At 59.9% G+C, this 461,373-nt stretch carries 396 protein-coding genes, 4 tRNA genes, 4 pseudogenes and 1 riboswitch (2 of these 405 running past the window's edge); of the genes and pseudogenes, 200 read left to right on the top strand and 204 right to left on the bottom strand.

What is annotated here, in order from left to right:
- From KI231_RS03190 to ureC, 16 genes are all read left to right on the top strand, one after another.
- Positions 1 to 1,264, top strand: partial view of a PepSY-associated TM helix domain-containing protein gene (locus tag KI231_RS03190; RefSeq protein ID WP_213027415.1) — the 3' portion only. Its footprint begins 116 nt before the window's first position; the window shows 1,264 of its 1,380 coding nt (coding positions 117–1,380); the start codon falls outside the window, past its left edge; the stop codon is at positions 1,262 to 1,264.
- 150 nt (positions 1,265 to 1,414) lie between these two features.
- A complete protein-coding gene (locus KI231_RS03185; protein WP_213027414.1) occupies positions 1,415 to 3,538 on the top strand; it encodes a TonB-dependent receptor in 2,124 nt (707 codons plus the stop codon).
- 169 nt (positions 3,539 to 3,707) lie between these two features.
- A complete protein-coding gene (locus tag KI231_RS03180; protein WP_213027413.1) occupies positions 3,708 to 4,496 on the top strand; it encodes an ABC transporter ATP-binding protein in 789 nt (262 codons plus the stop codon).
- On the top strand, positions 4,493 to 5,440 hold the full coding sequence (locus KI231_RS03175; protein ID WP_213027412.1) for an ABC transporter substrate-binding protein: 948 nt from the start codon (positions 4,493 to 4,495) through the stop codon (positions 5,438 to 5,440). Before KI231_RS03180 ends, KI231_RS03175 begins: the two co-directional genes overlap by 4 nt.
- Complete coding sequence (locus KI231_RS03170) at positions 5,437 to 6,447, top strand: FecCD family ABC transporter permease (protein ID WP_103306106.1); 1,011 nt, start codon at positions 5,437 to 5,439, stop codon at positions 6,445 to 6,447. Before KI231_RS03175 ends, KI231_RS03170 begins: the two co-directional genes overlap by 4 nt.
- Positions 6,448 to 6,774: 327 nt before the next feature.
- Positions 6,775 to 8,040: an urea ABC transporter substrate-binding protein gene (gene urtA, locus KI231_RS03165; RefSeq protein ID WP_213027411.1), complete on the top strand. Its 1,266-nt coding sequence runs from the start codon at positions 6,775 to 6,777 to the stop codon at positions 8,038 to 8,040.
- A gap of 159 nt (positions 8,041 to 8,199) precedes the next feature.
- The gene (gene urtB, locus KI231_RS03160) at positions 8,200 to 9,702 is read left to right on the top strand and encodes an urea ABC transporter permease subunit UrtB (RefSeq protein WP_213027410.1); all 1,503 of its coding nucleotides are present in this window, start codon (positions 8,200 to 8,202) and stop codon (positions 9,700 to 9,702) included.
- Positions 9,702 to 10,781: an urea ABC transporter permease subunit UrtC gene (gene urtC, locus KI231_RS03155; RefSeq protein WP_213027409.1), complete on the top strand. Its 1,080-nt coding sequence runs from the start codon at positions 9,702 to 9,704 to the stop codon at positions 10,779 to 10,781. Before urtB ends, urtC begins: the two co-directional genes overlap by 1 nt.
- Positions 10,778 to 11,647, top strand: coding sequence for an urea ABC transporter ATP-binding protein UrtD (gene urtD, locus KI231_RS03150; protein WP_213027408.1), 870 nt, complete (start codon positions 10,778 to 10,780; stop codon positions 11,645 to 11,647). Before urtC ends, urtD begins: the two co-directional genes overlap by 4 nt.
- A 142-nt stretch (positions 11,648 to 11,789) precedes the next feature.
- A complete protein-coding gene (gene urtE, locus KI231_RS03145; protein WP_103306101.1) occupies positions 11,790 to 12,488 on the top strand; it encodes an urea ABC transporter ATP-binding subunit UrtE in 699 nt (232 codons plus the stop codon).
- A gap of 43 nt (positions 12,489 to 12,531) precedes the next feature.
- Positions 12,532 to 13,371: an urease accessory protein UreD gene (locus tag KI231_RS03140; protein ID WP_213027407.1), complete on the top strand. Its 840-nt coding sequence runs from the start codon at positions 12,532 to 12,534 to the stop codon at positions 13,369 to 13,371.
- A gap of 225 nt (positions 13,372 to 13,596) precedes the next feature.
- Positions 13,597 to 13,899, top strand: a complete 303-nt coding sequence (gene ureA / locus KI231_RS03135) for an urease subunit gamma (RefSeq protein WP_003221215.1) — start codon at positions 13,597 to 13,599, stop codon at positions 13,897 to 13,899.
- A 9-nt stretch (positions 13,900 to 13,908) separates the two neighbouring features.
- Entirely contained in the window at positions 13,909 to 14,442 is a 534-nt protein-coding gene (locus KI231_RS03130; protein ID WP_213027406.1) for a GNAT family N-acetyltransferase, read from the top strand.
- 5 nt (positions 14,443 to 14,447) lie between these two features.
- Entirely contained in the window at positions 14,448 to 14,981 is a 534-nt protein-coding gene (locus KI231_RS03125; protein WP_103304711.1) for a GNAT family N-acetyltransferase, read from the top strand.
- On the top strand, positions 14,981 to 15,289 hold the full coding sequence (locus tag KI231_RS03120; protein WP_213027405.1) for an urease subunit beta: 309 nt from the start codon (positions 14,981 to 14,983) through the stop codon (positions 15,287 to 15,289). Before KI231_RS03125 ends, KI231_RS03120 begins: the two co-directional genes overlap by 1 nt.
- Before the next feature lie 126 nt (positions 15,290 to 15,415).
- On the top strand, positions 15,416 to 17,116 hold the full coding sequence (gene ureC, locus KI231_RS03115; protein WP_213027404.1) for an urease subunit alpha: 1,701 nt from the start codon (positions 15,416 to 15,418) through the stop codon (positions 17,114 to 17,116).
- A 185-nt stretch (positions 17,117 to 17,301) separates the two neighbouring features.
- On the opposite strand, the gene KI231_RS03110 is transcribed toward ureC, so the two are convergent.
- Complete coding sequence (locus KI231_RS03110; RefSeq protein ID WP_213027403.1) at positions 17,302 to 17,607, bottom strand: chaperone modulator CbpM; 306 nt, start codon at positions 17,605 to 17,607, stop codon at positions 17,302 to 17,304.
- A 23-nt stretch (positions 17,608 to 17,630) separates the two neighbouring features.
- Complete coding sequence (locus KI231_RS03105) at positions 17,631 to 18,581, bottom strand: DnaJ C-terminal domain-containing protein (protein ID WP_038360467.1); 951 nt, start codon at positions 18,579 to 18,581, stop codon at positions 17,631 to 17,633.
- Between the two features lie 292 nt (positions 18,582 to 18,873).
- Here KI231_RS03105 and KI231_RS03100 point away from each other — a divergent pair, with 292 nt between their 5' ends.
- Positions 18,874 to 20,148: an Hsp70 family protein gene (locus KI231_RS03100; RefSeq protein ID WP_103304707.1), complete on the top strand. Its 1,275-nt coding sequence runs from the start codon at positions 18,874 to 18,876 to the stop codon at positions 20,146 to 20,148.
- A 134-nt stretch (positions 20,149 to 20,282) separates the two neighbouring features.
- Here the strand turns inward: KI231_RS03100 and KI231_RS03095 are convergent, their stop codons facing one another.
- The 3 genes from KI231_RS03095 to KI231_RS03085 form a co-directional block, all read right to left on the bottom strand.
- The gene (locus tag KI231_RS03095; protein WP_103304706.1) at positions 20,283 to 21,296 is read right to left on the bottom strand and encodes an AI-2E family transporter; all 1,014 of its coding nucleotides are present in this window, start codon (positions 21,294 to 21,296) and stop codon (positions 20,283 to 20,285) included.
- A 216-nt stretch (positions 21,297 to 21,512) separates the two neighbouring features.
- Entirely contained in the window at positions 21,513 to 21,818 is a 306-nt protein-coding gene (locus KI231_RS03090) for a PsiF family protein (protein ID WP_003221193.1), read from the bottom strand.
- Between the two features lie 63 nt (positions 21,819 to 21,881).
- Positions 21,882 to 22,676 (bottom strand): AraC family transcriptional regulator, encoded by a 795-nt coding sequence (locus tag KI231_RS03085; RefSeq protein ID WP_213027402.1) that lies wholly within the window; start codon positions 22,674 to 22,676, stop codon positions 21,882 to 21,884.
- 97 nt (positions 22,677 to 22,773) lie between these two features.
- On the opposite strand from KI231_RS03085, the gene KI231_RS03080 reads away from it, so the two are divergent.
- Positions 22,774 to 23,661: a DMT family transporter gene (locus KI231_RS03080; protein ID WP_103304705.1), complete on the top strand. Its 888-nt coding sequence runs from the start codon at positions 22,774 to 22,776 to the stop codon at positions 23,659 to 23,661.
- Positions 23,662 to 23,781: 120 nt separating this feature from the next.
- Here the strand turns inward: KI231_RS03080 and KI231_RS03075 are convergent, their stop codons facing one another.
- The 3 genes from KI231_RS03075 to KI231_RS03065 form a co-directional block, all read right to left on the bottom strand.
- On the bottom strand, positions 23,782 to 24,660 hold the full coding sequence (locus tag KI231_RS03075; RefSeq protein ID WP_213027401.1) for an esterase/lipase family protein: 879 nt from the start codon (positions 24,658 to 24,660) through the stop codon (positions 23,782 to 23,784).
- A gap of 91 nt (positions 24,661 to 24,751) precedes the next feature.
- Positions 24,752 to 25,057 carry a DMT family transporter gene (locus KI231_RS03070; protein WP_213027400.1) on the bottom strand — a complete coding sequence of 102 codons (306 nt, stop codon included), beginning with the start codon at positions 25,055 to 25,057 and terminating at the stop codon, positions 24,752 to 24,754.
- Positions 25,058 to 25,696 carry an FMN-dependent NADH-azoreductase gene (locus KI231_RS03065; RefSeq protein ID WP_213027399.1) on the bottom strand — a complete coding sequence of 213 codons (639 nt, stop codon included), beginning with the start codon at positions 25,694 to 25,696 and terminating at the stop codon, positions 25,058 to 25,060.
- Between the two features lie 108 nt (positions 25,697 to 25,804).
- Between KI231_RS03065 and KI231_RS03060 the strand changes: the two genes are divergently transcribed.
- Both KI231_RS03060 and KI231_RS03055 read left to right on the top strand, forming a co-directional pair.
- Entirely contained in the window at positions 25,805 to 26,734 is a 930-nt protein-coding gene (locus tag KI231_RS03060) for a LysR substrate-binding domain-containing protein (RefSeq protein ID WP_213027398.1), read from the top strand.
- 91 nt (positions 26,735 to 26,825) lie between these two features.
- Positions 26,826 to 27,356 (top strand): ferritin-like domain-containing protein, encoded by a 531-nt coding sequence (locus tag KI231_RS03055; protein WP_103304701.1) that lies wholly within the window; start codon positions 26,826 to 26,828, stop codon positions 27,354 to 27,356.
- A gap of 118 nt (positions 27,357 to 27,474) precedes the next feature.
- On the opposite strand, the gene KI231_RS03050 is transcribed toward KI231_RS03055, so the two are convergent.
- Positions 27,475 to 29,550, bottom strand: coding sequence for an AsmA family protein (locus KI231_RS03050; protein ID WP_213027397.1), 2,076 nt, complete (start codon positions 29,548 to 29,550; stop codon positions 27,475 to 27,477).
- Positions 29,551 to 29,935: 385 nt separating this feature from the next.
- Between KI231_RS03050 and KI231_RS03045 the strand changes: the two genes are divergently transcribed.
- From KI231_RS03045 to KI231_RS03015, 7 genes are all read left to right on the top strand, one after another.
- Positions 29,936 to 30,352 (top strand): hypothetical protein, encoded by a 417-nt coding sequence (locus KI231_RS03045; RefSeq protein WP_103304699.1) that lies wholly within the window; start codon positions 29,936 to 29,938, stop codon positions 30,350 to 30,352.
- Between the two features lie 171 nt (positions 30,353 to 30,523).
- On the top strand, positions 30,524 to 31,156 hold the full coding sequence (locus KI231_RS03040) for a TetR family transcriptional regulator (protein WP_103304698.1): 633 nt from the start codon (positions 30,524 to 30,526) through the stop codon (positions 31,154 to 31,156).
- Between the two features lie 300 nt (positions 31,157 to 31,456).
- Positions 31,457 to 31,957 carry an urease accessory protein UreE gene (gene ureE / locus KI231_RS03035; protein WP_213027396.1) on the top strand — a complete coding sequence of 167 codons (501 nt, stop codon included), beginning with the start codon at positions 31,457 to 31,459 and terminating at the stop codon, positions 31,955 to 31,957.
- Positions 31,954 to 32,628 carry an urease accessory protein UreF gene (locus KI231_RS03030; protein ID WP_213027395.1) on the top strand — a complete coding sequence of 225 codons (675 nt, stop codon included), beginning with the start codon at positions 31,954 to 31,956 and terminating at the stop codon, positions 32,626 to 32,628. The genes ureE and KI231_RS03030 overlap by 4 nt, the downstream gene beginning before the upstream one ends.
- Positions 32,629 to 32,639: 11 nt before the next feature.
- Positions 32,640 to 33,254: an urease accessory protein UreG gene (ureG, locus tag KI231_RS03025; RefSeq protein ID WP_053116815.1), complete on the top strand. Its 615-nt coding sequence runs from the start codon at positions 32,640 to 32,642 to the stop codon at positions 33,252 to 33,254.
- 27 nt (positions 33,255 to 33,281) lie between these two features.
- Complete coding sequence (locus tag KI231_RS03020; RefSeq protein ID WP_213027394.1) at positions 33,282 to 33,854, top strand: HupE/UreJ family protein; 573 nt, start codon at positions 33,282 to 33,284, stop codon at positions 33,852 to 33,854.
- Positions 33,855 to 34,164: 310 nt separating this feature from the next.
- Positions 34,165 to 35,298, top strand: coding sequence for an AGE family epimerase/isomerase (locus KI231_RS03015; protein WP_213027393.1), 1,134 nt, complete (start codon positions 34,165 to 34,167; stop codon positions 35,296 to 35,298).
- Between the two features lie 165 nt (positions 35,299 to 35,463).
- On the opposite strand, the gene KI231_RS03010 is transcribed toward KI231_RS03015, so the two are convergent.
- From KI231_RS03010 to amaB, 9 genes are all read right to left on the bottom strand, one after another.
- The gene (locus KI231_RS03010; protein WP_213027392.1) at positions 35,464 to 36,369 is read right to left on the bottom strand and encodes a cation diffusion facilitator family transporter; all 906 of its coding nucleotides are present in this window, start codon (positions 36,367 to 36,369) and stop codon (positions 35,464 to 35,466) included.
- A 214-nt stretch (positions 36,370 to 36,583) separates the two neighbouring features.
- Entirely contained in the window at positions 36,584 to 37,348 is a 765-nt protein-coding gene (locus KI231_RS03005) for an SDR family oxidoreductase (RefSeq protein WP_007915905.1), read from the bottom strand.
- A gap of 841 nt (positions 37,349 to 38,189) precedes the next feature.
- On the bottom strand, positions 38,190 to 38,906 hold the full coding sequence (locus KI231_RS03000; protein WP_213027391.1) for an ABC transporter ATP-binding protein: 717 nt from the start codon (positions 38,904 to 38,906) through the stop codon (positions 38,190 to 38,192).
- Positions 38,903 to 39,775: an ABC transporter ATP-binding protein gene (locus KI231_RS02995; RefSeq protein WP_213027390.1), complete on the bottom strand. Its 873-nt coding sequence runs from the start codon at positions 39,773 to 39,775 to the stop codon at positions 38,903 to 38,905. The genes KI231_RS03000 and KI231_RS02995 overlap by 4 nt, the downstream gene beginning before the upstream one ends.
- Positions 39,772 to 41,073, bottom strand: a complete 1,302-nt coding sequence (livM, locus tag KI231_RS02990; protein ID WP_103304689.1) for a high-affinity branched-chain amino acid ABC transporter permease LivM — start codon at positions 41,071 to 41,073, stop codon at positions 39,772 to 39,774. Before livM ends, KI231_RS02995 begins: the two co-directional genes overlap by 4 nt.
- Before the next feature lie 3 nt (positions 41,074 to 41,076).
- Positions 41,077 to 41,991, bottom strand: a complete 915-nt coding sequence (locus KI231_RS02985) for an ABC transporter permease subunit (RefSeq protein ID WP_103304688.1) — start codon at positions 41,989 to 41,991, stop codon at positions 41,077 to 41,079.
- 237 nt (positions 41,992 to 42,228) lie between these two features.
- Positions 42,229 to 43,362 (bottom strand): ABC transporter substrate-binding protein, encoded by a 1,134-nt coding sequence (locus KI231_RS02980; RefSeq protein WP_103304687.1) that lies wholly within the window; start codon positions 43,360 to 43,362, stop codon positions 42,229 to 42,231.
- A gap of 368 nt (positions 43,363 to 43,730) precedes the next feature.
- Positions 43,731 to 45,014, bottom strand: a complete 1,284-nt coding sequence (amaA, locus tag KI231_RS02975; protein WP_103304686.1) for an L-pipecolate oxidase — start codon at positions 45,012 to 45,014, stop codon at positions 43,731 to 43,733.
- A 163-nt stretch (positions 45,015 to 45,177) separates the two neighbouring features.
- Positions 45,178 to 46,668 carry an L-piperidine-6-carboxylate dehydrogenase gene (gene amaB, locus KI231_RS02970; protein ID WP_103304685.1) on the bottom strand — a complete coding sequence of 497 codons (1,491 nt, stop codon included), beginning with the start codon at positions 46,666 to 46,668 and terminating at the stop codon, positions 45,178 to 45,180.
- A 162-nt stretch (positions 46,669 to 46,830) separates the two neighbouring features.
- Here amaB and KI231_RS02965 point away from each other — a divergent pair, with 162 nt between their 5' ends.
- The 3 genes from KI231_RS02965 (at position 46,831) to nadE (ending at position 50,007) form a co-directional block, all read left to right on the top strand.
- The gene (locus KI231_RS02965; RefSeq protein ID WP_213027389.1) at positions 46,831 to 47,730 is read left to right on the top strand and encodes a LysR family transcriptional regulator; all 900 of its coding nucleotides are present in this window, start codon (positions 46,831 to 46,833) and stop codon (positions 47,728 to 47,730) included.
- Positions 47,731 to 47,951: 221 nt separating this feature from the next.
- Positions 47,952 to 49,175, top strand: a complete 1,224-nt coding sequence (pncB, locus tag KI231_RS02960; protein WP_103304683.1) for a nicotinate phosphoribosyltransferase — start codon at positions 47,952 to 47,954, stop codon at positions 49,173 to 49,175.
- A gap of 4 nt (positions 49,176 to 49,179) precedes the next feature.
- Positions 49,180 to 50,007: an NAD(+) synthase gene (gene nadE / locus KI231_RS02955; RefSeq protein ID WP_103304682.1), complete on the top strand. Its 828-nt coding sequence runs from the start codon at positions 49,180 to 49,182 to the stop codon at positions 50,005 to 50,007.
- A 57-nt stretch (positions 50,008 to 50,064) separates the two neighbouring features.
- Here the strand turns inward: nadE and KI231_RS02950 are convergent, their stop codons facing one another.
- The gene (locus KI231_RS02950; protein ID WP_213027388.1) at positions 50,065 to 51,498 is read right to left on the bottom strand and encodes a hypothetical protein; all 1,434 of its coding nucleotides are present in this window, start codon (positions 51,496 to 51,498) and stop codon (positions 50,065 to 50,067) included.
- Positions 51,499 to 51,702: 204 nt separating this feature from the next.
- Positions 51,703 to 52,149, bottom strand: coding sequence for an azurin (gene azu / locus KI231_RS02945; RefSeq protein ID WP_103304680.1), 447 nt, complete (start codon positions 52,147 to 52,149; stop codon positions 51,703 to 51,705).
- A gap of 340 nt (positions 52,150 to 52,489) precedes the next feature.
- Between azu and KI231_RS02940 the strand changes: the two genes are divergently transcribed.
- Complete coding sequence (locus KI231_RS02940) at positions 52,490 to 53,077, top strand: cytokinin riboside 5'-monophosphate phosphoribohydrolase (RefSeq protein ID WP_213027387.1); 588 nt, start codon at positions 52,490 to 52,492, stop codon at positions 53,075 to 53,077.
- 67 nt (positions 53,078 to 53,144) lie between these two features.
- A complete protein-coding gene (locus tag KI231_RS02935; RefSeq protein WP_095121840.1) occupies positions 53,145 to 53,333 on the top strand; it encodes a hypothetical protein in 189 nt (62 codons plus the stop codon).
- A gap of 208 nt (positions 53,334 to 53,541) precedes the next feature.
- Here KI231_RS02935 and KI231_RS02930 read toward each other — a convergent pair whose 3' ends face one another.
- The 4 genes from KI231_RS02930 to KI231_RS02915 form a co-directional block, all read right to left on the bottom strand.
- Positions 53,542 to 54,435, bottom strand: a complete 894-nt coding sequence (locus KI231_RS02930; RefSeq protein ID WP_213027386.1) for a transglutaminase family protein — start codon at positions 54,433 to 54,435, stop codon at positions 53,542 to 53,544.
- On the bottom strand, positions 54,435 to 56,921 hold the full coding sequence (locus tag KI231_RS02925; RefSeq protein ID WP_213027385.1) for a circularly permuted type 2 ATP-grasp protein: 2,487 nt from the start codon (positions 56,919 to 56,921) through the stop codon (positions 54,435 to 54,437). Before KI231_RS02925 ends, KI231_RS02930 begins: the two co-directional genes overlap by 1 nt.
- Before the next feature lie 88 nt (positions 56,922 to 57,009).
- Positions 57,010 to 60,285 (bottom strand): transglutaminase family protein, encoded by a 3,276-nt coding sequence (locus tag KI231_RS02920; RefSeq protein ID WP_213027384.1) that lies wholly within the window; start codon positions 60,283 to 60,285, stop codon positions 57,010 to 57,012.
- Positions 60,286 to 60,634: 349 nt separating this feature from the next.
- Positions 60,635 to 62,947: a YgiQ family radical SAM protein gene (locus KI231_RS02915; RefSeq protein WP_103304675.1), complete on the bottom strand. Its 2,313-nt coding sequence runs from the start codon at positions 62,945 to 62,947 to the stop codon at positions 60,635 to 60,637.
- 224 nt (positions 62,948 to 63,171) lie between these two features.
- Here KI231_RS02915 and KI231_RS02910 point away from each other — a divergent pair, with 224 nt between their 5' ends.
- From KI231_RS02910 to KI231_RS02900, 3 genes are all read left to right on the top strand, one after another.
- Positions 63,172 to 65,769, top strand: a complete 2,598-nt coding sequence (locus KI231_RS02910; protein WP_213027383.1) for a hypothetical protein — start codon at positions 63,172 to 63,174, stop codon at positions 65,767 to 65,769.
- 43 nt (positions 65,770 to 65,812) lie between these two features.
- Positions 65,813 to 68,389, top strand: coding sequence for a hypothetical protein (locus KI231_RS02905; RefSeq protein WP_213027382.1), 2,577 nt, complete (start codon positions 65,813 to 65,815; stop codon positions 68,387 to 68,389).
- 134 nt (positions 68,390 to 68,523) lie between these two features.
- Complete coding sequence (locus tag KI231_RS02900; protein WP_249412093.1) at positions 68,524 to 73,170, top strand: NEL-type E3 ubiquitin ligase domain-containing protein; 4,647 nt, start codon at positions 68,524 to 68,526, stop codon at positions 73,168 to 73,170.
- A 43-nt stretch (positions 73,171 to 73,213) separates the two neighbouring features.
- Here the strand turns inward: KI231_RS02900 and dnaB are convergent, their stop codons facing one another.
- From dnaB to rnr, 7 genes are all read right to left on the bottom strand, one after another.
- Entirely contained in the window at positions 73,214 to 74,611 is a 1,398-nt protein-coding gene (gene dnaB, locus KI231_RS02895) for a replicative DNA helicase (protein ID WP_007915846.1), read from the bottom strand.
- 121 nt (positions 74,612 to 74,732) lie between these two features.
- Positions 74,733 to 75,179 (bottom strand): 50S ribosomal protein L9, encoded by a 447-nt coding sequence (gene rplI / locus KI231_RS02890; protein ID WP_003186385.1) that lies wholly within the window; start codon positions 75,177 to 75,179, stop codon positions 74,733 to 74,735.
- Between the two features lie 19 nt (positions 75,180 to 75,198).
- Positions 75,199 to 76,092 (bottom strand): hypothetical protein, encoded by an 894-nt coding sequence (locus KI231_RS02885; RefSeq protein WP_213027381.1) that lies wholly within the window; start codon positions 76,090 to 76,092, stop codon positions 75,199 to 75,201.
- Positions 76,093 to 76,128: 36 nt separating this feature from the next.
- Entirely contained in the window at positions 76,129 to 76,359 is a 231-nt protein-coding gene (gene rpsR / locus KI231_RS02880; protein ID WP_002551829.1) for a 30S ribosomal protein S18, read from the bottom strand.
- Positions 76,360 to 76,388: 29 nt separating this feature from the next.
- The gene (rpsF, locus tag KI231_RS02875; RefSeq protein WP_103304671.1) at positions 76,389 to 76,811 is read right to left on the bottom strand and encodes a 30S ribosomal protein S6; all 423 of its coding nucleotides are present in this window, start codon (positions 76,809 to 76,811) and stop codon (positions 76,389 to 76,391) included.
- Between the two features lie 307 nt (positions 76,812 to 77,118).
- Entirely contained in the window at positions 77,119 to 77,883 is a 765-nt protein-coding gene (gene rlmB / locus KI231_RS02870) for a 23S rRNA (guanosine(2251)-2'-O)-methyltransferase RlmB (RefSeq protein WP_103304669.1), read from the bottom strand.
- A complete protein-coding gene (rnr, locus tag KI231_RS02865) occupies positions 77,880 to 80,510 on the bottom strand; it encodes a ribonuclease R (protein ID WP_213027380.1) in 2,631 nt (876 codons plus the stop codon). The genes rlmB and rnr overlap by 4 nt, the downstream gene beginning before the upstream one ends.
- A gap of 226 nt (positions 80,511 to 80,736) precedes the next feature.
- Here rnr and KI231_RS02860 point away from each other — a divergent pair.
- The 4 genes from KI231_RS02860 to KI231_RS02845 all read left to right on the top strand — a co-directional run bounded on the left by KI231_RS02860 (position 80,737) and on the right by KI231_RS02845 (position 83,978).
- Positions 80,737 to 80,823: transfer RNA gene (locus tag KI231_RS02860), tRNA-Leu, on the top strand.
- A gap of 181 nt (positions 80,824 to 81,004) precedes the next feature.
- Positions 81,005 to 81,091, top strand: a tRNA-Leu gene (locus KI231_RS02855).
- Positions 81,092 to 81,402: 311 nt separating this feature from the next.
- Positions 81,403 to 82,413 (top strand): extracellular solute-binding protein, encoded by a 1,011-nt coding sequence (locus tag KI231_RS02850; RefSeq protein WP_103304667.1) that lies wholly within the window; start codon positions 81,403 to 81,405, stop codon positions 82,411 to 82,413.
- Complete coding sequence (locus KI231_RS02845; protein WP_213027379.1) at positions 82,413 to 83,978, top strand: ABC transporter permease; 1,566 nt, start codon at positions 82,413 to 82,415, stop codon at positions 83,976 to 83,978. Before KI231_RS02850 ends, KI231_RS02845 begins: the two co-directional genes overlap by 1 nt.
- A gap of 90 nt (positions 83,979 to 84,068) precedes the next feature.
- Here KI231_RS02845 and KI231_RS02840 read toward each other — a convergent pair whose 3' ends face one another.
- From KI231_RS02840 to KI231_RS02785, 12 genes are all read right to left on the bottom strand, one after another.
- Positions 84,069 to 86,003: a methyl-accepting chemotaxis protein gene (locus tag KI231_RS02840; protein ID WP_213027378.1), complete on the bottom strand. Its 1,935-nt coding sequence runs from the start codon at positions 86,001 to 86,003 to the stop codon at positions 84,069 to 84,071.
- A gap of 140 nt (positions 86,004 to 86,143) precedes the next feature.
- The gene (locus tag KI231_RS02835; RefSeq protein ID WP_085711159.1) at positions 86,144 to 87,433 is read right to left on the bottom strand and encodes an adenylosuccinate synthase; all 1,290 of its coding nucleotides are present in this window, start codon (positions 87,431 to 87,433) and stop codon (positions 86,144 to 86,146) included.
- Between the two features lie 54 nt (positions 87,434 to 87,487).
- On the bottom strand, positions 87,488 to 88,675 hold the full coding sequence (locus tag KI231_RS02830) for an ATP phosphoribosyltransferase regulatory subunit (RefSeq protein ID WP_103304665.1): 1,188 nt from the start codon (positions 88,673 to 88,675) through the stop codon (positions 87,488 to 87,490).
- Between the two features lie 313 nt (positions 88,676 to 88,988).
- Positions 88,989 to 89,858 carry a protease modulator HflC gene (hflC, locus tag KI231_RS02825; RefSeq protein WP_007950723.1) on the bottom strand — a complete coding sequence of 290 codons (870 nt, stop codon included), beginning with the start codon at positions 89,856 to 89,858 and terminating at the stop codon, positions 88,989 to 88,991.
- Positions 89,858 to 91,033: an FtsH protease activity modulator HflK gene (gene hflK, locus KI231_RS02820; protein ID WP_103304664.1), complete on the bottom strand. Its 1,176-nt coding sequence runs from the start codon at positions 91,031 to 91,033 to the stop codon at positions 89,858 to 89,860. The genes hflC and hflK overlap by 1 nt, the downstream gene beginning before the upstream one ends.
- Positions 91,034 to 91,129: 96 nt before the next feature.
- Positions 91,130 to 92,431, bottom strand: coding sequence for a ribosome rescue GTPase HflX (gene hflX, locus KI231_RS02815; protein ID WP_103304663.1), 1,302 nt, complete (start codon positions 92,429 to 92,431; stop codon positions 91,130 to 91,132).
- A 12-nt stretch (positions 92,432 to 92,443) separates the two neighbouring features.
- Complete coding sequence (hfq, locus tag KI231_RS02810; protein ID WP_095109354.1) at positions 92,444 to 92,710, bottom strand: RNA chaperone Hfq; 267 nt, start codon at positions 92,708 to 92,710, stop codon at positions 92,444 to 92,446.
- Positions 92,711 to 92,805: 95 nt separating this feature from the next.
- Positions 92,806 to 93,777 (bottom strand): tRNA (adenosine(37)-N6)-dimethylallyltransferase MiaA, encoded by a 972-nt coding sequence (gene miaA / locus KI231_RS02805; protein WP_213027377.1) that lies wholly within the window; start codon positions 93,775 to 93,777, stop codon positions 92,806 to 92,808.
- Positions 93,777 to 95,678, bottom strand: coding sequence for a DNA mismatch repair endonuclease MutL (mutL, locus tag KI231_RS02800; protein WP_213027376.1), 1,902 nt, complete (start codon positions 95,676 to 95,678; stop codon positions 93,777 to 93,779). Before mutL ends, miaA begins: the two co-directional genes overlap by 1 nt.
- A 5-nt stretch (positions 95,679 to 95,683) precedes the next feature.
- Entirely contained in the window at positions 95,684 to 97,063 is a 1,380-nt protein-coding gene (locus tag KI231_RS02795; RefSeq protein ID WP_371919316.1) for an N-acetylmuramoyl-L-alanine amidase, read from the bottom strand.
- Positions 97,064 to 97,120: 57 nt separating this feature from the next.
- On the bottom strand, positions 97,121 to 97,591 hold the full coding sequence (tsaE, locus tag KI231_RS02790; protein ID WP_027611413.1) for a tRNA (adenosine(37)-N6)-threonylcarbamoyltransferase complex ATPase subunit type 1 TsaE: 471 nt from the start codon (positions 97,589 to 97,591) through the stop codon (positions 97,121 to 97,123).
- Positions 97,579 to 99,078 carry an NAD(P)H-hydrate dehydratase gene (locus KI231_RS02785; RefSeq protein WP_103304659.1) on the bottom strand — a complete coding sequence of 500 codons (1,500 nt, stop codon included), beginning with the start codon at positions 99,076 to 99,078 and terminating at the stop codon, positions 97,579 to 97,581. The genes tsaE and KI231_RS02785 overlap by 13 nt, the downstream gene beginning before the upstream one ends.
- Before the next feature lie 63 nt (positions 99,079 to 99,141).
- On the opposite strand from KI231_RS02785, the gene queG reads away from it, so the two are divergent.
- A complete protein-coding gene (gene queG, locus KI231_RS02780; RefSeq protein WP_213027375.1) occupies positions 99,142 to 100,221 on the top strand; it encodes a tRNA epoxyqueuosine(34) reductase QueG in 1,080 nt (359 codons plus the stop codon).
- Here the strand turns inward: queG and KI231_RS02775 are convergent.
- Positions 100,203 to 100,817: a trimeric intracellular cation channel family protein gene (locus KI231_RS02775; RefSeq protein WP_213028731.1), complete on the bottom strand. Its 615-nt coding sequence runs from the start codon at positions 100,815 to 100,817 to the stop codon at positions 100,203 to 100,205. The genes queG and KI231_RS02775 overlap by 19 nt on opposite strands.
- A 202-nt stretch (positions 100,818 to 101,019) precedes the next feature.
- The gene (gene orn, locus KI231_RS02770; protein WP_053116764.1) at positions 101,020 to 101,562 is read right to left on the bottom strand and encodes an oligoribonuclease; all 543 of its coding nucleotides are present in this window, start codon (positions 101,560 to 101,562) and stop codon (positions 101,020 to 101,022) included.
- A gap of 107 nt (positions 101,563 to 101,669) precedes the next feature.
- On the opposite strand from orn, the gene rsgA reads away from it, so the two are divergent.
- The 4 genes from rsgA (at position 101,670) to KI231_RS02750 (ending at position 104,767) form a co-directional block, all read left to right on the top strand.
- Positions 101,670 to 102,701, top strand: a complete 1,032-nt coding sequence (rsgA, locus tag KI231_RS02765; protein WP_213027374.1) for a small ribosomal subunit biogenesis GTPase RsgA — start codon at positions 101,670 to 101,672, stop codon at positions 102,699 to 102,701.
- A 211-nt stretch (positions 102,702 to 102,912) separates the two neighbouring features.
- Positions 102,913 to 103,320: a TIR domain-containing protein gene (locus KI231_RS02760; protein WP_213027373.1), complete on the top strand. Its 408-nt coding sequence runs from the start codon at positions 102,913 to 102,915 to the stop codon at positions 103,318 to 103,320.
- Between the two features lie 2 nt (positions 103,321 to 103,322).
- Positions 103,323 to 104,282 carry a caspase family protein gene (locus KI231_RS02755; RefSeq protein WP_213027372.1) on the top strand — a complete coding sequence of 320 codons (960 nt, stop codon included), beginning with the start codon at positions 103,323 to 103,325 and terminating at the stop codon, positions 104,280 to 104,282.
- Entirely contained in the window at positions 104,282 to 104,767 is a 486-nt protein-coding gene (locus KI231_RS02750; RefSeq protein ID WP_213027371.1) for a toll/interleukin-1 receptor domain-containing protein, read from the top strand. Before KI231_RS02755 ends, KI231_RS02750 begins: the two co-directional genes overlap by 1 nt.
- Positions 104,768 to 104,810: 43 nt before the next feature.
- On the opposite strand, the gene KI231_RS02745 is transcribed toward KI231_RS02750, so the two are convergent.
- The 11 genes from KI231_RS02745 to motA form a co-directional block, all read right to left on the bottom strand.
- Positions 104,811 to 105,086 carry a hypothetical protein gene (locus tag KI231_RS02745; RefSeq protein WP_213027370.1) on the bottom strand — a complete coding sequence of 92 codons (276 nt, stop codon included), beginning with the start codon at positions 105,084 to 105,086 and terminating at the stop codon, positions 104,811 to 104,813.
- Between the two features lie 128 nt (positions 105,087 to 105,214).
- Complete coding sequence (locus tag KI231_RS02740; protein WP_213027369.1) at positions 105,215 to 106,132, bottom strand: DUF6708 domain-containing protein; 918 nt, start codon at positions 106,130 to 106,132, stop codon at positions 105,215 to 105,217.
- A complete protein-coding gene (locus KI231_RS02735; RefSeq protein WP_213027368.1) occupies positions 106,129 to 106,554 on the bottom strand; it encodes a hypothetical protein in 426 nt (141 codons plus the stop codon). Before KI231_RS02735 ends, KI231_RS02740 begins: the two co-directional genes overlap by 4 nt.
- Positions 106,551 to 107,474: a DUF6708 domain-containing protein gene (locus KI231_RS02730; protein WP_213027367.1), complete on the bottom strand. Its 924-nt coding sequence runs from the start codon at positions 107,472 to 107,474 to the stop codon at positions 106,551 to 106,553. Before KI231_RS02730 ends, KI231_RS02735 begins: the two co-directional genes overlap by 4 nt.
- A gap of 418 nt (positions 107,475 to 107,892) precedes the next feature.
- Positions 107,893 to 108,825, bottom strand: a complete 933-nt coding sequence (locus KI231_RS02725; RefSeq protein ID WP_213027366.1) for a hypothetical protein — start codon at positions 108,823 to 108,825, stop codon at positions 107,893 to 107,895.
- Positions 108,822 to 112,094, bottom strand: coding sequence for a toxin VasX (locus KI231_RS02715; protein ID WP_249412092.1), 3,273 nt, complete (start codon positions 112,092 to 112,094; stop codon positions 108,822 to 108,824). Before KI231_RS02715 ends, KI231_RS02725 begins: the two co-directional genes overlap by 4 nt.
- Positions 112,094 to 112,924, bottom strand: coding sequence for a DUF4123 domain-containing protein (locus KI231_RS02710; RefSeq protein WP_213027365.1), 831 nt, complete (start codon positions 112,922 to 112,924; stop codon positions 112,094 to 112,096). Before KI231_RS02710 ends, KI231_RS02715 begins: the two co-directional genes overlap by 1 nt.
- Positions 112,921 to 114,942 carry a type VI secretion system tip protein TssI/VgrG gene (gene tssI, locus KI231_RS02705; protein WP_213027364.1) on the bottom strand — a complete coding sequence of 674 codons (2,022 nt, stop codon included), beginning with the start codon at positions 114,940 to 114,942 and terminating at the stop codon, positions 112,921 to 112,923. Before tssI ends, KI231_RS02710 begins: the two co-directional genes overlap by 4 nt.
- A 213-nt stretch (positions 114,943 to 115,155) precedes the next feature.
- Complete coding sequence (locus KI231_RS02700; RefSeq protein WP_213027363.1) at positions 115,156 to 116,289, bottom strand: sterol desaturase family protein; 1,134 nt, start codon at positions 116,287 to 116,289, stop codon at positions 115,156 to 115,158.
- Positions 116,290 to 116,379: 90 nt separating this feature from the next.
- The gene (gene motB, locus KI231_RS02695) at positions 116,380 to 117,420 is read right to left on the bottom strand and encodes a flagellar motor protein MotB (protein WP_103304652.1); all 1,041 of its coding nucleotides are present in this window, start codon (positions 117,418 to 117,420) and stop codon (positions 116,380 to 116,382) included.
- A 3-nt stretch (positions 117,421 to 117,423) separates the two neighbouring features.
- Positions 117,424 to 118,275: a flagellar motor stator protein MotA gene (gene motA, locus KI231_RS02690; RefSeq protein WP_007952169.1), complete on the bottom strand. Its 852-nt coding sequence runs from the start codon at positions 118,273 to 118,275 to the stop codon at positions 117,424 to 117,426.
- Between the two features lie 166 nt (positions 118,276 to 118,441).
- Here motA and KI231_RS02685 point away from each other — a divergent pair, with 166 nt between their 5' ends.
- From KI231_RS02685 to KI231_RS02670, 4 genes are all read left to right on the top strand, one after another.
- Positions 118,442 to 119,980, top strand: coding sequence for an HDOD domain-containing protein (locus tag KI231_RS02685; RefSeq protein ID WP_213027362.1), 1,539 nt, complete (start codon positions 118,442 to 118,444; stop codon positions 119,978 to 119,980).
- Between the two features lie 42 nt (positions 119,981 to 120,022).
- Positions 120,023 to 120,838, top strand: coding sequence for a thiosulfate sulfurtransferase (gene rhdA / locus KI231_RS02680; protein WP_213027361.1), 816 nt, complete (start codon positions 120,023 to 120,025; stop codon positions 120,836 to 120,838).
- A gap of 18 nt (positions 120,839 to 120,856) precedes the next feature.
- Positions 120,857 to 121,717, top strand: a complete 861-nt coding sequence (gene asd / locus KI231_RS02675; protein ID WP_105705899.1) for an archaetidylserine decarboxylase — start codon at positions 120,857 to 120,859, stop codon at positions 121,715 to 121,717.
- Positions 121,718 to 121,781: 64 nt separating this feature from the next.
- Positions 121,782 to 123,536, top strand: a complete 1,755-nt coding sequence (locus KI231_RS02670) for a cyclic-di-GMP receptor FimW-related protein (protein ID WP_213027360.1) — start codon at positions 121,782 to 121,784, stop codon at positions 123,534 to 123,536.
- Between the two features lie 139 nt (positions 123,537 to 123,675).
- Here KI231_RS02670 and serB read toward each other — a convergent pair whose 3' ends face one another.
- Positions 123,676 to 124,890: a phosphoserine phosphatase SerB gene (gene serB / locus KI231_RS02665; RefSeq protein WP_103304648.1), complete on the bottom strand. Its 1,215-nt coding sequence runs from the start codon at positions 124,888 to 124,890 to the stop codon at positions 123,676 to 123,678.
- Between the two features lie 134 nt (positions 124,891 to 125,024).
- On the opposite strand from serB, the gene KI231_RS02660 reads away from it, so the two are divergent.
- Positions 125,025 to 126,530: an AhpA/YtjB family protein gene (locus tag KI231_RS02660; protein ID WP_213027359.1), complete on the top strand. Its 1,506-nt coding sequence runs from the start codon at positions 125,025 to 125,027 to the stop codon at positions 126,528 to 126,530.
- Between the two features lie 250 nt (positions 126,531 to 126,780).
- Here the strand turns inward: KI231_RS02660 and KI231_RS02655 are convergent, their stop codons facing one another.
- From KI231_RS02655 to KI231_RS02615, 9 genes are all read right to left on the bottom strand, one after another.
- Positions 126,781 to 127,491, bottom strand: coding sequence for a PqiC family protein (locus tag KI231_RS02655; RefSeq protein WP_103304646.1), 711 nt, complete (start codon positions 127,489 to 127,491; stop codon positions 126,781 to 126,783).
- A gap of 177 nt (positions 127,492 to 127,668) precedes the next feature.
- The gene (parC, locus tag KI231_RS02650) at positions 127,669 to 129,933 is read right to left on the bottom strand and encodes a DNA topoisomerase IV subunit A (RefSeq protein WP_213027358.1); all 2,265 of its coding nucleotides are present in this window, start codon (positions 129,931 to 129,933) and stop codon (positions 127,669 to 127,671) included.
- Positions 129,934 to 129,940: 7 nt separating this feature from the next.
- Entirely contained in the window at positions 129,941 to 130,465 is a 525-nt protein-coding gene (locus tag KI231_RS02645) for a retropepsin-like aspartic protease family protein (protein ID WP_103304644.1), read from the bottom strand.
- Positions 130,462 to 131,451, bottom strand: coding sequence for an esterase-like activity of phytase family protein (locus tag KI231_RS02640; protein ID WP_103304643.1), 990 nt, complete (start codon positions 131,449 to 131,451; stop codon positions 130,462 to 130,464). The genes KI231_RS02645 and KI231_RS02640 overlap by 4 nt, the downstream gene beginning before the upstream one ends.
- Positions 131,451 to 133,358, bottom strand: coding sequence for a DNA topoisomerase IV subunit B (gene parE / locus KI231_RS02635; RefSeq protein WP_103304642.1), 1,908 nt, complete (start codon positions 133,356 to 133,358; stop codon positions 131,451 to 131,453). The genes KI231_RS02640 and parE overlap by 1 nt, the downstream gene beginning before the upstream one ends.
- Positions 133,359 to 133,399: 41 nt before the next feature.
- Positions 133,400 to 134,008 carry a YqiA/YcfP family alpha/beta fold hydrolase gene (locus tag KI231_RS02630; protein WP_213027357.1) on the bottom strand — a complete coding sequence of 203 codons (609 nt, stop codon included), beginning with the start codon at positions 134,006 to 134,008 and terminating at the stop codon, positions 133,400 to 133,402.
- 158 nt (positions 134,009 to 134,166) lie between these two features.
- Entirely contained in the window at positions 134,167 to 134,982 is an 816-nt protein-coding gene (gene cpdA, locus KI231_RS02625) for a 3',5'-cyclic-AMP phosphodiesterase (RefSeq protein WP_213027356.1), read from the bottom strand.
- A gap of 99 nt (positions 134,983 to 135,081) precedes the next feature.
- The gene (locus KI231_RS02620) at positions 135,082 to 135,534 is read right to left on the bottom strand and encodes a DUF1249 domain-containing protein (RefSeq protein WP_064117171.1); all 453 of its coding nucleotides are present in this window, start codon (positions 135,532 to 135,534) and stop codon (positions 135,082 to 135,084) included.
- A complete protein-coding gene (locus tag KI231_RS02615; protein WP_103304639.1) occupies positions 135,525 to 136,142 on the bottom strand; it encodes an NUDIX domain-containing protein in 618 nt (205 codons plus the stop codon). The genes KI231_RS02620 and KI231_RS02615 overlap by 10 nt, the downstream gene beginning before the upstream one ends.
- A gap of 243 nt (positions 136,143 to 136,385) precedes the next feature.
- On the opposite strand from KI231_RS02615, the gene KI231_RS02610 reads away from it, so the two are divergent.
- Positions 136,386 to 137,132 carry an RsiV family protein gene (locus KI231_RS02610; RefSeq protein ID WP_103304638.1) on the top strand — a complete coding sequence of 249 codons (747 nt, stop codon included), beginning with the start codon at positions 136,386 to 136,388 and terminating at the stop codon, positions 137,130 to 137,132.
- Here KI231_RS02610 and cytX read toward each other — a convergent pair.
- A complete protein-coding gene (gene cytX / locus KI231_RS02605; RefSeq protein WP_213027355.1) occupies positions 137,101 to 138,393 on the bottom strand; it encodes a putative hydroxymethylpyrimidine transporter CytX in 1,293 nt (430 codons plus the stop codon). The genes KI231_RS02610 and cytX overlap by 32 nt on opposite strands.
- 167 nt (positions 138,394 to 138,560) lie before the next feature.
- Entirely contained in the window at positions 138,561 to 140,450 is a 1,890-nt protein-coding gene (gene thiC, locus KI231_RS02600; RefSeq protein WP_103304636.1) for a phosphomethylpyrimidine synthase ThiC, read from the bottom strand.
- Positions 140,451 to 140,596: 146 nt separating this feature from the next.
- Positions 140,597 to 140,702, bottom strand: a riboswitch (TPP riboswitch).
- A gap of 206 nt (positions 140,703 to 140,908) precedes the next feature.
- Here thiC and KI231_RS02595 point away from each other — a divergent pair.
- Positions 140,909 to 142,342 carry a TolC family outer membrane protein gene (locus KI231_RS02595; protein ID WP_213027354.1) on the top strand — a complete coding sequence of 478 codons (1,434 nt, stop codon included), beginning with the start codon at positions 140,909 to 140,911 and terminating at the stop codon, positions 142,340 to 142,342.
- Positions 142,343 to 142,525: 183 nt separating this feature from the next.
- Here the strand turns inward: KI231_RS02595 and waaA are convergent, their stop codons facing one another.
- Complete coding sequence (waaA, locus tag KI231_RS02590; RefSeq protein ID WP_213027353.1) at positions 142,526 to 143,800, bottom strand: lipid IV(A) 3-deoxy-D-manno-octulosonic acid transferase; 1,275 nt, start codon at positions 143,798 to 143,800, stop codon at positions 142,526 to 142,528.
- An 11-nt stretch (positions 143,801 to 143,811) separates the two neighbouring features.
- A complete protein-coding gene (locus tag KI231_RS02585) occupies positions 143,812 to 144,708 on the bottom strand; it encodes a LysR family transcriptional regulator (RefSeq protein ID WP_213027352.1) in 897 nt (298 codons plus the stop codon).
- Positions 144,709 to 144,816: 108 nt separating this feature from the next.
- Here KI231_RS02585 and KI231_RS02580 point away from each other — a divergent pair, with 108 nt between their 5' ends.
- The 4 genes from KI231_RS02580 to KI231_RS02565 all read left to right on the top strand — a co-directional run bounded on the left by KI231_RS02580 (position 144,817) and on the right by KI231_RS02565 (position 148,399).
- Positions 144,817 to 145,149: a DMT family transporter gene (locus tag KI231_RS02580; protein WP_103304632.1), complete on the top strand. Its 333-nt coding sequence runs from the start codon at positions 144,817 to 144,819 to the stop codon at positions 145,147 to 145,149.
- Positions 145,150 to 145,417: 268 nt separating this feature from the next.
- Positions 145,418 to 146,593 (top strand): NAD(P)/FAD-dependent oxidoreductase, encoded by a 1,176-nt coding sequence (locus KI231_RS02575; protein WP_213027351.1) that lies wholly within the window; start codon positions 145,418 to 145,420, stop codon positions 146,591 to 146,593.
- Complete coding sequence (locus KI231_RS02570; protein WP_213027350.1) at positions 146,590 to 147,402, top strand: aldo/keto reductase; 813 nt, start codon at positions 146,590 to 146,592, stop codon at positions 147,400 to 147,402. The genes KI231_RS02575 and KI231_RS02570 overlap by 4 nt, the downstream gene beginning before the upstream one ends.
- A gap of 31 nt (positions 147,403 to 147,433) precedes the next feature.
- Positions 147,434 to 148,399 carry a metal ABC transporter ATPase gene (locus KI231_RS02565; protein WP_103304629.1) on the top strand — a complete coding sequence of 322 codons (966 nt, stop codon included), beginning with the start codon at positions 147,434 to 147,436 and terminating at the stop codon, positions 148,397 to 148,399.
- 4 nt (positions 148,400 to 148,403) lie between these two features.
- Here KI231_RS02565 and KI231_RS02560 read toward each other — a convergent pair whose 3' ends face one another.
- From KI231_RS02560 to msbA, 7 genes are all read right to left on the bottom strand, one after another.
- Entirely contained in the window at positions 148,404 to 149,204 is an 801-nt protein-coding gene (locus tag KI231_RS02560; protein WP_213027349.1) for a hypothetical protein, read from the bottom strand.
- A 51-nt stretch (positions 149,205 to 149,255) separates the two neighbouring features.
- Positions 149,256 to 149,942, bottom strand: a complete 687-nt coding sequence (locus KI231_RS02555) for a hypothetical protein (RefSeq protein ID WP_213027348.1) — start codon at positions 149,940 to 149,942, stop codon at positions 149,256 to 149,258.
- Positions 149,943 to 150,917, bottom strand: a complete 975-nt coding sequence (locus KI231_RS02550; RefSeq protein WP_213027347.1) for a glycosyltransferase family protein — start codon at positions 150,915 to 150,917, stop codon at positions 149,943 to 149,945.
- 130 nt (positions 150,918 to 151,047) lie between these two features.
- Positions 151,048 to 152,469, bottom strand: coding sequence for a bifunctional D-glycero-beta-D-manno-heptose-7-phosphate kinase/D-glycero-beta-D-manno-heptose 1-phosphate adenylyltransferase HldE (gene hldE, locus KI231_RS02545; protein ID WP_103304713.1), 1,422 nt, complete (start codon positions 152,467 to 152,469; stop codon positions 151,048 to 151,050).
- Between the two features lie 64 nt (positions 152,470 to 152,533).
- Positions 152,534 to 153,934 carry a PIG-L deacetylase family protein gene (locus tag KI231_RS02540; RefSeq protein ID WP_213027346.1) on the bottom strand — a complete coding sequence of 467 codons (1,401 nt, stop codon included), beginning with the start codon at positions 153,932 to 153,934 and terminating at the stop codon, positions 152,534 to 152,536.
- A gap of 4 nt (positions 153,935 to 153,938) precedes the next feature.
- Positions 153,939 to 154,835 (bottom strand): GNAT family N-acetyltransferase, encoded by an 897-nt coding sequence (locus KI231_RS02535; RefSeq protein WP_213027345.1) that lies wholly within the window; start codon positions 154,833 to 154,835, stop codon positions 153,939 to 153,941.
- A complete protein-coding gene (gene msbA / locus KI231_RS02530; protein WP_103304623.1) occupies positions 154,829 to 156,649 on the bottom strand; it encodes a lipid A export permease/ATP-binding protein MsbA in 1,821 nt (606 codons plus the stop codon). The genes KI231_RS02535 and msbA overlap by 7 nt, the downstream gene beginning before the upstream one ends.
- Positions 156,650 to 156,774: 125 nt before the next feature.
- On the opposite strand from msbA, the gene KI231_RS02525 reads away from it, so the two are divergent.
- Positions 156,775 to 157,428, top strand: a complete 654-nt coding sequence (locus tag KI231_RS02525; RefSeq protein WP_103304622.1) for a protein kinase family protein — start codon at positions 156,775 to 156,777, stop codon at positions 157,426 to 157,428.
- 3 nt (positions 157,429 to 157,431) lie between these two features.
- Here KI231_RS02525 and KI231_RS02520 read toward each other — a convergent pair whose 3' ends face one another.
- The 12 genes from KI231_RS02520 to glnE form a co-directional block, all read right to left on the bottom strand.
- Positions 157,432 to 158,892 carry a glycosyltransferase family protein gene (locus tag KI231_RS02520; protein ID WP_103304621.1) on the bottom strand — a complete coding sequence of 487 codons (1,461 nt, stop codon included), beginning with the start codon at positions 158,890 to 158,892 and terminating at the stop codon, positions 157,432 to 157,434.
- A 54-nt stretch (positions 158,893 to 158,946) separates the two neighbouring features.
- Complete coding sequence (locus KI231_RS02515) at positions 158,947 to 159,855, bottom strand: glycosyltransferase family 2 protein (protein WP_213027344.1); 909 nt, start codon at positions 159,853 to 159,855, stop codon at positions 158,947 to 158,949.
- A complete protein-coding gene (locus KI231_RS02510) occupies positions 159,848 to 161,602 on the bottom strand; it encodes a carbamoyltransferase family protein (RefSeq protein WP_103304619.1) in 1,755 nt (584 codons plus the stop codon). The genes KI231_RS02515 and KI231_RS02510 overlap by 8 nt, the downstream gene beginning before the upstream one ends.
- Positions 161,603 to 161,774: 172 nt before the next feature.
- On the bottom strand, positions 161,775 to 162,110 hold the full coding sequence (locus KI231_RS02505) for a YceK/YidQ family lipoprotein (RefSeq protein WP_103304618.1): 336 nt from the start codon (positions 162,108 to 162,110) through the stop codon (positions 161,775 to 161,777).
- Positions 162,111 to 162,336: 226 nt separating this feature from the next.
- A complete protein-coding gene (locus KI231_RS02500) occupies positions 162,337 to 163,788 on the bottom strand; it encodes a lipopolysaccharide kinase InaA family protein (RefSeq protein ID WP_213027343.1) in 1,452 nt (483 codons plus the stop codon).
- Positions 163,788 to 164,540, bottom strand: coding sequence for a lipopolysaccharide kinase InaA family protein (locus KI231_RS02495; RefSeq protein ID WP_213027342.1), 753 nt, complete (start codon positions 164,538 to 164,540; stop codon positions 163,788 to 163,790). Before KI231_RS02495 ends, KI231_RS02500 begins: the two co-directional genes overlap by 1 nt.
- Entirely contained in the window at positions 164,537 to 165,271 is a 735-nt protein-coding gene (locus KI231_RS02490; protein ID WP_103304615.1) for a lipopolysaccharide kinase InaA family protein, read from the bottom strand. Before KI231_RS02490 ends, KI231_RS02495 begins: the two co-directional genes overlap by 4 nt.
- Positions 165,271 to 166,077 carry a lipopolysaccharide core heptose(I) kinase RfaP gene (gene rfaP / locus KI231_RS02485; protein WP_213027341.1) on the bottom strand — a complete coding sequence of 269 codons (807 nt, stop codon included), beginning with the start codon at positions 166,075 to 166,077 and terminating at the stop codon, positions 165,271 to 165,273. Before rfaP ends, KI231_RS02490 begins: the two co-directional genes overlap by 1 nt.
- The gene (locus tag KI231_RS02480) at positions 166,077 to 167,198 is read right to left on the bottom strand and encodes a glycosyltransferase family 4 protein (RefSeq protein ID WP_103304613.1); all 1,122 of its coding nucleotides are present in this window, start codon (positions 167,196 to 167,198) and stop codon (positions 166,077 to 166,079) included. The genes rfaP and KI231_RS02480 overlap by 1 nt, the downstream gene beginning before the upstream one ends.
- Positions 167,198 to 168,259, bottom strand: coding sequence for a lipopolysaccharide heptosyltransferase I (gene waaC / locus KI231_RS02475; protein WP_103304612.1), 1,062 nt, complete (start codon positions 168,257 to 168,259; stop codon positions 167,198 to 167,200). The genes KI231_RS02480 and waaC overlap by 1 nt, the downstream gene beginning before the upstream one ends.
- A gap of 1 nt (position 168,260) precedes the next feature.
- Complete coding sequence (gene waaF / locus KI231_RS02470) at positions 168,261 to 169,295, bottom strand: lipopolysaccharide heptosyltransferase II (RefSeq protein WP_103304611.1); 1,035 nt, start codon at positions 169,293 to 169,295, stop codon at positions 168,261 to 168,263.
- 865 nt (positions 169,296 to 170,160) lie between these two features.
- Positions 170,161 to 173,100: a bifunctional [glutamate--ammonia ligase]-adenylyl-L-tyrosine phosphorylase/[glutamate--ammonia-ligase] adenylyltransferase gene (gene glnE / locus KI231_RS02465; RefSeq protein ID WP_213027340.1), complete on the bottom strand. Its 2,940-nt coding sequence runs from the start codon at positions 173,098 to 173,100 to the stop codon at positions 170,161 to 170,163.
- Between the two features lie 384 nt (positions 173,101 to 173,484).
- On the opposite strand from glnE, the gene aceE reads away from it, so the two are divergent.
- From aceE to msrA, 5 genes are all read left to right on the top strand, one after another.
- Entirely contained in the window at positions 173,485 to 176,130 is a 2,646-nt protein-coding gene (aceE, locus tag KI231_RS02460; protein ID WP_213027339.1) for a pyruvate dehydrogenase (acetyl-transferring), homodimeric type, read from the top strand.
- 11 nt (positions 176,131 to 176,141) lie between these two features.
- On the top strand, positions 176,142 to 178,109 hold the full coding sequence (aceF, locus tag KI231_RS02455) for a dihydrolipoyllysine-residue acetyltransferase (RefSeq protein ID WP_213027338.1): 1,968 nt from the start codon (positions 176,142 to 176,144) through the stop codon (positions 178,107 to 178,109).
- 281 nt (positions 178,110 to 178,390) lie between these two features.
- Positions 178,391 to 179,788, top strand: coding sequence for an alkaline phosphatase D family protein (locus KI231_RS02450; RefSeq protein ID WP_213027337.1), 1,398 nt, complete (start codon positions 178,391 to 178,393; stop codon positions 179,786 to 179,788).
- A 243-nt stretch (positions 179,789 to 180,031) separates the two neighbouring features.
- A complete protein-coding gene (locus KI231_RS02445) occupies positions 180,032 to 182,728 on the top strand; it encodes a putative bifunctional diguanylate cyclase/phosphodiesterase (RefSeq protein WP_213027336.1) in 2,697 nt (898 codons plus the stop codon).
- A gap of 148 nt (positions 182,729 to 182,876) precedes the next feature.
- Positions 182,877 to 183,542, top strand: a complete 666-nt coding sequence (gene msrA / locus KI231_RS02440; protein WP_093430120.1) for a peptide-methionine (S)-S-oxide reductase MsrA — start codon at positions 182,877 to 182,879, stop codon at positions 183,540 to 183,542.
- A gap of 126 nt (positions 183,543 to 183,668) precedes the next feature.
- Here msrA and KI231_RS02435 read toward each other — a convergent pair whose 3' ends face one another.
- The 5 genes from KI231_RS02435 to putP form a co-directional block, all read right to left on the bottom strand.
- Positions 183,669 to 184,508, bottom strand: coding sequence for a 23S rRNA (adenine(2030)-N(6))-methyltransferase RlmJ (locus KI231_RS02435; RefSeq protein ID WP_007915674.1), 840 nt, complete (start codon positions 184,506 to 184,508; stop codon positions 183,669 to 183,671).
- A 228-nt stretch (positions 184,509 to 184,736) separates the two neighbouring features.
- Positions 184,737 to 185,069 carry a hypothetical protein gene (locus KI231_RS02430; protein WP_213027335.1) on the bottom strand — a complete coding sequence of 111 codons (333 nt, stop codon included), beginning with the start codon at positions 185,067 to 185,069 and terminating at the stop codon, positions 184,737 to 184,739.
- 335 nt (positions 185,070 to 185,404) lie between these two features.
- Positions 185,405 to 186,109, bottom strand: coding sequence for a DUF4123 domain-containing protein (locus tag KI231_RS02425; RefSeq protein ID WP_213027334.1), 705 nt, complete (start codon positions 186,107 to 186,109; stop codon positions 185,405 to 185,407).
- Entirely contained in the window at positions 186,099 to 188,114 is a 2,016-nt protein-coding gene (locus KI231_RS02420; RefSeq protein ID WP_213027333.1) for a type VI secretion system Vgr family protein, read from the bottom strand. The genes KI231_RS02425 and KI231_RS02420 overlap by 11 nt, the downstream gene beginning before the upstream one ends.
- A 350-nt stretch (positions 188,115 to 188,464) precedes the next feature.
- Entirely contained in the window at positions 188,465 to 189,949 is a 1,485-nt protein-coding gene (putP, locus tag KI231_RS02415; RefSeq protein WP_103305393.1) for a sodium/proline symporter PutP, read from the bottom strand.
- Between the two features lie 457 nt (positions 189,950 to 190,406).
- Between putP and putA the strand changes: the two genes are divergently transcribed.
- Positions 190,407 to 194,360: a trifunctional transcriptional regulator/proline dehydrogenase/L-glutamate gamma-semialdehyde dehydrogenase gene (gene putA / locus KI231_RS02410; RefSeq protein ID WP_213027332.1), complete on the top strand. Its 3,954-nt coding sequence runs from the start codon at positions 190,407 to 190,409 to the stop codon at positions 194,358 to 194,360.
- A 229-nt stretch (positions 194,361 to 194,589) separates the two neighbouring features.
- Positions 194,590 to 196,392: an acyl-CoA dehydrogenase gene (locus KI231_RS02405; RefSeq protein WP_213027331.1), complete on the top strand. Its 1,803-nt coding sequence runs from the start codon at positions 194,590 to 194,592 to the stop codon at positions 196,390 to 196,392.
- Between the two features lie 143 nt (positions 196,393 to 196,535).
- Here KI231_RS02405 and KI231_RS30265 read toward each other — a convergent pair whose 3' ends face one another.
- From KI231_RS30265 to KI231_RS02390, 4 genes and pseudogenes are all read right to left on the bottom strand, one after another.
- Positions 196,536 to 197,267, bottom strand: a complete 732-nt coding sequence (locus KI231_RS30265; protein WP_371857970.1) for a methyl-accepting chemotaxis protein — start codon at positions 197,265 to 197,267, stop codon at positions 196,536 to 196,538.
- 135 nt (positions 197,268 to 197,402) lie between these two features.
- Positions 197,403 to 198,428, bottom strand: a pseudogene (locus tag KI231_RS30260) (cache domain-containing protein); the annotation flags it as partial.
- Between the two features lie 144 nt (positions 198,429 to 198,572).
- Positions 198,573 to 198,875: a cell division protein ZapA gene (locus tag KI231_RS02395; RefSeq protein ID WP_064117128.1), complete on the bottom strand. Its 303-nt coding sequence runs from the start codon at positions 198,873 to 198,875 to the stop codon at positions 198,573 to 198,575.
- Complete coding sequence (locus tag KI231_RS02390) at positions 198,872 to 199,102, bottom strand: hypothetical protein (RefSeq protein ID WP_103305398.1); 231 nt, start codon at positions 199,100 to 199,102, stop codon at positions 198,872 to 198,874. Before KI231_RS02390 ends, KI231_RS02395 begins: the two co-directional genes overlap by 4 nt.
- Positions 199,103 to 199,350: 248 nt before the next feature.
- Between KI231_RS02390 and KI231_RS30255 the strand changes: the two are divergent.
- The 7 genes and pseudogenes from KI231_RS30255 to KI231_RS02360 form a co-directional block, all read left to right on the top strand.
- Positions 199,351 to 200,103 (top strand): annotated as a pseudogene (locus tag KI231_RS30255) (MCP four helix bundle domain-containing protein); the annotation flags it as partial.
- A 30-nt stretch (positions 200,104 to 200,133) separates the two neighbouring features.
- Entirely contained in the window at positions 200,134 to 201,006 is an 873-nt protein-coding gene (locus KI231_RS30250; protein ID WP_371042268.1) for a methyl-accepting chemotaxis protein, read from the top strand.
- Between the two features lie 240 nt (positions 201,007 to 201,246).
- Positions 201,247 to 202,989 (top strand): potassium/proton antiporter, encoded by a 1,743-nt coding sequence (locus KI231_RS02380; RefSeq protein WP_103305400.1) that lies wholly within the window; start codon positions 201,247 to 201,249, stop codon positions 202,987 to 202,989.
- A 34-nt stretch (positions 202,990 to 203,023) separates the two neighbouring features.
- Positions 203,024 to 206,377: a mechanosensitive channel MscK gene (gene mscK / locus KI231_RS02375; protein ID WP_213027328.1), complete on the top strand. Its 3,354-nt coding sequence runs from the start codon at positions 203,024 to 203,026 to the stop codon at positions 206,375 to 206,377.
- Positions 206,378 to 206,425: 48 nt separating this feature from the next.
- A complete protein-coding gene (gene selO / locus KI231_RS02370) occupies positions 206,426 to 207,889 on the top strand; it encodes a protein adenylyltransferase SelO (protein WP_103305402.1) in 1,464 nt (487 codons plus the stop codon).
- A gap of 90 nt (positions 207,890 to 207,979) precedes the next feature.
- Positions 207,980 to 209,140, top strand: a complete 1,161-nt coding sequence (locus KI231_RS02365) for a hypothetical protein (RefSeq protein WP_213027327.1) — start codon at positions 207,980 to 207,982, stop codon at positions 209,138 to 209,140.
- Positions 209,140 to 209,664 carry a hypothetical protein gene (locus tag KI231_RS02360; protein WP_213027326.1) on the top strand — a complete coding sequence of 175 codons (525 nt, stop codon included), beginning with the start codon at positions 209,140 to 209,142 and terminating at the stop codon, positions 209,662 to 209,664. Before KI231_RS02365 ends, KI231_RS02360 begins: the two co-directional genes overlap by 1 nt.
- A 27-nt stretch (positions 209,665 to 209,691) precedes the next feature.
- Here the strand turns inward: KI231_RS02360 and KI231_RS02355 are convergent, their stop codons facing one another.
- Complete coding sequence (locus KI231_RS02355) at positions 209,692 to 210,147, bottom strand: hypothetical protein (RefSeq protein ID WP_103305405.1); 456 nt, start codon at positions 210,145 to 210,147, stop codon at positions 209,692 to 209,694.
- A 216-nt stretch (positions 210,148 to 210,363) separates the two neighbouring features.
- Here KI231_RS02355 and trxC point away from each other — a divergent pair, with 216 nt between their 5' ends.
- Positions 210,364 to 210,798 (top strand): thioredoxin TrxC, encoded by a 435-nt coding sequence (trxC, locus tag KI231_RS02350; protein ID WP_213027325.1) that lies wholly within the window; start codon positions 210,364 to 210,366, stop codon positions 210,796 to 210,798.
- Between the two features lie 129 nt (positions 210,799 to 210,927).
- Here the strand turns inward: trxC and KI231_RS02345 are convergent, their stop codons facing one another.
- Positions 210,928 to 211,698, bottom strand: coding sequence for a ParA family protein (locus tag KI231_RS02345; RefSeq protein WP_103305409.1), 771 nt, complete (start codon positions 211,696 to 211,698; stop codon positions 210,928 to 210,930).
- Between the two features lie 356 nt (positions 211,699 to 212,054).
- Between KI231_RS02345 and KI231_RS02340 the strand changes: the two genes are divergently transcribed.
- The 21 genes from KI231_RS02340 to KI231_RS02240 are packed head-to-tail and all read left to right on the top strand — an operon-like array spanning position 212,055 to position 230,976.
- Complete coding sequence (locus KI231_RS02340) at positions 212,055 to 212,780, top strand: beta-ketoacyl synthase chain length factor (RefSeq protein WP_213027324.1); 726 nt, start codon at positions 212,055 to 212,057, stop codon at positions 212,778 to 212,780.
- Positions 212,756 to 213,565, top strand: a complete 810-nt coding sequence (locus KI231_RS02335) for a lysophospholipid acyltransferase family protein (protein ID WP_103305411.1) — start codon at positions 212,756 to 212,758, stop codon at positions 213,563 to 213,565. Before KI231_RS02340 ends, KI231_RS02335 begins: the two co-directional genes overlap by 25 nt.
- A complete protein-coding gene (locus KI231_RS02330; protein ID WP_103305412.1) occupies positions 213,546 to 213,806 on the top strand; it encodes a phosphopantetheine-binding protein in 261 nt (86 codons plus the stop codon). The genes KI231_RS02335 and KI231_RS02330 overlap by 20 nt, the downstream gene beginning before the upstream one ends.
- A gap of 9 nt (positions 213,807 to 213,815) precedes the next feature.
- Entirely contained in the window at positions 213,816 to 214,070 is a 255-nt protein-coding gene (locus KI231_RS02325; protein WP_007909503.1) for an acyl carrier protein, read from the top strand.
- Entirely contained in the window at positions 214,067 to 214,612 is a 546-nt protein-coding gene (locus KI231_RS02320) for a COG4648 family protein (protein WP_103305413.1), read from the top strand. The genes KI231_RS02325 and KI231_RS02320 overlap by 4 nt, the downstream gene beginning before the upstream one ends.
- The gene (locus tag KI231_RS02315; protein WP_213027323.1) at positions 214,609 to 216,288 is read left to right on the top strand and encodes an acyl-CoA synthetase family protein; all 1,680 of its coding nucleotides are present in this window, start codon (positions 214,609 to 214,611) and stop codon (positions 216,286 to 216,288) included. The genes KI231_RS02320 and KI231_RS02315 overlap by 4 nt, the downstream gene beginning before the upstream one ends.
- Positions 216,281 to 217,015 carry a glycosyltransferase family 2 protein gene (locus KI231_RS02310; protein WP_213027322.1) on the top strand — a complete coding sequence of 245 codons (735 nt, stop codon included), beginning with the start codon at positions 216,281 to 216,283 and terminating at the stop codon, positions 217,013 to 217,015. The genes KI231_RS02315 and KI231_RS02310 overlap by 8 nt, the downstream gene beginning before the upstream one ends.
- Entirely contained in the window at positions 217,012 to 217,959 is a 948-nt protein-coding gene (locus KI231_RS02305; RefSeq protein ID WP_213027321.1) for a lysophospholipid acyltransferase family protein, read from the top strand. The genes KI231_RS02310 and KI231_RS02305 overlap by 4 nt, the downstream gene beginning before the upstream one ends.
- The gene (locus KI231_RS02300; RefSeq protein ID WP_103305417.1) at positions 217,940 to 219,484 is read left to right on the top strand and encodes an HAL/PAL/TAL family ammonia-lyase; all 1,545 of its coding nucleotides are present in this window, start codon (positions 217,940 to 217,942) and stop codon (positions 219,482 to 219,484) included. The genes KI231_RS02305 and KI231_RS02300 overlap by 20 nt, the downstream gene beginning before the upstream one ends.
- Positions 219,477 to 219,899 carry an acyl-CoA thioesterase gene (locus KI231_RS02295; protein WP_213027320.1) on the top strand — a complete coding sequence of 141 codons (423 nt, stop codon included), beginning with the start codon at positions 219,477 to 219,479 and terminating at the stop codon, positions 219,897 to 219,899. Before KI231_RS02300 ends, KI231_RS02295 begins: the two co-directional genes overlap by 8 nt.
- Positions 219,899 to 220,501 carry an outer membrane lipoprotein carrier protein LolA gene (locus KI231_RS02290; RefSeq protein ID WP_103305419.1) on the top strand — a complete coding sequence of 201 codons (603 nt, stop codon included), beginning with the start codon at positions 219,899 to 219,901 and terminating at the stop codon, positions 220,499 to 220,501. The genes KI231_RS02295 and KI231_RS02290 overlap by 1 nt, the downstream gene beginning before the upstream one ends.
- A complete protein-coding gene (locus KI231_RS02285) occupies positions 220,485 to 222,824 on the top strand; it encodes an MMPL family transporter (protein WP_213027319.1) in 2,340 nt (779 codons plus the stop codon). Before KI231_RS02290 ends, KI231_RS02285 begins: the two co-directional genes overlap by 17 nt.
- Positions 222,821 to 223,984 carry a cation:proton antiporter gene (locus KI231_RS02280; RefSeq protein ID WP_213027318.1) on the top strand — a complete coding sequence of 388 codons (1,164 nt, stop codon included), beginning with the start codon at positions 222,821 to 222,823 and terminating at the stop codon, positions 223,982 to 223,984. The genes KI231_RS02285 and KI231_RS02280 overlap by 4 nt, the downstream gene beginning before the upstream one ends.
- Complete coding sequence (locus KI231_RS02275) at positions 223,971 to 225,218, top strand: NAD(P)/FAD-dependent oxidoreductase (protein ID WP_213027317.1); 1,248 nt, start codon at positions 223,971 to 223,973, stop codon at positions 225,216 to 225,218. The genes KI231_RS02280 and KI231_RS02275 overlap by 14 nt, the downstream gene beginning before the upstream one ends.
- Positions 225,215 to 225,940: a class I SAM-dependent methyltransferase gene (locus KI231_RS02270; RefSeq protein WP_213027316.1), complete on the top strand. Its 726-nt coding sequence runs from the start codon at positions 225,215 to 225,217 to the stop codon at positions 225,938 to 225,940. The genes KI231_RS02275 and KI231_RS02270 overlap by 4 nt, the downstream gene beginning before the upstream one ends.
- Positions 225,940 to 226,545: a hypothetical protein gene (locus tag KI231_RS02265; protein ID WP_213027315.1), complete on the top strand. Its 606-nt coding sequence runs from the start codon at positions 225,940 to 225,942 to the stop codon at positions 226,543 to 226,545. The genes KI231_RS02270 and KI231_RS02265 overlap by 1 nt, the downstream gene beginning before the upstream one ends.
- The gene (locus KI231_RS02260) at positions 226,542 to 227,738 is read left to right on the top strand and encodes a beta-ketoacyl-[acyl-carrier-protein] synthase family protein (RefSeq protein WP_213027314.1); all 1,197 of its coding nucleotides are present in this window, start codon (positions 226,542 to 226,544) and stop codon (positions 227,736 to 227,738) included. Before KI231_RS02265 ends, KI231_RS02260 begins: the two co-directional genes overlap by 4 nt.
- The gene (locus KI231_RS02255; RefSeq protein ID WP_213027313.1) at positions 227,735 to 228,199 is read left to right on the top strand and encodes a hotdog family protein; all 465 of its coding nucleotides are present in this window, start codon (positions 227,735 to 227,737) and stop codon (positions 228,197 to 228,199) included. Before KI231_RS02260 ends, KI231_RS02255 begins: the two co-directional genes overlap by 4 nt.
- Positions 228,192 to 228,920, top strand: coding sequence for a 3-ketoacyl-ACP reductase FabG2 (locus KI231_RS02250; protein ID WP_213027312.1), 729 nt, complete (start codon positions 228,192 to 228,194; stop codon positions 228,918 to 228,920). The genes KI231_RS02255 and KI231_RS02250 overlap by 8 nt, the downstream gene beginning before the upstream one ends.
- Complete coding sequence (locus KI231_RS02245; RefSeq protein WP_103305427.1) at positions 228,920 to 230,146, top strand: beta-ketoacyl-ACP synthase; 1,227 nt, start codon at positions 228,920 to 228,922, stop codon at positions 230,144 to 230,146. The genes KI231_RS02250 and KI231_RS02245 overlap by 1 nt, the downstream gene beginning before the upstream one ends.
- 26 nt (positions 230,147 to 230,172) lie before the next feature.
- A complete protein-coding gene (locus KI231_RS02240; RefSeq protein ID WP_213027311.1) occupies positions 230,173 to 230,976 on the top strand; it encodes a hypothetical protein in 804 nt (267 codons plus the stop codon).
- Between the two features lie 213 nt (positions 230,977 to 231,189).
- On the opposite strand, the gene KI231_RS02235 is transcribed toward KI231_RS02240, so the two are convergent.
- Positions 231,190 to 231,573 (bottom strand): type II toxin-antitoxin system PemK/MazF family toxin, encoded by a 384-nt coding sequence (locus tag KI231_RS02235; RefSeq protein ID WP_213027310.1) that lies wholly within the window; start codon positions 231,571 to 231,573, stop codon positions 231,190 to 231,192.
- 224 nt (positions 231,574 to 231,797) lie between these two features.
- On the opposite strand from KI231_RS02235, the gene KI231_RS02230 reads away from it, so the two are divergent.
- Complete coding sequence (locus KI231_RS02230; protein WP_103305430.1) at positions 231,798 to 232,235, top strand: excinuclease; 438 nt, start codon at positions 231,798 to 231,800, stop codon at positions 232,233 to 232,235.
- 104 nt (positions 232,236 to 232,339) lie between these two features.
- Here KI231_RS02230 and KI231_RS02225 read toward each other — a convergent pair whose 3' ends face one another.
- Positions 232,340 to 233,242, bottom strand: a complete 903-nt coding sequence (locus tag KI231_RS02225) for a LysR family transcriptional regulator (RefSeq protein ID WP_213027309.1) — start codon at positions 233,240 to 233,242, stop codon at positions 232,340 to 232,342.
- Between the two features lie 118 nt (positions 233,243 to 233,360).
- On the opposite strand from KI231_RS02225, the gene KI231_RS02220 reads away from it, so the two are divergent.
- Positions 233,361 to 234,635, top strand: a complete 1,275-nt coding sequence (locus KI231_RS02220; RefSeq protein WP_213027308.1) for an MFS transporter — start codon at positions 233,361 to 233,363, stop codon at positions 234,633 to 234,635.
- Here the strand turns inward: KI231_RS02220 and KI231_RS02215 are convergent.
- The 14 genes from KI231_RS02215 to gbpA all read right to left on the bottom strand — a co-directional run bounded on the left by KI231_RS02215 (position 234,628) and on the right by gbpA (position 245,994).
- Positions 234,628 to 235,062: a type II secretion system protein M gene (locus KI231_RS02215; RefSeq protein ID WP_249412091.1), complete on the bottom strand. Its 435-nt coding sequence runs from the start codon at positions 235,060 to 235,062 to the stop codon at positions 234,628 to 234,630. The two genes, KI231_RS02220 and KI231_RS02215, sit on opposite strands and share 8 nt — an antisense overlap.
- Positions 235,063 to 235,070: 8 nt before the next feature.
- Entirely contained in the window at positions 235,071 to 235,259 is a 189-nt protein-coding gene (locus KI231_RS30245; RefSeq protein WP_502937257.1) for a GspL/Epsl periplasmic domain-containing protein, read from the bottom strand.
- Entirely contained in the window at positions 235,180 to 236,166 is a 987-nt protein-coding gene (gene gspL, locus KI231_RS02210; protein ID WP_349306217.1) for a type II secretion system protein GspL, read from the bottom strand. Before gspL ends, KI231_RS30245 begins: the two co-directional genes overlap by 80 nt.
- Positions 236,163 to 237,011: a type II secretion system minor pseudopilin gene (locus KI231_RS02205; protein ID WP_103305435.1), complete on the bottom strand. Its 849-nt coding sequence runs from the start codon at positions 237,009 to 237,011 to the stop codon at positions 236,163 to 236,165. The genes gspL and KI231_RS02205 overlap by 4 nt, the downstream gene beginning before the upstream one ends.
- The gene (locus tag KI231_RS02200; RefSeq protein ID WP_213027306.1) at positions 237,008 to 237,514 is read right to left on the bottom strand and encodes a type II secretion system protein GspJ; all 507 of its coding nucleotides are present in this window, start codon (positions 237,512 to 237,514) and stop codon (positions 237,008 to 237,010) included. Before KI231_RS02200 ends, KI231_RS02205 begins: the two co-directional genes overlap by 4 nt.
- The gene (gene gspI / locus KI231_RS02195) at positions 237,507 to 237,890 is read right to left on the bottom strand and encodes a type II secretion system minor pseudopilin GspI (protein ID WP_213027305.1); all 384 of its coding nucleotides are present in this window, start codon (positions 237,888 to 237,890) and stop codon (positions 237,507 to 237,509) included. Before gspI ends, KI231_RS02200 begins: the two co-directional genes overlap by 8 nt.
- Positions 237,883 to 238,350 (bottom strand): type II secretion system minor pseudopilin GspH, encoded by a 468-nt coding sequence (gene gspH / locus KI231_RS02190; protein WP_213027304.1) that lies wholly within the window; start codon positions 238,348 to 238,350, stop codon positions 237,883 to 237,885. The genes gspI and gspH overlap by 8 nt, the downstream gene beginning before the upstream one ends.
- A complete protein-coding gene (gspG, locus tag KI231_RS02185) occupies positions 238,350 to 238,808 on the bottom strand; it encodes a type II secretion system major pseudopilin GspG (RefSeq protein WP_213027303.1) in 459 nt (152 codons plus the stop codon). Before gspG ends, gspH begins: the two co-directional genes overlap by 1 nt.
- 3 nt (positions 238,809 to 238,811) lie before the next feature.
- The gene (gene gspF, locus KI231_RS02180; protein ID WP_213027302.1) at positions 238,812 to 240,020 is read right to left on the bottom strand and encodes a type II secretion system inner membrane protein GspF; all 1,209 of its coding nucleotides are present in this window, start codon (positions 240,018 to 240,020) and stop codon (positions 238,812 to 238,814) included.
- 3 nt (positions 240,021 to 240,023) lie between these two features.
- Positions 240,024 to 241,496 carry a type II secretion system ATPase GspE gene (gspE, locus tag KI231_RS02175; RefSeq protein WP_213027301.1) on the bottom strand — a complete coding sequence of 491 codons (1,473 nt, stop codon included), beginning with the start codon at positions 241,494 to 241,496 and terminating at the stop codon, positions 240,024 to 240,026.
- Positions 241,493 to 243,382, bottom strand: a complete 1,890-nt coding sequence (gene gspD / locus KI231_RS02170; protein ID WP_213027300.1) for a type II secretion system secretin GspD — start codon at positions 243,380 to 243,382, stop codon at positions 241,493 to 241,495. Before gspD ends, gspE begins: the two co-directional genes overlap by 4 nt.
- Before the next feature lie 8 nt (positions 243,383 to 243,390).
- On the bottom strand, positions 243,391 to 243,897 hold the full coding sequence (locus KI231_RS02165) for a type II secretion system protein N (protein ID WP_249412089.1): 507 nt from the start codon (positions 243,895 to 243,897) through the stop codon (positions 243,391 to 243,393).
- A gap of 7 nt (positions 243,898 to 243,904) precedes the next feature.
- The gene (locus tag KI231_RS02160; RefSeq protein WP_213027299.1) at positions 243,905 to 244,453 is read right to left on the bottom strand and encodes a cytochrome b; all 549 of its coding nucleotides are present in this window, start codon (positions 244,451 to 244,453) and stop codon (positions 243,905 to 243,907) included.
- Between the two features lie 74 nt (positions 244,454 to 244,527).
- Positions 244,528 to 245,994, bottom strand: coding sequence for an N-acetylglucosamine-binding protein GbpA (gene gbpA, locus KI231_RS02155; protein WP_213027298.1), 1,467 nt, complete (start codon positions 245,992 to 245,994; stop codon positions 244,528 to 244,530).
- On the opposite strand from gbpA, the gene KI231_RS02150 reads away from it, so the two are divergent.
- Entirely contained in the window at positions 245,924 to 246,103 is a 180-nt protein-coding gene (locus KI231_RS02150; protein ID WP_177431434.1) for a hypothetical protein, read from the top strand. The genes gbpA and KI231_RS02150 overlap by 71 nt on opposite strands.
- Positions 246,104 to 246,280: 177 nt before the next feature.
- Here the strand turns inward: KI231_RS02150 and hemE are convergent, their stop codons facing one another.
- From hemE to KI231_RS02095, 11 genes are all read right to left on the bottom strand, one after another.
- Complete coding sequence (gene hemE, locus KI231_RS02145) at positions 246,281 to 247,348, bottom strand: uroporphyrinogen decarboxylase (protein ID WP_016772044.1); 1,068 nt, start codon at positions 247,346 to 247,348, stop codon at positions 246,281 to 246,283.
- A 249-nt stretch (positions 247,349 to 247,597) separates the two neighbouring features.
- A complete protein-coding gene (locus tag KI231_RS02140; protein WP_007909438.1) occupies positions 247,598 to 249,016 on the bottom strand; it encodes a glutamate synthase small subunit GltD family protein in 1,419 nt (472 codons plus the stop codon).
- Between the two features lie 33 nt (positions 249,017 to 249,049).
- Positions 249,050 to 253,495, bottom strand: a complete 4,446-nt coding sequence (gene gltB / locus KI231_RS02135) for a glutamate synthase large subunit (protein ID WP_103305445.1) — start codon at positions 253,493 to 253,495, stop codon at positions 249,050 to 249,052.
- A 350-nt stretch (positions 253,496 to 253,845) separates the two neighbouring features.
- Positions 253,846 to 255,438 (bottom strand): AAA family ATPase, encoded by a 1,593-nt coding sequence (locus KI231_RS02130; RefSeq protein WP_103305446.1) that lies wholly within the window; start codon positions 255,436 to 255,438, stop codon positions 253,846 to 253,848.
- 10 nt (positions 255,439 to 255,448) lie between these two features.
- Positions 255,449 to 256,549, bottom strand: a complete 1,101-nt coding sequence (aroB, locus tag KI231_RS02125) for a 3-dehydroquinate synthase (protein ID WP_213027297.1) — start codon at positions 256,547 to 256,549, stop codon at positions 255,449 to 255,451.
- 153 nt (positions 256,550 to 256,702) lie between these two features.
- On the bottom strand, positions 256,703 to 257,221 hold the full coding sequence (gene aroK / locus KI231_RS02120; RefSeq protein WP_045122260.1) for a shikimate kinase AroK: 519 nt from the start codon (positions 257,219 to 257,221) through the stop codon (positions 256,703 to 256,705).
- Positions 257,222 to 257,225: 4 nt separating this feature from the next.
- A complete protein-coding gene (locus tag KI231_RS02115) occupies positions 257,226 to 259,307 on the bottom strand; it encodes a type IV pilus secretin PilQ (protein ID WP_213027296.1) in 2,082 nt (693 codons plus the stop codon).
- 13 nt (positions 259,308 to 259,320) lie between these two features.
- Positions 259,321 to 259,848 carry a pilus assembly protein PilP gene (locus KI231_RS02110; protein ID WP_213027295.1) on the bottom strand — a complete coding sequence of 176 codons (528 nt, stop codon included), beginning with the start codon at positions 259,846 to 259,848 and terminating at the stop codon, positions 259,321 to 259,323.
- Positions 259,845 to 260,468, bottom strand: coding sequence for a type 4a pilus biogenesis protein PilO (gene pilO, locus KI231_RS02105; RefSeq protein WP_103305450.1), 624 nt, complete (start codon positions 260,466 to 260,468; stop codon positions 259,845 to 259,847). The genes KI231_RS02110 and pilO overlap by 4 nt, the downstream gene beginning before the upstream one ends.
- Complete coding sequence (locus KI231_RS02100) at positions 260,465 to 261,031, bottom strand: PilN domain-containing protein (RefSeq protein WP_213027294.1); 567 nt, start codon at positions 261,029 to 261,031, stop codon at positions 260,465 to 260,467. The genes pilO and KI231_RS02100 overlap by 4 nt, the downstream gene beginning before the upstream one ends.
- Positions 261,031 to 262,095, bottom strand: a complete 1,065-nt coding sequence (locus KI231_RS02095; protein WP_213027293.1) for a pilus assembly protein PilM — start codon at positions 262,093 to 262,095, stop codon at positions 261,031 to 261,033. The genes KI231_RS02100 and KI231_RS02095 overlap by 1 nt, the downstream gene beginning before the upstream one ends.
- A gap of 218 nt (positions 262,096 to 262,313) precedes the next feature.
- On the opposite strand from KI231_RS02095, the gene KI231_RS02090 reads away from it, so the two are divergent.
- Positions 262,314 to 264,758 carry a penicillin-binding protein 1A gene (locus tag KI231_RS02090; RefSeq protein WP_371919322.1) on the top strand — a complete coding sequence of 815 codons (2,445 nt, stop codon included), beginning with the start codon at positions 262,314 to 262,316 and terminating at the stop codon, positions 264,756 to 264,758.
- 264 nt (positions 264,759 to 265,022) lie between these two features.
- On the opposite strand, the gene KI231_RS02085 is transcribed toward KI231_RS02090, so the two are convergent.
- The 3 genes from KI231_RS02085 to rpmE all read right to left on the bottom strand — a co-directional run bounded on the left by KI231_RS02085 (position 265,023) and on the right by rpmE (position 267,520).
- Positions 265,023 to 266,291, bottom strand: a complete 1,269-nt coding sequence (locus tag KI231_RS02085; protein WP_103305454.1) for a malic enzyme-like NAD(P)-binding protein — start codon at positions 266,289 to 266,291, stop codon at positions 265,023 to 265,025.
- 183 nt (positions 266,292 to 266,474) lie between these two features.
- Positions 266,475 to 267,224, bottom strand: coding sequence for a thermonuclease family protein (locus tag KI231_RS02080; RefSeq protein ID WP_502937255.1), 750 nt, complete (start codon positions 267,222 to 267,224; stop codon positions 266,475 to 266,477).
- Positions 267,225 to 267,289: 65 nt separating this feature from the next.
- Positions 267,290 to 267,520, bottom strand: coding sequence for a 50S ribosomal protein L31 (gene rpmE / locus KI231_RS02075; RefSeq protein WP_103305455.1), 231 nt, complete (start codon positions 267,518 to 267,520; stop codon positions 267,290 to 267,292).
- 290 nt (positions 267,521 to 267,810) lie between these two features.
- Here rpmE and KI231_RS02070 point away from each other — a divergent pair, with 290 nt between their 5' ends.
- The 10 genes from KI231_RS02070 to KI231_RS02025 all read left to right on the top strand — a co-directional run bounded on the left by KI231_RS02070 (position 267,811) and on the right by KI231_RS02025 (position 280,865).
- Positions 267,811 to 270,030 (top strand): primosomal protein N', encoded by a 2,220-nt coding sequence (locus KI231_RS02070; RefSeq protein WP_213027291.1) that lies wholly within the window; start codon positions 267,811 to 267,813, stop codon positions 270,028 to 270,030.
- 239 nt (positions 270,031 to 270,269) lie between these two features.
- The gene (gene argS, locus KI231_RS02065; RefSeq protein ID WP_103307341.1) at positions 270,270 to 272,006 is read left to right on the top strand and encodes an arginine--tRNA ligase; all 1,737 of its coding nucleotides are present in this window, start codon (positions 270,270 to 270,272) and stop codon (positions 272,004 to 272,006) included.
- Position 272,007: 1 nt separating this feature from the next.
- Positions 272,008 to 272,715, top strand: coding sequence for an SPOR domain-containing protein (locus KI231_RS02060; protein ID WP_103307342.1), 708 nt, complete (start codon positions 272,008 to 272,010; stop codon positions 272,713 to 272,715).
- Positions 272,716 to 273,002: 287 nt separating this feature from the next.
- Positions 273,003 to 273,539, top strand: a complete 537-nt coding sequence (gene hslV / locus KI231_RS02055) for an ATP-dependent protease subunit HslV (RefSeq protein WP_003220875.1) — start codon at positions 273,003 to 273,005, stop codon at positions 273,537 to 273,539.
- 49 nt (positions 273,540 to 273,588) lie between these two features.
- Positions 273,589 to 274,926, top strand: coding sequence for an ATP-dependent protease ATPase subunit HslU (hslU, locus tag KI231_RS02050; protein ID WP_103307343.1), 1,338 nt, complete (start codon positions 273,589 to 273,591; stop codon positions 274,924 to 274,926).
- A gap of 76 nt (positions 274,927 to 275,002) precedes the next feature.
- Positions 275,003 to 275,374 (top strand): gamma-butyrobetaine hydroxylase family protein, encoded by a 372-nt coding sequence (locus KI231_RS02045; RefSeq protein ID WP_103307344.1) that lies wholly within the window; start codon positions 275,003 to 275,005, stop codon positions 275,372 to 275,374.
- Between the two features lie 258 nt (positions 275,375 to 275,632).
- Positions 275,633 to 277,312 (top strand): class II poly(R)-hydroxyalkanoic acid synthase, encoded by a 1,680-nt coding sequence (gene phaC / locus KI231_RS02040; protein WP_103307345.1) that lies wholly within the window; start codon positions 275,633 to 275,635, stop codon positions 277,310 to 277,312.
- Between the two features lie 224 nt (positions 277,313 to 277,536).
- The gene (gene phaZ / locus KI231_RS02035; protein ID WP_007909378.1) at positions 277,537 to 278,391 is read left to right on the top strand and encodes a poly(3-hydroxyalkanoate) depolymerase; all 855 of its coding nucleotides are present in this window, start codon (positions 277,537 to 277,539) and stop codon (positions 278,389 to 278,391) included.
- A gap of 140 nt (positions 278,392 to 278,531) precedes the next feature.
- Complete coding sequence (gene phaC, locus KI231_RS02030; protein ID WP_103307346.1) at positions 278,532 to 280,214, top strand: class II poly(R)-hydroxyalkanoic acid synthase; 1,683 nt, start codon at positions 278,532 to 278,534, stop codon at positions 280,212 to 280,214.
- A gap of 30 nt (positions 280,215 to 280,244) precedes the next feature.
- Positions 280,245 to 280,865, top strand: a complete 621-nt coding sequence (locus KI231_RS02025) for a TetR/AcrR family transcriptional regulator (protein ID WP_103307347.1) — start codon at positions 280,245 to 280,247, stop codon at positions 280,863 to 280,865.
- An 83-nt stretch (positions 280,866 to 280,948) separates the two neighbouring features.
- On the opposite strand, the gene KI231_RS02020 is transcribed toward KI231_RS02025, so the two are convergent.
- The 5 genes from KI231_RS02020 to KI231_RS02000 form a co-directional block, all read right to left on the bottom strand.
- Positions 280,949 to 282,091, bottom strand: a complete 1,143-nt coding sequence (locus KI231_RS02020; protein ID WP_213026316.1) for an IS481 family transposase — start codon at positions 282,089 to 282,091, stop codon at positions 280,949 to 280,951.
- A 286-nt stretch (positions 282,092 to 282,377) separates the two neighbouring features.
- Positions 282,378 to 283,520 (bottom strand): IS481 family transposase, encoded by a 1,143-nt coding sequence (locus tag KI231_RS02015; protein WP_213026316.1) that lies wholly within the window; start codon positions 283,518 to 283,520, stop codon positions 282,378 to 282,380.
- Between the two features lie 180 nt (positions 283,521 to 283,700).
- A complete protein-coding gene (locus KI231_RS02010; protein ID WP_213027290.1) occupies positions 283,701 to 284,624 on the bottom strand; it encodes a phasin family protein in 924 nt (307 codons plus the stop codon).
- A 10-nt stretch (positions 284,625 to 284,634) separates the two neighbouring features.
- Positions 284,635 to 285,057, bottom strand: a complete 423-nt coding sequence (locus KI231_RS02005) for a phasin family protein (protein ID WP_103307350.1) — start codon at positions 285,055 to 285,057, stop codon at positions 284,635 to 284,637.
- Between the two features lie 249 nt (positions 285,058 to 285,306).
- Positions 285,307 to 285,582, bottom strand: a complete 276-nt coding sequence (locus KI231_RS02000) for a polyhydroxyalkanoic acid system family protein (RefSeq protein WP_103307351.1) — start codon at positions 285,580 to 285,582, stop codon at positions 285,307 to 285,309.
- A gap of 166 nt (positions 285,583 to 285,748) precedes the next feature.
- On the opposite strand from KI231_RS02000, the gene ubiE reads away from it, so the two are divergent.
- From ubiE to KI231_RS30235, 11 genes and pseudogenes are all read left to right on the top strand, one after another.
- Positions 285,749 to 286,519 (top strand): bifunctional demethylmenaquinone methyltransferase/2-methoxy-6-polyprenyl-1,4-benzoquinol methylase UbiE, encoded by a 771-nt coding sequence (gene ubiE / locus KI231_RS01995; RefSeq protein WP_003220857.1) that lies wholly within the window; start codon positions 285,749 to 285,751, stop codon positions 286,517 to 286,519.
- Complete coding sequence (locus KI231_RS01990) at positions 286,519 to 287,142, top strand: ubiquinone biosynthesis accessory factor UbiJ (protein WP_213027289.1); 624 nt, start codon at positions 286,519 to 286,521, stop codon at positions 287,140 to 287,142. Before ubiE ends, KI231_RS01990 begins: the two co-directional genes overlap by 1 nt.
- A complete protein-coding gene (gene ubiB / locus KI231_RS01985; protein ID WP_103307353.1) occupies positions 287,139 to 288,743 on the top strand; it encodes a ubiquinone biosynthesis regulatory protein kinase UbiB in 1,605 nt (534 codons plus the stop codon). The genes KI231_RS01990 and ubiB overlap by 4 nt, the downstream gene beginning before the upstream one ends.
- 80 nt (positions 288,744 to 288,823) lie before the next feature.
- The gene (hisI, locus tag KI231_RS01980; protein WP_064117075.1) at positions 288,824 to 289,225 is read left to right on the top strand and encodes a phosphoribosyl-AMP cyclohydrolase; all 402 of its coding nucleotides are present in this window, start codon (positions 288,824 to 288,826) and stop codon (positions 289,223 to 289,225) included.
- Positions 289,218 to 289,550, top strand: a complete 333-nt coding sequence (locus KI231_RS01975; RefSeq protein WP_007909355.1) for a phosphoribosyl-ATP diphosphatase — start codon at positions 289,218 to 289,220, stop codon at positions 289,548 to 289,550. Before hisI ends, KI231_RS01975 begins: the two co-directional genes overlap by 8 nt.
- A 25-nt stretch (positions 289,551 to 289,575) precedes the next feature.
- Positions 289,576 to 289,857 (top strand): twin-arginine translocase TatA/TatE family subunit, encoded by a 282-nt coding sequence (locus KI231_RS01970; RefSeq protein WP_003220847.1) that lies wholly within the window; start codon positions 289,576 to 289,578, stop codon positions 289,855 to 289,857.
- A 10-nt stretch (positions 289,858 to 289,867) separates the two neighbouring features.
- Positions 289,868 to 290,323, top strand: coding sequence for a Sec-independent protein translocase protein TatB (gene tatB / locus KI231_RS01965; protein ID WP_103307355.1), 456 nt, complete (start codon positions 289,868 to 289,870; stop codon positions 290,321 to 290,323).
- Positions 290,320 to 291,108 carry a twin-arginine translocase subunit TatC gene (gene tatC, locus KI231_RS01960; RefSeq protein WP_213027288.1) on the top strand — a complete coding sequence of 263 codons (789 nt, stop codon included), beginning with the start codon at positions 290,320 to 290,322 and terminating at the stop codon, positions 291,106 to 291,108. The genes tatB and tatC overlap by 4 nt, the downstream gene beginning before the upstream one ends.
- Complete coding sequence (locus KI231_RS01955; RefSeq protein WP_213027287.1) at positions 291,105 to 291,812, top strand: 16S rRNA (uracil(1498)-N(3))-methyltransferase; 708 nt, start codon at positions 291,105 to 291,107, stop codon at positions 291,810 to 291,812. The genes tatC and KI231_RS01955 overlap by 4 nt, the downstream gene beginning before the upstream one ends.
- A gap of 238 nt (positions 291,813 to 292,050) precedes the next feature.
- Positions 292,051 to 293,112 (top strand): annotated as a pseudogene (locus tag KI231_RS30240) (methyl-accepting chemotaxis protein); the annotation flags it as partial.
- Positions 293,095 to 293,967 carry a methyl-accepting chemotaxis protein gene (locus KI231_RS30235; RefSeq protein ID WP_371919313.1) on the top strand — a complete coding sequence of 291 codons (873 nt, stop codon included), beginning with the start codon at positions 293,095 to 293,097 and terminating at the stop codon, positions 293,965 to 293,967. The pseudogene KI231_RS30240 and the gene KI231_RS30235, both read left to right, overlap by 18 nt.
- Positions 293,968 to 294,121: 154 nt before the next feature.
- Here the strand turns inward: KI231_RS30235 and KI231_RS01945 are convergent, their stop codons facing one another.
- The 18 genes from KI231_RS01945 to hutC all read right to left on the bottom strand — a co-directional run bounded on the left by KI231_RS01945 (position 294,122) and on the right by hutC (position 316,636).
- Entirely contained in the window at positions 294,122 to 294,856 is a 735-nt protein-coding gene (locus tag KI231_RS01945; RefSeq protein ID WP_103304233.1) for an amino acid ABC transporter ATP-binding protein, read from the bottom strand.
- Positions 294,849 to 295,808 (bottom strand): amino acid ABC transporter permease, encoded by a 960-nt coding sequence (locus KI231_RS01940; RefSeq protein WP_213027286.1) that lies wholly within the window; start codon positions 295,806 to 295,808, stop codon positions 294,849 to 294,851. Before KI231_RS01940 ends, KI231_RS01945 begins: the two co-directional genes overlap by 8 nt.
- Positions 295,809 to 295,969: 161 nt before the next feature.
- Positions 295,970 to 296,767, bottom strand: a complete 798-nt coding sequence (locus KI231_RS01935; protein ID WP_213027285.1) for a transporter substrate-binding domain-containing protein — start codon at positions 296,765 to 296,767, stop codon at positions 295,970 to 295,972.
- Positions 296,768 to 296,969: 202 nt separating this feature from the next.
- Complete coding sequence (gene mdoH / locus KI231_RS01930; RefSeq protein ID WP_213027284.1) at positions 296,970 to 299,540, bottom strand: glucans biosynthesis glucosyltransferase MdoH; 2,571 nt, start codon at positions 299,538 to 299,540, stop codon at positions 296,970 to 296,972.
- Positions 299,533 to 301,314, bottom strand: a complete 1,782-nt coding sequence (locus tag KI231_RS01925) for a glucan biosynthesis protein G (RefSeq protein WP_249412088.1) — start codon at positions 301,312 to 301,314, stop codon at positions 299,533 to 299,535. The genes mdoH and KI231_RS01925 overlap by 8 nt, the downstream gene beginning before the upstream one ends.
- A gap of 305 nt (positions 301,315 to 301,619) precedes the next feature.
- Positions 301,620 to 302,057: a D-aminoacyl-tRNA deacylase gene (dtd, locus tag KI231_RS01920; protein WP_103304229.1), complete on the bottom strand. Its 438-nt coding sequence runs from the start codon at positions 302,055 to 302,057 to the stop codon at positions 301,620 to 301,622.
- Entirely contained in the window at positions 302,054 to 303,025 is a 972-nt protein-coding gene (pip, locus tag KI231_RS01915; RefSeq protein ID WP_103304228.1) for a prolyl aminopeptidase, read from the bottom strand. The genes dtd and pip overlap by 4 nt, the downstream gene beginning before the upstream one ends.
- Positions 303,026 to 303,253: 228 nt before the next feature.
- The gene (gene hutG, locus KI231_RS01910) at positions 303,254 to 304,057 is read right to left on the bottom strand and encodes an N-formylglutamate deformylase (protein ID WP_213027282.1); all 804 of its coding nucleotides are present in this window, start codon (positions 304,055 to 304,057) and stop codon (positions 303,254 to 303,256) included.
- A 10-nt stretch (positions 304,058 to 304,067) separates the two neighbouring features.
- Positions 304,068 to 305,273: an imidazolonepropionase gene (gene hutI / locus KI231_RS01905; RefSeq protein ID WP_213027281.1), complete on the bottom strand. Its 1,206-nt coding sequence runs from the start codon at positions 305,271 to 305,273 to the stop codon at positions 304,068 to 304,070.
- 136 nt (positions 305,274 to 305,409) lie between these two features.
- Positions 305,410 to 306,942: a histidine ammonia-lyase gene (gene hutH, locus KI231_RS01900; RefSeq protein WP_213027280.1), complete on the bottom strand. Its 1,533-nt coding sequence runs from the start codon at positions 306,940 to 306,942 to the stop codon at positions 305,410 to 305,412.
- A 116-nt stretch (positions 306,943 to 307,058) separates the two neighbouring features.
- Entirely contained in the window at positions 307,059 to 308,582 is a 1,524-nt protein-coding gene (gene hutH / locus KI231_RS01895) for a histidine ammonia-lyase (RefSeq protein WP_213027279.1), read from the bottom strand.
- A 188-nt stretch (positions 308,583 to 308,770) separates the two neighbouring features.
- Positions 308,771 to 309,601, bottom strand: coding sequence for a quaternary amine ABC transporter ATP-binding protein (locus KI231_RS01890; RefSeq protein ID WP_213027278.1), 831 nt, complete (start codon positions 309,599 to 309,601; stop codon positions 308,771 to 308,773).
- On the bottom strand, positions 309,598 to 310,449 hold the full coding sequence (locus KI231_RS01885; protein ID WP_007949591.1) for an ABC transporter permease: 852 nt from the start codon (positions 310,447 to 310,449) through the stop codon (positions 309,598 to 309,600). The genes KI231_RS01890 and KI231_RS01885 overlap by 4 nt, the downstream gene beginning before the upstream one ends.
- A 70-nt stretch (positions 310,450 to 310,519) precedes the next feature.
- Entirely contained in the window at positions 310,520 to 311,488 is a 969-nt protein-coding gene (locus tag KI231_RS01880; protein ID WP_213027277.1) for an ABC transporter substrate-binding protein, read from the bottom strand.
- Between the two features lie 70 nt (positions 311,489 to 311,558).
- Positions 311,559 to 313,031, bottom strand: a complete 1,473-nt coding sequence (locus KI231_RS01875; RefSeq protein WP_103304221.1) for a purine-cytosine permease family protein — start codon at positions 313,029 to 313,031, stop codon at positions 311,559 to 311,561.
- A 146-nt stretch (positions 313,032 to 313,177) separates the two neighbouring features.
- Positions 313,178 to 314,863, bottom strand: coding sequence for a urocanate hydratase (gene hutU, locus KI231_RS01870; protein WP_103304239.1), 1,686 nt, complete (start codon positions 314,861 to 314,863; stop codon positions 313,178 to 313,180).
- 493 nt (positions 314,864 to 315,356) lie between these two features.
- Positions 315,357 to 315,929, bottom strand: coding sequence for a HutD/Ves family protein (locus KI231_RS01865; protein WP_213027276.1), 573 nt, complete (start codon positions 315,927 to 315,929; stop codon positions 315,357 to 315,359).
- Entirely contained in the window at positions 315,926 to 316,636 is a 711-nt protein-coding gene (gene hutC / locus KI231_RS01860) for a histidine utilization transcriptional repressor HutC (RefSeq protein WP_163013658.1), read from the bottom strand. The genes KI231_RS01865 and hutC overlap by 4 nt, the downstream gene beginning before the upstream one ends.
- A 145-nt stretch (positions 316,637 to 316,781) precedes the next feature.
- Between hutC and KI231_RS01855 the strand changes: the two genes are divergently transcribed.
- A complete protein-coding gene (locus KI231_RS01855; RefSeq protein ID WP_213027275.1) occupies positions 316,782 to 318,146 on the top strand; it encodes a formimidoylglutamate deiminase in 1,365 nt (454 codons plus the stop codon).
- 145 nt (positions 318,147 to 318,291) lie between these two features.
- On the opposite strand, the gene KI231_RS01850 is transcribed toward KI231_RS01855, so the two are convergent.
- Together KI231_RS01850 and KI231_RS01845 are read right to left on the bottom strand one after the other, a co-directional pair.
- Positions 318,292 to 318,861 carry a lipocalin family protein gene (locus KI231_RS01850; protein WP_103304218.1) on the bottom strand — a complete coding sequence of 190 codons (570 nt, stop codon included), beginning with the start codon at positions 318,859 to 318,861 and terminating at the stop codon, positions 318,292 to 318,294.
- A 30-nt stretch (positions 318,862 to 318,891) separates the two neighbouring features.
- Positions 318,892 to 319,146 carry a lipoprotein gene (locus tag KI231_RS01845; RefSeq protein WP_034152995.1) on the bottom strand — a complete coding sequence of 85 codons (255 nt, stop codon included), beginning with the start codon at positions 319,144 to 319,146 and terminating at the stop codon, positions 318,892 to 318,894.
- Between the two features lie 281 nt (positions 319,147 to 319,427).
- Here KI231_RS01845 and KI231_RS30230 point away from each other — a divergent pair.
- From KI231_RS30230 to KI231_RS01830, 4 genes and pseudogenes are all read left to right on the top strand, one after another.
- A pseudogene (locus KI231_RS30230) lies at positions 319,428 to 320,462 on the top strand (HAMP domain-containing protein); the annotation flags it as partial.
- 93 nt (positions 320,463 to 320,555) lie between these two features.
- Positions 320,556 to 321,320, top strand: a complete 765-nt coding sequence (locus KI231_RS30225; RefSeq protein ID WP_371850962.1) for a methyl-accepting chemotaxis protein — start codon at positions 320,556 to 320,558, stop codon at positions 321,318 to 321,320.
- Between the two features lie 222 nt (positions 321,321 to 321,542).
- The gene (locus KI231_RS01835; RefSeq protein ID WP_095190102.1) at positions 321,543 to 321,815 is read left to right on the top strand and encodes a type II toxin-antitoxin system Phd/YefM family antitoxin; all 273 of its coding nucleotides are present in this window, start codon (positions 321,543 to 321,545) and stop codon (positions 321,813 to 321,815) included.
- Positions 321,812 to 322,144, top strand: a complete 333-nt coding sequence (locus KI231_RS01830; protein WP_213027273.1) for a type II toxin-antitoxin system RelE/ParE family toxin — start codon at positions 321,812 to 321,814, stop codon at positions 322,142 to 322,144. Before KI231_RS01835 ends, KI231_RS01830 begins: the two co-directional genes overlap by 4 nt.
- Position 322,145: 1 nt before the next feature.
- Here KI231_RS01830 and KI231_RS01825 read toward each other — a convergent pair whose 3' ends face one another.
- The 5 genes from KI231_RS01825 to KI231_RS01805 form a co-directional block, all read right to left on the bottom strand.
- Positions 322,146 to 322,748, bottom strand: coding sequence for a DUF924 family protein (locus tag KI231_RS01825; protein WP_213027272.1), 603 nt, complete (start codon positions 322,746 to 322,748; stop codon positions 322,146 to 322,148).
- Positions 322,749 to 322,751: 3 nt separating this feature from the next.
- Positions 322,752 to 323,762 carry a class 1 fructose-bisphosphatase gene (locus tag KI231_RS01820; RefSeq protein ID WP_007909265.1) on the bottom strand — a complete coding sequence of 337 codons (1,011 nt, stop codon included), beginning with the start codon at positions 323,760 to 323,762 and terminating at the stop codon, positions 322,752 to 322,754.
- 338 nt (positions 323,763 to 324,100) lie between these two features.
- Positions 324,101 to 325,465 (bottom strand): DUF3999 domain-containing protein, encoded by a 1,365-nt coding sequence (locus tag KI231_RS01815; protein WP_213027271.1) that lies wholly within the window; start codon positions 325,463 to 325,465, stop codon positions 324,101 to 324,103.
- A complete protein-coding gene (locus KI231_RS01810; RefSeq protein ID WP_213027270.1) occupies positions 325,462 to 329,058 on the bottom strand; it encodes a DUF2339 domain-containing protein in 3,597 nt (1,198 codons plus the stop codon). The genes KI231_RS01815 and KI231_RS01810 overlap by 4 nt, the downstream gene beginning before the upstream one ends.
- Before the next feature lie 291 nt (positions 329,059 to 329,349).
- On the bottom strand, positions 329,350 to 331,800 hold the full coding sequence (locus tag KI231_RS01805) for a glycogen/starch/alpha-glucan phosphorylase (RefSeq protein ID WP_103304212.1): 2,451 nt from the start codon (positions 331,798 to 331,800) through the stop codon (positions 329,350 to 329,352).
- A gap of 260 nt (positions 331,801 to 332,060) precedes the next feature.
- Between KI231_RS01805 and KI231_RS01800 the strand changes: the two genes are divergently transcribed.
- On the top strand, positions 332,061 to 332,498 hold the full coding sequence (locus KI231_RS01800) for a YkgJ family cysteine cluster protein (RefSeq protein WP_008080573.1): 438 nt from the start codon (positions 332,061 to 332,063) through the stop codon (positions 332,496 to 332,498).
- Between the two features lie 213 nt (positions 332,499 to 332,711).
- Here the strand turns inward: KI231_RS01800 and typA are convergent, their stop codons facing one another.
- Positions 332,712 to 334,532, bottom strand: coding sequence for a translational GTPase TypA (typA, locus tag KI231_RS01795; RefSeq protein ID WP_003220792.1), 1,821 nt, complete (start codon positions 334,530 to 334,532; stop codon positions 332,712 to 332,714).
- A gap of 139 nt (positions 334,533 to 334,671) precedes the next feature.
- Positions 334,672 to 336,126 carry a tRNA uracil 4-sulfurtransferase ThiI gene (gene thiI, locus KI231_RS01790; RefSeq protein ID WP_103304211.1) on the bottom strand — a complete coding sequence of 485 codons (1,455 nt, stop codon included), beginning with the start codon at positions 336,124 to 336,126 and terminating at the stop codon, positions 334,672 to 334,674.
- 328 nt (positions 336,127 to 336,454) lie between these two features.
- On the opposite strand from thiI, the gene glnA reads away from it, so the two are divergent.
- The 6 genes from glnA to ntrC all read left to right on the top strand — a co-directional run bounded on the left by glnA (position 336,455) and on the right by ntrC (position 344,043).
- Positions 336,455 to 337,861, top strand: coding sequence for a glutamate--ammonia ligase (glnA, locus tag KI231_RS01785; RefSeq protein WP_007961736.1), 1,407 nt, complete (start codon positions 336,455 to 336,457; stop codon positions 337,859 to 337,861).
- Between the two features lie 127 nt (positions 337,862 to 337,988).
- On the top strand, positions 337,989 to 340,052 hold the full coding sequence (locus KI231_RS01780) for a toxin-antitoxin system YwqK family antitoxin (RefSeq protein ID WP_213027269.1): 2,064 nt from the start codon (positions 337,989 to 337,991) through the stop codon (positions 340,050 to 340,052).
- A gap of 108 nt (positions 340,053 to 340,160) precedes the next feature.
- Entirely contained in the window at positions 340,161 to 340,673 is a 513-nt protein-coding gene (locus tag KI231_RS01775) for a DUF4124 domain-containing protein (protein ID WP_213027268.1), read from the top strand.
- Positions 340,670 to 341,293, top strand: a complete 624-nt coding sequence (locus KI231_RS01770; RefSeq protein WP_103304207.1) for a DUF4124 domain-containing protein — start codon at positions 340,670 to 340,672, stop codon at positions 341,291 to 341,293. Before KI231_RS01775 ends, KI231_RS01770 begins: the two co-directional genes overlap by 4 nt.
- Positions 341,294 to 341,524: 231 nt before the next feature.
- Positions 341,525 to 342,610, top strand: a complete 1,086-nt coding sequence (gene glnL / locus KI231_RS01765) for a nitrogen regulation protein NR(II) (RefSeq protein ID WP_103304206.1) — start codon at positions 341,525 to 341,527, stop codon at positions 342,608 to 342,610.
- On the top strand, positions 342,607 to 344,043 hold the full coding sequence (gene ntrC / locus KI231_RS01760) for a nitrogen regulation protein NR(I) (RefSeq protein WP_007909238.1): 1,437 nt from the start codon (positions 342,607 to 342,609) through the stop codon (positions 344,041 to 344,043). Before glnL ends, ntrC begins: the two co-directional genes overlap by 4 nt.
- A gap of 559 nt (positions 344,044 to 344,602) precedes the next feature.
- Here ntrC and KI231_RS01755 read toward each other — a convergent pair.
- The gene (locus tag KI231_RS01755; protein ID WP_103304205.1) at positions 344,603 to 345,043 is read right to left on the bottom strand and encodes a hypothetical protein; all 441 of its coding nucleotides are present in this window, start codon (positions 345,041 to 345,043) and stop codon (positions 344,603 to 344,605) included.
- Here KI231_RS01755 and KI231_RS01750 point away from each other — a divergent pair.
- Complete coding sequence (locus KI231_RS01750) at positions 345,042 to 345,497, top strand: tRNA (cytidine(34)-2'-O)-methyltransferase (RefSeq protein ID WP_003220777.1); 456 nt, start codon at positions 345,042 to 345,044, stop codon at positions 345,495 to 345,497. The genes KI231_RS01755 and KI231_RS01750 overlap by 2 nt on opposite strands.
- A 174-nt stretch (positions 345,498 to 345,671) precedes the next feature.
- On the opposite strand, the gene secB is transcribed toward KI231_RS01750, so the two are convergent.
- From secB to KI231_RS01735, 3 genes are read right to left on the bottom strand one after another with little or no spacing between them, the layout of a single operon-like run.
- Positions 345,672 to 346,157, bottom strand: coding sequence for a protein-export chaperone SecB (secB, locus tag KI231_RS01745; RefSeq protein WP_103304204.1), 486 nt, complete (start codon positions 346,155 to 346,157; stop codon positions 345,672 to 345,674).
- Positions 346,158 to 346,213: 56 nt separating this feature from the next.
- Positions 346,214 to 346,468: a glutaredoxin 3 gene (grxC, locus tag KI231_RS01740; protein ID WP_103304203.1), complete on the bottom strand. Its 255-nt coding sequence runs from the start codon at positions 346,466 to 346,468 to the stop codon at positions 346,214 to 346,216.
- A 1-nt stretch (position 346,469) separates the two neighbouring features.
- On the bottom strand, positions 346,470 to 346,883 hold the full coding sequence (locus tag KI231_RS01735; RefSeq protein ID WP_083367280.1) for a rhodanese-like domain-containing protein: 414 nt from the start codon (positions 346,881 to 346,883) through the stop codon (positions 346,470 to 346,472).
- Between the two features lie 153 nt (positions 346,884 to 347,036).
- Between KI231_RS01735 and gpmI the strand changes: the two genes are divergently transcribed.
- From gpmI to KI231_RS01710, 5 genes are all read left to right on the top strand, one after another.
- Positions 347,037 to 348,563, top strand: coding sequence for a 2,3-bisphosphoglycerate-independent phosphoglycerate mutase (gene gpmI, locus KI231_RS01730; protein ID WP_213027267.1), 1,527 nt, complete (start codon positions 347,037 to 347,039; stop codon positions 348,561 to 348,563).
- A 299-nt stretch (positions 348,564 to 348,862) separates the two neighbouring features.
- Positions 348,863 to 350,149, top strand: coding sequence for a murein hydrolase activator EnvC family protein (locus KI231_RS01725; RefSeq protein WP_103304201.1), 1,287 nt, complete (start codon positions 348,863 to 348,865; stop codon positions 350,147 to 350,149).
- A gap of 34 nt (positions 350,150 to 350,183) precedes the next feature.
- Complete coding sequence (locus KI231_RS01720; RefSeq protein ID WP_103304200.1) at positions 350,184 to 351,503, top strand: S41 family peptidase; 1,320 nt, start codon at positions 350,184 to 350,186, stop codon at positions 351,501 to 351,503.
- A gap of 2 nt (positions 351,504 to 351,505) precedes the next feature.
- Entirely contained in the window at positions 351,506 to 352,282 is a 777-nt protein-coding gene (locus KI231_RS01715) for a divergent polysaccharide deacetylase family protein (protein ID WP_213027266.1), read from the top strand.
- A 115-nt stretch (positions 352,283 to 352,397) separates the two neighbouring features.
- Positions 352,398 to 353,777: a Vps62-related protein gene (locus tag KI231_RS01710; protein WP_213027265.1), complete on the top strand. Its 1,380-nt coding sequence runs from the start codon at positions 352,398 to 352,400 to the stop codon at positions 353,775 to 353,777.
- Here KI231_RS01710 and KI231_RS01705 read toward each other — a convergent pair.
- From KI231_RS01705 to KI231_RS01675, 7 genes are all read right to left on the bottom strand, one after another.
- Positions 353,758 to 354,513: a substrate-binding periplasmic protein gene (locus tag KI231_RS01705; protein WP_213027264.1), complete on the bottom strand. Its 756-nt coding sequence runs from the start codon at positions 354,511 to 354,513 to the stop codon at positions 353,758 to 353,760. The genes KI231_RS01710 and KI231_RS01705 overlap by 20 nt on opposite strands.
- Before the next feature lie 73 nt (positions 354,514 to 354,586).
- Positions 354,587 to 355,357: an imidazole glycerol phosphate synthase subunit HisF gene (gene hisF / locus KI231_RS01700; protein ID WP_003220755.1), complete on the bottom strand. Its 771-nt coding sequence runs from the start codon at positions 355,355 to 355,357 to the stop codon at positions 354,587 to 354,589.
- A 9-nt stretch (positions 355,358 to 355,366) separates the two neighbouring features.
- Positions 355,367 to 356,104 (bottom strand): 1-(5-phosphoribosyl)-5-[(5-phosphoribosylamino)methylideneamino]imidazole-4-carboxamide isomerase, encoded by a 738-nt coding sequence (gene hisA, locus KI231_RS01695; RefSeq protein ID WP_003220753.1) that lies wholly within the window; start codon positions 356,102 to 356,104, stop codon positions 355,367 to 355,369.
- A gap of 103 nt (positions 356,105 to 356,207) precedes the next feature.
- Positions 356,208 to 356,465, bottom strand: a complete 258-nt coding sequence (locus tag KI231_RS01690; RefSeq protein ID WP_103304196.1) for a DUF2164 domain-containing protein — start codon at positions 356,463 to 356,465, stop codon at positions 356,208 to 356,210.
- Complete coding sequence (gene hisH, locus KI231_RS01685; RefSeq protein ID WP_213027263.1) at positions 356,465 to 357,103, bottom strand: imidazole glycerol phosphate synthase subunit HisH; 639 nt, start codon at positions 357,101 to 357,103, stop codon at positions 356,465 to 356,467. The genes KI231_RS01690 and hisH overlap by 1 nt, the downstream gene beginning before the upstream one ends.
- Complete coding sequence (gene hisB / locus KI231_RS01680; protein WP_007909204.1) at positions 357,103 to 357,696, bottom strand: imidazoleglycerol-phosphate dehydratase HisB; 594 nt, start codon at positions 357,694 to 357,696, stop codon at positions 357,103 to 357,105. Before hisB ends, hisH begins: the two co-directional genes overlap by 1 nt.
- Before the next feature lie 269 nt (positions 357,697 to 357,965).
- Complete coding sequence (locus KI231_RS01675) at positions 357,966 to 359,630, bottom strand: OFA family MFS transporter (RefSeq protein ID WP_213027262.1); 1,665 nt, start codon at positions 359,628 to 359,630, stop codon at positions 357,966 to 357,968.
- A 233-nt stretch (positions 359,631 to 359,863) separates the two neighbouring features.
- Here KI231_RS01675 and KI231_RS01670 point away from each other — a divergent pair, with 233 nt between their 5' ends.
- The 12 genes from KI231_RS01670 (at position 359,864) to KI231_RS01620 (ending at position 372,206) form a co-directional block, all read left to right on the top strand.
- Entirely contained in the window at positions 359,864 to 360,268 is a 405-nt protein-coding gene (locus KI231_RS01670) for an acetyl-CoA sensor PanZ family protein (RefSeq protein ID WP_213027261.1), read from the top strand.
- Positions 360,269 to 360,346: 78 nt separating this feature from the next.
- Entirely contained in the window at positions 360,347 to 362,569 is a 2,223-nt protein-coding gene (locus KI231_RS01665; RefSeq protein WP_213027260.1) for an AsmA family protein, read from the top strand.
- Complete coding sequence (gene mutY, locus KI231_RS01660) at positions 362,566 to 363,633, top strand: A/G-specific adenine glycosylase (RefSeq protein ID WP_213027259.1); 1,068 nt, start codon at positions 362,566 to 362,568, stop codon at positions 363,631 to 363,633. The genes KI231_RS01665 and mutY overlap by 4 nt, the downstream gene beginning before the upstream one ends.
- Complete coding sequence (locus KI231_RS01655; RefSeq protein WP_003220737.1) at positions 363,630 to 363,902, top strand: oxidative damage protection protein; 273 nt, start codon at positions 363,630 to 363,632, stop codon at positions 363,900 to 363,902. The genes mutY and KI231_RS01655 overlap by 4 nt, the downstream gene beginning before the upstream one ends.
- 103 nt (positions 363,903 to 364,005) lie before the next feature.
- A tRNA-Phe gene (locus tag KI231_RS01650) sits at positions 364,006 to 364,081 on the top strand.
- 408 nt (positions 364,082 to 364,489) lie between these two features.
- Entirely contained in the window at positions 364,490 to 365,464 is a 975-nt protein-coding gene (gene sbnA, locus KI231_RS30185) for a 2,3-diaminopropionate biosynthesis protein SbnA (RefSeq protein WP_349306216.1), read from the top strand.
- A 5-nt stretch (positions 365,465 to 365,469) separates the two neighbouring features.
- Positions 365,470 to 366,501, top strand: a complete 1,032-nt coding sequence (gene sbnB, locus KI231_RS30180) for a 2,3-diaminopropionate biosynthesis protein SbnB (protein ID WP_315445259.1) — start codon at positions 365,470 to 365,472, stop codon at positions 366,499 to 366,501.
- Positions 366,495 to 368,270 (top strand): FAD/NAD(P)-binding protein, encoded by a 1,776-nt coding sequence (locus tag KI231_RS01640; RefSeq protein WP_213027258.1) that lies wholly within the window; start codon positions 366,495 to 366,497, stop codon positions 368,268 to 368,270. The genes sbnB and KI231_RS01640 overlap by 7 nt, the downstream gene beginning before the upstream one ends.
- The gene (locus KI231_RS01635) at positions 368,267 to 368,881 is read left to right on the top strand and encodes a glutathione S-transferase family protein (protein WP_213027257.1); all 615 of its coding nucleotides are present in this window, start codon (positions 368,267 to 368,269) and stop codon (positions 368,879 to 368,881) included. Before KI231_RS01640 ends, KI231_RS01635 begins: the two co-directional genes overlap by 4 nt.
- Before the next feature lie 17 nt (positions 368,882 to 368,898).
- Positions 368,899 to 370,323, top strand: coding sequence for an L-lactate permease (locus KI231_RS01630; RefSeq protein WP_213027256.1), 1,425 nt, complete (start codon positions 368,899 to 368,901; stop codon positions 370,321 to 370,323).
- Positions 370,324 to 370,350: 27 nt separating this feature from the next.
- Positions 370,351 to 371,829, top strand: a complete 1,479-nt coding sequence (locus tag KI231_RS01625; RefSeq protein ID WP_103304187.1) for an aminotransferase-like domain-containing protein — start codon at positions 370,351 to 370,353, stop codon at positions 371,827 to 371,829.
- 29 nt (positions 371,830 to 371,858) lie between these two features.
- Positions 371,859 to 372,206, top strand: coding sequence for a hypothetical protein (locus tag KI231_RS01620; protein ID WP_103304186.1), 348 nt, complete (start codon positions 371,859 to 371,861; stop codon positions 372,204 to 372,206).
- Here KI231_RS01620 and KI231_RS01615 read toward each other — a convergent pair.
- Entirely contained in the window at positions 372,203 to 372,652 is a 450-nt protein-coding gene (locus KI231_RS01615; protein ID WP_103304185.1) for a hypothetical protein, read from the bottom strand. The genes KI231_RS01620 and KI231_RS01615 overlap by 4 nt on opposite strands.
- A 261-nt stretch (positions 372,653 to 372,913) precedes the next feature.
- On the opposite strand from KI231_RS01615, the gene KI231_RS01610 reads away from it, so the two are divergent.
- The 6 genes from KI231_RS01610 to vapC all read left to right on the top strand — a co-directional run bounded on the left by KI231_RS01610 (position 372,914) and on the right by vapC (position 376,718).
- Positions 372,914 to 373,972, top strand: coding sequence for a PDDEXK nuclease domain-containing protein (locus KI231_RS01610; RefSeq protein WP_213027255.1), 1,059 nt, complete (start codon positions 372,914 to 372,916; stop codon positions 373,970 to 373,972).
- Between the two features lie 130 nt (positions 373,973 to 374,102).
- Complete coding sequence (locus KI231_RS01605; RefSeq protein WP_249412148.1) at positions 374,103 to 375,014, top strand: alpha/beta hydrolase family protein; 912 nt, start codon at positions 374,103 to 374,105, stop codon at positions 375,012 to 375,014.
- A gap of 29 nt (positions 375,015 to 375,043) precedes the next feature.
- Positions 375,044 to 375,457, top strand: coding sequence for a hypothetical protein (locus KI231_RS01600; RefSeq protein ID WP_123449407.1), 414 nt, complete (start codon positions 375,044 to 375,046; stop codon positions 375,455 to 375,457).
- Positions 375,458 to 375,463: 6 nt separating this feature from the next.
- Positions 375,464 to 375,916, top strand: a complete 453-nt coding sequence (locus KI231_RS01595; RefSeq protein ID WP_213027254.1) for a hypothetical protein — start codon at positions 375,464 to 375,466, stop codon at positions 375,914 to 375,916.
- 164 nt (positions 375,917 to 376,080) lie between these two features.
- The gene (vapB, locus tag KI231_RS01590; RefSeq protein WP_103304180.1) at positions 376,081 to 376,311 is read left to right on the top strand and encodes a type II toxin-antitoxin system VapB family antitoxin; all 231 of its coding nucleotides are present in this window, start codon (positions 376,081 to 376,083) and stop codon (positions 376,309 to 376,311) included.
- The gene (gene vapC / locus KI231_RS01585; RefSeq protein WP_103304179.1) at positions 376,311 to 376,718 is read left to right on the top strand and encodes a type II toxin-antitoxin system tRNA(fMet)-specific endonuclease VapC; all 408 of its coding nucleotides are present in this window, start codon (positions 376,311 to 376,313) and stop codon (positions 376,716 to 376,718) included. Before vapB ends, vapC begins: the two co-directional genes overlap by 1 nt.
- Positions 376,719 to 376,788: 70 nt before the next feature.
- Here vapC and gabP read toward each other — a convergent pair whose 3' ends face one another.
- Positions 376,789 to 378,180 carry a GABA permease gene (gene gabP / locus KI231_RS01580; RefSeq protein ID WP_213027253.1) on the bottom strand — a complete coding sequence of 464 codons (1,392 nt, stop codon included), beginning with the start codon at positions 378,178 to 378,180 and terminating at the stop codon, positions 376,789 to 376,791.
- Positions 378,181 to 378,732: 552 nt separating this feature from the next.
- Here gabP and KI231_RS01575 point away from each other — a divergent pair.
- The 7 genes from KI231_RS01575 (at position 378,733) to KI231_RS01545 (ending at position 386,915) form a co-directional block, all read left to right on the top strand.
- Positions 378,733 to 379,506, top strand: a complete 774-nt coding sequence (locus KI231_RS01575) for an ABC transporter ATP-binding protein (protein ID WP_103304177.1) — start codon at positions 378,733 to 378,735, stop codon at positions 379,504 to 379,506.
- Positions 379,507 to 379,519: 13 nt separating this feature from the next.
- Complete coding sequence (locus KI231_RS01570; protein ID WP_103304176.1) at positions 379,520 to 380,269, top strand: ABC transporter substrate-binding protein; 750 nt, start codon at positions 379,520 to 379,522, stop codon at positions 380,267 to 380,269.
- Between the two features lie 75 nt (positions 380,270 to 380,344).
- Positions 380,345 to 381,037: an ABC transporter permease gene (locus KI231_RS01565; RefSeq protein ID WP_095047149.1), complete on the top strand. Its 693-nt coding sequence runs from the start codon at positions 380,345 to 380,347 to the stop codon at positions 381,035 to 381,037.
- A complete protein-coding gene (locus KI231_RS01560; protein WP_099757735.1) occupies positions 381,037 to 381,726 on the top strand; it encodes an ABC transporter permease in 690 nt (229 codons plus the stop codon). The genes KI231_RS01565 and KI231_RS01560 overlap by 1 nt, the downstream gene beginning before the upstream one ends.
- Positions 381,707 to 382,942 carry a methyltransferase gene (locus tag KI231_RS01555; RefSeq protein ID WP_213027252.1) on the top strand — a complete coding sequence of 412 codons (1,236 nt, stop codon included), beginning with the start codon at positions 381,707 to 381,709 and terminating at the stop codon, positions 382,940 to 382,942. Before KI231_RS01560 ends, KI231_RS01555 begins: the two co-directional genes overlap by 20 nt.
- A gap of 418 nt (positions 382,943 to 383,360) precedes the next feature.
- A tRNA-Thr gene (locus KI231_RS01550) sits at positions 383,361 to 383,436 on the top strand.
- A gap of 131 nt (positions 383,437 to 383,567) precedes the next feature.
- The gene (locus KI231_RS01545) at positions 383,568 to 386,915 is read left to right on the top strand and encodes a DEAD/DEAH box helicase (RefSeq protein WP_213027251.1); all 3,348 of its coding nucleotides are present in this window, start codon (positions 383,568 to 383,570) and stop codon (positions 386,913 to 386,915) included.
- A 149-nt stretch (positions 386,916 to 387,064) separates the two neighbouring features.
- Here KI231_RS01545 and KI231_RS01540 read toward each other — a convergent pair whose 3' ends face one another.
- Entirely contained in the window at positions 387,065 to 387,745 is a 681-nt protein-coding gene (locus KI231_RS01540) for an RES family NAD+ phosphorylase (protein WP_213027250.1), read from the bottom strand.
- Positions 387,742 to 388,152 carry an MbcA/ParS/Xre antitoxin family protein gene (locus KI231_RS01535; protein WP_213027249.1) on the bottom strand — a complete coding sequence of 137 codons (411 nt, stop codon included), beginning with the start codon at positions 388,150 to 388,152 and terminating at the stop codon, positions 387,742 to 387,744. Before KI231_RS01535 ends, KI231_RS01540 begins: the two co-directional genes overlap by 4 nt.
- A 333-nt stretch (positions 388,153 to 388,485) precedes the next feature.
- Between KI231_RS01535 and KI231_RS01530 the strand changes: the two genes are divergently transcribed.
- Positions 388,486 to 389,412 (top strand): LysR family transcriptional regulator, encoded by a 927-nt coding sequence (locus tag KI231_RS01530; protein WP_103304171.1) that lies wholly within the window; start codon positions 388,486 to 388,488, stop codon positions 389,410 to 389,412.
- Here KI231_RS01530 and KI231_RS01525 read toward each other — a convergent pair.
- The 6 genes from KI231_RS01525 to KI231_RS01500 form a co-directional block, all read right to left on the bottom strand.
- On the bottom strand, positions 389,329 to 389,646 hold the full coding sequence (locus tag KI231_RS01525) for an AzlD domain-containing protein (protein ID WP_007909127.1): 318 nt from the start codon (positions 389,644 to 389,646) through the stop codon (positions 389,329 to 389,331). The genes KI231_RS01530 and KI231_RS01525 overlap by 84 nt on opposite strands.
- Complete coding sequence (locus tag KI231_RS01520) at positions 389,625 to 390,341, bottom strand: AzlC family ABC transporter permease (RefSeq protein WP_103304170.1); 717 nt, start codon at positions 390,339 to 390,341, stop codon at positions 389,625 to 389,627. The genes KI231_RS01525 and KI231_RS01520 overlap by 22 nt, the downstream gene beginning before the upstream one ends.
- Positions 390,338 to 390,715 (bottom strand): GNAT family N-acetyltransferase, encoded by a 378-nt coding sequence (locus KI231_RS01515; protein ID WP_016986309.1) that lies wholly within the window; start codon positions 390,713 to 390,715, stop codon positions 390,338 to 390,340. The genes KI231_RS01520 and KI231_RS01515 overlap by 4 nt, the downstream gene beginning before the upstream one ends.
- Before the next feature lie 79 nt (positions 390,716 to 390,794).
- Positions 390,795 to 391,541, bottom strand: a complete 747-nt coding sequence (locus KI231_RS01510; protein ID WP_213027248.1) for a 2OG-Fe dioxygenase family protein — start codon at positions 391,539 to 391,541, stop codon at positions 390,795 to 390,797.
- 232 nt (positions 391,542 to 391,773) lie between these two features.
- Positions 391,774 to 393,096, bottom strand: coding sequence for an OprD family porin (locus tag KI231_RS01505; RefSeq protein WP_103304169.1), 1,323 nt, complete (start codon positions 393,094 to 393,096; stop codon positions 391,774 to 391,776).
- Between the two features lie 351 nt (positions 393,097 to 393,447).
- Positions 393,448 to 394,062, bottom strand: a complete 615-nt coding sequence (locus KI231_RS01500) for a DsbA family protein (protein ID WP_213027247.1) — start codon at positions 394,060 to 394,062, stop codon at positions 393,448 to 393,450.
- Positions 394,063 to 394,318: 256 nt separating this feature from the next.
- Here KI231_RS01500 and KI231_RS01495 point away from each other — a divergent pair, with 256 nt between their 5' ends.
- A complete protein-coding gene (locus KI231_RS01495; protein ID WP_213027246.1) occupies positions 394,319 to 396,418 on the top strand; it encodes a TonB-dependent receptor in 2,100 nt (699 codons plus the stop codon).
- A gap of 175 nt (positions 396,419 to 396,593) precedes the next feature.
- Here KI231_RS01495 and KI231_RS01490 read toward each other — a convergent pair whose 3' ends face one another.
- The 4 genes from KI231_RS01490 to KI231_RS01475 form a co-directional block, all read right to left on the bottom strand.
- On the bottom strand, positions 396,594 to 396,806 hold the full coding sequence (locus KI231_RS01490; protein WP_213027245.1) for a hypothetical protein: 213 nt from the start codon (positions 396,804 to 396,806) through the stop codon (positions 396,594 to 396,596).
- A 246-nt stretch (positions 396,807 to 397,052) separates the two neighbouring features.
- Positions 397,053 to 398,159 carry an agmatine deiminase gene (gene aguA, locus KI231_RS01485; RefSeq protein ID WP_103304165.1) on the bottom strand — a complete coding sequence of 369 codons (1,107 nt, stop codon included), beginning with the start codon at positions 398,157 to 398,159 and terminating at the stop codon, positions 397,053 to 397,055.
- Positions 398,160 to 398,164: 5 nt separating this feature from the next.
- A complete protein-coding gene (aguB, locus tag KI231_RS01480) occupies positions 398,165 to 399,043 on the bottom strand; it encodes an N-carbamoylputrescine amidase (protein WP_103304164.1) in 879 nt (292 codons plus the stop codon).
- Between the two features lie 304 nt (positions 399,044 to 399,347).
- The gene (locus KI231_RS01475; RefSeq protein ID WP_213027244.1) at positions 399,348 to 402,260 is read right to left on the bottom strand and encodes an aminotransferase; all 2,913 of its coding nucleotides are present in this window, start codon (positions 402,258 to 402,260) and stop codon (positions 399,348 to 399,350) included.
- Between the two features lie 565 nt (positions 402,261 to 402,825).
- On the opposite strand from KI231_RS01475, the gene rfbC reads away from it, so the two are divergent.
- From rfbC to KI231_RS01455, 4 genes are all read left to right on the top strand, one after another.
- Positions 402,826 to 403,371, top strand: a complete 546-nt coding sequence (gene rfbC, locus KI231_RS01470) for a dTDP-4-dehydrorhamnose 3,5-epimerase (protein ID WP_213027243.1) — start codon at positions 402,826 to 402,828, stop codon at positions 403,369 to 403,371.
- Between the two features lie 162 nt (positions 403,372 to 403,533).
- On the top strand, positions 403,534 to 405,342 hold the full coding sequence (locus KI231_RS01465) for a sensor histidine kinase (protein WP_103304161.1): 1,809 nt from the start codon (positions 403,534 to 403,536) through the stop codon (positions 405,340 to 405,342).
- Positions 405,339 to 406,718: a sigma-54-dependent transcriptional regulator gene (locus tag KI231_RS01460; RefSeq protein WP_103304160.1), complete on the top strand. Its 1,380-nt coding sequence runs from the start codon at positions 405,339 to 405,341 to the stop codon at positions 406,716 to 406,718. The genes KI231_RS01465 and KI231_RS01460 overlap by 4 nt, the downstream gene beginning before the upstream one ends.
- A complete protein-coding gene (locus KI231_RS01455; RefSeq protein ID WP_103304159.1) occupies positions 406,715 to 407,170 on the top strand; it encodes a thioesterase domain-containing protein in 456 nt (151 codons plus the stop codon). The genes KI231_RS01460 and KI231_RS01455 overlap by 4 nt, the downstream gene beginning before the upstream one ends.
- A 197-nt stretch (positions 407,171 to 407,367) precedes the next feature.
- On the opposite strand, the gene cysQ is transcribed toward KI231_RS01455, so the two are convergent.
- Both cysQ and nudE read right to left on the bottom strand, forming a co-directional pair.
- A complete protein-coding gene (gene cysQ / locus KI231_RS01450) occupies positions 407,368 to 408,195 on the bottom strand; it encodes a 3'(2'),5'-bisphosphate nucleotidase CysQ (protein ID WP_103304158.1) in 828 nt (275 codons plus the stop codon).
- A gap of 7 nt (positions 408,196 to 408,202) precedes the next feature.
- Positions 408,203 to 408,772, bottom strand: coding sequence for an ADP compounds hydrolase NudE (nudE, locus tag KI231_RS01445; RefSeq protein ID WP_213027242.1), 570 nt, complete (start codon positions 408,770 to 408,772; stop codon positions 408,203 to 408,205).
- Between the two features lie 88 nt (positions 408,773 to 408,860).
- Here nudE and yrfG point away from each other — a divergent pair, with 88 nt between their 5' ends.
- Complete coding sequence (gene yrfG, locus KI231_RS01440; RefSeq protein WP_213027241.1) at positions 408,861 to 409,523, top strand: GMP/IMP nucleotidase; 663 nt, start codon at positions 408,861 to 408,863, stop codon at positions 409,521 to 409,523.
- A 115-nt stretch (positions 409,524 to 409,638) separates the two neighbouring features.
- Here yrfG and lysM read toward each other — a convergent pair whose 3' ends face one another.
- Complete coding sequence (gene lysM / locus KI231_RS01435; protein ID WP_016986405.1) at positions 409,639 to 410,079, bottom strand: peptidoglycan-binding protein LysM; 441 nt, start codon at positions 410,077 to 410,079, stop codon at positions 409,639 to 409,641.
- Between the two features lie 137 nt (positions 410,080 to 410,216).
- On the opposite strand from lysM, the gene KI231_RS01430 reads away from it, so the two are divergent.
- The 4 genes from KI231_RS01430 to KI231_RS01415 all read left to right on the top strand — a co-directional run bounded on the left by KI231_RS01430 (position 410,217) and on the right by KI231_RS01415 (position 415,252).
- Complete coding sequence (locus tag KI231_RS01430; protein ID WP_213027240.1) at positions 410,217 to 411,104, top strand: LysR family transcriptional regulator; 888 nt, start codon at positions 410,217 to 410,219, stop codon at positions 411,102 to 411,104.
- Positions 411,105 to 411,196: 92 nt separating this feature from the next.
- A complete protein-coding gene (gene fdhD / locus KI231_RS01425) occupies positions 411,197 to 412,036 on the top strand; it encodes a formate dehydrogenase accessory sulfurtransferase FdhD (RefSeq protein ID WP_213027239.1) in 840 nt (279 codons plus the stop codon).
- Complete coding sequence (locus tag KI231_RS01420; protein ID WP_213027238.1) at positions 412,033 to 414,381, top strand: FdhF/YdeP family oxidoreductase; 2,349 nt, start codon at positions 412,033 to 412,035, stop codon at positions 414,379 to 414,381. The genes fdhD and KI231_RS01420 overlap by 4 nt, the downstream gene beginning before the upstream one ends.
- Before the next feature lie 388 nt (positions 414,382 to 414,769).
- Positions 414,770 to 415,252, top strand: a complete 483-nt coding sequence (locus KI231_RS01415) for a glycine zipper domain-containing protein (RefSeq protein WP_103304152.1) — start codon at positions 414,770 to 414,772, stop codon at positions 415,250 to 415,252.
- Positions 415,253 to 415,307: 55 nt separating this feature from the next.
- Here KI231_RS01415 and KI231_RS01410 read toward each other — a convergent pair whose 3' ends face one another.
- The 4 genes from KI231_RS01410 to KI231_RS01395 all read right to left on the bottom strand — a co-directional run bounded on the left by KI231_RS01410 (position 415,308) and on the right by KI231_RS01395 (position 419,988).
- Positions 415,308 to 415,727, bottom strand: coding sequence for an acyl-CoA thioesterase (locus KI231_RS01410; RefSeq protein ID WP_213027237.1), 420 nt, complete (start codon positions 415,725 to 415,727; stop codon positions 415,308 to 415,310).
- Between the two features lie 104 nt (positions 415,728 to 415,831).
- Positions 415,832 to 417,055: a 3-hydroxyacyl-CoA dehydrogenase gene (locus KI231_RS01405; protein ID WP_213027236.1), complete on the bottom strand. Its 1,224-nt coding sequence runs from the start codon at positions 417,053 to 417,055 to the stop codon at positions 415,832 to 415,834.
- 107 nt (positions 417,056 to 417,162) lie between these two features.
- Positions 417,163 to 419,091: a RecQ family ATP-dependent DNA helicase gene (locus KI231_RS01400; protein ID WP_213027235.1), complete on the bottom strand. Its 1,929-nt coding sequence runs from the start codon at positions 419,089 to 419,091 to the stop codon at positions 417,163 to 417,165.
- A 393-nt stretch (positions 419,092 to 419,484) separates the two neighbouring features.
- A complete protein-coding gene (locus tag KI231_RS01395) occupies positions 419,485 to 419,988 on the bottom strand; it encodes a polysaccharide deacetylase (protein ID WP_103304148.1) in 504 nt (167 codons plus the stop codon).
- 291 nt (positions 419,989 to 420,279) lie between these two features.
- Here KI231_RS01395 and KI231_RS01390 point away from each other — a divergent pair, with 291 nt between their 5' ends.
- The 6 genes from KI231_RS01390 (at position 420,280) to KI231_RS01365 (ending at position 423,531) form a co-directional block, all read left to right on the top strand.
- Positions 420,280 to 420,567 (top strand): hypothetical protein, encoded by a 288-nt coding sequence (locus tag KI231_RS01390; RefSeq protein ID WP_103304147.1) that lies wholly within the window; start codon positions 420,280 to 420,282, stop codon positions 420,565 to 420,567.
- A gap of 97 nt (positions 420,568 to 420,664) precedes the next feature.
- Positions 420,665 to 421,807: a hypothetical protein gene (locus KI231_RS01385; protein ID WP_213027234.1), complete on the top strand. Its 1,143-nt coding sequence runs from the start codon at positions 420,665 to 420,667 to the stop codon at positions 421,805 to 421,807.
- A 47-nt stretch (positions 421,808 to 421,854) separates the two neighbouring features.
- On the top strand, positions 421,855 to 422,037 hold the full coding sequence (locus KI231_RS01380; protein ID WP_103304145.1) for an antitoxin PaaA2 family protein: 183 nt from the start codon (positions 421,855 to 421,857) through the stop codon (positions 422,035 to 422,037).
- A 322-nt stretch (positions 422,038 to 422,359) separates the two neighbouring features.
- Complete coding sequence (locus tag KI231_RS01375) at positions 422,360 to 422,659, top strand: hypothetical protein (RefSeq protein ID WP_103304144.1); 300 nt, start codon at positions 422,360 to 422,362, stop codon at positions 422,657 to 422,659.
- 96 nt (positions 422,660 to 422,755) lie between these two features.
- Positions 422,756 to 423,259: a hypothetical protein gene (locus tag KI231_RS01370; RefSeq protein WP_349306215.1), complete on the top strand. Its 504-nt coding sequence runs from the start codon at positions 422,756 to 422,758 to the stop codon at positions 423,257 to 423,259.
- Positions 423,259 to 423,531, top strand: coding sequence for a type II toxin-antitoxin system RelE/ParE family toxin (locus KI231_RS01365; RefSeq protein ID WP_123449450.1), 273 nt, complete (start codon positions 423,259 to 423,261; stop codon positions 423,529 to 423,531). The genes KI231_RS01370 and KI231_RS01365 overlap by 1 nt, the downstream gene beginning before the upstream one ends.
- Before the next feature lie 178 nt (positions 423,532 to 423,709).
- On the opposite strand, the gene KI231_RS01360 is transcribed toward KI231_RS01365, so the two are convergent.
- Positions 423,710 to 425,251, bottom strand: a complete 1,542-nt coding sequence (locus KI231_RS01360) for a phosphoenolpyruvate carboxykinase (protein WP_007917942.1) — start codon at positions 425,249 to 425,251, stop codon at positions 423,710 to 423,712.
- A 181-nt stretch (positions 425,252 to 425,432) separates the two neighbouring features.
- Positions 425,433 to 426,335 carry an Hsp33 family molecular chaperone HslO gene (gene hslO / locus KI231_RS01355; protein ID WP_103304141.1) on the bottom strand — a complete coding sequence of 301 codons (903 nt, stop codon included), beginning with the start codon at positions 426,333 to 426,335 and terminating at the stop codon, positions 425,433 to 425,435.
- 105 nt (positions 426,336 to 426,440) lie between these two features.
- Here hslO and KI231_RS01350 point away from each other — a divergent pair, with 105 nt between their 5' ends.
- Complete coding sequence (locus KI231_RS01350; RefSeq protein WP_213027233.1) at positions 426,441 to 427,241, top strand: phosphatase PAP2 family protein; 801 nt, start codon at positions 426,441 to 426,443, stop codon at positions 427,239 to 427,241.
- A 159-nt stretch (positions 427,242 to 427,400) separates the two neighbouring features.
- Here KI231_RS01350 and KI231_RS01345 read toward each other — a convergent pair whose 3' ends face one another.
- Entirely contained in the window at positions 427,401 to 427,808 is a 408-nt protein-coding gene (locus tag KI231_RS01345) for an RNA-binding S4 domain-containing protein (protein WP_103304139.1), read from the bottom strand.
- A 116-nt stretch (positions 427,809 to 427,924) separates the two neighbouring features.
- On the opposite strand from KI231_RS01345, the gene rimA reads away from it, so the two are divergent.
- Genes rimA through rimK form a run of 3 tightly spaced genes read left to right on the top strand, consistent with a single transcriptional unit; the run spans position 427,925 to position 430,102 of the window.
- Positions 427,925 to 428,704: a S6 modification regulatory phosphodiesterase RimA gene (gene rimA, locus KI231_RS01340; RefSeq protein ID WP_103304138.1), complete on the top strand. Its 780-nt coding sequence runs from the start codon at positions 427,925 to 427,927 to the stop codon at positions 428,702 to 428,704.
- 16 nt (positions 428,705 to 428,720) lie between these two features.
- Entirely contained in the window at positions 428,721 to 429,200 is a 480-nt protein-coding gene (gene rimB, locus KI231_RS01335; protein WP_016986269.1) for a retropepsin-like aspartic endopeptidase RimB, read from the top strand.
- On the top strand, positions 429,197 to 430,102 hold the full coding sequence (gene rimK / locus KI231_RS01330) for a 30S ribosomal protein S6--L-glutamate ligase (protein WP_007949201.1): 906 nt from the start codon (positions 429,197 to 429,199) through the stop codon (positions 430,100 to 430,102). Before rimB ends, rimK begins: the two co-directional genes overlap by 4 nt.
- A 200-nt stretch (positions 430,103 to 430,302) precedes the next feature.
- On the opposite strand, the gene KI231_RS01325 is transcribed toward rimK, so the two are convergent.
- Both KI231_RS01325 and ompR read right to left on the bottom strand, forming a co-directional pair.
- Positions 430,303 to 431,616, bottom strand: coding sequence for an ATP-binding protein (locus KI231_RS01325; protein ID WP_103304137.1), 1,314 nt, complete (start codon positions 431,614 to 431,616; stop codon positions 430,303 to 430,305).
- A 113-nt stretch (positions 431,617 to 431,729) separates the two neighbouring features.
- Positions 431,730 to 432,470 carry an osmolarity response regulator transcription factor OmpR gene (gene ompR / locus KI231_RS01320; RefSeq protein WP_016986271.1) on the bottom strand — a complete coding sequence of 247 codons (741 nt, stop codon included), beginning with the start codon at positions 432,468 to 432,470 and terminating at the stop codon, positions 431,730 to 431,732.
- 359 nt (positions 432,471 to 432,829) lie between these two features.
- On the opposite strand from ompR, the gene KI231_RS01315 reads away from it, so the two are divergent.
- From KI231_RS01315 to tauD, 7 genes are all read left to right on the top strand, one after another.
- Complete coding sequence (locus KI231_RS01315; RefSeq protein ID WP_213027232.1) at positions 432,830 to 435,154, top strand: Tex family protein; 2,325 nt, start codon at positions 432,830 to 432,832, stop codon at positions 435,152 to 435,154.
- Positions 435,154 to 435,537: a PaaI family thioesterase gene (locus KI231_RS01310; protein ID WP_213027231.1), complete on the top strand. Its 384-nt coding sequence runs from the start codon at positions 435,154 to 435,156 to the stop codon at positions 435,535 to 435,537. Before KI231_RS01315 ends, KI231_RS01310 begins: the two co-directional genes overlap by 1 nt.
- Before the next feature lie 213 nt (positions 435,538 to 435,750).
- Positions 435,751 to 437,334, top strand: a complete 1,584-nt coding sequence (gene gshA, locus KI231_RS01305; RefSeq protein WP_103304133.1) for a glutamate--cysteine ligase — start codon at positions 435,751 to 435,753, stop codon at positions 437,332 to 437,334.
- Positions 437,335 to 437,661: 327 nt separating this feature from the next.
- Complete coding sequence (gene tauA / locus KI231_RS01300; protein ID WP_103304132.1) at positions 437,662 to 438,639, top strand: taurine ABC transporter substrate-binding protein; 978 nt, start codon at positions 437,662 to 437,664, stop codon at positions 438,637 to 438,639.
- A gap of 16 nt (positions 438,640 to 438,655) precedes the next feature.
- Positions 438,656 to 439,450: a taurine ABC transporter ATP-binding subunit gene (tauB, locus tag KI231_RS01295; protein WP_097086895.1), complete on the top strand. Its 795-nt coding sequence runs from the start codon at positions 438,656 to 438,658 to the stop codon at positions 439,448 to 439,450.
- Entirely contained in the window at positions 439,447 to 440,280 is an 834-nt protein-coding gene (gene tauC, locus KI231_RS01290) for a taurine ABC transporter permease TauC (protein ID WP_166221357.1), read from the top strand. The genes tauB and tauC overlap by 4 nt, the downstream gene beginning before the upstream one ends.
- Before the next feature lie 145 nt (positions 440,281 to 440,425).
- Complete coding sequence (tauD, locus tag KI231_RS01285) at positions 440,426 to 441,268, top strand: taurine dioxygenase (RefSeq protein WP_213027230.1); 843 nt, start codon at positions 440,426 to 440,428, stop codon at positions 441,266 to 441,268.
- Positions 441,269 to 441,428: 160 nt separating this feature from the next.
- On the opposite strand, the gene mgrA is transcribed toward tauD, so the two are convergent.
- From mgrA to KI231_RS01270, 3 genes are all read right to left on the bottom strand, one after another.
- Entirely contained in the window at positions 441,429 to 442,466 is a 1,038-nt protein-coding gene (gene mgrA / locus KI231_RS01280; protein WP_213027229.1) for an L-glyceraldehyde 3-phosphate reductase, read from the bottom strand.
- 174 nt (positions 442,467 to 442,640) lie between these two features.
- Complete coding sequence (locus tag KI231_RS01275; RefSeq protein WP_213027228.1) at positions 442,641 to 443,960, bottom strand: LLM class flavin-dependent oxidoreductase; 1,320 nt, start codon at positions 443,958 to 443,960, stop codon at positions 442,641 to 442,643.
- A gap of 1 nt (position 443,961) precedes the next feature.
- Positions 443,962 to 446,187, bottom strand: a complete 2,226-nt coding sequence (locus tag KI231_RS01270; protein WP_213027227.1) for a TonB-dependent receptor — start codon at positions 446,185 to 446,187, stop codon at positions 443,962 to 443,964.
- A 205-nt stretch (positions 446,188 to 446,392) separates the two neighbouring features.
- Here KI231_RS01270 and KI231_RS01265 point away from each other — a divergent pair, with 205 nt between their 5' ends.
- Together KI231_RS01265 and KI231_RS01260 are read left to right on the top strand one after the other, a co-directional pair.
- Positions 446,393 to 447,430: a LacI family DNA-binding transcriptional regulator gene (locus tag KI231_RS01265; RefSeq protein WP_213027226.1), complete on the top strand. Its 1,038-nt coding sequence runs from the start codon at positions 446,393 to 446,395 to the stop codon at positions 447,428 to 447,430.
- 183 nt (positions 447,431 to 447,613) lie between these two features.
- Positions 447,614 to 447,874 carry a hypothetical protein gene (locus KI231_RS01260; RefSeq protein ID WP_213027225.1) on the top strand — a complete coding sequence of 87 codons (261 nt, stop codon included), beginning with the start codon at positions 447,614 to 447,616 and terminating at the stop codon, positions 447,872 to 447,874.
- Positions 447,875 to 447,897: 23 nt separating this feature from the next.
- Here KI231_RS01260 and betT read toward each other — a convergent pair whose 3' ends face one another.
- Together betT and epsC are read right to left on the bottom strand one after the other, a co-directional pair.
- Positions 447,898 to 449,859 (bottom strand): choline transporter BetT, encoded by a 1,962-nt coding sequence (betT, locus tag KI231_RS01255; protein ID WP_213028727.1) that lies wholly within the window; start codon positions 449,857 to 449,859, stop codon positions 447,898 to 447,900.
- Between the two features lie 399 nt (positions 449,860 to 450,258).
- Positions 450,259 to 451,185, bottom strand: coding sequence for a serine O-acetyltransferase EpsC (gene epsC / locus KI231_RS01250; protein ID WP_103304122.1), 927 nt, complete (start codon positions 451,183 to 451,185; stop codon positions 450,259 to 450,261).
- A gap of 190 nt (positions 451,186 to 451,375) precedes the next feature.
- Between epsC and KI231_RS01245 the strand changes: the two genes are divergently transcribed.
- The 10 genes from KI231_RS01245 to KI231_RS01200 all read left to right on the top strand — a co-directional run.
- The gene (locus KI231_RS01245) at positions 451,376 to 452,386 is read left to right on the top strand and encodes a D-cysteine desulfhydrase (RefSeq protein ID WP_103304121.1); all 1,011 of its coding nucleotides are present in this window, start codon (positions 451,376 to 451,378) and stop codon (positions 452,384 to 452,386) included.
- A gap of 366 nt (positions 452,387 to 452,752) precedes the next feature.
- Positions 452,753 to 453,553, top strand: coding sequence for a cystine ABC transporter substrate-binding protein (tcyJ, locus tag KI231_RS01240; protein ID WP_103304120.1), 801 nt, complete (start codon positions 452,753 to 452,755; stop codon positions 453,551 to 453,553).
- A complete protein-coding gene (tcyL, locus tag KI231_RS01235) occupies positions 453,553 to 454,218 on the top strand; it encodes a cystine ABC transporter permease (protein ID WP_007918741.1) in 666 nt (221 codons plus the stop codon). The genes tcyJ and tcyL overlap by 1 nt, the downstream gene beginning before the upstream one ends.
- Before the next feature lie 4 nt (positions 454,219 to 454,222).
- On the top strand, positions 454,223 to 454,972 hold the full coding sequence (gene tcyN / locus KI231_RS01230) for an L-cystine ABC transporter ATP-binding protein TcyN (RefSeq protein WP_213027224.1): 750 nt from the start codon (positions 454,223 to 454,225) through the stop codon (positions 454,970 to 454,972).
- 473 nt (positions 454,973 to 455,445) lie between these two features.
- Positions 455,446 to 456,210: a hypothetical protein gene (locus KI231_RS01225; protein WP_213027223.1), complete on the top strand. Its 765-nt coding sequence runs from the start codon at positions 455,446 to 455,448 to the stop codon at positions 456,208 to 456,210.
- A 382-nt stretch (positions 456,211 to 456,592) separates the two neighbouring features.
- A complete protein-coding gene (locus KI231_RS01220) occupies positions 456,593 to 457,834 on the top strand; it encodes an SfnB family sulfur acquisition oxidoreductase (protein ID WP_213027222.1) in 1,242 nt (413 codons plus the stop codon).
- A 24-nt stretch (positions 457,835 to 457,858) separates the two neighbouring features.
- Positions 457,859 to 459,052 carry an SfnB family sulfur acquisition oxidoreductase gene (locus KI231_RS01215; protein WP_213027221.1) on the top strand — a complete coding sequence of 398 codons (1,194 nt, stop codon included), beginning with the start codon at positions 457,859 to 457,861 and terminating at the stop codon, positions 459,050 to 459,052.
- Positions 459,052 to 460,404, top strand: coding sequence for an LLM class flavin-dependent oxidoreductase (locus tag KI231_RS01210; protein WP_213027220.1), 1,353 nt, complete (start codon positions 459,052 to 459,054; stop codon positions 460,402 to 460,404). The genes KI231_RS01215 and KI231_RS01210 overlap by 1 nt, the downstream gene beginning before the upstream one ends.
- Positions 460,405 to 460,529: 125 nt before the next feature.
- Positions 460,530 to 461,339, top strand: a complete 810-nt coding sequence (locus KI231_RS01205; RefSeq protein WP_150775764.1) for a MetQ/NlpA family ABC transporter substrate-binding protein — start codon at positions 460,530 to 460,532, stop codon at positions 461,337 to 461,339.
- Between the two features lie 2 nt (positions 461,340 to 461,341).
- Positions 461,342 to 461,373, top strand: the 5' end (the start) of a protein-coding gene (locus tag KI231_RS01200; protein WP_213027219.1) for a methionine ABC transporter ATP-binding protein. The gene runs 1,090 nt beyond the window's last position; 32 of the gene's 1,122 nt are visible here — the first part of the coding sequence; its start codon is at positions 461,342 to 461,344; its stop codon lies off the right edge, out of view.

The raw sequence follows: 461,373 nt of genomic DNA, 5'->3' as shown, positions 1-461,373 counted from the left end.
CAAACCTCAACTCGACTCACTGATGTACAGCAGCCTGCTCAACGTCCCGGCCGGCCATCACACCGTCCCGGCCGATGACCTGTTGCAACGGGTGAAAAGCGCTCATCCACAGGGCCAGGTCACGCAATATCTGCCGCCAGTGAACGCCGAACGCAGTGCGCAGTTTGTCGTGACCAACGCCGGCCACGAACTGAATGTCTTCGTCGATCCGTACCACGGCGACATCCTCGGCGAGCAGGATGCCAAGCAGAATCTGCAAGCCGTCGCCCGCGCCATCCATGGCGAATTGATGATCGGCACCGTCGGTGACCGATTGATCGAAATGGCCGCCGGCTGGGGCGTGGTCCTGGTGGTGTCGGGACTGTTCCTCTGGTGGCCACGCGGTCAGGCAGCGGGGATTCTCTGGCCGCGCCTGAACAGTCGCGGTCGCGTGTTGTGGCGTGATCTGCACGCCGTCACCGGGTTCTGGGGCGCGACGTTGTTGCTGGTGATGCTACTCAGCGGCATGACCTGGACCGGCTTCTGGGGCAAGCAATACGCGCAGGTCTGGAACGTGTTCCCGGCAGCGATGTGGGACAACGTGCCGACCTCCGACGTTGAAGCCCGCAGCCTCAACAGCGCCACGCGCCAGACCGTGCCATGGGCGATGGAAAACACGCCGATGCCGATGTCCGGCGACCACGCCGAACACATGGCCCACAGCGGCATGCAACACGGCCCTGCCGCGCCAACCATAAGCCTGCAAGACGTGCAGAACATCGCCACGCAGCGCAAGGTCGAGCCGGGTTACAGCATCACCTTGCCGACCACCGCCACCGGTGTGTTCACCATCGCGGTGTTCGCCGATGACCCGCGCAACGACGCGACCCTCCACGTTGATCAATACACCGGCAACGTCCTCGCTGATGTGCGTTTCGAACAGTACGGCACGGTGGCCCGCGCCACAGAAATCGGCGTGATGCTGCATGAAGGCAAGATGTTCGGCACCTTCAACCAGATCGTCGTGCTGCTGATCTGCCTGATGATTCTGCTCAGCGCCGTCAGCGGCGTGGTGATCTGGTGGAAGCGCCGGCCACAGGGCAAGTTCGGCGTGCCGCCGCTGCGGCATGACTTGCCGAAGTGGAAAACCGGCGTGGTGATCATGCTGGCGCTGGCGGTGATTTTTCCGCTGGTGGGGGCTTCGCTGGTGGTGGTGTGGCTGCTGGATCGACTGTTGCTGTCGCGATTTGGCCGACAAGCTGAATCTGCCTCACCTTCATCATGAATCAGGCGAGATGCGCGTTTTAGACAGCTCTATAGAATGCCGAGGCTTATAATTCGGCAGCCCCTAGTGTTACTGTATAACTCTTGTTTGCCATTCTGCCCGCGGCCTAAAGCTGCGGGCTTTCTTTTGCAGAAGTGATTCACCGCCCCGATGAACAAGTACCTCTTGTCCAGCCTCTGCCTGTTCGTGATGAACAGCGCCCATGCCGATAGCCAACCACTGACCCTGCCCACCGGCAGCATCACTGCGCCGGCAGTTGACGAGGAAAACGTCAGTCTAACCACGCCGACCACCGCCGGTTCGCGCCTGAACCTGACGGCCATGGAAACCCCGGCCAGCGTCGAAAGCCTCAGCGGCGAGCAAGTCCGCGCCCGTGGCGATCAAAGCGTGCAGGACGCCGTATCGCGCAGCACCGGCATCAGTCGCACCGGGACGCCGGGCGATGGCGGCGCGTCGTTGCAGGCGCGCGGTTTTACCGGGCAGAGTTCGGTGATGCAGTTGTATGACGGCAACCGGATGTACACCGGTATGGGCACGGTCACCTTCCCGGTCGACACCTGGTCGGTGGAGCGCGTCGATGTGCTGCGCGGCCCGGCCTCGGTGCTGTACGGCGAAGGCGCGACCGGTGCGGTGGTCAACGTGATCCCGAAGAAGCCGTTCGAGGGCGAGCTCGAAAACCATGTGCGCGTCGGTTACGGCTCATACGACCGCCAGCAGCAAGCCTTCGACAGCGGCGGATCGCTGACCGACACCCTGAGCTACCGCCTCAACCTCAATCGTCTGCGCAGCAACGGCTGGATCGATCGCGGCGATTCCTCCAGCGACTTCATCAGTGCCGCGCTGCGCTGGCAGGCCACTGATGATCTGGCGTTCACCCTCGCCCATGACTATGGCGACCAGCGCCCGCAGAACTATTTCGGCACGCCACTGATCAACGGCCGGTTGCAGGACAGCCTGCGCGACAAGAACTACAACGTGCGCGACGACAAGCAGCACTACAACGATCAGTGGACGCGCCTGACCAGTGACTGGCAGATCAATGACTCGGTCAGCGCCAGCAACGAGCTGTACTACCTCAAGGCCCAGCGTCGCTGGCAGAACGCCGAGAACTACAACTTCAATACCGACACACAACATTTGAGCCGCAGCGGTTACTTCGGCATCGGCCACAAGCAGGAGCAGGTCGGTGATCGCCAGACCTTCACCTTCAAACACTCACTGTTCGGCCTCGACAGCCAGACCGTTACCGGTGTCGATTACAACCGCATCCGCTTCCAGCTCAACAGCAACTCGCCATTCAACGACGTGTTGCCGAATGGCCGGCCACTGGATCTGCATCACCCGCAATCGGGTTATTTCGAGAGCAGCAATCCGTACCGCGACCAGTTCGACAGCACCACCCGACAAATGTCGGTGTTCGCTGAAAACCGCACGCAGCTGAGTGAGCGCTGGTCGCTGGTAACCGGTATGCGCCGCGATTACGTGCATGTGGATCGCAACGGCCTGACCGATGGCAGCCAGAGCGACAGGACCCTGACCGGCAATAACTGGAAGGCCGGCCTGGTGTTTGCGTTGACGCCGCAGACTTCGTTCTACGGTCAGATGGCGACCAGCACCGATGGCATCGGTGGCTTGATTTCCCTCAGTCCGAATCAGCAGCAGTACGACTTGTCGACCGCCCGCCAGACCGAGATCGGCCTCAAGCAGTTGTTCTGGGATCAGCGCGGCGAGTTCACGCTGGCGGCCTATCGCATCGTCAAAAAGAAACTGCTGACGGACGACCCGGGCAACCCGACGCTCAAGCAACAGGTCGGCCAGCAGTCATCCAACGGCCTGGAAGCCAGCCTCGATCTGCAATTGCCCTACGCCTGGCAACTGCAAGCCAACGCGGCGATCGTGAAGGCCAGGTATGACGATTTTTCCGAGGTAGTTAATGGTCAGACCTTGTCGTACAACGGCAACCGCCCGGTGGATGTGCCACGTCGTACCGCGAATCTGTGGTTGAACAAAAACCTCAGCGATGACCTGAAAGCCGGTGCGGGTGTGCGTTATGTCGATGCGCGTTACGCCGACATGGCCAACCGCAATGAGCTGCCGAGTTACACCGTGGTGGATGCGACCCTGTCGTGGAAAGCCTTGCGCAACACCACGCTGGGCTTGCAGGTGAACAATCTGTTTGACCGCCAGTACGCACAAAGCCAATACAATGAGGGCCAGCAGTGGATACTCGGTGAGCCGAGATCGTTCTTTGTCACGGCTGATTACACCTTTTAAAAGCGGAAACACTCTTGTGGCGAGGGGATTTATCCCCGATGGACCGCGCAGCGGTCCCAAACCTGTAGTCACGGTTTATCAGAAGACCGTATTCATCGATTTACGACGGCTTCGACGCCGATCGGGGATAAATCCCCTCGCCACAAATGCTACTGAAATCAGGAAAGTAATGACCTCACTGACCCTCACCAACCTCGCCTGGACACCGCTGGGCCACGGCCACTGCCATCACCAGTTCCAACTGCGTGACGCCTCCTTGCAAGTGGCTGCCGGTGAGTTCGTCGGGCTGATCGGTCCCAATGGCAGCGGCAAGACCAGCCTGTTGCGCTGCGCCTACCGCTTCAGCCAACCGGAAAGCGGTGAGGTCAGTCTCGATCACTACAACGTCTGGAAGCAGTCCTCGCGCTGGTGCGCGCAACGCATCGCCGTGGTCCTGCAGGAGTTCCCCGACGCCTTCGGCCTGACCGTCGAAGAAGTCGTCGCCATGGGCCGCACGCCGCACAAGGGTCTGTTCGATGGCGAAACCCTCGAGGACCGCAACCTCGCCACCCAGGCGCTCAAATCGGTAGGCCTCGAAGGCTTCGAAGACCACGCCTTCGCCACCCTTTCCGGCGGTGAAAAACAGCGGGTGATTCTCGCCCGCGCCCTGACCCAGCAACCGCAACTGCTGATCCTCGACGAGCCGACCAACCACCTCGACCCGCGTTATCAGCTGGAACTGCTGCAACTGGTCAAACGTCTGCAAATCGGCACGCTGGCGAGCATTCACGACCTGAACCTCGCTGCTGCTTTCTGCGACCGACTCTATGTGATCAACCACGGACGCATCGTCGCCAGCGGCACGCCGCAAGAAGTGCTCACCACCGAACTGCTGCGCGAGGTGTTCGGCGTCGAGGCATTGATCGACTCCCACCCCCTTCACGGCTACCCGCGAATCACCTGGATAACCCGACCATGACTGTGCGTTCCCTGCTTTGCGTCGCTCTTCTGTTGTGCAGTGCCCAGGCGCTGGCCGAGGCCACGGAGTACCCGCTGACCATTCAGAGCTGCAACCGCGAAGTGACCTTCAAGCAAGCGCCGCAACACGCGGTCAGCCACGACATCAACATGACCCAGATGATGCTCGCCCTCGGCCTGAAGTCGCGCATGGCCGGTTACAGCGGCGTCAATGGCTGGAAGTCAGTGACGCCCGACATGCAGTCGTTGCTCGACGGTTTGCCAGAGCTGGCGGCGAAATATCCGTCGGTGGAAACCCTGCTCAATGCCAACGTCGATTTTTTCTTCGCCGGCTGGGATTACGGCATGCGCGTCGGCGGCGATCTCACCCCGCAAACCCTGCAACCGCTGGGCATCAATGTGTATGAGTTGACCGAGTCCTGCGCGTTCGTGATGAAGCGCCCGGCCGCATCGCTTGAAGACACTTACAACGATCTGCGCAACCTCGGCAAAATCTTCGACGTGCAGGATCGCGCCAATGCGCTGATCGCCCGGATGCAGGCGCAAGTCGCCGACGTGCGCAAAGACCTGCCCGCCGAAAAACCGCGGGTTTTCCTCTACGACAGCGGCGAAGACCGCGCCATGACTTCCGGCCGCCTCGGCATGCCGCAGGCGCTGATCGACGCGGCGGGCGGGCGTAATATTCTCGATGACGTCGAAGCGAGCTGGACGCGGGTCAATTGGGAGACCGTGGTCGAGCATAATCCGCAGGTCATCGTGATCGTCGACTACAGCGAAATCACTGCCGAGCAGAAGATTGAATTTCTGCTGAACAACAAAGCCCTGCAATCGGTGGACGCGATCAAGAACCAGCGCTTCATCGTCATTCCGTATGTGCAGGCCACGCCGGGGATCGACAACGTGCTGGCGGTGGAAACCCTGGCCAAAGGTTTCCACGGCGAATGATCAACCGTCGCTACGCCCTGCTGCTGATCGCCCTCGGCGCCGTGTTGCTGGTGTCGTGCGTGGTGTCGCTCGGCTTCGGCCCCGCGCGGGTGCCGGTGGACGTGGTGTGGCGTATTTTGCTGCACAAGACGCTAGGCATTGGCGAGGTGGACTGGAGCGCCGGGCAGGAACACATCGTCTGGCTGATCCGCGTGCCGCGCATGTTGCTCGGCGCGCTGGTGGGCGCCGGTCTGGCGCTGATCGGCGCGGTGTTGCAAGCGGTGACGCGCAATCCTCTGGCCGATCCTCATCTGCTTGGCGTGACATCAGGGGCGACATTGGGCGCGGTGATCGTGGTGCTGCATGTCGGTGAAATCATCGGCCTGCTGACCTTGCCGATTGCCGCATTCATCGGCGCCCTGCTGAGCATGCTGGTAGTGCTGGCGATTGCCAGTCGGCAGGGCCGGCTCGACAGTGACCGCCTGTTGTTGTGCGGCGTGGCGGTGTCGTTCGTGATGATGGCGATTGCCAATCTACTGCTGTTCATGGGCGACCATCGCGCCAGTTCAGCGGTGATGTTCTGGATGCTCGGCGGCCTCGGGCTGGCGCGTTGGGAGTTGCTGGCGGTGCCGGCAGCGAGCGTGCTGCTCGGGTTGATCTTGCTGCTGGGCATGGCCCGCCCATTGAACGCGCTGATGGCCGGCGAACAGACTGCCGTCACCCTCGGTTTGAATGCTCGCTCGGTGCGCTTGCGGGTCTTTGTCATCGCCTCGCTGATGACCGGTGTGCTGGTGTCGATCAGTGGCTCGATCGGTTTTGTCGGGCTGATGGTGCCGCACATTGCCCGACGTCTGGTGGGTGCCGAACACCGGCGATTGCTGCCGGCGTGCGTGTTGCTGGGGAGCGTGTTTCTGATCTGGGTCGACGTCGCCGCCCGCACAATGATCGCCCCCGAAGACCTGCCCATCGGCGTCGCCACTGCCGCAATCGGTGGGCTGTTCTTCATCGGTCTGATGCGCCGCCGCTGAACCAACACAGATCAAAAATGTGGGAGCGAGCCTGCTCGCGAATACGGTGTGTCATTCACCAGTGATGTTGACTGACACGATCTATTCGCGAGCAGGCTCGCTCCCACATTTGATTTGTAGTGAGCGTAAAATCGCGCCCCAATCTGGCGCGGCCGCCTGCACCAACGCTCCCTCCGCGTTCCTTCATGGTGCATCGCGACCGCGCACAACCGCTCTAAACCGACGTTTTCCTGCCCATCCCCGACCGGGCACAGCCCTTGCAAAACACCCTTCAGTCGTCCGCATCTGCCAACCATAAAAAACTTTAACGTTCATGGAGATCGCACAATGAAGCGTCGCAGTTTGATCAAGGCTTTCACACTCACGGCATCCATTGCCGCGATGAGCATGACCTGGACTGTCCAGGCCGCCGAGACCATCAAGGTCGGTATCCTGCATTCGTTGTCCGGCACCATGGCGATCTCTGAAACGTCGCTCAAAGACATGGCGCTGATGACCATCGACGAGATCAACGCCAAGGGCGGGGTGAACGGCAAGATGCTCGAACCGGTGGTGGTTGACCCTGCATCCAACTGGCCGCTGTTCGCCGAAAAGGGCCGGCAGTTGCTGACACAAGACAAGGTCGCGGTGGTGTTCGGCTGCTGGACCTCGGTGTCGCGCAAATCGGTGCTGCCGGTGTTCGAAGAGCTCAATGGTCTGCTGTTCTACCCGGTGCAGTACGAAGGCGAAGAGATGTCGCCGAACGTCTTCTACACCGGCGCCGCGCCGAACCAGCAAGCGATCCCGGCGGTTGAATACCTGATGAGCGAAGAAGGCGGCAGCGCCAAGCGCTACTTCCTGCTCGGCACCGACTACGTCTACCCGCGCACCACCAACAAGATTCTGCGTTCGTTCCTGCATTCCAAAGGCGTGGCCGACAAGGACATCGAAGAGGTCTACACCCCGTTCGGTCACAGCGACTATCAAACCATCGTCGCCAACATCAAGAAATTCTCGGCCGGCGGCAAGACGGCCGTTATCTCCACGGTCAACGGCGACTCCAACGTGCCGTTCTATAAAGAGCTGGCCAACCAGGGTCTGAAAGCTACCGACGTACCGGTCGTGGCGTTCTCGGTCGGCGAAGAAGAACTGCGCGGCATCGACACCAAACCGTTGGTGGGCAACCTCGCGGCGTGGAACTACTTCGAGTCGGTGGAGAACCCGCAGAACAAGAAATTCGTCGCTGACTGGAAAGCCTACGCGAAGAAACACAACCTGCCTGGCGCTGACAAAGCGGTGACCAACGATCCGATGGAGGCCACGTATGTCGGCATCCACATGTGGGCGCAAGCGGTAGAGAAAGCCAAATCCACTGACGTCGACAAGGTTCGCGAAGCACTCGCCGGCCAGACCTTTGCCGCGCCGTCCGGCTACACCCTGACCATGGACAAGACCAATCACCACCTGCACAAACCGGTGATGATCGGCGAGATTCAGAGCGACGGTCAGTTCAACGTGGTGTGGCAGACCGAGGGACCGATCCGTGCGCAGCCGTGGAGCCCGTTTATCGATGGCAATGACAAGAAGCCGGATTATGCGGTGAAGAGCAACTGAGCCATTGGCTGTCAGGCCTGAGCAAAGGGCTTGAGCCTGACACCAATCCTGTGGGAGCTGGCTTGCCAGCGATGGCCTCACCTCGGTCCAACATGTACACCGAGTCGCCTGCATCGCTGGCAAGCCAGCTCCCACAAAATCCAAGCAAGGCGACTCTTTATGCCCACTGCCATCTACCGCTTTTTTCTCGCCATCGCACTCTTGTTGCCGATGGCCGCCCACGCCGGCGATGCCGAAGACTTCGTCGCGGCCAATCCCGTGCAACAGGCGAAACTGCTCGAAGCCTGGGCCGCGCAGCCCGACCCGGCCCGTATCGAACTGATCAACGCCCTGCAACAAGGCGAACTGACCGTCGACGGCCAAGCGAAAACCCTGCGCCTGAACAATCGCCTGCGGGGTCTGATCGACACTGCCATGGCCAGCCACCAATTGCTCGCCGCCGACGCCAAAATCCGTCTGACTGCCGCGCAGCAATTGCAGAAAAGCGCGAAACCCGCGCAGCTGAAATTCCTCGACCAGCAACTGGCTGGCGAAAAAGACGAGAGTGTTCACGCCGCCCTGAGTTTGGCGCTGGCCAATCTGCAATTGGTCGACAGCGACCCGACCGTGCGCCTCGCCGCCGTGCGTCTGCTCGGCGAAACCGGCGATCCACTGGCCCGTACGCGCCTCGAAGGTTTGCTCGAACCCGGCGTCGAAACCGATGCCAATGTGCGTACCGCCGCCGAAACCAGCCTCGCCCAGGTCAAACGCAAACTGTTGATCGGCGAGATCCTCGGCCAAGCCTTCAGCGGCATGTCGCTCGGTTCGATTCTGCTGCTCGCGGCGCTCGGTCTGGCCATCACCTTTGGCCTGCTCGGGGTGATCAACATGGCCCACGGCGAGATGCTGATGCTCGGCGCCTACTCGACGTATGTGGTGCAGCTGATGTTCCAGCGTTATGCACCGCAGGCCATCGAGTTCTATCCGCTGATCGCCTTGCCGGTGGCATTTTTCGTCACCGCCGCCATTGGCATGGCGCTGGAGCGCACGGTGATTCGTCACCTCTACGGCCGACCACTGGAAACGCTGCTCGCGACGTGGGGCATCAGCCTGATGCTGATTCAATTGGTGCGCTTGTTGTTCGGCGCGCAGAACGTCGAAGTGGCGAACCCGGCGTGGCTGTCCGGCGGGATTCAGGTGTTGCCGAACCTGGTGCTGCCGTACAACCGCATCGTCATCATCGCCTTCGCCTTGTTTGTGGTGGTGCTGACCTGGCTGCTGCTGAACAAGACCCGCTTGGGCCTCAACGTTCGTGCCGTCACCCAGAACCGCAACATGGCCGCTTGCTGCGGCGTACCCACCGGGCGTGTCGACATGCTCGCTTTCGGTCTCGGTTCAGGCATCGCCGGCCTCGGCGGCGTGGCGCTGAGCCAGATCGGCAACGTCGGCCCGGATCTGGGCCAGAGCTACATCATCGACTCGTTTCTGGTGGTGGTACTGGGCGGGGTCGGTCAACTGGCCGGCAGCGTGCTCGCCGCGTTCGGCCTCGGTATCGCCAACAAGATTCTTGAACCGCAGATCGGTGCGGTGCTCGGCAAGATCCTGATCCTCGCGCTGATCATTCTGTTTATCCAGAAACGTCCGCAAGGTCTCTTCGCATTGAAAGGACGGGTGATCGACTGATGAACCAGCCTCTGTTAGTCACGGCCACACAAAAGGCCGGGCCAAAAGTCACGATCGCGGTCGGCGCGGTGATTCTTGCCCTGTTGATCGCCCTGCCGTTGTTGTCCTTGCTACCGGCAGAAAGTGCCCTGCATATTTCGGCCTACACCCTGACACTGGTCGGCAAGATTCTTTGCTACGCCATCGTCGCTCTGGCGCTGGATCTGGTCTGGGGTTACGCCGGTTTGCTGTCCCTGGGCCACGGGTTGTTCTTCGCGCTCGGCGGTTATGCGATGGGCATGTACCTGATGCGTCAGGCCGCCGGTGATGGTTTGCCGGCGTTCATGACCTTCCTGTCGTGGACTGAGCTGCCGTGGTACTGGACCGGCACCAGCAGCTTCGTCTGGGCCATGTGTCTGGTGGTGCTGGCGCCGGGATTGCTCGCGCTGGTGTTTGGCTTTTTCGCCTTCCGCTCGCGGATCAAGGGCGTGTATTTCTCGATCATGACCCAGGCCCTGACCTTCGCCGGCATGCTCCTGTTTTTCCGCAACGAAACCGGGTTCGGCGGCAACAACGGCTTCACCAATTTCCGCACGATTCTCGGTTTCGGCATCACCGAACCGGGGACCCGTGCGGTGCTGTTTCTCGCCACGGTGTTGTTGCTGGTGGCCAGTCTGTTCATCGGTTGGCGTCTGGCGCAGAGCAAGTTCGGGCGGGTGCTGACCGCGCTGCGCGATGCGGAAAACCGCTTGATGTTCTGCGGCTACGACCCGCGCGGTTTCAAATTGTTTGTCTGGGTGTTGAGCGCCGTCCTGTGCGGTCTGGCCGGGGCGTTGTACGTGCCGCAGGTCGGGATCATCAACCCGAGCGAAATGTCACCGACCAACTCCATCGAAGCGGCAGTCTGGGTCGCCCTCGGCGGTCGCGGCACCTTGATCGGTCCCCTGCTCGGGGCCGGCGTGGTCAACGGCATGAAGAGCTGGTTCACCGTGGCCTTCCCCGAATACTGGCTGTTCTTCCTCGGCGCGCTGTTCATCGTCGTGACGCTGTACCTGCCCAAAGGCGTGATTGGCCTGCTGAAGAAACGAGGTGAGCAATGAGAGTGACAGCGAGCGCCGAATTCATGCTGGAACCCGCCTTTTTCCCTGTCGAACCGAACAAGGATGCCGGCACCAGCCGTGACTCCATCGGCCTCGGCCAAAGCGCCGGCCCGGGGCTCGACACTCGCCACGGCACGATCCTGACCCTGGAAGACATCAGCGTCAGCTTCGACGGTTTCCGCGCGTTGAACAATCTCAACCTGTACATCGGCGTCGGCGAATTGCGCTGCATCATCGGCCCCAACGGCGCCGGTAAAACCACGTTGATGGACGTGATCACCGGTAAGACTCGCCCCAGCCACGGCAAGGCCTGGTTCGGCGAAACCCTCGACCTGACGCAGATGAGCGAAGTGCAGATCGCCCAGGCCGGGATCGGTCGCAAGTTCCAGAAACCCACCGTGTTCGAGGCCTTGAGCGTGTTTGAAAACCTCGAACTGGCGCAGAAGACTGACAAATCGGTGTGGGCCAGTTTGCGTGCGCGCCTGAGCAGCGAGCAGAAGGATCGCATCAGCGAAGTGCTGGAGACGATTCGCCTGACCACCTCGGTCAACCGCCCGGCGGGCCTGTTGTCCCACGGCCAGAAGCAGTTTCTGGAAATCGGCATGTTGCTCATGCAGGACCCACAACTGTTGCTGCTCGACGAACCGGTGGCGGGCATGACCGACGCCGAAACCGAATTCACCGCCGAGCTGTTCAAGTCGCTGGCCGGCAAACATTCGCTGATGGTGGTGGAACACGACATGGGCTTTGTCGGCTCGATTGCCGACCACGTCACCGTGCTGCACCAGGGCAGCGTACTGGCCGAAGGCTCGCTTGAGCAGGTGCAGGAAAACGAGCGGGTGATCGAGGTCTACCTCGGCCGCTGAACTGCAAAAACCTATCAAAACTGTGGGAGCTGGCTTGCCAGCGATGAGGTCGACACATCCAGCATTGATGCCGACTGATCCACCGCTATCGCTGGCAAGCCAGCTCCCACAGGGTTCTGTGTGCAACAGAAGGAATTTGAGAATGCTGCAAGTCGACAAGCTGCATCAGTACTACGGCGGTAGCCACATCCTCCGTGGCCTCAGTTTCGACGTGAAAGTCGGCGAAGTCACTTGCCTGCTCGGCCGTAACGGCGTCGGCAAGACCACCCTGCTCAAATGCCTGATGGGTTTGCTCCCGGCCAAGGAAGGCGCGGTGAATTGGGAGGGCAAACCGATCACCACGTTCAAGCCGCACCAGCGTGTGCACGCCGGGATCGCCTATGTGCCACAAGGCCGGGAAATCTTCGGTCGGCTGACCGTGGAAGAAAATCTGCTGATGGGTTTATCACGCTTTCCCGGCAGCGAAGCGAAAGAGGTGCCAGGTTTCATCTACGAATTGTTCCCGGTGCTGCTACAAATGAAGCAGCGTCGCGGCGGCGATCTGTCCGGTGGGCAACAACAGCAATTGGCGATTGGCCGCGCACTGGCCAGCCGTCCGCGTTTGCTGATCCTCGACGAACCCACCGAAGGCATTCAACCCTCGGTGATCAAAGAGATCGGCGCGGTGATCAAGAAGCTCGCGGCGCGCGGCGACATGGCGATTCTGCTGGTCGAGCAGTTCTACGATTTCGCCGCTGAGCTGGCCGATCAATACCTGGTGATGTCCCGGGGTGAGATCGTGCAGCAGGGTCGCGGTGAAAATATGGAAGCCGAAGGTGTGCGCGGGCTGGTAACGATCTAGTACAACGAACTAATCTGTAGCTTCCTAACGATAATTACAAATCATGAATTCGACTGTTTCACCTGCCCTGTTTACCCCGAGCTGGCACGCCGAGCTGGAACTGGCCTACGCCCGTTTCGACGACTGCACGCGCCCGGTCATGCGTCGGCACCTCGGCCCGCTGCGGGTGCAAAAGCATCTGTACGCCGAAGGCCCCGAAGTCTGCCAACACATCATCGTCCACCCACCGGGCGGGATTGCTGGCGGTGACCGACTGGATATCAGCGCCCGCGTAGAACACAACGCCTGGGCGCAGATCACCAGCCCCGGCGCAGCCAAGTGGTATCGCGCCGGGGGACCCGCTTATCAGAAGCTCGACTTGCGGGTAGCGGCCGGGGCGACACTGGAATGGTTGCCGCAAGAGACCATCGTCTACAGCGCCGCTCAGGCCGAACTGACCACCTCGATTGACCTGGAAGGTGACGCCCGGCTGTTCTACTGGGACGTGGTGGCGCTGGGTCGCCCGGCCAGTGGCGAGCGCTTCGACCTCGGGCATTTTCAAGCGCATCTGGATATTCGTCGCGACGGTCGATTGCTCTGGCATGAACGTCAGCGCATTGTCGGCGACGACGGTTTGCTTGATTCGCCGATTGGTCTGGATGGCAATCCGGTGTTTGCGACGCTGCTGGTAACGGGTGAAATCGATGCTGAACTGCTGGAGCGTTGCCGCTCGCTGAATCACCAGGTACGCGGGGATCTGACCCAGTTGCCGGGTTTGCTGGTCGCCCGATGCCTGGCCAGTGAAGCGCTGTTGGCTCGTGGCTGGCTCATCGATTTATGGCGATTGCTAAGACCCGCCCTGCTAGGACGAGAAGCCCGACCACCACGAATCTGGAGTACTTGAAGGCCCCCCTCACCCCCCGCCCTCTCCCGGGGTAGAGGGAGCCTGACCGAGTTGTCTGGAAAGAATTTTGCAGTCTCAAAAAACATGACTGACTGGCCCGGCCTCAACAATCAACCGCGATCAGTCCCCTCTCCCTCCGGGAGAGGGCTAGGGTGAGGGGTGGTTCCAACTGGCACCGCGCTCACCGCAACAACCACACAAATCTGCCCATATGGATTTCAAACGATGGACCTGACCCCACGCGAAAAAGACAAGCTGTTGATCTTCACCGCCGGCCTCGTCGCCGAGCGGCGTTTGGCCCGTGGTGTGAAGCTCAACTACCCGGAAGCCATGGCCTACATCTCCGCAGCCTTGCTCGAAGGTGCCCGTGATGGTCAGACCGTGGCCGAGCTGATGCACTACGGCACCACCCTGCTCAGCCGTGAGCAAGTGATGGAAGGCATCCCGGAAATGATCCCGGAGATCCAGGTCGAAGCGACGTTCCCCGACGGCACCAAACTGGTCACCGTCCACCAACCGATCGTCTGAGGCCGCGCCATGACTTACAGCATTCGCGATGCTTTACATGCCGACCTGCCGGCGATCCGCGACATCTATAACGACGCCGTGCTCAACACCACGGCGATCTGGAACGAGTCGGCCGTCGACCTCGGCAATCGTCAGGCGTGGTTCAGTGCCCGCCAAGCGCAGGCCTATCCGATCCTGGTGATCGTCGACAGCGACAACAGCGTGCTCGGCTACGCTTCCTACGGTGACTGGCGACCATTCGACGGTTTCCGCCACACCGTCGAACACTCGGTCTACGTACGCAGCGATCAGCGCAGCAATGGCCTGGGGCCCAAGCTGATGACGGCATTGATCGACCGCGCGAAACGCGGCGGCAAACACGTGATGGTCGCCGCCATCGAAAGCGGTAACGCCGCCTCGATTCGTCTGCATGAACGCGCCGGATTCGTCACCACCGGGCAGATGCCGCAAGTCGGCACCAAGTTCGGCCGCTGGCTCGACCTGACCTTCATGCAACTGATCCTCAACCCTGGCGCGGAGCCGCCCGATACCAACAAGGAGTGACACCGATGAACCCTGCCCAACTGCGACGCGTCAATGCGGAAAGTTTTGCGCACTATCGTCAGGGCCTGATTGACCTGCTGCTGGATGCCGTGGGTTATGGCGCCAGCGTCGGCTTCATGGCCGACCTCGATGCCGCTCAGGCCCGCGCCTATTTCGATGACGTTCAACAACAAGTGAACAAGGGCAGCGTGTTGCTGTGGGTGGTGGTCAAGGACGAGCAGGTGCTGGCCAGTGTGCAACTGGGCCTGTGCCAGAAGGCCAACGGCCTCAATCGCGCCGAGGTGCAAAAACTGCTGGTGCGTGAACACGCCCGCCGGCGCGGTCTCGGTCAGCAACTGATGCAGGCGCTGGAGCAGGAAGCCCCCAAGCACAAGCGCGGCATGCTCTACCTCGACACAGAAGCGGGTTCGCCGGCTGAAGATTTCTACAAGGCCCTGGGTTACACCCGCGCCGGGGAAATCCCCGATTACGCCTGCGACCCGAATGGCACGTATCGAGCGACCGCCCTCTATTACAAGATTCTGCAAGGAGCCCAGTGATGATTCCTGGCGAGTATCAGATCCAGCCCGGCGACATCGAGCTCAATGTCGGCCGCCGCACCGTCAGCCTGAAAGTCGCCAACAGCGGCGACCGGCCGATCCAGGTCGGCTCGCACTTTCACTTTTTCGAAACCAACGACGCTTTGACCTTTGATCGCGCCGCGAGTCGCGGCATGCGCCTGAACATTCCGGCGGGCACGGCGGTGCGCTTTGAACCGGGGCAGAGCCGCGAGGTTGAGTTGGTCGATTACGCCGGGCATCGGCGGGTGTTCGGCTTTGCCGGGCGGGTTATGGGTGAACTCGACTAACTGATCGTTCCCACGCTCCGCGTGGGAATGCATCCCGTGACGCTCCGCGTCACATAACGGCGGACGCAGAGCGTCCATGGCGGCATTCCCACGCAGAGCGTGGGAACGATCAACTAAGGCAGACACATGAAAATCTCCAGACAAGCCTACGCCGACATGTTCGGCCCCACCGTCGGCGACAAGGTGCGCCTGGCCGACACCGAACTGTGGATCGAAGTTGAAAAAGACTTCACCACCTACGGCGAAGAAGTGAAATTCGGCGGCGGCAAAGTGATCCGCGACGGTCAGGGCCAAAGCCAGTTGCTGGCCGCCGAAGTCGTCGACACGCTGATCACCAACGCTTTGATCATCGACCACTGGGGCATCGTCAAAGCCGACGTCGGTCTCAAGGACGGGCGCATCGCCGCCATCGGCAAGGCCGGTAATCCGGACGTGCAGCCCGGCGTGAGCATCGCCATCGGCGCCAGCACCGAAGTGATCGCCGGTGAAGGCATGATCCTCACCGCCGGCGGCATCGACACGCACATCCACTTCATTTGCCCGCAGCAGATCGAAGAAGCGCTGATGAGCGGCGTCACCACCATGATCGGCGGCGGCACCGGGCCTGCCACCGGCACCAACGCAACGACGTGCACTTCCGGGCCATGGCACCTGGCGCGCATGCTGCAGGCCGCCGATGCCTTCCCGATGAACATCGGCCTTACCGGCAAGGGCAACGCCAGTTTGCCGGAGCCGTTGATCGAGCAGGTCAAGGCCGGCGCCATCGGCCTCAAGCTGCACGAAGACTGGGGCACCACGCCGGCGAGCATCGACAACTGCCTGAGCGTCGCCGACCAGTACGACGTGCAGGTGGCGATCCACACCGACACCCTCAACGAATCCGGTTTTGTCGAGACCACCCTCGGCGCGTTCAAGGGCCGCACCATCCACACCTATCACACCGAAGGGGCCGGCGGCGGTCATGCGCCGGACATCATCAAGGCCTGCGGTTTCCCCAACGTATTGCCGAGTTCGACCAACCCGACCCGACCGTTCACTCGCAACACCATCGACGAACACCTCGACATGCTGATGGTCTGCCACCACCTCGACCCGAGCATTGCCGAAGACGTCGCGTTTGCCGAAAGCCGCATCCGCCGCGAAACGATTGCCGCCGAAGACATCCTCCACGATCTCGGCGCGTTCTCGATGATCAGCTCCGACAGCCAGGCCATGGGCCGCGTCGGCGAAGTCATCACGCGCACCTGGCAGACCGCCGACAAGATGAAAAAGCAGCGCGGCCCGCTGCCGCAGGACGGCGAAGGCAACGACAACTTCCGCGCCAAACGCTACATCGCCAAATACACGATCAACCCAGCCATCACCCACGGCATCAGCCATGAAGTCGGTTCGATCGAAGTGGGTAAGTGGGCGGATCTGGTGCTCTGGCGTCCAGCGTTCTTCGGCGTCAAACCGACGTTGATTCTCAAGGGTGGCGCCATTGCGGCGAGCTTGATGGGTGACGCCAATGCCTCGATTCCAACGCCGCAACCGGTGCATTACCGCCCGATGTTCGCCAGCTATGGTGGCTCGTTGCATGCGACCAGCCTGACCTTCATCAGCCAGGCGGCGCAGGAAGCCGGATTGCCGCAAGCTCTGGGGCTGAAGAAGAAAATCGCCGTGGTCAAAGGTTGCCGCGAGGTGCAGAAAACCGACCTGATCCACAACGACTACCTGCCGAACATTGATGTTGATCCGCAGACTTATCAGGTCAAGGCAGACGGCGTGTTGCTGTGGTGTGAGCCGGCTGAAACTTTGCCGATGGCGCAGCGGTACTTTTTGTTCTGACAACAAAAAAGGCCCTTCGGGGCCTTTTGCTTATCTGTCAGTTACACCGCGTTTTCGTTCATCGCTGGCATGCCAGCTCCCACAGGGTTCTGAGTTGAAACAGGGATTTAAACTCGACGCAGGACTTGTGGGAGCTGGCTTGCCAGCGATGAGGCCAGATCAGCCCCACAAAACCTTCAGACAACCTACTCGCCCACCAACCGCCCCAGACGCTGGCGCAACATGCGGTTCTCGGCACGCAGTTCGCGCAACTCTTCGAGCAGATCCAGCGCGAGAGCGACGCCCTCCCACTCCAGGTCCAGATCACGCCGCAGCTTGGCGGCGCGCTTGGCCAGGGCCAGTTCGTAATCGGTGAAACGCCATTCCCGGGGCTGCTTGCCCTGAGGTTCGAGGATGCCGTGTTCGACGATTTCGATCACGTAGACGTCCGACAAATCGGCCGCCTCACAGAATTCTGCCATGTCCAGTTGAACGATCAGGGGGCTGCTCATGATGGGCTACTCCGTCGTCGGATTCAGAAGTTCTCTCGCGGATTGAAGGCGGCTTTCTTCGCCAGTTCCTGCCACAGCGCCTTGACCTCATCGTCGGACGCTTTCGGCATCACGGCTTTGAGTTGCACAAACAGGTAACCGCGCTCGCCCGCCTTGTTTTTCAGACCATGACCCTTGGCGCGCATGCGCTGGCCATTCTGGCTGCCGGCCGGGACCTTGAGGTTGATCTTGCCGGTCAGGGTCGGTACGGCCACTTCAGCGCCCAGCGCCAGCTCCCACGGCGCCAGCGGCAGCGTGATGATCAGGTTTTCGCCTTCGACATCGAATTTCGGATGCGGCGCAAAACGAATCGTCAGGTACAGATCGCCATTCGCCCCGCCACCGACGCCCGGTGCGCCCTGGCCCTTGAGGCGAATGCGCTCGCCGTCGGTCACGCCGGCCGGGATCTTCACGTTCAGGCTCTTGCTGGTGTTGCTGACGTGCTGGCCGTTGGCGTTGTATTGCGGCACCTGGAAGGTGACCTTCTTCGACTCGTTCGACAGCGTCTCCTCGAGGAAGATTGGCAGTTCCATTTCCACGTCTTGCCCTCGGCGCCCTGCACTGCGTTGTTGCCGACCTTCACCGCCACCGAAACCGGGGCCGCGATTGCCGAAGATCGAACTGAAGAAGTCCGAGAAGTCACCGGTGTCGCCACCGCCGCCGCCAAAACCGCCACGGCTCTGCCAGCCCGGTGGGCCCTGAAACGGCTGACCGTGCTGGCCGTAGCGGCGCAGTTCGTCGTATTCGGCGCGTTTGTCGGCGCTTTTCAGCGCTTCATAGGCCTCCGAGGCGTCCTTGAACTTGGCCTCGGCGTCTTTTTCCTTGCTGACATCGGGGTGGTATTTGCGCGCCAGCTTGCGATAGGCCGCCTTGATCGCCTTATCGTCAGCCGTCGGCTCCACGCCGAGTATCTTGTAATAGTCTTTGAAGTCCATTGAAGGAATCACCATCCGTTATCGATTTCGCGCCGATGCCAGCATGCGCCGATTCGCGCGTGCCAGGTTGACCGATCTCAAGTTTGTGACCGGGTGGCGCAGCAGAAGTTTATCGGCAGTGGACGGCGGTTCTTGCGACCGCCGGTGGTTCTGCCGGCCCATGCCAGCAAGTTTGGGGCAAAGCCTGGACTTTCAACCCAGTCTAGTCGCGAAATAGCTGATGACCGGCCTTCGATTCTGCCGCGCACTGACATACACTGCGCGGCCGTTTTTTTGACCGGAACCGAAAGACATGAAAGACGCCTCTCCAGCCCGTGCCTGCGGCATCGACTTCGGCACGTCCAACTCCACCGTCGGCTGGCTGCGCCCCGGCATGGAAACGATGATCGCGCTGGAAGACGACAAGATCACTCTGCCGTCGGTGGTCTTCTTCAACATCGAGGAACGCCGCCCGGTGTACGGTCGTCTGGCGCTGCACGAGTACCTGGAAGGCTACGAAGGCCGCCTGATGCGCTCGTTGAAGAGCCTGCTCGGTTCCAAGCTGATCAAGCACGACACCAGCGTGCTCGGCACGGCGATGCCGTTCAAGGACTTGCTCGGCCTGTTTATCGGCCAGTTGAAGAGCCGCGCCGAAACGGCCGCCGGTCGGGAATTCGAACAAGTAGTGCTCGGCCGCCCGGTGTTCTTCGTCGATGACGATCCGCTGGCTGACCAGGAAGCCGAAGACACCTTGGTCGATGTGGCGAAGAAGATCGGTTTCAAAGAGGTGTCGTTCCAGTACGAACCGATTGCGGCAGCCTTCGACTACGAGTCGACCATCGAAAAGGAAGAGCTGGTACTGATCGTCGACATCGGCGGTGGTACGTCCGACTTCTCGCTGGTGCGCCTGTCGCCCGAGCGTCGTGGTCTCGATAACCGTCACGACGACATCCTCGCCACCGGCGGCGTGCACATCGGCGGGACCGACTTCGATAAACAATTGAGCCTGCAAGGCCTGATGCCACTGTTCGGCTACGGCAGCCGCATGAAGAGCGGCGCCTACATGCCGACCAGCCACCACATGAACCTGGCGACCTGGCACACCATTAACTCGGTGTACTCGCAGAAATCCAGCCTGGCGCTGGGCAGCATGCGCTACGACATCGAGGACACTGGCGGCATTGATCGCCTGTTCAAGTTGATCGAACAGCGCGCCGGGCACTGGCTGGCGATGGAAGTCGAAGAAACCAAGATCCAGCTGACCCACGCCGACAGCCGTCATGTGCCGCTGGACCGAATCGAGGCCGGGTTGAGCGTGGAACTGACTCGGGCGCTGTTTGAATCGGCCATCGATGCGCTGCTGGAGCGAGTGCGCGGCAGCGTCACGCAGTTGCTGAACGATGCCGGCGTGGCGGTGGAACAGGTCGATACGGTGTTCTTCACCGGCGGTTCGAGCGGGATTCCGGCGCTGCGCAACAGCGTTTCGGCGATGCTGCCGAATGCGCGGCATGTTGAAGGGAACATCTTTGGCAGCATCGGCAGCGGCTTGGCGATTGAAGCGATGAAACGCTACGGCTCCATGAACTGATCCGAGACCGCGTTGCGCCTATCGCTGGCAAGCCAGCTCCCACAGAATTGATACTGCACTCAAAAGCGGCGCATAACCTGTGGGAGCTGGCTTGCCAGCGATAGCATCAGTTCAGACAACACAGCTCTACCGGTTCAAACCATCCCGCCCAGCTTCAACTCACTCTTCAGATACGCGTAATAAATCGGTCCCGCCACCACCCCCGGCAGGCCGAACGCGGCCTCGAATACCAGCATCGCCAGCAGCAACTCCCACGACTTGGCACTGATCTGCCCGCCGACAATGCGGGCGTTGAGGAAGTATTCGAGCTTGTGGATAAAAATCAGATAGCCCAGTGCGGCAAGCGCCACCCAGATCGACAGCGACAGGCCGACGATGGTGATCAGCGTGTTCGACATCAGGTTGCCGATCACCGGCAACAGACCCAGCAGGAAGGTCAGCACGATCAGGGTCTTGGTCAGCGGCAGCTTGATGCCGAACATCGGCAGGATCACCGCGAGGAAGATCCCGGTGAAAACGGTATTGAGCAGGGAGATCTTGATTTGCGCGAAAACAATATTGCGAAATGCTTGCACCAGCAGGTGCAGACGGTCGAACAGCGCAGCGGCCAGCGGTTTACGCTTGGTGACGTCCGGCACCCGCTGCAACGCGATGATCGCGCCGAGCACCATACCGATCAGCAACGTCACGAACATGTGCGCCGCGTCCTTGCCCACCAGTTGCAGGTCGGCCAAGTGCTTGCTCGCCCATTCGCCAATCGCGACGCGAAATTCGGCGGCGCTGGCCGGCAGATAGGCGTCAATGAAGGGCGGCAACTGACCGCGTGCGCGATCGACCACGCCCATGAATTTGTCGAGCGAAGCCCCGGGATTTTCCGCCTCGTGCAGAAGGAAACTGATCGCCCCGGCAAAGATCAGCGCCAGCACGCTGACCACCAGCGTGCCCAGCAACGCTACCGCCAGCCAACGCGCGCGACGCCCTTCGATCAGGCGTTGCAGTTGTGGGGTGAGCATGTTGACCAGCTCGAACACCAGCAACCCGGCCAACAGACTGGGCAACAAGCGCAGCGGCAGCACCAGCAGCAAACCGCCGAAAATGATGATGCAACTGACCCAGAACACTACATGACGCTCAGAAAACGTTGGCATACAGCCTCAAAACGAACGGCGTAAAAGGATTGGCAGTCTGCCAGCGATCCGGGATGAGCACTAGAAATATGCGGGCCAACCCCACGGGCCCCATCGCTGGCAAGCCAGCTCCCACAGGTTAAGGGTCGTACACAAAATTTTGTGGCCCAACCGAAACCCTGTGGGAGCGGGCTTGCCCGCGATGGGGCCAGCCCAGACGCCACAGGACCAGAGTGATTATTTTTTCTTCAGGCAATCACTCATGAACGTCTTGCGCGCATCGCCGGTCAGGGCTTTGGTTTTCGCATCGGCGTTACAGGTTTTCATCTTTTCCTGCTGTGGGGTCAGGACCTTGGCGTCGTTGGCCGCTGGCGCCGCTTTCAGGCAGGTGCTCATGAAGGTTTTGCGCTCATCGCCCTTGAGGCTCTTGGCGGTCGCATCAGCATTGCAGGTGGTCATCTTGTTCTGTTGCGCCGTGGCGGCGAAACCCTGGGAACACAGGAGCAAACCAATCATCAACAAAGGGACACGCAACATCTTCATGGAGTTTTCTCCTTGTCGCCGCATCGATGGAGGCGGCCTCTGCAGGAGTGTAGCCAAATCCTGTTACATCTTCCTGCCTTCGAGGTGGCTGCGGCGGTACTGCTCCGGCGTGCATCCGGCCTGACGGGCAAACATGGCGATAAACGCCGAGCCACTGCTGTAGCCAAGGTCGAAAGCGATTTCCTGCACGCTGCGGGAAGTTTCCAGCGCTTCGATCGCGGCGAGATAACGCAGACGCTGGCGCCACTCGCCAAAACTCATCCCCAGTTCACGCACGAATTGCCGTGCCAGCGTGCGCTCGCTGACATGCACCTGCATCGCCCAGTGCGCCAGCGGCTGATTGTTGCCAGGCTCGGCCCGCAAGGTCTCGAGGATCGTCAGCAGACCGGGGCTGCTCGCATAGGGCAGATAGCACTCATGCACGGGGGCCTGTTGCAGTTGATCGACCAACACTTGAGCCAGACGCCGATCGGCGTCGAGTTCGGGAATCTTCACGTCACGGGCGGCGAAGTCCTTGAGAATCGCCTTGAGGATGTCGCTGATCGCCAGGGTGCAGGCACGTTGGGGCAATTCGGCACAGACCTTGGGATCAAGACACACCGCCCGATAGTTGACCGGTTGATGGCTATAGAAACTGTGCTCGACCTGGGGCGGCACCCACACCGCGTATTGCGGCGGCGACATGAAGCGGCTGCCGTCGACGTCCATGTGCAGCACGCCGTGAGCGGCGTATTCCAGCGTGCCCCACGGATGGCGATGCGGCGCGGCGAATTCGTGGGCGTTGAAATCGGCGTAACGGAAGTACACCGTCGACGGCAGTTCGCTGAAATCCAGCAGATCGATGTGTTTACTGTTCATGCTGTCCGGTTTCAGAGGCAGGTTGTCCGGTTCGAAGTATAGGCCTGCATCCAGACAAGGGATAATCACGCTTCATCAACGTACTGGTTTCAAACTCATGCAATACGCGTTTCCTCTGCTGGCGATCTTTATCTGGGCCGGCAATACCGTGATCAACAAACTCGCGGTCGGGGCGATTTTCCCGGCCGAGATCGGTTTCTACCGCTGGCTGCTCGCCGGCCTGCTATTCACGCCCTTCATGCTTAAAGCGGTTATCGCGCACTGGCCGCAGATTCGCCCGAACCTTGGCAAGATTTTCATCCTCGGCGTACTCGGCATGGCGGTGTATCAAAGCCTCGCCTACTTCGCTGCGACCCTGACCACTGCGACCAACATGGGCATCATCCTCTCGCTGATGCCGTTGATGTCGCTGGCCATGGCGATCATCAGCCTCGGTCAGCGCCTGACAGCGGGCGCGTTGTTTGGCGCGGTGCTGTCGTTTGCCGGCGTGCTGGTGGTGGTGTCGTCCGGCAGTCTCAGTGCGTTGTTGCAGCACGGGGTGAATATGGGTGACGCGATGATGCTGATCGCGACCCTGGCCTACGCGATCTACAGCACCTTGCTGAAAAAATGGCAGCTGCGTCTGCCACCGCTGGTGTTGCTGTATTTGCAGGTGCTGGTGGCGATTGTGGTGTTGTTTCCGCTGTACGCCACTTCACCGAAAACCGGACTGACGCTGCAGAACATTCCGCTGGTGCTGTACGCGTGCCTGTTGGCTTCGATGGTGGCACCGCTGGCGTGGATGCAGGCTGTGCAGCGTCTGGGGCCGAGCCGCACGACGCTGTTCTTTAACTTGCTGCCGTTGATCACGGCGCTGATTGCGGCGGTGGTGCTTAAAGAACAACTGGCGATGTATCACTTGGTCGGTGGCTTGCTGACCTTGGGCGGGGTGATTCTTTCCGAGCGCTGGACCACCGTGTTGGGACGAAAACTCAGCGTTGCCTGATCAGGCCTCATCGCTGGCAAGCCAGCTCCCACAGGGTTGGGGTCGAACACAAATTTTGTGAACGCCCAAATCAATGTGGGAGCTGGCTTGCCAGCGATGAACGATAACCCGGTGTGCCTGCTAAACCCCGGCAGCCTTGAGCCGCGCCGCATGCTCGACAAACAGCCGCACCGGATCGGCGCCCTTGCCGACCAATCCCAGCGACTGATTGATGATGTCGAAATGATCCAGCGGATAGTCATCGCCAATCACCGTCCCAAGATGCGAGCTGTAACGCCCGACCATCCCGTCACACTGCCCCGTTTCCCGCACAAAGGTTTTCGCGAACAAACGACAGCTGCGATTGGTCCCGTCAAACAAGTTGCCGCCGCGATCAGTCTTGCCCGGCTGCAACGTCCCCGACCATGAGTAATACCGCACGCCGTTGACCTCCTCCGGCCCGTGCCCGCCCCACGTTTGCGGCAAGCCCTGTGGATAACGCTGATTGAACAGCGCCACGCCCTCGGTGGTCAGCGACTGGTGCGAAGCGTGGATATCCACCGGCAGTTTCGGCCCGTGATATCCGGTTTCCAGTAAAGCCATCAGCCAGCCGACCAAGCGCAACAGTGCTTCAAGGATGCGCCCCTTGGCCGTGTCCGCCGGATAGTGTCTCTGCAGATAGTCGGCCAGTTCCGAACCATGGTTGGGCCCGGCCACCGAAGTCACCGAGGCCACTAGATCAGGGCGTTTCGCGGCGGCGTAACGGGCAGTGAGAGAACCCTGACTGTGACCAAACAGATTGACCTTCGCGGCGCCGGTTTCGCGCAGGATTTCATCGATCCGCGCCAGCAATTGCTCGCCGCGCACCTCGGTCGAATTCAGCGGCGAGACCTGCACGGCAATCACCGTCGCCCCACCCCGGCGCAACGCCTTGATGATCCCGTACCAGTACGGATAAATGATCAGCCGGATAAACCCGAGCATGCCCGGCACCAGCACCAGTGGATAACGCGTCGACATGGGCGGACATCCTTGTGATCAGTGAGTGGCTGCAAGGCGTGCAAAACGCCCGCCAAGCATCCTTGCTGATGATGACAACTCGATGAGCAGCCTACTTCAGCCCCACCACTCCCGCCACAATCAGGCCGACCGACAGCAGTTTGACCAGCGTCAGGCTCTCGCCGAGCAGGACAAAGCCGAGAAACACCGTGCCCAACGAACCGATGGCGGTCCAGATCGGATAGGCGATGCTCACTGGCAAATCACGCATGGCCAGGGTCAGGAACCCGATCCCGCCGACCGCCGCGATCACCGTGGTCAACGAAGGCCACAGCCGAGTGAAGCCTTCGGCGTACTTCATGCCCATCGCAAAAGTCACCTCAAACCCCGCCGCGATCAGCAGGAACAACCAGGCCACCTAGAACTCCCGGGCCAGGTCGAGCAAGCGCTGCTCGGCCTCGGCCACCGACACCGCGAAGGTGCGCTCGGCAGACTCTTCACCCTCGGCGGCGACTACGATGACGTCGTTGATGCCGACGAAACCCAGGGCGGTGCGCAACCATGGATCGGCATGGTTGAGCGCCTCCAGCTCGCCGCCCGGGCCGAAACCGAAACCGCCACGACTGGTGACGATCAAGGCTTTCTTGCCCTGCAACAGCGGCGTGTACTGAGCGACACCGTTGTCCAGCGTGTGATCGAAGGTCAGGCCCAGCCGCACGATCTGATCGACCCAGGCCTTGAGGCCACTGGGCACGCTGAAGTTGTACATCGGCGTGGAAATCAGCAGCAGGTCGTGATCGAGCAATTCGCCGACCAGTTGATCACTCAGCGCCAGATCGGCCTGCATCGACAGCGGCCGCGCCTCAGGCTGTGGATAAAACGCCGCCGCAACGAAGGCTTCGTTGACCGCTGGAATCAGTGCGCGGCCGACTTCGCGTCGGGTCACCTGCGACTGCGGATGACGCAATTGCCAGGCACCGAGAAAACCTTCCGCCAGACGTCGCGAGTGCGAACGTTCCCCGCGAGGACTGGCATGGATCACAAGAATCTTGCTCATCTGAAACTCCTTGGGACTAGACTTTGGTTGCTGTGTGGCTGCAGATTGCAGCGCACTTGCATACGTCTCAAATGAGCAAAAATCAGTCGGGATGAATCCATTTCATCCATGGAGTGTTCAATGTTCGCCTCGTTGCCGCTGACCGCCCTGCGCGCGTTCGAATCCGCCTCGCGTCTGCTGAGCTTCAAGGCTGCCGCCGAAGAACTGGCGGTGACGCCGACAGCGATTTCCCATCAGATCCGTGCGTTGGAGGACTGGCTCGGCGTCGCTCTGTTCGAACGTATGCCGCGCCAGGTGCGCCTGACCGAAGGTGGCGAACGCCTGTTCCGCAGCCTGCACGGCGCCTTTCTCGAAGTGGCGCAAAGCGTCGACACCCTGCGCCCGCAACGCAGCGCCAGCAGCCTGACGCTGTCGACCACCGCCGCGTTCGCCGCGCTGTGGCTGGTGCCGCGCCTCGGCCGCTTTTATGCGAAACACCCGGCCATCAATGTGCGTCTGGATACGCACTGCGAAGTCATCGATCTGCATCAGGACGCCAGCGTCGATCTGGTGCTGCGCTATAGCCTCGACGATTATCCGAACCTGTATGGCTTGTGCCTGTTCGACGAATCCTTCGGCGTCTACGGCTCGCCGGAGCAAGTGGCGCTGGCCGCTCGGCGCACGCCGACGCTGATCAGCGTGCGCTGGCACAACTCGAAGCTGTACGCCCATGGCTGGGAACCCTGGTGCGCGAAGTCCGGCGAGAACTGGCTGCACCAGCATCCGGCGGTTCGTGAATACGATGAGGAACACTACGCGCTGCAAGCGGCGATTGCCGGGCAGGGGCTGGTGTTGGCGAGCAATATTCTGCTGTCGGAGAGCGTCGCCAGTGGTTTGCTGGTGCCTTACAAAGGTGATGTTCAGGTCGATGGCGCGGGCTATAGCGCGTTGTGTGTGCCGGGGCGGGAGCGGCATCCGCCGGTACGCGCTTTTTTTGCGTGGTTGCAGGAGGAGGCGGTTTTGTCAGGGCTGACGCCGAGACCGCAACAAATTGCATAAAACTTTTTGCCGCGCGCATGACTCACAACCTGGGTAGGCGATTACGTCCGTAGAACGTGACGCCAATCGGATTAGCCTCCAGGAGACTGAAATGAGCGACCTGCATTTGTCTGATGTTCAAACCCTGCGCGAGCGCGCACGGCAACACGTGGAAAACGGCGCGGTGACCGAGAGCTACAGCGCCAACCGTGAAGAGGTGCTGCGTTTGCTCAATGAATCGCTGGCCACTGAACTGGTCTGCGTCTTGCGCTACAAACGTCACTACTTCATGGCCAGCGGTCTGAAAGCCAGCACGGCCGCCGACGAGTTTCTCGAACATGCTATCCAGGAATCACAACACGCCGACCGTCTGGCCGAACGCATCGTGCAATTGGGCGGCGAGCCGGAGTTCAACCCTGACCTGCTGTCGAAGCTGTCCCACGCGCAATATGTGGCCGGGAACAGCTTGAAGGAAATGGTCTACGAAGACCTGGTGGCCGAGCGGATCGCCATCGACAGCTACCGCGAGATCATTCAGTACATCGGCGAAAAGGACCCGACCACTCGGCGCATCTTCGAAGACATCCTCGCGCAGGAAGAAGAGCATGCCGATGACATGGCCGACATCCTGAAAGACCTGTAAACCTTCGACATTGCCATCGCGGGCAAGCCCGCTCCCACAGGATTGCGCTGTACCTGTGGGAGCGGGCTTGCCCGCGATGGCGTCCTGACAGGCGCTGAAGAGTTACCAGGCTGAAGCGTTACTTCGTTGGCTTGACGGTCACTGGTGCCTTGCCCGCCTTCATCTGTTCCAGCAACGGCGCACATTGATTCGGTTCGCCACCACTCGGTGCGACCAGCGCCAGCAATCCTGCCGCGGGTGCCGCAATCACCCCCAGCGCGACCATCCCGGCCCCACGCAGCAACAACGGCACAGCCTTGACCCCCGCATCCGGTTTGATGAACTTGCCACGCACGTACAACGGCGAACGCAAGGAGATCAAACGCCATCCCTTGGATTCCGGCGTCACCGTCAGATCGAGTTGCTCGGTGGCCATGTTCGCCGTGCCATCGATATAGATAATCGCGTTCTCGGTATCGAAGACGAACAGCCGCGTAGTCGCTAGCCCGGTCTTGATGTCGAAGTCAGCCGCCGCACAGTTGATCTTCACTTCCTTGTCGCCAAAGATCTTGCCGACCACATAGTTGCCGACGTTAAGTCCGGCCAGTTCCATCAGTTCACGGCTGATCGCGCCATCATTGATCAGCATCTTCAGATTGCCGTTGGCCCCGCCCAGCAGCTTCGCCACCGAATTACCGCGACCAGTAATATCGGCGTCGCCATTCAGCTCACCGAAACTGGTTTTCATCGGTTCGAAGGTCGGGAACAGCTGCTTGAGCTTGAACCCGCGCGCGGTCAGTTTGGCGCGGCCTTCCAGTGGCTCGGTACGACCGTTGAGGCGGATCTGCGCATCGAGATTGCCACCGGCCACGCCGAAGCGCAGCGGTTCGAGGCTGAGCTCGCCATCATTGAGTTTCAGGTGGGTATAGAGGTCAGTGAAGGGCAGCTTTTCACTGTGAACGATGCGCTTGCCGGTGAACTCGACGTCGGCGTCCATTGCGCGCCAGCGGTCAGTCTTGAACTCCTCCACTGGCAGCACTTTGTCCGTCGGTTGCTTGCTCTCGCCGCCGCGAGCCTTTTGCTTGTCGTTGGAGTCGGCGCCAATCAGCGGCGCGAGGTCGGCGAACAGCAGTTGATTGGACAGCAGCGCCCCGCTGAGTTTGGGCCGTGGCTGACTGGCGACATAGTTGAGGTCGCCATGGATGTCGCTGCCGCCGATCTTGCCGTTGAATTTTTCATAGGTGAAATTCGCACCGCCAGCGTCGTGCAGTTTGGCAATCAAGTGGCCGTCGGTGGCATACGGCGGCGTGTCCGGCAGGGTCACGCCGGTCAAAGGATAGAGATTGCCGAGGCTGGCGCCGGCCAGTTTCAGACGCAGGTCGAGAGCGCCGAGGTTGAGTGGATCAGTCAGGGTGCCGGCCAGTTCGATACTGGTGTCGCCAATCTTAGCCTGCGCCTGTAGCGGGAAAGGTTTGCTCGCGTCCTGCAAGGCGAGCAGCCCGCCGAGCTTGCCCTGGCCAGTGAGATTCTGACCGTGATACTGACCTTTTACTTTCACCGCGAAGGCATAGTCCTGCGGTGCAGCACCCTTTTCCTGCGCGGTTTTCGCTGCTTTGTCACCGACGATTTCGCTGAATGGAATCGGCTTGCCCAGCGGATCGATCAGCACATCCAGATTGGTCTTGAGGGTCTGGTCATCAAGCGTGACGTGGCCCTTGTCGAACTTGATCGCGCCGATATCGACGACCCAGTTTGACGGTTCGGCATTCGGATCCTTGGGGTCGAACTTGAACGTCCAGTTCGCGCGGCCATCGGCCAGACGCTGCAACTCGGCGTTGGGTTCGGTCAGATCGATCCGCGGAATCACTACCCGTTGCGCCAACAGCGCCAGCGGCGAAATGCGCAGTTCGACGCGCTTGAGCGTGACCATCTGCGGCTTTTTCGACCAGTCCGGATTGCCCAGGCTCAAATCCTCGGCGACCACATGCGGCCACGGCACCCAGGCACGCCAGCCGCCCTCATCCGGCTCGCGCTGCCAGATCACCGCGAGGTTGCCGTTGATGGCAAACGGTCGGTGCAGCTCTTCCGAGACTTTGGCGTTGAGCGGCGGTTTGATCCGGTTCCAGTCGAAGAACACGATGACCAACACCAGCACGGCCAAAAGCAATACAAGGGTGGCGAAGGTCCAGCTGAAGATTTTTCCAGTGCGCGTCATGCACAAAACTCCTGATCACGACCGCACGCCGAAAACCCGGCGCACAGCTGAAACGGCGGGCCAAAGCGGCCCCTATGGAACCTGTGACTGGCAAAAGGCCCGCAGGTTTAATCAAAAGACAGATTCGGGCGCAAAAAGCCGCGCGAAATCTGACCAATCGGTCGAACAGCGTTACCGCGTCCCGCACTTTTACGAGGCATAAGTGGGTCGAAAATACCCACAGCGGTGCAAAAGCCCTCCTCTGAAAGGCCCGAGCTAGAGCCTCCCCGCAGAACAATCAATTCTGTTGATTATTACCATTGCGTTTATGAACTTTTATATCGACTTATCGAGAGTAGCATTGCCCTCGTACCCACTTTATCGCCCTCCCAAGGAGCAACCCATCATGAAACGCCAATTACTGCTCAGCCTTACCCTGTCGATGCTAGCCAGCACTGCTTTTGCTCTTCCTGCTGCCGATCAAGCCACGCCGCAAGTCAAGGACAGCCACTCGGTGTTCAGCCAGACCCTCGCCGAAGACGGCTATGACCGCACCCCACAAGGTCAGACCTTGGCTGAAGATGGCTACGACAAGACCCCACAAGGTCAACTTGCCGAGAACGGTCGCAACCGCCTGGAAGAAAAAGGCCTGGTTGAAGACGGCTATGACAAGACTCCACAAGGTCAATCGGTTGCCGAAGGTGGTAACGATCGTTTGAAAGAGAAAGGCCTGGTCGAAGACGGTTACGACAAGACGCCTCAAGGTCAGCTCGCCGAAGGTGGTGGTGACCGTGTGATCGAACGCAACAGCGCTGTGAGCTAAGCCCATGGCGGCCCTGAAAAAAAGCCCAATCCCCGGATTGGGCTTTTGCCTTTTCAGCCGCAGCCAATAAGAAGTCGCCCTGTCCCCACTGCATCTCCCCGCTGCCGTTCGACGCCGATTAAGCCGATTTGCTAGAGTGCGGCGCTTGTCTTGCCGAAGAACACACCTGCGATGCTGCCCCGCGCCGAACAGAAACAACAGACCCGCAACGCCCTGATGGACGCTGCCCGCCATTTGATGGAAAGCGGCCGAGGTTTCGGCAGCCTGAGCCTGCGCGAAGTGACCAAGACCGCCGGCATCGTGCCCACCGGTTTCTACCGACATTTTGCCGATATGGATGAACTCGGTCTGGTGCTGGTCAGCGAAGTCGGTCAGACCTTCCGCGAAACCATTCGCCTGGTGCGCCATAACGAATTCGTCATGGGCGGCATTATCGATGCGTCGGTGCGGATTTTTCTTGATGTGGTCAACGCCAACCGTTCGCAGTTCCTGTTTCTCGCTCGCGAGCAATATGGCGGCTCGCTGCCGGTGCGTCAGGCCATTGGCCGTTTACGCGAGAACATCAGCGCCGACCTGGCGGCGGATCTGACGTTGATGCCCAAGCTGCAGCATCTGGATGCTGCCGGGCTGAGCGTGATGGCTGACCTGATCGTCAAATCGGTGTTTGCCACTTTGCCGGACATCATCGATCCGCCCGCCGAAGCGTTGCCTGAACATCTGACGCCGCAGGCGAAGATTACTCAGCAACTGCGCTTTATCTTTATCGGGCTCAAGCACTGGCAAGGGCTGGGCAGTACCGAGTAGCGCCCCTCTTCCCGCAACACCACAAATCCCCTGTAGGAGTGAGCCTGCTCGCGATAGCGCTCTCTCAGTCAAATATTTGCTGACTGATAGAGCGCTATCGCGAGCAGGCTCACTCCTACAAAGGCGCAGCGTCTCGGCCTCTATTTGGTGCATGTAAAAAACTTCATGCACCAAAACCTCTCAGAATCCCGCAACATCTTGAAACATCCACTACGCTCCGACAGGGATTTCCTACATCTCGTCCGATTGGCAAGCCCCTTGCTCTAGCCTGAGTATTGTCCACTGCTGGAAGCTTTCCCCATGCTGGTGATTCATCGCAGAATCGACCCTCAACCCGTCTGGGCCGCCGAGTTGCACCTGACCTTCGAAGCCCGGAGCAAAAGCCGTTTGCGCTGTTTCAGTGCCGAAAACGAAGACGTCGGGTTGTTTTTGGAGCGCGGTCAGCCACCGTTGTATGACGGCGAATGCCTACAGGCCGAAGACGGCCGTATCGTCCGCGTCAGCGCCCGGCCCGAACAATTGCTGCACGTCACCTGCGCCAACGCCTTCGAACTGACCCGCGCCGCCTATCACTTGGGCAACCGTCATGTCGCCCTGCAAGTCGGTGATGGCTGGCTGCGTTTGCTCGACGACTACGTGCTCAAGGCCATGCTTGAACAGCTTGGCGCGCAAGTAGAAGCGATTGAAGCGCCGTTCCAGCCGGAACACGGTGCCTACGGTGGCGGCCATCACCATTCGCGACACGGCGACGAGGACTTCAACTACGCGCCGAAACTGCACCAGTTCGGCGTTCGTTTATGAACCCAGCCTGGGCGCTGCTGCGCCTGGCCAGTCCGCAATTGCCGATTGGCGGCTACAGCTATTCGCAAGGCCTGGAAATGGCGGTGGATAACGGCCGGGTGAACAACCCGGACGGCGCCCGCCGCTGGATCAGCGATCAGTTGTTGCTGAATCTGTCGCGCTTTGAAGCGCCGCTGTTGCTCGCGCATTGCCAAGCAGCGGCGGACGAGCAATGGGCCGAGCTGCTGATCCTCTGCGAAAGTCACCGCGCCAGCCGCGAGACTCGCGAGTTGCACTTGGAGAGCCGGCAGATGGGTTATTCGTTGCAGCAGTTGCTCAACGGCTTGCCCGAACTCGACACGCCGGCCCGTGACTTTCTCGCGCAGTGCACCGAACCGCATCTGGCCCTGTGCTGGGCGCTGGCCGCGCGCGCCTGGGGCATCAGCCCGCAAGACGCGCTTGCTGCGTGGCTGTGGAGCTGGCTGGAAAACCAGCTCGCCGTGCTGATGAAAACCCTGCCGCTGGGCCAGCAAGCCGCCCAGCGCCTGACCAGCGAACTGCTGCCGCTGCTGCAACAGGCGCAGCAGGATGCCACCCGAATCAATCCCGAACACATCGGCAGTGCCGCGTTCGGTCTGTCATTGGCGTGCATGGCCCATGAGCGCCAGTACAGCCGCCTGTTCCGCTCTTAGGAGAAACAACCATGAATACACAACCTCTGCGCGTCGGCATCGGCGGCCCGGTCGGTTCCGGCAAAACCGCGTTGACCCTGGCCCTGTGCCTGGCGCTGCGCGAGCGCTACAACCTCGCCGTAGTCACCAACGATATCTACACCCGTGAAGATGCCGACTTTCTGGTGCGTAACGAAGCGCTGGCACCGGAGCGCATCATCGGTGTGGAAACCGGCGGTTGCCCGCACACGGCCATCCGTGAAGACGCCTCGATCAACCTGGAAGCGGTCGATCAACTGAACCGCCGCTTTCCCGGTCTGGACCTGATTCTGGTGGAGTCGGGCGGCGACAACCTCTCGGCGACCTTCAGCCCGGAACTGTCCGACCTGACCATCTACGTGATCGACGTTTCGGCCGGCGACAAGCTGCCACGCAAGGGTGGGCCCGGAATCTGCAAGTCGGACCTGCTGGTGATCAACAAGATCGACCTCGCGCCGCTGGTGGGTGCCTCGCTGGAAATGATGGACAGCGACACCAAGCGCATGCGCAACGGCAAGCCGTTCGTGTTCAGCAACCAGAAAACCGGCCAGGGCCTGGAAGCCATCATTGCCTTCATCGAACGCCAGGGTTTGCTGACCGCAGCCTGATTCATTTTTCAACAAGGAAGCTTATCCATGACACTCAATCGTATTCTCGGCGCCGTCGCGCTGCTGCTGACCCCGGCACTGGCCTTTGCTCACCCTGGGCATGGCGACAGCGGTTTGATCGCCGGCATCAGCCATCCGATCGGTGGCCTCGACCATTTGCTGGCGATGGTTGCTGTCGGTCTGTGGGCGGCGCAACAACAAGGCGCAGCACGCTGGGCGCTGCCGTGCACGTTTGTCGGCACCATGCTGATCGGCGGCATGCTCGGTTTTGAAGGGCTGGAATTGCCGGCACTGGAAAGCGGGATTGCCGCGTCGGTACTGGCGCTGGGCCTGGCCGTGGCGCTGGCGGTGCGTCCGCCGCTGGTGATGGCGGTGGCGGCGACGGCGGTGTTTGCGCTGTTCCATGGCGTGGCACATGGCCTGGAATTGCCGGAGATGACCAGCCCATGGGCGTATGCCGCTGGTTTTGTGGCAGCCACGGCTGTATTGCATGCCGCCGGTTATGGCGTGGTGCGTTTCCTGCCTCAGGCGGCTGCACCGTTGGTGCGCCTCGCAGGGGCTGCCTCGGCTGTGACCGGTGCCTGGTTGCTGGCCGGCTGATCGCTGTCGCCTGTACCGGCCTCATCGCTGGCAAGCCAGCTCCCACAGATTATTGGGTAAGCCCACAATTGTGTGAACACCAATGATCCCTGTGGGAGCTGGCCTTTGTGTGAACACCAAAGATCCCTGTGGGTGCTGGCTTTTGTGTGAACACCAAAGATCCCTGTGGGTGCTGGCTTTTGTGTGGACACCAATGATCCCTGTGGGAGCTGGCTTGCCAGCGATGACGGCCGATCAGACACCGGGCCTCTAATGTCGGTCTCTCTGCTACCATGTCGCGCAATCGCCCCAGCCGTGACGACGTCCGCCAATGCCCCATGCTTCCCGCTCCGCCTCCCTGCCTGAATTGACCGCCCTGTTCAGCGATGTGCAACAGCACTTTGTGAACGTGATCGTGCCGCTGTGGCAAGGCCCGGGCTGGAATGCCGACATGGCCCTGCCTTACGAAGCGCTGGACGCCGCCCACCAACCGCTGCCACCGCAACGCTATCGGGCGATGGCCTGCGCACGGCAGTTGTATCTGTTTTCCAGCCTGATCGGGGTTGTGGATAACGCCGAAGTACGTGCAGCGGCGCTGTTCCGTTCCTTGCAACGGCACTTTCATGACGCCGAGCACGGTGGCTGGTTCTACAGCATCGATGCACAGGGCAAACCGCTCGATCAGCGCAAGGATCTGTACACCCACGCCTTCATCCTGTTCGCCTGCGCGCATTATTGGGAAAAGTCCCGCGAGCCGCTGGTGGAATCGACGCTGAACGCTGCGCTGGAAGTCATCGGCCGACGTTTTGCCACGGGCGATGGCTTGTACGAAGCCTGCCTTGAGCGCGACTGGATCACCCTGCAAACCGGCCCTTTGCAAAACCCGCTGATGCACCTGGCCGAAGCGTTTCTTGCCACCCTTTCCGTGCGCGAAGATGCTCCCACGCAGCAGCTGCTGATCGAGTTATGCACAGCCATGCACAAGCACTTCGTTGACCCGCAACAGGGCGTGTTGATGGAGAAACCGCTGGGGGCTGTGGATAACTGGTACGAGCCGGGGCATCAGTTCGAATGGTATTTTCTGCTCGAATCGTCGCCATTGCTGCGCGGCTCGAAACTGCATGCAGCGCTGGACAAGGCGTTCGCGTTTACCGAGCAATTTGGCGTCGAACAACCGTCCGGCGCAGTGCGGGCGATGCTTGATCTGGAACTGGACGGCCGCCCGAAAGATTCGACCCAACGGATCTGGGCCCAGGCTGAATACCTGCGCGCACTGACCTTGCGACCGGACAGCGAAGCCGCGGTGTTGCGCCAATTGCAGGCGCTACAGCAACGCTTCCTGCATGCCGGGGGTTGGCATGAATGCCGCGATGAGCAGGGTGAAGTCAGCCGCAAGGACATGCCGTCGACGACGCCGTATCACCTTGCGACTTGCTACAGCGGCCTTACCGAATACCTACGCTGATCTCATGCAAATGAGATCTGCTGTGATGAAGGGATCTATTGTGGCGAGGGGATTTATCCCCGATGGGGCGCGAAGCGGCCCTGAAGAAAGCGGGGCCGCTGCGCGGCCCATCGGGAATAAATCCCCTCGCCACAAACTGTGTTCTCAGCAGAGAACCGGGTTACATCAAGCAACCCACTTCTTGTCGCCCGTGAAGCTGATGGTCAACCAGCGCGCCGCATCCGGTTTGCCAAGTTTCGCCGAAATATCCTCGCGCAACACATCCAGCTGGCCGACACTGCTCAGGGCATAGTCCGCCGGCAGCACCACATGAATCTCGATAAACCGCGCCCGCCCGTGCTTCTGCACGTAGGACACGTAATCATCGAAACCATGCTCGACTTTCGCCGCCTCCATCACCTGACGCACCTGGTCATCCAGCGTGTCCGGCGCGATACCCAACACGTCGCGCAACGCCGGGCCGAGAATCTTGAACGCCGGTGGCAGCATGGTCAGAGCAAGCACGATCAGGATCAGCGGGTCGACAAACCTTGCCCACTCGCCATAGCCCTGGGACTTGAGCAACAGCGCCGCGAGAAAACTGATCAACAGGCCGACCGACAGCATCGCGTCCACCAGCCAACTGATGTTGTCGAACTGAATCAGTGTGGATTTAAGCTTGCGATTGCGCCGGCGCACGTAGAAGAAGTAGGCAAACTCAACCACGGTAAACACTGCGGCATAGATGATCACCAGACCCAACTCGATCTCGCGCCCGCCATTGATGATGCCGAACACACCGTTGAGAAACGCATAAATGGCGATCAACAGCAGGAAACTGCCTTCGATCAGCAGCACCATCGGTTCCAGATGCCAGAAGCCGAACTGGAAGCGGTGATTGCTTTCCTTGGCGATCAACCTGGCGGTGATCAGCATCAGGACTTTGATGAACGTGGCGATCAGCGAAAAAAAGCCATCGAACAGGATGGATTGGGAACCCGATACAAAACCGGTGACGATCCCGGCGATCGACACCGCGAACATCAGGATGGTCGATTGTTTGAGCAGCGACTGCTCACCTCGGTTACTCACTTTGACTCCTCGAAAAACCTTGAAAACCGCAGGGTGCGGTTGGGTTGTTGCGAGGGGAGTTTACCTTATCGGGATTTATTGCCTGCTCTGGCCTCATCGCTGGCAAGTCGAATCGTCGCACCGCAGCTCCCACAGGTTTATCGGCGTCCACAAATCTTGTGAACGATTCGGTACTTGTGGGAGCTGGCTTGCCAGCGATGGCCATAACGCGGTGTTAAGCCTTGTTACGCTCGATCGCAAACCCAGCCCAGGTCTGGCTCACCGGCATCAACTCCAGACTGTTGATGTTGATGTGCGCAGGCGCATTCATCACCCAGAAAATCGTCTCGGCGATGTCCTGCGGCTGGATCGGCTCGGCGCCAGCGTAGGTGGCGTTATAGCGCTCCTGATCGCCGGCGAAGCGCACCAGAGAGAACTCGCTCTCGCACAGCCCCGGCTCGATGTTGCTGACCCGCACGCCCGTACCCTGCAAGTCGCAACGCAGGTTCAGCGAGAACTGTTTAACGAACGCCTTGGTCGCGCCATACACATGGCTGCCAGGATACGGATAGTTACCGGCGATGGAGCCAAGGTTGACAATGCCGGCGCCACGGCCATGGGCGATCAGGCGCGGCAGCAGCAGACGAGTGGCGTACATCAGGCCTTTGACGTTGGTGTCGACCATGGTGTCCCAATCATCCAGATCGCATTTCGGCGCAGGGTCCACACCCAGCGCCAGGCCGGCGTTGTTGATAAGTCCGCGCAGCTTGGCGAACGATGGCGGCAGGTTGGCAATTGCCTCCTCCATCGCCTTGCGATCCCGCACATCGAGTACCAGGCCATGCACCTCGGTTTGCTTCGACAACTCGGCACACAGCGCGTTGAGGCGTTCTTCACGACGACCGGTCAGCACCAGTTTCCAGCCAGCCTCGGCAAAACGACGGGCGCAGGCTTCACCAAAACCGGACGTTGCGCCGGTGATAAACAGGGTGTTGGACATCGTGTTCTCCTTGCTTTGGCCACCGGGGCAGCCCTTGGAATAGAAAATCAGCAGCCAGCATGCCCGGCCCCGCATTCACGGGCAACACCCACGCGCTGTACAAAAAACAACCAACCGTACCAACGGCACAGCCACCGTGGCCTGCAGCCATATGCGCGCACGTTATCCACAAGCCCTTCCACAGTTTCCGGGGGCAAGTGGAAACGCGCAAAGCCGCGCCACACAAGGCTTTGCGGCGTGAATAGAAAGTTTTTTGCTTGACCCTGAAGTAACAGATGTGCGGGACAGGGCATTTTGCACGACCAAACAGTCACAGCAGTGATTGCGCGAGGCCAGCAATTACGCTGCCTAGCGCAGTCTTTCCAGAGTTTAATCACAGACTTATCCACAGGTCAGCACACCGCGAATTGCCTGCTCTGTGCCCACCATAAAAAGGTTGACAACCACGCCTGACGCTCCTGCCAAATCACCTGATCAAAAAACAATCACAACGCTACAAGCCACGCCAGACAAGGCTTTCAGCCAGCTACTCCCACGTTATTCACAGCCAGCTCCACAGCAAACGGGGACAACTCAAAACTGTGGAAAAACAGCCATTTGCAGCGTCTATATGTCGCGCTTTGGCAGGTAGCAGAATTTGTTTTCCACAATTTTGGCGAAGGTCGCACTTTTAACTGTGGGAGCTGGCTTGCCAGCGATGAGGGAGTCACTGCCAACATCATTGTTTAGGGGTAAACCGCTATCGCTGGCAAGCCAGCTCCCACAGGAGTTATGGTGGGTTTCCGGGCATGAAAAAGCCCCGGGACTTGCGTCGCCGGGGCTGTGTGTAGCTGGGGATAACTCAGTGGCCGCCCAGATAGGCGTTACGCACCTCCTCGTTCACCAGCAATTCCTTGCCGGTACCGGTCAGGCGAATCTCGCCATTGACCATCACATACGCCCGGTCAGACAGCTTCAACGCATGGTTGGCGTTCTGCTCGACGAGGAAAATGGTCATGCCGGTTTTCGCCAGCTCCCGCAGGGTCGTGAAGATCTGTTTCACCACGATCGGCGCCAGGCCCAGGCTCGGTTCATCGAGCAGCAACAACTTCGGCCGGCTCATCAACGCACGGGCAATGGCGAGCATTTGCTGCTCACCACCGGACATGGTCATCGCCCGTTGCGTGCGGCGCTCTTCCAGCCGTGGAAACAGCTCGAACATGCGCTGCATGTCTTCCTTGGCGTACTTGTCGCCGATCGGAATGGTGCCCATCAGCAGGTTTTCCTCGACGGTCATGTCAGGGAACACCCGCCGCCCTTCCGGCGACTGCGCAATACCGTTGGAGGCGATGTAGTGCGATGACTTGTGGGTAATGTCGACGCCTTGATAAAGGATCTGCCCGCCCGCCGCCCGTGGCTGGCCGAAGATCGACATCAGCAACGTCGATTTACCCGCACCGTTGGAGCCGATCAGGCTGACGGTTTCCCCTTCGTTGATCTGCAGTGATACGCCTTTGAGCGCCTGGATCGGCCCGTAGAACACGTCCAGGTCTTTGAGTTCGAGGATCGGTTGGCTCATACCAGCTCCTCTTCGTCGGCGCCCAGGTAAGCGGCAATCACTTTCGGGTCGTTGCGAATGGCTTCAGGCCCGCCTTCGGCGATGACGATGCCGTGGTCCAGCACCACGATGTGGTCGGAAATGCTCATTACCATACCCATGTCGTGTTCGATCAGCACCACGGTCAGATCGTGCTCGTCGCGCAGCAGCCGGATCATCGCGCTCAGCGCTTCGGTTTCCTGAGGGTTGAGGCCGGCGGCCGGTTCGTCGAGGCAGATGATCTGCGGGCGCGTGCACATGGCGCGGGCGATCTCCAGACGGCGTTGCTGGCCGTAGGACAGTTCACCGGCGAGACGGTTGGCGCAGTCCACCAGATCGACCACTTCCAGCCAGTAGAACGCGCAATCCAGCGCGTCGCTCTCGGCCTTGCGGTAGCCCTTGGTGTTGAGGATGCCGGCGAGCATGTTGCGGTTGACCCACATGTGCTGGGCCACCAGCAGGTTTTCCAGCACCGACATTTCCTTGAACAGGCGAATGTTCTGGAAAGTCCGCGCCAGGCCTGCGCGGTTCACCAGATGGGTGCCACCGAACATCTTGTAATACAGACGGCTGAGGAAGGATTTCGGCGAGACGAAGTCGGTTGGTTTGAACGACTCGCCGAGCAACTTGATCACGTTGGTTTGCTGACCACGCACGTTGAGTTCGATCTTGCCGCCGGAGGCCTTGTAGAAACCGGTCAGGCAGTTGAACACCGTGGTCTTGCCGGCGCCGTTCGGGCCGATCAACGCGAAAATCGAGTTGCGTTTTACCTTCAGGCTGACGTCACTCAGGGCCTTGATGCCGCCGAAATGCATCATCAGTTTTTCAACAGAGAGTACGACTTCACTCATGGCGCAGTCCTCTCATAGTGAATGGCACCTTTGCGTGGAGTGACCCCGGTGCGGCTGATGCGGATCAGCCCACGTGGTCGCCAGATCATCATCAACACCATCAGGATGCCGAACAGCAGCACGCGGTATTCAGCGAAGCCGCGCAACAGTTCCGGCGCGACGGTCAGCACGAATGCGGCGATCACCACGCCGATGGTCGAGCCCATGCCGCCGAGCACGACGATGGCCAGAATCAGTGCCGATTCGAAGAAGGTGAACGAGGTCGGGTTGACGAAGCCCTGGTAGGTGGCGAAAAACACCCCGGCCAGACCTGCGGTCGACGCACCGATGGTGAACGCCGAGAGCTTGACCAGCACGTGGTTGAGGCCCATCGAGCGGCAGGCGATTTCATCTTCACGCAAGGCTTCCCAGGCGCGCCCGACCGGCATTTTCACCAGACGATGCTTGATGTACAGCACGGCCAATACCACCAGGAACAACACCGCGTAGATGAAGTAGTACTTCACGTCCGGGTTGTAGGCGATGCCGAAGAACTCGTGAAACGGCACCCCGCCATCCTTCGCCCGCTTGCCGAACTCCAGACCGAAAAATGTCGGCAGCGGCGCCGGCATGCCGTTCGGGCCGCCGGTCAGCGACAGCCAGTTGTTGAGTATCAGACGGATGATTTCACCGAAGCCAAGAGTCACGATCGCCAGATAGTCACCGTGCAGGCGCAGCACCGGGAAACCGAGGATGCAACCGGCCAGACCTGCGGTGATCGCCGCCAGTGGCAGCACCGTCCAGAACCCCAGACCGAGATACTGATAACCGAGCGCCAGACCGTAGGCGCCGATGGCATAGAACGCCACGTAACCGAGGTCGAGCAAACCGGCCAGGCCCACCACGATATTCAGCCCCAGCCCCAGCAACACGTAGATCAACCCGAGGATGACCACGCCCAGCAGATAGGAGTTGGAGACGAACGGCACGATGACCGCCAGCACAATCAGCAGCGGGATGATCCAGCGCAGCGAGGATTTGTGATCGGCAGGCAACACATGCACACCGGAACCGGTGCTTTCGAATCCGTCGAGAATCTTCAGGCCCTTGGGCGTCTGCAGAAACAGGCTGAGGGCAAACCGGCCAATCATGACAATGCCGATAATCCACGCGACGCGGGTCGGCTCAAGATTGAAGCTGTAGCCCTCGAGCACGACGCCGACAATCGGGCCGAACACGATCAGGGCAATGAGGCCGGCAAGAATCGCCTCAACCAGGCTTTTTTTGATATCGATGTTTTTTTGAGTGGTTGAAGACATCGCTTACACCTTCGACACAAGAGGACGGCCCAACAGGCCCTGCGGCCGGAAGACCAGAACAAGTACGAGCAGCGAGAAGCTGAACACGTCTTTGTAGTCGGAGTTGACCAGACCGGAGAACAGCGACTCGGAGATGCCGAGAATGATCCCGCCCAGCATCGCGCCCGGCAGCGAACCGATCCCGCCGAGTACCGCGGCAGTGAAGGCTTTGATGCCGATGACGAAACCGGCGTAGAAGTCGAACGTGCCGTAGTTCATGGTGATCAGTACGCCGGCCAGCGCCGCCATGGCTGCACCGATGATGAACACATAGGAAATCACCCGGTCGGTGTTGATCCCCAGAATCGAGGCCATCTTGCGGTCTTGCTGAGTGGCGCGGCACATGCGGCCGAGCTTGGTGTACTTGATGACATAGGTCAGCAGGCCCATGCCGACGAAGGCGGCCACCAGAATGAAAATCTTGGTGTAGGTGAGCTGCACGAAGCCGGTGCCGATATCGATGCGCCAGGCGCCAGTGAGCAGCGTCGGAACACCTTGTTGACGGGCGCCCTGGCTGATCTGGGCATAGTTTTGCAGGATCAGAGAGATACCGATGGCGCTGATCAGCGGTGCCAGTCGGGTGGAGTTGCGCAGCGGTTTGTAAGCGATGCGTTCGATGACCCAGCCATACACCCCGGTAACGACGATGGTGAAGACCAGTGTGCCGAGCATCAGGAGCGGGAAGGATTCAATACCGAAGTAAGCCAGCAGAGCCAGACTGATTGCCGCCAGGTAAGCAGAAATCATGTAAACCTCGCCGTGGGCGAAGTTGATCATGCCGATGATGCCGTAGACCATTGTGTAGCCGATGGCGATCAGGCCATAGACCGACCCGAGGGTCAGGCCGTTGACCAGTTGCTGCAGGAAAATACCATCCATAACGCAATCTCACGCAATGAGAACCTGCACACCTGTGGGTGTGCGGTTCTTCTAGGAAAAATACAGATGTACGTCGGAGCAATGTCAGAGCGCGAGTTCAGCCCCACTGAATTCCTGTGGGAGCTGGCTTGCCAGCGATAGCGGTAGAACATTCAACAAAGGTGTCGACTGTCAGGCCGTCATCGCGGGCAAGCCCGCTCCCACAGGGCTTGTGGGTCAAGCTGATCGCGTCAGCCCTTACTTCTGTTTTTCCAGCTGATGGTATTTGCCGTCCTTGTCCCACTGGTAAACCACGTAGTCGGAGACTTTCAGGTCGCCCTTCTTGTCCCAGGCCTTCTCGCCCATGACGGTTTTCACCGGGTTGGTTTTCAGCCACTCGGCGGCTTTCTCGCCACTGTTGGACTTGGCGCCGTTGAAGGCGGCAGCCAAGGTCTGTACCGAGGCGTAGGCGTACAGGGTGTAGCCTTCAGGTTCGGTGCCGGCCTTGCGGAATGCATCCACAACGGTCTTGCTGTCTGGCAGCAGGCGCGGGTCGGCGCCGAAGGTCATCAGCACGCCGTCGACGTATTGCGGGCCGCCAGCGGTGGTCACCAGTTCGTCGGTCACGATGCCGTCGTCAGACATGAATTTCACGTCTTTCAGGCCTTCGGTACGCAGCTGTTTAACCAGTGGACCGGCTTCCGGGTGCAGGCCGCCGAAGTAGACGACGTCGGCACCAGCCGCGCGGATTTTTGTGACTACGGCGCTGAAGTCTTTCTCGCCACGGGTGAGGCCTTCATACAGCACCGGCTTCACGCCGCGCTTTTCCAACTGAGCCTTGGTGGCGTCCGCCAAGCCTTGGCCGTAGGTGTCCTTGTCGTGCAGCACCGCGACTTTCTTGCCCTTGAGCACGTCGACGATGTAGTCGCCGGCAACGATGCCTTGCTGGTCATCACGCCCGCACATACGGAACATGGCGCTGAGGCCGCGCTCGGTCACTTGCGGGTTGGTGGAACCCGGGGTGATCGCGATGACACCGGCTTCGTCGTAGATTTCCGAGGCTGGAATGGTGGAGGAGGAGCAGAAGTGCCCGACCACGCCGGCAACCTTCTGGTTGACCAGGTCCTTGGCGACCGTCACCGCTTGTTTCGGCTCGCAGGCGTCATCGCCCTTGACCAGTACGATTTTCTCCCCGTTGACGCCGCCCGCCGCGTTCACCGCATCCGCCGCTGCCTGTGCACCCTTCATGTACTGCTCGCCAAATGCCGCGTTGGCGCCAGTCATTGGACCCGCTACACCGATTTTCACATCAGCTTGAGCAAACGCAGAAACACCCAACGCAGTAGCCACTGCGAGGGCCAGAAAGCCTTTCTTGTAAAACGTCTGGGACATGAGGTGGTGCTCCAAGGTTTTTTTTAGTTGGCACTGCGACTTCACTTCACTGAATGCTCTGAGCAAGCGCCGTGCCATCGGTTTTTTATTCTTCAAAAAGTCGCTGCTTTCTTGTTATTTCGACTGTTTCGTTCCCATTTTCATTGGGCGTGCAACCGTCTAAACCGCGGAAGGTGAAACCATTTATTTTTTCAGGCGCAACCCGCATGCGCCATCATTGCAACCGCGGCGCCAAACGACGTGCAACCAGCCTGTAACAGCCCGCGTCACCGAACTGCACACTGCTGGTGCGGGACTGCTACAACCCGCACCATTACAGGCTAGTCGCTACATCGAAAAGCGCCGCTTCCGGCAACATATTTCAACACTCAAATCACGATGCGCAGGCACTGGCCTGCGTGATACAGCGAGAACCCGGCCTCATACAGGCAACTGCGCAAGCCCACGCCCGCCAGAGGCTGCATTGGTGCAAAGGGAATCGGCAGGGCTTGCGGATTGCCGTGACACAGGTAATCAGCGAAAGCCTTGCCGACCACGGTGCCGGTGGTCACCCCGCGACCGTTGTAGCCGGTGACAGCCACCAGTCCCGGCGCCGGTTCGAACAAGCGCATGAGGTGATCAGGGGTAAAGGCAATGCGCCCGGTCCAGGTGCACTCCCACTCGACCGGTTTCAGATTGGGAAAATAATGCTGCTGAACGCGGTCGGCCCAGGCCTTGAGAAACCAGGTCGGCTTCTGGTTGCCGTTGCCGAGACTGCCGAGCAGCAGCCGCCCTTCCTTGTCGCGGCGAATGCTGCTCAAGACCTGGCGGGTGTCCCACGAGCCCTGCCCGCCCGGGAGAATCTCTTGCGCGGCGTCTTCACTCAGCGGCACCGAGGCGACCTGATAGTAATAACCGGGAAAGAAGTTGCGCTTGAGTTCGGTCCAGTCGCCTTCGGTGTAGGCGTTGGAGGCGATGACCACCTGCTCGGCCAGTACCGAACCGTGCTCGGTCTGCACGGACCATTGCGGGCCGATGCGCTCAAGACGAGTAACCGGCGAATGATCAAACATCTGCCCACCGAGCCCCTTCACGGCGTTGGCCAGCCCGGTGACATAGGCCATCGGATTGAGCGTGCCGGCGCGTCGGTCGAGCAACGCGGCGGCAATTTTTTGCGTGCCGGTCGCTTGCTCGCACGCCTTGCCGGTCAGCAGCTCAACCGGTGCGCCGCGACGTTTCCATTGCTGTTCGCGACTGCGCAAATCCGCCTCACCCTTGGCGTTGTGCGCCATGTGCAAGGTGCCTTCGCGGCGCAACTGGCAATCGATGTTGTACTTATCCACAAGACTGAACACCAGCGCCGGTGCCGCACCCAACATGCGGTTGAGCTGACTGCCGACCGCCTCGCCAAACCCGGCCTCGATCTCGTCCGGCGGGATCCACATGCCGGCGTTGACCAGCCCGACGTTGCGTCCGGAACCGCCGTGACCGGCCCGATGGGCTTCCAGCACGCAAACGGTCTTGCCTTGTTCCAACAGATGCAGCGCCGCCGACAACCCGGTGAACCCGGCGCCGATCACGCAGACATCGACTTTGACTTCGCCCCTGAGCGCGGTGTTATCCGGCCTTTGCGGCGTGAGTTTTTCCCACAGACATTCTTCGCGTAACGGCATTGCCAGACTCCAACAGAAACCTGCCAAACACAGCAAAATGATCGTTCCCACGCTCTGCGTGGGAATGCAGTCAGGGACGCTCTGCGTCCCAAAAGCGAACGCGGAGCGTCCGGTGAGGCATTCCCACGCAGAGCGTGGGAACGATCGACCTGACCGGAAAGACTCAGTCGAAGGTGATGCCCTGCGCCAGCGGCAACTCCAGCGAATAGTTCACGGTATTGGTCTGGCGACGCATATATGCGCGCCAGGCGTCGGAGCCCGACTCACGGCCACCACCGGTTTCTTTCTCGCCACCAAAGGCGCCGCCAATCTCGGCGCCGCTCGGGCCGATGTTGACGTTGGCGATGCCGCAATCGCTGCCGACCGCCGACATGAATTGCTCGGCCTCACGCACGTCAGTGGTGAAGATGCACGACGACAGGCCTTGCGGTACAGCGTTGTTCAGGCGCAACGCTTCCTGGAAGTCGCTGTAACCGACCACGTAGAGAATCGGCGCGAAGGTCTCGCTGCAGACCACATCGCTCTGTTCCGGCATTTCAACGATGGCTGGCGACACGTAATAGGCATTCGGGAACTGATCTTCCAGTTGGCGCTTGCCGCCGAACACCCGGCCGCCTTCGCTCAACGCTTGCTCCAGTGCGTCCTGCATGTTTTCGAAACTGTGTTTGTCGATCAGCGGACCGACCAGATTGCCTTCCAGCGGATGGCCGATGCGCACTTTCGCGTAGGCGGCTTTCAGACGGGTGACGATTTCTTCTTTCACCGACTCATGGGCGATCAGGCGGCGCAGCGTGGTGCAGCGCTGACCGGCGGTGCCGACTGCGCTGAACAGAATGGCGCGTACCGCCATGTCCAGATCAGCGCTTGGGCCGAGGATCATCGCGTTGTTGCCGCCCAGTTCGAGAATGCTGCGGGCGAAACGTGCGGCGACTTTCGGCGCCACTTCGCGGCCCATGCGGGTGCTGCCGGTGGCGCTGATCAGCGCCACACGCGGGTCATCAACCAGCGCTTCGCCGGCATCGCGACCACCAATGATCACCTGGCAGAGATTCGCCGGAGCATCGCTGAAATTCTTCACCACACGGTCAAACAGGGCCTGACAGGCCAATGCCGTCAGCGGGGTTTTCTCCGACGGTTTCCATACCACCGGGTTGCCGCAGACCAGCGCCAGGGTGGTGTTCCACGCCCACACCGCGACCGGGAAGTTGAACGCACTGATCACACCAACTACGCCCAGCGGATGCCAGGTTTCACGCATATGGTGGCCGGGGCGCTCGGACGCGATGGTCAAACCGTACAACTGGCGGGACAGGCCGACAGCGAAGTCGCAGATGTCGATCATCTCCTGAACTTCGCCCAGGCCTTCCTGGGTGATCTTGCCTGCTTCCCAGGAAACCAGCTCACCGAGATCGTTCTTGTATTCGCGCAACACCTCACCAAATTGGCGCACCAATTCACCGCGACGCGGGGCCGGGACTTTGCGCCAGGCTTCGAACGCATGATCTGCGCGACTGATGTGCTGCTCGACTTCCGCCGGGCCTTCCCAGTTCACGGCGGCGATGCGGCTGCCGTCGATGGGCGAATGCACCGGCACTTTGCCGTTCTGGTACAGGGCCGGGTTCACACCAAGACGATCAAGCAATGCGGCAACCATGGGTCACTCCTCAAGCAAAAAACTGAATGTGTGCGGCCGCTGTTGCACGACCGGGCAGGCCTTTAGTTGTAGCGTCAGTACGGCGAGTCAACAAACGACCTTTACGCGAGATATCATTCCGTTTATTCATGCAGGGCAGAAAGACAAGAAAAAGGATCCACCATGCTGAACAAACGCCACCTGCCGTCGATTACTGCGTTGCAGTGCTTTGAGGCCGTGACCCGGCACCTGAGCTTCACCCGGGCCGCCGAGGAACTGAACCTGACCCAGAGCGCCGTGAGCAAACAGGTCGCGCAGCTTGAGGAATTGTTGCAGCACTTGTTGTTCCGCCGCGTACGTCGGCGTTTGCAGATGACCCCGGCCGGGGATTTGTATCTGGTCGAAGTACGAAAAATCCTCACGCAAGTGGAAATGTCGACGCATTACCTGCGCTCCTACGGCGGCGAGACCGAAGTCCTGCGCGTCTCCACACCATCGACCTTCGGCGCCCGCTGGCTGGTGCCGCGTCTGAAGGGCTGGCGTCTGCGCCATCCCTCGATTCATCTGGACTTGTGCAACGAACAGGAAGCGGATGATCTGCTGCAAGGCCGCAGCGATCTGGCGTTCTATTTTGGTCAGGGCTCACGGCCCGGCACCGAATGCCTGAAGCTGTTCGGTGAAGAGCTGGTACCGGTCTGCGCCCCCGGCAGCCTGCCCGATCAACCGTTTACTGACCCGACGCAACTCACCGATCTGGTGTTACTGCAGAATGCCTCGCGGCCACAGGCCTGGCATGACTGGTTCGACAGTCAGGGTTATCAGACCGAACACAGCTACCACGGACCGCGCTTCGAAACCTTTTATATGTGCATCCGCGCCGCGCAGGTCGGCTGCGGCGTGGCGTTGTTGCCACGGTTTTTGGTGGAAGAAGAGTTGGCCGACGGCAAACTGGTCATTCCCTGGCAGCATGCAATGCCCAGCAGCGACGCCTACTACCTGGCGTACCCGGAACACTCGGCGGAAGTGCCGAAGGTGCGCGATTTTGTGAGGTGGATGCTCGAACAGATCGACGCTCCGGGCTGAAACCCGCCCCCTGTGGCGAGGGGATTTATCCCCGATGGGTCGCGCAGCGGCCCCAAAATCTCAAGAGCGACGACTGCTTTGCAGCCGGTCGGGGATAAATTCCCTCACCACAATTGACCTGACCCAGAACAGAAATCGCTGGCAATTCCCACCGCTGATATGCGCCACTAGCGCCATTGATTGATACCGCGCCAACGCGCGGCGCACCCGGAGACCCGTTTATGAGCGAGAGTGTGTTTGCCGATCGCATCGTGCAGAACCTGCTCGACACCGACTTCTACAAGCTGACGATGATGCAGGCGGTGCTGCACAACTACCCCAACGTCGAAGTCGAATGGGAGTTTCGTTGCCGTAACAGCGAGGATCTGCGCCCGTATCTGGCCGAGATCCGCTATCAGATCGAGCGTCTGGCCGAGCTGAGCCTGAGCGCCGATCAACTGAGTTTTCTGGAGCGCATCAGTTTCCTCAAACCGGATTTCCTGCGCTTTCTCGGACTGTTCCGCTTCAACCTGCGCTATCTGCACACCGGCATCGAGAACGGCGAGCTTTTCATCCGCCTGCGTGGGCCGTGGCTGCATGTGATCCTCTACGAAGTGCCGCTGCTGGCGATTGTCAGCGAAGTGCGCAACCGCTATCGCTACCGCGAAACGGTGCTGGAACAGGCCCGTGAACAGCTCTATCGCAAGTTCGACTGGCTGACCGCCAACGCCTCGGCCGACGAACTGGCGCAATTGCAGGTCGCCGATTTCGGTACCCGCCGCCGTTTTTCCTACCGTGTGCAGGAAGAAGTGGTGAACGTGCTCAAGCACGATTTCCCCGGGCGTTTCGTCGGCACCAGCAATGTGCACCTGTCCCGCGAACTGGACATGAAACCGCTAGGCACCATGGCCCATGAATGGATCATGGCCCACCAGCAACTCGGCCCGCGATTGATCGATAGCCAGATCGCCGCGCTCGATTGCTGGGTGCGTGAGTACCGGGGTCTGCTCGGGATCGCCCTCACCGACTGCATCACCACGGATGCTTTCCTCGGCGACTTCGACCTGTTTTTCGCCAAGCTTTTCGATGGCCTGCGCCACGACTCCGGGGACCCTGTGGCCTGGGGCGAAAAATGCATCGCCCACTACCACAAGCTCGGCATCGACCCGATGAGCAAGACCCTGGTGTTCTCCGACAGCCTGACGCTACCCAGGTCGCTGGAAATCTTCCGCGCGCTGCATGGTCGGATCAACGTGAGCTTCGGCATCGGCACCAACCTCACCTGCGACATTCCGGGTGTCGAACCGATGAGCATCGTGCTTAAAATGACCGCCTGCAACGGCCAACCGGTGGCGAAGATCTCCGACGAGCCAGGCAAGACCCACTGCAAAGACCCCAATTTCGTCGCCTATTTGCGACACGTTTTCCAGGTTCCTGCCGATTCCAGTCTATCTAGCAAGGAGTGAATTCATGCAAGCCGTACAGCGTGAGATTGCTGAACAGCTCAAGGTGCAACCGCCGTTCGCCGACTACAAGGCCCTGCAGGCCGAAGTCGCCCGGCGCATTACCTTTATTCAGGATTGCCTGGTCAATTCCGGGCTCAAGACGCTGGTGCTGGGCATCAGCGGCGGTGTCGACTCGCTGACCGCCGGCCTGCTGGCCCAGCGCGCAATGCGTGAATTGCGCGACCAGACCGGTGACAACAGCTACAAATTCATCGCCGTGCGTCTGCCGTATGAAACCCAGTTCGACGAACACGATGCCCAGGCCTCGGTGGATTTCATCGCCCCGGACGAACGCCACACCGTCAACATCGGCCCGGCGGTGAAATCGCTGGCCAGTGAAGTGGCAGCGTTTGAAGGCAAGCACGCGGTGTCGGTGGACTTCGTGCTCGGCAACACCAAAGCGCGCATGCGTATGGTCGCCCAATACACCATCGCCGGCGCGGCGAACGGATTGGTGATCGGCACCGATCATGCGGCGGAAGCGGTCATGGGGTTCTTCACCAAATTCGGTGATGGCGCTTGCGACCTGGCCCCGCTCAGCGGTCTGGTGAAAAACCAGGTGCGCGCGATTGCACGCAGCTTTGGTGCACCGGAATCGCTGGTGGAGAAAGTCCCGACGGCGGATCTGGAAGACCTGTCGCCGGGCAAACCGGACGAAGCGTCGCACGGCGTCACCTACGCCGAGATCGATGCGTTCCTGCATGGCGAGGCGGTGCGTGAAGAGGCGTTCAACATCATTGTCGCGACCTACAACAAGACCCATCACAAACGCGTGATGCCGTTCGCGCCTTGATTGGCAACGCGCATCGGGTTTCCCGGCCCGGTGCGCGTGACAAACAGGCTTATGCTATTACGGCAATATACTGACAACCCATGATTCGGACTCACGGTCCGCCGTGGACCTCGCAATGAAGCGATATTCTCGACGCTCCAGATGAGGAATATTGACCTCCCAGTCGTTGTTTTTGTCGGCCTGGAACGGAAATAGATCTTGTGGAGGGCTGACGGAACCATCAACGATGTAACCGTGCTCTCCCCGCTCTGCTCGACCTATCAGCTTCAAAGTAGTGAACCGAGTCTCACCCGGGTTTCCAATAGGAACCAGATCATCGCCCCTGACTGATTGTATAAAGAGCTTGGTCTTTTCTCGGACCTGGACTTTCCAAGCGTTGGAACGCTGCTCGGAATCTGACGCTTTTGCAAAGAACACATAATCCTTGATCTCTGACAGTGAAACGCTGGCAGTCCAGTTCCCGTTATCGAGAACCGTTGCATCAGTCAGATAATCATCACCGGCATAAATTTTCAGTCCCAACGTATTTTCGGGTGCTCTGCCACGAAGTTGCAGTTGCAACTCCCCCGTTTCACCGCCGTCAGCAATTTCACCCTGGCTGTCTCTTATGCTGTCGATAGTTAGCAGCAATGCCGGTTTCACGGTAATACGCCACGCAACCGACTGCTGCTCCCCGTCCGGCGTCTTTACAATGAAGTCATATTCCTTTTCTGCAAACGTGTGGGCAGGCGTCTGCCACCGCCCTTCACGAATGTCGAGGCCGCTGAAAACGAGCTGTTCACCATCATAAAGATCTAATTTGCCTGCCCCGCGGGAAAACCAGCCGAACAATTGCAGTTCGGGGTCATACGTACTACCACCATTTTCAATAGGTCGCAGAGAGTCCCTGATTTGATCTATCCCCAGATCCACTCTCGGATTGACCGTGAAAACCCGTTGTTCCGAAGGGAACGTCAAATCATCCGTCTTCGCTTGAATAGCATGCAAAGTGGGCTTGAGATTCACCAGTTCCGCGATCCAGGTACCCGATTGCGTTGCAATCACATGCACGCTGTAGACGCCTCCTACAGTCGATCCTACACGGACGGAAATAAAAGGAGACGCTCGCCCGGTCACGGTTACTTGAGTTTCGTAAGTAGTGCCATTTTGTAGAATTTCCCCTTTGGAATCTCTGACAACGTCAATGAAGACCGGACTGGGGGCCTTCATATTGATCCTCCAATCATCCGACGGTAGACCATCGCCACCTGTTGCAGTGAGAAAATACATCTTCACTTCGTTTGCAAAGGGTCTGGCTTTCCAGTTTCCCAAGTCGTCAGCTGAAACCGTATCAAGCAGGCGCCCTTCATCCTTGATATGGATCTGATCAAAAGGTTGCCCCCTGCCGAATATCGTCAATAATGCGTCGGTAGTGTCAGCGCCAGACTCCAGGAGTCGTTCGTTCGTATCCTCCACCCTATCGATCGTCGTCTGATTTTCTTGACTGCGCATCATGAAGTTCCTTTTCGCGAAAAATGAAACCTCATTCAGCTTCGTTTCGCGTAACTCGTCTACTGTCAGAAATTACAGGGTGGTACGTTTTTCCGACCAACGGTCTCCGAGAAACCAAGGCAAAAAAACACTCCAAATCAGATGCAAAAAAACGCCGCTGCGACCATGCCGCAACGGCGTTTCCAGTGAAAGCTGCCCCCTGAATTACTTCAGGGTCACAGTGCCTTTCATCATCGAAATGTGGCCAGGGAAGGAGCAGAAGAAACCATATTTTTCGTTGGCATCGAGCTTCGATACATCAAAGGTCAGCGAATCGGTTTCCTTCGCGCCGATGATCTTGGTATGCGCGATGACGCGAGCATCACCGTCCTTCAGGTAGTTCTTGTCGATCCCGGCAGCCAGGCCATCGGTAGCGATAGGCTGCATGTCAGCTTCTTTGCTGATCACCAGGTTATGCCCCATGACGTTCTTCGGCAGGCTGCCGGAGTGGGTCAGCTCGACGGTGAAAGTCTTGCAGCTCTTGTCGATCACGATTTCCTTGGTGTTGAAGGACATCTGATCGGTGGAGTCAACGGTGGTTTTGCACTCGGCAGCCATCAATTGGCTGCTGGCCAGCGCCAGCAGGGATACCGCAACAACTTTGGAAAACATGGTGAATCTCCAAGGCAGGGTTAACAAAATCACGAATGGTTGAAAGACTGCCTGAAATCTTCGCAAGTTCCTATGACTTGAGTCAAAAATTGTATACAACTTTCAGGCTATGACACTCATCGACACAATCTAACGGCCAGATTCTCCGGCCAGCACTATGATCGGCGCATCTACTGAGACGGAGTGCCTGTCATGTTCTTTAACGGTCTGTTGTGCAGTTTGCTTGCCGCCTACGCCTGTGGCGCCAGCGGTACCTTTGAATCGCCGGAACGCGAAGTCTAGACCTTGGATCAAGGCGTGCCAGCCAGTACCCTGTGACGGATTGACCCAGGAGAAAGGCATGTCTCTGAAATCCGTGTGTGTATTTTGTGGTGCCAACGCTGGCACTGTTCCGGCTTATACCGAAGCTGCTGTTGCCCTTGGCAAGGCCCTCGCCGAGCGCAAGCTGACGCTGGTTTACGGCGGTGGCGCTGTCGGCTTGATGGGGATTGTCGCCGACGCCGCGCTGGCCGCTGGCGGTGAAGTGATCGGCATCATTCCGCAGAGCCTGATGGACAAGGAAATCAGCCACAAAAGCCTGACGCGTCTGGAAGTCGTCGACGGCATGCACGCCCGCAAGGCACGCATGGCCGAACTCAGTGACGCCTTTATCGCTCTGCCAGGCGGCCTTGGCACGCTGGAAGAACTGTTCGAAGTCTGGACCTGGGGCCAACTCGGCTACCACGGCAAGCCGCTGGGCTTGCTGGAAGTGAACGGTTTCTACAGCAAACTCACTGCTTTTCTTGACCATATCGTCGGCGAAGGCTTCGTTCGCGCGCCACACCGTGACATGCTGCAAGTGAGCGAATCGCCGCAAACACTGCTCGAGTCTCTGGATAACTGGCAACCGACCGTCACACCCAAGTGGGTCGATCAGAAACCCGGCTAACCGTCGGGCACCGATACAGGGCAGAATACGCGCCGCTCAACCTCACCTTCGACCTAGAGGATCGCCCATGGCCAAACCCAATTATTCCTTCGCCAAACGTCAACGAGACCTGGCAAAGGAGCAGAAGAAAGAGGAAAAGCTTCAGCGCAAGAAACAAACCGCTGAAGAAGCAGCACTGAACCCTGAGGGTGAAGTGGCAACAGAAGATGATGTTGATGCAACCGAAACACCGAAAGATCAGGCGCCTGACGCCTGAGCCCCACCGGGTTTGATCATCGAATCAGACCCAGCGGATTTGTGACGGGGCTGGCGGCTCGACTGCCGGCCCTCACAGCCTTCACTCCTCAGAATTCGATACGAAACCCTGTGGGAGCGGGCTTGCCCGCGATGGCTGCGGCACATCCAACAAAGTCGTCACAGATACTCCATCATCGCGGGCAAGCCCGCTCCCACAGAATTCGTTATCACTCATTCAATGGCATTACCGTAACGCGGACCTCGGGATCGTGGCTGCCGCCACCGAGTATCACCCCACGCAACGGCGACACATCGGAAAAATCCCGCCCCCACGCCAATGTGATGTGCTCCAGCGCAGGCCGCACGTTATTGGTCGGATCAAAATCCACCCAGCCCAGTACCGGGCAAAACACCGAAACCCACGCATGCGACGCATCGGCACCAATCAGCCGTGGCTGCCCCGGTGGTGGCTGCGTGAGCAAATACCCGCTGATGTAACGCGCCGCCAACCCTCGCGAACGCACACAGGCCAGCATCAGGTGGGCGAAGTCCTGACAGACACCACGGCGCCGCTCCAGCACTTCCACAAGTGGCGTTGCCACCTGGGTCGCTTCGGCATCAAAAGTGAATTCGCTGAAGATCTTCTGCATCAACGCCTGCACGCCCAGCATCAAGGGCTGGCCCGGTGGAAAACAACTCTGCGAAAACTCGACGAAGCTGCGTTTCAAATGCACGTACGGTGACTGAAAACGGTAGCGGCACGCCTCAAGCAACTCGGCAGACAACGGCTGGCTGCTGTAGGTCAGCGCATTGCGCGTCAGCTCCCACGCTGGCGACTGAGTGAAATCCAGCGCCGGCCGCGCCAGCACTTCGACGGTAAGGCGAGCATTGACCTGCAACTCATCATGCGGTCGCTCGAACGCCAGCCGGGTCAGCGGATTGCCGAACACATCCAGCTCATCACGCCGAGCCGTCGGCTCCGGGCTGATCAGCAATTGCTGCTCGGTGCAGCGCTGCCAGCTGCACTCGCGCGGCCACAGGTGCGCCAATTGCTGCGCCAGGGAAACCGGGCTGTCGTAGTGATAACAGGTGTCGTGAAAGATCTGGTAATGCGCGTTCATCAGACGGACACCGTACGCTGACTGACATCATCGACGTGGGCGAAATGGCGCAGGGCCAGGCGATCCGACACCTGTCCGCTGGCATCGGCAATGTCTTGAAGCAGATCCGCCAGGCCATCAAGCGCCGCACGAACGCTGGACGCGCCGAACAACGGATTCTCCAGACAGGCCAGATCAAATCGCGCCAGACGCTCGACCAGTTGCGGCAATCCGGTTTCCCGTGGCACGCCGAAATCATCGTTCAAGCGCTTCAAGGTGCGGGTCACCAGTTTCAACTGGAACAGCACCGCATGCGGGTTCTGTTCATCGAGCAGCAACAGGTCGAGCACCGGAATTAATTGAGCCACAGCCAGATAACGGGAACGGTAGGTGATGCTGCTGTTGCCCAACTCCAGCAGCCATTCAAGACCTGCCTGATCAAACGCCCCGGCCCCGCGCAGGAACGCCGCCAGACTGCTGCTGAGAAACTGCAGGCGCTCGATGCGCCGACCGATCATCAGGAAGCGCCAGCCTTCGTCGCGGGTCATGTCGTCGAGCGCGAAACCCGATAGCGCCGCCAGCGACATCACCAGACGGTTGAGAAAATCCAGCAGTTCGCCGAAGTCCGGCTCGTCGGTGTCCAGCTCCATCGCTTCGCGCTGCAATTCGACCAACGCCTGCCAGTTCTCCCGCGAGAGCTTGCCGCGCACCTGCGAGGCCGCCCACTGCAAGCGTTGCAGGTTGGAGCGCAGGCTGAATGACCAGTCCTCGCCCAGCAACGCCGCCAGCAATCGCTCCGGCAACTCGCCCTCCTCCGGCAGCAGCATCAGGCGCTCGCCCAGTTCGACAGCCGCCTGCAAGGCTTGCGGATCGTCGCCATCGACATAGCGTGCGAGCATGATCCGCAGCAGTCGCGCACTGTCATCGCAACGCTCGCAATAACGCCCGAACCAGAACAGGTTTTCCACCACTCGCGATGGCAAATAGGGATCGCGGCGCACCAGATCGTGCACGCCGACATTGCGTTGGGTTTTCCATTGCTCGCCACTGGGCGGTCGATCACCCAGCACCCACGTGTCCTTGCTCGCGCCGCCGCGCTGCATCGACACCACTTCGGCATCCGCCTCGGCAGCCACGCGGGTCAAACCACCGGGCAGCACTCGATAACCTTCTTGACTGGCTGTCGCGTAAACACGCATGCCGATGGCTCGCGGTTGCAGCTGTCCGTCCTCGGCCTGCCAGATCGGCGCCTGCGACAGCTGGGCCAGTTCTTGCGCTACATATGCATAAGGTCGCGCCTGCATGCGCTCGGCGAGGGACTGGCGCTGTTTTTCACTCAGATCACGGCCAAATACCGGTGCGAAACTTTGTGAGGGAAACGCCGGTTTGATCAATAGCTCAGGCAGTTTTTCCAGCGCCTGGGCCAATACTGGCGCCTCGCCACACCACCAGGTCGCAATGGACGGCAGGATAAGTTCTTCGCCGAACAGGAATTGGTTGATCCTGGGCAGAAAGCCGAGCAAACCCGGCGACTCGAGCACACCGCTGCCGAGCGCGTTGGCGACCAGCACCCGTCCCTGGCGTACCGCCTCAAGCAAGCCGGGAACGCCCAGCGCAGAGTCCGTGCGCAACTCCAGCGGATCGCAGAAGTCGTCATCGAGCCGGCGCATGATTGCGTGTACCCGGCGCAGGCCGCTGAGGGTTTTCAGGTACACCGTGGCATCGCGCACCGTGAGGTCGCCGCCCTCTACCAGCGGATAGCCGAGCTGGCGCGCCAGATAAAGATGTTCGAAATAGCTTTCGTTGAATCGTCCCGGCGTGAGCAATACCACCAGCGGCGCGTCATCGTCGCAGGGCGCCTGCCGGACCAGGGTTTCCTGCAAGGTGCGAAAGAACCCCGCCAGATGCTGCACTTTCAGATCACGGTACAACTCGGGGAAGGCGCGGGAGACGATGGTGCGGTTTTCCAGCGCATAGCCCGCACCCGACGGCGCTTGCGTGCGATCTGCGGTGACCCACCAGCGCCCGTCCGGCGTGCGCGCCAAATCGACCGCGTATAGATGCAGAAACGCTCCTTCCGGCGGCGCGATGCCCTGACAGGGCCAGAGAAAATTGTTGTGCCCGAAGACCAGTTCCGCCGGCAGCAGGCCTTCGCTGATCAAGCGTTGCGGCCCGTACAGATCGGCCAGCACGGCATTGAGCAACCGCGCCCGCTGGGCAATCCCGGCCGACAGTTGCTGCCACTCATCCGCCGCAATCACATGGGGCAGCAGATCCAGCTCCCACGGGCGATCTGCACCTTTGGGGTCGGCATAGACGTTGTACGTGACGCCGTTTTCCTGAATCTGCCGCGCCAGCAACGCCTGACGCTGCACCAGTTGAGCGGGTGTGCTGCGCTGCAATTGATCGAACAGCCGTTGCCAATGCGGACGCACCGCACCACTGCTATCAAGCAGTTCGTGATAAGTGCCCGCCGTCAGCGGGTAGCGGTCTAGCAGGTCAGGCATGGAAAGCTCGGCAGACAGCAAGGAACGGTCAGACTAACGCAGGCACATGACGCGCGGATATACGAAAAATCCGCGTGTCGCGTGCGATTCAGAAACGTCGTAAATCGAGAGTCATGGGTAGCTCGTCGGAGATGGCCAGATCAGGTATAGGAAGTTTCCCAGGCGTGTGTCCGATCCGGAAAAACCGCGCCATGCGCCGGCTCTCCGCTTCGTTGGCGTTTACCGGCAGCGTCTCGTAATTGCGCCCGCCCGGATGGGCGACGTGGTATTGGCAACCACCCAGAGAACGGCCCATCCAGGTGTCGAGCAAGTCGAACACCAACGGTGCATGTACCGCAATCGTCGGTTGCAAGCAGTTGGCCGGTTGCCAGGCGCGATAACGCACGCCTGCCACGAACTCGCCAACACGCCCGGTCGGATGCAGCGGCACCGCAACGCCATTGCACGTCAGCAGATAGCGCTGCGGCGGCAAGCCCTTGAGCTTGACCTGCAAGCGCTCCAGCGATGAATCGACGTAACGCACCGTGCCGCCCGTCGCACCCTCCTCCCCCAGCACATGCCACGGCTCCAGCGCCTGACGCAGCTCCAGTTCGATGCCATTGACGGCGTAATCGCCGACCTTGGGAAAACGAAACTCCAGATGCGCCGCAAACCATTCCGCCCGCAGCGGATAGCCAGCGCTATTGAGCTCGGCGATCACGTCGGCGAAATCCTGCTCGATAAAGTGCGGAAGCATGAAGCGGTCGTGCAACTCAGTGCCCCACCGCGCCAGCTTCGGCGGCGCATAGGGTTCGCGCCAGAAGCGTGCGACCAGCGCCCGCAGCAACAATTGCTGAGCCAGGCTCATGCGCGCATGCGGTGGCATTTCAAAGGCGCGCAATTCCAGCAGGCCAAGCCGCCCGGTAGCGCCGTCCGGCGAATAGAGTTTGTCGATGCAAAACTCGGCTCGGTGCGTGTTGCCGGTAACGTCGATCAGCAAGTTGCGCAGCAGGCGATCCACCAGCCACGGTGCACATTCCTCACCTGGCTTGGGCATCTGCGCGAAAGCGATTTCCAGTTCGTACAGTGCGTCGTTACGCGCTTCGTCGACCCTCGGCGCCTGAGATGTCGGGCCGATGAACAACCCGGAAAACAGATACGACAACGACGGATGGTTGTGCCAATAGCTGATCAGGCTGCGCAGCAGATCGGGACGGCGCAAAAACGGCGAGTCCCCAGGCGTCGCGCCACCGAGGACGAAGTGGTTACCGCCGCCCGTACCGGTATGGCGACCGTCGATCATGAACTTTTCAGTGGTCAGGCGCGTCTGCCGCGCCTCTTCATAGAGAAACTCGGTGCGCTCGACCAACTCATCCCAGGTCGCCGACGGCTGCACGTTGACCTCGATCACGCCCGGATCCGGGGTGATGCGAAAATTACTCAGACGCCCATCACTCGGCGGCTCGTAGCCTTCCAGCAGCACCGGGCAATGCAATTCTTCGGCGGTGGCCTCGATGGCCGCGACCAACTCCAGATAATCCTCGACTCGCTCCAGCGGCGGCATGAACAGGTACAAGCGCCCTTCGCGGGCCTCGGCGCAGAACGCGGTGCGGGTCAGCCAATCGGCGGACTCGTCGATCTGCGGCGCACGCTCGTCCGCCGTTGCCGTTTCGCCATGACTGTTGAGCTGTGCGGTATCCGGCAGCGCCGGGAAGTCCTGATTCGGGTCCTGAGCATGAATAAACGGATACTCGGCCGCTTTTACCCAAGGCTGCGAGCCCAACGGCAAACGGTAGCCCAACGGTGAATCCCCAGGCACCAAGCGGCAATGCTCGTCGCGCAGATACCAGCGCCCGCTCTGCCATTGATCGCCCTTGGCGGTGCGTGCCAGCGGTAGCACTTGGCCGATCACCTTATCGAGGCCCTGACTGAAGACCTTGCGCAGCCGCGCACGCTCCAGCGGCTCTTCCAGACGCGAATCTTCGGCGCTGACGTTGCCGGGCAATGTGCCCTCGCGCCAGAGGTAATAGAAATTGTCCTCGTAGGCCGGGAATACAAACCGCGTGGGAATTTTCAGGCGTTCGGCGACGCTCCTCAGAAAGCGTCCGGCCAACTCACCATCAGCGCCGTAATCTTGCTGTTCGTCGGCAATCAACGCGGCGTTTTGCCAGATCGGCACGCCATCGCGGCGCCAATAGCAATTGAGCGACCAGCGCGGCAGTTGCTCGCCCGGATACCACTTGCCCTGGCCAAAATGCACCAGACCTTTGGGGGCGTAATGCTTGCGCATGCGCTGGAACAGTTCGGCGGAGAGGCGGCGCTTGTCCTCGCCCAAGGCTGCCGTGTTCCACTCGGCGCCATCCGGGTCATCGATTGACACAAAGGTCGGCTCGCCGCCCATGGTCAGGCGCACGTCGCCGTCCAGCAGGTCAGCGTCGATCTGCCGGCCCAGGGCTTGAATCGCCAGCCATTGCTCGTCGGTATAGGGCTTGGTGACACGCGGCGCTTCCCAGATCCGTTCAACCGACATTTCGTGGCTGAACTGTGTCTCGCAGGGTTCGACCATCCCGCTGATTGGCGCTGCCGAGGACGGATCGGGACTACAGGCCAGCGGAATATGTCCTTCACCGGCAAATAACCCGGAAGTGGCATCGAGGCCGATCCAGCCTGCGCCCGGCAGATACACCTCACACCAGGCGTGCAGGTCGGTGAAATCCACCTCGGTGCCGGACGGGCCGTCGAGGCTTTTCACGTCCGCCGTCAACTGGATCAGGTAACCGGAGACAAATCGCGCCGCCAGCCCGAGGTTGCGCAGCAGTTGCACCAGCAGCCATGCCGAATCGCGGCAGGAGCCGGAGGCGTGTTCGAGGGTGTGTTCCGGGGTTTGTACGCCCGGCTCCATGCGGATCAGATAATTGATGTCTTCGCTCAGACGCTGATTGAGCGCGACCAGAAAATCCACCGCAGGCAATGGCGTGCGGTCGATGCCGTCCAGATAGGCCTGGAACTTTGGCGTCAGCGGCAATGTTTCGAGGTATGGCGCCAGCTCTTTGCGTTCATCGGCAGCGTAGGTGAACGGGATTTTCTCGGCATAGGGTTCGAGGAAGAAGTCGAACGGGTTGAACACCGCCATCTCGGCCAGCAGATCGACTTCGATCCGTAGCTCATCGGTTTTCTCGGGGAATACCAGCCGCGCGAGGTAATTGCCCTGCGGGTCTTGTTGCCAGTTGATGAAATGCTGCTCGGGCGAGACTTTCAGCGCATACGAGAGAATCCGCGTGCGGCTGTGGGCGGCCGGGCGCAGGCGGACGATCTGCGGGCCGAGTTCGACAGCGCGGTCGTAGCGGTAATGCGTGACGTGATGCAATGCGACATGAATCGACACGGCGTGCCTCCTGCGAGCCTAAGCGTATTCGAAAGCGCGCAAGACTTATGCCATGCAGTGGCTTGGGCGCTTTCCTGGAATGCTTAGGGGAGTACAGCACCAAAATCGGGCGATGCGGGGAAATGGTTTGGCGAGTTTGCGCCTAAATGTGGCGAGCAGGTGTTTATGGGGTGTCTGACCTGACGCCATCGGTGGCAAGCCAGCTCCCACAGATTTCTCTGTCGCCCACAGAACCGTGGCCACTAAAGATCCCTGTGGGAGCTGGCTTGCCAGCGATGAGGCCAGTGGTAACAACACATTTCGGGAGACCTGAAATGCAAAACGCCAACCCGAAGGTTGGCGTTCTGTTTTAGCGCGGTACGACCGGCTTGCGAGCCGGCTTCGGCCCTTTGCCCTTGGCCGCGTCTTTACGCTCCTTGGCGGCCTGCTGGTTGCGGGCAAATGCCGCAGCCTTGGCCTGTTCACGCTTGTCCCAAGGATTACCGCCATCACTGGCACGCGGCGGCAGACCGGTGTGCTGAGTGAGGATCTTGGTGGTCTTCTCTTTGCCTTCCTTCGCGACTTTATGGCTGCCGGCCGGTGTCGAGTTCTTGCGACGGGCGCTCTGGTAGCTGTCGGTGGCCGGCTGATGCAGCGGAATCAGCTGATCCTTGCCTGGACCGATCAAGTCGCTACGGCCCATGCGTTGCAGCGCTTCACGCAGCATCGGCCAGCCTTTCGGGTCGTGATAACGCAGGAACGCTTTGTGCAGACGACGCTGCTCTTCGCTCTTGACGATGGTCACGCCGTCGCTCTTGTAGGTGACCTTGCGTAGCGGGTTCTTGCCCGAGTGGTACATCGCGGTGGCGGTGGCCATCGGCGACGGGTAGAACGCCTGCACCTGGTCGGCACGGAAACCGTTGCCCTTGAGCCACAGGGCCAGGTTCATCATGTCTTCGTCGGTGGTGCCCGGGTGGGCGGCGATGAAGTACGGAATCAGGTACTGCTCTTTGCCCGCTTCCTTGGTGTACTTCTCGAACATGCGCTTGAACTTGTCATAGCTGCCGATGCCCGGTTTCATCATCTGGTTGAGCGGACCTTCCTCGGTGTGTTCCGGGGCGATCTTCAGGTAACCGCCGACGTGGTGGGTCACCAGCTCCTTGACGTACTCCGGCGACTCGACCGCGAGGTCGTAGCGCAGGCCGGAAGCAATCAGAATCTTCTTCACACCCGGCAACGCACGGGCGCTGCGGTACAGCTGAATCAGCGACGAGTGGTCGGTGTTCAGGTTCGGGCAGATGCCCGGGAACACGCACGAAGGCTTGCGGCACGCGGATTCGATTTCCGGCGTCTTGCAGGCGATGCGGTACATGTTCGCGGTCGGGCCGCCGAGGTCGGAAATGACGCCGGTGAAGCCCGGCACCTTGTCACGGATCTCTTCGATTTCGCGAATGATCGACTCTTCGGAACGGTTCTGGATGATCCGGCCTTCGTGCTCGGTGATCGAGCAGAAAGTGCAGCCGCCGAAGCAGCCACGCATGATGTTCACCGAGAAACGGATCATGTCGTAGGCCGGGATCTTCTCCTTGCCGTACGCCGGGTGCGGAACACGCGCGTAAGGCATGCCGAACACGTAGTCCATTTCTTCAGTGGTCATCGGAATCGGCGGCGGGTTGAACCAGACGTCGACTTCGCCATGCTTCTGCACCAGCGCACGGGCGTTGCCCGGGTTGGTTTCCAGGTGCAGCACGCGGTTGGCGTGAGCATAAAGAACGGCATCGCCACGGACCTTTTCTACCGATGGCAGACGAATCACGGTCTTGTCGCGGGTCATGCGCGGGCTGGCCAGGATCTGCACGACCTTGGCTTCCTGCGGATCTTCGACCGGACCCTTTTCCTGCTCGATGGCGCAGGCCTGAGTGTCCTGGGTATTCACGTACGGGTTGATGATCTTGTCGACCTTGCCCGGACGGTCGATGCGCGTGGAATCGACTTCGTACCAGTCTTTCGGCGTATCGCGGCGAATGAACGCGGTGCCGCGCACATCGGTGATGTCTTCGATCTTGTGCCCGTAGGACAGACGCTGGGCGACTTCGACAATCGCGCGTTCGGCGTTGCCGTATAGCAGGATATCGGCGCTGGCATCGATCAGGATCGAGTTACGCACGCGATCCTGCCAGTAGTCGTAGTGGGCAATGCGGCGCAGAGAGGCTTCGATGCCACCGAGCACTATCGGCACGTGCTTGTAGGCTTCCTTGCAGCGCTGGCTGTAAACCAGGCTCGCGCGGTCCGGACGCTTGCCGGCCATGCCGCCCGGGGTGTAGGCGTCGTCGGAGCGGATTTTCTTGTCGGCGGTGTAGCGGTTGATCATCGAGTCCATGTTGCCGGCCGCGACGCCGAAAAACAGATTCGGCTCGCCGAGCTTCATGAAATCGTCTTTGGACTGCCAGTTCGGCTGCGCGATGATCCCGACGCGGAAGCCTTGCGACTCCAGCAGCCGGCCAATGATCGCCATGCCGAACGACGGGTGATCGACGTAGGCATCTCCCGTAACAATGATGATGTCGCAGGAATCCCAGCCAAGCTGATCCATCTCCTCCCTGCTCATCGGCAGGAACGGCGCTGGCCCGAAACATTCGGCCCAATATTTTGGATAGTCAAATAACGGCTTGGCTGCTTGCATGTCGGACGACCGGTGTTGAGATGAAAAATCGCGGGCGCGGAATATAGCACAAAATTTGACCAATTCCGACGGCAGTGGTCGGTTTCTCTCCGGGCTCGTGCCATTGGCCCAAAAACCGCCCGACCGCGCACATTTCTGCACCGCGACCCGCGCCAGTCGAACCCGATACACCGTTGCCCTCCGGGGCAACGCGCCCACTACGACAACCCTTCAAGGATGAAGAAATGTCACCCAAACCGCCCACTAGAGGCACTGTCACCGTAGAGATCCACGCTCGCCCCGGCGAACCGGCAGGCGGGTCTGCGCCAAGGCGCGATACAACAACGCCTGTCGATTCCAGCCCCGCGACGGCGATAGCGGCACCGCGTGTCGTGCGCCCGGGCAGAACACCGGCCGCCGTCGACCTTGATGCAATCCAGCCAGTGCCCGCCATCACCATCCAGCCAACACCCGCGCCGCTGCCCGCAGCCGTATCCGGGCCAATGCCGCTGACGCATTACCGGATCAGCACCGATGCGCATCTTCCGCCAGCCAATGAGCAGGGCTTGCGAACCTACAAAGGTCGCCAGTACGTCGATGTTCCCGGCGGCACCGTACAAGTCGCGGCAATTGCGGAAAACGGCCCGTATCGCGCCCGGCTGGCGAGCGAGCTGAGCCCTTCCGGGCCCGTGCTGGTGAGGGCCGCCGACGGCAAACTCTGGCACCCGTCAGTGGAGCCTGCCGCCGAGATGTTGTATTCGTTGACCGAAGCACGTCTGCAAGGCTTTCTCACGGATCTGGACTTCACAGATGTCGAGCCCGACAGCCATGGGTTGCACAGCTTCGACGGCAAACGCTACGCGGTGATTGAACGTCGCGCCTATCAGGTTCTGCATGATCCCGAGGCCTCCACCGCGCAGATTTCGGTGATGCGTATCGTGCGCCCCGACGATGCGGTCGCCGCAGACGGCGACAACCGCTTTATCGCCACACGCCCGGGAAGATCCGAGCCGATCGTGTTCGATGAACAACACGGCTGGCGGGGCATCGTCATTGCCGGTGCAGGCGGGATGCGCCGCTCGAAACCCGACAAGGTGCAACGTCTTACCGCAGCTGATCTGATACTCGAGTTGCAGACCCAGACCGAGTTGATCCATCAGGGCGCAACGCGTATTGACGATCTGGACGCTGCCTGGCGTGTGGTGAAAGGCACAGAACTCGAGAAAGGCGCACTCGTCCAGCTCGAAGTACAGCTTCATCGACAACTGGCAGCGTTGGAGAAGGCCGCCAACTTCTACATCAATGAACGGGATACCCTGCAACCCCTCAAAGGCAGCGCCCTCTACGCCAGCGACCTGCACAACATTCAGAAAAAACGCATTGAAGCCTATACACGGCTCATGAGTGCCGGTGATTCACGCAAGCGGCTGGACATCTCTTTCTACAATGATCCTTTCGAGGCCTATCGCTCGACGGTCAATTACCTGAAAAGCAAACTGGCCCTGCTGGAAAAGCGCCAGCAGATTGCCCTCGACATACTCAAGCGAACGCGTGCGTCGGAAAGCGAACTGATCGACCTCGGGTTCTACCCGACAGAAATCCATGAGACCAAGGCGTTCTGGGTCGATGCCAAAAGCCGCTTGCTCACCGATGTGCCGATTACCGACAACAACTTCAAACCGATCCACCTTGCTTACGCTTTTACCGAAACAACGTTTGCCTTTCGTGACATCGACAGTATCCCGGTGGCGGCACGCATCGCGGTGCTGAGCAACCTGGTCGACCAGTGCGCGGCGATCAGAGCCTCGTACGAAGACCTCGAACTGCCACCTGGGCCGGTGCATGCCAGCTCGCGGCAGGAAATCATCGACGCCATTCAGGCCTTTGAAAACACCCTCGAAAACCGCATCGCTGTCGATCACCGCGACCTTGAAAGAACCACGTCGCTGCCATCACAGGATCAGTCGATCGATTTCGACTTCATTCCTGCACAACGCAAAAACCAACCGGCACCGCAAGCGAAAAGAATGTTTCGCAGCAAACACCACGGTGTCTACAAGATCCGGGTCGGACAGACACGCCGCAACGCCTTGGGCGAAGAGTTGATCGATGTCATGGATCCGCACAACCCGGCAAAGGTCATGCAAACCTACGAGCGCCGCGAAGGGGAATGGCAGCGGTTGGTGGCCACGCAAGAAAGAAATCTGTCGACCCTGATCACCCAGGCCGGCGTGCATCTGGAACAGACCGAGACGCACCTCAATACCGCCCGCAAGGATGAGCGGGCAAAACGCAACGCCACCAACATCGTCGAGCAACTGGGTGATGCCGCCGAAGCGCTAGACGACCTCGGTCGACAGATCGAACGCGCGCCGAACCCGGCGAAAAACGACATCGCCGTGCTCGTTCAGCGCCTGCGGCAAGACAGTGAGCGCTTGCGCCGCGAGGGCGAAGACATCCGGATCCGCTTGTACAAGGACAAGTCCTTTCTGAGCGCCGACCGGGTGGCGTATCTGATCAGCCAGGATCACCTGAGCGTGAGCAAAATCCAGGTACGGCTCGAGCAAGGCAGGGGCAAGTACAAACACTTCATCGATATCTATTCGCTGAACGACAGGCATACGGGCGAGCCGTTGTGGCAGGCGCATTTCCATTACGAAAAACGCAACAGCGCCGCGCTGGATTTCATGGTCAAGGGCGGTCACCTCAAGACCCTTGCACAAAGCGCGACGGGCAGTAACTCGCAACGTCGGGATGAGCAGGCCGGGCGGCCGCATGTGGCGATCTGGCGGGAAACCCTCGATGGTCGAACGGCACAGAAAATCTTCGAACTGGCGCCCTGAGACCGTTACAAAAACCAGCCCCCCCCTCTTCAAGGATGAAGACATGTCACCGAAACCACCCGCAAAAGGCGTCACCCGCGTAGATGTCCATACGCGCCCTGGCGAACAGCCAACCGGCCCTGTACGGCGCCCGATTGACTCCCCCACCGCACGCGCTGTGCGTACCACTCAACGATCGGACAGCACGCTGGCCGACGCTGACCTGGAGGCAATCACTCCAGCGCCAACCGTAAGCATCAGTCAGCCTTTATCCACCCCTGAAGTGGTCAATCCGGCATCGCAACAACCGCTCAGGCGTTACTGGATCAGCGCCGAGGCCCAGCTTCCGCAAGCTGACGCCGAGGGATTCAGGACTTTCAGGGGACGGCGTTACGGCAATGTGCCGGAGGGCGGCGTCGTGCATATCGTGACCGAGCCGGAAACAGGCCAGTACCAGGCAAAACTGCCGAGCGAATTACAGCCTTCTGGTCCGATGCTGTCCTACGACCTCGGCAGTCAGCTGTGGCGCCCGCTGGCTGATTTTGCGCCCGTCACCTACCCGTTGCCGGTCGGTCGCCTGCTGGGTTTTCGCACTGACCTGGATTTCACCGGCGTCGAGCCCGGCCCTGACAAGCTGTATCGCCATCAGGGAAAACTGTACGTGGTGATCGACAAGCACGCGTATCAGATTCTCCATGATGAGGATTTTTCCTCGCCGCAGACACCGGTCAAGCGCATTGTCCGGGCAGAGGATGCTGTCGCCCGTGACGATCAGAACCTTTACGTCGCGACACGCCCGGGCCGCTCGGAGCCGATTGTCCACGACGCGGTGGAAGGCTGGGTGGGCATTCTGGTCGGTGGCATAAGCGGCATGCCGAGGGCCAGAAAAAGCAGCATCGCGGCAACGGCAGTGGCCAGTCTGGAGCTGCGCCTGAAAAACGACACGGAGGCGATCAATCAGGCGGTAGTGGATTCCAGGCAACTGGAAACCGAGTGGCGCGAGGCAAAAGGCAAAGAGGGCGAAAGAGGCGCAGCGATTGCGATGGAAGTACAGATTCGCCGATTGATGCTTCTACTGGATGACTCCGCCAGTTTTTACCTGAACCAGCGCGAGGCGTTGGCCATGGTCAAAACCAGCACCGTCTACAAAAAGGAGTTGATCGAAAGGCAGATAGCGCAAATCGCTGCCTACACCCGCCTGATGTTCGTCAGGGATGCGCGGCATATGCAGGAACTGCGCACGCCCGTGGATATTCTCGAGGCCTATCGCACGGCCGCGACCTATCTGGCGAACAAACTGACGCTGATGGAAAAACGCCAGCAAATCGCAAGTGACGTCCTCAAAAGCTCGCCCTCGTCACAGAGTGAATTGACCGAAGTGGGTTTCGACCCCACTGATATTCACGCCGTGACCGCACGCTGGGTTGATGCGCGCAGCCGTCTGCTGACGGAAGTGCCGATGGGTGCAGATTTTGTTCCGGCGCAACTGGCGATCGCGTTCTCGGAAGCGACCACCGCTTTTCAAGCCATCGAGCGCATGCCCGACGACGCCCGAATCGCCGTACTGAGCATGTTGCTGGACCAGTGCGCGGCCATCCGCGCTTCTTACGAACGTTTTTCCCTGCCGCCTGATCCAGCGCATGTGAACTCGAGAAACGAAATCACCCAGGCGATACGAGCCTTCGAAAATGCCCTGGAAGAACGCCTGGCGCGCTACCACCATGATCTGGAAAGAACCATGGCGCTACCGATCCACGACCAGCCCATCGACTTCGACTTCATCCCGGCCCAGGAGCGTACCGGGGTAACGCCACCGCCCAAGCGAGTATTCCGCGCCCGCCATCATGGCAACTTCAAGATCTGTATCGGCCAGCCTCGGCGAACCCCGGCGGGCGATGAAGTGATTGATGTGATGAGCAGCGACAACCCGACTCAAACGTTGCGAACCTATGAACGCAAGGAAGGCGAATGGCAAAGGATCGTCGCAACGCAAGACAAGACCCTGGGCGCCCTGATGGCAGAAGCCGACGACAGCCTTGCAGCCGTCGAGGCACACCTGGCCAGTGCCCGCCAGGACGAGAGAGCGAAGGAAAGCGCAGGCAACATACTCGATGCACTGGGTGCCAAGGCGGAAGAACTCGATGACTTGCGCGTGCAGATCGAACAGTCGCCCAACCCGCTCGCCACCGATTTAGAGCCGCTGATCCAGCGCCTGCGCCAAAGCAGTCAGCGCTTGCGCAGCGAGGGCGAAGACATTCGCGTACGCCTCTATAAGGACAAAACCGTTCTGAGTACCGACCGGGTGGCGTATCTGATCAGCCACGGTCACCTGAGCGTCAAGCAGACCCACGATCGGGTCGAGCGAGGCAAAGGCCAGCAAAAGGAATTTCTCAGCATCTACTCGGTGAATGACAGGCAAACCGGTGATCCCCTATGGCATGTCCACTTTCATTATGAAAAGCAGGACAGCCCGGCGCTGAACTTCAAGGTCAAGGGTGGCCATCTGAAAACCCTCGCGCAAAGCCGATCCGGCGTGACATCGCAGCGTCTGGATGAACAGGCCGGCAGACCTCACGTGCGCATTTGGCGCGAAACCATCGATGGCAGGACCGCGCAAAAAATCTTTGATCTCGCGAACTGAACAATTGCACCGACCGGCACAGCAGTGCCGGCCGGTAACCGGTCATATCCCGTTTTAACTCGGCAATGACGCCGAAAACTGCTCAGCAATTCCCTTACGGAAACTGACGCAACACTATTCAAGGACGAACTTTCATGCCTGTAAAACCACCCACTCGAAACACCGTCAGCGTTGAGGTGCACACACGTCCCGTGCAGACAGACAGTCCACGCCCGCCGCGACCGGACATCCTGCCGCACCTGGACTTCGATACTCCGACCGTGACAAGGCCGCGCCACCCGACACCTGCGGGCAGCACAGCCGCCCACGCCGATCTGGACATCATCACCCCGGCGCCGGTCACTATCAGCCAGACTCCCTCCCCCGTCATCGTCTCCGCACCTGCGCCGCGACCACTGGAACATTACCGGATCACGACAACTACGCCGCTTCCGCTGGCTGACGCCGATGGCTTCATTACGCTCAAGGGACGCCGCTATGTCGAGGTGACGGAGGTTGGCGTCGTCCCGGTCGGAGTGGATCCGCACACCGGCCAGCACCGCGCCAGACTGAGCAGCGAACTGCAACCTTCGGGGCCGGTGCTGGTTCGCGATCCGCAGAGCAAACTGTGGTATGAGCTGGACGACTCGCCCATCACTTTTGCGCTGAGCGACAGTCGCTTGCAGGCTTTTCGCACAGAACTGGACTTTACCGGCGTCGAGCCCGGCAACGATGGCCTGCACCGGTTTGACGGCAAGCTCTATGCGGTGATTGAAAAGGTCGCCTATCAAGCCTTGCACGATCCTGAAGCCACCACGGCCCTGACGCCGGTGATGCGCATTGTCCGGGCCGACGATGCCGTCGCCGCCAGCACCGACAACCAATATGTCGCGACACGCCCGGGCCGCTCGGAAGCCATTGTGTTCGATCCGCTGGACGGCTGGCTCGGGGTCAATCTCCCGGGTGCAGGCGGCATGCACCGCGCCGGGCAAACTCCGCACCGCCCACTGATGGAGCGTTTCACCAGCGCACTCAATCGCTTGAACAGCCCGGCGGCGCGCGCGCGCAAGCTGTACCCGTCGTTTAGCGAAGAGCAAGTCACGACCTTTATCCAATCGTTGGGGGACGATGTCCCGGGCGGTCTGGTACGTCGCGAAACCGATTACAAGACCCTCAAGAAAGAATTGACGGCCTGGTCTCGCACCCACACGCAATCGCCGGTGCCGGCCGCCAGCAAAGCCTGGATAGAGCTCGCCGTTGTGGAGACCAAACGCTGTTGGCGCCAGCAGACCGGGACAACGCTGAAACTGCTACCTGCCCCGGACGGAACCACGTTGCCGCCGCTCAAAGCGGACTTCGGCCATGTCCGGACGCTCGAGCTGGACAAGATTACCTGGTCAGACACCGCCGACACGTTTCTCAGCAGTTTTTCGGGGCTGGAGCACCTGACCGTCACCCGTACCACCCTGGAAAAGCTGCCCGACGCTGTCGCCACCTTGAAAACCCTGAAGGCGCTGGACCTGAGTTCCAACCGTATTCAGCTGGATGCCACCGCTGCCGCCGATTTGAGCACCCTCTCCCGGCTTGAGCGAATCGACCTGTCCGGCAATCCCCTTGGACAGACACCGGACTTCAGCGCCATGGCAGCGTTGAAGGTCGTCAATCTGAGCAATACCCGCATCGACCAGTGGCCGACGGGCCTGGAACAACAGACAGGGCTGGAACTCGTCGATCTGCGCCAGAATCGTCTGAGTGAAGTACCGGAAACGATCCTCAACCCACCGGCCGATCAGTTGCAGGCACGCGCACGGATCAACGGCGTCACGCTGCTTGAAGACAATGCGTTTGCGCAGGGTTACTGGAGAACGCTGGAAGGGTTTTGGCGACGCGTCGCCGCTGCACACCCGGAGCTCGCGCCCCACACTGGCAGCGGCGCGTTCAGACTGGACGGCGACACCGCCGACATCGTCATGGTGCAACGCCTGCATCCCGACAAGGATGCGCAAGCGGTCAAGGACTTCGTCCTGGAAATGGACGACGCCGCGCGAACCGGGCTGGCCGCACGCGTGCAGGAACTTGAGCGGCTGGAGACGCAACTGGAGGAATACGTTCGTAGTCACAACAGCAGCGCCACAGCTGATGACTCAACAAAAAAGTCGGTGCAACGAATCGCGAGGTCAATCAAGGCGTGCTGGCTACGCACTACCCGGCATTCACTGTTGTTTTTCCTGGAGGGCGGACCACTCCCGAATCTGAACGCGGATTTCAGCCACGTGAGTTCACTGACCCTGAAAAGCATTGTCTGGTCGGATGCGGCCGACGTGTTCCTGTCCAACTTCGCCCATCTGGAGCACTTGTCCATCACTCACTCCGGGATTGGAAAATTGCCCGGAAAAATTAACGAGATGAACAAACTCAAGCACCTCGACTTGAACACGAACCGTATTGAACTGGACGAGGAAAGTGCAGCAACACTCAGCGCGTTGAGTCAATTGGAAACGGTCAATCTTGCCGATAACCCGGCGCTCAAACTGACGCCTGACTTCAGCGCCATGTCTGGCCTGACCTCCCTGAGCCTGAGCCATACAGGAATCAGTCAGTGGCCTACCGGCTTGCAGGACAAGACCGCGCTGACCAACCTGGATCTACGCAACAACCGCCTGCGTGAGGTACCGCATGCACTCCTTGATCCGCCCGTTGAGCAATTGCCCTTGGTCGCTCGGATCAACGCCGGTACCTTGCTTGAAGGCAATGCCTTTCCCTCAGCGTACTGGAGAAAATTCGACGGTTTCTGGCGACGTCTGAACGCGGCTCATCCCGAGTTGTGGGATACCGCCCAGCCCTCGGCATTTGATAGCGAAAACTCAAGAGCACAGCGATACCGACGACTCTTTCCGAGCAAGAGCATCAAGGAATGCCGGGAGTTCATCTGGGGTCTTGAACGCGGGACCGTGGCGACGAAACTCAACAGCCTCGAACAGGAGTTTGGCGTGCTGAAAACCCAGCTCGACGCCTGGGTATTTTCTGGAGGAGGCAATCGCGGGGGTTACGTTCGGGCGTTCCAATTGGAGGCCAACGCACTGACCCGCTCGGACCGGGTCAAGGCCAGTGAGCGGATTATCAAGTGCTGGCGGCGGGAAACACCGCAGAGACTGGCCAATGACCGCACGCCCATCGGGCTGGAACTGGATCTCAGTGGCCTGATTCTGCCCACCTTGCCGGACATTGACGTCGATTTCAGTCATGTCGGTTCTCTGCGATTGAGCAATATGGCTCTGAGCACTTCGCCGGAAGGCTTTCTGACCCGATTCCGCCATGTGCGCTGGCTGGACCTGTCACAAAATGAGCTGCGCGAACTGCCGCCGGCCGTTGGCGAAATGAGCGGGATGACCCGACTTTTCCTGCAGAACAATCAGATTTCCCTGACCGCCGACACCGCCCGCGTGCTGTCCGAGCGCACAACACTGCGAGCCCTGTGGCTGCACGAAAATCCGCGACTGGGCATCCCGCCGGACTTCAGCCAGATGACCGACATTCGCTCGGTTAATCTGGCCAACACCGGGATCGACACTTTCCCGAGCGGAATAGCCGATCAGCCATTACTGGATACGTTCAATCTGAGCAACAACCGAATCACAGACATTCCGGATGCGGTCATCGCCCCGCCAGACGATCGACTGGCCCATACGGTGCGCATCAACAACGTGACTGACATCAGGAACAATCCGCTGTCCGCCGAAACCCAAACCCGGCTGTTCCAATACGACGAGCGCTTGTTAGCGGCCGAGATGCCGCTGAGAGGGCTGCGCAACCTGATCGACACGGCACGAGGCCATGCCCCCGTCGTACGCCCAGCGACAGATGATCCGATGTCACGCTGGACATCGGGCCTGACGACAGATGAGGTAACAGCCAGAAGAAGCCAGTGGCGAACACTGCATGAGCAGCCGCGCGCGGAGGGTCTGTTCGATACGCTTGAACGCTTGCTGGACATTCCGACCGGTCACCACGACCTTCAACGACGGGTCTGGAAGCTGATCGACAGCATCACCGAAAACAATGCGGATTCCGAACGCCTGCGCAAAGAGGTATTTGACCGGGCGGGCGACGCCGCCTGTTGTGATCGGGCGGCATTCACGTTTACCAATCTGGAAATCCTGACGATGGTGCACGATGCGCGCAGCCAAGCTCGAGATCATGCTCAAGGCCCGCAACTGTCTGCACTTTCCAAAGCGTTGTTCCATTTGCATGAGGTCGACAAAATCGCCTCGGCGGACATTGCCCAGCGTGAGGCCAGGATCCTCGAGTCGAGGCCCCAGGGAGCTGCAGTGCAGGCAGCGCCTCACGTCCGTGAGGAAGTCGAGATCCGGCTTTTCTATCGCCACCGTTTGAAAGACCGACTCCAACTGCCGGGACAGCCTGAGCGAATGGGTTTCGATAATTTAGTCGAGGTGTCCAAGGCGCAACTGGATGCGGCGTACGAAAAAGTCATCGCACTGGACAATTCACCTGAAGCATTCGACGCCCTGGTGTCGAGGCAGTTCTGGCAGGAATTTGTCACTCACAAGTACCGGGTGCAATTTGAAGTGCAGCAACAAACGTTTCAGGATCGCCAGGCGACCCTCGATGACGCGCACGCCGCCGGGACGCTGGCATTCGCCGATTACGACGCGCAATCGAAGGCGCTGCAAACATCGCTGGCGAAAGTGGAAGAGACGCTGATCGTCACGTTGTCCCGACAGGAACTGAACGAGCATTCCGCGCGCCACACCGGCGAGGAGGCAGCCGGCGGAACTGAATGACACGCGGGGTGAGGACGGCTGGCCGGTTGATACCGGCCAGCCATTATTCGTCGTCGTCGAAGTTGTAGCTGCCCGGCGCAAGGTTCTCGAAACGGGTGTACTTACCGATGAACGCCAGACGGATAAAACCGATCGGGCCGTTCCGCTGCTTGCCGATGATGATTTCGGCGATGCCTTTGTGCTCGGTCTCCGGGTGATACACCTCGTCCCGGTACACGAACATGATCACGTCGGCGTCCTGCTCGATCGCTCCGGATTCCCGGAGGTCGGAGTTCACCGGACGTTTGTTGGGACGTTGTTCCAGCGAGCGGTTGAGCTGCGACAACGCCACCACCGGGCAGTTGAATTCCTTGGCCAGCGCTTTCAGGGATCGCGAGATCTCGGAAATCTCGTTGGTCCGGTTGTCACCGCTGGAGCCCGGAATCTGCATCAGTTGCAGGTAGTCGATCATGATCAGGCCGACATCGCCGTGCTCACGCACCAGACGCCGGGTCCGTGCACGCATTTCCGACGGGCTGATACCGGCGGTGTCATCAATGAACAGCTTGCGGTCGTTGAGCAGGTTGACCGCCGAAGTCAGGCGCGGCCAATCATCGTCTTCTAGCTGTCCGGAACGCACCTTGGTCTGGTCGATGCGGCCGAGGGACGAAAGCATACGCATGATCAGCGATTCGCCTGGCATCTCGAGCGAGTACACCAGCACCGCTTTTTCGCTGCGCAACACGGCGTTTTCCACCAGGTTCATCGCGAAGGTGGTTTTACCCATCGATGGACGGCCGGCGACGATGATCAAGTCGGACGGTTGCAGGCCGCTGGTCTTCTCGTCGAGGTCGGTGTAACCGGTGGACAGGCCGGTGATGGCGTTGTCGGTGTTGAACAGGGTGTCGATGCGGTCGATGGCCTTGGTCAGCAAATCGTTCACACCGACCGGGCCACCGGTCTTCGGCCGCGCTTCGGCGATCTGGAAGATCTGCCGTTCGGCTTCGTCGAGAATCTCGGCGGCGGTGCGACCTTCAGGATTGAAGGCGCTGTCGGCGATTTCAGTGCTGATGCCGATCAGTTGGCGCAAGGTTGCCCGCTCGCGGACGATTTGCGCATAGGCCTTGATGTTGGCGACGGACGGCGTGTTTTTCGCCAGCTCGCCAAGATAACCGAGGCCGCCGACTTGCGAGGTCTGACCTTCCTTGTCCAGTTGCTCGGACAGGGTCACGACGTCGATCGGCATGTTCTGATCGGCCAGTTTGGCGATCGCACGGAAAATCAGCCGGTGGTCATGTCGATAGAAATCGCCGTCGGAGACTTGATCGAGCACGCGTTCCCAGGCGTTGTTGTCCAGCATCAGACCACCGAGAACAGCCTGTTCGGCCTCGATGGAATGCGGCGGCACCTTCAGGGCAGCGGTTTGCAGATCGTATTGCTCGGGAGCGGAGATATCGTTCATGGCCACTTGTGTTTGTTTGGAAAAACAGGGAATTCAGAAAGACAAAGGGCACGACCTGTAAACAGGATCGTGCCCGATGTTAACCGTCTGACGGACAAGCCGCCAGCCGATCAGGTGTTGCTTAAGCTGCTACCACGACAACGCGTACGGTGGCTTCAACTTCGGCGTGCAGGTGCACAGCCACGTCGAATTCACCCACGTTGCGGATGGTGCCGTTCGGCAGACGAACTTCGCTTTTCGCAACTTCAACGCCGGAGGCGGTCAGTGCGTCAGCGATGTCGTGAGTACCGATCGAACCGAACAGCTTGCCTTCGTCGCCAGCGGTGGCAGTGATGGTCACTTCCAGCTCGGCCAGTTGGGCAGCACGGCTTTCAGCCGATGCTTTACGGTCTGCGGCAGCTTTTTCCAGCTCGGCACGACGCTCTTCAAACGCAGCCAGGTTGGCAGCGGTCGCAGCGGTAGCTTTGCCGAAAGGCAGCAGGTAGTTACGGCCGTAACCGGCCTTAACGTTTACTTTGTCGCCCAGGTTGCCCAGGTTGGCGATTTTTTCCAGAAGGATCAGTTGCATGTGGAAATCCTCTTAACTTTTAACCTTCACCGTTCGCGCTGTCGGTGTCTTTCGACACGTGACGACCGCGAAAATCAATCAGGCTGTCGACAATGGCCAGAACCACGAGCAACGGATAGATCAGCTGCATGAACAACAGCAGCGTGACGTACAACCCCACCAGCCAGAAACCGGCCAGTCGCTTCTGCCCGACCAGCCCGTGAATCAGGGCCAGACCGGCGAACACCAGCGGTACACTGCACAACGGCGTCAACATGGCCATCTGTGCACCGAGATTCGGGCCCAGAAGCATCAACGCCAGCAGCAACATCGCCGGCCCCAGCGGGATCCGGATGGCGCGAAACTCGCGACCAAAACCACCCGGGTTGTACAACAACGCCTGCCAATGCCGCCCGACAATCAGGCTCAGCACGCTGACGATCTGCAACAACGCCGCAATCAGTCCGGTCAGGACTGGCGCAATCAGGGACGCGAAACGCGCTTGCTCATCGACCGACAATTGCTTGTAGGTTTCACCGAGAAGCGCTGGCATGACCTTTATCAAGGCCTGCGCGAGCATCTCGATCTGGGCCGCAAACGCTGCCCCGAGCACCACTGAAAACACCACTCCAATCACTACGCTGACCAGCAGCGTGCGGACCCAGGATTCACTTGCGCGCAAAACCAACGCAAGTCCCGAAGACCCCAGCAGCACCAGAAGTGCTCGTGGGTCATCGGCATACAGCCACCAGATCAATGCCGGCAGCAATCCCAGGGACAGAACGCCGATGGCGTCCGTCAATCCGCGCCGCAGCAGTACAAGACTCCCGGCGGCAGCGCCCAACCAATATAACAACGGCAATGTTGCACATCCGGCCACCACGAGAGTGGCCTGCATACGGCCTCGCATGATGAACTCAGCTAAGGCACGCATGCATTCAATCCTTTGCTACTTGTCGACTGCCCGGTCTCAGCGGCCGTGGCTGTCGGTGTAGGCCAGCAGGGCCAGGAAGCGGGCGCGCTTGATAGCGGTGGCCAGCTGACGCTGATAACGAGCTTTGGTACCGGTGATGCGGCTTGGAACGATTTTGCCGGTCTCGGATACGTAGGCTTTCAGAGTGTTGAGATCTTTGTAATCGATCTCTTTCACGTCTTCAGCGGTGAAGCGGCAGAATTTACGACGACGGAAGAAACGTGCCATTTGATAGGCTCCTTAATAAGGTCCGTGGATTACTCGTCAGCGTTATCGCTGTTGTCGCTGTCATCACTATCGGTGCCTTCGGCGCCTTCGTGCTCAGGACGGTCGCGACGCTCACGGCGCTCACTGCGGTTTTCTTCAGCCTTGAGCATCTCGGATTGGCCGGTAACGGCTTCTTCGCGACGGATGACCAGGTTACGGATCACTGCATCGTTGTAGCGGAAGTTGTCTTCCAGCTCGGCCAGGGCCTTGCCAGTGCACTCAACGTTCAGCATCACGTAGTGAGCCTTGTGAACATTGTTGATTGCGTAGGCCAGTTGACGACGGCCCCAATCTTCCAGACGGTGGATTTTGCCGCCGTCTTCTTCGATCAGCTTGGTGTAACGCTCAACCATGCCGCCGACTTGCTCGCTTTGATCCGGGTGGACCAAAAAGATGATTTCGTAATGACGCATGAATGCTCCTTACGGGTTGTAGCCTGCCGCTCAAAAACGGTCAGACAAGGAGTGAATGACACTTATGGACTTGCCGGCGCGGGGCACATGCGTGCCTGCCGTCACAGCAAGGGGCGCAATTGTAGAGAAGGGACAGGAGAGGTGCAAGGCAATTGGTGAATATTTGAACAATCACCAATCCTGCCTTCACCACAAACCAATGTGGGAGCGGGCTTGCTCGCGAATGCGATACATCAGGCAACATAATTGTCGACTGACACTACGCTTTCGCGGGCAAGCCCGCTCCCACAGTTGATTGCATGCAGCTTTATTTCTTGGCGGAGGCCTTGGCTTTGGCGCCACGCTGACGCTGGGCTTCAAACAGGCACACGCCGGTCGCCACGGAAACATTGAGACTGCTGACACTACCGGCCATCGGCAGATTCACCAGATAGTCGCAGTGCTCACGGGTCAGGCGACGCATGCCTTTGCCCTCGGCACCCATGATCAGAATGGTCGGGCCGGTCAGGTCCTGGTCATAAATGCTGACCTCGGCCTCACCCGCCGTGCCGACAATCCACAAACCGCGCTGCTGAAGCTTTTCCAGGGTGCGCGCCAGGTTGGTCACGGCAACCAGCGGAATCACTTCCGCCGCGCCGCAAGCCACTTTACGCACCACAGGTGTCAGCGTGGCCGACTTGTCTTTCGGCACGATCACTGCCAGCGCACCGGCAGCATCAGCCGAACGCAGGCAGGCACCGAGGTTGTGCGGATCGGTCACGCCGTCGAGCACCAGCAACAACGGTGCGCCTTCAGTGCGATCGAGCAGTTCGTCGAGCATTGCCTCACCCCAGACCTGGCTCGGACTGACGTCCGCAACCACGCCCTGGTGCACGCCTTCAACCCAGGCGTCCATTTCGCGGCGCTCGGCCTGACCGACCTGGACACGATTCTCGTTGGCCAGTTCGATCAGGGTCTGCACGCGCGGATCATTGCGGCTTTCGGCCAGCCAGATCTGCTTGACGCGCTTCGGATGGTGACGCAGCAACGCTTCTACCGCGTGAACGCCGTAGATTTTTTCCAACTGACTCATGACTTCGCCTTCGGTTTACGCGCCCCGCCACTTTTGGCTGGAGCAGAACCCGCTTTTGGCGGGCCTTTACGGTGTTTGCTCGGTTTGGCTGGCTTGCCGCCGGCGGCCTTTTCAGGCGCCGACCGTCCGGTCTTTCCCGCAGACGCCGCTTTACCACCGCTTTTGGCATCGGAAAGCAGTGCTTTCTTCATTTCACGGCTTTTACGCAGCTCGGCGTTTTTCGCCACGGCATCGCTTGGGCGATAGGCCTCGACGGCCTTCTCTTTGGCTGGACGACGACTGGAAGTTTTTGCCGGGGCCTTTTCTTCCACAGCCTTGGTCGCTGGAGCAGCAGTTTCAGCGCCACGCTTTTTACGGCCGATCGGCGCACTGATGGTTTTTTCCGCCATCTCGAAGTCGATCTTGCGCTCGTCAAGGTCAACGCGCATGACGCGAACTTCAACGGTATCGCCGAGACGGAAGCTGCGACCGGTGCGCTCGCCCGCCAGGCGGTGATGCACAGGATCGAAGTGGTAGTAGTCGCCCGGCAGCGCGGTGACATGCACCAGACCTTCGACGTAAATATCGGTCAGCTCGACGAACAGACCAAAACCGGTCACCGCAGTGATCACGCCCGGGAACGATTCGCCCACGCGATCTTTCATGAACTCGCACTTGAGCCAGTTCACCACGTCGCGGGTCGCTTCGTCGGCACGGCGCTCGCTCATCGAGCATTGCTCGCCGAGCTGCTCAAGGGCCGCTTCGTCGTACGGGTAGATACGCGCCTTCGGAATGGTCATCGCACCGGCACGGCGAACGTGCGGGGTGTCCTGTTTCGAATGGATCACGCTGCGGATCGCGCGGTGCGTGAGCAGGTCCGGGTAACGACGGATCGGCGAGGTGAAGTGAGTGTAGGCTTCATAATTCAGGCCGAAGTGGCCCTGATTGTCAGCGCTGTACACCGCTTGACTCAGCGAGCGCAGCATCACGGTCTGGATCAGATGGAAATCCAGACGATCCTTGATGCTTGCCAGCAGTGCCTGATAGTCCTTCGGCGACGGGCCGTCCTTGCCTTTGTGCAGGGACAGGCCGAGCTCGCCGAGGAAGGCGCGAAGTTTTTCCAGACGCTCCGGTGGCGGACCATCATGGACGCGGTACAACGCAGGAATTTCGTGCTTCTTGAGGAATTCGGCGGTGGCCACGTTGGCCGCCAGCATGCACTCCTCGATCAGCTTGTGTGCGTCATTACGGGTGGTCGGACGAATTTCGGCAATCTTGCGCTCGGTACCGAAGATGATTCGGGTTTCCTGCGTTTCGAAATCGATCGCGCCACGTACGTGACGAGCCGCCAGCAGAACCTTGTACAGCGCATAAAGCTGTTTGAGGTGCGGCAGAACGTCGTTGTACTCACCGCGAAGCTGACGCGCCTCGGTGATTTTCGGCGTTTCCAGCATCGCACTGACTTTGTTGTAGGTCAGACGAGCGTGGGAATGGATCACCGCTTCGTAGAAGCAGTAGTCAGTCATTTCGCCGGACTTGGAGATGGTCATCTCGCAAACCATGGCCAGACGATCAACGTGGGGATTCAGCGAGCACAGGCCGTTAGACAATTGCTCAGGCAGCATCGGCACCACGCGCTCGGGGAAATACACCGAGTTGCCGCGCACTTGCGCCTCGTTGTCCAGCGCCGAACCGATCTTGACGTAGCTGGAAACGTCGGCAATCGCCACGTACAACTTCCAGCCGCCGGAGAACAGGCGCAGCTTGCCCGGTTTGGCTTCGCAGTAAACCGCATCGTCGAAGTCGCGGGCATCTTCGCCGTCAATGGTGACGAACGGCAGATGACGCAGGTCGACGCGCTTCTCTTTGTCTTTTTCTTCGACTTCAGGCTTGAGCTTGGCCGCTTCTTTCAAAACGGCTTCAGGCCAGACGTGCGGAATATCATAGGTACGCAGCGCGACATCGATTTCCATGCCCGGCGCCATGTAGTTGCCGACCACTTCGACCACGTCGCCTTGCGGCTGGAAGCGCGGTGTCGGCCAGTGGGTGATCTTCACCTCGACGAACTGACCGATCTGGGCGTTGGCATTGCGGCCCGGAGTGACCAGCACTTCTTGCTGGATTTTCGGGTTGTCGGCGACGACGAAGCCGATGCCGCCCTCTTCAAAGTAGCGACCGACGATGGTTTCGTGAGCACGCGACACCACCTCTACGATCACGCCTTCGCGGCGACCGCGACGGTCAAGACCGGAAACACGCGCCAACGCACGGTCACCATCGAACACCAGACGCATTTGCGCCGGGCTCATGAACAGGTCATCGCTGCCGTCGTCCGGCACCAGGAAACCGAAACCGTCCCGGTGACCACTGATGCGGCCGAGGATCAGGTCGAGCTTGTCTACCGGCGCGTAAGTGCCACGGCGGGTGTAGATCAGTTGAGCGTCGCGCTCCATGGCGCGCAGGCGGCGGCGCAGGGCTTCGATCTGGTCTTCTGTGGTCAGACCAAACTCTTCGACCAGTTGCTCGCGGGCAGCAGGCGAACCCCGATCGGCGAGATGCGCCAGGATCAGTTCGCGGCTAGGAATAGGGTTTTCATATTTTTCCGCTTCACGAGCGGCCTCGGGATCGAGGGACTGCCAATCGGCCATTAGAGAGTTTTCACCTTGTCTATATGCGGGTTAGTTTGGCATAGGCGCCATCAAACGGGAAATTTCCGACTCTATAAGGCCCATCTAAAGGCCTGTATCGACGCTTTGCGGGCGTTTTGAACACCGCTGGTAAAAAAAATCAAAAAATATCACAGCAGGGGTTTACAGTTAAAAAGGCGCTCCGTATAGTGCGCGCCATCGACGACGCACAAGCGCTGCCGATACTGCCCAGATGGTGAAATTGGTAGACACGCCAGCTTCAGGTGCTGGTGACCTTACGGTCGTGGAAGTTCGAGTCTTCTTCTGGGCACCAATTTCGAGTTTGAGACTAGATCAGTTTCAAGACTCACACAAAAACCCGCGAAAGCGGGTTTTTTGCATTCTAAGGAACGCTTTTGTTAAAACTGATTTATTAAAATTAAATCAGGGGTTTACAGATCAAAAAGCGCTCCGTATAGTGCGCCACATCAACAGCGGCAACGCTAGCGATGATTGCCCAGATGGTGAAATTGGTAGACACGCCAGCTTCAGGTGCTGGTGACCTTACGGTCGTGGAAGTTCGAGTCTTCTTCTGGGCACCAATTCAAACTCAAGGTTACGACGTTGAGTTTCCCAAAAACCCGCGAAAGCGGGTTTTTGCGTTTCTGGCTCTCAGAAAAACCCACCACAATCCCCTGTGACGAGGGAGCCAGCGCCCCTCGCTTTCATTCAATTAATCCTCGCTCACAAATCTAACGACTGCTTCGCAGCCGAGCGGGAGCAAGCTCCCTCGCCACAATGGTTTTTCCAGTCATCTAGCAAACTCGCCTCTCCATCGCAAGGCGCACTTGAGAAACAATATCGTTTATCATTGTTGCAAGTTTTTGCAATGCGACAGTGAGGAACCCTGCGAATGACGTTTCGAAATACCCTGCGCCGAAGCCTGACCTTCACCCTCCTCGGCCTGGCGCTCGCCACTCCCCTCACCCAGGCTGCCGATGCGGTTTCCCTGACTCTCTACAACGGCCAGCACAAGGAAGTCGGCGACGCGATCGCCAAAGCCTTCGAAGCCAAGACCGGCATTCACGTCAATGTGCGCAAAGGCAGCAGCAATCAACTCGCCAGCCAGGTCATCGAAGAAGGCGACCGCTCTCCTGCCGACGTGATCTACACCGAAGAATCGCCACCACTGAACAATCTCGGCGAACTCGGCCTGCTGGCCAAGACCGATGATGCCACTCTGGCGGTTCTGCCAAAGACATACGTTGCCGGCAACGGCACCTGGATCGGCGTCACCGCGCGGGTTCGAGTGGTCGCTTACAACCCGAAACTGGTCGATGAAAAAGACCTGCCGAAATCGGTAATGGAATTCTCCGATCCGAAGTGGCAGGGCAAAGTCGGCTTCGTACCCACCAGCGGCGCGTTCCAGGAACAGGCCGTGGCGATCATCAAGCTGCACGGTCGTGACGCCGCCGAAGAATGGCTGACCGGCCTGCGCGCATTCGGCAAGACCTACAGCAACAACATGGTTGCGCTCAAAGCCGTGGAAAACGGCGAAGTCGCCACCGTTCTGGTGAACAACTACTACTGGTTCGCCCTGCAGCGTGAGAAAGGCAAACTTGATTCGAAGCTGCATTACTTCACCGGCGGTGACGTCGGCGGCCTGATCACCGTATCCAGCGCAGCCGTGCTGAAATCCAGCAAACATCCAAAAGAAGCCCAGCAATTTCTTGCCTACATGGCCAGCGAAGAAGGCCAGCGCGTGATCACCCAGACCACCGCCGAATATCCGCTGCACAAAGGTATGGAATCTGATCGCGGCCTCAAGCCGTTCAGCGAACTGGAAGCGCCGAACGTCACTCCTGCCGATCTGGGCAATGCTGAAGAAGCGCTGGATCTGGAACGTGAAGTTGGCTTGAACTGATGACCGCATCGTTATCCGCCCCCGCCGCGCGCGGGGGTTACGTGCCACGGCGCAAGCGCCCGTCGATCTGGCTGGTGCTGCCGGTACTGTTACTGGTGGTGCTGAGCCTGTTGCCGCTGGCCTACGTTGGCCTGAAAGCCTGGCAGGCGGGCTGGGCCGAGGCGCTGCACTTGCTGTGGCGCCCATATGTGTTCGGCCTGCTGCGCAACACCTTGGCACTGATGGTGGGCGTGACGCTGACCTGCGGTGTGATCGGCCTGTCGCTGGCGTGGTTGCTGGAGCGCAGTAATTTGCCCGGGCGACGCCTGTGGGGTGTGATCCTGTGTCTGCCGTTCGCGGTGCCGGCGTTCGTCAGCAGCTTCACCTGGGTCTCCTTGAGCGCGCAGTTCGAAGGACTCGGCGGAGCGATTCTGGTGATGAGCCTGTCGAAATATCCGCTGATCTTTTTGCCGGTTGCAGCGACCCTGCGCAATCTTGATCCCTCCCTTGAAGAATCCGCCCGCACGCTGGGCCAAAACCGCTGGGGCGTGTTTTTCCGCGTCACCCTGCCGCTGCTCTGGCCGTCTCTGCTGGCCGGCTCGCTGCTGATTGCCCTGCACATGCTGGTGGAGTTCGGCGCACTGTCGATCATCGGCCTGCAAACTTTCACTACCGCGATCTATCAGCAGTTCGAACTGGAATTCAGTAACGCCAACGCGGCGATGCTGTCTGCGGTGTTGCTGGCGCTATGTCTGGTGCTGCTATGGCTCGAATTGCGCGTACGCGGCAAGGGCCGGCATGTGCGCACCGGGCAAGGTGCGGCGCGCCAGGCCGAGCAGGTTCGACTGGGACGGTGGGCCGCTGTCGGTCAGTTGTATTGCCTGATGCTGGCGATTGTCGGCAGCGGGATTCCGCTGGGGATGCTGGTGTACTGGCTTGCGGTGGGGTCCTCGGCGGCCTTCCCGGTCGCGGCGATTACCGAAGCACTGCTGTCGTCGCTGGCACTCTCGCTGGGTGGCGCGGCGTTGTGCCTGGTACTGGCGGTGCCGGTCGGATTGCTGGTGGTGCGATACAAAGGCCAACTGGCGATCTGGGCCGAGCGCCTGCCGTACCTGCTGCACGCGCTGCCGGGGCTGGTGATTGCGCTGACGCTGGTGTATTTCGCCCTGCACTACGTGCCGGCGCTGTATCAGACATCCGGGCTGCTGCTGATCGCTTATGCGCTGCTGTTTCTGCCACTGGCTCAAGCGCCGATTCGTACCGCGCTGAACAAGGCTGCACCGCAGCTGGAAGAAGCGGCGCGTACGCTGGGCGCTTCATCATTCACGGCATTTTGCCGGGTGACGCTGCCGATCATCTTCCCGGCCTTGGGCGCGGCGTTTGCGCTGGTGTTTCTGGATGCGATGAAGGAACTGACCGCGACTTTGCTGCTGAGTCCGACCGGGCTCAACACCCTGGCGACCGAGGTCTGGGCGCATACCGCGAATGTCGAATTCGCAGCGGCGGCGCCTTATGCGGCGTTGTTGATTTTGGTATCCGGGCTACCGGTTTATTTACTGACGACCCGGATGTATCTGAGCCGCTGACAGCGCTTTCGCGAGCAGGCTCGCTCCCACAGGGAAATGCATTCCAATGTGGGAGAGAGCCTGCTCGCGAACGGACCAACTAATACAACCTCAAGCCCTGAACTGCCCCAGACTCGCCTTGAGCTGCGCCGCCAGACCATCCAGCACCTTGCCACTGGCCGTGGTTTCCACCACCGCCTGAGCCGCTTTCTCGGCCTGAGCATGGATCGTCTCGACCCGCCCACGCACTGCCTGCGCCCCCTGCGCCTGATGCGCAGCGGCCTGCGTCGCCAGACCAATCGCCGCATGCACCTGCTCGACCGAAGCCTGTACCGACTGCTGCAGCCGCGCACTGTCGCGCAGCACCAGCAAACCTTCGCTGGCCTGACGTCCAGCCTGACCGATCGCTTCCACTGCCTCACGCGCGCCCTGCTGCAACGCGACAATGTGCGCCTGAATATCGCCAGTCGAACTTTGCGTCTTGCTCGCCAACGCCCGAACCTCGTCCGCGACCACGGCGAAACCACGTCCGGTCTCGCCCGCCCGCGCCGCTTCAATGGCTGCGTTCAATGCCAACAAATTCGTTTGTTCGGCGATCCCGTGAATCACCGTCAACACCACTTCAATCTGCTCACTCTGCTGCGCCAGCCGCTCGATGACCTTAGCCCCGGTATCGACTTGCCCCGCCAACGCCTCGATCAAACTGCCAACCTTGGCCGACGTGCGCGTGTTTTCGTCAGTGGCCTGGCGAATATCCACAACCTGCCTCAACGCCGCCTGCATCGCGTGGCTTTCCGATTGCGCTTCGTCGGCCATTTGCGACAACGCACGCAAGCTTTCCGCCACTTCATCACGCTGCATCCCCGCCGCCGCATCGGCGCCGGCATTGCGCAGGGTCATCGCGCCGATTTCCACGCCGGTACGCTGGGCGACATCGCCCGCCTCGCGCACGATCGGTTGCAACTTATCCACAAAGCGATTGACCGCCGAGGCCATGTCACCGATCTCGTCCTTGCTGTTGATCTGCACACGCTTGGTCAGATCGCCCTCACCCGCCGCCAGATCGTCCATTGCCGCGTTGAGCATCTTCAGACGATTGACCACCCGATGCCCGAGTACCACCGCCAGCAGCAACAGCACGCCACAGCCGACCAGCGCCAGGCCCAAACCGATCCGCCAGCGCAGGGTTGCGGCAGCGTCCTGCACGGTACGCGCCGTGTTGGCTTTCATTTCGGCGGCAGTGGACTGCGCCGACTGCAGACGCGCCTGCATTGCTGCGGCACTGTCAGCGGCGGCGCCCTTGAGGCTGTCGCCGACCAACTGATCGCTGCTGGCAATCAGCGCCGAGAAGCGCTTGTCGAGCGCCGCCAGATCGGTCTCGACCGAAGCGGTGGAAACCCCCATCAGCACCTTGCCGATTTCCACGCCGTTCGGGTTGATCGACGCTTCGAGGTAGTAAACCGACGGATCGTTCTTCGCCGCGTCCAGCACTTTATCCAGCGCACGCTCGCCCTGGCCCTTTTCGAGCAAGGCCTTGTTGATCGGGTTTTCGCGATTGAGATAACGCGTCAGATGCTGCCCCGTGGCGTCGTCGTAGACCACGAACAGCACATTGGGATTGCGCTGGGCACGCCGGGCAAATTCGGACAAGGTCGGTACATCGCTGTCCCACATGGCGCGAGGTGCGACCGAGGCGAGTAATTGGGCCATGTCATTGGCCGAATCCTTCAGATCCTTTTCGAGTGTCGTACGCAGTTGCGCCTGTTCGTCCTTCAGACGCGAGGACAAACCAGCCGTCAGACGCTGACGGGTGCTGGTGGACAGGTTATCGAGGCTCGACGTGACTTCACGCCCGGCCTGCTCCAGTTCGCCGGAAAGCTTCTGGCTGTCAGCACCGAGGCGCACGGCCAGATCAGCTTCCAGCGCCGTGACGGTGCTCCGTGTCAGGGCGACTGCCACCAACACCTGCACCAAAAGGGCGATACCAAGGGTAACGAATACAGGGCGCAATAAACGGCTTTGTAACAGTGAGAGAACGGCCGACACTGTGAATACCTCTACTTCTGACGCCATTAATTTGATGGCACTCTTGTAGGGAGATTCACAGCAAAGGTCATGCCGTCCAACAGGCATAAACGACAAAGGCCCCGATCAAGGGGCCTTTGTGTTTTTACATCAACGACTTATCAAGCGAACGGATGACGCAGAACGATGGTTTCGTTGCGGTCCGGGCCCGTCGAAATAATGTCGATCGGCGCGCCGATCAACTCTTCAACGCGTTTGATGTAGGCACGGGCGTTGGCCGGCAGCTCTTCCAGGGTTTTGGCGCCCACGGTCGATTCGGTCCAGCCCGGTACTTCTTCGTACACAGGCTGCAGGCCTACGTAGCTGTCAGCGTCGGTCGGCGCAACGGCGTTGCCTTGTGCATCTTTGTAGCCGGTGCAGATGTTGATGGTTTCCAGGCCGTCGAGTACGTCCAGCTTGGTCAGGCAGATGCCCGAGATGCTGTTCACATCGATAGCGCGACGCAGGATAACGGCGTCAAACCAGCCGCAACGACGGGCACGGCCGGTGGTAGCGCCGAACTCGTGACCTTGTTTGGCCAGGTGCGCACCGACTTCGTCAAACAGCTCAGTCGGGAATGGACCCGAACCGACGCGAGTGGTGTAAGCCTTGGTGATGCCCAGGATGTAGTCGAGGAACATCGGGCCAACGCCCGAACCGGTCGCCACGCCACCAGCGGTGGTGTTGGAGCTGGTCACGTACGGGTAGGTACCGTGGTCGATGTCGAGCAACGAACCTTGGGCGCCTTCGAACATGATGTCTTTGCCGGCGCGACGCAGGTCGTGCAGCTCGGCCGTCACGTCCAGCATCAGCGGCTTGAGCAGCTCAGCGTATTCCTTGCACTCGGCCAGGGTTTTCTCGAACTCGATGGCCGGCTCTTTGTAGTAACCGACCAGCATGAAGTTGTGGTAATCCACCAGTTCACGCAGCTTGTCTTCGAAGCGCGGCATGTTCAGCAGATCGCCAACACGCAGGCCACGACGTGCAACCTTGTCTTCGTAAGCCGGGCCAATGCCGCGACCGGTGGTACCGATCTTCAGCTCGCCACGGGCCTTTTCACGGGCCTGGTCCAGCGCCACGTGGAAGGACAGGATCAGCGGGCAGGACGGGCTGATACGCAGACGCTCACGCACCGGTACGCCTTTCTCTTCCAGCTTGGTGATCTCGCGCAGCAGGGCGTCAGGTGCAACCACCACGCCGTTGCCGATCAGGCACTGCACGCCTTCGCGCAGCACGCCCGACGGGATCAGGTGCAGGACGGTTTTTTCGCCGTCGATCACCAGCGTGTGGCCAGCGTTGTGGCCACCTTGGTAGCGCACTACGGCGGCAGCATGTTCGGTCAGCAGATCAACGATCTTGCCTTTGCCCTCATCACCCCATTGGGTGCCCAGGACTACGACATTCTTACCCATAACACTTGTCCTCATTCGCGCAAACTTGGTGCCGGCGATGGCCGGCAGGAAAACTCAAGAAGCCAGTGGCGATACTTGCCAAAGCCCGTTCTGCTGAATCAATTGCCGGTCGCAGTCCGCATCACGGGCGGCGGCCAAAGGTTGTCCAGGCAAAGCCTGAACGACACGCTGACCCTCACTGCGCAACTGGCAAACCTGCTGCCAGAGTGCCGCATCCGTACTGTCAGGCATCCAGATACCGCCAGACGGTAACTCGATGTCAGCACGCCCCAGGGTCACCAGGGTTTTCAAATCGGTAGAAAAGCCAGTCGCCGGACGGGCGCGACCGAAATCGGCGCCGATGTCGTCGTAGCGACCGCCCTGAGCGATGGACTGGCCAACGCCCGGCACGAACACCGCGAACACCACACCGGTGTGGTAGTGGTAACCGCGCAGCTCGCCCAGATCAAAGTACAGCGGCAACTCCGGGAAGCGCGCCGACAGACGCTCGGCGATTGCCAGCAAATCTTCCAGTGCCGCCAGCACCGGCGCCGGTGCATTGGCCAGACGCTCGCGGGCTGCAGCCAGCACTTCACGACCGCCACACAGATCAACCAGCGCTCGCAGCATGCCGGACAGATCGGCCGGCAAGCCTTCGGTCAAGGTAATGACCTCGTCGATGGCCTTGCGTTGCAATGCATCGAACAACTGCTGCTCGACTTCACCGGACAGGCCGGCGGCGCGCGCCAGACCACGGTAAATGCCGACATGACCAAGGTCCATGTGCACATCCGGCACATCGGCCAGTTGCAGCATGGCCAACATCAGACTGATGACTTCAACGTCGCTGCTCGGGCTGGCATCGCCGTACAACTCGGCGCCCAACTGGATCGGGCTGCGCGAGGACGACAGTGCACGCGGTTGGGCATGCAGCACGCTGCCGGCGTAGCACAGACGGCTCGGGCCTTCACGACGCAGGGTGTGCGCATCGATGCGCGCCACTTGCGGCGTGATGTCAGCGCGGAAACCCATCTGCCGGCCCGACTGCGGGTCGATGACCTTGAAGGTACGCAGATCCAGGTCCTGGCCCGCGCCCGTCAGCAGGGATTCCAGGTACTCGATATGGGGAGTCACGACAAACTCGTAACCCCAGCTCTGGAACAGATCCAACACCTGACGACGCGCAACTTCAATGCGCGCCGCTTCTGGTGGCAGTACTTCTTCGATGCCATCTGGCAGCAGCCAGCGGTCTACCGTTGCCATTACGCCATTCCCCTTTGATCCGGGCGGCCAGCACGAGGGCGAGCCTTGAGTGAAGCAGAAAATGATCGGTCCGTTCAAAACGCACGCGCATGAACGACGCAGCGAAAGGCCTGATACCGGCTTCGCCCATCACTTTCCTCGAAAAACTGTCGAGTCATTCAACCCGATGTTCTGCAGCAAAAACAGCAATCAAACGTGCAGACGCAAAAAAGCCGGGAATTTCCCGGCTGCCGCATCATACACACGTTTTCCCAAAGGATCACCCCGCCCGAGGTTTTAGCCGCCGGGCGGAATGATTCAGGTCAACGGCGTGTCAAGGCTTGGACTTTTCCAGATAACGGAAGAAGTCGCTGCTTGGGTCGAGGACCAGGACGTCGGATTTGTTCGCGAAGCTTTCACGGTAGGCGCGCAGACTACGGTAGAAACCGTAGAACTCTTGATCCTGACCGTAGGCCTTGGAGTAGATCGCAGCGGCCTGGGCGTCACCGTCACCGCGAATCTCTTCGGACTCACGATAGGCTTCAGCCAGCAGTACGCGGCGTTGACGATCAGCGTCGGCACGGATGCCTTCAGCCAGCTCGTTACCCTTGGCGCGGTGCTCGCGAGCTTCACGCTCACGCTCGGTGCTCATACGTTCGAACACGCTGCGGTTTACTTCTTTCGGCAGATCGATGGCCTTGACCCGGACATCGACGACTTCGATACCCAGCTCTTTTTCCGCCATCTTGTTCAGCGAAGCGGTGATATCAGCCATCAGCGCATCACGCTCACCCGACACGACTTCGTGCAGGGTGCGCTTGCCGAACTGGTCACGCAGGCCGGATTCCAGACGACGGGACAGACGCTCGTCAGCAATTTGCTTGAGACCGGAAGTTGCGGTGTAGAAGCGCTCGGCATCTTTCACCCGCCACTTGGCGTAGGCATCAACCATGACGGCTTTCTTTTCCAGGGTCAGGAAGCGCTGTGTCGGTGCATCCAGCGTCATCAGACGTGCGTCGAATTTACGCACCTGGTTAACGTAAGGCACTTTCACATGCAGGCCCGGCTGAACATCCGCCTGCACCACACGACCGAATTGCAGCAGCACCGCACGCTCGGTCTGAGCGACGATGTAGAAGCAGTTCCAGCCCACCAGTACCACGACAACGCCAACGATCAGGGCGATCAGCGATTTATTGCTCATCAGCGGGTCTCCCTTGTACGCGACTGCGGCACGTCAGTGACATGCGGCGTGACGTCCGTGTTATTGCTGGCGGCGGCAGAACCAGTGACCGCTGCATTGCTGCCCGAACTGTTCTGGATCATTTTGTCCAACGGCAGGTAAAGCAGGTTGCTCTGGCCGTTCTTGTTGCCGGTCACGAGTACCTTGCTGGTGTTGCTGAAGACCTCCTGCATGGTGTCCAGGTACAGACGCTGGCGGGTGACTTCAGGCGCCTTGCGATACTCGGCGACCAGTTTGGTGAAGCGATCGGCCTCACCCTTGGCACGCGAGACCGTTTCGTCGCGGTAACCATTGGCATCCTCGAGGATACGCTGGGCCTGACCACGGGCTTCCGGCACAACGCCGTTGGCATAGGTTTCAGCCTGGTTGCGCGAACGCTGTTCGTCTTCACGGGCGCGGATCACGTCATCGAAGGCTTCCTGCACTTCACGCGGTGCTGCTGCGCTCTGTACGTTGACCTGGGTGACGGTGATACCGGTGCGATAGGTATCGAGGAAACGTTGCAGACGCTCCTTGATTTCGCTGGCCATCAACTCACGACCTTCGGTCAGCACCTGATCCATGGCGGTCGAACCCACCACGTGGCGCAGGGCGCTGTCGGTCGCATGCTGGAGGCTGATTTCCGGCTGATCGACGTTCAGCACGAAGTCCTGCAGGTTGCTGATCTTGTACTGCACGGTCAGCGGTACTTCGACGATGTTCTCGTCTTCGGTCAGCATCTGGCCCTGTTTGGTATAGGCACGCTCACGCGTGACGTTTTCCATGTACTTTTTATCGATCGGCGGGAAGTAGATGTTCAGGCCGGGGCCGACGGTTTCGTAGTACTTGCCGAAGCGCAGCACCACGGCTTGCTCCTGCTCGTCCACCACGTAGACCGCGCTGTACAGCCAGACAGCCGCCAGCACAACAAGGCCGATGCCGAGCAGACCGCCGAAGCCGCCACCACTCCTGCCCGAACCGCCGCCGTCATCACCACCGCGTTTCTTACCACCACCGAACAACCCGTTCAGGCTTTCCTGCAGCTTTCGGAAGGCCTCGTCGAGATCCGGTGGCCCCTTGCGGTCGCCGTTATTGCGGCGCTTGCCACCCCAAGGATCCTGATTGTTCGAGTTGCCACCCGGCTCATTCCAAGCCATAGCGCTCTCCATCTGATAAAGCAAAGACGCACCCACGGCGCGCCGACCAATGCTACAGAATGCCTGCCGTTGCGGCACAACCGCTTTTTCAGGCTTTTATTGCAAAGTGTGTTGCTCGATGAACTCCGTCGGCACAACGCCTTCACGACTGACCAGTCGATTGAGCTCCGAGCGCGGCAATCGAACGGCCAGCAAGCTGACACCTTCTTCGTCGTATTCTTCTTTCTGCACCGCGCCCAATTCGAAGAACTGTGCGCGCAGACGCGCAAAACGCTGAGGCAACCGTAAGGTACCGACAAACAGGTCACTGCCCAACAACTCGGCAATGGCTTGCTCAAGCAATTCCAGACCACTGCCATCACGCGCCGACAACCAGACCCGTTGCGGCCTGCCGTTTTCGTCGCGCTGGATTTGTGGCTCAACGCCTTCAAGCAAATCGAGTTTGTTGTATACCTCAAGTATCGGCAAGTCCTGGGCCCCAATCTCGCCCAGCACCACCATCACCTGCTCGATCTGCAACATCCGATCCGGTTCGGCCGCATCGATCACGTGCAACAAGAGGTCGGAGTTGCTCGACTCTTCGAGCGTAGACCGAAATGCCTCGACCAGCTTGTGCGGCAGGTGGCGAATGAACCCCACCGTGTCGGCCAGGACAATCGGCCCAAGGTCGTCCAGTTCCAGACGGCGCAGGGTCGGATCCAGCGTGGCGAACAATTGGTCGGCCGCGTACACGTCGGATTTCGTCACGTTATTGAAGAGTGTGGATTTGCCGGCGTTGGTATAGCCCACCAGGGAAACAGTAGGAATATCCGCACGGGAACGGCCGCGACGCGACTGTTCGCGCTGACTGCGCACTTTTTCCAGCCGCCCCTTGATCTGTCGCAGGCGAACCCGCAGCAGACGGCGGTCGGTTTCCAGCTGGGTTTCACCCGGACCACGCATGCCGATACCACCACCCTGACGCTCAAGGTGGGTCCAGCCACGAACCAGCCGGGTGCTCATGTGGTCAAGCTGGGCCAGTTCGACCTGGAGCTTGCCTTCATGGGTACGCGCGCGTTGGGCGAAAATATCGAGAATCAGACCGGTGCGGTCGATCACGCGACACTCGAATACACGTTCGAGGTTACGTTCCTGACTGGGCGTGAGGGTGTGATTGAAGATCACCAGATCGGCTTCTTCGGCATGTACCAGGTCGCGCAATTCCTCGACCTTGCCGCTACCAATCAGGAATTTGGCGGTTGGCCGATGACGCGGCACGTTAAAAAACGCAACGGTCTCGGCGCCCGCCGAATTAGCCAATTCCTGAAACTCCTGCGGATCTTCGCGCGCCTCAGGGTCCTGTCCATCCAAGTGAACGAGAATGACTCGCTCACCACCACCGTGGCGCTCAAAGAACAAAGGAGACTCCTATCAGGCGTTACCCGGAGCTGGATCAGCGTCGCCCTGTTCGTTTTCGGTTGCGCTAGGCAGACGAATTGGACGAACCGGCACTACTGTCGAGATAGCGTGTTTGTAAACCATTTGGCTGACGGTGTTTTTCAGCAGGATCACGAACTGGTCGAACGACTCGATCGTACCTTGCAGCTTGATACCGTTGACCAGGTAGATGGAAACCCCAACTTTCTCTTTACGTAAAGTATTCAAGTAAGGGTCTTGTAGCGAATGCCCTTTTGACATGTGCCGCACTCCTTTAAGGATTCAATAATAAAAAATAGGTAATTCAGATGGCTTTGGCCGTCACACCCCCAAGGATAGACGGCAATTGCAAGGACTCAGCTCAATATGGAGATGGTCCCAAGGTATTTCAAGGCGCGTGGCAGATTGTCGCAATCAAGACTGTCCAGCCAGTGTAAATCTTCCCAGCTGCGCAGCCAGGTGAACTGGCGTTTGGCCAATTGGCGCGTGGCAATGACTCCGCGCTCCTGCATTTCGGACAACGTCAGCTTGCCATCCAGGTAATCCCAGACTTGGCGGTACCCCACTGCACGTATAGACGGCAACCCCGAATGCAGGTCACTTCTTTTACGCAGGGCTACGACCTCGTCGATGAACCCCTGTTCCAACATATTTGTGAATCTTTGTTTAATGCGCTCGTGCAATACCTGGCGATTTGCCGGGGCAATGGCCAAGTTCGCGACAGTATAGGGCAATTGTTGCAGTCCCGAAGCGGCTGCTTCAGTACTTTGCGCAGATTGTTGCTGGCGCAGCGCGGTCATGCTCTGACCGCTGACCCGATAAACTTCCAGCGCACGACTCAAGCGCTGCGGATCGTTGGGGTGAATCCGCGCCGCCGACACTGGATCGATGATCGCCAATTGATCATGCAGAGCTTGCCAGCCAAGGCGTGCAGCATCTTCTTCGATCTGCGCACGGATGGCCGCATCGGCCGCTGGCATATCTGCCAAACCGTCAACCAGTGCCTTGTAATAGAGCATCGTGCCGCCCACCAGCAGCGGAATTTTTCCGCGTGCGGTGATTTCGGCCATCGCTTGCAGGGCATCGCGACGAAAATCCGCCGCCGAGTACGCCTCGGCCGGATCACGAATATCGATCAAACGGTGCGGATATTCGGCCAGCAGCTCTTTGGAAGGCTTGGCCGTGCCGATGTCCATGCCGCGATAGACCAGCGCCGAATCGACGCTGATCAGCTCGCACGGCAGTACCTTGGTCAGCTCGATGGCCAGATCGGTCTTGCCCGCAGCGGTCGGGCCCATCAGGAAAATCGCTGGAGGAAGCTGGCTCATCAACGACCGCGCAGGAACAGTTTGTCCAGATCGTCCAGGCCCAATTGGGTCCAGGTCGGTCGGCCATGGTTGCATTGACCGCTGCGCTCGGTGTTTTCCATGTCACGCAGCAGGCCGTTCATTTCCGGCAGGGCCAGGCGCCGGTTGGCGCGAATTGCGCCGTGGCAGGCCATGGTGCCGAGCAGTTCGTTCAGGTGCGCCTGAATCCGGTCGCTGGTGCCGTACTCCATCAAATCCGACAGCACGTCACCGACCAGGCGGTTGGCCTCGGCCTGCTTGAGCAGTGCGGGAATCTGGCGGATCGCCAGTGTTTCCGGGCCCAGACGCTGCAGTTCGAAGCCCAGACGCTGGAACCACGCCGCGTGTTCTTCGGCGCAATCAGCCTCGCGCTGACTGACCGCCAACGATTCCGGCACCAGCAACGGCTGGCCACTCAGGCCTTCGCTGGCCATGGCGATCTTCAGGCGTTCGTACATGATCCGCTCGTGAGCGGCGTGCATGTCCACCAGCACCAGACCCTGGGCGTTCTCCGACAGAATGTAGATGCCCTTGAGCTGCGCCAGTGCGTAACCAAGCGGCGGAATGTCTTCCTGACCGGCCGGCAATGCGTTGGCATTGGCCTCGGGCAGCGGTGCGAAAAACTCGCGATACGCCGCTTGGGCCTCGGCGACCGGTGGCACGGCGGATTGCGGACGCGGCGTGTATTGATACTGATAAGCGCCACCAGCGCTGCCACCTGACGAGGTGTTGAATGCCGGTTGCGCCTGCGGCTGCTCCAGCAACGCATTGGCCGCCAGACGCATTTCGCCTTGCGGTCCGAATTCGCCGGCATCAAGGCCGGTCGGACGGACGATGGCGGTGGTCACGGAACCGGCGAGCTGGTCTTCCGGACGCACATCGCCCAGCGCGCGGTGCAGCGTGCCGTAGAGGAAGTCGTGCACCATGCGCCCGTCACGAAAACGTACTTCGTGCTTGGTCGGGTGCACGTTGACGTCTACCGCCGCCGGATCGACCTCGAAAAACAACGCAAAAGTCGGATGCCGACCGTTGAACAGCACGTCGCGGTAAGCCTGACGCACCGCGTGGGCGACCAGTTTGTCGCGCACCGCACGGCCGTTGACAAAGAAATACTGCAAATCCGCCTGGCTACGGTTGAAGGTCGGCAAACCGACCCAGCCCCACAGGTGCAGACCGTTGCGTTCGATCTCGATCGGCAACGCCTGTTCAAGAAAACCCGAACCGCAGATCGCCGCCACTCGCCGCGCGCGGGCCGCATCATCATGAGCCTCGTGCAGGCTGAGGATAGTCTTGCCGTTATGACGCAGGTGAAACGCCACGTCGAAACGCGCCAGCGCCAGACGCTTGATCACTTCTTGCAGGTGATCGAATTCGGTTTTTTCAGTCTTGAGGAATTTACGCCGCGCCGGGGTGTTGAAGAACAGGTCGCGGACTTCCACCGAAGTGCCGACCGGATGCGCCGCCGGCTGAACACGGGGCGCCATGTCGCGACCTTCGGTTTCGACCTGCCAGGCCTGATCGGCGTCGCGAGTGCGCGAAGTCAGGGTCAGACGCGCCACGGAACTGATCGACGCCAATGCCTCACCACGAAAGCCCAGGCTCATCACCTGTTCCAGATCTTCCAGATTGCGGATCTTGCTGGTGGCGTGACGGGCCAGCGCCAGCGGCAGGTCATCAGCCGAAATGCCGCTGCCGTCATCGCGAACGCGCAGCAGCTTGACGCCGCCCTGCTCGACATCGACATCAATGCGCTTGGCACCGGAATCGAGGCTGTTTTCCAGCAGTTCCTTGATCACCGATGCCGGGCGCTCGACTACCTCACCGGCGGCGATCTGGTTCGCCAGCCGCGGGCTAAGCAATTCGATGCGGGCTGCGTTCGACACCTGATTCATTCTTTGGACGCCAGTTCGGTGCCAGGAATGGTCAGGTGCTGACCGACTTTCAGCTCATCGCTTTTCAGGTTATTCGCGCTGCGCAGCGTCGCCGGCGACACCTGATAGCGCACACCAATCATCGCCAGGGTCTCACCCGGGCCGACACGGTGATCACGCGGGCCTTGGGCGATCTTGCCGGAATCACGCAGCCAGGCAATGTAGGTGCCCGGTGGCGGGTTCTGCTGGAAGAACTGGCGCACGCCGCTGCTGATCGAACGCGCCAGCGCCTGCTGGTGGCTCGATGCCGAGAGCTTGTTGGCTTCGTTGGCGTTGGAGATAAACCCGGTTTCGACGAGGATCGACGGGATATCCGGCGATTTCAACACCATGAACCCGGCCTGTTCCACGCGCTGCTTGTGCAGCGGTGTCACACGACCGATGTTGGTCAGGACTTTCTGACCGACGTTGAGACTGGAGGTCAGCGAGGCGGTCATCGACAGGTCGAGCAACACGCCGGCGAGCATACGATCCTTGTCGTCGAGGCTGACGTTGCCGGCACCACCGATCAAGTCGGAACGGTTTTCGCTGTCGGCCAGCCATCGGGCGGTCTCCGACGTGGCGCCGCGATCAGACAGGGCAAATACCGAAGCACCGAAGGCTGCCGCAGACGGCGCGGCGTCGGCGTGAATCGAGACGAACAGGTCGGCGCCCTTCTTGCGGGCGATCTCGGTACGGCCGCGCAACGGGATGAAATAGTCGCCAGTACGCGTCAGTTCGGCGCGGAAACCTTTCATGCCGTTGACCTGACGCTGCAATTCGCGCGCGATCTGCAACACCACGTCTTTCTCACGCTGGCCGCGTGAGCCAGAGGCCCCCGGGTCTTCACCACCGTGCCCGGCGTCGATCACCACAATAATGTCGCGCTTGCCAGGCGGGGCCGGCGGCAACTTGATTGCCGGCTCGGAAGGCGTGACTGGCACCGCAGGCATGGTCGCCACTGACGGCGTTGGAGCAGGCACAGGCGCTGGTGCCGCATCGGCCGCGTTGTCGAACAGATCGACCACCAGACGGTTGCCGTACTGCGCGTTAGGCGCCAGCGAGAAGCTTTTCGGGGTGACGGCTTTCTTCAGGTCGATGACTACCCGCAAGTCAGTCGGCGTGCGCTGGGCAGAGCGCATCGCGGTAATCGGCGTGTTCGCGGTCTGCACATTCAACGGTGCGCCCAAGGTGGCGCCGTTGATGTCGATCACCAGCCGATCCGGTGCAGTCAGGGTGAAGACGCTGTGCTGCACTGGGCCGCTGAGGTCGAAGACCAGCCGCGTGTTGTCCGGTGCGCGCCACAGGCGCACGCTGTTGACCTTCGTATCGGCCACAGCGTTGACGGTTACTGCCATCAATATCAGTCCAGCGGCAGCCACCAACGCGCGAAAGCGCATACCTAACCCCATCATTTAATTGGATTCCAATGCCAAAGCGGCACACCAGGCCTCGCCGCGCGACCCCTGGGATAAAATTTTCAGCGAACGCCCGCTGTCTTGCGGGCTAATGGTAATGGTCAGGTCAGGCTTTGGCAAAAAGCCTGCACCTTTATCGGGCCACTCGATCAGGCACAGGGCGTCGTCTTCGAAATAGTCACGGATGCCGAGAAACTCCAGTTCCTCCGGATCGACCAGGCGATACAGGTCGAAGTGGAAGGCGCGCACGTCGCCGATCTCGTAGGGCTCGACCAACGTGAAGGTCGGACTTTTTACCGCACCGACATGCCCCAACCCACGGATGATGCCCCGGGACAGCGTGGTCTTGCCCATCCCCAGATTGCCTTCCAGAAAAATCAGGCCATGGCCCCGGGTCACGCGGGCGATCCGTGCGCCAAAGTCGCTCATGGCCTGTTCATCGGCCAGGTACAGGGTTACTTCAGACACGGTGCATGCTCCTCCAACAACTGACGAATGGCTGGAATCAGATCACTGGCCGCCAGCCCACGGCCGAATTTCCCTTGTTGCATACCGGCATTGGCGTGCAGCCAAACCGCCAGGCAGGCGGCATCGAAACCGTTCATGCCTTGCGCCAGCAGTGCGCCGACCAAACCCGCCAGCACATCGCCGAGACCGGCGGTGGCCATGGCCGGATGGCCCTGATGACACAGCGCCAGACGTCCATCGGGATGCGCAATCAGACTGCCGGCCCCCTTCAACACCACCACCGCTGTATATTTTTTGCTCAACGCCAACGCCGCAGCAGGACGATCGGCCTGCACTTGTGCAGTACTGATCCCCAGCAAACGTGCAGCCTCGCCCGGATGCGGAGTGATCACGCAGTCCTTGGGCAGGCTGACGAAGCCGGTCGCCAGCAAGTTCAACGCATCAGCGTCCCACACTTGCGGCAACGGCGCGTTGGCCGCAGCGGACAACAACGCCCGCCCCCAACTCGCTTGCCCCAGACCTGGCCCTATAACCAAGACTGAAACCTTGTCCAGCAAGCCCATTAACTGGTTGGCCGATGAAGCGCCAAGCGCCATGGCTTCCGGCACGCGGCTCAAGGCTGCCGGCACGTGTTCCGGGCGAGTGGCCAGCGAAACCATGCCGGCGCCGCTGCGCAGGGCGCTTTCGGTGCTGAGCAGAATCGCCCCGCCGAAACCGTGATCGCCGCCGATCAGCAGCACGTGGCCGAATCGGCCTTTGTGCGCTGCCGGTGCACGTGCAGCCAATCGCGGAAGATTAGCCGCGTTAAGGCGTACGGCGCTGACAGGAATGTCACGACAGGTTTCGGCCGAGGCCTGCAAATCGTTAAACACTAGCCCGCCGATGTGATCCGCTGCGTCACCGGTAAACAGGCCGATTTTCAAACCAATGAAGGTGACAGTGAGGTCGGCGCGGACTGCGTCACCGAGTACATGTCCGGTATCGGCGCAGAGCCCGGAAGGAATATCCACCGCGATCACCGGCAAGCCGCTGGCATTGATCGCTTTGATCGCACTGGCATAAGGCTCGCGCACGTCACCGCCAAGGCCGGTGCCGAGCAAGGCATCGACGATGACACCGCGCAACTCGCTTTGCGCAGTCCAGTCCTGCACGGTGACGCCTTCAGCCAACGCCTCGGCATGGGCCAATGCGGCATCACCCTGCAAGCGCTGCGGGTCACCGACCGCCAACACCCGAACCGTCCAGCCTGCGCGCCGCGCCAGCGCAGCGACCAGATAGCCGTCACCTGCGTTGTTGCCATGCCCGGCCAACACGCTCAGTTCGGTCGCAGAAGGCCATTGCCGAACCAGCGCTCGCCATGTCGCATGGGCGGCGCGCTGCATCAATTCGAAGCCCGGCGTACCGGCAGCGATCAGCCGCGCATCGAGTTCGCGCACCTGTGCGGCGCGGTACAGCGCGTCGGGTAATTCATCTTTCGTGTGCGGCATGCGTCTTCGGGCTCCGATGTCTGGCAGAATTATACGCACCTCAGCTCCGGTTTCTCTCGCCTCATGTCCGCCATCACCACAGACCTGCCCGCCCTCGCCCAATCGATCAAGGATTGGGGCCGCGAGCTGGGCTTTCAGCAAGTCGGCATCAGCGGCGTCGATCTGGCCGAACATGAGCAGCATCTGGAGCGCTGGCTCGCGGCCGGCTACCACGGCGAAATGGACTACATGGGCGCCCACGGCAGCAAACGCTCGCACCCGGAACAACTGGTGCCAGGCACTTTGCGCGTGGTTTCGCTGCGCATGGACTACCTGCCGGGCGACACCGAAATGGCCAAACGCCTGGCGCAACCGGAAAAAGCCTACGTGTCGCGTTATGCCTTGGGCCGCGATTACCACAAATTGATCCGTAAACGTGTTCAACAATTGGCCGACAAGATTCAATCCGAGATCGGACCGTTCGGTTTTCGCGCCTTTGTCGACAGCGCCCCGGTGCTGGAAAAAGCCATCGCCGAACAGGCCGGGCTGGGCTGGATCGGCAAGAACACCCTGGTGTTGAACCGCAAGGCCGGCAGTTATTTCTTTTTAAGCGAACTCTTCGTCGACCTGCCGCTGCCGGTGGATGAGCCGCACAGCAGCGAACATTGCGGCCGCTGCACCGCGTGCCTCGATATCTGCCCGACCAACGCCTTTGTCGGTCCGTACGTGCTGGACGCGCGGCGCTGCATTTCCTACCTGACCATCGAACTGAAAAACGCCATCCCCGAAGACCTTCGCCCGTTGATCGGCAACCGCGTATTCGGCTGCGATGACTGTCAGATCGTCTGCCCGTGGAACCGCTTTGCCAAGCCTTCCGGGGAAAGCGATTTCAAGCCACGGCACAATCTCGACAATGCCGAACTAGCCGAACTGTTCATGTGGGATGAAGACAAGTTTCTCAGCAGCACCGAAGGCTCGCCGCTGCGCCGCGCCGGTTACGAGCGCTGGCTGCGCAATCTGGCGGTGGGACTCGGTAATGCGCCGTCGAGCATTCCGGTGCTGGAAGCCTTGAAGGCACGCCGTGACTATCCGTCAGAGCTGGTGCGCGAGCACGTCGAGTGGGCGCTGAAACAACATGCCGAGCGTCAAGGCGCGTCGTTATAGACGAACTTGGGCATCTCCCAATGAAACCGGATCGCCAGCAGACGCAATAGAAAGCCGCCGAACAGTGTGATCAAAATCGCCTGCTCACTCGGCACATTGAGATACAGGCACAGCATGTAGCACCACGCCGCCGCGAACGACACGCTGGCGTAGAGCTCACGGCGGAAGATCAGCGGGATGTCGTTGCAGAATATATCGCGCAGAATGCCGCCGAACACGCCGGTAATCACACCGCTGACCGAAGCCACCAGCATGCCGTGGCCCATTTCCAGAGCAGTCATGCAGCCGATCAGGGTAAACGCCACCAGACCGACGGCATCCAGCACCAGAAACAGCGAACGCAAATGACGCATCCAGCGGGCGGTAAACACAGTAATCATCGCGGCGACGGTGGTCAGCACCAGGTACTCCGGATGCTTGACCCACGTCAGCGGGTAATGCCCGAGCAGCACATCGCGCACTGACCCGCCGCCCAACGCCGTGACACAGGCGATCAGCACCACGCCAAACCAGTCCATGCCGCGTCGGCCTGCGGACAGGGCACCGGTCATGGCTTCGGCGGTAATGGCAACGAGGTAGAGCATTAGCAGCATGATGGCGATCCAGGCAGGAAGGCGCGCAGTCTAGCCATTTCAGCGCCGCACCAGAAGGGGGCGCGCTCCGGGATGCATTTCTGACTTGAATCTTCCGAGGACTCTGTCGCCCTCTTCGCGAGCAAGCCCGCTCCCACAGGGGGAACGCATCCCAAATTGTGGGAGCGGGCTTGCTCGCGAAGACGTCAGTGCAGACACCGCTCAATCAGAACTTGATGAAGTGCTTGCGGTAGTGCTGCAACTCGGCGATGGATTCGCGGATGTCGTCCAGTGCCAGGTGCGTGCTGCCCTTCTTGAAGCTGTCGCGCACATCCGGTGCCCAGCGGGCGGCCAGTTCCTTGAGCGTGGAGACGTCGAGGTTGCGGTAGTGGAAGTAGCTTTCCAGCGCTTTCATGTGGGTATAAAGGAAGCGGCGATCCTGGCAGATGCTATTGCCGCAGATCGGCGACTTGCCCTTCGGCACCCACTTCTCCAGGAAGGCAATGGTTTCAGCTTCGGCTTCGGCCATGCTGATGCGGCTGTCGCGTACGCGCTGAGTGAGGCCAGAGTTGCCGTGGGTGCGGGTGTTCCACTCGTCCATGCGCGCGAGGACTTCATCGCTGTGGTGGATGGCGATCACCGGGCCTTCGGCCAAGGTATTGAGGTCACTGTCGGTGACGATAGTGGCCATTTCGATGATGACGTCGTTATCCGGATCCAGACCGGTCATTTCCAGGTCGATCCAGATCAGATTCTGCGGGTTTTGCATATTTCGGCTCCTAGGCAATGCTGCGCAGTTTAGCCTAGGCCGGTGCCCGGGCGTGCTAAACTCGCGGCCGTTTTACCTAATCGCTGCATTCTTCAGACGGAACACCCATGGCCAAACGCCAACTCAATCGTCGTCAAAACTGGCGCATCGAAAAGATTCAAGGCGAGCGCGCCGCACGCGCCGCCAAACGCGAGTCCTCGGCTGTCGAAGCCCTGGAGGGCGGCGACCTCGGCCCGGAACAGCACGGCCTGGTGATTGCCCACTTCGGTGTGCAGGTCGAAGTCGAGGCCAAGGACGGCGAACTCGCCGGCCAGGTGTTCCGTTGCCACTTGCGTGCCAACCTGCCCGCGCTGGTAACCGGCGACCAGGTGGTCTGGCGTGCCGGCAACCAGGGCATCGGCGTTATCGTCGCGCAACTGCCGCGCAGCACCGAGCTGTGCCGCCCGGACAGCCGAGGCCAGCTCAAGCCGGTCGCGGCCAACGTCGACATGATCGTCATCGTTTTCGCCCCACTGCCCGAGCCGCATGCCAACCTGATCGACCGCTACCTCGTAGCCGCCGAACACGCCGGCATCCGCCCGTTGCTGCTGCTGAACAAATTCGACCTGATCGACGAGCAGAACGCCCCGGCGCTCAACGCCCTGCTGGCCGTTTACCGCACGCTGGGTTATCCGGTGCTGGAAGTCTCGGCGCACCACGGCAACGGCATGGAACAATTGCAAAAGCAGCTCGACGGACGCATCAGCGTGTTCGTCGGCCAGTCCGGCGTCGGCAAGTCGTCGCTGGTCAACAGCTTGCTGCCTGAGGTTGAAACCCGCGTCGGGCCGTTGTCCGAGTTGTCGGGCCAAGGCACGCATACCACGACCACCGCACGGCTGTTCCACTTCCCCGGCGGCGGTGAGTTGATCGACTCCCCGGGTATTCGTGAATTCGGCCTCGGCCACGTCAGCCGCGCCGATGTCGAAGCCGGCTTCATCGAGTTCAACGACCTGCTCGGCACCTGCCGCTTCCGCGACTGCAAGCATGATCGTGAACCGGGTTGCGCACTGCTCAAGGCCCTGGAAGATGGCCGCGTGCAGCAGCAGCGAATGAACAGCTACCGCTCGATCATCGCCAGCCTGCCTGAAAACGGCTATTAAACAGACGCACCGGCAGCCCTGAGACCCAGGGCTGCCGGTTGTCGGATCACGCCTGACAAACCCGCAAAACGCTTAAACATCAGACTTTTCTGTAGGCGTTTGCACGCCTGTTTGCAGGACATTTCTCTTTTGCCGCCAGCACCTTGTAGGCATCACGCAGATGCCTACAGTCGGTTCCTCCTTCGCACTTTCGCGACCTCCGAGGAACCCCATGCAAACCTATCATTTGTTCATCAGCCACTCGTGGAACTACTCCCACGCCCACGACAATCTGGTGCGTCTGCTCGGCGCTCAACCGGATTTCACCTTCAAGAATTTTTCCGTGCCGCCGCACAACCCGATCATGGGCGCGCAAACCGATAAACAACTGGAAGAAGCCATCGAGAACAAGATCCGCCCTTGCTCGGCAGTGCTGATCATGGCCGGCATGTATTCGACCTACAGCAAGTGGATCAACAAGGAAATCGAGATTGCCAAGCGCATGGGCAAGGTGATCATCGCGATCAAACCGTTCGGCGCCGAGCGGATCTCCACCGTGGTGCGCAACGCGGCGCATGCCGAATGCGCCTGGAGCACCAAAAGCATCGTCGCCGCCATTCGCCAGCACACGGCGGTGTAACCATGCGCAAGGGACTGTTTATCGGCATCAACGACTACACCCATGTTTCGCGTCTGAGCGGTTGCAATAACGATGCGATGGCCATGGCTTCGGTTCTGGAACGCCACGCCAACGGGCGCCCGAACTTCAGCAGCAAAGTGCTGACATCGGCCGAGGAAAATCTGACCCTCACGGCCATGAAGCAGCATATTCAGAGCCTGTTTTCAGGCGATTGTGATGTGGCGTTGCTGTATTTCGCTGGCCACGGTCAGTTCGACACCAACATAGATGAAGGGCTGCTGATTCCGCAGGACTACCAACCGGGTGGGGAAGGCATTCGTATCAGCGACATTCTGGAATGGGCCGACAAGGCTCCGCATATCAAGAACAAAATCATCATTCTTGATTGCTGTCAGGCCGGCGCGGCCGGCGCCATGCGCGGCTTGCGCGGTGGCAGCAGCGTGATTGGCGAAGGCATGACCATTCTCACCGCCTGCAAAAAAGAACAGGCCGCCCTCGAGAGTCGCGGCCACGGTGTGTTCACCGACCTGCTGTTACAGGCCCTGCACGGTGGCGCCGCCAACGTGCTCGGCAAGGTCACACCGGGTAGCGTTTACTCGTTTGTCGACAATGCGCTGGGGGCGTGGGAGCAGCGTCCGGTGTTCAAGACCAATGTTTCGCAGTTTGTGCCGCTGCGCGAAGTGGCGCCGCTGATCGCCGAAGAAACCCTGCGCAAACTCAAGGATTGGTTCCCGGAGCCGAGTTTTGTTTTCAGGCTCGATCCGAGCTACGAGCCCACCGAGCCCTGCTTCGATGCGGATCACGGCGACATCTTCAAACAACTGCAAATGTGCAATCGCCACAGCCTGATCGAACCGGTGGACGCCGAACACATGTATTACGCGGCCATCAACTCCACCGGCTGCCGCCTCACCGCCCTCGGCGCCTACTACCGCGAACTCGCTCTCAAAGGACACTTCTGATGCCCGTCTTCATCAGCTACCGCCACATGGATCGCGCCCACGCCATGGCCATCAACAGCCGCCTGATCCAGGCCAACATCAAAACCTACCTCGACGTGCTCGACCCGGAATCCCAGACCACCGACGACATTACCGGCGTCATCACCCGCAACATCACTGAATGCACCCACTTGCTGGCAGTGGTTTCGGAAAAGACTGCGTTGTCGTGGTGGGTGCCGTTTGAAATCGGCGAGGCGACGATCAGCAACCGACGGATCTGTTCGTTCAAGACCGGGCCGACGGAATTACCGTTGTATCTGGATAAATGGCCGAAGCTGAGCACAGCCAGCGATCTGGATTTCTTTATCGACGCCTATCGTGAAGAAGTGTCGAGCAAGCGTTCAATGACGCTGGACTCGAGCAACGAATCGTTCAGCGGCACCTATAAACGCAACGCCGAGATTTTCCATGAACAACTGAAAAACCGGATTCGGCGGGGGTTCTGACCGACATAAAAAAAGCCGCGACACCGTCGCGGCTTTTTAACTTTCAAAGGCTGGGCGCGACTCGATCCAGCTTCCAGCCCAACGCATCCAGCGCGTCACAGCCGTCCTGAAGCAGGATATGCGCGGCGCTGGCGAAGTGTTCCAGATCATGACCTTCGGCATCATTGACGCACAGGCAACTGACGCTATTGAGCATATTGCGCAGGATGTTCAAGCGATGCTTTGCGGTTTCGAGAAGGGCCGAGGCCTTGGCTTCGGTGTCGATATAGAGCGTGGGGGTGGTGCTTATGTTGCCTTGCAGGGGGCGGAAATCAGCCATGGTCAAACTCCAATGGTTTACGGACATTCCATCTTGTTTCGACCGGCTAAGATCGGTCACTGGATTGAACAGTGACAGAAAGGACTATAGGCAGAGTCCATGGGATTTAGAACCATTGCCCAGGAGTTTCAGATCGATCCTACAGCCAGTTCAGCCTCGCGTTTGGCGATGGCTGCTTCCAGCTCTGGAGAGCGTTTGGCCCAATGTTCCGGCGGGAGTGGTTTTGACCATTCGATGATGTCGGGATAGGGCAAGTCGGGAGGCGGGTTCAACTTCCAACGCTCCAGCACATCGATCAGCAGCGTGTTGAATATGAATATTCCGCAGAACCCTTCCCAGAGAACGGTTACGAACCAGCCTCTCAACTTCGCGGCTTTGATCAGATCGTCCAAATAAGTCGCCCAAATTCCTTTTGACCTGTCGAAACGCGCGGTTTGATCCTCAACAGCCTCTGGCCCGATCTCCATGTAACTGCGCATGCATTCCCACAACGCCATCGCCGTGGTGCCGTCGCCACAGTTGAAGCCCAGCGAAAAATGCTTGTTGTCATCCGTGGCGTGCGGGTCGGGGGTTTCGAAACCGATGACCAGAAGGCCCATCGTGGCTTTGCCGGCCTGACTGACTGATGACTGCTGAGTGGCGGCGGCTGTCACGGTTTCCCAAGGGACGATCCAGTACTCGCCGTTGTCGCGAGGGACGCAGACTTCGCGGCGTTGGCGGTTGAAGCGTATGGGTAAGGGGACTTCTCGGAAGAGGCCTTGGATTAAGAAAAAAATCGGGATGACCATGATGCAGGCTCCCAAAATCAATGCATCAGGATCTTTGAAAAGATAGGCCAGCCCTAAGAACAGCATAACCATCGGCCACATCACCATCACCGCCGAACCGATGCTGTAGTTACCAATATCGAGAAACACCTCGTTCTTACGCCAGATGATGTTGAGCACATCAGAAGGTTTCCTACCGGTGGGAATAGGTAGTGGCGCGAGATAGTCATTTCGCGAAAACATTCTTTTTTCGGTTGCTCCTGCCGGTGGCGTACTCATCGTTTGTCCTTGGGTCGCAGGTAAATGGCGCCGGGGTGATCCTTGCCGAGCGGGTAATTCGGCACACGATCAAGTTCGGGAGTTGGGTCATTTCTCAGTGCTATGACGCCCGTGGAGTTGTTCAAGGTAAAAGCCAAACCACGCTCCCCGCCGATAAAACTTCGAGCGCCCAGAATCCCGGTCAATGGCGTGCGATAACGCAATCTTAGCGACAACGTGCCAGGTGGTGTGCGCAGTACGTCTTTCACCTCTTTGAAAGGGCCGCTTATACGCAGCCCCTGACCTTCGTCGATCGGTATCCACTGGCAACTACTGTCGGACAACCAGAAGGGCGTCATATCACGCCAAGGCCTCGGCGCCTTGTAGCTATTGGTCGGGCTGTTCTTAATCAGATGCCGATAGCCCTGAGTATCCGATCTCAAGCCAACTCTCTTTCAGCGTGCGCAGCCAGTTCAGCCTCGCGTTTGGCGATGGCTGCTTCCAGTTCTGGAGAGCGTTTGGTCCATTGTTCAGGTGGGATTGGTTTCGACCATTCGATGATGTCGGGGTAGAGCAGATCGGGTGGCGGGTAAAGCTTCTTCCTTTGCAGGTAGGTGGCGAGAGGAGCATTGAAGATGAATACGCCAAAGACACCTTCCCACAACAGGGTCAAAAACCAGCCACGTTCTTTGGCTTTATCCTTCATGTAATCGATGTAGTAACGCAGGTTGGCCCCTGAATTAAGCGCTGCGGCATCCGGTGCCGCCTCTGGCCCAACTTCCATGTAACTGCGCATGCATTCCCACAGAGCCATCCCCGTCGTGCCACCGCCACAGTTGAAGCCCAGCGAAAAATGCTTGTTGTCTTCCGTGGCGTGCGGGTCGGGGTTTTCGAAACCGATGACCAGTAAACCCATTGTGGCTTTGCCGGCTTGACTGACCGACGACTGCTGAGTGGCCGCCGCCGTCACGGTTTCCCAAGGGACAATCCAGTACTCTCCGTTGTCGCGGGGGACGCAGACTTCTCGGCGTTGGCGATTGAAGCGTATGGGTAAAGGGACTTCGCGGAAGAGGCCTTGGATCAACCAAAAGATAGGGAGAGCCATGATACAAGCTCCTAATATCAACGCGTCAGGGTCATCGAAAACGTATGCCAGCCCCAAAAACAACATCACTCCGGGCCACATCACCATCACCGCCGAACCGATGCTGTAGTTACCGATATCGAGAACCGCCTCATTCTTGCGCCAGATGGTGTTGAGCACATCGCAAGGCCTTTCACCCGTAGGAATTGGCAATGGCGCCAGATAGTCATTGCGCGAAAACATCCTTTTTTCCGTTGTGCCTGCCGGTGGCGTACTCATCGCTTGTCCTTTGGTTGCAGGTAAATGGCGCCGGGGTGATCCTCGCCGAGCGGGTAATTCGGTACACGATCAAGTTCGGGTGTTGGGTCGTTTCTAAGCGCTATGACGCCCGAGGTGTTGTTCAACGTAAAAGCCAAACCTCGCTCCCCGCCGATAAAACTTCTAGCGCCGAGTATCCCGGTCAATGGCGTGTGATAACGCAACCTTAGCGACAACGTGCTTGGTGGTGTGCGCAGTATGTCTTTCACCTCTTTGAAAGGACCGCTTATACGCAGACCCTGACCTTCCTCGATCGGTATCCACTGACAGAGGGCGCCCGACAACCAATAGGGCGTCATATCGCGCCGAGGCCTCGGCGCCTTGTAGCTATTGGTCGGACTGTTCTTGATCAGATGCCGATAGACCTGAGTATCCGACCTCAAGCCAACTCGCTTTGAGCCTGCTTGGCCAGTTCAGCCTCGCGTTTGGCGATGGCTGCTTCCAACTCTGGAGAGCGTTTGGCCCATTGTTCCGGCGGGAGTGGTTTTGACCATTCGATGATGTCGGGATAGGGCAAGTCGGGAGGCGGGTTCAACTTCCAACGCTCTAGCACATCGATCAGCAAAGTGTTGAATATGAATATTCCGCAGAATCCTTCCCAGAGAACGGTTACGAACCAGCCTCTCAACTTCGCGGCTTTGATCAGATCGTCCAGATAAGTCGCCCAGATTCCTTTTGACCTGTCGAAACGCGCGGTTTGATCCTCAACAGCCTCTGGCCCGATCTCCATATAACTGCGCATGCATTCCCACAACGCCATTGCCGTAGTGCCACCGCCACAGTTGAAGCCTAGTGAAAAGTGTTTGTTGTCTTCCTTGGCGTGCGGGTCGGGGTTTTCGAAACCGATGACCAGTAAACCCATTGTGGCTTTGCCGGCTTGACTGACTGATGACTGTTGAGTGCCGGCGGCTGTCACGGTTTCCCAAGGGACAATCCAGTACTCGCCGTTGTCACGAGGGACGCAGACCTCGCGGCGTTGGCGGTTGAAGCGAATGGGTAAGGGGACTTCGCGGAAGAGGCCCTGAATCACAAATATTGAAGGAATGCCTATGATCAATAACGCCGCAATCCAGATCAGCCCGGGGTCTGGAGTGATGAAGCCCATAAATACAAATACCATCAGCGACGGCCACATCACCATGACCGTCGAACCGATGCTGTAGTTACCAATATCAAGAAAAACCTCGTTCTTGCGCCAGATGATGTTGAGCACATCAGAAGGTTTTCTGCCGGTGGGGATAGGTAATGGCGCGAGATAGTCATTGCGCGAAAATATCCGTTTTTTCGTGGTGCCCGCCGATGGCGTACTCATCGCTTGTCCTTGGGTTGCAGGTAAATGGCGCCGGGATGATCTTCACCGAGCGGGTAACTCGGAACACGATCAAGTTCGGGAGTTGGATCATCTCTCAGCGCTATGACGCCCGAGTTGTTGTTCAAAGTAAAAGCTAGACCACGCTCTCCACCGATAAAGCTCCGAGCGCCGAGTATCCCGGTCAATGGCGTGCGATAACGCAACCTTAGCGACAACGTGCTTGGTGGTGTGCGCAGTATGTCTTTCACCTCTTTGAAAGGGCCGCTTATGCGCAGACCCTGCCCCTCCTCTATCGGTATCCACTGGCAACTGCTGTCGGACAACCAGAAAGGCGTCATATCTCGCCACGGACGGGGAGGCCTGAAGTAGTCGGTCGGACTGTTTTTGATCAGGTACCGGTTTTCGAGGGTATCCACCGGATCACCGACCATGCTCAGTTCCAGGTAAACACTGTCTGGCTCGGCGCCTGGCAAGTCGATGGTCAGATAATCAATCGCGCTGACGAACGCCAGACCGGAACGACCATTATCAGGCGCCTGACTAGAACTGCTTTGCATGGTGACCCGAGGCGTATAGAGGATGAGATACAAACGGTCGAGTTCGTCGTGTTGGGCTTTCGGCGCGATGGGGTCCAGATCGATAGCCCGCGTTTTAGACCAGCAGCAATTGTTCAGGAAATTTTGCAGCGGTGTTTTCTCGAAAATCCAGGCAGTCAAGTACAGCACGCCAAGGCCCAGAATGATCCAGTTCAACGGTCCCATGTAGAGCGTGTAGCGCAAGATGGCGACTTCCGCAGTTATTGAACCTGCCAAAGCGCGGGCGGTGTAGCCAAGCCCCAATATCGCTTGAGCACCGAAGGCTGCTACCTGCCCTCCGACCGCGATCTGACGCATCTCCAGCCATGGATCGACTTGGTTTTGGGCGCTTTCCAATCGTGATTGCAAGGATTGGAATTCGTTTATTGCAGCACCAGTAGAAAGCGCACCAATCACCCCACCAAACAACGTAAGCGCCGGTGCCGCAGATGAACGAATAAAAAACCGATCCTTCCCCAACCCCATCCGAACCTGACTATCCACCACCGCCACCAACGCCGCCGCCCCATACAAACTCGCCGACACCGTGTCATTCACCCGCCGGGCATCCATCCCCTCCAGCACCCCGGCCTCACTCAAATAGTTCTGCACATTCACCACGTTGACCAACAACGCCGCCAACGGCACCACTCCCCCGCTGTTGACCACCACCGGCGAATTGACAATCCGCTCCACCCGCCCAACACCAATGGCTTTCCCCGTCTTGTTCACCCATTCACTCAACGCCTCGGCCCGTTGCCCCAGCAATTTCCACACCGGCCGCCCGGCTTCGATCGCGAACTGCAAGCGGCTCTCCCCCCCCAACCTCGCGGCAAGAAAAATGCTCATCCACGACGCACTGAAACCCTTGTCCCCCTTGAGCAACAACAACGCTGCACCCAGCCGATTGACCAACACATTCCATTGGCTGTCGGCCTCGCGGGCCATGGTCGCGATGTCATCCAGCACCACCACGCTCAGCGGCGCCAAGGCCTGATGGGTGGCGCTGATGTTGTCGGCGGACAGGGCGGCCATCAACTCGCCAAGGCGCGAGGCGTTGTTGACTGCCGCCTCAATCGACGGCGTCCAGGCGCTGAACAGTTGTCGGAGTGCGCCACCGTCGGCGGCGCGCACGTAGTCGGCGTATTGCTCGGCGCCTTGGGCGCGGAGGCATTGCGCGGTCAGGCAACCGCTGGCGAGTTCGGTCAGCCATTGGCGAGTGTCGAGGTCGTCGTAATCGACAAACCAGGTGCCGCTGGCCGAGCGCTTCAGGTACACGCCACGATCAGCGAACAACGCAGTGTGGCGTTGTTCGAGTTGTTGGAAGTGGCCGGCGGCGGTGTCGGTGAACCATGTGTCCATGGCATCGAGGTCGATGTACTTGCCGACCTTGGCGCTGAATGCGTGATTGTTGAGGTTGGCGTGTTTTTCCGCGCGGTATTGCCGCACCACTTCCTCCGCTTCGTAGTACAGATCGGCCGGAATAAACGCCCGCACCGGACCGACAATGGCTGCGATACGTGCATCACGGACGGCAGCTTCGGCCTCGGTCGGCCGACCGCCGAATTGACGATCCCGGGTTTCAACCCTGAGTTCCTCGTTCAGCCGATCCTGGGTATCGAGCATGATCTGGCCCTGTTCGGGCGTAAGGCTGATGTCGCGATCCTTGTAGCGGTAGCTAAGACTGCCGGCCAGTTCGGCGCCATCCTCGGTGATCAAACTGCGCACAAAGCCGCCGATGCTCAGGCGCAGATTGTTTTCGCCCAACCATTTTTCGTGACCGGCTTCCAGCCATTCCTGTTCGTGGTTGATGTCGCGCAACACGCCCAGATCGTCATCAAGGCAGGCGAGGACGGCGAACATTCCCTTGCTTTGTGTCTTGGTATTGTCCAGCCAGTCCCGCGTGCCCTGCCCGTCCCACGGCTCGGCGCTCCACTCGCCCGGTGGCTCGTCACTGGCGTCGGGATGCTGAGCGAGGACCTTGTCGCGCTCACGGATGCGATGCCTGGCGTCTGTGTAGGCGTTGATGTTGGCAGGAGTCGGCTGCTCTAACAGCGTCGCACCGAGGGCTTCGGTGTCTTCGGCATTTTTTTGCTGGTCAACTTTCATCGACCGGGCATAGGTGTCCGGGAGAAGTTCGGCGATGACCTCGTCGGCCTTCTCCAGCGGTGGACAGTGCGGGGCCTGCAGTTCGTCGGCCACCGTGTGCAAGGCAATGTGGCGCATGTGCTGACTGCGCTTGGCGCCGCTCTCGCTGAGGATTCGGCAGTGCTCGGCGTTCAACGGGAATTCGCTGTAAAGCATCCAGGCGTCGTGGATTTTTTGCAGCGCCAGCCCTGTGAGGGTTGCGTCGGGCACCGGAGCGGCCGCCGCGTCCAGCGCCTGCTCTTGCAGCAGTCCCTGCGGCGAAACGGCAAACCGTTTCAGCGGCCCCTGATGCTGCCAGAGGTAAACAAACCCCGCCCGCAAACGCCGCGCCGCCATCGGGCGACTCTGGGGCGTAATACCGGGAACGCAACAAACGTGCTCAGCCTTTTCGTGCGCCAGCGCATAGCGCACCGGCACCACAAACAGTTCGGGCTGGCTGGCGGGGCACGGATGCACCGTGCTGTTGATGTCCACATGCGGCTGGGCTTTGGCCTCGCGTTCGGCCTGAGCGGCCTCGTCGACCATGGCCAGTTTTTCGGCGCTCATCAGGCGAAGTCCTTGTCGGTCAGCAATTGGTGCGTCAATGCGCTGTTGAGGTTGTCCAGACGCTGGTGCGGCAACACTCGGGGCTCGTCCAGCAAACGCCGGTAGGCGCCGTGCTCGGCACCATCGGGAAAGTCAGTGCCCAGCACTGTGAAGAAACGCGCCCAGCGCAGGACTTCATCGACGGCACTGAAGCCCCGCCGTGCAGCACTGGCCTGACACTCCATGGCCCATTGCTGCAAAGCAGTCGAATCCATTGTGTTGAGGTATTGGGGGAAATAGCGTTCACCGTGTTCGATCAACTGTCTGGCAAAAGACTGGCGCTTGGCCGCGTTCAGGTGATCGAGTTGTTCCGCCGTCAGCACCAGCCAGGGCTTGTGCGCATACGGGATCGCGGGGTACTCGGTTTGCTGATTGATCTGTGAATCCGGCAGACGAATCAGCCGTACTGGCCCCATCAGTCGATCAAGCTCAGGCGAGGGCAAATCCTTCAGCCACAACGCGGTAATACGCGGGTCGTAGAAACGAAAGAAAACCGTCGCAACCCCGTCAACCCGCGCGTGGATCAGGCCGCGCAAATGCGCCAGCACTTGATCTTCGTCGGCCTCAGACTCCAGCCAGATACCCGCCGTTGTGCTCCACTCCTGCCAAAAAACCGTTGCCAACGGGCTATCGGGGATCACACCGATCAGCACGGGGCCGGCCTTGTCCAAAGCGCTGTAGGCGGTACGTTGATAAAGCGAGTGAACAGGCCTGCCGCCCGTCAGCTCGAACAGGCGATCGGGAAGGTTTTCGATCTGGACTCGATCCAGCAACAGAAAAGCCCGGCTCATGCGCTCACCTGTGACAGTTTTTCGCACACGGCACAGACTGAGGAAGCTTGTTCTGCCGCCTGAGTCAGCGCAGCCACTTGCGCGGTGACCGCCAGCGCGATCAGTGCCTGCGGATCTTCGGGCATTGCCGCCAACGCCGTCTGCGCCGCGACACCTGCCACTGGCGCGCCACCCTCAACGATGGCGACACTGCTGAAGATCCCGCCGGAATTGATCACGATGTGATGGCCGCCCGCCGTCAGCGTCAGGCTCGTACCGGCATCGATCACCACTTGGCTGGCGGTAACGCGGGCATGCGGGCCGGCCTGGATTACCAGCGTGCCTTCAGCCGTGGTGCTGCTGTTGCCGCTGATGTTGAGCACGTCATCACTGCCGATGACAGTGTTGCGCGTCCCGTCGGTGGTGTGGCGTTCGTCAGCCTTGATCAGGCTGGTGCTGTGGTTGTCGACTTGCTCGAAACGGTCACGACAGATCTGGCTGCGGCTGTCGTTGAGGATCAGTTGTTCGACATCGCGTTCGGCGCGCAGGTAGATTTTTTCCTGACCGGCGCGGTCTTCGATCATCAGTTCGTTGTAGCCGCCGGTATGCGGTGAACTGTGGCTGCGCAGCACGGTTCGGGTCTTTTGCTCGGGCAAGGCGTAGGGTGGCGACGTAACCTTGTTGGGCACACAGCCGGTGATCAGCGGTTTGTCCGGGGCGCCTTCGAGATAGGTCACCACGACTTCCATACCGATGCGCGGAATGGTCACCGAACCAAAATTTTCCCCGGCCCAGCTCGATGAAACCCGGATCCAGCAACTGCTGCGCTCGCTGTTGAGTTCGGCGCGGTCCCAGAAAAACTGGCACTTCACGCGGCCATATTCGTCACAGTAGATCTCTTCGTTAGCGGGGCCGGTCACACGTGCAGTCTGGGAAACCAGAGGACGACGCGGTGCTGGCAACGGTGGTCGAAACACCACCTCGGCGGGGATCACACTGAAGGTATTGCGATAGCCCTGGGTGAAGCCGTCAGCGGCTTTGGTGTCGCTGTTGACTGACTCTTCGAGCACTTGTGGCTGTCGGCCGTCGTGCGACACGCTGAGCAACAACCACAGGTCATTGCAGCTGTTGCGCGGGTGTTCGGTCAGTTCGAATAAGTGGCCGCAGCGCAGGTTCGCCTGATCGCTTTGACCTTCACCCAACTCATAGTCGGCGCGATGCCGTTCGAGCGCCTGTCGGGCGAATTGCTTGCCGGACTTTTCGTTCTCGATCAACAGCGGATAACGGTAGTCCTCCAGCGCCGGGGTGAACTCGGCGGTGAAGTGGCTTTCGAGCAGCAGGCTCGGGCGTTTGTGGTCGTAGTCGCGGCGGGTAACGGTGCTGGTACGGGTGCTGGTTCGCACGCTGAAACGGTTGACCACCGCGTGCTCGGCGACCATGCCGGAATCTTGCTGATACGGTGTGGCGCCAAGTTTGGGCAGGAACACCTGATCATCGGTGAACACCAGCAGATGCCCATCCGCCGAGTGCTGGTGATGCCAGGCAATGCCGTCCTCGGCGCATAACCTCTGGATAAATTCCAGGTCAGATTCCGCGTACTGCGTGCAGTATTCGCGAGCGGCGCTGGTGCTGACGTGGAAGGTAAACGCATCGGCCTGAATGCCATGACCGTTGAGCACTTGGGCGATGATCTGCGGCACGGTCATGCGTTGAAAAATCCGCTGATCGTGGCTGAACTGCAAATAGTGCAGTGCCGGCACCAGCGTCAGGTGATAGCAGGTCAGGCGTTTGCCGGCCTCACCAATCAGCACGTCTTCAATGCGCCCGTGAATACCTTCGCCATTGAGACCAAATTGCAGAAACGCCGGTTGGCTGAGCAAGCTCTCCAGATCGAAATCCGGGTGCTCGCTGACCAGTTCAATGTGGATGCCGTAGAGGGTGCTGATCGCTTCGGTGCCACTGAAGGCCAGCACCTCGAATTCGTGACGGATCGCAGGAATTTGCAACGTGAAATGCGCCGCATTGGCCGGCCGGAACATACGCTTATCCTTAAGCAAAGAGGAAAAGAGCGCGATGTCGAAACCGTCCTTGGTCTGTGCTCGCGAAAACTGGCAAGCACGCTAACAAGGCGAAAAAAAGATAGCTGTAGGGGGATTCTTCAAAATCGGAAGGACATTTCCTTTACAACAACCTACCGTTCAACAGACGTAAAAAAGCCGCGATCAACGCGGCTCTTCCACATCCACCCCGCCCTACTTCGGCTCAGGCTTCTGAAACGCATACAAATGCTGACGCACAATCCCGCCCGGCAATTCCTTGCCAAACACGCCATAACGCACTGGCCATTCCTTCGGCGGCAGCTTGAAAGTGCCGAACAGCATGTCCACCAGCGGTGTATGGATCGCGTAGTTCTTGTAGATGTAGTCCTTGTGCCGGGCGTGGTGCCAATGGTGGTAACGCGGCAGGACGATCAGGTAATTCAGCCAGCCGCCGTTGATCCGCACGTTGGCGTGGGCCAGTACGGCTTGAACGCCAACCAGAATCACGTAGGCATTCAACGCCTGCGGCGCGAAGCCCAGCAGCATCAGCGGCACCAGCACGCCGGTGCGGGTCAGAAGGATTTCGATGAAGTGCACACGCGAGCCAGCAAGCCAGTCCATGTGCGTGCTGGAGTGATGCACGGCGTGGAGGCGCCACAGAAACGGCACCACATGGTAGAGCCGATGCAGCCAGTACTGGCCAAGATCCGCCACCAGTATCGCGAGCAGGAACTGCACCACCAGCGGCAGACTTTGCACGCTGGCCTGCAAGCCCGGCGACACCGCCCAACCGGCGATGTAGCTCGACGAGGCGGTGATGAAAATCAGGATGAACTGCACCAGCATGTGACTGACGAAAAAGTAGGTCAGGTCGGTACGCCAGTGCGGGCGCAGGATGTTCTGCTCGGGGTCTTTGGAGTAAAGCTTTTCCAGCGGAATAAACACGAGCGCCGAGATCAGCAGCGCCAGCACAAACCAGTCCAGACCGAGCGAGTAAGGGGTCTGCCCGATCTCGCTGACCTGCACATTGGTGCCGCCGAGAAACACCGCCAGGCCTGACGCGACCAGTCCGGTGATGCCCAGGCGTTTACGCTTGTTGAGCAGGATGTTCAGGGTGCCGAGGCTGAACGACAGCACCAGCCCGAGCAACAGCGTGGTACGGGCGAATTGCTCGTCGTAGACCTTGCGCAGTTCGGCCGTGGTCAGCCATTCGGGAAACAGGAAGCAGAATACCGCCAGCAGGCTCAGCAGCCCGAGCGTGGCCGAGATGTAGCCACTGACCCGACCCTCGCCGAATTTGAAGGGAGCGTTGCCGTGCCGCTGAAAATAGGCTTTGAGTCTTTCCATAACTGATCTTCCGTGATTGCGAAAACTGCGACTGGTCAATGCGACGCAGGCAGGCACAAAAAAGCCACGGTCACCGTGGCTTTTTATGGATTACTGCTTCGGCGCGGGGGCCGCACTGCCCGGTTCGGCCGGTTTCGGCGCGGCGTCGTCGAACAGGTTGAGCCGTTCGCGCAACTCGTGTGCCGGTACCGGCTGCTGATCCGCCGGTAGCGCGTTGGGGTCGACCGGCGTTGCCGGAGCGGCGCCGTTCTGACTCTCATCGGCCGGTTTCGCCGGATCGGCACCTTGCGAACCTTCGATCGCGGCTTGGGCCTTTTTGGTCAGCACCACGATGTCGATGCGTCGGTTGACCGGGTTGAACGGGTTTTCCTTGTCGAACAATGCCGACGAGGCGTAACCGACCACCCGCGCCACTTGCGCATCCGGATAGCTACCCGCAACCAGCGCACGGCGGGCGGCGTTGGCGCGGTTGGCCGACAGCTCCCAGTTACCGAAATCGCCAGTGCCGGTGTACGGCTTGGCGTCGGTGTGGCCGCTGATGCTGATCTTGTTCGGCACCGCTTTGATGGTGTCGGCCATGGCCAGCAGGATGTCTTCGAAGTACGGTTTCAGGCGTGCCGAACCCGAGTCGAACATCGGCCGGTTCTCGGCGTCCATGATCTGGATGCGCAAGCCGTTCGGCGTGATCTCGAAAAGGATCTGGTCCTTGAATTTCTGCAGCTGCGGATTCTCGTCGACCTTGTTCTGCAGTTCTTGCAGGAGCAGTTCCAGACGTTCTTTCTCAACCTGCTCGGCCATGCCTTCAACCTGTTCGGTGTCGACCGTGACCTTGTCCGGTTGCGGCTGGGATTTAACCTCGGGGTTGAGGGTGTTTTCCGGCGCCAGTGTCGGCGTTCCGCCCAAATCGATGATGTACGGCGTGCCGCTTTCGGAGAAGCCGACCGGGTCTTTGAAATAGCCGGCGATGGCGATCTTCTGCTCAGGCGTCGCGGTGGACAGCAGCCACAACACCAGGAAGAACGCCATCATCGCCGTGGCGAAGTCGGCGAAGGCGATTTTCCACGCCCCGCCGTGATGCCCGCCGGCTATGCGCTTGACGCGCTTGATGATAATCGGCTGATTATTTTCCATGACTTAGCGACCGCGAACCGCTTGTTCCAGCTCGGCGAAGCTTGGACGGTGCGCCGGGTACAGAACCTTGCGACCGAACTCGACCGCCAGCGACGGCGGCATGCCGGAAGCCGAAGCCACCAGCGAAGCCTTGATGGCCTCGTAGACGTTCAGTTCTTCCTTGGCATCGTGAGCCAACGAGTGCGCCAACGGACCGAAGAAACCGTAGGCCGCGAGAATACCGAAGAAGGTACCCACGAGTGCCGCACCCACGTGCAGACCAATGGACTTCTGATCGCCTTCACCCAGCGAGGCCATGGTCACCACGATACCCAGTACCGCCGCGACGATACCGAAACCCGGCATGGCGTCGGCAATGCCGTTCACCGCGTGGGATGGGTGCTCGAGGTCTTCCTTCAGGCTATACAGCTCCATGTCGAACAGGCCTTCCAGCTCGTGCGGAGCCATGTTGCCGGAGGACATGATGCGCAGGTAATCGCAGATGAACGCGGTCATGCGTTCGTCTTTCAGTACCGCCGGGTACTTGGCGAAGATCGGGCTCGCAGCGGCATCTTCGATGTCGCCTTCGATGGCCATCATGCCTTCGCGGCGGCTCTTGTTGAGGATCTCGTAGATCAGGCCGAGCACTTCCAGATAGAAAGTGTGGCTGAAGCGCGAACTGAACATGCTCAGGGATTTCTTGAGCACGTGCATCGTCATGTAACCGGGGTTGGCCTGGAGGAATGCACCCAGTGCCGCACCACCGATGATCATCACCTCGAAGGGCTGGATCAGGGCGGCAATCTTGCCGTGGGAGAGCACGTATCCGCCGAGCACGCTCGCGAATACGACGATGATGCCGATAATTTTAGCCATAGGTAGAAAGTACTTATTTAAGTCGGGTTCAAGGTCATATTCGGAAGTTAAAAAATCTCTTCTTCTACTTATCGGCAAAACTGCGCCAGACTATAGCCAGTTCAGGCGAAAAGCCAATTTAGCCCATGCCGGGCGCGTCTACAGTCAGTGAAGATCTCGTCCAGACATGGCTAATGAAACGAACGTCCCACACGCAAAACCGACCACCGTCGACGGCTGGGTCAAGCTGCTCGACAGCGTCCGCCTGCCCGTGCCGCAAGAGGCTCACGACAAAGTCTGCCGGGCGATCCGTGATAATCGCAGCTCGATACGCGACATCGCCGACCTGATGCAGGACAGCCCGGCGCTGGCCTTGAGCATCATCCGTGAGGCGAATCGTCACACCCACGGCAACATGGGCACGCCGGCGGAAAATCTTGAAGTCGCGATCAACCGTCTCGGCCTCGCCCGCACTGAGGAATTGCTCGCGCGCCTACCGGCCGAACCGCAGATGCAGATCCCCAAGGCCCTGCGCCAACTGCAAATGATCAGCCAGCACGCTTCGCAGCAAGCGAACGGTTTTTTCGCCAGTCGCCTCGCGCGGCTGTGGCAGGACATTCATTGGGGCAGTTTGCTGTTTCTCTCGCCGTTGTGGCCGCTGGCGCTGACTTACCCACAACTGCTTGAGGAGTGGGAGCTGCGGGTTATCCACAAGGGCGAATCGGCGCGGACTGTCGAGAAGCAATTGTTCGGTGTGCGTCTGCTGAAAATCGCTGAAGCGCTGGTGCAAGTCTGGCATTTGCCGATCTGGGTGCAGCAGGGCTACAAATTGCTGCTCAGCGAACAGCGCGAACTGGTCAAAGTGCTGCGCATCGCCCGCGACAGCGAACATCCGCTGCGCCAGCAAAACCGCCTCGACGATGACCCGACCTTGCGTCGCTGGCTCAATCAGCCGGCCAACACCGTGCTGCTGGCCAATGGTCTGGCGCTGTCGGCACAGCAGGCCTGGGACAGTCCGCACAGCGAGCGCTGGCAGTACCTGACCAGCCTTTATCTGCAGATTTCGATGGACGAGGTGCAGCAACAGCTGCACCAGCAAGCCGCCAACAGTGCGCGTCAGCATGCAATGCCCGATTTGTGGCACCCGGCGGTTTCGCTGTTGTGGCCGTGGGGCACTCATCGTTTGCCTGCCGGCATGTTGCCCGCGCCAGCGCCGAATGCCGAAGATCTGACCCAGTGGCGTAAACAGTGCGCCGAACTGCTCGCCGAGCCGAGCCGCTTTACCAATGCCATGAGCCTGACCGTCGCCGCCCGCGATGCCTTGGTTGCCAGCGGCATGCGCCGGGTGATGATTCTGATGGCCGATCGCACGCAATCGAATCTGCGCGTGCATCAGACGTTCGGTCTGCCGAAGGAAGCCGGGGCGCTGAATTTTGTCGTCAGCCAAAGCAAAGTCCTGCAACGACTGCTGACCCAACAGGCGCAGGTGCGGATCAATCCCGAGAACAACGCACAATTCTCCGCGTTATTGCCGGCAGGCCTGCGCACGCTGTTCCGTGGCGAGCACCTGTTCCTGCGCTCATTGCTCAATAATGGCCGGGTGATCATGATCGTCGTTGCCGATCAGGGCGGCGGGCCGTTCGCCGACATCAGCGTGCAAGCCTTCGGCAAAACCGCGCAGTGCATCGAAAAGGCCTTGCACAGCTTTAGCAGCCGTGGCCGATGAGGCTGCGCTACAATCCTCCCCTTTGTGCTCTGGAGACCTCACATGTCTGACTTCTCTGGCTTGCCGCTCGTTATCGAACCGAGCGACCTGCTCCCTCGGCTCGAGTCCAGCGAACTGATTCTGGTGGACCTGACCAGCCCCGCCCGCTATGCCGAAGGTCACCTGCCCGGTGCACGGTTTGTCGACCCGAAACGCACCCAGCTCGGCCAGCCGCCGGCGCCGGGGCTGCTGCCGGCGAAAGCCGATCTGGAAGCGTTGTTCGGTGAACTGGGCCATCGCAAAGACGCGGTCTACGTGGTCTATGACGACGAAGGCGGCGGCTGGGCCGGGCGCTTCATCTGGCTGCTCGACGTGATCGGTCACGACAAGTACCACTATGTCGATGGCGGTCTGCCGGCGTGGCTGGCGGAAGGTTCGCCGATGTCGATCCAGGTCCCGCCGGCTGTCGGCGGCCCGGTGCCGTTGACGCTGCACGAAGAGCCGACCGCCACCCGCGAATACCTGCAAAGCCGTCTCGGCGCCGCCGATCTGGCGATCTGGGATGCACGCGGGCCGCTGGAATACTCCGGTGAGAAAGTGCTCGCAGCCAAGGGCGGGCACATTCCCGGCGCGGTCAACTTCGAATGGACGGCGGGCATGGACAAGGCACGTCACCTGCGCATTCGCACGGACATGCCGCAGATCCTCGAAGACCTCGGGATCACCAAGGACAAAGAAATCATTACCCACTGCCAGACCCATCACCGGTCGGGCTTCACTTATCTGGTGGCCAAGTCCCTCGGTTATCCGCGGGTCAAGGGCTACGCCGGTTCCTGGGGCGAATGGGGCAACCACCCTGACACGCCTGTCGAGATTTAAGGTTTTTAAGGACAACTAATGAAAGAGCGTCTGTTTATCCTCAGTCAGTACCTGCTGCCTCATCACCTGCTGTCGCGCCTGGCCGGTTGCATCGCCGAGTGCCGCGTGCGCTGGTTCAAGAATGCCTTCACCCAATGGTTCGCCAAACGCTACCAAGTCGACATGTCGCAAGCGCTGGTTGAAGACCTGACCGCTTACGAGCACTTCAACGCCTTCTTCACCCGTGCCCTGAAAGACGGCGCGCGCCCACTGGACCAGACGCCGGGCGCGATTCTCAGCCCGGCCGACGGTGCGGTCAGCCAACTCGGCCCGATCGAACACGGTCGCGTGTTCCAGGCCAAGGGCCACAGCTTCAGCGTGCTGGAACTGCTCGGCGGTGACGCGGCCAATGCGGCGCCGTTCATGGGTGGCGACTTCGCGACTATTTACCTGTCGCCGAAGGACTACCACCGCGTGCACATGCCGCTGGCCGGCACCCTGCGCGAAATGGTCTACATCCCGGGCCGGATCTTCTCGGTCAACCAGACCACCGCCGAAAACGTGCCGGAACTGTTCGCCCGCAATGAGCGCGTAGCGTGCATCTTCGACACCGAGCGCGGGCCGATGGCTGTTGTGCTGGTGGGCGCGATGATCGTTGCTTCGATCGAAACCGTGTGGGCCGGTCTGGTCACGCCGCCCAAGCGTGAACTGAAAACCTTCCGCTACGACGAAGCCGCCCGTGCGCCGATCCATCTGGAAAAAGGTGCTGAACTGGGCCGCTTCAAGCTGGGCTCGACCGCGATCGTGCTGTTCGGCCCGGATCAAGTGAAGTGGGCCGAGGAGTTGGCTGCTGGTTCGCCAGTACAAATGGGCCAAGGCCTGGCACTGCCAAAAGCCTGATGCCTTGCTGTGGGAGCCGCTTCGGCTCCCACAGGTTGCAGCATTTGCTGCTATGGTTTTTGGCATGAGCCAGACCAATTCCCCACCGCTGCTAAGCGCACCCACTCCGACGCAATCGCGCCTGTCGTTTTGCGACGCCACACCGCGCGACCTCAAGCGCTGGATCGCCGGCCTGCCAAAAGCCAACATCGGCGAAACCGCCCGCCAGTTGTATCAAGGACTGGGCGAGCTCAATCAGTTGCTGACCCCCAGTGACAATCGCCTGCAACTGCTGGAGCTGCTGCGCCCCGAGGTGTATTTCGTCTGCCAGCACCTGGAGCGGCACTTCCTGCATCAGGCAATCATGCTTGATGAGCGCTCGCGCAAGATCAGCAACCTGTGTCAGACGCTGCAAAGTCAGCTGGCCATCGGCTACAAACAGATCCTTTTGCGCATCGCGCCCAAGTACAGCAAGGATCGCGCGGCGCTGATCAGCCTGGCCCTGCAACGGGCGGCGCATGCACTCAAGGGTCAACTGGTGCGCGCCACGCAGTTGTACAGTTCGCCGCCGGAACACCTGTGGTTCGAGCTGCATCAGCTGTATCGCCTCGCCTGTGAATTGCAGTTGCATCAGCGCCGCGTGCATGACGACCTCGCCAGCCTGACCACGGAGCTGAGCCTCGAACAGACTTACATCGCCACCCTGTTATTGGGCAGCGCCCGTTGCAACCAACTGCGCCAAAACCAGATCGCCCGGCTCGCGGAAGTGTTGGAGCCGTGGAGCGCCTTGCTCAAGCTGCGCCCCGGCAGTCCGGACGATGGCTTGTTTGCGATCAGCGCCGACATCGACGTCGGCCCGCGCTACCGCTCGATGTTTCGTAGTGAGCAAAAGCCCGGGCTGCTCGGTTTCGATCCGCAGCCGTTGGTGAATGCCATCGAAGCGCATCTGCTGCGTCAGGACACCTCGACGCCACTACCGATCCCGACAGGCCTCAGCTTCGATACCCTGCAACACTTGCACACAACCTGGGGCCAGACCGCCGAGCGCAGCTTTCAACGCACCATGGGTCAGGGCACTTTGACCGTGTGCGTGGGCATGAGCGCCCTGCACTTCTACCTCGGCGGCGAACGCACGTTCAGCGAATTGCTCAAGCATCCCGGGGCCCGTGCGGCGAACTTCAGCAGCGTGGTGGCCAAGGGAGAAAAAGACAGCTGGAGTCAGGCCTTCGATGCCGCTCCGCAAAGCCAGGCTGATGAGTTCCTGCCTTATGAGGAAATTCAGTACGACCATCTGGTCGAGGACGAAAACAGCACCGACAACACGCCGCACTATCCGACCTATGCGTTGCCAGTGATCAATCACAGCCCCGGAGGTTATTGCCTTGGCTGGCCGAAAGACGTGCCCGCCGAGTTGCAGGCCGGGGAAATGCTCGGGATTCAGGACAGTGCGAGTCTGGGCTGGAGCATCGCGGTGATTCGCTGGATCCGGCAAGTGCGCGGTGGCGGAACGCAGATGGGCATCGAACTGGTGGCGCCCCATGCACAGCCATGCGGCTTGCAACTGGTGCGTTCGCGAGACGACCACAGTCACTATTTACGCGGATTACTGCTGCCGGAAATCAGCGCAATCGATTTACCGGCAACCTTGCTGGCACCACGACTGCCGTTTCAGGAAGGCAATAAAGTGCTGATCAACACCCACGGCGAGGAGCACCGCGCCGGGCTGGATCGACGGGTGGCGAGTACGCACAGTTTCAATCAGTTTGCTTATCGCTCGCTGGAGGCCGCGCAGAATGGCGGGAGCGAGGAGGATTTTGATTCGTTGTGGAAGTCGCTTTAGGGGCAATCCAGAAACCTGTGGCGAGGGAGCTTGCTCCCGCTGAGTTGCGAAGCGACTCCCTCGGTATCCAGCAAAAGAAGGGGCCTGCTGCGCAGTCCTGCGGGAGCAAGCTCCCTCGCCACAGAGGCCCGCACCAGGCTTAGAGCTGCCCGTCGCGATCGCGGAAACCCAGCAGATACAACACGCCATCAAGACCCAACGTCGAGATCGCCTGCTTCGCCGACTGCTTGACCAGCGGCTTGGCACGGAACGCCACACCCAATCCGGCAATCGCCAGCATCGGCAGGTCATTCGCGCCGTCGCCGACCGCGATGGTCTGCTCCAGACGCAAACCTTCCTTGTGCGCCAGCTCCTTCAGCAGGTCAGCCTTGCGCTGCGCGTCGACAATCGGCTCGATCGCCACGCCGGTGCATTTGCCGTCGACCACTTCCAGTTCGTTGGCGAACACATAGTCGATGCCGAGTTTGGCTTGCAACTGTTTGGCGAAATAGGTGAAGCCACCGGACAGGATTGCAGTCTTGTAGCCTAGACGCTTGAGTTCGGCGAACAGGGTTTCTGCACCTTCGGTCAGCCGCAGCGAGGCGCCGATCGAGTCCAGCACGCTGACGTCCAGGCCCTTGAGCAGCGCCAGACGCTCCTTGAAACTGGCGCGGAAATCCAGTTCGCCAGCCATCGCCCGCTCAGTGATCGCCGAAACCTGCTCGCCGACGCCGGCAGCCTTGGCCAATTCATCGATGACTTCAGCTTCGATCAGCGTCGAGTCCATGTCGAACACCGCCAGACGACGATTGCGACGGAACAGCGAATCTTCCTGGAAGGCGATATCGACGTTCAGCTCTTGAGCGACGCTGAGGAATTCAGCGCGCAGCGCCTGCGGATCCGCCGCTTCACCACGCACGGAGAACTCGATGCAGCCCTTGCCCTTGTCGGCCGGGGTGTCCAATGGCATGCGACCCGACAGACGGTCGATGTGATCGATGTTCAAGCCATATTTGGCGGTGATCGAGCTGACAGCCTGCAGTTGGCCGGCGGTCACTTTGCGGGTCAGCAGGGTAACGATGTGGCGCTTTTTGCCCTGATTGCCCACCCATTGCTGGTAATCCTCTTCGGACACCGGGGTGAAACGCACCTGCTGATCGAGCTCGTAGCCCTTGAACAGGATGTCCTTGAGCACGGATTTACCCTGCTCGGAATCGGGAATTTCCACCAGGATGCCGAACGACAGCATGTCGTGGATCACCGCCTGACCGATGTCGAGAATGTTCACGCCACCCTGTGCCAGAACACCGGTAATGGCCGCCGTCAGACCCGGACGGTCGACTCCCGTGATGTTAATCAGGACGATTTCGCGCAACGCGCACCCCCGCAACTGGAAAAAAACCGCATTCTACCCACTTTCAGTGACCATCGGGCACCGCGAGCGCTTTGCCGGTCTAGGGCCTGTCGCTATACTGCGCGTCAACTTCACGGACAAAAGAGCCGAGCTCAGTGAACCGGCCCACGCCAGTTAAAACCGATAACTTCTTCCTGCTGATCTTCCGTGCACTGCGCCATCGCCGTGTACCGATTGCATTGCGCATTGCCAGCCATAACGTGATCCTGGTCGCTCTGGCCCTGGTGATCTATGCCGGCGTGATGGGTTTGCAATTCAAGCAGGCCATGCACGAGCAGGCCGATGCGCTGGGCGAAAGCCTGACCACGCAGACCGCCACTTCCGCCACGGAGCTGTTGGTGTCCAACGACATCCTCAGCCTCAACGTGCTGCTCAATAACCTGACCAAGAACAAACTGGTGGCCCACGCGGCGATCTATAGCGTGGACAACCGCATCCTCGCCGAATCCGGTCAGCGCCCCAAGCACAGCCTTTTGGGCGAAGCCGAAGGCATGTACGAGAGCAAGATCACTTTCCAGGACGTGACGGCCGGGCAACTGCGCATCAGCCTCGACATGGATCAGTTCCAGCAGCCGATGACCATCAGCCTGCAAAGCATGGGCATTTTGAGTGCGATTCTGTTGGCGCTGTCGCTAGCCTTGAGCCTGCGTATGGGCCGTTACCTGTCGACGCCGTTGCTGCAGTTGCGCGTCTGGCTGCGCCGAATCGACGAGCACACGCCGGGCATCGACCGTCAGGATGAAATCGGCGATCTGGCTCGTCAGTTGCACGCCAACTACGCGCCGGAACCTGCGCCTGAACCGGAACCCGAGTTCGTAGACGAGGACGACGAGCCTGAGTTCGAAGTGCGCAACCTGCGTGATCCGAGCTTCGACGAGACTCGCCCGCTGGCTGCGCAAAAACCCGCGCCTCGCCATGTAGTCAGCACCGTCGAAGACGATGAGGACGATGACGCGTTCGCCGATCTGCGTGACGAATCGCTTGCTCAAACCGCGCACCCGGTGATTCGCAAAGCGACGCCAAGCGTGCCGCAACACACGGCCGTGCTGGCGGTGCAACTGGGTTCGCAAGAGCAGCTGCGCCGTTTGCCTAAAGCGCGACTGGACGAATTGCAGGAACGCTATCGCGACTGCCTCGATCAAGCCGCTTCGCTGTATCAGGGTGAAATCGAAACCCTGAACGACGGCAGCACGCTGATGCTGTTCCACACCGAAGATTGCGGTGACGATTACCTGACCAACGCCATCTGCTGCGGCGAGTTGTTGCGGGCGCTGGGCCATCAGTTGCAGATTGAAGTGGCGGACAGCGGTATTACCCTGCAATTGCAGCTGGGCCTGACCCTGGGTGATGAGCTGTTCGGTCTTAGTCAGATTGATCTGCTGCTCACCGATTCGGCCCAGGATGCACTGGCCCTGTCGCAACACAGCCGCAATCTGCTGCTGGTCGAGCGCAAGATCAGTGATGACGCACTTATTCGCCAGCGTGCACGGATCCGCCCGATTGCCAGCCCTGAGGGCGCTTGCTGCGTGGAGCGGTTGATGGAGCCTTATCCGTCGATGCTTGAGCGGCAACTGGCGCGGATGCATGAGCGCCGGGCTTAAGCCTCAAGCCTGAAACATCGAAGCCCGCAGACGAGTGATTGTCTGCGGGCTTTTTTGTTGCCTTCACTGGCCCCTTCGCGGGCAAGCCCGCTCCCACAGGAGTAGCGGTGTTCACAAGACCCGTGCAACGCCGGATAACCCGTGGGAGCGGGCTTGCCCGCGATGAGGCCAGCACTGAACACAAAGATCTCCAGCCACCAGACACAACAAAGCCCGCACAAGGCGGGCTCTGTTCTGACTCGATCCAGCGTCAGAAGCGGAACACTTCCATATCCGTACGAATCGGTGATGCCATCGGAATCTTCGGCTGCTTCTCGGCTTCTGCCGCCGGCGCTGCCGGTTTCGGTGCCGCTTTACGCGGAGCCTCGGCCACAGGTGGCTGATTGGCCAGTGGCTTGAGCGCCACTGACAGTTGCTCAGCCAGACGCTGCAACAGGATCCCTTGCGCCTGAACCTGCGAAGCCGTGCTTCCGGCGTGCAGCTCCTGCAGATGGACGATGCGGTTATCGCGCACCTTGCCGCGACGGTCGATCAGGCGCCATTGCGCATCGAGAATCGCCGGTTGTTTCTGACCGGAGTCCAGACGTGTGATGGTCAGCAAGACCTGCACATCCGGAGTAAACCCGGTTGTGGCTGGCGCCAGTACCACACGCTGGCTATCCAGATGACCGGCCACCTGACGCATCAACAACTGATCGATATCCGACGAAAGGCTGCCCGCCCAACGACCATCGGTCGCCGCTTGCAGACTGCCGTCCGGCTGACGTTGCAGCAATGTCTCACGTTGCAGGTAATCGGCTACGACCACCGGGCCCAACAAAACAGCCATGCCTGCGCTTTGCGCAGGCTGAACCGGACTTCCGCTGTCCAGTTGATACAGCGACACCGGCTGGTGAACGCTGCAACCCGCCAGGCCCAAAACGCCGGCGAGCAGAAAAATAAGGGGGCGCAGAGCAGTCATCATCCCGTCCAGGTGGCCGCCACAAGGCTGACCACAGTGAAAATACTCAAAAAATATGAAGAACGCTCGGCCACGCCGGCGCTTGGAAAGGCCATATCATCCGTGAATATGCGTTCCGACTCCAGCGCCAAAGCGCCGATCTACGCGTTAAATCGTAGATACGGCGCTCTAGGACGCCTAATTGAGGTTTTCGACGAGCAGCGCATCGACCCGCTGGAAGCCACGAGGGAGTTTATTCCCGCGACGTCCACGCTCACCTTTATAGTGTTCGAGGTCGTCGGCCTTCAGCGACAGGGTCCGTTTTCCGGCCTGCAGCACCAGTGTTGCGCCTTCCGGAAGCACGGCGATGTCCGTGACATATTCTTCGCGACTGGCCACACGCTCACCGGAAATACCGATGATCTTGTTGCCCTTGCCCTTCCCTAATTGTGGCAGATCGCTGATTTTGAAGATCAGCAGGCGACCCTCGGTCGTGACCGAGGCCAGCCAGTTGTGCTCACGATCAGCCACCGGACGCGGTGCGATCACTTTGGCGTTGTTCGGCAGACTCAACAGGGCTTTACCGGCCTTGTTCTTGGCTTGCAGATCTTCGCCTTTGACCACGAAACCGTAACCGGCGTCGGAGGCGATCACGTACAGCGCATCGTCTTCCGGCATCAGCACGCATTCGAAGGTCGCTCCCGGTGGCGGCGTCAGACGGCCGGTCAGCGGCTCGCCCTGGCCCCGCGCCGACGGCAAGGTGTGCGCGGCGACCGAATAGCTGCGACCGGTGGAGTCGATGAACACCGCAAACTGGTTGGAGCGCCCCGCTGCCGAGGTCTTGAAGCCGTCGCCGGCCTTGTACGACAGGCCGGTGGCGTCGATATCGTGGCCCTTGGCTGAGCGAATCCAGCCTTTCTCGGACAATACGACGGTGACTTTTTCGTTCGGCAGCAGATCGTGTTCGGTCAGCGCCTTGGCTTCGGCGCGCTCGACGATTGGCGAGCGACGGTCGTCGCCATAGGTTTCGGCGTCTTTCAGCAGTTCGGTGCGCACCAGCTTCTTCAGCTTCGCTTCGCTTCCCAGCAGCGCTTGCAACTTGGCTTGTTCCTTGAGCAGTTCGTCTTGCTCGTCGCGCAGCTTCATCTCTTCCAGTCGCGCCAATTGACGCAGACGGGTGTCGAGAATGTAGTCGGCCTGAATCTCGCTGAGGGCGAAACGCTCGATCAGCTTGGCTTTCGGGTGCTCCTCGGTACGGATGATGTGAATCACTTCATCCAGGTTGAGGTAGGCGATCAACAAACCGTCCAACAGGTGCAGGCGACGCTCGACCTTGTCGAGGCGGAATTGCAGGCGGCGACGCACGGTCAGTACGCGGAATTCCAGCCATTCGACCAGCAACGCCCGCAGGTTTTTCAGCTGCGGCTTGCCGTCCAGACCGATGATGTTGACGTTGACCCGGTAGGTCGACTCCAGCTCGGTGCTGGCGAACAGGTGCTGCATCAGCGCTTCGTGGTCGACGCGGCTGTTGACCGGAATGATCACGATGCGGCACGGGTTTTCGTGGTCGGATTCGTCGCGCAGGTCGGCGATCTGCGGGGCTTTCGAAGGTTTGGCCTGCATCAGTGCGGCGATCTGCTCCAGCACCTTGGCACCGGAGACCTGATGCGGCAGCGCGGTGACGATGATGTCGCCGTCCTCGACGTGGTAAACGGCGCGCATACGCACCGAGCCCTTGCCGGTTTCGTACATTTTCAACAGGTCGGCGCGCGGGGTGATGATTTCCGCTTCGGTCGGATAGTCCGGGCCCTGAATGTGTTCGCAGAGCTGTTCGACCGTGGCTTTCGGCTCATCGAGCAAGCGCACGCAAGCGGTGGCGACTTCACGCAGGTTGTGCGGCGGCACGTCGGTGGCCATGCCCACGGCGATACCGGTGGTGCCGTTGAGCAGGATGTTCGGCAAACGTGCCGGCAACACCAGCGGCTCCTGCAGGGTGCCGTCGAAGTTCGGGCCCCAGTCGGCCGTGCCCTGGCCCAGTTCGCTGAGCAGCACTTCGGAATAACGCGACAGGCGCGCTTCGGTGTAACGCATGGCGGCGAAGGACTTGGGATCGTCCGGCGCACCCCAGTTACCCTGGCCATCGACCAGCGTGTAGCGATAGCTGAACGGCTGGGCCATCAGCACCATCGCTTCGTAGCACGCCGAATCGCCGTGAGGGTGGAACTTGCCGAGCACGTCACCGACGGTACGCGCCGATTTCTTGTGCTTGGAATCGGCGTCCAGCCCCAGTTCGCTCATGGCGTAGACGATACGCCGCTGTACCGGTTTCAGGCCGTCGCCGATATGCGGCAGAGCACGGTCCATGATCACGTACATGGAGTAGTTGAGGTAGGCACTTTCGGTGAAGTCGGCCAACGATCGGCGTTCTACACCGTCCAGGCTGAGATCAAGGGGGTTGCTCATGCAGGCCTCATCGGTTCGTTGTCTGGCGCAGCAGCATGGTGCCACCGCGCTGAGTAAATTCAAGTTTGTTCAGGGCGCTCATACCGAGCAGCACCTGATCGCCATGCAGCCCCGGCGCCACCAGTGCGCGAACATCCCGCAGCACGATGTCGCCCAGTTGCAGGCGGGCAATTTTTGTCCGATAGCCCTGGCTCAGGCCATTGGCCGTGCTCAGGGTCACACCGAAACCTTCTTCCAGCTTCAAACGCTTGGCCAGATCCGCCGGGATCGCCACATCGGTCGCGCCGGTGTCGAGCATGAACTCCACCGGCTCACCGTTGATCTGGCCGCTGGCGACAAAATGCCCTTGGGCATTGCTCGCCAGCTTCACTTCAATAAAGCCTTCGCCCTGCTCCGAACTCACGACGACGTTCGGATTCTGCTGGCGTTGTTCCCACTGGCCGAAAAACCGTGTGGCCAGAAAAAGTGCAGCACACCACGCCAGAATCATCAGCACCCGACCGGCGCGTTTGCCCGGCGGTTGCTGGCTCACGGCTTGGCGCTCCAACCGCCGTCAGGCGCGGCAAAGCGCCAGACGATCGGGCGTTTTTCGCCGTCGTTGCGGGCACCGTCGTTGTTGTCGATGCCGATCCACGCGCCCTGGGCATCCACCACCAGCGCTTCCGCCAGACCGTAGGCCTGTGAGTACTGGCGCTGTGGCTGCAAGGCATCTTCGGCATACGACCAGCACAGCTCGACCTTGGCGGTTACCGCATCGCGACGACAAATCTGGAACGCATTGCGCTCGAGGGTAAACAGCTTGCCGTTGAACAGCGACAGATCAGCGAAGTCGCGGGTGACGGCACGGGCCTTGGGAAACTGCGGCGGCTGCATCTCGACCCCGCCTTCGCTGAGCAGCACGCAGGCGCCCTCGCAATCCCAGACCGTTTGCTGCCGCTTGATCTTCAGCAGGCCACGGCGCTCACGCTCGGCGGCCAGCCACAACTGATCGCCCGCCGGGTTGATCGCCAGACCTTCGAATAGTGCGTTGAAGTGCAGCAACATGCCGCTGGCCCGAGCCTCTTTCACCAGCATCGGCGAAATCTTCAGCCACGACGCCGGGCCTTGTGGCGGTACTTGCAGTACCGCTGCGTGGGCCTCGCTGACAATGTAGCGATTGCCGGCGTTGTCGCAGGTGATGCCTTCGAAATCAAGATCGCCGCCACGAACGAACGAGGCCGCCCAGGTGCGCGAACTCAAACCCCAGGGCAAGCCGCTGTCAGGCACCTTTGGCACATCGATGTGCACGGTTTCCGCCAGCCAGACTTGATCTGCGGTTTTAAGCCGGTAGATCTGCTCATCATCGCGGTCGGACACCGTCCACAACTCATTGCCGCACAAGGCCAGCCCCGACAGGTTGCCACCGCGCATACCGTCGACGGGGTGCTCGGAGAGCAGGCGCAATTCCTGTAACGGCTCGGCCGAAACGGTCATCGCACTCAGCAGTAACGCACCTGCCAGGGCCCAGCCAAATCGCATCAGGCCAGCACCTCGGCGAGGTTGCCTTTGGATTCGAGCCAGGTCTTGCGGTCACCGGCGCGTTTCTTCGCCAGCAGCATGTCCATCATTTCCGAGGTTTCGGCAAAGTCTTCGCCCAGCGTCAATTGCACCAGACGCCGAGTGTTCGGGTCCATGGTGGTTTCGCGCAACTGCGGCGGGTTCATCTCACCCAGCCCCTTGAATCGGGTGACCTGCGGTTTGCCGCGCTTCTTCTCTGCTACCAGACGGTCAAGAATGCCGTCGCGCTCAGCTTCGTCGAGGGCGTAGTAAATTTCTTTGCCGAGGTCGATGCGGTACAGAGGCGGCATCGCGACGTAAACGTGACCGGCATCCACCAGCGGGCGGAAATGCTGGACGAACAACGCGCACAGCAAGGTTGCGATGTGCAAACCGTCGGAGTCGGCGTCGGCGAGGATGCAGATCTTGCCGTAGCGCAACTGGCTCATGTCTGCGGCGCCCGGATCGACACCGATGGCCACGGCGATGTTGTGCACTTCCTGACTGGCGAGCACTTCGCTGCCGTCGACTTCCCAGGTGTTGAGGATCTTGCCGCGCAACGGCAGGATCGCCTGGAATTCCTTGTCCCGCGCTTGTTTGGCGGAACCGCCGGCGGAATCACCTTCGACCAGGAACAGTTCGGAACGCATCGGGTCCTGCCCGGCGCAGTCAGCCAGCTTGCCCGGAAGTGCAGGGCCCTGAGTGACGCGTTTACGCTCGACTTTCTTGCTCGCCTTGAGGCGGCGACCGGCATTGTTGATCGCCAGTTCGGCCAGCGCCAGACCGGTTTCCGGGTTGGCGTTGAGCCACAGGCTGAACGCATCTTTCACGACACCGGAAACGAACGCCGCCGCTTCACGGGACGACAGACGCTCTTTGGTCTGGCCGGAGAATTGCGGCTCCTGCATTTTCATCGACAGGACGAAAGCGATGCGCTCCCAGACGTCTTCCGGCGCCAGCTTCACGCCGCGCGGCAGCAGGCTGCGGAATTCGCAGAATTCGCGCATCGCGTCGAGCAAGCCCTGACGCAAACCGTTGACGTGGGTACCGCCCTGCGCCGTCGGGATCAGGTTGACGTAGCTTTCCTGCACCGCGTCGCCACCTTCCGGCAGCCACAGCAGCGCCCAGTCGACCGCTTCCTTGTTACCGGCGAAGGCACCGCAGAACGGTTCGTTCGGCAGGCGCTCGAATTCGCTGACAGCGTCGACCAGATACGAGCGCAGGCCGTCTTCGTAATGCCATTCGACTTTCTCGCCGGTGCCTTTGTCTTCGAAGCTGACCAACAATCCCGGGCACAGAACGGCCTTGGCCTTGAGTACGTGCTTGAGGCGGCTGATGGAGAATTTTGGTGAATCGAAGTATTTCGGATCCGGCGCAAAGTACACGCTGGTGCCGGTGTTGCGCTTGCCGACCGTACCGACGATTTCCAGCTCGGAGGCTTTGAAACCGTCGTTGAAGGTCATCTGGTATTCGTTGCCGTCACGCTTGACGCGCACCCGGACTTCGGTCGACAAGGCGTTGACCACAGAAATACCCACGCCGTGCAGACCGCCGGAGAACTGGTAATTCTTGTTGGAGAACTTGCCGCCCGCATGCAGCTTGGTGAGGATCAGCTCGACGCCCGACACGCCCTCTTCCGGGTGGATGTCGACCGGCATGCCACGGCCGTCGTCGCTGACTTCCAGCGAGTGGTCGGCGTGCAGGATGACCTGTACCGATTTGGCGTGGCCGGCCAGGGCTTCGTCGACGCTGTTGTCGATGACTTCCTGGGCAAGGTGGTTGGGCCGACTGGTGTCGGTGTACATGCCGGGGCGTTTGCGCACCGGGTCGAGGCCCGAGAGGACTTCGATGGCGTCGGCGTTATAAGAGCTAGCGCTGGGAGTGGCCATAGGGTCTCGTCGTCAGTCATTCATGAAATAGGGGCAAGACTTCACAGTGCGGTGAAATCGATTGCCTGATACAAATCGGCGCCAATGCCGGCAAAACTCAACAACGCCGGCAACTGCCCGGTAAATCCCTGGTAACCATGGTCGCCGCCGGCCTGAATGCGCAAGGCACAGGCCCGGTAATACTGCTGGGCGAGGCGATAGTCCAGTGTTTCATCGCCGGTCTGCAACCAGACCTGATAACGCTGTGCATCCTGGGGTGCCGGCACTTCCAGTTCGGCCAGCGCCGTCACATGGTCATGGGTCAATTCCCAGGTTTCATCGGTATACAGGTTTTTCTGCGTGCCCAGATAGCCGTCGAACATCCGGTGCGGACTGACGGCCGGGTTGACCAACAAGGCTTTCAGGCCATGGCGCTCGGCCAGGTGAGTCGCATAGTAGCCGCCGAGTGAGCTTCCCACCAGCAACGGGCTGCCCAGTTCGGCAATCGCTTGCTCCAACTGACCGATGGCTTCACGCGGATGGTGATGCAGGGCCGGGACACGCAGTTGATCGCTCAAACCCAGCCGTTTCATCACCTCGACCAGTTGACAGGCCTTTTTCGAGGCCGGTGCGCTGTTGAAGCCGTGGATATAGAGAATCGAACCGGACATTTGAGCTCCCTGGGTGTCGGCGAAAGATAGCGGAGTTTACAGGGAGTCAGGTAATTCGTGGGTGTTTGTAAGGACGCCTTCGCGAGCAGGCTCGCTCCCACGGGTGTTCGCGTTCCAATGTGGGAGCGAGCCTGCCCGCGAAGGCCGCGACTCGGTATTCAGTAGCCGTTGGAGCCGTAATCGATGGTGAATTCGAAATCGGTGACGCGCTCAACTCCCGTTTCGAGGCGACCATCCGGCAGCAGCCGCAACCAGCGATAACCCGGCGCCTGCTCACCGACCTTGAAGTCTTCACTGCCCGGTTCGAACTGAATGCAGGTCGACGGCGAGGCCATCAGGCGCACGCCATTGCGCTCGCGATCAATTTCCTGATGCACATGCCCCCACAACACCGCCCTCGCCTGTGGAAAACGATCCAGCACCTCGAAAAACGCCTCAGGATTGCGCAAGCCGATCGGTTCCATCCACGCGCAATCGATCGACACCGGATGATGGTGGAAGCACACCAGATGATGACGCTCCGGCGCTTCGCTCAACGAGCGGGCCAGCAGTTGCAGTTGATCGTCCTGCAAATACCCTGGCACCGAGCCGGGGACAGCCGAATCCAGAAGAGTCACCCGCCAGTTGCCGATATCGACCACCGACTCCAGCAGCGCGCTCTGCACCGCCGCCACCGCCATGATTTGCGGTTCGTCGTGATTGCCGGGAATCCAGCGCGCCGGAGCATCGATCTGCGCGCTCATTTCACGAAACTGCTGATACGACTCCAGCGTGCCGTCCTGGGAAATATCGCCAGTAGCCAGAATCAAATCGATCTGGGGCTGCTGCCCCAGCACCAGCTCAATGACCTTTTGCAGGCTCTCGCGGGTGTTCATGCCCAGCAGCGTGCCGTCCGCTTCAGCGAACAGATGGCTGTCGGACAACTGCACCAGCAACGCCGGATCGGCGGTGGTCAACGTGGATACGCTCGGCAAGGCGTTCTCCCAGGGCAAAGGCACGGATTCGGTTGAATGGCGCAATTATGCTGGGGGACGAGTGAAAGGGGAAACCGCCGAACCGGACGCAGTTCACAACTAGCGTACGACTTCGTACTCGTGCCCCAACGCCAGGCAATGACTCAGCCATTCCCCCAGGAACAGATTGAGCTGCGCTTTTTCATCGGGCTGATGCATCGCGGCGTTCGGGTAAGGATAGATGCCGCGAAAGCGTCGTGCATGTTCGGCGCTGACCACTTCAGCCATGCGTGCGTCGTGATAGACCTGAACTTCCAGTTGCGGCACCGGCAGCCACGGCAGGCTGTGTTCCTGGCGCACTTGCAAGGTGGTGGTGTACGGACAGGTCTGCAGGACTTCGAGGGCCAGCACGCCGAGCATTTGCTCACCCTGAGTCACGGCGATGCGCCGCGCTTCGGGTTCGTTGCGCATGTCCGGCACCAGTCGCATCAGGCGCGCGTAGTTGGCCTCGCAGGCGGCTTGCAGGCCTGCGAGGTCAACCCGATAACGATCGCGCAGCTTGTTTACGACCATAACCCCCTCACTTCGGCGCGGTTCAGCGCCAGCCATTGCAAGGCGATGATGCTCGCCGCGTTGGCAATGCGTCCGTCGCGTACGGCCTGCAAGGCATCTTCGAAGGCCCAGACCGTGACGCGGATATCTTCTGCCTCTTCCTCCAGCCCATGCAGGCCGCCAACGCCGTCGGTGCTGCAACGCCCCAGATACAAATGCACGAACTCGTTGCTGCCGCCCGGCGACGGGAAATATTTGGTCATCGGCCACAGGGCCTTGATGTCCAGCCCAGCTTCCTCCTGCGCTTCGCGGTGAGCAACTTCTTCCGGCACTTCTTCCTTGTCGATCAGACCGGCGACCAGCTCGACCAGCCACGGGTTGTCAGTCTTGCCCATGGCACCCACACGAAACTGCTCGATCAGCACCACTTCGTCGCGTTGCGGATCGTAGGGCAGCATGCACACGGCATCATGACGCACGAACACTTCGCGATTGATCTCCCGACTCATGCCGCCGGCAAACAACTCATGGCGCAGGTGCAAACGGTCGAGCTTGTAGAAGCCCTCGTAGCAGCGCTCGCGCTTTACCACATCGACGGTGGTCGGAATGGCGTTGGCAAAATCAGTCATGAAGCATCCTCTTTACTGCGAATCCATTACGAGGTGCCTTTTTGTTACCTGCAACGTGTCACCGGCAACCTCGACTTCGCGCCATCCTAACGCGCCCGCACCGTTTGATGCAGCCCCTTTACCGTCAGCGGGATGGACGGTGGAGGCGAAACCCACTCTAATTAGCTTAGTGGCGAACTGACTGCTTCTGCGAGAGTCGAAGCGGATATCTTTTTGCCTTCCCCTGCTTTCGAAAGGACGCCCATGTCGCTTTTCAAAATTGCCTCCGTGGCCGCCATCGCCCTGACTCTGGGTGCCTGCGCCAGCCTGTTCCAGCCCAATTACCGCACACCGCTGGAGACCACCCGCGATGCGTCGGAACAGCTGAAACCCGGCTGCTCCAACCCTGACTGCCCACTGGTGAATATCGACACTCTGCGTTTCCCGGCAGAACCGGCACTCGACGGGATCATCGAAAAACGTCTGTTGCAAATGACCCGCACCGAGAAAAACGCGCCGGTGGCGCCGACCCTGGCAGCCTATCGCGAGCAGTTCCTGGCCAATGCCGGCCCGCGCAACAGCAGCTACCTGCAAGCGAAAGTACGTGAGCAGCATGACGGCTTGGTGATCATCGAGTTGTCGAGCTACCTCGACACCGGCGGCGCACATGGCACCCCGGGGCGCGGTTTCATCAACTATTCGCGCCAGCAGCACAAGGTGCTGAACCTGTCGGACATGCTGCTGCCGGGTCAGGAAGACGCGTTCTGGAAGGCTGCGCAAGTAGCGCACAACAGCTGGTTGATCAGCACCAAGCTCGATCAGGAAGCGGAGTTCGTCAAGAACTGGCCGTTCGTGAAAACCCAGAACGTGGCGCTGACCTATGGCGGCGTGATCCTCAAGTACGACGTGACCACCATCGCGCCTTACGCGCTGGGCCACGTCGAACTGAAGATTCCTTATCCGCGTCTGAACGGCATCCTCAAGCCCGAGCTGTTTCCCGGCCGTAACTGAAGGCCCGACCCAGCACGAACTGCAACAGCCCTGCCAGCACCAGCGCCGGCAGGGTTGCGCCGACATCCGGATACAGATTCGCCAGCAAGTGGTAGGTGCTCACGCCACCCAGCCACGCCAACAGCGCTGGCCAGCGCAATGCGGCTGACGCGACCTGAGCACTGCGCTTGCGCAGAATGAAGTGATCCACCAGCACCACGCCAAACAGCGGCGCAAACACCGAACCGATCAGCAGCAGAAAATTCTGGTACTGCGCCAATGGTGCCAGCAAGGCGATCAGCGTGCAGATCACGCCGATGGCCAAGGCCAGATGCTCGACTTTCAAGCGCAACAGAATCCCGCTGGACACCGCTGCCGAGTGAATGTCGGCGAAGGCGTTTTCCGACTCATCGAGCAGAATCAGCAGCAACGGAATGCCCAGCCCGGCGCCAGCCAAGGCCAGCAGCAATGCGTTGACTTCACCGCTCGGTGCGAACGCCAAGGTGTAGGCAACGCCGAGGCTCATCAGCCAGAAATTGCCGATAAAGAAGCCAATCGCGGTGCCACCGAAAACGTTTTTCGCGCGCTTGCCGAAACGCGAGTAGTCGGCGATCAGCGGCAGCCACGACAGCGGCATCGCGATAGCAATGTCGAAGCCCACGGCGAACGGCAGCGAACCGTCACCGGCCTGCGCCCATAGCGCCGCCAGATCAGCCTTGGCGAACAGGTTCCAGGTCAGCCAGATGCACGCGCCGAGCAGCAGCCAGATTCCCCACTTGCGCAGGATCTGCCGGACGAATGTCAGCGGCCCGCTGACTGCAAGCAAGGTCGCCAGCGTGCCGAAAAACAAGGTCCACAGCAGCGGGTAAGCCCACAGCGAGTGCTCGCCGAAAGCGCGGGTGCCCAGCAGGCTGGCGGCGTCGCGCATAACGATGATTTCAAAGGAGCCCCAACCGATCAGTTGCAGCAGATTGAGCAGCGCCGGCAGGCTCGCGCCTTTGCGGCCGAGGCTGAGTTTCAGTGCGGCCATCGACGACAGGCCGGTGTCGCTGCCGATCACGCCGACGGCGGCCAGCAGCAAAACGCCGACCAGCGTGCCGAGGAAAATCGCCAGTAACGAACCGGACAGGCCCAGACCTGGCGCCAGTAGCGCACCGGTCTGCAAGACCATCAAGCCGATGCCGAGGGAAAACCACAGGGAAAACAGATCGCGACCGCCGAATACACGCTTGTCGGCGGGCACGGCGAGCTCTGGGGAATAAGTGCTGGGTTGAATGCTCAAGGGTGTTATCTCAGAGGGACATTTGTTGTTTTTTTGATCGCCATCGCGGGCAAGCCCGCTCCCACAGAATCCTCGCTGAACACAAATCTTGTGGGCAACGCAAAACACTGTGGGAGCGGGCTTGCCCGCGATGACGGCGGCGCGAGCGCCGCCGGACTCAGGTCAGATCAAACCTTCTTGTACAGCTGACTGCCTTCCTTCTTGAACCGCTCGGCCTGTTCCGCCAGGCCCTGGGCGACGTCCACGTCGACCGCGTCGATCCGCTGGTTGGCCGCGTATTCGCGGACTTCCTGGGTGATCTTCATCGAGCAGAATTTCGGCCCGCACATCGAACAGAAGTGCGCGACCTTCGCCGAGTCCTTCGGCAGGGTTTCATCGTGATACGAACGGGCGGTGTCCGGGTCCAGACCGAGGTTGAACTGGTCTTCCCAACGGAACTCGAAACGCGCCTTGCTCAAGGCGTTGTCGCGAATCTGCGCGCCCGGGTGGCCCTTCGCAAGGTCGGCGGCGTGAGCGGCGATCTTGTAGGTGATGATCCCGGTCTTCACGTCATCCTTGTTCGGCAGGCCCAAGTGCTCTTTCGGCGTCACGTAGCAGAGCATCGCGCAACCGAACCAGCCGATCATCGCCGCACCGATACCCGAGGTGATGTGGTCGTAACCCGGCGCGATGTCGGTGGTCAGCGGGCCGAGGGTGTAGAACGGCGCCTCGTCGCAGCACTCGAGCTGCTTGTCCATGTTCTCTTTGATCAACTGCATCGGCACGTGGCCCGGGCCTTCGATCATGCACTGCACGTCGTGTTTCCAGGCGATCTTGGTCAGCTCGCCGAGGGTTTCCAGTTCGCCGAATTGCGCTTCATCGTTGGCGTCGGCAATCGAGCCCGGACGCAAGCCATCGCCCAGCGAGAAGCTGACGTCGTAGGCCTTCATGATTTCGCAGATTTCGTCGAAGTGGGTGTAGAGGAAGTTTTCTTTGTGATGCGCCAGGCACCACTTGGCCATGATCGAACCGCCACGGGACACGATGCCGGTCACGCGTTTGGCGGTCAGCGGCACGTAGCGCAGCAGTACGCCGGCGTGAATGGTGAAGTAGTCGACGCCCTGCTCCGCCTGTTCGATCAGCGTGTCGCGGAACAGCTCCCAGGTCAGGTCTTCAGCCACGCCGTTGACCTTTTCCAGCGCCTGATAGATCGGTACGGTGCCGATCGGCACTGGCGAGTTGCGGATGATCCATTCGCGGGTTTCGTGGATGTGTTTGCCGGTGGACAAGTCCATCACGGTATCCGAACCCCAGCGAATGCCCCAGGTCAGTTTCGCCACTTCTTCTTCGATGGACGAACCCAGGGCGCTGTTACCGATGTTGCCGTTGATCTTCACCAGGAAGTTACGGCCGATGATCATCGGTTCCAGTTCGACGTGGTTGATGTTGGCCGGAATGATTGCACGGCCACGGGCGATTTCTTCGCGGACGAATTCGGCGGTGATTTCTTTCGGGATGCTGGCGCCGAAGCTGTGGCCGGCGTGTTGCTGCTGCAACAGACCTGCGGCGCGGGCTTCTTGCAGCTTCATGTTTTCGCGGATGGCGACGTATTCCATCTCGGCGGTGATGATGCCTTTACGTGCGTAGTGCATCTGGCTGACGTTGGCCCCGGCCTTGGCGCGGCGCGGGTTGTTGACGTGAGCGAAGCGCAGTTTGGTCAGCTCTGGGTCGGCGAGGCGTTCCTGGCCGAAGTTCGAGCTCAGACCTGGCAGACGCTCGGTGTCGCCACGGTCGTCGATCCATGCCGAACGCACATCGCCGAGACCTTTACGCACATCGATCACCACGTTCGGATCGGTGTACGGGCCGGAGGTGTCGTAGACGGTGACTGGCGCGTTGATTTCGCCACCGAAGTCGGTCGGGGTCACATCGAGGGTGATTTCGCGCATTGGCACGCGGATGTCCGGACGGGAGCCCTGAACGTAGATTTTTTGCGAACGGGTGAACGGCTTGACCGATTGCTCGTCGACCTTGGCCGAGTCACTCAGGTTGATCGCGTTTTTAGATTTTGTAGTCATCACGGGCTCTCCAGACAGCATCCAGGCAGTGGATTGTCGGAGCAGAACCTGAAAGGCACGGACGCACCAGGACCGGTGCTGTGCATCGTCGTCGAGCGTTCGATTGTCGAACAATTTCCCGGACGAAGCACAAGAGGACTCGCCGGGTGACGAGAAATCTTGTTCCCTACGCAGGCGCTAACCTGATCAGGTTCAACGGGATCCGAAATTATTCGATCTCAGCCTCATAGCAAGGCACCCCGACAAGAACCCGGCCAGTCTAGACACAACCGGCAAAGAACGCCAACACCGCAGCAAACACCATGATGAATGGCGCAATTGGCGGGACTTGCAGGATTGTTGCCGCACGATTGCGCAACTACACTCGCTGTGCCCTGCGCGCCTTGACGCTACCGGGGCCGCGCCGTAGCCTTGGCGCTCACATTATTTTCGTAATATTTCTTGCTAGGGATCGCCTCATGCTGCGCAAACTTTCACTGGCTCTTGCCGTGTCTTGTGCGTCCAACGCAATGGCCTGGGCAGCAGAAGCGCCCTTGTCGAGCAAAACCGATCTGGTCAGCGTCTATCAGGAAGCGGTCGACAACAACGCCGATCTGGCCGCTGCCCGCGCCCAGTACGGCGCACAGAAGGAAGTGGTGCCGCAGGCCCGCGCCGGATTGCTGCCGAATCTGTCCGGCGGCGCTGAAGTCGCCGACGTACGCACCTCGATCGACCAGCCTTCGGCCATTGCCAACCGCAGCGCGCATTCCTATCAGGCGACGCTCGCCCAACCGCTGTTCCGCGCCGATCGCTGGTTCCAGTATCAGGCGGCCAAGGACGTCAACGAGCAGGCCGCGCTGCAACTGTCGGCCACCGAACAGAACCTGATCCTGCAATCGGCCGAAAGCTATTTCAACGTGCTGCGCAGTCAGGACAATCTGGCCTCGACCAAGGCCGAAGAAGCGGCGTTCAAGCGCCAGCTCGATCAGTCCAACGAGCGCTTCGATGTCGGCCTGTCGGACAAGACCGACGTGCTGCAATCGCAAGCCAGTTACGACACCGCGCGGGCCAACCGGATCGTCGCCCAGCGTCAGGTCGATGATGCGTTCGAAGCATTGATCACCCTGACCAACCGCCAGTACAACTCGATTCAGGGCATCGTCCACACGCTGCCGATCCTGCCGCCGGCGCCGAACGACGCCAAGGCGTGGGTCGATACGGCGGCGAAACAGAACCTCAATCTGCTCGCCAGCAACTTCGCCGTCAGCTCGGCCGAACAGACCCTGAAGCAGCGCAAGGCCGGCCACCTGCCGACCCTCGACGCCGTGGCCAAATACGAAAAAGGCGACAACGACGCCCTCGGTTTCGCCAACCCGAATGCTTTTGGCACGCCATACCGTGGCAACGTCGAACAGAGCACGCTGGGCCTGCAACTGAACATCCCGATCTACAGCGGCGGGTTGACCAGTTCGCAAGTGCGCCAGTCGTATGAACAACTGAATCAGAGCGAACAGCAGCGCGAATCCCTGCGTCGGCAGATCGTCGAAAACACCCGCAATCTGCATCGCGCGGTCAACACCGACGTTGAGCAGGTGCAGGCACGCCGTCAGTCGATCATCTCCAACCAGAGCGCAGTGGAAGCCACGGAAATCGGTTATCAGGTCGGTACGCGCAACATCGTCGACGTGCTCGATGCCCAGCGTCAGCTGTACACCTCGGTGCGCAACTACAACAACACCCGCTACGACTACATCCTCGACAACCTGCGCTTAAAGCAGGCGGCGGGGACGTTGAACCCGGGGGACTTGCAGGATCTGACGCGGTATCTGAAGGCCGACTACAACCCGGACAAGGACTTCCTGCCACCGGATCTGGCCAAGGCTGCCGAGGCGCAGCTCAAGGCACGGCCTTAAACAATCTGGATAAATCCCTTGTGGCGAGGGGATTTAGCGAAACGTCGCACCGCCCCGATGGGCTGCGAAGCAGCCCTAAAACATCCATCGCGGTCATTCAGTCATATCTAGGAAACAGGGTTTACGACTGCTGAGCAGCCGATCGGGGATAAATCCCCTCGCCACAATAAGTGTTCCACGCGACTATTTGATCAACCTGCCCAAGCCATCCAGCAAACGCTGCAACGCGCCCTGGTTGCGGCGCATCACCGCCAGCCCGGCTTCGGCCATGCGCTGCGCATCACGCGGCAGTTCGAACAGGCGCTGCACTTCCACCGCCAGCCCTTCGGCATCATCCACCTCGGCCAACGCGCCAGCCTCACGCAATTGCGCGGCGATATCGAGGAAGTTGAACAGGTGCGGGCCACTCAACACCGGTTTCGCCAGCGCGGCGGGCTCCAGCAGGTTGTGCCCACCATTCGCCACCAAGCTGCCGCCGACAAACGCGCTGTCCGCCAGTGCATAGAGAAACAGCAACTCGCCCATGGTGTCGCCGAGCAGTACCGACTTCTGCGCATTGACACTGACGCCGGTCGAGCGACGCACCGTGGCAAAGCCTTCGCGCTGGCACAGTTCGAACACCGAGTTGAAACGCTCCGGATGACGCGGCACCAGAATCAGCAGCGCATTCGGATAGTTGGCGAGCAAGCGACGATGGGCGTCCAGCACCACTTCATCCTCGCCCTCGTGAGTGCTCGCAGCGATCCACACCGGACGCTCCAGCGCCTGCCATTGGCCGCGCAACTCAGCGGCTCGTTGCAGCAGCTGCGGGTCGATGGTCAGGTCAAATTTGATCGAGCCGGTCACCTCGACCGTCTCCGGGCGCGCACCGAGATCACGGAAGCGTTGCGCCTCAGTGGCGGTCTGCACGGCGAAAAAGCTCATCTCGGCGAGCATCGGCGCGGTCAGTTTGCTGAAACGCGCGTAACCGCGAGCCGAGCGCTCGGACAATCGGCCGTTGGCCAGCGCCACGGGAATCCCGCGTTTGGCGCATTGGTGAATGTGGTTGGGCCACAATTCGGTTTCCATGATCACCGCGAGTTTCGGTTGGGCACGATCGAGAAACCGCGCCGCCGCACACGGCAAGTCATACGGCAGATAACAATGCTGGATGCGCGGCTCATCGGCGAACAGTGCATGAATGCGCTCCGAACCCGTCGGGGTCATGCAGGTCACGGTAATCGGAAGCGTTGGATAACGTTGCAACAACGCGCGGATCATCGGCGCCGCGGCGATGCTTTCGCCCACCGACACCGCGTGCACCCAGATGCCGCCGGGGCGCAACGTCGGCATGCCATAAGTGAAACGCTCGCCAATCCGCTTGGCATACGCCGGTGCCTTGCGCGAGCGCAGCCACAGCCGAATCGCCACCAATGGCAGCCCCAGGTAAAACAGCGCGGTGTAGAGAGTTCTATTCATGGCGGCGGAGTTTATCGACTTTTGCCGTCGATCGCCTGCAAGTGCACGGCAAAACGTTCAGCCAGCCAACGCGCCGCCGGCCCCAGCGGTTCGTCGCGGCGCCAGACCAGCTCCACCACCAGCGCCGGCGGCGTCCATTCGCTGTCCAACTCAACCATCAAGCCCTGATACGCCGAGTACTGCACCACATGGCGCGGCAACCAGGCCCAGCCAAGATCGCGCACCAGCCATTCGGCCATCACGTAAAAACTGTCGGCACGCCATACCTGCGGGCTGGCCGGTTCGTTGCCGGGATAGACACTGGTTTGCGTCGACATCAACAACTGCCGGTGTTGCGCCAGTTGCTGGCAAGTGACCCAGGATTGCGTCGCCAACGGATGATTGATGCCGCAGACCGTGACCATTTCCACACTGCCGAGTACCCGCCGCTCCAGCGCTTCGGGGATTTCGTCGTGATAGAACAACAGCCCGAGATCGGCGCGGCGCTCGACCAGTTTGCGGGCGACCTCGCCTTGGGCGGCGCTGGTCAGTTGCACTTCCAGGCTGGGAAATTGCTCGGCCAGCGCACCGAAACTTTCCACCAGCGCCTGATAGGGCATCGCCTCATCCTGTGCCACGCGCAACTGCGCTTCCTGCCCGCGCATCATCGCCATGGCACGGCCGTTGAGGCGTTCGCATTGACGCAAGACTTCGCGGGCCTCTTCCAGCAACGCTTCTCCCGCTTCGGTGAGGCACGGCTGGCGACCGCTGCTACGCTCGAAGAGACTGACGCCCAGATCATCTTCAAGCAGGGCGATGGCGCTGCTGATCGCCGACTGCGCCTTGCGCTGCTTGCGCGCCACGGCGGAGAACGAGCGCTGTTCGGCGACATCGATAAAAACGCGTAGCTGATCGAGATTCCACTGCATGTTGCGTCACCAACCCATCTTGTAAACAGATAGGTAATGACTTTACCGCATCTGGTGAATCTCTAGAATGCCGCCTCAGCAAGCAACGTTTCCTATGAGGGTTTACACATGAACGCCTACGTCTATCTGGCCATTGCCATCTGCGCCGAAGTGATAGCCACCGTTTCGATGAAAGCGGTCAAGGGCATCAGTACGCCGCTGCCGCTGATTCTGGTGATCGTCGGCTACGGCATCGCCTTCTGGATGCTGACGCTGGTGGTGCGTACCGTGCCGGTGGGCGTGGCCTACGCGGTATGGGCCGGCATGGGCATCGTCATGGTCAGCGTGGCGGCGCTGTTTATCTATGGGCAGAAACTGGATATCCCGGCGATGCTCGGGATGGCGCTGATCGTGCTCGGCGTGGTCGTCATCCAGCTGTTCTCGAAAACCGCCGGCCATTAATCCCTCTCAAGCACATTCCAAAACCTGTGGCGAGGGAGCTTGCTCCCGCTCGGCTGCGTAGCAGTCGTAAAATCGCACACCACCGAGTGTCAGCAATAACTCGGTCTCAGGTTTTGGGCTCGCTTCGCGACCCAGCGGGAGCAAGCTCCCTCGCCGCAGGGGATTTGTCAGGCCAGAGGTTTTGCATTCGGCCTGTTGATCATCGACAAATCCGCCTCTTTCCCGAGTCTGTATACTGCGCCCTCGTCTTGAACACTGAGGTCGTTGCATGCCATCCGTTATTTCCACTGACGTTCTGATTGTCGGCGCTGGTGTCGCCGGCCTCTGGCTGAACGCGCGCCTGCGCCGTCAGGGTTTTTCGACCGTGCTGGTGGAAAGCGCCAGCCTCGGCGGCGGGCAGAGTGTGAAATCCCAGGGCATCATCCACGGTGGCGCCAAATACGCGCTGCACGGTGCGCTGACCGGCGCCTCGGAAGCCATTGCCGACATGCCACGCCGCTGGCGTGAAGCGCTGGCCGGCGACGGTGAACTGGACCTGTCCGGCGTGCGCCTGCTCTCCGAAGCGCATTACCTGTGGTCGCCGGGCACTCTGGCCGGCAACCTCACCAGTTTCTTCGCCAGCAAAGCCGTGCGTGGCCGTGTCGATCAGGTCAAGGGCGATCAATTGCCGCCGGCACTGCAGGACAAACGTTTCAAGGGCAAGGTCTATCGCCTCGCCGAACTGGTGGTCGATGTGCCGAGCCTGATTCAACGCCTGGCCGATCTGGCCGGCGACGGCTTGCTGGCCGGGCAAACCATCGAGCCGTTGCTGGAAGCGGGTGTGCTGGTCGGCTTGAAAGTCGACGGTCGCGAGATCCGTGCGCAGCGCATCGTCCTCAGCGCCGGCGCCGGCACCGCTGATCTGCTCACCGCTCTGGGCCTGAGCCATCCGGCCATGCAACGCCGGCCACTGCACATGATCATCGCCAAAGGCCCGGGCCTGAAACCGCTGTACGCACACTGCCTGGGCGGCGGCACCAAGCCGCGTATCACCGTGACCACGCACCCGGCGGCGGATGGCCAATGGGTCTGGTACATGGGCGGCGACATCGCCGAGAGCGAAGGTGTAAACCGCGAGCCCGCCGAGCAGATCGCCACCGCGCAGAAAGAAATCGCGCAGTTGCTGCCGTGGATCGACCTCAGCACCACGCAATGGGCGACCTTGCGCGTCGACCGTGCCGAGCCGCTGCAAACCGGCCTGACGCGCCCGGACAATGCCTTCCTCGCTGAAGAGGGACGCTTGCTGGTCGGCTGGCCGACCAAACTGGCGCTGGCTCCGGATTTTGCTGATCGGGTGATCGCCTCTCTGCAGCGCGACGGCATCCAGCCGCAAGCCGCCGAACCTTTGCCGCCCCTGCCAAAACCACCGCTGGGCGTGCCAGCCTGGGAGCAACTGCTGCCATGAGTATCGCTACCCTGCATGACTTGCATCGCCCGCTGGGCAGCACCGGCCTGACGGTTTCGCCACTGGGCCTGGGCACGGTCAAACTCGGCCGTGATCAAGGGGTGAAATACCCCAACGGTTTTCAGATCCCCGACGATGAGGCGGCGCGCATGCTGCTGCGGCAAGCGCAGGGTCTGGGCATCAACCTGATCGACACCGCGCCGGCTTATGGCCGCAGCGAAGAACGCCTCGGCCCGCTACTGCGGGGCCAGCGACAGGACTGGGTGATTGTCAGCAAGGTCGGCGAAGAGTTTGCCAACGGTGAGTCACGTCACGACTTCAGCGCGGCCCACACGCGCCTGTCGGTGGAGCGCAGCCTGCAACGTCTTGAAACCGATTTTATCGATCTGGTGCTGGTGCACTCCGACGGCAATGACATGGCGATCCTTGAGCACGAAGAGGTGTACGCCACACTCGCGGCGCTCAAGGCCGAGGGCAAGATTCGCGGCTTCGGTTTCTCCGGCAAAACCGTCGAAGGTGGCCTGAAGGCACTGGAGCAGGGCGACTGCGCGATGGTCACCTACAATCTGAACGAACAGAGCGAGAAGGCAGTCATTGACTATGCTGCTGCCCATGGCAAAGCCATTCTGGTGAAAAAAGCCCTGGCCAGCGGTCACGTTTGCCTGAGCCCAGGTGTGGACCCGGTGCGTGCCAGCTTCGAATTGCTGTTTGCCCAGCCCGGCGTAGCCAGTGCTATTGTCGGGACGATCAATCCGCTGCACCTCGCCCATAACGTTGCGACCGTTGCCCAGGTCCTTCGTGGTCACTGACGCCGCCCCGCGGCCTTAAGCAGGAGCCGATATGCCGCGCACGCTCATCAGAAAGAACCCGAGCAACTTCAAGACCCTGCCGCTGTTCGTCGAAGCCACCCCCGAAGGCCTGACCTATCAGAGCGTCGGCATGCCGCTGAACTTCGCGCAGACCTTGCAGCGACGCAAACCGGTGAGCGTGGCGGATGCCGAGCGCTTTTCGCTGGAGCTGGCGAATCTCGGAGTCTCGGTGCGCCTGACCCTGCATTGGCAGAATCGCGATTATTGGGTGCTGGTACGCCAGCGCCGGCAGGATCGCGGCGACGTGGTGCTGAAACTGATTTCCGGTTACGTACCGGCCCACGAACTGAATATTCCGCTGCACACGGCCATCCAGGAAATTGCCGAAGAGTGTTTGCTGGAAACCCCGGAAGGCTGGCTCGGCGGACGTTTCAACGACACGTGGCTGCCGGCGCCCTACTCCTCCGCGCTGCATTACCGCGAGGCCTTGCCGTTTCGGCTGACGCCGTTGTCCGGCTCGGCGCGCCCGATTCGTTGCGCTAACCTGCAATTGCTGGAACGGCCGCGCGCCTATGTGCATTTGCCGACCGCGTCGCTGCAATTGATCTATGACTTGCGTCTGGACGTGCCCAAGGAAGCCAAATCCCTGAGCCTGTTCCATGTCGATGAGCGCCTGGAAGGTGATCAACTGGTGGCACGGCTCGACCGCAAGCGCCCCGACCTCTATCTGATGCCGCTCAAGGACGGTGCACCACTGGCCGAACTCTATACCCTCAAGCGCGACAAACTCCTGCCGGCCGGCACCCGCGGACTTTACCTCGCAGAGAGCTTCGCAACTCAAGAGGGCTGGGTCGTACGCGATGAACGAATTCGCTGGAAGGACTGGGTCGTGCAGCAAGGCCTGCAACCCGCAAAGCCCCCTCGCACAGGCCTCAAGCAACTGAGTCTGAAGGCGTTGCGTCTGGTTGGCATCGGCAAGAAACGCGCGAGCAAATAGCCGGTTAGCGCTTGCTATCGATCCATGTGCGCAAGGTCGCGAAGAAATGGAAGTAGCGGTTTTCGCGCTTGCCCATGCCACGCTTGGGCGAGAACGACTCTTCGGCAAATGCGCCGGTAATGCGTACCCGTGATGCTTGGGTTTTCAATGTGCAAACCTTGGCATCGACCCGCTGCAATGCGTACTTGAGCAAACGCTCGGAGTGCAGCTTTCGCCCCGTCGCCTTGCAGAATTCGAAGATGCGCTCGATCCGCTTGCCGTAGGCGACGTAAGTGTCGCGCCCACAAATGGCAAAGCGGTCATTCAACCCGCCCCACCACTGCCAATCAGGAATGTAGGCATTGTGCCGCCGGGCCTCTGGATGATTGAACACATAAGCAGGCAGCGGGTTGTGGAAGAAATTGTCCGGTCGCACGAACACCACGTAATCCGGATCGAAGGCCTCGATCATCGTGGTCACGGTGTGCAGCGAGTTGAGCTGATAGATCAGGTTGCGCAGCGACGCGAAGTCATCGGCCCACGTGTCGCCTTGTGCCTTGACCTGCTCGAAATCCCAGCGCTCCAGCACGCCTTCGGTTGAAGTCAGCGTCCCGGTCATTGATTCGAACGGCTGATAGTTGTCTGCCGCCAGCTCGCCTTTTTCGCCGGAGCGCGAGTTCTGCACTTCATCGATTTTGTACAGGTGATAAAAACACTTTACGTCGCTGCCCGCAGGCAACTGCGCCAGGACGTTCTGCTCGATGGAGGGGAAGCAAATCGGCGAGTTTCTCGGAATCCCGAAAAAGGCCACGGCAATTTTCAACACTCAACAGCACCTTTTGAAAGTAGTTCGGGCCGGCCGGCGACAGGCTATCGCTTATTTCTGGCGGAACAGCTTTTGCCACCAGCGACGGGGTTGCAGGGGCACTACGATGACGTCCGACTTCTGCAGCCAGTCGCGCTCGTAATCCCAGGCGTGACCACCCCACAGCTTGCCGGCTTCGTTGGAAAAACCCAGAGTCATCAGTTGATAGGTGTAACCGGGTTGACCGCGCAACCAGTCGAGCAACACCAGCGTGTTGAAACCGGTTGTGGGGCCGACGTAACGCTTGCCTCCCGGCCGGTCGACCGGATAGTTCCACAGCGGCGGCAACGGGATGCGATCCCAGTACATCGCCACCCGCGGTAACGGGCACATCGGTGCCGCGCAACCGACCAGCAGGGTGAAACACCGTTCACTCGCCTGATTGATCAGTCGTTGTACGTCCGGCCCGTAAGGCAGGCCGAAAAAGTAATGGTCCGGGGCGTTATAGCCGTGCACAAAGACATTGGCGCTTTGCGCGTTGAGCAGCGCTGCCTTGATGCAGGTATTGAAGCTGACGACGACGTCATCGACGCCAATGTTCAGCGCCTGAACGTCCGCTGCCGTGATGGCCGGGTTGTTGGCAATCAGGATGACCCGCGCTGCGCGACTCAGGCACTCGCGCAACGCCTCGGGCAAAGCGCCCAACACCGACTGGTCACCACCGGGCAGCGCATCCAGCGCCATGTGTTCGTCCATCATTCAGACCGGCACCTTCATCCCGTGACGCAGCTTCACCCAGAACCGCGTAAATGCCGACGGCGGCTGCCATGGGCGCATCTCGCGCTGGATTTCAGCCGCGAGGGACTGGCCAACCCGCGCGAAGGAATAACGGCTCTGTGCAAAGGCCTGACCATTGCTGGCGATGCGATCCGCCAGCTCAGGGTTGCCTTGCAACAGTTTGATCTTTTCCACCGCTTCGTCTTCGCTGCGGTAGAACACGGTGTTGTGCATGTCTTCGAAACCGAGCAACTGGTCTTCTTCGCCCTGACTCCAGGCCAGCAGCACACAACCGCAGGCCATGGCTTCGAAATTCTTGATCATGAACTCGTTCATGCCGATATCGGCGCTGACAAAGATCCTGATGCGATTGAGCGTTTCGAGATACTCCGAGCCCGACTTCGTGCGCGTCACCAGCATCCCGGTTCGCTTCGACAGCGATTCGAGCAGTGCTTTGCGTTCGGCATATTCGGTGCTTTTCAGGCTGCCGAGAAAACCGACGGGAATGTCCCGCTCAGTGCCGATGTTGCGCAGCATCTGCTCGTCGTAACCCTTGGAGACGAACACTGTATCAATGCCTTCAGCGAGCATTTTGCGCGCGACCACCGCGCCGGATACCAGTGCGCGGCAGCTCGGCAGACGGCTGTAGAGCCGCGAATACACGCCCCGATACTTACTGGCAGGCATGTAGTTCTGGTAGGCGTCGTGTTCGAGAAAGATCAGCCCGGGAATGCACTTGAGCACCCGCAGTTGCGGGGCCAGGCGCTTGACCCGGGAGAAGATCACCACGCGGTCGAACATCTGGTAATCGACCGAGGCCAGAAACGGCCCGAGGTTCATCTGTTGCTGTTTGCTCAGACGGTAGATGACACATTCATCACAGTTCTGCTGCACGATGTCGTAGAGCCGGTCAAGAATGACCCGCTGCTCGTCCATCACCAGGAGCATGACTTTCATAAGTTAATTGACCACGCGACATAGGCAGGCAAGCGCATCGGATTCAAACCTGCCAACATCAACGGAAACGGTTAGATCCCCAAGGCAAAATCCGTTCACACGCAGTACACAACGGTAAAGATTCATCTGCTCAACGACTGCGGATTTTTTCGACAATCGCTGTTGTCGAGCTGTTTTCCACCAGTCCCAGCACTTTCACGGTGCCGCCATAAGCCGACACGATATCGGCACCCACCACTTGGTCGATCCCGTAATCGCCGCCCTTGACCAACACGTCCGGCTTGACCTCACGCAGCAGGTTTTCCGGTGTGCCTTCAGGGAAGCTGATGACCCAGTCCACAGCCCCGAGCCCGGCCAGAACCGCCATACGCCGGTCAACACTGTTGATCGGGCGCCCCGGCCCTTTCAGTCGGCTGACGGACGCATCGTCGTTGACCGCGACGATCAGACGATCGCCCTGGGCTCGCGCCTGCTCCAGATAAGTCACGTGGCCGGCATGCAGGATGTCGAAACAGCCATTGGTGAAGACGATCTTCTCGTTGTGCGCGCGGGCATCGGCCACCGCCAGCAGCAACTGCTCGAGGCCCAGCACACCGCGCTCGGAGCCTTCTTCGCGCTGAATGGCGCGACGCAGTTCCGGGGCGCTGATGGCAGCGGTACCGAGCTTGCCGACGACGATGCCGGCGGCCAGATTGGCCAGTGCCACAGCGTGCGGAAGCTCTTCGCCGGCGGCAATGGCAGCGGCCAGGGTCGAAATCACCGTGTCACCGGCGCCGGTGACATCGAACACTTCACGGGCACGGGCCGGCAGGTGCAGTGCCGGATGATCCGGACGCAGCAGGGTCATACCGTGTTCGCCTCGAGTGACCAGCAGCGCACCGAGTTCGAGATCGTGCATCAGGGTTGCGCCCTTGCTCACCAGTTCGTGTTCATCGGCGCAACCGCCGACGATGGCTTCGAACTCACTGAGGTTCGGGGTGATCAGGCTGGCGCCACGGTAGATCGAGAAATCCTTGCCTTTCGGATCGGCCAGCACCGGAATGTTTTTTGCCCGGGCCGCCTGGATCAGCGCCTGATGGTTTTTCAGCGCGCCTTTGCCGTAGTCGGACAACACCAGGACCTTGATGCCTTCGAGCAGGTCGTCGACCTGCGAGCCAAGGGCCAGGGCGTCAGTGGCAAACGGTTCTTCAAAGTCGATACGCAGCAGTTGCTGGTGCCGGCTCATGACCCGCAGCTTGACGATGGTTGGCTGGTGCGCGATGCGCTGGAACAGGGCCCGAACGCCCGCGCCTTTGAGACTGTTGCTCAGGCTGTCGGCGGCTTCGTCATCACCGGTCACACCGACCAGAGACGCCGGCGCACCCAGCGCGGCAATGTTCAAGGCAACGTTCGCGGCGCCGCCCGGACGGTCTTCGATTTGCTCGACCTTAACGACCGGCACCGGTGCCTCAGGGGAAATCCGTGAGGTTCCGCCATGCCAGTAGCGGTCGAGCATGACATCGCCGACTACCAAGACCGGGGCTTGATCGAAACGCGGCATGGACAACTTCATGGAGCAACCCACATACAAAATGAACAGGGGCGCGATATTAACACAGGGTAAAGCGCCGTCCGCCTCAATCTGAAAGGTCGCGCACCCAGAACAATTCGTGGCGCCGGACCGCCTTGCGGAAAAATTCGTTACTGCCCGTGACAGGCCAGCGGCGCCCCGCCAGTCCGTGCTGGATCCAGCGACGCAATTGCCGCTTGAACACTTGCCCACCCTGCAAATCATGCTCCATGGCCAGTGCCATGGCCTTGTCCAGTTGCACGTCGGCTGACAGCAGCGGGCTCCACAAGCGATCGGCTGGCAATGCCTCGATGGCCGGCGGCAGCGCGATACCGGCACCTGCCGGCCCCATCGGCCAACGGTCGTTGTCATGCAGATGATTGGCGTACATCAGCAGGGTCGTCGGCTTCCAGTTGCTGCGGCCAACGGCCTCAAGCAGCGCCTGAGTGGCGGCGACGTGGTCACTGTGCGGGTCCAGTTCGGGATGCGGTGTCACCAGCACTTGCGGACGATAGTGCTCCAGCAGGGCCACCAGGTCGCCGACCAGATTCTTCCAGGTCGGTTGCCCGTCAAGATCACCAGGCAAGATCAGCGGGTTGTGTCGGCGCACGCTGCGCACATCGTTTTCCTGCGACTCGCGAGAGCCAAACGCCTTGCCTGGCTCGGCGGCCATTGCAGGCAATTGCAGACAGTAGTAACCCAGTTGCACGCAACGTTCTGCGGGCACCCCGCCCCACAGCGGAATCACCAGACTGTCCCAGCTGCGCAAGCGGCCTTTCAAGCGTGCGGCAGCGGCTTGATCAAGGCCCAGTCGCTGGAAGTCTTCAGCCTCGATCTCGCCTTGGGTAAGGGTGACGATGCTGACGTCTTCGCTGCGACTGTAAAGGCCGAATGCCGCAAGCTCGGCATCATCGGCATGCGGCGCGATGACCATGACGCGCTGGCGAGCGTAGTCAGGGTTGGCCATGACCCACAGCGTGCCCGTGGCACCCGGCGTGCAATGGTGCCCGCTCAGCGTCAGCGAACCCTGGCCCAGCGCCGTTGCTTGTCCGGAAAGGTTGAGAAAACGCCGCCCTTTGACCCCACGTTCAAAATCCTGGCGATCATTGCCGACCTGAACATACGGATCGAGCCAGCGCCCCAGCCAACCGGCCTTCACTTCAAGCTCGAGAATCAGCGTTTCACCCGGGGCCAATGGCTCGCTCAGGCGCACAACACCGCCATCCAGGCTAACGGCCTGACGCGCAGTATTCGCGGGAAACCGGTATTGATAATCGTCGCCGGGGCGGTAAAACAAATGATCGGCAAACCACGCTTCGTGGGCAACCCAGGCAAGCACCAGCAACAGCGGCACCAGCCACCAGGCGATCAACACACCGATCAGCAACAGCGACACCAGAAAGGCGACGAGGAACAGACGCTTGCTGCGCCGATGGGCCTTGAGAAGCTGTTGCTTGCGAGCACTCATGGGTTCAGACCTTGTAGACCGGCACCGTGTGGCACCAGCGATCCTTGTACTCACGGTCGGCACGACCGAATGAATAACGCAGCGGCTTGCCCAGTGCTTGCGCGTCAGCCCAGGCCTGCTGGGTGTTGACGAAGCTCAGTACGCTGCCGGGGCTGAATTCGCGACTCTGCGGGTCGACGCCACCGTTGATGTACTCCAGCGAAACCCATTGCGGTGCCTCGACACGGTACAGAACCTGAATCGCCACCGGCGCCGATTCAAGCATGGCCACCGAACCGGTCATGAATTCGCGCAACAAGGTGAAAACCTCGACGAGCCCGGCCTTGCCAGGCACTTCGAAGCCCCAGCGACGCTCGAACAGATCGCCATATGCCTGCGCTTGCTCTGCCGGAGAAAACTCCGACATCGGCACCAGCGAGCCACCCGCCTCTTCCAGCAGACGCTGTTCGCGACGCTGGTTGTAGCGAAATTTCTTCGAATACTCTTCCGGCAACCGGGCCAGGGCCAAGCCCTCCGGTTGGGTTTTCAGGGTGCTGATCTGCTCGGCATTGATCTGGGAGACATACGCCATGCGCTGGCGGACCGGCACGACGACATCCGGCGCGATCGGCAGGATAATTTCCGCATTGCCCATGTCGAGCAACCCACGCTTGCCTTCACGCTTGAGGACTTCCTTGGACAAGGCCACATGCCGCCCCCAGCTGGGAATGGCGGCAACCACCTCACCGCCAACGATCCAGCCCAGGTAGCGCAGTTCGATCCCGACGAATGTCGACAGTCGCTCGACCACCTCGGGATGCGTCGCAAAGCTGCCACCGAAACGCAGCCAGGCTTGAGCGTAGGCATCCCGGTCAATTTCGCTCCAGCCACGTTCACGAAAGCTGCGAAACACCCTCAGCATACGTTGGTCACGTGGGCCGGCTGCGGCTCGTCACCCTCTTCGAACTCTTTGGCATGCAGGCGCGAGTAATAGCCGTTCTGCTCCAGCAGTTGTGCGTGGGTGCCACGCTCGACAATCCGGCCTTCGTCCATGACCAGAATCAGATCGGCCTTCTCGATGGTGCTCAAGCGGTGCGCGATCACCAGAGTCGTGCGGTTCTGCACCACATGATCCAGCGCTGCCTGAATATGCCGCTCCGACTCGGTATCCAGTGCAGAAGTGGCCTCGTCGAGAATCAGCAGCGGTGCATCCTTGAGCAGGGCGCGGGCGATGGCAATGCGCTGACGCTGGCCACCGGACAGCAGCACTCCGTTCTCGCCGACCATGGTTTCATAGCCCTGCGGCATCTTGACGATGAACTCATCGGCATAGGCCTCGGAGGCCGCGCGTTTGACTTCCTCGAAAGGCGCGCCGGCCAGATCGCCGTAAGCGATGTTGTTGGTCACCGTATCGTTGAACAACGTCACCGCCTGGGTCACCAGCGCAATCTGGCGACGCAGGCTGCGCAGGGTGAAATCCTGCACTTCCACGCCATCGAGCAGAATCTGCCCGTGTTCATGCTGATAAAAGCGCGGAATCAACCCGGCCAGAGTGGACTTGCCGCTGCCGGAACGGCCGACCAGAGCGACCATTTGCCCAGGCTCCACGACGAAGCTGATGTCGTTGAGTACCTGTTTGTCGGTGTCCGGGTACTGGAAGCTGAGATTGCGCACTTCCAGTCGGCCTTCAAGGCGATCGCGCTCGACCGTACCCTGATCCACTTCGGCCGGCTCATCGAGCTGCTCGAAGATACTCTCGGCACCGGCCACACCTTTCTGAATGGTCGAGCTGACTTCGGAGAGTTGGCGAATAGGCTTCGGCAACAGACCGGCCATGGTGATGTAGGCCACCAGATCGCCCGGCGATGCATCACCGCGAAGGTACAGCACAAGGAACATGACCACGGCCATGGCGCTGTACGTCACCAGTTGCAGCATCGGCGTGTAGACCGCGCCGGTCTTGGTCATCGTCAGCTGCTTGTCGGTGTTGCTCTGGCTGGCATCGCGAAAGCGGTCCTTTTCATAGACTTCGCCGCCGAAACTGCGCACCACACGGTAACCATGGATCGTCTCGGAGGCGACGTGCGTGACGTTGCCCATCGACACCTGGATCTTTTTGCTTTGCTTGCGGAATTTCTTGCTGGTGCTGTTCACCATGATGCCGATGACCGGCAGGATGGCCACCATCACCAGCGTGAGTTTCCAGTTCATCCACAACAGGGTGCAGAACAGGAAAATCACGGTCATGCCTTCACGGATGACCACTTTGATCGCGTCCGTCGCAGCGCCGGTGACCATCGTCACGTTGAAGGTGATTCGGGAAATCAGATGCCCGGAGTTGTTCTTGTCAAAGAACCGGTTGGGCAGCTCCAGCAACTTGTTGAACAGCACCACCCGCAGGTCATGCACCAGGCCCAGGGAAACCCGAGCCAGGAAGAAGTTGCCTAGATACGAACCCACGCCCTGCAACAGCGCAATGAACACGATCATCAGCGGCACGGTTTCGAGCAATTGCAATTTGCCCAGGTACGGGTTGCCCGGAAACAGGCTGGCCTCAGGATTGGCCAGGCCATCGACAAAGTACTTTAGGATGTAAGCGAGCATCGGCTGAGTCGATGCGAAGATCAGAAACCCGACGATGCTGAGAAGGAAGAGACCGGCGTAAGGCCGCACGTAAGCCAAAAGGCGGAAGTAGATCGCCAGCGTTGACTGGGCTTTCGGTTCAGGACTGCTCATGGTGATCCGCACAATTCAGTGAGGCGGGGATGATATCACACGCGTTTTTCCCCCGATAAACATGACTGCAAGCCAGCCTTTGACCAAGTCGGTTAAGATACCCCGCTAATGATGGGGAGCCAGACATGCAATCGATTGACCACAGCACTTACGAGGCACTGCGCGAAGGTGCACACGTATTGGAAGCCGACGGTTCCGGCGACAAGGTGCTCAGATTGGCCGATGGACGCATGCTCAAGCTGTTCCGTCGCAAGCGGCTGCTCAGTTCGGCGCTGTTCTATCCCTATGCGCAGCGCTTTGCCGACAACACCCGGGCACTGGAGCAGCGCGGCATTCTCTGTCCGACCGTCATTGCGGTGTATCGCATTCCGAGTATCGAGCGCGATGGCGTTTATTACAGCCCGCTGGCGGGCGATACGGTGCGCCAGTTGCAAGGCAGCAGTGAAGGGAATGATGCGTTGAGGTTCCAATTGGGCGGATATTTCGCTCAATTGCATGAAAAAGGCGTGTATTTTCGCTCGCTGCACTTCGGCAATGTCGTACTCACACCCGATCACCAACTGGGCCTGATCGACATCGCCGACCTGCGCTGCCAGAGACGCGCACTCAGCGACAGCAAACGCCTGCGCAACTTCGCCCATTTGCTGCGCTATAAAGAAGACCGCCAATGGTTGCTGGGCGAAGACGCTGGCGACACCTTCATCGAAGGCTACCGCCAGGCCCTGCCAAGCAACCGGCAAGCGCCACTGATCTCGCGCCTGCGTCCGCTGCTGGGTTGAGCCTTAGCGGCCGATGACCAGCAGCGTTGCACCTTTGCGGTTGGCGAAATGCTCGAGGATGCGCAACTTGTGCGCCTCCAGCCATTCCTTCAGCCAGGGCTCGTCACCCTTCGCCTCAATCACAAAATAGCGATAGTCGCCGGCATGGGCGGTGGACATCGCCTCTTCCTGGGTCAGAACGGGCAACACGTAGCCGCGACCGGCGTAGTAGCTGATCCGCCCATCTGCGAAGTATGTCGACGCATCCGGCTCGACATGGGAGGACATCCAGCGCCCGGCCTCGACATAGTGGGTTTTGCCGGCCCCGGTGGAGATGACGTTCGACAGCATCACCAGCAACCCCACGATAACCAGCCACTTGCCCCAACGCGGGAACTCGCGAACAAAAGCGGCCAGTCCCAGTGCCAGCACCGGCACAAACAACAGATTGAGAAAGCTCAGGTAGCGAGTGTTCATGAACTGTTGCTTGATGAAAAACAGCACCAGCACCACCAGGTACAACAGCGCCGTCCAGGCGAAGGGGCGGTAGTCACGCCAGTAGGTGCCTAGCACTCCCCAGTTGCGGCGCAGGATGAACGGAACGGCGAAAGGTCCCATCAACTTGACGAAACTGATAGTCATGGTCGCCAGGATGCCAAAGAAAATGATTCGGCCGGCTTCGTCCTGGGAGTACTTGTTAATGAGCGAGTTGGCAAACTGATCACACAGCATCTGAAACGAAGACAAGACACTGTGCGGCGCAATCATGTCCAGATAAAGCATCAGGCGGGCCGACAGGAGCGCGCCCGACACACATATACCCAACAGGCCCAGAATCGGTAATAGCGAAAACTGAAAGAATTGCAGGCGTCGTGTGGACGACCAGAGGTTTGGCAACTGCCACAGCGCCAACGCCGGCAACAGCAGCAACGCCTCCAGGCGGAAAAAGGCTGCTCCGATAATCGCCAGATGAATGAACGCCGCGCGTAGCCAGCCGCCACGGGTTTGCCAGCGCAATGCAAACCACAGCGCCAGCGTGCAGAAAAACCAGAAACCGCATTCACGGATGATGTCATTTCGAAAGGCATTGACCGCTGGCATTGCCAGCACCACCAGACAAGCCCAGCGGGTGACGTGCGCAGAACGCTGACGTACGCAGTCCACCATCAATGCACTGGTGCCGGCGAAGAAGAGGCCACACCAGAGATAGGCGCTCAGTTCCAATGGTAAATGCAGGATCAGATGCGTGCCGGCGAGCAGAAAGGAAAACCACGGCCAGTCGAAAGTTGCCCAAGCCACATTGGGACCGTGCTCGGTAACTTGTTGCGCAATATCGATGTACAGCGCGGCATCTCGCCCGACTGTCGCGGTGCCCATGACCGCAATCAGCGACAGCAGCACACTGCCCAGAAACGCCAGCCATACCGGGTATTCATCGATGATTCTGGAGACCCGAGTTGCCACTTTAACGCCCGTACCTTTCACCCAGCCACCTCAATGACACTCGTTACGTGGTACGCACATGTGTTCGCGAACCGCTTACCGAAACAACAACCGCAAAGCCTTGCGAGTGTAGGACCAGCGCGAAACCGTGCGCCAGTCGGCACGCAACGCCTGAAAATAGAAGCCCTTGGCCAACGCGTATTCACCATGTGAATAGCAATCGCGAAACAGCGACAGGCAGCGCTGTGCCAGAAATGCCTGACGTAAATCCTGCATTTCTGCCGGCATGCGCCGACTTGAAAACACTTCGCTGACCACCTGCTCCGTGCCAGCAGCAAGACTTTGGCGCAGATCATGACGCATGCTGTCGGCATGCTTGTAGATCAATGCCATAGGCTGATCGAGAACGGTGCAAGGGAAACGCGCCAGCACCTGGGCAAACACTGGCAGGTCCTCGACGTTGCGCAGATGCTCCGGGTAATTACCCGGAGCGAATACAGCGCGATGCATCGCGCACGCACCATTGGAAATCGATACGGTCTTGTCCAGCAGGTAACCCTGCAAACGCTGACGGGGAGTCGAAGGCAACGGTTTGGCTGCCTGCAAGCTGCGCCTGCCGTCTGCGAACACTGACCAGTGGGCACCGATGACCATCAGGCTTTGAGGGTTGCAGGCAATGTGTTGCGACAGCGCAGCCAAAGCGCCGGGGGCCATTTCGTCATCGGAATCAAGGAAAACCAGGTATTGCCCGGTCGTCTCTTCAAGCCCCCGATTTCGCACTGAAGACAGCCCGCCATTGCTTTTGCGCAACGCACGAAAACGCCCGCCATGCTTGAGCAGAAGTTTCTCTACTACTTCAGGCGTTTCGTCCGTCGACCCATCGTCGATGACTAACAGATCCGTCGTCGCATCATCCAGCTGCGCCAATACCGACTCCACTGCACGAGGCAGGGTCCGCGCATAGTTGTAAGCGGGAATCACGACGCTGATCAGTGTTTCAGTCAAGTCCGTATCCTTTCACACCCTCTTTTACGACCAGAATATCTTCCATGATCAAGTATTCCAGATCGGAGCCGAAAAACATGTTCAGCGCGTCGGTCGGCGAGCAGATCATCGGTTCTCCACGACGGTTGAGCGAGGTGTTCAGCGACACGCCGTTGCCGGTCAGGTTTTCCAGCGCTTTCATCATGTCGTAGTAACGCGGATTGTATTCGCGCTTGAGCACCTGCGCCCGGGAAGTGCCATCTTCGTGGACGACTTCCGGCACACGGGTTTTCCACTCTTCCGCCACTTCGAACGTGAAGGTCATGAAAGGAGCCGGGTGATCGATCTTGATCATCTGTGGCGCGACGGTATCGAGCATCGACGGGCAGAAAGGCCTCCAGCGCTCGCGGAACTTGATCTGGTGGTTGATACGATCAGCCACGCCGGCCACGCTAGGGCAGCCAATGATCGAACGGCCGCCCAATGCGCGCGGACCGAATTCCATGCGACCCTGGAACCAGGCCACCGGATTGCCTTCAACCATGATTTTGGCGATCTGTTCCGGCATGTTGTCGAGCTTGCGCCACGCAGGCTTGTTCTCGTGACGAGCGCACGCGGCGATCACGTCTTCGTTGCTGTACGACGGGCCGAGGTAGACGTGTTCCATCTTTTCGACCGGCACGCCACGGGCATGAGACACATAGGCTGCCGCGCCAACCGCAGTACCGGCATCGCCGGACGCCGGCTGCACGAAAAGCTCCTTGATGTCGTCACGGGCGATGATTTTCTGGTTGAGCTTGACGTTCAACGCACAGCCACCGGCGAACGCCAGTTTGCCGGTTTCCTTGAGCACGTCGCCCAGGTAGTGATCGATCATCTGCAGCGCCAGTTTCTCGAACAGCGCTTGCATGCTGGCGGCATAGTGGATGTAAGGTTCGTCAGCAATATCGCCTTCACGCTTCGGACCAAGCCACTCGATCAGCTTCGGCGAGAAGTAGAAACCCTTGCCCTTCTCTTTATAGCGGCGCAGGCCGATCACGTTGGCGTAGTCGGTATTGATCACCAGCTCGCCGTTCTCGAACGAGGCCAGACGCGAGAAATCGTATTTGCTGGCATCGCCATACGGCGCCATGCCCATGACCTTGAACTCACCGTCGAGCATCTCGAAACCGAGGAACTCGGTGATCGCGCCATACAGGCCGCCGAGGGAGTCAGGATCGAAGAATTCCTTGATCTTGTGGATCTTGCCGTTCTCGCCATAACCGAAAAAGGTCGTGGCGTACTCGCCCTTGCCGTCGATACCGAGGATCGCGGTTTTCTCTTTGAAACCGGAGCAGTGGTAAGCGCTGGAAGCGTGGGCCAGATGGTGTTCGACCGGTTCGATCTTGATTTTTTTCGGATCGAAACCCAGTTGCTCCAGGCACCAGACGATCTTGTTGCGATAGCGTTTGTAGCGACGGTTGCCCATCAGGATCGCATCGAGCGCGCGATCCGGGGCATACCAGTAACGCTTGGCATAGTGCCAACGGGCCTTGCCGAACAGACTGATCGGAGCGAACGGGATCGCTACCACGTCAACGTCGGACGGTTTGATACCGGCCTGCTCAAGACAGAACTTCGCCGACTCGTAGGGCATGCGGTTTTTTGCATGCTTATCGCGTACGAAGCGCTCTTCTTCGGCCGCCGCCACCAGCTTGCCGTCGATGTACAAGGCAGCTGATGGATCATGGCTAAGGGCGCCGGACAGGCCAAGAATCGTCAATGCCACAGGGGTCTAGCCTCTTTAGTCTGCGTGCAGGCGCGATGCGCCTTGAAAATTGATGTGCCCTCGCAAAGGGCGAGGAACAGCTAAAGGGCGGGATTATAGCGTAAACATGCGGGGAATTACCCTGTGCGAATTGCCCCAGGTTGAATGGATCGGATAAACCCTGCCTGTGGGTTCAATAACCGCCCGTGCGCCAGTAGATACCGAGATTACCGTCAGTCGCCTGACGATAAATGGTGTAGGGCAGCACAACCGTATCGGCCACTCCGGACAATGGCAGATCCAGCAAGACGAATGGCGCGAGAAAGCCACTTGGATCGGGCGGTGCGTTCAACACGCAGAAATCGTAGGCCAGACCGCTGTAAACGCGCGGAATGGATTGGCAGTAGGTTTTTTGTTTGCGCATGTCCCGGGCGACATCGGCATCATCCTGCAATACAGTCAGGACACTGCCGCAGCCTGATAAACCCCATGAAAAAGCGCCCAGCATCACAGCCTTTTTGATCATCAAAATTTGCCCTCCATTGTCGTCAGGCAAACTAGCATCGGGGCTGAAGCGGGCACAGTTCATGGCTTCTGATGAAGCTGTAGGACCATTCAGAAAATATTGTCCCTCATTGAGCGAGGAACATTTTCGGTGTTTTTACAGACCTCTTCGCGAGCAAGCCCGCTCCCACAGGAGGAATGCATTCCAAGGGTGGGAGCGGGCTTGCTTGCGAAAGGGTCGAAGAGCCGATTCAGCCGGCGCTGGAGATATCTTTAGGCAAACGCTGATCGATGACCTGATACAACGCACTACTCGCCGGCCAGTTACGCATGAAACGCGCCCGATCCCGCGCATAGGCACCAGCAAAGGTGTTCACCGAGCCGTGCTGGCACATCGAATCGAGATCGATCAGCGCCCAGCGGTCGTTCTGCCAGAACAGGTTATGGCCCTTGAAGTCGCCATGACTGATGCGCTCGGCAATCAACCGGGCAAACAATTGATCCAGCGCCTGCAACTCCGCTTCCGGAGCATCACCACTTTCAACATACGGCGCAAATCGCTCGATGATGTCCGGCCCCGGCAGGAACTCGGTGACCAGATATGCACGGCTGCGCAGCCACAAAAAGCGCTTTTCCAGCACCGCCAGCGGCTTGGGCGTGGCGATGCCGAGAAACGCCAGGCGATTGCCCTCACGCCACGAATGCCAGGCACGACTCGGGCGCCAGAAACGCTTGAGCCAATGGGCGAAGCCCTTGATGTTATAGCGCTTGATCACCAGCGCGCGCGCCTCCACGTCGACCTTGCCGACGCTCGCGGCGCCGCCGGTCTTGTAGAGATGCCCCTTGTCCAGCAACTGATCGGCCTGTTCCAGCACCGGCAGCATTGCCGCCTCTTCCTCGCGACGGATCGCGCGCAAACCAAAGGCTCCCCGCCGAACGCTGAACAGCGTGCATTCGCGACCGACCTTGATCAGGTAATCCTTCAGACGCCAGCGGCGAACCTTGTCGATCTGTTTCTGCAAGGCTTCCAGTGGCAGCGCGTGCTCGCTGTTGCTCAGCAGGTAATACACCAGCAGTTCTTCGGTGAACGGTTCAAGCGCCTTGGGCAACTGGGCGAAAAACACACCGAGATTTTCCAGGACTTTCTGCCGCGACAACGGCTGTCCGGCGGTTTCCACGCAGATGCCCGCACCGTCGATCAAATACAACTGCCCGCCGTGACGCAGCAGATTGTCCAGGTGCAGGTCCTCCTGCCAAAGCCCTTTACCGTGCAACCGGCCAATCGCACCCAGCGCCTCGGCCAGCACCGCGGATTGCTCATCCGCCAACATCGGCAGCGCCTCGACTTTCGTCCAGGCGTCGCCGAGGCTTTCAGCACCCTCAAGAAAATCGAACAGCAGCCAGCCGCCCTCAGCGTTCTTCAGGCCATCAGCCAGCAGCAACGGTGTCGTCAGGCCTTGAGCAGCCAGCAAGCGCACGCCTTCCAGCTCTCGCTGAAAGTGCCGGGCCGCCTTGCTGCCGACCAGCAACTTGGCCAGCACCGGACGCCCACGCCAGACGCCAGCGCCGACGTAGCGTTGCCCCGGCAAAACACGCAACAGACTCAGCAACTGCAAGTCCGCGGTGCCGGCCGCATCGGCCAGCGTTATTGTCAGCGGCAGTTGCGGGGTGCGCCCGGCAGCGGCCAGCTCGGACAATTGCATCAGCGGGTCTCCTTGTGACTACGGCGCGCGGTCAGCCGGGCGAGCCAACTGTCGAGCAGCGAGCTGTCGGTCGGCTGGTCGAGATACGCCGCCAGCAATTCGCGCAACTGCGCCTCGCTCCACTCCGGGGCACGTCGTTGCAGCGGCTCCAGATCCTTGATCCGGTCACGCATGCCGAATAGCAGTGGCCGGGTTTTTTCCAGGTCGATCAATTGCGCCTGGTACCCGTTGCCACTGGCTTGCAGAAAAATGTGTTTTGGATAGAAACAACCGTGCACCTGACGCACGCCGTGCAGATGCCGCGCCAGCAGCCCGCAGGCCTTGAGAATCGCCGATTGCTGTGCAGTAGCGAGCTGAGTCCAGCGCGCCAACAGCGACTCCAGATCGCTCCAGCCGTCGAGGGCGCGCGTCAGCAGAATTGCCCGGACTTCGCCATCGACTTTGCGCTGACCAAAAAACGCCGCTTGCAGCGCGGGAATGCCGAGCTTGCGATAGCGGCTGATATTGCGAAATTCACGGGCAAAGCTTGGCTCGCCAAACGGCGCGTGCAAGGTGCGGGTCAGGTAATTGCTCTGGCGCTTGAGGTAGAAACCCTGGCCCTCCAGATCCAGACGAAAGACGCTGCTCCAGCCGCCACGGGCGGTATTGGGTTCGTCCACCGCCTCAAGCTGTTTGGCCCACAGCGCGTCAAAAGTGCCCAGACCGTGACGCTCAAGCAGTGCACGGTCCTCTTCGGCCAGAAAATCAGTCATTCACGTCCCTCGAAAAATCTCACCACGTGCCGAATCCGTTTCTTGTCGGCCGTATTCAGCCGATCGCACTGGCGGTATTGCTTATAGAAACGCAGGCGCTGGGTATTGGACAGGTGATATTTGGCGAGCTTGTCGAGACAGGCCAGATCCTTGGTGATCCGATACTTGAGCCAGAAGCCGCGCCAGAACTCGCCGTTGGGGCAATCGATGAGAAATACGCGCGCCTGATCGTCGATCAGCAGATTGCGCCATTTCAAATCGTTATGGGTAAAACGGTGATCATGCATCGTTCGGGTATAACCCGCCAACTGCCGGCTGATGCCATCGACCCAGGCGCGATCCTTGAGCCTCGGATCCTTGCGCTCGGCGAAGGCCGCAAGGTCTTCGGTATGCGGCAGTTCACGGGTAATCATCGCCCCACGGTCGTACGCCGCGCCGCGTCGCTCCAGGCCCCAGGCCACCACTTCAGCGGTGGGAATGCCCCATTTGGCGAAGCGTTTGAGGTTTTGCCATTCCATCTTCACTCGCGGCTTGCCGAGGTATCGGCGCAAGCCCTTGCCGGCACCGACGTAGCGCTTGACGTAATAGTTGACGCCGTTGCGTTGCACGCGAATGACTTCGGACAACGGATCGCGGGTCAGCCGCTCGCCTTGCAGGGCGAATACGGCCTGAAGGCTGCCGAAGTCTTCGGCAAGATCGCTGTACTGCGGCTCAAGAGTCCAACCCGCCATCAGAGCGCATCCCCGTAACGCTGCTTGCGCGCGTAGAGCTTGTTGGCCTTGCCTTCCAGCCAGTTCAGCAGCGGTGCTTCTTCCGCCAGAATCTGGCGCAGCGGTTGCTGGAAATAGCCTTTGAGGAAACGCAATTTGTCGCGGCGGGTCAGGCCGATGTCCAAAGCGGAAAAGTACAGGGCGGCCAGATCCTTGTTGCGCCAGCGCTGAGTGATCTTTGCGCGGGTCTGGGCACGGTGCAGGTCGATCACCGAGAGCTTGAAGTCTTGCGGGGTGATCGGCTTGTCGGTGTGCAGCAAAAAGTGGCAGATGTAGCAGTCGCGGTGGTTGACCCCGGCGCGGTGCATCATGCCGGTCATGCGCGCCACTTCGGCGATCAGCGCACGTTTGAGTCTTGGCTCTGGCGGCTGCTTGACCCAGTCGATGCTGAAGTCTTCGAGGCTGATGGTCGGCGCCAGCTCTTCGGTAACGATGAACGAATGCTGATCGGCCGGGTTGCTGCCCTTTTCGCCATACGCCACGGCGGTCATGGTCGGCACGCCGACTTCCTGCAACCGCTGGATCGCTTTCCATTCCTGACCCGCGCCCAGCACCGGCAGCTTGGCGGTCAGCAGGTTCTTGAAGATCTCGCCCCAGCCAATGCCACGGTGAATCTTCACGAAGAAACCGTTGCCATCGACTTCCGTGCGCAGCGTCCGGCGGGCTTCCAGCTCGCGGTAAACCTCGCCCTGCAAGCCTTCGACTTCGGCGAACGGGTCCCGTCCGGCCCAAAGGCTCTTGAACGGTTCAGCCAGCATCAACTTCATTAAGCGCGCTCCGCCAGAATCACATCGGCCGCGTGCTGCGGCATGCTGTAAAGGTCGGCCGTCTCGGCGAAGGCCAGACCGTTGCGGCTCCAGGCCGCGCGTGCAGCGTCGTCGTTCAACATATCGGTCAGGTATTGCGTCAGTTGCGCCTGGTCGAACGGCTCGTCCAGTACTCGCCCGGCATCCGCCTCGGCAATGTAATGGGCGTAGCCGCAGACGGCGCTGACCAGCACCGGAAGCCCGGCGACCAGCGCTTCGAGCAGCACTGTACCGGTATTTTCGTTGTAGGCCGGGTGGATCAACAGGTCGGCGCCGAGCAGGAACCGCGGAATATCACTGCGGCCCTTGAGGAACGTCACGTTGTCGCCCAACCCCAAAGTCGCGCTCTGCATCTGGAACAATTTGGGGTCATCCTGGCCGATTACAAACAGCCGGGTGCGTTTCTTCAGTTCCGCCGGCAATGCGGCCAGCGCTTTCAGGCTGCGATCGACGCCTTTGGTCTTGAACCCGGAGCCGATCTGTACCAGCAATAGGTCATCGTCCTTGAGGTTGAATTCGGCGCGAAATCCGGCGCGAATTTCATCGGCATCCGCTGGGCGGCGACGATCCTGGGCAATGCCCGGCGGCAGCAGGTGGAAGCGCTCCAGCGGCGTGTCGTAATGCTTGATGAACAGCGGCTGCTGCACTTCGGAAATCATCAGCACTTCGGTTTTCGCGTCTTTGGCGAACACCGCGCGTTCGTATTCGGCGAAGTGGCGATAGCGGCCCCAGCGACGGTACAGCGAATGGCGCAGGTTTTGCGCCTTGTCTTCGAAGCAGCCGTCGGCGGCGTAATAGACATCCAGCCCGGGCATCTTGTTGAAACCGATCAGCCGGTCCACCGGACGCTTGGCCAGGTCCGCTTCCATCCACGCAGTGAGTTTCTCGTTACGACGATGGTTGAAAAACGCCTTGACCGGCGCCACCAGCACTTCGAAACCGGGCGGCACGTCGCCTTCCCAGATCAGCGTGTAGACGCGGATCTGGTGGCCGCGCTTCTGGCATTCGAGGGCGATGCGCATGAAGTCGCGCTGCAAGCCACCGAACGGGAAATATTTGTACAGGACGAATGCCAATTGCATCAGCGCAGCTCCTCAGCCATTAACAACGTGCTCAGTCGGCTGGCGACACGCTCGGGATTCAGACGCGTGAAGCACAGAGGCTGCTCGCGTTTCAGGTCAAACTGACGGGCATCCTGCGCGGTCGGTTGATAGGTACATTTCTTTTGCAGGCACGGCGCGCACGGAAAATCGCTGGCCAGGTGAATCTGCAATTTGCCGTAGGCGCCGGTAAGGCCCGGGTTGGTCGGGCCGAACAGCGATATGGTCGGCACGTCCAGCGCCGCGGCCAAATGGCCAAGACCCGTGTCTACCGCCACACAGGCTTGCGCCCCTGCGAGCACTTTGCCGACACCGGCCAGATTCAGTTTCGGCAAGACTTCGGCGTGCTTGAAACCGGCGGCGATCCGCTCGGCACGGGCCTTTTCCAGTGGGTTGCCCCATGGCAGTTTCACGCCGACGCCGAGATAACCGACCCGCTCGGTCAGTTCGCGCCAGTAGCTTTCCGGCCAGTGCTTGGTGTCCCACGTCGTGCCATGCAGGAACACCACAAAGGCGTTCTTGCGCGGCAGTTCGACCAGACGCTCGACGTTAAGGCCGTAGTCGCCCAAGCCTTTGGGCAAGTCGTAACCCAGCGCAATGGCGAACAACTGCCGCACGCGCTCGACCGCGTGCTGACCACGGGCCACGGCCAGTTTGCGGTCGTAGAAACGCGCCGCCATCGGCTCGCGGGCCGAACCTTTGTCGAGGCCGGCTACCGGCGCTTTGACGTAACGGGTCAACCAGGCACTTTTGAGCAGGCCCTGGGCGTCGATCACCAAATCATATTTCTGCGCGCGAACCGATTGTTTGAAGCGTTTCCACTCGCCGCTCTTGATCGTCTGCCAGATATTTTTGCGCCAGCGACGGATCGCCACCGGAATCACTTTGCCAACGGCCGGGTGCCAGGTCGGAATCTCGGCAAAGCCTTCTTCCACCACCCAGTCGAACTTGATCCCGGGGATTGCCCGGGCCGCGTCGGTCAGCGCCGGCAACGCGTGAATCACGTCGCCCAGCGATGAAGTCTTGATCAGCAATACCCGCAACTTAATGAACCTCGACCACGGAGCCCTGCAATTTCTGCAAGGCATCGTTGACCGCGTCCGGCATCAGCTGGCGCAGGCAGTTGTAATGGCCGAAACGGCAGGTACGGTCGAAACACGGACTGCAATCGAGGCCCAGGCGCACGACTTCGACGTGTTCGGCCAACGGTGGCGTGAAGCCCGGTGAAGTCGAGCCGTAAACCGCCACCAGCGGGCGGTTCAGGGCAGCAGCGACGTGCATCAGGCCGGAGTCGTTGGAGACGACGGAGTCGGCGCAGGACATCAGGTCGATGGCTTCGGCCAACGAGGTGCCGCCGCTGAGGTTGACCGACTCTTCACGCAGGCCGGGAATCAGCCGCGCGCGGATGTCTTCGCCCACGGCGTGATCGTTCTTCGAACCGAACAGCCACACCTGCCAGCCTTCGCGGATCCGCGCTTCGGCGACTTTGGCGTAATGCTCGGACGGCCAGCGCTTGGACTCACCGAACTCGGCGCCGGGGCACAGGGCCAACACCGGGCGGTCGAGGGTCAGGCCGAACTTGGCCAGCGCCGCTTCGCGGGTGACCGGGTCGATTTGCAGGCTCGGGCGCGGATAGGGTTTCGGCAGCTCGGCGTTCGGCTCGTAAGCCAGGGCCATGAACCGCTCGATCATCAACGGATAGCGTTCTTTGTCGAGGGTGCGCACGTCATTGAGCAAGCCGTAGCGGAATTCGCCACGCCAGCCCGTGCGTTTCGGGATGCCGGCGAAGAACGGCACCAGCGCTGACTTCAGCGAATTCGGCAACAGGATCGCCTGGTCGTACTGGCCGCGCAGGGATTTGCCGATGCGTCGACGGGTCGCCAGCTCCAGCGCGCCGTGGCCGAGCGGAAAGCTCAAGGCCATGCGCACTTCAGGCATGCGCTCAAGGATCGGCCGGCTCCACTCGGGGGCCAGCACGTCGATTTCGCATTGCGGGTGGCGTTGCTTGAGACACTGAAACAGTGTCTGCGCCATCACCATGTCACCGACCCAACTGGGCCCAACGATCAGAATATTCATGTGGTTTCCAAAAACGAACCGGGGAGGCATTTACGCCTCCCCGCCTCGAGAATTCTACAAACACTGTAGATCTACTGTGGGAGCGAGACTGCTCGCGATGGGGTCTTCACATTCAACATTATTGTCGTCTGATACTCCGCTATCGCGGGCAAGCCCGCTCCCACAGGGTTTTGCATTCCTTCACACATCTGCATTTCACCGCAGATCACTGTGGGAGCGGGCTTGCCCGCGATGAGGCCAGCACATCCAACATCAATGTCGCCTGACACTCCGTTTTCGCGAGCAGGCTCACTCCCACAGGGTTTTGCATTCCTTCACACATCTGCATTTCAACGCAGATCACTGTGGGAGCGGGCTTGCCCGCGATGAGGCCAGCACATCCAACATCAATGTCGCCTGACACTCCGTTTTCGCGAGCAGGCTCGCTCCCACAGGGTTTTGCATTCCTTCACACATCTGCATTTCAACGCAGATCACTGTGGGAGCGGGCTTGCCCGCGATGAGGCCAGCACATCCAACATCAATGTCGCCTGACGCTCCGTTTTCGCGAGCAGGCTCGCTCCCACAGGGTTTTGCATTCCTTCACACATCTGCATTTCAACGCAGATCACTGTGGGAGCGGGCTTGCCCGCGATGAGGCCAGCACATCCAAAATCAATGTCGCCTGACACTCCGTTTTCGCGAGCAGGCTCGCTCCCACAGGGTTTTGCATTCCTTCACACCTCTGCATTTCAACGCAGATCACTGTGGGAGCGGGCTTGCCCGCGATGAGGCCATCACATTCGATAGTGATGGTGGCTGACACTCCGTCATCGCGGGCAAGCCCGCTCCCACATGGGCCATCAGGTGTTTCAAATATCCGGTTTCAGCTTAGCCCCAACTCTTTCCAGATCCGTAAAACCTGCCTGCGTTCGTCGGCAAACTGGTCGCCTGCAATCACCCCGGCATCCTTCTGCAAGGCCTGCCGGTGGGCGGCGGAGCGGTAGGCTTTATAGGCCTCACGCAACAGACTGGCATCTTCGGCAGGCATCAGCCCTTCGTGTTCCAGCTCTTCCAGAATGCGGATGTTATCGGTCCAGCGCAGCAATGGCGGGTGGCTTTGCGACCACGCCAGGGCCGCGTATTGCACCATAAATTCAATATCGACGATACCTCCGGCGTCCTGCTTGAGATCGAACGGCGCCGTGGCGTCGAAGGCATTTGCCGCCGTACCGGCCGCCGTGCTCTTACTGCCGAGGTTGTCGCGCATCTTCGCGCGCATCTCGCTGACTTCCTGTTGCAGCTTGGCCAGGTCCCGCGCCTTGCCCAATACCTGAGCACGGACTTTCTCGAAGGCCTGACCGACATCCTGACTACCGACCAGCACCCGCGCCCGCACCAGCGCCTGATGCTCCCACGTCCAGGCTTCATTTTCCTGATAGCGGGCAAACGCGCCGAGGGAACTGACCAGCAGCCCGGAGGCACCGGACGGCCGCAGGCGCATATCCACTTCATAGAGCTGGCCGGAGTTGGTCTGTGCAGTCAGCAAGTGAATGATCCGCTGGCCCAGCCGGGTGAAGAACTGCGCGCCATCAATCGGTTTCGGCCCGTCGGTTTCCGCCTGTGGATCACCGTCATGGATAAACACCAGATCCAGATCCGAACCATGCCCCAACTCGATCCCGCCGACTTTGCCGTAGCCGACAATGATGAAACCGGGATCGCACAGAGTGCCGTCGGTGCGCAGCGGCGTGCCGTACTTGGCCACGGTCTGGCGCCAGGCCAGGGCCAGCACCTGTTCGAGAATCGCCTCAGCCAGCCAGGTCAGGTAATCGCTGACTTTCATCAACGGCAGGCTGCCGGCGATTTCCGAGGCGGCGACGCGCAAGCGGTGCGCCAGTTTGAAATGGCGCAGGGCTTCCATCTGTTGTTCGAGGTCGTCCTCGGGAATCCGCGTCAGACGCTCGCGTAATTCGGCGGCGAGTTCCGGCGCCAGCGGCGGTTTGAACAGACGCCCCTCGTTGAGCAGTTCGTCAAGCAGCAGCGGGAAACGGGTGATCTGTTCAGCAATCCACGGGCTCGCTGCGCACAGTGTCAGCAAACGACGCAGCGCTCCGGGATTTTCCGTCAACAACACTAAATAAGCCGAACGGCGGGCGACCGCCTCAACCAACGGCAGCACTCGCTCAAGAACCAGATCGGGATTGTCATGCTCGACCGCTTGCGCCAGCAGGCGCGGGATAAATGCATCGAGACGTTCACGGCCCAAACGCTGCATCGCCCGCAACTGCGGACTGTTGCGCAAACCGGCCAGTGCTTTCAGCGCCTTGGGCGCATCGGTAAAACCGCCCTCCTCCAACTGCCGGCACGCGGCCTCTTCGTCCTGCGCGTCTTCCCACAGCGGCAGCCATTCACCGCCGACCACCACTTCGCTTTCAGTGCCTTCGTCCTCATCGGGATCGGCGATCACCTGTGCAAAGTGCCAGGCCACGCGGCCGCGCCAGAACATGAGTTTTTCGTGGAAAGCTTGCCAGTCAGCGAAACCGAGCATGAAGGCGATGCGCGCCTGATCCTGAGCGCCATCCGGGAGCATCTGGGTCTGGCGGTCGGCGATGGCCTGAATCGCGTGTTCGGTGTAACGCAGGAATTCGTAGCCTTCGCGTAACTCGCTGATCACTGCCGGCGGCAGATAACCCTGCCCTTCCAGCGTGCTCAATACCTTTAATAGAGGACGCTGCTGCAAGCTCAAGTCGCGCCCGCCGTGGATCAGCTGAAAAGCCTGGGCAATAAACTCGACTTCGCGGATACCGCCCGAGCCGAGTTTGATGTTGTCGGCCATGCCTTTACGGCGGACTTCCTGCTGGATCAGCTGCTTCATGGTGCGCAGCGCTTCGATGGCCGAGAAGTCCAGATAACGCCGATAAACAAACGGGCGCAGCATCTCCTGCAATTGCGCGCCAGCCTGCTGATCGCCGGCCACCACCCGCGACTTGATCATCGCGTAGCGCTCCCAGTCACGACCCTGATCCTGGTAATACTGCTCCAGCGCATTGAAGCTCAGCACCAGCGCGCCGGACGAACCGTACGGGCGCAGGCGCATGTCGACGCGAAACACAAAGCCGTCGACGGTTATCGGATCGAGGGCCTTGATCAGGCGTTGACCGAGCCGGATGAAGAATTCCTGGTTATCCAGCGCGCGTTTCACGCCGACGGTTTCGCCGCCCTCGGGGTAGGCGAAGATCAGGTCGATGTCGGAAGACAGGTTCAACTCGACCGCGCCAAGCTTGCCCATGCCGAGAACAACCATTTGCTGCGGCAGACCGCTGCGTCGGCCAGTCGGTGTGCCGAACTGCTGGCAATGGCGGCTGTACAGCCATTGATAGGCTTGATCGATGGTCGCGTCGGCCATGTCCGAGAGGTCGCGGCAGGTCTGCACCAGATCGGCCTGGCGGGTCAGGTCGCGCCAGATGATGCGCACTTGGTGCCGGGTGCGTTGACGGCGTAGCACGCGACCGAGTTCATCTTCGCTCTCGGCGGCGTTCACCACAGCGGCAATCTGCGCGCAGAGTTCACCCGGTGCAAACGGTCGGTCGAGCTCTCCGGACTGCACCAGCGACAGCAACATCAAAGGGTCACGAACGCTCTGTTCAATGACAAACTCGCTGGCCGCAGTAACGCGGGCGAATTGCGCCCAGCGCTCTGGCGTCCAGGTGGAGAAGCCGTGATCGCCCTCAAGCGAGGCGACGGCCGTACGGAACGACTGCTCGGATCGGCTGACCAACGGCAGGAGAATGGCGGGCAGTTCAGCAAGCACGGGCAGGGTCATGGTCTATCCTTGATCGGCGTGTAAAGGGCCGCTTGTAGTGAATGATGAAAACCCGCTACGTGAAGGACTGTCGAACAAAAGTTAGAAATAGCTGAAATTTCTTCTTCTTTGGCACCCAGCATCAAACTTTCACCTTTTTCGGATGGTAATCGACCAACCTTAACGATTATTCTCACAACGCAGTCAGAGGCCACAAGCCTTTCATCTGTAGTTTTACTACTCGTCTATACATTCGAAAGGCTGAAATGCCCGAAGATTTGTAGTAAAACTACACGCCGCCGGAACAACCTGTCGGCAATCCAAGAATTTTAAATCGTCTGCCCACAAGGCCAGTCGCAAACTCAGGCAACCGATTCTGGAAGCCTTTCCGCCCTGGAGCAAGCCATGCAAGACCTCGATCCCGTCGAAACCCAGGAATGGCTGGACGCCCTGGAATCGGTTCTCGACAAAGAAGGCGAAGACCGTGCTCACTATCTGATGACCCGTATGGGTGAACTGGCGACCCGCAGCGGCTCGCAACTCCCTTACGCCATCACCACGCCTTACCGCAACACCATCCCGGTAACCCACGAAGCACGCATGCCTGGCGACCTGTTCATGGAACGCCGCATTCGCTCGTTGGTACGCTGGAACGCGATGGCCATGGTAATGCGTACGAACCTGAAAGATTCTGACCTGGGTGGTCACATCTCCAGCTTCGCTTCCAGTGCGACCCTGTATGACATCGGCTTCAACTACTTCTTCCAGGCCCCGACCGACGAACACGGCGGCGACCTGATCTACTTCCAGGGCCACACCTCGCCAGGCGTTTACGCCCGTGCGTTCATGGAAGGCCGCATCACCGAAGACCAAATGAACAACTTCCGCCAGGAAGTCGACGGTCAGGGCCTGTCGTCCTACCCGCACCCTTGGCTGATGCCTGACTTCTGGCAATTCCCGACCGTATCGATGGGTCTGGGTCCGATCCAGGCGATCTACCAGGCGCGCTTCATGAAGTACCTGGAACACCGCGGTTTCATCCAGCCGGGCAAACAGAAAGTCTGGTGCTTCCTGGGCGACGGCGAGTGCGACGAGCCGGAATCCCTGGGCGCCATCTCCCTGGCCGGCCGCGAGAAGCTGGACAACCTGATCTTCGTCATCAACTGCAACCTGCAGCGCCTCGACGGCCCGGTTCGCGGTAACGGCAAGATCATCCAGGAACTCGAAGGCGTGTTCCGCGGTGCTCAGTGGAACGTGACCAAAGTCATCTGGGGCCGTTTCTGGGACCCACTGCTGGCCAAAGACGTCGACGGCATCCTGCAACGTCGCATGGACGAAGTCATCGACGGCGAGTATCAGAACTACAAAGCCAAAGACGGCGCGTTCGTGCGTGAACACTTCTTCAACACGCCTGAACTCAAGGCAATGGTTGCTGATCTGTCCGACGACGAGATCTGGAAACTCAACCGTGGCGGCCACGACCCGTACAAGGTCTACGCGGCGTACCACGAAGCGGTCAACCACAAAGAACAACCGACCGTCATCCTCGCCAAGACCATCAAAGGTTATGGCACCGGTGCCGGCGAAGCGAAAAACACCGCGCACAACACCAAGAAGGTTGATGTTGAAAGCCTGAAGCTGTTCCGCGATCGTTTCGACATTCCGGTCAAGGACGAAGAGCTGGAGAACCTGCCGTTCTTCAAGCCAGAGCCAAACAGCGCCGAAGCCCGCTACCTCAGCGAGCGCCGCACTGCACTGGGCGGTTTCGTACCTCAGCGCCGCGCGCAGAGCTTCAGCGTACCGACCCCGGATCTGGACACCCTCAAAGCCATCCTCGATGGCTCGGGCGACCGTGAAATTTCCACCACCATGGCGTTCGTGCGGATCCTCGCGCAACTGGTCAAGGACAAGGAAATCGGCCCGCGCATCGTTCCGATCATCCCGGACGAAGCCCGTACCTTCGGTATGGAAGGCATGTTCCGTCAGCTGGGCATCTACTCCTCCGTCGGCCAGCTCTACGAGCCAGTCGATAAAGACCAAGTGATGTTCTACAAGGAAGACCAGAAAGGTCAGATCCTTGAAGAAGGCATCAACGAAGCAGGCGCCATGAGCTCGTTCATCGCCGCCGGTACTTCGTACTCCAGCCACAACCAGCCGATGCTGCCGTTCTACATCTTTTACTCGATGTTCGGCTTCCAGCGTATCGGTGACCTGGCCTGGGCTGCCGGCGACAGCCGTACCCGTGGCTTCCTGATCGGTGGCACCGCCGGCCGCACCACCCTGAACGGTGAAGGTCTGCAACACGAAGACGGTCACAGCCACCTGCTGGCCGCGACCATCCCGAACTGCCGCACCTACGATCCAACCTACGGCTACGAGCTGGCGGTGATCATTCAGGACGGCATGAAGAAGATGACCGAAGAGCAACAGGACATCTTCTACTACATCACCGTGATGAACGAGTCGTACCAGCAGCCAGCCATGCCGGCCGGTGCCGAAGAAGGCATCAAGAAAGGCATGTACCTGCTCGAAGAAGACACCCGCGATGCGGCGCACCACGTACAGCTGATGGGCTCCGGCACCATCCTGCGTGAAGTCCGTGAAGCGGCGAAGATCCTGCGTGAAGAGTTCAACGTCGGCGCCGACGTGTGGAGCGTCACCAGCTTCAACGAACTGCGTCGCGACGGCCTGGCCGTAGAGCGTAGCAACCGTCTGAAGCCTGGCCAGAAGCCTAAGCTGAGCTACGTCGAAGAGTGCCTGAACGGCCGTAAAGGTCCGGTCATTGCCTCTACCGACTACATGAAGCTGTTCGCCGAGCAGATCCGTCAGTGGGTACCGTCCAAGGAATTCAAAGTCCTGGGCACCGACGGTTTCGGCCGCAGCGACAGCCGCAAGAAACTGCGTCATTTCTTCGAAGTCGACCGTCATTTCGTGGTGTTGGCAGCCCTGGAAGCACTGGCTGACCGTGGTGATATCGAACCTAAAGTCGTGGCCGAGGCCATCGTGAAGTTCGGTATCGACCCGGAAAAACGCAACCCACTGGACTGCTGAGGAGACATTTTGTGAGCGAACTCATTCGCGTACCTGACATCGGCAGCGGTGAAGGTGAAGTAATTGAACTGTTTGTGAAGGTCGGCGACCGTATCGAAGCCGACCAGAGCATCCTGACCCTGGAATCGGACAAGGCCAGCATGGAAGTGCCGGCCCCGAAAGCCGGCGTCATCAAAAGCCTGAAAGTGAAGCTGGGCGACCGTCTGAAAGAAGGCGACGAACTGCTCGAGCTGGAAGTCGAGGGCGCCGCTGAAGCGGCCCCTGCTCCGGCTGCTGCTCCTGCCGCCAAGGCTGAAGCTGCACCGGCTGCCGCTCCTGCACCGGCTGCGCCAGCCGCAGCTCCTGCCGCCGCTTCGGTTCAGCAAGTGCACGTGCCGGACATCGGTTCGTCGGGCAAGGCACAGATCATCGAGATCCAGGTCAAGGTCGGCGATAAAGTCGAGGCTGATCAATCATTGATCACCCTGGAATCCGACAAGGCCAGCATGGAAATCCCGTCGCCTGCCGCTGGCGTGGTCAAGGCCATCAGCGTCAAGCTCAACGACGAAGTCGGCACTGGCGACCTGATCCTGGACCTGGAAGTAGCGGGTGCTGCGGCCCCTGCTGCGGCCGCTCCGGCTCAGGCTGCTGCACCGGCTGCTGCCGCTGCGCCTGCTCCTGCAGCAGCCCCGGCTGCTCCAGTTGCCGACAGCGTCCAGGACATCCACGTCCCGGACATCGGTTCGGCCGGCAAGGCCAAGATCATCGAAGTGTTGGTCAAGGCTGGCGACACCGTCGAAGCCGACCAGTCGCTGATCACCCTGGAATCCGACAAGGCAAGCATGGAAATCCCATCGCCTGCCGCTGGCGTGGTGGAAAGCGTTTCCATCAAGCTGGATGACGAAGTCGGTACTGGCGACCTGATCCTCAAGCTGAAAGTCAAAGGCGCGGCCCCTGCTGCTGCCCCGGCTCCGGCTGCCGCTGCTGCTCCAAGCGCTCCGGCACCTGCCGCTGCTGCTCCGGCTGCCGCTGCACCTGCACCTGCTGCCGCTCCAGCCGCCGCACCGGCCAAGCCAGGCGCGAAAGTTCACGCCGGCCCGGCCGTGCGTCAACTGGCCCGTGAGTTCGGCGTCGAGCTGAACGCTGTCGGCGCCAGCGGCCCGCACGGTCGTATCTTGAAAGAAGACGTGCAGACTTACGTCAAAGCGATGATGCAGAAGGCCAAGGAAGCACCGGCCGCTGCTGCTGGCGCAACCGGTGGCGCGGGCATCCCGCCGATCCCGGTCGTCGATTTCAGCCGTTTCGGCGAAATCGAAGAAGTGCCGATGACTCGCCTGATGCAGATCGGCGCGTCGAGCCTGCACCGCAGCTGGCTGAACATCCCGCACGTGACTCAGTTCGATTCGGCTGATATCACCGAGCTGGAAGCGTTCCGCGTCGCGCAGAAAGCCGTTGCCGAGAAGGCTGGCGTCAAGCTGACCATCCTGCCGCTGCTGCTCAAGTCCTGCGCGCACATGCTCAAGGAACTGCCGGACTTCAACAGTTCGCTGGCGCCAAGCGGCAAGGCGATCATTCGCAAGAAGTACGTCAACATCGGCTTCGCCGTCGACACTCCGGATGGTCTGCTGGTACCGGTCATCAAGAACGTCGACCAGAAGAGTCTGTTGCAACTGGCAGCCGAAGCCGCTGCGCTGGCCGCCAAGGCCCGCGACAAGAAGCTTACTGCTGACGACATGCAAGGCGCGTGCTTCACCATTTCCAGCCTCGGCCACATTGGCGGCACCGGCTTCACGCCGATCGTCAACGCGCCGGAAGTGGCGATCCTCGGTGTTTCCAAGGCAACCATCCAGCCAGTCTGGGACGGCAAAGCCTTCCAGCCGAAACTGATGCTGCCGCTGTCGCTGTCCTACGATCACCGTGTGATCAACGGCGCCGCTGCCGCCCGCTTCACCCAGCGTCTGGGCAGCCTGCTGGCGGACATCCGTACCATCCTGCTGTAATCCCAAGTGGCCCTCCGGCAACGGAGGGCCGCTTGTGTTTCACGTTTTCGAGCGCCACACGCTCGTACCTCAACCCCGTCAATTGACGGGGCTTTTTTTTGTCCGAAATAAACCCGCCTTAGTATTTTTCCTACAAGTTGCGCTGACATCAGCCACGACCGAAGTCAACTTCGCGCCGACTTTTTTACTCGCCATGCAACTAACCTTGGTACAACAAAGTTAATCAATCGAACTTTGCATGAATGACTTACTTACGCAGCACCCACTCGAATGGATTCGACATGTTAAAACCGACTATCGGCCCGATCATTGGCCACGTTACAACTAATCACGCACGCATCTTTATTCGCGGCAACAGTCAAAACAACGCCCCGGTATTTGGCGGGATACGCTATCGCATTAGCGGAACACAACAATGGTCAAAAGCCATCTTCGCCAAACTGAGCGAGTTGCGCGACATGTCTGAAGTGCTTGTACTTAATAATTTGAGCACGGACACCGAGTATGAATATCAGGCCGGCTGGTTCAGCCCGATGAGCCCGGTACACACCACGGACTCTGTCGCCGAGTTGCCGCTGCAATGGCCACGGGAGATTTACCGCCTACGCACTCGTTCCAGCAAAGCCATGCAGCCCCGGGCCTACATTGTCGGGTCCTGCCGCTACTTGCGCATGACCGCCGGCGTTGCATCGTTGCCGCACTTGGGCGACCGGATCTTTGCTTCCATCAGTCAATTGATTGAAGGCGCACAACCAGCAATCAGCGCAACACTCATGACCGGCGATCAAATCTATGTCGACGATCTCAATCTGATTGCACCGGATCGCGAATACAAAGACATACTCAGTAAATACCGCGCGGCCTTTTCCCAACCGCACATTAAACATTTGATGTCCGGCACTTCGACTTACATGATTCTCGATGATCACGAAATAGAAGATAACTGGCCAGCCAATGCCGGAAAGTCCGATGGCGAGTTATACCGTAATGCCATGGCGGCCTATGAGTTGTATCAAGTCAGTCACAGTCCGGCACATGAACTGACAGATAACGGGCAAGTCAACCGTTCGAAACTTGAGCACTACTGGTATCAGTTCAGCGACGGTGATATCGAATGGTTTGTCACCGACAGCCGCACCCGACGCAACTTGTCGGCCGATGATCGACGCATCCTTGATGAGGCGCAGGAACAGGCGTTACTCAACTGGCTGATCAACAGTCCGGCACGGGTGAAGTTCGTTGTCACCAGCGTGATGTTCTACCCGGACCGCAAAGTGCTGGGCGACGATGCCTGGAAGGCCTTTCCGGAACAGCGTCTACGCCTTCTGGAAACAATCCGCACTCGAAGCATCAAGAACGTCGTGTTCATTTCGGGTGATGTGCATGGTTCGTTGACGTCGCGCCTGACCCACAGCGAAGCAGCGGACTTCGAAGTGCACACCATCGTCTCCTCGCCTCTGTGCAACAGCAAGTTGCTGCCATACGCCAAGGCGTCCACGTTCATTCTTGACCAGCCGCTGGTGACGACGGCGGCGGGCGATTATCGGCATGAGTTGACCAGCACCGTGATCAGTGAGGACAACTTTGCCCATGTGGTGGTTGAGGCTGATCAAATTCTGGTCAATTACCATGATCGGGATGGGAAAAAGTTGCAGTCGATCGCCATAAAACTGCGCTGAGCCTTTATGAATCGCAGCCTTCGGCAGCTACCGTAAGCCCCGTAGGAACTGCCGCAGACTGCGATCTTTTGCTCTTTTCTGAACGACGCTGGAGAAATGCCCAACGCAGCCGACACATTCTTATAGCACTTGGCCTTCATCACTCTTGTCAGTCGGTGCCGCAATGATGCAACCTTGCCGCAGGCAACAGTAAAGAGGGCGAGAGCCCGGCGCGTTCAGCATATTTCCAAGCGAGTTCCCTTCATGAAGAGCCAACCCGATGCCGCCAGCCGTATGGCGGCCGAGGTAGTGACGCAGTTGCCTGTGCCCTCGCGGCTCGGCATGCTGCGTTTCGAGCGCCTGAATGAAGCCAGTTGGGCGATGCTGTTTCTCGATCCAAACTGCGAACGCCAGTTCGGTCAGCCGGCCGTCGAACTCTGTGCACTGGTCGGCTCGCCCTACGCCAGCCTGATGGAACCGGAAGCGCGTTACCAACTGCACGACACGATCCAGCAACAACTGCGTGACAGCCCGCATTATCTGGTGCGCTATGCCCTGCACACCGCCGCAGGCAAGCTGAACATCCTCGAATTGGGCGAAGCCTACAAACAGCACAATCGTCATCTGCTGCGCGGCTATCTACTGGCGGTAGATGATGTGTTCGACGAAGTGCAGCAGGTGCCCTGCGTCGACCTCGAAACCCAGAACTCGCGCCTGCAAATCGCCCTCGAACTCAACCAGCGCGCCCAGCAGGAACAACTGCAACACCTCGAACGCGTGCGCGCCCAGCAGGATCTGATTCTGCTGCTCGCCCGCCAGCGCTACAGCTCGCACAACTCGCTGCAAGAAGCCGCCGAACTGATCACCCGCTGCGCCTGCGATATCTATGAAATCGACTGCGCCAGCCTGTGGAACCTCGAAGGCCAGCAACTGGTGCCGATCTCGGCCTACCATCGCGCGACGCAGGAATACATTCTGCCGGACGTGATCGACGTCAGCGGCTTCCCCGACTACATGGAAGCACTGCACAGCAGCCGCGCCATCGACGCGCATAACGCGATGCGCGACCCGCGCACCCGCGAGATGGCCGAAGCCTTGCGCCCGCGTGACGTCAACGCGATGCTCGACGCCAGTATTCGCGTCGACGGCCAGGTAGTCGGCGTACTGTGCCTGGAGCAGACCGGCGTGACCCGCGCTTGGCAATCCGACGAAATTGCCTTTGCCGGCGAACTGGCCGACCAGTTCGCGCAAGTCATCAACAACCACAACCGCCGCACAGCCACCAGCGCCCTGCACCTGTTCCAGCGTGCGGTCGAGCAAAGCGCCAACGCGTTTTTGCTGGTCAACTGCGACGGCGTGGTCGAGTACGTCAACCCGAGCTTCACGGCGATCACCCAGTACACCACCGAGGAAGTCCACGGCCAGCGTCTGTCCGAGCTGCCAGCGCTGGAAAACCTCAGCGAACTGCTGTTCGACGCCCCCTCGGCGCTGGCCAAAAGCAACAGTTGGCAGGGCGAATTCAAGAGCCGGCGCAAAAATCTCGAACCGTATTGGGGCCAGTTGTCGATCTCCAAGGTGTATGGCGACAACCGCGAGTTGACCCACTACATCGGCATCTACGAAGACATCACTCAGACCAAACTCGCGCAACAGCGCATCGAGCGTCTGGCGTACACCGACAACCTGACCAACCTCGGTAACCGGCCGGCGTTTATCCGCAATCTGGACGAACGCTTCGCCCGGGATAGCGATACCCCGATCAGCCTGCTGCTGGTGGACATCGACAACTTCAAGCGAATCAACGACAGCCTCGGCCACCAGACCGGCGACAAACTGCTGATCAGCCTCGCCCGGCGCCTGCGCAACAGCCTGAGCCCGAGCGGCAGCCTCGCGCGTTTCGCCAGTAACGAGTTCGCGGTGTTGCTCGACAACACCGACCTTGAGGCCGGCCAACAAATCGCCAGCCAGTTGCTGATGACCCTCGACAAGCCGATGTTTGTCGACAACCAGTTGATCAGCGTCACCGGTTCCGTGGGTTTGGCCTGCGCGCCGCTGCATGGCCGCGATCCGCAAACCCTGATGCGCAACGCCGGCCTCGCCTTGCACAAGGCCAAGGCCAACGGCAAACATCAGGTGCAGGTGTTCACCGAAGCGCTGAACGCCGAGGCCAGTTACAAACTGTTCGTCGAGAACAACCTGCGTCGCGCCCTGACCCAGAATGAATTGGACGTGTTCTACCAGCCCAAGCTGTGCCTGCGCAGCGGTCGCTTGCTGGGTATGGAAGCGCTGTTGCGCTGGAATCACCCGGAGCGCGGCATGATCCGCCCGGACCAGTTCATCAGCGTCGCCGAAGAAACCGGGCTGATCATTCCGATCGGCAAGTGGATCGCCCGCCAGGCCTGCCGCATGAGCAAGGCGCTGACCGCCGCCGGCATGGGCAATCTGCAAGTGGCGATCAATCTGTCGCCCAAGCAGTTCTCCGATCCGGACCTGGTCGCGTCCATCGCCAATATCCTCAAGGAAGAAGCGCTGCCGGCCAATCTGCTCGAACTGGAGCTGACTGAAGGCCTGCTGCTGGAAGCCACCGAAGACACGCACTTGCAGCTCGATCAGCTCAAGCGCCTGGGCCTGACCCTGGCGATGGACGACTTCGGTACCGGTTACTCATCGCTCAGCTATCTGAAGAAATTCCCGATCGACATCATCAAGATCGATCGCAGCTTCATCCACGAAATCCCGGACAACCAGGACGACATGGAAATCACCTCCGCCGTGATCGCCATGGCCCACAACCTCAAGCTCAAGGTCGTGGCCGAAGGCATCGAGACGGCTGAACAACTGGCCTTCCTGCGCCGCCACCGTTGCGACGTCGGCCAGGGTTACCTGTTTGACCGGCCGATTCCCGGCGCCGAGCTGATCCAGGCTCTGAAGCGCTACCCGCGCGGCCCGCTTTGCCTCTAAAACACCGCAGATTCCTTGTAGGAGTGAGCCTGCTCGCGATAGCGGTGTGTGCGAGTACCCGCACATTTTGACTAGTGATTAACTCGGCATCATTGGGCACACTGGCGGTCTGACTTTTTACATCCCATCCTGACTGAGAGGAACGATCATGGTTCTGCGCTCGGAAATACTGGTGAACAAAAACGTGCTCCCGACTAAAGAACAAGCTCTGCCCGGCCGCGAAACCGCGATGACACTGCCGGAAAAGCATTTCGTCTTCGAAGAAACCCCGCTGCTTGGCCCGTTTTTCCAGGACGTCGATTTTGCAATCTTCGGTCTGGGCTGTTTCTGGGGCGCCGAACGTCGCTTCTGGCAGCGTGAAGGCGTGGTCAGCACGGTCGTTGGTTATGCCGGCGGTTTCACACCGAACCCGACTTACGAAGAAGTCTGCTCGGGCCTGACCGGCCACGCTGAAGTGGTGCTGGTGGTGTATGACAAGGCCAAAGTCAGCTACGAAGAGCTGCTGGCGATGTTCTGGGAATTGCACAACCCGACACAGGGCATGCGTCAGGGCAACGACATCGGCACGCAGTACCGCTCGGTGATCTATGCAACTTCGCCCGAGCATCTGGATGCGGCGCTGAAGAGCAAGGCGACTTATCAGGCCGAGCTGTCGAAGGCTGGCCTGGGCGAGATCAGCACCGAGATCGAACAGGCACCGACCGTGTACTTCGCCGAGGCGTATCACCAACAGTATCTGGCGAAAAACCCGGAAGGTTATTGCGGGATCGGCGGCACCGGTGTGTGCATGCCGCCGAGTCTGGCGGGTAACTAAACCCCAAAAGCATCGCGGGCAAGCCCGCTCCCACAGGGTCATGCGCTATTTTTGAATTCGGCGCTAAACCTGTGGGAGCGGGCTTGCCCGCGAAGGCGTCCGTTCAGACACCATCAAAGCAATTGATTAACTCTCGGCAATCAACCAATCCATCTGCCACCCACCTTGGGTCTGGCCCAATTTCTTGGACAACCACGGCAGCAACTCACGCAATTCTTCCTCCAGCCCCCACGGCGGATTGGCAATTGCCATGCCCGAACCGTTCAGGCTGTTCGGCGTGTCCAGCGGATGCACCAGCAACTCCACGCGCAACAACTTCGGCGCACCGGTGCCGGCCAGGTCCTGATAGAACCGACGTAACGCGCGCTGATCCTTCACCGGATACCAGATCGCCGCCACGGTCTGGCGCATACGGCCAATCGCTTCTTTCAACGACGCCGCGCAACGCTGCATCTCGTCGAGCTGCTCGAACGGCGGATCTATCAACATCACCGCACGCTTCTCCTGCACCGGCAGCATTGCCCGCGCCACATGCCAACCCTCGCCCAGATGCACTTTCACCCGACGATCACCGGCCATGTTGTCCTTGAGCAGCACGCCGTCTTCCGGGTGCTTCTCGTTGAGCATCACCCGATCCTGTGGGCGAGTCAGGCGCCGCGCCAGTTCCGGCGAACCGGGGTAATAGCGCAACTGGCCATCCGGGTTCATCTCGTGCAACACCTTCATGTAGTCGGCGGTCAGCGCCGGCAGGTCAGGCTGATCCCACAAGCGCGCGATGCCTTCCAGGTACTCGCCGGTACGGTTGGCCTGATCGCCCTGCAAGTCATACAGACCGATGCCGGCGTGCGTGTCGAGATAGGCAAACGGCTGCTCCTTGCGCGACATCAGGGCGATGAGGCGGGTCAAGGTCAGGTGTTTGAACACATCGGCGTGATTGCCGGCATGGAAGGCGTGACGATAATTCATGGCTGCTCCTGCGAAGGGCGCAAAGTTTACCTTTTACCGGGCGGCAAGTCAGGGGTTCGCAGCCGAGCGGACAGACAACAAGCTCCCTGTGGCGAGGGGATTTATCCCCGATGGTCTGCGCAGCAGCCCCAAAACCACCCGACGCGGTACGCCTGAAACAGCGTGTTTGCGGATCCGGGGTCCGCTGCGCAGACCATCGGGGATAAATCCCCTCGCCACAATACTGAGTCATCGCGGAACTAAGGTTGGCATTGCGCCTAATCGCTTGCCGATGACATCGAGCAAATCACAGCCGTCGCGCAAGGGAATGGCGCAGAGTTTGGCGAAGTCGCTGAGGATGAGGGAATCGCATTCGATCGAGCCGCGCATGCACAGGTTTTCCAGTACCTGGACGACCGTGCGGATGCGGTAGTTGGCGGCGTCCATCAGGACATCAGAAGGGGCGTGGGTGTCGACGAACAGCGTGGGCATGTCGTTGCAGTTGCTGGTCAATGCCATGTAGCGGTTGTCGGGATGGGGGATGTGTTTTACGTAGGGTGGATCGGGTTTGAGCGTCGTCATTTCAGTTACACCTCAATAGGTTTAAGAGGGGCTGCCAATGACCTTCCTACAGGTTTGGGTGGCAGCCGTACGCGAGAGTAGGAAACTGAGAAACCCACCAAACTCAGCTACGCCGAAGCGTTCCCGCGCACAGCCGCCGCAAAGATATCAGGGGCACGAATTAAGTGCCGCAATCAAACGACAGCGCTGATGCGCGGTGAATTTCTCAGGGTTCCTACACCCTGTCACCACTCTCGCGGTGACAACGAAAAGACTATCCCTGCAACCCATCGCCCACCAGTTCATGAAAACCGCCGCGACTCGAAGGAAACGTCCGGGGCCTTCGCCCGGAAACCTCACTCCGACTCTGTCAGCAAATACTCCAACAACGCCGACTGCGACGATTCTTCCGACGTTGCGACCTGAAAAAACTGCCTGACCTTGCAGCGTAGAACCGGCTCGGGGAAGTCCTCGAAGAGCGTCGGATGGTCCTCGCTCAGCCACTGCACAGCGTTACTGACCTGAACATCAGCTCCGCCCGCCGCCAATGCCGATTCCGGCACTTTCCACCATGGAAACACCTGCCCGGAAACCTGCGCCTTCCCCCCGATATCAATGGCCTTACCATTGATCAGTCCACGCGAGATCACCGGCAACAGCTGCGCCGCGCTGACCGCCTCGGACTGCAAGATCGGCGACAAAAACCGTCCATCCCAAAAACGGAAAAACACCGCTTTGCCGTCCGGCATCAACACCTGAGTCAAACTGCGAAAATGCTCAACCACCACTTCAAGGCTCGCTGAAGACACCGCCAGCCAGCCCCAATCATGAGACTCAGTAGTCGCCGCCCAATCCAGAAACTCACTGTCTGCCGGGACAATTCCCACGAAAGGCATCACTGCATCCCACTCGGCATAAATCGTATCCGCCCAAATCGGGCTAGCCGCTACCTGCGGCGGCTTGGCGGCGCTGGCATGACTGAAGATCGCGAACAGCTGTTCCGAACATTTCAGCGGCTCACGCTCCAGCCACTCTGAAGGCTTTAGAAAATCAGGCTGCACAAACACCATCCTTGCAACGCTCACACTCTTCGCAGAATGGCGCATCGCCCTTGAAGCTCATGATCTGTGCTGCGGTAAGAATGGCCGCCGGCGCTGCCGTCAGTTTTTCCGGTAGTCCCGGCACAACCGGCGCGGCACTCATGGCCACCATTGGCGCACCACCGACCATGATCGGCACGCTGCTGAAAATCCCGCCGGGGCCGATGTTGATCCACTGCCCGCCGGCCTGAATGGTTGCGCTCGCACCGCCATCGATCACCACTTGCTGGCCGGCGCTGACGTGAATTTGCTGACTGGCGCTGGTCGCCTGATTACTCACGCGGATATGCCGGTCGCCGACCACCGTCAGGTGATCGTCCTGTTTCACTTCAGCCTGGCGCTGGCCGTGGGTGATGCGTTGCTCGTCAGCCTTCAACTCATGTTTGGCGATGCCGGTGACGACGATGCTGCGTGCGTTATCGACCTGCACCTGTTGGTCGTGCAAGACATGCTGGGTCCAGTTGCGCTGGGCGCGCAGGTAAATCTCCTCGGCGCCTTTTTTGTCCTCGATGCGCAACTCGTTGTAGCCACCGCCCCCCGGGCTGCTCTGGCTGCGGAAAATGCTGCGGGTCTTGTCCGCCGGCAGATCCAGTGGCACCGGGGTGGCGGCGTTGGGCAGGCAGCCCACCACCAGAGGTTTGTCGGCGTCGGCGTCGATGAAACCGACCAGCACCTCCATGCCGACCCGTGGAATCAGCACACTGCCGTAACGGTCGTGGGCCCAACCGGTGGCGACGCGCAGCCAGCAACTGGAGTGCTCGTTCAACTCGCCATCGCGATCCCAGGCCAGTTGCACCTTGACCCGGCCGAACTCGTCGCAGTGGATTTCCGTGTCTTTCGGCCCGGTAACGACGGCCGGCTGATAACCGAGCATCCGTGGTTTTTCCGGGCCCAGCGCCGGACGAAAGAACACGTCCCACGGCGTCGCAAGAAAAGTATTACGGTAGCCCTGGAATTCTCCTCCATCGCTGGTGACCGACTCCTCCAGCACTTGTGGTTGTCGGCCATGGTGTTCGATACCGGTGAGCAGCCACAGATCATTCCAGTCGTTACGCGGGTGGTCAGTCAGTTGCAGGAAATGTCCGCAAACCAATGCGGATTGATCGCTGATGCCCTCGGCCTGACGGAAATCGGCGACATGCCTTTCAAGTGCGCGTTGCGCCAGATGCTTGCCGGTTTCACGATCGTTGAATTGGCCAGGAAAGTGATAGTCCTCAAGCACCGGGCGCTGTTCGCTGTCGATGCGACTTTCCAGTTGCAACTGCGGCTTTACAAAGTTGTAGTCGCGTCGGGTGACGGCACTGGTGCGGGTTTCCACGCGGACATTGAAGCGTTTGATTGCCGGCGCCCCGCCAGCCATGCCGCTGCCGGGCAGGTAGAGGGTCGGTTCAGCGAGACGCGGAAACACCGTCTGATCATCGCCGAACACCAACAAGTGCCCCTCGAGGCTGTGCTGAAAATGGTAATGAATGCCGACCTCGGCACACAAACGCTGGATAAACGCCAGATCGCTCTCGGCGTATTGCACGCAATACTCTCGCACCGGGTAATCGCTGCCGAGGCGAAACTCGAAGGTATCGCGCAGGATCGCGTGATCCTTGAGAATCTGCGCAACGATCTGCGGCACGCTCTGATGCTGGAATATCCGCTGATTGGTCCGGTGCCCGAGGTATGTGAGACGCGGGACAAGGCTGATGTGATAGCGCGTAAGACGTTTGCCGGAATCGCCCTGTCCGACCTGATAAATCTGACCGTGCACACCGGAACCGTCCGCTTCAAAACTCAGAAATGCCTGACAGTGCAGCAGGCTTTCGAGGTCCAGATCCGGTCGCTCGCTGACCAGTTCCAGCTCAAAGCGAAAAGGTTGGCTGATGGCTTCCTTGCCCGTGAACTCAAGGACTTTGAGGTCGTGCTGGGCGCCCTCAAGGGTCAACGTGAAGCGCGGTTGATTGGCAGGCGCGAACATCCGATGTTTCTCTGCAGTGTGAGGGCGGCCGATTCTGCATGAGGGACAAGAGCGATTGAGCGGGCGACAGGAAAATCAGATTTGCCCTACATGGACTGCTGAATATCCCGTAAAAAGTCGGCGCATCCGACTACAGACATACGTCTCAAAACCAACACGAAACCTGTGGGAGCTGGCTTGCCAGCGATGAGGCCAGCACCTTCAGCACATGCATTGACTGACACACCGCTATCGCTGGCAAGCCAGCTCCCACAGGTTTCTCCAGTGCTCTTGAGAAATTCTGGGCAATAAAAAACGGCCCGTTCCTTGTAGGAATCGGGCCGTTTTCAGGTGAGCCGAAGCTCAGTGCATCACTTGTTCAGATGGAAATCTTTTTCTGCCGCTTCGAAGCGCATCACCATGCCTTTGCTTGGCGAACCAAGCTTGCTGACGATGTAGATTGCCAGGCTGGCGAAGATGAAGCCCGGGATGATTTCGTACAGACCCATCACCTCGAAATGCTTCCATACCACCACGGTGATCGCGCCGACCAGGATACCGGCCAGTGCGCCGTTGCGGGTCATACCTTTCCAGATCACCGAGATCAACACCACCGGACCGAACGCAGCACCGAAACCGGCCCAGGCGTAGGACACCAGACCCAGCACGCGGTTTTCCGGGTTCGCCGCCATCGCGATAGCGATCAGGGCAACCAGCAGCACCATGGCGCGGCCGACCCAGACCAGCTCGGTTTGCGAAGCGGATTTACGCAGGAAAGTCTTGTAGAAATCTTCGGTCAGGGCGCTGGAGCACACCAGCAGTTGGCAGCTCAGGGTGCTCATTACCGCTGCCAGAATGGCCGACAGCAACACACCGGCAACCCATGGGTTGAAGAGGATTTTTGCCAGCTCGATGAACACACGCTCGTGGTTTTCGGTCACGGGACCGGCAACTTCCGGGTGCGCCGAGAAGTAGGCGATACCGAAGAAGCCCACCGCCACGGTGCCGCCCAGGCACAGGATCATCCAGGTCATGGAGATGCGACGGGCGTTGGCGATCGATTTAACCGAGTCAGCGGCCATGAAGCGCGCAAGAATGTGCGGCTGACCGAAGTAGCCCAGACCCCAGCCCATCAGCGAAATGATGCCGATGAAAGTGGTGCCCTTGAGCATGTCGAAGTTGCTTGGATCCTGGGCTTCGATCGCCAGGAACGTGGTGTCGACACCGCCGGTGGCCAGCAGCACGATGATCGGCGTCAGCAGCAGGGCGAAGATCATCAGCGTGGCTTGTACGGTGTCAGTCCAGCTCACCGCCAGGAAACCACCCACGAAGGTGTAGGCAATCGTCGCTGCAGCACCGGCCCACAGCGCGGTCTCGTAGGACATGCCGAAGGTGCTTTCGAACAGACGGGCACCAGCCACGATGCCGGATGCGCAATAAATGGTGAAGAACACCAGAATCACGATGGCCGAGATGATCCGCAGCAGGCCGCTTTTGTCTTCGAAACGGCTGGAGAAGTAGTCCGGCAGAGTCAGGGCATCGCCGTTGTGCTCGGTCTGCACGCGCAGACGACCGGCAACGAACAGCCAGTTCAGGTAGGCGCCGACGATCAGGCCGATGGCGATCCAGCTTTCGGACAGACCGGACATGTAGATGGCGCCCGGCAGGCCCATCAGCAACCAGCCACTCATGTCGGAAGCACCGGCAGACAATGCCGTCACCACGCTGCCGAGGCTGCGGCCGCCAAGAATGTAGTCAGAAAGGTTATTGGTGGAGCGATAGGCCATGAAGCCGATCAGCACCATTGCTGCGATGTAGATCACGAACGTGATCAGTGTTGGATTGCTTACGCTCATTAAGTTACGCCCTGGCTTTGTTTTTATGTAGCAGCGGTGATGGATCGCACACAAACGACGACGTTTGGCAGACGAATCCGGATCCCGAGCATTTAGGACTGATGTTTCCCCAGGAAAGCCACCAGCCGATGCACCGGTTTACACCGGTTGCACCTTGGGCGCGAATGCTATGCAACAAACCAAAAAAGGTGCAACCAGTTTCGCGAGAATTAGTTGCACCTAGTCGGATATATCGACAAACAAGCGGTTTTTGCTCCCTTTTAGCGCAGTCAACGCGCTTTGCTAGAAGCAAAAGCACCAAGCAGGAGCGGCACTTTCGTACCAGAAAATATTTCCTGATGAGCTGCTTATTTTTCCGACAAAAAAAGGGTTGCACCCGGTTGCACCTCTTTCAGCGCACGGCTAATCTTGCCGCCAGCTGATGCCACGCAACTGTGGCAACCATGAGGATAAAAATATGGCTACCACCACCCTTGGGGTCAAACTCGATGACCCGACCCGCGAGCGCCTGAAGGCTGCCGCGACCTCGATTGATCGCACACCGCACTGGCTGATCAAGCAGGCAATTTTCAATTACCTGGAAAAACTCGAGGGTGGTGCAACCCTGACCGAGCTGAACGGTTTGACCGCCAAGGACGCCGACGACGCTGGCGAACTTCATACCGATCACGCCCACCAGTGCTTCCTCGAATTTGCTGAAAGCATCTTGCCGCAGTCGGTTCTGCGCGCTTCGATCACCGCCGCTTACCGCCGCCCTGAGCCGGAAGTGGTGCCAATGCTGATCGAGCAGGCGCGCCTGCCGGCGCCGATGGCTGAAGCGACCAACAAACTCGCCGCCTCCATCGCCGAAAAACTGCGTAACCAGAAAAGTGCCGGCGGTCGTGCAGGCATTGTTCAGGGTCTGCTGCAGGAATTTTCCTTGTCGTCCCAGGAAGGCGTGGCGCTGATGTGCCTGGCCGAAGCGCTGCTGCGTATTCCGGACAAAGGCACTCGCGACGCACTGATCCGCGACAAGATCAGCACCGGCAACTGGCACCCGCACCTGGGCAACAGCCCTTCGCTGTTCGTCAACGCCGCCACTTGGGGTCTGCTGCTGACCGGCAAACTGGTGTCGACCCACAACGAAGCCGGCCTGACTTCTTCGCTGAGCCGCATCATCGGCAAGAGCGGCGAACCGATGATCCGCAAGGGCGTCGACATGGCCATGCGCCTGATGGGCGAACAGTTCGTCACCGGCGAAACCATCGCCGAAGCGCTGGCCAACGCGAGCAAGTTCGAAGCCAAGGGCTTCCGCTATTCCTACGACATGCTCGGTGAAGCGGCCCTGACCGAACACGACGCGCAGAAGTACCTGGCGTCGTACGAACAAGCCATCCACTCGATCGGCAAAGCCTCCCACGGCCGTGGGATTTATGAAGGCCCGGGCATCTCCATCAAACTGTCGGCACTGCACCCGCGCTACAGCCGTGCGCAGTACGAGCGCGTGATGGACGAGCTGTACCCGCGCCTGCTGTCGCTGACCTTGCTGGCCAAGCAATACGACATCGGTCTGAACATCGATGCCGAAGAAGCCGACCGTCTTGAACTGTCGCTGGATCTGCTCGAGCGCCTGTGCTTCGAGCCGCAACTGACCGGCTGGAACGGCATCGGTTTCGTTATCCAGGCTTACCAGAAGCGTTGCCCGTACGTGATCGATTACGTGATCGATCTGGCCCGCCGCAGCCGTCATCGTCTGATGATCCGTCTGGTGAAAGGCGCGTACTGGGACAGCGAGATCAAGCGCGCCCAAGTCGAAGGTCTGGAAGGCTATCCGGTCTACACCCGCAAGGTGTACACCGACGTTTCCTACATTGCCTGCGCACGCAAACTGCTGTCGGTGCCGGAAGTCATCTACCCGCAGTTCGCCACGCACAACGCCCACACCCTGTCGGCCATTTACCACATTGCCGGTCAGAACTATTACCCGGGCCAGTACGAATTCCAGTGCCTGCACGGCATGGGCGAACCGCTTTACGAGCAAGTTGTAGGCAAAGTTTCCGAAGGCAAGCTGAACCGTCCGTGCCGCGTGTACGCACCGGTCGGTACCCACGAAACCCTGCTGGCGTACCTCGTACGTCGTTTGCTGGAAAACGGCGCGAACACTTCGTTCGTCAACCGCATCGCCGACCAGTCGATTTCGATTCAGGAACTGGTGGCCGATCCGGTGGCGCAGATCGAGCAGATGGCAACCGTGGAAGGTGGTTTCGGCCTGCCGCACCCGCGTATTCCGCTGCCGCGTGACTTGTACGGTTCCGAGCGCGCCAACTCCAGCGGCATCGACATGGCCAACGAACATCGTCTGGCCTCGCTGTCCTGCGCCCTGCTCGCCACCGCGCACAACAACTGGAAAGCCGCGCCGATGCTCGGTTGCACTTCGAGCAACGAAACGCCTGCGCCAGTGCTGAACCCGGCAGACCATCGTGATGTGGTCGGCCACGTTCAAGAAGCCACCGTCGAGGACGTCGACAACGCCATCCAGTGCGCCCTCAACGCTGCACCGATCTGGCAGGCCACCCCGCCGGCCGAGCGCGCGGCGATTCTGGAACGCGCTGCTGACTTGATGGAAGGCGAGATCCAGCCGCTGATGGGTCTGCTGGCTCGCGAAGCCGGCAAGACCTTCGCCAACGCCATCGCCGAAGTCCGCGAAGCCGTCGACTTCCTGCGTTATTACGCGGTGCAGGCACGCAACGATTTCAGCAACGACGCCCACCGCCCACTGGGCCCGGTGGTGTGCATCAGCCCGTGGAACTTCCCGCTGGCGATTTTCAGTGGTCAGGTCGCTGCCGCACTGGCCGCCGGTAACCCGGTACTGGCCAAACCGGCTGAGCAAACCCCGCTGGTCGCTGCGCAAGCCGTGCGCTTGCTGCTGGAAGCCGGGATTCCCGAAGGCGTGCTGCAACTGCTGCCGGGTCGCGGTGAAACCGTCGGGGCCGGTCTGGTCGGTGACGAGCGCGTCAAAGGCGTGATGTTCACCGGTTCCACTGAAGTTGCTCGTCTGCTGCAACGCAACATTGCCGGTCGCCTGGACAGCCAGGGCCGTCCGATTCCGCTGATCGCCGAAACCGGTGGCCAGAACGCAATGATCGTCGACTCCTCGGCACTGACCGAACAAGTGGTCATCGACGTGGTGTCCTCGGCGTTCGACAGCGCCGGTCAGCGTTGCTCGGCGCTGCGGGTCCTGTGCTTGCAGGAAGATTCCGCAGACCGTGTCATCGAAATGCTTAAAGGCGCGATGGCTGAAAGCCGTCTCGGCAATCCTGAACGCCTGTCCGTGGACATCGGCCCAGTCATCGACGCTGAAGCCAAGGCTGGCATCGACAAGCACATCCAGGGCATGCGCGACAAAGGTCGCAACGTGTACCAGGTGGCGATTGCCGACACTGAAGAAGTCAAACGCGGCACCTTCGTCATGCCGACCCTGATCGAACTGGAAAGCTTCGATGAGCTGCAACGCGAGATCTTCGGTCCGGTGCTGCACGTGGTGCGCTACAAGCGTAAAGAGATCGATCAACTGATCGGCCAGATCAACGCTTCCGGCTACGGCCTGACCCTCGGCGTACACACACGTATCGACGAGACCATCGCCAAGGTGATCGACAACGTCAACGCCGGTAACGTCTACGTCAACCGCAACATCGTTGGTGCCGTGGTCGGCGTGCAGCCGTTCGGCGGCGAAGGCCTGTCGGGCACTGGCCCGAAAGCCGGCGGCCCGCTGTACCTGTACCGCTTGCTGTCAACGCGTCCTACCGATGCCATCGAACAATCCTTCGCTCGCGGTGATGCTGCCGTGGCGCCGGACGTGCGTCTGCGTGATGCCATGAGCAAACCGCTGAATGCCCTGAAAGCCTGGGCCGAGAGCAATAAGTACGCCGACTTGAGCACTCTGTGCGTGCAGTACGCTGCGCAGTCGCAGAGCGGCATCACCCGCGTGCTGGCCGGCCCGACCGGTGAGAAAAACAGCTACGCCATCCTGCCGCGCGAGCACGTGCTGTGCCTGGCGGAGGTTGAAGGTGATCTGCTGACGCAACTGGCAGCAGTGCTGGCGGTTGGCGGTTCGGCGGTATGGCCGGAATCCGACATCAGCAAGGCCTTGTTCGCACGCTTGCCGAAGGACGTTCAGGCGCGGATCAAGCTGGTTTCCGACTGGACTAAAGACGAAGTGGTGTTTGATGCGGTTCTGCATCACGGCCATTCCGACCAGTTGCGTGGCGTTTGCCAGCAGATTGCCAAGCGTGCCGGTGCCATTGTTGGTGTTCAGGGCTTGTCCCAGGGCGAGACCAACATTGCGCTGGAGCGTCTGGTGATCGAGCGGGCGTTGAGTGTTAACACTGCGGCGGCGGGTGGTAATGCCAGCCTGATGACTATCGGCTAACGTCCCTGGTTGATTGATCGTTCCCACGCTCCGCGTGGGAATGCCTCCTGTGACGCTCTGCGTCACGCCGTTTAGGGACGCGGAGCGTCCCGGGCTGCATTCCCACGCAGAGCGTGGGAACGATCATGCCCTACCCTCGTTTTGCCCCTCCATCACGCTTATCAATCATCCTGTTCAGCTTTTATCAGCACGCCTAGACTCGGCCCAACCCAAAAAAAGGTAGGCCGCCATGTCCGAGACGCTGCTCAGTTCCCGCAATCTGGCTTTCGAGCTGTATGAAGTCCTTGATGCCGAGGGCCTGACCCGCCGTGAGCGTTTTGCCGAGCACAATCGCGAGACCTTCGACGCCGCCATCGGCACCGCACGCAACATCGCCGAAAAATACTTCGCGCCGCACAACCGCAAGGGCGACGAGAACGAGCCGCGCTACGAGGACGGTAAGGCGATTCTGATTCCCGAGGTGAAACCGGCGGTGGATGCCTTCCTTGAGGCCGGATTCCTCAACGCCGCGAGAAGTTTCGACGCCGGTGGCATGCAACTTCCTACGCTGCTGTCGCAGGCCTGCTTCGCGCACTTCCAGTCGGCCAACGCCGCATCGACGTCGTATCCGTTCCTGACCATGGGCGCGGCGAACCTGATCGAAAGCTTCGGCACCGACGAGCAGAAGCAGCGCTTTCTGCAACCGATGATCGACGGTCGTTTCTTCGGCACCATGGCCCTGACCGAGCCCCACGCTGGCTCATCGTTGTCGGATATTCGTACACGCGCCGAGCCTGCGTCCGACGGCACTTATCGCCTCAAGGGCAACAAGATCTTCATTTCCGGCGGTGATCACCCCCTCTCGGAAAATATCGTGCACATGGTGCTGGCCAAACTGCCGGACGCGCCGCCGGGGGTGAAGGGCATTTCTCTGTTCATCGTGCCGAAATTTCTGGTCAACGATGACGGCAGCCTCGGTCAGCGCAACGACGTGTTGCTCGCGGGGCTGTTCCACAAGATGGGCTGGCGTGGCACCACTTCCACCGCACTGAACTTCGGCGATAACGGTGAATGCGTCGGCTATCTGGTGGGCAAGCCGCATCACGGTTTGAGTTACATGTTCCAGATGATGAATGAAGCGCGGATCGGCGTCGGCATGGGTGCGGTGATGCTCGGTTATGCCGGTTATCTGTATTCGCTGGAATACGCCCGCGAGCGTCCGCAAGGTCGAGTGCCGGACAGCAAAGACCCAAGCACCGCGCCAGTGCCGATCATTCAACACGCGGACGTCAGACGCATGCTGCTGACGCAAAAGTCCTACGTCGAAGGGGCATTTGACCTCGGTTTGTATGCCGCGCGTTTATTTGACGACACCACCACGCTTGAGACCGAAAGCGAGCGTAAACAGGCCCATGAGTTGCTGGATTTGCTGACGCCGATCGTCAAATCCTGGCCGTCGGAATTTTGCTTGAAGGCCAACGAACTGGCGATCCAGATTCTCGGCGGCCACGGTTACACCCGTGAATACCCGGTGGAGCAGTATTACCGCGACAACCGGCTGAACCCGATCCACGAGGGCACTCATGGCATTCAGTCGCTGGACTTGCTCGGGCGTAAGCTGGCGCAGAACGGCGGCGCGGGACTGAAGCAATTGATTCGTCTGATTGCCAATACCGCTGAGCGCGCAACGGCGCACGAATCGCTGACCGCGCTGCGTGAGCCGCTGGAGAAACTGGTCGCGCGTTTGCAAGTCGTGACCATTGGTTTGTTGACCGATCTGGCGCAGGGCAAGGTCAACAGCAGCCTGGCGAACTCGGCGTTGTACTTGAAGGTGTTCGGGCACACGGTGATTGGCTGGCGTTGGCTGGAGCAGGCGATTCGTGCCGAAGAAGGCTTGCTGAAAGGCAATGCCGCGGATGTCGACTTCTATAAGGGCAAGTTGCAGGCGGCACGGTATTTCCTGACGTGGGAAGTGCCGGGTTGTCACCATGAGCTGGCGTTGCTGGAGGCGCGGGATGATACGTGTCTGACGATGCAGGATGCTTGGTTCTGATCGGGATTATGCGTTGCGGCTGATACCGTCTTCGCGGGCAAGCCCGCTCCCACAGGGTTCTTTGGTGGTCACACATTTCGTGAAACCGCCGCAGTACCTGTGGGAGCGGGCTTGCCCGCGAAGGGGCCGGGACGGGTGGCGCATCAACTCAACTTGAACCCACCCATCTGCCGCGCCAGATCATCCGCCAACCGCTGCAACATCTGACAATCCTCTCGACAAGCCCGAACCTCTCCCGCCGTCGCCCGCGCCAGATCGGAAATCCCCTGCACGTTACGGTTGATCTCCTCGGTCACCGCCGACTGCTCCTCGGTCGCTGTCGCCACCTGGTGGTTCATGTCACTGATGCGCTCGACCTGCCCGGTAATCGCAGTCAACGATGCGCCGGTACGCTGGCTCGACTCAACCCCGGTGCCCGTCGCAGCCTGGCCGGTGCGCATCGACGACACGGCGTTTTCCGCACCTTGCTTGAGGCTGCCGATCATTTGCTGAATCTCGTCTGTGGACGCCTGGGTTCTGCGCGCCAAGGTGCGAACCTCGTCTGCAACGACAGCGAACCCTCGGCCCATGTCCCCGGCGCGTGCGGCCTCGATGGCAGCGTTCAGCGCCAATAGATTGGTCTGCTCGGAAACCCCGCGAATCACCGCCAGCACCGAATCGATCGACGCCACCTGATGCGCCAACTCACCCACCGCGCCCGCCGCCACGCCGATCTCATCGGACATGCTCTCAATATGTCGAATCGAGCCACCGACCACCTCCCGCGCCTGCATCGCTTCATCCCGCGCGGTTTGCGAGGCAAGCGCGGCGTTGCCGGCGTTCTGGGCGATTTCCTGCACGGTCAGGCCCATTTCGTGAACGGCGGTGGCGACCATGTCGGTCATTTCCTGCTGCCGACCAGAACGCTCGGCAGTGTTCTCCACCACCTTTGCCACCTGCCCGACCGCCGTGCGCAAGCGCTCGCTGGTGGTCAGCACTTCGCCGATCATCCCCCGTTGGCTATCGAGGAAACGGTTGAAGCCGCGGGCGAGATCGCCTAGCTCATCGGCACGACTGGAATCTAACCGATGGGTCAAATCTCCCCCACCGCTACCGATTGCTACCAGCGCCGCTGTTACCTGACGAATCGGTCGCACCAACCCTTGGGCCAGCCATACCACCAACGCGAGGCACACCAAGGCCACCGCCAGACCGATGCCGCCGCTCATCCACATCGCTTTGCGGGCTTCGGCGTAGATCTGCGACTGCGGCACTTCGGCCACCAGGGTCCAGCCCAAATCACGCAAAGGCAGGCTGAAGGCAAGGAAGTCTTCGCCATCCCGCTGGAAGCTGCTGCTTATGGCAGTTTTTTGACCCATGACGGCCTGCGCCGCCGAAGCGCCAATCTGCTCGCTCAAGGTGCGCTTGCCACTGAACTGCGCCTCGGGGTGCACCTGGATCAAACCGTCGGAACGCACGAGGTAGACCTTGCCGCGCTCGCCGAAGCTGAAGTTGTGAATCAGCTCGGACAGCTCTTTCATGCTCAGCCCAAGCCCCGCTACGCCGACCACTTTGCCGGCCTGTTCAACCTTCAGATCGATGAACAGCGCCAATTCTCCGGTGGCCCCATCGTTGTCGATGTTCAGGGTGCGCGGCTGACTGCTGTCGAGGAAAGAATAGAACCAGGCGTCGGCCGGTTTGGCGCGACTGAGGGTGCGATCCAGGCCTTTTTCGGTGATGTAGTGATTCGATTCGGTGCCGATGATCAAAGCGGTAAAAGCCTTGTGTTCGGCGCGGATGCCTTCCAGATACTGTGCGAAGGCCGCCGTTTTGCCGCCGTCTTCACCCGCCGCCAACCAATCGCGCACCATGGAATTGCTGGCGATGTCTTTCGCGGCCGTCAACGGCTGGATAAGGATGCGTTCGATGTCGTTGCGCGTCGCCTCGATGCTCGACGGCAACGCTTGTTCGACCAGATAGCTCTGGGCGAGGCGGTTGACCACCAGGGTATAAATGCCAACCACGATCAGGATGCTGACCAGCAGGGCAGTGCCCATGCTGAGAATCAGCTGCCATTGAATACTGCGTCGCCACAACTGCATGGAGCACCCCCAAAGAATAAGTGGCCGAAACAATGCAACAGCCGTGCCGATTGTATACAACCCAATCGACAATCTATTCTTTGGTTGTGCGCAAACCCATCAGCCCTGATTGATGGTCTTGGCGATGGTGTCGACCGTGGCGCTGACTTGCTCTTGGTAACGGTCGAGTTCTTCTTTGTGCTGCTTCTTCATTTCGATCTGCTGCGAGCACAGATTCATTGCCGCCAGCACCAGCAGGCGGTCGCCGATCAGCGTCGGGTATTTCCTTTTGGTGTCGTCCAAAGCGGCCTTGAGCATCATTGCCGCGTCCAGCAGGGTCTGTTCTTCCCCGGCCGGTGCCTTGATCGAATAGTCCTCCCCGAGAATGGAGACGACTTTTACCCCTGCTGTGTGGTGGTTCATGCGCTGACAGGACCTGCGTTGACGCGATCAACCAAGGCTTGAATGCGTGCGGCGGTGGCGCCGTGCTTTTCTTCCTGTTCCATCAGGCTCAGTTGCAGGCTTTCGTTTTCATCCTTGGCCTGGGCCAGTTCCGTGGACAGGGTCTGGTTGGTTTGCGAGAGGGCCTGGTTCTGTTGCACCAGGTCGCTGACGAGCTGTTCCAATTGGCTGAGGGATGCTTCCAACATTTTGATCTTCCAAGCGTTTTTCAAAGGGCGCGTACGATAAAGAAAAGTCACCACGGATGCCAGGGTTTAACCGGCGCAAGGCCTTGATTTTCCTGGCGGGCGAGCGTTCCCGCGAGTTTAAAAGACTGTGATCTGCCGATCTGGTTCCTGCACTTCGTCGCCCAAGACCTTCTGCGACAAATACGCACACCGCCTCAAGACTTTAGTCGTATGACCGATAAGTCATCCATACAGCAGTCTCAGCCCGCATGGATGCGGCCCTCTCTTGGTATCCGCCCCATGTCCCTTCGCAATATGAACATCGCCCCCGGGCGTTTACCGGTTTCGCCCTGATCGGCGGCCTGATGCTGATTCTGGGCGTGTTCGCGCTGAATCAGATGAGCAAAATTCGCAGCGCCGCCGAGGACATCTCGTCGAGCAGCGTGCCGAGCATCAAGAACCTCGACGAGTTCACTCAATTGACTCTGCGTCTGCGCGTGCTGTCGTACCGCCTGCTGGTCAACCGTGAACCGGATGTGCAGCAAAAAACGATTGAGCTGCTGGACATGCGCAATCAGCAGATCCGCAAGGCCCAGACTGATTACGAGCCGCTGATCGGCAGCCCGGAAGAGCGTTCGGCCTACGATCAGTACGTGCAGTTGCTCGGTCAGTACCGCCAGATCGAAGACCGGATGAAAAGCCTGTCGCGCAACAATCAGGTGGATGAGCTGCGCAACCTGCTCAACACCGAGTTGCTGAACAACTCCGAAGCCATGAACACCGTGCTCAACCGCCTGATGCAGATCAACGGCGAGCAGATCAGCGAGACCAATCAGCAAGCGGCCGATCAGTATTCCTCGGCGTTCGATCTGGTGGTGACCCTGCTGGTGATCGCCACCGGCCTGACCTTCCTGTTCGCCTGGTTGCTGACCATCAGCATCACCCGGCCGATCTCCAAGGCACTCGACGCGGCGGAAACCATTGCCGAGGGCAACCTGACCCAGCCAATTCACGTCGACGGTTCCGATGAAGCCGGGCGCCTGCTGGCTGCCATGGCCAAGATGCAATCGAAACTGCGCGACACTTTGCAGCGAATTTCCGGTTCGGCCACTCAACTGGCTTCTGCCGCTGAAGAACTGAACAGTGTCACCGACGAAAGCGCGCGGGGCCTGACTCAGCAGAACAACGAAATTGAACAGGCGGCGACTGCGGTCAACGAGATGACCAGTGCTGTGGAAGAAGTCGCACGCAACGCAGTGAGCACTTCGGAAGCGTCGAAGAACGCCACCACCTCGGCCGGCGACGGTCGTGATCTGGTTCAGGAAACCGTCAGCGCCATCGAACGGATGAGCGCCGACGTGCAGAGCACTGCATCGTTGATCGGCGATCTGGCCAATGAATCTCGCGACATCGGCAAGGTGCTGGACGTGATCCGTGGTCTGGCTGACCAGACCAACCTGCTGGCGTTGAACGCAGCTATTGAAGCGGCCCGTGCCGGTGAGGCCGGCCGTGGTTTTGCGGTGGTGGCTGACGAGGTTCGTGCACTGGCGCACCGCACTCAGCAATCGACCAGCGAAATCGAGCGCATGATCGGCAGCATTCAGAGCGGCACCGAACACGCGGTGGATTCGATGCGTAACAGCACCGAGCGCGCCGAGTCGACGCTGAACATTGCCCGTGGTGCCGGGATGTCGCTGGACACCATCAACACTGCCATCGTCGAAATCAACGAGCGCAACCTGGTGATCGCCAGCGCCGCCGAAGAACAGGCACAAGTGGCGCGGGAAGTGGACCGTAACCTGGTGAACATCCGAGACCTGTCGGTGCAATCGGCGACCGGCGCGAATCAGACCAGTGCGGCGAGCAACGAGCTGTCGCGGTTGGCGCTGGACCTGAACAATATGGTTGGGCGGTTTAGCCTTTAAACCTGCCTCCTCTGCTGTCGATCGTTCCCATGCTCTGCGTGGGAATGCAGCCCGGGACGCTCCGCGTCCCAAGCGGACGCAGAGCGTCCATTGAGGCGTTCCCACGCAGAGCGTGGGAACGATCAACAGCCCCAGCGCAAAAACCTTTTTGACAGCATCACATTTCAACAGGTTAGAATCGCTGGCACGCAGACTGCATGGTCAGTTTGTGCCCGTCTTTACGCTTCTGGAGTACTGCCTTTGAATGCGACGACCATCAACAGCCTGTTCTTGATCGGCGCGTTGCTGGTAGGCGCAAGCATTCTTGTCAGCTCTCTGTCTTCCCGTCTCGGCATTCCGATTCTGGTCATCATTCTTGCGGTCGGCATGGCGGCCGGGGTTGATGGCGGCGGGATCATTTTCGATAACTACCCGACGGCCTATCTGGTCGGCAACCTCGCCCTGGCGGTGATCCTCCTCGACGGCGGTTTGCGCACGCGGGTGTCGAGTTTCCGCGTGGCGCTATGGCCGGCGTTGTCGCTGGCCACGGTCGGGGTGCTGATTACCACCGGGCTGACCGGCATGGCGGCGGCGTGGCTGTTCGACCTGAACCTGATTCAGGGCTTGTTGATCGGCGCCATCGTCGGCTCGACCGACGCCGCAGCGGTGTTCTCGCTGCTCGGTGGCAAAGGCCTGAACGAACGGGTGACCGCCAGCCTGGAAATCGAATCCGGCAGCAATGACCCGATGGCGGTGTTTCTCACCGTGACCCTGATCGACATGCTCGCCAGCGGCCAGACCGGCCTGCACTGGAGCCTGCTGACCCACCTGATCCGCGAGTTCGGCATCGGTGGCGTGATCGGTCTGGGCGGTGGCTGGCTGATGCTGCAACTGGTCAACCGGATCAACCTCGCCGCCGGCCTGTATCCGATCCTGGTGATCGCGGGTGGTCTGGTGGTGTTCGCCCTGACCAACGCCTTGCACGGCAGTGGCTTCCTTGCGGTTTATCTGTGTGGTCTGGTGATCGGCAACCGTCCGGTGCGCAGTCGCCACGGCATCCTGCACATGCTCGACGGCATGGCGTGGCTGGCGCAGATCGGCATGTTCCTGGTGTTGGGACTGTTGGTCACGCCGCATGATTTGCTGCCGATCGCCCTGCCTGCCCTGGGTCTGGCACTGTGGATGATTCTGTTCGCGCGACCACTGTCGGTAGTCGTCGGCCTACTGCCGTTCAAGGCCTTTCATGGCCGCGAGAAAGCCTTTATTTCCTGGGTCGGCCTGCGCGGCGCCGTACCGATCATTCTGGCGGTGTTCCCGCTGATGGCCGGTCTGCCGAACGCGCAACTGTACTTCAACCTCGCCTTCTTCATCGTGCTGGTGTCGCTGCTGGTACAGGGCACGAGCCTGCCGTGGGTGGCCAAACTGCTCAAGGTGACTGTACCGCCCGAGCCTGCGCCCATTTCCCGTTCAGCGCTGGAAGTTCACGTCACCAGCGAATGGGAGCTGTTCGTGTACAAGCTCGGAGCGGAGAAATGGTGCATCGGTTCGCCCCTGCGTGAGCTGAAAATGCCCGAAGGCACCCGTATCGCTGCCCTGTTTCGTGGCCAGCAATTGCTCCATCCGTCGGGTAGTACGGTGCTGGAAGTCGATGATTTGCTGTGTGTTATCGGCCATGAACACAACTTGCCGGCTCTCGGAAAACTGTTCAGCCAGGCGCCGCAACGTGGCCTCGATCTGCGTTTCTTCGGCGACTTTGTGCTCGAAGGAGACGCCCAGCTTAAAGCGGTTGCAGCGCTTTACGGATTGCCGGCCGACGGCATCGATCCGGACATGACCCTGGGCGCCTTCATCGCGCAGAAAGTCGGCGGTGCGCCAATCGTCGGTGACCAGGTGGAGTGGAACAACACTCACTGGACGGTTGCGGTCATGGACGGGAACAAGATCGGCAAAGTGGGCGTCAGATTCCCCGAAGGAAGTCGCCCGGGCCCCGGGCTCTTCCTCTAAACTGCGTCCACTCTCACTTGCTTGACCGGTCTCTATGCCTATCCTGCGTTCCTTTTTCGCCGCGGCCCTGCTGGGCCTGAGTCTTACTGTCGGCCCGCTGTACGCCGCCGAACCACCGTCCAGCGACGCCGTGCAGGCCAGTCTGGACAAGCTTGCCGACAGCAAACTGCCGGATGCTGATAAAAAGCCCCTGCAAGCCGTTTTGCAGAACACGCTCAATCAGCTCAACAACCGGCGTGATTACGAGCAGAAACTCAGCGATCTGAAGCAGCAATTGGCGACCGCGCCAAAGCAGACCATCGAGAACAATCGCGAACTGACGCGGCTCAAGGCGAACGCGGTAGTGCCTGTGGCCCAGCGCTTTCCCAAAGAGTCGATCACGCAGCTGGAGCAGATCCTTACCGATCGCTCGACCCAGCAAAGCGATCTGCAAAAAGCCCTGGCCGACGCCAACAGTCTGATCATTACCGCGCAGACCCGGCCCGAGCGCGCCCAGGCGGAAATTTCCGCCAGCCAGACGCGCATCCAGCAAATCAACAACATCCTCAAGTCCGGCAAGGACGCGGGCAAGACCGTCAGCGCCGAGCAGCGAGACCTGCTGAACGCCGAGCTGGCCGCGCTGAACGCACTGATTCCGCTGCGCCGCCAGGAACTGGCCGGCAACAACCAGTTGCAGGATCTGGGCAACAGCCTGCATGACTTGCTCTCGGAGAAGTCCGACCGCCTCGACCGCGAGATCCAGGAGCTGCAAACGCTGATCAACCAGAAGCGTCTGGCGCAGTCTCAGGAAACCGTCACCCAGCAATCGATCGAAGCGCAAAAGGCCGGCAGCAGCAGCCTGCTTGCCATCGAAAGTACGGCCAACCTCAAGTTGTCGGACTATCTGCTCAAAAGCACCGACCGCCTCAACGAAGTCACTCAGCAGAATCTGCAGACCAAGCAGCAGCTCGACAGCTTGACCCAAAGCGATTCGGCCCTCGACGAGCAGATCAACGTGCTCAAGGGCAGCCTGCTGCTGTCGAAGATTCTTTATAAGCAGAAACAGGCCCTGCCGCGCCTCAAGGTCGACCGCGATCTGGCGGATCAGATCGCCGACATTCGCCTGTGGCAATTCGACGTCAGCCAGCAACGTGAACAACTGAGCAATCCGGCGGCCTATGTCGACAACCTGCTGTCCACCCAGCCACCGGAACAAGTCACACCGCAACTGCGCAAGAGCCTGCTCGAGCTGGCCAGCACCCGTGCTGACTTGCTGGAGCGTCTGAATCGCGAACTGAGCGCGATGCTCAATGAATCGATCACCCTGCAACTGAATCAGAAGCAGCTGCTGAGCACTGCGCAGAGCCTGCGTGCGACCCTCGACGAACAGATGTTCTGGATCCCCAGCAACAAGCCGCTGGACATCGAGTGGATGCGTGGCGTGCCGGAACGCCTGAAACGTCAGGTCGACACCCTGCCGCTGGCCTCAAGCCTGAGCGAGCTGACTGACGGCCTGACTCAGCGCCCGTTGCTGTTCCTGCCGCTGGCTCTGCTGATCGGTGCGCTGTTGTGGCGCCGCAAGGCTCTATATGCGCGGTTGAACAAGGTTCACCAGGACATCGGCCACTTCAAGCGTGACAGCCAGTGGCACACGCCGCAGGCCATTCTGATCAATATTCTGCTGGCCATGCCGGTGGCGCTCGGTCTGGCCTTGTGCGGTCTGGCCTTGCAGATCGACGCCCGTGGGCAGAACGCCAACATGGGCGCGGCGCTGCTGCAAATGGGTCAGGCGTGGCTGGTGTTCTACACCGCCTACCGGATTCTTGCGCCGGGCGGCGTGGCCGAACTGCACTTCCGTTGGGAGAAGCCGCAAGTCGAATTCCTGCAAGGCTGGATCCGTCGACTCGGGCTGGTGGTCATGGCGCTGGTCACCGTGGTGGCGGTGGCCGAACTGCAACCGGCGGCGCTGGCAGACGACGTGCTCGGCATGCCGGTCGTGCTGACCTGCTACGCCTTGATGGCGTGGTTGCTCAGCCGCCTGCTGATCAGCAGCCCGGCCCACGAAAACGCTTCGCTGTTCCGTAAAGTGGTGGGCGTGATGTTCACCCTGCTGCCTATCGCCCTGTTCGTCGCGGTCTGCTTCGGTTACTACTACACCGCGCTGAAACTCAGCGACCGTCTGATCAATACCCTTTACCTGCTGATGTTCTGGCTGGTGATCGAAGCCACCTTCGTCCGTGGTCTGAGCGTCGCCGCACGACGCCTGGCCTACCAGCGAGCCCTGGCCAAACGCCAAGCGGCAAGAGAAGCAGGCGACGGCGAGGCGGTGATCGAAGAGCCGACGCTGGATATCGAAAAGGTCAACGAACAGTCCCTGCGCCTGATCCGTCTGGCCCTGCTCGGCGGCTTCATCGCGGCGCTGTACTGGGTATGGTCGGACCTGATCTCGGTGTTCTCGTACCTCGATAACATCACCCTCTACGAATACACCAGCGGCACCGGCGCCAACATGAGCATGGTGCCGATCAGCATCGGCGACATGCTCGGTGCATTGATCATCATCGGCATCACCTTCGCCCTGGCGCGCAACTTGCCGGGCCTGCTTGAAGTGTTTGTGCTGTCGAAGCTCAATCTGGCTCAGGGCAGCGCCTACGCGACCACGACGCTATTGTCGTACGTGATCGCCGGCGTCGGTTTCGTCTCGACCCTGTCGACCCTCGGCGTCAGCTGGGACAAGTTGCAATGGCTGGTGGCGGCGTTGTCGGTGGGTCTCGGCTTCGGTATGCAGGAGATCTTCGCCAACTTCATTTCCGGCATCATGATCCTCTTCGAACGTCCGGTGCGGATCGGCGACACCATCACCATCGGCAACCTGTCGGGTACGGTGAGCAAGATCCGCATCCGCGCCACGACCATCACCGACTTTGACCGCAAAGACATCATTGTCCCGAACAAGACGTTCATCACCGGACAACTGATCAACTGGTCGCTGACCGACACCATCACCCGTGTGACGCTGAAACTCGGTGTCGATTACGGCTCCGATCTGGATCTGGTCAAGGAACTGCTGCTCAAGGCTGCCCGGGAAAATCCGCGCGTGCTCAAGGAACCCGAGCCGCACGTGTACTTCCTCAACTTCGGCGAAAGCACCCTCGACCACGAACTGCGCATGCACGTGCGTGACCTCGGCGACCGTAACCCGGTGATCGATGAAGTGAACCGCTTCATCAACCGCGAGTTCAAGAAGCAGCACATCAACATCTCGTTCCGCCAGATGGAGGTTTACCTGAAGAACCTGCATGGCCAGGAATACAAGTTGGTGCCCATCGAGCCGGAAGCCAAAACCATCGTCGCAGTGCCCGACGAGCAGAAGCCGCTGCAAGAACCACCGCCGGCCAAACTCGACTAACCGGTCTATTCCCAGCAGAATGCTCGGACATTCTGCTGGAGCCGGCCCTTGAAAGCCCTCGACGAACTGACCTTCGACAATCGCTTCGCCCGCCTCGGTGATGCGTTCTCCGCCCACGTGCTGCCCGAGCCGATCGACAATCCGCGCCTGGTCGTCGCCAGCCCGGCGGCCCTGGCCTTGCTGGATCTCGATCCGGCGACCGCCGAAACCCAGGAGTTTGCCGAGCTGTTTGGCGGCCACAAACTGTGGGCCGATGCCGAGCCGCGGGCGATGGTCTATTCCGGACACCAGTTCGGCGGCTATACGCCGCAACTGGGCGACGGACGTGGTCTGTTGCTGGGCGAGGTCTACAACCAGGCCGGCGAGCACTGGGACTTGCACCTCAAGGGCGCCGGGCAAACGCCGTTTTCGCGCATGGGCGACGGCCGTGCGGTGCTGCGTTCGTCGATCCGCGAATTCCTTGCCTCTGAAGCGCTGCATGCGCTGAACATTCCTTCGTCGCGTGCGGCTTGTGTGATCGGCTCCGACACGCCGGTCTGGCGGGAAAAGCAGGAACGTGCGGCGATGGTGCTGCGTCTGGCGCCGAGCCATATCCGCTTCGGCCACTTCGAATACTTCTACTACACCAAGCGTCCCGAGCAGCAAAAGCAGCTCGGCGAACACGTATTGGCGATGCACTATCCGCAATGCCTGGAGCAGCCGGAACCGTATCTGGCGATGTTCCGCGAGATCGTCGAGCGCAACGCCGAACTGATCGCCAAATGGCAGGCTTATGGTTTCTGCCACGGCGTGATGAACACCGACAACATGTCGATCCTCGGCATCACTTTCGACTTCGGCCCGTTCGCCTTCCTTGATGACTTCGACGCCAACTTCATCTGCAACCATTCGGATGATCAGGGTCGCTACTCGTTCAGCAATCAGGTGCCGGTCGGCCAGTGGAACCTCAGCGCCCTCGCGCAGGCGCTGACGCCGTTCATCAGCGTCGAAGCATTGCGCGAAACCCTCGGCCTGTACTTGCCGCTGTTCCAGGCGCATTACCTCGACCTGATGCGTCGTCGCTTCGGTTTCACCAGCGCCGAAGAGGACGACCAGACACTGCTGGAAAACCTCCTGCAACTGATGCAGAACAGCGGCGTCGACTACACGCTGTTTTTCCGCCGCCTCGGAGAGGACTCAGCAGAACAAGCCGTCGCCCTTTTGCGTGACGACTTCGTCGACATCAAAGGTTTCGATGCCTGGGGCGAGCGCTACGTGGCGCGGGTTGCCCGTGATGGCGCGGCTGATCAAACGCAACGTCGCGCGCGGATGCATGCGGTCAATCCGCTGTACATCCTGCGCAATTATCTGGCGCAAAAAGCCATTGATGCGGCTGAACAGGGCGACTACTCGGAGGTTCGCCGCCTGCACGCGGTGCTGAGCAAACCTTTCGAGGAGCAGCCGGGGATGGAAAGCTACGCCGAGCGGCCGCCGGAATGGGGCAAGCATCTGGAGATCAGTTGTTCGTCGTGAGGCAAGCGATGTGACACTGCCGGGCATTCTGGCTTCATAGAACACCGCCGCGTACGGGACAACGCGGCACTACAGGACAAGGACGTTGCAGTGCTCGGCTATCTTTTCGTTGGCATCACGCTGTTTCAAACGCTTTCAATGCTTATGTATGTCGGCGGCATCTGGGCATGTCAGTTCAGACTCAACGCACTGCGCCGCGACGAACCTGCGCGGTGCGCGACGATCGAAGAGCACCGGCTGCTCGCCCTCTATTACCCCAAGGAAACATTCGAGCGCGATGTTCACCTGATCAGCGGCGCCTATCGAAAAACCGGCACCATGAAAGACTGGTCCGGCATGGACCGCATCGCTGAATTCCCGGTATTCCTGCCTGCACTGGCCCTGCCGTTTCTGAACAAGGAAGGCAACAACGAGGCCGAAATCATCTGCGGCAAAAAGCGCGCTTATGTGATCCGCCTGAATGATGGCTATCACATCGAGGCGTTCGCCCAGCGTGTCGAAACCGACGCGCGGGCTGACGTTCAATGGACGTTCGGCATCCCGGGCCCATGTATCGGCGACGAAGAGACACTGATCCTGGGACAGCGCCCTGCCCGCAAGAAAGAGCGTAGACGCCTCGCGTATGAAATGAACACGCACATGCCCTGTCTGCGGCGCTTTTGGGGGTCCTGTGCGGTCGTGGCAAGCGTGCTGCTGTTCTGGGCGATGGCATTTGAGTGGCTGACAGCCAAGGAATGGTTTGTCCCCTTCTTCTTCGTGACCCTTGCGGGCTTCCTGCCCATGACGCTGGAGAAGCATCAGCCACGCAGCGTGGTCAATCGGATTCAAGGCGTTTATCGCCGGGTTCCTGAGGAGGGAATGACCATCGGTAAAAAACGTGTGTCCGTCGAACCACCGGTCCGGCTGCAGATTGAAAATCACATCAAGGAAGGCCAGACCGTTATTGCTTATATCGAGGTCGATGCGCAGAGAGGCTGGTATGACTGGCTGCTCAAGATCGAAGGTCTGCCCGACGCCTATGCCGACTGGCGGTATCAAGAACATGAGGTCTGGCTCGGCAACGCGGTGATGATGGGGCTGTTCGCGACTTCCTGGCTGGTGGCGCACTTGTGCTACCCCGACGCGGATCGCAGCAACGCGCAGGCGTGGGTGGAATATGTCAGCGGTGGATTGTGCGTCGCCTACGGCGCCAATCTGGCCAGGCGTCTGTGGGAGCGCCGGCCTGTATCGAACGGCGTGGGCGCCTCCTGATGGGCCAGTCAGAGTTCGAAATGCTCGCGGTTTTCGTCATCGTGGCGCTGCTCACCGGGCCGGCGGTGGTGGTTCTCTGGAAACTCGTGGCCCTGTCCTGGTCGACTCGCCGGTTCATCGCCAAGGCGCAACCCCTTCGCCAATTGAACGACGCGGAACGAGCCGCGCTGGCGTTCATGGACAGTCGGGCGATCGGCTTCCTTCACCTGGTGGGGACGACCATTCTGCCCTTCCGTGAGCTGGAAACCGCGCAGGGCAAAGCCGCTGGGGTCTATCAGTTACGCGGGCCGTTGAAGATTTCCGGATATGGTTCGCAATGGGGCGGGGAAGTGCATTACGCGATTCAAAACGTCGAGGTGTTCATGGCAGTGGATCAACTGACGGATTTCACCCGCGAACAGAACATCGTCGAGGTGGTGTTCTGCAAGAACGTCGGCATCGTGCTGAGCTGCAACGATGGCTACTCGCTGGTCGATGCCAGCGCTGCGTGGAAGCAGCGCATCTTTGAGCCCGGAACACAATAGCGCTCGCGAGGCCGCACCATCAGTCAGCTACGCAGTTTGCGCCTCGGCAGCAGGTCGCTCGCCCTGTTTGAACAGGACGAAATCGCGCTCTTCGCTGTCCGTGGCGGCGCTCTTGAGGAGGAAGCCGATTACTAACCCACCGCCAAACAACACGCCCGTGAACCCGGAGAACGGCGGCTCGGCGAAGAACATGAAATAGAGTGTCGCAAGCATGCTGATCAGGAAGTACGGCCCCAGAATCAGCAACGCCAGCTTGCCAATGCGGGTGGCTGTCTGCAATTTTTTGTCCAGCACCTGACGGTCGGCCTCTTCGAGCAACAGATCCGAACTGCACTGATAACAGTTGATGGGCTGCAACCGAACCAGCTCGAAGGCCTGGTGATACGTCGGCTTGAGCGTGTAGCTGCAATGCCCGCAGCTCATGCTCGCGTCTTTGTAAGGCGTGGAATCGGTAGGCGCAGCGGCCTCTTGGGTGGTGCTCATGACAGTTAATTCCCTTTAGATGAAAGCGCGGCTGAACAAGCCGCGCGACATGCTAGCAGAGTGCAACTGCCCTGGCGTTGGATGGCTCTGCAACGCCCTTCAGATAAATACATCTACCGGTAGCTCAAAGAAGGTAATGCCCTAAAGATCAATTCCTTGATAATCACGACTTTGCCCTCAGAACAGTCTTACAGACTTCCTGTCCGAGAACCCATCATGACCGACCCACTGCTTATCCCCTGCCCCTCCTGCAACGGCCTCAATCGCATTCCCGCCGAGCGCCTTGCTGACCAACCAAAATGCGGCCGCTGCAAATCCGCAGTGCTGCTGAACAAGCCGTTCGAACTCAAGCAAGGCGATTACGCCAGCCAGATCAAGGGCGATCTGCCGCTATTGGTGGATGTGTGGGCGGACTGGTGCGGGCCGTGCAAGTCGTTTGCACCGGTGTTCGAGCAGGCGGCTGCGCAGTTGGCGGGCAAGTGCCGACTGGCCAAGCTCGATAGTGAGGCGAATCAGCAGTTGTCGGCGCAGTTGGGGATTCGCTCGATTCCGAGTTTGATTCTGTTCAAGAACGGCCGGGAAGTGGCGCGGCAGAGTGGCGCGTTTCCGCTGCCGCAACTGATGGCGTGGCTGCGCAGCCAGGGTATCTGATACACCATAAATCCAATTGTAGGAGTGAGCCTGCTCGCGATGGCGCCCGGCCAGTCAACTCAGGTGTTGACTGACAGTACGCCATCGCGAGCAGGCTCACTCCTACAGGGGATCTGTGTAACTCAGGGATCAGTGATCTTCGAGCAAATTGTGCAGCTCGACGAACTGCTGGGTCAGCTTGTGCCGTGGGTCAAGGTGGATCAGCGGAATGCTGGCCTGATGCGACTCACGCATGCGCACCGAGCTGGTCAGATACACCGGCAACACCGGTAAACCCTCGGCAATCAACTCATCCAGAATCTGCTGCGGCAGGCTGGCCCGTGCCTGGAACTGGTTGACCACAATGCCTTCAACTTCCAGACCTTCATTGTGGTCTTCCTTCAATTCTTCGATTTCGGCCATCAAGCCGTACAAGGCCTGACGGGAAAAGCTGTCGCAATCGAAGGGGATCAGCACACGATCGGCAGCAATCAGCGCCGATACCGCGTAAAAATTCAAGGCTGGCGGCGTATCGAGGTAAATACGGTCGTATTCGCCATCGAGCTCATCGAGCAACTTACGCAGTTTGTTGATCTTGTGCTTGGCCTCAAGCTTGGGCTGCAAGTCAGCGAGTTCGGCGGTGGCGGTGATGATGTGGAGGTTATCGAACGGAGTTTCGTAGATATCGGCCTGATTTTTCTTCGAGAACGGCCCGGAAGACAGGGTCTGCTTGAAAAAGTCGGCAATGCCCATCGGGATATCGTTGCCGGTGAGCCCGGTCAGATATTGAGTGGAGTTGGCCTGGGCATCGAGGTCCACCAACAGCGTGCGATAACCCTCGCTCGCGCTGACCGCCGCCAGATTGCAGGCAATGCTGGATTTGCCTACGCCACCTTTCTGATTGAACACCACGCGCCGCATGACCAAACCTCCGTGTATCAAAGAATGACCGAGTGTAGATGCGCGCGACCTCGCTTCGCTACCTTCACGGACACGGACTACAGGGTCAGGTGCAAATATCCCCGTGGAGACCAGTAAAAACCGTCATGAATCGCCGAGATTCCCGACAGACAAGCCGCTCGCAACCTGGATAATGGCCAAGTGACAGTTCTGCCGCGAACCAGTCGGTACATTTCGCTGCACAAAATGTAACCAGCATTTGCTACACACTCGTCGCACCGGGATAATGCGCGCCACCCGGCGCCAAGCGCTATGTCAGGCCCGCTGCGGCTTTGGCGACTCAATGCGTCAATACTAAGCCCGCAGGGGCGGGATAAATGTCCGTGATCAACTTCAACATCGCCCAATGGCGCGCGTGGGCCCCGGGGCTCGACAGCGTGGACGCCTGGCAGGCCTGGAGCCGACAGCCGGTCGTGCTCCAGAGCAGTGATGCCGCGCCCGATGTGTCGTTTTTGCCGGCCATGCAACGGCGTCGCCTCAGCCGACTGGCCCGGATGGCGTTCAGTGTGGGCTGGCCACTGGCAGACGGACGGGAAAACCTGCCGCTGGTGTTTGTCTCGCGGCACGGCGAAACCCCGCGCACCTACGACATTCTCAGTGATCTGGCCAGGGACGAACCGCTGTCGCCAACCCAGTTCAGCCTCTCGGTGCACAACGCAATCATTGGCCTGTGGTCGATCATGCGCGGCGAAACCGCCGAAATGACCGCCCTCGCCGCTGCGGGCGACGGCCTCGAACACGGCATGCTCGAAGCCGCCGCCCTGCTCAATGAGGGCGCTGCGGCGGTACTGCTGATCATCACCGAAGAACAACCGCCCGAAGCCTATTCGAAGTGGATCGACGACGTGCCGTTTCCTTATGCGCTGGGTCTGCTGCTGACCCCCGGTACCGACTGGCGGCTGACCTTGAACAGCACCACCGAAGCACTGTCCAAAGCGCACTGGCCCCACGCGCTCAATCTGCTGCGCACCCTGCTCGGCCAGCAAACCCTTTGCCAACATGCCTGGAAAAATCGTGTATGGACCTGGCAACGCAGCCCGTGATCGCGAAGCACCGCGACGCCTACTACTGGCGTCTGCTGGCCACCGCTGCAAGCTTCGCCCTGTTCGGGCTCGGCGGGCTGTGCCTGCGTTTAGTGGTTTTCCCGCTGCTCGGCTGTCTGCCGGGTGATGCCATCAAACACCGCCAGCGCGCCCGGCAAACGGTCAGTCGGCTGTTCTGGTTTTTCGTGCGTTTCATGGCCCGCACCGGCGTGCTCACCTACGACATTCAGGGCGCCGAGCGCCTCGGTCGTCCAGGGCAGATGATCATTGCCAACCACCCCTCGCTGATCGACGTGGTGTTTCTGATCGGACTGGTGCGCAACGCCAATTGCGTAGTGAAGAAAAGCCTGTGGGAAAACCCCTTCACCCGTGGCCCGCTGCGCAGCACCGAATACATCAGCAACGACGGCAGCATGGACATGCTCGATGCCGCCGCCGAGTCGCTGCAAAACGGCCAGACCCTGATCATTTTCCCCGAAGGCACGCGTACTCAGCCGGGGCAGGCACCGGCCTTTCATCGGGGGGCCGCAGCGATTGCCCTGCGAGGTGCGAAAATCCTCACGCCGGTGATCATCAAGGTCAGCCCGACCACGCTGACCAAAGCCGAGCCGTGGTATCGGATTCCCAATCGCCGCGTGCACTTCAGTTTTCGGGTCGGGGCCGATATAGACCCACAGACATTTGCCGCGCAAGGGCCAGCTCCGCAAGCCTCGCGCAAGCTCAACGATTATTTGCACTCTTACTTTATTAAGGAGCTCGCCGAAGATGAGCGATCTGCACCGTGAAATAAAAGGCCTGATCATCGACGCCCTCGGCCTCGAAGACATCAGCGTCGACGACATCGGCGACGACCAGACGCTGTTCGGTGAAGGCTTGGGCCTGGATTCCGTCGACGCGCTGGAACTGGGTCTGGCGATCCAGAAAAAATACGGCATCAAAATCGACGCCGATGCCAAAGACACCCGCAACCATTTCACCAACGTGGCCAGCCTTGCGGCGTTCGTCACGGCAAAACAGGCAGCTTGAGACCGGACCATGCAAACTCGTGACGACATTTTCAACACCCTGCGCGATGCCCTGGTCGAGCTGTTCGAACTGGATCCGGCCCGTGTGAGCCTGGAATCCAATCTGTATCAGGATCTGGAAATCGACAGCATCGACGCGGTCGATCTGATTGATCACATCAAGCGCCAGACCGGCAAGAAAATCGCCGCCGAAGAATTCAAATCGGTGCGCACCGTGGGTGACGTGGTCGAGGCGGTCTACCGTCTGGTTCAACCGGCCGCATGAGCCGTCTGATCGGCCTCGGCCTGCTGCTGGCCGGTCTGCTGTACCCCTTTGCGGTGTATTTCGGCATGGAGCATTTCGCCCCGTGGCAGTTCGGCCTGCTGCTGGGCAGCCTGTGGCTGGCGCGGGCCCTGACCGGTGAACGCAAACCCGGCAGCCTGTGGATGGCCTGCGTGGCCATCGGCTTCTGCCTGTTGTTGGCAGTGTTCGACAGCCCGCTGTTGCTGCGTTGGTATCCGGTATTGATCAGCGGCTTCATGCTCGTGCTGTTCAGCCTCAGCCTGAAATACGGCCCGCCGATGGTCGAACGTCTGGCCCGGCTGCGTGAACCGCAGTTGCCGGCCAACGCGATTGTCTACACCCGCAAGGTCACGGTGGCCTGGAGCGTGTTTTTCTTCTGCAACGGTTTGTGCGCCGCCCTGCTGACACTGTGGGCGCCGCTGAATTGGTGGATGTTGTACACCGGCCTGATCTCCTACGGATTGATCGGCCTGATGTTTGCCATTGAATGGCTGATACGACAACGGGTAAGAGGCCGTACATGAACTGGATAAAACTTGAGCAGTTGTTGCTCAAGGCCTTGCCGGCGCGGGCGATCAGCCACGCGCCGGCTCTCGATCACACGAATCTGTGCGAACAGGCGCTGTCTGTTGCCGCCGGCCTGCAAGCCCAGGGTGTGCGACGTCTGGCGTTGCATCTGGAAGATGCCGCCGAACTGGCCATCGCTCTACTCGGCGCGTGGCGCGCAGGCGTCAGCGTGTTGCTGCCTTCGGATCTGCAAGTACAAACCCGTCAGCGCTGGTCGGGCGAAGTCGATCTGTGGCTGACCGATCTACCGGGTGACAGCTGTTTAACTGACCTTCAGCAGGCGCCATTGCCCGGCGCCGAACTGGATCTCGACAAGTGCCGTTTGAGCCTGTGCACCTCCGGCTCCAGCGGTGAACCCAAACGTATCGACAAGACTCTGCGCCAACTGGCCAACGAGGTCGAAGCGCTGGAGCAGCTATGGGGCGCAGATCTCGGTGAGGCATGCATCATCGGCAGCGTCGCCACTCAACATATCTACGGTTTACTTTTTCGCGTGTTGTGGCCGCTGTGTGCCGGGCGAACATTCGTGCGCAAGCAACTGGCCTTCCCCGAGGATATGCAGCGCGCCAGCCGCGAGCATGCGGCCTTCGCCTGGGTCGCGAGCCCGGCGCTGCTCAAGCGCATGGGCGACAACCTCGACTGGCCGGCCCTCAGCGCCGTGCGGCGAGTGTTCTCCTCGGGCGGCGCACTGCCAGCCGACGCGGCGCAGAGCCTGCATCAACGCCTGCAACAGTGGCCGACGGAAATCCTCGGCAGCTCGGAAACCGGCGGCATTGCCTGGCGACAGGGTGAAGCCCTGTGGCAGCCATTCGCCGGTGTCGAACTGAGTCAGGACAACGACGGCGCGCTGCTGATCGCCTCACCGTATCTGCCGACGGGCCATGTCGAACACACCGCCGACGCTGCGCGCATCGCCGCCGATGGTCGTTTCGAACTGCTCGGACGGCTGGACCGGATCGTCAAACTCGAAGAAAAACGTATTTCCCTGCCGATGCTCGAGCAAGCGCTGGTCAGCCATGAATGGGTCGCCGAAGCACGACTGGGCGTGGTCCAGGAAAACCGTGCCTCCCTCGGCGCATTGCTGGTGCTCAGCGAAACGGGCCTGTTTGCCTTGCGCGAACACGGCCGCCGCAGCCTGACCGAAACGTTGCGTCAGCATCTGCGCGAGCATTGCGAAGCCCTCGCCCTGCCCCGTCGCTGGCGTCTGCTGCGACAAATGCCGTTGAACAGCCAGGGCAAACTGCCTCAGGCCGACATCGAAGCACTGCTTGTCGCACCACGGTCGAAAGCCCCCGAAGTGCTGGAGCAAATCGAAACCGAGGGCGAATGGAGCCTGCAACTGAGCGTGCCGCCGGACCTGGCCTACTTCAGCGGCCACTTCCCCAAGGCCCCGGTGTTGCCCGGCGTGGTCCAGGTCGAATGGGCAGTGGACCTCGGTCGGCAATTACTCAACTTGACCGGCCCGTTTGCCGGCATGGAAGTGCTGAAATTTCAGCAACTGGTGCGCCCCGGCGATGAAATCCAGTTGCACCTGCGCTTCGATCCCGAGCGCAGCAAGTTGTATTTCGCCTACCGCAACGACACCGCGACCTGCTCCAGCGGCCGAATCCTTCTGGGGACTGGCGATGCATAACGCTTGTGCTGTGATCCCGGTCTATAACCACGAAACCGCCATCGGCACGGTGGTCGATGCTCTGCTCGCGCAACATCTGCCGTGCATTCTGGTGGACGACGCCAGCACGCCATCCTGCGCGAAAGTGCTAGATGTTTTGGCCGAGCGCGACAACGTCTATCTGGTCCGCCTCACCGTCAATCAGGGCAAGGGCGGCGCGGTGATGACCGGTCTGCGCGAAGCTTCGCGACTGGGTTTCAGCCATGCCTTGCAGGTCGACGCCGACGGTCAGCACGACCTGCACGACGTCGCCCGTTTCGTCGAAGAATCGCAAGCACACCCTGAAGCGATGATCTGCGGTTATCCGCTGTTCGATGAAAGCGTGCCCAAGGGCCGTTTGTACGCGCGCTATCTGACCCACGTGATGGTCTGGATCAACACGCTGTCGTTGCAGATCCGCGATTCGATGTGCGGCTTTCGTGTCTATCCGCTGGCGCCGACGCTGGCCGTGATCGACTCGGCCAAGGTTGGCAAACGCATGGATTTCGACTCGGACATTCTTGTGCGTCTGGCCTGGCGCAATCAGCCGATGCGCTGGCTGCAAACCAGCGTGCATTACCCGCTCGATGGCGTCTCGCACTTCCGGTTGTTCCACGACAACGCACTGATTTCCAGCATGCACACGCGCCTGTTCTTCGGCATGTTGCTGCGTTTGCCGGTGATCCTCTGGCGGCGGTGGCGCCCATGACTGTCGAGGCCGACAAAAAGCATTGGGCCGACCGCGAGGAGCGCGGCAGTTTCCTGCTGATGAAATTCACCGCGTTCGCTGCCAAGGTTCTTGGCCGGCGGCTGCTGAGCCCGTTGCTGTACGGCATCGTCCTGTACTTTTTCCTGTTCGGCCGCACCGCGCGACGCAGTGCCTGGCAATACCAGCAACGGCTGGCCGAGTGGAGCAACCGTGCAGACTTGCGCCCGAGTCATTGGCGGGTATTCCGCCAGTTCATGGCGTTCGCCGATTCGATGCTCGACAAGCTCGACGTGTGGAACGGCAAGATCCGCATCGAACAGATTGAAATCATCGACCCGGCCCTGCTGCGCAATCAGTTGCGTGGCAGCCGTGGGCAACTGCTGGTTGGCGCACATCTGGGCAATCTCGAAGTGTGCCGGGCGCTGGCGGAGATCGGCGAAAAGGTCACCATGAATGTGCTGGTGCACACCAAGCACGCCGAGCAGTTCAACCGCTTGCTCGGCGAGGCAGGGGCGACCAATCTGCGTCTGATTCAGGTCAGCGAACTGGACCCGGTGATCATGCTGCAACTGCACGAACGCCTGGAGCGCGGCGAATGGCTGGCGATTGCCGGCGACCGCGTGCCGCTGCACGGCGGACGCAGTGTGACCGTCGACTTTCTCGGCCATCCGGCGCCGTTCCCGCAAGGGCCGTGGCTGCTGGCCGGCCTGCTGAAATGCCCGGTCAACCTGTTGATGTGCCTGAAACAACCCGACGGCCACTATCGCCTGACCCTCGAGCCCTTCGCCGATGCCGTGACGTGGACACGCCGCGAGCGCGAGCAGGTCATTCATCAGTGGGCCACCCGCTATGCGCAGCGCCTGAGTCACTATTGCCTCGAAGCCCCGCAGCAATGGTTCAACTTTTACCCTTTCTGGAAGACCGATGACGACGCCAACCCATGAGCCGGTAACCTTCGGCGAACGCCCTTTGCGCATCGAAGACGTGCTGGCCCTGGCCAACCGTCAGGCGCCCGTGCAGTTGCAGAGCGACGCCGACTATCGCGAGCGCATCGCCAAGGGTGCGCGGTTCCTCGATTCGCTGCTGGACAAGGAAGGCGTGATCTACGGCGTGACCACCGGTTACGGCGACTCCTGCGTGGTCGCGGTGCCGCTGCATCACGTCGAGGCGTTGCCGCGTCATCTCTACACCTTTCACGGTTGCGGACTGGGCAAACTGCTCGATGCGCAAGCCACCCGTGCGGTGCTGGCGGCGCGTTTGCAGTCGCTGTGCCACGGCGTGTCCGGGGTACGCATTGAACTGCTGGAGCGTCTGCACGCGTTCCTCGAATACGACATCCTGCCGCTGATTCCCGAAGAAGGTTCGGTGGGCGCCAGCGGTGATCTGACGCCACTGTCCTACGTCGCCGCGACCCTGTCCGGTGAGCGTGAAGTGATGTTCCGTGGCGAACGCCGTCAATCCTCGGATGTGCACCGCGAACTCGGCTGGACACCGTTGGTGCTGCGCCCGAAAGAAGCGCTGGCATTGATGAACGGCACCGCGGTGATGACCGGCCTCGCCTGCCTCGCCTACGCCCGCGCCGATTATCTGCTGCAACTGGCCACGCGCATCACCGCGCTCAACGTGGTGGCACTGCAAGGCAATCCGGAGCACTTTGACGAACGCCTGTTCGCCGCCAAGCCGCACCCGGGGCAGATGCAAGTCGCCGCATGGCTGCGCAAGGATCTGGCGATCGACGCACCGACCGCACCGCTGCATCGTTTACAGGATCGCTACTCGCTGCGGTGCGCACCGCATGTGCTCGGCGTGCTGGCTGACAGCCTGAACTGGCTGCGCTCGTTCATCGAAACCGAACTCAACAGCGCTAACGACAACCCGATCATCGACGCCGAAGCCGAACGCGTGCTGCACGGCGGCCACTTCTACGGCGGCCACATCGCGTTCGCCATGGACAGCCTGAAAAACCTGGTGGCCAACGTCGCCGACCTGCTCGATCGGCAGCTCGCGCTGCTGGTCGACGAGCGCTACAACCACGGCTTGCCGAGCAACCTGTCCGGCGCTCCGGCGGATCGCGCAATGCTCAACCACGGCTTCAAGGCTGTGCAGATCGGCACCAGCGCCTGGACCGCCGAAGCGCTGAAAAACACCATGCCGGCCAGCGTCTTCTCGCGCTCCACCGAGTGCCACAATCAGGACAAGGTGAGCATGGGCACCATCGCCGCCCGCGACGCAATCCGTGTGCTGGAACTGACCGAACAGGTCGCCGCCGCCACCCTGCTCGCCGCCAACCAAGGCGTCTGGCTGCGGGGCCAGGCCGAAGACGCCCGACCACTGCCACCCGCGCTGGCTGCCATGCACGAAGCACTTGCCCAAGACTTCCCGCCGGTCATCGAGGACCGCGCGCTGGAAGGCGAACTGCGCCTGTGCCTGCAACGCATCGCCGCGCAACACTGGAGGCTGCATGCGTAGCGCCGGAGTGATTCACGCCGACACGGAAATCCTCGTACCGTTTTTCGACGTCGACACCATGCATGTCGTCTGGCACGGCCATTACGTCAAATATCTCGAAGTGGCGCGCTGCGCGCTGCTCGACAAGATCGGCCACAACTACAACCAGATGGTCGACTCGGGTTACGCCTGGCCAGTGATCGATCTGCAACTGCGCTACGTGCGCGGTGCGGTGTTCGGCCAGCGTCTGAACGTGCGCGCCAGCCTGGTGGAATGGGAAAACCGCTTGAAGATCCATTACCTGATCACGGACGCGCAAACCGGCGAACGCCTGACCCGCGCCAGCTCGGTGCAAGTGGCGGTCGAAGTCAGCAGTCGCGAGATGCAACTGGCCTCGCCGAAAGTCTTCACCGATGCCGTGGAAAGGATGCTGTGATGAACCTGTTTTGCAAAAGTCTTGGCGCGCTGGCGCTGTTGGCCATATCGACACTGGCCAACGCCTTCGACCTGCAACAACTCAGCGAGCAACTGGCTAAACCGGACGTTATCCACGGCCAGTTCATTCAGGAAAAACACCTGCGCGCCCTGCCCCAGCCGCTGATCAGCAAGGGCAGCTTTGTCCTCGCGAAAAATCACGGTTTGCTCTGGCTGCTGAAAACTCCGCTGCAACAGGATTACCGCATCACTGCCAAAGGCATCGCCCGGCGTGACGGCGATGGCTGGCAACTGCTGCCGAACAAGAGCGCCGGGGCCGAGCAGAACCGTTTGTTCCTCGCCGTGCTGCAAGGTGACAGCAGCGGCCTGCAACGGGACTTCGAACTGGCCCTGAGCGGCGATGCGCAACAGTGGAAACTGACCCTGACGCCACGCTCATTGCTGCTCAAGCAAGTGTTCAATCAGATCAACATCGACGGCGGCGCTCTGGTGCAAACCATTGAACTGCTGGAAACCCAGGGCGACAGCACGGTGCTGCGCATGCAGAACAGTACCGCCGGCCAACCGCTGAGCGACACGGAGCAACATGACTTTGCCGAGTGAACGCAGGCTGCCCTGGCTGTTCCTGATCCTGCTACTGGCGGTTGTCGCGCTGGCCGGCTGGCAATGGCGCGACGGTGCGCCACTGTCGGCGAACCTGATGGAACTGGTGCCAGGCACCCATCCTGACGCCCTCGAACTGCGCGCCGAACAACGCATGCAGGAACCGCTCAACCGCGAAATGCTGGTGCTGGTCGGCCACGCCGATCGCCAGCAAGCGGTAGCCATGGCGCAGACGCTGGGCGAGCAATGGCAGGCCAGTGGACTGTTCGAAAAAGTCCAGTGGAACCTGCAAGCCGATCTGCCAGCCTTGCGCACGCAATTGTTGCAAGGGCGGCTGGCGATGCTTTCGGCGGATGATCGGCAACTGCTGATCGAGCATCCCGATGGGTTTATTCAACAACGGGTGCAGGCACTGTTCGATCCCTTTACCGGTTTCAGCCTGGTGCCGAGCCAGGATGACTGGCTGGGCCTGACCGGACGCATCCAGAACAGCCAGCCGAAACACGGCGCGGTGCAACTGGATATCGGCAGCGGCGCATTGGTCGCCGACGCTGACGGCAAGAGTTGGGTGCTGCTGCGTGCACGCACCACCGGCAATGCTTTCGACATGAACCTACCGTTGCAAGTCGCCGCCCTGCTGCAACACAGCCGTGAGCAAGCGGCGAAAGCAGACGTGCAGTTGCTGGCCGCCAGCGGTTTGCTCTACGCGGCCAATGGTCAGCAGCAAGCGACCCGTGAAATGACTTGGGTCGGGGGCGGCGCGACGATCGGTATTTTGTTGCTGTTGTTGCTCGCCTTCCGCCGCTGGCGCGTGTTGCTGGCGTTCGTGCCGGTGCTGGTGGGCATGTTGTTCGGCGCGGTTGCGTGCGTGGCGCTGTTCGGCCACATGCATGTGATGACGCTGGTGCTCGGCTCCAGCCTGATCGGCGTGGCGGTGGATTACCCGTTGCACTATCTGTCGAAGAGCTGGAGCCTCAAGCCGTGGCGCAGTTGGCCAGCCTTGCGCCTGACCCTGTCCGGGCTGACCCTGAGCCTGCTCACCAGCACCATCGGTTATCTGGCGCTGGCGTGGACGCCGTTCCCGGCGCTGACGCAAATCGCCGTGTTCTCCGCTGCCGGGTTGCTCGGTGCCTATCTGTCAGCCGTGTGCTTGCTGCCGGCGCTGCTGAAAAACGTCGAACTGCGCCCGGCGCAATGGCCGCTGCACCTGGCTGAGCGCATGGTCAATCTGCGCGAGAAACTGCTTGAACGCGTGCGTACCCCGGTGTTGCTGGCGTTGCTGATCGCCTTCTGCGCCGGCGGTCTGGTGCAACTGCAAAGCAAAAACGACATCCGCCAATGGGTCGGCGCACCGCAACGTCTGACCGATGAAGCGCAGACCATTGCGCGCATCACCGGCTATCAACCAACCAGCCAGTTCTTCCTCGTGCGTGCGGCCAATCAGCAAGAATTGCTGGAGCGGCAAGCAGCGCTGAGCGAGCGTCTGGAACAACTGGTCAATCTCGACAAGCTGCAAGGCTATCTCGCGCTGGATCAACTGGTCAGCCCGCCAGGCCAGCAACAGCAAGTGCGCGATGCGCTGAACAAACTGCCACAGTTCTGGCAGCCGCTGCTCGACCTCGGCGTTCCCCTCGCTGCGCTGCAAACCGAGCTGCAACAGTTGCAGGCACTGCCGACCGAGGACATCGACGCTGCGCTGGCCGGGCCGCTCGGCGAACCGTATCGCACGTTGTGGCTCGGTCCGACCGAGGACGGCGTCGCGGCGATGACCAGCCTGCAAGGCCTGAATAATCCGTCGTTGCTGCGGGTGCAGGCGCTGGATCTGCCGGGGGTGATGCTGGTGGATCGTCTCGGCGATCTGAACAATGTTTTCGCCGCGACGCAGATCAGCGCCGCCGAACTGAAACTCGCCTCCTGCGTGTTGATCGTGCTGGTGCTGATCCTGCCATTCGGTTTCGGCGGCGCGCTGCGCATCGTTGCCCTGCCGTTGCTGGCTGCACTGTGCAGTCTCGCCAGTCTCGGTTGGCTGGGGCAACCGCTGACCCTGTTCAGCCTGTTCGGCCTGCTGCTGGTGACGGCGATCAGCGTCGACTACGCGATTCTCATGCGCGAGCAGGTCGGCGGTGCAGCGGTAAGTCTGCTCGGCACCTTACTGGCGGCCGTGACGACTTGGCTGTCGTTTGGTTTGCTGGCGGTTTCCAGCACGCCGGCCGTGAGCAATTTCGGCTTGTCGGTGAGCCTCGGTCTGGCGTTCAGTTTCATGCTCGCGCCGTGGGCCGGCCGACATGAGCATGCGGCGCCTGTAGCGGAGCCGGCAGCATGATGGTCATCGGTTTCTGGTTGCTGGCGTTGGCGTTGTTCGCCGTCGCCACCCGTGTCGGTCGACATTTCGGCCTGATCCCGATCGTCAGCCAGTTGCTGTTGGCCAGCTTCGGTTTACCGCTGTTGATGTACTTCTGGATTGAGCCGGGCTGGCAGCTCAGAGGCGCTGAACTTATCGCGCCAGCGTGGCTGAAAAACCTCTACAGCCTGAGTTTTGCCTTGCTGCTCGGGCATATTCTCAGCGATGTGATCGACCTGCGACTGGATCGTCAGAGCGTGAAAATCGCCGTGCCGAGTTTCGCCGTACCGTTCGCCTGCGGTCTCGCGGTCGCGTATTGGCTGCTGCCGGCGCAACCGTGGCTCAACTCACTGGCCATCGGCCTGGTATTCGCGATTACCGCGATTCCGGTGCTGTACCTGTATCTGCGTCACATCGATTACCCGCCCGCCGCCACCCGACGTCTGGTACAGACCGCGATCCTGATCGACCTGACCTGCTGGACGTTGTTCGGCCTCGCCCAAGGCAGTCTGCACCTGAGCAGTCTTTTGCTGCCGCTGGGTCTCGCTTGCGTGCCCTTGCTGCTGTGCCTGTTCGGTGTGCGCCGCCCACTGACTTACAGCCTCGGCTTCTTTGCCCTGCTGGTGATGGCCGAGCATTACAAACTCAACGCGCTGATTTTCGGCATCGGTTATCTGCTGTGCATGGCTGCGTTGAAAGTGCCGCTGGTGCTGCCATTGCCAGCACGCTGGATGAGCCGCTTGCAGACGTGGTTGGCGATTCCGCTGATCCTCACCTTTGGCATTGTGCAGATTGACGTGCACAGCGCCCTCGCCAGCCTCGGCCCCGCTCAATGGGCCGCGCTGCTGATGTTACCGATTGCCAGTAAACTCCTCGGCAACTGGCTCGGCCTCGGTTGGGCCGGTGCCTCGTTCGAAGGTGCCAGCCGCTGGCGCGAAAGTGTGCTGTTGAACATTCGCGGCCTCAGCGAAATCGTCTTTCTCAACTTGCTGTTGCAACAACAGCTCATCACCCCGGCGCTGTACTTCGCGCTGATGCTGATGGGCCTGATCGCGACGCTGCTGCCGGCCCTGATCGGCCTGCATCGCGCGCCCCAGAAACACACCGCCATTGCGCCCGGGAGTTCACGTGCCAACCGTTGAAATGCAACGTCGTCAGGTAGTGATCATCGGTGCCGGTCCGTCCGGCGCCATTGCCGCTGCGCTGCTCAAGCGCAAGGGCCACGACGTGCTGGTGATCGAGCGCCAGCACTTCCCACGCTTTTCCATCGGCGAAAGCCTGCTGAGTCATTGCCTGGATTTCGTCGAAGAGGCCGGCATGCTTGAAGCGGTGAACGCCGCTGGGTTCCAGCGCAAGACCGGGGCCGCGTTTGCCTGGGGCGAGCGCTACAGTGCCTTTGATTTCGGCGATACCTTCACCGACGGCAAACCGACCACGTTCCAGGTGCAGCGCGCCGACTTCGACAAGTTGCTGGCTGATCAAGCAGCGCTGCAAGGCGCCGAGATCCGCTATGGCGATGCCATCGTCAGCGTCGATTTCGAGCGGGCAAAACCGCGACTCGATGTGCGCCGTGAAGACGGCAGCGAATATCGCATCGAGGCGGATTTCGTACTCGATGCCAGCGGCTACGGCCGCGTGTTGTCGCGCTTGCTCGACCTGGAAGCGCCGTCGAATTTCCCGGTGCGTCAGGCAGTTTTCACCCATGTCGAAGATCACATCGACAACCCGGCTTTCGATCGCGAAAAAATCCTCGTCACCACCCATCCACACCATCGCGATATCTGGTTCTGGACGATCCCGTTCAGCAACGGCCGCTGCTCGGTCGGCGTGGTCGCTGCGGCCGAGCACTTCAACGGTCGTGATGCCGACCTCGACGCTTGCCTGCGCGGTTTTATTGCCGAGACGCCAAGCCTCGCTGGCGTGTTGAACAAGGCCGTGTGGGATACCCCGGCACGCACCCTCGGCGGGTACGCGGCCAACGTCAAAACCCTGCACGGCCCGGGCTTCGCGCTACTGGGCAACGCGGCGGAGTTTCTCGACCCGGTGTTCTCTTCCGGCGTGACCATCGCCATGCGTTCGGCGAGCATGGCGGCGGCGGTGCTGCACCGTCAGTTGCAGGGTGAAACGGTCGATTGGCAAAGCGAATTCGCCGAGCCACTGAAGCGCGGCGTCGACACCTTCCGCTGCTACGTCGAAGGCTGGTACGCCGGGACCTTTCAGGACGTGATTTTCCATGAAAACAGCCAGCCGGAAATCCGCCGGATGATCTGCTCGATCCTCGCCGGCTACGCCTGGGACGAGCGCAATCCGTTCGTCAGCGAAGCGCGTCGCCGCTTGAAGATGATTTCCGAACTTTGTGCAAAGGACGCCCCATGAGTTACCTGAGCGACAGCTACGTCGAGGAAACCCGCTTCGGTTTCTGGTTCCTGCGCAGCCACACCTGGCAGCACCACGTGTTGCGCGTGGCGATCAACGATCTGCGCGGCTTGTTCAGCGAGTCGCTGCCGGCGAACCCGGTGTTGCTGGACGCCGGTTGTGGTCAGGGCAAGTCGTTCCGACATCTGCGCCAGACCTTCGCACCACAGCGTCTGATCGGCGTCGATGCCGACCCACACAGCCTGAAGTTGAGCGGCGAAGAGGCGGCGCGTCAGGGTCTGGACGTCGAGTTGATTGGCAGCGATTGCGCGACGCTGAAGGTGCCGGATGCGAGTGTCGATCTACTGTTCTGTCACCAGACCTTTCATCATCTGGTCGAGCAAGAGAAAGCCCTCGCCGAGTTTTATCGGGTGCTCAAACCGGGCGGCTATCTGCTGTTCGCCGAGTCCACCGAGGCATACATTGATACGTGGGTGATTCGCTGGTTGTTCCGCCATCCGATGCATGTACAGAAGAGCGCCGCGCAGTATTTGCAGATGATTCGCGAGCAGGGTTTCGAATTCGGCGAACGGAACGTTTCATACCCGTATTTGTGGTGGAGCCGGTCCAAGGACTTTGGCTTGTTGGAGCGGTTCGGGTTGCGCAAGCCGAAACCGTTTGGGCAGCGGGAAGAGACGTTGGTCAACGTCGTCGCGCGCAAGCCGCTTGAAGGTGCCGTCTGATGTACCGCATTCGACCTGTACAACCCAAAACCTGTGGGAGCTGGCTTGCCAGCGATAGCGGTGTGTCAGTCAGCGTGAATGCTGGATGTGCCGACGCCATCGCTGGCAAGCCAGCTCCCCCAGGATTTCTGGTGTGGCTGATGGTGTTATTTGCCTTGTTGGGTGGTTGCGCCAGCCAGGCGCCCCTGCCTGCGAGCAACCCGACCTTGCCATTGCCATTGCAACTGCACGTCGAACGCAACCTCGCCGATCAGCGCCAGGACTGGCTGCTGGTGATTCAGCGCGAAGGCCCCGGCATTCGCTGGTCGATGATGGACCCGCTGGGTATTCCTCAGGCCCGTCAGCAACTGATCGACGGACACTGGCAGGCCGACGGTCTGTTGCCGCCCAATCCTGAAGCCCGGGAGCTGTTCGCCGCATTGCTGTTCGCCCTGACTCCGTCCGGCGAGCTGTTGCGCAATTATCCCGCCGCGCAGCAACAGGCCGGGCAACGCTCGCTGCCGCCGCGCTGGGCGATCCGTTATACGCAACCGTTGAGCTTCGAATTGAACCTGCCCCAAGGCCCGCACTATCGGGTTTCCCCCCTCGGTGAACCGACGCCATGACTGCCTACCTCAATGCCCTCGGGGTGATCTGCGCCCTGGGCCGCGACAAGCATCAAGTCGCGCAGAACCTGTTTGCCGGCGACTGCTCGGGCATGCGCCGCGAATCCGGCTGGGTGGCCGGGCGCGAGTTGCCGGTGGCGGCGGTGCACGGTGAGTTGGCGGCGGTTCCGGCCGAACTGGCGGACCAGAGCAGCCGCAACAATCAACTGCTGCTGGAAGCCGCACTGCAGATTCGCGCTGACATCGATCGGGCGATCCAGACCTACGGCCGCGAGCGCATCGGCGTGGTCCTCGGCACCAGCACCTCGGGTATCGACGAGGCCAGCCGCGGTCTGGCGCACTATATTCGCGAGCATCAGTTCCCCACCGAGTATGACTATCGGCAACAGGAACTCGGCGCCCCGGCGAACTTTCTTGCCGACTGGCTGCAGCTCAGCGGCCCGGCCTACGTGATTTCAACGGCCTGCACTTCCAGTGCACGGGCCTTGATGAGCGCACAGCGTCTGCTCGACCTGGGTCTGTGCGACGCGGTCCTGTGCGGCGGGGTCGACAGCCTGTGCAAGCTGACGCTCAACGGTTTCAGCGCGCTGGAGGCGGTGTCCGACGAGCGCTGCAATCCGTTCTCGGCCAACCGCAACGGCATCAACATCGGCGAAGCGGCGGTGCTGTTCATGATGAGCAAGCAGCGTGGCGACGGCCCGGTCATTGCGCTGCTCGGCGCCGGTGCCAGTTCTGATGCTCACCACATCTCCGCCCCGGAACCGAGCGGTCGCGGCGCCCTGCAAGCGATGCAAAAGGCCTTGAGCCGCGCGCAACTGCAAGCCCCCCAGATCAACTATCTGAACCTGCACGGCACCGCGACCCAGCACAACGACGCCATGGAAAGCCTGGCGGTCGCCACACTGTTCCCGGGCGGCGTGGCCTGCTCGTCGACCAAACCCATGACTGGTCACACGCTCGGCGCGGCCGGGGCACTGGAAGCGGCGTTCTGCTGGTTGAGCCTGAGCGCTGACAACCCGGCACACGGCTTGCCGCCGCACGTCTGGGATGGCCAGGCCGATCCCGGCCTGCCGCCGCTGAAGTGGGTGACCGCGAACGAACGCCTGACGTCCATTGCACCCCGCTACCTGATGAGCAACTCGTTTGCCTTCGGCGGCAATAACGTCAGCCTGATTATCGGAGACGCCCCATGACCGACTGGCCGCTCGCCGACCTGCTGCCCCACGCCGGCGACATGATTCTGATCGACAAGATCGAAAGCTTCGACGATGAACAGATTTACACCCGCCTCACGGTCAAGCCTGACGGCCTGTTCAACCTGCCCGACGGCAGCCTGCCGGCGTGGGTCGGCATCGAGTTGATGGCGCAGAGTGTCGCCGCATTTGCCGGTTGCCACGCACGCCTGAAAGGCAATCCGGTGGAACTGGGTTTCCTGCTCGGCACACGCAAGTTCGAGTGCAACGTCGACGCATTTCCGGCCGGCAGCGAGTTGACTGTCCACGGTATCCGCTCGCTGGAAGACGACAACGGCATGGGCGTTTTCGAATGCCATATCAACGCGCCGGGCATTGAAGTCAGCGCCCGGCTGAACGTGTTTCGCCCGCCCCAACCGTCCCAATATCTGCAACAAACACAGGAGTCGAACGATGACTGAATCCGTACTGGTCACCGGCTCCAGCCGTGGCATCGGCCGCGCCATCGCCCTGCGTCTGGCGCAGGCCGGGCATGACATCGTCGTGCATTGCCGCAGCGGCATTGCCGACGCACAAGCGGTGCAGGCCGAAATCGAAGCACTGGGCCGCAACGCACGTGTCCTGCAATTCGATGTTGCCGACCGCGAAGCGTGCAAAAGCATTCTTGAGGCCGACGTCGAAACCCACGGCGCCTATTACGGCGTGGTGCTCAACGCCGGCCTGACCCGCGACGGAGCGTTTCCAGCGTTGAGCGACGACGATTGGGACGTGGTACTGCGCACCAACCTCGACGGTTTCTACAACGTTCTGCACCCGGTGATGATGCCGATGATCCGCCGCCGCGCCGCCGGTCGGATCGTCTGCATCACCTCGGTGTCGGGTTTGATCGGCAACCGTGGCCAGGTCAACTACAGCGCCTCGAAGGCTGGCGTGATCGGCGCGGCAAAGGCATTGGCGATCGAGTTGGGCAAGCGCAAAATCACGGTTAACTGCGTCGCGCCGGGCCTGATCGACACGGCGATGCTCGACGAAAACGTGCCGGTGGAAGAACTGATGAAAATGATCCCCGCGCAGCGCATGGGCACCCCTGAAGAAGTAGCCAGTGCGGTGAATTTCCTGATGTCGGCGGAAGCCTCGTACATCACCCGCCAGGTGCTGGCGGTCAACGGAGGCTTGTGCTGATGAAGCGCGTCGTCGTCACCGGCATGGCCGGCATCACCTCGCTGGGCAGCGATTGGCAGACCATCGCCGGCAACTTCGCGGCCAACCGCAGCGGCATCCGCCGGATGGACGAGTGGGACCGCTTCAGCGAACTCAACACTCGTCTGGCCGGGCCGATCGATGACTTTGTCGTCCCGGCGCACTGGACGCGCAAGCAACTGCGCAGCATGGGGCGGGTGTCGCGGCTGGCGGTCGGCGCGGCGGAACAGGCGCTGGCCGACGCCGGTTTGCTGGGTGATGAGTCGATCAAGGACGGGCGCATGGGCGTGGCTTGCGGCTCGTCCACCGGCAGCACCGACGAGATCAAGGCGTTCGGCAACATGCTGCTCAACTCGGTGGCCGAGGGCCTCAACGCCAACTCCTATGTGCGGATGATGCCGCACACCACGGCGGCCAATATCAGCATCTTCTTCGGCCTCACCGGGCGTCTGATCCCGACGTCCAGCGCCTGCACCAGTGGCAGTCAGGGCATCGGCTACGCCTACGAAGCAATCAAGTTCGGCCGCCTGCCCTTGATGCTCGCTGGCGGCGCCGAAGAGCTGTGCCCGACCGAAGCCATGGTCTTCGACGCGCTCTACGCCACCAGTCTGAAAAACGACGCACCGCAAACCAGCCCACGCCCCTACGACAAGGGCCGCGACGGCCTGGTGATCGGCGAAGGTGGCGGCATGCTGGTGCTCGAAGAGCTGGAACACGCCCTCGCTCGCGGCGCGCACATCCATGCCGAGATCGTTGGTTTCGGCAGCAACGCCGACGGCCAGCACACCACCCGTCCCGAGCAGATCACCATGCGCCGCGCCATGGAGCTGGCGCTGGAAGATGCCGGGCTGACACCGGATGCCATCGGTTATGTAAATGGTCACGGCACCGCTACAGAACAGGGCGACATTGCCGAAACGCTGGCGACCAGCAGTTTGTTCGGTGAGCGCATGCCGATCAGCTCGCAGAAGAGTTTTCTCGGCCACACGCTCGGGGCGTGCGGGGCGCTGGAGTCGTGGTTCAGCATCGAGATGATGAATCGCGACCTGTACGTGCACACGTTCAACCTCGACGAGGTCGATCCGCACTGCGGCAAGCTCGACTACCTGCGCGGCGAATTCCGCCAGATGCATCACGAATACGTGATGAACAACAATTTCGCTTTTGGTGGCGTCAACACCTCGTTGATTTTCCGCCGCTGGCACTGACCGCAATACGTTTTGGAGTGAAGGGAATGACTCAGTTTCACCGCATCGCCGCCCTGTTGGCCCTGGCCTTCGTCCTCGGCGGTTGCACCAGCAAACCGGTGTACAACGCCAAGGAAGAGTTTTCGCCAGACCTCGGCTTCACGGCCTCACAGATGAGCCGCGCCATCGTCACCGCGCTGAACGACCGCCAATGGGTCGTGCAGTCGGTACGCCCGGGCATGATCAAAGCCGCGATCACCGTACGTGGCCGCCACCACGCCGAAGTCGATATCCCGTTCACCCCGACCTCGTTCGAAATCGACTATCGCAGCAGCTACGGCCTCGACGCCAAGGACGGCAAGATCCACGGCAACTACAACCGCTGGGTCAACCGCCTGCGTGACAACGTGCTCAAAGAACTGTCGATCAACCCGGACATCGAAGCGGTGAACAACCTGGGCATCATCAAACAGGGTGCGGAAGAACCGACTTACCTGAGCTTTCGCGAAGGCGTCAAACGCGCCACCGACGCCGGCCTGCTCGACGGCAGCGTGAAGTTCTACCTGGCCGGCGAAACCCTGCCGAAACAAGTGCGCAAACTCGACACCGTCAGCAGCAGCCGCAAAACCAACGGTTCGAACAAATCCGACGAAGACGCCTGCTTCTGGGCCCTGCAATCGGCCCTCGCAACCCTGCAGAACGCCGCGAAAAAAGCCGACGCCAACGCCGTGATCAACATCGCCAGCGTCGACCAGCGCGACCTGTACAAAGACACCGAAAAATTCCAGTGCCGTGCGGGGCTGGTGGTGTCGAGCGTGGCGTTGCGTGGTGACCTCGCCCACGTTGATTGATTGAGCTGTAGAAACGACAAAGGGCGCCTTTCGGCGCCCTTTCACAAACAGGTTGGCTTGTCATCGCCAGTTACCTGTCTGGCTCTGCGATGGCTGGTTGCCCAGGATCCTCAGAGTCTCACAAGCCCCTTTCGGGAACGCTGGCAGTATTGCCCGAAAAACAGGCAGGGACAACGGCTGGCATTTGGCCTCAATGCGCCACTGCATCTGCCATTACAGTCCCAACGCCCGTCTGACTGCGGTTTTGATGGCGTAGAACTCGTCTGTTGCAAGATGTGAGATCAGGTAAACGCGCTTGCCTTGACGATCCCGACTTTTGATTCGATCAAGTCGCGAAAGGCTGACTGTCGCAACCATATCGCACTTTGCCCAACAGGTTGGACTGGCTCCGTGAAGGTGGCTTGCGAGTTCAAGATGATGGTCGAGCAAGCGCTCCGGAGCAGTGGTACTCAGCGGCACCACCGTCACCAGCAAGCTATTCGTTCGGTGCTTGCGTATCACAACGACAGGCCTGACTTTCACCATCTCAGGTACTTCATGACCCCTGAAATCGCAAATCAGAACGCTGCCCTCCCTAGGCTGGTATCGAAGTGGCATCCGTGACACTCATTCAAGAAAAAACTGATCCTGCCCGACAGCAGCAATTTCCCCAACGGCAGTTCCGTACTCGAAATGTATGGCTGCAAATCACTCACACCGAACACCTTCACCAGCAACATCTACACTCGCTCAAGCAGGCCACTCCCCTTAACGCCTGCCAGAACGGCGAGCCATCATCAGTCGAGCACTCGCTGCTCTCTTTCACCGTCAAGGAGATGACCATGCAAGTGAAAGCCCTGATCGCCGCCACGCTCTTCAGTCTGCTGCCCAGCGCCAGCCATGCCACCAATCTGATGTACATGCCCTTCGAAACCGTGCTGTCGGACGCCATTCGCGCCGGGCGGCTGGATGGCAGTGTGAAGTTTTATCTGGCCGGGAATGGGCCGCAGGGTACTCAGCGGTTGTTGCAGCGCGATGTGATCAGCGACCTGAAGACCAATGGTTTCAACAAGAGTGATCACGATTCCTGCGAGTGGGTGTTGCAATCGAACCTGATCAAGTTGCAAGCCGAGGCCAAGCGGGTCGGGGCGAATGCGGTGGTCAATATCGTCAGTTATTACGACCGGCATGTGCGCAAGGATTTGAATACTTACGAGTGTCGGGCGGGGATTTTTGTGACTCGGGTGGCGTTGAAGGGGGATCTGGTGCGGTTGCCCTGAGGGCGGTGGTGATTGAGCTGACGCCTTCGCGAGCATGCTCGCTCACACCTTGGAATGCGCTCCCCTGTGGGAGCGAGCCTGCTCGCGATTTGATTGCGCAGCAATCAAGCTTTTGAAGGCTCGACCTTGCGCGTGAGCAGTTCGACAAACGCCTTGGCCATCGGCGATTTCTGATCCTTGCGCTGCACCAGCCACACCGCTGAAATCGCCTCCGGATCGAGCAGCGGCCGATACACCACACCGTCGATGCGCATGCGTTGATAGGACGCCGGTAGCACCGAAACGCCCAGCCCCGCCGCCACCAAACCAATGATCGTCATCGCTTCCCCCGCTTCCTGGGCAAAGTGGGGGCTGAACCCGGCATCGCGGGCCAGGCTGAGCAGTTGCGCGTAGAGGCCGCTGCCGTAACTGCGCGGGAAGAACACAAACGGTTCCAGCGCCAGCGCCGAAAGAAACAGGCCATCCTCGCTGCCTTGAGCCAACGGATGCTTGGCGCTCAGTACCGCCACCAAAGGTTCGCGCATCAACTCGACCACACTCAAGGAATCCGGCAAACCCAGCGGACGCATGATGCCGACCTCGATTGATTCGTCCACCAGTGACTCGGCCACTTCGGTGCTGCTCATCTCACGCAAGTTCAGGTGCACCGCCGGAAAGCGCTGACGGAAAGAGAAAATCGCCTGCGGAATGGTCGAGTTGAACGGCGCCGATGAGGTGAAGCCAATCTTCAATTCCCCGAGCTCACCGAGTTGCGCACGCCGGGCGACGTCCGCCGCTTTGTCGACCTGTGCCAGCACCAGCCGCGCCTCTTCCAGAAACAACCGCCCGGCCTCACTCAACTCGACCCGACGATTGGTCCGTTCGAACAGCCGCGCGCCAACCTCTTGCTCCAGCGCCTGAATCTGCTGGCTCAGCGGCGGCTGAGAGATCCCCAGCACCTGGGCGGCGCGGCCAAAGTGCAATTCTTCGGCAACGGCGATGAAGTAGCGCAGATGACGCAATTCCATGGAAACCCCATTAGGTCGTTAAAGCTATCAAACAGGTCGAACAATATATTGGATAGAAACATTAGCCAGCTATATGATTTTTTCATTGCCTGCCCGGCCGTGCCCTCCGAGGTCTGAAGTGAAAACAGCTGTCGCGCCCCTTGCCCATGAAGTCCCGCCTGCAGCGGCCGACGATGTCGTCGCCGAACTGCAAGAGATCTACATCGAAAAAGGCACGCCGATGTTCATGCGCACGGTGCTGGCGCTGTTCAGTGGCGGATTTGCGACTTTTGCGCTGCTGTACTGCGTGCAGCCAATGATGCCGCTGCTGTCCCACGAGTACGGGATCAATGCGGCGCAGAGCAGCCTGATCCTCTCGGTGGCCACCGGCATGCTCGCCATCGGCCTGCTGATCACCGGGCCGATCTCCGATCGGGTCGGGCGCAAACCGGTGATGGTCACCGCGCTGTTCGCCGCAGCCCTGTGCACCATGGCCAGCGCAATGATGCCGAGTTGGGAAGGCGTGTTGATCATGCGCGCGCTGATCGGGCTGTCGTTGAGCGGTCTTGCGGCGGTAGCGATGACTTACCTGAGCGAAGAAATTCACCCGCAGCACATTGGCCTGGCGATGGGTTTGTACATTGGCGGCAACGCGATTGGCGGGATGAGCGGTCGTTTGATCACCGGGGTGCTGATCGATTTTGTCAGCTGGCATACGGCGATGCTGGTGATCGGCGGTCTGGCGTTGATTGCAGCGGCGGTGTTCTGGAAGATCCTGCCCGAGTCGCGCAACTTCCGCTCGCGCTCGCTGCACCCGCGCAGCCTGCTCGACGGCTTCACCATGCACTTTCGCGATGCCGGGTTGCCGCTGCTGTTTCTTGAAGCGTTCGTGTTGATGGGTGCGTTTGTCACGCTGTTCAACTACATCGGCTATCGTCTGTTGGCCGCGCCGTACAACCTCGATCAGGTGTTCGTCGGTTTGCTCTCGGTGGTGTACCTGTCGGGCATCTACAGCTCGGCGAAGATCGGCTCACTGGCGGACAAACTGGGGCGGCGCAAGGTGTTGTGGGCGACCATTGCGCTGATGTTCGTCGGTCTGGCACTGACGATGTTTACACCGCTGTTGCTGGTCATCGTCGGCATGCTGATTTTCACCTTCGGCTTCTTTGGTGCACATTCGGTGGCGAGCAGTTGGATCGGTCGGCGGGCGTTGAAGGCCAAGGGACAGGCGTCCTCGCTGTATCTGTTCAGCTATTACTCCGGTTCGAGCATCGCCGGGACGGCGGGTGGGGTCTTCTGGCACCTTGGCGGCTGGAACGGCATCGGTTTGTTCATCGGCGCGTTGTTGCTGATCGCGCTGCTGGTCGCACTGAAACTGGCGAAGCTGCCACCCCTGACCGGCACGACTATCTGAGTAGCAACCGCGCCTCCAGCAGATTGTCGCGCGGTTCAAGCGTCAGCGAGTGCAATACCACACCGCCACGCTCAAGCCTGTCCAGCCAGAGTAGCAAAGGCTCGGGCGGGCCAGTGAGGGTCAGGCGAATCTGCTCGTTGTCGCTATCCATTTGCTGAACGTCAAGCCCCGCCGTGGCGAGGCTATCGCTGATCCGTAATGACAATGGCTGACTCGCATCGAACACGGCACCGCTTGGTGGCTGAGCGCGATTCAGTTGAATCGCAAAAGTCTGTTGCTGACGATATAGGCGCTCGGCCGCTTCCAGCCGTTGCACGCTCGGTTGCCAGAGCCACAGTAACATTGCGCCGCCAAGGCAACCCGTCGCCAGAAAAAGTATCAGGTTGCGCTCACGACCTGACAGCCGTCGCCATCGTTCAAGGAACATCACAGACCTCATACGCCAGCCTCACACGTCAGTGTCGCCGTCACCCGATCGCCGATCTTGCTGGCGCCATCAATCTTGATCGCCAGACCTTGCTGACGCCCGCGCTCACGCAACTGCTCAAGCTCGGCGAAACCGTTGGCCGTCAGTTGGACTTTCCAACCATCGCCCTCGCCAAACTCGATGCGCCTGACCTCCACCTGACTGGCGCCAATCACCCTGTTCGATCAACCTGACCAGCGCCGCAACCCGGGTGTCACGGGACTGCGCTGGCACACTTTGAATCGCCTGCATCTGTGCGGTCAGATCGAGGGTTTGCGCGTGCTGGGGATACAGCGTTTGAAAGCGCAGCTCATTGTGCTCGGCGAGTCGCCGGGTTTCGTCGTCAAGGAAACGGAACCGCGTTTCGCTGGTGCCCACACCCAGCAACAACAGGATCAGCAATACTGCCGAGAACGCACGCCACGGCAGCGGCGAGTGCCGCAAGGCGAATTCGCCATGCCGCAGATTGATCGCTTGTCGAAAACCTTCCGCCAGCAATAACCGATCATCCGGCTCATCGACCCAAACCATGCTCTCGGGCAACACACCTTTCAACGCCAGCAATCCCTCCTCTGTCACTGCAAGTCGGGCCGGTAACGCCCCGCCCAGCAACCAGCGCCCGAACCAGCGGACACCAGCAGGCTGATTCATTGGCAACAAATCGGCATCGACGAACACCGAGCGCACTTGCAGACCACTTTCGGCGAGCAACGACAAAACGGCCGCCAAGCGCTCGCGAGCGATGACCATCAACGGATAACGTCGCTCGCCATCCGCTTGACCCATGCTCAAATGCACATTGTCGAGCACTTCGCCAAGCTGCTCTTCGACGGCAAACGCAAGCGCCTGCGCGGTCGGCGCACGTCGCCCGGGCCAGGGTTCGCTGCGCAGCCAGCTGCAAGATTCGATGGGCAGCAACAGGTCGATTTTTTTCCCGTGCAGCACTTGTACCGCTTGGTGCAGCGGCATCGTTTGTTGTTCGCCGGCGTGCGACCACAGGCAACAAGGCCAGTCGGACGACAGGTGCGCAAGCCCTTCGGCGGTCAGGTAAAGCCAGTTTTTCATTGCGTTATCTCGATGCCGCGGGAAGGAAGCAAACGGCGTTGCACGACTTTCAATCGGGCGGTTTTCGTGACGAATTCGACATCAGTGTTCAGCGTCAGCACCTGCTGTTCTTGCACCACGCGTACGGTGATGCGATGCCAGCGACTGTCGACGCCGAGCCCATGTGTATTGATTCCGGTATCGGCGATCAAAGGGTCGGCGCTAAACGCCTGAACGCTGTGCCAGGAGGTCGTCGAACGTTGGCGAACAAGAGCGTCAGCCACATCCGGTTCCAGCTCGAGCACACGCAGCAACAACGCCGGTGCCGTGTTGACATTCAGCGTCGCATCCGTGGGCAGCAGCGCCACCCACGGTTCCAGACGCCGCAGCATTGGTGCGTCGAAACCTGGCAGCAAACGTAATTGGCTCACCTCGGATAACTGGCCGACCTGGCTCGGCTGCAGCGCAGGCAGCTCCAGCAATTCGAGCAACCGCGCCCAGCGCTCCAGCGTCACCGCATCAATCTGCCCCTGATGCAGCAATGCGTTGAGATTGAAACGCGCCGACAGGTCTTCGATGTGCACCTCGACTTGCGTGTCTTCGCGGCCCAGTTCAGGAATGTCTTGGGGCCAGTCCAGGAGCATCTCGGCATGGTTTTGCTGATCCACAACAGCCTTGTGCAAACGCCGCAGCGCCCAGAGCTCTCCCTCCACCGCCCACTGACGCAAGTGCAGGGTTTGCAGCTGTTGCGCGCTGCTCTGCAACGACATTCGGTGGCTACGCAACATGCCACTGGTGATCAGCAAGGCGAGACTCAGCACCAGCATCACGCTGATCAACGCCAGCCCTTGTTGCCGGTGTTTCATGGCAATGCTCCCGGCAGCAAAAGGACCCGGCGAATACCGTCATAGCGTCGGGTCGAGACCAGAAACTCCAGCGTCAAAGGTGTGCCCGCAGAACCACCGAGCAACCGCCAGCGCAGATCGACAACCTCCTCCAGCAACTTCTGCCGCTGTACGGTCAGCGATCCTTCGGCGCGGCTCTCTCGCCACAGCACACTGTCGAGCAGGCGATATGTCAGCTCCTGGCGTTCGCTGCGTGGTTGATCCAGTGGATTGCGCCAGTTGCTGCGTTGCACACTCAGTTGCCCGGCACTCAAGACGATAGGCTGTTCGGTGACGTGCAGCAGATCGCGCTCGATCACCGCGACTGCCCGTTGCAAACTTCTGAAGCCGCGCTCATGGCTCGCCGTCGCGTGTTGCACGCGCACCACGCTGTCGAACAGGCGCCAACTGGCGAGACCGAGCAGAGCGAAAATCGCCATTGCGATCACCAGTTCCAACAAGGTGAATCCGCGCTGGTTATTCATGGCGGCCCTGCAACCGCGCAGACGTGCGATACAACAGTTGATCGCTGTCGCCGAGACTGACTTCCAGCTCCACCGTGAACAGCCCCGGAATTTCGCCCACGCGCAGATATGATCGAAGGCGCCAGTCGCGGCGATCCATGTGCACAATCTGCTGCTGTTGTCCGGCGACCCAGTCGTTTTTCAGGCGCAACTCATTTAGATGATTATCCGCAAGCCACGCGGCGAAAAGCCGTTGCTCAGCGGCGCCGCTCTGCTGCACCACGTAACGGCTCGCCGACAATATCGCCGCTGCGAGTACGGCGAAAATCGTGAGCGCGACCATGACTTCCAGCAGCGTGAAACCTCGCATGCGAGTGATCGTCGGTCGGTCACTCATCGAGTGAGACCTCACTCAAACCATCCGAAGACAAATTCGCCCAAACTCGCTCACGAGTTACTAGAAACATGGTAAATGCGCTGATTTCATCACTGCTGAGAATCAACAATTGCGGCAGCTGCGCACTGTTCGCCAAGCGCACCGGCAGGCCCTCCACGGTAAGTCGCGGCTGCAGTTCCGGCGGCCATGCTTGCAAGGGCAGCAACGGCTGCCAGCCTTTCTCGCCGAGCTGGAGAACGCGATAACCTTCCAGACTAAAACCCACACCAAACTCCCGCCCTTCCAGCACTGCCCGTTCGCGAAATTGCTCGATCAGCCGAGCCAGCCGGCTCGCCTCCTGCCGCGCCACTTGCGCCGGATTGGTCCCGCCCACCAGGCCGACCATACCCAGCAACACGCCGATCAGCACCATGACCACCATCAATTCCAGCAAGGTGAAACCCCGGCAGCGCTGGCGCATCAATCGATGGCCCAGTTGCCGATATCGGCGGCGTGGCCTTCACCGCCACTGACGCCATCGGAGCCCAGCGAATACAAGTCGTAACCGCCACCCGCCGCACGCGTACCGGGGTTGAGGTACTGGTACGGCGTACCCCAGGGATCGCGCGCCAGACTTTTCAGATAACCGGCAGGGTTCCAGTTACGTGCCGCCGGTGTCCCGGCGGGGCGTTTTACCAACGCTTCGAGGCCCTGCTGCGTAGTCGGATATCGCGCGTTGTCGAGGCGATACATCTCCAGCGCCGTGGCGATTGCTTGAATATCGATCTTCGCCGCCGTGGTTTTCGCCTGATCCGGCCGGCTCATGAATTGCGGCACGACAATTGCGCCAAGGATGCCGATGATCACCACCACGACCATGATTTCGATCAGGGTGAAACCGCGCTGCGCGGCCGCTGTTTTTCTGTGCAAAAGAGCCATGGATCAATTCACCAATTGGTTGAGACTGAGGATCGGAAGGAGGATGGCGAGGACGATCAGCAGCACCACCGCGCCCATCACCAGCAACATCGCCGGCTCGAACAGACTCACCATCAGCGCGATGCGCGCAGCGAGGCTCGCCTCCTGTTGTTCGGCGGCGCGGGCGAGCATGGCGTCGAGTTCGCCGGCGCGTTCACCGCTGGCAATCATGTGCAGCATCATCGGCGGGATATCGCCGCTGCGTTCCAGGCTGCGGGTCAGCGTCGAGCCTTCGCGCACCGAGCGGGCGACCTCGCTCATACGCCCGCGAATGGTCTGATTGCCGATCACGGCGGCGGCGATTTCCAGCGCATCGACCAAGGGCACGGCGCTCTTGCCGAGGATCGCCAACGTGCTGGCGAATCGCGCCGCTTCCATGGCGCGCAGCAACGTGCCGAGCAGCGGAATATTTAACGCCAGCGCATGCCAGCGCAGCCGCCAGAGCGGCTGACGCAAACTCCAGCGCCAGCCACTGAACAGCGCCAGGCTGGCGCCGAGAAATACCAGACCAAACTGGCGCACACCGTCGCTGAGGCTGATCAGTGCGCGGGTCAACCAGGGCAACGGCTGACCGCTGTCGACGAAAATTTTCACCACGTCCGGCACCACGTAGCCGAGCAGAAAACCGACGATGGCCACGCTGGCGAACATCAGAATCGAGGGATAGATCAGCGCCATCTGAATCTTTTGTCGCGATGCCTGGCGCGCCTGGGTGTAAACAGCCAGTTGCTCCAGCACATGACCGAGATGGCCAGAGCGCTCACCCGCCGCCACCGTGGCGCGGAACAACTCGGGAAACGCCGCAGGAAACCGGCTTAACGCGACGGCCAGCGCGTGCCCTTCCATGACCCGCCCGCGCACTGCCCACAGTAAACCGGCAACGCGCCGCTTGGCGGTCTGGCGGGCGACCACTTCCAGCGCTTCTTCCAGCGGCAAACCGGCCTGTACCAGCGTCGACAATTGCAGGGTCAGCAGCGCCAGATCGGCAACGCTCAAGCGACCGGCGCGCCACGCTCCATGGCCGCTGCCATTGCCTCGCAGTTCCTTGAGTTGCAACGGCCACAGTCCGCGCTCACGCAACAACTGTCGCGCGTGCCGGGCGTTTTCCGCTTCGAGTCTGCCACGGCAGCGGTGGCCCTGAGCATTGTCGGCGCGGTAATCGAAGGTCGGCATCGATTAATCCTCCTGCGTCACGCGCAACCACTCATCGACGCTGGTCTCGCCGTCGAGCACACGTTGCCGGCCGGCCTGAAACAGGCTGCGAGACTCCTTGCGCGTTGCGTCAATCAGCTCGCGCTCGCTGGCGCCCTGATGAATCAGCGCGGCAACCGCATCGGTGATGCTGATCAGTTCGTAGATGCCGATGCGCCCGCGATAACCGTGCTGGCAATGCTCACAGCCCTGCGCACGAAAAAGCGGCGCCGCCAATAAGGGATCCAGCCCCAGCCGATGACAGGTCGCAGCGTCGGCAAAGTACGGCGCCTTGCAATGCACGCACAACGTGCGCAACAAGCGTTGCGCAAGCACACCGACCAGCGACGAGGCCAACAAATACGCATCCACGCCCATGTCGCTCAGTCGCGTCACCGCGCCGACCGCACTGTTGGTGTGCAAGGTCGACAGCACCAGATGTCCGGTCAACGAGGCTTGCACGGCAATCTGCGCGGTCTCGCGATCACGGATTTCACCCACCATCACCACGTCCGGATCCTGACGAAGAATGGCGCGCAAGCCGCGCGCGAAGGTCATTTCCACCTTCGGATTGACCGGCATCTGGCCGATCCCCGGCAGGTGATATTCGATCGGATCCTCGACCGTGAGAATGTTGCGCGACGGATCATTGAGGCTGCTCAACGCCGCGTAGAGACTGGTGGTTTTGCCGGAACCGGTCGGCCCGGTCACCAGCAAAATCCCGTGCGGCCTGGCGAGCAGGCTTTGCAGGGTAGCGAGAGTGTCGTCCGGCATGCCCAGACGTTGCAGTTGTAGACGCCCGGCTTGCTTATCGAGCAAGCGCAGCACCACACGTTCGCCGTGCGCCGACGGCAATGTCGAGACGCGCACATCGACTTCGTGCCCGGCCAGACGCAAGGCAATCCGGCCGTCCTGCGGCACGCGTTTTTCGGCGATGTCGAGCCGCGCCATGACCTTGATCCGCGACACCAGCAACGTCGCCAGTTCACGTCTTGGCCTGAGCATTTCGCTCAACTGACCGTCGACGCGCATGCGTACCGAAAGGTACTGCTCGAAGGTTTCCAGATGGACGTCCGAGGCCTGTGCGCGCACGGCTTCGCTAAGCAACGCATTGATCAGGCGGATCACTGGCGCGTCGCCTTGTTGCTCCAGCAGGTCAGCGGTCTGCGGCACCTGTTCGGCGAGGCTGAGCAGATCGAGCTCATCGTCCAACCCTTGCGCGACCTGTTGCGCAGCGCTCTGTCCTTCGCGATAGGTCGCGGCCAGCCGCGCGGCGAACGACTCCTGCGCAAGTATCTCGATCGGCAGTTCGCGAGCGCACAAGCGGCGCACTTCGGCCAGCGCCGTCAGCGGCGTGTCGGCTCGCATGAGCACGCGGGCCTGCGTGCCCGTGCCTTCCAGCAGCACGCCAAATCGTCGGGCGAAACCGAATGGCAGGATTGCCAACGCGGCACTCATGGCGCCACCGTTGCCGGCTCAAACAACTGTCGCGCTTCGGCCGGCAGCAATAGCGAGTTGCTCTCCCCGGCCTTTGGCTGACTCAGGTCGCGCAAAGTGTTGTAGCGCTGCTGACTGATGCCCGAGAGACCCTCACGGCTGCGGACGATGGTCGGGCGCAGGAACACCATCAGATTGCTTTTGGTCTGGGTGTCGCGACTCCAGCGAAACAGCGCGCCGAGATACGGAATATCGCGCAGCAACGGCACACCGCTTTTCTGCGTGCGCACGCTGTCGCGGATCAGCCCGCCAATGACGATGATTTCGCCGTCGTCGACGAGAATCGTGCTTTTCAGGGCGCGCTTGTTAGTGATCAGATCCGAGGAGTCGATGCCTGTTACTGAAGGCGCGATGTCCGAGACTTCCTGCTCGACTTCCAGACGCAGGGTCGCACCCTCGTTGATATACGGTTTGATTTTCAGGCTGATGCCGACGTCTTTGCGTTCGACCGTGGTGAACGGGTTATCCGCCCCGCTGCTGTTGGTAGAGTAGGATCCGGTCTTGAACGGCACGTTCTGCCCGACAATGATTTCCGCTTGCTGATTATCCAGGGTCAGCAGGCTCGGCGTGGACAGCAGATTGCTCCGCGTGTTGCTCGCCAGTGCCGAAATCAACGCGCCGAAACGGTCGCCGCCCAATTGCAGAATCGCACCGTCGGGCGCCGATTTTTTCTCGTCGAACTTCAGTCCGCCGACAATGGGAATGTCGGTGCCGGGGAAGTTGATAAAGCCTTTCGCGTCGCCGGTGTTCAAACCCCACTGCACGCCCACGGCATCGGCGATATCGCCGGAGATTTCGACGATAGCGGCGTGGATCAGCACCTGCGCACGCGGCTGATCCAGCTCGCGGACGATGTTCTCGATGGTTCGGACCTGAGCCGGTTCGGCAATCAGCACCAGCGCATTCTGGCTTTCGTCGGCCTTGAGCATGAACGGCGTCGCAGCAGCTGCGTCCCTGCCGTTGAGGGCCGCCGGCGCCTTGCGATTCTGGCCCATGCTTTCCAGCACCTGCGCCAACTGCTTGGCGTCGCTATGGCGCAAACGAATCACCCGCGCGGTATCGAGGCTGGCGGTGGCGGGGACATCGAGTTGGCGAATCAGCTCGGTCAAGCGCTGGCGCACGGCGAGCGGGCCGATGACGATCAAGCGGTTGGTTCTGACATCGGCCAGCACCTGAATGAGCGAGTCAGCATTGCGCTTGCCCAATGAGGACTCGATCACCGTGGCGATATCACTGGCCTGAGCAAAGCGCAGCGACACCACTGTATGCTGATCCTGCTGCCCCGCGTCGAGTTGGCGCACCACCTGGCTAATGCGTTTGACGTTGGCGCTGGTGTCAGTGATTACCAAAGCGTTGGCCGAAACGGATGGGCCAAGGTAGCCATTGGCCGACACCAACGGGCGGATCAGCGCGGCGAGATCGGCAGCGCTGCTGGTATTGAGTTCGATAACCTGGGTAATGAATTGCGCGGGGGTGACGCGCTCACTGGCAGCCTGTCCAGCACGGGTTTTCACGTCTGCCACCGGGGTAATGAGGATGCGGTCGCCCTCATCGATCACCGTGAAGTTGTGCGCGTCCAGCACCGAGTAGAACAAGCGCCGTACGCCTTCGCGATCCAGCGCCTGACGGGACATGACGGTAATGCGTCCCGAGACGCGCGGGTCGAGCACCACGGTGGTGCCGAGAATCGCCGAGATCTCTTCGACGATGTCGCGCAGTTCGGCCTGATTCATCGCCAACTGCCAGCGCTGTTCCCCGGCGTGCACTGGGCGATTGAGGAGCGGTATCACCAACACGGCGCAAACCAACAGGGCGCGCAAGGCTTGCGCGCCAATCAAGCTGTTCATCAATGTGATCACTCTGACTGCCCGGCGAGCGGGCGTAGAAAACGGGCGGAAATGCCAGCGGGGTCTGCCTCGGTGGATGCGGGCAAACGCTTGAGAAACGCACTGGCAGAAGGTGCGAGAGGCAACGATTCCTCCCGGCCCTTGTTCCACAGCGCCACATGTTGCGCCTCGACCCGACGCAGCACGCTGCCGCCCGGCAAGTCATCGCCTACCCGATATAACCGCGCCCCTTGAGCAACGCTTATCAGGGCTTTCGACAAACCACTGTCGACGGCGAAAGTCGCTTGCAGAGTCAACGACTCGGCGCTTGGCCGAAGTGCGGTTGGCGCAGCGAGCCCGAACACCGTCGCCACTGCTGCGGTGTTCAACGGCGCCAGCGCGGGCGATGCCGGCAGCGGCACAGCGACCGGTGCCGGCAGACGTTGCGCACTGCGAAATGTCCATTCCTGCCAAGCGAGAAACGCGGCACACGCGAACGGCAGCGCCCACAGTCCCGACAGCGATAAAAGTCTCACTGACGGCTCATCCGATGCGCCCGCACGCCTGGCGAACGCGCGAGCGCCACGACATGCGCCGCAGTACGCGATAACCGCGCAGCTCGTGCAGAATCACCGCGCCAATGTGCATCGCCACCAGCACCGCCAGCGCCGTGCAGGCCCAGATGTGCAGCACGAAAAAGCCGTCAGTCAGCGCCACATCGTCCAGCGGCTGGGGGAATTCGAGCAGGCCAAATACAGGGATCGGCCGATCCATCATCAGCACCCCGCTCAACAGCACCACGGCCACCAACAGATAGATCAGCCGATGGACAAACATCGCAAGCATTTTTGCCGAAGAAAACTGCGACATGCGTTCATGTCGCAGATGGCTGATAAACACCACCAGCCGCCAGCAGAACACCGGAATGAACAGCGTGGTCAGCGACACATTGACCCCGGCCACCCATTGTTTGGTGTCGTTGGCCACGTTGACGTTAGCCACATAAAACCCGGTGACCAGCGTCCACAGGATTACAGCTGCCGACACCCAGTGCAGCAGTATTTGTTGCTTGGAATAAACCGAAAGCGCCATTTGAATCGCCCCTGAAAACCACCACCGATCAGACGACCTGGACGGTCGTCTGACGTAATTACACGGGAGGAGCCTTAGAGCTTGTTCCACGCCGCATGCGAGTGTTCGCCCACGCCCGGTTCAAAACCGTTCGCCTCAGGTTTGTACTGCTTGCAATAGCCAGAAGCCGGGAATGGCTTGCACTCGAAGACCTCGTTGGTTTTCGGCTGCAGTACCTTGGTGCCGGCGGTGTAGTCGCTAAGGCCTTCAGGGAACAGGAAGTCGTAATCGGCGCCAGCGCCTTCACCGGTGACGTTGACAGGCTGGGTGTCCTGACGGGTGGTGCGACCATCCAGCGTGGTGCCGACCAGGGTCAGAGTGTGCGGGCCGGGATTGCTGCGGATGTCCATGGTCAGCCAGGTTGCGCCGCTGTCCGCTTGTGCGGTGGTGGTGCCGACCAGTTTGTTCTGCTCGTTGAACAGGTTGGCTTCGACGTTCATTTTGCGGTTGGACATCAGGCTGAAGTCGACTTTGGTTTTGCCTTTGTCGAGTACATATTCCGCTTGTTGCGAGGCCACCGACAGGCGGGCGTCGGCGTCCTCTTTCATCAGTAACTGCACTTCGTAGCGGACGACGCCGCTTTCTTTTTGCGCGTACAACGTGTTGCTGCCGCGGATCGCTTCGATGTTGCCGTTTTCATCACGCACGCCAGCGCGGATCAGGGTGTGTGTCTTGTTGATCTGCTCGGCGAGTTTGAACGACCAGTTGTGCGCCTCGGCGTCTTGCGCAGTGTCGATCGAAATTTCAACGCTGTAGGACGGATTTTCACCGGAAGCGGTAAAGGCACGGGCCTTGACCTTGTCGCCAGCCAGCAGTGGCGTCGATGCAGCGATGGCGCCGACAGCAGACCAGCCACCCGGCAGAACGGCTTCGGCAAGGATGTTGACGTCAGCGACGCTGTGGAACGCCATCTTGGTATCGCCCACGCTCCAAATGGCGAGGATGACGTGGTGGCCGTTTTTGTCTTCGGGAATGCTGCAACGGTGCTTGGTGCCGGGAACCGGCATCTGGAAGTCACCCGCGACCTGACAAAAAGGCGTGCTCTCAAAAGAACTGCGTTTCAGCGATTCATTCGGGTTCCAGCCATTACGGGTAATGAAATACTCGTGCTTGGCCACCGGATGTGGAGCTTCGTAATGCCACTGGAAATCCTGAGTGCGCTCTTTGATGTCGGTGAGCTGCCAGCGTGTGGCGGACTGCACGTCCACGGCAGAAAACAACTCGTGTCCGCCACTGGCGATTTTGCCATCGATCGGTCCTTGGCCCTCCGCGCCGCCGACGCCGGCCGGAAAGCCCTGAAAGGTTTCGCCAACACTTTGCGGTTCATATTGAGCACCACCACAACCGGTGTTCATTCCCTTCTGACAGAGAAAAGCGCGCGATGGAGGGAACTCCACATAACCGTGGGCCGCAGCGCCGGAAGAACCCAGCATGCCCGACAGCAAGAGTAGCGAAGAAGTGCACGTTGCCAATGCACTCCTCCGGAAAATTGATTTTTTCATTGTTATTCCAGGCTCATATCAAATAAGCGAGCCTGGCGCGACGCCAGGCTCTAATACGGTGCTCGACGCCATGCCGGACACACGCCTGAAACCTTACGTGGATAGTTAAAAGTTCTATGTAGGAGTAATCACCGGGTTCGGCAGGAATAGTCGCCACGGGAACTAATCCGACAACTAAATAAAAAATTCTTACAATAAGAAACTATTAACCTAAAGCTTTCTAAACGGCAAAAAAAACCTGCCCCGCATGACACGGGACAGGTTTTTTTGTACTGCCGTCGCTGAGTTATTCGTGATACTGCGCCGACAGCTCATGCACCGCGCGCAGGAACGCACCGGCGTGTTCCGGATCAACCTCAGGCGTGATGCCGTGGCCGAGGTTGAATACGTGGCCGCTGCCCTTGCCGTAGCTGGCCAGGATGCGCCCGACTTCGGTGCGGATCGCTTCCGGTTTGGCGTAGAGCACGGTCGGGTCCATGTTACCTTGCAGCGCGACCTTGTCGCCGACGCGGGCGCGGGCGTTGCCGATATCGCAGGTCCAGTCCAGGCCCAGTGCATCGGCACCAGCCTCGGCGATGCTTTCCAGCCACAGGCCGCCGTTCTTGGTGAACAGGATCACCGGCACCTTGCGACCGTCGTTTTCGCGGATCAAACCGCTGACGATTTTCTTCATGTAGGCCAGGGAGAATTCCTGATACGCCGCCGCCGACAGATTGCCGCCCCACGTGTCGAAGATCTGCACCGCTTGCGCGCCGGCCATGATCTGGCCGTTGAGGTACGAAGTCACCGACTGCGCCAGCTTGTCCAAAAGCAGGTGCATGGCTTGCGGGTTGTCGTAGAGCATCGCCTTGGTCTTGCGGAAGTCTTTCGACGAGCCGCCTTCGACCATGTAGGTCGCCAGGGTCCACGGGCTGCCGGAGAAACCGATCAGCGGCACACGGCCGTTCAGTTCGCGACGGATGGTGCTGACCGCATCCATCACGTAGCCGAGGTCTTTGTGCGGGTCAGGAATCGGTAAGGCTTCGATATCAGCCAGGGTGCTGACGACTTTCTTGAAACGCGGGCCTTCACCGGTCTCGAAGTACAGGCCTTGGCCCATCGCGTCGGGGATGGTGAGGATGTCGGAAAACAGGATCGCCGCGTCCAGTTGCGGATAGCGGTCGAGCGGTTGCAGGGTGACTTCGCAAGCGAACTCCGGATTCATGCACAGGCTCATGAAATCACCGGCGTGGGCACGGCTGGCGCGGTATTCCGGCAAGTAGCGGCCGGCCTGGCGCATCATCCACACGGGGGTGACGTCAACGGGTTGCTTGAGCAGGGCGCGGAGGAAACGGTCGTTCTTCAGGGCAGTCATGTCGGCATCCGGAAAAAAAGTGCGGGCATTTTCTCAGAGCGCGACGCAAAAGGCACGGATACAGGTCAGCCTTTTGTCTATCGGGTCAATTTATTGCGCTGGAATGCAGAATTTGCAGCCCCCAAAAACACCTGTGGGAGCTGGCTTGCCAGCGATAGCATCACCTCGGTCTGACTGAGAAACCGAGGTGTCTGCATCGCTGGCAAGCCAGCTCCCACAGGTATTGCATTGCAGTCAGTCAGGCGCGGTTTAGACGCCCAGGTAATCGAGGATCCCTTCGGCAGCATTACGGCCCTCGAAGATCGCCGTCACCACCAGGTCGGAGCCGCGCACCATGTCGCCACCGGCAAAGATTTTCGGGTTGCTGGTCTGGTGCTTGTACTGACCTTGCTCAGGCGCAACGACGCGGCCCTGGCTGTCGGTCTGGATCTCGAACTGCTCGAACCACGGCGCCGGGCTTGGGCGGAAACCGAAAGCGATGACCACGGCGTCGGCCGGGATGATCTCTTCGGAACCGGGGATCGGCTCGGGGCTGCGACGGCCACGGGCGTCCGGTTCGCCGAGACGGGTCTCGACCACCTTCACACCTTCAACCTTGTCTTCGCCAACGATGGCGATTGGCTGGCGGTTGTAGAGGAATTTCACGCCTTCTTCCTTGGCGTTCTTCACCTCTTTGCGCGAGCCGGGCATGTTCGCTTCGTCACGACGATAGGCACAGGTCACCGACTTGGCGCCCTGACGGATCGACGTACGGTTGCAGTCCATCGCCGTGTCGCCGCCGCCGAGCACCACAACCTTCTTGCCTTTCATGTCGACGAAGTCTTCCGGCGACTTTTCAAAGCCCAGGTTGCGGTTGACGTTGGCGATCAGGAAGTCCAGTGCGTCATAAACGCCCGGCAGATCCTCACCGGCAAAACCGCCCTTCATATAGGTGTAGGTGCCCATGCCCATGAACACGGCATCGTATTCGGCGAGCAGTTGTTCCATGGTTACGTCTTTGCCGACTTCGGTATTCAGACGGAACTCGATGCCCATGCCGGTGAAGACTTCGCGACGATTGCTCAGCACGGTCTTTTCCAGTTTGAACTCGGGGATACCGAAGGTCAGCAGACCACCGATTTCCGGGTTTTTGTCGAACACCACCGGGGTCACGCCGCCGCGCACCAGCACGTCGGCACAACCGAGGCCCGCCGGGCCTGCACCGATGATCGCGACACGTTTGCCGGTCGGTTTGACCTTGGACATGTCCGGGCGCCAGCCCATGGCGAACGCGGTGTCGGTGATGTATTTCTCGACCGAACCGATGGTCACCGCGCCGAAGCCGTCGTTGAGGGTGCAGGCACCCTCGCACAGACGATCCTGTGGGCACACCCGGCCGCAGACTTCCGGCAGGGTGTTGGTCTGGTGCGACAGTTCGGCGGCCTGGAGTATGTTGCCCTCAGCCACCAATTTGAGCCAGTTGGGAATGAAGTTGTGCACCGGGCACTTCCATTCGCAATACGGGTTGCCGCAACCCAGGCAGCGGTGGGCCTGGTCGGCCGACTGCTGGGGTTTGAACGGTTCGTAGATCTCGACGAACTCTTTCTTGCGTTGACGCAACAGTTTCTTCTTCGGATCTTTGCGCCCGACATCGATGAACTGGAAGTCGTTATTCAGACGTTCAGCCATTGTTAAAACCTCATCAAACTCTTCAGGCGCATATCACTGCGGGTTGGCACGAGTGCTGGAAAGCAACGATTTCAGGTTGGCAGCCTTAGGCTTGACCAGCCAGAAACGGCGCAGGTAGTCATCGAGGTTTTCGGCGAGCTCACGACCCCACTCGCTGTCGGTTTCCGCGACGTACTCGTTCAGCACGTTTTGCAGGTGGCTGCGGTAGGCTTCCATCGCCTCGCCGCTGATCCGCTGGATTTCCACCAGTTCGTGGTTGACCCGGTCAACGAAGGTGTTGTCCTGATCGAGCACGTAGGCGAAACCACCGGTCATGCCAGAGCCGAAGTTGTAACCGGTCTTGCCCAGAACGCAGACGAAACCACCGGTCATGTACTCGCAGCAGTGATCGCCAGTGCCTTCCACAACCGTGTGGGCACCGGAGTTACGCACGGCGAAACGCTCGCCTGCGGTGCCGGCGGCGAACAGCTTGCCGCCGGTGGCGCCGTACAGGCAGGTGTTGCCGATGATGGCGCTGTTTTGAGTCTGATAGACGCTGCCCTTCGGCGGCACGATGACCAGCTTGCCGCCGGTCATGCCTTTGCCGACGTAGTCGTTGGCGTCACCTTCCAGATACATGTTCAGGCCGCCGGCGTTCCACACGCCGAAGCTCTGCCCGGCCGTGCCTTTGAAACGGAAGGTGATCGGCGCTTTCGCCATGCCTTGGTTGCCATGCTTGCGTGCGATTTCGCCGGAGATCCGTGCGCCGATCGAACGGTCGCAGTTACAGATGTCCAGATCGAACTCGGCGCCGCTCATGTCGTTGATTGCCGACGTCGCCATCTCGACCATTTTCTCGGCCAGCAGGCCTTGGTCGAACGGCGGGTTGCGCTCAACGCCGCAGAATTGCGGTTTGTCCGCCGGGATGTGATCGCTGCCCAGCAGCGGGGTCAGATCCAGGTGATGTTGCTTGGCGGTCTGACCTTCGAGGATTTCCAGCAGATCGGTACGACCGATCAGCTCTTCGAGGGAGCGCACGCCGAGCTTGGCCAGCCACTCACGGGTTTCTTCGGCGACGTAGGTGAAGAAATTCACCACCATGTCGACGGTGCCGATGTAGTGATCCTTGCGCAGCTTCTCATTCTGAGTCGCGACGCCGGTGGCGCAGTTGTTCAGGTGGCAGATGCGCAGGTATTTGCAGCCCAGGGCGATCATTGGCGCGGTACCGAAGCCGAAGCTTTCGGCGCCGAGAATCGCAGCCTTGATCACGTCGAGGCCGGTTTTCAGGCCACCGTCGGTCTGCACCCGGACTTTGCCGCGCAGGTCATTGCCGCGCAGGGTCTGGTGGGTTTCAGCCAAGCCCAGTTCCCACGGTGCGCCCGCGTATTTGATCGAGGTCAGCGGCGAAGCACCGGTGCCACCGTCGTAGCCGGAGATGGTGATCAAGTCCGCGTAGGCCTTGGCCACACCGGCGGCGATGGTGCCGACGCCCGCTTCAGCAACGAGTTTCACCGAGACCAGCGCCTTCGGGTTGACCTGTTTCAGGTCGAAAATCAGCTGCGACAAGTCTTCGATCGAATAGATGTCGTGGTGCGGCGGTGGCGAAATCAGCGTCACGCCCGGCACTGCGTAACGCAGCTTGGCGATCAGCCCGTTGACTTTACCGCCCGGCAGTTGCCCGCCCTCGCCCGGCTTGGCGCCTTGAGCGACCTTGATCTGCAGCACTTCGGCGTTGACCAGGTATTCCGGGGTGACCCCGAAACGGCCCGTCGCGACCTGCTTGATTTTCGAGCTCTTGATGGTGCCGTAGCGCGCCGGGTCTTCGCCGCCTTCGCCGGAGTTAGAACGCGCACCGAGGCGGTTCATGGCTTCGGCCAGGGCTTCGTGAGCTTCCGGCGACAGTGCGCCCAGCGAGATACCGGCGGAGTCGAAGCGCTTGAGCACCGATTCCAGCGGTTCGATTTCACTGATGTCCAGCGGCGTGTCGAGGGTCTTGACCTTGAGCAGGTCACGGATCATCGACACCGGGCGGTTATCCACCAGTGAGGTGTATTCCTTGAACTTGGCGTAGTCGCCCTGCTGCACAGCGGCTTGCAGGGTGTTGACCACGTCCGGGTTGTAGGCGTGATATTCGCCACCGTGGACGAACTTCAGCAGACCGCCCTGCTGGATCGGCTTGCGCGGGCTCCAGGCTTCGGTGGCGAGTGCTTTCTGCTCGGCTTCGATGTCGACGAAACGCGCGCCCTTGATGCGGCTCGGCACGCCACGGAAGCTCAGGTCGCAAACCTCTTCGGACAAACCGATGGCTTCGAACAGCTGCGCACCACGGTACGAAGCGATGGTCGAGATACCCATCTTCGACAGAATCTTCAGCAGACCTTTGGTGATGCCTTTGCGGTAGTTCTTGAACACCTCGTAGAGGTCGCCCAGCACTTCACCGGTACGGATCAGGTCACCCAGCACTTCATAAGCCAGGAACGGATACACCGCCGAGGCGCCGAAACCGATCAGCACCGCAAAGTGGTGCGGGTCACGGGCGGTGGCGGTTTCAACGAGGATGTTGGAATCGCAGCGCAGGCCTTTTTCGGTCAGGCGGTGGTGGACCGCACCGGTGGCCAGCGAGGCGTGGATCGGCAGCTTGCCCGGGGCGATATGGCGGTCGCTCAGAACGATCTGGGTACGCCCGGCTCGCACGGCTTCTTCAGCCTGATCGGCAACGTTGCGGATCGCCGCTTCGAGGCCGACGCTTTCGTCGTAGTTGAGGTCGATGATCTGCCGCTCGAAACCCGGGCGGTCGAGGTTCATCAGCGAGCGCCACTTGGCCGGGGAAATAACCGGCGAGCTGAGGATCACGCGCGAGGCGTGTTCCGGCGACTCCTGGAAAATGTTGCGCTCGGCACCGAGGCAGATTTCCAGCGACATCACGATGGCTTCACGCAGCGGGTCGATCGGCGGGTTGGTGACCTGCGCGAACTGCTGACGGAAATAGTCGTACGGCGTGCGCACACGCTGGGACAGCACGGCCATCGGCGTGTCATCGCCCATCGAACCCACGGCTTCGTAGCCTTGTTCGCCGAGCGGGCGCAGTACCTGATCACGCTCTTCGAACGTGACCTGATACATCTTCATGTACTGCTTGAGCTGATCGACGTCGTAGAACGCCGAACCGTGGTCGTTGTCTTCCATGGTCGCCTGGATGCGCAGGGCATTCTTGCGCAGCCATTGCTTGTACGGATGACGGGATTTCAGACGGTTGTCGATCGCGTCAGTGTCGAGGATCTGCCCGGTTTCGGTGTCCACGGCGAGGATCTGCCCCGGACCGACACGGCCCTTGGCGATCACGTCTTCGGGCTGGTAGTTCCACACGCCGATTTCCGAAGCAACAGTGATGAAACCGTTGGTGGTGGTGACCCAGCGCGCCGGACGCAGACCGTTACGGTCGAGCAGGCACACCGCGTAGCGACCGTCGGTCATGACCACGCCGGCCGGGCCGTCCCACGGTTCCATGTGCATCGAGTTGTACTCGTAGAACGCACGCAGATCCGGGTCCATGGTTTCGACGTTCTGCCATGCAGGCGGAATGATCATCCGCACGCCACGGAACAGGTCGATGCCGCCGGTGACCATCAGCTCCAGCATGTTGTCCATGCTCGAGGAGTCGGAACCGACACGGTTGACCAGCGGGCCGAGCTCTTCCAGATCCATCAGATCATTGGTGAACTTGGTCCGTCGGGCCTGTGCCCAGTTGCGGTTACCGGTGATGGTGTTGATCTCGCCGTTGTGGGCGAGAAAGCGGAATGGCTGCGCCAGCGGCCATTTCGGCAAGGTGTTGGTGGAGAAGCGCTGGTGGAACACGCAGATCGCGGTTTGCAGGCGCTCGTCACTCAGGTCTGGATAGAACGCGGCCAGATCGGCCGGCATCATCAGCCCTTTATAAATGATGGTCTTGTGCGAAAAGCTGCAGATGTAGTGGTCGGAATCGACGGCATTGGAGACCGACGAGCGACGACGGGCGCTGAACAGCTTGACCGCCATGTCCTGATCGCTCAGGCCTTCACCGCCGATGTACACCTGCTCGATCTGCGGCAGGCGCTCAAGGGCCAGGCGGCCGAGGACGCTGGTGTCGATCGGCACTTTGCGCCAGCCGATCAGTTGCAGGCCTTCGGCAAGGATCTCGCGGTTCATGTTTTCGCGAGCGGCTTCGGCCTTGGCCGGATCCTGGTTGAAGAAGACCATGCCCACAGCGTATTGCTTGGGCAACTCGACACTGAAGGTTTCCTGAGCAATGGCGCGCAGGAACGCATCAGGCTTTTGAATCAGCAGACCGCAACCGTCACCGGTCTTGCCGTCGGCATTAATCCCACCGCGGTGGGTCATGCAGGTCAGGGCCTCAATGGCCGTTTGCAAAAGGGTATGACTGGGTTCGCCCTGCATATGGGCTATCAGGCCGAAACCGCAGTTATCCTTGAATTCATCTGGTTGGTACAGACCTGCTTTCATAGACACTTTCTCACCAGGCTGCCTCTTTTCGAGGCAAATTTCTTTTCAATTCAACCACTTGCAATCCGCGCCGAACGTACGCCAGCTTAGCGGGGGCAAAAGGGTGGTCATTGTACACAGCGACACAGACGCTCACAAATTTGACGACGAAATGTCGCAAATCTATGTCGCATTTGTGAAAGGTTTAAAGCGATCTGCTGTGCTAGTCAAAACTTTTTTAATTTTGACCGCAACGACTCAAAGACTACTGTGACGCAGACACCACAAGGCACGCGGTCTGTAGAGACGGCGCGCACTCGTAGAAATTTTGAGGTGCTTGGAGAGGCGGCCTGGGTAAGGCCGCCGAATCTTCAGCGAGTTGTTGCCAGTTCCTGTTGGACGCTGGCGACAGTGCGAGGCCAAGGTTTACCAGCCTGAACCTTCGCTGGCAAGGCCTTGATGGCAGAAACGGCTGCATCACGATTGGCGAAGTTGCCGTAGGTGATCACGTAGAGAGGCTTGCCGTTGAGGACTTTCTTGAAATAACGGTACTCGCCGCCCTGCTCCTTGACGAAGTTTTGCGCGGTCGCTTCCGAACTGGTGCCGAGGATCTGCACCACGTAGTTGCTGGTCGGCTGCCCGGCGTACCAGCTGCTACCGGCGGCTTTGGCGACGGTAACCGGCTTCTCGGCCGGTTTGGCAGCGACAACTGGCTTGGCTGGCGCTGGAGCCGGTTTCGCCGCTGGCGCTGCCGGAGCAGGCTTGGCGGTGGCGATTTGCGTCGGTGCCGGGGTTGGTTTGGCTGCTGGCACTGGAACCGGGGTCGGTGCAGGACCGGCCGGAACGCCGGCAGGCGGTGCCGAAGTGGTCACGGTTGGCGGTGTATCGCTGGAACCTTCCAAAGGCACGCCGTCGTCACCCTCGGTGATCCCGCCAGCCGCTTCGGCCAACGGACCGCGCATCACCGGCTGCGAGTTGCCGACCAGCGGCAACGGCATCGGCTGCGTATTACCGGCGAACTCAACGTTCGGTGCGCCGCCATTCGCTGCGCCCTGACCCAATGGCAGTTGCGCCTGCTCGTTGGCTGGCGCGCCGGTGGTTGGCGCCTTGTTGCGACCCGGCATCAGCCAGGCGGCGGCGACCGCGACCACAACGACGGCGGAAATCGCCAATACGTGTTTCTTCGGCATGTTGAACCCCATACTTGGACGCTTGACCGCAGAGCGGCTGGCAATCATGACTTCGATCAGAGCATCGCGAGCGACCTGGTTGATGTTGCCCGGCCAACCCTCGGAGCTTTCGTGAATATCAGAGATCTGATCCGCGGTGAAAAGTTCGACACCCCGGCCTGCACCTTCCAGCCGTTGGTCGAGATACTCGCGGGTCTCTTCTTCGGTGTACGGCTGCAATTCGATGACGTGGAAACGCTCTTCCTCAAGGTGCAAAGCCTCAAGCTGAGCGATCAGCGACGACTCACCGAACAGGAACACATGCGGGCGACCTTCCGGCGCGCCAGCACCCAGCGCCATCAGCGCTTCGAGAGCGGATTCGTCGAGCTGCTCGGCGTCGTCCACCAGCAGATAGACTTCCTGGCCGGTCAGCGCGAGTTGCACCACCTGATCCAGAATCGCGCCGACTTCAGCCTGGGCCACGTTCAGCGCCTGAGCGACCTGACGCAGCACGCCCGCGGCATCGCCGGCACCGCGCGCGGAAACCACCACGCTCTGCACCGATTGCTTGTTGGTGCTGGCCACCAGCGCCTGACGCAGCAGAGTCTTGCCGCTGCCCTGCGGGCCGGTGACCACCAGCAGCAACTGGCTGTATCGCGCCAGGTGATGCAGTTGACCCAGCACCGGTTTGCGCTGGGCCGGGAAGAATTTAAAGCCCGGCACCCGCGGCGCGAAGGGGTCGTGACTTAACTGGAAATGGCCGAGAAACGCCTCGTCGGCATGCAAACTAGTCATCGGAATCTTATTAACCTTTAAGCTGAGCCAGGGCGCGGTAATCCGCTCCCAGCGTGGCCTGTAGAACCTCTTTCGGATAATCGGCGGTCACTACCGCTTCGCCCATCCGGCGCAGCAGCACCAGGCGCAGACGACCGTCGATCACTTTTTTGTCGATTGCCATGTGTTCGAGAAAATCGGCCTCGCTCATCTCTTCAGGCGGGATCACCGGCAGACCGGCGCGCTGGAACAGACGAATGCCGCGATCACGCTCCTGCTCGCTGATCCAGCCGAGACGCGCGGACATCTCCAGCGCCATCACGGTGCCAGCCGCCACCGCCTCACCATGCAACCAGACACCATAGCCCATGTGGGTCTCGATGGCGTGGCCGAAGGTGTGGCCGAGATTGAGCGTGGCGCGTACGCCGGTTTCTTTTTCATCGGCACCAACCACAGCAGCCTTGGCCGCGCAGGAGCGCTCGATGGCATACGTCAGAGCCTTTTGATCCAGTGCACGCAGGGCGTCGACATTGTCTTCGAGCCAGGTCAGGAACGGCTCGTCGCAGATCAGACCGTACTTGATGACTTCCGCCAGACCCGCCGACAGCTCGCGCTCTGGAAGGGTTTTCAGGGACGCGGTATCGATCAGCACGACGTTCGGCTGATAGAACGCACCGACCATATTCTTGCCCAGCGGATGGTTGATCCCGGTCTTGCCACCCACCGACGAATCGACCTGGGACAACAAGGTGGTAGGAATCTGGATGAAATCGACGCCGCGCTGGTAGCAAGCCGCAGCAAAACCGGCCATGTCGCCGATCACACCGCCGCCGAGGGCGATTACGGTGGTGCGGCGGTCATGACGAGCGGTCAGCAAGCCGTCAAAGATCAGTTGCAGGGTTTCCCAGTTCTTGAAGGCTTCGCCGTCAGGCAAAACCACGGAAATCACCGAAAACTGCGAAAGGCTGCGAGTCAGACGTTCGAGATAGAGCGGCGCAACGGTCTCGTTGGAGATGATTGCCACCTGCCGCCCATGAATATGCGGCGCCAGCAGCTCGGGCTGATCCAACAAACCTTCGCCAATATGAATCGGGTAGCTGCGCTCGCCTAAATCGACCTTGAGTGTCTGCATGTGTCCCCACAGTGAAGATGGAAAGCAGGCGTCCTGCCCTGAATTATTGGTTGTCTGCGGCCTATAGCGGGTATGACGCCGCTCGCACGCCATCCGCCACAACCTCGGCGGGCGGTGACAGGACGCCGAGGATAGCGCATTTCAGGCGATGCTTTAACGGGGAGGAAGCTGCGCCAGGCGGTCGAGAATGTCGAGCACGACCATGCGCGGCGGCCGTTCGTCGGTTTCCACCACCAGATCGGCGATTTCCCGATAAAGCGGATCACGGATCGCGAGCAGATCACGCAGGGTTTTCGCCGGATCGGCAGTGCGCAGCAACGGCCGGTTGCGATCGCGGGAGGTGCGGCCAACCTGCTGTTCGACGGAGGCGTGCAGATACACCACGCGACCGCCCTCATGCAGAGCCTTGCGATTGGCGTCACGCATCACCGCACCGCCGCCGGTCGCCAGTACCACGCCGTCGAACGCGCACAGCTCGGCGATCATCGCCTGCTCACGATCGCGAAAGCCGGGCTCGCCTTCCTTGTCGAAGATCCACGGGATATTGGCGCCCGTACGCAGTTCAATTTCCTTGTCGGAATCTTTGAACGGCAGGCGCAGCTCTTTGGCCAGTAATCGGCCGATGGTGCTTTTTCCAGCCCCCATCGGTCCTACAAGAATCAAATTTCGCACAGAATCAACGACTCACAGCAATCGCCTGGTTATTCATGATACGCGGAGTGAGAAATACCAGCAGCTCGGATTTTTTCTCCGAAACCACATCACGCCGGAAAAGGCGGCCAAGATACGGCACATCGCCAAGAAATGGCACCTTATCTACGACCTTGCTTTGAGTATTTGAGAAAACGCCCCCAATCACGATGGTCTCGCCGTCGTTTACCAGCACTTTGGCGTTGACCTCGTTCTTTTTGATCGGCGGTACATCCTGCACTTTGTTCAGATAATCAGGCTCGTCCTTGGTGACCTTGACCTCCATGATGATGCGGTTGTCCGGGGTGATCTGCGGCGTCACCTCCAGCGACAGCGAAGCTTCCTTGAACGACACCGAAGTGGCGCCACTTGAGCTGGCCTCCTGATAAGGAATTTCGGTGCCCTTGAGGATCTTCGCGGTCTCCTTGTCGGAAGTCACCACCTTGGGCTGCGAGACGATTTCGCCATTGCCGGTTTTCTCCATGGCAGTCAGCTCAAGATCGAGCAAAACGTTGTCGGTGATGAAGGCAATGCCAATCCCCGAAGTATTGTTGACGGTGCCCATGTCGACGAACGGCGAATTGGTGCTGGTGCTGCCCGGGGTGCCGATGGTGGTCGACGAGCCGTTACTGACGCCGGAAGTGTTCCAGTTGCCCTTGTTCTGGATCGACCCACCCCAGCGCACACCCAGGCTCTTGTCGTAATCGACGTTGGCTTCGACGATTCGCGCCTCGATCATCACCTGACGCACGGGAATATCCAGTTGCGCCACGATTCGCCGTAGTTCGTCGAGCCGGTCCTGAGTCTGGTAGGCAATGATGTTGTTGGTTCGCTCGTCGACGGTGATCGAGCCGCGCTCGTCGATTTTCGCTTCGGCGCTGGTCACCGACTGGAACAGCTTGGCGATGTCGGCAGCCTTGGCGTAGTTCACCTGCAGCAGTTCACGGCGCAGCGGCGCCAGTTCGGCGATCTGTTTTTGCGACTCCAGTTCCTGGCGCTCGCGGGCGGCGATTTCGTCTGCCGGGGCGACCAGCAGCACATTGCCGATCTTGCGCTTGTCCAGCCCCTTGGTTTTCAGCACCAGATCCAGCGCCTGATCCCATGGCACATTTTGCAGACGCAGAGTGATGCCGCCCTGCACCGTATCGCTGGCCACCAGATTGAGGTTGGTGAAGTCGGCGATCAGTTGCAGCACCGAGCGCACGTCGATGTCCTGAAAATTCAGCGACAGCTTGTCGCCGACGTAGGCCTGACGATCGGCGTTGCGCTTTTGCAGATCGTCGACGGTCATCGGACGGATGCTGACGGTCAACTTGTTGTCGGTCTGGTAGGTGGAATAGTCGAAGGTACCGCTGGGCTCAACGGTAATGATCGCGCGATCGCCTGTTGCAGCAGCGTTGACGAACTGCACGGGCGTGGCGAAATCCTTGACGTCGAGGCGTACCCGCAGCTTGTCGGGCAATTGCGTGCGGGCGAAGCTGAGGATGATCTTGCCGTCATGCTCCTGAATATCCGGAGCGATGGTCGGGTCGGACAGGTCGATGACCACATTGCCTTCGCCTGCGGTGCCGCGCTGAAAGTCCACGCCGCGAATGGCTTTGGTTTTCGGCACGAACGCTTTGGCGGGAGCCCCTGCCGCAGTCGCGCGCACTGGAGCAACAGCGGCGGGACGGGGAGCGCTTGCCGGCGCCCCCTGACCGACCACCACGAACAGATTGTTGCCTTCGACTCGCGTGTTGTAAGGCGCTGGCTGGGTAAGATTGACGATCAGCCGCGTGCGATCCTTGGCCTCAACCACCGTGGCCGTGCGTGCGTTGCCACTGCCCAGATCGAGGTTCTTGCTGGCCAACTGACTGGCGACCCCGAGCAGATCCAGCGCGATTCGCGCCGGTGAATCGGTGGTGTAGCCCTTGGGCTGCGGCGGCGGGCCATCGAACGACAGCTTCAGTTCGACGCGGTCACCCGGCAACGCCGCCACGTCCAGCGTCTTCAGATTGGCCGCGAGTACCATCGGCGACATCAGCGCTATCCATAGCGAAAAACCGAGGGTGGAGAAAATCCTGTTCATTGTTCGACTTCCACTATGAGTGCTCTTTCAAAGGAATGGTGCGCGGACGTTCCAGCCAGGCGCCTTCGCCGTCGGGGACGATTTCGACCACATCGACCTGAGTGGCGCTGATGGCCACGATGCGACCGTCGTTGCGCCCCAGGTAATCGCCGACTTTCAGCCGATGCACACCGCCAGCTCCACGCAACAGCGCAAAAGAGCCAGTGGCGTTGGCAATCGTGCCGACCATCTCGAACTGCTCGATGTTGAAACCTTCGAGGTATTGCTTGACCCGATTGGGGTCCGGTTTGACGTTGCGCGAGCCGTGCCTTTGCCCGGCCAGATCGACGCGCACCTGGCGCGAAAAGGGACTGCGCAGGTTGGCGGCGCTGTAAGTAAAGGTCGGGTAAGAGCGGAATGTCGGCGTGGGCTCGATCTTGCCCGCCGAGCGCAACCGCACTTCATTCATGTAGGCATCGAGATCGCTGAAATCATCGCCACCACCACAACCGCTCAATGCCAGCAACACCACTGCCAGTGCGAAATAACGAGTCGGGCTCATTTCTGCAGCCCCTTGTCGTTATAGCGGTACGTCTTGGCGAGGATGCTCATGCGCAGTTTCGGCCCGCCTTCTTTATTGGCCGGCGCCAGTTCGAAGTCGTGCAGGGTAACGATGCGCGGTAAACCGGCCACACCACTGACGAAAGTGGCGAGGTCGTGATAGGCGCCGGTGACGGTGATCTGGATCGGCAGCTCGATGTAGAACGGCTGGGTGACCTCCGGAAGCAGTTTGATTTCTTCGAACTCAAGGCCGCTGCCCAGCCCGGTACGCGTGATGTCTTCCAGCAGGCCCGGTACCTCGGTGTCGCTAGGCAACTGTCGCAGCAACACGCCGAAGGAGTTTTCCATCTCCTTCATCTGTTGGGTGTACAGCTCCAGATTGGCGGAAATATGCGCCTTGCTGGCGAACTGCTCCTTGAGCGTGGTTTCCTCCTCGCGCTTGAGCTCAAGCTGGTTTTCCATGTCACTGATGAAAAAGTTATAGCCAAGCGCCAACACCAGCACCATCAACAACGCCCCGGCGATGGCTTTGACCGCGCCTGGCCAAGAGCCGATGTTGCTGGTGTCGAGGTCGTTGAAGTCGATGTTGCGCAAGCTTTCCAGCCAGTCGGACGGTTTCATTGCTCGCCCTCCAGCGTCTTCGGCTGAGTCTGACGAACGGTCAACTGAAAGACATTGGCTTGCTCAAGCTGATCGGCAGAAGTCGCTTTGACTTCGTTCAGGCTCGGCGCATCGAACCAGTCAGAGGCGTCCAGATTGCGCATCAACTCGGAGACACGATTGTTCGACTCGGCGGCGCCACTGATCGAAAGGATTTTTCCGGCCATTTTCACGTCAGTGAAATAAACGCCGTCCGGCAGCGTTCGCGCCAATTGATCGAAGATACGCCCGCTGACCTGCCGGTTGCCCTGCAGATCCTGGATGATGCGCATGCGCTCGACCAGTTGCTGGCGGTGCGCCTTGAGGTCACTGATCTGTTTGATCCGCTCGTCGACTACGGCAATCTGCTTGCCTATGTAATCGTTGCGTGCGACTTGCCGATCGATGGCGGCGCTGACGATCTGGTCGGCGATAAACACCGCCCCCACCGAACCGGCCACTACGCCGATCAACGCCAGCAGGAAGCGTTTGCGCCGCTCTTCGCGGCGCTCCTCGCGCCAGGGTAAAAGGTTGATCCGCGCCATCAGTCGAAACTCCTGAGCGCGAGCCCGCAGGCAATCATCAGGGCCGGCGCGTCACTGGCCAGGGCTCCGGCGTTGACCTTGCTGCTCAAGGCCATGGCGGAAAATGGATTGGCCACTTGCGTCGGCGTGTCCAGGCGCTGCTCGATCAAGCGATCCAGCCCCGGCACCGACGCCGTGCCACCGGCGAGCAGAATGTGATCGACCGCGTTGTACTGCCCGGAAGCGAAGAAGAATTGCAATGAACGCGACACCTGTTGCACCAGTGCTTCGCGAAACGGCTGCAGCACATCGCTGACGTAGTCGTCAGGCAGGCCGCCCTGCTTTTTCGCCAGCCCCGCCTGCTCGATTGTCAGGCCATAACGACGCTGGATTTCCTCGGTCAGTTGCCGGCCGCCGAACAACTGCTCGCGGGTGTAGATGATCTTGCCGTTGTGCAGGACGCTGAGGGTGGTCATGGTCGCGCCTATGTCGACCACCGCCACCGTCAGGCGCTGTTGCGACGCGGCCAGTTGCGTTGCGAGCAAGCCGAACGAGCGCTCCAGCGCATAAGCCTCGACATCGACCACGCGCGCGGTCAGCCCGGCGAGTGCCAGCGCCGCTTCACGGACTTCGACGTTTTCCTTGCGGCAGGCGGCGAGCAGTACGTTGACTCGCTCGGGGTTGCGCGCAGAAACGCCCTGGACTTCAAAGTCGATGGCGACCTCGTCCAGCGGATAGGGAATGTATTGGTCGGCTTCGATCTTGAGCTGATTTTCCAGCTCGTCGTCGGACAGCCCGGCGTCCATTTCGATGATCTTGGTGATCACGGCAGAACCGGCCACCGCCACCGCGACGCTCTTGACCCCGGTGCGTGCCTTGACCAGCACCCGGGTCAGAGCCTGGCCAACGCCTTCGAGTTCGGCGATGTTCTTTTCGACCACGGCGTTCGCTGGCAATGGCTCCACCGCATACGCCTCGACCCGGTAGCGATCACCCTGACGGCTCAGTTCCAGCAGCTTCACTGACGTGGAGCTGATGTCGATCCCCAGTAACGTATTGGTCTTTTTATTGAAGAGTCCCAGCACTACCAATTCCCTATGACTTTCCGTGAGTTACGGACTCTGTAATACGCATTGCGTTCCTTCACCCCGTCTTGACAGAAGCGCAAATGACGCCCCCAGCAGAAAAGTGCTTATAATGCCCAGCGATTTTTTCCGCTTTTTACTGCCTGCGCGGATGGCTCTGTGTGTTGCCGGAGCCCCGTCGCCAAATTCATTCTTGCCCTGGATGTCCAAACGCCTTGATTCGTCTGCTGAAATTTTTCGGTTGGTCCATCGTCGCCGTTTTCTGCGGACTGCTTTTAGGTCTCAGCGGCGCGTATCTTTACCTTAGTCCGGGTTTGCCATCCGTGGAGGCTCTGAGAAGCATTCAGTTGCAGATTCCTCTGAGGGTCTACAGCAGCGATAACAAGTTGATCGCAGAATTTGGCGAAATGCGCCGTACACCGATCCGTTTCGCCGACATTCCACCCAATTTCATCAATGCGTTACTAAGTGCTGAAGACGACAATTTCGCCAACCATTACGGCGTCGATCCAAGCAGCCTGATGCGTGCCGCGACCCAACTGGTCAAGAGCGGGCACATTCAGTCCGGCGGCAGCACCATCACCATGCAGGTGGCGAAGAACTTCTTCCTGACCAGCGAACGCAGCTTCTCGCGCAAAACCACCGAAATTCTTCTGGCCCTGCAGATCGAACGACAGTTGACCAAGGACGAGATCCTTGAGCTGTACGTCAACAAGATCTATCTGGGCAACCGCGCCTATGGCATCGAGGCGGCGGCGCAGGTGTATTACGGCAAGTCGATCCGCGACGTCAGCCTGGCGCAGATGGCGATGATCGCCGGCCTGCCGAAAGCCCCTTCGCGCTTCAACCCGTTGGCCAACCCGGCGCGCAGTAAAGAACGTCGCGACTGGATCCTCGGCCGCATGTACAAGCTCGGCAAGATCAGCGAGGCGGACTACACCGCCGCGATCAACGAACCGCTGAACGCCAGCTATCACGTGCCGACCCCGGAAGTGAACGCCCCGTACATCGCCGAAATGGCCCGTGCCGAAATGGTCGGCCGTTATGGCAGCGACGCTTACACCGAAGGTTTCCGCGTCACCACCACGGTGCCGAGCAATCTGCAGGAAATGGCCAACACCGCCCTGCACGAAGGTTTGATGACCTACGATCAGCGCCATGGCTACCGTGGCCCCGAGTCGCGCCTGCCGGGCAAGACCCGTGAGGCCTGGGCCAACGAACTGACCAAGCAACGCACCATAAGCAGTCTGGAACCGGCAATCGTCACGCAGGTCGAGAAGAACGGCCTGCAAGTGCTGACCCGCACCGGCGAGGAGCATGTGGCCTGGGACACGATGAAATGGGCCCGTCCATTCCTCAATACCAACAGCATGGGCGCCAACCCGCGTCAGCCGTCGGATGTGGCTCAGGTCGGTGATCTGGTTCGCGTGCAGCGCCAGAAGGACAACTCGCTGAAGTTCAGCCAGATTCCTCAGGCGCAAGGCGCGCTGGTGTCGCTGGATCCGCAGAACGGCGCGATCCGCTCGCTGGTCGGTGGTTTCGCTTTCGAGCAGAGCAACTACAACCGCGCCATGCAGGCCAAGCGTCAGCCGGGTTCGAGCTTCAAGCCGTTCGTCTACAGCGCCGCGCTGGATAGCGGCTACACCGCTGCGACGCTGGTTAACGACGCGCCGATCGTGTTTGTCGACGAGTATCTGGACAAGGTCTGGCGTCCGAAGAACGACACCAACACCTTCCTTGGTCCGATCCGTCTGCGTGAAGCGCTGTACAAGTCGCGCAACCTGGTGTCGATCCGCCTGTTGCAAGCCATGGGCGTGGGCAAGACCATCGACTACATCACCCGCTTCGGCTTCAACAAGCAGGACCTGCCGCCAAACCTGTCGCTGGCGCTGGGCACCGCGACCCTGACGCCGATGGAGATCGCTACTGGTTGGAGCACGTTTGCCAACGGCGGCTACAAGATCACCCCGTACATCATCGACAAGATCGAAAGCCGCAATGGCGACACGCTGTTCGTCGCCAACCCGCCAACCGTGCCGCAGGGTGGCTCGGCCACTGATGGCATTGCGGCGCCAGCCAATCAGTCGTTTACCGTCAACGCCGCACCGGTTCCGGGTGAAGCCCCGGGTGCTGCAGCAGCGCCACAAGCGCCGGCAGTGGCCGAGCGGATTGTCGACGGTCGCACCACGTACATCCTCAACAGCATGTTGCAGGACGTGATCAAGCTCGGCACCGGCCGTCGCGCACTGGCTCTAGGCCGTAGCGACATCGCCGGTAAAACCGGTACCACCAACGAATCGAAAGATGCCTGGTTCTCCGGTTACAACGCCGATTACGTGACCACGGTGTGGACGGGCTTCGACCAGCCGGAAAGTCTCGGTCGTCGCGAGTTCGGCGGCACCGTGGCACTGCCGATCTGGATGAATTACATGGGCGCTGCACTGAAGGACAAGCCGCCTCACGTCCAGCCTGAGCCGGAAGGTTTGCTGAGCCTGCGAGTGGATCCGGTCAGCGGCCGTGCGGCGACGCCGAGCACGCCAGGGGCGTACTTCGAGCTGTTCAAGTCTGAAGACACGCCACCCTCGGTGAATGAGCTGGGTAATGGCACCGCGCCGGGCAGTCCGTTGCCGGCGGATGAACAGGCGCCGATCGATTTGTTCTGATCCCGAACCGACAAAAAGCCCCGCCTTCGTGAGAAGTGCGGGGCTTTTTTATACCTACCGGATTTGCAGCGGATGTACTGACCCCATCGCTGGCAAGCCAGCTCCCACAGTGTTTGTGAAGCCTGCGCGATATCCCCCTCACTTCACCTTTTGTGGGAGCTGGCTTGCCAGCGATAGGGCCGGCAGACCCGACACAAATTCTTCAGATAAACAAAAGCCCCGACTCTCACGAGCCGGGGCTTTTGTTTGAAGCGCTACAACAGCTTAGCCGTTGAACACGTCATCCACGCTTTTCAGCGGGTAGTTCTTCGGATACGGCAGGGTGGCCACACCGGTCTCGATTGCAGCCTTGGCCACAGCGTCGGAGATCAGGGTGATCAGGCGCTTGTCCATTGGCTTCGGAATGATGTACTCACGGCCGAATTCCAGCGGAGCACCACCGTAGGCATCGCATACGTCCTGTGGAACAGGCAGCTTGGCCAGTTCACGCAGGGCGTTGGCGGCAGCCACTTTCATTTCTTCGTTGATGCGCTTGGCGCGAACGTCCAGTGCACCACGGAAGATGAACGGGAAGCCCAGTACGTTGTTGACCTGGTTCGGGTAGTCCGAACGGCCGGTGGCCATGATCACGTCGCTGCGGGTGGCGTGCGCCAGTTCCGGGGAGATTTCCGGATCCGGGTTCGAGCAGGCGAACACGATCGGGTTGGCCGCCATCGACAGCAGGCCTTCAGCGCTCAGCAGGTTCGGGCCGGACAGGCCGACGAATACGTCAGCGCCTTGCAGAGCATCAGCCAGGCTGCGCTTCTCGGTGGCGTGGGCGAATACGGCTTTGTACTGGTTCAGGTCGTCACGGCCGGAGTGGATCACGCCGGTACGGTCGACCATGAAGATGTTTTCGATGCGTGCGCCCATGCTCACCAGCAGCTTCATGCAGGAGATGGCAGCAGCGCCGGCGCCCAGGCAGACGATTTTCGCTTCCGGCAGGGTTTTGCCGGCGATTTCCAGGGCGTTGATCATGCCCGCAGCGGTCACGATCGCGGTGCCGTGCTGGTCATCGTGGAATACCGGAATGTCGCACTGCTCGATCAGAGCACGTTCGATCTCAAAGCACTCAGGGGCTTTGATGTCTTCCAGGTTGATACCACCGAAAGTGATGGAGATGCGTTTTACGGTGTCGATGAAGGCCTGCGGGCTTTCGGAATCCACTTCGATGTCGAAAACGTCGATGCCGGCGAAGCGCTTGAACAGCACGCCTTTACCTTCCATCACTGGCTTGGAGGCCAGTGGGCCGAGGTTACCCAGACCCAGAATCGCGGTGCCATCGGAAATGACTGCAACCAGGTTGCCCTTGCCGGTGTATTTGTAGGCCAGTTCAGGATCGCGAGCGATCTCACGCACTGGTTCAGCTACGCCGGGGCTGTAGGCCAGCGACAGGTCGCGGGCGGTAGCAGTGGCCTTGGTGAGCTCGACACTCAGCTTCCCTGGACGAGGATTGGCATGATATTCGAGAGCGGCAGTTTTCAGATCAGACATTTTGGCATTCCGCTTTTTACTGTTGGACAGACTGGTCAGCGAGGATACGCGCCTCGCAAAGTCCCCACAAGACTGAGCAGTCACCCCTGTCAAGCGCCCTGTCCTACGACTTTGGGCCAAGAGCCACGGCGCACAAGGGCTTGACTGTTCACAATCGAAAGAAAAAATGTCTACAATTTTTCTTCAGCGGGTACTTTGAAACATCGAAGGATCAGTCAGTGGCAGCAACCAACGCGGTTGACCCGCCTGTAATCCTCCGCGCCGCGAACGATCCACCACCCAGCCACGAGCCTCGATCTGCTTGCCCTTCAGAGATTGCAGGCGAGCATTGTCAAATTGTCCGACCAGATTGGGTGCAACGCGCAATACAAGTGAGTCCTGCAACTCGATCCAGATTCCACCGCGATTGCGCTGCACCTTGCTCACACGACCGCTGACCACAGCAAAACCCGAGCGCTGGATCTGCTCTGCTTTCAGTACAGGAGACTGCCGCCAGATGCCCCGCCCCGCCTGACGCGCGCTGCGCTCGGCGGCTTGCTGACAGGCAACCAGATCGACATTCGGCGCCACAGCGACCTGAAAGCCCAGGCCATCGGCGAGCATTTGCGCTTCGAGACTGGCGCCGCTGACGTTATAGAGGTGAGCGAGCGTACGCCCGTAATGGTCTTTGACTTGCTTGCCGAGGCGCAAACCGACTCGTCCGCCGCTATCGGCCACCAGCGCCTCAAGGCGTTTGCGCGCCGCCACGGCAAACGGTTCATCGCTGCGACCCTGCTTGCCCAGTTCAGGCGTGTTGAGGCCGATCATGCGCACACTGCGACCGTCGGTCAGGCGCACGGTATCGCCATCGATCACGCGCTGCACCGTCACCGTGGTCAGTTCCGAAGGCGTCGGGCAGAAGGCCTGCGCGCCGGACAGCCAAATCGCGGACATAAAAAAGGCGCCCGCGAGGGACGCCTTTTTCAGCAGTGAGGAAAAGCCCACCGGGCTCTTCAACCTTACTCTGCTGCTGGAGCAGGTTTCTTGCCGAAAGCACCGAAACGGTCGGCGAAGCGCTGAACGCGGCCGCCAGTGTCCAGAGTCTTTTGCTTACCGGTGTAGAACGGGTGGCATTCGTTGCAAACGTCGATCGCCAGAGGCTTGGCCAGGTTCGAACGAGTTTCGAACTTGTTGCCACAGCTGCAGGTAACTGCGGTGACTTCGTATGTTGGATGAATATCAGCTTTCATGATGTCTTCCTCAGGCTAGCGTGCCGCCACTCAACACTATTGTTGAATACCGCACGTAATTAGGCCGCGGATTCTACCAGACAATGTCAATCGCGCAAGCTGTCCCTTAGACCGACCGTCTGCTAGGCTCCCGACCCAATACGCGATCCTCTGTAGGAGCGAGCCTGCTCGCGAAAACGATCTATCAGCCAGCATTTTCTTCGCCTGACACACCGCTTTCGCGAGCCGGCTCGCTCCCACAGGCTATTTACACAGTCCTTTTAATCGTCCGTTGATAGAGATCCCCCCGCGTGCCCGACGCCATTCTGCGCCTTGCCTTGCCATCGCCCTTGCGCCGCCTGTTCGACTATCGAGCGCCGGTGGGCGTGCTGCGCGAGCAATTACAACCGGGCATGCGTCTGCGCGTCCCGTTCGGCCGGCGCGAGATGATCGGGATTCTGGTCGAGGTCACCGACACCAGCGAAGTGCCGGTGGAAAAACTCAAACCGGCGCTGGCCCTGCTTGATGCCACGCCGCCGCTGCCGCCAGCGCTGTTCAAACTGTGTCTGTGGACTTCCCAGTATTACCAGCACAGCCTCGGCGACACCTTGAGTTGGGCACTGCCGGTATTGTTGCGTCAGGGCGAACCGGCCGAGGCCCGGCAGGAACGTTTCTGGTCAGTGGTGTCGGGCGCCAGCGTTGATGACCCGCGTATCGCCCGCGCACCGCGCCAGCGTGAGGCGCTAACCACATTGGCTCAACACCCGCACGGTGTCGCCCATCAGTTGCTGAGCAAACTGATGTTGAGCAAGGACAGCCTCGATCTGCTGCTGGCGAAAAATCTGGTGCAAGTGGAAATCCGCCGTCATGCACCGGGCGCACGCCATGAACATTGGCTCGCGCAACCGGAGTTGCCACTCAATGCCGAACAACGCGCCGCCTATGAAGCGATTCGCGCCGGCTTCGACAGTTATCACGCCTTCCTGCTGGCCGGCGTCACCGGCAGCGGCAAGACCGAAGTCTATTTGCAGTTGATCCGCGAAACCCTTGAGGCCGGCAAACAGGCGCTGGTGCTGATCCCGGAGATCAACCTCGGCCCGCAGACCCTCGCCCGCTTCGAACAGCGTTTCAATGCGCGCATCGCCCTGCTGCACTCGGCGGTCAATGATCGCGAACGCCTCGACGCCTGGCTCGCCGCACGCGATGGCGAGGCCGACATTATTATCGGCACCCGTTCGGCGCTGTTCACGCCGATGAAGAATCCGGGCCTGATCATCATCGACGAAGAACACGATGGCTCTTATAAACAGCAGGAAGGTCTGCGCTACCACGCCCGCGATCTGGCACTGGTAAGGGCGCGGCAGGAAAACATCCCGATCGTCCTTGGCTCCGCGACGCCATCGCTGGAAAGCCTGCATAACGCCTACACCGGCCGTTATGGCCTGTTGCGCCTGAACGAGCGCGCCGGCGGTGCCAAGCAGCCGCGCTTCCTGCGCCTGGACGTGAAAAGCCGTCCGCTGGACAGCGGCATTTCCGGGCCGATGCAGCAAGCCATCGGCCAGACATTGGCGAATGGGCAACAGGTGCTGGTGTTCCTCAACCGTCGCGGCTTTGCGCCAACGCTGCTGTGCCACGATTGCGGCTGGATGTCCGAGTGCTCGCGTTGTGATGCGCGAATGACCGTGCACCAGCGCTACGGCGAACTGCGCTGCCACCACTGCGGCAACGTCGAACGCACGCCGCGCCAGTGCCCGAAGTGCAACAAGGTCGATTTGCGCCCGGTGGGTGCTGGCACCGAGCGCGCCGAAGAGCGCCTGGCGATCCTCTTCCCCGATTACCCGGTGCTGCGGGTCGATCGCGACAGCACTTCGCGCAAGGACGCGATGAATCAGTTGTTCGCAACGATTCAGAAAGGCCAGCCGTGCATCCTGGTCGGCACGCAGATGTTGGCCAAGGGGCACCACTTTCCACGGGTGACGCTGGTGTCGATTCTGGATGCCGACGGCGGATTGTTTTCCGGTGACTTCCGCGCCAGCGAACGCATGGCGCAGTTGATCGTGCAGGTCGCCGGGCGTGCCGGGCGGGCAGAAGAGCCGGGCAAGGTGATCATCCAGACCCACCTCGCCGACCATCCTTTATTGGTGCAACTGACCGAACAGGGTTATTTCGCCTTTGCCGAGCAGGCCCTGAGCGAGCGTCGCGCCGCCGGGCTGCCGCCGTTCGCGCATCTGGCGTTGTTGCGTGCCGAAGCGCACAAGCCGGGGCAGGCTGAAGGTTTTCTTGACGAGGCGTGCAGCGAGGCCGAGCGTTTGCTGGTCGAGCAGGGGCTGAGCGGGATTGAATTGCTCGGGCCGGTGCCGGCGCCAATGGAACGACGCGCCGGGCGTTATCGCGCGCAGCTTTTGTTGCAGGCGACTGCACGGGCACCGCTGCATCGATTGCTCGCCAGTTGGCTGCTGGTACTGGAGCAGATGCCGAGTGGGCGGGCGGTGCGTTGGTCTTTAGATGTCGATCCGGTCGATTTGTATTGACCTGAAGATCGCCTTCGCGAGCAGGCTCGCTCCTACAAGGGATTGATGCCAGACACATAATGTTTAAACGCCGCAGATCCAATGTGGGAGCGAGTCTGCTCGCGAAAGCGGTCTATTTGTCACCACACATCCACATCCTGCCTGCTAAGGTTGGCAAGCCCGTCTTCGCAACGGATAATGCCCAGTTTTTCCACCCGCGCATCGATGCGCCGCCGCGCTTGCGGTCGAAAGAGAAGACCATGAAAGACACCATTCGCCAGCTGATCCAACAAGCCCTCACCCAACTCGTCAACGAAGGTGTGTTGCCTGAAGGCCTGACGCCGGCGATCCAGGTGGAGAACGCCCGCGACAAGACCCACGGCGACTTCGCCAGCAACATCGCGATGATGCTGGCCAAGCCTGCTGGCATGAAACCGCGCGACCTGGCGGAAAAAATCATCGCCGCACTGCCGGCTGACGAAAACGTCACCAAGGCTGAAATCGCCGGCCCGGGCTTCATCAACTTCTTCCAGAACACTCAGGCTCTGGCTTCGCGCCTCGACGCCGCGCTGGCCGACGCCCATGTTGGCGTACGCAAGGCTGGTCCTGCGCAGCGCACCGTGGTCGACCTGTCGGCGCCGAACCTGGCCAAGGAAATGCACGTTGGCCACCTGCGCTCGACCATCATTGGTGACGGCGTGGCCCGCGTTCTCGAATTCCTCGGCGACGAAGTGATCCGTCAGAACCACGTCGGCGACTGGGGCACCCAGTTCGGCATGCTGATGGCCTATCTGCAGGAAAACCCGATCACCAGCGACGAGCTGTCCGATCTGGAAAACTTCTACCGCGCCGCCAAGCAGCGTTTCGACGAGTCCGAAGAATTCGCCGACCGCGCCCGTGGCCTGGTGGTCAAGTTGCAGGCCGGCGATGCCGAGTGCCTGGCGCTGTGGACCAAGTTCAAGGACATCTCGCTGTCGCACTGCCAGAAAATCTACGAACTGCTCAACGTCAAACTGACCATGGCCGACGTGATGGGCGAAAGCGCCTACAACGACGACCTGATCAACGTGGTCAACGATCTGAAAGCCGCCGGCATGCTGGTCGAGAGCAACGGCGCCCAGTGCGTGTTCCTCGACGAATTCAAGAACGCCGACGGCGACCCGCTGCCGGTGATCATCGTCAAGGCTGACGGCGGCTACCTGTACGCCACAACCGACCTGGCGGCCGTGCGCTACCGCAGCGGCAAGCTGAAAGCCGATCGCGCGCTGTACTTCGTCGACCAGCGTCAGGCCCTGCACTTCCAGCAAGTGTTCGCCGTGGCGCGCAAGGCCGGTTTCGTGACCCATCCGATGGAAATGGAACACATGGGCTTCGGCACCATGAACGGCGCCGACGGCCGTCCGTTCAAGACCCGTGATGGCGGCACCGTGAAGCTGATCGACCTGCTGACCGAAGCGCAGGAACGTGCCTACAACCTGGTGAAAGAGAAGAATCCGGAGCTTGCCGAAGACGAACTGCGCAACATCGCCAAAGTCGTCGGCATCGGCGCGGTGAAATACGCCGACCTGTCCAAGCACCGCACCAGCGACTACAGCTTCAACTTCGACCTGATGCTGAACTTCGAAGGCAACACCGCGCCGTACCTGCTGTACGCCTACACCCGCGTCGCCGGTGTGTTCCGCAAACTGGGCAAGGACTTCAGCGAAGTCGACGGCCAGATCGTTCTCGACGCGGCACACGAGCAAGAGCTGGCAGCGAAACTGGCGCAGTTCGGCGAAGTGCTGAACAACGTGTCCGACAAAGGCACGCCGCACATTCTCTGCACCTACCTGTATGACGTCGCCGGTCTGTTCTCCAGCTTCTACGAGAACTGCCCGATCCTCGCCGCCGAAACGCCGGCCCAGATGCAGAGCCGTCTGCGCCTGGCCGCGCTGACCGGCCGCACCCTCAAGCAAGGCCTGGAGCTGTTGGGTCTGGAAACTCTGGAGCGTATGTAAGTTGGCTGCCAAGAAAAAACCTGCACCCAAGCGTGGCGCCAGCCGTTACCAAGCTCCTGCGAAGCAACCGATTCCGGGTTGGCTGTGGATGGCCATCGGCCTGACGGTCGGTGCGTTCATCGTGTTCCTGATGAAGCTGGAGCCGGGCAAGGGCAGCGACACGGTCAAGCGTGAGAAGGTCGAGCAGGCGCAACAGCAGAAAGCGTCGAAGATCGCCGAGGCCAACAAGACCCCGCCGAGCCCGACGCAACCGGTGAAGCCGAAGTACGACTTCTACACGCTGCTGCCGGAATCGGAAGTGATCGTGCCGCCGGACGCCGTGCCGGAGAAAACCCTGCCGACACCGCAAGTGCCGACGACTCCCGTCACTCCGGCGGAAGCGGCAAAAATCGACACCGCACGCGCTCAAGCGGCACTGGCCGGGATTACCCCGCCGCCAGCGCCACCGGTGGCCAAAGCGGCGCCGGTGACGAAGTTCTTCCTCCAGGCCGGCTCGTTCCGCAAAGAGACGGATGCCGACAAGGTCCGTGCGCAGATCATTCTGCTCGGTCAGGCAGTGGCGGTTGAGTCCGGCACGGTCAAGGATGAAACCTGGTATCGCGTTTTGGTCGGCCCGTTCAGCAACCGCGAACAGCTGACCACGGCGCAGAAACAACTGGCTGGCGCCGGTTTCAGCAACCTGTTGTTACAACAACGCCAGAGCCGCTGACAGTTCCCCGTGGGCACCTCACTCCGAGGCTGCCCACAATCACTGTGGTGAGGGGATTCATCCCCGACCGGCTGCGCAGCAGTCGTAAATCCAGCGTTCGCGGTGTGTCAGTCTTACCGCCATTGCAGGATTCAGGGGCGCTTCGCGCCCCATCGGGGATAAATCCCCTCGCCACAGTCATCACACACCATTCGTCTCCCATTGACCCTCCCGGTTGAAATCCTCTCCACCACCCCCATATGAATGGGCATAAGGCATTTTCGCCCTGCAGTGTGGAGACTCTTCCCTTGACCACCATCGTTTCAGTCCGCCGCCACGGCAAAGTCGTCATGGGCGGCGACGGCCAGGTTTCTCTCGGCAATACCGTGATGAAAGGCAACGCGAAAAAAGTGCGTCGCCTGTACCACGGCCAGGTCATCGCCGGTTTCGCCGGTGCCACCGCCGACGCCTTCACCCTGTTCGAACGTTTCGAAGGCCAGCTTGAGAAACATCAGGGCCACCTGATCCGCGCCGCCGTCGAACTCGCCAAAGAATGGCGCACCGACCGTTCCCTGAGCCGCCTCGAAGCCATGCTCGCGGTCGCCAACAAGGACGCCTCCCTGATCATTACCGGCAACGGTGACGTGGTCGAACCGGAGAATGGCCTGATCGCCATGGGCTCCGGCGGCGGCTACGCACAGGCAGCAGCCAGCGCCCTGCTGAAAAAGACCGATCTGTCGGCCCGGGAAATCGTCGAAACCGCCCTCGGTATCGCCGCCGACATCTGTGTATTCACCAACCACACTCAGACCATTGAGGAGCAGGATCTCGCTGAAGAAGCCTGATACGGCCCCTGCGCCACGGCTTTTTTCTGCTTGAGGACCGCCAATTATTATGTCCATGACTCCCCGCGAAATCGTCCACGAACTCAACCGCCACATCATCGGCCAGGACGATGCCAAGCGCGCCGTCGCGATTGCCCTGCGCAACCGCTGGCGCCGCATGCAGCTGCCTGAAGAGCTGCGCGTTGAAGTGACCCCGAAGAACATCCTGATGATCGGCCCGACCGGTGTCGGTAAAACCGAGATCGCCCGTCGTCTGGCGAAACTGGCCAACGCGCCGTTCATCAAGGTCGAAGCGACCAAGTTCACCGAAGTCGGCTATGTCGGCCGTGACGTCGAATCGATCATCCGTGATCTCGCCGATGCTGCGATCAAGATGCTGCGCGAGCAGGAAATGACCCGCGTTCGTCACCGCGCCGAAGACGCCGCCGAGGACCGTATCCTCGACGCCCTGCTGCCGCCGGCTCGCATGGGCTTCAGCAATGAAGAAGCGCCAAGCTCGGATTCCAACACCCGTCAGCTGTTCCGCAAGCGCCTGCGCGAAGGTCAGCTGGATGACAAGGAAATCGAGATCGAAGTCGCCGAAGTGGCCGGCATCGAAATCGCCACGCCGCCCGGCATGGAAGAGATGACCAACCAGTTGCAGTCGCTGTTTGCCAACATGGGCAAGGGCAAGAAGAAGTCTCGCAAGCTCAAGGTCAAAGAAGCACTGAAACTGGTGCGCGACGAAGAAGCCGGGCGTCTGGTCAATGAGGAAGAGCTGAAAGCCAAGGCGCTGGAAGCCGTCGAGCAGCACGGTATCGTGTTCATCGACGAGATCGACAAAGTCGCCAAGCGCGGTAACGTCGGCGGCGCTGACGTGTCCCGTGAAGGCGTGCAGCGCGACCTGCTGCCGCTGATCGAAGGCTGCACCGTCAACACCAAACTGGGCATGGTCAAGACTGATCACATTCTGTTCATTGCTTCCGGTGCGTTCCACCTGAGCAAACCGAGCGATCTGGTGCCGGAGCTGCAAGGCCGTCTGCCGATCCGCGTCGAACTCAAGGCCCTGACCCCGGAAGACTTCGAGCGCATTCTCAGCGAACCGCACGCCTCGCTCACCGAACAATACTGCGCACTGCTGAAAACCGAAGGCCTGAACATCCAGTTCCAGCCTGAAGGTATCCAGCGCATTGCCGAGATCGCCTGGCAGGTCAACGAGAAAACCGAGAACATTGGTGCCCGTCGTCTGCACACCTTGCTTGAGCGTCTGCTCGAAGAGGTGTCGTTCAGCGCCGGTGATATGGCCAGCACGCACGATGAGAAGCCGATTCTGATCGACGCGGCGTACGTCAACAGCCACCTCGGCGAATTGGCGCAGAACGAAGACCTGTCCCGCTACATTCTGTAGAGCGGCAAGCGGCAAGCGGCAAGCTACGGGCTGAGTTAAGCTTGCAGCTTGTTGCTTGCAGCTAAAGGCTGTTTCTATGATTCCTACCGACATCAAACTGCACAAAGCCTCGAAAACCCTGACGCTCACCTACGCGTCCGGCGAGGAGTACACCTTGCCCGCCGAATTCCTGCGCGTGCATTCCCCCTCCGCCGAGGTCCAGGGCCACGGCAAACCGATCCTGCAATTCGGCAAGCTCAACGTCGGTCTGAGCAAGCTGGAACCGGCCGGTCACTACGCACTGAAACTGACCTTCGACGACGGTCACGACAGCGGCTTGTTCACCTGGGAATATCTCTACGAGCTGGGGCGACGTCATGACGCACTCTGGGCCGATTATCTGGCCGAGCTCAAAGCCGCCGGAAAAACCCGCGATCCGGATGAGTCGATCGTCAAGCTGATGCTCTAGTCCGAGACTCTTGCTCTTTAGAGGGCATTTTCTAAATTCATCTGTTTGAATGCTCCGCTGCGTCGTCGAGGATCGGCCCGCTTGCGAAAAAAATTAAACTCGGGTAACCAATGGAGCTGGCAAGTTCCCTGCAGTGCTCTACGACTGTAAAGCAGCTATGCAGAATTAACGGTCACCCGAGCAGTAGTACCTGGCATTGGCTGTGGAACTGCACAGCAGAAAACCGGGTACTCGTCTCAGGACAATGGAGCGTCGTAGATGAGTAACAAGAATAACGATGACCTGAAGTACCAAGCCTCGGAAAACACCCTGGGGCTTAATCCCGTCGTTGGGCTACGCGGAAAGGATCTGCTGGCCTCTGCTCGTATGGTGCTGAAACAGGCCATCAAACAACCGATCCATAGCGTCAAGCACGTCACCCATTTCGGCCTCGAACTGAAGAACGTGTTGTTCGGCAAATCCGAACTGCAACCGGCCGGCGATGACCGTCGCTTCGCCGATCCTGCGTGGAGCCAGAACCCGCTCTACAAACGTTATCTGCAAACTTATCTGGCGTGGCGCAAGGAACTCCACGCCTGGATCGATGACAGCAGCCTGTCACCCAAAGACATCGCCCGTGGGCATTTCGTCATTAACCTGATGACCGAAGCCATGGCCCCGACCAACACGGCGGCCAACCCGGCAGCGGTCAAACGCTTCTTCGAAACGGGCGGCAAAAGCCTGCTCGACGGCCTCTCGCATCTGGCCAAGGATCTGGTCCACAACGGCGGCATGCCGAGCCAGGTCAACATGGGCGCATTCGAGGTCGGCAAGAGCCTTGGTGTCACCGAAGGCGCCGTGGTGTTTCGCAACGACGTGCTGGAGCTGATCCAGTACAAGCCGATCACCGAACAGGTTCACGAGCGTCCATTGCTGGTGGTGCCACCACAGATCAACAAGTTCTACGTTTTCGACCTCAGCCCGGACAAGAGCCTGGCGCGCTTCTGCCTGCGCAACAACGTGCAGACGTTCATCGTCAGCTGGCGCAACCCGACCAAGGCGCAGCGCGAGTGGGGCCTGTCGACGTACATCGATGCGCTGAAAGAAGCGGTCGATGTGGTCACCGCCATCACCGGCAGCAAAGACGTGAACATGCTCGGCGCCTGCTCGGGCGGCATCACCTGCACCGCCCTGCTCGGCCACTACGCGGCGATCGGCGAGAAGAAGGTCAATGCCCTCACGCTGCTGGTCAGCGTGCTCGACACCACCCTGGACAGCGACGTCGCGCTATTTGTCGACGAGCAGACTCTGGAGACCGCCAAGCGCCACTCGTATCAGGCCGGCGTGCTCGAAGGCAAAGACATGGCCAAGGTCTTCGCGTGGATGCGGCCGAACGATCTGATCTGGAACTACTGGGTCAACAACTACCTGCTCGGCAACGAGCCGCCGGTGTTCGACATCCTGTTCTGGAACAACGACACCACACGGTTGCCGGCCGCGTTCCACGGCGACCTGATCGAAATGTTCAAAAACAACCCACTGATTCGCCCCAACGCACTGGAAGTGTGCGGCACGCCCATCGACCTCAAGCAGGTCACCGCCGACATCTTCTCGCTGGCCGGCACCAACGACCACATCACGCCGTGGAAGTCCTGCTACAAGTCGGCGCAGCTGTTTGGTGGCAAGGTCGAGTTCGTGCTGTCGAGCAGCGGCCACATCCAGAGCATTCTGAATCCGCCGGGCAATCCGAAATCGCGCTACATGACCGGCGAAGAGATGGCGGCGAATGCCGATGACTGGCAAGAGAACTCGACCAAGCACACCGATTCCTGGTGGCTGTACTGGCAGACGTGGCAAGCCGAGCGCTCGGGCAACCTGAAAAAAGCGCCAACCAAACTCGGCAACAAGGCATATGCGCCAGGTGAAGCCTCGCCGGGCACTTATGTTCACGAGCGGTAACTGACACACCTCATTCCCCCGTGGGAGCGGGCTTGTGGTGAGGGGATTCATCCCCGATGGGTCGCGCAGCGGCCCCAAAACCTGCAATCGCGGCAACTATGATTCTCCGCGTTCGAGGGTGTGCGACTGCTTCGCAGTCGATCGGGGATAAATCCCCTCGCCACAGTGCCCGCTCCCACAAGGGATTCGAGGTGATATTGAGATTGACCCACAGGGCCTGAAGCATGCCGCAACCGTTCATTTTTCGTACCGTCGACCTGGATGGCCAGACCCTCCGCACGGCAGTACGCCCCGGCAAGCCTCACTTGACGCCCTTGCTGATTTTCAACGGCATCGGCGCCAACCTGGAGCTGGTGTTTCCGTTCGTCGCGGCGCTGGATCCGGACCTGGAAGTGATCGCTTTCGACGTGCCCGGGGTCGGCGGTTCTTCGACGCCGAACCGGCCGTATCGCTTTCCTGGCCTGGCCAAGCTGACTGCGCGGATGCTCGATTACCTCGACTACGGTCAGGTCAATGTGATCGGCGTGTCGTGGGGGGGCGCACTGGCGCAGCAATTCGCCTACGACTACCCCGAGCGCTGCAAGAAACTGGTGCTGGCGGCGACCGCTGCCGGTGCAGTGATGGTGCCGGGCAAACCGAAAGTGCTGTGGATGATGGCCAGCCCCCGGCGCTACATCCAGCCATCCCATGTCATCCGCATCGCGCCTTTGATCTACGGCGGCTCGTTCCGCCGTGACCCGACGCTGGCCGCCAGCCATGCGGCGAAAGTGCGTTCGGCAGGCAAGCTCGGTTACTACTGGCAACTGTTCGCCGGCCTTGGCTGGACCAGCATTCACTGGCTGCACAAGATCCATCAACCGACGCTGGTACTGGCCGGCGATGACGATCCGCTGATTCCGCTGATCAACATGCGCATGCTCGCTTGGCGCATTCCCAATGCGCAGTTGCACATCATCGACGACGGTCATCTGTTCCTGATCACCCGCGCCGAAGCGGTGGCGCCGATCATCATGAAATTCCTCCAGGAGGAGCGTCAACGCGCCGTGATGCACCCGCATCCAACTCCGCTCGGCGGTTAAGCCCTGCGGCAGGCTTTATGCAGGGCTTTTGTAGAAAGTGCGCGGCAGGACGCCGCGCAGGCAGCAACCCGCAACAGCGTCTATGGTGTTCTGGTTCGGTGAGTTTGTTTTTTGACCTGAAGACGAAGGAGTGTTGAGTCATGCGCGACAAACCAGCGACGGGCGTAGTGCCCAGCCCCGCCGTGTTCATCAACGCACAAAGTGCGATCACCGGTCTGCGTGGCCGGGATCTGCTCTCGACCTTGCGCAGTGTCGCCGCCCATGGTCTGCGTAATCCGATTCACAGCGCGAAACACGCCTTGAAACTCGGCGGCCAGCTCGGCCGTGTGCTGCTCGGCGAAACCTTACACCCGACCAACCCGCAGGACACTCGCTTCGCCGATCCGGCGTGGAGCCTCAACCCGTTTTACCGGCGCAGCCTGCAGGCCTATCTGGCTTGGCAGAAGCAGGTCAAAAGCTGGATCGATGAAAGCAACATGAGCGATGACGACCGCGCCCGTGCACACTTTGCCTTCACCCTGCTCAACGACGCCGTGGCCCCGTCCAACACCCTGCTCAACCCGCTGGCGATCAAGGAGCTGTTCAACTCCGGCGGTAACAGTCTGGTGCGCGGCCTCAGTCATCTGTTCGATGACCTGCTGCACAACGACGGCTTGCCACGGCAGGTCACTCGTCAGGCTTTCGAGGTCGGCAAGACCGTCGCCACCACCACCGGCTCGGTGGTGTTTCGCAATGAGATGCTGGAGCTGATCCAGTACAAGCCGATGAGCGAAAAGCAGTACGCCAAGCCGCTGCTGGTGGTGCCGCCGCAAATCAACAAGTACTACATCTTCGACCTGAGCCCACACAACAGCTTCGTCCAGTACGCGCTGAAGAACGGCTTGCAGACCTTCATGATCAGCTGGCGCAACCCCGATGTGCGCCATCGCGAGTGGGGCCTGTCGACCTACGTTGAAGCGGTGGAAGAAGCGATGAACGTGTGCCGGGCAATCACCGGCGCCCGCGAAGTGAACCTGATGGGTGCCTGCGCCGGCGGACTGACCATCGCAGCCTTGCAAGGTCATTTGCAGGCCAAGCGGCAGTTGCGCCGCATCTCCAGCGCGACCTATCTGGTCAGCCTGCTCGACAGCCAGATCGAAACCCCGGCCACGCTGTTTGCCGATGAGCAGACGCTGGAAGCGGCCAAGCGCCGCTCCTATCAGAAAGGCGTGCTGGACGGCCGCGACATGGCGAAGATCTTTGCCTGGATGCGCCCGAACGATTTGATCTGGAGCTACTTCGTCAACAACTACCTGCTGGGCAAAGAACCGCCCGCCTTCGACATCCTTTACTGGAACAACGACAACACCCGCCTGCCCGCCGCGTTTCACGGCGATCTGCTGGACTTCTTCAAACACAACCCGTTGACCCATCCCGGCGGCCTGGAAGTGTGCGGCACGCCGATCGATCTGCAAAAAGTCACCGTCGACAGCTTCAGCGTCGCCGGCATGAACGATCACATCACGCCGTGGGACGCGGTGTATCGCTCGACCCTGCTGCTGGGTGGCGAGCGCCGCTTCGTGCTGTCCAACAGCGGCCACGTGCAAAGCATCCTCAACCCGCCAAGCAACCCGAAAGCCGCGTACGTCGAGAACGGGAAGATGAGCAGCGACCCACGCGCCTGGTACTACGACGCCAAACACGTTGATGGCAGCTGGTGGCCGCAGTGGCTGGAATGGATTCAACAGCGCTCCGGTGCCCAGCACGAAACCACGTTTACCCTCGGCAACCCGAACTATCCACCGATGGAGGCCGCGCCCGGTACTTACGTGCGTGTGCGCTGACGCTTAACCGAACTTTTCTAAGAAGACTGGATGAAAACCCGCGACCGGATTCTCGAATGTGCTCTGCAACTGTTCAACGAAAAGGGCGAGCCAAACGTCTCCACCATGGAGGTTGCCAACGAAATGGGGATCAGCCCCGGCAACCTCTACTACCACTTCCACGGCAAGGAACCGCTGATACTCGGGTTGTTCGAACGTTTCCAGAATGAACTGGCGCCGCTGCTCGATCCGCCCTCGGATGTGGAGCTGGCGCCGGAGGATTACTGGCTGTTCCTGCATTTGATCGTCGAGCGACTGGCGCAGTATCGGTTTCTGTTTCAGGACCTGTCGAACCTGGCCGGACGGTTGCCGAAACTGGCGAAGGGGATTCGTCATTTGCTCAATGCTCTGAAGCGCACGCTGGCGTCATTGCTGGCACGGTTGAAAGCGGGCGGGCAGTTGGTCAGTGATACCCAGGCGTTGGGGCAACTGGTGGAGCAGATCACCATGACCCTGCTGTTCTCGCTGGACTATCAGCGGATTCTTGATCGTGAGGGTGAGGTCAGACTCGTCGTGTACCAGATCATGATGCTGGTGGCGCCGCACTTGCTGCCGCCGGTGAAAGTGGCGACCGAACGGATGGCCCTGCAATACCTTGAAGATCACGACTGAAATCAAGAGCCCCTCACCCTAGCCCTCTCCCTGTATGTACCGGAGACATGGTGGACACATGTTCGGAGACATGGTGGACGGTTTTAGATCTTCTTACCTGCCGTAACGATCTGCAAGTTCAAGTCGATTCGGGCAATACGATGTCTACTCCAGTAGACATCGTGGATGCCATCTTCCGTCGTTTCCCGGATAGCTACTGACCTCCCATAAAAAGCTTTTCCGACTGTGTATTCACGGTTCCGCCAGTAGATCTCGCCCTTCACCTGAACCTTCCTGACCACATCCCCATCGTCGTACTCCGGCGCCGCGGGCTGCTCCTGATATTCCCGTGGGCTGCTGCTGTAGCGAGTAGCAGGCACCTGCATGTCCAACGCTTGATGTGGACGCTTCTGGTTGTAGATATCACGCCAGATATCAAACGCGCGTTGTGCACCGTTGAGATCAATAAAATGTCGGTCTCGCAGGACTTCATTTTTCAGGCTGCGGTGGAAGCGTTCCAGCTTTCCTTGGGTTTGCGGATGATAAGGTCGAGAGTGCCCGACCTTGATGCCCTGACTCATCAGCCAGACCTCCAGCGCGGTATAAACGCCAGTCTGGTCACCCCAGGGTGAACCGTTGTCCATCGTCATGCGCAAAGGCAGACCATGACGCCGAAAGACCCGGATTAGATGCTCCTGAACGGTTTCACGTCGCTCATCGAGGCAGGCCGCGATACACAGCGAAAACCGCGAATGATCGTCCAGTATCGTCAACGGATGGCAACGTCCCTGAGCCAGGCTGATATGGCCCTTGAAGTCCATCTGCCAAAGATCGTTGGGCGCTTCATGCTCGAAGCGGATAAACGGTTTAATCTCAGCGGCCTTTGAATCAACGCGTGAATGACGCTGTAAAACCGCATGCACGGTACTGACCGAAGGCATTACTACGCCGCTGTCTTCCAGCACACGTTTGAGCTTGCGAGCGCCCCAAGCCGCGTATTCCTCACTCACGGTCAGAATCTGCTGCTCAACCTCTTCAGCGCAGCGTTTGGGTGACGTCTTCGGTCGTCGAGACTGATCGATCAAGCCCTCTGCACCTGAAGTTTCAAACCTGTTGAGCCATTTGTAGGCAGTGCTTGGGCTGATATTGAATCGGCGGCAAAGCTGCCGGACATTGGCTCCTTCTTGCCGAGCCAAATGCACAAACTCTGAACGAAGCTGCACGGTGGACACCTCTTCCCAGGACACAGGTCATCTCCTTGGTGATGAGCAATGTGTCTATTAAAAAGTGTCCACCATGTCTCCGAACACCTGTCCACCATGTCTCCGGTACATACACTCCCAGAGGGAGAGGGGACTTATCCGGGGATGCTGATGAGTTACGCCGACCTGAAATCTCTCTATTGAATCCATAATCGACTCGGTTTTTCCGGTCGATGCATGACGTAAGACATTGCGGTCGGCCCCCTCTCCCTCTGGGAGTGTATGTACCGGAGACATGGTGGACACATGTTCGGAGACATGGTGGACGGTTTTAGATCTTCTTACCTGCCGTAACGATCTGCAAGTTCAAGTCGATTCGGGCAATACGATGTCTACTCCAGTAGACATCGTGGATGCCATCTTCCGTCGTTTCCCGGATAGCTACTGACCTCCCATAAAAAGCTTTTCCGACTGTGTATTCACGGTTCCGCCAGTAGATCTCGCCCTTCACCTGAACCTTCCTGACCACATCCCCATCGTCGTACTCCGGCGCCGCGGGCTGCTCCTGATATTCCCGTGGGCTGCTGCTGTAGCGAGTAGCAGGCACCTGCATGTCCAACGCTTGATGTGGACGCTTCTGGTTGTAGATATCACGCCAGATATCAAACGCGCGTTGTGCACCGTTGAGATCAATAAAATGTCGGTCTCGCAGGACTTCATTTTTCAGGCTGCGGTGGAAGCGTTCCAGCTTTCCTTGGGTTTGCGGATGATAAGGTCGAGAGTGCCCGACCTTGATGCCCTGACTCATCAGCCAGACCTCCAGCGCGGTATAAACGCCAGTCTGGTCACCCCAGGGTGAACCGTTGTCCATCGTCATGCGCAAAGGCAGACCATGACGCCGAAAGACCCGGATTAGATGCTCCTGAACGGTTTCACGTCGCTCATCGAGGCAGGCCGCGATACACAGCGAAAACCGCGAATGATCGTCCAGTATCGTCAACGGATGGCAACGTCCCTGAGCCAGGCTGATATGGCCCTTGAAGTCCATCTGCCAAAGATCGTTGGGCGCTTCATGCTCGAAGCGGATAAACGGTTTAATCTCAGCGGCCTTTGAATCAACGCGTGAATGACGCTGTAAAACCGCATGCACGGTACTGACCGAAGGCATTACTACGCCGCTGTCTTCCAGCACACGTTTGAGCTTGCGAGCGCCCCAAGCCGCGTATTCCTCACTCACGGTCAGAATCTGCTGCTCAACCTCTTCAGCGCAGCGTTTGGGTGACGTCTTCGGTCGTCGAGACTGATCGATCAAGCCCTCTGCACCTGAAGTTTCAAACCTGTTGAGCCATTTGTAGGCAGTGCTTGGGCTGATATTGAATCGGCGGCAAAGCTGCCGGACATTGGCTCCTTCTTGCCGAGCCAAATGCACAAACTCTGAACGAAGCTGCACGGTGGACACCTCTTCCCAGGACACAGGTCATCTCCTTGGTGATGAGCAATGTGTCTATTAAAAAGTGTCCACCATGTCTCCGAACACCTGTCCACCATGTCTCCGGTACATACAGAGAGAGGGCTGGGGTGAGGGTTTGCTTTTAAAATACACAAAAAAACGCCCGGCGTTCACAGGCCGGGCGTTTTGTTTTGCCCTGAAGAATCAGGACTGACTGGTTGGTGTCGACGGGGTCGATGCAGCAGTCGGGGTGGCTACCGGAGTCGGTGCAGCGGCGGAGTTCGACGCGCTGGCCGGGGTTGCCGGGGTGGCAGGCTTGGCTGCAGCGGCAGGCGCTGCCGGTTTCGGCGCAGCGGCTTTCGGTGCGGCCGGCTTTTTCACAGCCGGTTTCTTCGCCGCAGCGGGTTTGGCCGCTGGTTTGGCCGCTGGCTTGGCGGCAGCGGTTTTCGCTGCTGGCTTGGCGGCTGGCTTCGCTGCGGTTTTAGCGGCAGGTTTCGCGGCAGCCTTGGCAGCTGCAACCGGCTTGGCCGCTGCTTTCGCAGCAGGTTTGGCGGCAGCCGTTTTCGCTACGGATTTAACTGCTGCTTTAGCCTTCGCCACCGGTTTGGCAGCCGCTTTGGCCAAAGGCTTGGCCGCGGTTTTTGCCGCTGGTTTAGCTGCGGCGGTTTTGGCTGCCGGTTTGGCTGCTGCGGTTTTCGCCGCCACAGGCTGAGCTTTCAGACCGGTGAGTTTTTCGATCTGCTTGGTCAGGGTTTCAACCTTGCTGTGCAGCGCTTTGACTTCATTGCGGCTTGGCACACCCAGGCGCGAAATTGCACTGTTCAGGCGCTTGTCGAAAGCCCCTTCCAGCTCATCCCACTTGCCCAGTGCGCGATCTTTCACGCCACTGATGCGCGATTTGGCCGAAGAAGCGGAGTCCTTGGCGGCATCGACTTTTTTGCCGACTGCAGACTTGGTGAGCTTCTCGGCTTTCTCGCCGTCTTTGACCAATGTATCGAAGAGCTTGCTGCCGTCAGTGTCGATCTTCGAGTACACGCCTAAACCAGCCAGCCAGATTTTACGGGAGTAGTCTTCGACCTTCCCAATCCACGAGCTGCCTTCTTTATCGGTGTTCTTTTTACCAGCCATCCCGTTCTCCTTAAGATTTACGCGCGACGCGTTCGAGCAATGCCGTCAGCTCATCGAGCTTAGCAGAGAGTGTCTCAACGTCATGTTTAGACGGAATGCCGATACGATTCAAGGCGCTTGCTACACGGGAGTCGAACGCCTTCTCGACCTTGTCGAGCTGAACTTCGACACGACCTTTGAAAGAACTGACTTCACTCTTGGCATCGTCGATCTCGGCATTGGCCGCTTCAAGTTTTTCGGTGACGACTTTTTTGCCTTTCTTTTCAACAGTTTGACCAGCCTTGATCAACTCTTGAAAGTACTCGCTGCCCTCTTGACCGACCTTGGCGTAAGCACCCAGGCCTGCCAGCCAGATCTTGCGGGCATAGGATTTCACGTCGCTCAGAGTAGAAGTCGAAGCGTCGATTTTTTTCTTCAAAATAACTTTGGCCATGGTGCACCTCACGCGCAGAAGGTTTGAGGAACTGCCCGCAGGTTTGTCGGGCTCAGGCACAAAGTAGGCAGAAAAATTAGAAACGGCACCCTAACAACTGACATAAAAGCTTGGTCAGGCAAACACGAAACCTGTGGGAGCGGGCTTGCCCGCGATGAGGGCGGCACATCCAGAGTTTGAGTTATCTGACCCACCGCCATCGCGGGCAAGCCCGCTCTCACAGGGATTCGGGACTCTGCAAAAAATGCGTCAGACCAGCGCTTTATCCAGGGCCTTCTCGATCTCGGCTTTGATCATGCCGCTCATGGCCGACATCATCAGGCCCAGTTCCACGTCGACGCGGATCGAATCGTCGGCCACATGCACCGCACCTTTCACGCCCGAGCGCTTGAGGTTCAGGGTGTCGCCCGACCATTGCGGCTCCAGGCCATATTGATCGGAGAGTTTCTGCGCCAGTTTGTCGGCCTTCTCGCGGGCGGCTTCCTTGCCCAGGCTGTGCGCACGCTCAACACTGATTTTGGCCATTGAATGACTCCTGATTTTTGAAGATGACGATGAATGCTTGTCGGTAAATCTTGACCGCGTCTGCGGCAAATCGTCCCGAAGGTTGCCCATCTTACCTTTAGCCATTCCAAGACAAAGCATGGCTTGGGGATTAGAATGTCGCGCATTCTCTTTTGGTGACAGCGATATGACTGATCAGCGCAAAGGCAGCGATGCCGAACCCACCACTCACTTCGGCTTCAAAAACGTTCCGGAAAGCCAGAAAGCGGAAAAAGTCGCTGAGGTATTCCACTCGGTAGCCGCCAAGTACGACCTGATGAACGACCTTCTGTCGGGCGGCATGCACCGTTTGTGGAAGCGTTTTGCGATCGAACTGTCGGGCGTGCGCAGCGGCAACCGCGTGCTGGACATTGCTGGCGGTACCGGCGACCTGACCAAAAAGTTCTCGCACCTCGTTGGCCCGACCGGTCAAGTAGTGTTGGCCGACATCAACGAATCGATGCTCAAGGTCGGTCGTGACCGCCTGCTCGATCTGGGTGTGTCGGGCAACGTCGAATTTGTTCAGGCGGACGCGGAAAAACTGCCGTTCCCGGACAATCACTTCGACTGCGTGACCATCGCCTTCGGCCTGCGCAACGTGACGCACAAGGAAGACGCCCTGCGTTCGATGCTGCGCGTGCTCAAGCCCGGCGGTCGCCTGCTGGTGCTGGAATTCTCCAAGCCGACCAACGCGCTGATGTCGAAAGCCTACGACGCTTACTCGTTCGCCTTCATGCCACTGATGGGCAAGTTGATCACCAACGACTCGGAAAGCTATCGCTACCTGGCCGAATCGATCCGCATGCACCCGAATCAGGAAACCCTGAAGTCGATGATGGTCGACGCCGGTTTCGACCGCGTGACCTATCACAACATGACCGCAGGCATCGTTGCCCTGCACCGCGGCATCAAGCCCTGATGTTGCTCACCGGGCTGCTCGCCAGCGTCGAACTCGGCCTGAACCGGGTGCTGCGTCTCGACAGCACGGCGCTGCCGCGGCTGGCGCATCTGACCGGCAAGGTGATTGCCGTCGATTGCCGCAGCCCGGCGCTGCAACTGTTCATCCTGCCGAGCGATGAAGGCCTGATGCTCGCTTCGCACTGGGAAACCGGCGTCGACTGCACCTTGCGCGCTCCGGCTTCCAGCCTGATAAAACTGGCCGTGAGCAAAGACAAGACCGCGGTGTTGCACGCCCCGGAAGTCGAGCTGGATGGCGACAGCGGCGTGCTGCTGGAGCTGGCCGGTATCCTTCAGGATCTTGAGCTGGACTGGGAGTACGAACTCTCGCGCTGGCTCGGCCCGGTCGCCACGCAACTGGTCGGCGGTCACCTGCGCAGCCGCGCACGCTGGTATCAACAAGGATTTGCCAGCCTCAACCAGAATCTCGCCGAATACCTCGCCGAAGAATCGCGCACCCTCGTCGGGCAGCGTGAAGCCGAAGCGCGGTTCAGCGAACTGGACCGGATCAAACTTGATCTGGAACGTCTCGAGGCGCGTTTCGAGCGCCTTTCCCGATCCCTCGACCCAAGCGATAACGCATGAAGCTGCTTGCCGTCCGCCGTCTGTTGCGCATCCAGCGCGTCGTGATCCGCTACCGCCTCGATGACCTGCTGTTCGATCTGCCGCTGCCCTGGTTTCTCCTGGCGCTGCGCTATGTGCTGCCGTGGCGCTGGTTCCCGCGCAAGCCGCTGGAGCTGAACCGTGGCGCGCGTTTGCGCCTGGCGTTGCAGGATCTCGGGCCGATTTTCATCAAATTCGGGCAGATTCTCTCGACCCGCCGCGACCTGTTGCCGGAAGACATCGCCGATGAGCTGATGCTGTTGCAGGACCGCGTGCCGCCGTTCGATTCGCAGCTGTCGATCAAGCTGATCGAAGAGCAGCTGGGCAAGAAGATCAGCGAAGTGTTCAGCCGTTTCGACGTTGAACCGCTGGCCTCGGCTTCGGTGGCACAAGTGCACGCCGCGCAGCTGAAAAGCGGTGAAGAAGTCGTAGTAAAAGTAATCCGCCCGGGCCTGAAACCGATCATCGCCCAGGATCTGGCGTGGCTGTTCATCCTCGCCCGCGCCGCCGAAAAACTCTCCGCCGACGCGCGTCTGCTGCACCCGGTCGACGTGGTGCAGGACTACGAAAAAACCATCTACGACGAACTCGACCTGCTGCGCGAGGCGGCCAACGCCAGCCAGTTGAAGCGCAACTTCGAAGGCTCGCCGCTGCTCTACGTGCCACAAGTCTATTGGGACTGGTGCCGGCCGAAAGTGCTGGTGATGGAGCGCATCTACGGCATTCAGGTGACGGATCTGGCGACCCTTGCCGACCAGCGCACCGACATGAAGATGCTCGCCGAGCGCGGCGTGGAGATCTTCTTCACCCAGGTGTTCCGCGACAGTTTCTTCCACGCCGACATGCACCCGGGCAACATCTTCGTCAGCACCGTCAACCCGTGGAGCCCGCAGTACATTGCGATCGACTGCGGCATCGTCGGCAGCCTGACCCCGGAAGACCAGGATTATTTGGCGCGCAACCTGTTCGCTTTCTTCAAGCGTGACTACCGTCGTGTGGCGCAATTGCACATCGATTCGGGCTGGGTGCCGGCGGAAACCAAGCTCAACGAATTCGAAGCGGCGATCCGCACCGTCTGCGAGCCGATCTTCGAAAAACCGTTAAAAGATATTTCATTTGGCCAGGTGCTGATGCGCCTGTTCCAGACCGCACGACGCTTCAATATGGAAGTCCAGCCGCAACTCGTACTGCTGCAAAAGACCCTGTTGAACATCGAAGGCCTCGGGCGTCAGCTCTATCCGGACCTGGATCTTTGGAACACTGCGCAGCCGTTCCTCGAACGCTGGATGCGTGAGCGCGTCAGCCCGAAAGCCTTGCTCGGCAACGTGCAAAGCCAGTTCGAACAAATTCCGCACTTGGCGAATATGGCCCGCGATCTGCTCGAACGCATGTCCCAGCCACACGCTTACGACCCGCCGCCACCGTGGCACAAACGCAAGGACGACTGGTTCCTGCGCCTGCTCGGTTGCGCCCATCTGGCGGGCGGGGTGATCCTTGCCATCGGCGGCCCGCTGCACGAATTGGGGCATTGGCCCGCAGGGATCATGGTGGCCGTGGGCTTGTATCTGGTCGTTCGCCGATAGCCAGTTTCGTGATCGGCTGGCACACTGTTTCAACGCCTAAACCCGACTATTGAAGTGTGGGTTCGCTGTCGGAGTCGAAAATGAACAACTGGCTGGACGAGATCAAGTGGGACGCTGATGGCCTGGTGCCGGCGATTGCCCAGGATCACAAGACCGGACGCGTACTGATGATGGCTTGGATGAACCGCGAAGCGCTCGAGCTGACCGCTGCGGAAAACCGTGCAATCTACTGGTCACGTTCCCGTGGCAAGCTGTGGCGCAAGGGCGAAGAGTCCGGCCATGTGCAGACCTTGCATGAAATGCGTCTGGACTGTGACGCCGACGTGATCATCCTGATGGTTGAACAGATCGGCGACATCGCTTGCCATACCGGCCGTCAAAGCTGCTTTTACCGTGTCTTCGAAAACGGCGACTGGAAAACCGTCGATCCGGTGCTGAAAGACCCGCACGCAATCTACTCCGCAGGACACAAACATGAGTGACACCCTGACTCGTCTGGCCGAAGTGCTCGAAGAGCGCAAAGGCGCAGCGGCCGACAGCTCGTATGTAGCTAGTCTGTATCACAAGGGCCTGAACAAGATTCTGGAGAAAGTCGGCGAAGAGTCGGTCGAAACCATTATTGCCGCCAAGGACGCCGCCATCAGCGGTGACTGCAGCGACGTGATCTACGAGACCGCCGACCTGTGGTTCCACAGCATGGTCATGCTCGCCCAACTGGGGCAGCATCCGCAGGCCGTGCTGGATGAACTGGATCGCCGCTTCGGCCTGTCCGGACACGTCGAGAAAGCCTCGCGTCCGTCCGCCTGAACAATTTTTAGAGAGGAACAGCAACATGGGCATTTTTGACTGGAAACACTGGATCGTCATTCTGGTTGTCGTGGTGCTGGTGTTCGGCACCAAGAAACTGAAAAACCTCGGTACCGACGTTGGCGAGTCGATCAAGGGCTTCCGTAAAGCCATGAACGACGATGAAAAACCGGCTGCTGATCCAACCGTGACGCCTGCGCAGCCGGTGCCACCGGTCCAACCGCAAGCCACCGCTCAGGCCAACCCGCCGCACACCATCGACGTGCAGGCGCAAAAAGTCGAAGAGCCGATTCGCAAAGACGTGTGAGCACTGACTAATGTTTGGTATCAGCTTCTCTGAACTGCTGCTCGTCGGCCTCGTTGCCCTGCTGGTGCTGGGCCCCGAGCGTCTGCCGGGCGCTGCACGCACCGCCGGACTGTGGGTCGGCCGGCTGAAGCGCAGCTTCAACGCGATCAAACAGGAAGTTGAACGTGAAATCGGTGCCGACGAGATTCGTCGGCAACTGCACAACGAGCACATTCTGTCGCTGGAGCAAGAGGCGCGGAAGATTTTCCAGCCGGTTCAGCAGGAGCCGACGCCGGTTGAGCATGTGGGGCAGCAGACGATTCACAGCCCTGCTGCCGCGACGACGCCACCAGCACCTGCTGCCGTTGTAGCTCCGACAGAAACGGCGCCAGCCGCCGTAGAACATTCTGTTGAACACGTTGCGCCAAACGCCGCGCCGATCACAACAGCGCCTCACGACACTACTCTGCCGCCGCGAGCCCCATGAGCGATCTCCCCGAAAACGACCAGCACATGCCGCTGGTTTCGCACCTCACCGAGTTGCGCACCCGCCTGCTGCGTTGCGTAGCGGCGATCTTCATCATCTTCGCCGGGCTGTTTGCGTTCACCCAGCAGATCTACACCTTCGTCTCGACGCCGCTGCGCCAGTACCTGCCGGTCGGCGCGACGATGATCGCCACCGACGTGTCATCGCCGTTCCTGACGCCGCTGAAGCTGACGATGATGGTTTCGCTGTTCCTCGCGATTCCGGTGATCCTGCATCAGATCTGGGGGTTCATCGCGCCGGGCCTGTACAAGCATGAAAAGCGCATTGCGGTGCCGTTGCTGGTGTCCAGCATCCTGCTGTTCTACACCGGCATGGCGTTCGCCTATTACTTCGTATTCCCGCTGATCTTCAAATTCTTCGCTGCCGCCACCCCGGCCGGCGTGGAAATGATGACTGACATCGCCAGCTACCTCGACTTCGTCATGACGCTGTTCTTCGCCTTCGGCGTGGCGTTTGAAATCCCGGTGGCCGTGGTGCTGCTGGTGTGGATCGGCGTGGTCGACGTCAAATACCTGAAGAAGATCCGCCCGTACGTGATCATCGGCTGCTTCGTGGTCGGCATGATCCTCACCCCGCCGGACATCTTCTCGCAGACCCTGCTGGCGGTGCCGATGTGGATGCTGTTTGAAATCGGCATTCTGTTTGGTGGCCTGATCAGCAAGCGCGAACGTCCGGACGAAACCGCCGACGATCACAACGACCAGCCGCCAGCGACCCAGGCATGAATCTGCTGTTGCTCGAAGAGGCCGATTTCATCGCGGCCGACCGCGTCGTGCTGCGTGATCGACGCCTGACCCACATGCAGGAAGTTCACCGCTCGGAAGTCGGCGACAGCCTGCGCGTCGGGCGGATCAATGGGCTGATGGGTTCGGCCGAACTGCTTCGCCTCGAAGCGGGTGAAGCCGAGTTGCGCGTCAGTCTCGTTCAGCCGCCACCGGCCAAGCTGCCGCTGACCCTGGTACTCGCTCTGCCACGTCCGAAGATGCTCCGTCGGGTGTTTCAGACCGTGGCGACCATGGGCGTGTCGAAGGTCATTCTGGTCAACAGCTACCGGGTCGAGAAGAGTTTCTGGCAGACGCCGTTTCTTGAGCCTGACGCGATTCGCGAAAATTTGATCCTCGGTCTGGAACAGGCACGCGACACCGTGCTCCCGGAGATCATCATCGAAAAGCGCTTCAAGCCTTTCGTTGAAGACCGGCTGCCGGCGATTACCGACGGCACCCTCGGCCTGGTCGGCCACCCCGGCAACTACCCACCCTGCCCGCGCGCGCTGAACGAACCGGTGACCCTGGCCATCGGCCCCGAGGGTGGCTGGATTCCCTACGAAATCGATCTGCTGGCCAAATCCGGCCTGCAACCGGTGCAACTGGGCGAACGCATTCTGCGCGTCGAAACCGCCGTCACCGCCCTGCTCGCGCGCCTGTTCTAAATTCCACACCGATCCCTGTGGCGAGGGGGCTTGCCCCCGTTTGGGCGCGCAGCGGCCAGCGCTTTTCATTCTGCAGGCACACCGCATTCAGGCGTTTACGACGGCTGCGCCGCCGAGCGGGAGCAAGCTCCCTCGCCACAGGATCACGTCCCCCCCGGATAAATGGTGTTACAGATTGCCATCACGCGGCCGATACAGTCCCCATAAGTCCAATTAGTGGTCCGAGGGGAGTCGTCGCATGTACCGTTGGTTAGCCGAGAATCTTGGGAACGTCAGCGTCAAACGCAAGCTGGGAATCGGTTTCGGCCTGGTGCTGTTGCTGACGCTGTTGATCACCTTTACCGGCTGGACCGGCATGAGCGGCATCATCAGCCGTGGCGACAAGCTCGGTTTCATCTCCAGCCTCAACGAGCTGACCAAGGACTTGCGCCTGGCACGCCTGGACTATGAAGCACGCCGTGGCGAACAAGGCCCGGGCGCGGTTACCGAGCTGCTGAACAAACTCGATAGCGGCCTGCAAACCGCTCGCAGCCTGATCGAACAACCGTCCGATGCGGCGATGGTCGATCAACAACTGGCCGCCGTCGCCGAGTACAAACGCGCTTTCGCCGACATGACCCAAGCCACCGTGCAACGCGAAGACGCCCGCAGCAAACTCGGCGCCAGCGCCGACAACGCCGTGGCCAAGGTTTCCGAAGTCGAAAAATCCGTGCTGCAGGGCGACAGCGTCGCGCAATTCAACAGCGTGATCGAGCTGAGCAAACTGCTGCAACAGGCCCGCTATCAGGTGCGCGGCTACACCTACAGCGGCAAGGCCGAGGCCGAACAACCGGCGCTGGACGCCATCGACAATGCCCTGAAAAACCTCGAAAGCCTGCCAGCGAAACTGCCGGAACAGCACATCGCCAACCTGCAACAGGCCACCGACTCGATCAAGGCCTACCGTGCGGCAGTCGCCCAGTTCCGCGACTCCCAGGTCAATAGCGCCAAGGCCCAGGCGCGCATGTCGACTCAGGGCGACATCCTGCTCGACGTCAGCAAAAAGCTCACCGAATCCCAAACCGTGGTGCGCGACACCGACGCCGCCCACGCCAAGAACATGCTGATCATCGCGACCCTGCTGGCCGTGGCCTTCGGCCTGCTGGCCGCGTGGGCAATCACCCGGCAGATCATCATTCCGCTGAACCAGACCCTGAAAGTCGCCGAGCGTGTTGCCGCCGGCGATCTCACGCACAACCTGGTCTCGCAGCGCCGCGATGAACTCGGTCAGTTGCAACGTTCGATGCAGAGCATGACCCAAGGCCTGCGCGAGTTGATCGGCGGGATCAGCGACGGCGTCACCCAAATCGCCAGCGCTGCCGAAGAGCTGTCGGCGGTCACCGAGCAGACCAGCGCCGGGGTCAACAATCAAAAGATCGAGACCGATCAGGTCGCCACCGCAATGAACGAAATGGCCGCCACCGTACAGGAAGTTGCGCGCAACGCCGAAGAAGCCTCCGAAGCCGCCGTCGCCGCCGACCAACAGGCCCGCGAAGGCGACAAAGTCGTCGGCGAAGCCATCGCCCAGATCGAGCGCCTGGCCGCTGAAGTGGGTCACTCCACCGAAGCCATGGGCGAACTGAAACGCGAAAGTGACAAGATCGGCAGCGTGCTCGACGTGATCAAATCCGTGGCCCAGCAAACCAACCTGCTGGCGCTCAACGCGGCCATCGAAGCGGCGCGTGCCGGTGAGGCCGGACGGGGTTTCGCCGTGGTTGCCGACGAGGTGCGTAGCCTCGCCCAGCGCACGCAGAAGTCCACCGAAGAGATCGAAGAGCTGATCGTCGGCCTGCAAAACGGTACCCAGCAGGTGGCGACGATCATGGACAACAGCCGCACCCTGACCGACAGCAGCGTAGAGCTGACCCGTCGCGCCGGTGGCTCGCTGGAAAGCATCACCCGCACGGTGTCGGCGATTCAGGCGATGAACCAGCAGATTGCCGCAGCAGCCGAACAGCAGAGCGCAGTGGCGGAAGAGATCAACCGTAGCGTGCTGAACGTGCGGGATGTGTCGGATCAGACCTCGGCAGCGAGTGAGGAGACCGCGGCGTCCAGCGTTGAGCTGGCGCGACTGGGGACGCATCTGCAGATGCTGGTCGGCCGGTTCAAGGTTTGAGGTAACTCATCTTCCTCGGTTCTCTTGGGACCGAGGTGATGCTATCGCTGGCAAGCCAGCTCCCACAGGATTTGTGTCGAACACATAGGTTGTGTTCAACCCACTCACTGTGGGAGCTGGCTTGCCAGCGATGGCGTCCGAGAGTACGCCGCAGTTACAGAACCTGACGCAAAAAGGCCTGAGCGCGCGGATCCTTCGGCGCATCAAAGAACTCAGCGGGCGAGGCATCTTCGAGCAGTTTGCCGTGATCGAAGAACAACACCCGATCCGCCACTTCCCGGGCGAAGCCCATCTCGTGGGTGACGCAGACCATAGTCATGCCTTCCACGGCCAGGTTTTTCATCACATCCAGCACCTCGCCGACCATTTCCGGGTCGAGCGCCGAAGTCGGCTCATCGAACAGCATGACCTTCGGCTCCATCGCCAGCGCCCGGGCAATGGCCACGCGCTGCTGCTGACCGCCGGACAGGCGTGACGGAAACTCGTTGGCCTTCTGCGCAATACCGACCTTTTTCAGCAACTCCATGGCCTTGGCTTCACGCTCTTTCTTGCCGCGCTTGCGCACGACTTTCTGCGCCAGACAGAGGTTTTCCAGCACGGTCATGTGCGGGAACAGGTTGAAGTGCTGGAACACCATGCCGACTTCGCGGCGGTAGGCGTTGACGTCGGTTTTCGGGTCGGCCAGTTGCAGGCCGTCGATGCTCACCGAGCCGGAGTCAAACTCTTCCAGGCCATTGAGGCAGCGCAGGAAGGTCGATTTGCCGGAACCGGACGGGCCGATCACCACCAGCACTTCGCCCTTGGCGACTGAGGTGGTGACGTTATCCACAGCCCGGACCACTTGGCCACGGGTGTCGAAGACTTTTACCAGATCGCGGACTTCAATCACTTTGCGCGAGCCTCCGCTCAAGCCGGCTGGCGATTTTCGACAGCGGCAGGTTGATCAACAGGTACAGACCGGCGACGCAGAACAGAATCTCGAACGGTGAGAACGAAGTGGTGATGACTTCACGACCACTTTTCAGCAGCTCGGTAATCGCGATCACCGACACCAGCGAGGTGTCCTTGACCAGACTGATGAACTGCCCGGCCAGCGGCGGCAGCACGCGTTTGAATGCTTGCGGCAGCACCACGTGGCGCATCGATTGACCGGCACTCAGACCGAGCGAACGCGCGGCTTCGTTCTGGCCACGGGCAATCGATTGCACGCCGGAACGGATGATCTCCGCCACATAAGCACCGGTGAACAGCGACAGCGCGGCGATCCCGGCGAACTCGCGGGACAGGTTCATCACCGTGCCGATGAAGAAGTAGAAAATGAAAATCTGCACCAGCAGCGGCGTGCCGCGTACCAGTTCGACGTAGATCGTCGAGAGATCACGCAGCGTCGGGTTGTTGGAAAGACGACACAGACCGGTGACCAGACCGATCAACAGACCGAGCACACCAGAGACCACTGACAGCCAAAGCGTCGTCCACAGCCCCCACAACAGCGGCCCTGCCGCCCAATGCCGAGTGACGCCCACGACGTCGCCTTCGGCCACATCGTCGCCCTGAGCGAATTGCAGGCTGTTTTCGTCGACCGTCAGCTGCTGCTCGTCACCGGCGTCATTGCGCAGGGTGACTTGCGCGCTGCCGCCCTTGCGAACCAGTTCGCTGACAGTGGAGATATCGGCGGCGCGCTGGGTTTCCTCGGCCTGATAGGCGAAGTACTGCGGCACACGGTTCCAGCGCCATTCGTAGGACATCAGCGACGTCGCGTAGTACAACGCGCCAGCCAGGCCGATCAGCACCAGCACGGTGAGGACGTGCCAAGGCCATTGGGCTTTTTTATGTTTCATCTGTTTTACAGTTTCCGAATTCTGTGTCGCCTGGAAGGGCCTCATCGCGGGCAAGCCCGCTCCCACAGGTTTAGCGGTGAACATAAATTTTGTGTTCGCCGCTAAACCTGTGGGAGCGGGCTTGCCCGCGATTGAGGCGACTCGGTCTAACTGACCGAGTGTTATTCCATGTCCTTGAGCCACTCGGTGCTCTTGAACCACTTGTCATGGATGCGATCGTAGGTGCCGTCTTCGTGAATCTGGTGCAGGAAGTTGTTGATGAAGTTGATGCTGTCGTAGTCACCCTTCTTCAAGCCGAAGGCCAAAGGTTCGTAGGTGAACGGTTTGTCGAGGAACACCAGCTTGCCGGCACCGACCTTGTTCACCGCCACAACGTTGTACGGCGCGTCGTAGATGAAGGCATCAGCCTTGCCGTTGACCACGTCGAGCACGGCTTCCTGCTCGTTGTCGTAGCCGTGGTACTTGGCTTTGGCGATCAGCTTCTTGGCGACCATCTCACCGGTGGTGCCGAGTTTGGAGGTGATGCGGTAGTCGGCGGTGTTCAGGTCTTTATAGGACTTGATGGTGCCTTCCAGCTCCTTGCGGATCAGCAGGGTCTGGCCGACAACGATGAACGGTTCGCTGAAGTTCAGGCGCAGGTTGCGTTCCTGGGTCAGGGTCATGCCGCTGCCGATCATGTCGAACTTGTCGGTCATCAGCGCCGGGATGATCCCGTCGTAACCGGTGGAGACCAGCTCCAGCTTGACGCCCATGGCCTTGGTCATGGCTTTGAGGATGTCGACTTCGAAACCGATGATTTCGCCGCGCTTGTTGGTCATCTCGAACGGCATGTAGGTCGGATCCATGCCGACTTTCAAGGTGCCGCGCTTGACCGCGTCATCGATTGCGCCAGCGTGCGCCGCATTGACTGCAACCAGTGCCGTGACGCCGACCAGCAGCATCGCTAGATACTTCTTCATCTTCAAGTCCCCAAAACCATTGCGTTTGCGGCGCGAAAACCAACAGAGGCAGGCCAAAAAGCCCGGGTGCGCCAATTCGGGGACGGATGCTAACGCACTCGATTTTTTGCACAAGGTTTAATGGACGATTTGTTTAACAATCAAGGGTGAAGGGGCTTTTCAGCAGGCAAAAAAAACCCCGCAACATCGCGGGGTTTCTTCATCAGGCCGGTTGAGCCTGCAGGCTCACCGGTCGCAACGGCAACAGCGGCGCATGCGGATCGGCCTTCACCGAAGCCCGCCAGGCATCCAGCCACTCGGCGTGACCCTCGGCCCAGACCTGCTCGTGCAAGCGCGCCAGAGCAACCGGGTCGCTCAGCAGTTGCAGACGATCATGGTTGTTCAGCCCCGCAGGGCCAACCTTGATCGCGTGGCGAACACGTTCCTGACGCAGCCACTCGATCGGCTCGGCCTGACCGTGACGGGAAGTCGCCAGCGAGCACGCCAAGGCGTTCTGCTGCGGATCGACCACCGCGCGGACAAAACCGTCGTTCAGCGCGTGGTAACGATTTTCATGGGTGTACTGATCGGTCGCCAGCAGCGCCTGTGGCGGATTGTATTCCTCGGGGATGAGAAACAGGCTCTCGTCACGGGATTTGAGGCCCAGACCGACACGGCTGGAAATCACCGACACCGGAATCGACAGCATCAGCGAACCGACGATCGGCACCAGCCACCACAGGAAGCTCGGGTTCAGCCAGATCACCAGCAGCGCCCAGCAGAAACCCAGCAAGGTTTGCGGGCCGTGGCGCTTGACCGCTTCGCTCCATGGCGTCGAGTCGTCGTCACGTTGCGGCGAATTCCAGGTTGCGGCCCAGCCGAGGAACGCGGCGAGGACGAAACGGGTGTGGAAAATCATCCGCACCGGCGCCAGCAGCATGGAGAACAGCATCTCCAGCAGCATCGACAGAGTCACCTTGAACTTGCCGCCGAACTCTTTCGCGCCCTTGGCCCAGATCAAGATGATGCTCAACAGTTTCGGCAAGAACAGCAGCACGATGGTCGTCGAGAACAGCGCGATCGCCTTGTCCGGGTGCCATTGTGGCCACAACGGATAGAGCTGACGCGGCTCAAGGAAGTACTGCGGCTCCATCAGCGTGTTCACCGCCAACAGCGCGGTCGACAGCACCAGGAAGAAGAACCACAACGGCGCCGACAGGTAAGACATCACACCGGTGAGGAATACCGCACGGTGCACCGGGTGCATGCCTTTGACCAGGAACAGACGGAAGTTCATCAGGTTGCCGTGGCACCAGCGACGGTCACGCTTGAGTTCGTCGAGCAGGTTCGGCGGCAGTTCTTCGTAGCTGCCCGGCAGGTCGTAGGCAATCCACACGCCCCAACCGGCACGACGCATCAGCGCGGCTTCAACGAAGTCGTGAGACAGGATCGCACCGGAGAACGCACCTTTACCCGGCAACGGCGCCAAGGCGCAGTGGTCGATGAACGGCTTCATGCGGATGATCGCGTTGTGACCCCAGTAGTGGGATTCACCCAACTGCCAGAAGTGCAGACCGGCGGTAAACAGCGGGCCGTATACGCGGGTGGCGAACTGCTGCATGCGTGCATACAGGGTGTCCATGCCCGACGCACGCGGCGCGGTCTGGATGATCCCGGCGTCCGGCGTGGCTTCCATCAGGCGCACCAGACTGGTCAGGCACTCGCCGCTCATCACCGAGTCGGCGTCGAGCACGACCATGTACTTGTAGTCACCGCCCCAGCGACGGCAGAAGTCGTCGAGGTTGCCGCTTTTGCGTTTCACACGACGGCGACGGCGGCGATAGAAGATCTTGCCGAAGCCCTTGGCTTCGCGGCAGACGTCCAGCCAGGCCTGTTGCTCGGCCACGCAGATGTCAGTGTCGTTACTGTCACTCAACACGAAGAAGTCGAAGCGATCCAGATCACCGGTGGCGGCAACCGATTCGAACGTTGCCCGCAGACCGGCGAACACACGCGGCACGTCTTCGTTGCAGATCGGCATCACCAGCGCGGTGCGCGCGTCTTTGGCAATCGGCTCGTTGCCGGCGCTTTTGCCGGAGATGCGGTATTTATCGTGACCGGTGAGCAACTCGAGGAAGCCCATCAGCGCGGTCCAGAAACCGGCCGAGACCCAGCAGAACAGAATCCCGAACAGAATCAGGATGCTGGTTTGCAGCGCATACGGCAGCACTTGCGTGGCAGTTTGCAGCAGCGGTTGATGCAAGACTTCGTCGAGATCGACGAACGACCAGCCCTGGTACGGCATGATGCCTTTCATGTACCAACCGGCGACGATGGTCTGGCCGAGCATCAGCAGCAACAGAATGTAGCGGCGGATCGAACCGACGGTGCGCCAGCGCGCGGCCGGCAGGACGTTCTCGTCCTTCGGCGGCTGCGGCGGGTTGGTGCGACCGGTCAGTCGGCGCCAGCCACGCACCAGAATATTGGTGCGCCATGGCTCCGGCACGACTTTGGTCCGACGGATCGGCGGCGTCGCCTTCATGCTGACGCGACCGCTGGCGTCGAGCACCAGCATCTCCGCATCTTCAAGATCTTCGGCGGTGCTCAGGGTCAGGCGCTTGCCCACCGAAGCCTGGGCGGCTTCGGCAGGGGCGTCGAACGTCGAGGACGACAAGCGTTGGTGCAGCTCGCTGAACGACTGGCAGCCCGCGAGTTCCGCGCGCTGCTCGTCGGTCATCGGCAGATGCGCCAGGTACTCGGACAGAGTCTCTGGCTGTACTTGAGAGTTACTCATCGGCAGGCAACTGATAGCTCCAGGTCTCGGTCAGGACTTCTTCAGTCGGTGCCGATTCCGGTGTGGCTGGGGCCGCGTCCGCAGCCGCTGGCTGCTTGGCGTCTTTGTTGGCCTTGTCCTTGGCATCTGCTACTGGCTTGGCGTCAGCCTGTTTGGCCTCGGCGGCCTTGGCTTCCTTGTCGAGTTTCTCTTGTTGCTTGGCGGCAACCTTGTCGGCCTTGGCGACGGACGAATTGGACGCCGGCACCGATTTCGCCAGATCGGCGGTCACGACAGGCTGAACCAGTGCGGCACGCATCTCGGTCGACTTGCTCGCGTCCTTGATTTTCATCCGCAGGGTCAAACGCCAGCCCTTGGTTTCCGGGTTGTAGCGCACGCTGTTTTCAACCAGTTCGGCGTTGTCGCCAACACTGACCTGGCTGCGAACGTCGGCGTCCGGGGTCAGCGCCGCCAGCGATGGACCTTCGAAGTCGACCAGGTAGGCAACGCTGCCATCCGGCTGACGGATCAGGTTCGACTGCTTGACGTCACCGGTCGAACGCAGGGTCTGCGAAACCCAGGCGCTGTCCGGCGCGTGAATCGCCGCTTCGTCCATGGTCCAGTGCAGGCGGTAGGCGAAATCCAGCGGCTTGCCTGGCTCCGGCATGGTTTCCGGGCTCCAGAACGCGACGATGTTGTCGTTGGTTTCGTCGGCGGTCGGGATTTCTACCAGATCAACAGTGCCCTTGCCCCACTCGCCCTTCGGCTCGATCCAGGCGCTTGGGCGCTTGTCGTAGCGGTCGTCGAGGTCTTCGTAGTGGCTGAAATCGCGGCCACGTTGCAGCAGACCGAAACCACGCGGGTTCTCGACGCTGAAGTTGCTCACGGCCAAGTGTTTCGGATTGTTCAGCGGACGCCAGATCCACTCGCCGTTGCCGGCATGGATCGACAGACCACTGGAGTCGTGCAGTTCACGACGATAGTTGAGGACTTTCGACGGCTGGTTGGCGCCGAACAAGAACATGCTGGTCAGCGGCGCGATGCCCAGTTTGCCGACCTTGTCACGCAGGAACACCTGCGCCTTGACGTCAACAATGGTGTCGCTGCCCGGACGCAGGATAAGACGATAGGCACCGGTAGCGCGCGGCGAGTCGAGCAGCGCGAAAATTACCAGATGCTTGTCGCCCGGCTTCGGCTGTTGAATCCAGAACTCGCGGAAACGCGGGAATTCTTCGCCCGATGGCAGCGCGGTATCAATCGCCAGACCACGCGCCGAGAGGCCGTAGGTATGGCCCTTGCCGACAACGCGGAAGTAACTCGCGCCGAGCATGGTCATGATTTCGTCTTGCTTGTCGGCCTTGTTGATCGGATACAGCACACGGAAACCGGCATAACCCAGTTGTTCGGTAGCTTTCGGATCGAATTTCAGGTCGCCGAAATCGAAGCGTGTCGGATCATATTTGATCTCTTCGACGGTGTTCGCCGTGATTTCGTTGATTTTCACCGGTGTATCGAAGTGCATACCCTGGTGATAGAAGGACAGTTTGAACGGGGTCTTCTGATCAGCCCACTCAGCCTTTTCGGTGAGGAAGCGGATTTTCTGATAGTCCGCGAACTTCATGTCGCGGAATTCGTTCGGCAGGTTGCTGCGCGGGGCTTCGAATTTCTGCCCGGCCAGCTCTTTGGCCTTGGTCGATACATCGTCAAGATTGAACGCCCAAAGCTGACCGGCGCTGAGCAGGCACAGGAGCGCCGAACCCGCTACCAGGGCACTTCGCATGCGTTTGGCAGACATTTTTGCTGCATTACAGGGACTAACAATCACGAGCAACCCTCGCCGAAAACAGATCAATAAACCAACGGCCAGCTATCTATATGCCAGGTTGGCGAGCATTGTTCCGACTCCGCTGGGGCAAAATGATTCCCCAAGCGGATCCGGACAAGTCTCTACCTAAGTCAAAATGGACCAACGAACGCTGATCCCCGTAGCGCGCGATTATCTAGTAGCCCGCATGACAACGCATCAGGGGTAACAAAGTATTTATCGCGAAAACACCCTAAAAACAGTCGAAATTTCCTAAAAAGGTGTTTCAGGCGCTTTCAGGTCTGTAACAAAAAGGTAACCGGGCCATCGTTGACCAAATGCACCTGCATATCGGCGCCGAATCTACCTGATGCCACAGTGCCATGCACCTGTTTCGCTTTGCCTAATAGATAGTCGAACAATTCCTCGCCAAGGGCCGGTGGCGCCGCGGTGGAAAAGCTTGGGCGTAACCCGCTTTTGGTGTCGGCAGCCAGGGTGAACTGAGAGACCAGCAGCAACCCGCCACCGACATCCGCCAGGGACAAATTCATTTTGCCCTCGGCGTCGCTGAATACACGATAGTTAAGCAGCTTATGCAGAAGTTTGTCGGCGCTGGCACGCGTGTCGTCGGGTTCGACCGCCACCAGCACCAGCAAACCCTGGTCTACCGCGCCAACCACCTCTCCCGCCACTTCAACCCGCGCACCGCGTACGCGCTGTAAAAGCCCCTTCATGCTTCTTCGGGCGGCAAGTCGAGCAGGCGCCGGGCCATTTGGCCGGCCGCACGCACCAACGCATCGGTGATACCCGGTTCGGACGCGGCATGGCCGGCATCGCGAATGACCTGCAGCTCACTGTTCGGCCAGGCCTGGTGCAATTCCCAGGCATTGTCGAGCGGGCAGATCACATCGTAACGGCCGTGAATGATCACGCCCGGCAGATGGGCGATCTTGCCCATGTCGCGAATCAGTTGATTCGGCTCAAGGAACGCATTGTTGGTGAAGTAGTGGCATTCGATCCGCGCAATCGACAATGCGCGTTGCGGTTCGGAGAAACGATCGACCACCAGCGGGTTCGGCCGCAGGGTCGCAGTGCGCCCTTCCCAGGTCGACCAGGCCTTGGCGGCGTGCATTTGGGCGATCTGGTCGTTGCCGGTCAGGCGTTTGTGGAACGCGCTGAGCAGATCATCGCGCTCGTCCAACGGAATCGGCGCAATGTAGTCCTGCCAGTAATCGGGGAACAGACGGCTGGCACCGGCCTGGTAGAACCATTCGATTTCCTGCGGACGGCAGAGAAAGATCCCACGCAGGATCAGGCCATGCACACGCTCCGGGTGAGTTTGCGCATAGGCCAGCGCCAGGGTCGAACCCCACGAGCCGCCAAACAGCACCCATTTATCGATGCCCAGATGTTTGCGGATGCGCTCAAGGTCGGCGACCAGATCCCAGGTGGTGTTGTTTTCCAGGCTGGCGTGCGGGGTGGAACGGCCGCAACCGCGCTGGTCGAAGGTGACAATGCGATACAGGTTCGGATCGAAATAGCGACGGCTTTGCGCGTCGCAACCGGCGCCGGGACCGCCGTGGATGAACACCACCGGCAAACCCTCCGGCGAACCGCTTTCGTCGACGTACAGCGTATGGGTGTCGTCGACAGCCAGATCGTGCCGGGCGTGAGGTTTGATCTGCGGAAACAAAGTCTGCATTGCGCGCTCCGTAAGGGGTCGAGGTCATCCCTGGGGGGACTTCTATTATTCTGCCGATGGGCATCATAAACCCGATTTACGTCAATGAGCATGCCTGTGCACTACCGCAAATTTTTCTGCTGCATACAAAACCTGTGGGAGCGAGCCTGCTCGCGAATGCGGTGTGTCAGTCAACGCAAATATTGGCTGACCGGACGCCTTCGCGAGCAGGCTCGCTCCCACAGGGGGTTATGCGGTGTAGTGAGACTTTGCCCAGGCCAGATAGTGCTGCAGCAGCTCCTTGAGCACCACCCGCGTCGGCTCGGCCAGGTCAGGGCGATAGCGGAACGGTTCGAACTCTTCCATATACGTGCACTGGCCCAGTTCCAGTTGCACAGCGTGAATGTTCTCGGCCGGGTTGCCGTAATGACGGGTGATGTGGCCGCCCTTGAAGCGCCCGTTGAGCACATGGCTGTAATCGTCGTGACGGGCGCAGATCGCTTCCAGTTGCGTGGCCAACTGTGGATCGCAACTGGCACCGTTGAAGGTGCCGAGGTTGAGGTCCGGCAGCTTGCCTTCGAACAGGTGCGGGATGATCGAGCGGATCGAATGCGCATCGAACAGCAGCGCGTAGCCAAACTCAGCCTTCAGCCGCGCCAACTCTTCCTGCAAGGTGCGGTGATACGGCGTCCAGATCTGTTCCAGATACGTCGCGCGCTCTTCTTTCGAAGGCTCCAGCCCTTCTTTGAACAGCGGGATGCCATCGAACAAGGTCGCCGGGTACAACCCGGTGGTGGCGCCGACGTACAGCGGCTTGTCGTCGGACGGACGATTCAGGTCGATGACGAAACGCGAATATTCGGCAGCCAGGGTGCTGGCGCCCAGCTCTTGGGCGAAATCGTAGAGCTGCGGGATGTGCCAGTCGGTGTCCGGCAGGCTTTTCGCGTCCGCGATCAACCCGGCCTCGACCGCAGGCGTCAGGCGCAGACCCGCGTGAGGCATGCTGATCAGCAGCGGCACGCGTCCTTGTTTGAAACTCAGAACCTTATCCACAACCGCTCTCCTACAGACTTGATTCAACGCCGTGACGCACGACGCGTTTGTCCAGATCACCACCGAGCCAATAAGCCAGATCCGCCGGACGATCGATGTGCCAGGCAACAAAATCCGCGACCTTGCCGACTTCCAGCGAACCGTGGGTATCAGCCATGCCCAGCGCTTGCGCGGCGTGAATCGTCGCACCGGCCAAGGCTTCTTCCGGGGTCATGCGGAAACAGGTGCAGGCCATGTTCAACATCAGCCGTAACGACAGCGCCGGCGAGGTGCCGGGGTTGAGGTCGCTGGCGATGGCGATCTTCACTTTGTGTTTGCGCAGGGCGTCCATCGGCGGGAGTTGGGTTTCACGCAGAAAGTAGAACGCCCCCGGCAGCAACACCGCGACGGTGTCGGATTCGGCCATGGCGATGGCGTCGGCCTCATCCATGAACTCCAGGTGATCGGCGGACAGCGCCTTGTAGCGTGCGGCGAGGCTGGAGCCATGCAGCGATGACAGTTGTTCGGCGTGCAGCTTCACCGGCAGACCGAGTTTCTGTGCAGCGATAAACACACGTTCGACCTGATCCGGCGAGAACGCCAGATATTCGCAGAACGCATCCACCGCATCGACCAGCCCTTCGGCGGCCAATGCCGGCAGCATCTCGGTGCAGATCAGATCGATGTAATCGTCAGCGCGATCCTTGTATTCCGGTGGCAACGCGTGAGCGGCCAGACAGGTGCTGCGCACGCTGATCGGCAGCTCTTTTTCCAAGCGACGAATCACTCGGAGGATCTTGCGTTCGTTGGCCAGATCGAGGCCGTAGCCGGACTTCATTTCGACTGTGGTCACGCCGTCGCGCATCAGGCTTTTCAGACGCTTGGCGGCGCTGGCGAACAGCTCGTCTTCAGTCGCTTCGCGAGTCGCGCGCACGGTGCTGGCGATGCCGCCACCCTGCGCGGCGATCTCGGCATAGCTGACGCCTTGCAGGCGCTTTTCGAATTCGCCGCTGCGGTTGCCGCCGAACACCGTATGGGTGTGGCAGTCGATCAGACCGGGGGTGACCCACGCACCTTGCAGGTCATTGACCGCCGGGTATTCGCCGGAGGGCAATTGATCGCGCGGGCCGATCCACTCGATGAGCGCACCGGACGTCACGATGGCCGCATCCTCGATGATCGAATAGACGCCTTGCGCCATGGTTGCGACGTGGCAGTGTTGCCAGAGGGTTTTCACTGTTGGCCTCCGTTTGGATTGATGATCGTTCCCACGCTCTGCGTGGGAATGCAGCCCGTGACGCTCCGCGTCACTGGACGCGGAGCGTCCCTTGAGGCATGCCCACGCAGAGCGTGGGAACGATCAGTGGGTAGGGTTAAAGGCTAGGCAGCAATTTCGCCGGAACCAGCTCGGTCAGGCACCGCGAAGCCAACAACTCAGTCGCCGCATTGATGTCCGGCGCAAAGAAGCGGTCCTTCTCGTAGAACGGCACTTCCTTACGCAGAATCGCCCGGGCTTTCTCCAGCTTGGCCGAGGTTTTCAGACCATTACGCAGATCCAGCCCCTGCACCGCCGCCAACCATTCCACCGCGAGAATCCCGCGGGTGTTCTCTGCCATTTCCCACAGACGCTTGCCTGCCGCCGGGGCCATCGACACGTGGTCTTCCTGGTTGGCCGAAGTCGGCAAACTGTCCACCGAATGTGGATGGGACAGCGCCTTGTTCTCGCTGGCCAGTGCTGCCGCAGTCACCTGGGCAATCATGAAGCCAGAATTCACGCCGCCATTGGCCACCAGGAACGGCGGCAGTTGCGACATGTGTTTGTCCATCATCAGCGAGATACGACGCTCACTCAGCGAGCCGATTTCGGCGATGGCCAAGGCCATGTTGTCAGCCGCCATGGCCACCGGTTCGGCGTGGAAGTTACCGCCGGAAATCACATCGCCTTCGGCGGCAAACACCAACGGGTTATCCGATACGGCGTTGGCTTCAACGGCCAGCACTTCGGCAGCCTGGCGGAACTGGGTCAGGCACGCGCCCATGACTTGTGGCTGACAGCGCAGCGAGTACGGATCCTGAACCTTTTCGCAGTTCTGGTGCGAGTCGGAGACTTCGCTGCGCTCGCCGAGCAGATCGCGGTAGGCAGCGGCAGCATCGATCTGGCCTTTCTGGCCGCGAGCCGCGTGGATCCGCGCATCGAACGGCGAACGCGAACCCAGCACCGCTTCGACCGTCAGACCGCCCAGCGCAATCGCGCCGGCAAACAGATCTTCGCCCTCAAACAAACCACGCAGCGCAAATGCCGTGGAAACCTGCGTGCCGTTGAGCAGCGCCAGGCCTTCTTTCGCGGCCAGTGTCAGCGGAGTCAGGCCAGCCACTTTCAGCGCTTCAGTGGCTTCCATCCACTCGCCCTTGTAACGCGCCTTGCCCTCGCCCAGCAGTACCAGCGACATGTGCGCCAGCGGCGCGAGGTCGCCCGACGCACCCACCGAACCTTTCAGTGGAATGTGCGGATAAACCTCGGCATTGATCAGCGCGATCAGCGCGTCGATCACCACGCGACGGATGCCGGAGAAACCACGGCTGAGGCTGATGACCTTGAGCACCATGATCAGCCGCACCAGGTCATCACTGATCGGTTGGCCAACGCCGGCGGCGTGGGACAACACCAGCGAGCGCTGGAGGTTTTCCAGGTCTTCACTGGCGATGCGGGTCGAGGCCAGCAGACCGAAACCGGTGTTGATGCCGTAGGCGGTGCGGTTCTCGGCGAGGATCTGTTCAACGCAAGCGACGCTGGCCTCGATCTGCGCGGAGGCGCTGTTGTCGAGGCTCAGCTTGACCGGGTTCTGATAAACGTCACGCAGTTGGGCCAGGCTCAGTTGGCCGGGGATCAGGTTCAGCGCAGTCATTTAAATGCTCCTTTTGAGAGTTTGTTATTAACTACCAGTCGCTCCGGAGCATTCCGTTATCCGTCGCCTCTCGCCTTCTGAGCGATCCGCGCCTTGGCACGCTGGTATGGGTATTGTCAGTGCAGATTCGGTAATACGTTGTGCAGCGAATTCGGGTTTTTCAGAACGCTTGCGGCGGCGGCGATATCCGGCGCCAGCCAGCGATCCTGATCGTAGGCCGGGACCGTTTCGCGCAGCAGTCGCCACGCCCGGTCAGTGCCCGCGCCGAAGCGTTGCTCCTTGAGGAATTCAAACGCCTGTGCCGCCAGCAGATATTCGATGGCGAGGATCTGCGTGCAGTTTTCCAATGCGCGATGCAGCTTCAGCGCGGCGTTGGTGCCCATGCTCAGATGGTCTTCCTGAAGGCCTGAGGTGATGTAGTTGTCGAGCACCGCCGGTTGCGCCAATTGGCGGTTTTCCGCACACAGCGACGCGGCGACGTATTGCACGATCATCATCCCCGAGTTAACCCCCGGATTGGCCACCAGAAACGCCGGCAGACCGCTGACGTGCGGGTTCACCAAGCGATCGAGACGACGCTCGGCAATCGAGCCGATTTCGGCCATGGCAATCGCCAGCAAGTCCGCCGCCATCGCCACCGATTGCCCGTGCGGATTGGCTTGGGACATGACGCGGAAATTGTCCGGCGAGCCCAGCAACAGCGGGTTGTCGGTGCAGCCGTTGAGTTCGGCTTCGACTTGTTTGATCGCATGTTCCAGTTGATCGCGTGCAGCGCCGTGCACCTGCGGGATCGAGCGAATGCTCAGCGCATCCTGAGTGCGAATGCCTTTGCTCGAAGCAATCACTTCACTGCCATCGAGCAGCGCACGCAGGTTGACGCCGACGTGCTGCATGCCCGGGTGTGGTTTCAGGGCGATGATCTCGGCATCGAACGCGTCGATCTGACCGCGCTGGGCCTCAAAGCTCATGGCACCAATCACGTCGGCCCATTGCACCAGTCGCGTGGCGTCGGCAATTGCCAGACAACTGAGGCCGGTCATGCATGGTGTACCGTTGACCAGGCACAAACCGTCCTTCGCACCGAGTTGCACCGGTTGCAGACCTTCTTCGGCCAACGCCTGTTGCGCGGAGGTGATCTGCCCGCGATAGCTGACATTGCCGACACCGAGCAGCGTAATGCCGATGTGCGCCATGTGGGTCAGGTAACCCACCGAACCTTGCGACGGCACTTGCGGGGTGATGCCGCGATTGAGCAGCGCCAGCAACGCTTCGACGACACGCCGATGAATACCGGACTTGCCATGGCTGTAGTTGTGGATCGCCGCGCAGATGATGGCCCGGGTCTGCTCGTCGGGCAGTACCGGGCCAACGCCGCAGGCGTGGCTGAGCAGTGTGTTGCGCGAGAGCTGGCTGAGTTGTTCGTCTTGCAGCGAGACGTTGGACAAGCCGCCAAGACCGGTGTTGACGCCATAGGCGCGCTCGCCGCTTTCGACGATGCGCTGAACGATGCCTTGGGCGTTTTCGATGCGCGCCCAGGTTTCGCTCGACAGCTCAAGTTGTGCACCGTGACGGGCGACGGCGACCACGTCCTGCCAACGCAGGTGGCCGCCGGTGATGATGATTTTTTCAGCCTGGGACATCTAAAACCTCAACCGTAATATTGATGCAGCTTCACTGGCCCCATCGCTGGCAAGCCAGCTCCCACAGGATCTCCAGTGTTCACACAATCTCTGTAGGAATCGGGCCTGCCAGCCCTCAGGGTTCACACAATCCCTGTGGGAGCTGGCTTGCCAGCGATGGGGCCAGTCAGTGCAATGCATTATTCAGATCAAACCACCGCAGCACGCCGCTGCACGAACCGGTCGACATACTCATCCGCCGGCGAATGCAGGATCTCTCGCGGCGTCCCCACCTGAATCAGCCGCCCATCCTTGAGAATCGCAATGCGATTGCCGATACGCACCGCCTCATCAAGGTCGTGGGTGATGAAGACGATGGTCTTGTGCAGAGTCTTTTGCAGCTCCAGCAACTGATCCTGCATCTCGGCGCGGATCAGCGGATCCAGCGCACTGAACGCTTCGTCCATCAGGATGATGTCGGTGTCCGCCGCCAAGGCGCGGGCCAGGCCGACACGCTGACGCATGCCGCCGGAGAGCTGGTGCGGGTATTTGTTTTCGTAGCCTTTAAGGCCCACGGTGTTGATCCAGTGCAGCGCACGCTCCGAGCACATTTGCTTGCTCTCGCCGCGCACCTTCAGGCCGTAGGCAACGTTGTCGAGTACGGTCTTGTGCGGCAGCAGGCCGAAGCTCTGGAACACCATGCTGATCTTGTGCCGGCGAAATTCGCGCAGGGCTTCCATGTCGTATTGCAGGATGTCCACACCGTCGACCAGAATCGCGCCGCTGGTCGGGTCGATCAGACGATTGAAGTGGCGCACCAGCGTCGATTTGCCGGAGCCGGACAAGCCCATGATCACGAAGATTTCACCGGTGCCGATGCTCAGTGACAGGTCGTTGACGCCGACCACACAACCGGTTTCGCTCAGCACCTGATCCTTGGTCTTGCCTTGGCCAACCATGGCCAGAGCGTCCTTGGCGCGGTTGCCGAAAATCTTGAAGACGTTTTTGACTTCGATCTTGCTCACGGTTGTGTTGCTCATTTGCTCACCTCATGCCGTGGCCGACCGTACGCCTGAGTAATGCGGTCGATGACCACTGCGAGAATCACGATCGCCAGACCGGCCTCAAGACCGCGTCCGACGTTGAGGGTCTGAATGCCCACCAACACATCTTCACCCAGGCCACGGGCACCGATCATCGAGGCAATCACCACCATCGACAGGGCCATCATGGTGGTCTGGTTGATCCCGGCCATGATGCTCGGCAGGGCCAGCGGCAGTTGCACGCCAAACAGTTGCTGCCAGCGATTGGCGCCGAACGCATTGATCGCTTCCATGACTTCGCCGTCGACCTGGCGAATGCCCAGATCGGTCAGGCGGATCAGCGGCGGTGCGGCGTAGATCACCGTGGCGAAAATCGCCGGCACCTTGCCCAGGCCGAACAGCATCAGCACCGGAATCAGGTACACGAAACTTGGCATGGTCTGCATGATGTCGAGCAGCGGCATCAGCACCGAACGCAGGCGATTGCTGCGCGCCGAGAGAATCCCCAGCGGGATGCCGATCAGCACCGAAATGATCGTCGCGACCATCATCAGCGCCAGGGTCTGCATGAGTTTGTCCCACAGGCCGACAGCGCCAACGAGGAACAGCAGACCGACGATGACAGCGGTGGTCACCACTTTGCGCGTGGCATGCCAGGCGACGACACCGACAATCGCCAGCATCAGCCACCACGGCGCGGCGCGCAGCAGGCCCTCGAGATTGACGATGGCCCAGAGCAGGGTGTCGGAGATGTGGCGGAACACATCACCGTAGTTGGTCACCAGCGAATCGACCCAACCGTTGACCCAGTCGGCGATGGAAAAGGTAAAGCTTTCGGGAAACATAAGAGACTCTCAATCAAGGGGTTGCGATCAAGCGTCCGACTGCTGTTGCCAGCAGTCGGCAAAACTCAACCTACAAGGCCGCGTCGATTTTCCTGGCTGCGTCGTCGCTCACCCATGCGTGCCAGACCTCAGGATGTTCCTTGAGGAAGATTTTCGCCAGTTTTGGCGACTCGATACGTTCCTTCGCCATGCGTCCCAGGTTCTGGTTCAACAGGTCGATCGGCAGGTTGACCTTTTCCAGCACGGCCACCAGTTCCGGGGCTTCGTCGTGGAAGGTCTTGGACAGGCCGACCTTGATGCTCACGGTCTTGTCGACGCCGGGTTTCTCTTCGAGTTTGACCAGATCAACCTGGCCCATCAGCGGGGTTGGCGACCAGTAGTAGAACAGGATCGGCTCGCCACGCTTGTAGCTCGACAGCACCGCCGCATCGAGTGCCGGGCCGGTGCCCGGACGGAAGTTGGTGTAGCTGTTTTCGAGGCCGTAGCTCTTGAGCATTTCGCTGTTGTCCAGCTCACAGGTCCAGCCGGCCGGGCAGTTGTAGAAACGGCCTTTCGATGGCTCTTCGGCGTCCTTGAACACGGCGGCGTATTTGCCCAGATCAGCGATGTTTTTCAGGTCTGGCGCTTTCGGCTCAAGCTTGCGCTTGGCGTCGCCCTCGATCACGTAGCGCGGCACGTACCAGCCTTCCACCGCGCCCACCACTGGCGCGCCGACACCGACGACTTTGCCGGCCTTCTCGGCCTTGTTCCAGACCTCGCTGCGGCCGACCCACTCTTCGGCGAACACTTGAATATCGTTGCTGCTCAGGGCGTTCTCCATGGTGATGGAGTTGCCCGGCAGGCTGTCGGTCTTGCAGTCGTAACCTTTCTCCAGCACCACTTGCAGGACGTCGGTCAGCAGCATGCCGCTTTCCCAGTTCAGACCGGCGAATTTCACCGGTTTGCCGGACTCGCACCAACCGGCGGCCTGAGTGGCACCGGCACTGGCGAGCAGGCCCATGGAAAGCAAAGTGGTCAGCAGGGTCTTGTTCGATTTCATTGTCGTGACGCTCCTAATCATGAATTGGGCTTACGGCAGTCAAGAGGCATCCAGCCCTGTCCACGTCCAATCAGGCCTGCGCCGCTACGCGACTGGCCCCGCTTTTTTCAGGTTGTGCATGGCTGCTCTGCTCGACCGGCAGAATCAGCTGATCAGGTACAGCGCTGTGCCATTTTTTGGCGCACACGTAATACACGGCGGCAGGCAACACCAGACCGATGATCCAGGAGATATCCACATCACCCAGCGCCGCCACCAGCGGACCGGTGTAGAACTTGGTGGAGATGAACGGCAGCTGCACCAGAACGCCGAACACATAGACGCTGATCCCGAGCATGTTCCAGCGTCCGTAGCGACCGTCAGGATTGGCCAGCGCCGGTACGTCATAGCGCTCACGGGTGATGCAGTAGTAGTCGACCAGGTTGATCGCGCTCCAAGGCGTGAAGAAGGCGAGCAGGAACAGGATGAAAGACTTGAACGCACCGAGGAACGAGTGCTGGCCGAGCAAGGCGATCAGGGTTGCAGCGCCGACGATGAACAGCACGAACACCAGACGCTGCAAACGCGAGACCTGCAGGTGGCCACGGAAGCCGCTGATGATGGTCGCGATGCACATGAAACTGCCGTAGGAGTTCAGCGTCGAGATGGTCACTTTGCCGAACGCGATGCTGAAGTACAGCAACGCAGCGGTGGCACCGGTGCCGCCCAGACCGACGATGTAGGCCACTTCGTGACCGGCGAATTGACCGTTGGCGGAAGCTGCGGCGAACACACCGAGGATCATCGCCACTTGCGCACCGACCACAGAACCGGCACCGGCGGCGAAGAAGGTTTTTACCGCCGAGGTATTACTCGGCAGGTATCGCGAGTAGTCAGCCACGTAAGGGCCGAACGCGATCTGCCAGGAAGCGGCGAGCGACACCGCCAGCAGGAAGCTGCTCCAGCTGAAGTGACGGATTTGCAGGAGTGCGCCCACGTCAACCTGACTGATCAGCCGGCTGAACAGATAAACGAAGGCGATCACGCCAATGACACTGGCGACACGGCCGATCCAGTGGATCACCCGATAACCGAGCACCGTGACCACCACAATGACACTGGCGAAAAGCAGGATGCCGACGGTATCGCTGACGCCAAACAACTGGCCCAGCGCCTGACCGGACAATACCGTGCCGGTGGCAGTGAAACCGAGGTACATCAGGCACACCAACACAATCGGGATGGCGGCGCCATACACGCCGAACTGTACGCGGCTGGAAATCATCTGCGGCAGACCGAGCTTCGGCCCTTGCGCCGCATGCAGCGCCATCACCCCGCCGCCGAGCAGTTGACCGATCAACAGACCGATCAACGACCAGAACACATCACCGCCCAGCACCACGGCCAGGGCCCCGGTGACAATCGCGGTGATTTGCAGGTTGGCACCCATCCACAGGGTGAACTGGCTAAACAGACGACCGTGTCTTTCCGCTTCCGGGATGTAGTCGATCGAACGCCTTTCGATCAACGGTTTGTTGCCTGCACGATCGGTGTTAACAGCCATGATTCAACCTCTGTGGATTGTTTAATTGTTCTCTCGGGCTACTGAAACCTTGTGGGAGCTGGCTTGCCAGCGATGACGTCGGCACTTTCAACATCAATGCCAGTAGTGCCACCGCTTTCGCTGGCAAGCCAGCTCCCACAGGATCTTTATTTACCGGTAATCATCGGCAGGTTCAGACCCTGCTCCTTGGCGCAGTCGATGGCGATCTGGTAACCGGCATCGGCGTGACGCATGACACCGGTGGCCGGGTCGTTGTGCAGTACGCGGGCGATTCGCTCGGCCGCTTCGTCGGTACCGTCGCAGACAATCACCATGCCCGAGTGCTGCGAGAAGCCCATGCCGACGCCGCCGCCGTGGTGCAGGGAAACCCAGGTCGCGCCGCTCGCGGTGTTGAGCAGAGCATTGAGCAATGGCCAGTCGGACACGGCGTCGGAACCGTCCTGCATCGATTCGGTTTCGCGGTTCGGGCTGGATACCGAACCGGAGTCGAGGTGGTCGCGACCGATCACGATCGGTGCCGACAGCTCGCCGCTGCGGACCATCTCGTTGAAGGCCAGACCGAGCTTGGCGCGCAGACCCAGACCCACCCAGCAGATACGTGCCGGCAGACCCTGGAAGCTGATGCGCTCGCGGGCCATGTCCAGCCAGTTGTGCAGGTGCGCGTCGTCCGGGATCAGTTCTTTGACCTTGGCGTCGGTTTTGTAGATGTCTTGCGGATCGCCCGACAGCGCCGCCCAGCGGAACGGGCCGATGCCACGGCAGAACAGCGGACGGATATAGGCCGGTACGAAGCCCGGGAAGTCGAACGCGTTTTCGACGCCCTCTTCCTGCGCCATCTGACGGATGTTGTTGCCGTAGTCGAAGGTCGGAATGCCTTGCTTCTGGAATTCCAGCATGGCTTTGACGTGCACCGCCATCGACTGCTTGGCGGCTTTGATCACAGCGGCCGGCTCGGTCTTGGCGCGAGCGCGGTACTCGTCCCAGGTCCAGCCGGCCGGCAGGTAGCCGTTGAGTGGATCGTGGGCGCTGGTCTGGTCGGTGACCATGTCCGGGCGTACGCCGCGCTTGACCAGTTCCGGGAGAATTTCAGCGGCGTTACCCAGCAGCGCGATGGAGATGGCTTTGCCTTCTTTGGTGTACTTGTCGATGCGCGCCAGGGCGTCGTCGAGGTCTTTGGCTTGCTCGTCGACATAACGGCTTTTCAGGCGGAAATCGATGCTCACTTGCTGGCATTCGATGTTCAGCGAGCAAGCGCCGGCCAGGGTGGCGGCCAGTGGTTGAGCGCCGCCCATGCCACCGAGACCTGCGGTCAGGACCCACTTGCCGGTGAGGTTGTCGTTGTAGTGCTGGCGCCCGGCTTCAACGAAGGTTTCGTAGGTGCCTTGAACGATGCCCTGGCTGCCGATATAGATCCAGCTGCCGGCGGTCATCTGGCCGTACATGGCCAAGCCTTTGGCGTCGAGTTCGTTGAAATGCTCCCAGCTCGCCCAGTGCGGTACGAGGTTGGAGTTGGCGATCAGTACGCGCGGGGCGTTGCTGTGGGTCTTGAACACGCCGACCGGTTTGCCGGATTGCACCAGCAGGGTCTCGTCGTCGTTCAGGTTGGTCAGGCTCTCGACGATCTTGTCGTAGCACTCCCAGTTACGCGCAGCGCGACCGATACCACCGTAGACCACCAATTCTTTCGGGTTCTCGGCGACTTCCGGATCGAGGTTGTTCATCAGCATGCGCAGCGGCGCTTCGGTCAGCCAGCTCTTGGCGGTCAGCTTGTTGCCGCGTGCGGCGCGGATTTCTACGTCACGATGCTTTGTAAATGTAGTAGCAGTGGTCATCTTGTTGTCAGTCACGAAAAAGACTCCTCAGCGATCAATTCAAACCAACCCTGGCAGTGGGCAAGCAGCCTGTGCGCTTCAATGCGCGACAAGCGAATCAGTGGACGCTGCGGACTTATACGCATACGTCTTTACTTGTACATACAAGCATATGCAATCAAGCGGCCAACTTGCTGGAGGAGTGTTCAAGAAAAATCGTGGATGAGGCTGAAGAGCGCCTGAAACAAGGGTTCGGGCGTGGATGAAATTTTTCGCGAGGGGATTTTGTGGAAGGCTGATGGTTGTTACGTGGGCGCGGTTTTGCTCCACGCTGGGGCGTTCGGTAACAAGTTGGTGCACCGAAGAAACAAGAAGTGTGAATGCACTTGTGGCGAGGGGATTTATCCCCGATGGGCTGCGCAGCAGCCCCTGCTTTCTAAACAAAAACAGGGCCGCTTCGCGCCCCATCGGGGATAAATCCCCTCACCACAAGTGTTTTATATGAGCAGGGAGATCAGCGCGTAGTCAGTTCGATCACGCAGCAACCGCCATTGACCGCAACCTCAACCAGCCCGGTGTTACCGTCCAGTTGCAGGCAATCATGCCGTCCAAGCTGTGCGGTCTTTTCACCGACCGCCACTTCCAGCAACTCACTGACACTGAACACCAGCACCGTCCCCGCCGAACTGAAAAACCGCTGCTCGCCATCCAGCCACTGCAACCGCGCGCGGTAACGCTGCGGCGCGTAGATCAGGTTGAAGTCGCGGATCGCGCCACCGAGCAGTGTGCAGGACACCTGACTTTCGCCGCTGAAAGCAAACGGGTCGAGCGGTAACAATGGCCGAGTATCGTCACCGTCCACACACAGGGTCATGCCGTCGCCCTGCAACACGGTGATCACCCGCTGGTATCCGGCGAAGGTTGAAAAACCGCCCGACTCGGCGATGTCGGCAATCGACAGCCGCCAGCCAAAACCATCCAGACCGGCACCCGCGTCACGGGTGATTTCCTCGGTGCTGCCGCCGCCGTTTTTCCACGGCATGCGCGGATAACCTTCAGCGCGTAAAACCTTCACTTCACTGCTCATTTATGAAAGCGTCCTTCCAGACGATGACGAGAACCCGGGTGAATCAATCGTGCGGCGGTAACCGGCTGACGCCCCGACCACGTGCGACGACGGATCAGCAGGCACGGCTCGCCCTTCTCGATCTGCAGCAACTTGCACTCGGACGGTTCGGCAAGAATCGCCTCGACCACGTGCTCGCCTTCGGTCAGTGGCGCGACCTGATTCAAGTAGGCATAAGGGGTTTGCAGGGTGAAGTCCTGCTTGAGGTATTCCGGGGCGACCAGCGCGTTGACGAAGCGGTCTTCGATTTGCACCGGAATGTCGTTTTCGTAATGCACGATCAGCGAATGGAAGACCTTCTGTCCTTCGCGCATGTCCAGCGCCAGCGCACGTTCGGAACCGGCGGCCTCTTCTTCGAGGGTGATCACCTGGCAGGTGTGGCGATGGCCACGGGAGGCGATTTCGTCGGCTATGTTGTGCACTTCGAACAGCGCGGACTGGCTCTTCGGCTCGGCAACGAAAGTGCCGACGCCCTGCATGCGCACCAGCAGTCCGTCGGCGGTCATTTCGCGCAACGCGCGGTTGATGGTCATGCGGCTGAAGCCGAGCTGATTGACCAGCTCGCTTTCCGACGGCACGCGGTAGTGCGGCGGCCAGTTACCGCTGTCGATCTGCTGGGTGATCATCTGTTTGACGCGCGCGTACAAGGGCGCCGGACTGTCGCCCATGTTCGCGGCCAACGGGGAAACTGGAGGCGGAGTCGGCACGGTTGATCCTTGTTCGTCGGTAGAGGTTGCTAGCTTGCCGGAGTTTACCGGGCAGGCAAACGTCTGTATATGTATATACAAATAACACACGATGGGGTGCTGAACCATGTCCGCCTTCTTTGCCGAACGCGCGCTGCTGCCTAACGGATGGGCCAACAATGTACGTCTTGAGGTCAGCGCCGATGGCCTGCTGACCCGAATCCAGGCCGATTCCACCGCAGATGGCGCCGAACGGCTGAGCGGTCCGTTGCTGCCGGGGATGCCCAATCTGCACTCCCATGCCTTCCAGCGCGCAATGGCCGGGTTGGCCGAAGTGGCCGGCAACCCCAACGACAGTTTCTGGACGTGGCGCGATCTGATGTATCGGCTCGTCGGAAAAATCAGTCCGGATCAACTCGGCGTCATTGCCCGTCAGCTGTACATCGAAATGCTCAAGGCCGGTTACACCTCGGTCGCCGAATTCCATTACGTGCACCACGACAGCAACGGTCAGCCGTATGCGGACCCGGCTGAACTGGCGTTGCGCATCAGTCAGGCGGCCAGTGAAAGCGGCATCGGTCTGACCCTGCTGCCGGTGCTCTACAGCCACGCAGGCTTCGGCGGTCAGACACCCAACGATGGCCAGCGCCGCTTTATCAACAGCAGCGAAAACTACTTGAATCTGCAATCACGCTTGCAGCCGCTGCTGGCTCAGCAAAAGGCGCAATCATTGGGTCTGTGCTTCCACTCGCTGCGCGCGGTCACACCTCAGCAGATCAGCGAAGTATTGGCCGCCAGCGACAAGCAATGCCCGGTGCACATCCACATCGCCGAACAGCAAAAGGAAGTCGACGACTGCCTGAGCTGGAGTGGCCGGCGCCCGCTGCAATGGCTCTATGAAAACGCCGAAGTCGATCAGCGCTGGTGCCTGGTCCACGCCACTCATGCCAACCCGGAAGAAGTCACGCTGATGGCCAAGAGTCGCGCCATCGCCGGTCTGTGCCTGACTACCGAAGCGAACCTGGGCGACGGGATTTTCCCGGCGGTGGATTTCCTCGCTCAAGGCGGACGCATGGGTATCGGTTCCGACAGCCATGTGTCGCTCAGTGTCGTCGAGGAGTTGCGCTGGTTGGAATACGGTCAGCGTCTGCGCGATCAGCGGCGTAACCGTTTGTATGGCGCGGATCAACCGATGGTTGGCCGTACGCTGTATGACGCAGCGCTGGACGGTGGCGCTCAGGCATTGGGGCAGCCAATTGGTGCGCTGGAAGTCGGCAAGCGTGCGGACTGGATTGTGCTCGATGGCAACGATCCATATCTGGCGACCGCCAGTGGTGACGGGATTTTGAATCGCTGGTTGTTTGCTGGCGGGGACCGTCAGGTGCGCGATGTGCTGGTCAACGGCCAGTGGGTGGTGCGTGACGGGCGGCATGCTGGCGAAGAGGAAAGTGCACGCGCGTTCACCCAGGTTCTGCGCGACCTTTTAGGCTGACACAAGAACCTGGCTGATCGTTCCCATGCTCTGCGTGGGAATGCAGCCCGGGACGCTCTGCGTCTCAAAAGCGGACGCAGAGCGTCCATTGAGACACTCCCACGCGGAGCGTGGGAGCGATCAAGCATTGGTTTTGCAGTGTTCTTTAATTCGAGGTCTTGGCCATCTGCCGATCCGACGCTCGCCAGATCAGTCGCGTGGTGTCGTAACCCTGTTGCCGCGCCTTGCTCAGCAGCTCTTCACGCACCACACCGTTGACGGTCGGCGTACGTGACAGCAACCACAAGTACTTGCGACTCGGATCGCCGACGATGGCGGTCTTGTAGTCGTCGCTGACGTACAACACCCAGTATTCGCCCTTCGCCACACCCGGAATCAACCGCGAGAACCAGGTATCGAACTCGACCCACAACTTGTCGGTCTTGCCCGGCACCTGTGGATAAGCCGTGCCCTTGACCTCTTCCCACTGCCAGTCCGCGGTCATGCAGCGGTTGAACACCGCGACGTTGCCATCGGGCTTGAGGGTGTAACGGGCTTCGGATTGCGCGCAATTGCGCTGGAAATACATCGGCAGACGCGCCAGCTCATACCAGGTGCCCTGATAACGCTTGAGATTGACGCTGTTGACGGTCTTCGGCGCCAACGGATCCACGCCGGAAGTGGCGCAGCCGGCCAGTACCAGGCCAGCAAAAAGGATAAGCAATAACCGCTTCATTTTTCTTCTCCGTGGGCGCGAAGCCCCGGTTTACTTCAGGCCTTGGCCGGAAAACATCAGCACTTTGTCACCGGCGTACTGCACGCTGATAAAGCTGTTCTTGTCGCCCCAGGTGCAACTGGACATGCCGAGCGCGCCCGAACAATCGGTTGGTTTACCGAGCAACGTTTCCACTTCGGCCTTGGCCATGCCGGCAGACAGTTTCGAGTAGTTTTCCTGGTTGACCTTGCTGCATGCGGCCAACAGCACGCAAAACGACAGCAGGGCGAGGGATCGCAGCGACATGGTGTAACTCCTGGAACGAGGGGGGATGGCATGGTGCCAACCAGAAGCTTAGAAGAGAAAACCCTCTTCTGGTTCCCTCGACCGAGGGCTATTTATCTCGCCACTCGTCCGGCATTTGTCGCTAAATCAGACACTTTGTAGGGCTATTGAGCATTTCGTCGCATTTCGCAAAAGACGCCTAATCTTTGGCGCGCCGCAGTCGAAATAAGAGCAGCGCAAAGCCCCCGAGTGTGGCAAATTGCCGCCCTTTCTTGACCAGCCCCTTCGCGGTAGTTCATTCGATGACCAGAAACATGAAATTCAGCCACAAGATCTTGTTGGCTGCCGCCCTCGTGGTGGCCGTTGCGTTCGCCTGTTTCATTTTCTTCAACGACTATCGACAGCGCGAAGCTTTGGGCAGCAGCACCGAAGCGTCGATGCAGGAACTGGGCAGCCTGACCACCAGCAACATCCAGACCTGGCTGGAAAGCCGCATTCAGTTGCTGCAGTCGCTGTCGCAACAAGTGGCCGTCGACGGCAACGCTCCCGCCAGCCTGAAACGCATCATCGACCTGCCCGCCTACACCGGCAATTTCCAGCTGAGCTACTTCGGCGGTGCTGACGGCGTAATGTTCTCGGTCCCTGCCGGCAACCGCGCACCTGACTATGACCCCCGCGCCCGTGGCTGGTACAAAGCGGCCAACAGCGCGCAACAGACCATCGTCACCGAACCGTACATTGCCGCCTCGTCGGGCAAACTGGTGATCACCGTCGCCACCCCGGTACAACGCCTGGGTCAGATGATTGGTGTCGCCGGTGCCGACATCGACCTGACCAGTGTCAGCGCGATCATCAACTCGCTGAACTTCGGCGGCCATGGCCACGCGTTCATCGTCAGTGCCGACGGCAAAATCCTGATTCACCCGGACAGCAAACTGGTGCTCAAGACCCTCGCCGAGGCCTACCCCAACGGCGCGCCGAAAGTCAGCCCGGGCCTGAAAGAAGTCGAGTTCGACGGCAAGACCCAACTGATCTCGTTCACCCGCGTCAACGGCGTACCGTCGGCCGACTGGTACGTGGCGCTGGTGCTGGACAAGGACACCGCGTTCTCGATGCTCAGCGAATTCCGTACCTCGGCGCTGATCGCCATGGTCATTGCCGTGGTGATCATCATCGCCCTGCTCGGCATGCTGATCCGCGTGCTGATGCAGCCGCTGCTGACCATGGGCCGTGCGATGCACGACATCGCCGAAGGTGAAGGCGACCTGACCAAGCGTCTGGTGATCCATGGCAACGATGAGTTCGGCGCGCTGGGCACGTCCTTCAACCGTTTCGTCGAGCGTATCCACACCTCGATCCGCGAAGTGGCCTCGGCCACCGGCCAAGTCAACGAAGTCGCCCTGCGCGTGGTCGCCGCCTCGAACTCGTCGATGTACAACTCCGACCAGCAAGCGACACGCACCAACAGCGTCGCGGCGGCGATCAACCAGCTCGGCGCCGCCGCCCAGGAAATCGCCCAGAACGCCGCGCTCGCCTCGCAACACTCCAGCGATGCGCGCAGCCTCGCGGTCGACGGCCAGCAGGTTGTGGATAAAACCATCCAGGCCATGCAGCAGCTGTCGGCGAAGATCAGCGATTCGTGCGGCAACATCGAAACCTTGAACAGCAACACGGTGAACATCGGTCAGATTCTGGAAGTGATCACCAGCATCTCGCAGCAGACCAACCTGTTGGCACTGAACGCCGCCATCGAAGCCGCCCGTGCCGGTGAGGCTGGCCGTGGTTTTGCGGTGGTTGCCGACGAAGTCCGCAACCTCGCGCACCGCACTCAGGATTCGGCGCAGCAAGTGCAGAAGATGATCGAAGAGCTGCAAGTCGGCGCCCGTCAGGCCGTGAGCATAATGACCGAGAGCCAGCGCGAGAGCGAAAGCAGCGTCGGCATCGCCAATCAGGCCGGCGAACGTCTGGGCAGCGTGACCCAGCGCATCGGCGAAATCGACGGGATGAACCAGTCGGTGGCCACCGCGACTGAAGAGCAGACGGCGGTGGTCGAGTCGATTAACGTGGACATCAACGAGATCAACACGCTGAATCAGGAAGGTGTGGAGAACTTGCAGGCGACGTTGCGGGCTTGTTCGGATCTTGAGCAGCAGGCGGCGCGGCTGAAGCAGTTGGTGGGTAGCTTCCGCATTTAAGGCGCGGCCACTGGCCCTATCGCTGGCAAGCCAGCTCCCACATTGTTTTTTGGGGAAACACAAATTGTGTAAACACCGAAGATCCCTGTGGGAGCGGGCTTGCCCGCGAAAGCGGCATTAGTGACGAAAGAGTTTTGAATTGAAACACGCTGGTCAGCTCACACTGACGGTGGACTGAATTAAGACTAAACTCAGTCCTGTTCAATTTGGCGGGATTCAATCATGAAGCTTTCATCGCAAATCAAACCGATCAGTTACCTGAAAAGCCACACGGCCGAAATAGTCAAATCAATCACAGAAAGCCGCGAGCCGCTGGTAATCACCCAAAATGGTGAAGCCAAGCTAGTGGTCATGGATGTGAAAAGCTTTGAAGAGCAAGAAGGCACAATGGCCCTGCTTAAACTTTTAGCGATGGGTAATCGGGAGATCGAAGAAGGCAAGTTCAGTGATGCTGAAGATGTCTTTACCGAACTGGATAAGGCCGATCATCAATGAGTTTAAAGGTCGTTATTCTTCAGTCCGCACAAACAGATCTCAAAGAACTTCGCAGCTACCTCGTCAGACAGTTCTCAAGCCAAATTTGGCAAAGCACTTATGCCGATCTCAGGGCTGCGATTCTTGGCCTCGCAGATCTGCCTTATTCAGGCTCAATCCCCGAAGAAATCGAGAAGCTCAATCTCGGCCAATACCGCCAGATTGTGTTGGGGATGAACCGGGTTATTTATGAGGTGCGAGAAAAAACGGTTTTCATCCATATCATTGTCGACACACGAAAAAGCCTGCCGGCGCTGTTGATGAAACGGCTTCTACGAGGCAATCCTTGATTTAGAACCTTGACCCAGGCTCAGAAAGAAACACCAACTCCTCAGCCGTAGACTCCCTTCCCAACACCGCATTGCGATGCGGAAACCTGCCAAAACTGGCGATCACTTTCTGATGCCGCTCGGCATAATCCAGGTTATCGGCAAACACCGCCCGCTCCCCTTCCGGCTGTTCAGCCACCAGATCGATAAACCGCGAAACCGCTTCGTTCTGCACCGCGAGGTTCTCGCAGTGCTCAAACACCAGATAAATGAATACGCGTTGTATCGGCTTCAACTGCCGATCAAAGTCCGCCGCAATGCCTTGCGCGACAAGCTTCTGCGCGCGCAGATCGCCGGAGAAGGCTTTGGGGGTGTCGCGAAAGATCATTCGCGGCAGTTGATCGAGCAGCAGCACCAGCGCCAGCCAACCTTCGGGACGTTGCGTCCACTCGGTCAATCCGCCGGCCAGGGCCTGATCGACAAAGACCCCGAAACGCTCACGCGCTTCGAGGTCTTGACTGTCTTTCTTGCCAAACCACAACCCGCCCTTGTCAGCCGAAATGTCGTCCGGTGATTCGGCGTGTCCGAACCACCAATCGAGCAACGGCTGCCAGGGCGCGGTCATGGTTTATTCCTTGTGGTAGGCCGTAGCGCGGGCCACTTCTTCTTTCGAGCCGAGGAACACCGCTACGCGCTGGTGCAGGCCTTCAGGCTGAATGTCGAGAATACGCTGGTGACCGTCGGTGGACGCGCCGCCCGCTTGTTCCACCAGGAACGACATCGGGTTGGCTTCGTACATCAGACGCAGTTTGCCGGGCTTGGATGGCTCGCGGCTGTCGCGCGGGTACATGAACAGACCGCCACGGGTCAGGATGCGGTGAACGTCGGCAACCATCGCCGCGACCCAACGCATGTTGTAGTTCTTCTTCAGCGGGCCTTCTTCACCGGCCAGCAGCTCGCCTACGTAGCGTTGTACCGGGGCTTCCCAGTGACGCTGGTTGGACATGTTGATGGCGAATTCCTGGGTGGACTCAGGAATGGTGATGTCTTCGTGGGTCAGCACGAAGCTGCCCATTTCGCGGTCCAGAGTGAAGCCTTTGACGCCGTCGCCCAGGGTCAGCACCAGCATGGTCTGTGGGCCATAGATCGCGTAACCGGCAGCAACTTGCTGAGTGCCTGGTTGCAGGAAGGCTTTTTCGTTCAGCGGCTCGTTCTGGCTGAGGTATTCGTTCGGGCAACGCAGTACCGAGAAGATGGTGCCGACCGGAGCGTTGATGTCGATGTTCGACGAACCGTCCAGTGGGTCGAATACCAGCAAGTAGGCGCCTTTCGGGTATTTGCCCGGGATCTGGTAGGCATTGTCCATTTCTTCGGACGCCATGCCGGCCAGGTGACCGCCCCATTCGTTGGCTTCGAGCAGAATCTCGTTGGAGATCACGTCGAGCTTCTTCTGCACTTCGCCTTGCACGTTTTCAGTGCCCATGCTGCCCAGAACACCACCCAGGGCGCCTTTGGACACGGCGTGGCTGATTTCCTTACAGGCACGCGCCACCACTTCGATCAGGAAGCGCAGATCGGCAGGAGTGTTGTTGCTGCGGGTCTGCTCAATCAAATAGCGACTCAAGGTAACGCGGGACATGGACGGCTCCGGTGGAATGGGGGACTAAAAACCCGCGCAGTTTACAGGGAGTCTGAAAACGTAGCGAGCGAAGACGCCCGGTAACGTGCGTTGGGGTGTATTTGCCTGCATGAGACGTGATTGTCGATGGAGAGTTCAGGTAGCGGATTTAGCGTAGTCCGGTTCGGGACGGGTGGTGGTTGAGTGAAGCAACAGTTTGAGGATTTTTGTTGGCTGATCGGCCCTCATCGCTGGCAAGCCAGCTCCCACAGGTTCTTGGGAGTACACAAAACAGGTGAACGACCGAGATCACTGTGGGAGCTGGCTTGCCAGCGATTGGCGCGCAGCGCCATTCATGCTCAGGAATTGGTCGGTGGCTTGCGCAGCAGACTCGCCGCCATCGCCCCGAGGAACACCACGCTCACCAGCAATACCGCCCACAAACCGATCTTCTTCCAATTGGTCTCAGCCACCGCTGCAGTGGTCGCCGTCGAAGTCTGCGTCGCAACCACTTCACCCTGCACCTTAGCCTGGCCCAGCGTCGCGAGTTTCTCCGGTTTGAAATCCGGAATCAGCGTGCTCAGTGGCAGGTTCGCGGTTTTCACCGTCGAATTGCCCAACGCCAGGCTGTACGGCCCGTCCCCACGCGCCAGGAAGATCACCTGAGTCGCCCGCACCGCGTATTTCATACTCGGCGCCTGCTCACCCAAACCGCCGCCACGTTCATCCACCGTCAGCTTCAACTGCTGAACAGTCTGCCCGTACAGCTGCAATTCGTTCTGCACCACGTCCTGGCCATTCTGCGCCAGGCGATACAACAAACCACTGCTCAGCGTCTGCCACGGCAGGCTGCTCTCGCGCCGACCCGCCAACGTCACTGGCGCCAAGCTGTTTGGTTGCTTCAGTTCAACCTGCACCCGCTCAACGTTGAGCCCCATCGGCAATTGCCAGGTGTATTCGCCCGCCTTGGTGCTGCTGCCGGCCAGCTCTGGCGACCAGACCAACGGCAGCGGCACGTTGCGCGGGTCGCTGCTTTTCAGTTGCGCCGAGGTCAGGGTCGGTGCCGAATTCGGCGATTCCCACAGCAGGCGCACATAGCGGGCGGATTGCCCCGGTAACGTCACTTCATGCTGTTCGATGCGCTCATCGGAAAAGGTCAGCCGCGCCACCTGGCCTTCGCCCCACGGTTGCCAGTGCTGCAAGTCGTCACTGGCCTCGATGCTGAAACGCTGGAAGCCATCGCGCTCGCTGGTCCAGTCGAGGATCAGCTGTTGCAACGGCGCCTTGATCGCGCTGGCATCGAGCAGCCAGCCACGCAGCACTTCTTCACCGGCCTCCAACTGGCTGGACGGTTGCACTTCAACCAGCGTGCCCGTGGTGGTGGATTGCACGCGCACGTTCGGCGCGCGCTCCGTGGCGTCGGCGGCGGTGTACAGCGGGAACCACTTGACCTCATGCAACTGGCCGTCGTCGCGGGTCTGCGCCGATTCGCGGGCCAAGGCATAGGCTTGCACTTCGCCAGCGGCGTTAAACACCCGCAAGTCACTCAGATCAGTCTGACGCGCCTGCAATTGCACGCTCAGCGGCAGTTCGAGGCGATACCACGGGCCATTGCCGCTGACCGTCAGCGGCACCTGCGTGGCGAAGTCCGCCGGTTTTTCCTGGGCGCCGGCCGCCATCACCACGCCCAACGCCAACCACCCCAGATTTCGCATGCGACTCAAGATGAAACTCCTTCGGTTTCCGGGACAGGCTTGCCCGCCGCCGGCTCGGCTTCGACGCGTTTGGGTGGTAGCGGCGCGAAATAGCCCACCACCAGCAACAACACGCCGACGCCGATAAACGAAACGATCCGGGCGAGACCGCCACGGTTGCTCAGTTCGACAAAAATCAGTTTGGCCACTACCAGCGCAATCAGCGCCGCGCCGATCAGCCACACCTCACGACGATGACGCAAATGCCCGCCGATCATCAGCCCCAGCGCCATCAGCGTCCAGACGATGGACAACCCGGCCTGCACCAGCATCGATTCCAGCAGTTGATCCAGCTCGAACGGAACGCCCGCCCAATGATGCGCGGCACGGGTCACCAATGCCGTGCAGAAGGCGAACAGCGAAACCCCGGCGATCAGTTGCGTAGCGTTATCAGCGTAGTCCTGGCGGATCGACAACTGCGACACCGCACTGCGCGACCAGACGTAAACGCCGAACAAGGCGAACAGCAGACCCAGTTCCAGCGGATTGAGCAGTGGCACGTACGGCAGCGGTTCGGCATTGCCATCGCTGACGCCGTTGGCCAGCCAGAACCAGCCCAGCATCAACACCGCCAGCGGTGCAGCGGCGTACAAACGGTATTCGCGGGCAAACGTCGCCACCGGCCATGGCCAGTTACGCGGTGCAGCCGCCATAAGCAGATACAGGCTCGGCAGAATCGCCCAACCCAGCCAGCGCCAGGCGTTGTATTGCTCGGACAACAGCAGCAAGCCGTAGCGCAATTCCAGCGCCAGCACGCCGATCAGCAGCCAGCAACCGAGCACATGCGCAGTGCTCAAAGCGCGGGCCGGCAGCATCGGTTGCAACCGCCGCAGACTGAAGAAGTGCACGGTGAACACCAATGCCCACGCCAGCCAGCCGAAGTCTGCCGCCGGGTGATAACGCGAATGCCACGCCGCCAATAACACCAGTCCCGCCGCCGGAATCAGCAACGTGCAGAGCAGGCCCAACGCCGGCCATTTCAGACGCAGAGACAACAACGTCCAGAGTGCGACACTCAGTGCCGCGACCAACAACAAAAGTGTGCCCTGTAGATTCAACGGCGCAAATCGCAGCACCTCGCTGACCCACGCCAGCGCCCACCAACCGGCGCCCCACACCAGCAAGACCTCGGACAAGCGTTGCAAACTCAGCGCATCAAATGCCGAGGCGTGATTACCCAATTGCAGACGCCACGCGCCGATCATCGCCGCCAGCCCCAGCACCAGCGGCGTCCAGAAACCGCCGTGGGCCAACGGCTTCAGCCCTTCGCTGGACAGCGGCCCGAGCAACTCGGGGCCGGCCAGCAAAAACGCCGCGCCACCGATCAACTGCAACAGCAGACCGAAGACAAAACTAACGCGCTGCTTGAGGTACAGGCTCAGCCAGATGATCAACAGACCACTGGCCGCCCACACCGCACTCGCGGTCTGCCACGGCAGCACGAACAGCACCGCCAGATTGATCAGCACCAGACCGGCCAACAGCACCACCGACAAGCCGCGCAGCAGACGCACGTCACCGCGCACCATCTCATCGCGCGCCGCCAGCAACATGCCGGCGATCAGCGCCAGACCGATCAGCGACGCACTGAGCAAGCCGCTCCAACCGGCACTGAACACCGCCGCAGAGTCCTCGCCCGCGCCTTGCAGACGCAACAGGAACAACGCGCCGCCGAGCAGTTGCACGGCAAATGCGGTGAACAGGAACGTGCGCGATTGCAGGCGCAGACCAACGAATAACGTCGCCAGCCCGGCCAGCGCCCAACTGATCGCCGTGCCTTGAACGAAGAAGAACAATGGCGCCAGCAGATAGAGGAAGGTCAGCCCCACACACGCCAGCACCGGCAAGCCTTGGCGCTCCCACGGCGACGTCTGCTCCAACGCGGCTTGGCGCAGTTGATAGAAGCTGAACAGCAGCGCCGCGCCGAGCATCAACGCACCTAGCGGCGCACCGTCGAGCAAACTGCTTTCGCCGACGCGCAACTGACTGAGGAACGCCAACGCCGAACCGAGTTGCAGCAGCAAGGCAAAGGCCCGGGCGAACGGTCGATGCTGTCGCAAACCGAGCCAGAAAATCCCCGCGCCTTCCACCGCCCACGCCGCCGACGTCCAGCGCGCATCGAGCCCCAGCGGGATCGCCAGACTGGCAAAAATCACCCCGAGCGCCAGACAGGTCTCACCCAGCAAAATCGCGCGTCCGCTCATCAATACCTTGGCCAGCGCCATGTAGATCATGCCCAGCGCGAGGGCGCTGAACGCGGCGGCGAACTCTAGATGCTGCACTAACGCAAACTGCAAACCGAAACCAATGATCGGCGGGCCAAACAGCATCGTCCCATCAACGTAATCGCCCTTGCGCGCCGACCATTGCAGGAGCGCGCCACGGTCGCCGTCCGCCGGCGCGTCGGGCATGTCGAGCAACTTGCGCCGAGCGAACAGCAGGCCGATGGCGAGGTACATCAGGAAGAACAGAATCAGGAACGGCTCGGTGCTCCACAAAAGCTCCGGCGCGTACGAACGCAGGCCCCAGGCGAAACCGATGCCGAAGGTGCCGACGAAGCCGATCAGGTTGAGCAGCCGCCAGGCCTTGAACCAGGCGATGGTGAGAATGCCGGCGTTGAGCAAGGCGAAATAACTGAACAACGCGACATGGTTGCCAGCGCCGGTCGAGGTCAGGATCGGCGCGGCGAAACCGCCCAGCGCGGCCACCGCTGCCAGCGCCAGCGAGTCTTGGGTGATCGCCAGAATCGCCGAGAACACCGTCACCGCCACCAGCAAGCCAAGTGCCGCCGAAGGATCAAGCAACGGATGCAAACGCATCGCCGCAAACACCGTCAGGTACAGCACCGCGATCCCGGTACCTTGCAGCATCAACGCGTAATGGCTGTTGCGATGGCGTAGCCACCAGCCCAGCGCCAGCAGGCCCAGCGCCGCCGCCGCGACCCCGGCGTAACGCAATTCGATCGGCACGACCATGCCTTCGGTGGCGTAGCGCAGCAGGAATGCCAGACCGAAGAACAACAGCACCACACCGACTCGCAGCACGGTGTTGCCGCCGAACAGCCAGTTACGCGCCGCGTCGAGGCCGCGCTGGATGAGATTCGGGCCACGGGGCTCGGCAGGTTGTCGGGGTTCAGGTTCAGGCGTAACGGCGTCCAGACGCCAGACATCGTCCGGCAGCGGTTGGCTGGTTTCGCGAGTGACGGCGGATAGCGGTTCCAGATCGGCCGGCAGTTCCCAGACCAGTTCAGGGGCTGGAATCGGCGCCTCTTCGACAACTTTGGCGGGTTCGGCGACTGGCTCGGCGGCAGGTGCCGCACTCGGAGGTGGCGCTGCACGGAGCGGCGCGCCTTCCAGCAAAAACAGACGCTGTTCGACGGCCTGCAAGGCGACTTTCGCCTGTTCAAATTGACGCTGCTGTTCCGCCGCCTGCGAGCCAAGCCGCGCGATGCGGAACGTCTGCCCGATCGCCAAACCCAGCAACGCGCCCAACAACGCCGAGCTGAACGACTCATCGAGCAGCCAGCCAAGCACCAGCCCGATCAACATGAACATCCATTGCATGGTCGATATCCCTAAGCGGCCCCAAGGCGGGGCGAGTCCGGCGATTGCCTCAGTCTAGGCACAAACCCTGTAGGAGTGAGCCTTTGTGGCGAGGGGATTCATCCCCGATGGGGTGCGAAGCGGCCCCAAGAATCTTGGGACAGCTGCGCTGTCCATCGGGGATAAATCCCCTCGCCACAGGGTTCAATCCTTTCAGTGATATGCGGCGCCTGATGCGGCCCGGTAACCGGCGCTCAGTATATCGATCCGGCCCAACAAACGTTGGGCCTTGCGCACAATTGTTGCGGAAAGTTACTCCAGCGCTTTCCAGATATCCGTGGCGTACTCGCGAATCGTCCGGTCGGACGAGAACCAGCCCATTCGCGCGGTGTTGAGCACCGCCGAACGCCACCAGTTGTTGCTGTCGTGCCAGTGCTCTTCGACGCGTTTCTGCGCTTCCCAGTAGGAATCGAAGTCGGCGCAGACGAGGAAGCGGTCGTAGTCCACCAGCGAATCGATCAGCCCGGTATAACGCGACGTGTCATCCGGCGAGAACACCCCGCTGCGGATCGCTTGCAGCACATCGTTCAATCGATGGGAGGCGGCAATGTCCGGTGCGGCGCTGAACTCGTGGTTCTGTTTGCGCGCTTCAACCTGCTGGGCGCTGAGACCGAAGATGAACATGTGCTCGGCACCAATGCGCTCGCACATTTCCACGTTGGCACCGTCCAGCGTGCCGATGGTCAGTGCGCCGTTGAGGCCGAACTTCATGTTGCTGGTGCCCGACGCTTCGAAACCGGCAGTTGAGATCTGCTCGGACAAATCCGCCGCCGGAATAATGCTCTCCGCCAGGCTGACGTTGTAGTTGGGCAGGAACACCACTTTCAGCAAACCACGTACGGTCGGGTCGTTGTTCACCACCCGCGCGATGTCGTTGGTCAGTTTGATGATCAGCTTGGCCTGGTGATAACTCGCGGCCGCTTTACCGGCGAAGATTTTCACTCGCGGCACCCAGTCGACTTCAGGCTCGGCACGAATGGCCTGATACAGCGCCACGGTGTGCAGCAGGTTGAGCAACTGGCGTTTGTATTCGTGGATCCGTTTGACCTGGACGTCGAACATCGCCGCCGGATTGACCGCGATGCCCAGACGTTCGTGGATCAGATAGGCCAGGGCTTTTTTGCTGTGCAGGCGCTGCTCGGCGAAGGCTTTGCGGAACGCGGTTTTCTCGGCGAACGGTTCCAGATCAAGCAAGCGCTCTTCGGGGTTATCCAGCACATCCGGGCCGAGAGAATCGACCAGCATCGAGGTCAGTTCAGAGTTGGCCTGGAACAACCAACGGCGGAAGGTGATGCCGTTGGTTTTGTTGTTGATCCGCTCCGGGTAGAGCTTGTGCAGTTCGGCAAACACGGTTTTGCGCATCAGTTGCGTGTGCAGCCCGGACACGCCATTGACGCTGTGCGAACCAAGAAACGCGAGGTTGCCCATACGCACCCGGCGACCGTTGTCTTCTTCGATCAGCGACACCGCGCGCAGCACGTCGAAATCGTGAATGCCTTTGGCACGCAGCGAGTCGATGTGCTGGGCATTGATCAGATAGATGATCTGCATGTGTCGCGGCAGCATGCGTTCCATCAAACCGACTGGCCAGGTTTCCAGCGCTTCCGGCAGCAACGTGTGGTTGGTGTAAGACAGCGTGTCGACGGTGACTTGCCACGCCGCATCCCAGGCCACGTCGTAGACGTCGACCAGTTGGCGCATCAGTTCGGCGACGGCAATCGAAGGGTGCGTGTCGTTGAGCTGGATCGCCGCGTGATCGCCCAAGGTCAGCACCGAGGTGTGCATGTTGCGGTGACGACGCAGCAAATCCTGCAAGGAGGCGGCGACGAAGAAGTATTCCTGGCGCAGACGCAGTTCCTGCCCCGCTTCAGTGCTGTCCGCCGGGTAGAGCACGCGGGAGATGCTTTCAGCACGGGCCACTTCGGCGACAGCACCGAGGTGGTCACCGGCGTTGAAACGCTCCAGGTGCAAATCTTCCATGGCCCGGGCACGCCACAGGCGCAAGGTGTTGACGCTCGCTCCGCGCCAGCCGACTACGGGTGTGTCATAGGCAATCGCACGGACGGTCTCCGCTGGCGACCAGACTTGCTTGGTTTTGCCGCTGGCATCAGTGACGGTTTCGACGCTGCCACCAAAGCCGATGCTGTAAACGACTTCTGGCCGTTCGAACTCCCACGGGTTGCCGAAATCCAGCCAATGCTCCGTCTGTTCTTGCTGCCAGCCATCGACGATCGCTTGGCGGAACAAGCCATGTTCATAACGAATGCCGTAGCCGTGTCCGGCGATGCCGAGGGTCGACATGCTTTCCATGAAGCACGCCGCCAGGCGGCCGAGACCACCGTTGCCGAGCGCCGCATCCGGCTCCAGCAGCCGGATGCGTTCCAGATCGACACCGAGTTCGGTCAACGCTTCGCGGGCGACGTCGAGCAGGCCGAGGTTGCTCAGGCTGTCATAGAGCAAACGGCCGATGAGAAATTCCAGCGAGAGGTAGTACACCCGCTTCTGACCTTTGCGGTAGATCTGGCGCGTGTGGTCCATCCAGTGCTCGACCATGTGGTCGCGCGCGGCCAAAGCAATCGCTTCAAACCAGTCATGGTCGAAGGCGTGATCGGGGTCTTTACCCACCGCATAGGTGAGTTTGGTCAGGACGGCGTCGCGGAATGCGGCCACCTCTGCTTCGCGAACTAGTGGTTCTTGAGTCATCGATAGGACCTCGAGCGAGCGGGGAATTGTCTGAGCCTAGACGGTCTGACCGACGGTAGCGGCGCAGGTTCGGCAGTTTTTCCTGAGACGGTGAGATGGCCCGGCATTACCCTGGCGGATGAGCTAATGAATGCAGGGGCCGTGCCGAACTGTTCGGCAAAAAGCCTGCATGCAGAAAAAATCTGGCGAAAGGTTGTTCAAAAATCCACCAGTCCCGGTATGATCGCGCGCCCTGATGCACACACGCCTGGTAACTCCCGATGATGAAGCCCAACCTGATTGCTGCCGCCGAGATCGATCGTCTCGATACGTGGGCCAAATATTCGGCCCCGATGTGCGGTTCCTGCATCTCCAGCTGCTGCACGCTGCCAGTCGAGGTGAAGATCAAGGATCTGGTGCGCATCGGTGTGGTCGACGAGTTCGAACTGGGCGATCCGCCGAAGAACATCGCCAAGCGCCTGCAAAAGGAAGGGCTGGTCGAGCGCTTCAATCAGAAGTCGGGGATCTTTACCCTTCAGCGCATGAGCAACAACGATTGCTACTACCTGGATCGTAAGAGCCGCCTGTGCACCATTTATGACAAGCGCCCTGATACCTGCCGCAATCACCCGAAGATCGGCCCGCGTCCGGGGTATTGTGCGTACAAGCCGAAGGAAGTGGTGCGCGAACAGAATTTCCGGGCGATCGAGAAATTTTGATCTGCCCTGAAACGTTCAGCGGCTGATCGGCCGCCATCGCTGGCAAGCCAGCTCCCACAATGATGTGGTCGTACACATATTTTATATACGACCCATAACCCTGTGGGAGCTGGCTTGCCAGCGATGGGCCAGTGCACACACCACACAAATCCCAGACAAACAAAAACGCCCCCGGTCTCGCGACCGGGGGCGTTTTTTCAAGCTCGGGCTAAATTACGCCTTGGCTTTCTTGGCAGCGCGGGTACGCTCGCTTTCGTCCAGGATCTTCTTGCGAAGACGGATGGACTTAGGAGTAACTTCGCACAGCTCGTCTTCCTGGATGTATTCCAGAGCCTGTTCCAGAGTGAAGCGAACAGGTGGTACCAGAGCGATGGTTTCGTCTTTACCCGAAGCACGCATGTTGTCGAGCTTCTTGCCTTTGGTTGGGTTCACACCCAGGTCGTTGTCGCGGCTGTTCTGACCAACGATTTGACCGTTGTAGATCTCCTGGCCGTGTTCTACGAACAGCTTGCCACGAGCCTGCAGGGTTTCCAGCGAGTAGGTCAGTGCCTTGCCGGTTTCAACCGAAACCAGAACGCCGTTCTGACGGCCGGACATGTGGCCCGACTTCACTGGAGCGTAACGGTCGAAGATCGAGGTCAGGATGCCAGCACCGTTGGTCAGGGTCAGGAACTGGTTACGGAAACCGATCAGACCGCGAGCAGGGATGTTGTATTCCAGACGAACACGGCCCTTGCCATCCGGCACCATGTTGCTCAGGTCGCCCTTACGCAGACCCATCTCTTCCATGACCTTGCCCTGCGATTCTTCAGGGATGTCGATGGTCACGTTTTCGAACGGTTCCTGCTTCACGCCGTCAACTTCACGGATGATCACTTCAGGACGGCCCAGAGCCAGCTCGAAGCCTTCGCGACGCATGGTTTCGATCAGTACCGAGAGGTGCAGCTCACCACGGCCGGAAACCTTGAACTTGTCAGCCGAGTCGCCTTCTTCAACGCGCAGTGCAACGTTGTACAGCAGCTCTTTGTCCAGACGATCCTTGATGTTACGGGAGGTCACGAACTTGCCTTCTTTACCGCAGAATGGCGAGTCGTTTACCTGGAAGGTCATGGAAACGGTTGGCTCGTCAACGGTCAGCGGCTTCATCGCCTCAACGGTGTTGATGTCGCACAGGGTGTCGGAGATGAACAGCTCGTCGAAGCCGCTGATGCAGACGATGTCGCCGGCCGCTGCTTCTTCAACGTCAATGCGGTGCAGACCGTGGTGACCCATCAGCTTCAGGATACGACCGTTGCGGCGCTTGCCGTCGGCGCTGATAGCGACAACCGGGGTGTTCGGCTTGACGCGACCACGAGCGATACGGCCAACACCGATAACACCCAGGAAGCTGTTGTAGTCCAGAGCGGAGATCTGCATCTGGAACGGACCATCACGGTCAACAGCCGGAGGCGGAACGTGGTCGACAACCGCTTGGTACAGCGGGGTCATGTCTTCAGCCATGGCGGTGTGATCCAGACCGGCAATGCCGTTCAGGGCCGAGGCGTAAACAACCTGGAAGTCCAGTTGTTCTTCGGTCGCACCGAGGTTGTCGAACAGGTCGAAGATCTGGTCCAGAACCCAGTCCGGACGCGCGCCTGGACGGTCAACCTTGTTGATGACCACGATTGGACGCAGGCCGGCTTCGAAAGCCTTCTTGGTCACGAAACGGGTTTGCGGCATAGGGCCGTCTTGAGCGTCAACCAGCAGCAGAACGGAGTCAACCATCGACATTACGCGTTCAACTTCGCCGCCGAAGTCGGCGTGGCCCGGGGTGTCCACGATGTTGATGTGGTAGCCGTTCCAGTTGATGGCGGTGTTTTTCGCCAGAATGGTAATACCGCGCTCTTTTTCCTGGTCGTTGGAGTCCATCACGCGCTCGTCGTTGAGCTCGTTGCGCTCCAGTGTGCCGGATTGACGCAGGAGTTTGTCTACCAGGGTGGTTTTACCATGGTCAACGTGGGCAATGATGGCGATGTTGCGTAGATTTTCGATCACTTGTGTATCTCGATCAGAGGATTCGGTTTGCTGACAAGTCTTGGCAGCGATTAGCAGTAGTGTCCGGCATGGCCGTTACAGCTTGACGGCGGTGTCGGGGGGCCGGTGACGCAGGCCACAGGCAAACAGCCCCGGGCACTTAGCTCGGTCGATAAACGCGCACATTGGCATGCCCCTCACTGAGCAAATGGTGGGCATGCAGGCGACTCATCACGCCTTTGTCGCAATACAGCAGGTACTGGCGAGTAGGGTCCAGTTCCTTGAAACGTGCGTTCACTGCATAGAACGGCATCGTCTGTACCTCTATGCCGGCAAGCTCCAGCGGTTCGTCTTCAGCGGCGTCCGGGTGACGGATGTCGATGACGATCTGACCGGCCAGCGCTTCGCCGACTTCTTCAATTTGCAAATCCTGGCCCAATTCGTCGATGACTCGATCGATGGCGACCAGTTTGGCGTTGGCGAGCGCACGCTCGAGCACCGCCATGTCGAATTCTTTCTCTTCGTGTTCGACGCGGCCACGCTTGGCAGCGGTCTTCGGGTTAACCGAGATCACCCCGCAGTATTCCGGCATGTGCCGGGCGAAATCGGCGGTGCCGATCTCGTTGGCCGTGTCGATGATGTCCTGCTTGTGGGCGACGATCAGTGGGCGCAGGACCAGTTTGTCAGTTACACAATCGATCACCGACAGGTTCGGCAAGGTCTGGCTCGATACCTGGGAGATCGCCTCACCCGTGACCAGCGCATCGATGTGCAATCGGTCGGCAATGGCCGAGGACGCGCGCAACATCATACGCTTCAATACGACGCCCATATGACTGTTATCGACTTTGCCGAGAATTTCGCCCAACACTTCTTCGAACGGAACACTGACAAATAGCACGCGTTGCGAACTGCCGTACTTCTTCCAGATGAAATGCGCGACTTCCATCACGCCCAATTCGTGGGCACGCCCGCCCAGATTGAAGAAGCAGAAGTGCGCCATCAGGCCGCGACGCATGATCTGGTAGGCCGCAACAGTCGAATCAAAGCCGCCGGACATCAATACCAGCGTCTGCTCCAACGCACCCAGCGGGTAACCGCCGATGCCGTTGTGCTGGCTGTGGATCACAAACAACCGTTTGTCGCGAACTTCGATGCGGACTTCGATTTCCGGCGCTTTCAGGTCGATTCCGGCAGCACCGCATTCACGACGCAGCTTGCTGCCGACGTATTTTTCGACGTCCATCGAGCTGAACGCATGCTTGCCTGCACGCTTGCAGCGCACCGAGAAAATCTTTCCGGCCAGCGCATCACCGTAGTGCTGTTTGCACTTTTCGGTGATGTCGTCGAAGTCCCCCAGCGGGTACTCGTCGATCTGCAGAAAGTGCGCGATGCCCGGCATGCAGGTCAGGCGCTCGCCCATCTCTTTCAAGGCTTTGGCGTCGGTGACACGGGTTTCCAGCTCGAGGTTGTCCCACACACCGTTCACCACCACAGCCGGGTCCAGATCGCGGAGCACGGCGCGGATGTTTTTGGCCAACTGGCGGATAAATTTCGTCCGGACAGGTCGACTCTTGATGGTGATCTCGGGGAAGACTTTTACGATTAGTTTCATGAAAACAGCGCGCGCAGGGCCAGCCGAAAAAGGGGGGCGCGGATTATAGCGGAAATTGCTCAAGGTTTAACCAGTTAATGTGCAGAAGGTTTTGCACGCACCAAAACAGGTCATTTTTCGATTGTGACGCCACATTAGAGGGCGAGAATTTACGCTTTAAGACGGTTTGCACCTTAATAAGCGTGAATTTGGGGCAAAAAACCCATGCTGGGGCACTGGCATGCAATTTGCTCCCTTGTGAGGCAGGTTGCCTTGGCAGACTATCTGCGCCGGCATCACCCATATTAAGGGCATCCACTACCAAGCCCTAAGCCACCCGGAGGACACTATGTCGAAGTCGGTTCAACTCATCAAAGATCATGACGTCAAGTGGATTGATCTGCGCTTCACGGACACCAAAGGCACTCAGCACCACGTGACCATGCCGGCTCGCGATGCGCTGGAAGACGACTTCTTCGAAGTCGGCAAGATGTTCGACGGTTCCTCCATCGCTGGCTGGAAAGGCATCGAAGCCTCCGACATGATCCTGCTGCCGGACGACGACACTGCCGTGCTCGACCCGTTCACCGAAGACGCGACCCTGATCCTGGTCTGCGACATCATCGAACCGTCGACCATGCAAGGTTACGATCGTGACCCACGCGCCATCGCTCACCGCGCCGAGGAATACCTGAAGACCACCGGTATCGGTGACACCGTCTTCGCTGGCCCAGAGCCAGAATTCTTCATCTTCGACGAAGTGAAGTTCAAGTCGGACATCTCCGGCTCGATGTTCAAGATCTACTCCGAACAAGGTTCGTGGATGTCCGACCAGGACATCGAAGGCGGCAACAAAGGCCACCGTCCAGGCGTCAAAGGTGGCTACTTCCCGGTTCCGCCGTTCGACCACGACCACGAAATCCGTACTGCCATGTGCAACGCACTGGAAGAAATGGGCCAGACCGTTGAAGTTCACCACCACGAAGTGGCGACTGCCGGTCAGAACGAAATCGGTGTCAAGTTCAACACCCTGGTGAAGAAAGCTGACGAAGTTCAGACTCTGAAATACGTTGTACACAACGTCGCTGACGCTTACGGCCGCACCGCGACCTTCATGCCGAAGCCACTGTACGGCGACAACGGTTCGGGCATGCACGTACACATGTCCATCGCCAAAGATGGCAAGAACACCTTCGCTGGCGAAGGCTATGCCGGCCTGTCCGAAACCGCCCTGTACTTCATCGGCGGCATCATCAAGCACGGTAAGGCACTGAACGGCTTCACCAACCCGGCCACCAACTCCTACAAGCGTCTGGTGCCAGGCTTCGAAGCTCCGGTAATGCTGGCCTACTCGGCTCGCAACCGTTCCGCCTCGATCCGCATTCCTTACGTCAACAGCCCACGTGGCCGTCGTATCGAAGCGCGTTTCCCGGATCCGGCTGCCAACCCGTACCTGGCATTCGCAGCACTGCTGATGGCCGGTCTGGACGGTATCCAGAACAAGATCCACCCAGGCGATGCCGCTGACAAAAACCTGTATGACCTGCCGCCTGAAGAGGCGAAAGAGATCCCACAAGTTTGCGGCAGCCTGAAAGAAGCCCTGGAAGAGCTGGACAAGGGCCGTGCGTTCCTGACCAAGGGCGGCGTGTTCTCCGACGACTTCATCGACGCTTACATCGCGCTGAAATCCGAAGAAGAAATCAAGGTCCGCACCTTCGTGCACCCACTGGAATATGAGCTGTACTACAGCTGCTGATCCGGTAGCGCTGCAGCACGCGGCGTGACAAAAAGAGGCCTCCTTCGGGAGGCCTTTTTTGTGCCCGCGCTTCCATGGATAATCCGCCGCCTCAGCGCCCGTCCGGCGCCTTGACGAAGGGATTCGCATGAAGTGGTTATGGGCCATCGCCCTGACGGCCGGCCTCGCCTGCCAAATGGCCGGCGCAGCAGCGTTCTATGAAGACAAACCGTTGGCCCACCCGCTGATCGAGGGCTTGCAGGAAAGCTCGGCGACGCTGGCGTTCATCAAGGAAGCCAAGGGCGTCAAAGGTTACTACTGCGTTTGCGACACGCCCGAGGCGAGCCCGCAGTTACTGGATGACTTCGGCCAGGCAACCATCGAATCGGTATTTTTGACGCCAATCGACAGCGAAGACCCCATCCGCCTGGTGCTCTTCAAGCAGCAAACGAAGTACCGGATTTACGCCTACAAATACGACGCCAGCAGTCAGCTCTACACTCGCGTCACAGGACTGCAAAAAGCCCTCGACCGAATTGCCGCAGGCCAGAAGCGGCTGGACGCCCTCACCATCAAGAAAGCACTGGCGCAGCTCACGCCGATCAACTATCGATTGCGCTACACGCAATCGGGCATTCCCGAATTCGACCAACTCGACCTCACCGCAGGAACGCTGGTCGGTTATTTCGATGAACAGACCAAGCCACTGGACATCAACACGCCCGGTACGGATCAGCACTACTTCAAAAAAACCTATCAGGAAAAAAACGGGCGTTTTCTGACTGTCACATTCTGGCGCGACATCGATACGTCCGTGAGAGACGGCGATCGCACGCTCTATAACTATCAAGTGGGCCGCATGGCCTGGGAAACCACTCCCGCCACGTTCAGTGGCAGCGAGGATGGCGCTTCGGTTTCATTCAATTTCGGCGACATCAGTGCCCAGGGCGCTTACGAAAAAGGTCTGCGTACTGGCACCTGGTCTTTCGCCAAGGAATACAAATATTCGGCCAGCGGCAACTATGTGGCAGGCAAACGACAGGGCGAATGGACCGAGACCGACTACTCGAAAAGCTACACCGGTCAGTACGTCGATGACGCACGCGAGGGACGATGGACAATTCTCGACGATGGCGATCCCGATAACACCACGACCGGATTCCAGACGTACCTGCACGGCGTACTCGACGGCCCGAGCGAAGAAATCACCGGCACCGTGATCGAACGCGGCAACTACCGCAACGACCAGCGCGAAGGCCCATGGGTGACCGCGATCGGCAGCGGCGCCTTCGAAAACGGCCTGAAAAGCGGTCCATGGACCCTCAAGACCGACAAGGGCCACAGCCAGAGCGTTAACTTCGTGGCTGGGAAAAAAGAAGGTGAACTGCGGGAAACCGATGCCAATGGCGTCGTGATTCTGATCGAGCATTACAAGGCCGATGTATTGTCCGGCACCCAGGAGTTCTACAACGCCGACGGCAAACTGCTGAACTTGCGTCATTACGAAAACGGCAAGAAAGAAGGCCGCGCACTGGATTACAGCAGCGACGGCAGCGCATTGATCAATGACATCTCCTGGCACAACGATGAGCGCGAAGGCCCCTATCTGACCTTCTTGCGTGACGGCACTCCCGCCACCGTCGGACGTTTCGAGCTGCGCCGCTTTGTCGGCTCGATGAAACAATACGATGACCAGGAAGTGCTTTATGAAGAGTCCAACTGGTGCCGTTTTGACAAGGATGGTCACCCGACCGTCGACCGCTGCGGGATAACCCGACACTTCACCCATGGCAAATTGTCGTCGGAGACCGACTTCCTCTACGGTGATCGCCAAGCATCCACTGATTACAACTATGAAACCGGTCGCAAGACCAGTGAGACGATCATTGGCGATAACGACCATATCACCGACATCAGTTATTACGACAATGGGCAGATCGAATGCCAAAAGAATCGTGTGGGTTTCAGTCTGCTGAACATCAATCAGCGACAAGTCAAAACCTATGAACACGCGGGCGACCTGACCGGCGAGCAATTGTGCTATCACCGTAACGGCGTGGTTAAAAGCCGGGCGTTTTACGACAAAGGGCCTGTCGGTTGCACCACGCAGTACGACGAGACCGGACAGCAAACCTATCCCGGCCCCGAGGGGTGTCCAAAACCCGTCGTGCCCGTTGGCAGGCAAAAACGCATGCTCAACTTCAGCAGTTGAAAGCCGTTCAGAATCGGCCGGTTTGTGTGAGCGGATGTTGTCCCGGTTGGGCTTACCGCCGCCCCTGGCCTATGCTGCATCCACTCTCATCGTTGATCGGTCGAATCCATGGGTCGTGGTTTTCTCTTCCTGCTGCTGGTGATCGCCCTGCCCGCCGCCGCGCAGATCTACAAGTACACCGACGCCAACGGCAATACGGTGTACAGCGATCACTCGCCGGACGGGGTCAAGGCGCAGACGGTTGAGTTACCGCCACTCAACAGCGTTGAGCCTCAGGGGCCGAGCGCACCCGCCGCGCCCATCTCCGATAGCCGTGAGCCCGTGCGCAGCGCCTACGAAATTCTCGAACTGGGTGGCCTGCCCACCGAAGAAGCCCTGCGCGCCAACAACGGCACCTTCACGGTCAATGTGCTGATCAAGCCGCGCCTGCAACCGCCGCATCAATTGAGACTGGTGCTGGACGACGCACCCTACGGGCAGCCAAGCAACGTGCCGATCCTGCAATTGGTGAATGTCGACCGTGGCGAACATCGACTTGCCGTTCAGGTCATCGATGGCGAGGCAATCATCCAGCAGAGCCCGGTGGTGGTCTTTACCGTACAGCGGGTACACAAGCCATGATTCGTCCATGGCTGATCGCCTTGTTGGCGATGATCACGCTGCAAGCCTCGGCCGAGGTGTTCACCTACATCGATGCGCAAGGCAACCGCGTCTACACCGACCAACCACGCGGCAACGCCAAACGGGTGCCGCTGGCGACCAGCAATCGCATGCCGGCCAATCCGAGCGCTGCACGGCCGATTACCACCGCAAAGAAATCCCCGGAGCAACCGCTGCTCCATTACGACATGCTGCGCGTTCTGGTGCCCGAGCCGGACGCGACCATTCGCAGCAGCGCCGGCGAGTTGATTGTCAGCGTTACCAGCGAGCCCGGCTTGCAAGCGGGCCATCGCTATCGCTTGTTGCTCGACGGCCAGGTCACTGGCGAGCCCGGTCTTAGTCCGGTATTCCCGCTGAGCAATATCGACCGTGGCAGCCACAACCTTTCGATCGAGATTCTTGATGCGCAGGGCCGAACCGTCGAACGCACCGCCAACCAGCCGTTCCACATGCTGCGCATCTCACTGGCGCAGAAACGCCAGGTCAAACCCTGCGTTAACGAGGATTACGGCGTGCGCCCGGAATGTCCGTTGAAGGACAAACCACCAGAACCGAAAAATCCCTTCCTGCGTTTCTTTTAACGCCATTCAGCTTTGCGCACTATATTGGTGCAACAGGCTGCACCGTACCCACATTGCAACCCATTTTGGTTCGAAAGTACCCGCGAGAGCTGGCCGACTGCCACGCAAACGAGCGTCAAACGCCCGTTTCAGGGGTTGAACGCTTCTTTTCGGAGCCTTGGTTTGGTTTTTGCATTTTCCCGATAACGACGCTTGCTTGTTGCGCACGCTCCGCCCCCAAAAGAGGCCCTGATGACTATAAGTGACGCAATCCCCCGTTTGCTGCTCGACAACCTGACCACCGCTACCATCTTGCTTGATGCCGAATTGCGCCTTGAGTACATGAATCCGGCGGCGGAGATGCTGCTCGCCATCAGCGGGCAGCGTAGCCATGGGCAGTTCATCAGCGAGCTGTTCACCGAATCCACCGAAGCGCTCAATTCCCTGCGCCAGGCGGTGGAACAGGCACACCCGTTCACCAAGCGCGAAGCGATGCTCACGGCCCTCACCGGTCAGAACTTGACCGTGGATTACGCGGTGACGCCGATCCTCAGCAACGGCGCGACCCTGCTTTTGCTGGAAGTCCACCCGCGTGATCGCTTGCTGCGGATCACCAAGGAAGAGGCCCAGCTGTCGAAGCAGGAAACCAGCAAGATGCTGGTGCGCGGTCTTGCCCACGAGATCAAAAACCCGCTCGGCGGCATTCGTGGCGCCGCGCAACTGCTGGCCCGAGAGCTGCCGGAAGACAGCCTGCGCGACTACACCAACGTGATCATTGAAGAGGCCGACCGCCTGCGCAATCTGGTCGACCGCATGCTTGGCTCGAACAAGTTGCCGTCGCTGGCCATGTGCAACGTTCACGAAGTGCTCGAGCGCGTTTGCCAACTGGTCGAAGCGGAAAGTCAGGGCTGCATCACCTTGGTGCGTGATTACGACCCAAGCATTCCCGACGTATTGATCGACCGCGAGCAAATGATTCAGGCGGTGTTGAACATCGTGCGCAACGCGATGCAGGCGATCAGCAGCCAGAACGAGCTGCGCCTGGGCCGCATCAGCCTGCGTAGCCGGACCATGCGCCAGTTCACCATCGGCCACGTCCGCCATCGTCTGGTGACCAAGATCGAGATCATCGACAACGGCCCGGGCATCCCGGCGGAACTCCAGGAAACCATTTTCTTTCCCATGGTCAGCGGCCGCCCGGACGGTACCGGGCTGGGCCTGGCCATTACCCAGAACATCATCAGCCAGCACCAGGGCCTGATCGAGTGTGACAGCCACCCCGGCCACACCACGTTCTCGATCTTTCTGCCACTGGAACAAGGAGCCACATCGACATGAGCCGTAGTGAAACCGTGTGGATCGTCGATGACGACCGTTCTATCCGTTGGGTTCTGGAAAAGGCCTTGCAGCAGGAAGGCATGACCACGCAGAGCTTCGACAGCGCCGATGGCGTGATGAGTCGTCTGGCCCGTCAGCAGCCTGATGTGATCATTTCCGATATCCGCATGCCGGGTGCCAGCGGGCTGGATCTGCTGGCGCGGATCCGCGAGCAGCACCCACGGTTGCCGGTCATCATCATGACTGCCCACTCCGATCTGGACAGCGCTGTCGCCTCCTATCAGGGCGGCGCTTTCGAATACCTGCCCAAGCCGTTCGACGTGGATGAGGCGGTGTCGCTGGTCAAACGCGCCAACCAGCACGCGCAAGAACAGCAAGGCCTGGAAGTGGTGCCCGCGCTGACCCGCACCCCGGAAATCATCGGCGAAGCGCCGGCGATGCAGGAAGTTTTTCGCGCCATCGGCCGCTTGAGCCACTCCAACATCACCGTGCTGATCAACGGCGAATCCGGCACCGGTAAAGAACTGGTCGCCCACGCCCTGCACCGCCACAGCCCGCGTGCGGCCTCGCCGTTCATTGCGCTGAACATGGCGGCGATCCCCAAGGACCTGATGGAATCCGAGCTGTTCGGCCACGAGAAAGGCGCGTTCACCGGCGCGGCCAACTTGCGTCGCGGACGCTTTGAACAGGCCGATGGCGGCACGCTGTTCCTCGATGAAATCGGCGACATGCCGGCAGATACACAAACCCGTCTGCTGCGGGTGCTGGCCGACGGCGAGTTCTACCGCGTCGGTGGTCATGTACCGGTCAAGGTCGATGTGCGGATCATCGCCGCGACACACCAGAATCTGGAAACCCTGGTCCACGCCGGAAAATTCCGTGAGGACTTGTTCCACCGCCTTAATGTGATCCGCATCCACATCCCGCGCCTGTCGGACCGTCGCGAAGACATCCCGACCCTGGCCAAGCACTTCCTCAGCCGCGCCGCGCAAGAGCTGGCGGTCGAGCCGAAGCTGCTGAAAAGCGAGACCGAGGAATACCTGAAAAACCTGCCGTGGGGCGGCAACGTGCGCCAGCTGGAGAACACCTGCCGCTGGATCACGGTCATGGCCTCCGGCCGTGAAGTGCATATCAGCGATTTGCCACCGGAACTGTTGAACCTGCCGCAGGATTCGGCGCCAGTGACCAACTGGGAGCAGGCGTTGCGCCAGTGGGCCGATCAGGCGTTGGCACGTGGCCAGTCGAGCCTGCTCGACAGCGCGGTACCGGCGTTCGAGCGGATCATGATCGAAACGGCTTTGAAGCACACCGCCGGGCGTCGCCGTGATGCCGCCGTTTTGCTGGGTTGGGGGCGTAACACCCTGACGCGCAAGATCAAGGAACTGGGGATGAAGGTTGATGGTGGGGATGATGATGAGGGGGATGAGGGTTAAACAGCCTATAGGTCTGCGGTGAACACACATTACGTGAACATCAAAGATCCAATGTGGGAGCGGGCTTGCTCGCGAAAGCGGTGTGTCATTGAAAAGGATCGTGACTGACACGACGCCTTCGCGATCAAGCCCGCTCCCACAACTAGTCCTCTGTGCACCAGAGTAATGCACCTTGAACCGCAATCGAGCATAACTTTCAGTTCAGATCGTTAGTGAAAATCACCGAAAAACAACAACGCCAAAAACACGAAAGCCCCGAATTCCGGGGCTTTCGCGTTTCTCATCAGCTTTTTTGTTTCAGCAGATTAAAAACTGGCACGCCCCCTGCAATACCTCTTACAGGTGATTCGATTCACCACCCGTTTCGGGGACCTTGGTACAGGCAGGCCGGGGATTCCCCTCTTTACACCGGGCGCACATCGCAATGCGATGCGCCCACCCTTTTGGGATCCTTGGTACAGGCAGGCCGGGGGTTCCCTCTTTACAACGGACCGACGCTACGAGCGAAGTCCACCCCGTTTTGGGAACCCTGATACAGGCAGGTCAGGGATTCCCGCTTTTATTGCTCCCGGAGATGGATCTCCAGCCGCCAGCGGTCATCGACCTCGCTGCCGGTCCAGTCACCTTGCAGCGGCCGCGCCGCCAGCACCGTCAGCAACAACCCGCCATCACTCGCTCGCGTACGCCAGTTGACGTCTTTGCCGTTGAGCTTGAGCTGGCCTTTCTGCGCCTTGCCTTCAGCCTGGAACAGAAGCGCCACGGCACCGTCGACCACCTCGCCGTGCAGCTTCGGCTCGTTGTTGAACCAGACCACCAGACCGCCGTCGATCACCTCGACCTGTTGCAGCACGCTCGGATCCGGTGTGGTCAGGCGGCCGATCATCAGGCCGATCATCACGCCGACGATCGCCAGCGAACCGATCACCCGCGGGAATAGTTTCGAACGGTTGTCCACAGGCGGCGTAGAATGCCGCTCATCTTTACCTTCGGAGCCGTGCATGTTTCACGTCATCCTTTTTCAACCAGAAATTCCGCCGAATACCGGCAACGTTATCAGGCTGTGCGCCAACAGTGGCTGCCACCTGCATTTGATCGAACCGCTGGGTTTCGAGATGGACGACAAGCGCCTGCGCCGCGCCGGTCTCGACTACCACGAATATGCCACGCTGCAACGCCACGCCGACCTCGCCAGTTGCCTGGAAAGCCTGGGCAACCCACGGCTGTTCGCGTTCACCACCAAGGGTTCGCGGCCGTTTCACGATGCCGCGTTTGTGCCGGGTGATGCGTTCATCTTCGGCCCGGAAAGCCGTGGCCTGCCGCCAGAAGTGCTGGACGCCCTGCCCGCCGAACAGCGCCTGCGCCTGCCGATGCGCGAAGGCTGCCGCAGCCTGAACCTGTCCAACACCGTGGCCGTGGCTGTGTACGAAGCGTGGCGCCAGAACGACTTCAAATAACACCGCAAAATAAATGCCTGATCGTTCCCACGCTCTGCGTGGGAATACAGCCCGTGACGCTCCGCGTCACTGGACGCGGAGCGTCCTCAGAGGTATTCCGACGCAGAGCGTAGGAACGATCAGCCAAGAAAAAAGCGCCTGTAACGGCGCTTTTTTCGTTGTCGCTCAGACCGTTTACTGAACGGTCGGGGTCTCGCCGCTTTCCTGCATGCGCTGCAGCTCTTGCGCGTACAGGGCGTCGAAGTTCACCGGAGCCAGCATCAGTGCCGGGAACGAACCGCGAGTTACCAGGCTGTCCAGAGTCTCACGAGCGTAAGGGAACAGGATGTTCGGGCAGAACGCACCCAGGGTGTGGCTCATCGACGCCGGGTCGAGGTTCTTGATCAGGAAGATACCGGCCTGTTGCACTTCAGCGATGAAGGCCACTTCGTCACCGTTTTTCACGGTCACGGACAGGGTCAGCACGACTTCGTAGAAATCGCCTTCAAGTTCTTTCTGGCGAGTGTTCAGATCCAGACCAACGGTCGGATCCCACTGCTGACGGAAGATCGCCGGGCTTTTCGGGGCTTCAAAAGACAGGTCGCGAACGTAGATGCGCTGCAAGGAGAATTGCGGTGCGGTTTCTTCTTCGCTGGCTGCAGTGTTCTGTTGGTCAGTCATCTCAGATCCTTTCTGATCTTGGGTCTTTAGGGATTGCTGTACGTGGGTGCAGCCGTTCAGGCCTTGAGCAGCGCGTCGAGCTTGCCGGCGCGCTCCAGGGCATACAAATCGTCACAACCGCCGATGTGCTTTTCGCCGATCCAGATCTGCGGCACGGACGTGCGCCCGGCCTTCTGGGTCATTTCGGCGCGCACCTGCGGCTTGCCATCGACCTTGATCTCTTTGAAGGCCACGCCTTTGTTCTCGAGCAGGTATTTGGCTCGCGAACAGTAAGGGCAGTAATCGCTGGAGTAGACGATGACTTCACTCATATCACTTCACCAACGGCAGGTTGTCGCCTTTCCAGCTGGAAATCCCGCCGGACAGCTTGGCGGCGGTGAAGCCGGATTTCATCAGCTCGCGGGCGTGGGTGCCGGCGGTCTGGCCCAGAGCGTCGACCAGAATGATGGTCTTGGCCTTGTGTTTTTCCAGCTCGCCGATACGCGCTGCCAGTTTGTCCTGTGGAATGTTCACGGCGCCAACGATGTGGCCGGCAGCGAAATCCTTGGCCGGACGGATGTCCACCACCACGCCCGCATCTTTGTTGACCAGTGCGGTCAGCTCACCGGTGCTCAGGCTTTTACCGCCGCCCTGCATCGTGTGCGCCAGCAGCAGAGCCAGCAGTACGACGAAGATACCGACAAGAATGTAGTGGTTAGTGGCAAATTCAATCAGGTGAGCAACCATCGAAGGAGGTTCCAGGGCGTTAAAATGTCGGCCAGTATACACAGCCACTATGGTCGGCCAAACCCCGTCCGGCGGTGACGCCGTCGGAACTTCGCTTTAAACTCCAACTCCCTTTTCCATCGCCCTCTTCTTTATTAGCCACGAGTGGATTCCATGACTACCACGCCTAAACCTTTGGTCCTGATCATTCTCGACGGCTTCGGTCACAGCGACAGCCCCGAATCCAACGCCGTTTTTGCGGCGAAGAAGCCTGTACTTGATCGCCTCTGGGCCACCGTGCCAAATGGCTTGATCTCGGGCAGCGGCATGGACGTCGGTCTGCCGGACGGCCAGATGGGCAACTCCGAAGTCGGCCACATGAACCTCGGCGCCGGCCGGGTGGTGTATCAGGACTTCACTCGTGTGACCAAAGCGATCCGCGACGGCGAGTTCTTCGAGAACCCGACCATCTGCGCCGCTGTGGATAAAGCCGTGGCCGCCGGCAAAGCCGTGCACTTCATGGGCCTGCTGTCGGATGGCGGCGTGCACAGCCACCAGGATCACCTGATCGCCATGGCCGAACTGGCCTTCAAGCGCGGCGCCGAAAAAATCTACCTGCACGCCTTCCTCGACGGCCGCGACACGCCGCCGAAAAGCGCCGCATCGTCGATCGAACTGCTTGACGCGACGTTCCAGGCCCTCGGCAAGGGCCGCATCGCCAGCATCATCGGCCGCTACTTCGCGATGGACCGTGACAACCGTTGGGATCGCGTGACCCAAGCCTACAACCTGATCGTTGACGGCAACGGCGAGTTCAACGCAGCCACCGCCCAGGAAGGTCTGGAAGCGGCTTACGCCCGTGGCGAGAGTGACGAATTTGTCAAAGCCACTTCGATTGGTGAGCCAGTCAAGGTCGAAGACGGCGACGCCGTGGTGTTCATGAACTTCCGCGCCGACCGTGCCCGCGAGTTGAGCCGTGTCTTTGTCGAAGACGGTTTCAAGGAATTCGAGCGCGGCCGCCAGCCGAAAGTGCAATACGTGGGCCTGACCCAATACGCCGCGAGCATCCCGGCTCCCGCAGCCTTTGCGCCGGGCAGCCTGGAAAATGTGCTCGGCGACTATCTGGCGAAGAACGGCAAGACTCAGCTGCGCATCGCTGAAACCGAAAAATACGCTCACGTGACCTTCTTCTTCTCCGGCGGCCGTGAAGAACCGTTCCCGGGCGAGGAGCGCATCCTGATCCCGTCGCCGAAAGTCGCCACCTACGACTTGCAGCCGGAAATGAGCGCGCCGGAAGTCACCGACCGTATCGTCGACGCCATCGAAAACCAGCGCTACGACGTCATCGTGGTCAACTACGCCAACGGCGACATGGTCGGCCACAGCGGCGTGTTCGACGCGGCAGTTAAAGCGGTTGAATGCCTGGACACCTGCGTCGGCCGCATCGTCGAGGCTCTGGAAAAGGTTGGCGGCGAAGCGCTGATCACCGCCGACCACGGCAACGTCGAGCAAATGGCTGACGAGTCCACCGGGCAAGCGCACACCGCGCACACCACCGAGCCGGTGCCGTTCATTTATGTCGGCAAGCGCGACCTCAAGGTCCGTGAAGGCGGCGTACTGGCGGACGTGGCGCCAACCATGCTCAAGTTGCTGGGACTGGAAAAACCGGCGGAAATGACCGGCACCTCGATTCTGGTCTGACCCGAATCCAGAAAACCCTGCAAAACCTTGTGGGAGTGGCTATGTGGTGAGGGGATTTATCCCCGATGGGCGGCGAAGCCGCCCTGAAACCGAACACCACGGCGTGTCTGACGCGCCGTGCAAGCTGATTTCGCGACTGCTGCGCAGCCGATCGGAGATAAATCCCCTCGCCACAGGTCGCTCTACACTGGTTTGCAGAGTTTTTAAGGCCAGTTATCACACAAGCCCAATTGGGCGTTTTTTTTGCAGCCTCGGGCGGGCATACTAGGCCGTCCCTTACCCTGGTGCCGCCCGCCCCTATGCTTCGCGTCCTGATTGCCCTCGCTCTGACCTGCCTGCTCCAACCGGCCTTCGCTGACGAGCGCGCGCAAACCCAGCAGCAGCTGGATGCCACGCGTCAGGACATTGCCGAGCTGAAAAAGCTGCTGGGCAAACTCCAGGAAGAAAAGTCCGGCGTGCAGAAAGAGCTCAAGGGCACTGAAACCGAGATGGGCAAGCTGCAGAAGCAGGTCGACGCCCTGCAGAAAGAACTGCAGAAAAGCGAATCCGAGTTGCAGCGGCTCGATGCGGAGAAAAAAAAACTCCAGAGCGCGCGCACTGAACAGCAGCGACTGATCGCCATCCAGGCCCGCGCGGCCTACCAGAACGGCCGCCAGGAATACCTCAAACTGCTGCTCAACCAGCAGAATCCCGAGAAATTCGCCCGTACCCTCACCTATTACGATTACCTGAGCCAGGCCCGCCTGGAGCAGCTGAAGAATTTCAACGAAACCCTGCGCCAACTGGCCAATGTCGAAAAAGACATCGGCTTGCAGCAGGCACAATTGCTCGTACAGAAAAGCAGCCTCGACACTCAGCGCGAAGAGCTCGACAAGGTCCGCAAGGAACGCCAGCAAGTCCTCGCCAAACTCAACGACGACGTAAAGGCCCGCGACCAGAAACTTGCCTCTCGCGAGCAGGATCAGGCAGACCTGTCTAAAGTCCTTAAAACCATTGAAGAAACCTTGGCCCGCCAGGCTCGTGAGGCAGAAGAAGCGCGGCAGAAAGCGCTGATCGCCCAGCAGGAAGCGGAAAAAAAGCGTTTACGTGAGGCCGAAGCTGAAAACAGCGACGCCCCACGAAAACCTGCCAGATCAACACCCGGCGCCTTGGTTTCCAGCAGCGGCGAGACCTTCGGCGGCCCTTTTGCCGCAACCCGGGGAAAACTTCCGTGGCCGGTTGATGGTCGACTGTTGGCACGTTTCGGTGAAACCCGTGGCGACGACGCCAGGACCAAGTGGGACGGCGTGATGATCAGCGCCTCCGCCGGCAGTCAGGTGCATGCTGTACACGGCGGCCGTGTGGTGTTCGCCGACTGGTTGCGCGGTGCCGGGCTACTGGTGATCCTCGATCACGGCAACGGTTTTCTGAGTCTTTACGGTCACAACCAGACGCTGCTCAAATCAGCCGGTGACGTGGTAAAAGCCGGTGAGTCCATCTCCACTGTCGGAAACAGTGGCGGTCAGGACACACCTGCACTGTATTTCGCAATTCGTCAGCAGGGTCACCCGAGTGATCCGGCGCAATGGTGCCGCGCGCAAGGATAGGCGTTGAGTCACCAACATTAGGAGTTCGTTCGACATGCTGCATTTGTCCCGCCTTACCTCGCTGGCCCTGACGATCGCCCTGGTGATCGGCGCGCCTCTGGCGTTCGCCGCACAACCGGCTCCGGCTGTCGCTCCAGCAGGCACTGCTGCAACCTCCAAGGCCCCGTTGCCGCTGGAAGAGTTGCGCACCTTTGCCGAGGTCATGGACCGGATCAAAGCCGCGTATGTCGAGCCAGTGGACGACAAGACCCTGCTGGAAAACGCGATCAAGGGCATGCTCAGCAACCTCGATCCGCACTCCGCTTACCTGGGCCCGGAAGATTTCACCGAGTTGCAGGAAAGCACCAGCGGTGAATTCGGCGGCCTGGGCATCGAAGTCGGTTCCGAGGACGGCTTCATCAAGGTCGTCTCGCCAATCGACGACACCCCCGCGTCGAAGGCCGGCATTCAGGCCGGTGACTTCATCGTCAAGATCAACGGCGCACCGACGCGCGGCCAGACCATGACCGAAGCCGTGGACAAGATGCGCGGCAAGATCGGCCAGAAAATCACCCTGACCCTGGTGCGCGACGGCGGCACGCCATTCGACGTGACCCTGGCCCGCGCTGTAATTCAGGTGAAGAGCGTCAAGGCGCAATTGCTCGAATCGGGCTACGGCTATATCCGCATCACCCAGTTCCAGGTCAAGACCGGCGAAGAAGTTTCCAAAGCCCTGGCCAAGCTGCGCAAGGACAACGGCAAGAAGCTCAACGGCGTCATCCTCGACCTGCGCAACAACCCGGGCGGCGTGTTGCAGGCAGCGGTGGAAGTGGTTGATCACTTCATCACCAAAGGCCTGATCGTCTACACCAAGGGGCGGATCGCCAACTCGGAACTGCGCTTCTCCGCCACCGGCAAGGACGAAAGCGAAGCGGTACCGATGGTCGTGCTGATCAACGGTGGCAGCGCCTCGGCATCGGAAATCGTCGCCGGCGCCTTGCAGGATCAGAAACGCGCCGTGGTCATGGGCACCACCAGTTTCGGCAAGGGCTCGGTACAAACCGTGCTGCCGCTGAACAACGACCGCGCACTGAAGATCACCACGGCGTTGTACTTCACGCCAAATGGCCGTTCGATCCAGGCCCAGGGCATCGTTCCGGACATCGAAGTGCGCAAGGCGAAGATCACCAACGAAGCGGACGGCGACTACTTCAAGGAAGCCGACCTGCAGGGTCACCTGGGCAATGGCAACGGCGGCGCCGACAAACCGACCGGTTCCGGCGCCAAGGCCAAGGCCATGCCGCAGGATGACGATTACCAACTGGCCCAGGCCCTGAGCCTGCTCAAAGGGCTGAGCATTACGTCCGGCCGCTGAGGATGTCTCTGCGTTTCGTCTTCGTTCTGTTGTGCTGTCTGGCGGGTGCTGCTCATGCAGAGCCCGCTGGTTCGACACCTCACAAAGCCTACCTGACACTGATCATCGATGACCTGGGGCAAAACCTGCCCCGGGATCGCCGCGTGCTGGCCTTGCCCGGCCCGGTGACCACGGCGATCATGCCCGACACCCCGCACGCCACCGAATTTGCCCGGGAAGCCCATCGCGCCGGCAAAATCGTGATCCTGCACATGCCCATGGACCCGGCCACCGGGCCGTATGCCTGGCACCCCGAACTGCCCATCGAAGAACTTGAAAAACGCCTCAAAGCCGCTTTCAAAATGGTCCCCTACACCGCCGGCATCAATAACCACATGGGCAGCCGCATGACCGCGCAACCAGTGGCGATGGCGTGGTTGATGGCTGAATTGCAGCGCCGCCACAAGTTCTTCGTCGACAGCCGCACCAGTGCGCAAACCGTGGCGGCGCAACAGGCGCAGAAGATCGATCTGGCGAGCGTGTCGCGGGATGTGTTTCTCGATGACGAGCGCACCGAAGCGGCAATTTTCACCCAATTGCAGACGGCGATCAGCCTGGCGCACAAACAAGGATCGGCGGTGATGATCGGCCATCCGTACCCGCAGACCCTCGCTGTGCTGGAGCGCGAGCTGCCCAAGCTCAAGGCTCAGGGCATCGAATGGATCGACATCAAGCAAATGATCAGCGTGCGCAGCAATCGCGCTATGGCCGGTCATGGCAAAGACGGCGTGTATCGGTAACACGCGGTCACCACGCAATACATAGTTACCGCCAGAGGTTGGGCCTACATCCGGATAGTTAGACCTGCAACAGGTTGCGACTCCCTGAGTCGCCTTTCAACTATCAGGAGTGACTATGACGACGCATGACGATACCGCTGTGCCAGCCGGGCAAATGGAGCCCATCCGCCACGACAACCTGCTGATCAACTTCACGACGGAGTTTCTCCGCATCTGGGACACCCACGGTTCACGGGCAAAAAAGGCCGCGATTTGGCGTCCGACCCCGGCCGCCGATGTGCTTCCCGGCTATTTCCCATTGGGCGACGTGCTCATTGATAACCACGACAACATCACTGGCAGGCATATCGTGGCCGTGGTTTGCGAGGCTGATACACCCAGCGCAGATCCTGCCAAAGGCAAAGCACTATGCCGGCCTGTCGACTACGAACTGATCTGGGAAGACACCGGATCGGGATCGAAAAAGGACGGAGCGATCTGGCGCCCCGTTCCTCCCGAAGGTTACGTGGCGCTGGGATCGGTATGTTCCGACGGCCATCAAAAACCTTCTTTCAACGCCGTCCGCTGTGTCCGTGCCGACCTTGTGATCGCTTCTGGTCTCAGTGAACAGACATGGAATGACAGGAGCAGCGGCGCTCGAAAAAGCATCAGCACCTGGAGCGCCATTCCGCCATCGGCACCAGCGGATGAAATTTACTTGGTGCCCGGCACCTTTGTCGGCTGTAGCGGTTATTCCAGACCCGACAACTTGTTCGTCTATTCGCTGCGCATTCGGATTTCGCTCGAGGTCAATCCTGCCCCCACCTTGCCCGTGCTCGACAGTGAAATACCTCCCTGTGCGCAGGTACCTGAACACCCCACACAGACCGCTAGGCTTCCATGGTTCGCGGTGAAGGACCCACAACTTTCCAGACGCGAGCAACTGCGAGAGTCACCTTTCTATCTTCTGCAACGCACGGATTACTATCAGCTCGTCGGCCATTGCAAGAACGGCCAAGATGACGCCAGACCGATTCGCTGGACGGCACCCCGCGCCCAGAGATCGGAAAACCTGCGCACCTTCACCCAGCTCACCTCGATCGAGTTCGGCGCTCAATGGCAAAGCAACGCTCGCCAGCCGTTCCTGTTTTCGGCGCGGTTGAACAATGCTTTTACCCAGTGCGAAATTCAGTCGAATGAATGGCTCAACCCCGCGCCAATCGAGGTCGCTGCCGTTATGGCAAAAAACAGCTCGATAGGGGTCTATCTGATGCAAAGTGATTATGTGCTGCTACGCGCGGACGGTACGCACGTTACCGACGACGTCAGTTACACCGATGGCAACAGCTTGCACATCAGCCAATACACGCCGACGGAGCCTGAAGTAATGGTTGTGCCTTTGGTTGAACCGGCAGTACAGGCGATCATCGATACGCCATCGGCAGACAACGAGGTCACCGCGCCATTACCAGAGCCGGAGCCAGACTTGCCGAACGCTACAGATACCTTGCCATGATGTCGTCAACCACGCCTTCTTTGCGCAGCTGATCGAGCGCAGCCTGCAGCTTGGCCACAACTTCGTCGGAGACGTCCTTGTTCAGCGCCAGATACAGTTCGGCGCTGTTGAAACGCAGCACGGTCTTGAGTCCGGTCACGCCATCCTGCCGCGCCAGATAACGGCCGGCAGGATCGCCGGTTGCCCACAGATCGATCTGACCGTTGACCAGTTTCTTCGCATTGTCCTGATCACGCAGCACGACCACTGGCTTCAAGCCCTGCTTGGTCAGCGTCTCGGCAATCGCATCGCCCTTGTAGGCACCGATCCGGTACTTGCGCGCGTCATTGAGGGTTTCGAGGGTGATCTTGCTGTCAGCCTTGGCCAACAGGATCCAGTCGTCGGGGCCGATCGGGCCGACCCACTTGAAGAGTTTTTCGCGATCCGGCAGCCGCGCCATCACGAACGCACCGTAACCGGGGTTTTCCAGGGCCAGTTTGTAGACGCGCTCCCAAGGGAAACGCAGGGTCAGGCTGTAGGTGATGCCGGCGCGCTGGAACATCTCGCGCACGATGTCGGTGGCAATGCCGTTGATGTTCTCGCCCTGAGCGAAATTCTTGCCGTTCTTCGCCATGTTGTACGGCGGGAAGTTTTCGGTGAGGAGCACCAGATCGGTGTCAGGACTGTTTTCGGCCCGGGCAGTATCGAGCAGCAACACACAGGCACTGGCGAGAACAAGAAGCAGGCGTTTGATCATGTCGGGCTACCGAAATCCATGGCGTGCCCAAGAGTGCCTTGGGTACGCCATGCTGTCCACTGGCCTGTACGGTTTAGCGCATCACAATCCCGCGTTGCGCCATATACGCCTTGGCTTCCTGCACGGTGTATTCGCCGAAGTGGAAAATACTCGCCGCCAACACGGCGCTGGCATGGCCTTCGAGGATGCCGTCAGCCAGATGCTGCAGATTGCCCACACCGCCGGAAGCGATCACCGGAATGCCCAGTGCATCGCTGATGGCGCGGGTCACGCCGAGGTCGAAGCCGTTTTTCATGCCGTCCTGATCCATGCTGGTCAGCAGGATCTCACCGGCGCCGAGGCCTTCCATTTTCTTCGCCCACTCGACCGCGTCGAGGCCGGTCGGCTTGCGGCCGCCGTGGGTGAAGATTTCCCAGCGCGGGGTTTCGCCGGGGCCGGAGACTTTCTTGGCGTCGATGGCGACGACGATGCATTGCGAGCCGAAATGCTGCGCTGCTTCACCAACGAATTCCGGATTGAACACAGCTGCGGTGTTGATCGAGACCTTGTCGGCACCGGCATTGAGCAGGTTGCGGATGTCCTGCACGGTACGCACACCGCCACCGACGGTCAGCGGGATGAACACCTGGCTGGCCATGCGCTCAACGGTATGCAGCGTAGTGTCGCGGCCATCGACGCTGGCGGTGATGTCGAGAAAGGTAATCTCGTCGGCACCCTGCTCGTCATAGCGACGGGCGATTTCCACCGGGTCACCGGCGTCGCGGATGTTTTCGAACTTCACACCTTTGACGACCCGGCCGTTGTCCACGTCCAGGCAAGGGATGATGCGTTTGGCCAGCGCCATGGTCAGTCCTCAGCCTTGGTACGAATCGCAGAAAGCTTGCGCTTCGGCGACGTCGAGGGTGCCTTCGTAGATCGCCCGGCCAGTGATGGCGCCGATGATGCCTGGCGCCTTGGCGTCGAGCAGCGACTTGATGTCACCGAGATTGTGGATGCCGCCGGACGCGATCACCGGGATCTTGGTGGCCGCAGCCAGCGCAGCGGTAAACGGCACGTTGCAGCCCTGCATCATGCCGTCTTTGGCGATGTCGGTATAAACGATCGAAGACACGCCGTCGGCTTCAAACTGCTTGGCCAGATCGATGACTTGCACGGTGCTGATTTCAGCCCAGCCATCAGTGGCGACAAAACCGTCCTTGGCATCCAGACCCACAATGATCTTGCCCGGGAATGCACGGCAGGCTTCAGCGACGAACGCCGGATCTTTCACGGCTTTGGTGCCGATGATCACGTAGCTCACGCCCGCCTTGACGTAGTGCTCGATGGTTTCCAGCGAACGGATGCCACCGCCGATCTGGATCGGCAGGGTCGGGTAGCGCTTGGCGATCGCGGTGACCACTTCGCCGTTGACCGGCTGACCTTCGAACGCGCCATTCAGATCGACCAGATGCAGACGACGGCAACCGCCCTCCACCCACTTGGCAGCCATGCTCACCGGGTCATCGGAGAACACTGTGGAATCTTCCATGCGGCCCTGGCGCAGACGTACGCAGGCACCGTCTTTAAGATCGATAGCGGGAATAATCAGCATGCTTTTTCCTTCGTCAAAAGAGCGGCAAGCTGCAAGCCATAAGCTGCAAGCGCGCACGCGCGTCTATCTCTTGCAGCTTGCAGCTTGACGCTTGCCGCTGCTCTTAATTTTTTTCGAGCGCCCACAGGTCGCTTTCGATGCTTTCAAACCGCTCCTTAAGGTGGGTCTGCACATCGAAAATCGCCCTGTTGTAATAGTGCGGAGCAATTTCGCGGGTAAACAGCTCAAGAATTTCCGCCGCTTCAAACGAGCCGAGGTCGAGTTCGAATCGATCCTCCATGAAGCGTTTGATCTTGTGATTGGCCTCGCTCTCCTGCTCGGGAGTGAGGGTCAGGATCGGCGGTTTCTTCTTGATAGCCATTACCAGCGACCGTCCCACGCCGCGAAGTTCTGCAGCAATTGCAGGCCATGTGTATGGCTCTTCTCCGGATGGAACTGCACGGCAAAGCGCGAGCCTTCGGCCAGCGCTGCGGCGAAATCGACACCGTAATGACCGCCGCCCACCACCTGACGCGCGTTGGCGGCGGCGATGTAGTAGCTGTGCACGAAGTAGAAACGCGCCATGTCCGGAATGTCATGCCACAACGGGTGGCTGACCTTCTGTTTCAATTCGTTCCAGCCCATGTGCGGGACTTTCAGGTGTTCGCCGTCCTCATGCAGGTCTTTGCCGAAGAACTTCACCGCGCCCGGGAACAGGCCGATGCAGTCGACGCCGTCGTTCTCTTCGCTGCTGTCGAGCAAGGCTTGCATGCCGACACAGATGCCGAGGAAAGGACGATCCTGGCTGACTTCACGCACCAGCGAGTCGAAACCGAGACGACGGATTTCCGCCATGCAATCGCGAATTGCACCGACGCCGGGGAATACCACGCGGTCGGCTTCGCGGATCACGTCCGCATCGCTGGTGATCAACACCTTGCCGGCACCGACGTGCTCGAGGGCCTTGGCCACCGAGTGCAGGTTGCCCATGCCGTAATCGATAACTGCAACCGTCTGCATTACAGAACGCCTTTGGTCGATGGCATTTGCCCGGCCATGCGCTCATCCAGCTCCACGGCCATGCGCAGGGCGCGGCCGAAAGCCTTGAACACGGTTTCGATCTGGTGGTGGGTATTGGTGCCGCGCAGGTTGTCGATGTGCAGGCTGACGAGTGCGTGGTTGACGAAGCCCTGGAAGAATTCCTGGAACAAGTCGACGTCGAAGCCGCCTACGGTGGCGCGGGTGTACGGCACGTGCATCTGCAGGCCTGGGCGGCCGGAGAAGTCGATCACCACGCGCGACAGCGCTTCATCGAGCGGCACGTAGGCGTGGCCGTAGCGACGGATGCCTTTTTTGTCGCCGATGGCTTTGGCGAAGGCCTGGCCGAGAGTGATACCGACGTCTTCCACCGTATGGTGGTCGTCGATATGCAGATCGCCCTTGCATTCAATATCCAGGTCGATCAACCCGTGACGGGCGATCTGATCCAGCATGTGCTCAAGAAAAGGAACACCGATATCAAATCGGGCCTTTCCGGTGCCATCAAGGTTGATCGAGGCTTTGATCTGGGTTTCCAGAGTGTCGCGCTCGACAGACGCCTTACGTTCGGCCATCACCAGCTCCGCAAAATCATTGGGCGAAAAAGGCAGCCATTATAGGCACGCGGGGCCGAAACAGAAACACGAGACGTGACATGGCAGACGGATAGAACCCCCGGCTGTCGCGGGTAGACATGTCCATACAAGCCATTACAGGCACCCCAAACCGACTGTAGGAGTGAGCCTGCTCGCGATGAGGGCCTCACAGTCACCATTTCTGTGACTGTCAGACCGCTATCGCGAGCAGGCTCACTCCTACAGGGGTACTGCGTTTTACCAATTACTTAGTGAAACAATACTGCCGTTTTCTGCAGGGTCACCCACACACCCCACGCCAACGGAATACCCACCACCAGCCACGCAGCCACCGCCAACGGCTTGCTGCCCGGCGCGGCTTTCCATTCCAGCACGGTGGTCGCGTCAGCACCTTTGTCATGACCCAGTGCCTGTTCGGCCGCCAGCTCAGCGTCGGTCATGAAGTACTTGTCAGCCACCGGGCGTACCAGCATGTTGCAGAGGAAACCCAGCACCAGCAGGCCGGCGAGGATGTACAGGGTGATGTCGTAAGCCGCCGCGCGTTCCACGCCGATGCTCAGCTGATACTCACGCAGGTAGTTCACCAACACCGGACCGAGCACACCAGCTGCCGCCCACGCCGTCAGCAGACGACCGTGGATCGCGCCGACCATTTGCGTACCGAACAGGTCGGCCAGATACGCAGGAACGGTCGCGAAACCACCGCCGTACATCGACAGGATGATGCAGAACGCCGCCACGAACAGCGCAACGTTGCCCAGATGACCGAGGTTCGGGATCAACGCATACAGGGCAAAACCGAGGGCGAAGAACACGAAATAGGTGTTTTTGCGGCCCAAGTAATCCGAGAACGATGCCCAGAAGAACCGGCCACCAATGTTGAACAGGCTCAACAGACCAGTGAAACCGGCCGCAATCGCGGCGATCGAGGCCAGTTGCCCGGCATCCAGCTGACCGAACGGCACGTCAACACCCAGCAGTTTGCCGCCGAACACTTCCTGCAGCAGTGGCGAAGCCATGCCGAGGATGCCGATACCCGCCGATACGTTCAGGCACAGCACCAGCCAGACCAGACGGAATTGCGGGGTTTTCCACGCGACATTCACGTGCACGTGACGGTGAGTGATCATCGAGTTCGAAGCTTTTTTCGCCGGAGCGGTCCAGCCTTCAGGCTTCCAGCCAGTTGGCGGTACGCGGTAAGACAGTGCGCCGCCGATCATGAACACGAAATAGATCGCGGCCATCACCAGGAAGCTCTGCCACACGCCGACGCTGGTTGGCGAGGCGAAGTGGCCCATCAGCGCTGCGGCCAATGGGGCACCAACCATCGCGCCGCCACCAAAGCCCATGATCGCCATGCCGGTAGCCATGCCGCGCTTGTCCGGGAACCACTTGATCAGGGTCGACACCGGCGAGATGTAGCCCAGGCCCAGACCGATACCGCCGATCACACCGGAACCGATCCACATCAGCCAGATCTGGTGGGTATAAATACCCAGCGCCGAGATCAGCAGACCGCCGCACCAGCACAGCGCCGATACGACACCGGCCTTGCGTGGCCCGGCGTGTTCGAGCCAGCCGCCCCAGATCGCTGCCGAGCAGCCGAGAAAGATGAAGAACAGGGTGTAGATCCAGCCGAGCATCGAGATCGGCCAGTCGCATTGCGAAGAAAACACCTGAGCGATGAAGCTCATGTCCGGCGCGCAAGCCACTGGCGCAGTGATGCCCAACGCCTTGGACAGCGGTAGCCAGAACACCGAGAAACCGTAGGCCATGCCGATGCACAGGTGAATGGCCAGAGCGGCCGGTGGTACCAGCCAGCGGTTGAAACCGGGCTTGGCGATGATGCGTTCCTTGGACAGGAACGCAGGCTGGTCGGCGTTGACGCCGTCCGCCGTGATGCTCGTGCTCATTGTGTATCCCCCAATTATTAGTATGGTTCGCCAGCCACTGTTCACCCTCGGCCTTAATGCACGCAGGCATGACCGTTTTTTCAGGTGAAGCTCCTTGAAGGCGCGACGTTAAGTCGCAGAAGGACGGACGAACCGGCGAAGGTTACCATTTGCACGTGACAGAAAAACCAAACTGATATCACCTTTTTCATGTCACCTGATCTCCTGCACAGGACATTTCCTACGGAGCCACCATGCCAGTCATCGTTCAGACGCTTGAAGACGCCAGTTATCAGGACCAGCAGGATTTGCAGAAGATTTACCGCGATGCGCCCGATTGGCTGTTTGCGCCGTTCTCCGGCGAGGCCGAGCTGATCGAAAGCGCCTTGGCTGACGGCTGTTTTATTGCCGGACGTTTCAATGACCGCTTGCTCGGCGCCGCACGTCTGACAAGGCACCCCGAGGTTTGGTACTTGTCGCATTTATGCGTACGAAAAGTTACCCGACGCCGTGGGGTTGCCGAGCGGCTGGTGAACCAAGCGCAGAAAATGGCGTCGCAAGCGGGGGCAGAACTGCGTCTGCTGGCGCCTGTCGGGCATCTTGAAGCCGAGGCCATCGCCGCCAGGTTGCACCTGCCACTGATGGTGCTGACAACATGACTTCACCCCGAAACGGGCCGTTGCAGCGCTATACTCCCCGGCTAAATTACGAATTCGACTAACTACAAGGACTCGCCCATGAAAGCGTTCGGCAAAATCCTGGGTCTGGTACTTCTCGGGCTGTTGCTGATCATCGTGGCGGCAGGCTTTGCCCTGACCCACCTCTTCGATCCCAACGATTACAAAGACGAGATCCGCCAGATAGCCCGCGACAAGGCCCACATCGAGCTGACGCTCAATGGCGATATCGGCTGGAGCCTGTTCCCGTGGCTCGGCCTGGAATTGCACGAAGCCAGCGTCGCCACCCTGGCCAAGCCCACCGAACCTTTTGCCGACTTGCAGATGCTCGGCCTGTCCGTGCGCGTGCTGCCGCTGTTGCGCCGCGAAGTGCAGATGAGCGATGTGCGCGTCGAAGGCCTCAACCTCCGTCTGAACCGCGACAAGAACGGTCACGGCAACTGGGAAGACATCGGCAAGGTGCCTGTCGCGGCCGGCACAACGCCGCCAGCCACCCCCGGCGAACCCGCCAGCGACACCCCGGTCGCGGTGGAAAAACCCGCGCAGCCGATCCGCCTCGACATCGACAGCCTGACCGTCAACAACGCCCGTGTTGAGTACAACGACGAACTGACCGGCAAGCAGTTCAGCGCCGAAAGCATCCAGTTGAGCACCGGCCCGGTGCACGATTCGACCAACATTCCGGTGAAAGCCACTGCCTTCCTCGGCACTAATCAGCCCGTGCTGCGGGTGCGTACCGAACTCACGGGTGAACTGCGCTTCGAGCGCGCTCTGCAACGCTACAAGTTTGAAGACCTGAAGCTTTCCGGCGAACTGGCCGGTGACCCGCTTCAAGGCAAGACCATGACCTTCGCCGCCCAAGGCCAGCTTTTGCTGGATAAAGCCGCGAACGTCGCCGAATGGACCGGCATCAAGATCTCCGCCAACCAGTTGCGCGCCTTGGGTGAACTGAAAGCCAACGACCTCGACAAGACCCCGCAGATCACTGGCGGCATCTCGATCGCGCAGTTCGATCTGGCGAAATTCGTCGACAGCATCGGCCAGAAACTGCCGGCCATGGCCGAGGGTAGCCTGAGCAAGGTCGAACTGGTCAGCCGTGTTTCGGCCACGCCAACCAGCGCCGCGTTCGACAACATCAACCTGAAGATCGACGACAGCAGCTTCAGCGGCCGCATCGCCGTCGAGGATTTCGCCAAACAATCGCTGCGGGCGATCCTCAAGGCAGACACCTTCAACGTCGACCGCTACTTGCCGCCGAAATCGGAAAAGGCCACCAGCGCCACGCAAGTGCGTCAGGCCGAAGTCGCCAGCACCGAAGCCGATGCCATGGCCGGCGCAGGCTCCACGCCGCTGCCGGACAAACCGAGCAAAAGCGCCTGGAGCACTGATCGTCTCCTGCCGGTTGAACGCCTGGCCAAGCTCGATGTGGATGCCGACCTGACTTTCGGCCAGTTGACCCTCGACAAATTGCCGATCCAGAACGCCGCACTCAAAGCCACCGGCCAAGGCGGCTTGCTGACCCTCAATAATCTGAGCGGCGAGCTGTACAACGGCGGCTTCGAAGCCAAAGGCACCCTCGACGTACGCCCGAGCGCGCCAGTGCTGAACCTGCAGACGAAGATCAACCGCGTACCGGCGGAAAAAATCCTCGAAAGCCAGGGCAAGAATCCGCCGGTCAAAGGCCTGGTAACCCTCAACAGTAATGTCACCGGCAGCGGCAACAGCCAACAGGCACTGATCGAAACCCTCAACGGCAACGCCAGTTTCGTGATCAACAACGGCGTGCTGCTCAACGCCAACCTTGAGCAGCAACTGTGCAAAGGCATCGCCACGCTCAACCGCAAAACCCTTAGCGGCGAGCCACGGGGCAAAGACACGCCATTCCAGGAACTCAAGGGCAACCTGACCTTCCGCAACGGTATCGCCAGCAACCCGGACCTGAAAGTGCGCATCCCGGGCATGACCGTCAACGGTGACGGCGATATCGACCTGCGTGTGCTCGGCATGGACTACCGCGTCGGCATCATCGTTGAGGGTGACACCAGCGCCATGCCGGATCCGGCCTGTCAGGTCGGCGAAAAATTCGTCGGCATCGAGTGGCCGCTGCGCTGCCGTGGCCCGCTGGAACTGGGCGCCAAGGCCTGCCGTGTGGACAACGACCGTCTCGGTCAGGTCGCGACCAAACTGGCTGGTGACAAACTCAGCGAAAAAATTAACGAGAAACTCGGCGACAAGGTCAGCCCGGAATTGAAAAACGCATTGAAGGGGCTGTTCAAGCGATGAGAGCGGAGCAGTTTTCACAGGCGGTGCTGGAGTGGTTCGACCGCCACGGCCGCCACGATCTGCCTTGGCAGCAAGACATCAATCCGTATCGGGTGTGGGTGTCGGAGATCATGTTGCAACAGACGCAAGTCAGCACCGTGCTCAACTATTTCGACCGTTTCATGGCCGCGCTACCGACGGTTCAAGCGCTGGCCGAGGCGCCGGAAGACGAAGTACTGCACCTGTGGACGGGCCTGGGTTATTACACCCGCGCGCGCAATTTGCAGAAGACCGCGAAGATCGTCGTCAGCCAGTACGGCGGCGAGTTTCCGCGTGACGTCGAAAAGCTTACGGATCTGCCAGGCATTGGCCTGTCCACTGCTGGCGCCATCGCGAGCATCAGCATGGGCTTGCGCGCGCCGATTCTCGACGGCAACGTCAAACGCGTTCTGGCGCGCTTTACCGCGCAAGAGGGCTACCCCGGCGAGCCGAAGGTCGCCAAACAACTCTGGGCCAACGCTGAGCGTTTTACGCCGTACGATCGGGTCAACGCCTACACCCAGGCGATGATGGATCTGGGCGCCACACTCTGCACGCGGAGCAAACCGAGTTGCCTGTTGTGCCCGCTGGAACGTGGCTGCGAAGCGCACATGCTTGGCCTGGAGACGCGCTACCCGATTCCCAAGCCGCGCAAAGTCATTCCGCAGAAACGCACGCTGATGCCGATGCTCGCCAATGGCGACGGCGCGATTCTGCTTTATCGCCGTCCGTCGACAGGCCTGTGGGGCGGTTTGTGGAGCTTGCCGGAACTCGACGACCTCGACGACCTGCAACATCTCGCCGATCAGCACTCGCTGACCATGGGCGAGCAGCAGGCGCTGCCAAACCTTGTCCACACCTTCAGCCATTTCCAGCTGTCCATCGAACCCTGGCTGGTTCAGGTGCAGGAGGCCAGCCATCACGTGGCCGAGGCCGACTGGCTCTGGTATAACCTCGCCACCCCGCCGCGCCTGGGCCTCGCCGCCCCGGTCAAAACCTTGCTCGAACGCGCGGCTGCCGTATTGAATGCAGGAGAGTCACCATGACCCGCACCATCATGTGCCGTAAGTACAAAGAAGAATTGCCCGCTCTGGAACGCGCTCCTTTCCCGGGCGCCAAAGGTCAGGATATTTTTGATCACGTCTCCGCCAAGGCCTGGGCCGACTGGCAGAAACACCAGACCCTGCTGATTAACGAAAAACGCCTGAACATGATGAACGCCGAGGATCGCAAATATCTTCAGGGCGAGATGGACAAGTACTTCTCCGGCGAGGATTACGCCAAGGCCGAAGGCTACGTTCCGCCTGCCGAGTAAACCCGCAAAATCGGGGGTGGGATCGTAAGCGACGGAATTAATTTAAGAAATTTTAAAAAAGTCGTTGACGTAAATCCGAAAAACCCTTTTAATGCGCCCCGTTGCCCAGATAGCTCAGTCGGTAGAGCAGGGGATTGAAAATCCCCGTGTCGGCGGTTCGATTCCGTCTCTGGGCACCAAATACCGAAAACCCTGAATCGCAAGATTCAGGGTTTTTTTATGCCTGCGATTTGATCATGCCTCCCTACTCGCCCTCTCCCTCTCGATACACCCATCCCCACCTGTACTGAAAAATACCCGAAATCTGTATCTCTCCCCTTGTAGGAAATTTCGCCAGTATTTCTCCAAGCCTTGGCGAGCCAATGACTGGCTCTACTTTGCGCCCCGCAACACTCTCGACCCTTGAGGTCGTCAGAGCGCAAAACCTGATTTTTTGAATAGATCGGCGTTCACCGCAAGGTCACTTCCTGTCCAGCTAAAAAATCTAAAAAAAACCAACAGGCGAACTGCATTTACTGCTTTTCAAACATTCCAGGATGAATGCTGGCGCCCCCGTGCGCCCGGCAAAAGAGCGAAACGGACGACGTATGATCAAGCAACTTATCAATGAAGATAGTTATGTGCAGATTGGAGAACTTTGCAGCGCAAGGATCCAACTGAAAATCGAAGGACTGAATCCTGCCGGATCGATAAAACTCAAAACCGCACACGCACTGATTACCGATCTGGAAAATCAGGGGCGGATTTCCCATAAGACGCGTCTGGTCGAGTCTTCATCGGGGAATCTGGGGGTTGCGCTGGCCATGGTCTGCGCCGCCAAGGGTTACAAGTTTGTCTGTGTGATTGACCCGAACATTTCTGCGCCAAACAGGAAGCTCATGCAGGCACTTGGCGCCGAGATGATCATGGTTGATCAGCGTGACGAAAACGGCGGTTACCTTAATTCGCGCATTCGTTTGATCGAGCAACTGGTCGCGGAGAACCCGGATTACATCTGGCTCAACCAGTACAAGAATCCGACCAATCCCCTCGCCCACTATCAAGCGACTGCCAAGTCCATTGCCCATAAGTTTCCCCATGTGGATTACCTGTTTGTCGGCGCCGGCACTACCGGCACGCTGATGGGCTGCAAGAACTACTTCGCCGAACATCATCCACAGACCAAAGTCATCGCTGTCGATACTGTCGGCTCGGTCACGTTCGGCCTGCCGGGGGGCACGCGGCATATCCCGGGTCTGGGCACCAGTCGCCTGCCGGAGATATTCGAGGCGTCCGGGATTCACGACTTCCTGTCGATTCCCGAGGAACAGACCATCAAGGTCTGCCGCTGGCTGGCGCAACGCTACGGCCTGCTCTTCGGCGGCTCCACCGGCACCGTCCTCGCGGGCATCCAGCAATGGGCGCCGCACATCCGTCCCGACGACGTTGTCGTGGCGATCTCACCCGACATGGGTGAGCGCTACCTCGAAACCATCTATTCCGACGACTGGGTCACCCAGCGTATCGGCGCAGCGGCGTTGCAACCCCTTTTCCCAGAAATCGCTCTGGCACTTTCGGCGTAATTCCCATGACCACACAGAACCCGATCCAACCGTTCCACGTTATCCCCGGCGCAGTCGTCAAGGACATCCTCAACGGCCTGCGGCAGGAAGCCATCGAGATCGTCGCGCAGACCTACTTGACCCACGAACGTGGCGAAACCGTTAACCCTGACAGTTACTTCCTGCGCTTTCCGGCGGAACCGGCGAACCGGATCATTGCGCTGCCGGCGGCCATCGTCGACAGCGAGGGCGATCAGTCAGTTTCCGGGATCAAGTGGATTGCCAGCTATCCCGACAACATCAAGTCGGGCATCCCGCGCGCTTCGGCGGTATTGATCCTCAACGATCCGGACACCGGTTATCCCTATTCGCTGCTCGAGGGTGCGTTGATCAGTGCTGTGCGCACTGCTGCGTCGGCGGTGCTCGGCGCGTGGTGGCTGAATGGCCAAAGGAAAAGCGCGCCAAGACTTTCGATCATTGGTGGCGGGGTGATTTCGCGAAACATCCTTGAGACGTTCATCGCCGACGACTGGTCGTTCGACAGCGTGGGGATCCACGATCTCAACGCCGAATCTGCTCAAGCGCTGTCGGCGTTCGGCAAACAGCTCGGGGTTCCGGATGTACAGCTGCTGTCGCTGCAAGACGCACTCACCGCCGACATCGTGGTGTTCGCCACCAGCGCCGGCGAGCCTTATGTGAAAGGCAGCGGCACTTTCCGTCCGGGGCAGATCGTCCTGAACATTTCGCTGCGGGATATCGGCGCAGAAATCATCGAAGAAAGTTACAACTACTTCGACGATGTGACCCATTGCCTGAAGGCCAATACCTCGCCGCACTTGGCCGAGCAGCAGTACGGTCATCGCGACTTCGTTACCGGCACCGTGGCGCAATTGATTCGCGGCGATCTGCAAGTCGCCACAGACAAACCGCTGATCTACTCGCCATTCGGCATGGGCATCCTCGATCTGGCGATTGGCCGGATGATTCACGACATCGCCGTCAAGGATGGCTCGGCGGTCGCCATCCCGTCCTTCTTCGGGGAGGAGCGCAGATGGTGAAGGCGCCTCTACTTATCGGCTTGGTGGGCTGCGGATCGCGCGGGCTGTCGATTTTCGAACGCCTGCTGAGCGTCGCCGAGGAGCGCCCGGAGCAACCGATCGTCATCGATATTTTCGAACCCAATGTGCTCGGTAGCGGCGCGCACTGGCCGGATCAGCCGGATTATCTTTTGCTCAATACCGTCGCCGGTCAGCTCGGGGTATTCCCCGACGCAGCGGCATTCGGAAATCTGGCGGATGCACGCGAAAGGCCGGGCGCGGATTTCCTGACGTGGTGCCGTGAGCAGCGCATCAAGGTCGATCCCGACAGCGGCTTGCTCGCCGCCGATGGACGCGATGTCGAGGCGCAGGACTTTTTGCCGCGTCATCTGCTCGGCGCTTACCTGGCGGATGCCTTTGCACAAATCCTCGCCACCGCGCCCAGCTGGGTCAGCGTGAACCTGCATCAACAGGCCGTGACGGCGGTCGAACGCAATGCGGCTCAGCAGTACGTTCTGCAAACCGCATCAGGCGAGGCGGTGGCGGTGGATCGGCTGATTCTGACGGTCGGCCATACCGGTCGCCTGCGCCTGGCTGATCGCAACCGCATCGAGGACGTCTACCCGCTGCCTGGCAGCCTCGACACCATCGAACCCGGCGAAACCGTGCTGATTGAAGGGCTGGGCCTCGGCGCGATGGACACCCTCGCGGCGCTCACCTCGGGCCGCGGCGGTCACTACAAGCGCATGGCCGACGCCAGTCACGCGTATCAACCGTCAGGTCGCGAGCCGGTGATCTTTATCCAGTCGCGGGACGGCCTGCCTTTCCGCACTCGCCCCAACGGCCTGATCGAGTTCCCCCGCCATCAAGCCGTGCTGCTCACCAGCGCGCGCATCGAAGCCTTGCGGGCCAATGCACCGAACCGGCAGCTGGATTTCGAGCAAGACATCCTGCCGCTGATGCTGCTGGAGATGCGTGCGGCGGCCGTCGCTGTCCTGCATGAAAACCCGACGCAGGTACTTGAGCAACTCAGGAGCGTCAGCGTTGCCGGGCCTGCTGGCGTTGTCGCCTGCGAAGCGTTGCTGCGCGATTACGAAGCAAGCGGCGGCGCGATCAATCCGCAGGCGTTGATCTGGCATGCACTGCCGGACAATGTCACGCCGCACAACTATCACGCCTGGATCTACGACACGCTCGAAGCCGACTTGCAGGAGTCGCGGCTGGGCCGTGGGGCGTCGGCGATCAAAGCGGCCATCGAAGTCTGGCGTGATCTGCGTGACCGACTGCGTGAAGCGGTCGACTTCGACGGGCTGACCGACGCCTCCCACCGGCAGTTCTATGGTCGTTGGCACAAGGCGATCAACCGCCTCGTCGCCGGCCCGCAGAAAGAGCGCCACGCCGACCTGCTCGCCCTGTGTGACGCCGGTCTGCTGACGTTCCTCAAGCCTGGCTCTCGACCTGCTATAGACCATTTCAAGCGTGTCGCCGGCTATGTCCAGAGCAGCGGCGTGACCAACAGCGACTGCGCGCCGGTACGCGACCTGGCGCGCCTTGGACTGATCCGCCCGCGTACCGACGTGCCGGGCATCGACGGCATTGATGTCGACGCGGCGTGTCATCCCAAGTCGAGCGCGGGCGAACCCGTGCGCAACCTCTGGGTGCTTGGCCCGCTCGCCGAAGGCTCTTGCTACTACAACCACTACGTCACATCGGCGGGTGCGCCCTCGCGCCTGTTCATGGACGCTCATCGCGCCGCCACTGCAATTCTTGAGGCAGGTACTCCCGCATGAAACTCTACTACCAGACGCATTCGCCCTACGCCCGCAAAGTGCTGGTGCTTGCCCACGAACTCGGCATCGCTTCGAGCCTGGAAGTGATCCATCACGAGACCAGCCCGACGTCGCCGAACGAGGTTATCTACAAGGCCAATCCGTTGGGCAAGGTGCCGGTGCTGATCCTCCCTGACGATAGCGCGCTGTTCGATTCCATCGTGATTTGCGAGTACCTCGACGACCTGAGCAACGGCTCGAAACTCATCCCGGCCAACGGCCCCGAACGCTACAAGGCCCTGCGCCTGCAGGCGTTGGCGCAGGGCATGTGCGATGTCGGCATCAAGCTGCGCTGGGAAGTCGAGCGTCGCCCGGAAGCCTTGCGCTACCCGGCCTACGCCGAGGGTCAGGCGTTCAAACTCAAAGAGGCTTATCGCTTCATCGAAGAGCACGTCGATCTCAATGGTCCGATCACCATTGGCCACATCGCCCTGGCGACCGCACTCGACTGGATCGCCTTTCGCCAGCTATCGGACTTTTCCGCTCAGACACGCCTGACCGAGTGGTATCAGACTTTTTGTGAGCGCCCGTCCATGCGGGCGACCGAGTACAGCGGGCAGACTCACGATTAAGTTAAGGAAAACTGTGTATGAGCTCTCTCTTGTTGCAAATGTCACCGATCGCGCTGGTGATCGCGCTGATCCTGATCGTCCGCCGACCGCCGGTTCAAGCCGCGCTGGCAGGCGTGGTACTGGTGCTCGTGCTATGGGCATTGGGCGCTGCCGGACCGGTGTCGGCGGCCATCAGCTCAGCGATTTTTCAGGACACCACGATCCTGTTTCTCAGCACCGCGTGCGTGATCGTGCCGGGGCTGGCGTTCGTCATCCTGGTCGAGCGCGGTGGTGCGCCGCAGGCCATCGGCGCCTGGGTCAAGGAGCTGGGCTGGACCCCGCCGGCGCAAGTCATCTTCATCGTGCTGGGCCTGGCGCCGCTGCTTGAAGCGATGACCGGTTTCGGTGTCTCACTGATCGCCACGGTGCCGTTGTTGATGGGCCTGTTCACCCGTCAGTCGGGGATGAAAATCGCCCTGGCGGGCATGGTCATCATGCCGTGGGGCACCTTGGGCCTGGCCACGGTGATTGGTGCGCTGCTAGCGCACCTGCCTGCAGAAACCCTTGGCAGCCATTCGGCGCTGATCAGCGCCCCAGTGTTCCTCTGCCTCGCCGCGATCGCCCTGTGGCAGGGCGGCATCCGCACGGTTTCACCGTGGCTCGGGCTGATCGTGGTAACGGCGCTGTTCGTGGCGGTGCTGTTCTCCATCAACCTGTGGATCGGCCCGGAAGTGTCCGGGGTGCTGGCGGGTCTTGCCGTGGCCTGCGTGGGTCTTGGCATCTCCTACGCACAACGGAAAAAACTGGTGCGCTGGCCGAACGCGGCGTGGCCATACCTGGCTTTGCTTGGGGTAATCGTTGTCTCGCGCGGCGTGTTTGTTCTGTCGGGCTGGGATGCGCTGTGGATCGTCAAAGGCGAGCACGTTTCCTGGAAGCCATTGGCATCCCCGGGGCTGGCGCTGCTGATCGTCACCCTGCTGATGGCAATCAAACAAAGCGCGGCGACGGGTTTCCCGTGGCGCGCACTGTTCAACCGGGCGAAGTTTCCGGTTACGACGATTTTCCTGTTCCTGCTGCTGTCCCAGGTCATGGTCAACGCCGGATTTCTGGTCGAGGCACAGCGCACGCTGCAATCGTTGTCGGGGATTTCCCTGGCGCCGACCATCGCGTTGCTGGCGGGGATCGCCGGTTATGTCACCGGTTCCAACGTCGGCGGCAACACCCTGGTCATGCCGTCCATCGCCGCACTGAGCAGCGAACACGGAGCGTGGCTGGCGGCGATGGTCAACAGTGCCGCCGGGCATGGTGCGCTGGGATCGCTATCGATTCTGTCGCTGATCATCGGGCTGGCGGGTGCAAACCGGCAGGAGGAGCACAACCTGATCCGGTTCGCCTTCGGACTGGTGGCCCTCAACATCGTCATAGTTGCTGCAACGGGAATCGTTTTGCTCTACTTTCTCTGAATTGTTTCGAGACATAACAGAGAACTTATGGACAGGTTTGATTTACCGGACAAGCGCTGGCGGATAGTCAAGGACTGGATTATTCGTCAGATCGACAGTGGTGAGTGGGCAGCCGATGCAAAACTGCCCTCGATCCGCACCCTGGCGAGAATGTTTGAAACCAGCATCACCACCGTGCAACGCGCGTTGGCGGATCTGGAAGCCGATGCTTATGTGTCGACCAAACCCCGCATCGGCTATTTCGTTTCAGCGTCCGGACAGGCAAAACCCGCCAGCGGTTTCGATTTTTCCAGTGTCACCGTCAACGTCAATCATGCGGTGGTGGCGATGCTCTCCGAAGCGGCTTCACGCACCACCGCCTCGTTGAACTCAGCCGTTTTGCACAGCGATCTCACGCCCAATGTGCTGCTCAACAAATGCCTTTCAGTACTGGCCGGCAAGGCTGACAACTCGCTGACTGGCCTGGTCGCGCCACCCGGCCTGCCGGCACTGCGACGGCGTATTGCCGGGCTGATGCTGACGCGCGGCGTGGTCTGCGGGCCGGACGATATTCTGGTGACCTCGGGCGACACGATTGCCCTGGAACTGGCCCTCGAAGCCGTCGCACCGCGAGGCGCTACGGTCGCCATCGAAACCCCGACCTATTACGGCATCCTGCAGACCATCGAACGTCTGGGCATGCGCGCCCTGCCGATCCGCACCCACGGCAAACTGGGCCTCGACGTCGATCACCTCGAAGAAGCGCTGAAACTGAAAAAGGTCTCGGTGATCTTTCTCAACCCGACCCTGCAGAATCCCCGTGGTTTCATCATGCCCGATGAAACCCGCGCCCGACTTTCACACATGGCCCGCGAAGCGGACGTGCCGATTATCGAGGACGACATCTTCTTCGATCTGGTGCCGGAAACAGAGCGCCCGCGCGCCATCAAAAGCTACGACACCAGCGGGCAGACGATTTACTGCTCGTCGTTCTCCAAGACCATCGCCCCCGGTTATCGCGTCGGCTGGTGTCTGGCCGGCAAGTACCGCAACGCGATTCTGGCGCAAATGTTTTCGCGCAATCTGGCGGTGTCCAGCCTTGCGCAAAATGTCCTCAACGAATTTATCGGGCGCGGTTACATGGACGAGCACTGCGCCAGGCTCAGGTCGCAACTGTCATCGCTGGCAAGTTTTGTCGAGGGGCTGGTGCGCACGGACTTCCCTGCGGGAACCGTGTACGTGCCACCGCGTGGAGGTTTTATTCACTGGATCGAAATGCCCGCACACACCGACATGCCGGCTCTGCAAGCGTTCGCCACCGAACGCGGTTGCCATGTCGCCGGCAGCGGAATTTTCTTCGCCGACGGACATGCAACTACGGGCGTGCGCATCTGCCTGGGTACAGCACTGACCCCAGGCGTGATCGAGATTCTGAAGGTGATTGCCGAGTGCGCGCACCTCGCCGGGCGACCGTCGCCTGTGCGGCAGCCACTGATTGAGCAACAGGAAGAACCGGCGGTTTCCTGACCGCGAAAGGACGTTCGCAGAGCTAACTCATGAATCAGAAAAGAACCCGCATCCCCCTGCCCCATCCGCCGCCGTATCGCCAAAGCCGCCTGTCGATATGCCTGACGATCCTGTTCAGCGTGTTTCTGGTATGTCTGGGTGGGATGCTCTGTTACCTGGTCATCGATGGGTTAGAACAGGGCTCCATCACCATGATCACCCGTGGCGGCCCGGCCAGGACTTATACCCTCGCGGCCCAACCGCGCCTGTATTGGTTCGAGATCGTCTGGCAGGGATTGTTCGCTCTGCTGTTACTGGCCGCAGGACCGGGATGGTACTGGGTCAATCGTATATCCCGGCCTGCTGCCCAGCCAAAGCGCAAAGCCAAAACCCGCTAGCTGTTGTCGTTCCAGTGGAACACCAGATTGCGCGCAGCACCGCCGCCAACATCCGTGACATCCTGCCGTGTCTCGCCCTTACGCGTGGCCACAACGGTGTATTTGCCGGGTGGCAATTGCACGTACACCAGTGGTCCCGTCTGACTCAGCGTCAGCACGATTTGCCCCGGGGCCTGTTGAATCGTCACATCGACGTCGGCGGTGTACTCGTCTTGCGCGCCGACCGCAAACGTCATGTGCAGGTTGTAACCGCTGGATTGCTGAATGGCTTTCGCCTCATCCTCACCGATCCCGCCGGCCAGATATCGGGTGCCATTTTGCTGTTGTTGCTGCACTTGCACACCCGTGCTGTCGACGGGCTCAAGACTGCCGGCCTGCAGCATCACCGGAAACAACAATGCGGCAACCGTAGCGACGGACAGCACGAATGAAAGAACGCGTTTCATGAGAGTGACTCCCGGGCTCTCGTAGAGCCCAACCGTTACCCTGCATTGGATCGGCGGCAGGCAGATCGCGTTTTAGAATGATTCGAACTTGGGCCGTGTACGAAACGGACTACAGACCAAAGTCACCGAAAGCCCCCTTCGCCAGCAACGTCCTGCAACACCCATCCCGTCTTCCTGCTGACTTCACAGGTGCGCCCGACATCCTTGGGCAACGACTGTCGGCATGCTTGTGTTCCTGTTTCCAATGACGTGGAAGACCTGATGAGCAAGCTTGAACCTGCTGACACGCAAGATCCGAAAATCGATTCACTGTTGGGTGAACTGGGCGAGCTGATTCGCCAGTCACGGCAAAAAGTGCTGCGTGTGGTCGATACGATTCAGGTTCAGACCTGTTGGCAGATTGGCCGGCATATCGTGGAGTTTGAACAGGAAGGCGCCCGGCGGGCGGGGTATGGCAAGCAGTTGCTGCCGACACTGGCAAAAGAACTGACGTCCCAATTCGGAAAAGGTTTTGATGCCTCGAACCTCCGGTACATGCGGCTGTTTTATCAAGCATTTCCAATTCGTGACGCACTGCGTCACGAATTGAGCTGGACCCACTATCGCCGGCTCCTGCGGGTCGAAAGTGCCAAGGCCCGCCAGTGGTATATGGACGAATGCGCCACCCTCAACTGGTCGAGCCGCGTCCTCGACCGCCAGATCAATACGATGTACTACGAGCGCCTGCTGATGAGTCGGGACAAGGCGGGCGTGGTCGAGGAAGCCACAACCAACATTGCAGCGATGCACTGCAATCCGCGAGAGTTCATCCGCGACCCGGTGATCCTCGAGTTTCTCGGCTTGCCCTCCCCGGGCAAGGTCAATGAATCAGGGCTTGAACAAGCGCTCATCGATCACCTGCAAAGTTTTCTGCTTGAACTGGGCAAAGGCTTTTCCTTTGTGGCCCGACAACAACGCATCAGCGCAGGCGGTTGGGATCTGTACATCGATCTGGTGTTTTACAACTACCTGCTCAAATGCTTCGTGATCATTGATCTCAAACGCGGCCAGCTCAGTGCCGGTGATGTCGGGCAGATGGACATGTACGTGCGCATGTACGACGAACTCAAGCGCAGTGAAGGCGACCGTCCCACCGTCGGGATCATTTTATGTGCGCAGGACAACGAGGCGGTCGCACGCTACTCAATACTCAAAGGCAATGAACAACTGTTCGCCAGCAGCTACAAAACGGTGCTGCCAAGTGTCGAAGAACTACGAGCGGAGCTGCAAAAAGAACAGGCGTTGATCGAGGAACGCTTACTCAGCGAATCCACTGAGTAAGCGCTGCGGATTGTCCCCTGGATGCGCCGAGACTATTGTTGGCAGCTACCCGCGAAGATCGAGTGCCATGAGTTCTCACGACACGCCCGAATTGGAAAGTGTGCAGCGCAGGGCATCAGCAGCCGCTGAGATGCAGGGTGAAGCCTTCAAGGAAACGGCTGCCGACGGTTTTGTCCTTGGCGGTTTCACTTGGCGACATGCCCTGCCCGACATCCAGCACCCGGTGGTGATCATCAACGCCGCCACTTCCGTGCGCTGCCGTCATTACTCGCGTTTCGCCGCTCATCTGTTCGCCAATGGTTTCGACGTTATCACCTACGACTACCGTGGCATCGGCGAATCGCGCCCCGACTCGATGAAAGGATTGCACGCCTCATGGACCGATTGGGGAGCGCTGGATTTCGAGGCGATGCTCAAACGTGTGCAGCGAGAGTTTCCCGGTCAACCCATCGACGTGGTCGGGCATAGTTTTGGTGGCTGTGCGGCGGGCCTCGGTGAATCCGGGCAGGTCATCCGACGGCTGGTCACCGTTGGCGCTCAGTTCGCCTATTGGCGCGATTACGCCCCTGAGCAGCGCTGGCGCATGTTCGGCAAATGGCATCTGCTGATGCCGCTGCTGACGCTGTTCTGCGGCTACTTCCCCGGCAAACGCCTTGGCTGGCTGGAGGATACGCCAACCGGCGTTGTGCGCGACTGGAGCACGCCTGCCCCGCGTTTCGAACGGCGCCCAAGCGGTCGCGCCCTCATGGAAAAACGCGGCGCTCTGCCCTTCGACAATGTCCGTGCTCAAACCCTGGCGATCAGCATCAGCGACGATCCCTACGGCACTGTTTCGGCCATCGAACGCCTGCTCGCCTACTTCACTAACGCCTCGAAAACCCACCTGCGCATCGAACCGCAGGACATCGGCGAGCAACAAGTCGGACATTTCGCCTTTTTTCGCAGCGCATACCAAGCCACACTATGGCCCATCGCTCTGACCTGGCTGCAAACCGGTGAATTGGCCCCCGACACACCCGGGCGGCAAATTCCGCGCAGCTGAGCCCAACCAACGCACCACGGAACAACACCATGGCCTCCGCCAACAAGCAGCAAAAACGCGCCGCACGGGCCAAGACCAAGGCCAAACAGAACCGCAGCAAACGCGCCGAAGCGCCGGTCGAGCTGGACCCGAACGACGACCGCATCGACTTCGAGTCGGTGGATCTGACCGAGCTGTTCAAGAAAATGATCGACGCCGAGAAGATCAGCCAGCAAGCCCTGTGCACCGCGTTCCTCGAAGACCCGTTGCTGGAACTGGTCTATGAGCAGGAAGGCGAAGAAGGCGCGATGGACTTCATCCTCGCGGCGCTGATCGAGTATCGCCAGTGGTCCCAGGAAACCGACGAAGCCGGCGCATTGGCGTGGATCGAATCCCCGGCCTTCCAGGCCGACTATGTGGCAGCGTCCGACGCGATCGCCGCACAAACCCAACAGAAGAACTGAGTTCCCATGGCATCCCTGAACAAGCAACAGAAACGCGCCAAACGCGCCAAGGCCAAAGCCAAGCAAATCCGTATGGTCGGGCGTAAGCCGCTGGATCAGGACGAAGACCTCGGTCACCTCGCCGAGCCGATCCCGGATTACACCCTGGCGATGTTCAGCAAAATGCGCGACGCCGAAGCCATCAGCCGCAACGAGATGCTGTTGACGCTGCTGCGCGAACTGGCGTTCATCATCGTTGATCATCCAGAGCTGCTGGACATGGAAAACGCCGACAACGAAGGCATGGCCGCCACCCACTTGGCCGCCGACATGCTGATCGACTACCGCATGTGGGCCGACGGCATGGACATCGAAACCGCCCAGGCCTGGCTGAGCGAGCCACAGTTCATCACCGATTTCGGGGTTGCGCTGGATACTTACGGCAAGTCGCAGGAAGCATCGGAAGAAAAGAGCGAATAAACCACGCTCACAAACAAAAACGGCCGCTAGTCATCACTGACAGCGGCCGTTTTAGTTTGGATGGCTTGGTTACCCTTTGTCCGATGACAATGTATATCCCATTGACATATCCCAAGCTCAACCTATCCTGAGCTCATCGCAGGAGCAGACCTTGGAGGTCAAATATGGAACAGACCACAATTTTCATGAGCAATAGAAGTCAGGCAGTTCGACTGCCAAAGGCAGTTGCGATGCCCGGCGACGTTAAACGAGTGGAAATCATCGCGATTGGCAGAACACGCGTCATTACGCCTGCTGGAGAAAGCTGGGATAGCTGGTTTGATGGCGACAGCGTCACCCCTGATTTCATGGCTGACCGTGAGCAACCCGCTGATCAGGAGCGCGAGTCGTTCTGATGATCAAATACATGCTGGATACCAACATCTGCATCTTCACCATCAAGAACAAACCACAAATTGTCCGGGAAGCTTTCAATCGACATTCCGGGCAGTTGTGCATCAGCGCTATCACGCTCATGGAGCTTATTTACGGTGCTGAAAAGTCCGCGGCCCCAGAAAAGAATCTAGCGGTTGTCGAAGGATTCGTTGCGCGATTGGAAATCTTGCCTTTCGATAATGACGCAGCAGCACAGACCGGGATGATTCGATCTGAACTTGCGAAAGCGGGAACACCCATTGGACCGTACGACCAAATGATCGCAGGCCACGCACGGTCGCTTGGACTTATCGTAGTCACGAACAATGTGCGGGAATTTGAACGTGTTTCCGGATTGCGTATTGAGGATTGGGTTCATCCCGTCTGAGCAAAGCTCTCAAACAAAAACGGCCGCTCGTCATCACTGACAGCGGCCGTTTTGCATTACGTGTTACGGATCAGTTCAGCACCACCGCACCACTTTTTTCCAGCTTGCGGCGGCGCGCCACCAGCAGACCGGCTGCGACGACCAGCAGACTCAGCATGCCGGTCGCGAGGATTTCCACGCGGTGGGCTTCCTGGAACAGCATGATGGTCAGGGCCGCGATGATGAAGATGATCACCGCGTAGGTCAGGCCCGGAAAGAGCCACATGCTGAAGACGATTTTCTCGCCGCGAGCCACGCGCTGTTTGCGCATACGCAGTTGCGAGAAGGCGATCACCAGGTACACCAGCAGCGCGATGGCGCCGGAGCTGGCCAGCAGGAATTCGAACACGGCGGCCGGAGCCACGTAGTTGGCGAATGTGCACAGGAACGCTGCACCAGTAGACAGCATCACCGCCCAGTAAGGCGTACCGCTTTTGTTCACGCGAGTCGCCATGCCCGGTGCATCACCGCGTTTGCCCAGGGAGAACAGCATGCGCGACGAGGTGTAGAGCGCCGAGTTCAGGCAGCTGGTTACAGCGACCAGCACCACGATATCAACGATCATCTTGGCGTTAGGGATGCCCATGCGCTCAAGCACGGTCTGGTAGGAACCAAGGTTGGCCAGCGTAGGATCGTTCCACGGCACCAGCGCCACAACGATGAAGATCGATACAAGGTAGAACAAGCCGATCCGCCAGATCACCGAGTTGGTGGCCTTGGAGATTTGCTTGCCCGGGTTTTTCGATTCCGCGGCCGCGATGGTCACGATTTCGGTACCCATGAACGAGAACATGGTGGTCAGGATCGCGCCCAACACCGCGCCCATGCCGTTTGGCAGGAAGCCTTGCGTGTCGAACAGGTGCGAAACACCGCTGACCTGGCTGTTCGGCAGGAAGCCGAAGATCGCTGCCAGACCGAGGATGATGAAGCCAATGATCGCCAACACTTTGATCAGGGCAAACCAGAATTCGAACTCGCCGTAATTCTTCACGCTGAACAGGTTGGTCACAGTCAGCAACATGGTGATGATCAGAGCGAAAGCCCAGATACCCACATCGGGGAACCACGCGTGCAGGATGGTCGCGGCGGCGTTGGCTTCCAATGGAATCACCAATACCCAGAACCACCAATACAACCAGCCGATGGTGAAACCGGCCCAGTGCCCGATGGCACGGTCGGCATAAGTCGAGAACGAACCGGTGTCCGGCGAAGCAACCGCCATTTCGCCGAGCATGCGCATCACCAGCACCACCAGGGTACCGGCAGCGGCGTAGGCCAGCAGCACGGCAGGGCCGGCGGCAGCGATGGCGTGGCCGGAGCCAACGAACAGACCTGCGCCGATAACACCGGCGATCGACAGCATGGTCACATGACGCGGTTTGAGCCCTTGTTCAAGGCCATTGGAGCTTGGGGTACTGCTCATCGGAACTACCTTTGCGAGGAAAGCGATTGCGTCCGTCCTGTCTGGTTTTCCTTCTCGTAAAAAGAAACCAACGGGGCGTTCCAGATTCTGCACGCAATAATTGCGCCAAAATGTTTCAAACTCTTCTGGCCTGCGGTTTCCGGCGCGACCGGACAGTCATCGCAAGTCCTTGGATTTAATGGCATTACGCCAGAGCGTTACCCTGCGACTCACTTTTCAAACGATCGGGCGCACCAGAAACACACTGAAAAAGTGTGGGATGCACAATAAAAGGGCGATTCAGGAACGTTCGGCCGGATAGCGCTTCCAACACCCCGCCAAAGCTGGCAACATCGCGCCTTTTTTTACGCGACACCCACGGGATTGCACGATCAAACACCCGTTCGGTTGTTGATGGGGCGACAGTCAGCTGTGCTGATGCGACAACCTGCCACATGCCATCCGTTTACCGCTCGTAGCGCTGTTGGCTGCCATTGAAACGCTATGCTAGCGTGGCCGCCTCGCCAGGAAGGCCACCCAACAGCTGGAGCGCAACATATATGAGGAACGCACATGGCTGAGGCCACGCCCGCGCTTGAAATCCGCAACTTGCACAAACGCTACGGAAAGCTTGAGGTGCTCAAAGGCATTTCGCTGACCGCCCGTGACGGCGATGTGATCTCGATCCTGGGTTCCTCCGGTTCCGGCAAGTCCACGTTCCTGCGTTGCATCAACCTGCTGGAAAACCCGCATCAGGGCCAGATTCTGGTGGCCGGTGAAGAACTCAAGCTCAAGGCCGCCAAAAATGGCGAACTGGTTGCCGCCGACGGCAAACAGATCAACCGCCTGCGTTCCGAAATTGGTTTTGTGTTTCAAAACTTTAATCTGTGGCCGCACATGAGCATCCTCGACAACATCATCGAGGCACCGCGCCGTGTGCTCGGCCAGAGCAAGGCTGAGGCCATCGAAGTCGCCGAAGCGCTGCTGGCCAAGGTCGGTATCGCCGACAAGCGCCACGCCTACCCGGCGCAATTGTCCGGTGGCCAGCAACAACGCGCAGCGATTGCCCGCACGCTGGCCATGCAACCGAAGGTGATCCTGTTCGACGAACCCACCTCCGCGCTTGACCCGGAAATGGTTCAGGAAGTACTTAGTGTCATCCGCGCATTGGCCGAAGAAGGCCGCACCATGCTGCTTGTGACCCACGAAATGGGTTTCGCCCGTCAGGTCTCCAGCGAAGTGGTGTTCCTTCATCAGGGCCTTATAGAAGAGCAAGGATCGCCACAGCAGGTGTTCGAAAACCCGCTTTCGGCGCGCTGCAAACAATTCATGTCCAGCAACCGCTAACGGAGCAACATGCATGCAGAACTATAAAAAGGTCTTCCTGGCTGCGGCCGTCACCCTGGCGTTCAGCGCCGGTGCCATGGCCGAAACCCTGAAGATGGGCATCGAAGCGGCTTACCCGCCGTTCAACAACAAAGATGCCAGCGGCCAGGTTGTCGGCTTTGACAAAGACATCGGCGACGCCCTGTGCGCCAAGATGAAAGTCGAGTGCACCGTGGTCACCTCCGACTGGGACGGCATCATCCCGGCCCTGAACGCGAAGAAATTCGACTTCCTGATCTCCTCGCTGTCGATCACCGACGAGCGCAAAGGCGCGGTGGACTTCACCGACCCGTACTACTCGAACAAGCTGCAATTCATCGCCCCGAAAAACGTCGACTTCAAAACCGACAAGGACTCGCTCAAAGGCAAGGCCATCGGTACGCAGCGCGCCACGCTGGCGGGCACCTGGCTTGATGACACCTACGGTAGCGATGTCAACGTCAAACTCTACGACACTCAGGAAAACGCCTACCTCGACCTGACTTCCGGTCGTGTCGACGCGATCCTCGCCGACAAGTACGCCAACTACGACTGGCTGAAAAGCGACGCTGGCAAGAACTACGAGTTCAAAGGCGACCCGGTCGTGGAAAGCGACAAGATCGGCATCGCTGTGCGCAAGGGTGACCCTCTGCGTGAGAAGCTGAACGCCGCCCTGAAGGAAATCGTCGCCGACGGTACCTACAAGAAGATCAACGACAAGTACTTCCCGTTCAGCATCTACTGATCCTGACCTGTGGGACTGGCGCCATGCGATGGCGCCGGCTCCCGACTTTGCCTGCCGCAATTTGAACAGAAATCCATGATTATCGACCTCTACGGATTCGGCCCGGCCCTCGCTGCCGGCGCGCTGATGACCGTGCAACTGGCTCTCACGGCCCTGTGCCTGGGACTGGTGCTCGGCCTGCTCGGCGCCTTGGCCAAGACTTCCCCGTACAAGCCGCTGCAATGGCTTGGCGAAACCTACTCGACCATCGTACGTGGTGTGCCGGAACTGCTTTGGGTTCTGCTGATCTACCTCGGCACCGTCAAGACGATGAATGCCATTGGCGAATACTTTGGCAATCCAGACCTGGCGCTAAGCCCCTTTGTGGCGGGCGTAACCGCACTCGGGCTGTGCTTCGGCGCCTATGCCACGGAGGTATTTCGTGGCGCCATCCTGGCCATTCCGAAAGGACACCGTGAGGCCGGTCAGGCCCTGGGCCTGTCGAAATGGCGGATCTTCACCCGGTTGATCATGCCGCAGATGTGGCGGATCGCCCTGCCAGGCCTTGGCAACCTGTTCATGATCCTGATGAAAGACACCGCTCTGGTGTCGGTCATCGGCCTGGAAGAAATCATGCGCAATGCGCAGAACGCCGTGACCTTCGCCAAGCATCCATTCACCTTCTATCTGGTCGCAGCCGTCATGTATCTGGGCCTGACCATACTGGCGATGGCCACCATGCACTTCATGGAAAAACGCGCCGCCCGTGGCTTCGTGAGGACGACGTAATGGAATGGGAAGTCATCTATAAGTGGCTGCCGAAGTTCTTTCAGGGCGCCGTCCTGACACTCGAACTGGTGGGCATCGCCGTTATTCTCGGGTTGTTGCTGGCGATCCCTCTGGGCATCGCGCGCTCCTCCAAACTCTGGTTTGTTCGCGCATTTCCTTACGCTTACATCTTTTTCTTTCGTGGCACTCCGTTGCTCGTGCAACTGTTTCTGGTCTACTACGGCCTGGCTCAGTTCGACGCCGTACGCGACAGTTTCATGTGGCCGTATTTGCGAGAACCGTTCTGGTGCGCCGTCGCCACGATGACCCTGCATACTGCTGCCTATATCGCCGAAATCCTGCGTGGCGCCATTCAAGCGATCCCGCCGGGCGAGATCGAAGCTGCACGTGCACTGGGCATGTCCAAGGCCAAGGCATTGTTCTATATCGTCCTGCCGCGCGCCGCGCGCATCGGCCTGCCGGCCTACAGCAACGAAGTCATCCTGATGCTGAAGGCCAGTTCTCTGGCGAGCACGGTGACCTTGCTCGAACTCACCGGCATTACCCGCACGATCATTGCCCGCAACTACCTCACCGTGGATATGTTCTTCACCGCAGGCGTCATTTACCTGCTGATGTCGTTTGTTCTCGTTCAGGCATTCAAACAGCTGGAGCGATGGTTGCGCGTCGATGCCTGCCAAGGGCGTTGACTCCTCCTGCGTGCTGACGGGCGAGGACTTACTCGCCCGCTTCACCGCGCTGGACACTTTTTTGATTGAGCATCAGGCGCTGTGGAAACCTCGTCCGTTCACTCATCGTTCTCTTGCCTGGGAAGCGTCCTACCCGGAGTTGGCCTTGTGGCTACGCGGGCGCACTCTGGAAGACGCAGAAAACGCTCACAACCAACCTGCTGATCTTGTGGATGTGCCGGAGCCGTTTGCTTCGTTGGCGGCGTTGTCGGCTGAGCTGAGTGCTGTTGGTGAGTTGCCGGGGCATGCACTGGAAGCTGCGGGACATCGCTTGAATGTCGATGTGCCGGGACGCAAGTGGCAGCAGATCGAGGCATTTGCCAGCCGTTTGGCTTTTGCCTCACAACCGACGCACTGGCTGGACTGGTGTTCAGGCAAGGGCCACCTGGGCCGGCGGTTGTTGAGTGATGGCCAACAGCTGACCTGCGTTGAATACGATCCGGCATTGGTCGCCAGCGGTCAGGCGTTGAGTCAGCGCCATCATTTACATGCGCTGCATGCCGAGCAGGATGTGTTGGCAGCGAATGCTTCAGGTGTATTGAACGCAGCCCACACGCCCGTCGCCCTCCACGCCTGCGGCGATCTGCATGTGCGCCTGATGCAACTGGCCAGCGCGGCCGGTTGCCAACAAATGGCAATCGCGCCTTGCTGCTACAACCGCATCAGCCGCAGCGAATATCAGCCAGTGTCCTCGGTCGGATCGAGATCGTTCCTACACCTCTCGGTGGAAGATCTGGCCCTGCCAATGAGCGAAACCGTCACCGCCGGTGCACGGGTCCGTCGGCAGCGCGATACCTCGATGGCCCGTCGTTTGGCTTTCGATCTGCTGCAACGACAGCTGCGCGGTGTCGACGAATACTTGCCGACGCCATCGCTACCCAGCGCCTGGCTGGACAAACCATTCGCTGATTACTGTCGCGATCTGGCAGCGCTCAAAGAGTTATCCACAGTTGGCTCGCAAGATTGGCCAGCGCTGGAAGCAGCCGGATGGCTGCGGTTGGCCGAAGTTCGCAACCTGGAGTTATTGCGAGGATTATTCCGACGACCGCTGGAGCTTTGGCTGAATCTGGACCGCGCACTTTTCCTCGTCGAGCTGGGATACGTCGTACGCCTTGGCACCTTCTGCGATACGCCGCTGACTCCGCGTAATTTCATGTTGTTGGCCGAGCGCGTTTAAATTCGCACAGCCTGTGGATAACTCTGTTGATGGAATTTCAGTGGATCCAATATCCGCGCCTGTTTCGAGGCTTTAGCACAGCTGGTCATTTTTTGTTCATATAGATAAAAAACCTGAAAAACAGGGATTTGCGAACAAAATGAGAACCGCTCCGCAAATTCATGCCAACGCTAGCAATCCAGTCGATCCGTTGTGCATAAGCTCCCAATCAAAAGGACATAAACCGCTTATGCACGACAGATTTGCTCAAGAAAAACGCACCCTCTTCCCTTAGGCGCCAGACCGTTGAAGCTCCTGTTTTCAAGGGCCAAAACGCAGAGACAGCCTCTTCACCGAACCTGATCCAGCACCTGCATAAAAATAGTCTGAATTCAGGGGTTTACAGAACCAACCCAATCGCTATAATCGTCGCCCACACGCCGGTATAGCTCAGTTGGTAGAGCAACTGACTTGTAATCAGTAGGTCCCGGGTTCGACTCCTGGTGCCGGCACCATACAAAACGAAGCCCCTGCAGAAATGCAGGGGCTTTGTTGTTTCTGGAACGTCCACATTAAGCGTGCTGACTGCGGTCAAAGCATCCGTTGTAAACTGCGCGCTCGAACAAGGACTTTCGGGAATAAGTACGTGACCCCCCTCGCTCAAGCAACAACCCTCGCAATTCTGGATTACTGGCATAAGGTCGAATTCTTCATCCCCTACGGATTGGAGCAATATCTTGATGATCTTGAAGAATGGCAATCCACGACCCTTCGGCGTAACAACCTTGAACAAACTGATGCTGACTGGCTCAGCATCGACGTAGCCGAAGAAAAAACTGTTACCGGCTATAACCTTTTTCTTGGCATCTTCGACAAATCGCAAATCAGTCGTATCTGTGAAAGCGTATTGCCTCCTCCACAAACGGCTTCGACCGATGAAGGCGGCTTTGAAAATGAAGAGCGGACAGAGCTTGAGGGCATGACCTGCTTCGCCAAGTTGCCTCTGGATAGAGCAGGCAACCCGGTCATCGACGCAATTTCCATTTCCACAACGCCCTGGGCGCTTGGTCAAACGCTGTCCAGCGGACTCCAGTCCCTGAGCCATGACGCGTTCAATTCGGCACGAGAGGACCTCATACAAAGACTGCGTAACTTCATGAGCAGTCGTGGCACTTTCGCGGGCCAAAGCATGCAAGCCCACGAGGTGGTGAAGCTTCAGACTCTGCTCTGCGATTGGGCCGGCTTCACCCCTGACGACGCGCAACCCATTGCAGTGCTAACCGCGAAAGTAAAACCCCTCAACGGCTCATCTTCTGAAAAGATCGTCCCGGACGAGTCAGAAAAGGATGACGAAGAAGATGTGCTTGAGGAACTGGATATCCTCAACAGCTTTTATATCCGCGATATCGAACGCGCCATTGAAGGCGTCAGCAGCGGCACCATTCCACCAACGCTGGCGCAGTTCCTGAGTGCACTGCCCGCGATCAATCGAATAGACCTGTACAGCGAAGGCGGCTGCACGGCGATCCTGAATGCACTGCGTCCACGTTTTCTCAACCGTGGACACTGGTTGGCGGAAGCTGATCAATCGATGAGCCTGATGCAACAGTTTGCGCTCAACCAGATTCGCCAAGAAACCCAAAACGACGGCCTCTTTGCCGTCAACGGCCCGCCAGGCACAGGCAAGACGACACTGTTGCGCGATCTGTTTGCCGACAACATCGTCCAGCGCGCTCGGATACTGGCGGGGCTGGCGAAAGCGGATGATGCGTTTGTCAAAAACTCCAGCCGGGTTCGGTTCAAAGGAAACTCGAACACGGTCACATTGCGTCCACTGATTGACGCACTGACCGGGTTCGAAATGGTGGTAGCGTCGACAAACAATGCTGCGGTCGAAAATATCTCCGTCGACTTGGTCAAGCGCAAAGCATTGGGTGAACACTGGCGTCACTGCGGTTATCTGCAACCCGTGGCACACAATATTGCGGCGAAAGAAGGCAAGGGCGGCGCAACTTCTCCTCAGGGAGATCAGATGCCCTGGGGGTTGATCAGTTGTGCACTGGGCAACTCCCGTAATCGACGTCTCTTTAATGAGCGCTTCAGCATGTTCTCGCTTAAGACCAAGAGCAGTGAGCAACCAAAACGGTTCTGGGATTGGCTCAAAGAACCTAACCCGGTGAGCTTCAGCGACGCTCGCGAGCTCTTTCACCAGGCCGATAAAGCCGTCGAGGCCGCCTTGACCGAACGTGAGCGACTGGCCGAATTGCTCGACATCGTTGGCCAAGGCACTGAAGCCGATTATCTCGCTTCATCGGTCGCCCTTATTCAAGAGGCGAAAGCACACGTCGATGTCATCTCTGCTGCGCTGACCATTAAACAGCACGAAGTGCGTACCCTGCAGCAGACACTACAACAGCTGATTCTGGAGCAGCAGTTGATTGATCGCTCATCTCCCGGTTTCTGGGCGCGCCTGCTCCGCACTCAGGAAGCGAAGGCGTACGTTCAACAACGCAAATCCAACGCTCTGAATCAGCTCAGCACTCATCAAGGGATCACGGCGCTACAGGGCAAGGTGACGAAACATACCGACGAATTAAACGAAGCAACCCGTGATCTAGAGAACGAGAAACAGAAACTGAGCTTGTTGACGCAGCAATGGCGCAATTGGTGCTCGGAACATGACCAACTCCGTACTCGGTTACGTGTACCTCGCTTGCCCACTCGAGCGCTGGACCTGGTCAGTGATGAGCAATTGCAGATCGAAGGGCTATGGCACGACGAAGAGCTGGCGCAGCTGCGCTCAGCACTGTTCGCCGCTGCGTTGCAGCTTCAGCAAGCGTGGGTACATGAGACCGCACAAAAGGGTGGTGCGCTGGGAGCCAACCTGGTTGCTGTAAACAAAGTGCTTTCCAATCAAGTGCCGGAAGATCCGAAGCATACGCTGCAAATCTGGCAAAACCTGTTCATGGTCGTGCCCGTCGTTTCCAGTACGTTCGCGTCTTTCGCCAATCAGTTTCGCGGCTTAGGCCCAGGCTCGCTGGGCTGGGTATTTATCGATGAGGCCGGACAGGCTGTCCCACAAGCAGCGGTCGGCGCACTTTGGCGCGCCAAGCGGTGCGTCGTGGTGGGGGATCCGTTGCAAATTGAACCGGTATTTACCCTGCCAACCCCCCTTATTGATGCGCTGGGAAAGCTCCATCCAGTAACAGCCGACAATGCTTACGCCCCCCATTGTGTTTCCGTGCAGCGCCTGGCCGACCAGGCTAATCGGTTCGGCGCCTATGCCTCTTTCATGGACGAGAACATCTGGATCGGAAGCCCCCTGCGCGTACACCGTCGTTGTCATGAACCGATGTTCTCGCTCGCCAATCGCATCGCCTACGACAACAAAATGGTCTACGGCCTGCGAACCCGCGTGCCCATGGCTGCACCTTTGATTGATCTTGCAAGTGGATGGGTCGACATTCGGGGCGCCGTTGAACGCAAGCAATCGGTGCCAGAACAGATCGAGTTCATGATCAAGGTCATTGTGTCGCTCTTCCAACGTGACCGCGTACTGCCCGAGCTTTATGTGATCTCGCCGTTCAAGGCTATTCGTCAGGCCCTGCGTGAACAGATCATGCAAGTCGAGTGGCAACCTTCAGTGCCAAAGCGAGATGAGTTGAAACACTGGATCAAGCGCAGCATCGGCACCGTCCATACGTTTCAAGGCAAGGAAGAAAAAACTGTGTTTATGGTGTTGGGGACCGACTCCGAAAACGCCGGAGGAGCCCAGTGGGCTTCGTCAAAACCAAACCTGATCAATGTGGCGCTGACGCGTGCCCAGCATCGCGTGTACCTGGTAGGCGATGTGGATCTCTGGGGAACTTTGCCCTACTTCAAGGAGGCATCCCGGGGTGACACTACCCTGCCGCGTTGGAAGCGCGCAGACTTTGCCGTTATTGCACAAAAGATGAAACCCGACAAAACAGGCAGAAAAACGCCCTCGCTGTAATGCGAGAAGCTTCAGGTATGTGGACTCCACGGACCGGCCCTCTGCACACCGACAACGTGCAGGGTTTGCCGGTCACAACCAGCATTATCCGGCGGCGCGAAAGACCCGGATGCAGCGCAATGTACCTTCCTGCGCAAAAACTCTGCGTTTCAGACCTGACTGATCTCGAACACAAAGGAAATCCTGCGCTGGCTCGCACTCCACACATAACGCAGATGCTTGCCCTGCTTCGGAATCGAGACTGCAGGCGGACGGAACGCGGCGACACATTCGTGGCCCGGCAGGCGGACGCTGTTGTAGAGCAGTCCCCAGGATTCAGATTCGCGCAGTTGTCGGGCAAACGACTGGGATGGGCCATAGGCGTCTGGATCGGGTTGATGTAAGTCGGGGAAGTCGTGACGAACATCATGCAGCGGTTTAACCACGCGATTGACGTAGGTCCGCATGGTCAATTCAAGATCCGCCTCGTTGGTGGCCGCGAGGAAACGCTCCTGGTGATAGCAGGTTTCAGCGATGGCGGCAGCCTGGCTGCTGGCGGCGTAGTAGACGCCGAAAGTGCCATCGGTGAAACGGCTGCTTTTGCCAATGTGGGTAAATGCCGCCATCACCGGCGTCGAACCGGGGCCGGAGAGTCGGTCTTCGGGGCGCACGCGGGCGAGCACGCCGGCCTGTTCGATCAAGCGGTCATTGGTCAGCGCTTCCAGCGCGTAGGCGATTTCCAGGTCTTCGGGGTCGAGCACATCTTCAAACAGCGCAATCGGCGGGAAGCTGCTATTGACGATCCGGTAGGCCTTGGGCCATTGCGGCTCGGCCAGCGGCGGGGCCTTCAACCGCGCACCCCGTCGAGGTAGCGGCGCACGTCAGCGATGTCGACCACCCTCCCCGCCAGCATGTAATCCAGCGCCGTCCGCCCATTGAATGGCGCGGCAGTGTTAGGGCTGCTGACCCACGTATAAACGCGCTCGCGACTGTTGCTGAAGATGATGCTCAATGCCTTGTGAATGCCCATCAGATACGAGATGCGCTCCAGCGTGTCATGCGGTAGACGTATGTTCGGCGGCAGGTGTTTGTACTTGTAGAACGTGGTGTTGCCGACTCCACCGAGCAATGTGCGTTGCTGCTCGGCGTTGCAGCCCCAACGTTCCATGAGGTTGAAGAAGAATTTCAACGCAACGCGCCCGGCTTCCGGAACGTCGAGTTGTTCATGCGGGGTGAGGGCTGGGGATGAGGTAGGCACGGCCGCCTCCATTGCTGAGTGACATGGTTTCAAGCCTAGTACAGATACGGATATTTGTTTTGTTTTAATCCGCTAGCGAACCGGATCGTTACCCGAACAAGAATGTTAAAAACACCGAAAATTGTTATTTCCCGTGCGTATTTTTTGACCCCAATCACCCCCACGTCACCAAAAACCCCGATCCTTTGTCAGCCTCCAGCCATCGGCGGGGACATCAATTCGCTACTAAACCCGCGACAACTATGCTCAGGTGCAGGAATATAGCCGGCATATGACGCCGGATCGGCAGTCTCGTAAACAACAATACCCAGCCCACTTCAGAGGGCATTACCCATGGATAGCAGAACCTTACGCAACCTCATGCGCATCGTGCAGACCGGCTCGTTGTCGGCCGCAGCCGAGCATTCGTGCCTGACCGTGCAGGCGTTGGCCGCGCAGTTGAACAAGGTCGAAGAGCAGTTCGGTTTCCGCTTGTTTCGCCGTTCCAACAAAGGCTTGACGCTGACGCCGCAAGGCACCGAGCTCACGCCGTATATGGACCGAGTGTTGATTGCCACACGACAGATGGAAGAAAAAGTCGAGGCATTGAAAGTGCCGGGGCAGCGCACGTTGAAAGTGGCGTTGAACAACACGTTGTCGCCCGACTTCAATCGGCGAATGATCGGACGCCTGATCGAGGTTTTCCCCGATTATCAGATGGAATTCAGCTACGCCGAGTCGATGGAAAATCTCAGCAAACTGAAGAATGAGGACTTTGACCTGGCAGTGCTGATCGGCCCGCAGCGGCCGGGGCTGCCGAGTATCGTGCTGCCGGATGTGCAGGTGCAGGTGGTCGGCGCGCATTGCGGCCAGGAAAACGATCCGCTGACGTTGCTGGGCAACAAGTTTCAGGTGCGTCCTGCGGAAGATTGTCCGTATTCCCACAGCTTTTTGCGTTTTCTCGACGCCGGGTTGGGCAATCACGAGAATGGCCAGCGCATGGTTTACTCGTGCAGCGAAACCCTGACGCTGTCGCTGATCACCCAGATGGATGCGGTCGGCATGGTTTCTCGCGAGGCCGCGCAAAAGAATGGCCTGACGATTTTCCCCGGTTTCGAGGATTTCCTCGAAGTGCGCCTGGCGGTGAACAATCCTGATCTGTCGAATCAGGCACTGAGCGACGTCGTCGATCTGCCGTTACATGAACGAGCCGAGCGCAATGTACGCAGCCGTCCCAACCGCCACACTGAGAAAGAGGTTTTTGCTGAAGTACGCACATAACAACGTCGGAATCGCTGCATAAAATTCCGGGCGATCGAGCTGTATGTGCTGATCCTTGATCAACAAGGGTGTCAGGCTGATCGCAGCGACGATCGCCACCGGCAAGTACTCCAGCGCCCGCGCGATAAACGGCGGCCAGTGCTCGGTATTCACTTGCAGGGGCAAGGCGCGTGGCAGGAAGGTCACGGCCATCATCAGCGCGACCACCAGAATCAGGAACGTTTGGTCAGGCATACACCCACTCCGCAGCCCACAAACGTGGCGATAAACACATTAAACGGCGAACTGCCGACCAGGCTCAGCGCGCCCATGCAAATCACTGCCGCAGCGGCTGCGATCAGTTTGTTGCGGGTATTGCACAGCGACACCAGCACATAGAGCATCATCGCCGTCAGTGCGTAGTCGAGCTGGTATTTGATCAAGTGCGCGGCGTACTGCGCGCACACAGCGCCGAGCAGACCGCCAAGCACCCATGAGGTGTGGCAAAACAGGTTGAAGCCAATCAGATAGCGCACGTTGACCGGTGCGCCAGTGCCGAGTTTTACGCTGTGGAAAGCGAAGGATTCGTCGGTCAGGCCGCCGGCGTAACACCAGCGCTCCATGCGACTGAGCCCCAAGGCGCGCAGGGCTTTGGCCATGTAAACCGACATCAGCATGTGCCGCGCATTGATCAGGAACGTGGTCAGCACGATGGTGGTCAGCGACGCACCGCTGGAGATCAGCGCCAGCGCGGCGAATTGCGAAGCGCCGGCGTAGACGAACAAACACATCGCCACGGGTAACCACATCGGCAGCCCGGCGTTGACGGCCATCAACCCGAATACAAATGACACGGTGAAATACCCGGCCACCACCGGGCTGGCTTCGGCAAACGTGCGCGATGGCTGATGGTTGACCATCAGCGGCGCACTGCCGGACGTTTCATTCATAGATCCCTCTCAAATGTCCGTTCGCCATGAGGCTCGCAAAAACCCTGGGCCGCCCAGAATCGTTTGCCCGCGAGGTTAGCATCGTCGACGAACAGAAACATCCGCAACACACCCACCCGCTTCATGTCCGACGACGCTGCTTCAACCAGGCGTTGACCGACGCCTTGGCTGCGATAGCGCGGGCTGACGGCCAGATGATTAATCGTGCCGCGGCTGCCGAGCATGCCGCCCAGTACCGCGCCGACGATTTCGCCGGCCACGTCGAACGCCAGATAGGCGGTGGTGGTTTTCTGGATCAACACGCCGCGCAGGCATTTGGCGTCCTGCCACTCGCAGAACGACACTTCGTCGAACTGGCGGAAGAAGCGCTCCATGCGCTGCGCATCCTTGGCCGTGGCGCGGCGCAGCACCACCGGCGTCGAGCACTCGACGCCGTCGATTGGGGTGATCTGATTAGCGAACAATGTCGAAAGCGGTCCCGGGCCGCGAGAAGGAAATCGCCAGAATCTGCCGGTACGCCATGGCATGGGTATGCGTGTTGCGCGCCGGGGTCACGTAGTGGCGCATGTCGCGGTCGAGAAAGTACGTGGTGTCGAGAATTTCCTGGTAGGTGGTCGACGCCAGTTGATGCTCATGGATGTCGTACAGACGACTCTCGGCACCCTCGACATTGTTGCGCCCCCAGAAGTGCACGCCGCTGAACGGATAGCCGTCGCAGTGAATCCCTTCCGGGGTGATTTCAAGTTGTTTGCCGGGTTTGATTTCGATGCGGATCTGGTGGATCTGGCATTGCCAGATTTCATCGTGCAGCTCTTCCGGCAAGACGCTTTTGTACACTTCAAAATCGGTGTCGATCAGGCTGCGCATCACCGGCGAAGTAATCACTTCATCGGAGAAGTCCTGAAAGTGCCGCACCAGGCCGCCCACATAGGCATTGTGTTCCTTGGACTGCACGTACGCGCGATGCTCGAGTTGTTTCAGTTCACGTGTCTTGGGGTTGTACTCAAAGTCGCTGTAACGACGGTAACGCATGCCGGCTTCGGCCTGACCGTAGTAGCTGTCAGGCTCCATGTTTTCCCAACTTTTGGTCAGTCTGACGAAGTCGGCAAAATGACCGTAGAGATTGAAGTCACCACCCTGGACGTTGACATATTTGTCGCGCCGTAGCGATTCGCCCACTTCTCTGTTCAAAACGATCATTACCAAATTCTCCGCTGCGTTGAGCGGCCTAATCTATTAGGTGGAGAATTTGCGTCCATGAGAAAGAATTTCAGGCATTTAAAGCCCTGTTTGAAACGGCGTTTGCAGCGTCTGAAAAACAACTTTTACATGACAAAAACTCGGGTTTTTTCTGGTTTTCATCAAAAAACCGTCGAAAAAAAACCCCGAGCCAGTCGGGGTTTTTCTCACATCGATTAGACCTGATCGCGCATCAGAAGATGTTGATCGGGTAATCCACGAATACTCGCAGCTCGTTGCCGCCGACGTTGTACTCGCTGGACTTCTGCGAAACACGCAGGATCGAGCTGCGCAGTTTCACGCTCAGGTCTTTGGCCGGGCCACTTTGCACGACGTACTTGAACTGGTTGAAGATTTCGCGCTCTGTGCCGCCTTCGCTGGTGGACGTGGTGATGTTGTCGCCACGCACGTAAGCGAAGTTGTAGCTCAGACCCGGAACGCCGAATGCGCCGAAGTCCAGGCCGTAGCCGAGCTGCCAGCTGCGTTCGTCTTCAGCGTTGAAGTCAGACCAGTAGGAGTTGGCCAGGTAGATGGTGTTGCCACCGTCGCCAACACGCTGTTGATCTTTCTGATAGCCGCCGTAGGCGTAGCCCAGGTTGCTGTCGCCGGTGGAGCGCTGGTGCGCCACGGTGAACGAGTGCGGGCCAGTGGCGAAGGTGGCTGCCAGGCTCCAGATCTTGTTGTCCTGACCGGTCACGATGCTTTTGCCCGGCACGGTGTTTTCGCGAACGTACGAGCTGTCGAGCTTGGTGCGATAGCCGTTGAAGTCCAGGGTCAGGGACTGATCCTTGTTGAACGGCAACACGTAGTTGGCGTTCACGTATTGTTTCTTCAATACGTCTTCAACGTCGGAAGCGTACAGCGCACCTTTGAAGCGCTCAGTGAACTGATAGCTACCGCCCAACACGTTGATCGACTTCAGGCCACCGCTGTCTCGACCTTCATCGCTCTTGCGCGATTCAGCGGTGAAACGACCGGCGTTCAGCTCCAGGCCTTTGATCTCTTTGGAAGTGATCAAAGTACCGGTGTAGCTTTCCGGCAGCAGGCGGGAGTTGTCGTAGTTCAGCACCGGCAGAGCCGGCATCTGGTCACCGTAGGTCAGCACGGTGTTGGAGAAGCGGAATTTGACCGCCGCGCCAGCCTTGGCCAGGTCGTTGGCCGCGCTACCGTTGTGGCCTTCTTCATAGCTGTTGTCTTGCTTGAAGAAGTCGATCCCACCGGCGCCGCTGCGGCCCTTGCCGCCGTCGAGGCGCAGTGCGTACAAACCGAAAGCGTCAACACCGACACCGATGGTGCCTTGGGTGAAGCCGGACGAGAACGTACCGATGGCCGCTTGGCCCCATTCGGCTTTGTCCTTGTTACCGTCTTTGTAGTCACGATTGATGTAGGCATTGCGCAGCAACACTTTCAGGCTGCTGTCTTCTTGAAAACCCTTGGACTCGGCCTGGTCGTTAGCCATGGCCGAAGTGGCGCTCAACATCCCCAATGCGATCAGACTGATTCGCTTGTTCAACATTTTGTTTTCCTTATTACGGGTTGAAACGCGCTGTGTCGAACGGCTGAAACGGCGCTTATTGCACTCTTTTATTCACCCCGAAACAAAAAGACCCGCCCAAGACAATGTCATGGCGGGCCTGCTCCTTATTTTGAGTCATGGCGGTTGGCCACAGGCGTTGGGCCGAATCGTAGCCGCGCCCTGAACAATGTGTCAATTTCAAGAATCGTCTTTAAATAGGCAAAAATCGTCTAAGAATCGTAAATTTTGCGCTGACTCCTTGCTGGGAAATGCCGCCAGCCAGTGAATCAAGGCGTATCACGCACAACCATCAAGACCACAGAGCGCTGGCGATTCACCTGCCGCATTCACTTAAACGGACTGTCCCAACCAAGCAGCGAAGGCTTGTGGCTTGCCCAACCAAGGGCTGATATCGACCAGCGTGAACTGGCCGTCCCGCTCTAGCGCAAACGTCGGAAATCCCTGGGCGCCAAGCTGAGCCAGCAGTGCGCGGCTGTCCTTTATATGTTGTTCGGTATCCACGGATTGGAACGCCGCGAGAAACGCTTCACCGGCATAGCCCATATGACGGGCGAGTTCGAGCAATACAGACTCATCGGCAATCCGGCGCCCTTCCACGTAATGCGCCGTCTGCAAACGCCCGAGCAGCTCAAGACCACGACCATCAACGGCCTCTGCTGCCATGACGGCGGCGATCGGGGGCGTCGAATCGAAAACAGCCGTGTCATCGCGCAATAAACCTTCGAAATAGGCTTCGCCGAATGGTTGCGCGGTGTATTCGGCAATCCGCCGATCATGAGGCATGACGTAGTTGCGCAGTTGCGACGAAACACGCTGGCGATTGGCGCCGCTCATCATCCCGCCGGCATAAGCGATCACTGGCAGCACTGCCTGCGCCGCCTGCACCAATGGTTTGGCGCCGTAGCACCAGCCGCACAGCGGGTCGTAAATGTAGTGAAGGACCATCAGAAAACTCCGGCAGAAAAGTGGGGAAAATCGATGCCGGCAGACTAGCCCTCGACTAGTTGCGGAAAAACGCCAGATTGGCTTTCAGTCTGTTTCGCGAATCGGACGAATTGTCCGATCGTTCAAGTTGTATCGACATCGACACAAATAGAAACAATCTGACAAAGGAACTTATAGGGAATAATTAACGGAAGTAAATGCAAAGCATTACCATTCGCGCACTCGAATTCTTCCACCCTTTCGGATGCGCTTTTCAATGCCTGCCCCGTTCCGTCTTACGCCCGTCACTCTTGGGCTTTCTGCCTTTCTGTCCAGCGGTTTTGCCTACTCGGCGACTGAATTGCCCGCCACCGCCATCCGCGCTCAAGCGCAAGAGGAAGCCGATGACCCGCGCGTAAAGGTCAGCAACACCGCCACCCGTACCTCGACCCCGGTGCGTTATGTGCCGCAGGCCATTGATTCGATCAAGACATCGAACGTTGCCAACTACGGCACCAACGACATCGGCGATGCCCTGAGCGGCATGCCCAACGTCAGCAGCAGCGCCGACACCCGTTTCGACAGCCTGCGCATTCGCGGCTTCGACGCCAGCAACGACTTCTACCTGGACGGCATCCGTGACGACAGCCAATACAAACGCGACCTGCACAACATCGAACGCGTTGAAGTGCTCAAAGGCCCGGCCGCCGTGTTGTACGGTCGCGGCAGTCAGGGCGGGATCGTCAACCGCGTCAGCAAGGCGCCTGAGGCTGGCCGTCGCTCGACCATCGAAGCCCAGGGCGGCAGTGAAGACTTGCGCAGCCTGTACGCCGACCTCAGCACCGATCCGAGCGAGAACATCAGCCTGCGCCTGAACATGGGCAACATGGACGAAAACAGTTTCCGCGACGGCGTCAGCGGCAACCGCCAACTGTTCGCACCGTCGATGAGCTGGCAGCTGACACCCGACCTGAACTGGCTGGTGCAGTACGAATACAGCCGCTACAACCGCACGCCGGATCGCGGCATTCCAGGTGTAAACGGGCGGCCAGCCGATGTCGGCCGCGACACGACCTATGGCAACGATCACGATTTCATCGACGACAAGGCGCAATCGCTGCGCTCGAAACTCACTTACGAGATCAACGACAACTGGCAACTGCGCCAGACCCTCGGCGTGTTCAAGCTCGACAGTGATTTCGACAACACCTACCTGACCGGTTACACCCCGGCGACCAACAAGGTTACGCGCCAGCACTGGCAACAGGATCTGACCACCCGCAACGTCACTAACAACCTTGAACTGGAAGGCGGTTTCGATACCTTCGGCCTTGAGCATCGCCTGCTGACCGGTATCGAAATCGGCAGCCAGCGTCGCGATCCGAAGTTGTACAACGCCGCCACCGGCAGGACACCTGGCGCGCAAGCCGTGCCGTCGCTGGACCTGTTCAACCCCAATCGCGACCTGCGCCACACCGGCAGCATGCAGACCTTCAGCGACAGCCACACCGAAGTCGAAAGCCGTGCGGTGTACGTGCAGGATCAACTGCGCCTGAACGATCAATGGCAATTGCTCGGCGGTTTGCGTTACGACACTTTCGATATCGAATCGACCAACAAGCTCAAGAACATTTCCGAAGACCGCGACAGCCACAGCACCAGCCCGCGTGTGGGCCTGGTCTGGACGCCGTTGCAGAATCACTCGTTCTACGCCTCGTGGTCGAAGACCTTTTCGCCAGTGGGCGGTGGCCTGATTGGCATAACTCCCGGTGCGGCCGGCAACACCAACGACCTCAGCCCCGAGTTGACCAAGCAGAAAGAAATCGGCGTGAAGAGTGACTGGCTCGATGATCGTTTGAGCACGACGCTGGCGATCTATGACCTGGAACTCTACAACCGCCGCACCACCGATCCGAATGATCCGACCCTGACGGTGATGTCCGGCCTGCAACGTTCACGCGGGATCGAGCTGACCGCCACCGGCAACATCGTCGGTAACTGGTACATGCGCGGTGGCATCGGCATGCAGGACGCGAAAATTGAAAAGGACAACAACGGCCTCGAAGGCAAACGCATCAACAACGTCGCCAAGCACAACGGCAGCCTGTTCCTGACCTGGAAACCGGAGATGGGCTGGTATGGCGAAACCGGCCTGACGCTGGTCGGCCAGCGTTATGCCGATAACGCCAATACCACGGTGCTGCCGGGTTATGGCCGCTGGGATGCCTTGGTCGGTTATCGCTTCAAGGACTGGGATTTGCGCACGGCTTTGAACAACATCACCGATCGCGAGTACTACGCGTCGGCAACCAGCGCCGCGCAGATAATGCCGGGCGCGCCACGTAGCGTGGTGATGACCGGTACCTATTCCTTCTGATTCAACCCAATACCTGTAGGAGTGAGCCTGCTCGCGATAGCGGTGTGTCAGTTGATATTTATGGCGACTGACAGATAGCAATCGCGAGCAGGTTCACTCCTACAAAGGGTTATGTGTCGTGCATAAAAAAGCGCCGCCATCCCGGCAGCGCTTTCAGTAATCCCTGTTGTTTTTCTTATCCTTCCATCACAGCCCACAACGCTTCCAGTTCGGCCTCGCTGAACAGGCCAGCGGGGTAGCGCTCGATCATCATCCGGCGCGGATCAGCTTCCCTGATCTGACGCGTTCCATTGGACTTCAAAAAGTGCGCGACAATCTGGAGCGATTCGCCGTTTACGGCCATGGGATGCAACGTCCGCTCGCTGACTGCGTTCACTTCGGCGTTCATTTCAGCGCTCTCTCCCCGTTCGTGAGCGGCTACGTTATCCAAGGTTTATGACAGAACTGTTGAAGTTCTTTCCCCCTCCCTAGTGCGCCTGGACCGATACAAGAGCTATGCCAAGGTTTGCGATTTGTCGACAAGCGGATACAAAGAAGCCCGCCGTCCTTTCGGGCTGCGGGCCTCAGTTGATGCATAGCGAGCTAAACATTGCCCGGTTGATTTGTTAATCAACTCAAGCTGTTACGACTCAACTCACTCTTTGTGCGGTGCTGGCTGCTGTTGGGTAAGGCAGTGAATGTTGCCGCCACCCAGTAACAGTTCACGACCCGGCACCATCACCACTTCGTGTTGCGGGAACAGGTTCTGCAAAATTTCCCGAGCCGGTGCATCCATCGGATCGTCGAAGCTCGGCGCGATGATGCCGCCGTTGACGATCAGGAAGTTCACGTAAGAACCGGCCAGGCGCACGGACGGATTACGCTCCTGCGTACCGTCCACCGGATCAACACCGGCGCACTCTTCTTCGGTGGCGAACAGCGGCCCCGGAATCGGCATCTTGTGCACCGTGAATGGGCGACCCTTGGCGTCGGTGCTGCTTTCCAGCACTTTCATCGCGGCCTGGCAGCGTGGGTAGTTCGGATCCTGTGGATCATCGGTCCATGCCAGCAACACTTCGCCCGGACGCACGTAGCAGCAGAAGTTATCCACATGGCCGTCGGTTTCATCGTTGAACAAACCGTCCGGCAGCCAGATGATTTTATCCACAGCCAGATTGGCGCTGAGCACCGCTTCGATTTCTTCGCGGCCCAGGTGCGGGTTGCGATTGCGGTTCAGCAGGCATTCTTCGGTGGTGATCAGCGTGCCTTCGCCGTCGACGTGAATCGAGCCGCCCTCGAGCACAAAACCTTCGGTGCGATAACGCGGGCTGCGCTCGATCTCGAGGATCTTGCCGCCGACCTGCGAATCACGATTCCACGGCGAGTACAGACCGCCATCGAAGCCGCCCCAGGCATTGAAATCCCAGTTCACACCGCGTACTTCGCCGCTGTTGTTGATGACGAACGTCGGGCCGCTGTCGCGCACCCAGGCGTCATCGCTGGACATCTCGACCACGCGGATATTCGGCACGTCGAGACGAGCGCGGGCGTTTTCGTATTGCCCGGCGGACACGGCCACGGTCACCGGTTCGAAACGGGCGATGGCCTTGGCCACCGCCGCGTGGGCGGCTTGCGCCGGTTTGCCGCCAAGACGCCAGTTGTCCGGGCGCTCGGGCCAGATCATCCAAGTCTGAGTTTGGGGAGCCCACTCGGCCGGCATGTAGAAGCCGTCGGCACGTGGGGTACTTTTCAATGTGGTCATCGGGATCAGGACTCCAGGGAACCGTCGAGGGTTTTCAACGCGCCGTACAGGTTTGGCCGGCGGTCACGGAATGAACCCCACGCGCTGCGAATATGTTCCAGCTCGTCGAGGTTGAAAGTGTGCACAAGAATACCTTCTTCGGTTTTATTCAGCTCCTGCACTTTTTCACCGAACTGGTTGGCGATGAACGACGAGCCGTAGAACGTGATGTCGTAGCCGTCCTGTTCTTCGTTGCCGATGCGGTTGCTGGCGATCAACGGCATCAGGTTGGCGCCGGCGTGGCCCTGCTGCACGCGCTGCCAGTGATCGCGTGAGGAGATGGTCTTGTCGTGCGGCTCGCTGCCGATGGCTGTTGGATAGAACAGGATTTCCGCACCTTGCAACGCCATCGCCCGCGCTGCTTCCGGGAACCACTGATCCCAGCAGATGCCCACGCCGATCTTCGCGTAACGGGTGTTCCACACCTTGAAACCGGTGTCGCCTGGGTTGAAGTAGTACTTCTCGTGATAGCCCGGGCCGTCCGGGATGTGGCTTTTACGATAAATCCCGAGGTTGCTGCCGTCGGCATCGATGATTGCGATGCTGTTGAAACGCGCACGCCCGGCCAGTTCGTAGAAGCTGATCGGCAGCACCACTTGCAGCTCTTTGGCGATTTTCTGGAAATGCTTGATCGCGACGTTTTCTTCCACCGTCGTCGCCAGTTGCAGATAGTCCGGGTTCGGCTTCTGGCAGAAGTACGGCGCCTCGAACAGCTCCTGAATCAGGATGATCTGCGCGCCTTTGGCGGCAGCTTCACGCACCAGCCTTTCAGCGATTTCGAGGTTGGCTTCCAGATCCCAGGAACAGGCCATCTGAGTGGCGGCGACGGTAACGATACGGCTCATGAATCATCTCCGGGCAAGTGCTTTGACGGCCGAGGATTCGACCGAAAAGAAAAAACGCGCGCACCGGACAGCCATCGCCATGCCGGAGCAATGGCGACTTTATAGCCGATAAATATCGGCTTTAGAAGCGTGTAAAATGCCTTACGTCTAAATAATCCGAATAAATACCGATATAAATCTAACTAACAACCCAAAAAAATGTGGGAGCGAGCCTGCTCGCGTAGGCGGCGCGTCAGTCAACCTAATCAGTGACTGACATACCGCATTCGCGAGCAGGCTCGCTCCCACAGGGGATTTGCAGGGTTTACAGACCCTCGGTTAGAACGCGATCAAGCATGTCGACAAAGAAATCCACACTCTGGCGCGACGTCACCATCGGCGGTTTGATCTTGAGAATGTTCAGATCATCACCGGTCGGCTGCATGAAGATCCCCAGCTCGCGCAGGCGATCGCACAGCAACGCCGTCTCCTCGGTCGCCGGCTCCAGCGTCTGGCGATTGCGGATCAACTCAAGCCCGAGATAGAACCCTGAGCCGTGCACCGCCCCCACCAGCGGATGTTTATCGATCAGCGCCTCGAGCCGTGCCTTGAAATGGCCACCGACCACCTGCGCGTTTTCCCAGAGTTTTTCTTCTTCCATGACGTCCAATACCGCCATGCCGATCTGGCAGCTCACCGGACTGCCGCCCGCCGACGAGAAGAAGTAGCCTTCCGCCTCCAGCGCTTCGGCGATGTCCCGACGGGTGATGACCGCACCCAATGGCTGACCGTTGCCCATGCCTTTGGCCATGGTGATGATGTCCGGGACCACGCCCTGCTCTTCGAAACCCCAGAAGAAATGGCCCATGCGCCCGTAACCGACCTGCACTTCATCGGCAATACAGACGCCGCCCAGCGCGCGGACCTTCGCATACACCGCTTGCAGGTAACCCGGCGGCAGCGAGATACCACCGGCATTGCCGTACACCGGTTCGCATATAAACCCGGCCAGTTGGCGTTTCTGCTCGGCGATTTTCGCCAGATGATGCTCGACGCTGCGCACATATTCCGGCGCCGAATCGAGACCCCGGAATTCCCCGCGATAGATATTCGGCGCGGTCACCGGATGTACCCAGTCCGGGCGGCTTTCGAGGGCTTTGGGGTTGTCGGCAATCGACGTCGACACCGCATCGGCGCCAACTGTCCAGCCGTGATAGGCCTCCAGCACACTGATCATGTCGCGCCCGCCGCTGTAGGCCCACGCCAGACGGATCGCCAGGTCATTGGCCTCGCTGCCGCTGTTGACCAGAAACACCCGGTCCATGCCTTGCGGCGCAAGCTTCAGCAAGCGCTCGGAAAACTCGGCGACCGCCGCATAGTTGAACCGCGAGTTGGTGTTGAGCAGCGACCACTGACGGGCCGCGACCGCTGCCATGCGCGGGTGGCCGTGACCGAGCACCGCGACGTTGTTGAGCATGTCGAGATAGGAGCGGCCCTGCATGTCGATCAGGTGATTGCGCCAGCCACGTTCGATGCGCGGCGGGTCGACGTAGTAGTGTTTCTGCGTGCGGGCAAAACTGGCATCGCGGCGTTCAAGCAGGGTTTTCGCGTCCAGCTCCGGTTCGGCATCGCAGGCCAGTCCCAGCAACGCGGCGGGCGATGGGCACAGTGCTTGCCAGGCCGGGGCATGGGAAGGCGTGCAGAACAGCGGCGCGTTCAGTTGCGCACCTCGGCTCAACTGCACGATCAACGGCCCGCTGACCGCGCCCAGCACCTGACCTTTGACCAGCGCCGCGCCGCTGTGCAGTGAAGGCGTCACGCCCCACAGCCGCACACTGAGTTGCGGGCCATCGAGTTGCAGCACGCCGTCCGCCGTTTGATGCAACACACCGGCAAACGGCGCTTCGACCGCTGTGCCATCGGGTACGCGCAATTCAACGTGCAGCGGGAAGGTGTCCGGTTGCTCGGCGCTGTCGGGCCGGGTGCGCGACAAACGGTACTGACCATAACGGCTCGCCGCCAGGCCATGGGCCGCCGCCGCTTCCGTCAGCAGGCGCTGATCGATGCCTGCCTGCTCCCAATTGCCGGCCTCGAAATGCGGGCTCAGCACGCCAAGGTCGATCAGCGCAAACTCGCGCCCGACCAGACTCGGGAGTAACGGTGCAAAACCTTCGCCGTTGATCGCCGGCAAGCTCTGCCCCACCGCCGTCAGGATCGCCGCCTCCATCAGCGCCAGCGGCACCGATGTCGCGACGCGGAAGATTTCCCATTCGTGGGTGAGATTGTCGCGGCTATAGGCGTTGCCCGGGTCAATGCTGACCTGCTGCTCGCCACTGAGCACCAACACCGCCGCACGCGCGACGATCAATGGCCACAGCGCTTGGAGTTCTTCGCGTTGCAGCGGATTGACCGAGTGATAAGCCTGCACCGCCGGCAAAATCACCCAAGGATCACCGCCGGCGTGATGCAGCAATGCCGCGCAAGTCACTGACAGATCGGTGATCCGCCACGTGCGTATCAGATCGCCAAAATCGATGACGCCCTGCAATTGCCAGTGGCGCTGGGCGTCGCGCTGCCAGACCACGTTGTCATCGGTGATGTCCATGTGGATGGCCTGCACCGGCAGTTTGTCGAGCAAGGGTCGCAAGCGGCTTTCGGCCTGCTGGGCGGCATCGGCAATCAGCGCGCGTTGCCGTTCATCCTTGATCACCGGCAGCAAATGGCTGATCAATGCACTGGCATGGCGTGCGTCCCACTGCAACGTGCGCTCAAGGCCCGGATGGTCAAACCCGGCCAGCGCCAGATCCATCTCGCCACAGAGCCGACCAAACCCGGCCACCACGGTATTGCCCAAATGATCGAGGTGGGTCAGCGACTGGCCTTCGATGTAATCCAGCAGCCGCACATGCACCGTTTCGCCACCGACCTCCAGTGACAGCAGGTCCTCGCCGTTATTGGCCGCAATCACCCGTGGCACATTGACGTTAGAATGTTCGGCAAGATATTTCAGCCCGGCGTGCTGGGCCTGCAACTCAACGAGGGCGTAATCGCCACGGCAGATCTTCAGCACAAAGCGCCCGCGCGCACTGTCGACACGAAAATTCAGATCCTGCTGACTGCCAAGGGCCTGCAACGTGCCACTGAGCCCGTAATGCTCCGCCAGCCATTGCAGCGCCTGCTCTTCACAAATTTGCGGACTGGGCAAACTGGCGCGATGAATCAACGTGGCGAGCGGCATGAAACGACCCCTGAAATTTTATTAGGCGCCTATATCGCCATTGCTTCCGGCGAGACGCAACCCCTTGTACCGACTATCGATCTAATCAAGGGCGCAACGCTGCACCGAGAGCACTCCGGGTAACTTTTCCCACAACATTTTCAGATTGTGTTTGAAGGCTTCACTGTTCAACCTGAGACGCTTGAATGTCATCAGCCAGAAACCATTATCGACTAGAAACCATTACCGAAATGTCCCGCAGCGCTTCGCCTGCGTATGTCCCGAACGGAACAGGCTATCGATTGTCGAACGACGACCCCCTCTGCCTGCCCTGACATGGTTTCCATGTGACAGATACATCAAAACCGCTAAAAAGGCTGGTAAAGAGTGGAGACTCGTCTTGCCGCAGGACGTGGCAGAGAGAGGCCTGCGCTACCATGTTGAATATCAAGAAGGCCAGACCTATGAAGAACAACGTTGGTATTGGGGTGAAGTCGAATGAGTATCCCGTCGCGGTTCTCACTCGCACTAACCAATACTTTGCGCAAGAATGTCAGCAATCCACACCTAACACTGGACAATCCTCATGAATGTAATCACCACCGATCTGCCCGGTGTTCTGATCATCGAACCCAAGGTGTTTGGTGACGAGCGCGGTTTCTTCTACGAGAGTTTCAACGCCAAGGGGTTCCAGCAAGCGACCGGTCTGGATACACAGTTCGTCCAGGACAACCATTCGCGTTCGCAAAAAGGTGTGTTGCGTGGTCTGCATTACCAGCTTGAAAACACCCAAGGCAAACTGGTCCGCGTGACCGCCGGTGAAGTGTTGGATGTGGCCGTGGACATCCGCCGCAGCTCGCCGCACTTCGGTAAGTGGGTAGCAGTGCGCCTGTCAGCTGACAACCATCGTCAGCTGTGGATCCCGGAAGGTTTTGCCCATGGTTTTGTGGTACTGAGCGAGTTCGCTGAATTCCTCTACAAGACCACCAACTACTACGACCCTTCGTCCGAGCGCAGTATTCGCTGGGACGACCCTGCTCTGGGTATCGACTGGCAGTTGGACGAAGCGCCGACGCTGTCGGCCAAGGATCAGGCAGCAGCCCTGCTCAAGGACGCTGAAGTCTTCGCCTGAGCCCAGCCGAGCGGCGATCTGGCAAGGCAAAAACAGGCGAATAAGCGGAGTTCAGGGGCCTAAACGAGCATTACGAGCCTGTTTTTAACGCGGCATGATCGACGCGCAGGCAGTTCGTAGGGAGCAAGGGCATAATGCGCCTGTCCCCACAGGCGCACGCTCATGAAACCATCTCTCCCCCGCAGACCTCGCTGGCGCAGCCTCGCCCTGCTGGCCCTGTGTCTGGCGCCGCTACTGTGGCCGCTGGAACATCTGGCCGAGCGCTATTACCGCAGCGAACTGGCCGGTCAGAACCGCCAGACGCTCGACTTGTATGTCGCCAACCTGCTGGGCACCCTGCACCGCTATGAAGTACTGCCGCAAATCCTCGGCGACCTGCCAGCCCTGCGCGCGGTACTGGGGGCACCGGACGATGGTGTCACCCAAGGCAATGCCAATCGCCTGCTGAAAAACATCAGTGCGCAGACCGGCGCTGAAGTGATGTACCTGATGGACACCAACGGCCAAACGCTGGCGGCGTCGAACTGGGACAAACACGACAGTTTCGTCGGCCGCAATTTCTCGTTCCGGCCGTATTTCAGCGAAGCCATGGCCGGACGCCTCGGACGATTCTTCGGTCTTGGCACAACGTCTGCCAAGCGTGGTTATTTCTTCGCCGCCGCCGTGCGCAATGGCGAAAAGATCATTGGCGTGCTGGTGATCAAGGTCGATCTCGACCACACCGAAAGCCTCTGGGGCAAAACCCCGGAACAACTGCTGGTGACCGACCATAACGGCGTGGTCATCCTCACCTCGCGTCCGGAATGGCGCTTCCGCTCGACGCGTGTCTTGAGTGACGCCGAGCGAGCGGCGATCACTGCGATCCAGCCTTACCCGACCCGCGAACCACGCCCACTCAATCTCAGCCCCGATGCCTGGCTCACCCAGACCCACGACATCGCCGAAACCGGCTGGAGCGTCAGCATCCTTGCCCCGCGCACGCTGATCGACCGGCCGGTGCGCACCGTCGTAGCCATCGGCGGCGCCACGCTGTTGGTGGTGATGCTGTTGCTCGGTCTGATGATGCAGCGCCGCCGTCACTATCTGGAACGCATCGCCTTCGAAGCCAAGGCGCGACGGGAGCTGGAAGGTCGGGTCGCCGAACGCACCAGCGACCTCGAAGGCCTCAACCGCCGCTTGAAACAGGAAGTGCTGGAGCGCGAACAAGCCCAACAGGAACTGGTACGCGCCCAGGATGATCTGGTGCAGGCCGGCAAACTTTCAGCACTGGGCACGATGTCGGCGAGTATCAGCCACGAACTCAATCAGCCACTGGCAGCGATCCGCAGCTATGCGGAAAACGCCGAAGTGCTGCTCGATCATCAGCGCACCGATGACGCGCGCGGCAACCTCAAACTGATCAGCGAACTGACCGGGCGCATGGCCTCGATCATTGCGCATCTGCGCGCCTTCGCCCGCCGCGATCGCCACGCCCCGGAAAGCGTCGCCCTGCAACCGGCGCTGGACGATGCGCTGGCACTGCTGGCGAAACGTCGCCGCAGCATGGAGGTCGAACTGATCCGTGATCTGCCCGCCGCCACCCTGTGGGTCGAGGCCGGCGAAACCCGTTTGCGCCAGGTGCTCGGCAACCTGCTGGCCAACGCCCTCGACGCCCTCACCGAAAAAGGCCCGCCGCGTAAATTGTGGCTGAGTGCCGAATCCACCGCCGAGGGCGTCAATCTGTACATTCGCGACAATGGCCCGGGATTCTGCATGGAAGCTCTTGGCCGCGCCAGCGAACCTTTCTACACCACCAAGACCCGCACGCAGGGCCTTGGTCTAGGGCTGGCCATTTGTGAAACGCTGATGCGCGCCTTCGGTGGTGAACTGTCGTTCGCCAACCACAAACAGGGCGGCGCCTTGATTACCCTGCGGCTGCGCGCCGGTGCGCCCGGGGTCAGCCTGCAACCGTCCGAGGATCGAAGTGCATGACCATCGACAATCGCATTCAGGTAGTGTTGATCGACGACGATCCGCACCTGCGTCAGGCCCTCGGCCAGACCCTGGATCTGGCCGGCCTGAAAATTCTTCAGTTGTCCGAAGCCAGAGGCCTCGCCGCGCAACTGGAGCGTGACTGGCCCGGCGTGGTGGTCAGTGACATTCGCATGCCGGGCATGGACGGTCTGGAATTGTTGAGCGAATTGCACGCTCAGGACCCTGAACTGCCAGTGCTGCTGATCACCGGCCACGGCGATGTGCCGCTGGCCGTGCAGGCGATGCGCGCTGGTGCCTACGACTTCCTCGAAAAACCCTTCGCCAGCGACGCCCTGCTCGACAGCGTGCGCCGCGCCTTGGCCCTGCGCCGCCTGGTGCTGGACAACCGCAGCCTGCGTCTGGCCCTCAGTGATCGCAACGAATTGAGCGCGCGATTGGTCGGCCATTCGACGCCGATGCTGCGCTTGCGCGAGCAGATCGGCGCACTGGCAGCGACCAAGGCTGACGTGCTGATCCTTGGCGAAACCGGCGCCGGCAAAGAAGTGGTCGCCCGCGCACTGCATGATTTGTCGAGCCGCCGTAACGGTCCGTTCGTGGCGATCAACGCCGGCGCGCTGGCCGAATCGGTGGTGGAAAGCGAGCTGTTCGGGCATGAGCCGGGCGCATTCACCGGTGCGCAAAAACGCCGGATCGGCAAGTTTGAATTCGCCAATGGCGGCACGCTGTTCCTTGATGAAATCGAAAGCATGAGCATGGACGTGCAAGTGAAGTTGCTGCGCATGCTTCAGGAGCGCGTCGTCGAACGCCTGGGCGGCAATCAACTGATCCCGCTGGACATCCGCGTGATCGCCGCGACCAAGGAAGATTTGCGTCAAGCCGCCGATCAGGGCCGTTTCCGCGCCGACCTGTATTACCGTCTCAATGTCGCACCGCTGCGCATTCCACCGCTGCGCGAGCGTGGCGAAGATGCGCTGGTGCTGTTCCAGCACTACGCCGATGAAGCCAGCGCCCGTCACGGTTTGCCGCCCCACGAGTTGCAACCGGCACAACGCGCTTTGCTCCTGCGCCACACATGGCCGGGCAACGTCCGCGAATTGCAAAACGCCGCCGAGCGTTTCGCCCTCGGCCTGGAACTGGCGCTGGACAACAGTGGATCCGACGGCGTCGCTACCGTGGAAGTCATCGGCGGCGGGCTCAGCGAGCAAGTGGAAAACTTCGAGAAGTCGTTGATTGCCGCCGAACTGGCGCGCTCGCACAGCTCCGTGCGCAGCCTCGCCGAAGCCCTGGGCATTCCGCGCAAGACCTTGCACGACAAACTGCGCAAGCATGGTCTCAACTTCGGCGACAGCAGCCATGGGGAAGAGAACGAATGACCGATCACAGACAATATCTGGAGTCCGTTCTCCATCACGACATCCCGTTGACCCGGGACATGGGCCTGAAAGTGCTCGACTGGCGTGAGCAGCAGTTGAGTCTGCACCTGCCGCTGGATCCCAACGTCAATCACAAGAGCACCATGTTCGGCGGCAGCCTCTACTGCGGCGCGGTGCTGGCCGGTTGGGGCTGGTTGCATTTGCGCTTGAAGGAAGAAGGGATCGAGGACGGGCACATCGTCATTCAGGAGGGGCAGATCAGCTATCCGCTGCCGGTGACGGGGGATGCCACGGCGATTTGCCCGGCGCCGGATGCAGCGATGTGGCAGAAGTTTCTGGCGATGTATCGGCGATATGGGCGGGCGCGGCTGACACTGAATACGCGGATTGTTAATGCGCGCAGTGATGAGGATGCGGTGAGGTTCAGCGGGCAGTACGTGCTGCATCGGTAAAGCCCAAGAGCCCCTCTCCGGGGGGAGAGGGGACTGACCGAAGGGTCTTGCGGCAGACATCGACCTGAAAGATCGGCGGCGGTTATGGATTCAGCACAGCTCGCTCAAGTCGGTGTATCCCTCCAATATCCCCCAATCGGCCCCCTCTCCCTCCGGGAGAGGGCTGGGGTGAGGGTCTGGCGTCAGGATCAGGCCACTTACCCCCGGGCCAACTCCAACAATCTCGCCCGCCACGCAGCCTTCGCCGGCAGCGCCAGAAAGAACTCGTTGCGCAGTGATTCCCGCGCCGGATAACAGAACGCATTACCGCGCAAATCCAACACTTCACCGCCCGCGCCTTCCAGCACACCCTGCGCCGCCGCCGTGTCCCACTGCGACGTCGGCGCCAGTCGCGGATAGCAATCCGCCGCGCCCTCAGCCACCAGACAAAACTTCAACGAACTGCCGATATTCGCCAATTGCAGCTCACCCAGATTCGCACTCAATCCGGCCAGCAGGCGTTCCTGCTCGGGACTGGAATGTCGACGGCTGGCGACCACAGTGAACGCTTCACCTGGCCCAGGCACGTCACGCACTTGAATCGAAACCGGCGTGCCACCCTTATCGCAACGCCAGGCACCGAGCCCGCTACCACCGACATAGAAGCGACCATTAGTCGGCATCGACACCACGCCAAACACCACCCGACCGTGTTCGATCAGCGCGATATTGACGGTGAATTCTTCGCTGCCGCTGATGAACTCCTTGGTGCCATCCAGCGGATCCACCAGCCACCAGCGCTGCCAACCGGCCCGCACGCCTTGCGGGATATTGGCGTCCTCTTCGGACAGGATCGGAATGCTCGGATCGAGCGCTGTCAGTCCGGCGACGATCAGGTGGTGCGCCGCCAGATCGGCGGCGGTCACCGGCGAGTCATCGGACTTGGCCGTGACTTCAACGCCTGAGCGCCAGAACGGCAAAATCGCTTCGCCCGCGCGCAATGCCAGCTCAACTACCGGGGCCATCAACGGGTTGGGGAAATTCATCAAGTGCTCACTCATAACTGAAAACACCGCGCTGACTCAGCAGATCACGGGTCAAATAAAGGGCCGCCAATGCGCGACCTTCGGAAAACTGCGGATTCTGCGCCAGCGCCGACAACTCGCGCAGACTGACCTTGTCGACGCGCATCGGCTCGGGCTCGTCGCCCTCCAGACGTTCCTCATAAAGATCAGTGGCCAGTACCACTTGAATCTTCTGGCTCATGTAGCCGGGTGACAACGACAGCTCGGTCAGATGCTCCAGTTGCCGCGCGCCGAAACCGGCTTCTTCCTTGAGCTCACGCTCGGCCGCCGCCAGCACATCCTCACCCGGCTCGATCAGGCCTTTGGGCAAGGACATTTCGTATTCGTCAGTGCCGCCGCAGTACTCCTCGACCAACACTGCATGCTCGGCATCGAGCATCGCCACGATCATCACCGCGCCGTAGCCCGCACCTTTACCGACCAGACGCTCGTAGGTGCGCTCGACGCCATTGGAAAAACGCAGCTTCAGTTCTTCGACGCAAAACAGGCGACTGGTGGCGACGATCTCGCGGGCGAGTACGGTGGGTTTCTGGCGCATGCAAAGCTCCTTGGCGTGAACGCGCTACTATAACGCGGCTTTCCCGATTGTTTATGTCGGATATCTTTCTACCGTTCGAGACGTTGCCATGCCTTCATTACCTTGGTCCGACATCGATACCGTTCTGCTGGACATGGACGGCACGCTGCTGGATCTGCACTTCGACAACCATTTCTGGCTGGAACACCTGCCCCAGCGCTACGCCGAGCTGCACGGGGTAAGCCGGGCAATGGCGGAAATGGAGTTGCAGCCGCTGTTCGAGCGCCATGCCGGGCAATTGCAGTGGTACTGCCTGGACTTCTGGACCACGGAGTTGAAGCTGTCGGTGCGCGAACTGAAGCAGGAAACCGCGCACCTGATCGCCTTGCGCCCGGATGCGGATACGTTTCTGGAGGCACTCAAACGAGCCGGCAAACGGGTGATCATGATCACCAACGCGCACCGTGATTCGTTGTCGTTGAAGCTGGAGCGGATTGAACTGGCGCCCTATTTCGAGCGTTTGATCAGCTCTCACGATTACGGCTTCCCGAAGGAGAACCCGCAATTCTGGGATGCCCTGCAAGCGGATATCCGCTTTGATCCGGCACGCAGCCTGTTTATCGACGACACTCTGCCGATCTTGCGCATTGCGCGGGATTTCGGTGTGGCGCATTTGCTCGCGGTCAAAGAACCGGACAGCCGCAAAGGCCCGAAAGACACGGCCGAATTTTCCGCGGTCGAGGATTACCGCGACCTCATCTGCAACCTATGAAAATCCATTGTGGCGAGGGGATTTATCCCCGATCGGCTGCACAGCAGTCGAAAAAAAACAGGGGCCGCGACGCAGCCCATCGGGGATAAATCCCCTCGCCACAGGATCTTGCGGGTTACTCAGGAATACGCAGCGTCTGCCCCGGATAGATCTTGTTCACATCCTTGAGCATTGGCTTGTTGGCATCGAAGATCTTTTGATACTTGTTGGCATCACCGTACACACGCAGCGAAATCGCGCTGAGGGTATCGCCCGATTTGACCACAACAAATTGTGCGGCAGTCACAACCGGCCCGCTCACGGTGATCTGGTCATCAACACTGCCAACCCCGGCAATGTTGCCCACCGCCAGCAGAATCTTCTCTTTCTCTTCCTGGCTCGCCACCTCACCGGTGACCGTCACCTTGTCGCCGTCCACTGTCGCCTGAACATTCGGATTGCCCAGTCCGACCTTGCTGATGTGTTCCTTCAACTGCTCGCTGGCATTGGCATTGCCCGGGGTCAGCAGATCGATCAGCTTTTCACCGGCTTCTTTCACAAAACTCAAAAGACTCATAGCGCACACTCCTTGATTTGGGTTCCAGACGTCCAAGCCTAGACCACGCCAGACAAACCCGGTTCCAAGCCGACCAATGACCCTGCCACCCCCAAGCGGTAGAATCGCCTACCCCGCCAACACCCTCCGGAGCGAAGATGGACATCAAGCAGCTGAAATTCCTCATCGCCCTCGACGAAACCCGCCACTTTGGCCAGGCCGCCGCGCGGTGTCACATCACCCAGCCAACGTTATCGATGCGCTTGCGCAGCCTCGAAGAAGAACTCGACCTGCCACTGGTCAACCGTGGCCAGCGTTTCGAAGGCTTCACCGCACCGGGCGAGCGTGTGCTGGCGTGGGCGCGGTCGGTGATGGCGGCTTATGACGGGTTGCACGCCGAGGCGGCGGCGTGTCGCGGCAACCTCATCGGCACACTGCGGCTTGGGGTGGTGCCGCTGTCGAGTTTCGATCCGTTACCGCTGATGCAACGCCTGTATGCCGCGCATCCGAACCTGCGCTTTGAAATGTCGGCGTTGAGCTCCGAGCAGATCCTCGAACACCTGGCGAACAACCGCATCGACTTGGGCGTTTCCTATCTCGATCGTCTCGACAACGAGCGCTTCGAATCATTGGCCTTCAGCGAAACGCGCATGGGTCTGCTCTACGATCAGCGCTCTTTCACCTTCGGCGAGGCGCCGTTGAGTTGGCAATCGCTGATCGAACTGCCGCTGGGCATGCTCACCAGTGGCATGCACTTTCGCCAGTCCATCGACCACAACTTCCACAGCCGGGGTCTGACCCCGCAGCCATTGCTGCAAACCGATGCTGTCCATCAATTGTTACAAGCCGTGCATGGAGGCTTTTGCTGCGCGATCATGCCACTGGACGGCGGCCTCGAAAAACTCACCGATCACCTGCGCCTGCAGCCCATCGAAAACGCGCAAACCCTTGCGCCATTGGGGCTGATCATGCGCCGGGGCGCGCCGCGTTCAGCGCTGGCCGAGGCCTGTTTCGCCCTGTATCAAAAATCGCCAGGCGACTCTTGATCGACGGCATCTATCGGTAGATCAACATTAGCGATTAGACGCGACATCTTGCCGCGCCTAGTCTTAACGTTGATCAAACCGTCGGTGATGCCATGAACGCCAAGCGCCCAGCCTGCGCGGCGCCAGCACTCGAAACGCCCGCGCCCGCCGCCAGCCAGACCTACAGTTACAGCGATTTACCCCTTGTGGAATCGGCCAGCACCGCGCTGGCCGAGGAAGTCGCGCTGGCGATCGCTTACAACGGCATCAGTCAGGCCGTGATGCTGGTAACGCCGACCGACCTTGAGGACTTCATCGTCGGTTTCAGCCTCGGCAGCGGCATCATCGAGGACGCCAGCGACATTTATGACCTGCAATTGACCGGCGCAGGCTCAGCGCAATACGCGCAAGTGACGATTGCCAACCGCGCCTTCTGGAATCTCAAGACCCAGCGTCGGCAACTGGCCGGCACCAGCGGTTGCGGCCTGTGCGGCGTCGAAGCCGTGGAACAGGCGTTGCCCGACCTTAAGGTATTGCCCGGTGCGCCGTTGCCACCGATTGCCTGGCTTGACGGTCTGCGCCAGCGCATCGGCGCCTTCCAGCCGCTCGGACAGCATTGCGGCGCGGTACATGCAGCGGTGTTCATGGACGCCAGCGGCGAATTGCTGATGGGCCGAGAAGACATTGGCCGGCACAACGCCCTCGACAAACTGATCGGCGGGCTGATCCGCCAGAAGATATCCACAGACGGCGGCCTGGCGATTGTCACCAGCCGTTGCAGCCTCGAATTGATCCAGAAAGTCTTGCGCGCCGGCATCCAGACCCTGGTCAGCCTGTCCGCGCCGACCGGCCTTGCCGTGCAATGGGCCCGGCGACACAACCTCAATCTCATCCACCTGCCGCAGAAAAGTGCGCCGCGGGTGTATAGCCCCGCGATGGAGAATCAAGCGTGAGCCAACATCATCAAGCCGACCATAAACCTGTCCCGCGCTACAAGCCCTACAAAGGCGCAGCCGGCGGCTGGGGCGCGCTGATCAGCGTGGCTCAGGCCTGGTTGACCAGCGACAACGCGCTGAAAAACCTGCGCATGATGCTCAAGACCAACCAGAACGGCGGCTTCGACTGCCCGGGTTGCGCGTGGGGCGATTCGCCGGAAAGCGGTATGGTCAAGTTCTGCGAGAACGGCGCCAAAGCGGTGAACTGGGAAGCGACCAAGCGCCGCGTCGATGCCAAATTCTTCGCCAAGCACAGCGTCACTTCGCTGCTGGAACAGAGCGATTACTGGCTGGAGTATCAGGGTCGCCTGACCGAGCCGATGGTTTACGACGCCGAGACTGATCGCTATAAGCCGATCGCTTGGGACGACGCCTACGCGCTGATCGGCAAACACCTGCAAGGCTTGTCGAGCCCGGATCAGGCCGAGTTCTACACCTCGGGCCGCGCCAGCAACGAAGCGGCGTACCTCTATCAACTGTTCGTGCGCGCCTACGGCACCAACAACTTCCCTGACTGCTCGAACATGTGCCACGAGGCCAGCGGTGTTGCACTGGCGCAAAGTGTCGGCGTCGGCAAAGGCACCGTGACCTTCGACGACTTCGAACACGCTGACGCGATTTTCGTCTGGGGCCAGAACCCCGGCACCAACCACCCACGCATGCTTGAACCGCTGCGTGAAGCGGTGAAACGCGGCGCTCAGGTGGTCTGCATCAATCCGCTGAAAGAGCGCGGCCTGGAACGTTTCCAGCACCCGCAACACCCGATCGAAATGCTCACCAACGGCGACAAGCCGACCAACACCGCCTACTTCCGCCCGGCACTGGGCGGCGACATGGCCGTGCTGCGCGGCATGGCCAAATTCCTCCTGCAGTGGGAGCGTGATGCGCAGAAGGCCGGCACCCCGGCGGTGTTCGACCATGACTTCCTCAACGCCCACAGCGCCAACGTGCTGGAGTACCTCGGCGTCGTCGACGATACGCCGTGGGAGCAGATCGTCACGCAGTCCGGCCTGACCCTCGTGGAGATCGAACAAGCCGCACGCATGTACGCCAAAGGCAAAAACGTGATCATGTGCTGGGCGATGGGCATCACCCAGCACCGCCATTCGGTGCCGACCATTCAGGAAATCGCCAACCTGATGCTGCTGCGCGGCAACATCGGCAAACCAGGCGCGGGCCTGTGCCCGGTGCGCGGCCACAGCAACGTGCAGGGCGACCGCACGATGGGCATCAACGAACGTCCGCCCGTGGCGTTCCTTGATTCGCTGGAACGGCGCTTCCAGTTCAAGGTGCCGCGTCACAACGGCCACAACGTGGTCGAGGCGATCCATGCGATGGCCGAGGGCCGCGCCAAAGTCTTTATCGGTCTGGGCGGCAACTTCGCCCAAGCCACGCCGGACAGCCCACGCACGTTCGCGGCACTGAGCAATTGCGACCTGACCGTGCAGATCAGCACCAAACTCAACCGCAGCCACCTGGCTCACGGCAAAGACGCGCTGATCCTGCCGTGCCTCGGGCGTACCGACATCGACATTCAGACCGAAGGCCCGCAAGCGGTCACCGTGGAAGACTCGTTCAGCATGGTCCACGCCTCCAACGGTCAGTTGCAGCCACTGTCGAACCAGATGCGCTCGGAACCGTCGATCATCGCCGGCATCGCCGCCGCTACCCTGGGCAGCAAACCGGTGGACTGGAACTGGCTGGTGGCCGATTACGGGCGTATCCGCGAGCTGATTGCCGACACCATCCCGAACTTCAAGGAGTTCAACGAGAAGATCAAGAACCCGGGCGGCTTCTACCTCGGCAACAGCGCCGGCGCACGCAAGTGGAATACGCCGTCAGGCCGCGCCAATTTCCGTGCGAACCTGCTGCCGAAAGATCTTGTCCACGAACGCACCCGCGCCACCGGGCAACTGCCGGACTTGATCCTGCAATCGATGCGCTCCCACGATCAGTACAACACCACGATTTATGGCCTCGACGATCGTTATCGCGGGGTCAAAGGCCAGCGCGACGTGCTGTTCGCCAACGAGGCCGACATCATTCGCCTGGGCTTCCGGCCGGGGCAGAAAGCTGACATCGTGTCGATCTGGGATGATGGTCGTGAGCGTCGGGTGAAGGGTTTCACGTTGTTGGCGTTTGATATCCCTGCAGGGCAGGCCGCTGCGTACTACCCGGAAGTGAACCCGCTGGTGCCGCTGGAAAGCACCGGGGATGGCAGCCATACACCGACGTCGAAGTTCATTGCGATCCGCTTGGAAGCGGCGAGTGAGACTGGGTTGATCATGGCCAAGTCGGCCTGACACACAGACCACTGTGGCGAGGGAGCTTGCTCCCGCTGGAGGCCGAAGGACTCCCGTTTGTTGATCGTTCCCACGCTCCGCGTGGGAACGCAGACCAGGACGCTCCGCTCCCCAATAGCAGACGCTGAGCGTCCAAAGATGCATAACCACGCAGAGCGTGGTTACGATCAGCTCTTGTTTTTGCGTTTCCATCGCCCACAAAAAAGGCCGCTTTTTCACAAAAGCGGCCTGTCCGAAGTAGCTAAAGACCGGCGAAAATCGGTTAAGTTCCGCATAAAAAACAGTAACTTGCACAATTGTATACAAGTCGTGTTATTCGTCGGATTTTGATTGTCAGCCTTGTTCCACAGCCTCAGGATCGGCGCCGTCATCCCTTTGAGGCTCATCTATGAAGTTCTCCTCGATTCTCTTGTTGTCCCTTGGCCTGGTCAGTGGCTTCGCTTCTGCCGGAGGCACCACCGAAGCAGGTGTGGGCGGCGCATTGGGCGGGGTTCTTGGCTCGGTCGTCGGTCAGTCTTTAGGCGGCAATACAGGTTCCACCATCGGCGCAGCCCTGGGCGGCGCGGGTGGTAGTGCGGTCGGCGCAGACAAACGCAGCCGTGGCGAAGCCGCCATTGGCGGTGCGTTGGGCGCGGCCGGCGGTAACGTAGTCGGCCGCAGCATGGGCGGCACCACCGGCAGCCTGATCGGCTCCGCAGCAGGTGGCGGTGCCGGTGGCGCGCTGGGCAACTACATGGGCAACAAGAGCGATGACGACGATCGTCGCTATGATCGCGGCCGTGACGACCGTCGCTATTATCGCGACGACCACCGTGGTCGCGGCCATGCCTATGGCCATCGCAAGCATCACAAGTACTATCGCCACCGTTAAGGCGAATGCTTGAACAAAAATCGCAGCCCTCGGGCTGCGATTTTTTTTGCCTTTTTCACACCACCAATCGTTCCAGCGCTGCGCGTAACCCGGCAGGAATCGGCACCGGTTGATTGCTCGCACGATCAACAAACACATGGACGAAACGCCCGGCCGCACAAGCCTCGCTTTCGCCAACCTTGAACACCGCCAGTTCGTATTGCACCGAACTATTGCCCAGCTTGCCGACCCGTAGGCCGATCTCGATCAGATCCGGAAAAGCGATCGAGGCAAAGTAATCGCACGCCGAACTGACCACAAAACCGACCACCTCGCCATCATGAATATCCAGCCCGCCAACCTGAATCAGGTAGGTGTTCACGGCGGTGTCGAAGAAACTGTAATAAGTGACGTTGTTAATGTGGCCGTAGGCGTCGTTGTCGTGCCAGCGTGTGGTGATGGGCTGGAAGTGCGGATAGTCAGTGCGTTGGTTCATGCGTAGTTCTCGTATTGATCGTTCTGACGCTGACCGTGAGAACGACCACTTTACCTGTGGGAGCGGGCTTGCCCGCGAAGGCGCTGATACAGGCGCCACTTCATTCAACGGTCAGCAAACCCCTTGCCTTGCGCCGCCAACTCAGCAATCAACCGCGCCGGCGTCCAGTGTTCGCCCTGCCGCGTCTCCAGCGCCAGCAAACGCTGATGAATATCCGCCAGCCCCTGCTGATCCGCCCACGCCATCGGTCCGCCCTTGTCCGCCGGGAAGCCATAACCGTTCAGATACACCAGATCAATGTCATGGGCCGACTCGGCGATGCCTTCCTGCAGAATCTTCGCGCCTTCGTTAACCAGCGCCAGGAGGCAACGCTCAAGAATCTCTTCCGGGCCGATCTCACGACGCTGAAAACCCAGCCCCTCGCTGATCTGCAACACCAGTGCATCCACTTCAGGATCATGCTCTGCCTGACGACTGCCCGGCTCGTAGTGGTAATAACCATTGCCCGATTTCTGACCAAACCGGCCCATCTCGCACAAGCGGTTATCCACTTGGACCTCCGGTGCATCCTGGCCCTTGCCAGCCAGCTCACGCGCACGCCACTCCAGATCAATGCCGACCACGTCGTACATGCGAAACGGCCCCATCGCAAAACCGAAACCCTGCAACGCCGCATCCACCTGCTGTGGATAAGCGCCTTCGAGCAGCATCTTGCGCGCCTCCAGTACATACGGATGCAGCATGCGGTTGCCGATAAAGCCGTGGCAGTTGCCCGACACCACACTGACCTTGCCCATGCGCTTGCCAAGCGCCAAAGCCGCTTGTAATACCGCAGGCGAAGTTCGCGCGCCACGAACGATTTCGAGCAGTTTCATGATGTGCGCCGGGCTGAAGAAATGCAGACCCAGCACTTGCTCGGGACGCTGGGTAGCCGCCGCGATCGCATCAATATCCAGCGCTGAGGTGTTGCTCGCCAACACCGCTTCAGGCTTGAGCACGCCATCCAGTTCACGGAAGATTTTCTGTTTGAGCTCAAGGTTTTCGTACACCGCCTCGATCACCAGATCGACATTACGGATCGCCACGTAATCCGGCGCTGCGCTGATCCGGGCGAGACGCGCATCGGCTTCGGCCTGATCAATACGACCCTGACGTACGTTGTGTGCGTATGTATCGGCCACGGTCGCGAGCGCCTGCGCCAGCATCTGTGGATTGTTATCCACCCATTGCACCGTCACGCCGGCATTGGCCAGGCACATGACAATGCCCCGGCCCATGGTGCCTGCACCGATTACCGCCGCCTGCTGAATATCGAATGTCTGGCTCATGTTGTTCTCTTGTTGGCGATCCAAAGACTGGTCTCACCATAGTCAGCCATCGACGGTTTTTGAAGTTTATTACCGTGATGATCGACATTCAGCGGATGGATGCAACCTCAAAGGTGTTCCTGGGCCCACCCACGCACCTCGGCATACGGATACTCCTCCAACGTCGCATACCCGGAAATCGCCCGCGCCTTGAGCTTGGTGAACAGCGGCACACTGATGCCGCACAGAAACCGCGTCAATCGCTCCGCTGTCGGCACACTGCCCGTGTGCTGCTCATGCCTGTGGATAAATTCACCGCACAGTGCTGCGAAGTTTTTATCCACAAGCGCCGGTAGTTCCGGAGGTGCTGGTAAACGAGCAATCTGTCCGTGACACACCGAGCAATGCCCACAACGCTCGGGGGCATCGTGATCGCCGAAATACTCCGCCAGTCGATAACCCAGGCAGCGTTCAGTGGCGAACACGTCAAGCATCGCGTGAATCCGCGCGACTTCGGTCTGTTCGTGGCGAGTGAAGTAATCGTGCAGCTCGCCACTCAACACATCACTGTCAAAGTCGCTGTGCAGCAAGCTGTAGACCTCGGTCATCTGCTTGCTCTCAAGCTCGACCCAGCCCTTCTCCTGAAAGTAATCCAGCGCCTTCACCACCCGATTGCGCTCAGCCGAATATTGCGTGTACATCGCCTCGAAACTGACCGTGGCCCAGGTACGCGCACGGCTCGACGTCTGGATGATCGCCGCAACGAAGTCCCGGCGCTCACCCTCGAAACGCTCGAGCAATGCCTCGGGTTCGAGCAAATACTTGAAGCGGTATTCGGCGTAATACGCATAGCGCGGCGCGATCAGACCACGCAGCTCCAGTTGCACCAGCAAGGTCTTCAGCGGTAACGCGCGTATGTTGCTCTGATCCGCCAGCGGACCAAGCAGAAACTCCCATTGCCCTTCCGGTGCCGAGGCCTTCAACTCATCGAGCACATAACGAATGCCGTCACGCTCCGGCGTGTCACCGTAGACAAAGTTTTCCAGCACGTTGAGGCTGTCACGATTGGCCAGCACGAGGCAGTCCGACGGTTCTCCATCACGCCCCGCACGGCCGATTTCCTGGCTGTAGTTTTCGATGGATTTGGGCAGATCGAAGTGCACCACATTGCGGATGTCGCTCTTGTCGATGCCCATGCCGAAGGCGATGGTCGCAACGATGCAATTGGACTGCCCGGCCATGAAGCGCTTCTGGATGGCCTCGCGCTTATCGTGGGGCAGACCGGCGTGATAGGCCTCGGCCTGAATGCCGTTGCGCTCCAGATGTTCGGCGATGTGTTCAGCGGTTTTTTGCAAGGTCACGTAGACAATGCTCGGCTGACCCGGCCGTTCGGCCATCCACTCCACCAGCCGCCGACGCTTGTCCTGGCCACGCACCGGCTCCACCAGCAGATTGAGGTTGGGCCGATAGAAACCGGTCGTCACCACATCCTCGGCGGCAATAGAGAATTTCGCCTGCATGTCGGCGATGACTTGCGGGGTTGCCGTGGCCGTCAGCAGCAAGGTCTGCGGGATGTTGAACTGACGCTGATAGTCCGGCAACTTGAGGTAGTCGGGGCGGAAATTGTGTCCCCACTCCGAGATGCAATGCGCCTCATCCACCACCAGCAACGAGATCGGCACCTGCTGCAAGAAATTGCGGAAGCGCTCGTTCTTCAAACGCTCCACCGAGATCATCAGGATCTTCAATTCACCCGAACGGGCGCGGGCCATCACGTCATTGGCATCCTCGCGGCTCTGCGCCGAATCGATGCTGCCGGCCGAAATGCCGTGGCGTTGCAGAAATGCCAATTGATCCTGCATCAACGCCAGCAGCGGCGAGACCACCAGCGTCAGGTTCGGCAGCATCAGCGCCGGCAATTGATAACAGAGGGACTTGCCGGAACCGGTGGGGAAAATCGCGGCTGCCGAACGCCCGGCCAGTACCGCACTGATCGCTGTTTCTTGTCCGGGGCGAAACTGTGGATAACCAAAAACCTGTTCCAGGGTGTTGTGCATTCGCTGTCACTCCTTTGACTGCTGCCATGCCAACAGCCTAGCGGGCGATCGCAGCGAGTCGAGAAAAGGTCGGGGCCAAATCGATTCGGAATGATACAGCCCCTGACGCTGGGTCACAGGCTGAAACAAACGCCACAATTTGTTTATCGCGGTCTTTTCCGGCATCGCGATAAAGTCCCACCCACTGTTTCGCCCGCATCACGCCCGGACGGCGGATGCGTGAAAAATTCTCAAAGGAATGATCATGCACTCTAGATTGAAGCTAATACTCGCCCTCACCCTCTCCGCCCTGCTGCTAGGCGGATGCATGCGGTTTCCAGACGAACTTCCCCAACTCGCGGCCGGTGCGACGATGCAGGCAGCCGCTGTGGCCTAGACGTCAATCAGCAGAGGTCACGGCAGCAGTACGGCCACTCGCAACTGCTCGTTCAATGCCTGTTCATGCACACTCTGGCTTCTACTTGCCCAAAGTGCATGGGCCGGGCTGATGTCGCCAGTGAACGCCGCCGCCAACTGCCGCAGGTCAGCGACGCTGCGCACCTGAGGGCAAAAGGGTTGTTCGCCACAGTCCTGACTGGCGTTGCGATAAGTGCTCAGCAGGTGATCCCACAAACCGTCGCGCACTTGCCGGATCGACTTGAGTTGCACTTGCGGCACACCCAACCGTTGTTTCAGACCTGACTCATCGAGCGCTTCGCTGGCGAGCAGAGCTTTGCCGAACATCAGCACTTCGGCGCGCGAGGCCGTGTCGACGTTCGCCGGGCTGGTGAGCGCCTCCGGCCAACCGGTTCGATCCAGATGATCGAGCACCAGCGCGTTATCCAGGTCAACCGCCATTACTACACGGCAACCACTGGCCCACAGCACCACAATCAAGGCCATTCGTAGCCACTGCATACCTAATTCCCTTTATGCGCGTATAGGACGTCTGGAAACGTCCCACAGATTCTGGCGCGCACCATACAGAGGTTTGTTCAGAAGCGCCTGACAAACCCGTAGGAAAATTCCGAGCTAAGGGTTTTGCCTTGAAAAGCCCATGAAAACACGTAGGGCAAATACCCGAACACCGGAAAAACCCCTACGAACTCTGTCCATTGCAGCCGTCTTGTCCCACAGCCCGATGCCCTCCTATAGTGGCCGACGCGACTGAATCGCACCGTAGCGACTTCTCAAAGGACAGCCTAATCCATGAACTCACTGCACCCGCCCCTCAACCGCTACCGCCGTTTGAAAACCAGTTACAGCGAGAATCCGGTGCTGGTCATCGACACGGACGCCTGCCATGAAGACCTGCTGGATGCCGCACAGCAACGTCTGTGCGCTGCCAGCAATCTGTTGGAAACTCTTTACTGTTTGTGTTTCCAACAAGCAGACGTCAAAGACATCCCGAACATTGTTCAGGCGCTTTACTTGTTGACTCAAGACGGTTGCGAACTACTGGAAGTTGCAAAACTTAAAATCGCCCAGCGCAATTAAACCCAACAACCAACAAATCTCGAAACAACCCACTTCTTTGCCTTTTAAAAGAACAATACTACGTTGACTGCTCTTTCATTAAACAAGAGCAATAAACATGACTGTTTTAACTATCTTTTTTTGCGGCACGGGTTCCAACAAGTTTGACACCACCCATGAAAACTTCTGGAACGGCGAATTGATTTCCACCTTGGCCGCAAACCATTCCGGTCGCGAGTTTGCCGAATGGATCGTGGTGGATGGGCCGGGCAGCGGCAACCTGCAAGCGGATGACCTGTTTACCAAAACCAAGGAATACGGTCTCAGCGGCACGTTGTTTGGCAAGGGCTGGGAAGAAAACGTACAGCACGCGCTGAATATCATCAAAGGAAAATGCGACTGGCAACGCGAACAACTGACCGAAGCCGGATACAACCGCCTCAAAGCCGCCGGCATTCCCATTGAAGATGTCAAAGCCGAGGGCTCGTGGTTTTGGCGCAAGTACAACTATGGCGACCGCAGCATCACCCAACAGAAGTTGCAGGAGGGCATTATCAAGACGTTCCGCAAAGACGGTGTTATTCCCACCCGCGTCAATCTGGTGGGCTGGAGCCGAGGCGGTGTAAGTTGCCATATGCTGGCCAATGCAATGTTGAAAGACACTCAACTTAAAAATATTCCGGTGAACATCTTTGCTCTGGACCCCGTTCCGGGAATCGGTAACTTCCAGGAAGATCGGGTCAAACTCGGCAGCAACGTCAAAGAATACATCGCCTTCTACGCCCGCGATGAACGCTCCAAAGGCTTCAGCTGCGTCATCCCGCAAACCGCCACCGGCACCAAAACCTGCATCTATCCCATGGCCGGCCGTCACGCGACCATGGCCGGCAACGCCACCGCCGACGGCGGCGTCCCTGTCAGCGCCAGTGACCTGAAAACCCTGGTGGAACCGGGCCGCGTCGTCCGTCATTTCGCCGAAGCCTGCCTCAAGCGCTGGGGCGTGCAACTGAACAAAACCCTGAATCTGACCGCGACCGATCTGAAGACCCTCACCGACGGCATCGTCCGCGATGAAGCCCGGTACAAACGGATGCACAACATCTCCTACACCTACTTCACCGAACTGGATAAAGGCGAACGCTACGTGTCTTTAGGCAGCAAAGGCGTACCGTTCTCGGCGGTGAAAGGCTCGATCTACACCCCTGCGACGGGGCTGACGACCAGTGTGCTGGATGTGGCGGCGTATCGGGTTATTGGTTGAGGCGGAGCGGCGACCGATAGGTTTTTAACCAAGAAGGAAATAGAACGATGAACAGTACGAGCGGTGAATCGGAACAGGCTAGCGACGAGGAAACCTACGAGGCATGGTTCATCCGGCAGGTCCAAGCCAGCATTGATGATCCTCGGCCAAGCATTTCCGATGAAGTAAGCAGGAAACTGATGGCAGATAAACGCGCTCGTTTAAGACGTCTGAAGGATTGTCAGCAATGACCTATTTAATCTACGTCCTGTTCCTACAAGGACAGACTCCTTGTCTTCTATCGCCGTCGTGTAGCTCGTCTCTATAGTCGTGACTGTCGCTGCCAAATCAGCGGCTCGGGCTTGGTCACCCGTATTAGATGTGCATTCACAGTCGTTGTATGCTGCTGGCGCTTTTTTGTGTCAGCACGCTTTATGGCGGCTGTGTTCGGGACACCTTCGGGTGTGCCGGTTGTGAATGCCTCATCGGTTGACCAACCCGAACGCAGTCCGCCACCTATCGCTTGGTCACGGTGGGTGCGGATTCTCATGACGCATAACGAGGCAAAAAATAATGAAATCATGGAATCAATTCACCACCGATCGCTACCGCCCACTCGAATCCAACCTCACTGACACCAAGCCCCTGATCATCGACACAACGGCCAATCCACAAGACATCCTCGAATGCGCCGTCCAGCGCCTGCGCGCTTCAAGCGATCTGCTAAAAACCCTCTATTGCCTCAGCTTCAAACAAGCCGACGTCGAAGACATCCCCCACATCACCCACGCCCTCTATCTGCTGACGCAGGATGGCTGTGACCTGCTGCAAGTCGCACAGCAGCAGATGCTCAATTGGAAAGCACCAGCCTGACGAACTCCTCGGCAGGCGCGTTCACAGCTAGAACTACCTGCCTCTATCTCGAACACTGACGCTGGGATTTCGGCGCAAAGCTTAAGGAGCTGCATTTTGCAAACTATTATTGATTGCGTACGATGGGAGCCATTGTTCAACCAAGGGCTTGCCTTCATGACCACTGAAACCATTGATCACAGTACTCTCGCGCGATTGTTTGAGAATGGTTCGATCAGTAGCGCACATATCGTCGCCAAACCCGGTGGCTGGTCAATTCAGATTCAGCAAGGAAACAAAGAATATTCACTGGCAGCACAACGCAGTGGTCAGGTGCGACTGTTCAAGCGGTTTGAAACACTGGTGACCTACCTGCAAGGAGTAGGTATCAATCACTTCGATGTGGACGCCTCCAGCTATGACCCTCTGCAGATAAAAACCTATGCCCGACCTGATCGCGCCGAAGCGATGAAACAAGCGCATGAAGCTGCGGCATATGAAGAATGGGTCAAGCAACAGGTACAAATCAGCATTGATGACCCAAGACCCAGCGTCAGCGATGAAGACGCTCGCAGGATATTTGCCGCCAAGCGGGATGCTCTGCGTCAGCGAGTACGTTGATGAGGTTGGTCTGGCGCCAAGAGGCGCTGGATGATCGAGAAAACATCATGGAGCGTATCGGCCAGGAAAATCCCGCTGCAGCGATCAAGCTCGATGAGCTTTTCGAATCGAAGGGAGAAAGCGTCCGCCAGCAGCCAGCTTTATACAAAAGAGGTATCGCGCAAGGCACCCGCGAAATGGTTGTCACCCCAAACTACTACATCATCTACACAATCAAAGTTGATGCTGTGGAGATGCTGCGAGTACTGCATACCAGGCGGCAATGGCTATGAAGGCTGAAGAGAAGAAGAACGGCGTTTAGAGTTCGCGGCTACTTAAGTGGCATTATTCTGGCTGTTTAACGCGAACGCTGCGGGAATATTGGCAGTTGGTCTGATAATGACACCCAACCCATCACCCACAAAAAAGCCGCCCTCAAGAGGCGGCTTTTTCATTCACCAGAACTAAGTCTTACAACTTCGGCCCAGCAGCCTTGATCGCGTCGCTCACTTCGAACTTCTTGAAGTTCTCGATGAACAGACCGGCCAGTGCCTTGGCAGCCTCGTCGTACGCAGCCTTGTCAGCCCAGGTGTTGCGTGGGTTGAGCAGGTTGGTTTCAACGCCCGGTACGGCCAGTGGCACGTCGAGGTTGATGGTGTCGAGGTGCTCGGTGGCGGCACCGATCAGCGCGCCGCTCTGGATTGCTGCGATCACCGCGCGGGTGGTCGGGATGTTGAAGCGTTTGCCGACGCCGTAGCCACCGCCGGTCCAGCCGGTGTTGACCAGGTAGACCTTGGAGCCGAAGCCGCGGATGCGCTTGATCAGCAGCTCTGCGTATTCCCCGGCCGGACGCGGGAAGAACGGTGCGCCGAAGCAGGTGGAGAAGGTCGACTTGATGCCGCTGCCCGAACCCATTTCAGTCGAGCCCACCAGAGCGGTGTAGCCGGACAGGAAATGGTAGGCCGCTTGTTCTTCGTTGAGGATCGACACTGGCGGCAGCACGCCGGTCAGGTCGCAGGTCAGGAAGATCACAGCGTTTGGCTCGCCGCCCAGGTTGTGCTCGGAACGCTTGGCAACGTGCTCCAGCGGGTACGCGGCGCGGCTGTTCTGGGTCAGGCTGACATCGGCGTAGTCGGCGTGCTTGGCGTCGTCGATGACGACGTTTTCCAGAACGGCGCCGTGCTTGATGGCTTTCCAGATGACCGGCTCGTTCTTCTCGGACAAGTCGATGCACTTGGCGTAGCAACCGCCTTCGATGTTGAAGACAACGCCTTCGCCCCAGCCGTGTTCGTCGTCACCGATCAGGTAACGGCTTTCGTCAGCCGACAGCGTGGTTTTACCGGTGCCCGACAGACCGAAGAACAGGGTCACGTCGCCTTCTTCGCCGATGTTGGCGGCGCAGTGCATTGGCAGCACGTCAGCGGCCGGCAGCAGGAAGTTCTGCACGGAGAACATGGCTTTCTTCATTTCACCGGCGTAACGCATGCCGGCGATCAGCACTTTCTTCTGTGCGAAGTTGAGGATCACGCAACCGTCGGAGTTGGTGCCGTCACGCTCTGGCACGCACTCGAAGTTGGCCACGTTGAGCACCTGCCACTCTTCACGACCAGCCGGGTTGTACTGCGCCGGGTTGATGAACAGGCAACGACCGAACAGGTTCTGCCAGGCAGTCTGGGTGGTCATTTTCACGGCCAGGTAGTGATCTTCGGCCGCGCCTACATGCACGTGGGAAACAAAGTGCTCTTGCGCGTTGTTGAACGCCTCGACGCGAGCCCACAAGGCATCGAACTTGTCGGCCGGGAACTTGCGGTTGATCGGGCCCCAGGCGATAGCGGCCTGGGTGGAAGGCTCTTCAACGATGAAACGGTCAACAGGCGAACGACCGGTGCGGTGACCAGTGCGAACAACCAGAGCGCCGGTATCGGCAAGCTCGCCCTCACCGCGGTTCAGGGCTTCTTTTACCAGATCATCAACACTCAGATCGGTGTACACGGCGTTATTGGCTTGCGTCATGAGGTTCCCCGTCGGCCAGTGGCCGAGTGTGCTCCAAACGTTTTGTAGTAGAAAGTCGTGCACTACTACCGCGAAAAAAGTGGGCCGGATTATGCCAGAAAAGCCCAAAAAGAGTAGGGTCCTCCCGTCGTAACGGCGATATTCCGTCGTTACGCAGTGAATTTACCTGCGCTGAACCGTTTTAGTGCCGGGTATCTGACGGCGTGTCGACGCCTGCGCCAGCGAACAATTGAGCTACATCGGTCGCATCAAACAGGTAGCGCTGGTTGCAGAACTGGCAATCGATCTCGATGTTGCCGCCGTTTTCCACCACCAGAGCCTGTGCATCTTCCTGACCCAGACTGACCAGTGCATTGCCCGAGCGCTCCCGCGAGCAGCTGCAATGGAAGCGCAGTTTCTGCACATCGAACAGGCGCACCTGCTCTTCATGGTAGAGACGGTGCAGGACGGTTTCATTGTCCAGGCTCAACAATTCATCGGCGGTCAGCGTGCTGGCCAGCGCGGTGATGTGCTGCCAGCTGGCGGCGCGGTCTTCTTCGTCTTTCAAGCGATCGGCGGGCAGTTGCTGCAGCAGCAGGCCACGGGCACGACGACCGTCGGCGAACAGCTGGAAGCGGGTGCCGACCTGTTGCGACATGACGAAGTAATTGGTGAAGCACTCGGACAGGGTTTCGCCGTCGAGGTCGACGATGCCCTGATAGCGCTGGCCGACAGTCGGGTCGACGGTCAGAGCCAGGACGCCGTTCGGCATCAAGTCGCTGAGGGTCGCATCCGCCGCGATCTGATCGGCGTGGTAACGCGCCAAACCACGGATTTCACGGTCGCTGGAGCACTCGATCATCAGCATCGGGATCGGGCCTTCGGAGCGCGCCTGCAGGATCAGCAAGCCGTCGAACTTCAAGGTGCCCACCAGCAACGAGGCCGCCGCCATCAATTCGCCGAGCAATTGCGCGACCGGTTCCGGGTACGGGTGCTTGGCGAGGACTTCGGCGTAGCTGCGCTCCAGCGCGACCAGTTCGCCGCGCGTGTCGCTGTCATCAAAGATGAAGCGTTGGGTGTAATCGGTATCCGGTAGGTCGGTCATAGGTCTGGGTATCTGAATGAGGTGACAAAATGGTTACAAAGAATGAAAATTTGCGCTTCTTGGCACTTTTTTTGGTGCCGACTGCTTAGCCATGGGAGGCATTTTATGAACAATCCGGGTTTGTTCCAACAAAGGTGGAACCTCGGCCGGCTGGTTCTGTGCAATGTGGTGCCATTGGCGCTACTGGCTTTCTGGTTATGGCCTACGGGCAACGCGCTGTGTGTGTTTTTCGACGAGTGGCTGTTCCGCTCACTCAACACACCGCTGGCCAGCAACCCGATATGGCTCCACATCTGGGCAATTGCAAGTCTTCGTCCTTTCGACATTGTGGTCGGGCTGATTCTGCTGACGCTGCTGATCAAGGGCGACTGGGTGTTCAAGGCGATTGATGTGCGTCGCGCCTTTTTCGGATTTTTCTCGATCCTGCTGTTGATGGTGGTGATCCGCACGCTGTTTTCCAAGTTCGCCGACCACATGGACTGGCAACACAGCAGCCCGTCGATGGTCCTTGAAGGCGCGGTGCACATCAGCGACTACTTCCCACATCTGGAGAAGACCTGGGAGCTGAAGGATCGCTCCAGCCAGAGCTTCCCCGGTGACCATGCTTCGGTGCTGTTGATCTGGGCGCTGTTCATGGGCGTGTTCAGCCGTACGGTCGGCCAGTTCCTGGTGATCTGGGGCCTGGCGCTGCTGTTCATGCTGCCGCGGCTGGTGGCCGGCGCACATTGGGGTCAGGACGATTACATCGGCGGCGTGTTGCTGGCGGTGTGGGCGTTGGGCTGGGGTTACTACACGCCGTTTGCCTATCACGCCGCGAATTTCTGGCTGAAGGTGACTTCGCCGATCTTCAGTCTGCTGGGCAAGTTGCCGCTGGTTTCGCGGATGAGTGTGGTGCGTAGCGCCTGATACCGCGTCGTCCATGGCGAGCGCTGCGCACTCGATCGCGGGCAAGCCACGCTCCCACAGTGATATTCAGTGAACATAAATTTTGTGAGCATCTGAAATACCTGTGGGAGCGGGCTTGCCCGCGATGACGTCAGCACAGACAACACAGCAACTACGGCTCTACTCGTCGTTACTGTTCCCACGAAATTTAAACAGATCCCGCCGCTGCTTCTTGCTCGGCTTGCCATCGGTGCTCACGCCCAAGGCACCCGCCTTGCGCATCGCCGCAGCCGCTTCGCGTTTTGCCACGCTCGCTTCGGTTTCCGCATACAACGTCTGCGCTTCAGGCGCGCCACGACGCACAATCGACAAGGCTTCGACCTTCACCGTACGCACTTCGAAACCAGTACGAATCTCGAATTCATCGCCGATGCGTGGCTCTTTGCCTGGTTTGCAGCGCTCGCCCCGACAATGCACTTTGCCACTCTCGATCGCTGCTTTGGCCAAGGCCCGGGTTTTATAAAAACGCGCAGCCCACAACCATTTATCGAGACGGACCTTGTCGTCTTCTTCCTGTTTTTGCGCCATATGAATTCCTCGTTCTGCCAGTAGTCGGAACTGTACTACCGTTTCTGTCGGGCGCAAGAATTCGGCCCTCCAGATAGACTGTGATCTTCGCCGGTTCAGCGGCATGGAGTGATCGAGTGACTAAATTTCCGTCTTCATTGACCTCGCCCCAGGCCGGTTGCCAGGGCTGCCAGCAAAGCGAACCGCTGGGTTTTGATTTTGACTTCGCCTACCAACCTATCGTCGATCTGCGCGACCAGTCGATTTTCGCCCATGAGGCGCTGGTCCGTGGTCTGGCTGGTGAAGGCGCATTGACGGTGTTAGATCAGGTTACAGAAGACAACCGCTACCGCTTCGACCAACTCTGCCGGACCCGCGCCATCGAAGGCGCGGCCAACCTTAATATGCAGACACACTTGTCGATCAACTTCATGCCCAACGCCGTCTATCGTCCAGAGCTATGCATTCGCAGCACCCTGGAGGCCGCCAAAAAACACAGTTTCCCGATCGACCGACTGATTTTCGAAACCCTGGAAAGCGAGCACGTAGATAACTATCGCCATTTGACCAATATTCTGCGTGAATACCGCGAATTCGGCTTCAAGACCGCCATCGACGATTTCGGTGCCGGTTATTCGGGGCTCAATCTGCTGGCTGATTTCCAACCGGACCTGATCAAACTCGACATGGCGCTGATCCGCGATGTCGATCAAGACCGCGTTCGTCAGGCTATCGTCCGGGGGATTGTCACAATCTGTGCGGAGTTGGACGTTACAGTCATCGCCGAAGGCATCGAGAGCGCCGGTGAACGGGATTTCCTGGCGGACTGTGGAATATTTCTGATGCAGGGGTACTGGTTCGCCAAACCTGCATTCAAAGCGTTGGCCCAGGTTTCACCTGAGGCGTGGACGCGTTAATCGTTGGTTTTATCCATTGAAGACATTTGACCATTTGACCGTTGTCGGTCTGCGCGAGTGGGTTGCGCTCCCGGATTTGGGAGTCGCCGGCCTGCGGGCGAAAATCGACACCGGTGCCAGCACCTCCAGCCTGCATGCCACCGACATCGAGCCGTTCGAGCGCGACGGCGAGAAGTGGGTGCGCTTCACCGCGCACCTGGGCACGGTGGTGCAGTTGCGTCACCGCCGTTGCGAAGCGCCGCTGGTAACGCGCAAAACCATTAAAAGCTCCAACGGCCATGCCCAGGAGCGCTATGTGATCAGCACCACCCTGGCCCTGGGTGATCGGGTCTGGCCGATCGAGTTCACCCTCGCCTGCCGCAAATCCATGCGCTATCGCCTGTTGCTCGGTTCCAAAGCCCTGATTGACGGCCATCTGGTGGTCAATCCGGGCATCAAATATGTACAAGACAAGCCGGTGTTCCCGGTATCTACCTCCTCCACAGGTGTTGCATGAAGATCGCTGTGCTGTCGCGGAATCCGCGTCTGTATTCCACCCGTCGTCTGGTCGAAGCTGGCACCGAACGCGGGCATGAAATGGTAGTGATCGACACTTTGCGCGCCTACATGAACATCGCCAGCCACAAGCCGCAGATCCACTATCGCGGCAAACCGCTGGAAGGTTTCGACGCGGTGATCCCGCGGATCGGCGCGTCGGTGACGTTCTATGGCTGCGCAGTGTTGCGTCAGTTTGAAATGATGGGTGTGTTCCCGCTCAACGAATCGGTGGCGATTGCCCGTTCGCGGGACAAGTTGCGCTCGCTGCAGTTGCTTTCGCGGCGCGGCATCGGTTTGCCGGTGACCGGGTTTGCCCACTCGCCGGATGACATCCCCGACCTGATCGACATGGTCAACGGCGCGCCACTGGTGATCAAAGTGCTGGAAGGCACTCAGGGCATTGGGGTGGTGTTGTGCGAAACCGCGACCGCTGCGGAGTCGGTGATCGAGGCGTTCATGGGCCTGAAGCAGAACATCATGGTTCAGGAATACATCAAGGAAGCGGGCGGCGCGGACATCCGCTGCTTTGTAGTCGGCGACAAGGTGATCGCGGCGATGAAGCGTCAGGCCAAACCGGGTGAATTCCGTTCCAACCTGCATCGCGGCGGCAGCGCCAGCCTGATCAAGATCACCCCGGAAGAACGCATGACCGCGTTGCGTGCTGCCAAAGTCATGGGCCTGGCGGTGGCGGGTGTGGATATCCTGCGTTCCAATCATGGGCCGCTGGTGATGGAAGTGAACTCGTCGCCGGGGCTGGAGGGGATCGAGACCACCACAGGGAAGAATGTGGCGGGGATCATCATCGAGCACCTTGAGAAGAATGGCGGGCCGAATATGACTCGCACCAAGGGTAAGGGCTAGAGCGAAGAGCAAGAGCCCCTCACCCTAACCCTCTCCCATAGGGAGAGGGGACTGATAGGGAGATGCTTAAGAGATACGCCGACCTGATCCTGCTGTGCCGAATCCACAATCGAGCCAGTCTTTCAGGTCGATGTACAACGCCAGACACCTCGGTCGGCCTCCTCTCCCTCTGGGAGAGGGCTGGGGTGAGGGTTTATGTTTTAAACGGCATCCCGCGGCAACATCAGCCCCAACGGCAACCGCACCCGCGCTTCAAGCCCACCCCCAGACCGGTTACGCAACTCAACATTGCCCCCATGCATCGAAGCAATCCGCTTCACGATCGCCAGCCCCAACCCGGTGCCCTTGCCGCCCCGCGCCCGATCTCCTCGGGTAAACGGGTTGAAAATCGCTTCAAGTTCCGAAGGATCGATCCCCGCCCCGCGGTCCATCACGCTCAGCACCACATACGGCGCGCTGACATCACCGGACACATAGGCGGCGACTTCCACACTGCTGCCAGCATGATTCAAGGCGTTGCCGATCAAGTTGTTCAACAGGCGTTTCATCGACACCCGACGTAGCGGAAACGGCTGGATCGGCTCGAGGCGCAAGCGCACTTTCTCTTCGTTCTGGTTGTACGGTGCCGCCACCTCACGCACCAGATCGCTGAGATCGACCTCCTCCACCGACTCATCACGACCATCACGGATGAACGCTAGGAACTGGTCGAGAATCGCGTCCATGTCTTCGATATCGCGCACCATGTCGTCAGTCAGGTCGTTGCGGTCGCCCATCAACTCCAGCGACAGCCGTAATCGGGTCAACGGTGTACGCAAGTCGTGGGAAACCCCTGCCAACATCAATTCACGCTCACGGCCGGCCTGTTCGACATCTTCGGCCATCTGGTTGAAGGCGCGATACACCTCGGTCATTTCGCTTGGCGTATCGCTGATCGGCAGGCGCACGCTGCGACCCTGACCGAGTTGCCGGGCAGCGTAGACCAGACGCTTCAAGGGTTGGTTGAGCTGGCTGACGAAAATCCACGCCGAGGCGGTCGACAGCAAACCGATCGCCAGGAACCAGCCGAGCACGTTCCAGATTTTCTGGCCACGCAACGGGTGCGGATACAACGGGACTTTCAACCAGCCATCGCCCAGGCTCGGCGCGCGAACCCACAATGCCGGCGGCGAGTGCATGCGCAATCGCACTTCGGTGTCGGCACCGAGTTCCGCCTGCATTTGCCGTTGGTAGATTTCGCTGTAGGGCCAGTGCTGTTCGCCTTCCGGCACGCCGGCACCCACCACCCGGATCAGGGTGGCGGCGTCAGCGATCTTCGCGCGATTTTCTTCGTCAGCGGCCCAATAGGCGCGCAGCGTCAGGGCGACGCCGTGGCTGTATTGGCGATCCACCAGCACGTCCTCGTTCATCAATAGATAAACCAGGGTCAGCGCCTTGGAAAACAGCACGACGATGAGCACCAGCCAGAGGGTGCGGGAGAAAAAACTTTGGGGGAACCAGACGGGGGTTTTCATCTATAACCGCTACACACTTGCAGGAGCGAGCAATGCTCGCATATTGCGGATTGCGAGTCTGCGGGCATGGCCGTTCGACCAGCCCCCGCAGACCCGCTCCTACAAATCGCCGATCACTTGGTGGCGGCGCCATCCGGTACGAACACGTAGCCCACGCCCCAGACAGTCTGGATATAGCGCGGTTTCGACGGATCAGGCTCGATCATCCGGCGCAGACGGGAGATCTGTACGTCGATGGAACGCTCCAGAGCATCCCACTCGCGGCCACGGGCCAGGTTCATCAGTTTGTCGCGGGTCAATGGCTGACGCGCGTTCATCACCAAGGCCTTGAGTACCGCAAACTCACCGGTGGTGAGCATGTGCACTTCGTCGCCGCGCTTCAGTTCGCGAGTGGCCAGCGACAATACGTAATCACCGAAAGTGACGTTTTCGTCTTCGCTGCCCGGTGCGCCCGGTACCGGTGCGGCCTGACGACGCAGCACCGCTTTGACCCGAGCCATCAGCTCGTCCGGGTTGAACGGCTTGGCCAGATAATCGTCGGCGCCCAGTTCCAGGCCCTTGATGCGGCTCATCTCATCGCCCTTGGCGGTGAGCATGATAATCGGAATCTGGTTGTTTGCCGCCCGCAAACGGCGGCAGGCGGTCAGACCGTCTTCGCCAGGCAGCATCAGGTCGAGTACGACCAGATTGAAAACTTCACGCGACAGCAGACGATCCATCTGCTCGGTGTTCGGTACGGTACGGGCGCGGTAGCCCTTGCTGACGAAAAACCGTTCCAGCAGGCTGCTCAGCCCCGGATCGTCGTCAACGATGAGAATTTTTTCGCCTTCAGCAGTTTGTGCAGTGCTGCTCATTGGATGCTCCTTTTAGCTCGGCGCGCATTATGGCGTAGCTGCCGTTATACGCACCGTGTGCATTGTTAGCAGATTTTTCCTTCACTGCCAGAAAACCGGGGTTTATGCCTACAGACTGCAACGCCCCCGAATGACAGAACGCTGGTTATAATGCGCGGCGTTTTGTGCCAGGCAACGTCTGAATCGTTACCGCAGGTGGCAGGCCTTTTTTTCCTGCCCGGCGCAGTAATTGTTCGATTTCACGGGTCAATGGGCTGCCTTTTGACCCAGGCAGCGGCAATCTTCAAGCCGCTCAACCAGACTCCGGGCATTTATTTCCGTGCCTGCGAGCCTGCTTTCACAATATGTCAGGTGGTTTTATGGACAGCATCAACAGCCGCATCGCCGAGGAACTCGGCGTACGCCCACAACAGGTCGAAGCGGCCGTCGCGCTACTCGATGAAGGCTCTACCGTTCCCTTCATCGCCCGTTACCGGAAAGAAGTCACCGGCAGCCTCGATGACACCCAGTTGCGTCATCTGGAAGAGCGCCTGCGCTACCTGCGAGAACTCGACGAACGGCGCATCAGCATCCTCGCCAGCATCGAAGAGCAAGGCAAACTCACTCCGCAGCTTGAACGCGACATCAAGCTCGCCGACACCAAGACTCGCCTTGAAGACTTGTACCTGCCGTACAAGCAGAAGCGCCGCACCAAGGGCCAGATCGCCCTGGAAGCCGGCCTCGGCGAGCTGGCCGACGGCCTGTTCAACGACCCGAACCTGACCCCGGAAGCCGAAGCCACACGTTTCGTCGACGCCGAAAAAGGCGTGGCTGATGTGAAGGCGGCGCTCGAAGGCGCCAAATACATCCTGATGGAGCGCTTTGCCGAAGACGCCAGCCTGCTGGAAAAGCTGCGCAATTACCTCAAGCAGGAAGCGACCCTCAGTGCCCGCGTCATCGCCGGCAAGGAAGAGGAAGGCGCCAAGTTCCGAGACTACTTCGAACACGACGAACCGCTGAAAAGCATGCCGTCGCACCGCGCGCTGGCGATTTTCCGTGGCCGTAACGAAGGCATCCTCAGCTCTGCGCTGAAGGTCGGCGACGAGCTGCCGGGCACCATGCACCCGTGCGAAGGCATGATCGGTCAGCAATTCAATATCCAGAACCAGAACCGTCCGGCCGACAAATGGCTCGGCGAAGTGGTGCGTTGGACCTGGAAGGTCAAGCTCTACACCCATCTGGAAACCGACCTGCTCGGCGAGCTGCGCGACGGCGCCGAAACCGAGGCGATCAACGTGTTCGCCCACAACCTGCATGACCTGCTGCTGGCCGCGCCGGCCGGCCCGCGCGCGACCCTGGGCCTCGACCCGGGCCTGCGTACCGGTTGCAAGGTCGCGGTGGTCGATTCGACCGGCAAGCTGCTGGATCACGCCACGGTTTACCCGCACGTTCCGCACAACAAGTGGGACCAGACCATCGCCATCCTGGCCGCCCTGTGCGCCAAGCACTCGGTGGACCTGATCGCCATCGGCAACGGCACCGCCAGCCGTGAGACCGACAAACTGGCGATCGAGCTGATCAAAAAATACCCGGCCATGAAGATGACCAAGGTCATGGTTTCGGAAGCCGGCGCATCGGTGTACTCGGCGTCGGAGCTGGCGGCCAAGGAATTCCCGGATCTGGACGTGTCGATCCGTGGTGCAGTGTCCATCGCCCGTCGCCTGCAGGATCCACTGGCCGAGCTGGTGAAAATCGATCCGAAATCCATCGGTGTCGGCCAGTACCAGCATGACGTTTCGCAACTGAAACTGGCGCGTGGCCTGGATGCTGTGGTCGAGGACTGCGTGAACGCCGTCGGTGTCGACGTGAACACCGCTTCGGTAGCGCTGCTGGCGCGGATCTCCGGCCTCAACGCGACACTGGCGCAAAACATCGTCGCTCACCGCGATGAACACGGCGCCTTCAAAACACGTGCAGCACTGAAGAAAGTCGCGCGTCTGGGCGAGAAAACCTTCGAACAGGCCGCCGGCTTCTTGCGCGTGATGAACGGCGACAACCCGCTGGATTCCTCTGCAGTTCACCCGGAAGCCTATCCGCTGGTGCAGCGCATTGCCGCTGAAACCGACCGCGATATTCGCTCGCTGATCGGCGACGCCGCGTTCCTCAAGCGTCTGGACCCGAAGAAATTCACCGACGAGACCTTCGGTCTGCCAACCGTGACCGACATCCTGCAAGAACTGGAAAAACCGGGCCGTGACCCGCGTCCGGAATTCAAGACTGCCGAGTTCCAGGAAGGCGTCGAAGACCTCAAGGACCTGCAACTGGGGATGATCCTCGAAGGTGTTGTCACCAACGTGACCGCGTTCGGTGCATTCGTCGACATCGGCGTGCATCAGGATGGTCTGGTGCACATTTCGGCGCTGTCGGAGAAGTTCATCAAGGATCCGCGTGAAGCGGTGAAGGCCGGTGATGTGGTGAAAGTGAAGGTCATGGAAGTCGACATCCCGCGCAAACGCGTTGGCCTGTCGATGCGCATGGGCGACACCCCGGGCGAGAAGATCGACGGCGCCCGTGGCTCGCGTCCGGGCTCGGCGCAGCGCCAGCCTTCGAACAACGCGCCACGCAAGGAAACCGTCACCGCCGCGTCGGTGAACAACGCGATGGCCTCGCTGTTCGCCAACGCCAAGCAGTTGAAGAAACGCTGATGGAAATTCCGGCCGGGCTCGTCGAGAGCGCGTTTTTCAAGCTGTTGGGCTGCCGCCTGCACAGCCTGGAAACCGGGGTGGCGCAAGTCGCCCTGGTGCTGGAACCGCAACTGCGCAATCGCGGTGGCAAATTGCACGGAGGCGCGCTGTTCAGTCTGGTCGACATCGCCATGGGGCTGGCTTGTTCCAGCGTGCATGGCTTCGATCAGCAAAGCGCGACCATCGAGTGCAAGATCAACTATATCCGTGCCGTTTCCGACGGTGAGGTGCTGTGCACGGCGCGGGTGATCCACCCGGGCCGGCGTACGCTGGTGGTCGAAGCCGACGTAATGCAAGGGGACAAACTGGTCGCAAAAGCGCAAGGCACGTTCGCTGTCCTGTAGCTACTGGTCATCAATTTGAGTTAATTTCGGCGCTGCGTCTGCGGCGTCGAACTTTTCCGTGCGCGCAATAGCCAGATTCAAGGAGTGAAGTTGGCAATCGACACGGGCCGTTGTGGCTCAAAAACCAGGCGAAAACGCCAGTTTCAACTTCACCCTTGTAGACCGTCCTGCCCACCCCCATATTGGGGCGACTGACGCGTGAAGGAATCCAAATTGAGCGAACTTCTCAACCGCCGCCTGGCTCTGCTCGGCGAGCGCGCCAACCTCTCTCTGCTCGAACAGTGCCTTCACGGTATCGAACGTGAATGCCTGCGCGTGACCAGCGAAGGTCGACTGGCGCAAACGCCGCACCCGGAAGCCTTGGGTTCCGCGCTGACCAACGAACAAATCACCACCGACTATTCCGAGTCGCTACTGGAATTCATCACGCCCGCCCTGCCCGACCCGGCGGATACGCTGGCGAGCCTGGACAAGATTCATCGCTTTGCCTACAGCAAGCTCGGCAACGAGTACCTGTGGAGTCCATCGATGCCGTGCCCGTTGCCGGCCGAGGAAGACATCCCGATCGCCTATTACGGCACCTCCAACATCGGTCAGCTCAAGTACGTCTACCGCAAGGGCCTGGCCCTGCGTTACGGCAAGACCATGCAGTGCATCGCCGGGATTCACTACAACTTTTCCCTGCCGGAAAAGCTCTGGCCGCTGCTGCGCGAAGCCGAGGGTTTTGTCGGCACTGACCGCGATTTCCAGTCGGTTTCCTACATCGCGTTGATCCGTAATTTCCGTCGCTACAGCTGGCTGCTGATGTACCTGTTCGGTGCATCGCCGGCGCTGGACGCAGGCTTCTTGCGCGGTCGTTCGCATCAGCTGGAACAGCTCGATCCGGACACCCTGTATCTGCCCTACGCCACCAGCCTGCGCATGAGCGACCTCGGTTATCAAAGCAACGCCCAGGCCGGCCTGACGCCGTGCTACAACGATCTGGCGAGCTACACCGACAGCCTGCGCAAAGCCGTGGCCACGCCGTACGCGCCGTACGTTGAGGTCGGCACGCACAAGGATGGTGAGTGGGTGCAGCTCAACACCAACATCCTGCAGATCGAAAACGAGTACTACTCCAACATCCGCCCGAAACGCGTGACCTACACCGGTGAGCGGCCGATCCAGGCCTTGATGGCCCGTGGCATTCAGTACGTCGAAGTGCGTTGCCTGGACATCAACCCGTTCCTGCCGATGGGCATCGACCTGACCGAGTCGCGCTTCCTCGACGCGTTCCTGCTGTACTGCGCGCTGAACGACAGCCCGCTGCTGACCAACACGTCGTGCGGCAACGCCACCTCGAACTTCCTCAGCGTGGTCAAGGAAGGTCGCCGCCCGGGCCTGCAATTGCAGCGTGACGGTGAGCCGGTCGAGATGAAGACCTGGGCGACCGAGCTGCTGGAACAGATTGCCCCGCTCGCCGCGCTGCTGGATCAGAGCCATGGCGGCGACGCGCACAGCAAGGCGCTGGATGCGCAACTGGCCAAGGTCCGCGATCCGTCGCTGACGCCTTCGGCGCAGGTGTTGGCGGCAATGGCTGAGCACAAGGAAAGCTTTGCGCAGTTCTCCCTGCGTCAGAGCCAGGCGCATGCCGAGTTCTTCCGCAGCGAGCCGTTGGCGGCGGATGAACAGGCGAAGTTCGAGGAACTGGCGCGATCTTCGCTGGCGGCGCAGGCTGAGCTGGAGCAGAACGAAGTGGGCGATTTCGATGTGTTTGTCGGGTCGTATCAGGCGAGTATTCTGGCGATCAGTAATTAAAAGCCCCTTACCCTAACCCTCTCCCAGTGGGAGAGGGGACTGACTGCGGTGTTGATGCGAAGTACGCCGACCTGAAATACCGTGTGATGATCGTTCCCATGCTCTGCGTGGGAATGCCTCAAAGGACGCTCTGCGTCCCAGTGACGCGGAGCGTCACAAGCTGAATTCCCACGCAGAGCGTGGGAACTATCGAAAGGCTCTCTCTACCCTCCTTCTTAGATTTTTCCGCTCATAAGCTAAGTCTAAAAAGTTATTTATTTTTAGATTCTTAGATCATTTAGTCTCCTTTCCACGCCGATCCTCGGTCGCCTGAACTGGAGCACTCCCATGAAACTGCATTTCCCGCTTCGCCTGCTGGCCGTGGCCTCTCTGGCTGCCGCGAGCTTTCTGGCGCAGGCCGCCGACCTCACCGTCGCTTATCAAACCACCGTTGACCCGGCGAAAGTCGCCCAGGCCGACGGCGCCTACGAGAAGGCCACCAAGGCCGACATCAGCTGGCGCAAATTCGATAACGGTGCCGACGTGATCACCGCCATCGCTTCCGGCGACGTGCAGATCGGCTACCTCGGTTCAAGTCCGCTGACCGCTGCGATCACCCGCAAAGTCCCGGTGGAAACCTTCCTCATCGCCACCCAGATCGGCGCCGCCGAAGCGCTGGTCGCCCGCGACGGCTCCGGGATCAAGACGCCACAGGATCTGGTCGGCAAGAAAATCGCCGTGCCGTTCGTATCGACCGGTCACTACAGCCTGCTCGCCGCACTCAAGCACTGGAACATCGACCCCTCGAAAGTCACCGTGCTCAACCTCGCGCCGCCAGCAATCATCGCTGCGTGGAAACGCGGTGATATCGACGCCACTTACGTGTGGGACCCAGCCCTCGGAGTAGCCAAGGAAAACGGCAAAGTGCTGATCACCTCCGGTGAGCTGGCCAAGTTCGGCGCGCCGACTTTCGATGCCTGGATCGTGCGCAAGGATTTCGCCGAGAAGCACCCGGAAATCGTCCGGGCGTTCGCCAAAGTTACCCTCGATGCCTACGCCGATTACCGCAAAGACCCGAAAGCCTGGCTCGCCGATCAATCCAACGTCGACAAACTGGTGAAACTCTCCGGCGCCAAGGCCAGCGACATTCCATTGCTGCTGCAAGGCAACGTCTACCCACTGGCAGCTGATCAGGTCAGCGACCTTGGCGCACCGACCACCAAAGCCATCACCGACACCGCCGCGTTCCTCAAGGAGCAAGGCAAGGTCGAAGCGGTTCTGCCGGACTACGCGCCGTACGTCAGCGCCAAATACATCACCAACTGATCGGGAGTTAACTGCGATGGCTTTGCTACAGCTGGAGCGCATCAGCGCACAGTACCCGGGCAGCCCGGAACCGGTGCTGGCGGATATTTCTCTGACCCTGGGGCCGCAGCAATTGCTGGTGGCCCTCGGCCCGTCCGGCAGTGGCAAGACTTCGCTGTTGAACCTGATTGCCGGCTTCGTCGAACCGAGTGCCGGGCGCATCACCCTCGACGGCGTGCCGGTCAAAGGCCCGAGCGCCGAGCGCGGCGTGGTGTTCCAAGACGATGCCCTGCTGCCTTGGCAGGATGTGCTGGCCAACGTCGCATTCGGTCTCGAACTGGCCGGTGTCGCCAAGGACAAGCGCGAAAAGATCGCCCGCGAGATGCTCGCGCTGGTCGATCTATCCGGTTTTGAAAACCGCCGTATCTGGCAACTTTCCGGTGGCCAGAAACAACGCGTCGGCCTCGCCCGTGCACTCGCCGCCGACCCGCGCGTGTTGCTGATGGACGAACCCTTCGGCGCCCTCGACGCATTTACCCGCGAACAAATGCAAGAGCTGCTGCTGCAAGTCTGGCAGCGCACCGCCAAACCGGTTTTTCTGATTACCCACGACATTGAAGAAGCGGTGTTCCTCGCAACCGACCTGATTCTGCTGGCGCCGAATCCGGGGCAGATCGTTGAGCGTCTGCACCTGGATTTCGGCCAGCGTTACGCCGCTGGCGAATCGGCACGGGCGATCAAATCCGACCCGCGTTTTATCGAAACCCGTGAACACGTGCTGAGCAAAGTGTTCTCGCAACGCAGCGCCGTTCAACGGCAGGAGCGCGCATGAGCAGTTACGACGTTTCCGCCCCGGCAGTGAAAACCCCATCGGTAGCGATCCCGGTGCGCCGCAGTCTCAGCACGCGCTGGATCAGCCTGCTGACGTTGTTCGCCTTGCTGGTGATCTGGTGGGCGGTGACCGCCACTGGATTGATCGAGCCGCTGTTCCTGCCACCGCCCTCCGCTGTGCTGCAAAAAGGCTGGTTGCTGGCCACCAGCGGCTATATGGATTCGACCCTGTGGCAGCACCTCGGCGCGAGCCTGAGCCGCATCGGCCTGGGCCTTGGTTTTGCGATTCTGACCGCCGTGCCGGTGGGCATCGCCATCGGTGCCAACCGCATCGCCCGTGGCGTTCTGGATCCGCTGATCGAGTTCTACCGCCCGATTCCGCCGCTGGCTTATCTGCCGCTGATCGTGATCTGGTGCGGCATCGGCGAATTGTCGAAAGTGCTGCTGATCTATCTGGCGATTTTCGCGCCGATCGCCATCGCCACAGCTACCGGCGTGCGCACGGTTGACCCAGCCAAACTGCGCGCAGCGCAGTCGCTCGGCGCGACTCGCGCACAACTGATTCGCCATGTGATTTTGCCGAGCGCTCTGCCGGACATTCTCACTGGTGTGCGCATTGGGCTGGGGGTTGGCTGGTCGACGCTGGTCGCCGCTGAACTGATCGCCGCCACCAGTGGTTTGGGTTTCATGGTGCAGTCGGCCGCGCAGTTCCTGGTCACCGATGTGGTGGTGCTGGGGATTCTGGTCATCGCCCTGATCGCCTTCGCCATGGAAATGGGCTTGCGCGCTTTGCAACGCAAACTGGTGCCGTGGCACGGCCAGGCGCACTGACCCATTTCATGTAAATCCCTTGTAGGAGTGAGCCTGCTCGCGATTGCCGAGTGAAAGGCAACGGCTGTTGTGAATGACGCAACGCTATCGCGAGCAGGCTCACTCCTACAAAAGCTCTGCCCCCCCGAATTTGAAGAGTAAGACCATGAGCAGCCTGAACATCACCCCATTAAGCTCGGCCCTCGGCGCGCAGATCAGCGGCGTAGACATCAGCCAGCCATTGAGCCTGGAACACCGCGACGCCATCGAGCAGGCGCTGCTCAAATACCAAGTGCTGTTCTTCCGCAACCAGCCGATCGAACCGTCGCAACAGGCGCGCTTCGCTCATTATTTTGGTGATCTGCACATTCACCCGATCTACCCGAACGTGCCGGAACAGCCAGAAGTCTTGATTCTCGACACCGCTGTCACCGACGTGCGCGACAACGCGATCTGGCACACCGACGTGACCTTCCTGCCGACGCCGGCGATGGGCGCGGTGCTCAGCGCCAAGCTGTTGCCGGAATTTGGTGGCGACACGCTGTGGGCAAGCGGCATTGCCGCGTATGAAGCGCTGTCGGCACCGCTGAAAGGCTTGCTTGAAGGGCTGACCGCGACCCACGATTTCACCCGCTCGTTTCCGCTGGAGCGCTATGGCAACACGCCGGAAGCGCTGGCGCAGTGGGAAGAGGCGCGACGCAAGAACCCGCCGTTGTCGCATCCGGTGATCCGTACGCATCCGGTGAGCGGACGGCGTTCGCTGTTCGTCAACGAAGGCTTCACTTCGAAGATCAATGAGCTGTCGGAAACCGAGAGCGAGGCGATTCTGAAGTTTCTGTTCGCCCACGCGACGCGGCCGGAGTTCACCATTCGCTGGCGCTGGCAGAAAGACGATATTGCGTTCTGGGACAACCGCGTGACGCAGCATTACGCGGTGGATGATTACCGGCCGGCGCGGCGGGTGATGCAGCGGGCTACGGTTTTGGGGGATGTGCCGTTTTTCAGATAAGACCCGGTTTCCTCGTTGTCTGAACTGACCCCTTCGCGGGCAAGCCCGCTCCCACAGGTACAGCGCCGTTCACAGCTTTTGTGTACGACTGGAACCCTGTGGGAGCGGGCTTGCCCGCGAAAGCGTCAGAGCAGGCGCCGAATCATTCGGCGCCAGTCACTTATTCCGCCGTCAAAGGCTTCTCCCACAGATTGATCCCACCCTCTTGGGCAAACCGGTCAATCTCCGCCAACTCTTCAGCACTGAAGCTCAAATTCTTCAACGCCCCGACATTCTCGATAATCTGCTCCGGCCGGCTCGCACCGATCAGCGCCGAGGTCACTCGTGGATCACGCAGCGTCCACGCCAGCGCCAGTTGCGCCAGGCTCTGCCCACGACGTTTGGCGATCTCGTTCAACGCACGCACATGCGCGATGTTCGCCTCGGACAAGTGCGAAGCCTGTAACGAACCACCGCCCGGACGATTGACCCGCGCATCTTCCGGCACGCCGTTGAGGTATTTGTCGGTCAACAGGCCCTGCGCCAATGGCGTGAAAGCGATGACGCCCGTGCCGAGTTCCTCGGTGGTATCGAGCAGATCCTTTTCCACCCAGCGGTTGAGCAGGTTGTACGCCGGTTGGTGAATCAGCAACGGCACTTTCCACTCTTTCAGCAACGCCGCCATTTCACGGGTTTTCACTCCGGAATACGAGGAGATGCCGATGTACAGAGCCTTGCCCTGCTGCACCGCAGTGGCGAGGGCGCTGGCGGTTTCTTCCAGCGGGGTGTCCGGGTCGAAGCGGTGCGAATAAAAGATATCCACATAATCCAGACCGAGGCGCTGCAGGCTCTGGTCGAGGCTGGCCAGCACGTATTTGCGCGAACCGCCGCCCTGGCCGTAAGGGCCGGGCCACATGTCCCAACCGGCCTTGCTGGAGATGATCAGTTCGTCGCGGTACTGCTTGAAGTCTTCGCGCAGAAGGCGACCGAAATTGGTTTCGGCGCTGCCGTACGGCGGGCCGTAGTTGTTGGCCAGGTCGAAGTGGTTGATGCCCAGATCGAACGCGGTGCGCAGCAAGGCGCGTTGGGTGTCGATCGGCGTGCTGTCGCCAAAGTTGTGCCACAGGCCCAGCGACAGCGCCGGCAGCACCAGACCGCTGCGTCCGACGCGGCGGTAAGGGATGGAGTCGTAGCGGTTTTCGGCAGCGGTGTAAGTCATCGAATCCTCTCTTGTCTGTCTTTTGGTCATCTGAAGTCGAACACTTTGTGGTGAGGGGATTTATCCCCGATGGGTCGCGAAGCGGCCCCAAAATCTGCGGTTACTGTTCAGATTTTTTGGGGCGGCTGCGCCGTCCATCGGGGATAAATCCCCTCACCACAACAGCTCTATCAATCACAAAAATCTGTTTTGGGGCCGGGCCAGGCCTAGGTTGTCGCGCAACGTCCGACCCTCATACTCGGTTCTGAACAGCCCACGCCGTTGCAGTTCCGGCACCACGCCATTGGCGAAATCTTCGAGCCCGCCCGGCAGATGTGGCACCAGCACGTTGAAGCCGTCCGCAGCGCCCTGTTCGAACCACTCCTGCAAGCGATCGGCAATCTGTACCGGCGTGCCCACCAGAGTGTAATGCCCTCGCCCGCCAGCAATCTTGCGGCCCAGCTCAGCCAGCGTGAGGTTTTCCCGCCCCGCCAGTTCGGTCAGCAACTTCTGCCGACTCTGCTGCCCGCTGTCAGTCAGCGGCAACTCGGGCAGTGGCCCGTCCAGCGGGTACTTCGACAAGTCGAAGTTGCCCAGCATACGCCCAAGCAAGGCGACGCCAACCTCGGGTTCGACTAATTGCTGAAACGTTTCACATTTTTCCTTCGCCTCGGCTTCCGTCTGTCCGACGACGACAAAAACTCCGGGCATGATTTTCAACGAATCGGCACTGCGACCGTACTTGGGCAAACGTCCTTTGAGGTCGGCATAGAACGCTTGCGCGCCGGCCAATGAAGTCTGTGCTGTGAACACCACTTCAGCCGTTTGCGCCGCCAGTTCGCGCCCGGTTTCGGAGGAGCCAGCCTGCACAATCACCGGTTGCCCCTGAGGTGAGCGTGCGACGTTCAGCGGACCTTTGACGCGAAAGTGCTCGCCGACGTGATCGAGCACGTGGAGCTTTTCCGGGTCGTAATACGCACCGCTGGCCTTGTCGCGGTGAAAGGCATCATCCTCCCAACTGTCCCAGAGCCCGGTCACCACCTGATGAAATTCACGGGCACGGCTGTAGCGTTCGGCGTGGCCGATATGCTCCTCGCGACCGAAATTCAGAGCTTCGGCGGCGTTATCCGAAGTCACCAGATTCCACCCCGCTCGCCCACCCGACAAATGATCCAGTGAAGCAAATTTACGCGCCACATGGTACGGCTCGTTGTAGCTGGTGGTCGCCGTGGCGATCAGGCCGATGTGCTCGGTCACCGCACTCAATGCCGAAAGTAACGTCAGTGGCTCGAAGTGATCCGAGCGCGCCATGCGACTGGCGATGTCCTGGGTCGGCGCGGCGACGCTGTCGGCAACGAACAGCGCATCGAATTTCGCCGCCTCGGCAATCTGCGCCAGCCGTTTGTAATGGGCGAAATCGAGACCGGCATTGGCCGGCACATCCGGATGACGCCACGCTGCAACGTGGTGCCCGGTGGCCATGAGGAACGCTCCAAGCTTCAGCTGTCTGCTCATCTCAGAAATCCTTGCGTAATTGCACGCCGAAGTAGCGCTCGTCATCCCGTGGCACGGCGCGATAGATGTAGTTGCCGCCGCTGGCGAGCAGTGGCGAATACGACTTGTCGGTGAGGTTTTTGCCGAGCAGCGCCACGCGCCAGCCATTGGTGTAATCGGCCAGGGCGATGCTGGCGTTCCACAGGCCGTAGGCGCCCTGTTTGGTGTCGGGGTTCTGGCTGATGTCGTACTGCACTTCGCTTTGCCAGCTGTAATCGGTGCCGAGTTCGATATCCAGGCCGTTATCCAGCGGGATGCTGTAGTCGGCGCGCACGTAGCTTTTCCAGTCCGGGCTGAACGGCAGCGGCTTGCCGTTGACATTGCACGACGCCGCCGCGCCCGCCGGGCAGGCGAACTCGTCGATGCGCGCACGGGTGTAGGCCAGCGCGCCGGAGAGCTTCAGTTGCTGGGTGGCCTGCAACGCGTAATCGAGTTCGACGCCCTCGGTGCTGACGCTGCCGGCGTTGATCAGGCGCGTCACTACTTGCCCGGCCACCGTGTCGAAAAAATTGGCCTGATAGTTGTCGTAATCGCTGTGGAAAACCGCGAGGTTGGTGGTCAGGCGATTGTTCCAGCTCGTCGCTTTGATACCGGCCTCCCAGGTGTTGGAGGTTTCCGGCTTGAGTGCTTCGGTGTCACGCGGCTGCATGTTGAAGAACACGTTGTAGGCCGGGCCTTTGTAGCCGCGCGAGTAAGTCAGGTAAGTGGTGACTGCGTCGCTCAAGTCGTACTGCACGCCGAGGCGGCCGGACCAGCCGTCCTCATCCACCGAACCGGAACTGCTGGTCGCCGGCTGGATGCCGCTGACGGTGGTCGCCGAGGTGGAGACGCGGCGGTGATCGTATTCCAGATCATCGTGGGTGTAGCGCAGACCGGCGATACCACGAAAATCCGAAGTGAAGTTCAACGTCGCTTCACCGAACGCCGCGTAGCTGTCGCTGGTGGTGCTGTAATTGGCTACGCCACGGTTGACGCTGGTGGTCGTGGTCAGCGTGCGCTGATAGGTTTCGTCGTCCTTGCTGTGCATGTAGAACAGGCCGCCGACGTATTCGAGGAATTCGCCCTTCGGCGAGGCCAGACGCAGCTCCTGCGAGTATTGATCGAAGGCCAGATCGCCCTTGTCCGCCGTGCCGGGAAACGCTGCTGTCACCGTGCCGAGTCGGTCGCCATCCTGATATTGGGTGTTATCCCAGCCGCGCCACGCGGTGATCGACGTCAGGGTGTAATCGCCCAGTTGCCAATCGAGTTGGCCGGACAAACCTTTGTTGGTGTCCTCGACGTGGCTGCGGGTGTCGGTGTTGATGTCACGGTTGTGGCTGGTCGCATTGACCGGACTCAGCGCATTGGCGAACGCCGGGGTCAGCGACTTGCTGACGACACCGTTGGGGCCGTCGTCGTGGGACTGCATGTAGTCGGCAATCAGAGTGAAAGTGACGTCATCGTTCGGGGTGAATTCGAGTTTGCCGCGCACGCCACGATGGTTGTAGCCGTTGACCTCCTGACCGTTGTGTTTGTTGTCGACATTGCCGTCGTAGCTGCCGAACAAGGTGCTGATCGAGCCCTTGAGCGTGTCCGGAATCAGACTGCCGCCAATGCCGAAACGCGTGCGACTTTCGTTGCCGCTGTAATAGGACTGATCGATGTAACCGTGGGTCTCGGCGGTCGGTGCTTTGCTGGTGATGTTGAGTACACCGGCCGAGGCGTTCTTGCCGAACAGCGTGCCTTGCGGGCCGCGCAAGACTTCGACGCGCTCAAGATCCAGGAGGTCGAGGGTCGACTGACCGGGACGCGCATAAACCACCCCATCAATCACCGTGGCCACGGTCGGCTCGACGCCGGGTGAGGTGGAAATCGTGCCGACGCCACGGACGAACAACGAGGTGTCCTTGTTCGACGCGCCGGTGCGGAAATTCAGCGACGGCACTTGCTGGACGATGCTCGCCACGCCGTTGCGGTTGTCGCGTTCCAGCTGTTCGCCGTCGATCACCGAGACCGCCACCGGCACCTTCTGCAGCGACTCTTCGCGGCGCGTCGCCGTGACGGTCACCGACTTGAGGGTCGGCTCCTGATCAGCACTCTCAGCCGCGAATGCATTGGGCAGCGGCAGCGCCGCCAACCCGGTAAAAAGCCAGCCTGCCGCGCGAATCGATTGCGCCAGTTTGTGTGTCGCCCCAGGAATGTTGTGCATGTTTGCCCGCTCGAAATTGGCCCTTAACCGCTGCCGTTCTGCGACGACAGCGCCTGAATCGGTGTCTTGGGCATTCGCTCGAGCGAGTAGCAGACAATGCGCTTTGTTAGCGCTACCATCGCCAGTATCTGCAAGCCGTACATAGACCGTCCAATACTGAAAAATTACTTTTATATGCGTTTTGGTTTTTAAGAAGGATCGAACCTTGAGCGAAGAGAAGCCCCGCAAACGCCGTGGCGCCGGTCGTGTAACCCTTAACGCGGTGGCACGACAGGCCGGCGTGTCGGCGATTACCGTATCGCGTTATTTCAATCAGCCAGAGCAAGTCTCGCCCGAACGCCGTGAACGCATTGCGGCGGTGGTCGCAGAACTGGGTTACGTGCCGAATCTGGTGGCCGGCGGTCTGGCCTCAGCGCGAGGGAAAATCGTTGGAATGGTAATCCCGAACATCTCCGGGCCAATCTTCGCCAATACCATTCAGGGCTTCAGTGACACTCTCAGTCGCAATGGCTATCAGCTGCTCCTGGCCTCGAGTTACTTCAGCGCCGAGCAGGAAGAAAACGCGGTGCGCGCGTTTCTCGGCTGGTCACCGGCAGCGTTGGTGCTGACCAGTCACTTCCACAGTGCGGGCACCGAAAAGATGATTGCCGAGGCCGATGTTCCGGTGATCGAAACATGGGATTACCAGCCGGATCGCGGGCCGATGCAGATCGGTTTTTCGCATTTTGAAGTCGGTGTCAGCGCCGCTCGCTATCTGCACGACAAAGGCTATCGGCGTATCGCTTTCGTGCAGAACAGCGCACCCGGAGACTTCAGTGCGCTGGAACGCCGCGACGGTTATGCCGCGACTGTCCGAGCATTTGGACTTGAACCCTGGGTGTTCGCCCCGGACGCCGACCGCGCCCCTTTCGAAGCTGGCAAACAAGCCATGGAAGCGCTGATGAATAGCTCACCACGCCCCGACGCGATCATCTTCGCCAACGACAACCTCGCCGCCGGCGGCCTGCTCGCCGGGCAACGCGCAGGCATCAAGATCCCTGAAGACTGCGCCGTCCTCGGCTTCGGCGATTACCCGTTTGCCGAGATGCTTTTGCCAAGCCTCAGCACCATCAAACCCCCGGCACTGGAGATCGGCGTACTGGCCGCGACACGGGTGCTGGAAAGCCTTGGCGTGCTGCCGACCGAGGAGGTGCAACGACTTAATCTGCTGCAGTGCCAGGTCATCGAGCGCGAGAGCACCTGACGAATACGGGGTTGGCTAGTTTGGCTATGCTCTAAAGGACACAGAGGTGGCCCCTTCGCAAGCAAGCCCACTCCACAGGTTTCTGCGTTGAATAAAACCATTGTGAACGACGCCAAACCCTGTGGGAGCGGGCTTGCCCGCGAAGGCGTCCGACCAAACACTGCATATGCCGCAGGCACACCCATGCACACCGCGATCATCATCTTCTTCGGCCTGGTCCTTCTGGCCCTGATGCTCTACATCGGCGAGCGCATCGGCTTCAGCCGTCAAACCATGGCCTACGGCTTCGCCGCGCTGTGGCTGGCGTTGACGGTGATCAATGGCGCGGTGGGGGTGGTGCATGCCGGCCAGTCGCTGGGGTCGGAAATCGCGATCGGCAGTGCTGTATTCGGCATGCCGCTGGCGGCGCTGGTGTTGTTCATGGTGCTGAGCGCCGAGTCGTAAACGGCCCGGCGCCCAGCCGTAGATCAACGCACCAGGTGCAGGAACTGCATGTGCCGTTCGTACTGGTCGAGGATGTCGTTGATGATCTGTTCCTTGGTGTAGCCGACCAGATCGTAGTCCTGACTGCCCTCGCTCAAATGCACTTCGGCGCGGTAGTAGCGGCGATTGTTGAGCTGTTTGGAGCCCATCCCGCCCCGCGCGAATGACGGCGTGAAGTAGCCGCGCATCTGCACTTGATAGATGAACGGATGCTGCTCGCCATGGCCGATTTCCAGGCTGACGTTGTCATGCGACGGATCCGGCTGAGTGACCACGTTCAGGCCTTTCTCGACGAACACCGCCGTCACTTCTTCGATTGCCGGGCGCACGGTGGTGTCCATGAAACGGTACACCTCGTCTCGCGACGGGAAGTGCACGGCCTGGCTCAGGCGCTGGCGCCAGCCACCTGTACCGCGCCGCGCACCGGACACCGGCGCCAGCGAATGCAGTTGCGCAATCTGCTTCTGCGATTCCAGGTAGAACGCCTTGTGCAGACCCCACATCATCAGCAGCAGAATCAGCGAGAACGGCAGCGAGGTCAGCACCACCGCCGATTTCAGCGCATCGATGCTGCCGGAGAACAGCAGCGCGCTGGTGATCAGCGCGGTCATCGCGCCCCAGAACACCCGCAGCCATTTCGGCCCGTCTTCGTCCGGATTGCCGCCCTTGGCCGACAATGTCGAGAGCACCACAGTGCCGGAGTCGGCAGAGGTGACGAAGAAGACGAAGCTGATGAACACCGTCACAGCGATGACGGTTTTGCTCCACGGGTAGGTTTCCAGCAGCAGGTAAATGCTCATCGACGGGTTGTCGATGGCCGACATGCCGAGGGCGCTCATGCCGTGATTGAGCACCTGATCGAGGGCGCTGTTGCCGAAGATCGACATCCACGCCAGGGTGAAACCGAGCGGGATCAACAGCACGCCGAAAACGAATTCACGGATGGTCCGACCACGGGAAATCCGTGCGATGAACAGGCCCACGAACGGCGACCATGCGATCCACCAGGCCCAATAAAACACGGTCCAGCCGCCGAGCCAGTCGCTCGGTTTGTCGTAGGCATAGAGGTCGAAACTCTTCATCGGCAAGGCGCCGAGGTAGTCGCCGAGGTTCTGGATAAGTGTGTTGAGCAAGTGCTGGGTGGGCCCGGCAAACAACACGAACAGCAGCAGCGCACAGGCCAGCAGCATGTTGATGTCGGACATCACTCTCACACCTTTATCGACGCCAGACACGGCAACGATGATCGCCGCGCCCATCATCAGCGTGATCAGGCCGACCTGAATCCACTGGGTGTGAGCGATGCCGAACAGGTAGTCCAGGCCCGAGTTGAGGTGCAACACACCAAAACCCATGTCGGCACCCAGACCAAACACCGTGGCGATGATGCCGAAGCCGTCCACCGCGTAGCCGATGGGGCCGTTGATGCGCTTGCCGATCAGCGGATACAACGCCGAACGCAGGGCCAGCGGCAGGTTGTGCCGGTAAGCGAAGTAGGCGAGCGCCATGCCGACGAAGGCAAAAACGCCCCAGCCATGCAGGCCCCAATGCAGAAACAGAATCTGCATCGCCTGGCGCGCCGCGTCCGCCGTGCCCGCCTCGCCCTGTGGCGGCTGGAGCATGTGGGTCAACGGTTCAGAGACGCAGAAGAAAAACAGCGTGATGCTGATCCCGGCGGCGAACAGCATGCCGGCCCAGGACAGGTAACTGAATTCGGGCTCGTCGTGGTCGGCACCGAGTTTTATCTTGCCGTAGCCGGATAACGCGGTGACCACCACGAAGACCAGATACAGGGTCATCGCGAGCATGTAGTACCAGCCGACCGTGTTGGCCGCCCAGTTTTGCGCTTCCAGCAGCCAGGCTCCGGCCTGTTCCGGCATGGCGATGACAACGAGACCAAATAACAGAATGACCGTCGCGGCGAAGTAGAACACCGGCGGATTCATGCGCACCAGACCGCTGGCGGGGGTAGACGATGCACTCATGAAACGTGCACCTCGAGGGTTTGAAACGTGGCTGAAATGATCGGACTCAGCAAAGGCAAGCCTCCTGTTGTGAGCGGGCAGCGAACCACCGGTTTAACTTGAATGAACGTTCAAGTTAAACATGGATGGGGTCGCAAGGACTAATCGTACGGCTAGGCGGTAGTTTTCCTACGCTAGCTCAAGGAGGGGTATGACGTGGGTTTGGGGCGAATCGTTCACTGGAGAATTGGCGGAAGGCCATTATCTCGATACAACCTTAAAACATTCGCGAGCAGGCTCGCTCCCACCTTGGAATGCGTTCCACTGTGGGAGCGAGCCTGCTCGCGATGAGGCCTGATACTGCAACGCAGATTCAGAAACCTACTTCTGCGTCCCGTCATCATGCTGCAAATTGGCCTGGGTCAGATTGCACCCCGCCGGCACACTCCTGGTCAGCCAGACGTTGCCGCCAATGGTCGAACCCTTGCCAATGGTGATCCGCCCGAGAATCGTCGCCCCGGCATAAATCACCACGTCATCCTCGACAATCGGGTGGCGCGGATGGCCCTTCTGCAACTGCCCGTCTTCATCCGCCGGGAAGCGCTTGGCGCCCAGGGTCACGGCCTGATAAATCCGCACCCGCTCACCGATGATCGCGGTTTCGCCAATCACCACACCCGTACCATGATCGATAAAGAAGCTACGGCCGATCTGCGCGCCCGGATGGATGTCGATGCCGGTGGCCGAGTGCGCAATTTCCGCGCTGATCCGCGCCAGCAACGGCAGCCCTGCGCGGTACAAATGGTGCGCCAGACGATGGTGAATCACCGCCAGAATCCCCGGGTAGCACAGCAACACTTCATCGACACTGCGCGCCGCTGGATCACCGTGATAGGCCGCCAGCACGTCGGTATCGAGCAGCGTGCGCAAGCCCGGCAAGGCGAGGGCAAAATCCTGAACGATCTGGATTGCGCGGGCCTCGACTTCGGTGTCGGCCTGCGCACTGTGCCGGGCGACATACCGCAGCTCCAGCCGAGTCTGTGCCAGCAACGCATTCAACGCCACGTCGAGGGTATGGCCGACGTAAAAGTCCTCACTCTCTTCGCGCAGATCCACCGGCCCCAGGCGCATCGGAAACAACGCACCGCACAGCGCTTCGAGAATCTCCGCCATCGCCGCCCGCGAGGGCAACTCGCGGCCACCCTGCTCGCCGGAAGCCCGGCCATTTTGTGCACGCCACTGATCCCGCGCGCCGCGCAGTTGGCTGACGATGGTCTGCAATTGCCAATGGCTGGAACGTTCGCTCACGGTAAAGACTCCTCACGAGCGGCCGGACTGTCTGGCCGCGTCAACGGCGACCACTTTACGGCATGCCTGCGAGGGCGAATTAAGAACCGATAGTGCTGGACTCAGTCCATTTGGCTATAAGCGATTCGCGGTTGCCCCTGCAAAAGCGCGTGCCTATAGTCCTTCCATCTTCCTCCGCCAGTACGGAACCATGTCCACACAACCGATCAAACAACAGCTTGCCCGCTTTAACCGCCTCGACCTGCTCGGCCAACCGACACCTCTGGAAAAACTTGAGCGTCTGTCCACCTGGCTCGGCCGTGACGTTTACATCAAACGCGATGACCTGACGCCGCTGGCCATGGGCGGCAACAAGCTGCGCAAACTCGAATACCTCGCCGCCGATGCGCTTGCCCAAGGTGCCGACACGCTGATCACCGCTGGCGCGCTGCAATCGAACCACGTGCGCCAGACCGCCGCGCTCGCCGCCAAACTCGGCCTGGGCTGCGTCGCGCTGTTGGAAAATCCGCTGGGCACCGACGACAGCAATTACACCGGCAACGGCAATCGGCTTTTGCTGGATCTGTTCGACACCAAGGTCGAACTGGTCGACAACCTCGATAACGCCGATGAACAACTGGCCGCCCTCGCGGTGCGCCTGCGCAGCAACGGCAAGAAGCCGTATCTGGTACCGATCGGTGGCTCCAACGCGCTCGGCGCGCTGGGTTACGTGCGCGCTGGCCTTGAACTCGCCGAGCAGATCAAGGACACCGGCCTCGACTTCGCCGCCGTGGTGCTGGCCTCGGGCAGCGCCGGAACACACAGCGGCCTCGCGCTGGCGCTAAGCGAAGCGCTGCCGCAACTGCCGGTGATCGGCGTGACCGTGTCGCGCAGTGAAGAAGATCAGCGGCCGAAGGTTCAGGGCCTGGCCGAACGCACGGCGGATCTGCTCGGCGTCGCGCTGCCGGAAAGCTTCAAAGTCGAACTGTGGGACGAATACTTCGGCCCACGTTATGGCGAGCCGAATGCCGGAACGTTGGCAGCGGTGAAACTGCTGGCGAGTCAGGACGCGGTGCTGCTTGATCCGGTCTATACCGGCAAGGCCATGGCCGGGTTGCTGGACGGGATTGGTCGCGGGCGTTTCGAAGAAGGTCCGATCATCTTCCTGCACACCGGTGGCGCGCCGGCGTTGTTTGCGTACAAGGATTCGCTGACAAGTTAATCCTCCCGATTGCGGAGACTCCTGTGGCGAGGGGGATTTAGCGAAACGTCGCACGGCCCCGATGGGTCGCGAAGCGGCACCCTTTTTATTCCACTGCCGGCGTATGTGAATGGTTTTACGACTGCTACGCAGCAGGTCGGGGATAAATCCCCTCACCACAATGGATCAGCGACATATTCCAAATAATACTAAAGGATCGAAAATTTAGTATTTTCAAGTCTAAAGCAGGCATCTTATAGTCTCGCCGCAGGCGGAATTCGCGGGAGACGCATAAGCTGCTTTAAGGCAGGATAGCGCTGTCGTCGAACTCCCGGATTCGCCAAACTTTCCTTAAGCGTCTTCCATAAGAAAACACAGGGGCTTGTCATGAATTTTTCCGCACTACGTCGCAATCTGCTGGTAGGTTCGCTGGGCCTGGCACTGAGCGCCGGTCTGATCAGCCAGGCAGTGGCCGGTGAGCAGCTGCAACAGATCAAGGACAAAGGCGTCATCAACGTCGGCCTGGAAGGCACCTACCCACCGTTCAGCTTCGTCGATGCCGATGGCAAGCTGTCCGGTTTCGAAGTCGAACTCTCCGAAGCGCTGGCGCAAAAACTCGGCGTCAAAGCCAAGATTCAGCCAACCAAGTGGGACGGCATCCTCGCGGCGCTGGAATCCAAGCGTCTGGACGTCGTCGTCAACCAGGTGACCATCTCCGACGAGCGCAAGAAGAAGTACGACTTCTCCGAACCGTACACCGTTTCCGGGATTCAGGCGCTGGTGCTGAAGAGCAAGGAAGCCGCGCTGAACATCAAGACCGCCAATGACCTGTCCGGCAAGAAAGTCGGTGTAGGCCTGGGCACCAACTACGAACAGTGGGTCCGCGCCAACGTGCCGGGCGCTGACGTGCGTACCTACGATGATGATCCGACCAAGTTCGCCGACCTGAACAATGGCCGTACCGATGCCATTCTGATCGATCGTCTGGCCGCACTTGAGTACGCCAAGAAAGCGCCGAAAACCGTCGCCGCCGGTGAAGCCTTCTCCCGTCAGGAATCCGGTATTGCCCTGCGCAAAGGCGAGCCTGAACTGCTGGCCGCCGTGAACAAGGCCCTCGACGAACTGCGTGCCGACGGCACCCTGGCGAAGCTGTCGACGAAGTACTTCAACGCTGACGTCACTAAATAATGGAAGAAGCTTTCCAACTCGCACTGGACTCAGCGCCCTTTCTGCTCAAGGGCGCGTATTACACGGTAGTCCTCAGCCTCGGCGGCATGTTCTTCGGTCTGTTGCTGGGCTTCGGCCTGGCACTGATGCGCCTGTCGCGCTTCAAGTCGGTCAGTTGGCTGGCGCGCATCTACGTGTCGTTCTTTCGCGGCACGCCGTTGCTCGTGCAGCTGTTCGTGATCTATTACGGCTTGCCGCAACTGGGTCTGGAACTCGATCCGCTGCCAGCGGCGCTGATCGGCTTCTCGCTGAACATGGCCGCCTACGCCTGTGAAATCCTCCGTGCCGCGATCGGTTCGATCGAGCGCGGTCAATGGGAAGCTGCCGCGAGCATCGGCATGACCCGCGCGCAAACGCTGCGCCGGGCCATCCTGCCGCAAGCGATGCGCACGGCGTTGCCGCCGCTGGGCAACAGCTTCATTTCACTGGTCAAGGACACGGCACTGGCCGCCACCATTCAGGTGCCGGAGCTGTTCCGTCAGGCGCAGTTGATTACCGCCCGGACTTTCGAAGTCTTCACCATGTATCTTGCCGCCGCGCTGATCTACTGGATTCTGGCCACGGTGCTTTCGCACTTCCAGAACAAGTTGGAAGAGCGGGTCAATCGGCACGACCAGGAGTCCTGACGCGATGATTGTCGTGGAAAAACTGACCAAGCAATTCAAGGGTCAAGTCGTGCTCAACGGCATCGACCTCGAGGTCAAGGAAGGCGAAGTGGTCGCGATCATCGGCCCCAGCGGTTCGGGGAAAACGACGTTCCTGCGCTGCCTGAATTTCCTTGAGCAACCCACCAGCGGCCGGATCAAGGTCGGCGATATCGAGATCGATACCAGCCGCCCGCTGAATCAGCAGCAAAGTCTGGTGCGCAATCTGCGCCAGCACGTGGGCTTCGTGTTTCAGAACTTCAACCTGTTCCCCCATCGCACCGCCCTGGAAAACGTCATCGAAGGCCCGATCGTGGTCAAGAAGATGCCGCGTGACGCAGCGATTGCCCTGGGCAAGAAGCTGATGGCCAAGGTCGGTCTCGCCGGCAAGGAAGACGCCTATCCGCGTCGTCTGTCCGGCGGTCAGCAACAGCGCGTGGCGATTGCCCGGGCGCTGGCGATGGAGCCGGAAGTGATCCTCTTCGACGAGCCAACCTCGGCCCTCGATCCGGAACTGGTGGGTGAAGTACTGGCGACCATCCGCGGCCTCGCCGAGGAGAAACGCACCATGGTGATCGTCACCCACGAAATGGGTTTCGCCCGCGACGTGGCCAACCGCGTGGTGTTTTTCGACAAGGGTGTGATTGTTGAACAAGGCGAAGCCAAAGCGCTGTTTGCCAACCCGAAAGAAGAACGCACCAAACAATTCCTCAGCAAGTTTCTGAATCACGCCTGAGAACTTTCAACGTACCAAACCCCAACTTCCACGGACGGAAGTTATCTTTATCCCGCCTCCCCTCTCTTATAAACATACACAAATAAACATCCACCGCACCGAACCCATATATGTTCTGCAACAGATAACACATTTCTGATGGACGTTGCTGGCCGGGTGACTGGGTAGCAAATAACTTCGCGGAAAAACCAGCGAAAAGCCCTGAGATGCGTGGCTCAATTCGCCATACAACCTAGGCATATGGCCTCGGCATCGTAGGAACTTTCTGATTAGCCGGTAATTTACGGATTAACTAACACGGTCTATTGACACCCCTCTCCCCACACTCTTATCTAGTCGCCAACGGGCGTTACTTAATCCAAATCAATAAGCATTAAACACGAGCACAAGTTCATAACTTTATTGCTGATTGATACACGCCTTTTGTTCTTCCAGAAACGGACTTCGCTGCAAGGCTTCAAGGAGAGAAATCGATGACCCGCACTTCGCATACCCCCGAACTCGCAGCGCCGACCCTGGCGCCAGCGCAAAAAACCGCCATCAATCTGGCCGACGCCGGACACCTGTTGGTCAACGTGCTGCCCTACCCCGACATGGATGGCGGCGACCTGATCGAACTGTTCTGGAACAAATGCTATGTCGCCTCACGTGTGCTCACACCCGAGGACGTCGGTGCGTCGGTCAGCCTGCGGGTGCCGGAGAGTTTCATTGCCAGCGGCACTGCGCGCATCCACTACCGGGTGATGCAAGTCGGTCAGGGCGCAGCGCTGTCGGCGGCAACGCGGGTGGAGGTCAAGCTCGAATGCCCCGGCGGCCTGCCGTCAGCTCTGTGCGGTGACGAAAACCAGCAACTGGCGCCAGTGACGATTCCCGAAACGATTCACCGTCAGGGGGTGAACCCGAACCAGATCAAACGCGGTGTGCCACTGACTATCGAGCCCTACCTGAACATGGCTGAAGGCGACGCCATCACCTTGCGTTGGGGCGACGTACGCATGGATCTGGCGCCGATCACGGCAGCAGATGTCGAACTGCCGATTCAGGTCTGGGTGCCGCCATCAGTGATTGTCGAAGCAGGCGAGGATCTGCGCCTGGACGTGACGTATTGCATCCTCGACCGGGTCGGCAATAACTCTCGCTGGGCACCGCCAAGGGCATTGAAGATCGGCTGTGTGAATCCTTACTTGAAGGTGCCGCTGAAGCCGGCGCTCAAAGCCGCTGAATCGTACAAAGAGTGAATACCCTTTCTGTGGCAAATGAGCTTCTGTGGTGAGGGGATTTATCCCCGACGGACTGCGCAGCAGTCCTGTTTTCTGGGGACGCTACGCGCCCCATCGGGGATAAGTCCCCTCACCACAATACTGACTCACCTCAACATCTCCATCGCCCTTGGAATTCTTAACCATCCAGACCACCACCCCTTCTATACATATTCCTAAAAGTTAGTTTATTTAAAATTAATACACGCTTAGGGTATATGAACCGGACCACCGGACATTCTTTCGTTCGCCGCACTTTTGCGGCGTTTTTCATGAGATGTGAGGTAGGTAGTATGGTCCGGAACACAATCACCCCAGTGCAGATCGCCAGGGCATTGCGTGCAGCCAAGGAGCGGCACTGATGTCCAGTCTGGCAGATGCAACCATCCAGTCTGATCTGGACATCGCCCCGTTGTTGTTGCCCGCGCAGGTCTTGCGCAACGACGCCCAAGCCATCAAGGCCGCCCATGAGCTGGCGCAAGTCGCCCGCGTGCAGGCCGCCAAACGCGACCGCCAGCGCAAGCTGCCGTGGTCGGAAATCGAACAGTTCACCCGCAGCGGTTTAGGCAGCATCGCCATTCCGCGCGAATACGGTGGCCCGCAAGTTTCGTTCGTTACCTTGGCCGAGGTGTTCGCGATCATTTCCGCAGCAGATCCGGCACTTGGTCAGATCCCGCAGAACCAGTTCGGCATCATCAATCTGGTGCTCGGCAGCGCCACTGAAGAACAGAAAAAGCAGTTGTTCCAGAGCGTTCTGGAAGGCTGGCGCATCGGCAATGCCGGCCCTGAACGCGGCACCAAAAACACCCTGGAACTGAAAGCGCGAATCACCGCCGACGGCGATGACTACGTGATCAACGGGCAGAAGTTCTACTCCACCGGCGCACTGTTCGCGCACTGGGTCGCGGTCAAAGCGCTCAACGATGAAGGCAAGCAAGTGCTGGCTTTCGTCCGTCGCGGCACATTGGGTTTGCGCATCGTTGATGACTGGTCGGGCTTCGGTCAGCGCACCACCGCCAGCGGCACGATTCTGCTGAACAACGTGCGGGTCGAGTCGAGCCTGGTGGTCGATAACTGGAAGATCAACGAGAAGCCGAATACCCAAGGCGCGGTGTCGCAACTGATTCAGGCCGCCATCGATGCCGGTATCGCCCGTGGCGCCATCGACGACGCTATCGAATTCGTCAAGACCCGCGCCCGGCCGTGGATCGACGCCAAGGTCGAACGCGCCAGCGATGACCTCTACGTGATCGCCGACATCGGCAAGTTGAAAATCGAACTGCACGCCGCCGAAGCGCTGCTGCGCAAGGCCGGGCAAGTGCTCGATCAGGTCCACGCCGCGCCGCTCACCGCCGACTCCGCCGCCCGCGCCTCGATTGCCGTGGCCGAAGCGAAAGTGCTGACCACCGAGATCTCGCTGCTGGCCAGCGAAAAACTGTTCGAACTGGCCGGCAGCCGCGCGACGCTCGCCGAATTCAACCTCGACCGTCACTGGCGTAATGCCCGCGTGCACACCCTGCACGACCCGGTGCGCTGGAAGTATCACGCGGTCGGCGCCTATCGCCTCAACGGCACTTTGCCGGCTCGCCATTCCTGGATCTGACGACCAGACATCTGGAGAAAACCTATGACCTTTTCCCATCCCGTCGCGGTCATCACCAGCGATGAGCAAGCCCTGATCGTCGCCAGCGACCTGGCCGAAGATTTCAAACGCGACAGCGCCATTCGCGACCGTGAACGTCGCCTGCCGCTGCCGGAACTCGACGTGTTTTCCCGCTCGGGCCTGTGGGGCATCAGCGTGCCGAAAGAATACGGCGGCGCCGGCGTATCCAACGTGACCCTGGCCAAAGTCATCGCCCTGATCGCTCAGGCTGACGGCTCTCTCGGGCAGATTCCGCAGAACCATTTCTATGCCCTCGAAGTGTTGCGGGTGAACGGCAGCCACGAGCAAAAACAACGCCTGTACGCCGAGGTACTGGCCGGCCAACGCTTCGGCAACGCCCTCGCTGAGTTGGGCACCAAAACCGCCCACGACCGTGTCACCAGCCTCAAGCGTGACGGCGACGGCTACCGCATCAACGGACGCAAGTTTTATGCGACCGGTGCGATTTATGCGCAGCGCATTCCGACTTCGGTGGTCGATGAAAACGGTGTGCAGCATCTGGCCTTCGTCCCGCGCGAGAGCAAAGGCCTGAGCGTGATCGATGACTGGAGCGGCTTCGGCCAGCGCACCACCGGCAGTGGTTCGGTGGTCTTTGAAGACGTCTACGTTGCCGCCGAAGATGTGATTGCATTCCAGAGCGCCTTCGAACGTCCAACCACCGTTGGCCCGCTGGCACAGATTCTTCACGCCGCCATCGACACCGGCATCGCCCGCGCCGCTTACGAAGATGCGCTGCACTTCGTGCGCAGCAAAACCCGGCCGTGGATCGATTCCGGCAACGACAAAGCCACCGAAGATCCGCTGACGCTCAAGAGCTTCGGCCACTTGAGCATTCGCCTGCATGCCACCGAGGCATTGCTGGAACGCTCCGGCGAATTTCTCGACAAAGCTCAGGCCGAAACCACTGCCGAAACCGTCGCTGCCGCCTCGATTGCCGTCGCCGAAGCGCGGGCGATCAGCACCGAAATCTCCCTGGCCGCCAGCAGCACGCTGTTCGAACTGGCCGGCAGCCAGGCCACCCTGATCGAGCACGGCCTCGACCGTCACTGGCGCAACGCCCGCGTGCATACCCTGCACGACCCGGTGCGCTGGAAGTATCACGCGGTCGGCAATTACTACCTCAACGATGAAAACCCGCCACTGCGGGGGACCATCTGATGGCGAAGAAAAAGATCCTGCTCAATGCGTTCAACATGAACTGCATCGGCCACATCAACCATGGTCTGTGGACGCATCCGCGTGACACATCCACCCGTTACAACACGATTGAATACTGGACCGAACTGGCGCAATTGCTGGAGCGCGGACTGTTCGACGGCTTGTTCATCGCCGACATCGTCGGCGTGTACGACGTCTATCAGAACTCAGTGGATGTCACGCTGAAAGAGTCGATCCAGTTGCCGGTCAACGATCCGCTGCTGCTGGTGTCGGCGATGGCTGCGGTGACGAAAAATCTCGGTTTCGGCCTGACCGCCAACCTCACTTACGAACCGCCCTATCTGTTCGCCCGGCGCATGTCGACCCTCGATCATTTGAGCCGTGGCAGGGTGGGCTGGAACATCGTCACCGGCTATCTGGACAGCGCCGCCAAAGCCATGGGCCTGCGCGAGCAGGTCGAGCATGACCGTCGCTACGACCAGGCCGACGAGTACCTGGAAGTGCTCTACAAACTCTGGGAAGGCAGTTGGGAAAACGGCGCGGTGCTCAATGACCGTGAGCAGCGGATCTATGCGCAACCGGAGAAAGTGCACAAGGTCGAGCACAAGGGCGAGTTCTATCAGGTCGAGGGTTATCACCTCTGCGAACCGTCGCCGCAACGCACGCCGGTGCTGTTTCAGGCTGGCAGTTCCGATCGCGGTTTGCTGTTCGCCGGGCGCCACGCCGAGTGCGTGTTCATCAGCGGCCAGAACAAACCGTCGACCAAGGTGCAAGTGGACAAGGTGCGTGCCAGCGCCGTCGAAGCCGGGCGCAATCCCGAGGACATCAAGGTGTTCATGGGTCTGAATGTGATCGTCGGCGAAACCGAAGAAGCTGCGTGGGCCAAGCACGCCGAGTACCTGAGCTACGGCAGTGCCGAGGCAGGCGTGGCGCATTTCTCGGCGTCCACCGGCATCGACTTTTCCCAGTACGAAATCGACGAACCGATCCAGTACGTCAAGAGCAACGCCATCCAGTCCGCCACCAAGAATCTGCAAAACAACGACTGGACCCGGCGCAAATTGCTCGACCAGCACGCCCTCGGTGGCCGTTACATCACCGTGGTCGGCTCGCCTGAGCACGTGGCGGACGAGCTGGAATCGTGGATCGCTGAAACCGGTCTGGACGGCTTCAACCTGACGCGCATCGTCACCCCGGAAAGCTATGTGGATTTCATTGAGCTGGTGATTCCGGAGTTGCAGCGGCGCGAGTCGTACAAGACTGCGTATGACACGGGCAGCCTGCGGGAAAAACTGTTTCACGGCGAGGCACATTTGCCCGAGCAGCACACTGGATCTTCGTTCCGCCGCTAAAAGCATCGCTGGCAAGCCAGCTCCCACAGGTTTTGTGGACACCGCAGATCCTTGTGGGAGCTGGCTTGCCAGCGATGAGGCCCGACCAGAACCACTCATTCATGCACTGACTGGAAAAAACCATCATGACCAAGAAACGCCTCTCCCACCCAGTCAAAGCACTGGCCCTGGCCCTCGGCCTGTTCAGCTCGGCAGTCTTCGCTGCCGACGCTCCGTTGAAAATCGGCACCACCGCCGCGTTCGCCATCCCGCTGGAAGCCGCTGTCGAAGAGGCTTCCAAACAAGGCCTGAAAGTCGAACTGGTGGAGTTCACCGACTGGATCGCGCCGAACGTCAGCCTCGCCGCCGGCGACATCGACGTGAACTACTTCCAGCACATCCCGTTCCTCGAAAACGCCAAGGCTGCCTCCGGTTTTGATCTGGTGCCATTCGCCCCGGGGATCATCAACAACGTCGGCCTCTACTCGAAGAAATACAAAAGCTTCGATGAGCTACCTGAGGGCGCCAGCGTCGCCATCGCCAACGACCCGATCAACAGCGGCCGCGGTCTGCAACTATTGGCCAAGGCCGGTTTGATCACGCTGAAACCGGGCGTCGGTTACAAGGCCACCGAAGACGACATCGTCGCCAATCCGAAGAAAATCAAAATCCTTCAAGTCGAAGCCGTGCAACTGGTGCGCGCCTACGACGACGCCGACCTGGTCCAGGGCTACCCGGCCTACATTCGTCTGGCGAAGACCTTCGATGCCGGCTCGGCGCTGCTGTTCGACGGTCTCGATCACAAGGAATACGTAATCCAGTTCGTGATCCAGCCGAAGAGCAAAACCGATCCGCGCCTGATCAAATTCGTCGACATCTACCAACATTCGCCGGCCGTACGCGCGGCGCTGGATAAGGCTCACGGCAAGCTGTACCAGGCCGGCTGGGAAAGCTGAGCATGACGGCGGCGATCCAACGGCGACTGGAAAT

The organism is Pseudomonas sp. Seg1, from assembly GCF_018326005.1.
Taxonomy (GTDB): domain Bacteria; phylum Pseudomonadota; class Gammaproteobacteria; order Pseudomonadales; family Pseudomonadaceae; genus Aquipseudomonas.
This window is presented reverse-complemented; position numbering and strand designations above follow the sequence as displayed.

Excerpts from the sequence above, each read along its gene's own strand:
- KI231_RS03185 (WP_213027414.1), top strand. The coding sequence starts at position 1,415 with ATGAACAAGTACCTCTTGTCCAGCCTCTGCCTGTTCGTGATGAACAGC.
- KI231_RS03180 (WP_213027413.1), top strand. The coding sequence starts at position 3,708 with ATGACCTCACTGACCCTCACCAACCTCGCCTGGACACCGCTGGGCCAC.
- KI231_RS03175 (WP_213027412.1), top strand. The coding sequence starts at position 4,493 with ATGACTGTGCGTTCCCTGCTTTGCGTCGCTCTTCTGTTGTGCAGTGCC.
- KI231_RS03170 (WP_103306106.1), top strand. The coding sequence starts at position 5,437 with ATGATCAACCGTCGCTACGCCCTGCTGCTGATCGCCCTCGGCGCCGTG.
- urtA (WP_213027411.1), top strand. The coding sequence starts at position 6,775 with ATGAAGCGTCGCAGTTTGATCAAGGCTTTCACACTCACGGCATCCATT.
- urtB (WP_213027410.1), top strand. The coding sequence starts at position 8,200 with ATGCCCACTGCCATCTACCGCTTTTTTCTCGCCATCGCACTCTTGTTG.
- urtC (WP_213027409.1), top strand. The coding sequence starts at position 9,702 with ATGAACCAGCCTCTGTTAGTCACGGCCACACAAAAGGCCGGGCCAAAA.
- urtD (WP_213027408.1), top strand. The coding sequence starts at position 10,778 with ATGAGAGTGACAGCGAGCGCCGAATTCATGCTGGAACCCGCCTTTTTC.
- urtE (WP_103306101.1), top strand. The coding sequence starts at position 11,790 with ATGCTGCAAGTCGACAAGCTGCATCAGTACTACGGCGGTAGCCACATC.
- KI231_RS03140 (WP_213027407.1), top strand. The coding sequence starts at position 12,532 with ATGAATTCGACTGTTTCACCTGCCCTGTTTACCCCGAGCTGGCACGCC.
- ureA (WP_003221215.1), top strand. The coding sequence starts at position 13,597 with ATGGACCTGACCCCACGCGAAAAAGACAAGCTGTTGATCTTCACCGCC.
- KI231_RS03130 (WP_213027406.1), top strand. The coding sequence starts at position 13,909 with ATGACTTACAGCATTCGCGATGCTTTACATGCCGACCTGCCGGCGATC.
- KI231_RS03125 (WP_103304711.1), top strand. The coding sequence starts at position 14,448 with ATGAACCCTGCCCAACTGCGACGCGTCAATGCGGAAAGTTTTGCGCAC.
- KI231_RS03120 (WP_213027405.1), top strand. The coding sequence starts at position 14,981 with ATGATTCCTGGCGAGTATCAGATCCAGCCCGGCGACATCGAGCTCAAT.
- ureC (WP_213027404.1), top strand. The coding sequence starts at position 15,416 with ATGAAAATCTCCAGACAAGCCTACGCCGACATGTTCGGCCCCACCGTC.
- KI231_RS03110 (WP_213027403.1), bottom strand. The coding sequence starts at position 17,607 with ATGAGCAGCCCCCTGATCGTTCAACTGGACATGGCAGAATTCTGTGAG.
- KI231_RS03105 (WP_038360467.1), bottom strand. The coding sequence starts at position 18,581 with ATGGACTTCAAAGACTATTACAAGATACTCGGCGTGGAGCCGACGGCT.
- KI231_RS03100 (WP_103304707.1), top strand. The coding sequence starts at position 18,874 with ATGAAAGACGCCTCTCCAGCCCGTGCCTGCGGCATCGACTTCGGCACG.
- KI231_RS03095 (WP_103304706.1), bottom strand. The coding sequence starts at position 21,296 with ATGCCAACGTTTTCTGAGCGTCATGTAGTGTTCTGGGTCAGTTGCATC.
- KI231_RS03090 (WP_003221193.1), bottom strand. The coding sequence starts at position 21,818 with ATGAAGATGTTGCGTGTCCCTTTGTTGATGATTGGTTTGCTCCTGTGT.
- KI231_RS03085 (WP_213027402.1), bottom strand. The coding sequence starts at position 22,676 with ATGAACAGTAAACACATCGATCTGCTGGATTTCAGCGAACTGCCGTCG.
- KI231_RS03080 (WP_103304705.1), top strand. The coding sequence starts at position 22,774 with ATGCAATACGCGTTTCCTCTGCTGGCGATCTTTATCTGGGCCGGCAAT.
- KI231_RS03075 (WP_213027401.1), bottom strand. The coding sequence starts at position 24,660 with ATGTCGACGCGTTATCCACTGGTGCTGGTGCCGGGCATGCTCGGGTTT.
- KI231_RS03065 (WP_213027399.1), bottom strand. The coding sequence starts at position 25,696 with ATGAGCAAGATTCTTGTGATCCATGCCAGTCCTCGCGGGGAACGTTCG.
- KI231_RS03060 (WP_213027398.1), top strand. The coding sequence starts at position 25,805 with ATGGAGTGTTCAATGTTCGCCTCGTTGCCGCTGACCGCCCTGCGCGCG.
- KI231_RS03055 (WP_103304701.1), top strand. The coding sequence starts at position 26,826 with ATGAGCGACCTGCATTTGTCTGATGTTCAAACCCTGCGCGAGCGCGCA.
- KI231_RS03050 (WP_213027397.1), bottom strand. The coding sequence starts at position 29,550 with ATGACGCGCACTGGAAAAATCTTCAGCTGGACCTTCGCCACCCTTGTA.
- KI231_RS03045 (WP_103304699.1), top strand. The coding sequence starts at position 29,936 with ATGAAACGCCAATTACTGCTCAGCCTTACCCTGTCGATGCTAGCCAGC.
- KI231_RS03040 (WP_103304698.1), top strand. The coding sequence starts at position 30,524 with ATGCTGCCCCGCGCCGAACAGAAACAACAGACCCGCAACGCCCTGATG.
- ureE (WP_213027396.1), top strand. The coding sequence starts at position 31,457 with ATGCTGGTGATTCATCGCAGAATCGACCCTCAACCCGTCTGGGCCGCC.
- KI231_RS03030 (WP_213027395.1), top strand. The coding sequence starts at position 31,954 with ATGAACCCAGCCTGGGCGCTGCTGCGCCTGGCCAGTCCGCAATTGCCG.
- ureG (WP_053116815.1), top strand. The coding sequence starts at position 32,640 with ATGAATACACAACCTCTGCGCGTCGGCATCGGCGGCCCGGTCGGTTCC.
- KI231_RS03020 (WP_213027394.1), top strand. The coding sequence starts at position 33,282 with ATGACACTCAATCGTATTCTCGGCGCCGTCGCGCTGCTGCTGACCCCG.
- KI231_RS03015 (WP_213027393.1), top strand. The coding sequence starts at position 34,165 with ATGCCCCATGCTTCCCGCTCCGCCTCCCTGCCTGAATTGACCGCCCTG.
- KI231_RS03005 (WP_007915905.1), bottom strand. The coding sequence starts at position 37,348 with ATGTCCAACACCCTGTTTATCACCGGCGCAACGTCCGGTTTTGGTGAA.
- KI231_RS03000 (WP_213027391.1), bottom strand. The coding sequence starts at position 38,906 with ATGAGCCAACCGATCCTCGAACTCAAAGACCTGGACGTGTTCTACGGG.
- KI231_RS02995 (WP_213027390.1), bottom strand. The coding sequence starts at position 39,775 with ATGAGTGAAGTCGTACTCTCTGTTGAAAAACTGATGATGCATTTCGGC.
- livM (WP_103304689.1), bottom strand. The coding sequence starts at position 41,073 with ATGTCTTCAACCACTCAAAAAAACATCGATATCAAAAAAAGCCTGGTT.
- KI231_RS02985 (WP_103304688.1), bottom strand. The coding sequence starts at position 41,991 with ATGGATGGTATTTTCCTGCAGCAACTGGTCAACGGCCTGACCCTCGGG.
- KI231_RS02980 (WP_103304687.1), bottom strand. The coding sequence starts at position 43,362 with ATGTCCCAGACGTTTTACAAGAAAGGCTTTCTGGCCCTCGCAGTGGCT.
- amaA (WP_103304686.1), bottom strand. The coding sequence starts at position 45,014 with ATGCCGTTACGCGAAGAATGTCTGTGGGAAAAACTCACGCCGCAAAGG.
- amaB (WP_103304685.1), bottom strand. The coding sequence starts at position 46,668 with ATGGTTGCCGCATTGCTTGATCGTCTTGGTGTGAACCCGGCCCTGTAC.
- KI231_RS02965 (WP_213027389.1), top strand. The coding sequence starts at position 46,831 with ATGCTGAACAAACGCCACCTGCCGTCGATTACTGCGTTGCAGTGCTTT.
- pncB (WP_103304683.1), top strand. The coding sequence starts at position 47,952 with ATGAGCGAGAGTGTGTTTGCCGATCGCATCGTGCAGAACCTGCTCGAC.
- nadE (WP_103304682.1), top strand. The coding sequence starts at position 49,180 with ATGCAAGCCGTACAGCGTGAGATTGCTGAACAGCTCAAGGTGCAACCG.
- KI231_RS02950 (WP_213027388.1), bottom strand. The coding sequence starts at position 51,498 with ATGCGCAGTCAAGAAAATCAGACGACGATCGATAGGGTGGAGGATACG.
- azu (WP_103304680.1), bottom strand. The coding sequence starts at position 52,149 with ATGTTTTCCAAAGTTGTTGCGGTATCCCTGCTGGCGCTGGCCAGCAGC.
- KI231_RS02940 (WP_213027387.1), top strand. The coding sequence starts at position 52,490 with ATGTCTCTGAAATCCGTGTGTGTATTTTGTGGTGCCAACGCTGGCACT.
- KI231_RS02935 (WP_095121840.1), top strand. The coding sequence starts at position 53,145 with ATGGCCAAACCCAATTATTCCTTCGCCAAACGTCAACGAGACCTGGCA.
- KI231_RS02930 (WP_213027386.1), bottom strand. The coding sequence starts at position 54,435 with ATGAACGCGCATTACCAGATCTTTCACGACACCTGTTATCACTACGAC.
- KI231_RS02925 (WP_213027385.1), bottom strand. The coding sequence starts at position 56,921 with ATGCCTGACCTGCTAGACCGCTACCCGCTGACGGCGGGCACTTATCAC.
- KI231_RS02915 (WP_103304675.1), bottom strand. The coding sequence starts at position 62,947 with ATGCAAGCAGCCAAGCCGTTATTTGACTATCCAAAATATTGGGCCGAA.
- KI231_RS02910 (WP_213027383.1), top strand. The coding sequence starts at position 63,172 with ATGTCACCCAAACCGCCCACTAGAGGCACTGTCACCGTAGAGATCCAC.
- KI231_RS02905 (WP_213027382.1), top strand. The coding sequence starts at position 65,813 with ATGTCACCGAAACCACCCGCAAAAGGCGTCACCCGCGTAGATGTCCAT.
- KI231_RS02900 (WP_249412093.1), top strand. The coding sequence starts at position 68,524 with ATGCCTGTAAAACCACCCACTCGAAACACCGTCAGCGTTGAGGTGCAC.
- dnaB (WP_007915846.1), bottom strand. The coding sequence starts at position 74,611 with ATGAACGATATCTCCGCTCCCGAGCAATACGATCTGCAAACCGCTGCC.
- rplI (WP_003186385.1), bottom strand. The coding sequence starts at position 75,179 with ATGCAACTGATCCTTCTGGAAAAAATCGCCAACCTGGGCAACCTGGGC.
- KI231_RS02885 (WP_213027381.1), bottom strand. The coding sequence starts at position 76,092 with ATGCGTGCCTTAGCTGAGTTCATCATGCGAGGCCGTATGCAGGCCACT.
- rpsR (WP_002551829.1), bottom strand. The coding sequence starts at position 76,359 with ATGGCACGTTTCTTCCGTCGTCGTAAATTCTGCCGCTTCACCGCTGAA.
- rpsF (WP_103304671.1), bottom strand. The coding sequence starts at position 76,811 with ATGCGTCATTACGAAATCATCTTTTTGGTCCACCCGGATCAAAGCGAG.
- rlmB (WP_103304669.1), bottom strand. The coding sequence starts at position 77,883 with ATGAGTCAGTTGGAAAAAATCTACGGCGTTCACGCGGTAGAAGCGTTG.
- rnr (WP_213027380.1), bottom strand. The coding sequence starts at position 80,510 with ATGGCCGATTGGCAGTCCCTCGATCCCGAGGCCGCTCGTGAAGCGGAA.
- KI231_RS02850 (WP_103304667.1), top strand. The coding sequence starts at position 81,403 with ATGACGTTTCGAAATACCCTGCGCCGAAGCCTGACCTTCACCCTCCTC.
- KI231_RS02845 (WP_213027379.1), top strand. The coding sequence starts at position 82,413 with ATGACCGCATCGTTATCCGCCCCCGCCGCGCGCGGGGGTTACGTGCCA.
- KI231_RS02835 (WP_085711159.1), bottom strand. The coding sequence starts at position 87,433 with ATGGGTAAGAATGTCGTAGTCCTGGGCACCCAATGGGGTGATGAGGGC.
- KI231_RS02830 (WP_103304665.1), bottom strand. The coding sequence starts at position 88,675 with ATGGCAACGGTAGACCGCTGGCTGCTGCCAGATGGCATCGAAGAAGTA.
- hflC (WP_007950723.1), bottom strand. The coding sequence starts at position 89,858 with ATGAGCAATAAATCGCTGATCGCCCTGATCGTTGGCGTTGTCGTGGTA.
- hflK (WP_103304664.1), bottom strand. The coding sequence starts at position 91,033 with ATGGCTTGGAATGAGCCGGGTGGCAACTCGAACAATCAGGATCCTTGG.
- hfq (WP_095109354.1), bottom strand. The coding sequence starts at position 92,710 with ATGTCAAAAGGGCATTCGCTACAAGACCCTTACTTGAATACTTTACGT.
- miaA (WP_213027377.1), bottom strand. The coding sequence starts at position 93,777 with ATGAGCCAGCTTCCTCCAGCGATTTTCCTGATGGGCCCGACCGCTGCG.
- KI231_RS02795 (WP_371919316.1), bottom strand. The coding sequence starts at position 97,063 with ATGGCAGTAACCGTCAACGCTGTGGCCGATACGAAGGTCAACAGCGTG.
- KI231_RS02785 (WP_103304659.1), bottom strand. The coding sequence starts at position 99,078 with ATGCCGCACACGAAAGATGAATTACCCGACGCGCTGTACCGCGCCGCA.
- queG (WP_213027375.1), top strand. The coding sequence starts at position 99,142 with ATGTCCGCCATCACCACAGACCTGCCCGCCCTCGCCCAATCGATCAAG.
- orn (WP_053116764.1), bottom strand. The coding sequence starts at position 101,562 with ATGCAAAACCCGCAGAATCTGATCTGGATCGACCTGGAAATGACCGGT.
- rsgA (WP_213027374.1), top strand. The coding sequence starts at position 101,670 with ATGGCCAAACGCCAACTCAATCGTCGTCAAAACTGGCGCATCGAAAAG.
- KI231_RS02760 (WP_213027373.1), top strand. The coding sequence starts at position 102,913 with ATGCAAACCTATCATTTGTTCATCAGCCACTCGTGGAACTACTCCCAC.
- KI231_RS02755 (WP_213027372.1), top strand. The coding sequence starts at position 103,323 with ATGCGCAAGGGACTGTTTATCGGCATCAACGACTACACCCATGTTTCG.
- KI231_RS02750 (WP_213027371.1), top strand. The coding sequence starts at position 104,282 with ATGCCCGTCTTCATCAGCTACCGCCACATGGATCGCGCCCACGCCATG.
- KI231_RS02745 (WP_213027370.1), bottom strand. The coding sequence starts at position 105,086 with ATGGCTGATTTCCGCCCCCTGCAAGGCAACATAAGCACCACCCCCACG.
- KI231_RS02740 (WP_213027369.1), bottom strand. The coding sequence starts at position 106,132 with ATGAGTACGCCACCGGCAGGAGCAACCGAAAAAAGAATGTTTTCGCGA.
- KI231_RS02730 (WP_213027367.1), bottom strand. The coding sequence starts at position 107,474 with ATGAGTACGCCACCGGCAGGCACAACGGAAAAAAGGATGTTTTCGCGC.
- KI231_RS02725 (WP_213027366.1), bottom strand. The coding sequence starts at position 108,825 with ATGAGTACGCCATCGGCGGGCACCACGAAAAAACGGATATTTTCGCGC.
- KI231_RS02715 (WP_249412092.1), bottom strand. The coding sequence starts at position 112,094 with ATGAGCGCCGAAAAACTGGCCATGGTCGACGAGGCCGCTCAGGCCGAA.
- KI231_RS02710 (WP_213027365.1), bottom strand. The coding sequence starts at position 112,924 with ATGAGCCGGGCTTTTCTGTTGCTGGATCGAGTCCAGATCGAAAACCTT.
- tssI (WP_213027364.1), bottom strand. The coding sequence starts at position 114,942 with ATGTTCCGGCCGGCCAATGCGGCGCATTTCACGTTGCAAATTCCTGCG.
- KI231_RS02700 (WP_213027363.1), bottom strand. The coding sequence starts at position 116,289 with ATGGAAAGACTCAAAGCCTATTTTCAGCGGCACGGCAACGCTCCCTTC.
- motB (WP_103304652.1), bottom strand. The coding sequence starts at position 117,420 with ATGGAAAATAATCAGCCGATTATCATCAAGCGCGTCAAGCGCATAGCC.
- motA (WP_007952169.1), bottom strand. The coding sequence starts at position 118,275 with ATGGCTAAAATTATCGGCATCATCGTCGTATTCGCGAGCGTGCTCGGC.
- KI231_RS02685 (WP_213027362.1), top strand. The coding sequence starts at position 118,442 with ATGGCTAATGAAACGAACGTCCCACACGCAAAACCGACCACCGTCGAC.
- rhdA (WP_213027361.1), top strand. The coding sequence starts at position 120,023 with ATGTCTGACTTCTCTGGCTTGCCGCTCGTTATCGAACCGAGCGACCTG.
- asd (WP_105705899.1), top strand. The coding sequence starts at position 120,857 with ATGAAAGAGCGTCTGTTTATCCTCAGTCAGTACCTGCTGCCTCATCAC.
- KI231_RS02670 (WP_213027360.1), top strand. The coding sequence starts at position 121,782 with ATGAGCCAGACCAATTCCCCACCGCTGCTAAGCGCACCCACTCCGACG.
- KI231_RS02655 (WP_103304646.1), bottom strand. The coding sequence starts at position 127,491 with ATGACTGCTCTGCGCCCCCTTATTTTTCTGCTCGCCGGCGTTTTGGGC.
- parC (WP_213027358.1), bottom strand. The coding sequence starts at position 129,933 with ATGAGCAACCCCCTTGATCTCAGCCTGGACGGTGTAGAACGCCGATCG.
- KI231_RS02640 (WP_103304643.1), bottom strand. The coding sequence starts at position 131,451 with ATGCGATTTGGCTGGGCCCTGGCAGGTGCGTTACTGCTGAGTGCGATG.
- parE (WP_103304642.1), bottom strand. The coding sequence starts at position 133,358 with ATGGCCACTCCCAGCGCTAGCTCTTATAACGCCGACGCCATCGAAGTC.
- KI231_RS02630 (WP_213027357.1), bottom strand. The coding sequence starts at position 134,008 with ATGTCCGGTTCGATTCTCTATATCCACGGCTTCAACAGCGCACCGGCC.
- KI231_RS02620 (WP_064117171.1), bottom strand. The coding sequence starts at position 135,534 with ATGGTCGTAAACAAGCTGCGCGATCGTTATCGGGTTGACCTCGCAGGC.
- KI231_RS02615 (WP_103304639.1), bottom strand. The coding sequence starts at position 136,142 with ATGACTGATTTTGCCAACGCCATTCCGACCACCGTCGATGTGGTAAAG.
- KI231_RS02610 (WP_103304638.1), top strand. The coding sequence starts at position 136,386 with ATGTCGCTTTTCAAAATTGCCTCCGTGGCCGCCATCGCCCTGACTCTG.
- thiC (WP_103304636.1), bottom strand. The coding sequence starts at position 140,450 with ATGACTACAAAATCTAAAAACGCGATCAACCTGAGTGACTCGGCCAAG.
- KI231_RS02595 (WP_213027354.1), top strand. The coding sequence starts at position 140,909 with ATGCTGCGCAAACTTTCACTGGCTCTTGCCGTGTCTTGTGCGTCCAAC.
- waaA (WP_213027353.1), bottom strand. The coding sequence starts at position 143,800 with ATGAATAGAACTCTCTACACCGCGCTGTTTTACCTGGGGCTGCCATTG.
- KI231_RS02585 (WP_213027352.1), bottom strand. The coding sequence starts at position 144,708 with ATGCAGTGGAATCTCGATCAGCTACGCGTTTTTATCGATGTCGCCGAA.
- KI231_RS02580 (WP_103304632.1), top strand. The coding sequence starts at position 144,817 with ATGAACGCCTACGTCTATCTGGCCATTGCCATCTGCGCCGAAGTGATA.
- KI231_RS02575 (WP_213027351.1), top strand. The coding sequence starts at position 145,418 with ATGCCATCCGTTATTTCCACTGACGTTCTGATTGTCGGCGCTGGTGTC.
- KI231_RS02570 (WP_213027350.1), top strand. The coding sequence starts at position 146,590 with ATGAGTATCGCTACCCTGCATGACTTGCATCGCCCGCTGGGCAGCACC.
- KI231_RS02565 (WP_103304629.1), top strand. The coding sequence starts at position 147,434 with ATGCCGCGCACGCTCATCAGAAAGAACCCGAGCAACTTCAAGACCCTG.
- KI231_RS02555 (WP_213027348.1), bottom strand. The coding sequence starts at position 149,942 with ATGATGGACGAACACATGGCGCTGGATGCGCTGCCCGGTGGTGACCAG.
- KI231_RS02550 (WP_213027347.1), bottom strand. The coding sequence starts at position 150,917 with ATGAAAGTCATGCTCCTGGTGATGGACGAGCAGCGGGTCATTCTTGAC.
- hldE (WP_103304713.1), bottom strand. The coding sequence starts at position 152,469 with ATGAAGTTGTCCATGCCGCGTTTCGATCAAGCCCCGGTCTTGGTAGTC.
- KI231_RS02540 (WP_213027346.1), bottom strand. The coding sequence starts at position 153,934 with ATGAGTGCTCGCAAGCAACAGCTTCTCAAGGCCCATCGGCGCAGCAAG.
- KI231_RS02535 (WP_213027345.1), bottom strand. The coding sequence starts at position 154,835 with ATGCTGAGGGTGTTTCGCAGCTTTCGTGAACGTGGCTGGAGCGAAATT.
- msbA (WP_103304623.1), bottom strand. The coding sequence starts at position 156,649 with ATGAGCAGTCCTGAACCGAAAGCCCAGTCAACGCTGGCGATCTACTTC.
- KI231_RS02525 (WP_103304622.1), top strand. The coding sequence starts at position 156,775 with ATGCAATCGATTGACCACAGCACTTACGAGGCACTGCGCGAAGGTGCA.
- KI231_RS02500 (WP_213027343.1), bottom strand. The coding sequence starts at position 163,788 with ATGCAATTGTCCGAGCTGGCCGCTGCCGGGCGCACCCCGCAACTGCCG.
- KI231_RS02495 (WP_213027342.1), bottom strand. The coding sequence starts at position 164,540 with ATGACTGATTTTCTGGCCGAAGAGGACCGTGCACTGCTTGAGCGTCAC.
- KI231_RS02490 (WP_103304615.1), bottom strand. The coding sequence starts at position 165,271 with ATGGCGGGTTGGACTCTTGAGCCGCAGTACAGCGATCTTGCCGAAGAC.
- rfaP (WP_213027341.1), bottom strand. The coding sequence starts at position 166,077 with ATGAAGTTGATGCTGGCTGAACCGTTCAAGAGCCTTTGGGCCGGACGG.
- KI231_RS02480 (WP_103304613.1), bottom strand. The coding sequence starts at position 167,198 with ATGCAATTGGCATTCGTCCTGTACAAATATTTCCCGTTCGGTGGCTTG.
- waaF (WP_103304611.1), bottom strand. The coding sequence starts at position 169,295 with ATGAATATTCTGATCGTTGGGCCCAGTTGGGTCGGTGACATGGTGATG.
- glnE (WP_213027340.1), bottom strand. The coding sequence starts at position 173,100 with ATGACCCTGCCCGTGCTTGCTGAACTGCCCGCCATTCTCCTGCCGTTG.
- aceE (WP_213027339.1), top strand. The coding sequence starts at position 173,485 with ATGCAAGACCTCGATCCCGTCGAAACCCAGGAATGGCTGGACGCCCTG.
- KI231_RS02450 (WP_213027337.1), top strand. The coding sequence starts at position 178,391 with ATGTTAAAACCGACTATCGGCCCGATCATTGGCCACGTTACAACTAAT.
- KI231_RS02445 (WP_213027336.1), top strand. The coding sequence starts at position 180,032 with ATGAAGAGCCAACCCGATGCCGCCAGCCGTATGGCGGCCGAGGTAGTG.
- msrA (WP_093430120.1), top strand. The coding sequence starts at position 182,877 with ATGGTTCTGCGCTCGGAAATACTGGTGAACAAAAACGTGCTCCCGACT.
- KI231_RS02435 (WP_007915674.1), bottom strand. The coding sequence starts at position 184,508 with ATGAATTATCGTCACGCCTTCCATGCCGGCAATCACGCCGATGTGTTC.
- KI231_RS02430 (WP_213027335.1), bottom strand. The coding sequence starts at position 185,069 with ATGACGACGCTCAAACCCGATCCACCCTACGTAAAACACATCCCCCAT.
- KI231_RS02420 (WP_213027333.1), bottom strand. The coding sequence starts at position 188,114 with ATGTTCGCGCCTGCCAATCAACCGCGCTTCACGTTGACCCTTGAGGGC.
- putP (WP_103305393.1), bottom strand. The coding sequence starts at position 189,949 with ATGAGCGTAAGCAATCCAACACTGATCACGTTCGTGATCTACATCGCA.
- putA (WP_213027332.1), top strand. The coding sequence starts at position 190,407 with ATGGCTACCACCACCCTTGGGGTCAAACTCGATGACCCGACCCGCGAG.
- KI231_RS02405 (WP_213027331.1), top strand. The coding sequence starts at position 194,590 with ATGTCCGAGACGCTGCTCAGTTCCCGCAATCTGGCTTTCGAGCTGTAT.
- KI231_RS30265 (WP_371857970.1), bottom strand. The coding sequence starts at position 197,267 with ATGGTCGCCACCGCCGTTCACGAAATGGGCCTGACCGTGCAGGAAATC.
- KI231_RS02395 (WP_064117128.1), bottom strand. The coding sequence starts at position 198,875 with ATGAACCACCACACAGCAGGGGTAAAAGTCGTCTCCATTCTCGGGGAG.
- KI231_RS02390 (WP_103305398.1), bottom strand. The coding sequence starts at position 199,102 with ATGTTGGAAGCATCCCTCAGCCAATTGGAACAGCTCGTCAGCGACCTG.
- KI231_RS30250 (WP_371042268.1), top strand. The coding sequence starts at position 200,134 with ATGGCCAAGATGCAATCGAAACTGCGCGACACTTTGCAGCGAATTTCC.
- mscK (WP_213027328.1), top strand. The coding sequence starts at position 203,024 with ATGCCTATCCTGCGTTCCTTTTTCGCCGCGGCCCTGCTGGGCCTGAGT.
- KI231_RS02360 (WP_213027326.1), top strand. The coding sequence starts at position 209,140 with ATGGGCCAGTCAGAGTTCGAAATGCTCGCGGTTTTCGTCATCGTGGCG.
- KI231_RS02355 (WP_103305405.1), bottom strand. The coding sequence starts at position 210,147 with ATGAGCACCACCCAAGAGGCCGCTGCGCCTACCGATTCCACGCCTTAC.
- trxC (WP_213027325.1), top strand. The coding sequence starts at position 210,364 with ATGACCGACCCACTGCTTATCCCCTGCCCCTCCTGCAACGGCCTCAAT.
- KI231_RS02345 (WP_103305409.1), bottom strand. The coding sequence starts at position 211,698 with ATGCGGCGCGTGGTGTTCAATCAGAAAGGTGGCGTAGGCAAATCCAGC.
- KI231_RS02340 (WP_213027324.1), top strand. The coding sequence starts at position 212,055 with ATGTCCGTGATCAACTTCAACATCGCCCAATGGCGCGCGTGGGCCCCG.
- KI231_RS02335 (WP_103305411.1), top strand. The coding sequence starts at position 212,756 with ATGGACCTGGCAACGCAGCCCGTGATCGCGAAGCACCGCGACGCCTAC.
- KI231_RS02330 (WP_103305412.1), top strand. The coding sequence starts at position 213,546 with ATGAGCGATCTGCACCGTGAAATAAAAGGCCTGATCATCGACGCCCTC.
- KI231_RS02325 (WP_007909503.1), top strand. The coding sequence starts at position 213,816 with ATGCAAACTCGTGACGACATTTTCAACACCCTGCGCGATGCCCTGGTC.
- KI231_RS02320 (WP_103305413.1), top strand. The coding sequence starts at position 214,067 with ATGAGCCGTCTGATCGGCCTCGGCCTGCTGCTGGCCGGTCTGCTGTAC.
- KI231_RS02315 (WP_213027323.1), top strand. The coding sequence starts at position 214,609 with ATGAACTGGATAAAACTTGAGCAGTTGTTGCTCAAGGCCTTGCCGGCG.
- KI231_RS02310 (WP_213027322.1), top strand. The coding sequence starts at position 216,281 with ATGCATAACGCTTGTGCTGTGATCCCGGTCTATAACCACGAAACCGCC.
- KI231_RS02305 (WP_213027321.1), top strand. The coding sequence starts at position 217,012 with ATGACTGTCGAGGCCGACAAAAAGCATTGGGCCGACCGCGAGGAGCGC.
- KI231_RS02300 (WP_103305417.1), top strand. The coding sequence starts at position 217,940 with ATGACGACGCCAACCCATGAGCCGGTAACCTTCGGCGAACGCCCTTTG.
- KI231_RS02295 (WP_213027320.1), top strand. The coding sequence starts at position 219,477 with ATGCGTAGCGCCGGAGTGATTCACGCCGACACGGAAATCCTCGTACCG.
- KI231_RS02290 (WP_103305419.1), top strand. The coding sequence starts at position 219,899 with ATGAACCTGTTTTGCAAAAGTCTTGGCGCGCTGGCGCTGTTGGCCATA.
- KI231_RS02285 (WP_213027319.1), top strand. The coding sequence starts at position 220,485 with ATGACTTTGCCGAGTGAACGCAGGCTGCCCTGGCTGTTCCTGATCCTG.
- KI231_RS02280 (WP_213027318.1), top strand. The coding sequence starts at position 222,821 with ATGATGGTCATCGGTTTCTGGTTGCTGGCGTTGGCGTTGTTCGCCGTC.
- KI231_RS02270 (WP_213027316.1), top strand. The coding sequence starts at position 225,215 with ATGAGTTACCTGAGCGACAGCTACGTCGAGGAAACCCGCTTCGGTTTC.
- KI231_RS02265 (WP_213027315.1), top strand. The coding sequence starts at position 225,940 with ATGTACCGCATTCGACCTGTACAACCCAAAACCTGTGGGAGCTGGCTT.
- KI231_RS02260 (WP_213027314.1), top strand. The coding sequence starts at position 226,542 with ATGACTGCCTACCTCAATGCCCTCGGGGTGATCTGCGCCCTGGGCCGC.
- KI231_RS02255 (WP_213027313.1), top strand. The coding sequence starts at position 227,735 with ATGACCGACTGGCCGCTCGCCGACCTGCTGCCCCACGCCGGCGACATG.
- KI231_RS02250 (WP_213027312.1), top strand. The coding sequence starts at position 228,192 with ATGACTGAATCCGTACTGGTCACCGGCTCCAGCCGTGGCATCGGCCGC.
- KI231_RS02245 (WP_103305427.1), top strand. The coding sequence starts at position 228,920 with ATGAAGCGCGTCGTCGTCACCGGCATGGCCGGCATCACCTCGCTGGGC.
- KI231_RS02240 (WP_213027311.1), top strand. The coding sequence starts at position 230,173 with ATGACTCAGTTTCACCGCATCGCCGCCCTGTTGGCCCTGGCCTTCGTC.
- KI231_RS02235 (WP_213027310.1), bottom strand. The coding sequence starts at position 231,573 with ATGCCACTTCGATACCAGCCTAGGGAGGGCAGCGTTCTGATTTGCGAT.
- KI231_RS02230 (WP_103305430.1), top strand. The coding sequence starts at position 231,798 with ATGCAAGTGAAAGCCCTGATCGCCGCCACGCTCTTCAGTCTGCTGCCC.
- KI231_RS02225 (WP_213027309.1), bottom strand. The coding sequence starts at position 233,242 with ATGGAATTGCGTCATCTGCGCTACTTCATCGCCGTTGCCGAAGAATTG.
- KI231_RS02215 (WP_249412091.1), bottom strand. The coding sequence starts at position 235,062 with ATGTTCCTTGAACGATGGCGACGGCTGTCAGGTCGTGAGCGCAACCTG.
- gspL (WP_349306217.1), bottom strand. The coding sequence starts at position 236,166 with ATGAAAAACTGGCTTTACCTGACCGCCGAAGGGCTTGCGCACCTGTCG.
- KI231_RS02205 (WP_103305435.1), bottom strand. The coding sequence starts at position 237,011 with ATGAAACACCGGCAACAAGGGCTGGCGTTGATCAGCGTGATGCTGGTG.
- KI231_RS02200 (WP_213027306.1), bottom strand. The coding sequence starts at position 237,514 with ATGAATAACCAGCGCGGATTCACCTTGTTGGAACTGGTGATCGCAATG.
- gspI (WP_213027305.1), bottom strand. The coding sequence starts at position 237,890 with ATGAGTGACCGACCGACGATCACTCGCATGCGAGGTTTCACGCTGCTG.
- gspH (WP_213027304.1), bottom strand. The coding sequence starts at position 238,350 with ATGCGCCAGCGCTGCCGGGGTTTCACCTTGCTGGAATTGATGGTGGTC.
- gspG (WP_213027303.1), bottom strand. The coding sequence starts at position 238,808 with ATGGCTCTTTTGCACAGAAAAACAGCGGCCGCGCAGCGCGGTTTCACC.
- gspF (WP_213027302.1), bottom strand. The coding sequence starts at position 240,020 with ATGCCGACCTTCGATTACCGCGCCGACAATGCTCAGGGCCACCGCTGC.
- gspE (WP_213027301.1), bottom strand. The coding sequence starts at position 241,496 with ATGAGTGCCGCGTTGGCAATCCTGCCATTCGGTTTCGCCCGACGATTT.
- gspD (WP_213027300.1), bottom strand. The coding sequence starts at position 243,382 with ATGAACAGCTTGATTGGCGCGCAAGCCTTGCGCGCCCTGTTGGTTTGC.
- KI231_RS02160 (WP_213027299.1), bottom strand. The coding sequence starts at position 244,453 with ATGGCGCTTTCGGTTTATTCCAAGCAACAAATACTGCTGCACTGGGTG.
- KI231_RS02150 (WP_177431434.1), top strand. The coding sequence starts at position 245,924 with ATGCCCGACAGCAAGAGTAGCGAAGAAGTGCACGTTGCCAATGCACTC.
- gbpA (WP_213027298.1), bottom strand. The coding sequence starts at position 245,994 with ATGAAAAAATCAATTTTCCGGAGGAGTGCATTGGCAACGTGCACTTCT.
- hemE (WP_016772044.1), bottom strand. The coding sequence starts at position 247,348 with ATGACTGCCCTGAAGAACGACCGTTTCCTCCGCGCCCTGCTCAAGCAA.
- KI231_RS02140 (WP_007909438.1), bottom strand. The coding sequence starts at position 249,016 with ATGGCTGAACGTCTGAATAACGACTTCCAGTTCATCGATGTCGGGCGC.
- gltB (WP_103305445.1), bottom strand. The coding sequence starts at position 253,495 with ATGAAAGCAGGTCTGTACCAACCAGATGAATTCAAGGATAACTGCGGT.
- KI231_RS02130 (WP_103305446.1), bottom strand. The coding sequence starts at position 255,438 with ATGACTAGTTTGCATGCCGACGAGGCGTTTCTCGGCCATTTCCAGTTA.
- aroB (WP_213027297.1), bottom strand. The coding sequence starts at position 256,549 with ATGCAGACACTCAAGGTCGATTTAGGCGAGCGCAGCTACCCGATTCAT.
- KI231_RS02115 (WP_213027296.1), bottom strand. The coding sequence starts at position 259,307 with ATGAACAGGATTTTCTCCACCCTCGGTTTTTCGCTATGGATAGCGCTG.
- KI231_RS02110 (WP_213027295.1), bottom strand. The coding sequence starts at position 259,848 with ATGAGCCCGACTCGTTATTTCGCACTGGCAGTGGTGTTGCTGGCATTG.
- pilO (WP_103305450.1), bottom strand. The coding sequence starts at position 260,468 with ATGAAACCGTCCGACTGGCTGGAAAGCTTGCGCAACATCGACTTCAAC.
- KI231_RS02100 (WP_213027294.1), bottom strand. The coding sequence starts at position 261,031 with ATGGCGCGGATCAACCTTTTACCCTGGCGCGAGGAGCGCCGCGAAGAG.
- KI231_RS02085 (WP_103305454.1), bottom strand. The coding sequence starts at position 266,291 with ATGTCTGATCTGAAAACTGCCGCTCTCGAATATCATGCCAATCCTCGT.
- KI231_RS02080 (WP_502937255.1), bottom strand. The coding sequence starts at position 267,224 with ATGTCCGCGATTTGGCTGTCCGGCGCGCAGGCCTTCTGCCCGACGCCT.
- rpmE (WP_103305455.1), bottom strand. The coding sequence starts at position 267,520 with ATGAAAGCTGATATTCATCCAACATACGAAGTCACCGCAGTTACCTGC.
- argS (WP_103307341.1), top strand. The coding sequence starts at position 270,270 with ATGAAAGACACCATTCGCCAGCTGATCCAACAAGCCCTCACCCAACTC.
- hslU (WP_103307343.1), top strand. The coding sequence starts at position 273,589 with ATGTCCATGACTCCCCGCGAAATCGTCCACGAACTCAACCGCCACATC.
- KI231_RS02045 (WP_103307344.1), top strand. The coding sequence starts at position 275,003 with ATGATTCCTACCGACATCAAACTGCACAAAGCCTCGAAAACCCTGACG.
- phaC (WP_103307345.1), top strand. The coding sequence starts at position 275,633 with ATGAGTAACAAGAATAACGATGACCTGAAGTACCAAGCCTCGGAAAAC.
- phaZ (WP_007909378.1), top strand. The coding sequence starts at position 277,537 with ATGCCGCAACCGTTCATTTTTCGTACCGTCGACCTGGATGGCCAGACC.
- phaC (WP_103307346.1), top strand. The coding sequence starts at position 278,532 with ATGCGCGACAAACCAGCGACGGGCGTAGTGCCCAGCCCCGCCGTGTTC.
- KI231_RS02025 (WP_103307347.1), top strand. The coding sequence starts at position 280,245 with ATGAAAACCCGCGACCGGATTCTCGAATGTGCTCTGCAACTGTTCAAC.
- KI231_RS02010 (WP_213027290.1), bottom strand. The coding sequence starts at position 284,624 with ATGGCTGGTAAAAAGAACACCGATAAAGAAGGCAGCTCGTGGATTGGG.
- KI231_RS02005 (WP_103307350.1), bottom strand. The coding sequence starts at position 285,057 with ATGGCCAAAGTTATTTTGAAGAAAAAAATCGACGCTTCGACTTCTACT.
- KI231_RS02000 (WP_103307351.1), bottom strand. The coding sequence starts at position 285,582 with ATGGCCAAAATCAGTGTTGAGCGTGCGCACAGCCTGGGCAAGGAAGCC.
- ubiE (WP_003220857.1), top strand. The coding sequence starts at position 285,749 with ATGACTGATCAGCGCAAAGGCAGCGATGCCGAACCCACCACTCACTTC.
- KI231_RS01990 (WP_213027289.1), top strand. The coding sequence starts at position 286,519 with ATGTTGCTCACCGGGCTGCTCGCCAGCGTCGAACTCGGCCTGAACCGG.
- ubiB (WP_103307353.1), top strand. The coding sequence starts at position 287,139 with ATGAAGCTGCTTGCCGTCCGCCGTCTGTTGCGCATCCAGCGCGTCGTG.
- hisI (WP_064117075.1), top strand. The coding sequence starts at position 288,824 with ATGAACAACTGGCTGGACGAGATCAAGTGGGACGCTGATGGCCTGGTG.
- KI231_RS01975 (WP_007909355.1), top strand. The coding sequence starts at position 289,218 with ATGAGTGACACCCTGACTCGTCTGGCCGAAGTGCTCGAAGAGCGCAAA.
- KI231_RS01970 (WP_003220847.1), top strand. The coding sequence starts at position 289,576 with ATGGGCATTTTTGACTGGAAACACTGGATCGTCATTCTGGTTGTCGTG.
- tatB (WP_103307355.1), top strand. The coding sequence starts at position 289,868 with ATGTTTGGTATCAGCTTCTCTGAACTGCTGCTCGTCGGCCTCGTTGCC.
- tatC (WP_213027288.1), top strand. The coding sequence starts at position 290,320 with ATGAGCGATCTCCCCGAAAACGACCAGCACATGCCGCTGGTTTCGCAC.
- KI231_RS01955 (WP_213027287.1), top strand. The coding sequence starts at position 291,105 with ATGAATCTGCTGTTGCTCGAAGAGGCCGATTTCATCGCGGCCGACCGC.
- KI231_RS30235 (WP_371919313.1), top strand. The coding sequence starts at position 293,095 with ATGCAGAGCATGACCCAAGGCCTGCGCGAGTTGATCGGCGGGATCAGC.
- KI231_RS01940 (WP_213027286.1), bottom strand. The coding sequence starts at position 295,808 with ATGAAACATAAAAAAGCCCAATGGCCTTGGCACGTCCTCACCGTGCTG.
- KI231_RS01935 (WP_213027285.1), bottom strand. The coding sequence starts at position 296,767 with ATGAAGAAGTATCTAGCGATGCTGCTGGTCGGCGTCACGGCACTGGTT.
- mdoH (WP_213027284.1), bottom strand. The coding sequence starts at position 299,540 with ATGAGTAACTCTCAAGTACAGCCAGAGACTCTGTCCGAGTACCTGGCG.
- KI231_RS01925 (WP_249412088.1), bottom strand. The coding sequence starts at position 301,314 with ATGTCTGCCAAACGCATGCGAAGTGCCCTGGTAGCGGGTTCGGCGCTC.
- dtd (WP_103304229.1), bottom strand. The coding sequence starts at position 302,057 with ATGAAGGGGCTTTTACAGCGCGTACGCGGTGCGCGGGTTGAAGTGGCG.
- pip (WP_103304228.1), bottom strand. The coding sequence starts at position 303,025 with ATGCAGACTTTGTTTCCGCAGATCAAACCTCACGCCCGGCACGATCTG.
- hutH (WP_213027280.1), bottom strand. The coding sequence starts at position 306,942 with ATGACTGCGCTGAACCTGATCCCCGGCCAACTGAGCCTGGCCCAACTG.
- hutH (WP_213027279.1), bottom strand. The coding sequence starts at position 308,582 with ATGTCCCAGGCTGAAAAAATCATCATCACCGGCGGCCACCTGCGTTGG.
- KI231_RS01890 (WP_213027278.1), bottom strand. The coding sequence starts at position 309,601 with ATGAGCAACACAACCGTGAGCAAGATCGAAGTCAAAAACGTCTTCAAG.
- KI231_RS01885 (WP_007949591.1), bottom strand. The coding sequence starts at position 310,449 with ATGTTTCCCGAAAGCTTTACCTTTTCCATCGCCGACTGGGTCAACGGT.
- KI231_RS01880 (WP_213027277.1), bottom strand. The coding sequence starts at position 311,488 with ATGAAATCGAACAAGACCCTGCTGACCACTTTGCTTTCCATGGGCCTG.
- KI231_RS01875 (WP_103304221.1), bottom strand. The coding sequence starts at position 313,031 with ATGGCTGTTAACACCGATCGTGCAGGCAACAAACCGTTGATCGAAAGG.
- hutU (WP_103304239.1), bottom strand. The coding sequence starts at position 314,863 with ATGACCACTGCTACTACATTTACAAAGCATCGTGACGTAGAAATCCGC.
- KI231_RS01865 (WP_213027276.1), bottom strand. The coding sequence starts at position 315,929 with ATGAGCAGTGAAGTGAAGGTTTTACGCGCTGAAGGTTATCCGCGCATG.
- hutC (WP_163013658.1), bottom strand. The coding sequence starts at position 316,636 with ATGGGCGACAGTCCGGCGCCCTTGTACGCGCGCGTCAAACAGATGATC.
- KI231_RS01855 (WP_213027275.1), top strand. The coding sequence starts at position 316,782 with ATGTCCGCCTTCTTTGCCGAACGCGCGCTGCTGCCTAACGGATGGGCC.
- KI231_RS01850 (WP_103304218.1), bottom strand. The coding sequence starts at position 318,861 with ATGAAGCGGTTATTGCTTATCCTTTTTGCTGGCCTGGTACTGGCCGGC.
- KI231_RS01845 (WP_034152995.1), bottom strand. The coding sequence starts at position 319,146 with ATGTCGCTGCGATCCCTCGCCCTGCTGTCGTTTTGCGTGCTGTTGGCC.
- KI231_RS30225 (WP_371850962.1), top strand. The coding sequence starts at position 320,556 with ATGTACAACTCCGACCAGCAAGCGACACGCACCAACAGCGTCGCGGCG.
- KI231_RS01835 (WP_095190102.1), top strand. The coding sequence starts at position 321,543 with ATGAAGCTTTCATCGCAAATCAAACCGATCAGTTACCTGAAAAGCCAC.
- KI231_RS01830 (WP_213027273.1), top strand. The coding sequence starts at position 321,812 with ATGAGTTTAAAGGTCGTTATTCTTCAGTCCGCACAAACAGATCTCAAA.
- KI231_RS01825 (WP_213027272.1), bottom strand. The coding sequence starts at position 322,748 with ATGACCGCGCCCTGGCAGCCGTTGCTCGATTGGTGGTTCGGACACGCC.
- KI231_RS01820 (WP_007909265.1), bottom strand. The coding sequence starts at position 323,762 with ATGTCCCGCGTTACCTTGAGTCGCTATTTGATTGAGCAGACCCGCAGC.
- KI231_RS01810 (WP_213027270.1), bottom strand. The coding sequence starts at position 329,058 with ATGCAATGGATGTTCATGTTGATCGGGCTGGTGCTTGGCTGGCTGCTC.
- KI231_RS01805 (WP_103304212.1), bottom strand. The coding sequence starts at position 331,800 with ATGACTCAAGAACCACTAGTTCGCGAAGCAGAGGTGGCCGCATTCCGC.
- KI231_RS01800 (WP_008080573.1), top strand. The coding sequence starts at position 332,061 with ATGATGAAGCCCAACCTGATTGCTGCCGCCGAGATCGATCGTCTCGAT.
- thiI (WP_103304211.1), bottom strand. The coding sequence starts at position 336,126 with ATGAAACTAATCGTAAAAGTCTTCCCCGAGATCACCATCAAGAGTCGA.
- glnA (WP_007961736.1), top strand. The coding sequence starts at position 336,455 with ATGTCGAAGTCGGTTCAACTCATCAAAGATCATGACGTCAAGTGGATT.
- KI231_RS01780 (WP_213027269.1), top strand. The coding sequence starts at position 337,989 with ATGAAGTGGTTATGGGCCATCGCCCTGACGGCCGGCCTCGCCTGCCAA.
- KI231_RS01775 (WP_213027268.1), top strand. The coding sequence starts at position 340,161 with ATGGGTCGTGGTTTTCTCTTCCTGCTGCTGGTGATCGCCCTGCCCGCC.
- KI231_RS01770 (WP_103304207.1), top strand. The coding sequence starts at position 340,670 with ATGATTCGTCCATGGCTGATCGCCTTGTTGGCGATGATCACGCTGCAA.
- glnL (WP_103304206.1), top strand. The coding sequence starts at position 341,525 with ATGACTATAAGTGACGCAATCCCCCGTTTGCTGCTCGACAACCTGACC.
- ntrC (WP_007909238.1), top strand. The coding sequence starts at position 342,607 with ATGAGCCGTAGTGAAACCGTGTGGATCGTCGATGACGACCGTTCTATC.
- KI231_RS01750 (WP_003220777.1), top strand. The coding sequence starts at position 345,042 with ATGTTTCACGTCATCCTTTTTCAACCAGAAATTCCGCCGAATACCGGC.
- KI231_RS01755 (WP_103304205.1), bottom strand. The coding sequence starts at position 345,043 with ATGCACGGCTCCGAAGGTAAAGATGAGCGGCATTCTACGCCGCCTGTG.
- secB (WP_103304204.1), bottom strand. The coding sequence starts at position 346,157 with ATGACTGACCAACAGAACACTGCAGCCAGCGAAGAAGAAACCGCACCG.
- grxC (WP_103304203.1), bottom strand. The coding sequence starts at position 346,468 with ATGAGTGAAGTCATCGTCTACTCCAGCGATTACTGCCCTTACTGTTCG.
- KI231_RS01735 (WP_083367280.1), bottom strand. The coding sequence starts at position 346,883 with ATGGTTGCTCACCTGATTGAATTTGCCACTAACCACTACATTCTTGTC.
- gpmI (WP_213027267.1), top strand. The coding sequence starts at position 347,037 with ATGACTACCACGCCTAAACCTTTGGTCCTGATCATTCTCGACGGCTTC.
- KI231_RS01725 (WP_103304201.1), top strand. The coding sequence starts at position 348,863 with ATGCTTCGCGTCCTGATTGCCCTCGCTCTGACCTGCCTGCTCCAACCG.
- KI231_RS01720 (WP_103304200.1), top strand. The coding sequence starts at position 350,184 with ATGCTGCATTTGTCCCGCCTTACCTCGCTGGCCCTGACGATCGCCCTG.
- KI231_RS01715 (WP_213027266.1), top strand. The coding sequence starts at position 351,506 with ATGTCTCTGCGTTTCGTCTTCGTTCTGTTGTGCTGTCTGGCGGGTGCT.
- KI231_RS01710 (WP_213027265.1), top strand. The coding sequence starts at position 352,398 with ATGACGACGCATGACGATACCGCTGTGCCAGCCGGGCAAATGGAGCCC.
- KI231_RS01705 (WP_213027264.1), bottom strand. The coding sequence starts at position 354,513 with ATGATCAAACGCCTGCTTCTTGTTCTCGCCAGTGCCTGTGTGTTGCTG.
- hisF (WP_003220755.1), bottom strand. The coding sequence starts at position 355,357 with ATGGCGCTGGCCAAACGCATCATCCCTTGCCTGGACGTGGACAACGGC.
- hisA (WP_003220753.1), bottom strand. The coding sequence starts at position 356,104 with ATGCTGATTATTCCCGCTATCGATCTTAAAGACGGTGCCTGCGTACGT.
- KI231_RS01690 (WP_103304196.1), bottom strand. The coding sequence starts at position 356,465 with ATGGCTATCAAGAAGAAACCGCCGATCCTGACCCTCACTCCCGAGCAG.
- hisH (WP_213027263.1), bottom strand. The coding sequence starts at position 357,103 with ATGCAGACGGTTGCAGTTATCGATTACGGCATGGGCAACCTGCACTCG.
- hisB (WP_007909204.1), bottom strand. The coding sequence starts at position 357,696 with ATGGCCGAACGTAAGGCGTCTGTCGAGCGCGACACTCTGGAAACCCAG.
- KI231_RS01675 (WP_213027262.1), bottom strand. The coding sequence starts at position 359,630 with ATGAGCACGAGCATCACGGCGGACGGCGTCAACGCCGACCAGCCTGCG.
- KI231_RS01670 (WP_213027261.1), top strand. The coding sequence starts at position 359,864 with ATGCCAGTCATCGTTCAGACGCTTGAAGACGCCAGTTATCAGGACCAG.
- KI231_RS01665 (WP_213027260.1), top strand. The coding sequence starts at position 360,347 with ATGAAAGCGTTCGGCAAAATCCTGGGTCTGGTACTTCTCGGGCTGTTG.
- mutY (WP_213027259.1), top strand. The coding sequence starts at position 362,566 with ATGAGAGCGGAGCAGTTTTCACAGGCGGTGCTGGAGTGGTTCGACCGC.
- KI231_RS01655 (WP_003220737.1), top strand. The coding sequence starts at position 363,630 with ATGACCCGCACCATCATGTGCCGTAAGTACAAAGAAGAATTGCCCGCT.
- sbnA (WP_349306216.1), top strand. The coding sequence starts at position 364,490 with ATGATCAAGCAACTTATCAATGAAGATAGTTATGTGCAGATTGGAGAA.
- sbnB (WP_315445259.1), top strand. The coding sequence starts at position 365,470 with ATGACCACACAGAACCCGATCCAACCGTTCCACGTTATCCCCGGCGCA.
- KI231_RS01640 (WP_213027258.1), top strand. The coding sequence starts at position 366,495 with ATGGTGAAGGCGCCTCTACTTATCGGCTTGGTGGGCTGCGGATCGCGC.
- KI231_RS01635 (WP_213027257.1), top strand. The coding sequence starts at position 368,267 with ATGAAACTCTACTACCAGACGCATTCGCCCTACGCCCGCAAAGTGCTG.
- KI231_RS01630 (WP_213027256.1), top strand. The coding sequence starts at position 368,899 with ATGAGCTCTCTCTTGTTGCAAATGTCACCGATCGCGCTGGTGATCGCG.
- KI231_RS01625 (WP_103304187.1), top strand. The coding sequence starts at position 370,351 with ATGGACAGGTTTGATTTACCGGACAAGCGCTGGCGGATAGTCAAGGAC.
- KI231_RS01620 (WP_103304186.1), top strand. The coding sequence starts at position 371,859 with ATGAATCAGAAAAGAACCCGCATCCCCCTGCCCCATCCGCCGCCGTAT.
- KI231_RS01615 (WP_103304185.1), bottom strand. The coding sequence starts at position 372,652 with ATGAAACGCGTTCTTTCATTCGTGCTGTCCGTCGCTACGGTTGCCGCA.
- KI231_RS01610 (WP_213027255.1), top strand. The coding sequence starts at position 372,914 with ATGAGCAAGCTTGAACCTGCTGACACGCAAGATCCGAAAATCGATTCA.
- KI231_RS01605 (WP_249412148.1), top strand. The coding sequence starts at position 374,103 with ATGCAGGGTGAAGCCTTCAAGGAAACGGCTGCCGACGGTTTTGTCCTT.
- KI231_RS01600 (WP_123449407.1), top strand. The coding sequence starts at position 375,044 with ATGGCCTCCGCCAACAAGCAGCAAAAACGCGCCGCACGGGCCAAGACC.
- KI231_RS01595 (WP_213027254.1), top strand. The coding sequence starts at position 375,464 with ATGGCATCCCTGAACAAGCAACAGAAACGCGCCAAACGCGCCAAGGCC.
- vapB (WP_103304180.1), top strand. The coding sequence starts at position 376,081 with ATGGAACAGACCACAATTTTCATGAGCAATAGAAGTCAGGCAGTTCGA.
- vapC (WP_103304179.1), top strand. The coding sequence starts at position 376,311 with ATGATCAAATACATGCTGGATACCAACATCTGCATCTTCACCATCAAG.
- gabP (WP_213027253.1), bottom strand. The coding sequence starts at position 378,180 with ATGAGCAGTACCCCAAGCTCCAATGGCCTTGAACAAGGGCTCAAACCG.
- KI231_RS01575 (WP_103304177.1), top strand. The coding sequence starts at position 378,733 with ATGGCTGAGGCCACGCCCGCGCTTGAAATCCGCAACTTGCACAAACGC.
- KI231_RS01570 (WP_103304176.1), top strand. The coding sequence starts at position 379,520 with ATGCAGAACTATAAAAAGGTCTTCCTGGCTGCGGCCGTCACCCTGGCG.
- KI231_RS01565 (WP_095047149.1), top strand. The coding sequence starts at position 380,345 with ATGATTATCGACCTCTACGGATTCGGCCCGGCCCTCGCTGCCGGCGCG.
- KI231_RS01560 (WP_099757735.1), top strand. The coding sequence starts at position 381,037 with ATGGAATGGGAAGTCATCTATAAGTGGCTGCCGAAGTTCTTTCAGGGC.
- KI231_RS01555 (WP_213027252.1), top strand. The coding sequence starts at position 381,707 with ATGCCTGCCAAGGGCGTTGACTCCTCCTGCGTGCTGACGGGCGAGGAC.
- KI231_RS01530 (WP_103304171.1), top strand. The coding sequence starts at position 388,486 with ATGGATAGCAGAACCTTACGCAACCTCATGCGCATCGTGCAGACCGGC.
- KI231_RS01525 (WP_007909127.1), bottom strand. The coding sequence starts at position 389,646 with ATGCCTGACCAAACGTTCCTGATTCTGGTGGTCGCGCTGATGATGGCC.
- KI231_RS01520 (WP_103304170.1), bottom strand. The coding sequence starts at position 390,341 with ATGAATGAAACGTCCGGCAGTGCGCCGCTGATGGTCAACCATCAGCCA.
- KI231_RS01515 (WP_016986309.1), bottom strand. The coding sequence starts at position 390,715 with ATGGAGCGCTTCTTCCGCCAGTTCGACGAAGTGTCGTTCTGCGAGTGG.
- KI231_RS01510 (WP_213027248.1), bottom strand. The coding sequence starts at position 391,541 with ATGATCGTTTTGAACAGAGAAGTGGGCGAATCGCTACGGCGCGACAAA.
- KI231_RS01505 (WP_103304169.1), bottom strand. The coding sequence starts at position 393,096 with ATGTTGAACAAGCGAATCAGTCTGATCGCATTGGGGATGTTGAGCGCC.
- KI231_RS01500 (WP_213027247.1), bottom strand. The coding sequence starts at position 394,062 with ATGGTCCTTCACTACATTTACGACCCGCTGTGCGGCTGGTGCTACGGC.
- KI231_RS01495 (WP_213027246.1), top strand. The coding sequence starts at position 394,319 with ATGCCTGCCCCGTTCCGTCTTACGCCCGTCACTCTTGGGCTTTCTGCC.
- KI231_RS01490 (WP_213027245.1), bottom strand. The coding sequence starts at position 396,806 with ATGAACGCCGAAGTGAACGCAGTCAGCGAGCGGACGTTGCATCCCATG.
- aguA (WP_103304165.1), bottom strand. The coding sequence starts at position 398,159 with ATGACCACATTGAAAAGTACCCCACGTGCCGACGGCTTCTACATGCCG.
- aguB (WP_103304164.1), bottom strand. The coding sequence starts at position 399,043 with ATGAGCCGTATCGTTACCGTCGCCGCCACTCAGATGGCCTGTTCCTGG.
- KI231_RS01475 (WP_213027244.1), bottom strand. The coding sequence starts at position 402,260 with ATGCCGCTCGCCACGTTGATTCATCGCGCCAGTTTGCCCAGTCCGCAA.
- rfbC (WP_213027243.1), top strand. The coding sequence starts at position 402,826 with ATGAATGTAATCACCACCGATCTGCCCGGTGTTCTGATCATCGAACCC.
- KI231_RS01465 (WP_103304161.1), top strand. The coding sequence starts at position 403,534 with ATGAAACCATCTCTCCCCCGCAGACCTCGCTGGCGCAGCCTCGCCCTG.
- KI231_RS01460 (WP_103304160.1), top strand. The coding sequence starts at position 405,339 with ATGACCATCGACAATCGCATTCAGGTAGTGTTGATCGACGACGATCCG.
- KI231_RS01455 (WP_103304159.1), top strand. The coding sequence starts at position 406,715 with ATGACCGATCACAGACAATATCTGGAGTCCGTTCTCCATCACGACATC.
- cysQ (WP_103304158.1), bottom strand. The coding sequence starts at position 408,195 with ATGAATTTCCCCAACCCGTTGATGGCCCCGGTAGTTGAGCTGGCATTG.
- nudE (WP_213027242.1), bottom strand. The coding sequence starts at position 408,772 with ATGCGCCAGAAACCCACCGTACTCGCCCGCGAGATCGTCGCCACCAGT.
- yrfG (WP_213027241.1), top strand. The coding sequence starts at position 408,861 with ATGCCTTCATTACCTTGGTCCGACATCGATACCGTTCTGCTGGACATG.
- lysM (WP_016986405.1), bottom strand. The coding sequence starts at position 410,079 with ATGAGTCTTTTGAGTTTTGTGAAAGAAGCCGGTGAAAAGCTGATCGAT.
- KI231_RS01430 (WP_213027240.1), top strand. The coding sequence starts at position 410,217 with ATGGACATCAAGCAGCTGAAATTCCTCATCGCCCTCGACGAAACCCGC.
- fdhD (WP_213027239.1), top strand. The coding sequence starts at position 411,197 with ATGAACGCCAAGCGCCCAGCCTGCGCGGCGCCAGCACTCGAAACGCCC.
- KI231_RS01415 (WP_103304152.1), top strand. The coding sequence starts at position 414,770 with ATGAAGTTCTCCTCGATTCTCTTGTTGTCCCTTGGCCTGGTCAGTGGC.
- KI231_RS01410 (WP_213027237.1), bottom strand. The coding sequence starts at position 415,727 with ATGAACCAACGCACTGACTATCCGCACTTCCAGCCCATCACCACACGC.
- KI231_RS01405 (WP_213027236.1), bottom strand. The coding sequence starts at position 417,055 with ATGAGCCAGACATTCGATATTCAGCAGGCGGCGGTAATCGGTGCAGGC.
- KI231_RS01400 (WP_213027235.1), bottom strand. The coding sequence starts at position 419,091 with ATGCACAACACCCTGGAACAGGTTTTTGGTTATCCACAGTTTCGCCCC.
- KI231_RS01395 (WP_103304148.1), bottom strand. The coding sequence starts at position 419,988 with ATGCAGTGGCTACGAATGGCCTTGATTGTGGTGCTGTGGGCCAGTGGT.
- KI231_RS01390 (WP_103304147.1), top strand. The coding sequence starts at position 420,280 with ATGAACTCACTGCACCCGCCCCTCAACCGCTACCGCCGTTTGAAAACC.
- KI231_RS01385 (WP_213027234.1), top strand. The coding sequence starts at position 420,665 with ATGACTGTTTTAACTATCTTTTTTTGCGGCACGGGTTCCAACAAGTTT.
- KI231_RS01380 (WP_103304145.1), top strand. The coding sequence starts at position 421,855 with ATGAACAGTACGAGCGGTGAATCGGAACAGGCTAGCGACGAGGAAACC.
- KI231_RS01375 (WP_103304144.1), top strand. The coding sequence starts at position 422,360 with ATGAAATCATGGAATCAATTCACCACCGATCGCTACCGCCCACTCGAA.
- KI231_RS01365 (WP_123449450.1), top strand. The coding sequence starts at position 423,259 with ATGAGGTTGGTCTGGCGCCAAGAGGCGCTGGATGATCGAGAAAACATC.
- KI231_RS01360 (WP_007917942.1), bottom strand. The coding sequence starts at position 425,251 with ATGACGCAAGCCAATAACGCCGTGTACACCGATCTGAGTGTTGATGAT.
- hslO (WP_103304141.1), bottom strand. The coding sequence starts at position 426,335 with ATGACCGACCTACCGGATACCGATTACACCCAACGCTTCATCTTTGAT.
- KI231_RS01350 (WP_213027233.1), top strand. The coding sequence starts at position 426,441 with ATGAACAATCCGGGTTTGTTCCAACAAAGGTGGAACCTCGGCCGGCTG.
- KI231_RS01345 (WP_103304139.1), bottom strand. The coding sequence starts at position 427,808 with ATGGCGCAAAAACAGGAAGAAGACGACAAGGTCCGTCTCGATAAATGG.
- rimK (WP_007949201.1), top strand. The coding sequence starts at position 429,197 with ATGAAGATCGCTGTGCTGTCGCGGAATCCGCGTCTGTATTCCACCCGT.
- KI231_RS01325 (WP_103304137.1), bottom strand. The coding sequence starts at position 431,616 with ATGAAAACCCCCGTCTGGTTCCCCCAAAGTTTTTTCTCCCGCACCCTC.
- ompR (WP_016986271.1), bottom strand. The coding sequence starts at position 432,470 with ATGAGCAGCACTGCACAAACTGCTGAAGGCGAAAAAATTCTCATCGTT.
- KI231_RS01315 (WP_213027232.1), top strand. The coding sequence starts at position 432,830 with ATGGACAGCATCAACAGCCGCATCGCCGAGGAACTCGGCGTACGCCCA.
- KI231_RS01310 (WP_213027231.1), top strand. The coding sequence starts at position 435,154 with ATGGAAATTCCGGCCGGGCTCGTCGAGAGCGCGTTTTTCAAGCTGTTG.
- tauA (WP_103304132.1), top strand. The coding sequence starts at position 437,662 with ATGAAACTGCATTTCCCGCTTCGCCTGCTGGCCGTGGCCTCTCTGGCT.
- tauB (WP_097086895.1), top strand. The coding sequence starts at position 438,656 with ATGGCTTTGCTACAGCTGGAGCGCATCAGCGCACAGTACCCGGGCAGC.
- tauC (WP_166221357.1), top strand. The coding sequence starts at position 439,447 with ATGAGCAGTTACGACGTTTCCGCCCCGGCAGTGAAAACCCCATCGGTA.
- tauD (WP_213027230.1), top strand. The coding sequence starts at position 440,426 with ATGAGCAGCCTGAACATCACCCCATTAAGCTCGGCCCTCGGCGCGCAG.
- mgrA (WP_213027229.1), bottom strand. The coding sequence starts at position 442,466 with ATGACTTACACCGCTGCCGAAAACCGCTACGACTCCATCCCTTACCGC.
- KI231_RS01275 (WP_213027228.1), bottom strand. The coding sequence starts at position 443,960 with ATGAGCAGACAGCTGAAGCTTGGAGCGTTCCTCATGGCCACCGGGCAC.
- KI231_RS01270 (WP_213027227.1), bottom strand. The coding sequence starts at position 446,187 with ATGCACAACATTCCTGGGGCGACACACAAACTGGCGCAATCGATTCGC.
- KI231_RS01260 (WP_213027225.1), top strand. The coding sequence starts at position 447,614 with ATGCACACCGCGATCATCATCTTCTTCGGCCTGGTCCTTCTGGCCCTG.
- betT (WP_213028727.1), bottom strand. The coding sequence starts at position 449,859 with ATGAATCCGCCGGTGTTCTACTTCGCCGCGACGGTCATTCTGTTATTT.
- KI231_RS01245 (WP_103304121.1), top strand. The coding sequence starts at position 451,376 with ATGTCCACACAACCGATCAAACAACAGCTTGCCCGCTTTAACCGCCTC.
- tcyJ (WP_103304120.1), top strand. The coding sequence starts at position 452,753 with ATGAATTTTTCCGCACTACGTCGCAATCTGCTGGTAGGTTCGCTGGGC.
- tcyL (WP_007918741.1), top strand. The coding sequence starts at position 453,553 with ATGGAAGAAGCTTTCCAACTCGCACTGGACTCAGCGCCCTTTCTGCTC.
- tcyN (WP_213027224.1), top strand. The coding sequence starts at position 454,223 with ATGATTGTCGTGGAAAAACTGACCAAGCAATTCAAGGGTCAAGTCGTG.
- KI231_RS01225 (WP_213027223.1), top strand. The coding sequence starts at position 455,446 with ATGACCCGCACTTCGCATACCCCCGAACTCGCAGCGCCGACCCTGGCG.
- KI231_RS01220 (WP_213027222.1), top strand. The coding sequence starts at position 456,593 with ATGTCCAGTCTGGCAGATGCAACCATCCAGTCTGATCTGGACATCGCC.
- KI231_RS01215 (WP_213027221.1), top strand. The coding sequence starts at position 457,859 with ATGACCTTTTCCCATCCCGTCGCGGTCATCACCAGCGATGAGCAAGCC.
- KI231_RS01210 (WP_213027220.1), top strand. The coding sequence starts at position 459,052 with ATGGCGAAGAAAAAGATCCTGCTCAATGCGTTCAACATGAACTGCATC.
- KI231_RS01205 (WP_150775764.1), top strand. The coding sequence starts at position 460,530 with ATGACCAAGAAACGCCTCTCCCACCCAGTCAAAGCACTGGCCCTGGCC.